The organism is Priestia sp. HNGD-A6 (assembly GCF_045784335.1).
Taxonomy (GTDB): Bacteria; Bacillota; Bacilli; order Bacillales; family Bacillaceae_H; genus Priestia; species Priestia zanthoxyli.
In genome coordinates this window covers 1,095,447-1,556,819 of sequence record NZ_CP138621.1, presented here as the reverse complement: position 1 = coordinate 1,556,819, position 461,373 = coordinate 1,095,447, and the positions used below count along the sequence as shown (strand labels likewise).

The window sequence follows — 461,373 nt, the reverse complement described above, 5'->3', positions numbered from 1 at the left end:
TATGGCGCATACGTATTTTCAAGACCAGATTCATAAACGTCGTTCTGTATTTGAAGCTTACTTTCGTCGGATGCCGTTTGAAAGCGGTTATGCGGTGTTTGCCGGGCTAGAAAGAGTAATTGATTTTATTGCTAATTTCAGATTTAGCGAAACGGACTTAGATTATTTATATGAAGAATTACATTATGAAGCGGAGTTTATCGACTATCTAAAACAGGTTCGATTTAGCGGTAATATTCGTTCGGTCGTAGAAGGCGAAATGATTTTTGCTAATGAACCGATGCTGCAAATTGACGCTCCTTTAGCAGAAGCGCAGCTTATTGAAACGCCGCTTTTAAATATTTTAAATTTCCATCCGCTGATTGCCACAAAAGCATCGCGTATTCGCTTAGCCGCGGGAGAAGATAATTTATATGAACATACGGGTACAAATCAGCTTATGGAATTTGGTTCAAGAAGAGCACATGAGCTGGATGCTGCTTTTTACGGGGCAAGAGCTGCTTATATTGGAGGCTTTGACGCAACCAGTAATGTAAGAGCGGGAAAAGTTTTTGGAATTCCTGTGTCCGGCACTCACGCCCACGCGCTTGTTCAAGTCTATCGTGATGAATATAGTGCGTTTAAAAAATATGCCGAATCACACCGTAACTGTATCTTTTTAGTAGATACATATAATACGTTAAAATCAGGTATTCCAAATGCTATTAAAGTAGCAAAAGAAATGGGAGAACGAATTAATTTTATCGGTATTCGATTAGACAGCGGAAGACTTCCATATCTTTCTCAAGAGGCAAGAAAAATGCTTGATGAAGCGGGCTATCATGATGTGAAAATTTTCGCTTCGAATGACCTTGATGAGTACAGCATTCTAGATTTGAAAGCGCAAGGTGCCAAAATTGATGGATGGGGAGTTGGAACAAAGCTCATGACGTCCTTTGATCAGCCGGCGCTAGGAGCGGTGTACAAGCTGGTTTCGATTGAAGATGATCATGGAAACATGGTGGATACGATTAAGCTGTCAGAAAACCCCGAGAAAATTTCAACTCCTGGTCTAAAAGAAGTATATCGAATTGTAAATCAAGTGAATCACAAATGGGAAGGCGATTATATTACGATGCAAGACGAAGTGCCGAATGAAGAGCAGCATTTAAAAATGTTTCATCCTATTCATACGCACGTCAGCAAGTTTGTCACGAACTTTAACGCACGTAAAATTCACCAGCCAATCTTTGCACAGGGAAAGCTTGTGTATGAGCAGCCTACCATTGAAGAAATGAGAGCCTACTGCTTACAAAACTTAAAGCATCTATGGGATGACTACAAAGTTATTACAAAATCGAACGAAGATGTATTTCGTCCTACAGAGTACCCAGTAGACTTAAGTACAAACTGCTGGGATAACAAAATGCAAAATATCGAAGAGACTAGAAGCAAGTTACTATCTGATACCGTACTTGTGTAGATTCCGTCAGCTAGTAATGAGAGGAGAGTTTTTTTATGAAAGAGCTACAAAGGCAAATTATTGAAGAAATGCATGTGAAAAAAGAAATTAATCCCGCGGAAGAAATTCGCCGCAGCGTTGATTTTCTGAAATCCTACATGAACAAATATCCTTTTTTACGTTCGTTTGTACTAGGTATTTCCGGCGGCCAAGATTCTACGTTAACTGGAAAGCTGGCGCAGCTAGCGGTTAATGAGTTGAATGAAGAAGCCGAAGAAGAGCGCTATCAGTTTATTGCTGTTCGTCTTCCATACGGTGTGCAGGCAGATGAAGCAGACTGTCAAGATGCACTTGCTTTTATTCAACCAACAAAATCTATTTCTATTAATGTAAAACCAGCAGTAGATGCGATGCTTTCTGCTGTTGAAGAAGCGGCAGATGATAAAGTTTCCGACTTCAACAAAGGAAATGTAAAAGCACGTGAACGAATGATTGCGCAATATACGGTAGCAGGCATGTACAGTGGAGTCGTACTTGGAACGGATCACTCCGCTGAAGCTGTTACAGGATTTTATACAAAATTTGGTGACGGAGGAGCTGACTTAGTGCCTATCTTCCGTCTAAACAAGCGACAAGGGAAACAAATGCTAAAAGAATTAGGCTGTCCCGAGCATCTATATATGAAAAAACCAACGGCTGATTTGGAAGAAGATCGTCCACAGCTTCCGGATGAAGAAGCGCTTGGCGTAACGTATGAGCAAATCGACGATTATTTAGAAGGCAAAGATGTAGGTGAACATGCAAGTAACGTCATTGAAGGTCACTTCTTAAAAACGCAGCATAAACGCCAATTGCCAATCACAGTGTTTGATGATTTTTGGAAATAAATAAGTAAGAAGCTGAGACAAACGTAGTTTAGTTGAAGGAAGATCCGAACGGTTTTGATTCTTGATGGAGAATCAAATTCGTTTGGATTTTTTTAATAATAGGGCAAACGTAGGTTTCACGTGTCTCAATTTCTTATTATTTTGTGGGAAAAATATCAAACAAAGAAATGTATTTTTGAAAAACTAGTGAAATTAGAAAAACATAGGAGTATAATAGCATTAAGTCATCTGATGACCTGTTAACTAAAAGAAGTAAAATGATCAGCTTGGAGGGAGCAAATGATGAAAGTATCTTTATTTGCCACATGTTTGATTGATATGTTTCAAACAAATGTAGGAAAAGCGACGGTAGAATTGTTAGAACGATTAGGATGCGAAGTGGATTTTCCAAAGAGTCAAGTATGCTGCGGGCAGCCTGCGTATAACAGCGGTTACGTAAAAGAATCAAAAGAAGCAATGAAAAACATGATAAAAGCGTTTGAGCATGCAGAGTACGTTGTATCTCCATCAGGCTCGTGTGTGACAATGTTTAAAGAGTATCCCCATCTTTTTAAAGGTGATGCTGCATGGCATGAGTCTGCCGTGAAGCTTGCTGATAAAACGTATGAGCTAACGGATTTTATTGTAAACGTTTTAAAAGTAGAAGACGTGGGAGCCAGCTTAAATGGGAAAGCTACTTATCATTCTTCCTGTCATATGACGCGTTTGCTAAACGTAAAAAAAGAACCTTTTACACTATTAAACAATGTAAAGGGTCTTGAAATGGAGAATCTTGAAAACAGTCATAACTGCTGCGGATTTGGCGGGACGTTTTCGGTTAAGATGGGGCAAATCTCTGAACAAATGGTCGATGAAAAAGTGGGCTGTATAGCTAAAACAAACGCGGAGTACTTAATTGGAGCTGACTGCGGCTGTCTTATGAATATTGGAGGAAGAATTGAACGAAAAGGACAGCCTGTAAAAGTGATGCATATCGCTGAAGTGTTAAATAGCAGAATGTAAAGAAAGGAGAATACCGAATGTCTATGAAAATAGGAAACGATCAGTTTAAAAAACGCGTCGATGACGGAGTCAATAATGCGTTTATGCGCTTTGCGGTTTCAGGTGCTCAAGAGCGCTTAAGAAGCCGTAGATTAGATGCGGCGGAAGAATTAGGGAACTGGGAAGAATGGAGAGCGCTTGGCGAAGAAATTCGTCAGCATACGCTTGAAAATTTAGATTACTATTTAGAGCAGCTCACGGATAATGTAGCTAAACGCGGAGGCCACGTTTTTTTCGCTCAAACAGCTGAAGAAGCGAATGAGTACATAAAAAATGTAGCGAGGCAAAAGCAGGCAAAGAAAGTCGTTAAATCCAAGTCAATGGTTACAGAAGAAATTCATATGAACGCTGCTTTAGAAGAACTGGGCTGTGAAGTTATTGAAACGGATTTAGGAGAATATATCCTGCAAGTAGATGATCACGATCCGCCTTCTCATATCGTAGCTCCTGCACTTCATAAAAATAAAGAACAAATTAGAGATGTATTTCAGGAAAAGCTTTCTTATAAAAAAACGGAAAAACCTGAAGAACTAGCTCTTCACGCCCGGGAAATGCTGCGAAAAGAATTTTTATCAGCTGATATTGGTATCACGGGATGTAATTTTGCGATTGCAGAATCTGGGTCTATTTCACTTGTAACCAATGAAGGAAATGCAAGGTTAACAACTGCCCTTCCTAAAACGCAAATTACGGTTATGGGAATGGAACGAATTGTGCCAACGTTTGAAGAGTTTGAAGTGTTGGTAAGCCTGTTAACTAGAAGTGCAGTAGGTCAGCGGCTTACAAGTTACGTAACAGCGCTTACAGGACCTAGACTTCCAGGAGAAGTAGACGGACCGGAAGAATTTCACCTAGTGATTGTAGATAACGGACGATCTGCGATTTTAGGAACTGAGTTTCAATCTGTTTTACAGTGTATTCGCTGTGCGGCATGTGTGAATGTATGTCCCGTGTATCGCCATATTGGAGGGCATTCATATGGATCTATTTATTCAGGTCCGATTGGAGCTGTATTATCCCCTTTGCTTGGAGGCTATGAAGACTACAAAGAGCTTCCATATGCTTCAACTCTATGCGCAGCCTGTACGGATGCCTGTCCGGTCAAAATTCCGCTGCATGAGCTATTACACAAGCACCGTCAGCGAATTGTCGAGAAAGAAGGAAAAGCACCTATTTCGGAAAAGCTGGCGATGAAAGCATTTGGCTTGGGAGCAGCTTCTTCTTCTCTATATACAGTGGGCGCTAAAGTAGCACCGGCAGCTCTTACTCCTTTTATGTCAGGAAGCAGTATTTCCAAAGGGCCTGGTCCATTAAAAGCGTGGACGGAAAGCAGAGAGTTTCCGGCGCCTACAAAAGAGCGCTTACGAGATTGGTTTGATAAAAGGAGTGATGATGATGAACGGAAGCATTCAAAATAGAGACAGTTTTTTAGACAATATTGCGGCTAATCTTAAGCGAAGCAGGCGAACAAGCGGCGTAGTAAAGCCCCAATGGAAGCATGCTCCTCAGCATGAGGTCTACCGCAGCTATTCGCCAGATCAATTAAAGAAAGAGCTTGAAAACCATTGCGAACGTATTCATACTCGCTATGTAGAAACATCATCACAACACTTGCCAGCTGTCCTTGAGGAAGCCGTAGCGAACTATGGAAATGGTCTTGTGAGCACGTGGGATGATCCTAGGTTTTCCGAATATGGATTGAATCTGCTGATGGAGAAATGGGAAACAAGCAGTAGCCTTCATGTATGGAATTCTGCAAAAGGCGATGAGAATATTAAACTAGCTGAACAAGCAAATGTAGGCATCACATTCAGTGATTTGACGCTAGCGGAATCCGGCACAGTTGTTTTGTTCAGCAGCGCTGCAAAAGGACGATCGGTCAGTTTGCTGCCGGCCACTTATATTGCGATCATTCCTCAAAGCTCCATTGTCCCTCGCATGACACAAGCTGCTGAAATGATTCATGAAAAAGTAGAGCGAGGAGAAACGATTGCTTCTTGCATTAACTTTATTACGGGACCGAGCAATTCAGCTGATATTGAAATGAATCTAGTCGTTGGCGTGCATGGACCTATTCAAGCCACTTATATTGTAGTGAATGATCGATAGAGGCTGGGGAAAACGTATTTTAGCCGAAGTGAAAAACGAACCGTGAATCAAACATGTTGATTCACGGTTCGTTTTCTTTGTTATGTTGAGCATAGGTTTCATTTTGTTATGTCCCAGCCTCTTTTATTCATGCTCCTTTTTTAAATAACGGGAGAATGTGAAGAAATGTCGCATTTTGAATAAACGTGACTAATTTTAAAAAGGTAAAAAGCAAATCTTGTAGAATACTAAGTCTATAGATAAAAGGTGGGGAAATGGGAAGTGCAAAAGAAAGGAGCAATGAGCATGTCACCACACAGAGAATTAACATCTGAAGCTGCGCAAAAGCAGCAAGGTGAATTAGAGCAGCTACGAGCTATTTTTAATGACGTATTAGATGCCATTGTCGTATTTGATGAGTATTTTCAAGTTATAAATGCCAATGAATCAGCCTGCGGGCTGTTTGAAAAAACAAAGGATGAGCTATTAACGTATCAAATGAAAGATTTTCTCATGTATTTTCCGTATGACATGATTGAAGCGTACTATCCAGCGCTTTTAGAAGAAAGCTATTTCAAATATGAAGGCGCGATGACGCTTCAAAGCGGCATGATGAAACATGTTGAATTTACTTCACACAAACATAGTCACATGTCGGGCATTATTGTGTGTACATTTCGAGATATTACGCAGCACAAGATGATGGAAAATGAAAGGTTTATTAGTCATCATATGTTTATGGATGTATTTAATGAAGCGGTAGATGGAATTGTTATTTTTGATCGAACTGGTCAGCTTATCGACGCGAACCCTTCATTTTGCGAGCGATTAAATTATACAAGAGCACAGCTTTTAACCAAAACGTTAGAGGAGCTTGTAGAACCTACTTATCATTATAAAGTGAAAAAATTATGGAGAACTCTGCATCAAGAAGGAAAGACAAGCGGTGAGCTGCCGATTAAGCTCGAAAATGGAGACGTTACTTTTTTTGAATTTACCACAACGGCTAATATATACAGTCAATACTATATGTCCATTATGAGAGACGTGACGGAAAAACGGCTGATGGAGCAGCAGCTGTTGAGAAGCGAAAAAAATTTCAGGGCTATTTTTGAAAATGCGATTGAAGCCATTTTGATTTGGAAAGACGATGGGGAAATCTTAAACGCTAATCTTGCTTCGTCCCGTACTTTTGAGCTGCCGTTGAACAAATTGATTGGAAGTAATTTGTATACGTTTATCGATAAGCAAAGCTTTAGTGCATTAAAAATGCTGCAAACATTTCAAAAAGAAGGAGAAATTCGCAATCAGCTTCCTTTTTACATGCCAAATGGAGAAATCAAACAGTTGGAATTCACGGGGAAAAAAGGCATTATAGAAGGAGACCATTTAACCATTTTTCGAAACATTAGTGAACGTACAAAAATCGAACAAGAGCTTCGGAATAACGAAGAGAAATTCAGACAGATTTTTAATGGTTCGATCGATGGGTTAGTTTTATGGGACGGCAAGCGAAATATTATTGATGTGAATTCTTCTCTTTGTGATATTCTCGAACTCAGCAAAGAGGAGATTTGTGCGCATTCCATGGAGGATTTTATTTCTTCAGCGAATTTAGATGCGGTCATTGAGCATAAAGAAACAATTGAGCAAAAAGGGGAAGCTGAAGGAGAGATTACGTACGTTACGGGGAACGAAAAAGTTAAAAATATCGAATTCTCTACGAAAAAAGATATCTTGCCAGGTCTATATATGACGCTTTTAAGAGACGTAACGGAACGAAATCAAATGCAGGAGCAGATTCGGAAATCGGATACGCTTCAAGTAGTCGGACAGTTAGCAGCTGGGATTGCGCATGAAATCCGCAACCCGATGACGGCTTTAAAAGGGTTTGTTCAGCTGCTAGAAAGCAGCATTCAAGAAGATCACTCTCTTTATTTTGATATTATTAAATCCGAATTAAAAAGAATCGAAACTATTATTACAGAGTTTCTAGTACTCGCTAAGCCACAGGCCGTAAAGTTCGAAAAGAAAAATCTAGCTGCGGTTGTTAAAGAAACGATTGATTTATTAAATGCTCAAGCGCTTTTAGAAAATATTCAGTTTGAACTAAGTGTGTCCCCTCAGCTGCCAATGGTATACTGCGAGCCGAACCAAATTAAACAAGTACTAATAAATGTAATTAAAAATGCAATTGAAGTCACGTCAAACGGGGGAAGAATTTTTGTTGAAGTCTATTCTACAGAGCCGCACTACGTGACGGTCTCCATTCGAGATCAAGGAGACGGAATGCCCGAAGAGCGCATCAAGCGCTTAGGAGAGCCATTTTATACGACAAAAGAAAAAGGAACGGGGCTCGGTTTGATGGTCTCATATAAAATTATCGAAGAACATAAAGGGCGAATTGAAGTGGAAAGCAAAATAGGAGAAGGAACAGCTTTTCGTGTTATTCTTCCAGCCTAATTAGAAAGGATAAGCGAGTATGTACTATGGAGAAATGAACTTATTTTCTGATTTGAAAATTTATATTGTAGCCTCGGAAAAAGGGGTTCAACATATTTGGTTTGATAGTGATGATCACAACGAGCAGCTTAAAAAACTTGTCCATGACGAGAATTATCACCTTGTGAAAGAAGCGAAGCGGCAGCTTCAGGATTATGCTGAAGGGCGCACGCTAACATTTGATGTGCCTTTGGATATAAAAGGAACAGACTTTCAAAAAGAAGTGTGGTTAACGCTTAAAGGTATACCTTATGGACAAACGTGGTCTTATAGTGATGTAGCGGAGTCTGTTAATCGCTCTAAAGCCGTAAGGGCTGTGGGACAAGCGAATCGTCGAAATCCACTGCCTATTATTTTACCTTGTCACCGTGTTATTGGTAAAAATGGAGCTTTAACAGGTTATGCAGGTTCCCAAACTCATATAAAAGAAAAACTATTAATGCTTGAAAGAAATGTAGCAAAAGGCGCTCTGGAGTTAAAATAACTATTCACCGTCTAATTTCCAGCCTTCTCCCTGCACAAAAACACCGTCAATTTGCTGAGGAGAAGGGAGGGAATTTAGTTCTTCATCTTTGGATAAATCGAATAGCTGATATTGCTGCTTACGATTCAACGCTTTGTTTTTATCCGTTTTTTGCTCTGCACTCATTTTTACTCCTCCTTATTCAAAAAGAATCCCCTATAATATATGTAGAAAAAGCAGAGAGTACTGTTACAATTGTGTTACAAATGCAGCCAAAAAGCGCTGTTTAATGAAAAAGGTTGAGACATAACAAAATCAATGTCATCTAAAGATGAACAACTCGTATACATGAACTGAACCGCTTGTGACACCGCAGTTGATTTCCGTGCAAGACTTCGCTTTCCGCGGGCGGCCGCTGAGCCTCCTCGTCGCTTGCGCTCCTGCGGGGTCTCACCCCTTCGGTTTTTCCTGCAGGAGTCTTCACCTTGCCCTCCAATCAACTGCTAGAGGGAACGAAACAGATAAAACGATATTTACCATCACAAAAAAACGAACCACTAATCAACACGTTGATTAGTGGTTCGTTTTGCAGTGGGACAAAATACTTTTGTCCCAGCCTCTTGTTATTGAGCAGATTGCAGCAAAACTTTTTGAATGGATTCAAAAGACGGGGAATGGATAACTCCATGCTCTGTAATAATGGCCGTAATCAGTTCGCTTGGCGTCACATCAAAAGCTGGATTGTACACAGAGATTCCGTCTGGAGCAATTTGCGTATCTCCAATGTGCGTTACTTCTTTAGGTGAACGTTCTTCAATAGGGATGCTGCTTCCGTCTTGAATAGATAAATCAAATGTGGACTGCGGCGCTGCTACGTAAAATGGAATACCGAATGCTTTCGCTAAAAGAGCAAGTCCATACGTTCCAATTTTGTTAGCCGTATCGCCATTTGCTGCAATGCGGTCAGCACCTACAATGATCCCATTAATTCCTTTTGTTTTAATGGTATGAGCAGCCATATTATCCGTAATCAGCGTAACGTCTACTCCCGACTTCTGAAGTTCCCATGCTGTTAAGCGAGAACCTTGAAGAACGGGTCTTGTTTCACAAGCAAATACTTCAAGCGGAATATCGCGCTGCTTAGACAAGTGAAAAGGTGCTAATGCTGTTCCATAATAAGCTGTAGCAATTGAACCAGCATTACATATTGTCATGATTTTATCTTTCTTTTTAAATAAAGAAAGGGCATGATCTCCAATTCGGTAGCACGTTTCTTCATCTTCTACTTGAATTTGAATCGCTTCATGAACAACTTTTGTTTTAGCTTCATTAACGGACGAAGCGGATTCAGCGCTTTTCGCTACGCGCTCCAGTGCCCAAAATAAATTGACGGCAGTCGGGCGTGAACTAGCTAAATACTGTTGATCTAGAGCTAGCTTTTTGTTAAATTCCTTGACTGAATCCGTGTCATAGCTAAGCGCAGAAAGAGCAAGACCAAAAGCCGCCGTAATGCCAATTGCAGGGGCTCCGCGTACTTTCAAGGTAGTGATAGCATCCCATACGTCTTTAATGGTTTGCAGCTTAATATATTCAACTTTGCCAGGAAGCTGCTGCTGATCTAATAAAGTAATATATGATTCATTCCATTCCACTGAGCGCGGAAGTGATAGTGTATTTGTCATGCTGATACCGATCCTTTCATTGTGTACATTATTCGTTATCGAAGTAAATGTTCAAATTCATTTGGTGAAACGTCTTGTTGGTGCAGAAGTAAATAGCGTCCAATTTTTAACGCAGTACGTTTAGCGTTAATTTTTCTTTCCTCTGAAGAAATTTCGTCTAAGTCCGCCACGTGAGCTAAGCCAATCGTACGTCGAATGATTTCACACCCTGCATACCCAACAGCATCTTGCCACGTTTGCGTTAAAATTTCATGTAACAAGCGCTCATCTTTAGCGAAAGGTTCAGTGTTTTCAGAATGCCAAAGCGCAGTAAAGGTATCTTTAAATACGTTCCATGTGTTCGTAATGTGTGCAAATAACGGTTCGCGATCTGTTTTTCGAGAAAGAGCATTTAAAAATAAATTCGCAACAAATTGGCCTAAATCGAATCCAAACGGACCGTAAAAAGCAAACTCTGGATCAATCACTTTCGTTTCTTGACTGCTAGCAAATATGCTTCCTGTATGTAAATCACCGTGAATTAGCGTTTGGGAATTTGTTAAAAATTTACATTTTAATCTTGCTGCTTGTAGCTTTACATCTCCATCGTTCCACAATTCTTCTACATCAGGACGCAGCGCTTCTTCAAATTCATTTGTATCGATATCAAAAAAAGGATCTGTAAAAACTAAATCTTCCGTAATATTGCATAAGTCCGGATTGCTGTACTTGACGACTTCTTCTTTTTTATCCTGAGGCTTTAAGGCAAAATCCGACGTTTTGAACGCAATATGTCCTAGAAAAGAACCGATATGCTGTGAAAGCAGGGGATAACTTTCTCCTTGAATAAGTCCGGCGCGGGAAATCGTTAAATGAGACAGATTTTCCATGACCGTAACAGCAAGCGTTTCATCGTGGTAATACACAGCTGGTACGAGTTCAGGGGTAAATGCACCGAATTGCTTGAGCGCATTGCTTTCAATCGTGGCACGGTTCAAGGATAGAGGCCAGCTCTCGCCTACAACTTTTGCATAGGGAAGTGCTTGTTTGACGATAATGGATTTATTCGTTTGATCATTTATGATGTGAAAGACGAGATTTAAGTTGCCGTCACCGATTTCACGGGCAGTCAGTGCTTCTGTGGCATCAAAAAGACCTAGCTTTTTCACAAGTTTGATTGCTGAAATTTCTGTTAATGGCTGATATTTCTCTGTTTTTATTGTTGACATCGGAACCCCTCCATAGTTTATTAAACTGATTTGTTTACTAAGTTAATAGGTTTAAGAATATATGGAGGCTTTTATAATTTTAGAAAATATAAAAGCCTCTTTCGTTGGAAAGAGGCTTGATTGTAGTGTTCAAACCTCTTATCTGCCAGAAAGAATTACTTTCTGTTGGAATTAGCACCGTGCCTGTGTAAAACATGTTTTACGGGTGTGATCCACCTTAGGATGGAATGACGGTCGGTTGCTGGGCTTCACAGGGCCAAATCCCTCAGCCAACTCTTGATAAGAGTACGATTACTTATTCAATTTTGATTTGTTTGAATATTTTATGATATCTGGTGAAAATCGTATCATGCAAAAAAACGGCTGTCAATACATAATTAATAAAATTCTGTGCGGCGATCTGTAAAGACAGGAATTTGTTTGCGAATTTCTTTTACAAGTTCTAGGTTAACGTCAGCACTTAAAAGTTCTTCGCTATCGCCAGCTTCAGCGATTATTTCTCCCCACGGATCGATGACTAAGGAATGTCCGGCAAATGTGTTATTAGGATCTTGGCCTACACGATTACACGCGATTACATAGCATTGATTTTCGATTGCGCGGCTAATGAGCAGTGCTTTCCAATGGGCAAGTCTTGGAGCCGGCCACTGAGCAACAACAAATAAGACTTCTGCTCCGCTGCTAGTATGCACGCGAATCCATTCTGGAAAACGAATATCGTAACAAATAACTCCTGCGCATAAAGACTGTTCAAGTGTAAAAAGATTTTTTGCTGTTCCTGCTTCTAGATAGAGGTGCTCATCCATTAATTTAAATAAGTGCAGCTTACTGTATTGTGACACTTCACGACCTTTTCGGTCAAAAATATACATCGTATTTGTGACGCCTTGCTCTGTTTTTTTCGCGATCGAACCTGCCACAATATTTACTTCGTTCGTTTTAGCAAATTGAGAGATTAATTGCTTGGCCTGCTGTCCTTCATCATCGGCAATTTCGTCTAGCCGCGTCAAATCATAAGCTGTATCCCATAGCTCAGGAAGCACAAGGATGTCAGGGTTTTCTTTTAGAGCTTCCGTCATTTTTTGTTGAATATATTTTCGGTTTTTAGTTGGGTTTCCAAACGCAATATCAAGCTGCAAACACGTGATTTTTACACTCACTTTATCATCCGTCCTTTTTGTAGTAGTTGAAAAAAATGACTTTACAAGTTGAGTATTACAATATATTATTTGTGACTAGAATTTCAAGAATTTTTTGAGAAGGTGTGCGATGATGAAACAATTTGAGCAATCGGAACTATTAAAAAGTTTACCAAAACAATTTTTTGCATCACTTGTAGGCAAGGTAGGAAAAGTAATGGCCCAAGGGCACGACGTTATTAACTTAGGGCAGGGAAATCCTGATCAGCCTACTCCTTCACATATTGTAGAAACACTTCAAAAAGCAAGTGCTAATCCTATACATCATAAATATTCTCCATTTCGGGGGCACCAGTTTTTAAAAGAGGCCGTTGCGACTTTTTATAAACGAGAATATGGCGTTGATGTGGATCCTGAAAAAGAAGTAGCTATTTTGTTTGGCGGGAAGGGTGGACTTGTAGAAATTCCGCAGTGCTTATTAAACCCTGGAGATACGGTGCTGGTTCCGGATCCTGGATATCCTGATTACTGGTCTGGAGTAGAGCTTGCAAAAGCAAAGATGGAAGTGATGCCGCTCACGGCTGAAAATCATTTTCTGCCCGTATACGAAGAGATAGGTGAACGTGCTAAAGAACAGGCAAAGCTCATGTTTTTAAACTATCCGAATAATCCTACCGGTGCAGTGGCAACAGCAGAATTTTTTGAAGACACCGTGGCGTTTGCTGCCAAGCACGATATTTGTGTGGTACACGACTTTGCCTACGGAGCCATTGGATTTGATGGTAAAAAGCCAATCAGCTTTTTACAGACTCCTGGTGCAAAAGAGACGGGAATTGAAATTTATACTCTTTCTAAAACGTATAACATGGCGGGATGGCGAGTTGGATTTGCTGTAGGAAATGAAAGTGTAGTAGAAGCTATTAATCTTCTTCAAGATCATATGTATGTCAGCCTCTTTGGGGCGGTTCAAGAGGCAGCAGCGGCAGCTCTGTTAGAATCTCAACAATGTGTGAATGATTTAGTTAAGCGCTATGAATCTAGACGCAATACCTTTATTCAAGGGCTTCAAGAAATTGGTTGGGACGTTACATCTCCAGCGGGTTCCTTTTTTGCATGGCTAAAAGTTCCTAAAGGATATACTTCTGAACAATTTTCAGATTTACTTCTTGAAAAAGCCCACGTTGTAGTGGCACCTGGAGTAGGCTTCGGAACATATGGTGAAGGCTATGTGCGCGTAGGACTGCTGACGGATGAAGAGCGCATGAGAGAAGCTGTATCTCGAATAAAAAAATTAAATTTATTTTAAAAACGCATTGACAATCCTTTTTGAGTTGGCTTAATATGTAAGAAGTTAACGAGATTAATAACCGATAAATCCTAGCGGTATTTTTTATTTAGTATATAATCTACGAATTCAATTTAAATAAATAGCAACTTTCTTATTAAGAGTAGGTGGAGGGACTAGCCCGATGAAGCCCGGCAACCGACTTAACGCATGTTAAGCACGGTGCTAATTCTTGCAGCAGCAGCTGAGAGATAAGAAGAGCAACGAAAGCCTCTTCTTAATTACAGAAGAGGTTTTTTTTATTAACGATATTAAACAGCAAGGGAGTTTTTAGCATAATGAGTGAAATCGTTGCAAGCTACTTACTACATGACAATAAAGGAAATTTTCATAAAAAAGCGGAAGGAATCGCTTTAGGACTAACCGTCGGCTCATGGACAGATCTGCCGCTTTTAGATCAACAGCAGCTTCAAAAGCATAAAGGGCGCGTCATATCCGTAACTGAGCTTCAAGACTGCGAACGTGTTAACGGATATTTAGGCGGAGAGGTTAAGCAGGCTATTGTCAAAATTGCTTATCCTACTGCCAACTTTTCAAGAGATTTACCGGCTATTTTAGTTACGGTTTTCGGAAAACTATCACTTGATGGAAAAGTGAAATTATTAGACTTGGATTTTCCTGATGAATTATTAGCTGAATTCCCAGGACCGCGCTTTGGAATAGAAGGTATCCGAGAGAAACTAGGCGTTTATGACCGTCCGCTTGTGATGAGTATTTTTAAAGGCGTAATTGGAAGAGATATGACGTACTTAACAACTCAGCTTCGTGAGCAAGCGCTTGGCGGAGTGGATTTGGTTAAAGACGACGAGATTTTGTTTGATAGTGAACGAACACCTTTTGAAGCTCGCGTTACAGAAGGAAAAAAAGTACTGAATGAAGTATACGAAAAAACGGGACACCGCACGCTGTATGCTGTTAATTTAACGGGACGAACGTTTGAATTAAAAGAAAAAGCGAGAAAAGCAGCTGAGCTAGGAGCCGATGCTCTTTTATTCAACGTATTTGCTTACGGGTTAGACGTACTGCAGGCACTTCGAGAAGATGATGAAATTAACTTGCCGATTATGGCACACCCAGCTGTTAGCGGAGCGCTTACGCCATCAGAGTTTTACGGTTTTTCAAATTCATTACTGCTTGGAAAACTATTGCGCTTAGCCGGAGCGGATTTCTCACTGTTTCCATCACCATACGGAAGCGTAGCGCTTTCTCTTGAAGATACGACAGGCATTGCCTACGAATTAACGCGTCCTGTGTACAAATATAAGCAGACTTTCCCGGTTCCTTCAGCAGGAATTCATCCTGGAATGGTACCGCAGCTTGTGAAGGACTTTGGAATCGACAGCATTATTAATGCAGGAGGCGGAGTTCACGGTCATCCAGACGGCGCTATCGGAGGAGGAAAAGCATTCCGTGCGGCGATAGATGGAGTACTCTCTCATCAAACACTAGCCGAAAAAGCGGAAGAATCAAAAGAGTTGCAAAAAGCTTTGCAACTATGGGGAACAGTAGAGGTGAAAGCATGACATCGTTAAAAATCTTTTGTGACTTTGATGGAACAATCACAAATAGCGATAACATTATTGCTATTATGAAACAATTTGCTCCTCCGGAGTGGGAAAGTATTAAAGACGACGTGCTAGCACAGCGCGTCTCCATTCAAGAAGGAGTAGGGCAAATGTTTGCCTTGCTTCCCGTGGAATTAAAGGAAGATATTATTTCTTATATTTTAGAGACGTCTGCTATTCGAGATGGATTTGATGATTTTATTGCCTATACAAAAGAGCATCATATTCCGCTTTATATTGTAAGCGGAGGAATTGACTTTTTTGTAAAACCGCTTTTGGGAAATCGAGTTGCAGAGGAAATGCTCTACTGCAACGGATCTGATTTTTCCGGTGAGCATATTTCCATTACGTGGCCTCATACATGTGATAAACAGTGTACAAATGACTGCGGCTGCTGTAAGCCAACGATTATTCGCCATCTTGCAGATGAAAGAGATCATACGGTTGTTATTGGCGATTCAATTACAGATTTGCAGGCTGCCAAATTAGCTGACACTGTCATTGCGCGTGACTTTTTAATTAAAAAATGCGAAGAGCTATCTCTACCGTATCGTCCTTTTTCTACTTTTTATGATGTGATTCGCCATTTACAAGAATTAACAGAAGAGGTGAAAGCATGAGTATTATGGCTCAGCAAAGATTACACGAGCTTGCAGATATAAAAGATGAGTTGGCAGAGCGCGATTGGTTCTTCGGTACAAGCGGAAACTTAGCGATTAAAGTGGATCAAAATCCGACAACTTTCTTTGTATCAGCAAGTGGAAAAGATAAAAGAAAACGCACAAATGAAGACTTTTTGTTAGTTGATCAATACGGGAAGCCTGCAGAAGAAACGCATTTAAAGCCTTCTGCTGAAACGCTTTTGCACGTTAAGATTTACGAGTCAACGAATGCTGGGTGCAGCCTTCATGTACATACAATCGACAACAACGTGATCTCTGAACTGTACGGAGATGAAGGGTTTATTTCATTCAAAGGCCAAGAAATTATTAAGGCACTGGGTATTTGGGAGGAAGATGCGGAAATTACTGTTCCGATTATTCCGAATTACGCGGATATTCCGACACTAGCAGAAGAATTTTCTCACCATATAAAAGGCGATCAAGGCGCGATTTTAATTCGTAACCACGGGATTACGGTATGGGGAAAAAATGCGTTTGAAACAAAAAAAGCGCTAGAAGCCTATGAATTTCTATTTAGCTACCATGTGAAATTACTATCACTTAAAGGCATTAAGCCAAAGGTGCATTTATAAAAGGAGGAAATAAAAATGGCGCAAATTCGCTTACATGTAAATAATAAAAGAATTGAAACTCAAGAGGAAGTATCAGCTTTTCTGGCAAACAATGAAGTTATTTATGAAAACTGGGATATTACAAAACTTCCAGAAAATCTTCGTGAAAAATATGATTTAACTGATGAAGAAAAAAAAGAAATTTTAAACGCTTTTGATGAGGATATTAAAGATATTTCTGAACGCCGCGGCTATAAAGCTCAAGATGTTATCTCGTTATCGGAATCTACACCAAACATTGATGAATTGTTAAAAAACTTTCAGCGCAAGCATATTCATACAGATGACGAAGTTCGCTTTATCGTAAGCGGTCATGGAATCTTTGTTATTCAAGGAAAAGACGGCGAATTTTTTGATGTTGAATTAGAGCCAGGCGATTTAATTTCAGTACCAGAAAACATTCTTCATTACTTTACACTAATGGAAGATCGTAAAGTAGTCGCTGTGCGAATTTTTGTGACAACTGAAGGATGGGTACCTATTTACGCATAACAACTACTTGTAAAGCATAGGTCATGATCACCCCGCTTTTACATCTAAAAGCGGGGTATTCTTTGGATTATTATAAAACTAACTATTTTTATATGAATAATAAGTATAATAGGAGGAACACCATGAAAAAGAGTAAAAAAATGCTGTGGCCACTTACTTTGCTCGTACTTCTAGTTTTTGCGCTGGCTGCCTGCACGAAAGAACAGCCAAGTCTAAACGAGAAAGCACAGGCAGCTCCAGCGCAGCAAGCGGCTTCTGCTAAGCCTGTACAGCAAGAAGGAAAACAGATTACGAAAGATACAAAAATTGCGCTTATTTCTGAATTTACATCAGGCACTCACGCTGCTCAGTACATAACAGGTGTGACAAAAGCGGCTAAAAAAGCCGGAGTACAGCTATCCGTTTCTGATTCTAATAATGATCAATCTAAAATGGCTGCGTATTTAGACACGGCTATTAACCAAAATGTTGACGGTATTATGATTGACCACGGCCGGGCTGAAACCCTTGAACCTGGCGTGAAGCGCGCGATTGCAAAAGGGATTCCCGTTATTGCAACAGACGTAGAATTAAAAGTAGAAGGCGTTACAACGATTGACCAAGATGATTATATGCTTGCGCTCCAGGGGTTAAAGCAAATGATGCAGGACATTAACGGAAAAGGAAATATTGTATATGCGTTTGTTGGAGGCTTTGCACCGATGGAAAAACGCGACAGCATTTATAAAATTATGATGAATCGCTATCCAGATGTAAAACAAATTGCCACGTTTGGAAGCGCAACAGACAACACCTCTCTAGACACTCAAAATAAAATGGCGGCTGTATTAAAGCAGTATCCAAATAAAGGAGACATTGCAGCCGTTTGGGCACCTTGGGACGAATTTGCAAAAGGAGTCACAAGAGCGATTAAAGAAGCAGGACGAGATGAGATTAAGGTATACGGAGTGGACTTATCTGATGAAGACCTGCAAATGATGCAGGCAAAAAATAGCCCGTGGAAAGCGTCAGCTGCTGTAAACCCAGCTTCAGTAGGAGAAAAGCAGGTTGATCTGCTTCTTAAAAAGATTTCCGGTCAAGAGATCCCTCGTTATTATTCCTTTGATCCGGTTTTAGTCAAACAAACTGACTTGCCTAATCAAACGATTAATATGGACCAGCTTAGTCAGTACGTAGAAGAATGGGGTAAAAAAGAGTAGAAGTGGAGGGACAGACATGACGAACGAGCTTTCAATGAAGAACATTACAAAAAACTTTGGTTCTTTTCAAGCGCTGAACAAAGTTGATTTTACTGTTCAAAAAGGGGAAATTCATGCTTTATTGGGAGCCAATGGTGCCGGTAAAAGTACGTTGATGAAAATATTGTGCGGAGCTTACGACGAGTACGAAGGAAAGATCTACAAAGACGGAGGAGAAATCTCTATTTCTTCTCCTAAAGAAGCGAAGAGCCACGGCATCGGCATTGTACACCAAGAAGTCGATGTAGCGCTGATTCCTTCGCTATCAGTAGCTGAAAACATTGTGTTAGACGTGCAGGTTTCTAAGAAAAGTAAGACATTTGTAAACTGGAAATCTATTTATAAGAAAGCGGAAGAAGCTCTTTCTTTACTTGGTTCTTCTTTATCCGTTAAAAAAAATGTTGTTGATCTAACTCTATCAGAAAAACAGCAGGTGCTTATTGCACGTGCAATTGTACAGAATGTTGATTATTTAATTTTGGATGAACCAACCGCACCTCTTAGTGTGGAAGAGACGAAACAATTGTTTTCTGTGATGAGAGAGCTGAAGAAAAGCGGAGTAGGCATTATTTATATTTCACATCGCCTTCAAGAAGTGGTTGATATTTGCGACCGCTTAACGGTTTTAAAGGACGGACGCTATGTAGCTACAAAAGAAACTTCACATACATCAATTGAAGACGTGATTACGCTCATGTTAGGAACGTCTTCTGTAAAACAGTGGGTCAAAAAATCAGTAGAAGTTGGAAACGAACTTTTACATGTAGAAGCATTATCCCTTCCAGGGCGCCTTTCGAATATCTCTTTTCATGTAAAAGAAGGAGAGGTAGTCGGTATTGCAGGGCTTGTAGGAGCAGGGAAAACGGAGCTTTGCCGAAGTCTATTTGGTTTAGAGCAATATGTCAGCGGCAGCGTTCGGTTAAAAGGCAAGAAACTAAAGTTGAATAAGCAGCCGTATTATTATATTGCACAAGGTCTTTCTCTTGTTCCTGAAGAACGAAGAAAAGAAGGAATTTTTGTTCATGAATCGATTGCCGATAACTTAGTTTTGCCAAGTCTGTCCCGCTTTACAAATTATTCGTTTCTAAAGCGAGGAAAGATCAAAGAAAAAGCGCAGAAAACGACTGGGCAAGTTGGCGTAAAGTCTCATTCTATCGAGCAGTCAGTTGGAACGTTAAGCGGTGGAAATCAGCAGAAAGTAGCAATCGGAAAATGGCTTGTTACGGATTCTGACGTACTGTTGTTCGATGAGCCAACTAAAGGGGTTGATGTGGGCTCTAAGCGAGAGATATTCGACTTAATTACAGGGCTTGTGTCACAGCAAAAAGGCGTTGTTTATGCAACCTGTGAATTCGAGGAGCTGCTAGGGGTAGCGGATCGAATTTATGTTATGTACAACGGGAAAATCGTGAAAGAATTATCCAAAGAAGAAGCAACTAGTGAAAAATTATTTTATTATACAGCAGGAGGAGTAAAAGGATGAGTGCGGAGTATGTAACAGAACCTGTAGCGAAACCAAAGAGAAAAATAAGCGTTTTCGACTTTTTTTACAAATATGGGACAGTCTTAATGATTTTTGTTATTATGATTATTTTTTCCATTGCCACACCTAACTTTTTAACAGGAGAAAACATTAGTGATATTCTGCGCTCTATTTCCATTGTTACCTTAATTGCGCTTGGTGTAACGATATCGTTAACCGTCAACGGACTCGACTTATCTGTAGGATCTACGGCTGGTTTAGCCACTATTTTATCAGCTTCTATGCTCGTTTTACATAGACAAGAAATTGCAGTCGCGATCATTGTTCCGATTATTGCATCGCTTCTCATCGGGTTAGTGAATGCTTTTTTAGTAGTGAAAGTAAAGATTCCTGATATTTTAGCCACGCTTTCCATGATGTTTATCGTACAGGGGATTTTATTAACGTATACAAAAGGCTCAGCTATTTATACCAATATGCCTTTACCAAGCGGAGAAAGAGCTCCAGGAATTTTCATTCCTTCTTTCCTTGCGCTGGGGCAAGGTCACTTTCTAGGTATTCCCGTCCCAGTGATCATTATGCTGCTGACTGTGCTGCTTGTTCATATCGTTTTTTCCTATACAAAGTTTGGTCGTTTTTTCTACGTAACAGGAGGTAACATAGAAGCAGCAAGACTTTCGGGTGTACCGGTTAATCGTTATCGTATGTATGCCTATATGTTTTCAGGTTTGCTTGCTGGAATTGGAGGAGTCGTTTTAGCTGCCCGTATTGGAGTAGGAGAAGTGAACGCAGGCTCACCATTTTTAATGGATGCCGTAGCTGCGACATACATTGGCTTTTCCGTATTTGGAGCAGGGAAACCGAATGTATTCGGGACGCTGATTGGCTCTATTTTAATTGGTGTGCTGTTAAATGGATTAACGATGCTAAATGTTCCGTATTATATGCAAGATATTATTAAAGGAGCTGTATTAGCAGGAGCCTTGGCTCTAACGTATTACCGCTCGAAACAAACATCTACGGCTGTGTAAACAGCCGTTTTTTTTCGTTTGAAATCGGGAAGAATAAGGAAAAACAATAGTATAATCTATTATTTATGTAGAAAGAGGGAGTATAGATGAAACGTGTCGTCATTATAGGAGGAGTAGCCGCCGGAATGAGCGCAGCTTCACAGCTTCGCCGGATGAAAGAAAAAGAAGAAGTGGAAATCCTTGTGTTTGAAAAAGGTGGAGATATCTCTTACAGCGCATGTGGCATGCCTTACTATCTGTCAGGTGTTGTAAAAGAAAAAGACGATTTGATTGCTCGGACGAAACAAGAGTTTGAAGAGCGAAATATCTCCGTCCATCTTTTTCACGAAGTTAAAGAAGTAAACCATACAAAGAAATACATAGTAGCACAAAATGTCAAAACGCACGCTGAAAAAGAGATAACATATGATGAACTCATCATTGCAACTGGAACAACGGCTGTTAAACCTAATTTTATGAGTGATAACATGCCGAATGTATGCACATTAAAGTCATTAGGAGACAGCGAAAGAATCTATACATATCTACAGGCTCACTCCGTAGAAAAAGTCACTATTATTGGTGGAGGATATGTCGGAATGGAAGTAGCTGAAGCAATGAAGGCTTTGGGAAAAGAAGTACGGGTCATTGAACAGGGAAAGCAGATTCTATCTATTTTAGATCAAGACATGGCAGAGCATCTGCAAAAGCAGCTAGATGACGATATTTTATTTCATTTCGAAGAAGAAGTGGAAGCATTGCTGCATTCAGATGGTTCCGTCACTCACGTTCAAACAAACCGTCAAACGTACCAAACGGATTTAGTGATTGTAAATGTAGGAGTTCGTCCGAATACGCAATTCTTAGAAAGAAACGGACTAAGAATGCTTGAAAATGGAGCTATTTTAGTAAACGAGAAGTTGGAAACCAACGTGCCTCATATCTACGCAGCGGGAGATTGTGCAACGAGCTATCACCGCGTATTAAAAAAAGATGTTCATATTGCTCTTGGAACCATTGCCAATAAGCAGGGAAGGGTTCTTGGTTACCGATTAGGGGGAGAAAATAGAAAATTTCCGGGTGTTCTAGGTACAAGCATTGTCAAAGTGATGGACTATGAAATCGGAAAAACCGGCATTTCAGAAAGAGAAGCAAGAGAAAATTCTCTTCTATACAAAACCATCACAGCCGGGGCTCCGAGTCATGCTTCTTACTATCCAGGAGCTGAAAAGATTGTGATAAAACTTGTTTATCATCCTGAAACAAAAGAGATTTTGGGGGTTCAAATGATTGGGAAAGAAGGAGTTGCAAAACGAATCGATGTATTTGCGACAGCTATTACTTGCCGCCTCACAACAGATGAAATAACCATGCTAGATCTTTCGTATGCCCCTCCTTTTGCTACGGTATGGGATGCTGTACAGATCGCTGCTCAAAAAGCTGAATAAAAAAGAGGCTGGGACAAAAGTAGTTGAGCCCAAGTAAAAAAAGAACCATTCATCAACCTGTTTGATGAGTGGTTCTTTTTTTGTGATGGTGCACATCGTTTTATTTGTTTCGTCCCTTCTAGCAATTGATTGGAGGGCAAGGAGAAGACTCCTGTGGGAAAAGCGGAACAGGTGAGACCCCGCAGGAGCGAAAGCGACGAGGAGGCTCAGCGGCCGCCCGCGGAAAGCGAAGCCTTGCACAGAAATCAATTGCGGTGTCATAAGCAGTCCAGCTCATGTATCTCATTTGTTCGTCTTTCGTTTGGATTTATTTCGTTATGTCTCAACCTCTTTTTTATTCGACAAGCAGCATCTTTTGTCGAAAAACAACTTGTAAAAAAAAGATAAACGGTATTCCTATAGTAATGTAAGCGTTTATAAATTCCGACAAAATAATTTTTTTGCGAAAAAAATGTCTATTATTGCGACTCTATTTACATATTTAGTAGAATTTGTAATAATGCGTTATAAGCTAATTTCTTTGTCATAGGAGAGGATTTTGTGTTTGGAGTGAGAAATAGAACGAAATCAGAGAGATTATTAGTGGAAATCGTCCAAAAAAGACAAAAGATGGTGCAGCTCGGAGAAGAAAAAGGTCTGACTAATGAAGAAACCGTTACCTGTAGTCAAGAGCTTGATCAGCTCTTACTCGTTTATCAAAAGCAGCGTTTAAAAGAAGAGGAAGAAAAGACATCGTTTGCCACACTGATTAGCCGCTTTTTATCTTTTTCAAAGCTGTAATGCAGGACAAGCATTCGGGATCGGGCAGTGAAACAATTACGCTGCCCGTGGCCTCTCTTCAGCTTTAAAAAATGTTTATTAAAAAAATCATAAACAAAATACCAAAAATAAACGAATAAGTAGCAAATCTTTCGTTTCCATCGCCGTGACTTTCCGGAATTAACTCTTTATAAATAATAAAAAGCATGGCTCCGGCAGCAAACGCTAATCCATATGAAACGAGAGACTCCACAAAATTAGTTAAATAAAACCCGAGTAAAGACGTTACAATTTCAACTGATCCTGTAAGGGTAGCAATTAAAAATGCTTTTATTTTACTGATATTTTGCTGAGCTAAAAATAGCGCGACCAACAGTCCTTCAGGTGCATTTTGAAGACCGATTGCAAGGGCAATTAAGTTCCCTGTATTTTCAACATTTGAAGCGTAGCTCACACCAACAGACAGTCCTTCAGGAAGGTTGTGCAACGTAATAGCGGAAACAATTAAAAGTGCTTTTTCATCAAACTGTATGCCGGTTTTAGAATGCTCAAGATCAATGTGAGGAATATTCTGCTCCAAGAGTGTTAATGTTACCACGCCAAGCAGTAAGCCAATCGCTAAGGAAAAAAAACCGCCGCTTTGAAGAGATTCTGGAATTAAGCTCATAGTAGAAGCTGCTGTCATAATGCCTGCAGTGAGCGCAAGAAGTATATCTTTCCAGCGATGAGTGAGTTCTTGATTCAAAAATAGAATAGGCAAAGCGCCTACTCCAGTCGATAGCGCAGAAAGAATGCTTCCAATTAGTACCTCAGTCATAAACCGTCTCCTTTTACGTATTCTTCTTTTTATCCTCAATTCACATCGTTCTTTTAGTGTATGTTTTTTTGTTTTCTATGAGCATGACTATTTTAAAAATGAACAGCTTTATGCAATAATTTTACAAAAAAGTTGAACCAGTGAAGGTTCAACTTTTTAGGTGAAGTACAGCTCCTGAACTTGGTTAGCAATGTGCTCAAGCTTATTGGAAACTTGAGGAATGCCATATCCTACATACAAAGGAGATGTGGCAAAGCGAGGAATGATTTTCGCTGCAATTTTGCCGTTTTTAAGATTATAAAAAAACAAGTTGTAGCTCGTGCAGCTACGATGAAAATGATTTAATAAATAGTGAGCAGCCGTTTGAAGATAATCTGCAAACGTGTGCAGCTCTTTGTCAAGATGATCTGTTATCACGTTAAATTCAAAAAAGCCCATTCGAGGTTTTACAGATAAATTAAATGTGACGTGTTCATTTTTGGCAATTGTGACTCCTTCAAACTGCTCTAGCTTCACATTTTCATTTACATCCATCTCATTTAAACCAATAATTTGCATATGAGGATGTCGTAATGATCCTCCGGACATGGGGCCGTGGTTTTTAAAGAAAAGAACAGAAGCATATTCTCCGCTGTTCATCATCGATATCCATCGTTCAGTAGCAAAACTCAGCAAGGTATACAGATGCTCTTTTGGATAAATAGATAGTTCTGAAGAACATTCATCGGTCTCAATAATAACCGTCTGATAAGCATCTTGCAGAACGGGAAACTTATTTTTTAGCCAAATGATAGGTCCTTGTTTTTCAATGATGCCTGTAAGAGATTCTACGTCGCAAAAGGGACAGGGGTTTTGCCGGTTAACGATTGTTTCAGGCTTTTGCGAACCAATCGCGGAATTAAATAATAAATGGGTTGGTTTCATAATCATTCACCTTTTTATGTAATGTTCATATGTTTATTGTATTAAAAGCATATGTATAAATCCACTTATATACATTTTTTATCAAAAAAATTGTACAAGCAGAGAGAATAACCGATGAAATAAGCCTGCTTTGATTGACTTTGAAGGGAAATTTTAGTATTATCTTGATATCAAGATAATATTAAAGGAACTGATTAAAATGACGAATGATGTAACTAGAGAAGAGTTAGACCAATCTCTTAAATTATTTATTGTACTATCTCGTGCCAATCGTTCAATTAATGATCATGTGCATAAATTTATTCAACAGCATGGAATGAATCCAACCGAATTTGCTGTCCTAGAGTTATTGTACCACAAAGGCCAGCAGCCTCTTCAGCAAATTGGCGGAAAAATTTTGTTGGCAAGCGGCAGTATTACGTATGTAGTAGACAAGCTTGAGAAAAAAGGCTTCTTGGAGCGCGTTGCTTGTCCGAACGATCGTCGCGTAACCTATGCAGCTATCACCAAGCAAGGCAAGGAAATGATTGAAAGCATGTTTCCGAGTCACGAAAAAAGAATTCATGATATTTTATCCGTTTTATCTAGCGAAGAAAAGGAAGTTGCCATTTCGATGCTTAAGAAACTAGGGCACTATGCAGATGAATTTTTGCCGGAATCGACTAATTAAGTAAGGAAAGCTCGTTTGTTTCTGTTGAACAAACGAGTTTTTTCTATGACTTCTTTCATGACCAATCGACATAAAAAATAAAAAGTGACAAAAAATTGAAATTAACAGGAATACAGCTGGATAAAAACGAATTAGGTTACATACAGACAATAGAGGAAGGGGAATAAATGATGAAATTTGAGAATTATACATATACGCGACCTGATATGAATGAAATTGAAAAGCAGTTTGAAAAGGCCATTACACATTTTACGGAAGCAGGGTCAGTCAGTCAGCAAAATGAGGCAATTCGTCTAGCAAACGATGCGTATTCTCAGTACAGTACAATGGGGAACATCTGCTATATTCGTCATTCTATCGACACAGCCAATGAATTTTATAAAGAAGAACAAGACTATTTTGATGAAACACAGCCGCTTTTAGAAGGGTACGTAGAGAAATTTTACAAAGCCTTAATCTCTTCACCTTTTAAACCGGAACTAGAAGAAAAGTGGGGAAAGCAGCTGTTTTCTCTTGCTGAAATGCAGTTAAAAACGTTCTCTCCTGAAATAGTAAAAGAGCTGCAGGAAGAAAATAAGCTATCATCTCAATATACGAAGCTAGTGGCGTCAGCTAAAATTGAATTTGAAGGAGAAGAAAGAACGTTAGCTCAGCTCGATCCGTTTATGGAGTCACCTGATCGAGAGATGAGAAAAAAAGCAGCAGAAGCGAAGTTTCAATTCTTTACTGATCATGAAGAGGAATTTGATGATATTTACGACAAGCTTGTAAAAGTGCGGACCAAGCTTGCTGAAAAATTAGGCTATAAAAATTTCGTAGAAGTGGGCTATGCTCGTATGTCTAGAATAGGGTACGATGCTGAAATGGTTGCCGATTTTCGCCAACAAGTGAAAGAGTATATTGTTCCCCTTACTGAAAAACTAAAAAAGCGTCAGCAGGAAAGAATTCAAGTAGAGAGCTTAACTTATTATGATGAACCGTTTCAGTTTGAAACAGGAAACGCAGTGCCAAAAGGTGATGAAAAGTGGATTATTGAAAATGGACGGGTTATGTATAAGGAGCTTTCTAAAGAAACGGACGAATTTTTTTCCTTCATGCTTGAAAATAATTTAATGGATTTAGTCGCTAAAAAGGGCAAAGCAGGCGGAGGCTACTGTACGTTTATTGAAGAATACAAAGCGCCGTTTATTTTTTCAAACTTTAATGGAACATCAGGCGATATTGATGTGTTAACGCATGAAGCAGGGCATGCTTTTCAAGTGTATTCCAGCCGAGATATGGAAACCAATGAGTATCACTGGCCTACGCATGAAGGAGCTGAAATTCATTCGATGAGCATGGAGTATTTTACATGGCCTTGGATGGAGTTGTTCTTTAAAGAGGACAAAGATAAATACCAGTTTTCTCATTTAAGCTCAGGCTTAACTTTCTTGCCTTACGGGGTAGCAGTTGATGAATTTCAGCATGCTGTATACGAACGCCCTGAGATGACGCCTTCGGAACGAAAACAAACGTGGCGAGAAATTGAAAAGAAATATATGCCTTCTAAAAACTATGACGGCCATCACTATCTAGAAAGCGGGGGCTTCTGGCAGCGTCAGCTTCATATTTACACGTCTCCGTTTTATTATATTGATTACACGCTCGCTCAAATTTGTGCATTTCAATTTTGGAAAAAAGATCGAGAAAATCATGAACAAGCATGGCAAGATTACGTTCATTTGTGTAAGCTTGGCGGAAGTAAGCCATTTTTAGAATTAGTAGAGGAAGCGAATTTGATCTCTCCATTCGAAGAGGGCTGCGTGCAGTCTGTAGTAGATGAAATTGAAAACTATTTAAATAGTATTGATGATAAAAAGCTATAAAAAAAGAGATTGAGACATAACAAAATCAATCGAATCTAAAGACGAACAAATCGAATAAACAATCTAATATGAATCGCTTGTTACACCGCCGTTGATTTCCGTGCAAGGCTTCGCTTTCCGCGGGCGGCCGGTGAGCCTCCTCGGCGCTTATGCTCCTGCGGGGTCTCACCTATTCCGCTTTTCCCGCAGGAGTCTTCGCCTTGCCCTCCAATCAACAGCTAGAAGCACCTAGATTAAACCTACGCTCACCCTCATAATAAAAAATCCGAATGAGTTTGATTCTTATTCAAAAAACAAACTCGTTCGGATCTTCCTTCAACTAACATACTTTTGTTCCAGCCTCTTTTTTTAATGGTTCATTCCTTGTTCCCATAAAGGAATCGTAAGGGTAACGCTGGTTCCTTTGCCAACAGTGCTTTTAATCTCAAATGTTCCTTTATGCTGATACAAAATGTTTTTAATCACAACAAGTCCAAGACCGGTACCTGAGGGCTTCGTGGTAAAAAAAGGCTTTTGAATGTGCGTAAGCAAATTTGAGGGAATACCCACTCCTGTATCTTTAATGAAAATAGTAAGGCCTTTAGTATGCTGAGTAACGTTTAAATGGATTTCTCCTCCGCTAGGCATAGCTTCGAGCGCATTTTTTAATAAATTAATGAGTACTTGCTTAATTTGATTGGCATCACAGCAGATGTATGTATGCGGAGCTTCCACCTGCGTTTTAACTACGACGTTTTTTAATACACATTCTGATTCATACAGAAGAATAACGTCATTTAAAATAGTAGAGAATGCATGTTTTTTCATAACCGTATCATGAGGTTTAGCGAGCAATAAAAATTCTCCAACGATTGAGTTAATACGATTCAGTTCACTCAGCATGATGGTTGTATAAGAATGATAGCGGCTGCTGTCTTCATGAATAAGCTGAATAAATCCATTCAGGGAAGTAAGCGGATTTCGAATTTCATGAGCGATGCCCGCTGCCATTTTGCCGGCTAAAGATAATTTATCGGTTTGGCGAAGAAATTTTTCTGTTTCCTTTTCTTCTGTAAGATCGCGTGAAATACCAAAAAGCGCAACGACTTGCTGATCACGATTAAAAATAGGTGAAACAGTAATTTCTACGTCAATTATTTTTCCGTCTTTTCGCTTATCTTGGGTTTCAAAGGCTACCAGCTTTTCTCCTTTTTTAACCCTTTCTAATCGGTTTTCAGCGTCGCCTTTTAAGCCAGCAGGAATAAATGGGATGGCTTTTCCGACAATCTCTTCCGCTTTCCATCCGTATATTTGCTCAAAAGCATCGTTTACTTTAATCACTTTGCCGTCTAGACTGAACACGGAAATGGCGTCGCGATTGTATGTGAAAAAAGATTGTAAATACTCTTGAGCTGAGTAAAGTTCATCTTCGGTTTTGTTCATTTTGACCGTCGTAATAGCAATTAATTTTTTAGAGAAATGAGCACAATACAACAAAATAATCATTGTGATCAGCGTAAACAAAATGAAATAAACGATATCTAATTTCACGAAAGTCACAGATGTAAAAAGAGTGTTGCTTACATAAAAGTACAAAACAATTATTATGGACATTAATGTAGAAGTTACAATAGCGATATAGCTATAGTAAATAAAGCTAACAATTATTCCAAGAAACAAAAACAAATAATTAATAACAGCAGGTTCAATAGATGTTATGTACGCAATATAGGCATAATAGCATATAAAAAAAGAATACATAATGATAGCAGGATGAAAACGAAAGTAGTACATAGCCGTCACTACCAATAATAAAATTCCTCCGCTTATAAAAACAATCATATTAGGATCAGCTGCAATAAAGTGATATAACACAATGTGGACAAGATATAGCAGCCAGAAAATAAGTAAAAGAATAAAATTACGTTTTTTTATGAGGTTGTGTGATTCCATAAAAAATCCCTTTCTTAAATGGTAAATAATTTTATAGGAGAATAACTTCATAGTCAGCTAGTCGCACGATACAGTGATATATCACTCATATTAGCATAGTTACAACTATGTGAATAGCCGAATTGAGCACTTAGACCAAGGAAGATAGATCTAGAATGTGGCTGGTCATAAACTATTAAGGAAATATGAGGGGAATATGAACGAAATGAAGGAGATGTAAAGCTTTTGTGATAACCTTGTAAAAGTGAACTTTTTTCCAATTGGATAGGCTATACTGCCAGTAGAGCCATATGAATGGTGACTACATAGAGGCTCAGATGATTCGAAAGGAGACGGTAAAATGAACAAAAGTTTATTAGTCAAGTTATTTGGATCACTTCTAGCAATTATGTTAATCACAGCATGCAACTCACAAACGGATGAAAAAGATGCAACAGAACAGCAAACCGAACAGTCGGATGATACTCAATCGGAGGATACAACGACAGATGATTCACAGGAAACAATGAAGCAAGACGAAGCAGATGACTCATCTGGGGATGAAGCAGCTGATGATCAAGAAGAATCAACGGATAGTGCGGACGAAAAAACAGATGAAAAAACAGATGAAAGTAAATAAACGAAAGTATTTCTATAAAAAAAGCGACTCAAGTAGAGTCGCTTTTTCTATTAGTTTTGTACGGTGATTTCGCTCGCTTCATTTAACGTTACGTTCACTGTTGATACGTCCGCATCATCTAACAGTAAATCTGTAATTCGATCTTCAAGCTGTTCTTGAATTGCTCGGCGGAGTGGTCTAGCACCGAATGCAGGGTGATAGCCAAGTTCAGCCAGTTTTTCTTTTACCTCATCTGCTACGCTCAGCGTGATGTTTTGTTCTTGTAATGTTTCTTTTAATTCAGCAAGCATAAGGTCAACGATTTTAATCAAGTTATCTTTTTCAAGGTGATTAAATTCAATGATTGTGTCAAATCGATTTAAAAACTCTGGTTTGAAATAAGATGAAAGTGAATCTAAAACGGATGCCTGCTTAAGCGCATCATTTTCTGCGTCAAACCCAACCGTAATTTTCTTTTCACCTACACCAGCGTTACTTGTCATAATGATAACCGTGTCTTTGAAGCTCACTGTGCGACCTTGACTATCCGTTAGACGTCCATCTTCTAAAATTTGCAAAAACATATGCTGAACGTCTGGATGAGCTTTTTCAATTTCATCTAGTAAGATGATGGAATAAGGGTTACGGCGTACTTTCTCTGTTAATTGTCCTGCCTCTTCGTGACCTACGTAGCCAGGAGGTGAACCGATTAATTTAGACACCGCGTGTTTTTCCATATATTCACTCATATCTAGACGAACCATAGCATCTTTTGAGCCGAACAGTTCTTCAGCTAATGTTTTGGTTAACTCTGTTTTACCAACACCTGTTGGACCAACAAATAAGAATGAACCAATTGGGCGATGCTTCGCTTTTAATCCAGCGCGAGAACGTCGAATCGCTTTTGCTACTTTTTCTACAGCTTCCTGCTGTCCGATTACTTTTTGAGCTAAGTGCTCTGCTAAATGCTTCATTTTTGCTGATTCATTTTCTTGAAGTTTACCAACAGGGATACCCGTTTTCTTTTCAATAATGGCTTGAATGTCAGCAATATCCACATTCATTTTTTGCTGTTCTTCGTTTAGTTGTTTTTCAAGAGCAGCTTCTTCATCGCGCAGTTTTGCCGCTACTTCATATTTTTCATCCTTTAGCGCCTGCTCTTTTTCTTTTGTAATTTCTTTTAAGCGAGCGGCTGCGTCGTCTTTATTTGTAATGCCTGCCTGTAAGTTCATTTTTGAACCTGCTTCATCTAGCAAGTCAATTGCTTTATCAGGCAAGAAACGATCTTGAATGTAGCGGTGTGATAAATTTACACAAGCGCGGATCGCTTCATCTGTATAGCTAACGCCGTGATAATCTTCATATTTACTTTGAATTCCTTTTAGAATTTCAACGGCTTCTTCTACAGACGGTTCATGAACCATAACCGGCTGGAAACGTCGTTCAAGAGCCGCATCTTTTTCAATGGAACGGTACTCTTTTAAAGTTGTAGCTCCGACTACTTGAAGTTCACCTCGTGCAAGAGCAGGTTTTAAAATATTGCTTGCGTCCATTGAACCTTCCGCTGAACCTGCTCCTACAAGAAGGTGGATTTCATCGATAAATAAAATCACGTTTTTTCGCTGTTGAAGCTCAGAAATTAACTGTTTCATACGCTCTTCAAATTGACCTCGCACGCCCGTATTAGCTACGAGTGATGCTACATCTAACAGATATACATCTTTATTTAGCAGCTTTGCAGGAACTTTTCCTTCCGCAATTTTTAAAGCTAACCCTTCGACTACAGCTGTTTTACCAACACCGGGTTCTCCAATTAGTACCGGGTTGTTTTTGTTTCTTCTATTTAAAATTTCAATGACGCGCTCTACTTCTTCTTCGCGGCCAATAACAGGGTCAATTAATCCCGTTTTCGCAATTTGAGTTAAGTTTCGACCAAATTGATCTAAAAAGCCTCCGCCTCCGTTTCCTTGCTGTGGCTGCTCCTGTGCAGCTTGTTCGTGCGCCATTTGCTTGAATAAATCATCGATGTTCATAAAGCCGCCACCTCCAAAGCCTGATGGGATTTTATGTTCTTTCATTAGTGCTTGATAACATGTATGACATAAACGATATTGAGATTTTTGATTATTTGTTTGTACATTTAATTGAATAGATGCTTCACGTTTATTACAGTTTTGACAAATCATTTAATTAGCCTCCCTAAATGATTTTAATCGAAGATCAGCAGGTGTTTGACCTTTCTTGACCTTTCGTAATCTCATTATACTTTGACCTTTCTTGACCTTTCGTAATCTCATTATACTTTGACCTTTTTTGACTTTCAAGTCTTTTGCTTAAAAATTTTTTGAGGGAAGTTCCTCGCTTATGTACAAAAGGTAGTAGATTAAAAAAACGTGTGTTTTGTTTGTACCCGTTTTATATATATAAAAACATTAGAAGCATTTTGTACAATGATTTGCTTAGATAGAGAATAAATATTAATAAGAAGAAAAGTGGAAAAATGAGTGCAGAGCCTGCCCTTGGATAAAATAAGTTATTGACAGCAAGAAGGATAAAAATTATACTCAAGAAGGTTTGCACTTAACTGCGTAAAAGCATAAAAGCGTTTAAGTGAAAAAGAAAGATAGAAAGGGAATACCTCATGAAAAAAGAAATTTTATTTATACAATCAATAGCGGTGATTTTGGTGCTATTAGCTATTATTTTTGTTTCATTATTTATGTTAAAGCTGCCGCCTCATATTCCGCTAATATTTGGTGTAGCATTTATTAGTGTGATTGGCTTTTTGTTGAAATATAAGTGGACAGAAATGGAGAAAGGCATTTTAGACGGTGTTAGACTTGGCATTAAGCCTATCCTTATTCTAATGCTGATCGGGATGCTCATTGCGATTTGGATGGTAGGAGGAACGATACCGACGATTTTATCCTACGGCTTCCACTGGATTTCACCGCAGTACTTTTTAATTAGTGCTTTGGTTATCACCGTGTTAGTTTCAACATTCACGGGAAGTTCATTAACAACCGTCAGTACGGTAGGAGTCGCTTTATTTGGCGTGGGAACTGCTATTGGTGTACATCCAGGGCTAGCAGCAGGGATGATTGTTTCAGGAGCTGTGTTTGGAGATAAGATGTCTCCATTGTCTGATACAACAAATTTTGCTTCTGGTATCGTTGAAGTGCCGCTCCCTAAACATATTCAGCATATTACGTGGACGACGGTTCCAAGTATTGTTATTACAGCAATCATTGCATTGGTAATCGGAATGAACGGAAATCATGAAAGCGTCAATTACGGAGAAATTCAAGGAATTCAAGAAGCATTAAAACATACGTTTAATTTACACGTGTTAACGTTGCTTTCTCCACTCTTAGTTCTTATTTTTTCGATGAGAAGAGTCGATGTATTGCCAACGTTAGTTTTAGGGATTGTAACGGCCATTATTACAGGAATGATTACACAGCATGAATTTACGCTGAGTCAATTGCTAGGGGTTCTTCAAAGCGGGCCGGCAATCGAGTCAGGAAATAAAGTAGTCGATGCGATTGTAAACAAAGGCGGATTACAGTCCATGATGTTTTCTATTTCTCTTATCATGATTGCCTTGTCGCTAGGTGGCTTGATGAGAGCGGTTGGAATTATTGATGCTTTATTAAAAGGATTAGCAAAACAAATCCGCCGCAGCGGAGACGTTATTTTTGCTACGCTTCTATCTTCAATTGGAGTGAACGTTATTACAGGAGAACAGTATTTATCAATTCTTCTGCCTGGGCAAACGTTTAAGCCGCTGTATGAAAAGTGGAACTTAGATCCGAAAAACTTATCACGAACGCTTGAAGACGGTGGAACGGTTATTAATGCTATTATTCCGTGGGGTGTCAGCGGAGCTTTTATTTCAACTGCATTAAATATTCCAGCGGCTGACTATATTCCATTTACATTCTTTAGCATTTTATGTCCGATTTTTTCAATTATTTTAGCATATACAGGCATTGGTATTGCCAAGAAAAAAGCTCAGTCTTAACTGGGCTTTTTTCTTTTTAAAAAAGGACAGGTAAAAAACGACAAAAAAAGTATCATTCCACTTTTCAAATCTATAATTTAATAATACAATTTACTATACGTCTTTCCTGTTCATGTATTTGTATGAATTCTTATTTCTTTATTAATGAAGAAATTTGGGTTTTGCGGTATGATAGATAAGCTGTATTGGCGATGGGATGAATGCCCTTTTTAGCAAACATTTAAGAAGGGTAAAGGCAAATGAAAACACTCATTATAAAAGAGAAAAGATATTTATTGAGGAGAGGGTTTCTGTTGAAAAAATGGGGCATCATTGCATTAATCACTGTAGCTGTGCTCGGTGTGACAGCGGTTTTTAACCGAGCTGAAAGTGATGATGTAAATAAAGAAAAATTGAATTTATTATCGCCTTATTCAAATAAAGTAGATGTATATAGCATTACGTATCCTAGTGATAATTTAAAGATAAAAGGGTTTTTAGTACAGCCTAAAGACATTGCAGACAAACATTATCCGCTTTTAGTATATAATCGCGGAGGAAATCGCGAACATGGCATGATTCGCGCAAAAACACTTCAGTATTTGTCATACTGGGCAAGTAAAGGCTACGTCGTTGTTGCGACTCAATACAGGGGAAATGGCGGAAGTGAAGGAACAGAGACGTACGGCGGTAAAGATATTGACGACGTATTAAATCTTATTAAATGGGGAGAACAGCTTCCTTATGTAAATCACCAGCAAAAGGTAGCGCTAGGATATTCACGCGGCGGTATGATGACGTATTTAACGATGAAAAACGGCGTTAAATTTGATGCTGTTGTCGTACAATCAGGTATTACAGACATGTTTCAATTCTACGACCAAAGAGGGCCTGAAATGAAACAAGTGCTGCGGACAATTGTAGGAGATCCGGCGCAGTATCCAGAGAGGTATAAAAGTCGTTCTGTTGTCTACTGGAGCGATAAAGTAAATTCACCTCTTTTGATTTTACAGGGCGATCATGATCGTAAAGTTCACCACACTCAGGCTGAAAAACTTGTGAAACAGCTAGATGAGCAGGGAAAAGAATACAAATATGTACTGTACAAAAATGGAGACCATCCGCTAACTGCTTATTATGATCAATACAACGCGGAAATTGATAAATGGTTTAAAATACATTTAGCTAAGCAGTAAAGAAATTGGAAGCAGTTTTGATGAATGGAAATAAGCAGCTTGTTTTATCCTACTACATGTAAGCATATAAAAAGGGGATGAAGCAAAATGACTCAGTCTAAAAGTCAAAAAGAGCGTCAGTGGAACGTACGAAAGCAATCACAAAACCCATCGCATGGAAAAGTAAAGTCTTTTGAAGAACTATCAGAAGAAATCACGCCTAAACGTAAATAAGCTAACCATCATATAAAAGAAGACACAAAAAAGGAGAGCTGAAGCTCTCCTTTTTCTATATTTGTTTATGGATTTGTAGACCACATGCCCGCAGATTTGATAAAAATACGCGGATGCAGCTTTAATTGTGCTACCATAATTTCTGCTAGGTCTTCAGGCTGCATCACTTTATCAGGATTGCCATCCGTTAAGTTTTCTTTATATGCTAATTCCGTTGCTACTGTACTTGGTGTTAGAGCTGTTACACGAATATTGTGTTTGCGCACTTCTAGCGCTAAAGATTCAGTTAAGCCAAGCACGCCAAATTTTGAAGCGCTGTAAGCACTTGTAACGGGAGCGCCTTTTTGACCAGCAGTGGATGAAATATTGATGATGTCTCCACCATTTTTTTCGATTAATTGAGGTAGAACGGCGCGCGTTACGTAGTAAACGCCCATTAAATTCACATCAATGATTTGTTTCCACTCAGCTGGGTCTAGCTCTAAAAAGCCTCCGAATTTACCGATTCCCGCATTGTTGATTAAGATATCCGTTGCCCCTAATTTTGTATGTAGATGCTCAACTGCTGCGTTTACTTCTTCCATAGAAGAAACGTCTGCTGTTGCATAAGCAACTTGTACATCAAATGCTTCCAGTTCAGAAGCAACAGCCTTTAAATCTGCCTCTGTACGAGCAATTAAACCGATATTTACGCCTTCTTTTGCTAATTCAATTGCAGTTGAACGACCAATGCCTTTTCCTGCTCCTGTAATAAGAGCTACTTTGCCTTTAAGTGATTGTGCCATGTATAGACTCCTTTCAATGTTCCGTATAAACATTCTTCATAATAACGAAGAATTATCCATTACTATCCTATAGAAATGCACAAATGATGTCAAAAATAAAGATTATTAAAATGGCTTCAAGTATAAATTTCCTTTTCATACAAAAACTATAGAGACTAAAAAGAAGAAATTCCGTTTCTTTTCGTTCAATGTAGTGGAGGATGAACAATGCGTATTAAAAAACTGTCGGAGTTAACGAATAAATCCAAACAGCGGAAAGAAAAAGCTGGTGAATCGAAGGACTCTAAGGCAACTAGTGCTTCTTCCACTGAGGAAGAGCAGAAATTGTCGGAGAGAGTGGGAGATAATATATTCCACATGAAAAAAGCATTAGGACAGAGCACGGACTTAGTGACAAGAGAGTTTCGAATTTCAATTGAAGAAAAATTCACTTTAGGTGTTGCTTACATCGACGGATTGGTAAATAAAGATGAAGTTGAACACTATGCGCTGGACTCCATTATGCATTATCACGATGAGCATTTAACTCATGATGACGGTGTCGTTAATATGTACGAGTTGATTAAAAGCTATAGTTTGGCGGCCGGTGAAATTATGGAAGCCAAAACATTGGATGATGCTCTTCTTCATGTTTTATCAGGAGATACCGTGCTGTTTTTAGAAGGGTATCAAACGTGTATTGTGGCAAGTACAAGAGGGTGGAGAGACAGGGCTGTTTCTGAACCACAATCTCAGACCGTTGTAAGAGGACCTCGAGACAGTTTTACAGAAACACTGCGAACGAATACCGCATTGATTCGGCGCCGAATAAAATCTCCAAAACTTTGGATTGAATCTCAGCAAATAGGAGAGTTTACAAAAACGGATATTGCGCTCGTTTATATAGACGGCATTGCGGATGAACAGGTCATTCAAGAGGTAAAAGAGCGTCTTTCTAAAATTGATATAGACGGTATTTTGGAGAGCGGATATATCGAAGAGTTGATTCAAGATGAAGATTATACACCTTTTCCTACTATGCATAACACGGAGCGTCCAGACTCCGTGGCAGCAGGTCTTTTAGAGGGGCGGATAGCCATTTTAGTAGACGGTACACCTTTTGTATTGATGGTTCCTGCTCTATTTATTCAATTTTTTCAGGCGGCCGAAGATTATTACCAGCGCGCAGATATTAGTACATTGATTCGCTTAATGCGCTACATGGCATTTTTCTTAGCCCTTTTAACACCTTCTGCTTATATTGCTTTAACTACTTTTCATCAAGAGATGCTTCCTTTTGCTTTGTTAATTAGTATTGCAGCTCAAAGGGAAGGTGTGCCTTTTCCAGCTATTATTGAAGCGTTTATTATGGAAATCACGTTTGAAATTTTGCGAGAAGCGGGAGTCCGATTGCCTCGGGCAGTAGGTTCAGCTATTTCAATCGTGGGAGCACTCGTTTTAGGAGAAGCCGCCGTACAAGCTGGATTAGTATCGCCTGCAATGGTTATCGTTGTATCCATCACCGCTATTAGTAACTTTGTTTCACCGGTGTATGATATGGCCATTGCAGTAAGGATGCTGCGCTTTATTTTAATGGTTTTAGCAGCTACTTTTGGCTTGTTCGGTATTATCCTCGGGCTAATTTTAATGATTTTACATTTATGCAGCTTAAGGTCATTTGGAGTCCCTTATATGACACCTATGGCTCCCTTTGTGAAGCGTGATCAAAAGGATGTTCTAATTAGACGTTCGATCAAAAAAATGAAAACAAGGCCAAAGCTTATTAACGAGAAGAATATCTCACGTCAAAAGACGCAAAAAAACTAAACTGCGCAAAGGTGGCCGGTTACTATGAAAACATTTCTGATGTTATGTATCTGTTCATTGCTGTTAAGCGGCTGCTGGAGCAGTCGAGAGTTGAATGAGCTAGCCATTACGGTTGCTGTCGGAATTGATAAAGCAGAAGATGGCATTATTGTTACAGTTCAGCTGATTAACCCTGGTGATATTCAGGCCAAAACCCCTACAAACGGGCCTTCTGTTACCACATTCTCTATTAAGGCTTCGTCTGTAATGGAAGGGTTAAGAAAAATAACGACAAAATCCCCGCGGAAAATTTATCTTTCTCATTTACGAATGCTAGTCATTAGCGAAAGCATGGCGGAAGAGGGTATTGCTGAAGTGCTTGATTTCTTTGCTCGGGATCATGAAGTGCGTACCGATTATTTTGTTGTTGTTGCTAAAAACACGAAAGCATCGAGCGTTCTGAACGTATTAACAACAATTGAAAAAATACCAGCTAACCATATGTTTGCTTCATTAGACGTCTCTCAGCGTATTTGGGCACCTACTAGAGGCGTAAAGTTAAATGAACTGATCAGTAACTTAACGAGCGAAGGAAAGCAGGCGGTGTTATCGGGAGTATTGGTCAAAGGCGACGTGAAAAAGGCAGGAGATATGTCGAGCATTTCCCGGACCAATCTGTCCACCCTGCTCAATTTTAAAGGATTAGGCGTCTTTCAAAATGATAAGCTGATCGGCTGGTTCAATGAAGACGAAAGTAAAGGATATAACTATATTACAGGAAATGTAAAAAGTACGTTAATTGTTATTCCATGCGAAGGAAAAGAAAAACAGCACGATATCATCGGAGTAGAAATGCTTCGAACGAACGTGAAGGTAACGGCTTCTATGAAAAACCATAAGCCTCATATTCACGTGGATTTAAAAGGTGAAGCAAACGTGGCAGATGTAGAGTGTCAAGTAAACTTACAGGATCCAGCTGTAATCAATATGCTCGAACGAAAAACAGCAGCGGACGTAAAAGAAAAAATGAATGACGCAGTGGAAAAAGCTCAAAAAGATTATAAAAGTGATATCTTCGGTTTTGGAGAAACGTTTTACAGACAAGATGTAAAGAGATGGTACAAAATGAAAAGAGACTGGAACAGAATTTACGCAGAAGATTTAACCGTCGATTTAGATGCCAAAGTTCAAATCCGTCGCTTAGGCACGTTAAATAACTCATATATGAAGCAAATGAAGCATTAAGGAGAAAGAAAATGGAGGGATTTATCGCCTTACTGGTACTTCTTGCTTTTTTGACTAAAAAAATTATGATTAACTTCCGAAAGGAAAAGTATTACCGTGAAATCGTTGTCTATCTTTGTCTTATAGGTATGGGTTTATTCTTTTGGGGAGCCATTACACTCCGTAAAGAAGTACCTACGCCTCTGTACTTTTTAGAGGAACTCATTAAGCCTCTTACTAAAACCGTTCATCATCTGTTATTTACGTAAGCATGTAGGAGAGAAGGGGTGTATGATGCAAATAAAAGAATTTATTACTCCGAAACAACTTCTTTTTCTCATTTATTTTTTTTGTATCGGAAGCGCTATTTTGGCAGTTCCGGCTACGTTATTAGAAACGAATAGACAAAATGCCTGGGTATGTAGTGTGCTTGCTATTGGCTTTGCCCTTTTAATTGTTGCGGTGCTGTTATGGCTGATGCACCGTTACCCTCAGCAAACGTTCATTGAAATAGCTAAAAAAGCGCTAGGTCCTTACGCCGGAGCGTGTATGTCTCTTATTTACATTTTTTTTATGTTCATTCAATCTACGTTTTCCCTTCGAGATATCAGTACATTTATGACGACGCAAATTGTCCCTGAAACGCTGCCTACGTGGATTCATGCTCTTGTGATTTTAGCGGTTATATACGGAGGGTATTTAGGCATTGAAGTGATAGCGAGAACCGCGGAAATCTTTTTACCGTGGATCGTCGTCCCTTTTTTATTGTTAATTTCGTTAAATATTCCTCAGATGAAACTGGATCGTCTTTACCCTTTGTTTGAATTCCGCATGGATGATTTAGTGTTAGGAACCACGTATTTCTTAGGAAATCCGTTTATGGAATTGATTTTTGTGCTAATGATTACGCCTCATATAAAAGGTGGCAAAAAGGTAAAAAGAATGATTGTTATCGGCACTGTGGCATCGGGCTTGACGATTACGATTGCAGTTGCGGCTTGTATATTAGCTCTTGGCGCGAATATTGCATCAATGCACAGCTACCCAGTTTATTTATTAGGAAAAATGATTTCGTTAGGTGCAACGATACAGCATGTTGAAGTATTAGTAGCTATTATTTGGATGTTATCTATCTTTTTTAAAGTTCTCATTGTGTTCTATGCTATTCAGTTAAGTATCGCTCAATTATGTAATTTACGGGTGCGCAATTTTTTGAGCTTTCCTTTAGGTCTAATCATTACAGGCGTGGCGTATTACATTATTCCAAATACAGCATACTTCAATTATTTTGAAAAATATTACTGGCCGTTTTATTTATTTGTACTAAGCGTCTGTTTTCCGTTGTTATTTATTGCGCTTTCTTATATAAAGAGAAATAAGACAGCTAAAGGTGATAGAAGCCAACAAACATAGCATTATTTATACGTATGTGGTATAGTATACGATGACAATTCAAGAAGAAACGCCGTACACGTTTGTATATGTACGGGAGAGGTTCGAAAACTCCCTCTATAAAAAACTAAGATCATCGTTGATGACAAAAGACACGGTTTTAGCGTGTCTTCTTTCACGTGCTTTTCTATCAACACGTCTTTTTGACGTGTATGCTGGCGAGGACGTGTATCTTAGTTGCTTTTTAGGGAGATTGCTGGAAAAGAGCAGTCTCTTTTTTGTGTTATAAAATTAGTCACAAAGGGAACGAACGGTTCAATAAAGTTTCTTCTTCTTTTGATTTCAATCAAAAAGGAGACGAACAATAATGATGAAAAATGAAAAAGCTATTGTTGTATTTAGCGGAGGTCAAGATAGTACAACATGTCTATTTTGGGCTTTGAAAAACTTTAAAGAAGTAGAAACGGTTACTTTTCAATACGGTCAGCGTCATAGTCAAGAGATAGAGGTAGCAAAAGCTATCGCAGCTGATTTAGGTGTGAAGCATACCGTCCTAGATATGTCACTTTTAAATCAATTAGCACCAAATGCCTTAACGCGAGATGATATTGAAATTGAGCAAAAAGAAGGAGAGTTGCCTACAACGTTTGTGGATGGCCGCAATCTGTTATTTTTATCATTTGCTGCCGTACTGGCTAAAAACAGCGGAGGCCGTCATATCGTAACAGGCGTTTGTGAAACTGATTTTTCGGGATATCCAGACTGTCGAGACGTATTTGTGAAATCGTTAAACGTCACGCTTAATTTATCAATGGACTTCGAGTTTGTGATTCATACGCCGCTTATGTGGATTGATAAAGCAGAAACGTGGGCGTTAGCGGATGAGCTAGGAGCGCTTGAATATGTGCGTGAAAAAACATTAACGTGCTACAACGGTATTGTTGCTGATGGGTGCGGAGAATGTCCCGCATGTCAACTGCGAAAACGCGGGTTAGATCAATACTTGCAAACAAAAGAAGGAGGAGAAAAATAATGCTGCAACAAATGTATCCTCAAGTCTTTCATGACTATGAATATGAATTGAACAAAGATATGCAGTTTGCTGCGGCACATTTTGTTCCTCATACAGAAGCAGGAAAATGCCGTCAAGTCCATGGACATACGTATTTTGTAAATTTAACTGTTGCCGGAGATACATTAGACGAAGCGGGCTTTTTAGTAAACTTTGCGCTATTGAAAAAAATTGTTTCTGGTCAATTTGATCATACATTATTGAACGATCATTCTATCTTTAACGAAGAAAATCCAAATGATTTTCCTACAACTGAAGTTGTTGCTCGTAAAATTTATGAGTTGGTTCAAGAATATCTAGACACACTACCAAATAAGCCTTCTTGCGTACAAGTATTCGTGCGGGAAACGCCGACAAGTTACGTAGTTTACCGCCCAAAGAAGGTGAAAAAACGTGGCTAATACAATTCCAGTACTTGAAATATTCGGTCCAACGATTCAAGGGGAAGGAATGGTTGTAGGACGTAAGACGATGTTTGTTCGTACCGCAGGCTGTGATTATTCCTGCAGCTGGTGTGATTCAGCTTTTACATGGGATGGATCAGCTAAAAACGATATTCGTCAGCTAACAGCAGAACAAATTTGGACGGAGCTTAAAGAAATTGGAGGAGAGTGCTTTGATCACGTCACCATTTCTGGAGGAAACCCTGCGCTTATCAAGGCGATTGGTTCACTTGTAGAGCTTTTGCACAGTCATGGGGTAAAAGCAGCTCTTGAAACACAGGGAAGCCGTTATCAGGATTGGTTCCTAAAGATCGATGATTTAACGATTTCTCCTAAGCCTCCAAGTTCATTAATGACAACAAATTTCTCCGTATTAGACGATATTATAGAGACATTAATAAAGGAAAAACGCATGGCGCACATAAGCATAAAAGTCGTTGTATTTAATGATGAGGACTTTGAGTATGCAGCGTCTGTTCATGAACGTTATCCTGAGGTTCCATTTTTTGTTCAAGTAGGCAACGAGGACTTAACGACAATCGATAATGCGTCGTTAACACAAGAATTGCTTAAAAAGTATGAGTGGTTAATCGACAAGGCAGTGGCAGCTAAAAACATGAACGATGTAAGAGTTCTGCCGCAGGTTCACGCCCTTGTTTGGGGAAATAAACGAGGCGTGTAAGCGCATAGCAAAAAATTTACAAAGAAAAATAAAAACAGATATATACAAAATAAAAAAACGCTGTTAGAATGACAATCGTAGAAAGAGAGGAAATGCAAATGAGCGGTCGAAAAGATGAAGAATTAGAAGGTGTATCACTCCTTGGAAATCAAGGAACAAACTATTTGTTTGAATATTCACCAGAGATTCTAGAAGCATTTGATAACAAACATCCAAATCGTGATTATTTTGTGAAATTTAACTGCCCGGAATTTACGAGCTTATGTCCAAAAACGGGTCAGCCGGATTTCGCAACCATTTATATTAGTTACATTCCAGATGAAAAAATGGTGGAAAGCAAGTCGTTAAAGCTTTATTTGTTCAGCTTCCGTAACCATGGAGATTTCCATGAAGACTGTATGAATATTATTATGAATGACTTAATTAAACTGATGAATCCAAGATATATTGAAGTATGGGGGAAATTCACACCACGCGGCGGGATTTCAATTGATCCATATACAAACTATGGCCGTCCTGGTACGAAGTATGAAGAAATGGCTAATTATCGCCTGATGAATCATGATTTATACCCAGAAACAATTGATAATCGTTAATTCGAACAAACAGGTTGTGTATGCAACCTGTTTTCCATTGCAAAAACAACAGATGAGAAGGTGAAAGAATGTCACAGAGATCAGCATTAGTATTAGGTGCAAGCGGACTTGTTGGTCAAGAACTTTTAAAAATGTTATTAAGCAATAGCTTATATAACCATGTGACAGTGTTTGTTCGAAAAAAGCTACCAATCGAACACACAAAGCTACGTCAGCTTGAAATTGATTTTTCAGAGCTTGATAAGCACGAAGAATGCTTTGCAGTTGATGATGTATATTGCTGTTTAGGCACGACAATGAAAAAAGCAAAAACAAAAGCGAAATTCATTAAAGTTGACTACGAATTTCCTTTAAAAGCGGCTAAATGTGCAGAAAAATATCGCTGCAAAAACTTTTTAACGATTACAGCAATTGGTGCTGATCTTCGTTCGCCATTCTTTTACAGTAAAGTAAAGGGGCAAGTAGAAGAAGATATCGCAAGCTTGTATATCCGTTCTACTCACTTTTTCCGCCCATCGTTATTATTAGGCAAGCGCCAAGAGTTTCGCCTATTTGAAAAGCTTGGGGGATACACGTTAAAGTCGTGTTCATTTTGCCTTGTAGGAAAGTGGAGAAAATATCGTCCAATTAAAGCGTATAACGTAGCCAAATCCATGATGAAAGCTGCACTTGAAGATAAATGTGGTGTTCATGTACATGAAAGCCAAGACATCTATACAGGTGAATGCTATTATTCGTTTACCAACGGCAAGCGCGTGTTATCAAAATAAAAAAAGCCTCTTCATAAGAAGAGGCTTTTTTCTATCTTCCGTCAGCATCCGCGTTCCCATCACCATCACCATCGTGATCGTGATTAGAAGCAGATTCACTCCAGCTTGTGTAGGAGTTAGAATCTTCTTCGGCATAATTCATGGGTTCAACGGATGTTTTTTTATTTGAAGTTTGCTTGCGTTTAAAAACGAACTGCACGATGAAAAAAAGAATGACAATAAGTGCAACGATAAACAATACAGTATCAAACATGCTAGTAATTCCTTTCAGTAAGTAGGTAGTAGTAGCTTGTTCTTATTGTCACACGAAAATAAGACCCTTTCAAGAAAAAATGGGGCCTGGTTTTGTTTCTTTAAGGAAACTTTTTTTATCTTAGCCATATATTATTGTATGAAGAAACATTTTAGAAAAGAGGGAGTACAGTGAAAAAAAGTTCGAAGGATGTTAAGGTTCAACAGTATATTTATCTCATGTATAAGCTGGGAATTATTACAGAAGAACAAAAGAATCAGTTCTTTCAAAACCACTAAAAAAGCAACCGTTTTTGCGTTCCGGTTGCTTTTTCCCTTTACATAGCAGGATTAATAATCGTGTAGTTTTTGTGGTTGACAACAGTTCGCTGTTCTAAGTCTAAATCCCGGTAGTTTGCCATGTAAGTCAAATCAACAATCACGGAGTTTTCATTTACTTTTTCGACAATGCCCTGTAAGCCATTTTTAAATTCTATCAAGTTTCCTACCTCTGCTATTTTCATCATTCATCGCTCCTTTGTTTTAAATTAGTTCATTATTAATTTTTTAAATAATTTTAATTTTGAAAATAGTAAAACTAGTTAGCGTTTTCTTTTTTTACAATTTTGCCTTAAAACTGGGAATTAGTAAAGGGTTTTTTGAAAAAATATAAAATAAAATTGAAAAAACAAGTAAAATGTGCTGAGGAATAGAAGGAATTGGTAGCTTTAACGAAAGAGAGAAGCAACACAGTTCCATCTTTGTTCATCTTTCGTTATAATAAACGAGGTATAATCTTGTCATAAATTATAAGAATTAGAAGGTGTAGAAATTGAAAGATACTGGACTCGTGCTCGAAGGAGGCGGTATGAGAGGCCTTTATACAACCGGAGTTTTAGATTACTTTATGGAAAGAAATCTTTACCTTCCGTATGTAATTGGCGTTTCAGCCGGCGCTTGTCATGCCACTTCTTATTTATCTAGACAAATAGGAAGAAGTCGCAAAGCTAATTTAGATTTTTTAGAGGATCCTCGCTACTTGTCGTGGAAAAATTATTTTAAAACAAAAGAGATATTTGGAATGGATTTCGTTTTTGATGAAATTCCTAATCAGCTTCTTCCATTTGACTTTGAGGCATTTGCTGAGCGTACAGAGAAGCTTGTAGTAGGAGCAACGGACTGCGTGACGGGAGAACCCGTTTATTTTGATGAGTATGATCGGGATATTTTGACAGCGGTTCGCGCTTCTAGTTCCCTTCCATTTTTAGCACCTGTCGTTACATATAAAGGAAAAGAGCTGTTAGATGGAGGAATCAGTGATCCGATTCCAATCAAAAAAGCAGTGCAGGATGGATATAGAAAAAATATTGTTGTGCTAACGCGAAACGAAGGATATCGAAAAAAGAAATCAAATATGCTTTGGTTATTGAAGCGCAAATATCGTCATTATGATGGGCTGACTCGTGCGCTTGAGAACCGCTATAAATTGTATAATGAAACATTGTCATATATTGAAGAGCAGGAAAGACAGGGGAATATCTTTGTGATTCGTCCGCAATCCCCTCTTGTAGTAGGGCGAATTGAGAAGAATCGTGAGCGTCTCGACGCTCTTTATAACCAAGGATATAAAGAAGCTGAAGCTCAATTTGCGTCTCTGCAAAATTGGCTCAACAGCTAAAAACGAGGTGGAACTGAATGGATGAACAAACAGTAATCAATATGTTAAATGAGTTAAGTGAAGGAAAAGTAACCGAAATTAAAGTTAAAAAAGAAGACTTTCTTGCTTTTCGCCCTTTTTTAGTAAATCGCCCTGATTTCAAACATTTTCGTGGAATCGCCGGACGCGGAGGCGATTTTACCTATACGTATCTAGAAATTCCTAGGAGTTAAACGAAATGATGGCATTATTTGATTATGCCTTATATAATGGATGTATGAGCCTGTACAGTGGAGAATATACTGTTACAAGTGCTTGTGCGTTTATTTAGTAACGTATAGTAAGAGCGAATAAACGTGTTTAGTTATAGGAGGGATATTATGGATGAGTTTCGAAAAAGTACAGCACCTTTTTATTTTGCAGATCATATATGGAAAGATAAAAATGGAATGACGACTTATGGGATGCTGTTAACGAACCGGCCCGAAGATGACGGGGACTATGACCTCCATTCGTTATTAGAAGAAGCATATGTAGATCATAAAAAAATTCTAATTACTACTGTTTACGACAACAGTGAACAGCAGTTGACCGGATACGTGATACATTTAGCAGATGATCAAGACGTTTTTACGTTTATGGATGATACGGGTGCTAAGCTAGTGATTGATTTCTATGATGTTGTAGAAATTGAGATCGAAGATTAAAAAGAGCTGAATGTTGATTACAACATTCAGCTCTTTTGTGTAAAAGTAGATGAATTTAAATGTTTATCATAAGAATTATAAGGGAAAAACGAATGAAGAAATTTCTGATTAAACTGAAATAAGTCGGGAAAATATACCTGTATTTTAGAAAAATTACCGTGATTATGACAAAAAATAAGGTACAATGTCATATTTGTGTTCCGAACGTAATTTTGTTCATCAAACTTAAAGAAATGTAATTGAATCGTTCGGTGAAACCCCCATATAGCTATGATAGAGTAATACCATACGAAATTTCAGGAGGTATTACCTATGAAACATAGTTATATGAAATCAATGGTAGTAGCTTGTTTAGCTACTCTTTCATTTATAGGTTTTAATGCAACAGCTACGGCTGCAACTAATTATAAAGTAGTCAAAGGCGATAGTCTTTGGAAGTTAGGTAAAAGATACAGTGTAACAATTGACGATATTAAAAAATTAAACAATCGTCAAGGAGATATGATTTATATTGGTGAAACATTAGCTATTCCGAGTAAGACAAAAGTGCTGGCTGCTGAAACAACGGAACCTTCAACGGCAGCACCTGCTAATACGGCTAAGCCAGAACCAAAACCAGAAGCCAAACCTGCAGACCAGGAAACACCTGCAGTTTCGATTTCGGCAAGTGAAAAAGATTTATTAGCTCGCTTAGTAGAAGCCGAAGCAAAAGGCGAATCGTATGAAGGAAAAGTAGGGGTAGCAACAGTGGTGTTAAACCGTGTAAATTCTCCGAAGTTTCCAGATACGGTAACAGGAGTTATTAAACAAGTTGTCGGAAAAGCATACGCTTTTTCACCGGTTCAAAACGGATCAATTAACAAACCTGCTTCAGAAGATTCGAAAAAAGCAGTAGAGCAAGCATTGACTAGAAAAGATCGTTTAGATGATTCCATTTACTTTTATAATCCAAAAACAGCTACCGATAACTGGATTCGTTCACGTGCTGTAATTAAAACAATTGATCATCACGTGTTTGCTAAATAAAAAAGAGGCTGCAACAAAAGTATTTTAGACGAAGTGAAAAACGAACCATTGATCACATGTTGATCAATGGTTCGTTTTTTTTTGATGGTGAATATAGTTTTATCTGTCTCGTTCCTTCTAGCAGTTGATTGGATTCATTTCGTTATGTGTCAACCTCTTTTTTTAGTCTAAAAAGATATCTCGTTCCAAACTGCCTTCAGAACCCGTTAAAACTAGACCAATATCAGTATCAGCTTCTAAGTTCTGAACGATGGTAAAAGGCACTTTATGTTGGTTAGCCGCTTGAATATAAGGGGAGAGGTATGAATAAGACAAAGAGCCATTTAAAAACAAATGACCGTCTTTCACTTTTTTTAAAAGAGGCTTTATTTTTGCTGCATCCTTTTTCATGACTTGCCCTTTTTTTAGCGCAATTTCAATATTCTCACGTAGAGCAGTTAAGAAATATCTTCTTTCGTCTCTTTTTGTTTCCTTTGCTCCGTACATTCCTCGTTCTAAGTATTCTTCTAGTTGATCAGACATTATGTCACTTCCTTTCGTTATAAACTATAAACGATTATGGATATAAGTAAAAGGGACAGGAAAAAAGGAAAATCATTGTGCTATATCACCTGTTTTTTTGCTGAGTACAAAGAAAAACAAAAAATGTGTTGAAATTTAGCCTAAAATATTGTTTAATGTAAATAGATAGAAAATCATATCGGTTTTTTATTAAAGGTTTGTAAGCGATTACAGATATACATACATAGCAGCGTTTGGGGAGACGCTCCTATGATTTTATGTTCAAAGCGCATTGTATAAAAAGGGGATTATATAGCTTTAGGGCATATACGGTCAAGCAAAGGGTCAGATAAATTAATAAAAAATCGCTATGTATTTTCATAAGAAGAACGGTCAACATCTTTGTTGAGCGTTCTTTTTATGCGTTCATATTATGTTTATTTCTCATTGCAGCAGCTGCTGAAAATGCTAAAAGGACATTCCTCGTTTCATCTCTCTTATTTTACATGTAGTATGTTTCAAAGCCTTAAAAAATATGTCTGTACGCTTGTTTGATCCTAACGAGGTGATAGAAAAAGAATATTTTTTAAGAAATCACAAAAAAAGAGGCGATTGCCTATGCAAGAAGTAGGTGAATAACATATGTAATAAAGAGAATGAAATATAATTTGAGGAGGCATGTATCATGCAAGAATTTGATATTAATGACATAAGAAGACCATTCGGTGGTTTTGGAGGCTTTGGCCGTCCAGGATTCGGTTTCGGTCGCCCAGGTTTTGGTTTCGGTCGTCCTGGTTTTGGCTTCGGCCGCCCGGGGTTCGGTTATGGCTTTGGTCGCCCTTGGGGTTGGGGCTTTGGAGCTCCATTTCTTGGAGGATTAGTTCTTGGAAGTGCATTAGGAGGTCCAGGTTATTACGGTTATCCAGCACCATATTATCCGCCGTACCCACCATATTATTATTATTAAAACAGTGAGCGCTGATAAAGCGCTCTTTTATTATGTCCAATTCAAGGTATAATATAGAATGAATGCAAGACGCTACGTTTAGAAAATGATAACAGTTTTAAATAAGGAATGAACGCTTAAGCTAAAGGAGACAAGTTTTCCTTGCAACAATTGTTGATTTTGCTATAATAACTTCGGTGGCATTTTTGGTCACTGGGTGGGCGAGGGATAGATGAAAAGAAGGAAATTAGATTGAACGCATTATTTGAAAAGTTGTTTCGTTTAAACGACCACCAAACAACTGTCGGAAAAGAAAGCTTAGCTGGGGTCATTTCATTTCTTTCCATCGTGTATATTATTGCTGTTAATTCAACCATTTTGTCTGATGCTGGTATTCCGCTTGAAGCAGGAATATTCGCAACAGTGGCTTCGGCTTTTGTAGGCTGTGTTATTATGGCTTTTTGGGCAAATGCGCCTCTCATTCTGGTGCCAGGTATGGGGATTAACGCATTGTTTACGTATACGATGGTTCAATCAATGGGGTTATCTTGGCAAGAAGGGTTATTAGCAGTAGTGATATCCGGCTTTCTTTTTATAGCATTAGCTTTTTCACGACTGTCTGCCAAAATTGTTTCTTCGATTCCGCATTCGTTAAAAGAAGCGATAACAGTCGGTGTTGGCTTATTTTTAACATTTATCGGTTTGCAAAAAGGGAAGCTTGTAGTTCCAAGCGAAAACACTTTTGTAGCACTTGGAGACTTGTCAGATCCGTTTGTTATCAGTACGCTGTTGACGTTAATTATCACAATCGTACTGTTTATCCGAAATGTGAAAGGTAACTTTTTGTTAAGCATGATTGCTGGATCCGTCCTTGCCTTCTTACTTGGTGTAAGAAGCAGTGCAGAAAATGGACAGTCCGCTGCGAGCGTGAACGACTTCTTTAGCAGCTTTGGCACATTGTCTTTTGGAGCCATTGGAGACGTTGCGTTTTGGGCAGCTGTCTTTTCATTAACAATGGTATTGATTTTTGAAAATATTGGTTTGCTTCATGGTCAGCTAGGTATGATGAATCAAGATAGCAAATTTCCGCGGGCCTTTCAAGCAACAGCCGCCTCAGCTTTGCTAAGCGGGGTGTTTGGAACAAGTCCAACGGTGTCTTCTGTAGAAGGAGCATCTGGTATTGCAGCTGGAGGGCGAACGGGTTTAACATCGCTGATTACAGGAGTTTTATTTTTAAGTTCACTTCTGTTTATTCCATTTATCAAGCTGGTTCCAGATAGTGCTATTGCACCTATTCTCATTGTGATTGGAGCACTAATGATTCAAAATATCAAAAACATCAATTTACAGGACTTAACAGAAGGTTTCCCTGCATTTTTAATTATTGCGCTTATTCCTCTTACGTACAGCATTGCTGATGGAATTGCATTTGGGTTCATTGCGTATCCACTGCTTAAATTATTCCTTGGTAAAATGCGTGAAGTATCGATGTTTATGTATGTAAGCGCGCTATTGTTTCTCTTGAATTTTGTGCTGCATTATATTGCTTAAAATAGACAGCTGAGTACTTTTGCTCAGCTGTTTTTTGTGTTTGCGGTAAAGAATCCTCTTTTTAGATATCATACTCCGTATTTCGTGTCCTTTGGTTAATCAGCCGCTTCTAAAATGGCGTTTCCTGCGTAAAGTAGTACAGAAGTCGGAGGGGATATAAGGGGGAGAAAACGATGGGAATTAAATTAATTAAAATATCAGCCGTTTATTTTGGAATTGGCATCATATTGGGGTATTATATGTCAATTGTTCACAGCTACGCTTTGACGCCTGTTCACGTGCACATTAATTTATTAGGATGGACGTCGCTTACGTTAGCGGGACTTATTTATTATTTGTTTCCTGCGTTTAGCGAAAGTAAATTAGCTAAACTGCATGTATGGTTGCATAATATAGGATTACCGGTCATGATGATTGGTTTATTTCTCATGATCGTACTAGAAAACCAAGCTTTTACACCCGTAGTGGCAGTAGGAGCAACACTTACGGCTATTGGCGTTTTAATTTTCGTATATCACATCCTTAAAAATTTGAAATCTGAACGATAAACCAAGAAGGTCGTTGACGATGGTTGCTAATTTCAAAAGGAAAAAGAACCAGCTATAGCGAATATACATGTAAACAAGGTGAAAGTGCGATTTACATAAAGGTGTGCTAGGCATCTTTATAAGGAGGGGTAAGCTGCAGGGATTTCTAGCTCTTATAAAAGCCAATAAAAGGGCTGATTATAAGTTTCTTGCGGCGGAGATACTATGGGAGAACATCAACAATTAGTGCGTGTTAGGGAGCTAGCAAATGAAATTATTCGACTTCGTCTTCAAGACCGTACGACTTATGACGAATTAGAGTTGCAAAATAATGTAGAGTTGTTGTCTCGTTCTGTGGTTGACTTAGTAAACATTATGTTAGCCGAAGATGTGGATTCGTCTACGTCTTTAAAAGCTACAGCTTCTAAAATGAAAATGGTGTATAATAACATGCATCAAGCTGAGAAAAAAGATTATTTGCATTTCTAATTGCTAGGCTCCTTTTCGCCACAAACGAAATGGAGGTGTACGAGGCAGATGCTAGCGTCACTAACGACTTCTGAAGCTATTGTAGCATCCGTTCTTGCACTGGTTGTCATTGCCGTTTCCATTATCTTTTTTGCCACTCTTATTATGGTTGTTGTTCGACGAGAAAGAATCAGCAGCTTGGTTAATCACGGAGAGCATGCAGATGGGAAGCAAAAAAGCTTAGGTGAATTTTTTCGTTCTTTACGGAAAAAATAACTACCGTTTTCTTATTAAATAGATAAAAGCGGTCAATTTAAACGTTGACCGCTTTTTTTAGATGGTTTGCTTATTTTTTTCTAAAACAATACGCGCTGCTTCACTAACAGATGACACAACAGCAGAGGCGTGGCGCTGAACAGCTTCAGGAGCTGTAGCCATAGCGAAACTGTTCGGCGTTAATTGAAACATGGGAATATCGTTAAATGAATCCCCCACACATGCAATTTCCTCTGGTTTTAGCTGAAGATGATTTAATAAAATTTCAATGGCATTTCCTTTGCTGATATGTTTAGGCATAATATCCAAACACTGCTTGGCAGAAATATATGTATCAATATAATCACCAAACTCTTCGTTCACTTCTTTTTGCAGAGCTACCATTTCATCATGATCTCCAAGAACCGTGATTTTAGATGGAGAAAGAGCGTGACCAAATGAATCCGTCATTTCAATTTGTTCTTCGATAGGGAAAAACATGTGAGTTTCAATCGCTTCAATAATTTCATTTCGCTGTTCTACATAATTCGTGTCGTTTGAACAGACAAGCGTAATACGGTTAGGATCTATCGTTTTTTTATAAAGTTGAACCGCTAAATCATCTTCAAACACTTTTCCATGAAGTTCTTGATTTTCTTTGGTCCACACAAATCCTCCATTTTGGCTAATGCGATGAAATGTATTATTAATATCAGTAGAAATCTTTAAAATTTCCGTATCCATTCGTCCAGAAGCAAGACAAACCTCTACTCCTTGGCGCTGAAGTTCACTAAGTGCGTCTGCATTATGCTGTTCTACGTATTTTTCTTCGTGTAAAAGAGTGCCATCTAAGTCGCTTACAAATAATTTAATCATCTCTTGAAAATTCCTTTCCCTAAAAAATTTGCTGTGATAAGAGCGTTACAAATTTATTACATTCCTTATTCTATCAGTGTTTTCCAAGAAACTCATAAAAAAAGCTCAAACCGGCGATGAATTCAAAGGGATCAAGACATAACTGCATCAATTTTTTCCGCAGGAGTGTTCGCTTTGCCCTTCAAACAGCTAGAAACAGCTACATGAAATCCAGTTCACGATCACAATGAAAAAATCCGAATGGAGTTGATTCTCAGTCAAGAATCTGGATTCACCGTTCGGATCTTTCTTCAGCTAAAAATACATTTGTCGCAGCCTTTTTTTAGGTTTGTTCACTGTAAAAAAACAGCCGCGGTCTAAAAGACCGCAGCCATGTTTTACAATACGTTAAAATATTTCGCTTCAGGATGTGCAAAAACAAGGGCTGTAACAGAAGCTTCTGGTTCCATCATGAAACCATCTGTTAACTGAATGCCGATGTCTTCAGGTTTAATTAATTTAAACAGTTTTGCTTGGTCTTCAAGGTCTGGACATGCGGGATATCCGAATGAAAAACGCTGACCTTGGTATTTGGCTGAAAAACGCTCCGCCATTGTAAAGTCAGGCGAATCGGGGAATCCCCAGCGGTCACGAATTTGCTGATGAACACGTTCTGCTAATCCTTCAGCTAGTTCAAGCGCAAGAGCTTGGAACACGTGACTCTTTAAAAACTCGCCGTTTTCTTTGAATTTCGCCGCGCGTTCGCGAATGCCTGTTCCTGCTGTTACAGAGAAGAAACATACATAGTCCATCTCTTTTTCTTTAGGCTTTGCAAAATCAGATAAGCACAGGAACTGTCCTTTTGCTTGTCGAGGGAAGGTAAAGCGTTCAATTTCTGTTTTTTCATCAGCAGGATCATAAATAATTAAATCATTTCCGTCTGCTTGAGCAGGGAAGAACTGATAAATAACCGCTGGTTTAATTAAGTTTTCTTTTAGTGCCAGTTCGAGAAGGTCATCAACGGTTTCTTTTAATTGAACAGCACGCTCGTCTTTTTCAGCAAGCAGCTTATTCACTTTTCCTTTTAGTCCTAAGTGATGGCCTAAAAGCATCTGCCAGTTAATATACGGAAGAACCTGTGCCAAATCGTAGTGTTTGACAACGTGGCGCTTTAAATCAGCCGGTACAAAAACAGGAACATCCGTTGAAATGGCGGATCTTTCTAAAACAGCCGTAGCTGCTTGAGCGGTTTGAGGCTGGCGTTCTCGAACCGTTACTTTCTTTTCTTGACGCGTTTTTAAATCTGCTAAAAGCTGAATAACTTCTTCTTTGTTCTGCAGCTTATTTGCTAACGCTAATCCGTCCATCGCATCTTTGGCGTAGAGGACGGCACCTTCATATTCCGGGGCAATTTTAAAGTCAGTAAATTTACGGGAAAGGGCAGCGCCTCCTACCATAATTGGAACATCAATGCTTGATTGCGTTAAATCTTGTGCAGTTAAAACCATTTGCTGAGCTGATTTTACTAAAAGACCTGACAGACCAATGATGTCTGGCTTTTCGTCTTTTACTGCTTCAATCAGCTGCTGCGGCGTTACTTTAATTCCTAAATCAATGACTTTAAAACCATTGTTGCTTAAAATGATGTCTACTAAGTTTTTACCGATATCGTGCACGTCGCCTTTAACCGTTGCAAGAATCACTTTTCCTTTTCCAGAATCATTTTCAGTTGCTTCCATATGAGGTTCTAAAAAGGCAACGGATGCTTTCATAACTTCCGCACTTTGAAGTACTTCTGCTACAATCAGCTGGTTGTCATTAAACAAACGTCCGACTTCCGCCATCCCCTTCATAAGCGGTCCGTTAATAATATCTAACGGATCATCATATTGAGCTAAAGCCTGTTCTAAATCAGGAAGCAATCCTTCTTTTGTACCTTCGACAATATACATTGCCAATCGTTCTTCAAGTGTTAACGTAGAAATTTCTACTTTTGCTTCTTTCTTTTTATCACGATAAAAGTCCGTAAACGTGCTTAGCGTTTCATCAGTTGTGTTAAATAATAACGCATTAGCAAGCTCAATTTCAGCTTCTGGAATAGAAGCATAGCGCTCTAATTTTTCTGTATTAACAATGGCATAATCGAGTCCAGCCTGCGTACAGTGATAAAGGTAAACCGCATTTAGTACTTCACGTCCGACTGGAGGAAGACCGAATGACACGTTACTTACGCCAAGAATGGTCAGGCAATCAGGCAGGGCTTCTTTAATCATTTTAATTCCCTTAACTGTTTCTTCAGCAGAACCAATATATTGTTCATCACCAGTCCCTACAGGAAACACAAGAGGGTCAAAAATAATATCTTTTGGATTAAAGCCATGTTTTTCAACAAGCAAATCATGTGAGCGTTTAGCAATCTCTACTTTTCTTTCTGCAGTAACCGCCATGCCTGTTTCATCGATTGTACCGACAACCAGAGCTGCACCGAATTTTTTTACTAGCGGCAAGATTGCATCAAAACGCTCTTCACCATCTTCTAAGTTAATGGAGTTGATAATGACCTTACCTTGCGAGTACGTTAAAGCTTTTTCAATAACTTTCTCGTCAGTTGAATCGATTACAAGAGGAACCTTCACTTTTTTTACAACTTCTTGAATAAATTCCTCCATGTCTTCCATTTCTTCACGGTCTGGATCTGCTAAGCAAATATCAATAACGTGAGCACCATTTTTAACTTGAGCACGCGCAATTTCAGATGCTTCTTCAATTTTCCCTTCCGCAATCAGACGCTTGAACTTGCGAGAACCGATTACATTCGTACGTTCTCCCACAAAAAGAGGGCGCATAGAATCGTCATATACAAGCGGTTCAATACCGGTTACAGCATGATTATGCTCGGAGCGATCAAGCGAACGAGGAGCAACCTCTTTTACCGCTTCAGCAAGTGCTTTAATATGAGCAGGCGTTGTACCACAGCATCCGCCTACAAAGTTCAGCCAGCCTTTATCAGCAAATCCTTTAATTTTTTGAGCCAGCAGCTCAGGGGATTCATGATAATTGCCTTCTTCATCCGGAAGTCCAGCGTTTGGATAACAGCTAACAGCTGAAGTGGCTAGGTCTGAAAGAGAGCGAATATGATCCGTCATAAATTCAGGACCTGTCGCGCAGTTAAGTCCGACTGAAAGAGGCTTCATGTGTTCCAGTGATAAGTAAAAAGATTCGATATCTTGACCAGCGAGAGTTGTTCCCATTGGCTCAATCGTTCCTGAAATCATAATTGGAACTTCTATTTTCAGTTTTTCAAACGCCGCTGTAATGCCTAAAAACGCAGCTTTTACGTTCAGCATGTCTTGACAGGTTTCGACTAGAAGTAAGTCAACGCCGCCGTCTAACAAACCCCGAGCTTGCTCTTCGTACGATTCTACTAACTCAGGGAATGTAATACCTCCCGTAACAGAGAGAGTTTTAGTGGTAGGACCGATAGCTCCAGCTACGAACCTAGGCCATTCGGGAGTTGAATATTTATCGCGGGCTGCACAAGCAAGCTTCACAGCTTCGATATTCAATTCATACGCCAAGTGGCCTAAATCGTATTCATCAAGTACGGTAGATGTTGAGCCAAACGTATTCGTTTCAATGATGTCAGCACCCGCTGCAAAGTACTCTTCATGAATGCGCTGAATCACATGAGGCGCTGTTCGGGTCAAATATTCGTTGCAGCCTTCATATTCTTCGCCGCCAAAATCTTCAGCGGTTAAATCAGCATCTTGAATCATCGTTCCCATTGCTCCATCGATGACGAGTATTCGCTTCTTTAGTTGTTGTTCGATAAGTGAGCTCATTTATATCTTCCTTTCTGATGTAACGAGTTGCTTGTCATGAATATAGCGTGTTAGAATTTCGGTCATTTCATAGCGCATAAACGGCGTAATTAAGTAAATACCGTCAAATAGCTCATATGCTGTATCAATTAAGTTTTTTGCAATCGCAAGGCCTTCGACTTCACCGCGAATCCGGTCATTTCCCGTTGCGTCCATACGTTCTAGAATATCTTCTGATAATTTAATTCCAGGTACTTCATGGTGAATAAATCGAGCATTTCTTGCGCTTGTTAACGGCATGATCCCGATGTATACCGGTGTTGTTAAATGTTTGGTTGCTTCATATACCTCTTCAATTTGCTTAGTTGAATAGAGAGGCTGAGTAATGAAATAGTGAGCCCCGCAGTCGATTTTCTTTTCCAAGCGCTGAACGGCTCGGTCTAAGTGACGCACGTTTGGGTTAAAGGCAGCTGCAATGGAAAAATTGGTTTTTTGACCAAGCGGTTTGCCGGAATAAGATAGTCCTTCATTAAACTGAGCGATTAAACTAATCAAGTCAAATGAAGATAAATCATAGACCGAAGTGGCGCCAGGGAAATCGCCAACTTTTGACGGATCACCGGTAATTGCAAGCACTTGATTCATTCCTAGCGTATGAAGGCCCATTAAATGAGATTGAAGTCCAATTAAATTTCGGTCGCGACAGGTAATATGAATAAGCGGTCGTGCTTTTGTTTCTTGTTGCATCAGTGTTGCCATTGCCAAGTTGCTGATGCGAGGTGAGGCAAGAGAATTATCAGCTAATGTAATAGCATCTACGCCGACTTTATCAAGTGCTTTTGCGCCTTCTAAAAATTTCGTCGGACCAAGCTGTTTAGGCGGATCCAGCTCAACGATAACCGAGCGGCGCTTCTTCACAATTTCGTGCATATGAGGTTTATCCTGCTGCTCACGCTCTTGAACCGTAACGGCTGGTCTCATTTTAACGACTTTGCTTGTAATCGGAGGCAGGTCTTTTAAGGCAGACGACATGGCGCGTACGTGAGCTGGTGTTGTACCGCAGCATCCTCCAATTAAGCGAACCCCTTGTTCGCGGAATAAACGCGCGCTTTCTACAAAGTAGTCTTCATTCGTTTCATATTCCAGCTTGCCTTCCACATACGCCGGAAGGCTGGCATTAGGGTAAGCAGATAAGAAAGCACGATCAGGAAGCGGTACTTCTTCAAGAGACTGAATCATATGATAAGGACCTAAACGGCAGTTTAGCCCGACAACATCTGCTCCCAAGTCTTCTAATTCTTTTAATGCATCTGCTAAAGAACGCCCATCTTGCAGTACGCCAATATCATGCAGGGAAACGTGGGTAATAATAGGCTTATCCGTTTCTTTTCTTGCTAGTGTAAGAACGGTCTTTAATTCTTCGAAATCATAGTATGTTTCAAATAAAAGGCCATCCACGCCTTCATTTAAAAGCCAAAACATTTGTTCACGAATGCTTCGCTTAACCTCTTCTAAGCTAATAGCATTTTTTTGGAAAGAACGAATTCCGCCGAGTGTACCAACCACGTAAGCCTGATCTTTTGCAGCTTGTTTCGCTAATTTTACACCAGCAACATTGATGTCTTTGACTGAATCTTCTAATCCATAACGTGCAAGTTTTTGATAATTAGCAGCGTACGTATTTGTTTGAATAACGTTTGCACCAGCTTCTACATAAGCTCTGTGAATACGAGAAACCTCTTCTGGTTTGGTCATGTTTAGTTCTTCAAAACAGCTGTCAATACCGTGTGAGTAAAGGAGGGTACCAGTGGCACCATCCCCAATTAAAATTTTAGACTTTAAATCTTCAAGTAACCCCATGTCAAAACCTCCTTAAATTGTTCCGCTTCTATTTCACGAGTGATTCGTTTTATGCAATATGCCGATAAAATAGAAAAAGTCTTCTTAAGAAGAAGACTTTTTTCGCCTTCTTATCTTCCAAGCAATAAATTAATTGCTTGCTGGATTTAGCACCATGTCTCTAACGACTGGTTGCTGAGGTTTCAAAGGGCCAGTCCCTCCACCTCTCATGATAAGAATCAATTGTATATAATTGAAACATATTTTTTTAAATAGAAAGAATACTTATTTAATAATTTATCTGATTTTTAGAAATTATACAACAGTAAATTGTGAATTTCCAGCAAATATTGAGGAAAATTTAAAAGTTAAAGGGAAAATATCCGTATATTTTGTTTGAAAACTGCCGTTATGTTAAGGGATAAAGGGTTTTCATGAAAAAAACAAGAAGGAAATAAAAAAACGAAAAAGGAACAGCACCGGGTGAGGCGAGGATTTACATATAAAAGGCTCGTCTTTTTTTAACCGTTTCTACATATAGTGAACTATGAAGGGTAGAAGGGTGATGGGCATGAAAAGGTGGAAACTCACGCTGCAGGTTGCTGCTACGTATGTAGGCACCGTTGTAGGAGCCGGTTTTGCAACAGGCAAGGAAATTGTTCAATTTTTTACACAGTACGGCGAACTTGGAATGGTTGGAATTTTGGTCAGCGGCTTGTTTTTTATTTGGCTAGGTTCGAAAATGATGCTGCTTTCGCACGCAATTGGGGCTTCTTCTTATCAACAGCTTAATACATATTTATTTGGTGATGTACTTGGAAAAGCGGTAAACGGTGTAATGATCGTCATTTTATTTGGAGTAACTTCAGTCATGCTAGCGAGTACGGGGGCAATAGGAAAAGAACAGTTCGGGCTGTGGCCTCCTGTTGGGATGATTTGTACAATTGTTTTAACTTATATATTTATCGCAAGAGGAATTAACGGTATTTTAATGGTTAATTCTCTTGTTGTGCCGATGATGCTTTCATTTGCTTTTATCATCTTTGTGCCAAATGTCAGCTATTTCTCACTGATTCAAACGAAGCCAGACTTAACGCTCGTCACACAGTGGAAGTGGGCGGTTAGTCCCTTTTTATATATTTCCCTAAATCTAGCTTTGGCTCAGGCCGTTTTAGTTCCATTAGGAAGCTCCGTGAAAGATAAGAGCGTGATCAAAAAAGGGGCCGTAATAGGAGGATGTGTACTTACGTTTATGCTTGTTTCTACTCATCTTGCCCTTTCCAATTTGCCTTATTCATTTCAACTTGATATTCCTATGAGTGCCGTTGTTAAAAATATCTCAGTGTGGGTGAATGTTTTATTTACGGTAGTTGTGTTAGGCGAGATTTTTACTACATTGATTGGAAATGTATTTGGAATCGCTAAACAGCTTCAATCATTTCTTCCCCTGAATGACAAACAAGCTTTTGCGTTTATTATCTTGGCATGCTTTATTATCGGGCAATTTGGATATGCTCAGCTTCTTGAGTTTTTGTATCCGATATTTGGCTATATTGGACTAGCTTTTGTATGGATGCTATGTATTAAAAAAGAAAAAATAAGCTAAAAGATAGATTTTAAAGAACAGATGTGAGAAAACGAAGTTAAATGATGTGACAAGTCGATTTTACTTTGCTATAATGTAAAACAAATAAGACTCTAGCAGTCGAATATATTATCCTTCGGGGTCGGGTGTAAGTCCCAACCGGCGGTGATAAAGCATATGCTTTTAAGCCCGTGACCCGTTTTCATACGATGTATGTTAGCGGTGGATCTAGTTAAAATCTAGAGCCGACAGTAAAAGTCTGGATGGGAGAAGGATCAGGAAGCACAGTTGTTTTTTTGTGTTGTATTAATAAGGGACAGGTTTGCCTTTTTTAAAGCTACCCTTGTTTTTGTACACAAAATATAACTGTTTATTTCGTATACAATTAGCGGAATTTTGCATAGATAAAACTGATTCAGCTCAGCCGACCCCTTGGACATTTGTTCAAGGGGCTTTTTTATTTTCAGTGGTTGGGGGAAAGATAAATATGAAAAAAAAGCAGCTGCTATTTCAAAACGGCATAAGAGGTTGGAATAGCGCCAAAGCAGGTGAAGAAAATGTTCACAGGTATTATTGAAGAAATTGGAAAAATAAAACGTATTCAAAAGGCTACAGAAGCAATTGTTCTTACGATTGATGCGAAGACCGTGTTAGGAGATGTGAACTTAGGGGACAGTATTTCAGTTAACGGAGTTTGTTTAACCGTAACGGCATACTCTCAAAATGAATTTACGGTCGACGTCATGCCGGAGACGATTAAAGCAAGTACCCTGCAGCTTCTAACCGTTGGATCACGTGTTAACTTAGAACGGGCGATGGCTGCAAATGGCCGGTTTGGAGGGCATTTCGTCAGCGGACACGTTGATGGAATTGGAACCATTGTAAGCAAAGCACGTAAAGGAAATGCCTTTTATTATGAAATTCAAGTCGACCCTGAACTTCGTGAATTTATGATGTTAAAAGGATCTGTTTCTGTAGACGGAACAAGTCTTACTATTTTTGATGTCAGCAACCAATCATTTACTATTTCTCTTATTCCTCATACGGTGCTTCACACAGTCGTAGGAGACAAACAGCGAGGAGACAAGGTGAATATTGAATGCGACATGTTAGCTAAATATATGCATCAAATGATGACGAACAAGTCAACTCCTGGCGCCTCGAATCGTTCAGGTAATATGAAGGATTTGTTGCAGCAGCATGGTTTTACAAATTAACAGTGAGGTGAAAGCGATGTTTCATAAAGTAGAAGAAGCCATTGAAGAGTTAAAAAAGGGAAAAGTGGTTATTGTATGCGACGATGAAGATCGAGAAAATGAAGGAGATTTTATTGCATTAGCCGAAAAAACGACGCCTGAGGTTATTAACTTTATGGCTACTCATGGAAGAGGATTAATTTGTACACCTGTTAATGAAGAAATTGCGCATAAATTGAATCTTCACCCGATGGTAGTGAACAATACGGATGTACATGGAACAGCATTTACAGTAAGTATTGATCATATTTCAAGTACAACAGGTATCAGTGCGTACGAACGTTCTGCTACCGTTATGGCTCTTGTAAGTGAAGCAACGGTAGCAAGTGATTTCCAACGACCAGGACACATTTTTCCGTTGATTGCAAAAGACGGGGGCGTTCTGCAGCGTGCGGGTCATACAGAGGCCGCTGTTGATTTAGCCGTGTTAGCAGGAGGAAAGCCTGCGGGTGTTATTTGTGAAATCATGAATGAAGATGGAACAATGGCACGCGTACCGGATTTAACAAAGATTGCAGAGCAATTTGATTTAAAAATGATTACAATAAAAGATTTGATTGCCTACCGCCGTAAACATGACCAGCTGATTAGCCGTGAAGTAGAAGTAAGCTTACCTACGGCATTTGGTGATTTTAAGGCTGTAGGATATACAAATAAACTTGATAATAAAGAACATGTGGCTCTTATCAAGGGTGATATTGATCATAATAGCCCCGTTCTCGTGCGGGTTCACTCCGAGTGCTTGACTGGAGATGTGTTTGGCTCTGAGCGCTGTGACTGCGGTCCTCAGCTTCACGCAGCTCTTACGCAAATTGAAGAAGAAGGACGCGGCATTCTGCTGTATATGCGTCAAGAGGGCAGAGGTATTGGCTTATTAAATAAGCTAAGAGCATATAAGCTGCAGGAAGAAGGATACGATACCGTAGAAGCGAATGAAAAACTCGGGTTTGCTGCGGATTTACGAGAGTATGGAATCGGTGCTCAAATCTTAAAGGACCTTGGAGTCAAACAAATGAAGCTTTTAACGAACAATCCTCGCAAAATTACTGGGCTAAAAGGCTACGACCTTGAAGTGGTAGAGAGAGTGCCTCTTCAAATGCCGGCAGTGGATGCCAATAAAAAATACTTAGATACCAAAGCTAAAAAACTAGGTCATTTATTACATTTATAAGTTTACACTTTTTTTCGTTTTAACAAATGAAGCTAATTCATGAAAAGAAATGTAAATAACTATATATTACTACTAGCAGGAGGAACAAGAGATGAATCATTTATATGAAGGAAATTTAGTTGGCACAGGATTAAAAATCGGAATCGTGGTAGGGCGTTTTAATGAATTTATTACAGGGCGTTTACTTAGTGGAGCAGAAGATGCGCTTAAACGTCACGGCGTAGCTGATGAAGATGTAGACGTGGCTTGGGTACCGGGCGCTTATGAAATTCCATTAATCGCTAAAAAATTAGCTGAATCTAAAAAATATGACGCGGTTATTACGCTAGGAACGGTTATTCGAGGAGCTACTCCCCACTTTGATTTTGTATGTAATGAAGTAGCAAAAGGCGTTGCATCTCAAAGCTTACAAACAGGCGTACCAATTATCTTTGGTGTATTAACAACTGAAACAATTGAGCAAGCAATTGAACGTGCAGGAACAAAAGCAGGAAACAAAGGATGGGAAGCTGCAGCATCAGCTATCGAAATGGCTAACCTTTCAAAAATGATTGAAGGATAATAGAGGACGTTCCAGTTTTTGTGAGTTAAAAGAGGCTGAAACAAAAGTATGGTAGTTGAAAGAAGATCCGAACGATGAATCGTTCGGATTTTTTCATGGTTAGGGTTACATTACAACGTAGGTTTCCTGTATGTAGGCTTCTAACTGTTGAGTGGAGAGCAGGGCGAAGGCTCCTGTAGGGAAAGCGAAGCCTTGCAGGGAAATCACCTGCAGTGCAGCAAGCGATCCATACTATCTCATGTATCCGATTTGTTCGCCTTTAGATTGGATTGATGTAGTATGTCTCAATCTCTTTTGAATAGCAGCTAGCTATGTATAATTTAGCTAAAACGTCTTACTCTAAGTAATAATTAGGTCGTAAAAGGGAGACGTCTATGCCTCATTATACTGCTTTTTTTGCATTGATTATTATCAGCGCAGCCGTTTTGCTTACAGTATTCATACGTAAAAAAGATAAAAAGCTAGTCGTTTTGCTTTTTTTTATCATTGGAATGGCTTATGTACTAGAGTATGTTGTATTTGTGTTGTTTGAAAGTTACGAGTACGATCCTGATTTTATGACCAATGAATATTTTGATAATTTGTTTGGGTCCTTAACTTCTCAAACGTTTGCTTTTCCAATCATGGCTATGGTGGTAGCTGCTTATCAATTAAAATTTCGCTATATTTTAATCATTTCGGCTATGTTTATGGGGATTGAAGAATTATTTTTACACTGGGATATCTATACACATCACTGGTGGAAAACAATTTATACAGGCGTTTTAATGACTATAGGCTTTAGTATTTCAAAGATTTGGTATGTATGGCTAACAGAACGGTATATGACATTTGTGCATTACGCTACATTTTTTCTGGGAATGCTCGCCATTACTTCTACTATTATGTTTCTGCTGCTAGCATACTTTCATAATAATTGGTTTTATACGGGATGGTTTGCGTCGGCTACTCATGATTCCGTAAATGCAACGATGATTTATGTTTGTATTGTTACGATTCTCCTCGTTTGGAGTGTAGTCAAAGAATTTTTTATTGGAGCTGGGATCATTATAGCGGGGCTGCGTATAGTAGATATTTTACTAATTCACTATGGGATTTTACTGGTATCTATTACCACTTCACTTGTTCTTTTTACGCTTTTACAAGCGGGTATATTCATTCTGAGCGTTATGCTTCAACATTTTATTATGAAAAATTGTTATGGGACGAGTAAAAAAGACGTTGCGTTTCCAGCGAAGAACTACTAAGATAATACGTAACTCAAATAGTTTAGTTCAATAATATTTGAAACAAAGAAAAATGAATTGACGGTTATGCGTATTATTTGTAAGATAGGAAAGCAAATAATAGAAAGCCGAAACAGGGGAGTGAAGGATTCGTGAAAGAGTCCTTTTTTGTAGAAAAGGTACTTAATAATAATGTATTAATTGCTAAACACCTTACCTATGATGAAGTTGTGCTAATTGGGAAAGGAATAGGGTTCAACAAGAAAAAAGGCGATGAAATCGATGCAAAAGCCGTGGAAAAAATGTTTTTGCTAAAGAGTGAAGAAGAGCAAGAACAGTACAAGCAGCTTTTAGCTCAGGTGGATGAAGATGTAATTGAAATGATGAATGATATTGTAACGCATATTCAAAAACGCGTTAATATCCCTTTGAATGAGCATATACACATTTCATTGACAGATCATATCGCCTTTGCGATAAAACGTTTTCAGCAGGGGATGGGTCTTAAAAATCCATTTTTACTTGAAACAAAAGCCTTATATCCAGAGGAATATACGATCGCATCTGAAGTGGTAGAGATCATTAGTCGTAAAATAGGCGTGCAGCTTCCGGTAGGAGAGATTGGTTTTATCGCGCTTCATATCCATAGTGCGCTGACTGAAAAAAACCTGTTAGAAGTGAATCAAGACTCGCAGCTTATTCAAACGATCATTAATGTGATTGAAGAATCGCTTCATCTGCAGGTAGACAAAGAATCTGTACACTATATGAGATTGATTCGTCATTTGCATTTTGCCATTGATCGAGTAAAAACAGGGGAAAAAATAGAAGAGCCAAAAAAAATTGCTTTGCTATTGAAAGAAGAATATCCTCTGTGTTACAATGTGTCTTGGAAAGTGATAAAAGTAATGCAGCAAGCGTTACATTTACCTGTGTATGAAGCAGAAGCAGTTTACTTAACGATGCATCTGCAGCGACTTATAACAAAAACGGATTTATAAAATCATTTCAATACGTGTTACTGATACGATCAGGCATGAGTGAGAAATGAAGCGATGTGTAATTGGATGAGTATATCCATTTGTCGTTTCTTTTTCCTCATGCCTTTTTTTGTTATAAGAAAGCGCAATCATTGAAGACTTCGCCTCATAACACCGGGAAATGTAATGAGTTTTCTAGTTAAAGAAAGCGTTTTATGAAAGCGCGTTAATGATTCACGTATCAAATAAATAGCTTGTTGCACACTAAATATATAAAAGGAGGTAAGCGCCATGTTTAAAAAACTTTTTGGAGTATTACAAAAAGTCGGAAAAGCGCTTATGCTACCGGTTGCGATTTTACCGGCAGCAGGGATTTTACTTGGAGTAGGGACAGCGCTTCAAAACCCTACATTGTTGGATGCAGTACCGGCACTTGGTGCAGACTGGGTTCAATTAGTTTCAAATGTTTTGTCGCAGGCGGGTCAAATCGTATTTGACAACTTATCGCTATTGTTTGCCGTTGGTGTTGCCGTTGGTTTAGCCGGTGGTGACGGTGTAGCAGGTATTGCTGCAATCGTAGGTTACTTAATTATGAACAAAACGATGAGCACAATCTTAGTTGCTACAGGACAACTAGATCCTGACAAAATGGGTGCTAATCCAGCTTACACTAGCATCTTAGGAATTCCTACGTTAGCTACGGGTGTATTCGGGGGTATCATAGTAGGTATTTTAGCTTCATCCATGTATAATCGTTATTTCAATATTGAATTACCATCTTACTTAGGGTTCTTTGCAGGAAAACGATTTGTACCAATTATTACTGGGGTATTTTCAATTCTTTTAGGTGTTATTATGATTTTCATTTGGCCGCCAATTCAAAGCGGATTAAATGCTTTCTCTACCAACATGATTGATGCAAACCCAACTTTATCAGCGTTTGTATTTGGATTAATTGAACGTTCATTAATTCCATTTGGACTTCATCACATCTTCTACTCTCCGTTCTGGTTTGAGTTTGGTGATTATGTCAATAAAGCAGGTCAACATATTCATGGTGACCAAAAGATTTTCTTTGCTCAATTAGCAGATGGCGTGCCTTTAACAGCAGGAACATTCCAAGTTGGTAAATTCCCGTTCATGATGTTCGGATTGCCAGCAGCCGCTCTTGCGATTTATCACGAAGCGCGTCCTGAAAACAAAAAATATGTAGCTGGTATCATGGGTTCAGCTGCTTTAACATCTTTCTTAACGGGTATTACAGAGCCGCTTGAGTTCTCGTTCTTATTCGTAGCACCAGTATTATTTGCGATTCACGCAGTATTTGCTGGTTTGTCGTTTATGGTTATGCAATTATTAAATGTTAAAATCGGTATGACATTCTCAGGTGGGGTTATCGATTACGTTCTATTTGGAGTTATGCAAAACCGCACAGCATGGTGGCTAGTTATTCCAGTAGGTTTAGTTCTAGCAGTTATCTACTACTTCGGTTTCCGCTTTGCAATCCGTAAATTTAACTTAAAAACACCGGGTCGTGAAGATAAAGAAGAAGGAGAAGAAGATGTAAAAGTAGAAGCAGCAGAGCTTCCGACAAATATTTTGGCTGCACTTGGCGGTAAAGAAAACATTACACATTTAGATGCTTGTATTACGCGTTTACGTGTTTCAGTAGATGATGTGGGTAACGTTGATAAAAACCGTTTGAAAAAACTTGGAGCAGCTGGTGTTCTTGAAGTTGGCAACAATATTCAAGCTATTTTCGGTCCGAAATCTGACACGTTAAAAGGTCAAATTCAAGACATTATGAATGGCAAAACACCGGTTGTCACAAAAGAAGAGACAAAAACAATTGAAAAACCTGTTGCAACATCTGAAGTAGGAAGCGATAATGGTAATGATATTGTTTCACCGATTGAGGGAGAATTGGTACCTTTATCGGAAGTACCAGATCAGGTATTTTCACAAAAATTAATGGGTGACGGTTTTGCGATTATTCCGAAAACAGGCACAGTAGTTGCACCAGTGGACGGAAAAATAGTAAACTTATTCCCGACGAAACATGCTTTAGGTATTGAATCAACGACTGGACGTGAAATTTTAATTCACGTTGGTATTGATACAGTTAATTTAAAAGGCGAAGGTTTTGAAGCTTTAGTTGCCCAAGGCGATGAAGTGAAAAAAGGACAGCCTCTATTGAAAATTGATTTAGACTTTGTAAAAGAAAATGCGCCATCGACGATTACGCCGATCATTTTCACGAATTTACAAGCTGATGAAAAAATTGATATCTTAAAGCAGGGCCAAGTTTCTCAACAAGAAGCAAATATTATTAACATTTCAAAGTAAAAAGGAGATTGATTTAACATGGCACAAAAAACATTTACAGTAACAGCAGACTCAGGAATTCACGCACGTCCAGCAACAACTTTAGTACAAGCAGCAAGCAAATTTGATTCTGACATCAACTTAGAATTCAACGGTAAAACTGTAAACTTAAAATCAATCATGGGCGTTATGTCTTTAGGTATTCAAAAAGGCGCTACAATCACTATCTCTGCAGAAGGTTCTGACGAAGCAGATGCACTTGCTGCTCTTGAAGATACAATGAGCAAAGAAGGATTAGGCGAATAATGACAAAGGAAATTCAAGGCATTGCCGCTTCTAGCGGCATTGCTATTGCTAAAGCATTTCGTCTAGAAAATCCAGAATTAACCGTTGAAAAAAAATCAGTAACTGAAGTTGAAGCAGAAGTAGCACGTCTAGAAGCTGCGCTAGAAAAATCAAAATCAGAACTTGAAATTATTAGAGAGCACGCTCGTAAAGAACTTGGAGATGACAAAGCAGAAATCTTTGAAGCTCACTTATTAGTTCTAAGCGATCCTGAACTTATTAATCCAATTAAAGATAAAATTACGAATGAAAATGTAAACGCTGAACATGCACTTGATGAAGTAGCGGCAATGTTTATTAATATGTTTGAGTCAATGGACAATGAATATATGAAAGAACGTGCTGCTGATATCCGTGACGTAACCAAACGTGTATTAGCTCATCTTTTAGGTGTAAACGTTTCAAATCCAAGCTTAATCTCAGAAGAAGTTGTCATTATCGCAGAAGATTTAACGCCGTCTGATACAGCACAGTTAAATCGTAAGTTCGTAAAAGGATTTACAACAGATATTGGCGGACGTACTTCTCACTCAGCAATTATGGCGCGTTCAATGGAGATCCCAGCTGTTGTAGGTACAAAAACAGTTATGGAAGACATTCAAAACGGCGTATTAGTAATTGTTGATGGTTTAGATGGCGAAGTTATCGTTGATCCAAGCGAAGAAACAGTAAAAGCTTACGAGAAAAAAGCCGCTGAGTATGCAGAACAAAAAGCTGAGTGGGCTAAGCTTGTAAATGAAAAAACGGTTTCAGCTGATGATCATCACGTTGAACTTGCAGCTAACATTGGTACACCAGAAGATGTAAAAGGCGTATTAGAAAACGGCGGCGAAGGCGTTGGCCTTTATCGTACAGAATTCTTATATATGGGCCGCGAAGATCTTCCGACGGAAGAAGAGCAGTTTACTTCTTATAAAACAGTTCTTGAACGTATGGAAGGCAAACCAGTGGTTGTTCGTACTCTTGACATCGGTGGAGACAAAGAGCTTCCTTATTTAAATCTACCAAAAGAAATGAACCCATTCTTAGGATTCCGTGCCATTCGCTTATGTCTAGAGATGCAAGACATGTTCCGTACACAGCTTCGTGCGCTTCTACGTGCAAGCGTATACGGTAATCTGAAAATTATGTTTCCTATGATCGCTACTGTTGATGAGTTCCGTCAAGCAAAAGCTATTCTTTTAGAAGAAAAAGCAAAACTTCAACAAGAAGGCGTACAAGTTTCGGAAGACATCGAAGTAGGGATGATGGTAGAGATTCCTTCTTCAGCGGTAATCGCAGATTTATTTGCTAAAGAAGTAGATTTCTTCTCTATCGGAACAAACGATTTAATTCAATACACGCTTGCTGCTGACCGCATGAATGAGCGCGTGTCTTATTTATACCAACCGTATAACCCAGCGATTCTTCGCTTAGTGAATATGGTAATCAAAGCGGCTCACAAAGAAGGTAAGTGGGTAGGCATGTGCGGAGAGATGGCAGGAGATGAGATTGCCATTCCAATTCTTTTAGGCTTAGGCTTAGATGAATTCTCAATGAGTGCAACGTCTATTCTGAAAGCTCGTTCTCAAATCCGTCAATTATCAAAAGCTGATATCGAACCTCATTTAGATACAATTCTATCAATGTCTTCTACGGAAGAAGTTATTGAGTTCGTAAAATCAACTTTTCATATTGGATAATAAAAAGGTGTGATCATATATGATCACACCTTTTTTATCTTTTAAGAGAAAATAGTAGGCAAAAGCATATTTGCAAACAGCATTGTAAGAAGTGCTGCTACGATCATGCCAAGGCTAGAAAAAGTGCCTTCAATTTTTCCAAATTCAAAAGCTCTTGCTGTACCTGTCCCATGGGAAGCTACTCCTAAAAGAAGACCTCTTGCTAGAGAAGAGTGCAGTGCGAGGAGCTTAATCAGTTTTGGAGCGACCATACATCCTACTACACCGGTTATAATCACAAACATAATGGTAATATTCGGATCTCCTCCTAGCGTCTGAGACACATTAACGGCAATAGGAATCGTAACCGATCTTGGAATCAAGCTATGAACCAGCGTTGATTGTAAATGAAACACTAATGCTAACAGCATGGAAGAAATCATGGCAGCAAACGTTCCGAGCCCTACGCTTAAGCTGATTTCAACACGATGTTTTTTGAGTAAATCAAAGTATTTAAACATAGGAACAGCAAAAGCAACAGTTGCTGGTCCAAGCATAAAGCTAATAGCACTGGCACCTTGCTTATAATGATCATAAGAGCCATTCGTTACTAATAAGATGCCAATTAAAAGAATGGGGGCTAGTAAAATAGGGGAAACTAGCATAGACTTATATTTTTTATAGAGCACTTTTGTGCCGACATAAACGAGCAGTGTAAGCGGAAGAGCAATCCATGTGAGTAATGTCATTTTAGCGAACCTTCCTTTCTTCTTGAAATATGTTCTGCAATGATTCCCGTTACAGACATCACAATGATCGTACTGATTGTGATAATAATCACAATCTGGATTCCAAAATGCATCAATACATCTCCATAATTGATGAGTCCAACGACGGCTGGTATGAAAAATAATAATAGTTCTCCCACTAACAGTGTTCCACCTTGTTCAACCCAGCTTAATTTAATTACTTTAAAGTACAGTAAGAAAAACAGTAAGAAAAATCCGATGATACTACCTGGCACTGGGAGGTCAAACCACTGTGAAATACTTTCTCCTATTAAAAACAGAGCCGTTAGTAATAAAATCTGTAAAATCACCATAATCAGTTTCATGATTAGCCTCCTTTATTTATGTTTTTATTCATTCATTCATTCCTAGTTTGTTGAGACAATAATGGAGTCGTCTATGCTGAAAAGACGACTCCATCATGGGAAAAGAGAAACTATTTGGATTTTGCAAATGGGGATACAACTTAAGTAAATGAATGCTACACACTTATCTTACAAAAAAACGACTATAATATGAAATATATAATAACTATGATAACTATTCTTTTTAGTTATAGTCGCAAGAAATCTCTTTACAAATGCGTTGGTAACCTTTTCAAAAAAGCGTTTGTGAAATATAAGGTGTAATTATTTAATAAAAGGCAATCAAAAAAAGAAATTGTGACATGCCTACATCCATTCAATCTAAAGACGAACCAATGGGATAAATGATTTAGTATGAATGACTTGTTACACCGCCATGAAAAAAATCCGAACGAGTTTGATTCTTGATGGAGAATCAGGCTCGTTCGGATTTTTAATTAAACTACTTTTGTCTTAGCTTTGTTAAACTGTACTTTTAATATAATCAATAAAAGCCTGCGTAGCATAAGAGATATATCGATCTTTTTTAACGATTAAAGCAATTTCCCATGGAATAGCATTCTCGAGATTAATTACTTTCATATGCTCCAAATCAAGCTTTTCACATAATGAATAAGGGAAAAGAGCAATGCCGAGATTAGCAGCTACCAGCTCTCCAATGAAGTCCCACTGAGAGCTTTTAAAAGCAATATTAGGCGTAAATCCATTTTTTAAACATTCGTTATAGACCATTTCATGCATGGTGAAGTCTTCATGAAAGGAAATAAGCGTTTCGTCTTTTAACTCTTTTAATGAAATCGTAGAATGCTGAGCCAACGGATGAGATTTATGCACAACAAGCTGCAGCGTTTCTCGAGCTAAAGGAGTCGTAAAGAACATATTTTCATCAACTGGAAGTAAAACTACCCCTACGTCCACTTCTCCTTGTTCCACAAACTTTTGCATTCTTTTAGCGCCATATTCCACTAATTGAATATCAATCTCAGGGTATTGCTCTCGAAATGCTTTAATAATAGTAGGAAAAAACAATGTACCAATAATAGGGGGAATGCCTATTTTGATGGTTCCTCTTTTTAAATGCATTAAATCATAGAGGGAATCCGATAAATCTCGGAGAGAAGATAAAATGCTTTCAGCTTGCTCGTACACAATTATTCCTGCATCGGTAAGCTGCACTTGTTTGCCAGCGCGATCAAACAAAGGTGTGCCGAGCTCTTCTTCTAATGATTTAACCATTTTACTGAGAGAAGGTTGAGAAATATGCAGCGCTTCAGAAGCTCTTGTGAAATTTTTATGTTTAGCCACTTCTGTTAAGTAATGCAAATGGCGAACATCCATTTTGTATACCTCCGTGTTCATACATGCTAATTAATAAGATACACACATTCTACCACATTCACGATCAGCTCTATACCTTTCTGTTCTATCCAATAAAATGATCAGTAGAAGGGGGAGTGAATACAAAAGAAATTGCTAACAATATATATTTACACATTGTTTATTTTAGAAGTATAATATATAAATCAGTAGAACGGTTACATATCGATCACAGAATCAATCAATAAGGTGGTTAGAACGGTTGAGTAAAGCAGATGAAATAAGAGATATCGTTTATATTAATGGCCATGTAAATAAAAAATGCTTTATTACATATGGAATTGAATTTAAAGAGTTTTATCATTCCCTTCCTACGCCGCTTGCAAATATATTATTGTTAAAGCACGGTTTTGAAGACAGTGATTACCATTACCAAACCCATATGGACTATGTAGAAGAAGAACAAATTCATCTTTTAGCAGAGGATGATGTTTATAATTATGGCGATTTTTGTTGGATTGATTTTGAGGATATATCTTCGTTGGATTTGTTAGAACCTCAAGATATTGCAGCGCTGCTGTATTTAGGTCATTTAAAAAAACCGCTCAATTCGCCATTTAATAATAAACTCGGTAATCAATTTGTTTATTTAGCTCACGATGATGGATTTTATAACAAAATCTATTTTCGAGACGTGTATGATATGAAGCACATTTTAAGTCGAATCATTCCGTTAAAAATGTCAGCAATTAAGCAAAAAAGATTTGTATTTAGAAGGAAGAAGTTAGAATATCCGATTTTGCCGCTCGTGTTAGCAAATACGCTTCTTACTTTAACGAATGACGGTTTGTTTATTGATTTTGAACATATGGTTCAATCCCGTAAAGATATTAAAATTCCTTTGTATACAATCGGTGATTTTGACGATATGAATGAAATGTATAATGATCGGTTTGAGCACAAAGAGATGAGTAAATTGCAGGCGCATCTTGTTCTGACTCATAAAGAACTGGAGTGGAGCATTGAAGAAGTTCAATAATCTAAAAAGAAGTTGAGACATAACGTAATGAATCCAATCAACTGCTAGAAGGAACGAGACAGATAAAACTATATTCACCATCACAAAAAAACGAACCACTAATCAAACATGTTGATTAATGGTTCGTTTTTCACTTGGGCTAAAATGCTTTTGTCCCAGCCTCTTTTTGAATAGACGTATAAAATGGATTTTTCCATTCCATTAGTACGGCGTAGTTGTGTGAATCTTCATCTTCAATATAATTTGCTGCGAGGCCAATAGGCGTTCTGCCACAGCGCATCAAAAAGGTCATAACGGGGTCGTAGAGAGTTCCGGCTGATACAAGGTTCATATATTCAACGGGCGTGTACAAGGAAGACACTGGTGCGTATCCAGGGATGCGGCACCCGCCGAGCAGCCTTTCTAACTTGTAATGAATCACCACTTCATATAAAGACTGCAACAGCAGCTTCCCAAGCCCCATTGATCGATGCGAAGGAGTGACGCACACGTCCACTACATAAAGCGTATTACCAGAAGGGTCGTGCGTATGAATATATCCGCTTCCTGTTACTTCATCCCATGTGTGAGCCGCATTTCCTTCCACTGAAACAATCGCGCTTGTGATAGATCCGCATATTGTCCCGTCTATCTCCACACATAGCGCTCCATCCGGAAAAAGGGAAACATGGTTATTTAACTGATCTTTACTCCATAATAATTCAGAAGGGAAAGGAGGGGGAAAACTTTCTTCTTGAATCCGAATCAACTCATCAAAATCATTCGATGTATATGATCGTACCGTACATATTACAGGCTTATTTTGATGAAAGACAAAGCATTGCTTTTTATACACTGCTTTTTTGCCTCCTTTAAGAAATAATTTTCAGATAATTATACCATATGGAAAAAAGAAATTATTTCATATTTATTGAAGAATTTGACGAGAACGTGATAAAGTTAAAAAGATTCGAACTATTAGATGAGGTGAAAGAAATGGATGTTGAATTAAAAGGAAAAACAGCGCTTGTATTTGCAGCCAGCCAAGGGCTTGGCAAAGCGATTGCTGCTAGACTCGCAGAAGAAGGCGCAAACGTTATGATTGCAAGTCGTTCAGAAGAGAAACTAGCCCAAGTAGCAGAAGAGATTTCATACCTTGGAAGCGGACAAGTGTTACATAAAACGGCAGACGTTACAAAAACAGAGGACATTCAAGATGTTATTCAATATACAGTAGATACGTTTGGAACTATTGATATTTTAATTAATAATACAGGAGGTCCTAAAGCTGGGAATTTCCTTTCGTTAACAGATGATGATTGGAAGCAGGCATTTGAGTTAAATCTCCTCAGCTATATTCGTATTATTCGTGAGGTAGTGCCCTTTATGAAAAAGAGCGGAGGACGTATTGTCAATATTGCTTCTTCTTCCATTAAAGAGCCAATTGCTGGACTTATTCTGTCAAATACCTTCCGTACAGGAATCGTGGGACTTACGAAAACACTTGCTTCAGAACTAGCAGAGGACGGTATCTTAATTAACACGGTTGCGCCAGGAAGAATTGCAACAGACCGAGTGAAAGAGCTAGATACCATTCGTGCTGAAAAAATGGGAGTAGACGTTTTAGAAGTTGAAGAAGAGATGAGAAACCAAATTCCTCTTAAGCGCTACGGTCAGCCTGAAGAGTTTGCTAAAGCCGTTGCTTTCTTTGTTTCGGGAGCGAATTCATATATGACAGGCCAGTCGTTTCTAATCGACGGAGGCATGGTGAAATCCATTTAGTTACATAGAAAAACCCTGCAGCTGCAGGGTTTTTTGTTAAATCCAAGTTGTAACTTGATCTAATGGTAAACGATCGCTAGCATGTGCTTCTTTAGCTGCTTTTCCAACTGAAATAAGCATAACTGGAATGTATCGATCCTCAATTTTAAACTCTTCTACAAATTTTTGTGCGTTAAATCCGCCCATTGAACATGTGTCATATCCTTTTGCTTTTGCTGCAAGCATGAATGTCATAGATGCAAGCGAAGCATTTGTAAACGCGGCATCGCGGGCGAAAGCACCGTTTTTATAAGCGCCGTTAATTTGTCCTGACAAAATGTTTTTTACGTCTTCTGTCATGTGACCCGCTTCGACTAGTGGGTTGTACACGTCATCTACATTTTTATTGGCTTCTAAATCACCTAACACAGCTACTACAGCGCCTGCTTCTGTAATTTGTTTTTGGTTGTAAGCAATTGGAAGTAGACGTTCTTTCGCATCTTGGTCTGTAATAACAACGAAATGCCAGTGCTGTAAGTTCCAAGCTGATGGTGACTTCACTGTTGCTTCTAAAAGTTCCGTTAATTCTTCTTTGCTTAATTTAGCTGAAGAGTCATATTCTCGAATCGATGTACGTTCATTTACCACATCAAAAAAATCTTTTGTCATAATAAAAACCTCCGTTAAAAGTATGTATTTCTTTAGTGAATCGATGCACATTTTATAATGATACACTATTGAAGTCAATTTATATGCTTCTAGTATACCCGCTCTTATGTGCTATCACTCACAAAAAAATGCATACACTTCTTACCACTGGTTTAACGTGATTGACGAGATGTAATAAGATAAGCTTCAATTCGATCACAGGCTTCACGCAGCGTGTTCATGGAATACGCATACGACAGGCGTACATATCCTTCACCGTGGGAAGAAAAAGCGCTGCCGGGTACTAGTGCAACACCCGCTTCTTTGACTAACTCCAGGGCAAAATCAAATGAATTACTGTGGAAGTTCTGGATAGAAGGGAAGATATAAAAAGCACCAGTCGGCTTTTCTACGTCAAATCCCATGTTTACTAGTCGGTCATACACATAATTCAGTCTTTGTTCGTATTCTTTTTTCATATCCACCGCATCGTTTTTACCTGCTGTCAGTGCCTCGAGTGCAGCTGCTTGAGAAACAGAAGAAGCACAGCTCACGTTGTATTGATGAACTTTCAAAATATGTTTGGCTAAATAAGAAGGAGCAAATAAAAGACCAATTCGCCAGCCCGTCATGGAGTGAGACTTTGATACTCCGTTAATAACAATTGTTTTCTCTCTCATAGATGAAATGGAGGCAATGGACTGATGTTTTTTATCAAAAACGAGCTCGCTGTATATTTCATCAGATAGTACAAAAATATTTTTATCGCTTAAAAGAGCGGAAATTTCTTCTAATTCTTGCTGTGACAACGTCACGCCTGTAGGGTTAGACGGATAAGGTAAGATGACGCATCTTGTTTTAGAGGTCAAATGTTGTTCGATTAAATCCGCAGTTAGTCGAAATCCTGTTTCGGTTGTATCAATATGTACAGGTTTAGCGCCGTTTAACCGGATAAGCGGTTCGTATCCTGGATAAACAGGTCCAGGCAAGATAACTTCGGAATCTTCTTCTAAAATGGTGCGAAGAGCAATATCAATTGCTTGACTAGCTCCAATGGTCACAATCACTTCATCCGCTGGGTTATAGTGCAAGTCATATTTTTCTTTGACAAATTGAGCTGCTGCCTCGCGCAGTTCGATTGTTCCAGCATTGTGGGTATAAGAAGTTTGGTTACCATCAATTGCAGATTTTGCCGCTTCTTTTACATGCTGTGGTGTTAAGAAGTCAGGTTGTCCAATTGTGAGGGATAAAACATCTTGGTATTGTGAGACCATATTATAAAATGTACGTATTCCTGATAGTTCAATTTCTTTGACACGTTTATTGATTAAGTGCTCCATGGTTTCAAATCCTTCCGCGTATTTTCAACTCATTTTATCACAATGAAAATAGGTAAAAAACCACTATTTGCGCATTTTGCAAATAGTGGTTTTAAGTTAGGTGTTATATAGCTTATTATAAGCAGTTGTTAGTTCATAAAATTGTTCTTCATCTCTGTTATCTAACGCATCGTCGATAAGAGATTTCAAATGCTGTTTATTAAAGTTTGTACTCATAGCCGTTAAAATACGATCAGCTTCTTTTGCGTAATAGTGTTGGTAAGGTGTGTACTGAGATGAGTGAGGATAGTGATTCATATTTTTTCGATAAGAACTCATAACATAAACCTCCTTTTTTAAAATAAAACGCAGCTTCTATTACTTGAAATGTACCCTTTCTATATAGTTGTTAACCCTGTTTTTAACTGCGAATGTGCTAAGGTATGTGTTAGGAAATCAGAGGTTCCTTGCTTCACGTTCAATTCTAGATTCAAAAAAATAAGTGCATAAAAAGACCTGCATATATATGCAGGTCTTGTATATTAGTCAGTGTGTATTTGGCCTTCACGCCAATAAACGGGGGAAACGTAGCCAAAATCAACTTCATGATCGTCCAATGTGACAACGCAGTGATCAGAGCCTTCTTGTTCTTTAATATCTTGATATACAGCTTCTTCTACGTTTTCAATAATGGTCATTTCATTATCGTCATTAAAAAGAATGACGGAGCCTTTCATATTACGAACACCTTCTTTTAAGATTATTCATTCACTTTGTGTAGTATAAACCGTTTTGGCTGTAGAGTCCACAGCTATCTTCGATTTCTTGTTAAAAATTTGTGAACAGGCTTTTAGGAATGAATAAGAAACCCTCTAAATAGAAGAGTAACCGACTTGTCTATTCTTTCTTGAAGGGTAGCAGAGTCGGGTTGGTTAGTACACCAGTAGAGAAGGGTGCCAAAAAAATTAAGTATAGCAATAGAAGCCATTTCTTCGGCAGGGATATCGACTATAAGTTCACCTCGGTCTTGTCCTGTTTGAAAAACTTTTGTAAAATGAGCGCGCATTTTTTCAATTTGAAGAATTTCAGATTGTTGAAAGGAACTGTTGGTAATAGCAATATGAAACCAAGAACGGATTAGGTGAGGGTTCGCTTCTTCGTTTGATTGTGCTAGTAATAAAAACAGTTGTTTAACAATGGCAGCAGTTGATTCTTCGGTTTGAAGGAGCTGTTCTAATTTATAGGAGATACGGTTTGTGAAATTAATTCCAAGGTAGTGAAGAACTTCTTCTTTTGTTTTGAAGTAATTAAAAAATGTTCCCTTTGCTACACCCGCTTCATGCGTAATTTGAGACACAGTCGTTTTTTGATATCCCTGCTGTTGGAATAAAGAGATAGCTGCTTTTTGAATGCGTTTTTTTGTTTCTTCTTTTTGTAATCCTCTGTTCATAAATTACACCTCATTTGAATAGGAGTGGTCGTTTGACTCAAGTTCATAAGCTAGTATAGAGAAGTAAAGTAGAGCAAGTAAAAAACTGAGCAGAGGATAAGGCGAAAGGGATCAACGCTCATGTTTTTATATAGTATATAATATTCTGTTAATTCGTAAAACAATATTTTATGTATATGTTTTAGGGAAAAAGGATAATAAAATAAGAAAATTTTTCTTTACGGATATAAGAGGCGGTCACTATAATAGGAAATATGGACTATTAGATAAGCGGGTGAGATGAGAGGAGTAAGTGATATGAATCAAGATAAAGGAATACTGTTAAAAAGTGGTACAAACGAACTGGAAATTGTCGAATTTGAGATAGGAAATGTTTTATTTGGCATCAATGTAGTAAAAGTTAGAGAGATTATTAATCCTGTATCTATTACACCTGTTCCAAATGCGCATTCTTACATAGAAGGTATTATAGAGCTAAGAGGAGAAGTTCTTCCTGTCGTTGACATAGCAAAAGCGTTAAAAATGGAACCTTCAAATACGCCGGAAAAAGATAAGTTAATCGTCACAGAGTTCAATCAGCAAAAAATAGTCTTTCACACACACGCAGTAACGCAAATTCACCGTATTTCTTGGAAAGAAATTGAGAAGCCTTCAGATTTGTATCAAGGTTTGGAAACGCAGATTACTGGAGTGGTAAAATTAAACGGGCAAATGCTTCTGCTGTTAGACTTCGAAAAGTTGATTTTTGATGTGAACCCTGATGCGGGTATTAATCAGTCGAAAATAAAAAAGCTAGGGGCTAGAGAACGTTCTAATAAAAAGATTGTCGTGGCTGAAGACTCGCCGCTGTTGCGCCGAATGATTGAAGATACTCTTGCACAAGCAGGTTATGAGAACACGGAATTTTTCGAGAACGGTGAGGAAGCATGGAACTATCTAAGCTCAGTGATCGATGAAGGAGTGGAAATCAGTGATCAAGTCCAGCTGCTTATTACAGATATAGAAATGCCGCAAATGGATGGCCATCATTTAACTAAAAAAGTGAAAGAAAATCCTCAGCTTTCTATCCTTCCAGTTATTATTTTCTCTTCTCTTATCACAGAAGATTTACGTCACAAGGGAAAAATGGTAGGAGCGGAAGGACAAGTAAGTAAGCCGGAAATCGGAGAGCTTGTTGAGTTGATTGATCTCTATATTTTGTAGGAAGACAAAAAAGTGCCTGAAAGCAGATTGCTCCACTTCAGGCACTTTTTTTAAAAATAACTTTTACCCAGCGGTTTAAACACAGGTGCTTGCCGTTTTCTTGGAGTCGAAACAGGGCTTTTAGCCGGCTGTACGAGATGACCCGTATATTTAGATAATAAGCGCTTCGCATAAGATAATGACATAGTCGTTTTGGGATTTCGATACTGATGGTTTAAATGGCCGAGGTGTGATAACTCTTTGAAGTCTTCTTTCTTTGGAGGCATATGGAAAAAGTAGTCTCCAACTGATACAAGTACATCTGATTTTTGCTGACTTTTACCAGGGTTTGGCGAAAAGTGAAGTCCTTCTTTTTTTGCTTTTCCTTCTAAAATTAGTTGATCTAATGCAATTTTCTTTAACGTATATAACTGCTTAGGATCAGGAGCAGCTTTTGCGTGACGATTTACAGTGAAAATAGCTTGTGCAATCTCAGATACAGACGGGGTCAAAGAGCCTTGTCCATTTGCTTGAGACATACGTTCACTCCCTTTCTATCATATCAGCTGTTCAACCTATAAGGTGAAAGCTGATACGTTCATTATAGCGTGTCTTGTCCCATTTGAAAATAATTACACGAAGAAGTATTTTGGTAATTAATGAAATTTCCTATGTATAGGGTTTGTTTTGTTACGCTTCCTTATACAAGTAAAGTGGAACAGCACGCCATACTTTCTATTTTTAAAAAATGCTGCTCGCACAGTTAAACAATCATTGATTAGTAAATCCCGAACTATTGAGCCATTCGTCGAGAGGGTCGAATATAAACACCAGTACCATTTGGCACAATTTGAGCTAGCTCATTTACTTGGGCATTATACATACGAATGCATCCTTTGGATACGGCTTTTCCAATAGAACTTGGATCATTTGTTCCGTGAATGCCATATGACTTTTTAGACAAGCTTAGCCACATTGTACCAAAAGGCCCCCCGGGGTTTGGTTCCCGGTTAACGATAACAAAGTCTCCAGTAGGCGTTGCGCTCAGCATTTTTCCTGCTGCAATGGGATAGACTTTTTGTATGATATTATTTTTTCGTAATTCAAGCTGTTTTTCAGCAATAAACACGTGGATCGTGTAAGGAATGAGCTCTTTATCGGGGAGGTTTGGAATGATGATTACTTGCCCAGGCTTCAGCGCATGATGGCTTACAAAAGGATTAGTCATCCACAGGTCTTCAACCGGAATCCGGTAGTCACCTGAAACGCTTTGCCAGGTTTCACCGCGCTTTACTATATATCTCATTAACTTCGCTCCTTTGATATATGACTATGCTGTAACAGTATACGATTGAAAAAAGTAAAAGTGACTTTTTAAAGTTATTTTGAAAAAGGTGTTGAAATTACATTGACTTATAAGCATGGACTGATTGATATAGGTTCAAATACGGTACGCCTTGTTATTTATGAATACAAAAAAGGCAGAGGGTTTAAGCAAATTGAAAACGTGAAAGTAGCTGCACGGATTCGAAATTATTTAGATAAAGAAGGCGTGTTAACGGCTAAAGGAATACATACCTTGCTTGATACGCTTAAAACGTTTGGAGTTATTACCAAGCATTATCAGCTGCTGCGCGTTACCTGTGTGGCCACAGCTACCATCCGTCAAGCGACTAATGCAAAAGAAGTTCTAGCCCTTGTAAAAAAAGAAACGGGCTTTTCTATTCAACTATTGTCTGAATATGAAGAAGCGTATTACGGCTTTGTTGCAGTTATTCATTCCACTTCGATCGAAGAAGCCATTACAATTGACATTGGCGGGGGAAGTACGGAAGTTACATATTTTCGCAATCGAGAGTTAGTGCAGTACCACAGCTTTCCATTCGGTGCCTTATCTCTACGTCTGCAGTTCGTCAAAGGCAATATTCCCACTGCAGAAGAAAAAGCGAAAATCCGGGATTTCGTGATCCGGCATTTCCATGCTGTCCCTTGGCTTTTAAATCGTCATGTGCCGATTGTAGCAATTGGAGGAAGTGCAAGAAGTATGGTGCAACTGCATCAAGGTTTTATCCACTATCCTCTCGCGGGGCTGCATCAATATGAAATGAATTTAGCTGATATATTGCATGTGAAATCTGCTATAGGCTCGTTGTCTTATCACAATCTTCAAAAGCTAGACCGCTTGTCAAACGATCGTGCGGATACAATTTTGCCAGCGATTGAAGTATTTCAATCAGTATATGAAACAGTGAACGCGACTCGCTTCATCCTAAGCCGCAAAGGCTTGAGAGAAGGGGTGTTATTTAAAGAAGCATCTGATGCTAATATCCAGCCAATGTACCCCGATGTCATACAGCAAAGTTTTCAAGAAATAATGGAAGAGTTTGAAGTAAGTAAAGATTACGTCAAACAGCTTACGCGCACAGCTAGTATGATGTTTCAGCATCTTAGGGAGCAGGGACCGGTTGAGTTAAAAGAGGATGACTTAGCGCTTCTTATAAAAGCTGCGCAAGTGTATGATATAGGAAAGTATATTGATGCGGAATCAAGCAGCCAGCATACGTTTTATGTGCTTGCTAATCGTACAATAGATGGAATTTCACATAGAGAACGTTTAAAGCTGGCACTTGTTTCTTCATATAAAGGGAAGTCTTCTTTTAGGCAATATGTTGCTCCTTTTAAAAAGTGGTTAACAAAAGACGAACAAAAAAAAGTTCAGCTGCTCGGTGCACTTTTAAAAATAGCTGATGGCTTACATGCAACAAAGCGAAATGTTGTTCAACATATTGATGTGAAAAGCGATGAAAACACAGTGACGATTAAACTATTATGTACAAAAACCTTTCTTCCTGAACAATATCAGGCTGAAAAACAGAAAAAGCATCTAGAAAAAGTAGTAAAAAAAAATATTGTTCTTGAATTTACTAAGCTTTAGAATAACGCTGGATCGGTTAGAATATTCAGTATAGCTAACTAGATTAAATTCATTATCCTGGAAGGTGAGGCTAATGTTAGAAAGTAATCGCACTTATAAGCAAACCATACAAGTGGCTGATTCAGCTTATTACAATAATCGTGAATTGAGCTGGCTGGCCTTTAACAAGCGGGTGCTGGAAGAAGCTGTAGATACGAAAAACCCTTTGCTTGAGCGATTTAAATTTCTAGGGATTTTCAGTTCGAATCTGGATGAGTTTTTTATGATTCGGGTAGCGGGGTTAAAAGATCAGGTAAAGGCTGGATTTAACAAACCCGAAAACAAAGCAGGCTTAACTCCTACACAGCAGCTATTCTCTATCTCCAAACAAAACCACGACCTAGTCAAGCAGCAGTATGATACGTATATTCACACACTTCTGCCCGAATTACAGAAATACGGTGTGGAAATCATTTCGGTTGAAAAGCTGGAGAAATCAAATCTAGATAAGCTTGAACAGTATTTTGACGAGCAAATCTTTCCCGTATTAACTCCTATGGCTATTGATACATACCGGCCGTTTCCTATGTTGATGAATAAAAGCTTGAACTTAGCAGTTGTCCTTTCAGAAAAGTTAAATGATGAGCAGCAAATTGCCGAGATAAAAGGAAGACTAGCTATCGTTCAAGTACCTTCGATGCTAACGCGCTATATTGAAATAGCTACGTCAGATTCTACCCGTCTATTTGTATTGCTAGAGGATGTGATTGCCTATTTTATTAAAAAGTTGTTTAAGGGATACTGCGTTTCTTCCGTTTCTCAATTTCGAATTACCCGGAACGCAGATATGACTATTCACGAAGAAGACGCTCAAGATTTATTAAAAGAGATTGAAGAAGAGTTGCAGAAGCGAAAATGGGGAGCGGCTGTTCGGCTTGAGATTAAGAGTCCATACGATCAGGGTGTACTAGCGTATTTAAAGTCAGTCCTTGAAATTGACGATGAAGATGTGTATGAGATCAAAGAACAGTTGGATTTAACCAGTTTATTTTCGTTTTATAGATTACTTAAATCTACCCATGAAGAGCTCGCTGAAAAAGCCTTTATTCCTAAGGTTACAACACAGTTACACCCGGATCAAAATGTTTTCGACCAAATGATTCAAAGAGACATTTTGCTTCACCATCCTTATGAATCGTTTAAGCCGGTGCTTGACTTTGTTAACTGTGCAGCAGACGATGAAAATGTGCTTGCTATTAAGCAAACGTTATATAGGGTAAGCGGAGATTCTCCCGTTATTAAAGCATTAAAACGAGCGGCTGCAAAAGGTAAACAAGTGACGGTACTAGTTGAACTAAAAGCAAGGTTTGATGAAGAGAATAATGTGCAATGGGCTAAAGAGTTAGAGCGGGCAGGATGCCACGTGATATATGGAATGACGCATTTAAAAACGCATGGTAAAATTACGCTCGTGGTGAGAAGAGAAGGAGAGCATATTAAGCGATTTGTTCATCTTGGTACTGGGAATTACAACGATGCGACGGCAAAGATCTATACGGATATAAGTCTTTTTACTGTCAACCAAAACATCGGGATAGATGCGGCCAATTTTTTTAATTACTTAAGTGGCTATACGCAAAAACCAGTATATCATCATTTATCCGTTGCACCATTTGATATAAGAAACGATTTTTTGCATCTCATTGATCAGGAAATACAGTATCACAGACGGTATGGCAATGGAAGAATCATTGGGAAAATGAACTCATTGACGGATAAAATTTTAATTATGAAGCTATATGAAGCTTCTATAGCGGGTGTGACAATCGAACTCATTGTTAGAGGAGCGTGCTGCTTGCGCCCTCAAATTCAAGGCGTTAGCGAGAATATCAGAGTAAGAAGCATTGTCGGACGATTTTTAGAGCATAGCCGAATCTATTATTTTCATCATAATAAACAGGAAAAGTTTTTCTTTTCATCTGCAGATATGATGACAAGAAATATGGTGAAACGAGTAGAAATTTTATTTCCTGTCTTGGATACACATTTGAAAAAAAAAGTGTGGAAGTGGCTTGAAGTTATGCTTGCTGATAATGTAAAAGCACGAGAACAAGATCAAGAAGGGAATTATCATTACGTCATAAAAAAAGAAAATGAGCTCTCTATCAATAGTCAAGAGATCTTTTGTCAATATGCTCTTTGCGACGATCAAGAATAACATAAAAAAAGCCGAGTGCTCGGCTTTTTAGTCATGTTATTATCTAGGAATGGGACCACCAGGACCGTATCCAGGTCCGTAGTATGTGTTATAAACAGGAGCACCGCCTCCATAACCGGCACCAGGGTAGCCTCCTCCAGAAAATCCAACGCCTCCAAAGCCGGCACCAGGGTAGCCTCCTCCAGGAAATCCACCGCCGTAAAACGGAACGGGATAAGGATAAGGTGGCGGACAGCACCCAGGTCTGCCTCCAAAGCCGCCAACAGCTAGTCCGCCAAGCAGCCCACCAGCTAAGCCAGCAACAAAAGGAAATCCAAAAAAGCGCTCGTCACCATTTGGAATATTACGATATCCTGTATAGGGATATTGATAGTACATAATTTAACCTCCTTGTCAGTTGTCTTTGTAGTGTATGGCTGAACGGAAGTTTTTGAGCCTGGTTTATTTCTTTAAGACTAGAATTAGGCGGTCATGATCAGCTAAAAAAAGACAAAAAAACATAAAAACGCCCTGTAAGGGCGTTTTTATGTTGATTGCAAGGTGAAAAGCGTAATTTCAGGCGTAGCTAAAAAGCGAAAAGGAATGCGCGTGGTTCCTAAGCCTCTATTCACATAAAGCTTCATTTTAGAATCTCCAACTTCGTACATTCCTTCAGGGTAAACCGTCCCAAAGGGCGGTGTAATCAAAGGACCGTAAAAAGGAATTTGAATTTGGCCTCCATGACTGTGGCCGGAGAGCTGAAGATCCACTGGAAAAGGAGCTGCTTTGACAGCAACGTCAGGTTCATGAATCATAGCAATAGAAAAGATATCCGGCTGTAATTGTCCTAGCGTTCCCTCATATTGTGGATTCCCAAGCATAATATCATCGAGTCCACAAATATGAATGTAGCTTTTATCGGGCATGGAAACCGTGTCAACTTCATTTACTAGAAGTCTAAATCCTGCGTCTTCAATGGCTTGTTTGTAGATATTTGTTCCATACCCTCCATGATCATGGTTTCCATATATTGCGTATTTTCCAAGAGGAGCCTGAAGCCTCTGTAAAATCGGGGGAATTCTTTCTGGATGCGGGTATTCATTAGGTACATCCATTAAATCTCCAGTAAATAATATAATAGTAGGCTTCAAATTATTTATGGTTACCATAAGCTGTTCTAGTTGTAATAAATCATAAGAGAGTCCAAGGTGAATATCACTAAATTGTAAAATTTTTATTCCGTTAAAGCTTTTCGGAATGTTTTTAGAAGTAATTGTATGACGAACAATTTGCAGACGTCTAGGCTCAATATATTTGGCATATGTATACCCAAAAGACGTGGTGAGCAAAGACCCTAACGAAATAGACGCTAGTCCTTTCAAAAAAGATCGTCTTGTATACGTCTTTTTCATGCAAAATCAACCTATTCCTTATAGTTTTCAAGTTTTCATTATAGCATTGTTTTTTTTATCATCACAACGAGAAGTCTGCTTTTAAGTTAAATAGATAAAAGTTTCACTTTATTCAGAAAAAATAGTAAAATAATAGTTGTAAAACACTTATGTTTTGGGGAGGAAGATAAATTGAAGAACAAGGTCGTAATTGTTACTGGCGGTTCAAGCGGAATGGGAAAACATATGGCGAAGCGATTTGCAGAACAAGGTGCTCATGTGGTAATCACAGGTAGGTCAGCCGATCGATTACAAGAGACAGAAAAGGAAATTAAAACGTTTGATGGACAGGTACTTTCCGTGGTAATGGATGTACGCAATCCAGAAGATGTGGAACGAATGGTCCAAGAAACAGACAAGGCATTTGGACAAATTGATTTTTTAGTTAATAATGCTGCAGGAAATTTTATATGTGCAGCTGAAGACTTATCCGTTAACGGATGGAACAGCGTAATTAATATTGTATTAAATGGTACATTTTATTGCAGTTCCGCAGTAGGGAAATATTGGATCGATAAAGGTACAAAAGGAGCCATTACAAACATTGTGGCTACATATGCGTGGAACGCAGGAGCAGGTGTTATTCATTCAGCTTGTGCCAAGTCAGGAGTTTTAACCATGACGCGCACGCTCGCAGTAGAGTGGGGAAAGAAATACGGTATACGGGTGAATGCGATTGCGCCGGGGCCGATCGAGCGAACAGGAGGAGCCGATAAGTTATTTGAGTCAGAAAAAATGAAAGCGCGTACATTGAATTCTGTACCATTAGGACGCCTTGGAACTCCTGAGGAAATAGCGGGATTAGCTAGTTTCTTATTCTCCGATGAAGCATCTTATATCAATGGGGAATGCATCACAATGGACGGGGGACAGTGGCTAAATCAGCATCCTTTTTAAGGTTGGATACGCACTAAAAAGTACAAAGCAAACCTAGAAGGACTAGCAAAATTATGCTATTCGTATTATACTAACGTAAAGTGAACAAGGAGAGGGGAGAGTTGAGTGGACCCGTTAGATGTATTAACAAACATAGAGAAAACTCTTCCGTATTATCAAGCAATTTTTAGTGCAGATGGACATAGAGTAATTGGCTATGAAGTGTTGGCGAGGTTTCAAAATGAAGGGGAAATTGAAAGCCTCGGCCCATTCTTTCATGATGATGCGATTCCGGATGAATATCGCATAGAAGTTGATTATGCTGTTTTAACACAAGCGCTCGAGCATATGTTGACCCAGGAAGAACAATTTTTAATTTTTATTAATCAGAACCCTAATTTATTAATGAACGATCATGGAGAATCCTTGCTAGAATTATTGCAACTTTTCGAAAATAAAGGATTATCGCTTGATCGAATTGTTCTCGAAATTACAGAACACAATTTTAGTGGAGATTTGGAATCGCTTCAACACTTACTAAAGTATTATCAAACATATGGTATTAAGATTGCAATTGATAATATAGGAAAAGAAAGTAGTAATCTAGACAGAATTGGGTTGCTGTCACCAGATATCTTAAAAGTAGATTTACATATTCTAAGACAAACGGACATGGCGCAGTCGTATCAAGACGTATTGTATTCTTTATCTCTTTTAGCAAGAAAAATGGGTGCTACGCTTCTATATGAAGATATAGAAGCCTCCTATCAGCTGCAGTATGCATGGAGAAACGGAGGCAGATATTTTCAAGGTTATTATTTACATAAGCCGGCTGCTGAACTTGTCGATCCGAACATCTTAAAGGATAAACTAAAGGAACGTTTCGAAATGTATATCGCTCATGAAAAGAAAAAGCTGCTTGCTGTTTACCAGCTGACGGAACGCTTTCAAGATAAAATGCAGCAGGTAATGACAAAGTGCAGAAAGCTAGAAACGTATGACGATATGCTGCCTGTTATTGCAGAAGAACTATCCAACGTGTGTTTTCGCCTTTACATCTGCGATGAAAATGGATTTCAAAAGTCTTCTAACTATGTAAAGAAAAACGAGGATTGGATTCTTGAGCCTGAATATGTAAAGAAAAATTGGAGCTGGCGCCCATATTTTCTTGAGAATATTATTCGAATGAGCTATGAAAAAAAAGGCATATTATCAGATTTGTATAATGATATTGAAACAGGTGAGAATATCCGGACTTTTTCGTATCCGATTGATAATATGCACTATATATTCCTTGATATTTCATATTCTTTTTTATATGAAAGAGACGTTTTGTAGAGAATATATAAGTTGAAGTTAAACCGGCAATCAGCAAAAGTGGTTGCCGGTTTTTTATGTTTTTTTAGAGGGGAACGACAGTCGGTTATAGAGATATGCATAGGCAGGGGAAATTTCGGAATTCTAATAAAAAAGAAGCGAAGGAGCTGAGTTAATTTGAAGAAAATATGCTTACTTGTCTTTTTGATGATGATCTTGTACTCAGGAAAATCTGTTTATGCAGAAGTGTCAGGAGAGATTAGGCATGAAATCTTTATAAATTTGCAGGACGCTTATCAGGCTCAGCTAAGAGCTGCGTCTGCCCATGCTAATCAAGATGCTGCTCGTGAGCTGAAATTATTTTTAGATGATGAGTATGCATCCGTATTTTTTAATGAGGCTCTCTTACAAAAAGCTCAAGGATATGTCGGAGAGGGACCTGAATATTTAACACACTACATCCCTTTCTTTTCTTTCGATGAACAGACGAAGGTAGCTCTTCATTCCGACCAAAACAAAGCTTATGTCTATCAATTTTTTCCGGCTGTGCATAATGAACGAGTAAAATACCAAGATCATTATGAAATGATCACTTTAGTAAAAAAACAGGGGAAATGGAAGGTACAAAAGCTTATATATAGTAAGAAACACTCAAAATAGCCGAGAAAAGCTTATTTTGAGTGTTTCTGTTACCCAATGTTCAGAAGCTTCTCAAGCGCTTGAAGGTCAAACCCTCTGATAATTTCCTGATCAACACGAATAGTCGGAGTGGAATAAGACTCTAACTCAGTAGTCATTCGTTTTCGAGCAGAAGCATCTTTAGATACGTCAAATTCTTTATAGGAAACGTGGTGATGCTGTAAAAACTGTTTAACAATTTCGCAAGGTGGGCAAGCTGGTTGTGTGTACAGCTCTATAGATCTCAATGAAAGCACCTCCCTATATCAAAATGAATGGTGTTAAAGTAGAATGAAGTTTTGGATGATACATAGTATATCGCTATGTTATTATAATAAAAAACGACATATATCGCTATAATAAGGCATTTTCTTATGAAAAATCACGTAAAGTACTTGTGTTTTTTTAGTATGTGGCATATAGTGAAATGGTGTCTTTTAAGTATTAGTTTAGATAAAGTACTTATTTGAATTGATATTGTAGAAAAGTCGAATGCGTAATGATGTAATAGGTGAAAGGAGAGATTATATGTCACAATTACAAGGTATTTTAACTCGTCTTGTGAATCTCCGTGAGCAAGCAAGTGGAAGTGAAGCGCCACAACGCTTCTTCGAAGTAGAGGGAAAAAGAATTTGCAGCGTGAAATATCATGCAAAAACTGAAACATACGAACTTGAAGTATATCAAGATGGTGAAAAGCCAGCTGTTTATCAATTTGATAACGTTGATATGATTGCAATTGAAATTTTTGAACTTATTCATTAAGGGATAAAGCAAAACGAATGCCGCAAAGGATTTTATACTTTGCGGCATTTTTTTGTTACTGCGTATGGAGTTTTTGCGGTGGCTTCTGTCCTATTTTCCCGGGAAATACCGACAAAGTGATAGCGGATTTTCTGATAAATGGAAGGAAAGGGTCGAATGCTGTAAAAAAAGCAAAATAAAAAATTCAGATAATTATGAACTTTCGTTGACACTTGTTTTAAAAAAATCTAGACTTAACATATAAGGGAGAACATCGAGTGTGTCTGCTTCTATTCCCTCTTAAAGGTTCGCATTTACGTAAGCAAGCTATTTTCATTTTGTAGCTTGTTCTTTTTCTCTTTACACACGTGGAAGTTATGAGAAATGGAAGGAGAATGTATAAATGATTGATATTGATCACAATCAGTTAAATCAAATTGAACTTCGAGATTTGCTTGTCACTTCTGATAAAGTTGCTCATGTTCAAGTCGGAAATAATTTAGAACATGCTTTGCTTGTGTTAACAAAGACTGGCTATACGTCCATTCCCGTATTAAATCCAAGGTTTCAGCTGCAGGGGTTCGTGAGCATGACGCTTATTTTAGATTCGATTTTAGGGTTAAAGCGCATTGAATTTGAAAGATTAGAAACCATGAAAGTAGAAGAAGTTATGAATCAAAATGTTCCTCGTGTCTCCATGAAAAAATCCGTATTAAAAGTCATAAATGCCATGATTAACCATCCTTTTTTGTGCGTAGAGAATGAAGATGGTATTTTTGAAGGGATTTTAACGCGAAGAAATTTGTTAAAGTCATTAAGAAGGCAGTCCATCATTCTCCCGAAAGAGTCATTTCAATAATTTTTTTAAGAAATCGTGTTTCAGCCTATCTTTCTCCGTTTTTTTCTTATATGATAAAGGTAAAATGAAAGTAAAAAGAGGCTTGAAAGGAATAACTGAATGCAATTAATAGAATGTCGAATGCTCGTTGTATTAGCTCAAGAATTAAATATGAGAAAAGCTGCAGAGAGATTATTTGTATCGCAACCAGCTTTATCACAGAGGCTGCAAACCATTGAAAAAGCATGGGATACACAAATCTTCATTCGTTCGCAAAAAGGACTGTCATTAACGCCTGCTGGAGAAAAGATTGTTCAATTTGCAAAAGAAGTAGTAGAAAAAGAAGATCGGGTTCGCGAGGACTTGCATCATTTAGATAATGAAGTATATGGTACACTCAAATTAGCGGTGGCTTCGATTATTGGACAGCACTGGCTGCCGGCGGTGTTAAAACGCTATATGGATCGTTACCCACATGCTAAAATCTCTCTTGTAACCGGCTGGAGCAGTGAAATGCTTCGCTACCTGTACGAAGATGAGGTACATATTGGAATCATACGCGGAAATCCCGATTGGAAAGGCGTCAAAGAACATTTGTTTACAGATCCTCTTTACCTAGTTGATTCAGAAATTGAAAGGGCAGCGGAAGTAGTAAATACTCATCGACCATTTATTCAATTTAAAAGTGACTCAACGTATTATCAAGAAATTTTAGAATGGTGGCATCGAGAGTTTCATACTACACCGAAGCGTACGATTGTAGTGGACCAGATTGAGACGTGTAAACAAATGGCTTTAAATGGTCTTGGTTTCGCTATTTTACCATCGATTGCTATCAAAGAAGCTGGAAGCCATATTCATCGGACGCCGCTTCTAAAAGCAAATGGCGAGCCAATTACACGAGACACTTCTTTAGTTGGATATGAATCAGCGTTTAAACTGAAGCAAGTTCGAGCATTTGTTGATATTGTACGTGAATACGTAAGAGAAACGGTCTAAAGCGAGCTCAGGTGCTCGCTTTTTTTATTTGCAATCGTTATCTTTTTATTAAAACGATAATGATGCTTGTCATTGTGAAAGCATTTTGTTACATTAAATGAGACATTGCTTACTTAGGAGGAATACATAATGAAAATGATGGATGCTAATGAGATTATCTCATTTATTCAAAACAGTACAAAATCAACACCGGTAAAAGTTTACGTAAAAGGTGAAGTAGAAGGAATTGACTTTGGTTCATCTTCTAAAACATTCGTAACGGGCAACACAGGTGTAGTATTTGGTGAATGGAAAGAAATCAAAGCTGCTATTGAAGCAAACGAAGGAAAAATTGAAGACTACGTAATTGAAAACGATCGCCGCAACTCTGCGATTCCTTTATTAGATATGAAAGGAATTAAAGCTCGTATCGAGCCAGGCGCTATTATTCGCGATCAAGTTGAAATCGGCGACAACGCTGTTATTATGATGGGTGCATCGATTAACATCGGTTCTGTAATCGGTGAAGGAACAATGATCGACATGAACGTAGTACTTGGTGGTCGTGCAACAGTAGGTAAAAATTGTCATATCGGCGCAGGTTCTGTATTAGCTGGTGTTATTGAGCCACCTTCTGCAAAACCAGTTGTAGTAGAAGATGATGTAGTAATCGGTGCTAATGCTGTTGTTCTTGAAGGGGTAACAGTAGGTAAAGGTGCCGTAGTTGCTGCAGGTGCAATTGTGGTCGAAGATGTAGCCCCTTACACAGTAGTAGCAGGTACGCCAGCACGCGTTATTAAAGAAATTGACGAAAAAACAAAGTCTAAAACAGAAATCAAGCAAGAATTGCGTCAATTAAACGAAGAATAAGAAAAACGATCAGTTTGCGCTTTTTCTTTGCTGAATTAATAGGTTTTAGCGATTGGGATACTGAATCCTTAAACGTATCATATGGACAAGTTGGAAGCGTGGGCAACCACGCTTTCTTCTTTATTTCGTGAGGAGGACATACACATGGCTGAAAATGAATTTGTGAAAATAAGAAGAGAGCTACATAAAATTCCTGAATTAGGGTTTCAAGAGGTGAAAACACAGCGTTTTTTGCTTGATTATATTAACACTCTTCCGCAAGAGCGCTTAGAAGTAAAGACGTGGAAAACGGGACTCTTTGTTAAAGTACATGGTACAAACCCAACTAAAACAATAGGCTACCGAGCAGATATTGACGGTCTTCCTATCACGGAAGAAACGAATTATTCTTTTCAATCACAGCATGAAGGACTCATGCATGCCTGCGGACATGATATGCATATGGCCATTGGGCTAGGCGTACTGACTTACTTTGCTCAGCATGAAATCAAAGATAACGTACTGTTCATCTTTCAGCCGGCAGAAGAAGGTCCAGGAGGAGCACAGCCAATGCTCCAAAGCGATATCATGAAAGAATGGCTTCCAGATTTCATCTTTGCCCTTCACGTAGCTCCTGAATATCCGGTTGGGTCGATTGCACTGAAGGAAGGGTTACTATTTGCTAACACGTCTGAGCTATTTATTGATTTAAAAGGAAAAGGCGGGCATGCTGCTTATCCACATACAACAAATGATATGGTAGTCGCTGCATGTCAGCTCGTTTCACAGCTTCAAACGATTGTTGCTCGCAACGTTGATCCGCTAGACAGCGCTGTAATTACAGTAGGAAAAATTCAAGGGGGGACGGTTCAAAATATTATTGCGGAGCGAGCTCGCATAGAAGGGACCATTCGCACGCTATCTCCTGAATCAATGACGCGTGTTAAAGAACGAATTGAAGCGATTGTTAAAGGAGTAGAAGTAGGGTATCAGTGTGAAACAGCCATTGATTATGGATGTATGTATCATCAAGTATATAATCACCATGAAGTCACGCGAGAGTTTATGGAATTTGCCAAAGCGCAAACCGACGTGGATGTCATTGAATGCAAAGAAGCAATGACGGGAGAAGATTTTGGCTATATGCTAAAAGATATTCCTGGATTTATGTTTTGGCTTGGCGTTCAGTCTGAATATGGGCTTCATCATGCAAAGCTGCAGCCTCATGAAGGCGCAATAGATACGGCGATTTCACTTATTACAAAATATTTTGAACATAAAGGCAATCAATAAATCGTATAATCATTTTTCCTTATGGCTAAATTAATACCATGAGGAGGTGGGCAACGATGGCACGAATTGGTGTAGAATACGGTTTAACAGATGTACAGGCTGCACTTCAGCAGCTCGGACATGAAGTGGTACAATTACGCAACGAAAGTGATGCACAAGGGTGCGATTGCTGTGTTGTAACAGGGCAGGATTCAAACGTAATGGGGATTTCTGATGCAGTAACGCAAGGCTCAGTTATTACAGCTAGCGGATTAACGGCAGAAGAAATTTGTCAGCAAGTAGGCAACAAGGTACAAGGATAAAAGAAAGCCGAAGGAATAAATCCTTCGGCTATTTTTATGCATGCTGAGGCTGCTTGGCATCTTCAGGCTGCTTTTTATCAATATTTACTTGATGAGGGAACGGAATATCAATACCGTTTGCGTCAAATGCTTCTTTAAACTCTTTGCGAAGCTGACGTTCAACCCCCCACTGCTCACCGTTTTTAGCTTTGCCAACTACACGAAGCACAACGTCCGATGCGCCTAGACCTTGAACTCCTATCACGCTTGGTCCTTCTACAATGTTTTCATTTGTTGCAGCAACGCGCTCACATACTTTTTCTAGTACGGAAATTGCTTTGTCAATATCATCATCATACGAAATGCCAATATCAATCAACGCGCGCATATTGCCTCGGGAATGATTGCTTAAGCTTGTAATTTCACGGTTAGGCACATAGTGTAAAGTTCCATCAAATCCGCGAATTTGAGTAGTACGCAGACCTACTGATTCGACAATTCCTGAAAAACTTCCGGTTGTTACATAGTCGTCAACATCCAGCTGTTTTTCAAGAAGTAAAAAGAAACCTGTTACAACGTCGCTAACTAGTCCTTGAGCACCGAACCCGATTGCTAGACCCACAACTCCGGCACCGGCTAATAGAGCTGTCGCATGGATATTTACTGCTTCAAGCAGCATGACGACAAAAATAAAAATAAGTACATATGAAAACACATTAACGGTTAAACTTTTGAGTGTGAGCATGCGTCCGCGCGTAGTATTTTCGCGCTCACTCATTTTTTCAAAGGAACGCTCAATAACTTTTTTACCAATTGCTCGTACAAGTAAAAATACAATGGTAATGGCAATAAGTTTTAACACAATAACTCCAGCATTGGTAAGAAGCTGTTCCCAGTTGATGTCTTGCATCTTAAACATTCGTTGTTCATCCTTCCTATGTTCTGTTTCAATATTAATAAGTGGGAATGTATTCTGTGGAAAAGATTTTGTAAGAGTATGAGCACATTTGTTTATTCCCGATATTAGACATGCTAAACTGAGAAGGTAAATAAATGCAACCCTTTTATAGCATTTTTTTGCTGAAGTCAGGGTTTAATTTGCCCTAAAGGCGGGCATAACAACTATGTTACCATTATAAGATGTTGTTTAAATTCATTCTTAATTAATATTGACTAAAAAAACAATATCCATTATAATGAAAACCGTTATAACAGTACATAAGTGAGAATGTTTTATACATTTTCTCATTTAATAATTATTTGGAGGGATCATGTATGCCAGAACGTATGGTAGGTAAACAAGCTCCACGCTTTGAAATGGAAGCTGTATTATCAAACAAAGAATTCGGTAAAGTTAGCTTAGAAGAAAATATTAAAAATGACAAATGGACAGTATTATTCTTCTATCCAATGGACTTTACATTTGTATGTCCAACAGAAATCACTGCACTTTCTGACCGTTATGATGAGTTTGAAGATCTTGACGCAGAAGTAATCGGTGTTTCTACAGACACAATCCATACACACTTAGCTTGGATCAACACTGATCGTAAAGATAATGGTTTAGGTGATCTTAAATATCCATTAGCAGCTGATACAAATCACGTTGTTTCTCGTGAGTACGGCGTTTTAATTGAAGAAGAAGGTGTAGCACTTCGCGGTTTATTCATCATCAGCCCAGAAGGCGAATTACAATATTCAGTTGTAAACCACAACAATATTGGCCGTGACGTTGATGAAACTTTACGTGTTCTTCAAGCGTTACAAACTGGCGGACTTTGCCCAGCTAACTGGAAACCAGGTCAAGCTACTTTAAACGCGTAAGCACAACGTTTAAAAGGTCTAACGTCCACGTTAGGCCTTTTTTTCATCGGATAATAAAGAACATATAGTCAATAATAGTGAAAACAAGGGAGGCTTTTATTCATGAAATTACGTCAGCCAATGCCTGAGTTAACGGGCGCTACAGAATGGTTAAACGGAGAGGTTACAAAAGAGCAGCTAATTGGCGAAAAGCCAACGCTTATTCATTTTTGGTCAGTAAGCTGTCATCTATGTAAAGAAGCAATGCCTCAAGTAAATGAATTTCGCGACCAATACAAAGAACAACTAAACGTAGTAGCCGTTCATATGCCGCGCTCTGAAGATGATTTAGACTTAACAAAAATTAAAGAAGTAGCAGCAGAACACGATATTACGCAGCCAATTTTTGTAGACAGTGAACATAAATTAACGGATGCATTTGAAAATCAATATGTACCGGCATATTATGTATTTGACAAAACAGGTCAGCTACGCCACTTCCAAGCTGGTGGAAGCGGTATGAAAATGCTTGAAAAGCGCGTGAATCGTGTATTAGGTGAGAACGAATAAATACAGGCAGTTGTAACAGGTGAAAAGCATTCGATGCTTAGTAGAACTTGCATCGAATGTTTTTCTTTTTTGTGTGTAGGAAGTAACTGATAAAGGAAATATAAAAATGTGGATTTTTTCTTGTGAGTTTACACCATACTAACACTAACAACATGATACGAAACTTACTATTGGAGGTAATTTACATATGAAATTAGGTATGATTGGCTTAGGGAAAATGGGAGCAAACTTAGTATTGAATTTACTAGATCATAACCATTCTGTGGTAGCATTCGATGTGAACAACGAAGCCGTACAGAAAGTATCAGAAAAGGGAGCAGAAGGCGCTTCTTCCATTCAAGAATTAGTAAGCAAATTAGAAAAACCACGCATTGCTTGGGTAATGGTTCCAGCCGGAGAGCTCACAGAAAAAGTAATTTCTGAGCTTCAAGAATTACTTGAAGAAGGAGATATGATTATCGAAGGCGGTAATTCTAAGTATAAAGATTCCGTACGACGTGCTGCAGCTTCTGCTGAAAAAGGAATTCACTACTTCGATGTTGGAACGAGCGGCGGAATGGAAGGTGCCCGAAACGGCGCTTGTATGATGATTGGCGGAGATAAAGAAGCATTTGCTACAATCGAACCTATTTTCCGCGACATCAACGTAGAAAATGGCTACCTCTATTCAGGTGCAGCAGGAAGCGGTCACTTCTTGAAAATGGTTCATAACGGAATTGAGTACGGCATGATGCAAGCAATTGCTGAAGGTTTTGATGTGTTAGAGAAAAGTGAATTTGACTATGACTACGAAGCTGTAGCCCGCGTATGGAACAATGGCTCTGTTATTCGCTCATGGTTAATCGAATTAATGGAACGTGCATTTTCAAAAGATGCAAAACTTGACAGTATTAAAGGAGTTATGCATTCTTCCGGTGAAGGGAAATGGACGGTTGAATCAGCTTTAGATTTACAAGTGCCAACGCCAGTTATTGCTTTATCTTTAATGATGCGCTATCGCTCACTTGAAGATGATACGTTTACAGGTAAAGTAGTTGCCGCTCTTCGCAATGAGTTCGGCGGACATGCAGTGGAAAAACAATAAAAAAAGAAGCTGGGACAAAAGTATTTTAGACCAAGTGAAAAACGAACCATTGATCAATATGTTTGATTAGTGGTTCGTTTTTTTGTTTGAGTGAATAGTTTCGTCTTTAGATGGAATTCATTTAGCTATATCCCAACCTCTTTTTTATGACTATTTACCTTTTTTTGAAAAAATATCTAAAAATTATGGTAATTTATTTCGGGAACCGATATATTTAAATATGTGTGCCACATCTTAGCTAAGGGAAAGGACGGGGTATATGGGAACGTTTAAAAAACTAAAAGATTTTTATTTGCCGTACCGAATGTACTTTTTTTATTCTGCTATTTGCTTGTTATTTGTAACCTCCATCACTGTGATTTACCCTATTGTGCTGCAATATACGATTGATCATATCGTGTTAGGAAAACAATATCAGCTAGTCGATAATGTAGCATTTATTTTTATTGGACTGATGATCATCAAAGGAATCTTTACATATATTCAGCAATATTACGGCGACTTATTTGGAATTAAGTCCGTGTATACTCTTCGCAATAAACTTTACCGCAAACTTCAGTATTTACCGTTTTCTTATTATGACAATGCTAAAACAGGGGACTTGATGTCCAGGTTGACAGCTGATGTAGAAGGATTTCGTTTTTTTCTATCTTTTGGCTTCTCAGAATTAATTCGCTTCGTCATTTTACTTACTGCCAGCTTTTCCGTTATGTTCTATTACTCTATTTCACTCACTCTTGTCACAATTTGCCTGCTGCCTTTTTTGGGGGTAGCTGTTTATCGTTTTGATAAACGCGTTCATCCAGCGTTTCGCTTAATTCGCCAATCGTTTGGAGAACTTAATACAAATGTTCAAGAAAATATAAGCGGCATACAGACGGTCAAATCATTATCAAGAGAAAAATTTCAAACCTCTAAATTTAACGATTCCAACGGAGTTTATAAAAATCGAAACATTGAAACAGCGAATGTGTGGGCAACTTATTTCCCCTTAATGGAGTTTATAGGGAATTTATCTATTGTTGGTCTCCTTGCTTACGGAGGAGCGCTTGTTATGAACGGAAGCGTACGTCCTGGAGAGCTTGTTGCTTTCTTTAGCTTAACCTCTTATTTAATGTGGCCGATTATGAATCTAGGGTTTGTTATCAATATGTTTTCACAGTCTAAAGCTTCAGGTGAAAGGCTGCTAGAAATTTTAGAAGAAGAAGAAAAAGTCCATGAGCATGCCGGAAGTTTCTCTATTAATGGAACGGTCGAGTTTCAGCATGTTAGCTTATCCTATCCAAACGAGGATAAAAAATCGCTTGAGAACATATCGTTTTCTGCTTCTAAAGGGAAAGTAGTAGGTTTAATCGGTGCAACTGGAGCCGGCAAAACAAGCTTAACACAGCTGCTCACGAGGTTTTATGAACCGACTTCAGGACAGATCTTAGTTAACCATCGTCCGATTAAAGAGTATCCGCTCTCTGTTCTTCGGAAAGAAATTAGCTTTGTACTTCAAGAAACGTTTTTGTTCTCAAGCAGCATAGGAACCAACATCTCTTATGGCGTGCCGGGTATTTCTAGAGAAGACATTATTGATGCTGCAAAACGAGCGCAGGCGCATGATTTTATTATGGAGCTTCCAGATGGATATGATACGATGCTGGGAGAGAGAGGACTGGGGTTATCAGGCGGGCAAAAGCAGCGTATTGCGATTGCACGAGCGCTTATCTTAAATCCTAGTATTCTAGTATTAGATGATGCCACCAGTGCCGTTGATATGAAAACAGAAAGAGAAATTCAATTGGCTTTAAAAGAAGTGATGAAAAATCGTACGACGTTTATTATCGCGCACCGCCTTTCTTCTTTGCGACATGCCGATGAAATCTTGGTCTTACATGAAGGTCGTATAAAAGAGAGAGGAAGCCACGAAACGCTCATTCAAAAGCAAGGGATTTATAAAAACATTTACGACATTCAATATGAAAGCAGTACGTCGGTGATGAACGTATAACAAGGGAGGAATAGAATGGCAGGCGAAAAAAATAAAGTTGTGCGAGAGCGCTTTTATTATCAAACAGATCAAATCATTGATAAGACGTTTAACTGGAAGCAAATGGCCCGCTTGTTTCGTTATCTTCATCCATATCGAAAAAACTTGCTTCCTTTCTCGTTTCTTATGGTCATTATCACGACGGTCATTAGACTCGCTATTCCTATTTTGATAGGTGTCTATACGCTTGATCATGCTGTAAAAGATAAGAATAGCACGCTGCTCATGCAGTTAGTTTTCATCATTTTTAGCTTGTATATCCTATCTTATATTGCGAATGTCTTTCGGATTAAATGGATGAATCAACTCGGGCAGCACGTGATATATGATTTAAGAAAACATTTATTTACGCATGTTCAAGGGCTGTCGCACCGGTTTTTTGATACGCGTTCAGGAGGCTCTATTCTTGTAAGGATTATGAATGATATTAACTCTCTTCAAGATTTATTTACCAACGGGGTAGTTAACCTATTTATGGACCTCTTATTGTTAGTGGGAATTGTGGTTATATTATTTTCTCTCAGTCCTGCTTTGACATGTGCTGTTTTAGTCATTTTACCGATTATGTTTTTGATTTCTACAAAGCTGAGAAGAAGAATCCGCCGGTCATGGCAAGTTGTTCGTATGAAGCAGTCAGTATTAAATTCACATTTAAATGAGAGTATTCAAGGCATTCGCGTTACTCAATCATTTGCTCAAGAACAAGAAAATATGCTGTTTTTTGATCGCATAAACAGTGAAAATTACGAGAGCTGGAGGCAAGCTACTCGAAAAAATGCCATGTTTCGACCGTTTGTAGAACTCACAAATGCTGTCGGAACGGCCATTTTAATTTGGTTCGGTGCTGCACTTATTCAAGATGAGCGGCTAACAATTGGTATTTTTGTATCATTTGCTTTTTATCTCGGGATGTTTTGGGAACCGATTTCTCGTTTAGGGCAAGTGTACAATCAATTATTAATGGGAATGGCTTCATCCGAGCGCATTTTTGAATTTCTAGATGAAAAACCTCTCGTCGCAGATTTGGAAACCGCTACGTCTTTAGAGAATATGAAGGGGAAAGTTGAGTTCAAGCACGTCTCATTTTCTTATGATGGGAAGCGTAAAGCTCTAAACAACGTATCAATTGAAATAAAAGAAGGACAGACGGTTGCTTTAGTGGGGCATACTGGATCTGGAAAAACGTCCATTGCTAATTTAATCACACGTTTTTATGATGTGAACAAAGGGCAGATTTTAATTGATAATATGCCTATTCAAGATATTACGTTAGCGAGTTTACGAGCACAAATTAGTATTGTGCTGCAAGAAACCTTTATTTTTTCAGGAACCATCACGGAGAATATTCGGTTTGGAAAACCGGATGCTACCGATGATGAAGTGATTAAGGCCGCAGAAGCGGTAGGGGCTGCAGATTTTATAAAGCGTCTGAAAAAAGGCTATGATACGGAAGTAGAAGAGCGAGGAAACGTTTTATCGGTGGGAGAGCGTCAATTGATTTCATTTGCTCGAACGCTGTTGGCTGATCCTCGTATTATCATTTTAGATGAAGCGACAGCAAGCATCGATACAGAAACAGAAGTGAAGATTCAACAAGCGCTTAAAACGCTGTTAAATAACAGAACGGCCATCATGATTGCTCATCGGCTATCGACTATACGAGAAGCAGATAACATCATTGTGTTAGACCACGGAAGCATTATTGAAACAGGCAATCACGGGGAACTTATGCAGCAAAAAGGCGTATATTATTACCTTGTTCAAACCCATGCTACAGCTTAAAAAACAGAAGGAGCTGATCCTTCTGTTTTTCTATGAGAAATAGTAAAGACATATAAGCGTTGTTAACGGGAAAATGAGGTTGATACAAAAGAATTGTGGTAAAATAACGGTAGTTCAGATTTTTTCCTGTACATAATGGAGGAATTCAAATGAAAAAAGAATTTGCAGTCATCGGATTAGGTAGATTTGGTGGAAGTATTTGTAAAACATTAAGCGATCAAGGAATGGAAGTTCTGGCGATTGACATTGATGAAGAAAAGGTAAATGAGTATGCTAACGTTGCTTCGCATGCAGTAGTAGGCGATTCAATGGATGAAGGGGTTCTAAAAAGTTTAGGAATTCGTAATTTTGATCACGTTATCGTAGCTATTGGCGACAATATTCAGGCAAGTATTTTGACGACCCTTATACTAAAAGAGCTGGGCGTTGAAAAAATAACGGTAAAAGCGCAAAATGATTATCATGCCAAAGTATTATCAAAAATTGGCGCCAATTTTATCGTGCATCCCGAACGAGATATGGGACGAAGAATTGCCAATAACATGATTTCAAACAGCGTGCTGGATTATTTGGAGCTATCTGAAGAACACAGCATTGTCGAATTAGTAGCAAGCAAAAGAATGGCTGGCAATACGCTGATTGAGTTAGACATTCGTGCGAAATATGGTATTAACATTGTAGCCATTAAGCGTGATCGAGATATCATCGTTTCTCCTCAGGCGTCCGAAACGATACAAGAAGGAGACGTGTTAATTGTTATTGGAGCAGACGCAGATATCAACCGCTTCGAAAATAAATTTGCCAGTTCCTAATAAAAAAGAGCAGATGCAATTGCATCTGCTCTTTTTCTTTTATTAAACCTCCATAATGATTGGTAAAATCATTGGACGGCGCTTTGTTTTTTCGTAAAGGAATGGAGCCAATGTGTCTGTGATTTCATTTTTAATCTCAGACCATTGTGACGTACGACGTTCCATCACTTTGTTCAAGTGTTTTGTAATGAGGGACTGTGCATCATTAATTAAGTCGCCAGATTCGCGCATATAAACAAAACCACGAGAGATAATGTCTGGACCAGCAGCGATCTTGAAGTCTTTCATATTGATGCTTACAACGACAATAACAAGTCCTTCTTCAGATAAAATACGGCGGTCACGAAGTACGATATTTCCAATGTCACCAATTCCGCTTCCGTCAATATATACAGAGCCTGAAGGGATTTTTCCTGCTACTGAAGCTTCACTGTCGCTTAAAGCTAGCACCTCTCCATTATCCATAATGAAGCAGTTTTCTTCAGGAACTCCACAGTCTGTTGCAAGTTTGATGTGCATCTTCTGCATGCGATACTCACCGTGAATTGGCATAAAGTATTTTGGTTTCATCAAACGAAGCATTAATTTTTGCTCTTCCTGTCCGCCGTGTCCAGAAGTATGAATATCGTTTAGAGCACCGTGAATAACCTCTGCTCCTGCACGGAATAGCATATCAATTGTTTTGCTAACACTTACTGTATTTCCTGGAATAGGTGAAGATGAGAATACAACCGTATCTCCAGGAATAATTTGAATTTGGCGGTGAGTACCATTTGCAATTCTAGATAGCGCTGCCATCGGTTCACCTTGGCTGCCTGTACATAAAATAGTCACGCGGTTAGCTGGAATTCGGTTAATTTGAGAAGGCTCAATGAACGTATCTTTTGGACATGAAATATATCCAAGCTGTTGGCCAATCTCAATAGCTGCTTCCATACTGCGTCCGAATACAGCAACTTTGCGGTTATGCAATACGGCTGCTTCCACTACTTGCTGTAAGCGGTGAATATTTGAAGCAAACGTTGCAAAAATAATACGGCCGTCTACTTTACGGAAAATGTCATGAATGCTGTCACCTACGCGGCGCTCAGACATCGTAAAGTTAGGAATTTCACTGTTTGTACTGTCTGAAAGCAAGCATAGAACGCCTTCTTTACCGATTTCAGCCATTTTTGTTAAGTTAGCCGGTTCGCCCACTGGTGTAAAATCAAACTTGAAATCTCCTGTATGTACGATTTGTCCGTTTGGTGTTTTTACCACAATTCCGTAAGAATCAGGAATACTGTGAGTTGTGCGGAAGAACGTTACCGATGTTTTACGGAATTTAATTACGTCATCTTCAGTAATTTCATGAAGCTGAGCTGTACGAAGCAACCCGTGCTCGTCTAATTTGTTGCGAAGAAGTCCAAGGGCTAATTTCCCTGCATAAATAGGAATGTTTAATTCTCTTAATAAGTAAGGAATTCCGCCGATGTGATCTTCATGACCATGTGTAACGAAAAGGCCACGGATTTTATCTGCATTTTTTACTAAATAACTGTAGTCAGGAATAACGTAGTCAATTCCTAAAAGCTCATCTTCAGGGAATTTAATTCCTGCATCAATAAGAATAATTTCATCTTGAAACTGTACGGCATACGTATTTTTACCGATTTCGCCTAGTCCACCCAGGGCGAAAACTGCCGTTTGATTATTTTTTACAAATTTCATTTTCATCATATCTCCAATACTTTAAAATCTTCATGCTGTTGTTCATATTCTAGATAGTCTCCAGTCACTGCTTGAACAAACTCAATATTAATTGAACGCGCTTTTAACTTTTTACGAACGTCACGCTCAGAATCTGCGTTCACATACACTGTTTTTGTATTTTCACGTACAGCTACTTCACTCATTTTTTCTTGAAAATAAACTTTAAAAATCATAACAAAAATCTCTCCTTAATTCCGAAATTCAAATAACTTATTTTATTATATTATAAAATGTGTATGTATTTCATGTATTTTCTAAAGAAACTTGCTTTCACTACATTTTAGTCATCTAAATATAACAAGTCAATTAATTATAGAATAATATTAATAGGAAACGGATACAAGACTATATTTTCCGGGCGTATAAAAAATAAGGGCTATTCCATTGTACGATGCAGACACACACTCTGCAAATTTTACAACAGAAAGCCCTAAAAAAATCGATTATGCCATCGTTTTTTTACGCAATAATTCATTCCAGCGTTTTAGCAGCCTTTTTCGAAAATCTTTTAACATGATTTTTCAGCTCCTTTGTTTTTTGCAATACCTGCCTGTCTCTCTCTGTACTTTTATTATATGATGAAAAGGGAGAGGTTTCTCGTGGTTAAATATGGAAAAATTGTAAATAGGGGCGTCCATTTATAGAGAAATCAGTACTTGTTTGATATAATTGGAAAGGCTTAACAAAGAGATAAAAAATTATAAAAAATAAGGTGATAAACGTGGAACGAAAGATTATTTTTTTTGATATTGATGGAACGTTGTTGGATCATGATAAAAAACTGCCTACTTCTACAAAAAAAGCTGTCCAGCTGTTAAAAGAGCAGGGGCATGAAGTGGCAATTGCAACTGGAAGGGCTCCTTTTATGTTTAAAGATCTGCGTGAAGAGTTGGATATTCAAACATATATTAGCTTTAATGGTCAGTACATTGTCTTAAATGGAGAAGTTCTTTACAAAAACCCGTTAAATAAAGAAGAGCTTCAGGATTTAACAGCTTTTGCTGTTGAGCATGATCACCCTGTCGTATACATGGATCATGAAGATATGAAATCAAACATTGAATTTCATGACTATATCGAATCCAGCATCAGCACGCTGAAAATTGGATTTACCCACCCTCACCATGATCCTGCTTATTTCAAAGGGCGTGAAATTTATCAATCCCTCTTATTCTGCACAGCGGGAGAAGAAGCTCCTTATGAAGAAACATTTAAGAAATTTGATTTTATTCGCTGGCATGAATTTTCAACTGATATTCTGCCAAAAGGTGGATCAAAAGCGCGAGGGATTGAGACCATGATCGAAAAACTTGGCTTTGACAAAAAAGATGTATATGCATTCGGAGACGGCTTAAACGATATCGAAATGCTTGAATTTGTCGGAAATGGCGTAGCGATGGGAAATGCGGAAGAAGTCGTGAAAGAAGTGGCTGATCTTGTTACAAAAGATGTAGCAGAAGATGGCATTCTCCACGGATTAGAGCTAGTGGGATTATTAAAATAAGAAAAAACGCGAGCTCTGGCTCGCGTTTTTTAGCGTTCGTATGGAAAAGCATTTTCAGGTTCTTGAAATGGATGTTCTTTATTAATGTAATCATAAAACATAATTCCGTCTAAATGATCAATTTCGTGCTGAAATACGACAGCAGGAAGGCCTTTCAAACGAATCTTTACTTCTTCGCCTTCAAGCGTTGTGCCTTTTACTGTGATGCGTGCATATCGAGGAACAAATCCTGGGATATCTTGATCGACAGACAAGCAGCCTTCGCCGCCTGTAAGATATGTCTTTTCAACGGAGTGGCTAATGATCTTAGGGTTAAATAATGCATAGCTGTATAGCTTACCTTTTTCATCCGTAACGTGTACCCCAATCATTCGTTTTGATACATTAATTTGAGGAGCGGCAAGTCCGATACCAGATCGCAGTCCATATTTAGCAGCAATTTCAGGGTCTTGGCTGTTTTTCACATATTCTAATAAGCTATGTAAAATCTTTTTGTCTTCTTCAGAAGCAGGTAACGGTACTTCTTTTGCTACTTCTCGCAGCGTTGGGTGTCCGTCTTGGATAATATCGTTCATTGTAATCAACTTTCACATCTCCCTAGGCTATTTTATAGGTATAAAGTGTACCAAATCCGTATAAAAAAGTCATTACCTCGACCTTGACCACATAAATGTTTCTACTAATTATATGTATCAAACATTTGGAAAAACATGCATAAGAAAAAATAAAAGCGGCAGTTAGCCGCTTTTATTGTATAATTACCAGCCGCCACAGCTGCAGCCGATAATAACTAATAAAATGAACAGTACGATTAATAACACGAAACCTTTATTAGAACCGCCGCAGCCATATCCACCATAACCCAACATAATGTAACCTCCCGTAGTTATCAATCCCAAGGTAAAAAGTAATAAGCTCCCTTTTTTTCACGATTGGGTTAGTATAATATATTAAAAGGTGGAAAAAGGGTGTAGATAAATTGCTAATTTCCTACAAAAATTGTATAATGACCCATGAATAAGGGAGGATTTACCAAATATGAAATGCGTCGGAAGATATATAGTTATTGGCATTGCTGCTATGTCACTAGCAGGCTGTGCAGAGGGCTCATCGCCTGAACTTGAGGTATATAATGGATTAGAAAAAGTGGTAGCACAAGAAAAGCAATTTGCTGATCAGCAAAAACCGTTAGCTGATTTAGAACAGCAAGAAAATGCGATATACGACCAAATTATTGAGCTAGGGATTAAAGATAAAAAGAAAATAAAAAATAAAGCACAAAAAGCGCAGCAGTTATTAGATGAGCGTGAAAATAAATTACAAAAAGAAGAAAAAAGCATCAGCGCTTCGCAAAAACAGTTTGAAGCGACAGAGCCAAAGATCCAAAAGCTAGAGGACGGCAAAGCAAAAGAAGAGGCGCTTGAACTATCTTCGTTAATGAAGAAGCGTTATAAGGCCTACCAGTCCTTACATGATGCCTATCTTCATTCCATTGAATTAGATCGTCAGCTATATACGCTCTTTGAAAAAGACAATGTGAAATTAGAGAATCTTGAAACACAAATCGCTTCGATCAATGCTACTTATAAAGAAGTTGAAAAGAAAAAAGAAACGTTTAACACACTAACAGCTGACTATAACAAAGCCAAAGAAGATTTTTATAACAAAACGAAGTTAAAGGTGAAAAATAGCGAGGATAAATAAGAAGACCTGTGAAGTTTACAGGTCTTTTTTTTTGGCTGAAAAGGAAGGTTTTCTGAAATAAAGAAAGAGTTTCGACACGATTCAAGTAAAAATTACAAAAGGTTATTGTTTTAAAAAATCGTTTATTTGTGGCAAGATAGGAGATGTGCAGACGTAAAAAAAGAGAAGGTTATTATAAAACATATAATACAGTTTGTATCTGTGTAATAGTACAGCATGTCTTTTTTATGTGTTTTATTTCACAAACTAAAAAAGCGTAATTTCTTGATGTAAATGCATTGACGAACTGTTTTAGTGTATTGTAAACTAGGTAGCGTAGTAAGTGTTGTATTAATCATTTTTGCAAAATAATTAATACAGTTTAACGAAACGCTCGTTTCGCTTAAACTTTCCTTTTACGTAAATGTTTGCACAGGATTCGCTGGGGAATACATAGGAATGTTAAGGATTAGCGAATTCAAAAAGCTACTCGACAAAATATGACTTTTACTTGTCCATTTGGGACATTCTAAAAGCGTGTATGTTTGTTTGATTAGTAAAATGAATTTATACGGCTTAAATGAAAGGAAGAGGTGACTTAGATGGCTGCTAAAACTAAAAAGGCTATTATTGATGTATCAAAGCAACTTGATAAAATCGCTGAGCAGTACCAAACGTTCCAAATTCTTAATGAAGAGGGCGAAGTAGTAAATAAATCAGCGTTGCCAGATTTATCTGACGAAAAATTAAAAGAGTTAATGACTCGCATGGTATACACTCGTATTCTTGATCAACGTTCAATTTCATTGAACCGTCAAGGTCGTTTAGGTTTCTATGCACCAACTGCTGGGCAAGAAGCTTCTCAAATCGCTTCACATTTCGCATTAGAAAAAGAAGACTTCATTTTACCTGGGTACCGTGATGTGCCTCAGTTAATTTGGCATGGTCTTCCACTATATCAAGCGTTCTTATTCTCTCGTGGTCATTTCCACGGTAACCAAGCGCCAGAAGGTGTAGATGTACTTTCTCCACAAATCATCATCGGTGCACAAATCGTGCAAACTGCTGGTGTGGCACTAGGTCTTAAAAAGCGCGGTAAAAAAGCAGTAGCGATCACTTATACAGGTGACGGCGGAGCTTCACAAGGTGACTTCTACGAAGGTATGAACTTCGCAGGTGCATTCAAAGCTCCAGCAATCTTTGTTGTACAAAACAACCGCTTTGCAATTTCAACACCAGTTGAAAAGCAATCTGCAGCACGTACAATCGCTCAAAAAGCAGCGGCTGTTGGTATCCCAGGCGTTCAAGTAGACGGTATGGATGCACTAGCAGTATACGTTGCAGTAAGCGAAGCTCGTGAGCGTGCAGTAAACGGTGAAGGTCCAACTTTAATTGAAACATTAACTTACCGTTATGGTCCACATACAATGGCTGGTGACGATCCAACTCGTTATCGTACAGCTGAGCTTGACACTGAGTGGGAAAAGAAAGATCCACTTGTTCGCTTCCGTAAATTCTTAGAAGCTAAAGGCATCTGGAATGAAGAAGAAGAAAACAAAGTAATCGAGCAAGCTAAAGAAGATATCAAACAAGCTATTAAGAAGGCTGACGATTATCCAAAACAAAAAGTTACAGATTTAATGGAAATCATGTACGAAACTATGCCTTCAAACTTACAAGAGCAATATGAAATCTACAAAGAGAAGGAGTCGAAGTAAGCCATGGCGCAAATGACAATGATTCAAGCGATTACTGATGCGTTACGCACAGAAATGAAAAACGACGAAAACGTATTAGTTTTTGGTGAAGACGTTGGCGTAAACGGTGGAGTATTCCGTGCGACTGAAGGTCTTCAACAAGAATTCGGCGAAGATCGCGTATTCGATACGCCATTAGCTGAATCTGGTATCGGTGGTCTTGCTGTGGGTCTATCGACTCAAGGTTTCCGTCCGGTTCCTGAAATTCAATTCTTTGGTTTCGTATACGAAGTACTTGATTCTGTATCAGGTCAAGCTGCACGTATGCGCTACCGTTCTGGCGGTCGCTGGAATGCACCAATCACATTCCGTTCACCATTTGGTGGAGGCGTTCATACACCAGAACTTCACGCTGATAGCTTAGAAGGTATCGTAGCATCTCAACCTGGTCTAAAAGTTGTAATTCCTTCAACTCCATACGATGCAAAAGGTCTTTTAATTTCATCAATCCGTGATAACGATCCGGTTGTATACTTAGAGCACATGAAGCTTTACCGTTCATTCCGTCAAGAAGTACCTGAAGAATCATACACTATTGACTTAGGTACAGCTGATGTGAAACGTGAAGGTACAGACGTAACGCTTATCGCTTACGGTGCAATGGTACACTCATCATTAAAAGCAGCTGAAGAACTAGAAAAAGAAGGTATCTCTGCTGAAGTAGTGGACTTACGTACAGTTCAACCTTTAGATATCGATACAATTCTTGCATCAGTTGAAAAAACTGGTCGCGTAGTAGTAGTTCAAGAAGCTCAAAAACAAGCTGGTATCGCAGCTAACGTTGTAGCTGAAATTAACGATCGTGCAATCTTAAGCTTAGAAGCACCAGTATTACGTGTAACAGCACCGGATACTGTGTTCCCATTCTCTCAAGCTGAGGGCGTATGGTTACCAGACCACAAAGACATCGTTGAAACAGCTAAGAAAGTACTTGAATTTTAATTAGCATTTTACTGTGATAGAAATCAGCTTTGTGCTGATTTCTGTCTTAGATAAAATAAACACTAACAAATTGAACGCAACTAACTAGGAGGGTGAAGACACGTGGCATTTGAATTTAAACTGCCGGATATCGGTGAAGGTATCCACGAAGGTGAAATTGTAAAATGGTTCGTAAAAGCTGGAGATGAAATTGATGAGGATGATGTACTAGCAGAAGTACAAAATGACAAAGCTGTTGTTGAAATCCCATCTCCTGTAAAAGGTAAAGTATTAGAAGTAAAAGTTGACGAAGGTACAGTAGCTACTGTAGGACAAGTTATCGTTACTTTTGATGCTCCTGGATACGAAGACTTAAAATTCAAAGGTGACGATCATGATGATGCACCAGCAGAAGAAGCTAAAGAAGAAGCTTCAACTGAAGAAGTGACTGAAGAAGCAACAGCTCCTGCAGCACAAGCTGATGTTGATCCTAACCGTAAAGTAATTGCTATGCCTTCAGTGCGCAAATATGCTCGTGAAAAAGGTATAGACATTAAAGCTGTTCCTGGTTCAGGTAAAAACGGACGTATTGTTAAAGATGACATCGATAGCTTCTTATCTGGTGGTTCTACAGCTACAGCAACTGCTGAAGCTCCAGCTAAAGAGGAAACTGCTTCAGCTGAACCAAAAGCAGCTGCAGCACAAGCTATTCCTGAAGGCGACTTACCAGAAACTCGCGAGAAAATGAGCGGTATCCGTCGTGCAATCGCAAAAGCTATGGTTAACTCTAAACACACTGCTCCACACGTAACATTAATGGATGAAATCGATGTAACAGCTCTTGTTGCTCATCGTAAAAAATTCAAAACAGTTGCAGCAGATCAAGGTATTAAATTGACATTCTTACCTTACGTGGTAAAAGCGTTAACTTCAGCACTTAAGAAGTTCCCAGCTCTTAACACTTCAATTGATGATTCTACAGATGAAGTAATTCAAAAACATTACTACAACATCGGTATCGCTGCTGACACTGAAAAAGGTCTTTTAGTACCAGTTGTGAAAAATGCTGATCGTAAATCTGTATTCGAAATTTCGGATCAAATTAACGACCTTGCTGGAAAAGCACGTGATGGTAAATTAGCTCCTGCTGAAATGAAAGGCGCTTCTTGTACAATCACAAACATCGGTTCTGCTGGTGGACAGTGGTTTACTCCAGTTATCAACCACCCAGAAGTTGCAATTCTAGGTATCGGACGTATCGCTGAAAAACCAGTTGTACGCGACGGTGAAATTGTAATTGCTCCAGTATTAGCATTATCACTAAGCTTTGACCACCGTATTATCGATGGCGCAACAGCTCAAAACGCTCTTAACCAAATCAAGCGTTTATTAAATGATCCAGAATTATTATTAATGGAGGCGTAATAAATGGTAGTAGGAGATTTCCCAATCGAAACTGATACTCTTGTCATTGGTGCTGGCCCTGGTGGCTACGTTGCAGCAATTCGTGCAGCTCAATTAGGTCAAAAAGTTACAATCGTAGAAAAAGGTAATCTTGGAGGCGTATGCTTAAACGTTGGTTGTATTCCTTCAAAAGCATTAATCGCTGCAGGTCACCGTTTCGAACATGCTAAACATTCTGAAGACATGGGGATTATCGCTGAGAACGTAACAGTTGATTTCTCTAAAGTTCAAGAATTCAAAAACGGCGTTGTAAACAAACTTACTGGCGGTGTTGAAGGCCTTCTTAAAGGTAACAAAGTTGACATCGTAAAAGGTGAAGCTTACTTCGTTGACAGCGAAACTGTACGTGTAATGGATGAAAATTCAGCACAAACGTACAAATTCAAAAATGCAATCCTTGCAACTGGTTCTCGTCCAATCGAGATCCCTGGATTCAAATTCTCTGAGCGCGTAATCAACTCTACAGGTGCATTAGCGCTTAAAGAAGTTCCTAAAAAATTAGTTGTAATCGGCGGAGGTTACATCGGTACTGAGCTTGGTACTGCTTTTGCTAACTTCGGTACAGAAGTTACATTTGTAGAAGCTGCTGATGAAATTCTAGCTGGTTTTGAAAAACAAATGAGCTCTCTTGTTAAACGTAACCTTAAGAAAAAAGGAAACGTTGAAATCTATACAAAAGCAATGGCTAAAGGTGTTGAAGAAACTGCTGACGGCGTACAAGTTACGTTTGAAGTAGGCGGAGAGTCAAAAGTAATCGATGCTGACTACGTATTAGTTACTGTAGGTCGCCGACCTAACACTGATGAGCTTGGTCTTGAGCAAGTTGGCGTTAAAATGACTGACCGTGGTCTTATCGAAATCGATAACCAAACTCGTACATCTGTAAGCAACATCTTTGCAATTGGTGATATCGTAACTGGACCACCACTTGCACACAAAGCTTCTTACGAAGGTAAAATCGCAGCTGAAGTAATCGCTGGCGAACCTGCTGAAATTGACTACTTAGGAATTCCAGCAGTTGTATTCTCTGAGCCTGAGCTTGCATCTGTAGGTTATACTGAAGCACAAGCGAAAGAAGAAGGATTAGCTGTTAAAGCTTCTAAATTCCCATTCGCTGCTAACGGACGTGCGCTTGCACTTAACGCTGCAGAAGGCTTCTTGAAGCTTATCACTCGTAAAGAAGACGGAGTAGTTGTTGGTGCTCAAATCGCTGGACCTAGCGCATCTGACATGATCGCTGAACTTGGTCTTGCTATCGAAGCTGGCGTAACAGCTGAAGATATCGCATTAACAATTCACGCTCACCCAACATTAGGTGAAATCACAATGGAAGCTGCTGAAGTAGCTATTGGAAGCCCAATTCACATTGTAAAATAATTTTTTTAAAAAGCTGATGCATATGCATCAGCTTTTTTTTGAAAAAAACGGTTTTCATAAAGTATCAGATGCTTGTCAGACAGTTTTTGTTGCTGATGAGTATTCCTTTGGGAGAAACGTGTAAAAAGCGCTGAGACAGTCTTAAATGAGCTCTAGATGCATACATATGAAGTGGGACGTGCTTTGCTTATAGTTGGATACAAAATTGCTTCTTTGAATAACGAATGAAAAGGCGGCGAAGGAGCTATGAAGACATATTTCGTTTGGAGCTTGCACATTGTTATTTGGATGGGGTATTCACTGGTTGAATTATTATCAAAACGTGATCAATTGACATCTAAAATTATTTTATTTTTAGTATTTGCTTATTTAGCTTACGGTATAGCAGAAATGAACGTCAAATCTAAAAGACTGGCGCTTATGATGACGGGCACAACGTCAGCTATCTGCTTGACATGTTATCAACTAATTTTATTTTGCACGGCATAAGAGTGCATAAAAAAAGCGTTAGCTTATATAAGCTAACGCTTTTTTTGTCTTACACAGATTTGTTTTCTCTTTTTAACGCGCCTTCTTCTTTAAATGCTTTCATTAATGAGAAGACCGTTAGCACCAGCACAATTGAGAATGGAAGTGCTGCTATAATCGCAGCTGTTTGGAGCGCATCCAAACCACCTGTCCAAAGCAGAATGATTGCTGTTAACGATTGAATTAAGCCCCACGTAAGCTTAATAGAGCCTGAAGGATTTAGATCACCGTTTGTTGTCTGCATTCCTAAAACAAATGTAGCTGAGTCAGCTGATGTAATGAAGAATGTAGCAATTAAACAAATAGCAACAATGGACATGAACGTACCAAATGGAAACTGTTCAAGTACGTAGAATAAAGCAACTTCTGTTCCTTTATTATTGATAACATCCATAACAGGAAGATCCTTAAAAAAGTCTAAATAAACCCCAGAACCTCCGAATACAGCAAACCATAATCCGCCAAATACGGTCGGAACAGCTAGTACACCAATTAAAAATTCTCGAATGGTTCTACCTCGTGAAATACGAGCAATAAACGTACCAACGAACGGTGCCCAGGCGATCCACCATGCCCAGTAGAAAATTGTCCAATCTCGAACCCAGGTGCTGTTATCAAACGGGCTCAATCGAAAACTCATCGACGGCAAGTTTTGAATGTAGCTGCCAATTGTTGTAACGAATAAGTCCATAATAAAGTTGGTTGGACCTGCAAATAACAAGAATAGCATTAACAGAATAGCTAAAACAATATTAAGGTTACTCAAATACTTAATACCTTTGTTCAGACCTGTCTGTGCTGACAGCATGAACAAGAACGTTACGATAATAATAACAATTAATTGAGTCGTGAAATTATTATCAATACTTGGCGATAAGTAAGAGGCTCCACCAGTAATTTGAATAGCGCCAAGTCCTAGAGATGTTGCTACCCCAAAGACAGTTGCAAATACGGCGATGACGTTTATGACCGTTCCAAGAGGTCCATCCACACGTTTTCCTAGTAGTGGACGTAAAATATTACTGATGATGAACGGGTAACCTTTTCTAAATTGAAAGTATGCAAGGGCAAGTGCAAGAACGGAATAAATAGCCCAAGGATGTAAACCCCAGTGGAAAAACGAATAACGTAGAGCTGCACGAGCTGATTCTGCTGTACCGCCTTCACCAGAAGGTGGAGTATGAAAATGATTGATTGGTTCTGAGACACCCCAAAATACAAGACCAATTCCCATACCAGCACTAAATAACATGGCAAACCATGAGACATAACCATACTGAGGTTTTTCGTCAGGCTTCCCTAGTTTGATGTTTCCGTACTTCGAAAAAATTAAGTACAGCGTAAAAACTAAGAATAATGTAGCTGCTAGTAAGTAATACCAGCCAAATTTCTCGATGATAAAACTATGTATTGCCGACGTGACAGGTGTAAGCCCCGCGCTTCCTAGCACAGATTCGGGAATAACACCCCATACGATAAATACTGCAGCAATAATAACCGAAATGATAAAAACGGGAGTCAGTTTTTTCATCGATTAACACTCCTTTCCTATTCTATTTTACATAACATAGTGTTTCATATAGCCTTTTCAGCTATACATGAAACCACATGGTTATACATTCTAGTAAAGTTTGTATGAAATGTCTACCCTATTGGTAAGAAAAAAAGGCAAGATCTCAAATTCTTATTTTTCGTAATTATTTTAAAGTGCCGAAATAGATATAAAATTAGACATAGTTTTTTTATATAAATAGAGATGATGCTAAGGGGTCAGTTTTTTAAAAACAAATATAACATTTATGAGAAAAATATTTTTAATGTGACATACTAATTAGTTGTTGACATATTTAATGTGACATAATAATATAATATCAAGAGTTGTAAAACGCTTACAAAAAAAGACGGTTAAAGGGGAGTTTACAAAATGGGAACAATCGTATGTCAAACATGTAACTGCACAATTGATCATTTCGAAGATGAGAAAGTGACGCGATTATACTCAACATGTAAAAGCGGAGAATGTCAAAAAGCAGATGAAGATTTAGATTAATTCAATAAAAAAAAGGTGCGGAATTCCGCACCTTTTTTTTATTGAATTGCTTTATGTTCTTTAATGACACGAAATGTCTTTAATTCAAAATCTTCCGGACCCTGCACTGGTAAACCTGCCTCTAAGTTTGTTTCAATGTAGGTTAAATTTTCCTCAGTGATGATTTCCCCAGGAATAAAAATAGGAATACCAGGAGGATAGACCATTACAAATTCTGCAATAATACGACCTGCTGACTCATGAAAAGGTACCACTTCGGTTTCAGCGTAAAAAGCATCACGAGGTGTTAAAGCCAATACAGGAATATCAGGTAATAAAATAGCCGGTTTTGCCGTTGTCTCAGAAAGGTTATGGAATTTTGCGGATAACTCACGCAGAGCTGTGACAAGACGTGAAAGATCTTCTTCTGTATCTCCGGGCGTGATAATACATAGAATATTATAAAGGTCAGACATTTCCACTTCGATATTATGAGCTTCACGCATCCATTTTTCTACGTCATAGCCCGTAATTCCTAAATCTGAAACAGAAATAATTAATTTAGTAGGGTCTAAATCATACGTAGCTTTTGTGCCTAAAATTTCTCTGCCTATACATCGGATATGCTCAATTGTATTAATTTCTTTTCGTGCTTTTTCAGCAAGAGAAATTGCACGTTCAGCCAGCTCTTTTCCTTCTGTAGCTAGACGTTTTCGTGCAACATCTAAAGAAGCCAGCAGCAGATAAGAGGTTGATGTTGTTGTCAGCATGCTTAAAATAGACTGTACGCGTTTTGGAGAAATTAAGCCTTCGCGTATGTTTAAAATGGAACTTTGCGTCATAGAACCGCCTAATTTATGAACGCTTGTTGCTGCCATATCTGCACCGGCCTGCATAGCAGACAGAGGCAAATCATCATGGAAGTGAATATGAACGCCGTGAGCTTCATCAACAAGTACAGGCACTTGATACGAGTGGGCAATTTCTACGATTTTACGAAGGTCTCCGGAAATTCCAAAGTAAGTTGGATTGATAACAAGCACTGCTTTTGCTTCTGGGTGCTGCTTTAAGGCTTTTTCTACAGAGTCTGATGTAATACCGTGAGAAATGCCAAGATTTTCGTCAATTTCAGGATGAATAAAAATAGGCGTAGCTCCTGAAAAAACAATCGCACTCATAACAGATTTATGCACGTTTCTAGGAACGATAATTTTATCTCCAGGTCCACATGTCGCCATAACCATTGCCATAATTGCTCCGCTCGTTCCTTGAACAGAGAAAAAAGTATGATCAGCACCAAATGCTTCTGCAGCTAAATCCTGCGCTTGTTTGATAATGCCTTTTGGCTGGTGAAGATCATCAAGGGGACCGATATTAATTAAATCAATGGATAAAGCATCATCGCCAATAAATGAGCGGAATTCAGGATCCATTCCATTTCCTTTTTTATGTCCAGGGATATGGAATTGTGTTGGGTTTTTCTTAGCGTGATTAACTAATCCAGTAAATAATGGAGTTGAAAATTGAGAAGACAACTTTGCTATACACCTCTTTTATCATAAATTGTCAGTCCCTCTAAGCAAAGCTTAGAGGGACTTTGATTGTTTTTTTATCAAATTACAGCATTCAATTTTATATACCAAAAACTAATGGCTGTTGAATTATACATATTAAAATATGAGATCTTTTTTCTACAAAAGAAATTCAACAGAAATTCTACTCCGCAGTTTTCTTGATTTTAACCATTATATAAATGAATGAAACGCGTATGTTTACTACTGTTTGATAATATAAATACAATTTTTAGTTAAAAAAATACAAGTAATTGTAAACTGCTTATTACTTATTATTTTATAGTTCTTTATGTTTTGAAAATCCCCATAAAACAAAAGAATTATAGCACTTATTAACCTATTTGCAAAGATATTTTAAAGAGAAAATAAAAAGAAAAAAAAGGAGAAATTCTTTTGGGTGAAAAGAGAATAAATTTTGTGTACATTATAGATTGTGATAGAGTTAAGAATATAGATATACATAGAATGAAGAAATAAATGGAGTGATGAGAAGTGGAATATCAATACCCTATCTCCCTTGATTGGAGTACAGAAGAAATTATTGATGTAGTGAAGTTTTTTGAAAGCATTGAACGAGCTTATGAAAAAGGTATTGAGCGTGATCACCTAATGGCAGTCTATCGCCGATTTAAAGAAATTGTGCCAAGTAAAGCAGAAGAAAAAACAATCTGTAACGATTTTGAAGACCAAAGCAAATACTCTTCTTATCGAACGATTCAAAAAGCAAAGGCTGCTTCTTCTGGAGATATCATAAAAATGTAAAAAATGAGACTGGGACAAAAGTAGTTTAGCCGAAGTAAAAAACGAATCATTAATCAAATTGTTTGATTAATGATTCGTTTTTTTTGTTACGGTGAACATAGAGTTTATCTGTTTCGTTTCTTCTAGCAGTTGATTGGAAGGCAAGGCGAAGACTCCTGCGGGGAAAGCGGACAGGCGAGACCCCGCAGGAGCGCAAGCGACGAGGAGGCTCACCGGCCGCCCGCGGAAAGCGAAGCCTTGCAGGGAAATCAACGGCGGTGTCACAAGCGTTTCAGCTTATGTATTCCATTTGTTGGTCTTTCGATGAGCTTCCTTTCGTTATGTCTCACCCTCATTTTTTTATATCAATTCGTTAAAATTATGCATATGCTTTTTTAGTTAGTTCATATAATGGAGTTACCGTATGAAATGTTTGTTCAATACGAGCCATCCATTCTTCGCCGTTCATTGCAATCGCTTCTTCTTTTGGAATTGTAATGCCGCATAGGATCTCAGCTTTTTTAACCGTCTCTAGACGTTCAAACAAACTCTCTAAGTCTTCAGAAGATAAGTCGCCCATTTTTTTACTATCAGGTTTTGTATGATCTTTCGACCAAACAAACGAGTCTGGGATATTTTGACGAATCTCCTCCATGTTTTGTTTTAGCAGCTTTCCAAATTGTTCTTTAATAGGTGATTCGTAAATGACGGCGAACCACACAAAGACGTGTGTTTCCCAAAGGCCAATTTGAAAATGAGGGAGCTTTTTATACCCGCGTTTACTGTTAGCAAAGGCTACCCACGTATCTGCTGGCGGGTTAACTGTTCTTCGTGCATGTTTGGCAATGTGTACGAACATTTCATCTCCACAAAGTGAAGAAAGAGTAGGAGCAAAATGATTGCTCAATTGTTCGAATTTTGGGCGTATCGTTGTCTTGATGGCTTCCATACGTGCATCAAGCCCCTCGATACGGAATACGTTAAAGTCATCTTGTGAAAATCCTGAGAATGCCATGTGAAACCTCCGTTTTTTTAGTGAATATGTATAGCTGCTGTGCATCTATGCAAGTAAGTATGATTTACGCGAAGATTCTACCACATGAAAAGCATAAACACCAATTAATTCGCATATGCTTGTCAAAACGTGTCTATCATTTTTTTATAGGTAATCACACAATTTAGTTGCATGAGATTAGGTTTCGACATAGACTATATCAATCAAAATATCTGAAAATTTAGTTTTCTATAAGTGGGTTCAATAATTTGAGAGGGGTGTTTGAAACATGAAACAAGTGGTGAATATGTATAAGAAGAATGATGGACAAAAAAGATTAGGTGTAATTCGGTTGGAGTTAGATTACGAGTTAGCGACGTTATATGAAGCCATGATGGAGAATAATGAGGAACAAAAACAAAAATGTAAGCGAAAGCTCGAGAAACTTCGTGAAGAAATGATATCTCTTCAGTAGCAGACACGGGAATAAAATAGAACAAATATGGGTAAACTGTAAAAAAGGATTAAACTGAATGAGCAGATTCATAAGTGGTAACAGAGCACGTGGGAGAAGAAGCGGCAGTTCTTCTCCCACGTGCTCTGTTAATTGACATCTTGCAGAGGTTTTTTTAAGCTTAAAATAAGAGACGTATTTTTGAGGGGGAATTGAGATGACACAACGCTGGAAAGAAATTGATACATACGTTAAAGAGTGGCTAAAAGAAGCTGGACAAAAAATTCAACAGTCGTTTAGTAAAGAACTTCTCATTCAAACGAAATCGAATCCAAATGATTTAGTAACAAATATGGATAAAGAAATTGAACAGTTTTTTATCTCAAAAATCAATGAAACCTTTCCGGAACATCATATTCTCGGAGAAGAAGGATATGGGGAAGAGCTTGAATCAGAAGAAGGAACGATTTGGATTATCGATCCGATCGACGGTACGATGAACTTTGTTCATCAGCAGCGAAATTTTGCTATTTCCATCGGTATATTCGAAAATGGTGTAGGACAAGCAGGTTATATTTATGATGTTATTCATAATGAGCTGTATCATGCTTTAAAAGGACAGGGCGCGTTTATGAATGACATCCAATTGCCGAAACTTGAACCTGTACCAGTTGAAGAAGCTATTATTAGCTTAAATGCAACGTGGGTGACGGAGAACCGCCGTATTGATCCTTCCGTATTAAGTCCGCTTGTGCGTAAAGTAAGAGGGACCCGTTCATATGGATCCGCAGCTATTGAGCTTGCTTACGTAGCGGCTGGACGCTTGGATGGATACATTACTTTACGTTTGGCTCCATGGGACTTTGCTGCCGGTAAAGTGTTGATTGAAGAAGTTGGAGGAGTCATGACGGATTTAGAAGGGAAGCCGTTAGAGATTCTTGAAAAAAGCAGTGTATTTGTAAGCAAACCAACATTACATGACGAAATCTTTCGTACGTACCTTGAAGGAAAGTGGAATAAATAAAATAGAAGTGAAGACTTACGTGTAGTCAAAGAATTTTGTGATGAAAAAACGTCATGAACCATTTTGATGTTGCAAATGGCCATGACGCTTTCAATCATCGCAAAAAAATTACAGCTGCCCTTTTTCTCGCATTTTTTTCTTAGTCGTAAAGCCAAGACCCATTACAACAATTAAAGCTACGATAGCTAAAATGACCCCGAGAGCGCTTCCTTCTCCGATAAATATGCCAATTGACATAATAGCTGCAGTTGCGATGAATGCATATAAAACAAATACCCACTTAATGTTTCTCATGTTGATTCCTCCCATTTGTAACGGATATTTATAGTGTACAACAAAATCATTCTGCAATTCTAGAGTTAGTGTGATATAATAGCTTAGTTATTACAAGCATAGGAGTGAAATGCGTGAACATTCGTAAAGATTTACGTAATATTGCCATTATTGCCCATGTAGACCATGGGAAAACAACGTTAGTAGATAAATTATTACATCAGTCCGGAACATTCCGTACTAATGAGCATGTTGAAGAACGTGCGATGGATTCAAATGACCTTGAGCGTGAGCGTGGAATTACAATTTTAGCGAAAAACACAGCTATTAATTATAAAGATACGCGTATCAACATTATGGATACGCCAGGACATGCTGACTTCGGTGGAGAAGTTGAGCGTATTATGAAAATGGTAGACGGTGTTCTACTTGTAGTAGACGCATACGAAGGATGTATGCCTCAAACGCGCTTTGTATTGAAAAAAGCGTTAGAGCAAAACTTAACGCCGATTGTTGTTGTTAACAAAATTGACCGTGACTTTGCTCGTCCAACTGAAGTAGTTGATGAAGTAATTGACTTATTTATTGAACTAGGTGCAAGTGAGGAACAAATTGAGTTCCCTGTTGTTTATGCTTCAGCAATCAACGGAACGGCTAGCACGAACCCAGAAAAGCAAGATGAGAACATGTCATCTCTATTTGACTCAATCATCGAGCACATTCCAGCACCAGTAGACAACAGCGACGAACCGCTTCAATTCCAAGTGGCAATGCTTGACTACAATGACTACCTTGGTCGTATCGGTGTAGGGCGCGTATTCCGCGGAACAATGAAAGTAGGCCAGCAAGTTGCATTAATGAAGCTTGACGGTACGGTAAAACAATTCCGCGTAACAAAATTATTCGGTTTCCTAGGCTTAAAGCGTGTTGAAATCGAAGAAGCAAAAGCAGGAGACCTGATCGCTGTATCAGGAATGGAAGACATCAACGTAGGTGAAACAGTATGTCCGTTTGACCACCAAGATGCACTGCCAATTTTACGTATTGATGAACCTACTTTACAAATGACGTTCTTAGTAAACAATTCACCGTTTGCTGGTCGTGAAGGTAAATTTGTTACATCTCGTAAAATTGAAGAGCGCTTAATGTCTGAACTTGAGACAGATGTAAGTTTACGCGTGGAAAATACTGATTCACCGGATGTATGGGTCGTTTCAGGACGTGGAGAACTTCATTTATCTATTTTAATTGAAAATATGCGTCGTGAAGGATATGAGATTCAAGTATCAAAACCTGAAGTAATCGTTCGTGAAATTGATGGGGTTCGCTGTGAGCCAGTTGAACGTGTGCAAATCGACGTGCCTGAAGAACATACGGGTTCTATTATGGAATCAATGGGTGCTCGTAAAGGTGAAATGGTTGATATGATTAACAACGGAAGCGGTCAAGTTCGTCTGATCTTTATGGTTCCTGCACGTGGTTTAATCGGTTATACAACTGAGTTCTTATCGTTAACTCGTGGATTCGGTATCATTAACCATTCATTTGATAGCTACCAACCAATGCAGCAAGGTCAAGTTGGAGGTCGCCGTCAAGGTGTGCTTGTTTCTATGGAAAGCGGTAAATCATCTACTTATGGAATCCAAGGCGTAGAAGACCGCGGTACAATTTTCGTGGAGCCAGGTACAGAAGTATACGAAGGTATGATCGTAGGAGAACACACTCGTGAAAATGATATCGTTGTTAACATCTGTAAAATGAAGCAAATGACGAATATGCGTTCTGCTAACAAAGATCAAACAACAGGTATGAAAAAACCTCGTATTATGTCTTTAGAGCAATCACTTGAATATTTAAACGAAGATGAATATTGTGAAATCACACCAGAATCTATTCGTCTACGTAAAAAAATTCTTGATAAAAATGAACGTGAAAAAGCAGCGAAAAAGAAAAAATACGCTGACACGAAATAATAAAAAAAGGAAGTCGTTAGCTTTATTTGCTAGCGGCTTGTTTTTTATCAATTATATCAGAATTTTCTATTTTTTGAAAGCGTTTTATAAAGAGATAATTTGGAAAGGAAAAAGGTGGATTATATCGAATAATGTAAAGTAAGGAATAGGGGGAAGGAAGATGGATGTAAAAGAACACCTTTCATTTTTTGCTGCTTTGTATCAAGTAGATGAACATGCAAAAATAGGAATGTGGCTGTTATACTTTACTATTTTAGGGCTATCTGTTCTTGTGTACAAACTCGGGTTTGCAAAGAAGCTGCCGCTTTTAAAATCTGTGGTTATTTATCTATTTTTAGCTTTTGGATGTACGATTTTAACGTTTTTAGGCATTTTTTTACCTGTAGCTGAAGGGCTTGTGGTTGCAGCGCTTGTATTAATTATTTATAAAATACGGCTGTATCAGGCTAAAAAGCAAAACTCCACGTTGGGTTCATAAAAGACTACATAAAAAGACGCTTGTAGCTACAAGCGTCTTTTTAGTATGATATAGCCGAAGACAAGAGCGGCTGCGAAAATTAAATGGCCAGCTGTCCAATAAAAAATTGCTACTGCATCATCCACCGCAGGCGTAGGCTTAAGCGCAAGCAGCGTCAACGGAAAATACAAAGGAATGGTTGGAAGTGTTAATAAAAAAGAACACAATACGATTTTTCGAATAGACATATTGTTTAATTTACCTACTATGTAAACAAAAACGATCCCAATTGCAACGGCAATGAATAAATGAAAAACAAACTCCACCCATTCAGGCCATTGAATAGGGCCAATGATAGGAATAAAATCAACATTTAATAAAAGGGTATAAACTTGTTTGCCGGTTAGCCATTCTATCCATTTCAAACATAGCCCAAGGATAATCCCGCTGAACATGCCAATACTTATTCCTAAACGGAGCACCTTACCAATCCTCCTCTGTCTTTTTCGACTCATATAGTTTAAAGTTACCAGTAGCTATGCGTTCTTTTGTTCGTTTTTCAATCCGTTCAGAACATTCATTGCACATATATGTATGGATAGGACGGTTGCGCAGTCGTTTTGCCACGAGCGTTTCATCCTCAATTGTTTCAATTTTATCGCACATGACACATTGTACTCTCATTTCTATCACCTCAACTTCTCTATACATCATTCTAGCCGAAAATTCTTGTTTTATAAAGTTTTTTTGCGGTGCTATCTCTCGGGAGAAAAGGAACGATAGGAAAACATTCCTAAAGAAGCAGGTAATTTTGCTTGTTAGCTCGAAGATAGTAACTAGTAAGTACATAAACAGTAGGAGGGATGAAAATGGCCAACGAAGTCGAGACTCAATTAGTAGATGCATTATACGATGAGCTACAGACAGAGAGATTTGCAACCATTTCAACTATTGATTTTGAAACAAACGCTCCAAATGTTAGTGCCATTTCGTGGTTAGTAGCTCCGACTAAACAAAAAATTCGATTTGCCGTAGATGTCAAATCGAGGATTGTAGAAAACATTAAACATACGAATAAAGCAGTGGTAAATATTCTTGCTAATGAATCATGCTACTCAATCAGCGGAATAGCTGAGGTAGTGCAGGAAAAGTTAGAAGGAGTAGCTTTAAAGCTGACACTAATTGAACTAGATATTAATGAAGTAAGAGATGTCATGTTCTATGGCTCTAAGATTTCAGTAAACCCTTCATATGAAAAGACCTATGATCCAGTAGCAGCCGCTAAACTCGATAAGCAAGTAATTGAAGCGATAAAAAAAGCTTAGCAGCGGCCTGCCGCTAAGCGACTTTCTTATTCATTTTTTTGAAGGTGATTATTAGATTGTTTTTCCTGCTCATTCTTTAAATTTTGCTCTTGTTTATTATTTAATTTTTGATTGTTTGTATCTGTTGAACTAGGATTTCGGCGGATTTCTTCTGCAAATTCAGGCATCACTCGGTTTACAATGGCTGCTAATTCATCTAAAAATCCTGTAACCGGCCGACCTTTGCGAATTTCATTTCCAATTTGTTTTAGCCGAGCGACCGTATCAGGATCTGCAATAACAACAGAGTTAGCGCCGTACGGATCAGCTTTCAGACCTTCGGCAACTGTATATTTGATTGAACTTACTTCTGAACGATCAATATCTTTGCCGACGTCAATGCCTACGATTGCATACTTGCCGAGCACAATGGCAGTAGCATCATTTACATTCGGAACGCTTGAAGCCAGTTCAACTAAATGCGCTGATATTTCATTAGCAGTACGCTTGTGAGAGCGTTCAGGAGATGAATTTTTGACCTGTACAATTCGATCTGTCTTTTGCCCTTCTTCAACGTCTGCTTGATTATTGTTGCAGCCGGTTAGTGTAATAAAACATAAGCTAATGGATAGAAAAAATTTGTTCATGTGGGAGACTCCTCCTTATGAATGACTCATTTTTTGTAGTAATTTGTATTTAGTTTCTAATAGTTCTTCTATCTTTATACACGTGTTCATATATTTAAAGAAAATGGTCCGTCCATTTAAGGTCACTTCACACATGTGCGTTACATAGTATATAAATGGATGGGTGCCTTGTTTCACTCCTTACAGGAAAAACAATCGGAGTAGGAGGCTGAATTATTGGGAAAAATTTATGTATTAGATACGAATGTTTTATTACAAGATCCGCATTCAATTTTTTCATTTGATGATAACGAAGTAGTGATTCCAGCCGTTGTACTAGAAGAAGTTGATTCGAAAAAAAGAAATATGGATGAAGTCGGACGAAATGCAAGGCAGGTATCCAAACTCATTGATAACTTGAGACAACATGGAAAGTTATATGAGAAAATCCCGTTAGAAAATGGGGGCCATTTGCGAATTGAACTCAATCATCGCTCTTTTCAACAGCTTCAAGAAATCTTTGTGGAAAAAACAAATGATAATCGGATTTTAGCTGTTGCTAAAAATTTATCCCTTGAAGAGGAAACAAAAGAAGATGGACGTGAAGTGATACTAGTGAGTAAAGATGTGTTGGTACGTGTGAAGGCTGACGCAATCGGTTTAAGAGCAGAAGATTTTTTAAGTGATCGAGTAGTGGAATTCAATAGTATTTATACAGGCTTTTCAGAAGTCTATATTGCAAAAGAACTGCTGAGTCAATTTTACGAAAAAGGAGAGCTGCTAACGTCTCAAATTGCAAACCACTCCTTTTTTGCAAATCAATTCTTAGTGATGAAAGATGCATTTGGAGGATCCGGATCAGCCATCGGCATTGTCGATCAAACAACAACGAAAGTAAAAAAACTTTTATTTGAATATGATCATATCTGGGGAATTAAACCTCGAAATGTTCAGCAAATTATGGCGTTAGAACTTCTTCTTAGAGACGACGTTCAACTGGTCACGTTAATTGGAAAGGCAGGTACGGGGAAAACGCTGCTTGCTTTAGCTTCAGGACTTATGCAGACGGAAGATCTAGGGTGTTTTAAAAAGCTGCTTGTAGCTCGTCCAATTGTTCCTTTAGGGAAAGATATTGGATTCTTGCCAGGAGAAAAGCAGGAGAAGCTTCGTCCATGGATGCAACCAATTTATGATAACCTAGAGTACTTATTCAACACTAAAAAACCTGGAGAACTGGATGCGATTCTAGCGGGGCTGAGTTCAATAGAAGTGGAAGCCTTGACGTATATAAGAGGCCGAAGTATTCCGGAACAGTTTATTATTATTGATGAAGCACAAAATTTAACGAAGCATGAAATTAAAACAATTTTAACAAGGGTAGGGGAAAAGAGTAAAATTGTGCTTATGGGAGATCCGGCTCAAATTGATCATCCTTATTTAGATGAGTATAACAACGGATTAACGTACGTAGTTGAAAAGTTTAAAGAGCAAAAAGTATCGGGCCACGTTCGGTTAATCAAAGGAGAGCGCTCCGGGCTAGCACAATTAGCAGCTGATATTCTTTAAAAAAAAGTGGGGTCCCTTTTGGAACCCCACTTTTTTTATTATGTAACGATGATTTCTTCCACATATTTAATAGGGTTATTTCGGTTAGATCCGTCCGGTAAATAGACATAGATAGGCCCGTCTTCTCTAAGAGGCTTTCCGTCTTGGCTGAAACCAAAGATTAGTTTTTGCGCTTCTTCTAATGAAAAAGAAATCAGCGCGTCTTTTGTTTTAAATGAAACGTTGGTAGCGTCTTCAGTAGGTGAAGCGTTTGCTAGAAAAGGTGCAAATAAAATCCCAAATGTTCCATTTACTAGCTCCTGTTTTTTGAATTTCTTTTCGGTTTTTAACGTAGGAGGAAAGACGGCTCCTTCTTGAATTTCACGGTCCCAATGCTTAGAAACAGCCTTTGTGTACGCTTCTGTCTCATCTTTTTGCTCCGGTGGATGTTCAAAGAAAACGTCCATATCGAGCTTGCGGTCATCGAAAATCCACACGCTTGGGTCGAGTGTCAGCGTATATTTTACTTTTCCTTTTAACATAATAATTGAATTCATCATAAATGCCCCCTTGCTAAAAGTATAAGCGCTTTCTCCTTATTTGTCACTTTGATGAAAAAATTTAGTTGAGAGTGATTCTCGTATGATATAATGTAAGAGTCAACGAAAGTGCGAAATTTCCTACATCTATGGTAATGGTTTTGAGAAAGTAACAGTATAAAAAAGACGGCCAGCCTCACGGACATGTTTATCCTTGCTTTTTTGGAGCATAGCCTTTAAAATTGAGAGATAGATTAGGTAATCGCTCGCGAACGGAGGGATTGAGTTTGACGCCTGAGACAATGATAGATCATCGTGAAAAAGCGTATGCGTTGTTAAAAGCTGATGCAGATAAGATTTTGCAATTAATTCAAGTTCAAATGGATAACTTAACAATGCCACAATGTCCTCTCTATGAAGAGGTTTTAGATACACAAATGTTTGGTTTATCAAGAGAAATTGATTTTGCAGTTCGTCTTGGTTTAATTGATGAACGTGTTGGAAAAACATTGCTAGACCGCCTCGAGCGTGAACTTTCTGCACTGCATGAAGCGTTTACAAAAAAATAAAAATCACGCGATCGAAACTCAAACTATATACAAACGTAGTTTGAGTTTTTTATTACAGGTGGTTGAAATTTCCTAATTTACTCAAATTTGTACATAAAAGATGAAACGAAACAGAAACACGTCATTTTTAAAGGAAGAGGGTTATGGTAAAAAAAATATTTAGGCATTTTGACTATTCAATTGTAATTCCAGTGCTGCTTCTTTGTGCGGTTGGACTAGTTATGGTTTACAGTTCAAGTATGATTGTAAGTATTACAAGATATCATACGTCAAGTGATTTCTTTTACAACAGACAAAAAATGTGGCTTGCGTTTACGCTTGTATTGTTCATTTTAACAATGCTAACACCTTACAAGCTGTATCCTAAAATACTGCCTTATGCGATTCTGGGCATTTTTGTACTGCTTTTGCTTGTGTTTGTAATGGGGCATACGAGTAACAATGCGCAAAGTTGGCTGCAGCTTGGCGGAGCAAACATGCAGCCGGCTGAGTATGCCAAGCTTGTTGTCATTTTATACTTATCGTATGTTTTGTCTAAAAGGCAAGAGTATATTGACAACATCAAAAAAGCTTTTTTTGGACCTATGGGTCTTGTATTTCTAATATTAGGTTTTGTAGCGATTCAGCCTGACCTTGGAACGGGATCAATTATTTTTGCGATTTCCGTTACCATTATGCTATGTTCGGGAATCTCTAAAAAAACCTTTTTCCGCATGTTAGCACTAGGTATTATTTTGCTTACGGTCATTATTACGATTGGTTTTTTTACAGGTCAGTTTACTGCCAATCGAATCGGCCGTTTTACCGGTGCGTCAGATCCGTTTGCTAATGCTCAAGGAACCGGTTATCAGCTGGTTAATTCATATTTAGCAATAGGTACAGGAGGCTTAAAAGGCCTTGGTTTAGGAGAAAGTGTACAAAAGTATGGTTATCTTCCCGAGCCCCATACCGATTTCATTATGGCCATTATTGCAGAAGAATTAGGATTCTTTGGAGTTATGCTCGTGCTGGGCCTTTTAGGCTTCTTAATTTTCAGGATTTTAATGCTGGCTAAAAAATCTCAGGATCCGTTTGCTAGCATGATTTGTATTGGAGTAGCCAGTATGATAGGTATTCAAACAGGCATCAACCTTGGAGGGCTTACGGGACTCATTCCGATTACCGGCGTCACGCTTCCGTTTATCAGTTACGGAGGGTCTTCGCTGCTAACGCTGATGGTGTCTATGGGAATTATTGTAAATATTTCATTTTTCGTAAATTATCAAAATAAAAAACAGAAAAATACGGAAAATATCGTGCTACATCCGAACAATACATCAACAACAAGCGATTGATTTTCGTAAAAAAATTGTGTAAAAAAAGCAAAAATTTATTGGAATTTTATTATTTTCCATTGATTTTTGCTTTTCTTTTATCCAATTTTGCTATATATTGAAGTTTATACGAAATTGAGAGGAGATTAGCAACATGAGTTTTGTAACTAAAAAAATCAAAAAAGTATTAGTAGCAAACCGAGGAGAAATTGCGATTCGTGTATTTCGAGCATGTACTGAACTGAATATTCGGACTGTTGCAATTTATTCGAAGGAAGACGCAGGTTCTTATCACCGTTACAAAGCGGATGAAGCCTATTTAGTAGGAGCGGAGAAAAAGCCGATTGATGCTTATTTAGATATAGAAGGCATCATCGACATTGCTAAGTCTCATGATGTAGATGCTATTCACCCTGGCTATGGTTTTTTGTCAGAAAATATCCAATTTGCAAAACGTTGCGAAGAAGAAGGCATTATTTTCATTGGCCCAAAATCCAAGCATCTTGATATGTTTGGCGATAAAGTAAAAGCACGTCATCAGGCTATTCAAGCAGATATTCCCGTTATTCCTGGTACAGATGGTCCTATTGATTCAATTGACGAAGCAAAAGAATTTGCTAATCAGCATGGATATCCTCTAATGATCAAAGCAGCTTTGGGCGGAGGCGGTCGAGGTATGCGTATCGTTCGCGATGCAGACAGCCTGAATGAATCTTATGATCGTGCCAAATCAGAAGCAAAAGCGGCTTTTGGTAATGATGAAGTATACGTCGAGAAACTAGTTGAAAATCCAAAACATATTGAAGTGCAAATTTTAGGTGATGAACAAGGAAATGTTGTGCACCTTTACGAACGCGACTGTTCAGTGCAGCGTCGTCACCAAAAAGTAGTAGAAGTAGCACCAAGTGTTTCTATAGATGAAGACTTACGTCTCCGCATTTGTGAAGCAGCTGTGCAGCTGATGGAAAAAGTGCAGTACATAAATGCTGGTACAGTTGAATTTTTAGTATCAGGAAACGATTTTTATTTTATTGAAGTAAATCCACGTGTTCAAGTAGAGCACACAATTACTGAAATGATTACAGGTATTGATATCGTTCAATCGCAAATTTTAATTGCGGACGGCTACGCACTTCACAGCAAGGAAGTGTCTATTCCTGCACAAGACCAAATTCACGTACATGGATATGCAATTCAATCTCGTGTAACGACAGAAGACCCGTTAAATAACTTTATGCCGGATACGGGTAAGATTATGGCTTATCGTTCTGGTGGCGGTTTTGGCGTACGTTTAGATACGGGAAACAGCTTCCAAGGTGCTGTCATTACGCCGTATTATGATTCACTGTTAGTAAAAGTAACAACATGGGCCTTAACATTCGATCAAGCCGCATCAAAAATGGTACGGAACTTAAAAGAGTTTCGTATTCGTGGAATTAAAACCAATATTCCATTTCTTGAAAATGTAGTAAAGCATGATAAGTTCTTAACAGGCGCTTATGATACATCCTTTATTGATACAACGCCTGAACTTTTCGTCTTCCCTAAGCGAAAAGACCGCGGAACTAAAATGCTTACATACATTGGGAATGTTACGGTAAACGGATTCCCGGGTGTATCGGAAAAGAAAAAGCCAATCTTTACGAAACCGCGTGTTCCTAATGTCGATATAAAACAACCAATTCCAAACGGAACAAAGCAGATTTTAGATGAAAAAGGCGCTGAAGGGCTAGTAAATTGGGTGAAAGAACGCAAGGAAGTGCTATTAACGGATACAACCTTCCGTGATGGCCATCAGTCTCTTTTAGCAACGCGTATTCGTACAAACGACTTAAAACAAGTAGCTAACCCAACTGCACGCTTGCTTCCGGATTTATTTTCTATGGAAATGTGGGGAGGAGCAACGTTTGATGTCGCTTATCGATTCTTAAAAGAAGATCCGTGGGATCGCTTGCTTACTTTACGTCAACAAGCGCCAAACGTTCTTTTCCAAATGCTTCTTCGCGCGTCAAATGCGGTTGGATATAAAAACTATCCTGATAATGTAATCAAGGAATTTGTTGAAAAATCAGCTTATGCAGGTATTGATGTTTTCCGTATCTTTGACAGCTTAAACTGGGTGCAAGGAATGACTCTTGCAATTGACTCTGTTCGTCAAACAGGGAAGATTGCAGAAGCAGCGATGTGTTATACAGGTGATATTTTAGATCCGACGCGCCGTAAGTATGATTTGGATTACTACAAGAACTTAGCAAAAGAGCTTGAGCAGTCTGGAGCACATATCCTAGGCATTAAAGATATGGCGGGTCTTTTAAAACCACAGGCAGCTTATGATTTAGTATCGGCTCTAAAAGAAACGGTTGATATCCCAATTCACCTTCATACGCATGATACAAGCGGAAACGGTGTATACACGTATGCAAAAGCAATTGAAGCAGGTGTAGACATTGTAGACGTAGCCGTAAGCTCAATGGCAGGCTTAACGTCTCAGCCGAGCGCTAACTCTCTTTATTACGCATTAGAAGGTGCGGACCGCAGACCAAATCTGGATATTAAAAATCTAGAAGAGCTTTCTTACTATTGGGAAGACGTGCGAAAATATTACCAAGACTTCGAAAGCGGGATGAATGCTCCTCATACGGAAGTGTACGAGCATGAAATGCCAGGCGGTCAATATAGCAACTTACAGCAACAAGCAAAAGCAGTTGGTTTAGGAAACCGCTGGGATGAAGTAAAAGATATGTATTCACGCGTGAATTTGTTATTTGGTGATATTGTAAAAGTTACGCCATCATCAAAAGTAGTTGGAGACATGGCATTGTTTATGGTTCAAAACAATTTGACAGAAGAAACGCTGTTTGAGCGCGGTGAAACGCTTGACTTCCCGGATTCCGTTATTGAATTGTTTGAAGGGTATTTAGGACAGCCTCACGGGGGATTCCCTAAAGAGCTTCAGCGCATCATTCTAAAAGGCAGAAAACCTATTACAGTTCGTCCTGGAGAACTGTTAGAAGATGTGGATTTCGATGCAGTGAAAGAAAAGCTATTTAAAGACTTAAATCGTCAAGTGACGAGTTTTGACGCCATTGCTTATGCGCTGTATCCAAAAGTATTTATGGATTATCACAAAGCAGTCGAACAATACGGAGACATCTCTGTTCTTGATACACCGACTTTCCTATACGGCATGCGTTTAGGAGAAGAGGCTGAAATTGAGATTGAAAAAGGAAAAACCTTAATCGTTCGCCTTGTATCCATTGGAGAACCGCAGGCAGACGGTACGCGAACAGTATACTTTGAATTAAACGGTCAGCCTCGTGAAGTCGTGATTAAAGACGAAAGTGTCAAAACAACCGTTACGGCAAAACAAAAAGCCGACCAAGGAAATCCGGCCCACATTGGCGCTTCAATGCCTGGAACCGTTATTCGAGTAGTAGTAGAAAAAGGCGATAAAGTCTCAAAAGGTGATCACTTAATGATCACAGAAGCAATGAAAATGGAAACAACCGTGCAAGCACCATTTGACGGCGTGATTAAACAAGTACACGTATCGAATGGAGATGGCATCCAGCCGGGAGATTTATTAATTGAATTAGAAAGCTAATCAAAAAAGGTACGAGCTCAGAGCTCGTACCTTTTTTGATTAATTATGTGTATGACGCGTTGCAAGTAAGGTCAAGTAGCTTAATACACCGAATAGGAAAGAGATAATTAAAGAATGAGCAAGCGCGAGCTCTAGCTGCAGACGTGTGACAACAACAAGCATACCGGAAACCGCCTGAAAAATAACTAGAATGAGAGCAGCTAACCATCCGTAAAAAATATTTTTTTGATGACGATAATATTTAACTGCATGGATAAAGGCAGCTAAAATCCATACAAACGTTAAAACAGCAGCGGATCGATGTCCCATTTGAATCCACTGATTCAAATCAACGGGTAGCCAACCGTTTCCGTTTGAACAAAATGGAACGTCTGGACAGGCTAAGCTAGCTTCTTTATGGCGAACAAGCGCGCCCGTGTACACAACGGCATATGTGTATAAGATAACCCCGTAAATATGTTTTTTCATTTTAGAGCCTAGCTGCATATTAGCTGTGTCGAGCTTTTGATCCACTTCAAAAATGATAAGTGTTAACAGCAGTACAGAAGCAAACGAAATAAGGGAAATACCAAAATGAAGAGCAAGCACCGCATCTGATTGCCCCCACATAACGGCAGCGGCCCCAATTAATGCTTGCAGTACTAGGAAGAAAAAAGAGATAAACGCTAAAGGTCTAACTTCTTTTATATGTCCTAGTGAAATCCACGCCCATACGCATAAAGCGAGTACAAGAAAGCCCGACACGCCAGAAACTAAGCGGTGGCTTAATTCAACAACGGTTTCAAATGTTAAAGGGTCGGGAATGAGCTGTCCGTTACACAGAGGCCAAGAATCTCCGCACCCGTCTGCTGAACCAGTTTTCGTAACAAGAGCACCGCCAAGTAGAATAAGTAACATGGCTATGCTCGTCACAACGGATAAAAACTTTAATCCAAGTCGCACAATAATCACCATCCTAAAAGCAAAGTAAGTAATATAACGAGCTAAACATTTTATCCTAATCTTTTTGTATATTAAACATAAATTTCATTTATTCTCCATAAACTTGATTGAATTTGTTATAATGGTAGAAAGTGTAAGGGTTGTTCATGAGTTTGACTCTGCAGATATGTAAAAGGTACCGTACAGAAAACTATTTTACTTGCAGAAATATCTTTTAACAAGTGACAGGGACATGCATTTAGCTCATGACAAAAAAAATCCATATTTTTTTCATGAATTCTTCACAAAGTAACGGCAAAATATGGTTTAATAAACATGAGAAATAGATAATTCTCTACTATTTTATCGTTTACATGTGAAGCTTTTAAGTAGTTTCGGTGAGAGGAATATGACTTCTTTGTGAACAAAGAGGAGATTTTTGTAAAAATATGTTGAAAACGCCTTCATTTATAGACTCTTTATTTACTAGATAAAAGTCTGTGGATGAGTAAAGGAGGAAGCGCCATGGAAGATTCAAAAATGGTGGAAGATTCAACGCTTTCTGCATCGCCTAACACAGCTCATGTAAGCGAAAATAGTTCCATTTGGTCAGATTTTTTAGCTACGATTAAAATCGGAATAGTCAACTCAAATTTCATCACCACCTTTACTGGTTTTTGGCTAGCTCTTTTCTTCAACGAACAACACTTCTTAGAAAACCTGGATAAAGCATTTTTTACTTTAATAGGTTCTTCACTTATCATCGCCGGTTCATGCAGTTTGAACAATTACATAGATCGTGACATTGACCCTCTAATGGAACGAACAAAGGGACGACCTACAGTGACAGGAAGCTTTACACCTTTGACGGTCCTTGGGATTGGAATCGGTTTGACGTTAACCGGCTTGCTTATGCTACTAGTTGTTTCTTCCGTAGCCGCTCTCATCGGATTAGCAGGAATACTTACATATGTAGTTCTTTACACCATGTGGTCCAAAAGACTATACACAATTAATACAGTAATCGGAAGTATATCAGGCGCTGTCCCGCCATTAATTGGATGGGCCGCTATCGATCCCAATTTACACGTAGTGGCTTGGGTATTATTTTTAATCATGTTTATTTGGCAGCCGCCTCATTTTCTAGCTCTTGCTATGCGAAGATGTGAAGAATATCGAGCAGCGGGAATCCCTATGTTGCCTGTTGTACATGGTTTTGAGCTTACAAAACGACAGATTCTCATTTGGATTGCTTGTTTGTTGCCATTACCTCTTTATTTATACGAATTAGGCATTCCATTTCTAATTTTGGCCACTGTTTTAAACATAGGATGGCTATTTTTAGGATTTGCTCAATACAATAAACAAGAAGACACAAAGTGGGCTAGCATGATGTTTGTCTACTCACTAAACTATTTAACTATTTTATTTGTCTCAATGATTGTCGCAACGCTTTTTGCCTAGATAAAATCTTTCACTGAATGCGACGCTGCACAAGGGGGATTTCTTCTACATGTAGAATTCATTATAGAAGGAATAAGTTTTATGCTCAAGAGGGCATAGATGAAATCACGTCAATGAAAGAGAGGTTGGGGAATGGTATGAAAAAATGGCGATTGAACTTTCGTGTTTTGTCGTTATTTACGCTGCTTGCATTCGTGTTATCGGCCTGTGGAAAACCGTTTTTGTCAACACTTAAGCCTGCAGGTGAGGTAGCTGAAGAACAATATTCGCTTATGCTTCTTAGTACAGCCATCATGGTTTTAGTTATTATTGTGGTCACCATTATCTTTATATTTGTTATTCTGCGCTTTCGTCGTCGTAAAGGCGAAGAAAACGTGATTCCAAAGCAAGTGGAAGGAAGCAGAAAGTTAGAAATTATATGGACAGTGATTCCTATCTTGCTGCTCATTATTTTGACTGTTCCAACGGTCATCTCAACATTTAAGCTAGCGGACGTAAAAGGAATGAAGGACAAAGATGCTGTCGTAGTAAATGTGCGTGCTAACTTGTACTGGTGGGAATTTGAGTATCCTAATCAAAAAATTATTACATCCCAAGATCTAGTTGTTCCAACGGATAAAAAAGTCTACTTTAATATTAAAGCTTCTGACGTCAAGCACTCATTCTGGATTCCTTCAGTTGGAGGAAAGCTCGATGCTAACACAGAAAATGATAATAAATTTTGGCTAGTGTTTGATTCTAAAAAATCGAAGGAAGCTAACGGGGTTTTCTACGGAAAATGTGCTGAGCTTTGCGGTCCATCTCATTCTCTTATGGACTTTAAAGTACGGGCTGTATCAAGCAATGAATTTGATACGTGGGCAAAAGATTTGAAAAAGGCAAAGCCTGATGTAGAAACAGCATCCGCAAAAGCGGGTCAAGAGGTCTTTAATGAAAGCTGTATCGGATGCCATGCTGTTGATGTCAAAGACAATCGTCCAGAGCAAGCTCGTCAAGCACCAAACTTAGCCGGTTTTTCTGAACGTGAGCGTGTAGCCGGAGTGCTTCCTCACAACAAGGAAAATATCAAAAAATGGTTAAAAAACCCTGAGAAAGTTAAGCCGGGTAATAAGATGAGTGGTACATATCCTGACTTAACTGATGAACAAGTAAATGAGCTAGCAGACTATTTAATGAGTTTAAAAGAAAAATAAACGTCCAGTCGTTTTTAAAAGGGGAGGTTTAGCGATGAGTACACTCAGTCAAAAGAAGGGTGTAGGTGGAACAATTTGGGACTTTATGACAACTGTGGATCATAAGAAAATCGCCATTCTTTATTTAATTGCCGGCGGTATCTTTTTTCTAGTCGGAGGAGTGGAAGCGCTATTTATACGTATTCAGCTGGCTATACCAAGCAATGACTTTGTTAGTGCAGGAACGTATAATGAAATTTTAACAATGCATGGAACAACGATGATTTTCTTAGCTGCCATGCCGCTTCTTTTTGCTATGATGAATGCAGTTGTTCCGCTGCAAATCGGAGCTCGAGATGTAGCATTTCCATTTTTAAATTTGTTAGGTTTTTGGTTGTTTGCCTTTGGGGGACTCTTTTTAAATCTAAGCTGGTTTTTAGGAGGAGCACCTGATGCAGGTTGGACATCATATGCTTCGCTGTCTATTGCATCGCCTGGTCACGGAATTGATTTTTATGCGATAGGTTTGCAGATTTCCGGAGCCGGGACATTGATTTCAGGTATCAACTTTCTCGTAACAATCATTAACATGAGGGCGCCAGGTATGACTTATATGCGTATGCCGCTGTTTACGTGGACGACGTTTGTTGCATCAGCTCTTATTTTGTTTGCGTTTCCAGCACTGACGGTTGGATTGTTTTTAATGATTTTTGACCGCTTGTTCGGTGGAAACTTTTTTGACGCCACAATGGGTGGAAATACGATTATCTGGGAACATCTTTTCTGGATATTCGGTCATCCGGAAGTATATATTTTAATTCTTCCAGCGTTTGGTGTTTTCTCAGAAATTTTACCTACTTTTTCAAGAAAGAGATTATTCGGATACTCGTCGATGGTTTTTGCTACCGTATTAATCGGATTTTTAGGGTTCATGGTGTGGGCTCACCACATGTTTACAACCGGACTTGGTCCGATTGCAAATGCCATTTTTGCTGTCGCTACGATGGCCATCGCCGTTCCAACTGGAATTAAAATTTTCAATTGGCTGTTTACGCTTTGGGGAGGAAGTATTGAGTTTACGTCTCCAATGCTTTACGCTGTCGCCTTTATTCCGTCATTTGTTATCGGGGGAGTAACAGGAGTTATGGCAGCTGTAGCACCTGCAGATTATCAATTTCAAGATTCTTATTTTATCGTTGCTCACTTCCATTACGTTATCGTAGGCGGTGTCGTATACGCTATATTAGCAGGTGTCACATACTGGTGGCCAAAAATGTTTGGCAAGATGTTAGATGAAAAGTTAAGCAAAGCAACGTTCTGGCTCTTTTTGATTGGTTTCCACTTAACGTTCTTTATTCAGCATTTCTTAGGTCTAATGGGGATGCCTCGCCGCGTATGGACGTTCTTGCCTAATCAAGGTCTCGACCTTGGGAATGCAATCAGTTCATCAGGAGCTGCTTTCATGGCGGTTGCTACGCTCATTTTACTTGTTAACATTATAAAAACCACTGCCAAAGGACAAAAGGTAGGAGGAGATCCTTGGGGAGACGGACGTACATTAGAATGGGCTATTTCATCTCCGCCACCAGAGTATAACTTTAAACAAACGCCGCTTGTACGCGGGTTAGATGCATATTGGATTGAAAAAATGGCAGGAAATAAAGAAATGACGCCAGCCGAACCTCTTGGTGATATTCATATGCCAAACTCATCGTTTATTCCATTTATGATATCGCTTGGGATGTTTATTGCAGGGATTGGCTTTTTGTATCGAAATGATCATGCGTGGGGAGATGTTGTAGGGATTATCGGAATGATCGTCATGTTTTTATCGATGTTCTTCCGTTCATGGATTGATGATCACGGCTTTCATATTCACAAAGAAGACTTAGTTGATGATGACAAGGAGGCGAAGATGTAATGGAGACTGAACAAAAGCTAACCGCTGAAACTTTCCCTGCTTCGCCTGAAAAAGCAACGCTTGAAGGGAAAAATAAATTCACCGGCTTTTGGCTCTTTTTAGGCGGGGAGACGGTTTTGTTTGCTTCACTTTTTGCTACTTATTTAGCTTTGCGCAATTCAACGATGTCAGGACCTAAGCCGGAAGAATTGTTTGATATTAAGCTTGTTTTTGCAGCAACCATGATTTTATTAACAAGTTCACTAACAAGCGTATATGCTATGTATCATATGAAAAATTTTGAGTTTAAAAAAATGCAGCTATGGTTAGGCGTTACGTGGCTTTTAGGTTTAGCGTTTTTAGGGCTAGAAATCTATGAGTTCAGGCATTATGTTCATGAAGGGCATACGTTTACAAGCAGCGCATTTGGTTCTTCTTTCTACGCGCTGGTTGGGACACACGGAGCTCACGTAACGTTCGGACTGCTTTGGATTGGTTCTTTGATGATTCGAAATGCGAAGCGAGGGCTAAGCTTATATAACGCTCCTAAATATTATGTCGCAAGTTTATACTGGCACTTTATCGATGTTGTGTGGGTCTTTATTTTCACGGTTGTATATTTAATGGGAATGGTGGGATAAGCTGATGACGACAAATCAATCAAACTCAGATAACCCAAGGCTCAATTTAGAATATCGTAAAAAAAGAAACGCAGAAGATATGAAGATGCAAGTTATCTCTTTTGCAATGATGTTGTTTTTAACACTAATTGCTTTTTTTGCGGTTTATCAAGAGTTTAGCGGATGGTACATTATGCCGGTGATTGTGCTCTTGGCGGTTGTTCAAGTCATCTTTCAACTTTATTATTTCATGCATATGAACCACAAAGGACATACCATACCAGCATTTTTCTTGTATTCAGGCGTATTGGTAGCTCTTTTAACCATTTTAGCTTTTGTAACCATTATTTGGTGGTAAAGAAAAGGGCTGGCATGCGCCAGTCCTTTTCATCATCTGTAGAAGGAGGAATAGACGTTGATTAACAATTTGCAGATGTTTGGTTTTGAAGCACTTTGGAGTCCTTACTATTTTTTAACCATTTGTCTGGTGACCGTCTTATATTTTTTCATCGTTGGTAGATGGAGAGGGAATTTTATAGGAGCGGCGGCCGTAGACAGAAAAACAAAAGCGTATTTTGTTATCAGCATGGTTCTTTTGTATATATGTAAAGGAGGACCTGTAGATTTACTAGGGCACTTTATGTTTAGTGCTCATATGACGCAAATGGCAATTGTTTACTTGGTGATTCCCCCGCTTTTTATTTTAGGAATTCCACCGTGGTTAGCTCGTTCTGTTATTTATGTAAGAGGGGTTAAACCTGTTTTTAAATTTTTTACAAAGCCCTTAATTGCTTTACTATTATTCAATGGGTTATTTTCTTTGTATCATATTCCGCTGCTTTTTGATGTTATTAAAACGGATATGACGCTTCACGGAATCGTGAGTGTTGTATTATTTATCGCTGCATTTTGTATGTGGTGGCCACTCATTAATCAGCTAGAAGAAGAACAAACGCTAAGTTCTTTAAAAAAGCTTGGATACATTTTTGCAGATGGCGTACTTCTTACTCCAGCGTGCGCGCTGATTATTTTTGCAAACCATTCTTTGTATGCGACGTATACAGATTCAAGCGCTTGGGTACAAGCTCTTTCCCTTTGTGTACCGCCTTCTATGATTGCAAGTTTAGGGCAGCTTGCTCCTGAGATGTTTAATACGCTGCCTCCCGTGGAAGACCAGCAGCTAGGCGGCGTTATTATGAAGATCATTCAAGAAATTGTGTATGGAACGGTTTTAGGCTTTATTTTTTTTCAGTGGGCTCGAAAAGAACGAGAGAAAGATACGTACATGCCTGATTTTACTGAACCTCAAGATATAAAACCAAAGGAATTTCCGTCTACTCCTCCTTTGAATTAAAAAAAGCGCAGTCTGATTACTGCGCTTTTTCTAATTCTATAGCTGAACGGTCTCAAGCTGTGATTTGATTTGTGTTAATATCTTTTCACACTGTTCTACAAGGGATGGCGGGAAATATTCTCCGTCTCCATATTCTACACCGTGAGGATAATAATGTTTGCCTAATAGAGGTGTCATAAGGTGAATAACAGCATGCCTGCCCCCTACATCGCCTGAAATAGCATGTCCTTGGACTCGCAAATAGAAGGTATCTCGCTGAAACTCGAATTTTCGATCGTACGTGACGCGTTCATAATCCCATTGTCCGGCGCGGACCAGGCCAAATTGATGCATAATCTCATCTAATAAATCTAAATCTACCTTTAATGAATCAAACTTTGCATATTCAAATTTCATATGAACTCCCTCCCAAAACAGATATACCCCAACTAAATCATAAGCTGAATGGATAAAACTTGCAATATCTAATAAGGAAAAATGTAAACGTTATCTATTTTTATTTAAACGTTTTAAATGCGAAAGTTTACTAAAAAGTTGGTCACACTATAAAGCGAACACACTATGTAAAGGAGGATAAAACAATGAAAACTGTACAAGAGGTAATGACAGCTGATACGGAAACATGCACCACGCTCGATAACGTATATGAAGTGGCAGTGAAAATGAAGGAATGGAATGTAGGCGCAATTCCAATTGTCGATAGAGATCAGTTAGTAGGAATGATTACAGATCGAGACTTAGTTATAAAAGGCATTGCAGAAAAGAAGCCAAATTCAAGTAAAGTAACGGATGTTATGAGTGAAGAGCTTATAACTATTACAGCGGAAGCCTCTGTAGAAGAAGCTTCTAAGCTTATGGCTCAACATCAAATCCGTCGTCTTCCTGTTGTGGAAAATCAAAAGCTAGTCGGGATTGTTTCGCTAGGTGATTTATCAACGTTTCGCTATGCAAATGAACGTGCAGGAGAAGCGCTCTCAGACATTTCAGAACATACGCATTAAAAAGCGAAAGCCAACTGTTTGCAAAATATTCGTAAATAGTTGGCTTTTTCTTTTGTTTCCTTCATACCGATAGCTATTTTTTTTTGAATGCATGTATAATAGAGATAAAAATAAGTTAAACAGGTAAAGAAAACAGGTGTAAGGAGAGGAAGAAAAGCTGAAAAAAGTTATTTTTATTCTCGTATTAATAGTGGCATTTATATACGCGGAGGATTATTTACCTCAGCTAGAAAAATATCTAACGGGTCAAAATATTGAGCAAAACCAAACGGATTCCAAAAGTCAGCCCACCCAAGAAGTGGCTTCTTATGAAAAACAAAGTGAAAATATGATGAGGCTCATTGGAGATCATTCAGAACAGTTAATTGGAATGCTTGGAGAGCCGGATCGTATTGATTCTTCTGCATATGGCTATGACTGGTGGATTTACAAAAAGAATCGTCAAACATATGCGCAGGTAGGAGTAGAAAATAATCAAGTTGTATCCGTATACGTCATTGGTTCAAAAACAAATACAGATCCTTTTGAGATTGGTGAGAAGCGAGAAGAAGTGGAAAAAAGAGTTTCACTTTCATCCGAACTCACGCTTCAAAAAGACGGAAATGAATACCGATTTCGTCTGAGTGAAGAGGATATGAAAATGCGTCCCATTATTAAATATGGAGATGTATACGTCCAACTATATTTTGATCAGTTCCTTAATACAATCTCAAGTATTCGAATTATGGATATGGACACGCTATTAAAACAGCGTCCGTACGAAATTGTTTATCGCGGCGAGCTTCCAACAGCTCCGTCATTGACAGCAGAGGAGTGGAAAAGTGTCCAAGAAGGAGAAGAGCAGCAAATTATCGATATTACAAATGTAATTCGAGACCGTTTTCAGCTGTCACCTTTAGCTTGGGACGAAGCCACTGCCGGAGTAGCTTATTTACACAGCAAAGAAATGAGTGACTTAAACTATTTCTCTCACGTTTCACCAGCACAAGGTGATTTAGGCAACCGTCTGCAAAAAGGTGATGTAGTATACCGTATCGCGGGCGAAAATATTGCCTCGAATTATCAGGATGGAATCGCTGCGGTTGAAGGGTGGCTTAATAGTGAGGGACATCGTAAGGCTTTACTCAATAAAGAGTTTACGCGTCTTGGTGTAGGTGTATATGAGAAGTATTATACGCAAAACTTTATCACTCCGATGAATGAATAGTAAGATTAAAACTTCCTTTTGAAAATAGGTCTACTCTTGTCCTCTTTCTCATAAGTTTTAGTAGAGGTTAGAGGAGGGACGAGAATGAAAGGAAGAATAGTAGGAATATTGCTCGTACTTTTCTTTGCATATACGACTACTGTACATGCAGCTGAAGGGCAGTGGGAAAAGCTTGATAACTTATCTGATCAAACGCTATCGCTTGTAGAGCAAAAGGAGTATAAAGCAGCCCAACATTTGTTCAGAAATTTTTCGAATGAATTTACCAGTCTCAATACAGCTTCTTTGGGCGTATCGGCCGAAGATATACGTATTTTAACTCTTTGTTATGAACAGGTAGAAAGGTCTCTTTTATCTTCTGACTCCAGTGATGAAGAACGTCTTCAAAAAGCTACTCAATTTCGATTATTAGTCGATGCGCTGCACAGCAAGCATCAGCCTATGTGGACTGAACTCGAAGGCAGTATGCTAGCAACATTTAAAGAGATGCGAAATGAAGCAGTAAAAGGACAACAGGCGGCTTATGAAGCGCAGCTTAAGCAATTTTTAAAGGAATATGATATGATCTTACCGAGCGCGCAGGTAGACGTGTCGTCTCCCTACGTACAGCGTGTGAGCGCAGACGTTCACTTTTTACAAAGTGAAGGAACGCTAAGTGAGATTAACGATGACCAGTTCAACCAAATGGAACAAAATTTAAAAGATTTTTTTGAACAAGTAAAAGAAAATCGTACGGACCCGTCTTTTATTTGGGTTACAATTACCACCGGAAGTATTATTATTGCTACACTTTTTTATGTAGGAGCGCGAAAGTATTTCGCTGACCAGAAAAGAAAGTCAGCCAGAGGGCGTAATGATTGACGTAAAAGCGCAGAATTGTCTAAAATAAAAGAGTAGTCAAACACATAATGAAAGGTGTGGGTAAATGAGCTTTTTGATTTATTTTCTCATTATTATCCTTGTGCCAATTTGGGCACAGTTTAAGGTGAGAAGTGCTTACAAAAAATATTCACAAGTAAGCAACTCATCAGGAATGACAGGCGCAGAAGTAGCAAGAAAAATTTTGGATGAAAACGGATTGTACAACGTTCACGTAGAGCCTGTAGGCGGATTTTTATCCGATCACTACGATCCTCGCTCAAAAGTCATTCGTTTGTCAGAAGACAACTATTACGGAACGTCTGTCGCAGGCGCTGCCGTTGCGGCTCACGAAGTGGGACACGCGATTCAAGACAAAGAAAACTATTCGTTTTTACGCCTTCGCCACTCGCTTGTGCCGGTGGCAAGCCTTGGATCAAACGCTTCTTGGATTTTAATTATGATTGGAATTATCGCGTCGATTAAGCCGTTGCTATTGTTAGGTATTATCTTCATGGCAGCAGCGGTCGTATTCCAAGTTGTAACACTGCCTGTTGAATTTAACGCTTCAAGCCGAGCGATGACGCAAATCGTCTCAGTCGGAGCGATTCGAAATGACGAAGAGCGGGAGACGCGCAAAGTGCTTAACGCAGCGGCTTTAACATACGTAGCAGCCGCAGCAGTAGCAGTTCTTGAATTGGTTCGTTTAATCATGATTTATACAGGAATGAATAACGACGACTAATAAAAAAATACCGCATTAGCGGTATTTTTTTATCTTTCAAGCGGTTTTTTATTTTCATCAAGGGTAAATCCTTCACCTAAGACATCATGAACATCCGTAACTGCAACGAAGGCGTGTGGATCTACAGAAGTAATAACTTGCTTTAAACGGAAAATTTCATTTTTACTAACAACGCAGTATAGCACGTTGGTATCTTGCTTAGAAAAAGAACCCTGTCCTTTTAAAATCGTCACGCCTCGATCCATTTCTTTCATAATTTTATCCGATATGGCTTCGTTATGATTCGAAATGATGGTTGCGCCTTTGGCCGCATACGCACCGTCTTGCATAAAGTCAATAACCCGTGCAGCGACAAAGACTGCAACAAGTGTGTACATAGCTTCTCGGTAGGATAAATAAATGAGAGACGCACTAATTACAATAAAGTCAAAAAGAAACATCGTTTTCCCCATATTCCACCCGATATATTTTTGAACAACACGGGCAATGATATCGACTCCTCCTGTTGTTCCTCCAAACCTGAAAATAATGCCAAGACCCACTCCAATAAAAACACCGGCAAAAAGAGCTGCTAGAGTCATATCGTGGCGCAGGGGCATATTCACCGGAAAGCGCTGGAATATCCATAAAAATAGCGATAAGCTAACAACTCCGAGCATGGTATAAATAAATGCTGTTCTCCCTAATAGTTTCCACCCTACAAAAAACAAAGGAATATTTAACACTAAGTTAGAATAAGAGGGATCAATGTTAAATAAGAAAAATAAAAGCAGGGTAATGCCTGTGAATCCACCTTCAGCTAAATTGTTTTGCATGTTAAAATTAACAAGTCCAAACGCAAATATAGCAGAACCAAGCAGTATAAAAATAATATTTTTTAATCTGAGACCTTTCATACTTACAAACCTCCTATGACCGTTTTTGCACTACCTTATCATAAAGGAATATATTTCATTTCGTAAATAACTATCGAAAAGATTTTTGAAAATAGTAAAAAGTGATGATGTTTCTTCTAGTGCTATGTATTAGTAGTATCCTCAATTCGTAAAATATAGACAGATTTTTGAGAATTAAGGGAAACGTGAGGAATATTGTGAAAGAGCATCTGACAAAGGCGTGGTAAGAAGAAGTAATTACACTAAATAATTTGAAGTAAAGATGTTATAATAGTAAGCTGAGTGTACTTCTAAAAGAGGTGGAATAAAAAGATGTCAAAAAAAACGATGGAGCAAATGCAGCAAGAAGTTGATGCATATATTAGCCAATTTAAAGAAGGATATTTTAGTCCTCTTGCTATGCTTGCGAGAATGTCGGAAGAAGTGGGCGAATTATCGCGCGAAATTAACCACTATTATGGTGAAAAGCCGAAGAAAACGACTGAAGCAGAACGTACGGTCGAAGAAGAAATGGGCGACATTTTATTTGTATTAATTTGCTTTGCAAATTCATTAAATATTGATTTACAAGAAGCGCATGATCGCGTTATGAATAAATTTAATACGCGTGACAAAGATCGCTGGACGAAAAAAGAAGACTAAGGAGAGAAAAAGAATGGACAAAATTCGAATTGTACTTGCAGGACCAAGAGGTCGTATGGGAAAAGAAGCTGTATTATTAATAGAAGAAACAGAGCATTTTGAATTAGTAGCAGCGGTGGATCGTATCAATGAAGGAAAATACATAAGTGATATTGAAGGAATGCCAAATGTACAAGCGCCGATCTACACGGATATTGAAAAATGTTTTCAAGACGTTAAGGCAGATGTTTTAGTTGATTTGACAACACCTGAAATTGGACGCGTTCATACTAAAACAGCTTTAACATATGGAGTACGACCTGTTGTAGGAACAACTGGCTTTTCAGAAGAAGATTTAAAAGAATTAAAGCAGCTTGCTGAAGAGAAGGAACTTGGCTGTATCATTGCACCTAATTTTGCAATTGGCGCTATTTTAATGATGAAGTTTTCACAAATGGCAGCTAAATACTTTGATGATGTAGAAATCATTGAAATGCATCATGATCAAAAGTTAGATGCACCATCAGGAACAGGCTTAAAAACAGCGGAGCTGATCAGTGAAGTTCGTGAAGCAAAAAAACAGGGCCACCCTGAGGAAAAAGAATTACTAGAGGGCGCACGCGGTGCAGATTATGAAGGAATCCGCCTACATAGCGTACGTTTGCCAGGACTGATTGCTCACCAAGAAGTGATGTTCGGAGGATTTGGACAAACGTTAAAAATTCGTCATGATTCATACAACCGCGCTTCTTTTATGTCAGGTGTGAAGCTAGCTGTTGACACAGTTATGAACGTAGACACACTTGTATATGGGTTAGAAAATATTATTGACTAAGGAGCGAGAAAAATGAAAATCGCCTTAATTGCACATGATAAAAAGAAAAATGATATGGTACAATTCACAACAGCCTATCAAGCGATTTTACAGGAACATTCGCTGTTCGCAACAGGAACAACAGGAACGCGTATTTCAGAAGCAACAGGTTTGCAGGTTCACCGCTTTCAATCAGGACCGCTTGGAGGAGATCAGGAGATAGGAGCTTTAATTGCTCAAAATGAAATGGATATGGTTATTTTTTTCCGCGATCCGTTAACAGCTCAGCCTCATGAACCTGATATTTCAGCTCTGATGCGTCTATGTGACGTCTATGCGGTTCCTCTTGCAACGAATATGGGAACAGCAGAGATTTTAATTCATGGACTTGAACGAGGCGATTTGCATTGGCGTTCAATTATAAAAAAATAGGGTGAAGATAATGAAAGAAACAATAGATATCCTTGCCTTTGGTGCTCATGCCGATGATGTAGAAATCGGCATGGGTGGAACCATTGCAAGAATGAGTGAACAAGGTTTGAAGGTAGTTATTTGCGATTTGACGCAAGCTGAACTTTCTTCAAATGGAACGGTTGAAATTCGAAAACAAGAAGCGTCTAAAGCAGCTGAAGTCTTAGGTGTTCATGAGCGAATTCATCTGCATTTGCCAGACAGAGGTTTGTTTTTAAAGCCAGAATATATAGCTGAAATTGCATCAGTCATTCGCACGTATCAACCAAGGATTATATTTGCTCCTTATTTTGAAGATCGTCATCCTGATCATGGAAATTGTGCAAAGCTTGTAGAAGAGGCCATGTTTTCCGCTGGCGTTAAAAATTATATAGATGATAAGAAGCAAAAAGCTCATCGTGCGGAGTCTCTATATTTCTATATGATAAATGGATTTCATAAGCCAGATTTTATCGTAGATGTATCAAGCACGTTTCAAAAGAAAGTAGCTAGTCTAGAGGCTTATGAAAGTCAATTTATAAAAACAGCAGATACGTTTGATACGCCGCTCGTAAACGGATATATTGAAACGGTAGAGAGCAGAGAGCGATTATTTGGCAAAGAAGTCGGGATAGCTTACGGTGAAGGTTTTTTATCTAAAAAACCGATTTTGATGTACGACGATTTAGTAGGTGGAAAATAAATGAAGTTAAAAATTGGTATTACATGTTATGCTTCCGTTGGAGGTTCAGGAGTGGTAGCAACGGAGCTAGGGAAGCTGCTGGCTGAAAAGGGGCACGAAATTCATTTTATTTCCTCTAGCATGCCTTTTAGATTGACGAAAGTATATCCAAATATTTATTTTCACGAAGTAGATGTAAATCAATACTCCGTCTTTAAATACCCTCCGTATGATCTCGCTTTATCCAGTAAAATGGCTGAAGTGGCTAAAAGAGAAAAGCTTGATATTATTCATACGCACTATGCAATCCCCCATGCCGTTTGCGGGATTTTAGCTAAACAAATGGTAGAGCACGAAGTGAAAATTGTGACGACTCTTCATGGAACAGATATTACGGTTCTAGGAGAGGATCCATCGTTAAAAGACTTAATTAAATTTGGAATTGAGAAATCAGATGCAGTGACGGCTGTATCTCAGTCACTTGTTGATCAAACTCACCATTTAATTAGTCCAGATAAAGAAATTGAAACGATGTATAATTTTATTGATGAACGAGTTTATCATAAAAAAGAAGTTCAGTATTTAAAAGCGGAGTATGGCATATTAGAAAATGAAAAAGTCGTTATTCATATTTCAAACTTTCGTCAAGTCAAACGAGTTACAGATATAGTCAAAACATTTGCTATTATTAATGAAAGGCTTCAGTCTAAGCTGCTGCTTGTAGGAGACGGCCCTGAAATGACGGTTGTGTCTCAATTGGTAAAAGAGCTAAATCTTCAAGATTCTGTGTTATTTCTTGGGAAACAAGAAAATGTAGCAGAATTATATTCGATTAGCGATTTAAAACTGTTATTATCTGAAAAAGAAAGCTTTGGGCTTGTACTTTTAGAAGCTATGGCTTGTGGTGTTCCATGCATCGGAACAAATATAGGCGGAATTCCTGAAGTAATTGAACACGAAAAAACAGGATATATTTGCGAAGTTGGAGACGTCGAAGAGGCAGCGAGCAAAGCAATTCAGCTACTTGAAAATGAACAGCTGCATCACCAAATGAGGGAAGCGTCTCTAAGCGCAGTTAATCATAAATTTCATTCAACAGAGATTGTGAGTCAATATGAAAAACTTTATTATAAATTGGTACAGGGTTGAAGAATGGAGGACGTTATGAAAGAACCGTTCATTCATCCGCTTTATATTATTGAAAAACTGGAGACAGCCGGTTACGAAGCGTATTTTGTTGGAGGAGCGGTCCGGGATCTCATTTTAAATCGGACGATTGGAGATATTGATATCGCTACGTCAGCTAGGCCGGAACAAGTGATGGAACTCTTTCCTAAGACGATTCATGTAGGAATTGAGCATGGTACGGTTGTCGTTGTTCATGAGAACGAGACCTATGAGGTGACCACTTTTCGCTCTGAGGGAGAATATGATGATTTTCGTCGTCCCTCGTCCGTTACGTTTATTTCGTCTCTGATAGAAGATTTGCAGCGTCGCGATTTTACAATTAATGCAATGGCTATGAATGCAAAAGGAGAAATTATTGATCCATTTAATGGAAGGGAAGATTTACGAAACCAGTTAATTCGTACTGTCGGAAATGCTAAAGAACGCTTTCATGAAGATGCTCTTCGTATGATGAGAGCCGTTCGCTTTGTCAGTCAGCTGGCGTTTTCGCTGTCTGATCAAACTAAAAGAGCCATTCAGCAATACGGTGAACTACTGAGGCATGTTTCTATTGAACGCATTACAGTTGAATTCGAAAAAATGCTGAGCGGAAAGCGGCCGTCTTTAGCATTAGCACTTGTAGCAGATACGGAGCTGTATCGCTACTTGCCCGAATTGAATGTAGATCCGCAAAAATTCCGATCTGTTTGTGCACACGATTGGATGATGCTTCAGCGAGTATCGGAGTCATGGACACTTCTTGTACATCTGCTCGACATTCAAGACAAGCAGGCATTTTTTAAAAGCTGGAAATTATCTAATAAGCAAATTAAAGATATTCAGCTTCAGTCTATTGGTCTTCGGGACGTTTTGGAAAATGGATGGTCAAAACGCATCATGTATACAATTGGAGAGCAGGCCAGCGTGAGCGTGAATCGTATTTTACAACTTCTTCGAAGCAATGAGTATATGAATGAACATGAGCTTCTTTACATCTATAGCGAGCTGCCTATTCATTCTTTAAAAGATTTAGATATAAATGGTCAAGATCTTTTAGTATGGACAGGTAAAAAGGGTGGTCCATGGGTGTCTCAACTATTAAAAGAAATTGAGGAGAAAGTTCTATACAATGAGTTAATGAACACGAAATCTTCAATAAGAAAGTGGGTGCAGTCTTGCAGTCAGATATAAGAAGAACGCTGCTTGAAATGTTTACGAACGCAGATGGGGACTATGTGTCCGGCCAAAAAATCAGCGATTTATTAGGCTGTTCAAGAACAGCTGTATGGAAGCATATCGAAGAGCTGCGAAAAGACGGCTATGAACTTGAAGCTGTTCGTAAAAAAGGCTATCGCATTGTTGGGAAGCCGAACAAAGTAAGCAGCAACGAGCTTTTATTAGGGCTTCAAACAACAAAAATCGGCCAGTATATTCACTATGAGGAAAGCGTGCATTCTACTCAAAAAATTGCTCATCGAATTGCTCAAGAAGGAGCAAAAGAAGGAACGGTCGTAGTTGCTGAAGAGCAAACGGCAGGAAGAGGAAGACTTGATAGAGCGTGGTACTCCCCAAAATATACTGGTGCCTGGATGAGTATTATACTGCGTCCTTCTATCCCTCCGCAGCAGGCTCCTCAGCTGACTTTACTATCAGCAGTGGCTGTTGTACAGGCCATTCAAGAAGTGACGAACCTTTCTCCAGACATTAAATGGCCGAATGATGTTTTATTAAATGGGAAGAAGCTAGTTGGGATTTTAACGGAAATGCAGGCTGATTTTGACCGGATTCATTCGGTCATCATTGGAATCGGCATTAATGTGAATCAGCAGGAAACGGATTTTAATGAACAAATCAAACACATTGCCACATCTTTACGTATTGAAAAAGGTGAAGAAATTAATCGTGCCGCTTTGATGCAAGCGTTTTTCTTAAAGTTAGAAACCCTTTATGAAGAATACTTAAAAAATGGCTTTGGTTTAATTAAAGTTCTTTGGGAAACGTATGCAATCAGCATTGGAAAGCGAATTATAGCACGGACGATGACAGCCAACATTGAAGGCTTTGCAAAAGGTATAACAGATGAAGGCGTTTTATTGATTGAAGACGATGAAGGTGTTATACACCGAATTCATTCTGCAGATATTGAGCTCTCTGCTAAAAAATAGTAGAAAAATAAAGAAATTTTTATTATAATACGAGTATCAAGGTAGTATCGAAAGAACTTCACTTGATACTCGTTTGTTTATTTTTAATATGACAATAAATCTGCCTTGATCCATTAAGGACTAGGACAGAGGGATGACGCGTAGGTAAGCACATTAGGTAAAGTGTGCTTTTTATAGATGAAGTCTGTCAAAGTCCTTCTTCCTTTTATAGGTAGAAGGGCTTTTTTGTGTGCAGACGTGCGCTCATCTCCTCTGAGAAGGAGGAGAAAGTTAGTGAAAACAAAATTAGATTTTTTACGTATGAAACAAAACAATGAACCAATTGTGATGCTGACTGCGTACGATTATCCGTCAGCTAAGTACGCTGAAGAAGCAGGCGTAGACATGATTTTAGTAGGCGACTCTCTAGGAATGGTCGTTTTAGGATATGACTCTACGATTCCTGTAACGGTAGATGATATGATTCATCATACAAAAGCGGTTAAAAGAGGGGCTAGTGATACATTTATCGTCACCGACATGCCGTTTATGTCCTATCACGTGTCGAAAGAAGACACGATGAAAAATGCTGCTCGCATTATGCAGGAAAGCGGAGCTCATGCTTTAAAAGTAGAAGGTGCAAACGATGTTCTCTATACAATTTCAGAATTGACGCAAGCTGGTATTCCGGTTGTTGCACATCTCGGGTTAACACCTCAGTCTGTCGGTGTTCTGGGCGGTTATAAAGTGCAAGGGAAAGAAGCGAAAGAAGCCAAACAGCTAATCCAAGACGCAATCAAGTGTGAGCAGGCGGGAGCTATTGCTGTTGTATTGGAGTGTGTTCCTAAACAAGTAGCAAAACAAGTAGCTGAACGCTTAAGCATTCCAACAATCGGAATCGGAGCAGGAGCTGAGACGGATGGTCAAGTACTTGTATACCACGATGTATTAACGTACGGCGTAGAGCGTGTGCCCAAATTTGTTCAGTCATTTGCGAAAATAAATGAGCCTATTTTACAAGGGCTTTCTCAGTATGTAAGTGAAGTGAAAAAAAGAGAGTTTCCGAAAGAAGCACATACTTTTTCAATGAAAGAAGAGCAGTTAACGGCACTGTACGGAGGGAAATAAGATGAAAGTCATTACAACAATTAAAGACATGCAGCAGGAGATGAAAAAAGAAAAGCAGCTTGGACGTTCAATTGGATTTGTCCCGACGATGGGCTATTTGCATGAAGGTCATGCTACTCTGCTTGGAGCAGCTCACACAGAAAATGAAGTAGTGGCGCTAAGTATTTTTGTGAACCCGACTCAATTTGGACCAAATGAAGATTTTGATACGTATCCAAGAGATTTTGAACGCGATGAGCGCGTGGCAAAAGAAGCTAACGTCGACTATTTATTTTATCCTTCAGTAGAGGAAATGTATAAGTCAAGCCGTTCAGTTGCTATAACCGTGAGAGATCGTGTAGACGTATTGTGTGGACAGAAGCGTCCCGGTCATTTTGACGGAGTAGCCACGGTACTAACAAAGCTTTTTCACATTGTAACACCAGATCGTGCATACTTTGGTAAAAAAGATGCGCAGCAAGTTGCTGTAGTAGATGGTTTAATTGAAGATTTTAATTTCCCGGTGGAGCTTAGAGCAGTAGATACAGTGAGAGAAGCAGATGGATTAGCTAAAAGTTCTCGTAACGTATATTTAACAGATAAAGAAAGAGAAGAGGCACCTGTTTTATTTAAGAGTTTACAAAGCGCTCTGCAGCTTCTTGAAGGTGGAGAGAAGCAAGTAGAAATCATTAAAGGGACCATTCGAAAAGAAATTGAGCAACATACGAGCGGTAAAGTGGATTATATCGAGGTTTATACGTATCCAGAGCTAAAACCAATTAAGAACGCCGCTGGAAAAATCATTATCGCTTTAGCTGTTCAATTCTCTAAAGCTCGTTTAATTGATAATGTAATTGTAGACGTACAGGGGGATAACTAAATGTTTCGCACGATGATGAACGCTAAAATACACAGAGCTCATGTAACTGAAGCCAACTTAAATTATGTTGGCAGCATCACCATTGATGAAGATATTATCGACGCAGTAGGAATTGCAGCAAACGAAAAAGTCCAAATTGTAAACAATAATAACGGAGCTCGCTTGGAAACGTACGTGATTCCCGGCGAACGAGGGAGCGGCGTAGTTTGTTTAAATGGAGCTGCTGCAAGACTCGTGCAGCCTGGAGATATCGTCATCATTATCTCTTATGCGCTCGTAGCAAATGAAGAAGTAGCTCACCATCATCCAACCGTAGCGATTATGAATGAGCAGAATAAAATCCAACAATTGCTTAAACAAGAACCAGCTGGTACAATTCTATAAGAACAGTCCCCCTTTATGAGGGGGATTTTTATTTGAATACATACGCTAGTAAGTGAACGGTATAAACCTCTATACACACTAAAGTAAAACTTCTATGTATGAAAGCCTCTCTGTTTTTCACGAGAAGGAGTTGCGCTTTTAAAGCATATAGAGCAGGCTTTCACTTTATACTATAAAAAGACAGACTTGCGAGGTGTTGACCGTGAATAAACGCTTTGTTGTGGTAGATCTTGAAACGACGGGACATTCTCCAAAACAAGGAGATAAAATGATTCAATTTGCTGCTGTCATAGTAGAAGACGGCAAAATTGTTGAACGTTTTTCTAGTTTTTTAAATCCTGGTATGGATATTCCGCCTTTTATTACACAACTAACTAACATTCAAAATGATATGGTGAAAGATGCGCCTTTATTTGAAGAAATTTCACCTAAAATTATAGAATTGCTAGATGATGCTTATTTTGTTGCACATAATGTGGCATTTGATTTAACTTTTTTACAAGAAGAACTCTATCAGTGCGGGATGGAGACGCTTTATAATTCAACCGTGGATACCGTCGAACTGGCCCGGATTCTGTTGCCTACAGTTGATGGGTACAAACTTAGTCAATTAGCTGAGTATTTACATATTGAACATGAAAACCCTCATCAAGCAGATAGTGATGCAGAAGTAACGGCACGTATTTTACTTTTACTAATTGAAAAATTAAAGAAGCTCCCTTTAACAACCTTGAAGCAGCTATACGCGCTAAGCTTACACTTTAAAAGTGAAATTGGAGAACTGATTCAACAAGTTATAGATGATAAAAGTTATGCCGAGGATGATTCTTATGAATTTATACACGGCATTGCGCTAAACAAATATCAGCCGCATTCAGCTAATGAAAAGCAGCACTCTCATACTTACGAAATATTTGAAACTGAAAAGCAAAAGCTGTTCCATCAGGCTCTGCCATTGTTTGAAGAACGAAAAGGGCAGTGGGAGATGATGAACTTTGTACAAGAGTGCTTTGCAGGCAACGAGCATGCTTTAATTGAAGCGGGGACCGGTATTGGTAAAACCTACGCTTATTTAGTTCCTGCCGTGTTTTATGCTTCTGTTCATCACCACCCAGTCATTATCTCAACTAACACGGTAACGCTTCAGCAGCAAATCATCGAAAAAGATGTGCCCATTTTAGAAAAGATTGTGCCATTTCCTGTCACAGCAGCTGTTTTAAAAGGAAGAGAACATTACATTAGTATAAGAAAATTCATTCAGCTCTTAAAAGAGCGAAATAATAATTACGATGCGATCCTCACAAAAGCGAAGCTGCTTATTTGGCTGACGGAAACGGAAACGGGCGACAGCGATGAAATAAACCTGCCTTCTGGGGGCAAACTTTTTTGGGAACAGCTAAATGAAAGCAATCCGTCTCCAAGTGACTTTAAGCATCCTTGGAAACTTTATTCTTTTTATGAACGAGCGCAGAACAGAGCGCAAAATGCCCATATAGTAGTGACAAATCATCGCTTGCTGTTGATGGATGTGATGAGTAATCATGAGCTGCTGCCTGATTATAAACAGGTTATTATTGACGAGGCTCATCACTTAGAAGACATTGCCGGAGAAGAACTAGGAGAGCGCTTAGATTATTTTGCGGTTCATGCGCTATTAAACCGAATCGGAACCATTCAAGACAAAGGGCTGTTAAAAAAAGTTCATCATACGCTTGTAAAATATAGCATCGAGCTTAACACTGAACTTCTTCAAAATCTGTTTGTGCAGCTTCATTCTGAGTGCGATGACTTATTTCGTTTGATTCATTCTTTTGTTCAAAAAAGAACGGGCAATCAGCAGGGCGAGATTGGAAGAAGCAGCTATCGGTATAAAGTGGAAAAAGAGCATGGGCATTACTGGACGGCCATTCAAGAAGCAGCGTCGCGCATTCGTTTTTTAATTCACGATCTTTTTACATGGAATGATGGGGCAAGACATTCCTTTGACGATCTATATGACAAAGCCACAAAAAATGAACAGTCGTCTCTTCATGAATTTCAAACGGCTGTTAAAGGATTTGAGCATATATCTCAGCAAATAGAAAAGCTTTTGTTCAAACAGCAGAGCAATTACGTAACGTGGTTTGAAATTGAGCCAAAAGGAGCAGCAAATGCTACGTATATCTATAGTCAGCCTACTTCCATTGCCGATACGGTGGCTGATGAATTTTTCGCTAAGAAACAAAGCGTTATTTTAACATCGGCTACATTGACGGTGAATGGAACATTTGATTATTTAATTCAAGAGCTAGGGTTATATGACTTTCAGCCTGCTCAACTCATTCTTCCTTCCGAGTTTGATTACGAGAAGCAAGCTAGAGTCTATATTCCTCAGGATATGCCTGCTGTTAACGAAGTATCATTATATGAGTATAGCGCTATGATGGCAGAAAGTATTCTTGACGTAGCCAAAGTAACAAATGGCCGTATGCTGGTGCTTTTTACTTCATATGACATGTTGAAAGCTACATATGGTTATTTGAAAGAGTTAAACGATCTTGAAGAGTTTGTACTGCTTGGTCAAGGAGTCACAACTAGAAATCGCAATAGACTGTTAAAAGACTTCAGTCAATTTGAGCATTCCATTCTTTTGGGTACAAACAGTCTGTGGGAAGGAATTGATTTGCCAGGAGATTTATTATCATGTCTCGTAATAGTCAGACTTCCTTTTTCATCTCCAAATCAACCTCTGTTGACAGCTAAATTTGAGCAGATGAAAAAAGAAGGGAAAAGTCCCTTTATGAATTATTCACTTCCTCAAGCCGTTATCCGTTTTAAACAAGGATTTGGACGGTTGATTCGTTCAAAAAGTGACCGGGGAGCTATATTTATTTTTGATAATCGTATTACGCGAACAGCATATGGATACCATTTCCTTCACTCGCTTCCAAAAGTCCAGGTTGTTCAAAAAACGTTTTCAAATATCTTACTGGACTACAAAGAATGGTGGAATGAAAAGACTTGAGCATAGCTTAAGTCTTTTTTTATGCATACTGTTTCTTCACTTGAGAGACGATAGTAATATACTATGATAAGCAAATGAGGACAGTGTATGATTAAAATATTGCTAAGTGCTGTACTGTTTTTTAGTTTTATGACCTGTTCGGTTTCAGCAGCCGTCATTAAAAACGTAGATTTTGGTTTGCAAGCTGATGAAGTAGTGATCACCTTTCTGCCTCTTTCAGATGGAGAAGCAAGTCTGATTCAAGACGGAAGCGGTGAGGCGATTTTAGTAAATACGGGGAGTGCATCTTCCTATCCAGAGCTAAACAAGTGGCTGCAGCGATATAAAGTAAAAAAAATCAACCAATTAATAATTACGAAACAGCAAAAGTACTATGATTCAAATGTTCAGCGAGCTGTGAAGGATTATCATATAGAGCGTATTATTGTGCCGGCTCAGTACCAGGCGGAATTTCAAACAGAGAAGTGGAAAGAAAATGATTTATTTCAGTTAACGGATAATATACACGTTGATGTCTTGCATGCATCGAAGCAAAAAACAGCGGCTATGGATCTATTATTTACGATTGGAGAGCACCGAGTTCTATATGCCATGAGCGGCTCAGATGAAGTAGAGGAAAAGTTTTTACGCATTCCCCTTACTCATGTAGATATATTGAAAATTCCTAATTTTGGAGAGGGAACGTTTTTTTCGAATACATTTTTGAAGCAATTAGATATACAGCTTGCCGTTGCGTTTACGAAACCAGGGCGTTCCTATTCCCCTCGACTGCTTTCAAATTTAACAGCTGAATGGATTGAATTATATGACGTAAGAGAGGGGAGCGCTTACTCTATTAAAATGTCGCTAAAATCCTATGATGTGATGAAATTTTCTGCAAAATAAACAAATTTCCTTTTGCAAAAAGAGGTAAATTCCTTATAATATTATATATGTTTACTTATTTATTCGGTTTTTACGCAAAACGTACAGGCTGGATTGATGAGTGAAAAAGATGACGATGGTTTTTGATACCTGTTATAATACGGATATCGTCATTTTGCGTCGTGATAGACGAGCTAGGAGGTTTACAATGGAAAGCAGGATTGAAGTATTATCAACTGTCCGCGTGGAAAATTCCTCGGATTTATATAAAATTGTTGATAGTTTGAATCGCACGTTGAAAAAGCAAGATTTGATGTTCGGATTAGCGTTAGATGAAGAAGATCAAAGCAAAGCTGTATTTACAATTTATCGTACATAAGTAGGGATTTTATGAAAAAGTTAATTATTGTAGCGGTAGCTGCTGTGCTTTTAATTATCGGAGGCATTTCTTTTAGCATTTATCACTCGTCTGTGAAGGATGTTCAGTCTGCTGAGGAAAAAGCAGCATCCCAAGCAAAAAAAGAATTTAATTTGAAATCTGTCACAAGCACCCAGCCATATTTCGGCAATCATGCATTTTATGTAGTAGAAGGTACAAACCGAAGCAATCAAAAGGTAATTGCTTGGATGCCTAAAAGCAAAAAACAAACAGCTGTTTTAAAGAAAGCAAGCAGCGGGATCACAAAAGAGAAAGCCATTTCCATTGTGAAAAATGATAAAAATCCGCAGGAAATTAAGTCGGTGCGCCTAGGCATTGAAAATAAAAAGCCGCTGTGGGAAGTAACATATGTGGATAAAGATAAGAAACATTTAACATACTATTATCTTGATTTCTCTAGCGGTGAATTTATAAAACGATACAGCTTATCTCAATCATAAATCGTTTATACCATATGAAATACCATATGTGTCATAATATAAGATTTCAGCGCTTTATGAAAATGAAGCCAATTTTTTATCTATAATCAGCCTGCGGGCTGATTATAGCTTTAGTTCATAGGGGGAGATTTTAGTGAAGTTAGCAAAACGTGTATCAGCATTAACGCCATCATCAACATTAGCGATTACAGCAAAAGCGAAAGAATTGAAAGCGGCTGGTCATGATGTGATTGGACTTGGAGCAGGGGAACCTGATTTTAATACGCCGCAGCACATTTTAGAAGCGGCTGTTACGGCAATGAATGATGGTCAGACAAAATATACGCCAGCAGGCGGTCTTGCACCATTAAAAGAAGCGGTAATTGAAAAATTCAAACGCGATCAAGGCCTGACGTATTCACCTTCTGAAATTATTGTTTGTACAGGTGCTAAGCACGCACTGTATACGTTATTTCAAGTTCTGTTAGACGAAGGTGACGAAGTAATTATCCCAACTCCTTACTGGGTAAGTTATCCTGAGCAAGTAAAGTTAGCAGAAGGTACACCCGTATTCGTTGAAGGTTCTGAAAATAACGAATTTAAAATCACACCTGAACAATTAGAAGCGTCTATTACTGCTAAAACCAAAGCTGTTATTATCAATTCACCAAGCAACCCAACGGGTATGATTTACACAAGAGAAGAGCTTCAAGCTTTAGGAGAAGTTTGCTTGAAGCACGATATTTTTATCGTATCAGATGAAATTTATGAAAAGCTTGTATATGGTCAAAATGAACATGTATCGATTGCACAGCTTTCACCAGCGTTAAAAGAAAAAACAATTATCATTAACGGTGTTTCTAAGTCACATTCCATGACGGGCTGGCGCATTGGATATGCAGCTGGTGATGCTACAGTTATTAAAGCAATGACAAACCTAGCGAGTCACAGCACGTCAAATCCAACATCTATTGCTCAATATGCAACAATCGCTGCTTATAACGGCACTCAGGAGCCGGTGGAAATGATGCGACAAGCTTTTGAAGAGCGTCTAAACGTGATTCATGAAAAGCTGATTAACATTCCAGGGTTCTCATGCTTAAAACCACAGGGTGCTTTCTACTTATTCCCTAATGCAATTGAAGCTGCAAAGTTAACTGGCTTTGATACAGTTGATGCATGGGTAGAAGCTATTTTAGAAGAAGAGAAGGTAGCGCTAGTGCCTGGATCAGGATTCGGTTCACCTGAAAACGTACGTCTTTCTTATGCTACATCACTAGATCTGCTAGAAAAGGCATTGGAACGAATTCAATCATTCATGAGTCGTCATATGAAATAAAAAAGATTATATTTAAAAACAAAAGAGCCTTTTAGCACAAATCACACGTGTTAGAAGGCTCTTTTTGTTTGTTACTTGTTATTATGTTTGTCGAAATGTATAATAGGATGGCATACATAATTACGAAATGTAAGTTTTTTGGAGGGATATTAATCGTGAAAATTACGATTTCAGAAGCAAGCAAGCATGTAGGAAAAGAAGTAACAATTGGTGCTTGGTTAGCGAATAAACGTTCAAGTGGTAAAATTGCCTTTTTACAGCTGCGCGATGGATCAGGATTCATGCAAGGGGTAGTTGTAAAAGCTGAAGTAGAAGAAGAAACTTTTAAATTAGCTAAGTCTATGACGCAAGAATCATCACTATATGTAACAGGTGTAGTACGTGAAGATGAGCGCTCACCGTTTGGCTATGAGTTAACAGTTACAAGCCTTGAAGTGATTCATGAAGCTGTTGATTACCCAATTACGCCAAAAGAACATGGAACAGAGTTCTTAATGGATAACCGTCATTTATGGCTGCGTTCTAAACGTCAACATGCTGTTATGAAGGTTCGTAACGAAATCATTCGTGCAACGTATGAATTCTTTAACGAAAACGGGTTTACAAAAGTAGATCCTCCAATCCTAACAGGAAGTGCTCCTGAAGGAACAACAGAATTATTCCACACGAAATATTTTGACGAAGATGCATATCTTTCTCAAAGTGGACAGCTTTATATGGAAGCAGCGGCAATGGCGCTTGGAAAAGTATTTTCATTCGGTCCAACGTTCCGCGCTGAAAAATCTAAAACACGCCGTCATTTAATTGAGTTTTGGATGATTGAACCAGAGATGGCTTTCTACCAATTCGAAGATAACTTGAAAGTACAGGAAGAGTATGTGTCTCATGTCGTACAGTCTGTTTTAACAAACTGTAAGTTAGAGTTAAATGTACTAGGCCGTGATACATCTAAATTAGAACAAATTAAAGCGCCATTCCCTCGTATTTCGTACGATGAGGCTCTTAAATTCTTACATGAAAAAGGATTTACAGACATTCAGTGGGGAGATGACTTTGGAGCACCGCATGAAACGGCTATCGCAGAAAGCTATGACAAGCCGGTATTCATTACACACTATCCAACGTCATTAAAACCATTTTATATGCAGCCAGATCCAACAAATGAAGACGTAGTATTATGTGCAGACTTAATCGCACCAGAAGGCTACGGAGAAATCATAGGAGGCTCTGAACGTATTCATGATCAAGAGCTTTTAGCTCAGCGTGTAGAAGAGCACAAATTAGATACAGAAACATACAAGTGGTATTTAGAGCTTCGTAAGTATGGCTCAGTTCCACATTCAGGATTTGGTTTAGGCCTTGAGCGTACAGTAGCATGGATTAGCGGCGTAGAACACGTTCGTGAAACGATTCCATTCCCACGCTTATTAAACCGTTTATACCCGTAAGGAAGTGAAAAAGTATTCTGACTCCTGTAGTCAGGATACTTTTTTAGCTTTTTTTATGAATCGTAAAAAGAAAAGAAAAACGAGGTTTTTACTTATATCACAAGGAAACAACGGCAAACATAGAAGAGAGTCTAACTTAAAAGGGAGTTGCAATTCTCGAAAAAATAAGTTAGTGTAATATTCTTGGAAGGAAGTCATCGTTCGTATATATTTTATATGTGCAGAGCAATGGTACGGTTTCAGCGGAAAGTTTTACATAGAAGCTTTTTTAGCTTCGAATAATTATTACTTTGACTATAAACTTCATGATATACTAACTACTGAGGTGTTCGGATATGAAAAAAGAAACGTTAATTGAATGGTTTGAACAAGGCACAGTTTCAATTCCGAAGCTGCTGTTTAATCACTATAGCGATTTGGGAATGAACGAAACGGAATTCATGACGTTAATGCATATTTATGTTTCCATTGAAGGCGGTGAAGGTTTCCCGACACCTAACGAATTGGCGGCAAAAATGAGTATTTCAAGTGCTGTGTGTATGGATACGCTGCGAGCATTAATTCAGCGCGGCTTTTTATCTATTGAGCAAGATCAACAGCAAAACGCCCTTATTTGTGAACGTTATTCATTAAAACCGCTTTGGGAAAAGCTTATTCATCATATGATGCAAGAAACAAGAGAAGTAGAAAAAAGCGAAGAAGAACAAGAAGAGCTTAATTTATATACAATGTTTGAAAAAGAATTTGGCAGAGCATTGTCTCCGTTTGAATGCGAAACGCTAGCGATGTGGATTGATCAAGATCATCATGACCCCATTATTATTAAAGCGGCACTAAGAGAGTCGGTGATGTCTGGAAAATTAAACTTCCGGTATATTGATCGTATTTTATTCGAATGGAAGAAAAATGGCATTCAGACCATTGATCAAGCCCGCAAGCATAGCCAAAAATTTCGTCAAAATCAACAGCCCAAAAAACTATCTTCTGTTAACCCTTCTCAGTCTACATCAGCCATTCCTTTTTTTAACTGGCTAGAGCAATGACAGGATAAAAAGCTGCTTCAAGATCCAAGTAATTGAATCTTGAAGCAGCTTTTTTAAAAGAATGTGGACAAAAGTAGCATTTGACAAGAACCCTATTGTAAAATAGGGGGGAACTACCTGTAAGAAGAAGGAGAACTAGTATGTTAACGTTAAAACAAATCAGACAGTGCCTAGATGCTATGGCAGAAATGTTTCCTGACGCTCACTGTGAGTTAAATCATCGGAATCCCTTTGATTTAGTCATTGCTGTGGCGCTATCTGCTCAGTGCACAGATGCTTTAGTCAACCGCGTAACAGCGGATTTATTCAAGAAATATCAAACGCCTGAAGACTATTTAGCCGTTTCGTTGGAAGAGCTGCAGCAAGATATTAGATCAATCGGCTTATATAGAAATAAAGCTAAAAACATTCAAAAGCTCTGCCGTATGCTCATTGATGAATACGGAGGAGAAGTTCCGAAAGATCGTGATGAGCTGACCAATCTTCCAGGAGTAGGGCGTAAGACGGCTAATGTTGTTGTATCCGTAGCTTTTGGAGTACCGTCAATAGCAGTAGACACGCATGTAGAACGTGTAAGTAAACGCCTTGGGATTTGCAGGTGGAAAGATTCCGTTTTGGAAGTAGAAAAAACGCTGATGAGAAAAATTCCGAAAGATGAATGGTCCGTTACGCATCATCGACTTATCTTCTTTGGACGCTATCACTGTAAAGCACAGTCTCCTCAATGTCATGTCTGCCCGCTTCTTGATCTTTGCCGAGAAGGAAAGAAACGAATGAAAGGAAAAGAGAAGAAGACAGATGTTACCGATTGAAGTGCCGTCACATTTCATATGCGAACCATTTTATTCAAAAGAAGATCGGGTTCTTGAATTAGATACAAAAAATGGAATAAATTATTTTGCTTATGATATTTTATACGATGTACATAAAGAAACGAAAACACCTTGGAGGGATGTTCAAAAGAACATACGGCCATTTTTTGAAAAGTGGGAAACTCAAAGGGAAGAACTGCATACGCTTTTTTCTCAGCGAAAAGCAAAAGAAGCAGCGCCTTGTATGAAACAAGCTGCTGCTATGTATATTAGTTTACTGTTTTGGATTAATGGACAGCCCGTTCGGCGTTTAAATCGGCTGCAAGAAGACATAGCGGACCTAACCTATAAGCCTATTAACTGTGCTGAGAGACTTATGTTTTTGCTGCAGCGAGTTTCTTCTTATCAAGCGTATATTCAGCTGACAGAATTATTTAATGAGCTGCGTAAGCAGTATGCAAAAATGCTTATTCTTCACAAGAAATAAAGCCCCTACACGTGTAGGGGCTTTTTACTGCTGCGTTAATTTTCAGTTGTTGGCTCTTGCTGCGGTGTAGCAGGTGTTGACGGCGTCGATGGTGTAGCAGGAGTTTGTGGTGTTTGACTTCCTGAGTCACTTCCACCGTTGTCTGCTGGAGGAGTTGTTGCGCCTCCGTTATTATTGTTGTTGTTGCTGCTATTACCATCGTTAGCATTGCCGCTATCGTTATTGTTATTGTTATTATCGGTATTGCCGCTATTGCTACCGCTGCTATTGCTGCCATTATTGCTGTTTTGGTTATCATCCGGCTGAGTAGATGAATCGTCACCTTGATCAGAGCCGTTGTTTTGATCAGTGCTGCTATTATCTTCATTTTGATTATCGTCCGTTGTTCCGTCATCTTCAGGCTTAGTAGAATCATCTTCGGTAGCTTGATCTGATGAATCAGGGACTTTTACAGAAGAACTAGCGCTTTGGCCCGTATTTGTTGTTACGGTGAAACTATACGTTGCGCCTGGTGCTGGGTTGGAAATTGTTTTTCCACCGGCTCCTGCGCCAGATGCGAGTTGTTCAGAACCGTTAGGAGATGACATTGTGACTGTAAAGGTTGTATCACTGGCTGCGTTTGACGCTGACCAGTTAACTGAAATTGCTCCTCCGCTATACGAAGCAGTAATTTTTGGCTTCACATCTTTATTGTCTTTTTTCTCTTTTTTGTCCTCTTTTTTATCTTCTTTCTTTTCTTCTTTTTCTTTTTTCACAAACGTTTGAGATACTTTGGTCGGTGCAGTACCGCGCACAAAGTATTCTTTCGTAATTAAGCTCGAAGGAGTAGAGCCGCTTGGGCGTTTTAAGTCTTTGCCCGTTGGTTTTTCCACGGAACGTTCAACTACGCTGTCCGGCTGCTTGAAACTTCCTTTAGGTTTGCCTTCAGAAATATGAGTAATAACATGCTTAAAGATATTTTTTGCCATGCCTGTTTCATTAGGACTTAAAATATAGCCGTCTTTAGCAGTTTCATAGCCTGTCCATACGGAAATCGTATAGTTTGGCGTAAATCCATTAAACCAAACGTCTTTTTCACCAGCGTCTGGAATATTGTATCGTTGCTTTTCTGCAGCACTAAAGTTCGAAGTTCCCGTTTTACCCGCAATTTCTAATCCTGGTGTACGAACAGCACGAGCTGTACCATATGATTCGTTTACAACAGATTTCATCATGTCCGTCATCATAAATGCCGTGTAATCTTGCATTGCGCGTTTTGGTTTTGGCGTTAAATCAATTTCTGTTCCATCAGGGAATTTTACCTTTGTCACCGTATGCGGTGCATTGTACATACCTTCATTTGCAAAAGCACTATAGGCTCCAGCCATTTGCAGAGGTGTAACACCTGTACGGAAGCCTCCGATAGAATAAGATTCAGAATAAGCTTCGCCGTCTTCTTCATCTAATTTTAGCCCAAGGCCTGTAGCGAACTCTTTTGCTTTGTCCGCACCGGTTGCTTGGAACGCTTTTAAAGCAGGGATGTTCAGTGAACGTCCTAAAGCTTCACGCGCTGAAACCCAACCTTTATAGTTGCGTCCAAAATTTCGGATTGGCGTGCCGTTTGAATAATGATATTCTTCATCTTTTAGCGGTTGTCCAGTAGACCACTTTAAGTTCTCAATCGCTGGACCGTAATCTAAGATCGGCTTAATTGTTGAGCCGGGCTGGCGTCTCATATTTGTTGCAAAGTTCAAGCCGCCTGACACACGGTTACGTCCGCCTCCAATTGCTTGAATACCGCCTGTTTCATTATCTACAACGACAAGACCTGCTTGGAATTTATCGTTCGGGAAGTTGACTACTTTGTTATTCATCACATCATCTACATAGTCCTGAGCATTCGTGTCAAGCGTTGTATAAATTTCTAAGCCCGCAGAAAATGGATCCGCGTCTGTTTTCTTTTTTACTTCCTCGATTACTTGATCAATAAATACATCGTACTTAGATGTTGATTCAGTTTGTTTAGCTAAGTGAGCCTGTACATCTACTTGTTTTGCTTTGTCGGCCTCGGCTTGTGTAATGAAGCCGTTTTTAGCCATTAAGTTTAATACTGTGTTACGGCGTTTAGTAGCATTCTCTGGGTTTGTAACTGGGTTATAAGTAGTTGGCGCTTTTGGTAAGCCTGCCAACATAGCAGCTTCATCAAGAGTTAAATCTTTTACGCTTTTAACTCCGTAAAATTTCTCAGCTGCTCGTTCAATACCGTATACTTCACCTGATGCGAAATATATTTTGTTTAAATACATTTCAAGAATTTGTTGCTTCGAATATTTGCGCTCAAGTTGGTAAGCTAACCACATTTCTTGTACTTTACGTTTAACCGTCTTCTTTGGTGATAAGAACGAATTCTTTACCACTTGCTGAGTAATCGTACTACCGCCCTCAGCACCGAAGCCGTTTTTAAAGTTCGCCATTAATGCTCCGCCAATACGGTAAAAGTCGACGCCGTGATGTTTATAAAAACGAACGTCTTCCGTAGCGATAAATGCGTTTTTGACGACTTGAGGGATTTCATCGTATTGCACATATGTACGTTTTTGAGCTCCAATTTCTTTTACAACTGTTTTTCCATCGTTTGCATATACTTTAGATGAAAAAGAGTTTTTTAATACCGAGTCATCAACTTTTGGAGCATCGCTTATCATAGCAAAAAAAGTTCCCACTCCGGCAATGAGCCCGATGATTCCTATCAGTAAAACTGCGGCAACAATTTTACGAAATAGGCCTCCTTTTTTCTTCTTTTTCGGTTTTCCTTGAGATTTACCTTCTGGTTTGTTGTCATTCATAGCTCTTCGTCGTTCTTCACGAGAGCGATAATTATCTGACATAAAAACTCCTACCTTTCAACGCATTGTAAGAGAATGATTTCCGTAAACATATATATCATACTCTTAAAAGTATAATTTATCTATAGTTTTTATGTAATCGATTCTCGGATGGTAACCAAGTTCGATGAAATGCCCTTTTTTTTCAATATCTGCCTTAGGGATTGATTTTCGTCCATCTTTTTTCATGGCATCCCAATAAGGAAAAAGGAACTGTGCTTCGAACAAGTATATTTCTTGTAAAGTAGAGAACATTAATATAACGAAACAAACCCCGTTTTGTTTCACAATTTGCTTCATATGTTCAATTTGATGTTCATGAAAATTACGCAGAGGAAATGAGGTTTTATTTCTCGTTTCTTTTGCTTCAAAGTCAAGGTGTTTTCCTTTATAGATTCCATTATAGTCTGTAGTAGAAGCCTGCTTAAAATAAGCTTCTTTGATAACAGCGGCACTTCTCTTCGGATAGTCTACTTTTACAATTTGAACAGGGGTTGGTTTTTTGTGAACAATGGCTATTCCTTTTGAAACATAGTATTCGTTTGTTTCGTTTAAATCGTCCTCCAGCGTCATACCACGATTGCTATAGCTAGCTTCTAGCTTTTTAGGGGAAGGACTGCTGGTATTCAATGGCTTATAGGCCTTTCCGTTAGGATAGCGAATCATAACCATCACTCCTTTAGTGTAAATCTATTAAACAAACAAATTCTATTATACCAAATCCTACAAATAAAAATAGATGAAAGAAGATGAAGAGATGTCACTCAATAGTTCGGAACAAGCGCTGTTGACGGCGATTAAAAAAACAACAGACAAGCTGAATATTGATAATATATCAAGAACCCAAGCTTATGCAACTTTTTATCATAGATATCCTGAAGTAAAGTGGGCATTTCTCGCAAGTATGGTATCGCGCAACGCAGGGTGGAATATGTGTGATTTGCAAGGAGAACCAATGAAAAAAGCGTTATCAAAGCAAACGCGCGATTTATTATTTTTGACGTATGAAAGAGCAAATTGGCTTATTTTTAAAGATGCCTTCCCGCAATTACTATTGTATGCTGTTTCGCGTAAAAAACATGTCTCTTACGTTCATTTACTTCCCTATTTAAATGTTTCATCTTTTATCGAAGAAAAGTGGAGGCAATTTATGCAGAAACCTTCTGAACTGCAGCTTATTCATGCGTTAATTGTAAATGAGCAGCACGTTATTCAAAAGCCCGTTATTGAACAGCCTTTTTATCAAGACAGAGTATTTAAAAGTGCGCTGTTTTTTTTTCAAGATATATTCCACTTTAGTTCCGTCCTTTTTCCTACTACAAAAGGGGAGCTATACGGTTGTTCTGTTCATGATTTTACAAAAGTAAATAATCGGATTGATTTGGGGAAGAAATTAGGGGCTTTATTATTTCATGAAAAGTATTATCCCTTGTTTTATGAATTTTCTTTGAAAACAAAGCATACGGGTTCGAGACACGATTATGAGCAGTATTTTGTGGATGAAACCAGTTGCTGTACACCTGCACTTCGAAAGGTGTATCCGGCTATTAGCCATCATGAAAAAAAGAGAGAAAAGTGGTTTTTAACAAAAAAAGAGGAACACAAGCTGATGAAAAAGCCGCCTTTTCCAAAGAAAGTTCATTTTACAAAGTGGTATCTTCAAAAGCAAAAGCAGCTGCATATATTAATGAAAGTAGCGCAAGTAGTTAATGTAAATAAAAACGGCCACAAGTGACCGTTTTGTTCTTAAGTAGAAGGCTGGTTAGGACCGTTTAACTTTTTAGGATCACCGTAGGTTTTTGTTTCAGGCTTATTTTTAGGCTGTGATTTTTGCTGTTTGTTGGCCATATCTAGGCACCTCCTATCATGTTGTAATGAACGTTCAGCAGCAGAATGTATCCACTTAGCTGAAATGTCTATACTAGTGTTTTCAATATGTTCTCTTTCGATTCACCCTAAATGAAAATGTCGAAAACATCTTTCTTTGACGAATAGAAACTAGTTTTGTCATGTGTGAAGGGACATTGAATAAAAAAGAGAATACGTTATGCAAAGGAAAATTTGGAGGGATGGCGATGAAACAAAGTATGGTTAAAACAAGCGAAATGATGACTTTATTAGATAGCTTACTAGAGCAAGTAGATCTAGTGGATAAAACGATGTCTACATCTATAAATGAAGCATTTACACATTGTGAAGAAACATATATGGAACAAGTTCATCGCATTGACCAATCACTGCAAGAAATTGAAGTAGCTGTGTATGAAAGCATGCCTTCCGAAACAGAATGGAGTAGAAGCCGAAGAGAAATGGTTCTTCATACAGTATAAAGATTGTTTATGTTACAATAGTCATCGTAGAGGTGACGAATAACGATGAATGAAGATGTGAAAAAAAGTACGGAAATCATGTTTCAATATAATGAAGTAGCTGTAGAACGATTAGCGTCTATTCAACAGGAAGAAAATTATGAAGTTAAATTTTTTGAAGAAGTAAAACCTTATGGAGATATTTTCTTCAAAGAACTTGATGAATGGGCTAGTCTCGTAACGGAATGGCTGAAGAAAGAGCGACCAAAATATATTCATGTTAATCAAGTGGAGACGTTAAAAGAAAATTTACAAAACGTTGTACTACAGTCATTTTATCCAGAGACGCGAGAAAAGCGATTTAAAAAGATGTATCACTCAAATAAGTATGTGCTCGAGTCGATATTGAATAATTAATCCCGGCCTTCCGTTAAGATCTACAAGGTGGGGATTTTCTATGTATGAAATGGTAACAAAAGTATATTACTCGAATTTAAAAACGAACTATCGATCATTTTTTTGATTCGTAGTTCGTTTTTTTTGATTATTAGCATAGGTTTCATCTGTTTCGTTCCTTCGAGTAGTTGATTTGAGGGCAAGGCAAAGACTCCTGCGGGAAAAGTGGAACAGATGAGACCCCGCAGAAGCGCAAGCGACGAGGAGGCTCATCGACCGCCCGCGGAAAGCGAAGCCTTGCATGGAGATCAACTGCGGTGTCATAAGCGATTCAGCTCATGTATCCCATTTGTTCGTTTCTAGATTGGATTCATTTTTGTTATGTCCCAGCCTCTTTTTATCATGATCAATAAAAAGTTAATCAAAATCTTTTTGAGATTGGATAGAAACAGCTGGGTGATCTTGTGAAGCGACTGTATCGATATGATAATCAACTTTTTCGGTATGTTTAGAAGCAACGGCGTTATTTGTTTTATTTACTGCACTTTGTCCCTGTTTTTTGTGATCAAAATGTTTTCCACGACTCATGAGATAGACCTCCTTTATTGAATACTACGTTAAAGCTTTTATAGTATAAACAAGTCAAAAAAGAAGTATGTGTCCACTTTAAAGGAAACAAAGAAACCACCGATTTCTCGGTGGTAGTAAAAAAAATTAATCGTCTTGTGCACTAAAATCGGGCTTAGTAGCTCCAATTTGTTCGAGTTCACGTACAGCGGCTTTGTAATTCATAGGAGTTAAAAAACCTTTTAAATACTGCTGCTGAGCAAAATCGAGTAATTCATTACTTGACTGCGGCTCATACTGTTTCACCGCTATAAAAGCTTCTTGAAGTTCGTTCACATACATGTAAATTCCCTCCTAATCCCCATTTGTGCCACTACGTATCGTAGTATCACTTGTTCTTATCGTACCATATATTTGAATAATCTCGTTTTTTTGAAAAATTTAAACTTTCGACAGAAACCTACATATTTTTGAATACGTTCTCCAAAAGTACAAGTAGACGAACGTCACCTCTTATTTCTGCATACATACTATATATTATGTAATATTAAAAAGGAGGTATTGATTTTGCATGTATACAAGTAAGCACTATCCGTATTATGAGCAACATCAACCAGAACGTTTTGATTTAAGTCAGGTGCATCCATTTCCACAGTATCACCAGCAGCCATGGACGGAAGCTTATATGCCGCAACATCCTTACGCTCAGCAACAAATGCCTTTTGGCCCTCAGCAAATTCCCTATATGAACGGAATGTACCAGCAGCCCATGTACAATAATGCAGGTGCGCCTTTTAATCCATACCCTAAAGCTCAGCAGCAAAAGCCTCAGCCATCTCAATTTCAGTCATTAATGTCTCAGTTTAAATCGAGTGATGGCAATTACGATATGAACAAGATGATGAATACTGCCGGGCAGATGATGGGAGCTATGAACCAATTAACATCCTTAGTAAAAGGATTTTCCGGGATTTTCAAAGTATAAGGACTAGAAGGTGTTTTCTAGTCCCTGCTTACTATTTTTTCTTTTGATTTTTCAAATAGGTTTCTCCAAGAAGTGCAAATACTTCATTGTAAGTTAGTCCAGACTGCGCATTTAAACGTTTGATTTCTTCGACATCTGTGGTTGATGAAGTTAAAATTCGATGCTTATTTTTTTTCATAAAAGCTCTCCTTTTCTATTTCTATGTAAAATGAATAACGCTCCATCTTAGTATATTTCCAAATGTGCACCTTCTATAAGTGGAAAAAAACGCCGAAGACATTCGTAGTTCTTCGGCGTTTTTTTGCAATAAAGATGAGTGTTTAGAGAAATTAAGAGCGGCGAGTAGAACGACGAGAGCGGCGAGTAGAACGACGAGAGCGGCGAGTAGAACGACGAGAGCGGCGAGTAGAACGACGAGAGCGGCGAGTAGAACGGCGAGAGCGGCGAGTAGAACGGCGAGAGCGGCGAGTAGAACGGCGAGAACGGCGAGTAGAACGACGAGAGCGGCGAGAGCGGCGAGTAGAACGGCGAGAACGGCGAGTAGAACGACGAGAACGGCGAGTAGAACGACGAGAGCTGCGAGTAGAACGACGAGAGCGGCGAGAAGAGCGACGAGAGCTGCGAGTAGAACGACGAGAGCGGCGAGAAGAGCGACGCGTACCGCGGGTAGAACGGCGAGAGCTGCGGCCAGTGCTACGAGAAGAGCGACGTGGCTTTGTTAGTGGACCGGCAGTTGGCTCTTGAAACATAAAAGATTTCAGTTCTGTACATTCTAGGGCTTCAGCAGCCTCTTTAATTTTTTCAGGTGTAATATGCAATACAAAAACCTCCTTGTCAATTGGACTAGGTCTTGCATTAATAGAATACGCGATGATGCTTGTCCTTGATATGAGTCAAAAGTGGAGTTTGCGGAAATAGTTGATGCTGCGGGGTATCATGGAGAATTTACCCTTCATATACTTTAATAATTGAAGAAAGGTGGTCGAATCATGAAGCAAAAAGAAATCCCTCAATACGCTCTGTTTGTGAATGTAAAAGATTTAAAGGAAATGCAAAGAGATATTTGGTCAGAAGAAGCGGTTCAGGCAACGATGAAGTTTAACAAAAAACGCTACGATATTGATTTGCTCCTAAGAGGCTCCCATATTCGGAAGATGAAGAAAAAGTCATATTATATTGAATTTTATTCTCCGAAAATATTTCAGCGCGCCAAAGAAATACACCTAAACGCTGAATACAAAGATCCATCGCTTATGCGCAACAAATTGTCCCTCGATTTTTTCTCTTCTTTAGATGTTTTATCTCCCCACTCTCAGTTTGTCACTCTTAAGATTAATGGGAAAAATGAAGGAATATATCTTCAGCTCGAATCGGTAGATGAACTATTTTTGAAAAAAAGAAATTTAGCGGATGGATCTATATTTTATGCAGTAGACGGAGATGCTAATTTTTCTTTGATGAGCGATTTGGATAAAAAGCCAAAAACAACTTTGTTATCTGGATATGAAGATAAAGCAGTGAGAGAAGGAGACGAGGAAAAATTAGAAAAGTTTATATTTAATCTTAATACATGGACAAATACAGAATTCGAACAGAATATTGAGAAGTACCTGAACGTCGACCGCTACTTATCTTGGTTAGTCGGTATTATTTGTATGCAGAATTACGACGGTTTTGTCCATAACTATGCGCTCTATCTAAATCATGAAAGCGGGCGCTTTGAACTGATTCCATGGGATTATGATGCAACTTGGGGAAGAGATGTAAATGGAAAAGTAATGGAAGGAGACTATGTACGTGCACAAGGATTTAATACGCTTACAGCTCGATTACTGGCGGTGAACAGCATTAAAAAGCGATATATTAAAAAAATGAACAATGTTCTAAATAATCAATTTACAATAGAATACATGAAACCAATCATTTATCAACTGCATGATTATATTGCTCCATATGTATTAAAAGATCCTTACGTAAAAGATAACTTGGAGCAATTCCATAAGGAACCAGACCTTATGCTTTCTTTCGTAAAAGACCGAACAGCGTACATTAAAAGTCATCTTTTTGATTTTTGAATTTTACTAGACTGATAGGCAAAAGTGGAATTTAAGAATAATAGGCAAATGCAGGAAGACAATAGCTGTACATGATACGTATATATACATTATGAATGACCAATAAGGACAATTAATAAGGAGGAAAAATAATGAGTAACTATTACTACGACCAAAATCAAGACCAAACTCAAAATGCCAATCGTAGTCGCGCTCGTAAAGTTCAACAATCTGAAAGCACGGGCTACTCTGCCCACTTTAAACCATTAAAAGGGAGAGTAGTAACTGTCTATCGCGGGGGGCCTGAATCTAAAACGGGATATTTAATCGACGTTCAATCAGATTATTTAACACTTGCTCTTGAAACAAAACAAAATAACAATCAGCAAAATAATCAACCGGCGCAGCTTATTCCACAACAGCAATATACATTTATTTATTACCAGCTCGCTCATGTTAAAAGCATTACAGAGGATACAAAGTCTAATTCCGCGCAAACATTTTCTGGATTTAATAGTGAAGTAGAACTGCACAGAGCCAACACATTTGCAGGCACTTTATTATTGATGAAAGATAAACAAGTGCAAATAAATCAAGGAGGGCCAGAGAAAAAATTGGGTAAGATCCTTGATGTATTAGGCTCATTTGAATCTGCGTATGTCGTATTACTAACAGAAGATGACGGCGTCGTTTATATCAATGTAGAGCACATAAAGAGTGTAAGTGAAGTTGTAAGCAAAAATACGCCTGTTGTTCCGCAAAACCCATTATTAGTTGAAGAAACACCTGAGTATATTAAAGCGAAAAGTTTCAATGAACTGTTTGAAGAGTTTTCGCATAGATGGGTAGCTATTAACGGTGGAGGGCCAGAGGCTGTAGAAGGTGTGTTAGTTCAAAGTCGCAATGGGAACTTTACTCTTGTACAAAATAATCAAGTTTTACGTTTACAACCAAGACACGTAAAAACCATTGCCTTAGGATCAAAAGGATCTTTCAAGCAAAATGAAGAAAATTCTGAGCAAAATGGAGATACAAATGAAGAAGATTCTGTGCAAGAATCAACTACTGTAGATAGAACCGGAGGTCGCACGGATGGCCGTACTGGAGACCGTACCGGAAGACGTACAGGAAGACGTACAGGAGGTCGCACAGACGATCGCTCGGGAGGTCGCCGTACGGGTTCACGCTCTTCAACACCAGGTGAAAAAGTTATTAAAACGAAAAATTATCGTTGGAAAGCATGACGAACTGGAACGTAAAAGGTGCTTATAAAGCACCTTTTCTATCATATAGGAAAAAGGAGGAGAATGAGAATGAGTATGAATCATTATATTGATAAAATTGTTGAAGTCGATATATCAGGGAAAACAACGTTTATAGGAAAACTTGTTGATCTAGGGTTAGATGTAATGGTTTTATATAATGGACATGATTATTTGTATATTCCTCTTTTACACATACATCGCTTGCGAGAAGTTTCAGAAGAAGATTATACGCCTTTACGGACAATAGAAGAAAATTTAATAGAAGAAAGCCAGCGGATTTCTTATCGTAATATTTTACAGCAGGCAAAAGGGAAATTTATTGAAATTTATGTAACGGGAGGGAAATCATTGCATGGCTATATCACAAGCGTGCTGAATGATTATCTTGTGTTTTATTCTCCAGTGTATAAAAATGTCTTTGTTTCTCTGCATCATTTGAAATGGCTTACCCCTTACAGTAATGAGTTAACCCCTTATTCTTTAAGTGACAAAGAGCTCCCCGTAAGGCCCGCCTCTGCACCTTTTGTCAGAAACTTTGAAGAGCAGCTTAAAAAATATGAAAATCAACTGGTCGTATTAGATTTAGGGGATCAATCAGAAAAGATTGGTGTACTTAAAGAAGTTTCTAACAATATTGTTGAACTAATTACGGCAAATGGAGAAAGTATGTATTGGAAGTTAGCTCACGTAAAATCTGTGCACTTGCCTTAGAAAAAGAGACCTTGGTGTCGTCTCTTTTTTTATGTGCTTATCAGGACAAGTATATTGAATAAACAAATGAGATGATTTAAATTTTTTAGAAAATTATGTTGACAATAAAGAAAATCTTTATTAAAGTTAGTAACAACAAACGTTAACCACCAACAATTATATAGAACTCTTATCAAGAGTGGCGGAGGGACTGGCCCTGCGATGCCCGGCAACCATCAAATGAATCATTCATTTGAACGGTGCTAATTCCTGTGGAACATCAGTATTGTTCTAACAGATGAGAGAAATCGTGTATAAACGAACACTCTTCCATCTGTGAAGAGTGTTTTTTATTTTGAGTTAAGGAGAGAAATAGATGAAAATTGAAACTTTATTAGTTCGTTCAGGAGTAGGTCGTGATCCTGCAACAGGTTCTATTACAACACCCATTTACCAAGCATCAACATTTGCTCATCCTGCTTTAGGGCAAAGTACAGGATTTGACTATGCACGTACGGCAAATCCTACTCGTACAGCATTGGAAGAAGCAATTGCTGCTTTAGAAAAAGGAGAAGTAGGAGTAGCATTCGCTTCAGGAATGGCGGGTGTAATGGCAGTTTTAGCACTATTTAAAAACGGAGATCATTTAATTGTATCAGAGGATTTATACGGAGGAACGTACCGAGTACTAAATGAAATCTTTTCAGAGCAAGGAATTACTGTTTCGTACGTCAACACAGCCCATCTCGAGCAAGTAAAAGATGCGCTTCGTCCCAACACGAAAGCTTTATTTATTGAAACACCTACAAATCCAATGATGCACGTGACTGATTTGTCAGAAGCAATTGCGTTAGCTAAACAGCATGATTTGCTTACTATCGTTGACAATACATTCATGTCCCCTTACTATCAGCGTCCTTTAGAGCTTGGAGCAGATATTGTGATACATAGTGCAAGCAAATACATTGGGGGTCATAATGATGTTGTTGCTGGTCTTGTAGTCGCTCGATGTAGTAGCTTAGGAGAAAAAATTCGTTTTTATCAAAATGCAGCTGGGGCAATCTTAGGTCCACAGGATAGCTGGCTGTTATTGCGCGGTATTAAGACGCTAGCGCTTCGGATGGAAAAACATAACGAAAACGCACTGAAAATTGCAAATTGGCTTACTGCTCATGATCTCGTGGAAAAAGTGTATTACCCTGGTCTTGAAACACATCCGGGCTATGAAATCATGAAGAAACAAGCAACTGGATTTGGAGGCATGATTTCTTTTGCTGTCTCACACCCTGACATCGTGTCAGTACTTTTAGAAAATGTTAAAGTTATTACATTTGCAGAAAGCTTAGGAGGCGTGGAAAGTTTAATGACATTCCCAGCTCGTCAAACACACGCTGACATTCCTGAGGAAATTCGAAATCGTGTCGGAGTAACAAACTGTTTACTTCGATTATCAGTTGGAATTGAGCACGCAGATGATTTAATTAAAGATTTGAAGGAGGCATTTGATGCATACCAACAATAATAAACATAGATTTGGTACGAACTTAATTCATGCAAATACAGGAATTGACGGTCATTTTGGAGCGGTTAACGTACCTATTTATCAGGTATCTACATTTAATCAAGAAGATGAGACGAACAACGGCCGCTATGACTATTCTCGTTCAGGAAACCCAACGCGTGAGGCTTTAGAAAACACTATTGCTCAGCTAGAAAATGGATACGCTGGTTTTGCTTTTTCATCAGGTATGGCTGCTATTTCATCGGTGTTATCTATTTTTGAATCAGGAGATGAAATTTTAGTTTCACACGATACGTACGGCGGGACATATCGTGTATTAACACGATTATTTTCAAAGTTTGGTATCAAAACAACTTTTGTTGATACAACGAAGGTTGAGAAAGTAGAAGAAGCTATTACAAAAGATACGAAGGCTATTTATATCGAAAGCCCTTCAAATCCATTTTTACAGGTAACGGATATTAAAGCAGTAGCAAGTTTGGCGAAGGAGCACAATCTCCTTACAATTGTGGATAACACGTTTTTAACACCTTATCTGCAGCAGCCCATTGACCTTGGTGTAAATATTGTCATTCATAGTGCTACAAAATATATCAGCGGCCACAGTGACGTCATTGGCGGTTTAGTTGTAGTAAGCGATGAAAAGCTAGCGGAAGAAGTAAAGTTTGTACAAAATGCTTTTGGTGCTATCTTGGGGCCACAGGATTGTTTTTTACTGCTTCGAGGAATTAAGACATTAAAAGTTCGTTTAGATCAGCAGTTAAAAACAGCGCTGCAGTTTGCAAAGTGGCTTGAAGAACAATCTCTAGTGAGCCGTGTATACTACCCAGGCTTAAAAAGTCATCCGGACCACAAACTCATTTCAGAACAAGCAAATGGATACGGAGCTATGATTTCTTTCCAAGTGCAGGATGAAGAAGTAGCACGACATATTTTACAAGGAGTCAAATTAGCTTCAATTGGCGTTAGTCTAGGTGCAGTTGAATCCATTCTCACGCATCCTGCAACAATGTCTCATGCAAGTATCCCAAAAGAAGTACGTGAAGAAAAAGGAATTACTGATTCACTTCTTCGCCTTTCAGTAGGGTTAGAGGAATTCGAGGATTTGAAGCAAGACTTTAACGCTGTTTTTCAAAGCTTAGAAGAAAAAGCGTTAATTAAATAAAAAAAGGACTTCCATTAAGGAAGTCCTTTTTTTGTTATATACAGCTATCTAAAAGGTTTGTGTATAGGGACGTAAGCGCAACTTTTTCATCAGAGGAAAGACCGCTGTTTAGAATTCTTTTTATGCCAAGATGATATTTTACATACGGTGTTTGCCGAACGCGTGGATGAGTCATTTCATCTTTTAAATCTTTCAGAATGGCTTCGTGAAGCTGATCTTCACTTGTCAGGGCTTGTTTAGAAGCGAAAGAACGGTTCAACCATAGGGTCTGATAAGCTGCTAGTAAATGTTCAGAAGTCATTGTGCAAAGAGCTCCTTTAGATTAGTTTCTTCATTATAATAATCTATAGTTTACCATAAGTATTAATACGTGTACGTAACTTTTACAGAAGCAGATACAGTCAAGGACTGAGCTTGAATAGGGGGAGAGGCTGCTAATAACTTAGGCGAGGATCCAGATGACTGATAGACGGGGCCTTCTTCGATTAAAATGGGGATTTGGTTAATAGGGAGCTGCAGCGTGTTGGCAATGGTAAAGGCCTTTTCTTTAGCGTTAAGCAAAGCTTTACTTATCGCTTCTTGTTCATATTTATCATCATTTGTAACGTGGAATTGAAGATCTTGCGCTACGTTGGCTCCGCTTGAAAACGTAGCGTTATAAACATCGCCAGCTTGTTTTACATCTTGTACTCTTACTCTAAACAAATGCTGTACTTCGTATCCTGTAAGAGTCGATTTTCCATCGCTGTAATCATATTTAGGGTTTATAGTGAATGAAGCTGTTTCAATTTGCTGGTCATTGATTCCAAGTTTTTGTATTTCTTGCAGCAGAGTATTTGAAACAGCTGAATTTTCTTTTAAGGCTTCTTGAACGTCTCGGTTTTCCGTGCGCGTTCCAATCGTCATGGAAATTTCATTTGGAATGGCTGAAGCACTCCCTTCACCAATTACTTTAATTTCTCTATTTTGTGTATCTGCGCGCAGTTGCTGTGTAGGTTCATAAGGGAAATAAGAATGTTGCATACCAAAAACCTCCTTTATTGATCTTTAGTATATATATGATAAGAAAAGGAGATTAAAAACAAAAAGAGATTGAGACATAACTAAATCAACCGCCAGAAGCAACTATATACATAAAACCTACATTCACCATACCATTAAAAAATCCGAACGAATTTGATTCTTCATCAAGAATCTCGATTCATCGTTCGGATCTTCCTTCAACTTACGTACTTTTTTTCAGCTTCTTTTTGTTTATTTCGATTCTTTTATTAAAATTTCTTTCATTTCAACAAATTGCTGTTGAACATCGCTTGATGGTTTCTTTGTTTGTAAACTTACAACAATAACAGCTAATAAGCTTAAAAAGAACCCAGGAATCATTTCGTAAAGGGTATCCTTCAACGGAGTGTTCACCCAAATTAATACCGTGACAGCGCCTACAATCATCCCTGCAAGTGCTCCCCATCGAGTCATACGCTTCCAGTATAGACTTAGTAAAATAGCAGGACCAAATGCAGAACCAAATCCAGCCCATGCGTATCCGACAAGTCCTAAAATCGTATCACTAGGTTTTAAAGAAAGCAAAATACCAATAATTGCAACACCTAAAACGGCAGCTCTTCCGACTGTTACAAGCTCTTTGTCAGAGGCTTTGCGTCGGAAAAATGTTTTATAAAAATCTTCTGTAACAGAGCTTGCCGTTACAAGCAGCTGAGAAGAAATCGTACTCATAATTGCCGCTAGTAGAGCTGCATATAAAAATCCAGTAATTAACGGGTTAAAAAGTATATCTGCAAATTTAATAAAAATAGTTTCAGGATCTGCTAGTTTCATACCCGTTTTTTCTACATATGCAATTCCAACAAGTCCTGTCAGCATAGCACCAATAATAGAAATAATCATCCAGCTCATTCCAATACGACGTGCAGGTTTTAGCTCTTTAACAGAAGAGATAGCCATAAAGCGAACGATAATATGAGGCTGTCCGAAATAGCCAAGTCCCCAGGCCAAGAAAGATATAATACCTAAAACGGTTGTACCTTTAAAAATGTCCAGGTATGCTGGATTAATGTTCTGTACAATATCCATTGTTGTGTTAACGCCTCCAACATTGGTGAAAGCTACAATGGGTACTAAAACTAAGGCAAGAAACATAATAACACCTTGCACAAAATCTGTTAAACTAACAGCTAAAAATCCACCGAAAAGAGTGTAGGCAATAACAACAGATGCTGTTACAAATAAGCCGATTTGATAATTCACACCAAATGCCGATTCGAACAATCGTCCGCCTGATACCATACCAGCTGAAGTGTAAAGAGTGAAGAAAATAAAGATAACAATCGCTGATACTGTTCGAAGAATCTTGGCGTGGTCGCCAAAACGATTTTCAAAAAAGTCTGGAATTGTAATAGAGTCGTTCGCTACTTCCGTATAAGTGCGAAGACGCGGAGCGAGGATTAAATAATTTAAATAAGCACCAATAGATAAACCTACTGCAAGCCATAAACTTGAAAGGCCTGTCACATACATGGATCCTGGAAGCCCCATTAACATCCATCCACTCATATCTGAAGCGCCAGCTGAAAGCGCAGTAACGGCCGGACCTAGTCCGCGTCCGCCTAGCATGTAACCCGATACGTCTTGAGTTGTTTTTGTGTAGGCATACCATCCTATTCCAAGCATTCCTACAAAATAAATGCCCAGTGAAATATAAACACCAATATCCACCAAATCTCCCCTTTATGCATTTTTTATGCATGAAACGAGCACTGCTCGCCATGCAAACATCTTATGGTTTCTAAAACTAACAAACTTTTCCCTTACTATCAACCCACAAAACCGTAAATTACCTAAGTCTAAAATCCCCTAAACCTTTATATCACAGAAATGAAAACGTTTTCAAAATAAAGTAAAATAAAAATATTTAGAAATTTATAAGAGCAATTTTTATGCAATATTTTATGCAAAAAATAAAATAAAAAGAGCATTTCGTAAAATGCTCTTTTGTCATTCATGTATATTAGCGTGAATTAGGGAATACGCGTCGAACAACTTCTGAAAACTCGTCAAATAGTCCAGAGACTGGTTTGCCGGTTTGAAGCTTGTCTACATATCCATTCATACGGTTTACAAAGTCGGGGTTTGTTGATACAAACACTCGATGAACACTGCCGTCGGCTTTTCGTACTTCATGTGCGATCTTATGCTCCATATCTTTTGTGAGATTGCCTTCTTTATTATCGTCTAATACAGCTGCTACATAAGCTGTATGGTCGGTTACGATTACGTTAGCATCTTTTACATTTTTTAACGCTACGATACGATCAGCTGCCACATCGGCTACTCTCATTCCGCCGGACTGATTGTACTGTTCTTTCTCATTACGCTGTACGTCTTGCGTATTATTTACGTCATTCATTTTCGTTTTATTGTTTCCATTTTCATATGTGACGTTGCGGACTGTATTATCGTCAATGACGCCATCTTTACCTTGATCTGCTGTACTGCAGCCGAATAAAGAAAGGGTCGTCATGCAGCCTACAACAAACAAAAACGATTTCTTCATGATAGTATCACTCCTTATAAGTTTTAACCTTTCTTATAATTTGTTAAAAACGTGTGAAGCATACATGAAAAATATAAAAAAGCCTATACTATCGAAAAAGGAGGAATATGTATGAGTGAAATCCGACAAAGCATATTTGTGCTTCATACAAAAGAAGAAAACCATGAAGAAACAACAACGTTTGCGTTAACTTCAGAAGAAGCTAAGCTGTTATTTGAAACCCTGCAAAATAAACGAAAAGAAATTATCGACGCCCATATTGATAACATGTTGACGTAAGGAAGGTAAATATCTTGTAAAACAGATGAGCCATATGTTAAAGGTGGCCAAATATTTGCATTCTACATATAGGTATAGTATAATGTAAACGCAACCAAATATAATTAATACTATGTTTTGACCATATACTCGAATTAGATTTAGTGAAAATTCACTTGTTATAAAGGAGATCTACTTCGCGTAGGTCTCTTTTATAATATGTGAATTTTTTATTTACGGTATAAATGTAAATATAGAGTAACATATTAAAATTTTTACATTTTTTGGAGGTTTTTTTACATGGCTACTACAGGTACAGTAAAATGGTTTAACAGTGAAAAAGGCTTCGGTTTTATCGAAGTACCAGGCGAAAATGATGTATTTGTTCATTTTTCAGCTATCCAATCTGAAGGCTTCAAAACATTAGAAGAAGGCCAAAAAGTTGAATTTGAAATCGTTGAAGGCCAACGTGGACCTCAAGCGGAGAATGTTGTAAAATTATAATTCAACGCTACATATGAAAGCTGCCAATCGGCAGCTTTTTTTGTGCAAATTTTTTTTATTTGTATGATTAAGAAAATAGATTAAAGTAGGGGAGAAGGGAAGGCGTGAGTTCATTTCATTGTTGTGCCACATGTCAACATTTTCAAAGCATTAAATTGGATAAGGGAATGAAGTATCAATGCAAGAGACTAGGCTATGAAACTCGTCCTGCTTATCAGTTTACATGCTGGGAACCAAAAGAAGTAGTTAAAAAGCTAATGGAAAAACGAAATCAAAAAGATATTGATACATAACGAAATCGATCCCATCTAAAGACGAACAAAGAACAAATGGAATGGATTCTCTAGTATGAATTGCTTGTTACATCGCTGTTGGTTTCCGTGCAAGACTGCGCTTTCCGCGGGCGGGCGCTGAGCCTTGCCCTCCAATCAACAGCTATAAGCACCTACATACATGAAACCTAAGTTCACCATCACTACGAAAAAATCCGAACGAGTTGGATTCTCCATCAGGAATCTCAATTCATCGTTCGGATTTTTACTAAACTACTTTTGTTCCAGCCGCTTTTAATTATTCCTCTTTATCTGTCCCCTCCTCTGAAGGTAAATGCTTCCCGCAAAACTCTTTGACAGCTGCTTCTTCCTCTTCTTCTAGGTCGAAGTCTAATACTTTATTTGTTGAAACTTCGTAGAAATGAGTCTGGGCAATAGAAGTGTTATCTTCGCCTTTAATATATACTACGCGTAGTGCTAGGTCGCTGCCGGTATATAATTCATCCTCTTCTTCTACCTCAATGTATAAATGAAATTCATAGCGTTCACCTAGAAGGAGACCAAATGGATCCTGCAATTGTTCAGCTGTATATTCTTTAATTGTAAACATATGTACGTCCTTTCCATATATCAGTAAAATACTTGCATCATCTATTATAGTTTTTCTTTGCAAAGAAAGAAAGTGCATGCGTAATTCATGCACGGATTTATTCCTTGGTCATTCTATTTAGCGAATCTACTTGATGCGATGGCGCAAGGAATTCGATGGTTTACTTAAAGATGGAAGAAACGCGCGTATGTTTTTGCTTGTACATGGCAGCATCTGCTTTTTGAATTAATGTATCTAGGCTGGTGTCGTCTGAAGGCGCACATATAATAAACCCGTAACTCGCAGACAGTGCATATGGCTTCTTACATTCTTTCTTTTTATCTTCTAGCTGATTATTAATATTTTGCCACAGCTCGTGTACGTATTCTTCCGTTTGTTCAGGAGCAATTAATAAAAACTCATCACCTCCGTAGCGAAAGAGCGTATCATTCTTGCTAATATAACCACTAATTGATTCTGCTATTGTTTTAATAAGCCAGTCGCCTTCTCTATGACCGTAGTGATCATTTACTAGTTTTAAGGAATTAATATCGATAAAACATAATACAAAAGATGTATCATTGGTTTTAGCTCTCAGCAGTTCCAGCTGCAGTTTTTCCATTCCGCTTCTTCGATTTAAAATTCCGGTTAGCATATCAGTTGAAGCGTGCAAGCTCAATTCATGCTCAACCGCTTTTAAATCGGTTATATCGGTAATACCTGCGAGTATGCAGCTTTCGCTTTGATACTCTAGTAATTCATAATTGATCATAACCCACTTAGAATCTCCATGTTCACGTGCTTCTAGGATGTAGTTTTTTACATGCTTTTCTTGTTGAAGACGTTTTAAAATCTCCTCTCGATCTTCATCAGTAGGGTAGATTATAAATCCGTCTAGTTGATCAAGATCTTGAGAAGCAAGATTGTAAAAATGAATAGCTTTATTGTTAATGAGCAGCACTTTGTGGTCGGATAATCTCGTTAATAGTAAAGGATAGGGATTAATTTTGAACAGCGTAAAAAAATTATGTTCGCTTTCTTTTAGCTTTAAATGATTCATATATTCTTTGTGACGGTATGTATAGAGAATATATGAGATAAGCAAAGCGATAGCAACTGCTGCAGTTGTATTGATCTGCTTTGAAATAAGAGAAAAAGAATCCGGTACATATCGTGATAAGCCATATAGTAAAAAAAGATGGTTAGGAATAAAAATAATGCACAGATGTTTTAATTTCATAGGACATAAAACAGCTGTGGAAATCAAAAGCATCATATAGACGTCTACGCGACCTGTGAAAAGCTGGCTGTTAATAGTAGAAAGTGCTGCAGCAAATACGTAATAAAATATATAGCCATATACCATGGTGCTTAAGTAGTTAGCAAATCGCTCTTTTCTTTTACTAAAATAATAGAAGAATAAATAAAGAGAAGAGAGAGCGAAACTAGTGAAATGAATGCCAATTAGTGTATGTCTAAACTGAGATGTCCCCGCATGTTGAAGTAAAGAAAACCCTATATAAATATAAAGAGGGTAGGAAATGACAAGAGCAAGTGAAACTAGCTTGACTCTTTGTTGAAGCATTTCTGCATTCGTTTTATCGAACATTTTATCTTCATTAACTTCTCTTCCTGAAGGGGAACGAAATTTCTTCAGAAAGGAGAAAGGTAAAAGCGAAAGAAGAAATGACATGACCATCATCTCCATATCTTTTTTTAGGTATTTTAGCATGTTTGTATAAGAAAAGACATGAATTTTTTAGATGAAAATGTCTGCTTTTCCATCAAGAAAAAGCACTAAGAGTTATAGGAGTAAAGGTGAGACCAAAGGGCCCCACCTTTTTTTATTGAAGTTTATTTGATTCAGCATGCCGTACAAACATGTTTTCATCTTCTACTAAGCCGCAAGCTCCGCACTGAATGCGTTTTTGGGGTCCGTTATAGGCAGCGTGAAAGGCATCGAGCGTATCGTTTGTGTATTCTTCTACGACGTCTCCGCTTCTTGGGTCCATTTTTACAGGTTTTGCATTTTGTTCAATGATATTAAAGCGCGTTCGATTTGTTTTGCAGCTAGGGCAAAGATAAGGGCTTCCCATTTTTAACATCTCCTTGAAAAATTTACTGTATTAATACCATGTCCGAATCCACCAAAAACATACAAAAACTTATGGTTTTCTATCGAACGTTCATTCGTTAAAATAGAAGCAGGTGATGAAAATGAGAATACGAAAAAACTTACAAGAAGTAATAGATATCTTGCAAACGAATCCATCGTATCAGCAAAATATTGTTCATTGGCATACAATCGAAGAGAAAGAAGCTAAAACTGCACCATTTCCAGCTTCTTTGCATACGAAACTGCGGGAAGCACTTGAAAAACGAGGAATTGGTTCGCTTTATACGCATCAAAAAACAGCGTTTGATTTGGCGACAGCTAAGAAGAATGTTGTGGCCGTTACGCCAACAGCCTCGGGGAAAACACTGTGCTACAACTTGCCGGTACTGCAAAGTATTATGGAAAACGATCAAGCTCGAGCTCTTTATTTGTTCCCAACAAAAGCGCTTGCCCAAGATCAAAAAAGTGAATTAAATGAAATCATTGAAGAAATGGAAGTGCCAATCAATAGCTACACGTATGATGGAGATACTCCGGCAAATATCCGCCAAAAGGTGAGAAAAGCAGGGCATATCGTTATTACGAATCCGGATATGCTTCATTCAGCTATTTTACCTCATCATACGAAATGGGTATCACTGTTTGAGAATCTGAAATACATTGTGATTGATGAACTTCATACGTACCGCGGTGTTTTTGGAAGCCACGTAGCCAACGTTATCCGCCGGTTAAAGCGAATTTGCCGCTACTATGGAAGCGATCCTATCTTTATTTGTACATCAGCGACCATCGCTAATCCAAAAGAACTCGCTGAACATTTAACGGGAGCTCATGTTATGTTAGTAGATAACAACGGAGCGCCTAGCGGCCGCAAACATTTTATTTTTTATAACCCGCCTATTGTGAATAAACCGTTAAACATTAGAAGAAGTGCTACGCTTGAAGTGCGAAATATTGCAGGAGAGTTTTTGAAAAATAAAATTCAAACGATTGTATTTGCACGAAGCCGAGTACGAGTGGAAATTATTTTAACGTATCTGCAGGAGCTCGTAAAAAACCAGCTTCAACATAAGTCTATTCAAGGGTATCGAGGAGGATATTTGCCGAAGCAGCGACGCGAAATAGAAAGAGGACTTCGAGAGGGAAGTATTTACGGGGTAGTCAGTACGAATGCTTTAGAGCTAGGAGTGGATATCGGGCAGCTGCAGGTGTGTGTAATGACAGGTTATCCAGGCACGGTTGCAAGCGCTTGGCAGCAAGCAGGACGAGCAGGAAGACGTCATGGAGAAGCCGTCATTGTGATGGTCGCAAGTTCAAGTCCGCTTGATCAGTATATGATTCAGCATCCGGATTACTTTTTTAGCAGAAATCCAGAAACAGCTCGAATTAATCCTGATAATCTTGTTATTTTAGTCGATCATTTAAAATGTGCGTCCTATGAGCTGCCGTTTAAGCAGGGAGAAACATTTGATGGGGTAGAAATTGAAGACGTGCTGGAGTTTTTGCAAGAAGAACGAGTGATTCATTTTAGCGGAGATAAATGGTACTGGATGAATGATTCCTTCCCAGCTCATAATATCAGTCTGCGCTCTGCATCCCAAGAAAATGTTGTCATCATTGATCAATCGGACGTTGCAAATGTGAAAGTAATTGGAGAAATGGATCGCTTTAGTGCCATGACGCTTCTTCATGATGAGGCGATTTACTTGCATCAAGGCATTCAGTATCAAGTAGAATACTTGGACTGGGATGAGAAAAAAGCATATGTTCGTGAAGTCGATGTAGACTATTTCACCGATGCAAACTTAGCGGTTAACTTAAAGGTTCTAGAAGCTGATAAAGAGCGACTGGAAGGAACATATTCAATCGGTTATGGCGATGTAATGGTCAGCGCCATGGCGACGATATTTAAAAAAATAAAGTTTGAGACGCATGAAAACATAGGGTCAGGTCCCATTTCACTTCCGGAAGAAGAGCTTCATACAAATGCCGTGTGGCTAAGCTTTGAAAAAGAACAGTTTTACGAATCAGAAGAACGATTGGAACAAGCTCTTATTTCCGTGGCAAATGCCCTTCAGTCAATTGCACCGCTTATGGTGATGTGCGATCCGTCTGATTTACATGTAGTTCCTCAGATAAAAGCGGTGCACAACGAACAGCCGACTATCTTCTTATATGATCGATACCCGGGAGGCATTGGGCTAAGTGATAAAGTATACGAACAAATGAATGATGTGCTAAATCAAGCCAATCAATTAATTGTAAATTGTTCTTGCGAAAGCGGCTGTCCGTCTTGTATCGGTATGGAAGCACAGGGAGAACACGCGAAAAGCGATGCGCTCGTGCTGCTACAACAACTGCAAAGTAGGTGAACTCTTGTCTTTTAAAAATAAATTAAACCGTATGAAAAAGCATCTTCATGTTACAGAAGCAAAGCCGCCGGTTGAAAGTAACCCGCAGCGATCTAAAAGCGCGTCTATTCCCTATGAGCAGGAATGGGAGGGAAATCATGCTGCGCCTTACTTTGCCGAAGACAGCTACTGTATGATTAGAGAAGTGGTTTACCCGCTCGACTACAAGCATGGACATTATGAATTTAATGAGCTGAAAAAAGTAGTGGAAGTATGGAATCGGTCTACAGTTGCTCATCCGCTTTCATCAAAAGGCCACACTTATTCAGATTTATTTTTCTTTGATACGGAAACGACAGGGCTTAGTACAGGTACGGGAACGACTATCTTTTTGCTAGGGTATGCAAGGGTGCTAAAAGATTCTGTCGTTTTTCGTCAGCATATATTGACGGAGCCAAGTGGAGAAGTAGCATTTTACGAAAGTTTTTTAAAAGAAGTAGACTATACGACGCTTGTGACTTATAATGGGAAATCTTTCGATTGGCCTCACGTGAAGACTCGCCATACGCTATTGAGAGATCATTTGCCCAAGCTGCCTAAGTTCGGTCACTTTGATTTACTTCATGCGTCAAGAAGGCTGTGGAAACACAAAATGCATTCGGTTAAGCTTGCGAATGTCGAAAAAGAAATACTTGGAATTGAACGAGTTGATGATATTCCAGGTTTTTTAGCTCCCATGATTTATTTTGATTTTATTGAAACGAAAAATCCAAGAGGCTTATTCGACATTATGAAACATAATGAACATGATATTTTATCGCTTATTACCTTATACATTCATTTATCAAAGCATCTCCTTACTAGTGAGGAGTTTACAGAAAAAGAAACATACGAAGTAGCAAGGTGGTATGAGCAATTAGGGGAGAACAAGCACGCTTTCTCTCTTTATCAGGGCGTAGCGGAAAAAGAAAAAGAAGAGCATGAAAAAGCTCAGCTAGCGATGGCTTATCATTATAAAAAAGAGAAGAGTTGGAAAGAGGCAGTGGACATGTTTGAACCCTTGGTTCAAACATGTGAAGGTGACGTCGCTATAGAAGCATTGGTTGAGTTAGCTAAAATTTATGAGCATCGTCTCAAAGATGTTCATCAAGCACTTCTATATACTGAGCTAGCCTCGGAGAAGTGGAATCAACTCAGAGGAATGACGAAAAAAACGTCGAAGGAAGCGCTTGAAAAAAGACTTCTTAGATTAAAAAATAAATCAGCTAAAGCATAGACTTCAGCTGATTTATTTTAAAAAATTCAGAATTATTATTCTTTTATTTTTGTGGAGGTTTTATATTGTTCTATTTTTCAGTCATTGATAAAATTAGTCAATGTAAGACGTATTCTTACAGCTTAAAAACAGAACTTTGGTGAGATGGAGAGAGGCCTCATGAAAAATGTGATTTTAGTATCATTTTTCGCATTAATTTGTTTAACAGTAATTGTCTTAAGCAGTTTGAAAAATTCGTATAACTCCTTTATGTAGGCCAAAAATAGGTGTTTGTCTTAGTACATGTACACTGCCCTTCACATATTGTAATAGTGTAATAACTAAACAGTGAAAGGGGAAAAAGGATATGTATCCAAGACCAACAAAATGTATGCCACCAATTGTGCATCCAACAAAATGCTGCACACAGTTTACTTCTCAGGAGGTAGTTGTACCTCACATTCATCCAAGTCATAATACATTGGTGAACCATACAAACGTGAAGCACGTGCATTACTTCCCGCAAACACAATCTGTTGTAAATGAAACTTCAAATCAACAGTTTTTTGGCGGTGCGCAGCAATATCCAACTCAAGTAGGTGGAGCAGGCTATCCAGGTCAAATGGGAGGCTACCCAGGTCAAGTAGCAGGTGCTGGTTACCCAGGTCAAGTAGCAGGTGCTAGTTATCCAGGCCAAGGAGGCTACCCAGGTCAAGTAGGTGGAGCTGGTTTTCCAGGCCAAGGAGGTTACCCAGGTCAAGTAGCAGGCGCTAGTTATCCTGGACACAAAGGTTGCGGCCAAGGAAGCTGTCATACAAAAGGCGCGCATCAAGGACCTAATTCAGGGTATTTTAGATAATGTACGTTAATAGGAGCTGATTACATCAGTTCCTATTCTATTTTGTTACAAAGGAGTTATATAATGAAGGTGCTAACGGTTACTGGTTATAAGCCATTCGAACTTGGAATTTTTAATGAAAAACATCAAGGCATTACATACATAAAAAAAGCGCTCCATAAAAAATTACAGGAATTAGTAGAAGATGGATTAGAATGGGTATTGATTAGTGGCCAGCTAGGAGTAGAGATTTGGGCAGCAGAAGTGGTATTTGATCTGCAGCTCGAGTATCCCGAGCTTCAGTTAGCTGTTTTAACACCATTTTTGGAGCAGGAAGAAAAATGGAATGACGTCAATAAAGAATTGTATGAATTCGTCTTAAGTCAAGCAGATTATGTAGATAGCATCACAAAAAAGAAATATGAAAGTCCAGCACAGTTTCGGTTGAAAAATCAATTTTTAGTAGAAAAAAGTGAAGGTATTTGTTTAGTTTACGACGAAGAGCACGAAGGAAGTCCTAAATATATGTTAGAAACGGCTAAAAAGCGTGCTGAACGAGAAGAATACCCTATTATAATGGTGACGTCTTACGACTTACAAGATATCGTGGATGAAGAAAAATTTTCGTCTTTTTAACGCCACTTGACGAAACATTTTAAAAGATAAATTGACATTTGAAGCTATTTTTGAAAAAATGAATTATAATAAAGATAAGGTTTATCGTATTCGAGGTGATAGAGATGTTAGCTGATAAAATTCGTTTAACGGCCAAAGAAATTTTAGAAAAAGAATTTAAAACAGGCATGAGAGGCTATAATCAAGAGGAAGTAGATAAGTATCTAGATTCTGTTATTAAAGATTATGAAGCATTTCATGAAGAAATTGAAGCATTACAAACTGAAAATTTACGCTTAAAAAAGCAAGTAGAAGAGTTATCTAAAAAGCCGCAACAACCTTCGTTTACCCCGCCGCCGGCTCAACAGCAGCAGCAAGCGGGTACGACAAACTTTGATATTTTAAAACGTTTGTCAAACTTAGAAAAACATGTGTTTGGAAGTAAATTATACGAATAACCTAAAAATAGGAGTTGCATTCAACTCCTATTTTTATTATACTAAGGAAAGTCGTTATCAATAACGTTCGGGTAATTGCTGCATCACATATGAGGATGTAGAGGAAAGTCCATGCTCGCACAGACTGCGATGTCTGTAGTGTTCGTGCCTAGCGAAGTCATAAGCTAGGGTAGCTGTTAAAAGCTAACGGCGGGGAAAAAGCCTAAGTCTTTTTAAGATATGGCTTGACTACTCTGAAAGTGCCACAGTGACGAAGTCTTATCAGAAATGATAAGAGTGGAACGAGGTAAACCCCTCGAGCGAGAAACCCAAATAATGGTAGGGGAACTTTCTGGAAGGAACTGAACGGAAGGAAGGACAAAATGGTTACATTTTGTAGATAGATAATTGCCACCGGAGTACGAGGTAGCTAGCCGCTTGCAGTACAATGGTACAAAACATGGCTTACAGAACGTTATTGAAAAGCAATCGACAATAGTTGTTATACACTATATTTTAATCCAACCCAGCTCTTCATATAACGGAAGAGCTTTTTTTATGTCAAAATGACAGCTTATCATAAGCTGTCATTTTTTTGTACAATCAGGCTGAGCTTGTTGTCAGCCTCAGGTCTTAGGAGAAAATAAAGCTCTAGCTCGTTTTGAAAAAACGTTATCATCCTTAAACTAAGTATATAGAGAAGCGAAAGGAGGAAACAAAATGAAAAAAGTTGGTTTGTTTTTGATTGGAGCGGTAGCTGCTATCGTTCTTCTTGCAAATGCTGGCCCCATGGTAGGACTTGCGCTTGGCTTGGTTATTTTGTACGTAGCATTTAAAGGGTTTGTTAAAGCAGAGACCCCCTTTAACAAATGGTTCTGGGGGTTTATTGGTGTCGTCGTACTCTTAACAACCGTTTCAAACCTTCCGGCTCTTGCTGGTATCATCGCAGCAGTAGTACTTTACATTGTATATAAAAAGTGGAACAGCAGCAGGCCTATAAAAATGGAAAAAGAAGATCCGTTTAAGCACTTTGAACGTCAGTGGGCTGACTTAAATCAAAAATAATAAAATTTCACTTTATTATCTAAGGAGATGAACAAAATGAGAAACTTATTTACTCGAATGAAAGAAACGATTTCTGCAGACCTTCATCAATTACTTGATCACAAAGAACAAAAAAATCCAATTGCTGCGTTAAATCACTATTTGCGCCAATGCGAGCAGGAGACTGAAAAGGTAAGGCAGCTTGTTGAGCGGCAGCACACGTTAAAAGAGCAGTTTAATCGCGAATACCATCTGGCACTTGACATGATGAAAAAACGTCATGAGCAAGCACAAGTGGCGCAAGCAGCTGAAGAAGCAGAATTACATGAATTTATTGTAAAAGAGCATGCTCACTACGAAGAGAGAGCAAAACGTGTAAAAGAATCTTATGAAGATGCATCCAAGCAGTTAGAAGAGCTTGAACAAAAGTATGAAGAAATGAAGCATAAGGTAAAAGATATGCATATTCGCCGTATGGAACTAATGGGGCGCGAAAATATTGCCCGTGCGCACCATCGTATGAATTCAGTAATGAAAACGGAAGCATCTTATGCGTCCTACAGTCAGTTTGACGAAATGGAAACCTATATTGACCAGCTTGAAAATCAAATTAATACAAATTACTACAGACAAACGGTAGACAGCAAGATTGCTGAATTAGAAAAAAGAGTAAAATCATCGTAAAAAATCAGTGTTTCTGCATAAAACATGGTATTCTAAAAAAGGCGTAGGTTTCTGCGTCTTTTTAAGATGAGAGAATAGATATCTGCAGCATCCAAAGAACGCTATGTCATCTACGAGGAGAAAGGAGAGGGAGCTGTGCAAAGCGTAAACAAAACAGAATCTCTTATGTTCATTTTTATTTGCAGCTTATTTGTCCTGTTTATTGAAATTATGTTTTTTCACAGCGGCTTGATCTTTTCTGTATTAATTGCCGGTGCGTTCATGTATATTGGGCGAAAAAAAATGGGAAGAAAATTAGGGCGTATGTTATTTTGGATTGGCGTTATTGGGCTTGTGTTGAATATATTTAATACGGTTGCCTTTAAGTTTTTAGTTATTGCTCTTTTCCTTTACTTTTTACTTAGATTTATTCAATTACGAAAGCATCCGGTTGAATTTAGACCAACTGACGAGTTGACACAGCAGCCAAACCAAAGTTTGGTGCAGGTCCGGCCGGTTTTGACGAATAAACTTCTTGGTAGTCAAAGAACCGAAGACTCCGTATACGAATGGGATGATATTAATATTCAAAGCGTATGGGGAGACATTGTGATTGATTTAAGCAATACTGTTCTGCCAAAAGGCGATGCGGTTATCTTTATTCGTCAAGTGTTTGGAAATATTAAAGTGCTCATTCCTTACGAAACAGAAGTATCTGTGAATCATTCTAAACTAGCAGGAAACGTAACGGTTTTTGGCCATCAGCGCGGCTTTTCGTTCAATGAAAATTTGTCTATCAAAACAGAGGAATTTGATCAATCTGCTCATAGGGTGAAGATTGTTACAACTGTTGTGATTGGAGATTTAGAGGTGCAAAGGATATGAGTATTCTTCAACGGCAGTTATTGTGGGGGATTTTCTTAAGTTTTTTTGTATTTGTATCCGTGCTCCTTACCGTGTTTTTGGCATATCCTGTTTTTCAACTTAGCGACTTATGGAAAACGAGCGTATTTGGCATGCCTTTTGTGCTGTTTTCCTTCAGTTTAAGCCTTACGATTGGAAGTGTGATTGGAGGAATCATGGGGTTTATGTGGAGACAGCAGTGGACATATGTTGAAAACCGATTATATGAAATAGAAAATGGCCACCGGCATATGTCGGCAAATGAACCGCTTATTCAAGAGACGTCTCGAATTATAAGCCGTTTAAACAAAGTAGATCATAAAATGATTTTTCAAGCGCAGCAATCTCAAAAGATGGCAACGGAAAAAGTGGAAAATCAGCAAAAGCAAGTGCAAGAAATTGTTTCTCAAGAACGAAATCGGCTTGCTAGAGAACTGCATGACTCCGTTAGTCAGCAGCTATTTGCCGCTTCGATGCTTATGTCTGCTATTACGGAATCCAATCTTACGCTACAAGACTCTGAAGCTAACCAATTAAAGATGGTTGAAAAAATGATTAATCAATCACAGCTTGAAATGAGGGCTTTGCTTCTTCATCTTCGTCCTGCAGCATTAAAAGGAAAATCGCTACAGGCTGGAATGAAAGAACTGATGAATGAGCTTGCTCAAAAAGTACCGCTTGAATTAAATTGGAAAATAGAAGGGTTTGAACTTGATAAAGGCATTGAAGACCACTTGTTTAGAATTTTGCAAGAATCCGTATCAAATACGCTGCGTCATGCAAATGCAACAGCTTTAGACGTGCTGCTGATCAAACGTGACTTTTCCATTATTTTACGTATTGTGGATAACGGAGTTGGTTTTGATGTAGAAAAGGAGAAAGTCGGATCGTACGGTCTGCAAAATATGTATGAACGCGCAGTTGAAATTGGAGGCCTATTAAAAATTATTAGTTTGCCCGACAAAGGAACAAAGCTAGAAGTAAAAGTACCGTTAGTAGAAAGAGAGGAGAAGCAAAATGATTAATGTACTGTTAGTAGATGACCATGAAATGGTTCGTATTGGCGTAGGAGCGTATTTGTCGGCTCAAACAGACATTCATGTAATAGCTGAAGCAGCCAATGGCCAACAGGCCGTTGAATTAGGGCTTCAGCTGCGCCCGGATATTATTTTAATGGATTTAGTCATGGAAGAAATGGACGGGATTGAAGCAACAAAACAGCTCATTAAGCAGTGGCCGGAAGCAAAAGTAATTATTGTCACTAGCTTTCTAGATGACGAAAAAGTATATCCCGCTCTAGAGGCAGGGGCAACAAGCTACTTATTAAAAACGTCTAAAGCAGGAGAAATTGCAGCTGCTATTCGCCGTACATATGAGGGGGAATCTGTATTAGAGTCTGAAGTAACCGGTAAAATGATGTCTAAAATGAGAAAGCCGTCTTTACCTCATGAAGAACTCACAGCTCGTGAAATGGAAATTTTACTTTTAATGACACAGGGTAAAACAAATCAAGAGATTGCAGACGAATTATTTATTGCGCTAAAGACGGTAAAAACACATGTGAGCAATTTATTAAGTAAGCTGGATGTGCAGGACCGAACTCAAGCCGTCATTTATGCCTTTAAACACAAATTAGCGCAGTGAGAATCGTTATTCAAAAGAGAATAACGATTTTTTTTGTGAAAAACCTATTTTTTTGCATGTATTCATTATAAAATAGCGATATGCGTAAAGGCGAACGCTTACGTAAAAGCACTATTTTGAGGGGTTGAGCACATGGAAAAGAAATGGTGGAAAGAAGCTGTTGCGTATCAAATCTATCCGCGAAGCTTCATGGATTCAAACGGCGACGGAATTGGTGACATTCAAGGGGTTATTTCAAAATTAGACTATTTATCTGATCTTGGAATTGATGTCATTTGGATTTGCCCGATTTATCAGTCTCCTAACGACGATAATGGCTACGATATCAGTGATTATAAAGATATTATGAAAGATTTTGGAACAATGGAAGACTTTGATGAGCTGTTAGATGAAGTTCACCATCGCGGAATGAAGCTGATTATGGATTTGGTTATTAACCATACTTCAGATGAACATCCTTGGTTTTTAGAATCTAGGTCTGCTAAAGAGAATCCATATCGTGATTATTATATCTGGCACGAAGGTAAAGATGGAAAAGAGCCAAACAACTGGGAATCTATTTTTAGCGGATCAGCTTGGGAGTTCGACGAAAAGACAAAAGAATATTACATGCACGTATTTTCTAAAAAACAGCCCGATTTAAACTGGGAAAACGAAAAAGTACGTCATGAGCTTTATGAAATGGTTAACTGGTGGTTAGATAAAGGAATTGACGGCTTTCGTGTAGATGCTATTTCGCATATTAAGAAAGTGGCCGGCTTCCCAGATCTGCCGAACCCTGAAAAGCTAGATTATGTGCCATCGTTTGAAGGGCATATGAATCGACCGGGAATTCAAGAACATTTAAAAGAGCTAAAAGAAAAAACGTTTGCCAAATACGATATTATGACGGTTGGAGAGGCAAATGGTGTAACATCGGACAGCGCAGATGAGTGGGTAGCTGAAGATGGCGGAAACTTCAATATGATTTTTCAGTTCGAGCATATGGGACTGTGGGATAAAGGAGAAGAAAAACCGCTTGATTTAATCGAGTTAAAAACAATTTTAACTAATTGGCAAAATGGTTTAGAAAAAATTAACGGCTGGAACGCTTTATATTTAGAAAATCATGACCAAATTCGTTCTGTAAATAAATTCGGCAGCACAGCTTACCGAGTGGAAAGTGCAAAGTGCTTAGCTGCACTATACTTTTTAATGAAAGGAACACCGTTTATTTATCAAGGACAAGAACTTGGAATGACCAATGTTAAATTTGATTCTATTGATGATTATGATGATGTTGGGATGATTAACTACTACCGTATTCAGCGTGAAAAAGGCGATTCACATGACGAGATTATGAAAGTTATTTGGGAAACAGGCCGCGATAACTCAAGGACGCCAATGCAGTGGAATACAGAAAAAAATGCAGGATTTTCTACCGGAAACCCCTGGATGAAAGTGAACCCAAATTACGTAGACATTAACGTAGAAGAGCAGAAAAGTGATAAGAATTCGGTACTGAATTTTTACAAACAGCTCATTAAAATTAGAAAACAGCATGATGTGCTGGTGTATGGAACTTATAAGCTGTTGGCAGAAGAAGATTCCGCTATTTACGCGTATACGCGAACATTAGAAGGTAAAACCGCTGTTGTTATTTGTAATATGTCACCGAATAATCAAACGTTCGAGTTTCCTTCAGAGAGCTCATTTGCAAACAGAGAAGTGCTGATTCATAATTATCCGTTGGATAAAAACGAAACGCTTGAACAATGTACGCTGCACCCATATGAAACACGTGTATACTTACTTTCATAAACAAGTTGAGCAACCGGTTGCGCAACTGTAAAGTGGAAAGCTTTTAAAAACAAATTTAAATACGACATATGTAAAGAAACTGCTGGCTCTACCAAGAGCGAGCAGTTTCTGCATTTTGATAAAAAGACGGAGAAAGCTTTGACTACGGCGCATGTATATGGTACTTTTACACTTAGTGTAGATAATTAGAAACAAAATGAGGTTGAAAAATGGCGAAATATAAAATTATTGCAACAGCAGCAATGGGAATTGAAGCACTAGTCGCTAAAGAAGTGCGTGCTTTAGGATATGAATGTGAAGTAGATAATGGCAAGGTTATCTTTGAAGGAGACGAGCTTGCAATTGCTCGATGCAATTTATGGCTTCGTACAGCAGATCGAATTAAAGTACAGGTTGGACAGTTCAAAGCTCGTACGTTTGATGAGCTTTTTGAACAAACAAAAGCATTAAATTGGGGAGATTATTTGCCCGTAGATGCACAGTTTCCTGTATCGGGAAAATCAGTTAAATCTAAATTGTTCAGCGTATCAGATTGTCAAAGCATTGTAAAAAAAGCAATTGTTGACAGCATGAAAAAACATTATAACAAAACAACAGGCTGGCTCGAAGAAACGGGGTCAACGTTTAAAATTGAAGTAGCGTTATTAAAAGATGTTGCTACATTAACAATTGACGCAAGCGGTGCAGGACTTCATAAGCGCGGTTACCGCGTAGGACAAGGGGAAGCTCCTTTAAAAGAAACGCTGGCAGCTGCTTTAATTATGCTAACGCCGTGGAATGCGAATCGTCCGTTTGTCGATGTTTTCTGCGGTTCTGGTACAATTGCTATCGAAGCAGCGCTTATCGGTCAAAATATTGCACCAGGATTTAATCGTGACTTCTTATCAGAAGAGTGGCCGTGGATGTCAGCGAGCATTTGGGACAAAGCGCGCGAAGAAGCAGAAGACTTAGCGAACTACGACCAAGTGCTAGATATTGCTGGTCATGACATTGACCATCGTATGGTAAAAGTAGCGGAGCAAAATGCATTTGAAGCTGGACTTGGAGATTTAATTCAATTTAAGCAAATGCAAGTGCGCGATTTTACGACGCCGAAAGAATATGGAATCATTATTGGTAACCCTCCGTACGGCGAACGTTTAAGCGATCGTCCTTCTGTTGAAAAAATGTACGCTGAAATGGGCGAAGCGTTTTCTAAGCTTGATACGTGGTCGATTTATATGCTTACATCTCATGAACAGTTTGAACAGTACTACGGTAAAAAAGCGACGAAAAAACGCAAATTATTTAACGGATTTATTAAAACAGACTACTATCAGTACTGGGGACCTCGTCCTCCACGCAACGATCAATAAATACAAAAAGCCAAGCGGTGTAAAAACAGCTTGGCTTTTTGTATTTATTTCTTTTTTAAACCGCGATAAGCTAGCATTCCAAACATGCCTATCCCGAGCACGACAATTAATAAAATAAACCAAAACGTAGCATTAAGCAGGTATTTATATAGTCCGTCATAATAATCATGCATGTACTCACCCCATTATGTTTTTTTATAGTATGGGCGAGTAGCAGGGCAATATATGTATTCATTTCTTTTCAATAGCAGGCTTAAAACGAGAAATGATTAGCTTATTTCTAACATATTTACGAAAGGGAAATCTCATACTAAAACCTAAGAGGTGATAAAATGAGAAAAAATCGATCAGCACGGGTTTTTGGCGGGATGATGCTTCTTTCATGGTTAACCATCCCTTTTATAGGACGACAGCATATTAAGCGCTATTTATCATCTACTATGTTTATTTCCTTTTTAATTATGGTTGAAAGCTATATTGCTGAAAAAAAGAAGTGGTGGATATTCCCTAATCCTCCTCATCCATATTTAACAGGTGAAGCTGCTTTACTCTTAGGTCCATTTTTAGCAGGTTCTTTATGGATTAAAAAGTTCACATATGGCCATTTTGGAAGGTATATGTTATTAAATGCAATCGTAGATACATTTTTTGTTTATCCTTTTCAACGAGCTATGAGCCGTGCAAAGCTTTTTAGGATAGGCACATTTAAAGAGTACCATTTGCTAGGTATCTTTCTGTTAAAAGCTGCTTTAATGTACGTTTACCAACACCTAATAGTAGAGAAACCGAAACCTCAGCGTGCTTTAAAAAATAATCCTATAGAATAAAGGGGCAGGCAGGGAAGCGTGATTTTCTTGCCTGCTATTTTAATGCCCCAGAGGTCATTCCTGAAATGAAATGCTTTTGCAAAAACACGTACGCAATCAATAATGGAATAGAAGAAAGAACGACTGCTGAAAACAGCATAGGGTAATTGGTTAGAAATTCCCCTTGAAAGTCCAATAATGCAATAGGCAACGTTTTTACTTCTTTAGATTTTAATAATAGCAAAGGGAATAACAGATCATTCCACACGATCACAAACGAAAAAATTCCTACTGTAGCCATTGAAGGTATGGAGAGTCGAAGAGCGATTTTTGAATATATTTTCCACTCTGACGCCCCGTCCATGCGAGCGGCTTCGAATAGTTCCTTTGGCAAAGTTTTCATAAACCCCGTTATAATAAACACACCGATAGGAAGCAAAAAACTTATGGAGACGATAATGACCCCTGTTAGCGTATTGACCAGTCCAAGCTTATTCATCAGCAAAAAGACAGGAATCATATTGACTTGAGTAGGGACAATCATTCCGCAAACAAAAAAACCGTATACAATCCATCCAAGCTTTTGAGGTAGCTGAATAATAGCGTAAGCAATCATGCTTGAAAACCATAGAATAAAAAACGTGCTAAAGACGGTAACAATCACGCTGTTTTTAATATAGCCAAAGATGGGTTCATTGACGAGCAGCTGTTTATAATTTTCAATATTCCAGCCTGCTGGTAATCCGATTGGGTTGCTGTAAAGTTCAGGCGTTGTTTTAAAGGTTGTTAATAGAACCAAGCTTAAGGGCAACAGAATGATTAAACCGTATATCCCTAAAATCAGTTGTCTGAATGGATTTTGTTTCATAAAAGAATCTCCTTTTACATTTTGGTCAAGCGAAGTACGCGAAATTGAAGAAACGTTAAAAGAGCAATTACAATCATAAATACAACGGAAATGGCAGAGGCATAGCCGAAACGAAAATTAATAAAAGCTTCGTGATAAAGAAGTGTCGAAAGAATTTCAGTTGAGTTGGAGGGACCTCCATTTGTCATTGCAATGATTAAATCAAATGCTTTAAAGCTTTGTATGGTCGTATAAGCCACAACCATTGTCGTAGCTGGAGCTAAAAGAGGCCACGTAATGCGCTTGAATTTTTGCCATCGTGTTGCTCCATCAATACTAGCAGCCTCATATAACTCACTGGGAATAGCTTGAATTCCAGCTACAAAAATAATAAGCATTTGACCAGTATGTGCCCAAAATTGTACAAAAGCCAAGCTGTAAATGGCAATATGTCCATTTCCAATCCAAGACTGGGTCCAATGCTCAAGGCCTATTTTACTTAAAAATAGGTTAACTCCTCCAATGTTGGGGTCATACATAAAGTTCCACGTGAACGCAATCGACACAGACGAAATAATCGTCGGTACAAAAAAGAGTGAGCGATAAAATGTATTCCATGCAGAATTTTTATAAAGTAAGAGTGCAAAGCCTAAGCTCAATAACGTTTGAAAGATCAGCACGCCAATTGTGAACTTTAAGTTGTTTGTAAGAGACTGTGTAAAAATAGCATCGTTTGTTAAAATTTCTTTGAAGTTTTGAAACCCTACAAATGAGAATTGAGAAGACAATCCATTCCAATCAGTTGTGCTTAAAAATAACGCAGAAAGCGTTGGCAATGCAAAGAAAACAGTATATATGACAAAACCAGGAAGTAAAAATAACCATAGATGTTTGCTTTTAGAGATATTTTTAAATGAAAAGAGAGGAAAAGAGAACGAAGGGGTTCTCTTTTCTTCTTCTTGAATAGACGTATTAGTTTTTAGCGACACGTTCTACCTCTCCTTGTGCTTTTTCAGCAGCTTTTTTCGCTGACATACCGGATAGTACGTCCTGTACAGATGTTTCAACAGCTTTTGATACGCGCTCATTTAAAATGGTGAATCGAGGTTGGAAGACCGTTTTTTTGTCTTTCCACTTTGCGCTTTCTTTGAGTTCAGGTGAATCATATTTCACGTCTTTGACCGTTAATAACTGGCCAGTAGCATTTGCATACTCAGAAGAAATCTTTGGATCTGCAAGGAAAGTTAAAAATTTCTTAGCAGCTTCTTTGTGTTTTGATTTTTCAGCAACACCTAATAAGAATGTTGTGGTATGAACACCTTCGTATTTGGCTTTATCTTGATCCACTGTAATCGGTGCAAGCAAACCTTGATCAATCTTTGGATTTTGCTGTTTGACTGTAGCCATCATATAAGAACCTTGAGCAAGCATTGCGCCTTTTTCCTGAGCAAAAAGTGCTGCAGCACTTTCTTTTTTCGTACCAAGAGCATCTTTTTGGAAGTAACCTTTATCATTTAATTCTTTAATTTGAGATAGGGTTTTGATAAACCATTCATCAGTTAGCTTGCGCTTGCCCGTTTCTACTTCGTGAAGGGCGTTGTTTGTAGGTTCGTTATTCATAATCATTGGGTTAATAAATTGAGAAGGACTTACGTCTCCTGAAAATAAAATCGGCGTGTAACCATTTTTCTTTAATGTTTCAGCTGTTTTTAAAAAGCTATTCCAGTCTTTAGGAACATCTAAATTTAGTTTTTCAAAAATGCCTTTGTTATAGACAGGGATGTTATAGACTAGCTGATAAGGAAGAGCATATTGCGTATTATCCGCTTTACCCGCTTGGATTAGCTTTTCGTCAAATTTGCTGAGTAAGTTTTGGTCGTCCAGCTTTGCAAAACCGTTTGCTTTGCGAATCGTTTCAAATTGACTTCCTGGAAAACTAGCAAATATATCGATGCCTTCTCCAGATAGTAGAGATCCTTGAATTTGTGATTGATATGAATCCGAAGGAAAGACGGTCATCTCTACATGAATATTTGGGTTTTTCTTTTCAAATTGCTCAATGATAGAATCAAAGGCTTTCGTATCTTCTCCTCGCCAATGCGTAAAGTTAATGGTTACTTTTTTTGAAGAATCGCTGCTGTCGCCGCTTGTTGAACTGTTTTTACCGCAGCCCGCGATGATTACGGTGAGCATTGCTAACAAAATTAATAATTTTTTCATTTTAGTTCCCCCATTTATAGAATTCTTTTTAGATAGTTATTGGTCAATTGTGATACGGTTGGTAGATGCTTGGTCAAAGAAATGAGCATGATTCATTTGAAAATGAAACGGAAAGTGCTGATGAACTTGAATATGTTCATCCCCAGGGATTTTAGCCACAAAGAGCTGCTCTCCTAAACTGCTGTATAGTATGTACTCTGCTCCTAATAACTCAGACACATCTACCGGTAATGAAATATGAGGAGCATAAGAAGCAGCGCGCGTAATATGCTCGGGTCGAATTCCTACAGTAATGAATTGATTATTGTAGCCTTTTTCATGTAACGAATGCATTTGATTTTCTGTCAGTTGAAACTCATGTTCACTGATGTGCAGTTTGCTGTTCACTACTTTTCCTGTGAAAAAGTTCATTCCCGGTGAGCCTATAAAACTGGCTACAAACGTATTCTCTGGAGCATTATACACTTGCATAGGTGAACCTATTTGCTGAATTTTTCCGTCTTTCATAACTACGATTCTACTTGCCATCGTCATGGCTTCTGTTTGATCGTGCGTTACATAAATAATGGTCGTCTGCAGCCTCTGATGAAGCTTACTGATTTCAGCACGCATTTGTACGCGAAGCTTCGCATCAAGATTAGACAAAGGCTCATCCATTAAAAAAATTTGGGCATTCCGTACAATAGCTCTTCCTAAAGCAACCCGCTGACGCTGACCTCCTGATAACGCTTTTGGCTTGCGTTTTAAATAGGGTTCTAAGTCCAAAATACGAGCCGCTTCACGAACGCGCTCATCGATTTCTTGTTTAGGGACTTTGCGGAGCTGTAAGCCAAATGCCATGTTGTCGTAAACAGTTAAATGAGGGTAAAGCGCGTAGTTTTGAAACACCATTGCAATATCCCGGTCCTTAGAAGGTAAATCGTTGGCACGATCTCCATTAATAAGCAAATCTCCTTCTGTTATCGATTCAAGGCCGGCGATCATTCGAAGGGTAGTGGATTTGCCGCACCCTGAAGGTCCTACAAATACAATAAATTCTTTGTCTTGAATATGAAGATTGAAATTATCAACTGCAAGACTATCTTTTCCGTATTTTTTATACACATGCTGTAACTGCAGTTCTGCCATTTTTTCTCCTTTCAGCAGGCTTTTAAAAAAATAAAAGCCTCTAATTGCACAGACGGATTGTACGTGTATCTGGCAATCAGAGGCTATCGGTTGACCGGTAAGCCTGTAGTATGTAGTTTTGAGTAATTGAATCTGTAAGTAATTTTAAAATATATTATTCCTATACGTCAAGTGAGAATTAAAATATTTTAATAAGTTCGATTATTTTTTTAAATGAAAGGATCCATTTATTAAGCCAGAGATGCTGGTTTTGAGAATAAAATAAACAGCTGGTGTATAGAATGATAGTATTCACTTTTATAGTAAGCACTACAGAGAGAGGATGTTTATAAATGGATAGAAACACGCAGTTCACTATGATTCGTCAAGCGTTGGAAAACAGCTATCATTTAATGCAGCAGGGAATAGAAGTTAGCGGAGAGACGCTTACTCAGCTGGAACAAGCAAAAGCCGAGTATGAAGCGGCCTTTTTATTGTCTCAGTCCACGGATTCCAAATTCCGCTGTAATTAATTTTTTAATAGCACTTATTCCGTTTGCGTTCTATACACCCAGCTTTTATATAAAAAGGTTCTGTCCTTACAGGCAGAACTTTTTTATGTTCAGCTCTTTTTATTGACATTTTAGATAAAGTAGTCAATAATTAAGTTTTGCTTACATGAGAAATTTACTAGATAAAAAGAAGTGAAGCTAATTTTTATTGATAGATATTTACATAAATAAAGGAGTCAGTATCGATGATGAGAGAGCGGTTGCCTTTTACAATTGAGCGGGATGAAAACTTTTTTGACAAATTAAATGAATGGATAGGTGATGTTTTTTATGATCATCTTCCAGACGCAGGGTTAGAACTTCGGGATGAACAAATTTTTATGGCTTTTCAAATCGAACGAGCTTTTAAAGAAAAAAATGTAATCTTTGCAGAAGCAGGTGTAGGAACAGGGAAAACCATTGTGTATTTACTGTACGCTATTTGTTATGCAAGGTATATTGGCAAGCCGGCTATTATTGCATGTGCGGATGAAACATTAATTGAACAGTTAGTAAAAGCCGAAGGGGACATTGCCAAGCTCTCTGGTATTTTAGATATTAACATGGATGTTCGCCTAGCAAAATCTCAAGATCAGTATCTGTGTTTAAAGAAATTAGATGCTGTGACAGCACGAACAGATAATGAAAACATTGAAGAAATTTACGATACGCTTCCTGATTTTGTTCATGATCATAGTGGTATGCAGTCGTTCTATCACTACGGAGACCGTAAAGAATATCCTCATTTAACGGATGAGGAATGGAATCAAATTAACTGGGATACGTTTCAAGATTGCTCTTCCTGTGAGCAGCGTCATAGATGTGGCTTAACGCTTTCACGCGAGCACTATAGAAAAGCACATGACTTAATTATTTGCTCTCACGATTTTTACATGGAACACATTTGGACATATGAAGCCCGCAAGCGTGAAGGACAGCTTCCGCTTCTTCCTGAAAGCAGCTGTGTTGTATTTGATGAAGGTCACCTGCTGGAATTTGCTGCACAAAAGGCTTTAACGTATCGCATTCAAGAAGATACGTTAGAAAACTTGTTAACGCGTCTATTAGAAAATGACGTGCGAGAAGAATTTGCTGTGAAGATCGAGCACGCTATCGATGTGTATGCAATGTTCTTTGACCGTTTAAGTGAAGCAAGCACAGAAATCGTTGGTTCTAGCCGTAAAGAAGTAGCCCGAACAAACGGATTACAAAGTGTAGGAAAAGAACTTTTATCGCTGCTTGAACATATTGGAAACGAGCTTGTGTTTGAGAGTGAGACCTATACAGTAGACGAATATACGCTGCGAATTGTAGATGAGTACCTAGATCAAATTGATTATTCGCTGCGCTTATTTATGGACAACGAAAATGCCATCTACTGGGTGGAAGAAAACAACTGGCAGCTGACGTTGGTTATTATGCCGCAAGCAGTAAAAGACGTCTTAAAAGAACGAGTATTTGCGAAAAAAATACCATACATTTTCACTTCTGCCACTCTTTCAGATAACCAATCGTTCGATTATTTAGCATATAGCTTAGGAATTGCAAAGCCGCTTTCTTTTTCAGTTGAATCGCCATTTGATTATGATGAGCAAATGAAAATTGCGGTGAAAAATGTTTCGGATGATCAAGAAGAAGCGTTTGCTGAAAAATTTGCCTTTGCTGTTGCTCAGCTCGAAAAAACGAACGGACGAGCACTTTTATTGTTTAACAGTAAAGAAGAACTAGAGATGTTCAAAGAAGTTTCCAAAGAGTTAAATCAGTACACATTTTTATTTGAAGGCGATCAAGAAATCAGTAAATTAGTGTCTCAGTTCCAAAGGGAAGAAGAAACGATTTTATGCGCTGTTCATTTGTGGGAAGGGTTGGATATTCCTGGACCTTCGTTATCGAATGTAATTATTTGGTCTCTGCCGTATCCGCCAAATGATCCGGTCTTTGAAGCAAAGCGCAATCAAGTAGTCGATCCATTTTGGGATGCAGATATGCCGTATATGCTTCTTCGCTTAAAGCAAGGAGTTGGAAGGCTGATTCGCTCTCATAATGATAAGGGTCTAATCACGATCTTTATGCCAAAAAGCACGGATTCAAAAGTGCGTTCAATCATTGAACAAAATGTTCCAACCAAAATAGAAAACGTATAAAAAAGCGCGGTGGCAGCCGCGCTTTTTTATATGCACAATAGATTGAATTTTCAGTTATATACACACCGTTACTATTATGATAAAATAATTTATGGTGAAATAAGGAAAGTAAGGAGGAAAAAACAATGAGAGAAGACATACAGAAAATTGAGAAACAGTTTTATGAATACATGAATAAAATCAAAAGTTATCACGAGGCAATCGGAGTGATGTACTGGGATTTGAGAACGGGTGCTCCAAAAAAAGGGGCGGATCAGCGTTCTGAAGTGATTGGCATGATGTCATCAGAAGCGTTCAATCTTTCCATTTCTAATGAAATGGCAGGTTTTATTGAGAAATTAACGAACCCTGAGTCACAGCCTTACATAAACGATATTACGAAAAAAGCGATGGAAGAATGTAAAAAAGAATATGACTTAAATAAAAAGATTCCTCCGCACGAATATAAAGAATACGTTACGTTAACTTCAAAAGCGGAGTCAATTTGGGAAGAAGCAAAAGAAAAAGCAGATTTTGCTTTATTTCAACCGTACCTTGAAAAAATTGTAGCGTTTAATCAGAAGTTTGTGGAGTATTGGGGGTATGAAGGAAACAAATATAACCGTTTATTAGACCTTTTTGAACCGGGAATGACGGTTGAAATTTTAGACGAGGTATTTGGAAAGCTGCGGGAGCATATTGTGCCTCTTGTTCAGCGAATCGCCGGGTCAAATACAAAGCCCAATACGGAATTTTTATTCCGTACTTTTCCAAAAGAAGCGCAAAAGCAATTTAGTCTAGACGTGTTAAAAACACTCGGCTATGATTTTGAAGCGGGGAGACTTGATGAAACCGTCCATCCTTTTGCTACTGGCTTAAACCCGGGAGATGTGCGCATCACCACTAAATATGCCGAGAACGATTTCCGAACGGCTATTTTTGGCACGATTCACGAATGCGGCCATGCTTTATATGAGCAGAATATTTCAAAGGATCTTGTTGGCACGGTTCTATGTGAAGGTACTTCAATGGGAATTCATGAATCACAGTCGCTGTTTTTTGAGCAGTTTGTCGGGAAAAACAAAGCATTTTGGCAGCATCATTACGACGTACTAAAAAAGCATGCGCCGGAACAGTTTGACGATGTAGGTTTAGAAGATTTTTACCGAGGAGTAAATGAAGCAAAACCGTCTCTTATTCGTATTGAAGCAGATGAGTTAACGTATCCTCTTCATATTATGATTCGTTACGAAATTGAAAAAGGATTAATAAACGGGGAGTATAAAGTTGAGGATTTACCGGAAATTTGGAATGAGAAATACGAAGAATATTTAGGGGTTCGTCCAAGTCACGATGGAGAAGGCGTGCTTCAGGACGTACACTGGGCCGGAGGAAGCTTTGGGTACTTCCCTTCCTATGCTCTGGGCTATATGTACGCAGCGCAGTTTAAGCATACCATGTTAAAAGACTTGCCTAATTATGATGAACTCTTGGAAAAAGGAGAAATTTCGCCGATTACAAATTGGTTAACAGAACATATTCACCAGTACGGAAAAATGAAAAAACCTCTTGAAATTTTAAACGATGTGACGGGTGAAGGGCTAAATGTAGATTATTTAATTCAATATCTAGAAGAGAAATACGGACAAATTTATCACGTATAAAAAGCGCTATAACCGAATATTATGTTTTGTATTGCAAGTAAATGTTCGAAAATATCTTTTTTAGATATTTTCAAATAAAAGATTTGCTGATATAATACAAGTAACTCAATAACGCACTCATATAATGACGAGAATAAGGCTCGTAAGTATCTACCAAACTACCGTAAATAGTTTGACTATGGGTGAGCGATGAAGTTTGTTTTTCACTTTTGTGCGTAAAAGCTCAAAAACATTGCTCTACTCATATACGAGTGCAGCTATGTTTTTGAGCTTTTTTAATACAAACGTTGGAGGAACGAACTATGAAAGCTTTGCAAAACAAAATTTTAACAGATGGAATCGTATTATCGGACACGGTTTTAAAAGTAGACACATTTTTAAACCACCAAATGGATCCTGTACTGATGAAAGAAATTGGAGAAGAATTTGCTTCGCGCTTTGAAAATGCAGGAATTACGAAGATTTTAACGATTGAATCATCAGGAATTGCTCCAGCGATTATGACCGCATTGAAGCTAAACGTTGAGATGGTGTTTGCCAGAAAAAGAAAATCTTTAACACTTCAAGACGGACTCATTACATCAAAAGTATATTCATTTACAAAAAAAGAAGAAAATGAAATTTCAGTTGCTGATAAATTTATTCGAGAAGATGACGTGATTTTAATTATTGATGACTTTTTAGCAAACGGCCAAGCTGCATTCGGCTTGATGGATATCGTACAAAAAGCAGGTGCTAAAGTAGGCGGCATTGGTATTGTTATTGAAAAAGCGTTCCAAGATGGAGGAAAACAAATTCGTAAATCAGGCGTTAAAGTAGAATCATTAGCGCGCATTCAGTCTTTATCAAATGGTAAAGTTACATTTGCTGAAGATAAACCGACAGTGGAGGTTTAATATGAATAAAGGAAAAGTCTTTTCACTTGGTTTACAGCATGTTTTAGCTATGTACGGAGGTGCGATTGTTGTCCCGCTTATTGTTGGAGGAGCCATTGGCTTGACTCAGCAGCAGCTTACGTATTTAGTGGCGATTGACTTGTTTATGTGCGGTGTGGCAACGCTACTGCAAGTATGGAAAAATCGTTTTTTCGGTATTGGTCTTCCAGTTGTATTAGGGTGTACGTTTACTGCCGTAGGACCTATGATTTCAATTGGAGGTTCTTACGGCGTTTCCTCCATATATGGTTCTATTATCGTCGCCGGTTTACTCATTGTCCTTCTTTCTGCTTTTCTAGGTAAATTGGTTAAGTTTTTCCCTCCTTTAGTTACGGGTTCGGTTGTAACGATTATTGGAATTACGTTAATTCCTGTAGCGATTAAAGATTTAGCTGGAGGAGAAGGAAGTAAAGATTTTGGCAGCTTGAGCAATTTAGGTTTAGGTTTTGGCGTTTTGCTATTAATTATTGTTCTGTATCGATTTACAAAAGGATTTATGCGCTCCGTCTCTGTGTTATTAGGATTGGTTGTTGGAACAATTGCAGCGTCTTTTATGGGGAAAGTCGATTTTTCCGGCGTAAAAGAAGAAGCGTGGGTTCATATGCCACATGTGCTGTACTTTGGGATGCCAACTTTTAATATTATGGCCATCCTGACAATGTTCCTTGTTTTACTTGTTGGCATTGTCGAGTCCACAGGCGTTTATTTTGCCGTTAGTGATATTTGTAAAAAAGAAGTGGATGAAAAAGATTTATCTAAAGGCTATCGTGCAGAAGGATTGGCGATTTTATTAGGCGGATTTTTTAACGCATTTCCTTATACAGCGTATTCTCAAAATGTAGGACTTTTACAGTTGTCAGGTGTTCGCACAAGAAATGTTGTATTTGCAGCGAGTGGAATTTTAATCATTTTGGGCTTTCTACCTAAAATCGCAGCCGTGACGACAGTTATCCCGAGCTCTGTACTTGGAGGAGCTATGGTAGCCATGTTTGGGATGGTCATCTCTTCAGGTATAAAAATCCTTAGTCAAGTTGATTTAGCAAAACAAGAAAACCTTCTTGTAATTGCATGTTCGGTTGGCATGGGTCTAGGGGTGACGGTTGTACCTGAACTCTTCAAAAACTTACCAGAAAGTCTTCAAGTTCTCACTGGAAGCGGTATTGTGATGGGGAGTTTTACAGCAATCTTTTTAAATATTGTCTTTAATATGATGAAATCACCGCGTGCGCAAGTTGCGGAAACAAAATTAGCAAATGAAGTAATATCGAAATAAAAAGAGGCTGGCGCCAAAATATTTTAGTTGAAGAAGATCCGAACGATTAATCGTTCGGATCTTTTCAATGTCATAGGGAACATAGCTGTAACAAGCGATTCATAGTAGATTATTTGTCCAATTTGGTCGTCTTTCCTATTAAGACCGTGTTTTGAAAAACAGTGTATAAAGCATTTTCCCCACGTCAGGATTTTTTGCCACTAATGAAATTTCTCTTTTGAATTTGAAGTCTGTAATAGACAATGCTTTAATGTTTGAGCTTTGTAAATGGCGCATAAAAATTTCAGGGAGAATTGAAATACCTAAATTAGCTGAAATAAATCCCATAATACTTTGAGCAAATTCAATTTCATTGGCAATGGGAATTTTTAAGTTATGACGATTGTACGCTTTTTCTACTAGTGTCCGAACATCGCACCCTGGAGGGAGAACTACAATGGGTTCTTCTTTGAAATCTTCAAATGATACGCTTTCTTTTTCTGCTAACGGGTGCTGATCATTCACAAATAAATAAAAGTCTTCTTTGAATAATAGTTTTGACCAGTAAGTATGTTGAACCTCTCGATCATCAAATAAAGCCCCGTCAATTTGATTGCTTTCTAAATGCTCTAACAAATCATAATAGTGATGCGAGGTTTTTATATCAATATGGCGATTGTGGTCTTTAGCAGAAGCCAGTTGATAAGGTAAGTAAAAAGCAGCCATACTCTGCCACGTTCCGATAGTTAAATCACAAGCTTCTTGCGTAGACACTAATTTTTTTTGAAGAGCATGAACGCTTGATAGTATGGATTCACCTTCTTGTAAAAGAATTTCACCTGCTGAGGTTAATTCTACTCCTGTAGCGGAGCGAATAAATAATGTTACTCCTAAATCTTCTTCTAGTTTTCTCATTTGCTTACTGAGTGCGGGCTGCGTCATATGCAGCTGTTCGCTTGCTTTGCTTAAGCTTTTTGTTTTGGCTGTTTCAATAAAAGACTCAAGCCATTCTGTTTTCATATTTATCACCTATAACCTTTTGTTATACCCATAGTATAGAAGGGAAGTTCTCATAAATCAATGAGGATGCTAGTGTATATAGTGTAGTTAACACAGCACAAAGAAATTCACACAACTAGGAGGATGAATGATGTATCCAAACAAACTATATATTAACGGTGAATGGACAACAACAGAAGAGAAAATTGATGTGATTAATCCAGCAACAAAAGAAGTTATAGGACAAATTCCAAAGGCAGGCGCAAAGGAAGCAGCACTTGCCGCTGATGCAGCGGCTGCAGCTTTTAAAACATGGTCGAAAAGAACCGCTCAAGAGCGCAGTTCTATTTTAATGAGATGGCATCAACTAATTGAAAATCATAAAGATGAACTAGCAGAAATTATGACAACGGAACAAGGCAAACCATTTGCAGAAGCAAAAGGTGAAGTGCAGTATGGCAATGATTATATTGCTTGGTTTGCTGAAGAAGGAAAGCGTGTATATGGTGAAACGATTCCAGCTCATCATACGCATAAGCGTATTACGGTTAAAAAACAGCCTGTTGGCGTTGTAGCAGCTATTACGCCATGGAACTTCCCTGCAGCCATGATTACGCGTAAAGTGGCCCCAGCTCTTGCAGCAGGATGTACAATTGTTTTAAAACCATCTGAAGAAACACCATTTACAGCATTTCGTTTAGTAGAACTCGCAGAAGAAGCGGGCGTTCCACAAGGTGTGATCAATGTTGTTACTGGAGATGCAGCAGCTATTGGCGACACATGGCAAAAAGACGGACGCATCCGAAAATTAACATTTACTGGTTCAACAGCGGTTGGTAAACATCTAATGCGCGGTGCTGCTGATACTGTGAAAAAATTATCGCTGGAATTAGGCGGTCATGCACCGTTTATCGTAACAGAAAAAGCAGATTTAGACGCTGCTGTAAACGGCGTAATTGCTTCTAAGTTTGTCAACGCAGGTCAAACGTGCATCTGCACAAACCGCGTATACGTACAAGAATCCATTGCAGATGCTTTCGTTGAAAAATTTGCAGCAAAAGCGGCGGAATTAACAGTAGGAAACGGATTAGAAGAAGGTACACAAGTTGGACCGTTAATTAACGACAAAGCGGTTGAGAAAGTAAAAGCACAAATTGCGGATGCAAAAAGTAAAGGAGCTAAAGTTGTAGTTGGCGGACAAGCTATAACAACTAAAAACGGTTTCTTTATGGAGCCGACAATTATCACAAATGTAACTGATGACATGAATTGCATGTTTGAAGAAACGTTTGGGCCATTGGCACCTGTAGCAACATTCAAAACAGTAGAAGAAGCCGTAGAACGAGCAAACAATAGCCCTTATGGTTTAGCAGCTTACGTATTTACAGAAAACATTAAAGAAGCAACGTTTGTATCTGAAGAATTAGAATACGGCATTGTAGGAGTAAATGATGGCTCTCCATCTGCAGCTCAAGCTCCATTCGGCGGCTTTAAAGAAAGTGGCCTTGGACGTGAAGGAAGTCATTACGGCATTGAAGATTATTTAGAAGTAAAATATATCTCAATGGGACTTTAATAAAAAGTAGGACAAAAATAGTTTAGTCGAAGTGAAATACGAACTAGCAACTAATAATCAAAATTATTGGTTGTTAGTTCGTATTTTTTTATTGTTAAGATGGACGTAGCTTTCATGCGTTTCGTTGCTTCTAGCGGATTAATCCCATTTGTTCGTCTTTAGGTCGGAGTGATTTCGTTTTGTCCCAGCCTCTTTTTTATGCACTTTTGTAAAGAAAATTTGAAATAATAGTTCTTTAACGCAATTAATTGCATTTCTAGGATGTCTGTGCAAGAATAAATATTTCAAAAATAGTTTAGCTTTGTTTAAAGCGTGGGTAATACAACCAATGCACATGATTGCTTGTTAGATGAAATGAAAAGCAGAACTTTACCACTGATAAATTACGCAAGCTAGAACCAAAATAGTAGTACTGAATGGTGAAAAATATAGGAGTTGATATAGATGATTACAGCAGAGAAAAACATAGTGAAATTTAAAGCAAAAGACGGACGTGAAGTCACTATACGCCCTGCAAAGGCAAGTGATGCAGAGCATATTACAACAGCGGTAAGAGAAATTATTGAAGCCGGGGAATTTATTCAAAAAGATGAGCCGCGCACAGTCCAAGAAGAGCAAGATTTTATTGCATCAGTAGAAAAGAACAATCACATGTACGTTGTAGCTGAAGTCGAAGGTGAAGTGCTTGGAATCGCACGTGTTCTGAGAGGCGAAATTAAAATGAAGCGCCACACGGGGCTCTTCCGTACATGGCTTATTTCAAAAGCACAGGGAATGGGAATAGGAAAACAATTTATGAATTATACGCTAAACTGGTGCAAAGAAAATAATCTTCATAAACTTTCTTTAACTGTGTTTGCTTCTAATAAAGTGGCATACGAATTGTATAAAAAGGTAGGATTTGAACAAGAAGGTGTTATGAAAGAACAAGCTTATTTTAACAATGAATATGTAGATGAAATCTATATGTCCATTTTCTTTTCATAAAAAATAAGCACTTATTTTCGTCAATCCATAAATTGTATCTGTACATTCAGATTATTTGCGCTATAATAAAAGTGCACAACAAACATACACTTCTTCAAAACGTAGACTTTCCTGAGTTACAGGAAAGTTTTTTTATGTTTCACCTCCATTCCACTAAAAAAGAATTGAATAAATCCCCAGCTATTACAAATGTTAAATGTAACGCAATCAAAGAGGTGAAGTGTATGCCAAAAATTATCTCAGTTGGATTTGGAGTTCCCCCCTATGAATTAACTCAGCAAGACACGCTGCTATTTGCAAAAGAACTTTTTTTCGAGTCGTTTAAAGATATTAATCGTCTGCTGACCGTTTTTCAAAATGGTCAAATTGAAAAACGTAATTTTGCCAAAGACTTATCTTGGTTTCAAGAAGATCATACATTCGAAGAAAAAAATGATGCTTTTATAGAATGTGCTGTTGAATTAGGTACAAAAGCCATTGAAGAATGCTTAACAAATAAAGACTATGTAAGTACCCCTTTGCCGTGTGGAGAAATTGATGCTATTTTTTACGTTTCAACAAGCGGTGTAGCTACGCCTAGCATTGAAGCTCGAATTATGAATAAGCTTGCGTTTTCAGACCATACAAAAAGAATCCCTATATGGGGATTAGGGTGTGCCGGAGGAGCATCTGGACTTTCAAGGGCTTACGAATATTGCAAAGCCTTTCCGCGCGCTAAAGTTCTTGTATTATCCGTTGAGCTGTGCAGTTTGACTTTTCAGCGGAATGATCGTTCAAAAAGCAACTTAATCGGTACATCTTTATTTGCTGATGGAGTAGCAGCTGCTTTAGTCGCAGGTGACGAAGCAGATATCACTTTTTCACGTTCAAAAAGCTTTCCTTACATTTTACATACACAATCGACGCTTATGCCAAATTCCGAAGACGTAATGGGATGGGAGATTAAAAATGATGGGTTATTTGTTGTCTTTTCAAAAGATATTCCCACTATTATCGATTCGTGGTTAGGCGGAGAAGTGGAGTCTTTTTTACAAACTCAGAATTTGACCAGTCGGGATTTAAAACATTTTGTTGCTCATCCTGGAGGGAAAAAAGTGCTTGAAGCATATGTATCAACGCTATCGCTAAACGAAAATATGATTGCTGATTCACTAGATGTACTTAAAAACCATGGAAACATGTCTTCGGCAACCGTTTTATATGTGCTAGACCGCTTTATGAAGAAAGAAATTCCGAGTAAAGAATACGGTTTATTAACAGCTCTTGGTCCTGGATTTAGTTCTGAAATGCTTCTATTAGAGTGGAGGTAAAGCGATTGTTTTTTTATAGTTTTTTTGTATTTATTATCTTACAGCGTCTATGTGAATTGGTGATTGCCAAAAGAAATGAAGCTTGGATGAAGAAGCAGGGAGCGTACGAAGCTGGTCAAAGTCACTACAAATGGATGGTAAGCATGCACGCCGCTTTTTTTGCTGCTCTTTTTACGGAAGTGTATGTGTTAAACGGTGGAATGTATCACTTTTCTTTTTTGTTGTTTAGCTTTTTTGTGCTTGTGCAACTTGCAAGAGTATGGGCTATTTCTTCGTTAGGAAAGTATTGGAATACAAAAATTATCGTCTTGCCTAACGCGAAGGTTGTGCTAAGAGGTCCTTATCGGTTTATGAAGCACCCAAATTATACAGTTGTAGCGGCAGAATTGGTGTTAGTTCCGCTTATGTTTCAGGCATACTGGACGTTAGCTATTTTTTCTGTTTTCAATTTGTGTATATTAGCCGTTAGAATTCCTTTAGAAGAGCAAGCGCTAACGAATGAAACAAATTATGGCGAGGTCATGCAAAATACGGGACGTTTCTTTCCTGCAAAAAAATCTCAAAACTAATTGAAAATGATTATCTTTCATGATAAGATGAAATCAAATGATAAAGATTATCAATTTCATCAAGTAGAAACGGTGGTGGACGTAATGGTTAGTCTTTTTGTGATCGGAGCACTTGCTACATATGTTGGCGTCACAACGTATGTAATGAAAAATATTGAAAAAGCCCAAAAGGCGTAATATATACACGGTAAATAAATACAATGCAAAGCTGTCAAATTATTGACAGCTTGTTTTATTGTTTTTGTAACTAAAAATTCAGTTTTTTATGGGAAAACGTAGGTGAATCAAGTAAAATAGAGAAAGAATAAGCAGAAACAAAGATGGATAGAGAACATTTAAATACAGTCTTGAATGAGGCAAAAGGGGTAGAGTAATAATGGGTAAAGTGAGTGTGAAACATCAAGAAAATCTCCAATTGGAAGCATCTCTTTTTCATTTACATAAGCAATTTCAAGCAGCTGGAGATGAACAGCAGGCAGCAAAAGCAATACAGCTGTTAAAAAAGTGGGTGAACGGTGAATTTGTTGTAGCATTTTGCGGACATTTTTCGGCTGGGAAATCGAGTATGATTAACGAATTAATGGGGCAAGCAATTTTGCCTGCAAGTCCTATTCCGACAAGCGCAAACTTAGTATCAGTAAAGGCGGGGGATGAGCATGCAACCGTTTATTACCGCAAACAGCCGCCGGTGCGTTATGAAGCGCCTTATCAGTATGAACAAATTAAGCAGTTTGCTGTCGACGGAGATGAAGTAGAGTCCATTCATTTATCAATCGAGACAAACGCTATTCCTAAAAATGTTGTGGTGATGGACACACCGGGGATTGATTCAACAGATGATGCGCATCGTGTATCGACCGAGTCAGCTCTTCACTTAGCGGACGTTATTTTCTACGTGATGGATTATAATCATGTGCAGGCAGAATTAAATCTTCAATTTGCAAAACAGCTGCAAGAAGCTAATAAAACGCTTTATTTAATTGTAAATCAAATCGATAAACATCAAGAAGATCAGCTAACATTTCAAGCATTTAAAGAATCTGTAGAAACGTCATTTTTAAAGTGGAATGTTAGACCAGAAGGAATCTTCTATACGTCGTTAAAAGAGCCAGCCAACCGTCATAATGACCTTTCGTACGTAAAATCTCTATTACTTGCTATGATGACGGAAAAAGAAAACCGACATCAGCATATTCAACATGCGATGCAAATGTTAATTGACGATCACCTTGCCTTTATTGAAGACCAAGAAGAAGAAAAGTTAACGATTCATGACGAGCTGCGCCATAAGCTGACGCTTGAGAACCATGAAATAAATAAGCAGCAAAAAGAGCAGCTTCTCGAAAAAGAAGCGGAAATAAAGCGTGCTGAAAAGCAGTTAGCAGAAACGTACCAACAAGAAACAGGCAAGATGCTAAGCAACGCCAATTTAACACCATATGAAATGAGAGAAAAAGCTAGGCTGTTTTTAGAAACGACAAAGCCTGATTTCAAAGTGGGTCTTTTATTTGCTAAGAAAAAGACCGAGGAAGTAAAAAAAGAGCGGCTGACGTTATTTTTTGACGATATGAAAGAACGAACAGCCTCTCAGCTGCAGTGGCACTTGCAGCAATATGTGCAAGATCTGGTGAAAAATCAAAATCTTACTGACCCGGATCTTATACGCCAGGTTCAGCAGTTTGAAATTCCGTTAGAACCTCATGACTTAATTGAAACGGTAAAAGCAGGAGCTACGATTAATGGTGATTATGTTTTAACGTACGCAAAAGATGTAGCTGATCACATTAAGAAAAAAGCCACGCGATTGTTATACGAGCTCTATGCGCAAATCGAACAGAGCAAAATGGAGCAAGATGAAGTAAAGCGTGAGAATATTTCTCAACACTTGCAGGAATGTGAGGCATTTGAAGAAGCGTATACATCTCTTCAGGAAATGAAAGCAAAACTGGCACGTACAAAAGCGTTGCTTCAATCTTTACAGCAAACTGATGACGACCTAACGCTAGAAGATACAAACGAGTTGTCATATATGTTACAAGAAGAATATGAAACGGGCATCATGAAAGCTGAAGAAAAGCATGAAGCTGCGAGTGAGCAGCAGTTAGTTTCACAGCCTGAGGAAGCTGTGCATGAAACAGGAACAGAAAAGGTTCTTCAAGATGTATCAGCTGTTCTCGAACAGCTCCGTTCATTTGGAAAATTAGACCGCTTTATTAATAGGCTTCAAGAAAAACGTCAAAAGCTATCAAATCAAACGTTTACCGTAGCTTTATTCGGAGCATTCAGTGCCGGTAAGTCATCTTTTGCTAATGCGTTGATTGGAGAAAGATTACTTCCTGTATCTCCGAATCCAACAACAGCAACCATCAATAAAATTATGCCTCCAACAGAAAAACGGCCGCATAAAACAGCTGTTGTGCAAATGAAAACAAACGAGCAGATGATCCAAGATTTAAATGGTGCACTTAAGCTGTTTCATCATGAAGTAGAAACAATTGACGAAGCGCTAGCGATTATTCCGACCCTGCAGGCAACAGAAGAGCTGCAGCTGCATTTGTCGTTTTTACAGGCAGTAGAAAAAGGCTACGGCGAAGTCAAGCATCATATCGGTTCAGAAGTAGTAGTGGATACAGAAGGATTTCATGATTATGTAGCCAAGGAAGAAAAAGCGTGTTTTGTTCAATTTATTAACCTGTATTATGACTGTGAATTTACTCGCTTAGGCATTACGCTTGTCGATACACCTGGAGCTGATTCAATCAATGCGAGACACACGGGAGTAGCGTTTGAGTATATCAAAAATGCAGATGCCATTTTATTTGTAACGTATTATAATCATGCATTTTCAAAAGCTGACCGAGAATTTCTTATTCAGCTTGGCCGTGTAAAAGATGTATTTGCGCTTGATAAAATGTTTTTCTTAGTAAATGCAGCGGACTTAGCCAGCTCGGATACAGAGCTGCAGTTAGTTCAGACGTACGTAAAAGAACAGCTTGAACAGTATGGTATACGCTTTCCGCGCTTATATCCGGTATCAAGCTTGCAAGCTTTGCAAAACCACGAGGATAAAATGTTTCTGCCATTCAAAAATGCGTTTTACCGCTTCATAAATTATGAATTACCAGAGCTTGCTACCCAAAGTGTCTATGCAGATTTCGAACAAATTTTAGCAGTTGCCAATGAAATGAAACAGGTGCAGACAAAATCAGAAGTCGATAAAAAGCGATACATTCAATCTCTTCACATAAAAAATGAGCAGGTAGCAGCAAAACTGCATGAAATTCATTTTGAATATGAACAACAGCAGTTTGACCGAGAATTAGAAGAGCTTTTATTTTATGTGAAAAAACGTCTGTTTGTGAGGTACGATGACTTCTTTAAAGAAGCATTCAGTCCGGCAAACTTAAGAGATGATCGAGGTGAAAAGCAAAAGCAGCTGCGCCTGTGTTTGCAGGAGTTGTTAACGTCTATTTCCTTCGACGCAACGCAAGAAGTGCGTGCGACCACTTTGCGAATCGAAAAATACATCGTAAAATTAATCGAAGACTGGCATCGAATGATCATCACAAAGCTACAGCGCTATGAACCGACGTTTACTCCAACGTTGAACTCGTTAGAGCCTCCAAATGGCAGCGAAGTTGTGACAAGTCATCAATTCGATAAGAATGAATCGTATCAAAAAGAGCTTTCACTGTATAAAAACAATAAAAGCTTTTTTGAAAAAAATGAGAAAGCAAAGCTCCACGCTGCTTTATTAGAACGTATTAAGCCGGATGTTAATCACTACATTGCGAAAGAAGAAGCTGCTCTTCATTCACACTATACCTATTTAGTGAATCAGTACGTTTTAGCGCATAAACAGTCTGTATCTGAAGAATGGTATGATTATTACAAACAGCTGCAAGCGGCCGTGTCTGAAGAATTTCCAATTCAAGAATTGGTAAGTACAATGACGGTGCTAGAACATGTATTGGAGGAAAGAAAGGGTCATTAATTTTTATGTCTACACACATAAATAAACGTTTACAGGAAATTGAAAAAGAATATAATGTAGAAATTTTGTTTGCATGTGAATCAGGGAGCCGTGCTTACGGACTGGACACGTTAGCGAGTGATTTTGACGTCCGCTTTATATATAAATATAAAGCATCACGCTATCTTCATCTCAATAGACCTCAAGAGGTCATTAATGTAGCAGAAGGCAATTATGATATGCAAGGGTGGGATTTGTACAAAACCATTTATTTGTTTACAAAATCAAACCCTTCGCTTTATGAGTGGCTATGGTCGCCTTTTGTTTATTATCAAAAGTTATCGTTTGCTGAGCCACTCCGGCAAATGATGGCTCAATCATATTCCTTAAAAGCATTGGGATATCATTATTTTAAAATTTTAACGATAAATAGTAAAAGAAATCTGACATCTTCTGTTACAATAGAGGATATAAAAGTGATGCTCCAACTGATTCGTGCATTTTTATCACTGAAAGTAGTAGTAAAGCAGCGCAGTTTCCCTGTCATTTTATTTGCCGATTTATGTAAGCAGGCAAATCTCGACGATAGGCAGCAATCCATCATTGAGCAATTTGTACAATGCAAGATAAGCGGGAAAGTCGCTTTTAATGAAAAGATGAAAAACTTTTTGGATAGCATTAAGAAAGAATCTGCAGCGATAGAAAAAAACTTAAAAGAATTACCGGAAAAGCAAATCAGTTATGAGGACATTAACTTATTTTTACTAACTCAGCATAATATAAATGGAGGAACGAACATGAGTGTACATAAAGAAATTTCAGCCCATTCTAAAAAACAGCACGAATTAGTACGTGCTTTTGCCAGCTTAGAAGCTCGACGTGAGCAAGCTATTGAAGCAGCTGTGCTTCTCTGCAAAGAAGGGAAGCCCTTTTCTGTAGACGGTATTAACGCTGTAACAGCAGAAATTAATGAGCTGTCTCAAAAATATACCATCATTCCAGGCCGTAAAGTAGTGACGGAAGAAATGGTTAAAGAGTACGTAGCAAGAATATAAACGTGCTAAGCTCTGGTGTTTTTACCTTAATTTGAACAGGATATGACGTGCCGCTTGATCCATACTAATAGTGTACCAACGAGGTACAAATAGGAGGAGATAGCGATGGGTCGTCAAAAATTAGGTAATAAAAATGCGCAAGCGAATAACAATGCAAAGCATAATTATAACCAAGAGTTCTCTTCTGAGTTTAAAGCAAATCAGGCTCAAAAAGCAAAGCGTGCAAAAAGTGCAAATGACACTTATGCTGGGGAGTTTGCTTCTGAGTTCAACGTGCAACAAAACCAAAATAATTCTGTTAACAAGAAGTTAGAAGCTAATAAAAGTGCAAATAATCAATATGGACAAGAATTCGGCTCTTATGCTGAAGTTGAATCTGCCAAAATGAATAATGCTGCACAAAAAAAGCGTAAAAAATAACAGAACTGTTTCCAAAAACGCCGGGATTAGTCTGCTCTGTCAGCAGATTAGCCCGGCGTTTTTTGTTGGGCAATATTTGCTTGGGTACAAGATGTCAATCCATCGCAAACTATAGATGAGGTGAAGCAATATGAATAAAGGAATTGTCATTGCTCTTTCATCAATCGGTTTAGCACAAGCTTTAAAAATCCCAATTAAAAAGTATCAAACAGGAAAATGGGATATGCAGATGATTGCTGCGTCGGGTGGAATGCCAAGCTCTCATTCAGCCGGCGTATCTTCTTTGGCTACCTATGTAGCATTAAAAAGAGGTGTTTCTACGATTGACTTTGCGTTAGCATCTGTTTTTGGAATTATTGTGATGTACGATGCACAAGGAATTCGAAGGCAGACTGGCGAAATTACTATTAAAGTGAATACGTTAGATGAAGAAATTGAAAAGCTTGCGGGTCTTCCAGACGGAGGCTTTCACGATTTGACGGAACAGCGCTTGAAAGAAATGCTTGGTCATCAGCCAGAAGAAGTGATTGGCGGAGCCATTTTAGGAGTAGCACTTGGAGCAATTGGCTATTTTTTAGAAGGGAAATCATAGTCAAATAGCCAAAAGTAAGCTAAGATAAAGAAGAACCTTTGCAAAAGGATGGGACGAAAAAGTGACAAAAACAGCTCAAACCGTTGAAGAGTATCTTCTTTATCTTGAAGAAAAAGGCTTTCATTTAGCAGAAGATGCACGTGGATTTATTTCATTTGGTCAGCAGTATACGCGTGCAGCTGACGAGATGGTCATATTTACAATTGAATGGACACTAAAAGTACAAAAAGAATTTGACGGCAGTTTTTTTGTATCGCTCCTCGAGAATTTGACATCAAATCGTATTAGCAATCAAAAACAAGCCATTCAATATTTAAAGTCATCAGGTATGATTTAAGCAGGATTACATTCCTGCTTCTTTTTGATTAATGGCTTGTCTGGCCAGCTGATCAGCACCTGCATTTTGAGAGCTAGGGATCCACTTTATAAAAAATAAATCAAATTGACTGGACAATTTGAGGGCTTCTTCCAGTAAAGGAGCAAACGCTTTATTTTTAACGTATTCTTGGTTCATTGCGCGGTCTACTAGCTGAGAGTCTGTTCGAAAAGATACGCTCGTATACTTTTTTTCTAAACAAATTTTTAATGCATGAAGAAGTGCATGGTACTCTGCTTCATGATTCGTCATTGTCCCAAGAGCAATAGCGTAACGATGATGTTCACCATTTCCTTTAATTAAAATACCAGCTCCAGAAGGACCAGGATTGCCAGCAGTGGCTCCGTCTATATAAACTTCAATCATCATACAGCCTCCTTGTTAAAACAATATAAGCTTAAACCATGTTTTTTCATCAATAGTATTGTATCATAAGTACTTCAGCTATTTTATATTAGCACGTATAAACGCTAAAATCCGCTTATTAGGTAAGAAAACTGTCATGAAAAGACATAATAGAAGATAAAATACAAAAAAGCAGAAAAAGTGTTGAATTCAAAATTGCTGATGAAAGGAATGCTCGTTATGAATTTCCAAATTGAATGGCATTATAAATCCTCGAAACATAAACAGTTAATTTTCACATCCGATTTCACAGATGCGAATGAGGCGCTAATGATTGTGGGTGATTTAGAAAAAACAGGTCGAACGAAGGAAATTTTTCTACTTGATGAGCAGCAGCAAAAATGGACTGTAAAAGAAGCGAAAAAGCTCTTACAGGAAGTACAGACAGAGCCTCACGATATTGTGGCATATTTTGACGGAGGCTATGAGCATGATACGCTTTTAGCGGGGCTTGGGGCTGTGATTTATTTTAAACAGAACAACCAGTCTTACCGAATACGACGAAACTCAAGACTGCAAGAGATAGAATCAAATAATGAGGCAGAGTATGCTGCTTTTTATTATTTAATACAAGAGCTTGAGGAACTTGGTGTTCATCATATACCGGTAACGTTTAGAGGTGACTCTCAGGTTGTATTAAATCAGCTTGCAGGGGAGTGGCCCTGTTTCGAAGAAGAGTTTAATCGGTACTTAGATCGAATAGAAGATAAAATGCAGGAACTTGGTATCCGACCGGTATATGAGCCTATTTCAAGGAAGGAAAATGAAGAGGCCGACCAGCTTGCGACTCAAGCTCTTCAAGGGATACCAATTGCTAGCAGGAAGCAAGTGTAACACACAGAACGAAATGGAGATGAACGAGAGTGGAACGTAAACAATTATTAGAAGAAGTAACGGAGTTATTGGATTACTACTGTAGTGATTGTTTTGTAAAAAAAACGTTTAACAAAGAAAAGGGCAAAACATACGCTCAGACGTTTTGTATTAAAGAGTGTACCGTAGGAGAAAAGATTAAGCAGTATGGAGATTTGCTGACTAAAAAGTAAGCGTGTATAATTTGTCGGCAGCAGCTTCATTCTATCCATATGGAGGTGTTCTTTCAATGGATAAGTTTTCAAATGAAGAAGTAACAACAGGATATAATGATTTAAAGCAAGTAGAAGTGTCCATTCAATCTGCTCAAAAGATGATTGGGACAGCTACGATGAGTATGAGTCCTCAGCAGCTTGAAGAGGCAACGAATGCGCTTAACGATGCAAAAGCACAGCTTCAATCTGCCAAAGCTCATGGCACAGGAGTAGACGAGCAATTTCTTCAGCAGTGCATGCAGTCTATTCAAACATGTGACCAGCAGCTTACTGAGGCCAAACGCTAGGTATAACAAAAAAGAGACTCAGAAAAGAGTCTCTTTTACTATAAAATAAAAAGATCTATTTATGATAGCTTAGTGACATTAGCGGCTTGTGGGCCTCTATTGCCTTCTACAATTTCAAAAGATACCTCTTGTCCTTCTTCCAAGGATTTATAACCTTCGCTTTGGATGGCAGAAAAATGTACAAATACGTCGCTTCCGCCTTCAACTTCAATAAAGCCATAGCCTTTTTCATTGTTGAACCATTTTACTTTACCATTTTGCATAACTTGAATCCCCCTAGTACTGTGCAGCATCATGCTGCTGAAACTCGAATTATCATTTCCAATAGAGGTAAATGATTGTTTATATTATATAATAAGAAGAAATAAAATTTCAATATTAAAATTTAACTTTTCTGAAAATTAAATTTTATTTAACGTGGACATAGTCTATTTTTAATAAAAAAATTTCTCGTGAAATGAAAAATAACTGAAAATTTAGTTTATAATAAAAGTATAGTCAACATAATTTTAACGCGGTGATAAGGAGTGGGTCGTGTATGTATCGTACACAAATAAATGGAAAAGAAATCATTTTGTTATTTTCAACGCTCGAAGCAGCAAAGAGCCGCAGCAGCCTAGAGAAAGAACAAATTTATAAGCGCGTATTGCATTTAAATGAGCAGCTGTTAATGTTTCAAAATGGAACAAGCTTCACCATTGGTGATCCGTTAGGATTAATTGTAGCTCAAGTGAAAAAAAGCGATTTGACAACCATATATATCGAACATATTATTGATAAACAGTTTATGTATGATGGAGATGGTCATCGAGGTGAAGTAGTGTAATAAGATGACGCCTATATATGAAGAAGCGTACGGAGATACTCGTACGCTTCTTCATATATGGGATTAAAAACATGTGTTTTTACAAGTATTAACAAGAATAAATAACAAAGTTCAATAAATTAAAGAAGAACAGTGAAACCATGAATAGCAATTACCTTTTTAGCTAAAAAATATAGATACACATCATCTTATGTAATGAGATAGTTAAGCTTTGAAATCAATGAACACGAGAAGTTTTATAAAGCTTAAATTGTAAAACGTGTGATTGTGACGTTAATTAGAAGTAAGGTTTGGAGGACGCTATGGAAAGTAGAAAAAAATTGGATTTACTTGCTCTTGCTTCTGTGCCACTTATCATGACCCTCGGAAATTCAATGTTAATTCCGGTGTTGCCGGTGATTGAAAAACGTCTACAGATAAGCTCGCTGCAGGTATCCATGATTATCACGGTCTACTCAATTTTCGCTATTTTTTTAATCCCGATTGCTGGTTATTTATCAGATCGATTTGGCCGCAAGAAAATTATTATTCCTAGTTTGCTGCTTGCTGCAGTAGGAGGGGCTTTAACAGGCTGGGCTTCATGGCAAATGGCCAATCCATTCTGGGTTATTTTAATTGGCCGCGCGATTCAAGGAATAGGTTCAGCAGGGGCTATGCCTGTTGTGATGCCTTGTGTAGGAGATATGTTCAAAGACGAGCAAGAAATTACAAAAGGACTAGGTTTAATTGAAACAGCCAATACGTTTGGGAAAGTACTAAGCCCAATACTGGGAGCTTTTTTAGCGGCTATGATTTGGTTTCTTCCTTTTTGGTTCATTCCTATTCTTTGCCTTATTTCGATTCTTTTAGTTATCTTTTTAGTGAAAGTTCCGAAAAATGATAGTTCTTCTGAATCTGAACAAAAAAAGAAAAGTATCACGCAGTTTTTGAAGGATTTGAAGAAGACGCTCAAAGAAAATATTGGATGGCTTATGGCTATTTTTATTTTAGGCGCCATTATTATGCTTGTATTATTCGGGGTTTTATTTTACCTATCGACCATACTAGAGGAGCGTTATCATATTGTGAATACGAAAAAAGGCTTGGTAATGGCTATTCCTTTGCTCGCTTTATCTATTTCTTCTTTTGTGGCGGGGAAAAAAGTTGGCAACAATAAAATCGTTATGAAGTGGTCTGCTTTTTTTGGCTTTTTATTGTTAACATGTTCTTTCATCATTTTATTTTTTAATACGTCTCTTTTTAGTATTTTACTCACTTTAGTGCTTGGTGGAATTGGAATTGGAGCAGCTCTTCCCAGTCTTGATGCACTTATTACAGAAGGAATTGAAAAGGAAGAGAGAGGAACCATTACGTCTCTTTACAGTTCGATGCGCTTTGTCGGAGTAGCAGCTGGGCCTCCTCTTTATACATTGCTTATGAAGTGGTCGGACATGGCTGTGTTCCAAACGTCTCTAGGGGTTAGTGCAGTAGGTGCCATTTTAGTTTTAAAAGCTATCAAACCAAAACCTGAAGGCGGCGTAAAACTGAAGAAAGCTGAAGTGTGATTTTACGGAGCTGTCTTATGATAAAAGACAGCTCTTTGCTATTTAAAGACCCGTCAATATGCTTAAATTTATATTGTGTCTAGAAAAAATCCTTGAAATTTCTTATACTTCAATTTATAGACAGCAGATGTAATAGTTCTTATTTTATTGAATAAGGTGGTTTTGAATTGAGTATAAATTATCAGAAATTAAAAAGCATGGTGGATCATTATCAAATATTTGATCTTGTAGCGTATATAACAGAAGAAGTACAAAGCCTTCAACCAAAGAGCCTTGCGGGGATTGTGAAAGAATGGTTGACACACTTACAAACGGAAGAAGAGCTGTACGAGCTTATCCGCTTTTGTGATGAGGCTTTATTAAATCGTTTAAGCCGAATGTTAACGACATATGGCTATCGTCGATTTGGCTCGATTCGAATGGTGACTCTTTATTGCGATGATCTCCTGCGCGAAGGCAAGATACTTGACGCTGATGATAGACTTTCTTTATTAATTTCTCAGCTGGATACGGAATCAGTTAAAAAGGAACAGCTTGAGAAAATCTATTTTTTAAAGGTAAGAATTCTTTTAGAAATGAAACAAGTGGATGAAGCTTCTAAGTGGATGAAACAAGTAACGTCACATAACCAAAAGGGTATGGCTGACAGATGGGGCTATTTTTATTTGCAGCTCAACGACAGAATGAAAGCTGAAGCCTGCTTAAAAGAAGGAACGGCATATAAGGAGAATGGAGATTTTTGCTATGCAATGCTAGCGGACTTATATGCGTACGAAGGGAAGCATGAACAAGCGCTTGAAACAATTAACGAGGCTATTGTTCGCTATCCACAGCTTCCGTCTTTATATATGGATAAAGTCATGCGATTAAAAGATTTAAAAGAGTATTCTCTCTTGCTTGAAACGATTGAATTTATCGACTCAAAGTTACCCTATCACGATTATCAAGATTTTTTTACGCTGCTGCGCGCCGACATTTATTTTGAACAGCAGCAGCAATCTCAGCTTATGCATCTGCTCTCGACCAAGCGATGTTTAAAAGATTCACCTTATCAAAAATTAATCGGAAAGCATACAGACGATAAATTCAGTACAATCAAGCTTCCGATTGTACCCATCGTTCAAAAAGATAATTATTGCGTGCCAGCCAGTATGAGTATGATGTTAAGGCTTTTACATACCGAAAAAACACAGGATGAGATTGGAACGCGTATTTACGGCGGCTTAGGATCCAAATTATCAACTGCGGTGAGCTACTTTGAATCTCTTGGCTTTGCAGCGATGTTTTTCACAGGCACAGTTGAACAGTTTAAAGAACTATTAGACAAAGGGCTGCCTATTTTGGTCAGTCTGGAATTTGAACAAGCTTCCCACGTTCAAGTTGTATTTGGCTACGATGATGAACTTGAACTTTTCCATGTACAAGATGCTAATTTTCTAAGTCCAACATATGTAGAATATAAAAATTTTGATCAGCATTACGCTAATTCGGGGTTTTTATCAATTGTTGCTTCTAAAGCGGCAGCGGATCTCGCTTCACTTTCTAAAGAGCAAGATGAGTTTATCCGTCAGCTGTATGACTTAATCGAACTAGTTGAAGCGGATGAAGAGGCCCACATTAACGATCTCGTTTCTTTATTAAAAGCAAATGAGCATGTTCCATTTTCCGCTATTTACAGTATGAAGCATTTGTACAGAAAAGAGCATGAAGCCTATATTCGTACGTGTATTAATCATGTGTTAGAGAAATATAGCAATCATGATTATCTTAAGCTTCACGCCGCATATGCCTTTTTTAAACTTGACGACAGTAAGGGAGCATCTTCCTTGTTACACTACATAGATAACAAAAAGCATAGCTCTTTTTATCACTATCTTAAAGGAAGAATTGCGCTGGATGAAGAGAAATATGATGAGGCTGTTGAAGCACTGCGCAGCTCGCTGCAATTAGACGTAGAGCAGCATTTGAACTGGAGCTATCTAGCACTTGCATACATGTACCAGGGAAACCTCGAGAAGGCTTTTGAATGCTCGACTATTTCCTTAAATATGTACAGTGATGAATCTTATACACAAATCAATCACGGACTTATTTTAATGGAGAAAGAAAGATACGCAGAAGCCAGAAATCTTTTCGACGCGTTATTAAAGGAAAACCCAAAAGATGCGCACAGCTGGTTTGAAAGAGCCCGTTGTGATGAACATTTAAAAAAGTTTCGTAAAGCTTACCGGGGGTTTCAAGTAGCTAAACAGCTTTTGCCGACTGTTCCTTATCCATATCTTTCGATAGCTGATTTGCTACAATATCAACTAGAAAAAACGGACGAAGCTGAAAGCTATCTCAAAGAAGGCATGAAGCATCTACCGGGCGACATGACAATTCGAGGAAGACTAGGCGATTTATACGTCGCGAATCAAAGGTACGAAGAAGCTATTGCTCTGTATAAAGAAGGCTTAAAAATAGAGGAAGATGCCCTTATGTATTTGGGGTTATCTTATGCGTATTTAGAAACAGGTGAACATTTAACGGCCGTTGATACGCTCACGCTTATTGCGCAGAAGTTTTCATCGAACAGCGACGTCATGTTGGATGCAGGCAGCATGCTTTTAGATGCAGCAAAACAAAAGGAGCTAGACAATCAAACGTTAGAGTTTGGATTTGCTCTTTATGAAGAAGGAATTCATTTTGCTCAAACAGCGTTAGATGAAGTGTTAGAAGCATATACGGGTTATTTAGAAGACACAGCTTTATTGACTCGTGGAATTAAGTTTTTAACTGCAGAACATCAAGAGCACCCTAATGAGATTTTGTACATGTGCTATTTAGGCATATTATACGAACAGGTCAAGCAGCTAACAAAAAGTGAGAAGCTTTATCATCAAGCGCTTCGTATCAAGCAAGATGCTTTGCCATATTATCGGTTAGGTGAAATATATCAATCAATGAATCGCATCACTGAAGCAAACGAGGCCTTCCAAAAGTGCTTAACTCTTGATAAAACATTTGAAGCCGCTTGTATGAAGCTTGCCGAAATGGCTTGTGAAGAACAAAATCGAACGGCTGAAAGAAATTGGCTGCTTCAATGGATACAGCTGAATCCTATGGAAGTAAACGTTGAGCACGTAGCTTCACTTTGTGAAACAGAGAAAGAGTATGAAGAGCTGTTAGAGGTATTAAAGAGCGTAGAGGAAATTGTGCTACCTCAATGGCTCGCTGACAGCCAGGCTCATGTGTATCGTCTAAAAGGAGACATTTCACAGGCTGAAGCGTATCTAGAGAAGGCTCTTGAACTAGATCTACAGAATCCTGCTATTCGCCATCATCAGGCAAAATGGCTCATCATGGAACAGAGATATGAAGAAGCTAGAAAAGTTCTTACAGAGTTGCTAAGTGAGGATCCGGAAGATTACGCTCTATTTCAAACGTTCATGTCTAGCTTTCCAAATGGAAAAAAACTGTCCGGGCTTACGGCAGATTTAAAAAAGATAAAAATGGAAAAACAAAGCAAAAGTTTGTTATTTAAAAACGCAGCCGAGGCTTTAAATGAGTATGCCGATTCGGTCGTAGAAGAGCAGCAAGGATCTATCTTCAAACGAAGCTTAGCAAAATTCAAAGCAAAAGCAAAAACGGTTACGCTGCTTGGCTTAACGATTGAATTGTATGAACTTGCCATAAAAACGGATCGAAATAATAAAGAGGCTGTGCATGCATTTGCGGCTTTTTACGAAGAGAAAGGGTTGATTGAAGATAGCATCACCGTGCTGAAAAAATCGCTGCATCAAAGCTGGGATTTTGATGTTGCCTATCATTTAGCCAATATACTCGTTAATATCCAAGAAAATGAACAGGCTGCACATGAAGCGCTAAACTTAGTTCAAAAACTTCTCAAACAGCAGCCAAATCATATAGATTTGCAGATATACCGAGCATTTATTTTGAGTAACCTTGAAGAGGTAGAAAAATCAGAGGCTGCTTTTCAAGAATTACTTCAGCAGGAGATTTATCAGCCTGACATATATGCAGGACTAGCAAAACTGTATAATAAAACGGAACGTTATCATGAAACTGTTCAGCTTCTTCAAAAAGCAATTGAACAGCGTCAAGAGTATGAAGGAATGTATACCGATTTAGGTATCGCGTATCATTTAGAAGGTGAAACAGAAGCAGCAGCTTCGCTTATGATAACCAGAGTAGAAAGCGGAGACGAAGATCTTTTTATTCGCTATAACTTGGCATGCTACCTAGCTGTTCTTGGAAAAACTGCCTCTGCTCAGGAAGAGTTGGATTATGTTTTAGCGCACGATGAAACGGGAGAATTTTATGAAATGGCTATGGAAGACGATGAACTAAAAGGATTAACGGTAAAAAGGTAAAAAAAGAAGCTGAGTTTCAGCTTCTTTTTTTTATCCCTCTTTTGCATCTTGTCTTTTCAACGAAAGTGATTCGGAAATTTCCAGTGCAAGAATGATAATGGTACCAAGAACTAATCCATTGCTTAAAAACGTAGTAACTAAAGGAGGAAGTGTTGAAAAAGCTTGAGAAGGCAAAAACATAACCCCTATCCCCGACAGCAGCGCAATACCTGCTTTTTTCATTGCTTTTTCGGGCTGTTTGGCATGCTTGAATTCTCCAATTCCAAGAGCCATCATACCTGTAAAAACAGGAAAGATTGCCGCGTATCCGACGGCAGGAGGAAGAGCGGACATAATGGATGTTAAAGGAGTAAAGATACTCAGAAAAAGCAAAAGACACGATGCTACAATAAAAGGAACTCGGCTATAAATATTTGTAGCTGAAATAAATCCACCGGAACCTGAAATAGGAACGGCACCGACACCTGAAAACAATCCTCCAAGCAGCTGGCTTATACCCGAAACCATCCCGGAACGTTTAATATTGTCTTTTTCAATTTTTTCTCCTTTGTGTTTATAAACAGACTCAACAACACGAATAGAAGCGAGCATGTTTGTGATTAAAATGAGTGTTACAAAAAAAGCAGTAACAACCATATTCCATTCAACGCGAGGAGCTCCGAATACAAACACTTTAGGTATGTAAAATAATTGCGCCTGAAATTCGATAGGTTTAGCTAACCCTAACATTGCAAATACTCCCCAGCCTACACCAATACTAATAATAATGCTGAGTTTATTTAACGTCCGGTGTGATAATAAATAAAAAGTCAGCAGCAAAATCGCAGCTGAAGTCAGCGCAATTGGAAGTTTAATAGCTGAATTCGTTTCTGTAATGCCAAACATTCCTTTTAAAAAGGAACCGCTGAGCTGCGTCACTAATAAAATTAAATATGTACCGGTAACCGTTGGAGTAAAGTATTTTGCTAGTTTATCAATGAGACCAAACAGGCTCATTAAAATAGCAATTATCCCGCTTATAAGAAGGGTGAACTGCAGCACGCGAAGCGTTTCGGAGTGAGAACCAAACAGAACGGTTCCAAGACTCGCATACAGAGAAAAGACGCCCCACCAAACGCCAGCTGGCCCTTCCATGATTGGGTATTTATGCCCTATAAATACCTGCAAGAGCCCGGACAAAGCCAAAATAAATAATGTTCGCTGTAAAAATTGAATAGAATCTGCTGGGTTTAAATGAAACTGAGAAGCAATTACAATAGGAACAATCATACTATTAGAAATCATAAATAAAAACCATTGTAGCGAAGCAATGGAAACTCGAAACATTCTTAACACCTCAATTAATGCCGACGAGCGGCTGAATGAACCAACAGGTTGCTCTATTATTTTACCATGGGATTTCCAATTTGTAAGCGATATCTTGTTAAAAGGATGACGAGTAAAATGTCAAAAGATTCAATATATTGTTGTAAAAAGAAGAAAGATAATTTATAATTTTCTTACAATTATAAATTATAAACATAAGAATAATTTATAATAAACTGACTAACAGTCAAGGAAGGAGGAGGGATAAGACAAATGAAACTATACCTGTCGGTTGATATGGAAGGAATTACGGGACTCGTCGATCACACAAATGTTCTGCGAGAGAAAGAGAATTATGAAAGAAGCCGCCAAATAATGACGGATGAAGCGAATGCAGTCATTTATGCAGGGTTTAGAGAAAAGTGCTCAGAAGTTGTGGTAAATGACAGTCATTCGAGTATGAATAATCTCCTTGTTGAACGGCTTCATCCAGAAACTCAGCTTATTTCAGGAAGCGTAAAACCATATTCAATGGTACAGGGATTAGATCAGACTTTTGATGGTGCTATATTTCTAGGGTATCATGCTAAAGCATCCATGCCTGGTGTCATGTCTCATTCAATGATATTTGGTGCTCGCAATATGTACATAGACGATATGAATATTGGAGAGTTAGGCTTCAACGCATACGTCGCAGGCTATTACGGTGTGCCAGTTTTAATGGTAGCTGGTGATGACCAAACGGCGCTGGAAGCACAGCAGCTTATTCCAAACGTGACGACTGCTATCGTCAAACAGGCCATTTCACGTTCTGCAGCCAAAACATTAACCCCTAAGAAAGCAGAACAATTACTTCAAGAAAAAACAGCCGCAGCTATTCAGCACAAACACCTTGTTAAACCTTTAATTCCACCTAAACACCCAACCTTACGAATAGAATTTGCAAATTATGGTCAAGCAGAGTGGGCGCATTTAATGCCGGGCACAGAAATTGAACCTGGAACGACGACCGTTCGGTTTCAAGCAAAAGATATTTTAGAAGCTTATCAGGCCATGCTTGTTATGACTGAATTAGCTACGCGCACAACATTCTGTTAGAAGGTGGGATAAAGGTGAAAAGTTATATTTTAAAGCGATTTTTATCCATGCTTGTTACGCTGTGGGTAATTGTGACCTTAACCTTCTTTTTAATGCATTCGATTCCTGGATCTCCATTTAATGAAGAACGAGCGACAAGCGATGCAGTTCAAAAAAACCTGGAATCATTTTATCACTTAGATGAGCCGCTAGTTGTGCAATATGTTCTTTATTTGAAATCCATTGTTACCTTTGACTTTGGTCCTTCTATTAAACAGCCGTCTCAAACGGTTAACGACCTTTTAGGAAGAGGGTTTCCCGTGTCATTTGAACTTGGAATGGTGACGTTAATTCTTGCGGTGATTTCCGGTATTACACTAGGCATTATCGCTGCTCTTAGAAGAAACGGAATAATTGATTACATTGCGATGAGCATAGCAGTTATCGGATTGTCGATTCCAAATTTTGTTATGGCCACGTTGTTAATTCAACAGCTTTCTGTTAATTTTAAAATTTTACCCGCTGCTACGTGGACGAGCCCTTTACATATGATTCTTCCGACTCTAGCTCTTGCCACAGGTCCTATGGCTATTATTGCACGTTTGACTCGCTCAAGCATGATAGAAGTACTGACTCAAGATTATATTCGAACAGCGCGTGCAAAAGGGCTTTCGCCAATGAAAATTGTATTTAAACACGCGCTTAGAAATGCTTTAATGCCTGTTATAACAGTTCTTGGAACGATTGCAGCCAGCGTATTAACTGGCACATTTGTTATTGAACAAGTCTTTGCTATTCCTGGCATGGGGAAATATTTTGTGGACAGTATTAATACGAGAGACTACCCCGTAATTATGGGCACTACGGTCTTTTACAGTTCGATTCTCATCATTATGCTTTTTTTAGTAGACATTGCTTACGGAATACTTGATCCACGAATCAAACTGTATAAGAAGGAGGGATAACGTGCTGGAAAAACAGGAGTATAAGCAAATTCCTGATGAGTGGTTTACGCCAAAGAAAAAAAAGAAATCTGAAGCCGAAGCAGTTGTAAGGCCGAGTCTTTCTTATTGGCATGATGCATGGCGCAGGCTTGTAAAAAACAAGTTGGCCATGCTGGGTCTCTTTTTTTTAGTCATCCTCGTTGTGATGGCTATATTCGGTCCTATGTTTTCACCCTACAGCGTAACGAAAGCCTCTTTTACAGAGCAAAACCTTCCTCCTTCAGCTAGTCATTGGTTTGGAACGGATGACTTAGGCAGAGATATGTACACTCGGACATGGTACGGGGCTAGAATCTCTTTATTTGTAGGGCTGATGGCAGCGCTTATTGATTTTATCATCGGTGTCATTTACGGGGGCTTCTCAGGCTATAAAGGAGGAAAAACAGATAATGTCATGATGCGCGTAATTGAAATTTTATACGGTCTTCCTTATTTATTAGTGGTAATTTTACTAATGGTAGTCATGGGACCCGGGCTTTCTACGATTATTGTGGCACTTTCCGTTACAGGTTGGATCGGGATGGCGAGAATTGTACGGGGGCAAGTATTGCAAATAAAAAACTATGAATACGTGCTTGCATCCAAAACGTTTGGAACAAAAACAAGCCGTATCATTAAGCGAAATCTGCTTCCAAATACGATGGGACCGATTATCGTTCAAATGACACTAACCGTACCAACTGCCATTTTTGCTGAAGCTTTTTTAAGCTTTTTAGGGCTGGGTGTACAGGCTCCTTATGCGAGCTGGGGAGTAATGGCAAACGATGGTTTATCAACGATTCTATCAGGCTATTGGTGGCGTTTGTTTTTTCCCGCGTTTTTTATTTCTCTTACCATGTTTGCTTTTAATGTCCTTGGAGACGGACTGCAAGATGCACTTGATCCGAAATTAAGGAGGTAAGCAAATGGAAAAAATAATCCGAATCAAAAACTTACACGTACAGTTTTCAACTTACGGAGGGCAAGTTCAAGCTGTAAGAGGCGTTAGTTTTGATTTACATAAAGGAGAAACCCTAGCGATTGTAGGAGAGTCAGGTTGCGGAAAAAGCGTAACATCTCAAAGTATCATGAGGTTAATTCCAACACCTCCGGGCAGGATCACAAGCGGCTCTATTTTATTTAAAGACCAGGATTTAACAAAACTATCAGAAAAGAAAATGCGAGACATTCGAGGCGCTGATATTTCGATGATTTTTCAGGATCCTATGACTGCGCTTAATCCAACTCTTCGCGTAGGTGAGCAAATTGCAGAAAATATTATGCAACATGAAAACATTTCAAAAGAAAAAGCCAAAGAAAAAGCATTTGAAATGCTGGAGCTAGTCGGAATTCCAAATCCTAAAGAACGCCTAAAGCAATATCCTCATGAATTTAGCGGGGGAATGAGACAGCGTATTGTCATTGCAATGGCTCTTGTATGCAACCCCGAAGTGCTAATTGCTGATGAACCTACCACAGCCCTTGACGTCACGATACAGGCGCAGATTTTAGAATTATTTAAGGATGTTCAGCAGAAAACGGATGTCTCCATTGTTTTAATTACCCATGATTTAGGTGTAGTTGCTCAGGTAGCTGACCGTGTTGCCGTAATGTATGCAGGAAAGATTGTAGAAATTGGAACAAGAAGAGACATCTTTTATACGCCGCAGCATCCGTATACAAAAGGATTGCTGCGTTCAGTTCCTCGGTTAGATCTATACGAAAGTGAGCTTGTGCCTATTGCAGGCTCACCTCCCGATTTATTTGCACCTCCATCTGGATGTTCGTTCGCACCTCGCTGTCCTTACGTAATGGAAGTGTGTGATCGCATGTATCCTACGTCGACAAAGCTGAAAGAAAGTCACCAAGTGCACTGCTGGCTTCAAGATGAGAGAGCCCAAAAATTTGTAACAACTATAAGCTAGATTTATAGATGAATAGCGAACTTATGAAAGAGGGGAAAATGATGAAAAAAATAGGGTCTTTACTAATGATGTGTGTACTTATATTTGCACTTGCTGCCTGTACGGCCACAAAAGATTCAGGCGCGGAGCCAGAAAAGAAAAGCAGTACAGCAAAAGAAGACGGTAAGGTCCTTTATATGAATAATGGCGCAGAACCTACGTCTTTTGATCCGCCTATTGGGTTTGATTCATATTCATGGAATATGCTTAATAACTTAATGGAGGGGCTGACTCGTTTAGGAAAAAGCGATGAGCCTGAAGGAGCAATGGCCGAGAAATGGGGTATTTCTGAAGATAAAAAAGTCTATACATTTCATTTGCGAAAAGATGCTAAATGGTCAAATGGAGATGACGTAAAAGCAAGTGATTTTGTGTTTGCATGGAAGAGGCTGTTAGATCCTAAGACTGGTTCTCCAGCGGCGTTTTTAGGCTATTTCATTCAAGGTGGAGAAGAATTTAATACGGGTAAAGGCAGTGCTGATCAAGTAGGAGTCAAAGCGCTAGATGACAAAACTTTTGAAGTTACGCTTAAAAGTCCGCAAGCCTATTTCTTAAGCGTAGTTTCCAATCCAGCGTTTTTTCCAATTAATGAAAAAGTAGCAACAAAAAATCCGAAATGGTTTGCAGAAGCAGATTCGTTTGTTGCTAATGGTCCTTTCAAATTAACTCAATGGAAGCATAACAGTAATCTAGTAATGGAAAGAAACGATCAGTACTGGGATGCTAAAAATGTAAAGCTCGATAAGGTAAAATGGGCAATTGTTGAAAATACAAACACAGAATACCAAATGTATCAAAATGGAGAACTAGATGTTTCTGAAATTCCATCGGATTTAAGTGAAAAGCTGTTGAAAGATGGAGATGTTCATATCGAAGACCAAGCGGGAACTTACTTCTATCGCTTTAACTTAGATAAAGAGCCCTTTCAAAACAAAAATATCCGTAAAGCATTCGCAATGGCTGTAGATCAAGATCAAATTGTTAATTTTGTTACAAAAAATAAAGAAAAACCAGCTCGCGGGTTTGTATCATACGGATTTAAAGATGCAGATGGAAAGGATTTCCGTAAAACAGGCGGCGACTTACTAAAAACAGATGGCAAAGAAGCAAAAGCACTTCTGAAAAAAGGAATGAAAGAAGAAGGATATAAAAAGCTGCCAGCTATTACGCTAACATACAGTACAGACGATACACATAAAAAAATAGCAGAAGCACTTCAGCAAATGTTCAAAGAAAATCTAGGTGTAGATGTGAAGCTTGCCAATATGGAATGGAATGTTTTCCAAGAAGAACAAAAAGCGTTAAAGTTTCAGCTGTCACGAAGTTCGTTTTTAGCTGATTATGCAGATCCAATCAACTTTTTAGAGAGCTTCCAGACGGGTCATTCAATGAACCGTACAGCTTGGAGCAATAAAGAATATGATAAGTTAATTAAACAAGCTATGAATGAAACTGATAATAAAAAACGTTTTGAGCTTATGTATAAAGCAGAAGGTATTTTATTTGATGAGATGCCGATCATTCCTATTCATTTCTACAACTATGTGTTTTTAATAAAAGATAACGTATCTGGAATTGTTCGTCATCCTGTTGGCTATTTAGATTTGAAGTGGGCAGATAAACAGTAAAGTGGAACTTTTCGTCAGAGGGGATTTCAATTCCCTTCTGACCCAAGTTTCACTTTCTTCATTTCTTTACACAAAAGGAGTGTAGCAAATGATCAAACCAAAACGATTAAAAAAAGGTGATACAGTAGCTGTTATTGCACCTGCTAGTCCGCCTAATCAGCACAATCTAAAAAAAGGACTAGAATATTTGAAGGAAATAGGATTAAACGTAGTAACGGGTGCGCATTTATATAAAAAAAACGGGTACTTGGCAGGGACTGATGAACAGCGAGCAGCCGATATACATGCGATGTTTGCCAATAAGGAAGTAAAGGCAATTATCTGTGCATGCGGAGGGTACGGGACTGCTAGGCTTGCCTCGCAATTAAACTACAATTTAATTAAGCAAAACCCAAAGATTTTTTGGGGATATAGCGATATTACGTTTTTACATACCGCTATTCATCAGCGCACAGGTTTGGTTACCTTTCACGGGCCAATGCTTTCGTCGGATATCGGAAAAGAAGATGTTCATATAGAGACGAAGCAAGCTTTTTATCAATTATTTTCTCACCGTTCTTTTTACTATACGGATCAAATTAGCCCGCTCGACACTATTTGTGAAGGAGAAGCAACTGGTCAGCTGATAGGAGGAAATCTGACTTTGCTCGTGAGCACGCTTGGCACTCCATTTGAACTAGATACGAAAAATAAAATTTTATTTATTGAAGATATTGACGAAGAGCCGTATGAAATTGACCGCATGATGACACAGCTGTATATGGCCAATAAACTGCAGGATGCAGCGGGAATTCTTATCGGAGATTTCCATAACTGCTATCCTAAAAAACGTACAGAGTCGCTTTCACTAGAAGAGGCATTAACAAGTTACCTGACTTCTTTAAAAAAGCCTGTTATGAGAGGGTTTCGCATCGGGCATTGCTCGCCTCAAACAGCTGTGGGAATTGGAAGTTATGCCACGATGTCGACTTATGAACAAATGGTGGAATTTGAATCCGGTATTACATTACCAAAAGATAAAGTCGAACGCTGAAGGTTAAACCTGCAGGGAGGAGAAATAAGTGATGGATAAAAAAACGTATTACGTTTGTGTGGCTGTGGCGACTGTGTGGACTTCCTGTGACTCTTGCAGAGAAATAGATGACAATGCAACAAGTGTCCCAGTACAACTAGATAAATGGCTGGAGCAATTAACGTATACACGTCGGTTGGAGCTTTGTGAGAAAAATTTAGTTCAAACGCAGCTGTTACTAGGAGAAGAAGTATATGTAACGGAACTGAAAGGTAAATGGGCAAAAATCGTTATTCCTTCTCAGTTTTCTTCTAAAGATGAAAGAGGATATCCCGGGTGGGTTCCTTTCCACCAACTGATTTCCCAAGCTGAATATTCTCCATTAAATAAACCAACGGCAGTGGTATCAGTAGCGATTGCGACACTGCAGCTAGCGGAAGAAGCCTTGCAAATTAGTTATCAAACGCAGCTGCCTCTTTTAAAAGAAGATAAAGAATGGCTAGAGGTTCAAACACCGGTTGGCACTGGGAGAATAAAACATCAAGATGCTGTTGTAATAGAGGATAGAAACCGTAAAACAACAAAAGGAACTGGAGATATGATTATTGCAGCAGGAGAACAGTTTTTGAATCTTCCATATTTATGGGGGGGTATGAGTGCTTGGGGATATGATTGTTCCGGGTTTGCCTATGCTACTCATAAAGCAAACGGCTATCTTATTCCAAGAGATGCCACCGATCAAGCAAGGAAAGGCAAAGAAGTAGGATTAGACTCTATTCAACCCGGAGATTTATTGTTTTTCGCTTATGAAAAAGGGAAGGGGTCTATCCACCATGTTGGTATTTGTTATGGCAGAGGAAAAATGCTTCATTCACCTAAAACGGGTAAAACCGTCGAACTGATTGAATTAAAAGGAACGCTTTATGAAGAAGAGCTGTGCGCAGCCCGGCGCTATTATTAGGAGGTGGCAGTTATGACAGCGAAGCATTTGTTAGAAGTAAAGCAGCTGAGCAAATATTTTTCAATTACGAACAAGCAGGTTTTGAAAGCAGTAGACGGCGTGTCTTTTTATATTTCAAAAGGAGAAACCTTTGGACTTGTTGGTGAATCCGGCTGCGGAAAATCCACTGCCGGGCGAACAATCATTGGATTGTATAACCGTACATCAGGAGAGGTGCTTTATAAAGGGAAAAACGTGCATGAGCTATCAGAGAAAGAGAAATTTGCTTTTCATCGTAATATGCAAATGATTTTTCAAGATCCATATGCTTCACTGAATCCTCGTTCTACCGTAAAGGAGATTATCTCAGAACCAATGGAGGTTCACGGACTTTATTTCAATAAAAAAGAAATGCTGAACCGGGTGTATGAGCTGCTAGAAGATGTGGGACTAAATCGTGATCATGCCAACCGCTATCCTCATGAGTTCAGCGGCGGGCAGCGCCAGCGCATAGGGATTGCGAGAGCTTTAGCGTTAAATCCAGAATGCATTATTGCAGACGAACCTATTTCTGCTTTAGATGTATCTGTACAGGCTCAAGTAGTTAATTTATTAAAAAAACTCCAAAAAGAAAAAGGGTTAACTTATTTATTTATTGCACATGACTTGTCGATGGTAAAGCATATAAGCAATCGTATTGGAGTTATGTATTTAGGGCATTTAGTAGAATTAACAACAAGTTCGGAGCTGTATCAAAAACCGCTTCACCCATACACTCAAGCTCTACTGTCAGCTATTCCTATTCCTGATCCTGACGTTGAGGATAATCGGAAGCGGATTGTTCTTAAAGGAGAATTGCCAAGCCCCATTAACCCTCCCTCTGGCTGCGTGTTTAATACACGCTGTCCTCTTGCAGTAGCAGCCTGTAAGACTCAAAAACCAGAGTGGCAGGAAGTTGAAGAAAATCATTTTGTGGCCTGCCACTTATACAATCAAAAGATAATGAGTACCAACTATATTGAAACAGCTGCGACAAAATGATGGAAAAAGCAAGAGTGAAAATAGAAGATGCAGTTACGAAATGGAAACGGAGTAATAATGGACTTATACGGATTCATATTGAAGGGAAAGAATCCATACAGATTAATTCTTTTATCCAACAACGAGCAGCAAGTACAATCAAGCTGCTGCTTGCAATAGAAGCGTTTCGTCAAATTGATGAGGGCATCTTGGCTTTAACATCTGTCATTCGAAGAATGGAAAAAAACACGGTTGGCGGAGCAGGTGTACTTAGAGCTCTTCCGCGGTTAACACATATTAAAGTGGAAGAGCTGCTTGCCCTTATGATAATGGTTTCTGACAACACAGCTACAAATGAGCTCATTTCTTTAGTAGGATTTGAAAAAATTAACGAATGTGCTAAAAATCTAGGATTAAAGAAAACCGTTTTAAACCGCTATATGATGGACGAAACAGCTGTTAAACAAGGAATTGATAATTATACGTGTGCCTCTGACGTAGTAAAGTGCCTAAAGGAAATATGTGAAGGAAACTTTTTGCGAAAATCTAGTTGCGAAAAAATAATGAGAATGCTAGAAATGCAGCAGTTTCGGCATAAGCTTCCAGCACGTATAGGATCAGCGTTTCAAGCTGCGAATAAGACTGGAGAACTACAGGGAGCGGAACATGATAGTGCTATTCTCATGCGAGGTAACGAAACGTATTATGCCGTTGTTTTGATAGATGGACTAAGTGACAATGAACAGGGAAGGAGATTGATTACTGATATTGGATACCTTCTGTCATCTAACATCTAAAAATCTTTTGACCATTTCAATAAGCGGGGGTAGTTTGGTCTCTTTTTATTTAATGTCTTCCATCAAAGAAAAACTCACATGTACTAATAATAAATGCTTGTCTTCTCAGATTTTGGCGAGACCGTTGTTTGCAGTGCTGGATTTGTGCTAGTAATAGATAAACATGTTCTTTTTCATAAAATTTTATGAAAAAATAATGATAAATCATTCATCCTATACCAACTTATTCATATTTTTTATATAATAGAATAATAGTATATATTTTAAACGAATAGTGAATGTCTATGCCAATTAGCAAGGAGCATGAAATTATTCGATTCATAAATGGTGGTGTATGTATGGCAAACGAACATGTAATGATAGATATTATAAAAGCATTTAAACGCAATTCAACTGAATCCATTGCCATGGATTTAATTAAGGAAGTGCGAGGGACATTTAGTCCTTTACCTAAATATATAGCGGATTTAATTGATGAGCTGAGAAAATTAAATTTAAAAGACGAAGTGATCAGTGTAATCTTGTATCAATCTGTATATGTGGCGGATCATCAATTTAATATTAAAGATACCATTACCAATCGTCAGTTTGTAAAAGATACGATTGAAATGGGCAGAAGATGGGTGCATCAGTACGGCCGAATTGAAACAGTAGAAGAAGCAATTCATATTGCAGAGCAAGTGTCTACAAAAGAGGACTTGCCTCATCATTTGCAAACAGCAACAATTGACGAAAAAATTACGCTTGAGGTGCAGCTTGATCATCAAACATATGAAATGTTAAAAAATATAGCGGTTTATTATGATCATCATTCCTATGAACAGTCAATGACTGTAGCAATTAATCGTTTATATACGCAGCTGCGCGATGCACAATCAAAAAATAGTTAAATGTCAAATCTCACATGTTCCGTGCACCATGTGAGATTTTTTAAGATGTGAAAGAGGCGCAGATGAAAATGTCTTGCTCCATCATCCATCAAAAGGAGGGAGAACATAGATGAGGGTATATTTATCTCCTCTTCAAGAAAAAGATGCTTCTAAAGTTTTTGCATATTGGTCGGATGAAGAGGTTACGAGATATATGAATATTGAGCCCTTTACGACGCTTTATCAAGCGGAAAGCATGATTGCACTTCTTCAAAGTTTGACGAAAGAAGGAAAAGCAATACGCTATGCTATTCGATTAAAGACTTCCGATGAGATCATTGGAACCTGCGGTCTAAACCGTATTGATTATGGTAAAAAGCAAGCAGAGATTGGGTATGATTTAGGCAGACCTTTTTGGAAAAAAGGCCTCATGACAGAAGCGCTCTGCCTTTTGCTAGAAAAAGCTTTTGAAGAGTTTCATATACGGGAGATTGAAGCAAAGGTCGATCCTAATAATAAAGATTCAATTACGCTTTTAAAAAAATTCTCGTTTCAATTAAAAGAGGCGTATAAGTCAGATGATTGTACGTGTTTATACACCGTCAATAAAGAAAAAGTGAGCGCGATATTGTCAGGACGCTCAAAAAGTAAGAAGTAAATCCAACAGAAGTTCTTTTGAAATAGTAAATATTTTTAGGCCTTAACCGATAACAAAGAAAAGAACGAATTGAAGGAAGGTCATGAATGAATCATCATACACATTTACTAGAAGGGACGTACAATGAGTTACTCGTTACACTTTCTTTCCTTATCGCTATTACTGCGGCGTACGCTTCTTTTGGGTTAGCTAATCGTGTGAAAATTTCCCGGGCAAAATTTATTCAGTTTTGGTTAATCAGCGGGGCATTTACATTGGGAGTAGGCATTTGGTCCATGCATTTTATTGCCATGCTTGCTTTTCACTTGCCCGTAGATGTTTCATACAATTTATGGTTTGTTCTTCTCTCAATCTTGGGAGCGATAACAGGATGTTATATAGGCCTTTACCTCATTCACAAACAAAAGAAAAGCATGAAGGCACTCACCATTGCGGGGAGCTTTATGGGAGCTGGAATTGTTTTTATGCATTATTCCGGCATGATGGCAATGGAGCCCATTATGATTTCATATGATCCATTTGTCGTTTTTCTCTCTGTTCTTATTGCTGTTGCTGCTTCTAATACAGCTTTGTGGCTTGGTTTTTACTCAAAGCTAAATGAAGGGAAGCTTACCGTTTTTGCTAAGCTTATTTGTTCTACTATTATGGGCATTGCTATTGCTGGTATGCACTATACGGGTATGCAGGCAGCTTCTTTTTCAGGAATGCCAATGCCTGAAAAATCAAACGGTTTTGCTTTAAATCCACTATATTTATCCGCCGTTATTATTTTTTTTGTTGTCTGCCTATTTACGGCTGTGTTTTTAACCATTTTTATGGATCGACGCGTACAAAAACAAGAAGTTTTAAAATGGGCTTTTTTTGAATCTGCCCTGGATGCTATTTTGGTGATTGATGAAAAAAGACATGTTTTATCGCTCAATTATGCAGCAGAAACGCTTTTCTCTCTTAAAGCATCAGATGTAATCGGGAGTGATGTTGTTAAGCTGCTGCCCTTCTATAAATTTTCTTCTCTACAAGACGGACGGACTGAGCACTCCCTTTTGATAAGTAATAGAGAAGTTACGGTTGAGATAACGGTGATGGCGGTAGCGATTGAAGAGACGGTTGAGTATATGCTGTATATACGCAATATGACGCAAGAGCGTGAAGCGGAAAAAACGTTGATTGAAGCAAAAAATCGTTATGAAAACTTGTTTTACTCCTCTCCATTGGCAATTATGGTCCATCGAGAAGAAGAGGTCGTGTCCGTGAATGATGCTATGATTCAGCTTTTAGGAGTAACTGAAGACCAGCTCGTTGGGAAATCGTTATATGATTTCTTTTCATCTGAACAAGTTCCTGATATTAAAAAAGGATTGAAGGCAGTAAGAGATAGAAAAGATGAGCCAAGACCTCCATTAGCTCAGTTGAAAATGTTTAATGCGTTAGGTAAGGAACTCTTTTTAGAAGTGAAATCTACGCTCATTCAAATTAATGGAGAGACGCTTTTTCAGACAGTAACTAGAGATGTAACGGAGCAGAAAAAAGCTCAAGAATCGCTTCAATATATGGCTTTTCACGATATGCTAACAGATTTACCAAATCGAAGTATGTTTTCAAACATTGTAGAGAAATCCATTGATTCAGCAGCTGCTTCAGGAAAAAAGCTTCATTTCTTATTCTTAGACCTTGATCGTTTCAAACAGGTAAATGACACGCTTGGTCATCATGCTGGAGATCAGCTTATGCTTCAGGTGGTCGATCGAATGAAGAGTTGCCTAAGAAACCAAGATGTTCTTTCGCGTTTTGGAGGAGATGAGTTTTTAGTTTTACTGCATGATAGGACGGATGAAGAAGTAAGAAAAATCTGTCAATCATTAAATGACTGCTTATCCACTCCTTTTGTAGTGCTGTCGAGAGATGTTTATTTAGGGGTAAGCATTGGAGTTAGTTTATTTCCTAAAGATGGAAGTTCGCTTGAAGTGCTAGTTCGCCATGCTGATTTAGCGATGTACGAAGTCAAAAAACAAGGGCGTAATCATTATCTGTTTTATCAAAAAGAAATGCAGGTTCATACTACGCGACGAATGAGAATTGAAGATGGTTTACGCAAGGCTTTTGAGCTGGGTGAAATGGAGCTTCACTATCAGCCCAAAGTCAATATTCAAAGTGGCCATATTGCTGGAGTGGAGGCTTTGATCCGGTGGACTCACGCCGAGATGGGCGTTATTTCTCCCGCAGAATTTATTCCAATTGCTGAAGAAACAGGCGTTATTGTTACATTGACGAAATGGGTATTAAAAAAAGCGTGCCATCAAAATAAGTATTGGCAGCTGAAAGGACTTCCTCCCTTAAAAATGAGTGTGAACATATCAAGCGTGGATTTTGGTACAACTGATTTTGTTGATTATGTGTTAGATGTCTTACGTGAAGTAGAGTTAGAATCACGATATTTAGAACTTGAAATTACGGAAAGTGTAACGATGAAGCATGTTGAGCAAACAATCGAAAAGCTACAAATTTTAAAAGATGCAGGAGTATTTATTTCGATTGATGATTTTGGCTCAGGATATTCCTCATTCAGCTATATTCAGAAGCTGCCTATTCATACGCTGAAAATTGACCGGTCTTTTATTAAAGATTTAGATCCTAATACAACGGAAGTATCGATTGTCAGAGCCATTATTACACTAGCCAAAAGTTTGCAGCTATCCGTCGTAGCAGAAGGTGTAGAAGAAGTTGAACAAGTAGAACTTCTTCATAAAGAAAAATGTGATGAAGTGCAGGGATACTATTTCTCCAAACCGATTTCAGCGCAGGAATTTTATGAGAAATTTCATAAAATCGAAGAAAAAATGGAATTTGTTCATTAATGTAAAAAGCCGTTCTTATTTAGGGACTGACCCCTGTTTTTGAGACAGGGATCAAAACACCTTTTAAACGACCAGTTGCCGATATTGTACCGGTGACTGGTTGTTTAGTTTTGTTTGAATACGGGCATTGTTATAATAAGTAATATAGTTTTTGACGGTTTGCTCTACGATGGTGGTCGTAGTATATGTCAACTCGTCAAGGTAGAACGTTTCAGACTTTAGCGAGGAATGAAACGATTCGATAGAGGCATTATCTGCGGGAGTCCCTTTGCGGGACATACTCATGGTAATGCCTCTTTCTTTGATTTTTTGTTGATAAGCATACGATGTGTACACGGAACCTTGATCGCTATGCAGCGTGCATCCTTCAGGCAAAGAAGGAAGTTGACTTAACGTATCTAAAACAAACGCTACGTTTTGACAATCACCAATGGAATACGCAATGATTTCTCCGTTAAATAAATCCTGAATACTTGAAAGATACAACTGTTTGGGTCCAAAAGGCAAGTAGGTAATATCCGTCACTAGTTTTTGAAGAGGACGATCAGCTCGAAATTCACGATTTAATACATTCTCTGCAACCTGATAAGGTTGCCCTGTTCGCTGACGTTTCTTCCGTTTTACGCGACATTGCCAACCATACTTCTGCATGGCACGCTGCACAAACTTATGATTCATCTTCATCGTTCGATTGAGTAATGCTGTAATCTTTCGATAGCCATATCGAAACTTGTGTTTATGACATTGTTCACCAACTTGTTGTTCCATCCATTTCTTTAGTGTATCCCGTTTTGTATGTTGCTTCCAACGATAGTAAGTGGATCGAGGGATATTAAGATGTAAACAGATTTGATAAATAGGCACCTGACCTTTTAGCTCTTCCACTGTGTTTACTACAATTTCTGGTACCACTTCCTTTCCAATTCCTTGTACTTTTTTAAGATCTCAATCTGTTGCTTTAACTGCCGGTTCTCTGCCTCTAACTTAGACGTCTCGCTTTTAAATTCAGGACCTTTTCCATATGAATACTGCTTGCCTACAGGCTGTCCAAATCGATGCATTTCTCCATTTTTATACCATGTCATCCACGTTTTCAATTGGGTATGATTACGAATATTCAGCTGTGACAATACTTCTTTTACAGGTATACCAGCTAATCTCATTTCAATCGCTTTTAATTTTATTTCTACCGGATAACTGACTCTTGTCCCCATAGAAAAAACACCTCCAAGTTATTGTTAGGTACTACATACCCGTTTTTTAACTTAAAGGTGTTTTTTATTTGTCTCACTCTAGGGGGTCAGTCCCTTTAAAAGAACGGCTTTTTACATGTAAGGTCAGAGCTAACAGTCTATACAATACATAGATTCCAAGGTATGCACCGGTTAATAAAAAAGCTGAATTTAAAAAGATTGCATGAATGCTCGTCATAAAAACAGTATGATTTTTTAAGATACGATAGATAGAAGCAGCGGCTATATTTCCAAATACTAGCGCTGAAAGAAGGGCTAGCGTATTAAAAACTAGTTCTGCTCCTTTCCACTTTAGTGAGAAAAAAAGCATGATAATAGGAACAATAATACTTGCAGAAACCAACAGGAAAATCAATGGACCATCTCCAATACGTTATCTTATTACAGTTACATAGGATAATGTTTTTACTTATTTTTAGATAGTCTTCCCTTTTTATAGTCTGTTAAGCTTTTTTCTTCCATTTTTTAATTATATAAAAAAGTAAAATAATGGTTAAAATCACTAAGATGATTTTTCCTTGCATAGATCCTTGTGAAATATGATAAACCGAATAAACTTCAATAAAAAGCGCTGGAATTTTTCCAAGTGCGCTAGCAGAAATGAATACCGCAAAGGAGCCTTTTCCTACAGCACTGAAGAATGTAATGAGGCCTGATGGAACAAAGGGAAGTAATCGCAAAGAAAGAATGAATATAAAACTCTCTTTCCCTTGTACGCGCAGCAGCTTTAGCCACTTGGAGTGAGAAGGTGTTTTGGTATGAACAAGTGTACGGAAACCTTTTCGGTACAGCCAAAAAGAGAGAGCTACACCTAAAACTTCTCCAATAAAAGAAAGTAAAAATCCATTCCAAAAACCAAATAATTTTACGTTTACGAACGTAAGGGGCCCGCTTGGAAATACGCCCGTAATGCTAATAAGGATGTTCAAGAGAACACTAATAAGCTCTGCTGCTTCTAAATGTTCAAGCAGAAATGTTTGAAGATAGTCAGTCATGGTTATACTCCCGTTTATGTTTTATATGTAGGGCTAATTTAAGCTCATTTTCTACTAGTATATAATTTTTGGCATGAAATAAGCAGTCAGCAGTTTATAAAAAACGAAACAGGGTAACTACTTACTAATGAAAGACGATTTACTGATTTGAAGGGATGGACAACTCATGTTGAAATTTTTGCTTGTTATTGTGGTTGTATTATTAATTATTATGATTTTTAAACGCATTATCCGAAAATAAAAATGCTAACTAAGCAGCTCGTGAGACCTTTCTCACGAGCTCTTTTGCGGAGCTATTCGGCAGCTCAACAATACACTTTTTACTGTGATGAATATCACTGCAGCTAGAGAAATGAAGGGGTAAGATAGAAATGGGAGGGAGGTATATGGAGCTAATATTCTATCTCAGCACTTATTTATCAGGGGGAGCTATCGCATTATGGCTAATTAATGCAGCGTTTAATGGATTATTAAAATAACAGAGGGAGAGAAAATGAACGATTCTAAAGGTATATTTAACAATAAAGAAAGAAAGCTTGCTCGCTATTTGGAGACGTACACAACCGAGCAAATTTTAAACGAAGCAGGCATGTCTTCGTCTGCTGCGTTATATGAGTTGAAAAAAATAAGATTACCGCGGGCAGTTGCTAATACGATTGTTTATTACGTACTGGCAACCAATAATCAAAAGCTGGTTATGTACAAACTGCTCATGTTAGCGGGCGTTTGTAAAAAGCTTGGCATTCAAGATGCACAGGCTGCCCTCACTTTTATCAAAAAATATTACGTTTGTCATCAGCATTTACACTAAAAAGCACATCTGTCTGAGGGGGAAAAGAGATGAATATTGTCCCGTTTAAGCAGCGTTCATCTGCGGGAATTTATCAAGATAAAGAACAGCCGTTTCAATTTTTCATTGAGGGAGATCGATTTCAGTTAGATTTGTATATGACGTATTTATTTCATCGCTGCCATTCTAGCAGGTATAGATATAGCCGTGCTAACAGAAAGGGTAGGATGTAATGATAAGATACCGGTGGTAAGCGGCTTCATTTTCCTAATGGAATAATGAAGCCGTTTGTTGTGTTAGAAAGAATGATTTACTATGATGTAGTTAATGATAAAAGAAAAAAGGAAGGGAAGGAACGTAATGGATTTACATAATTGGGAATATTGGATTTCAAAGCTTGAGCTGCAGCCTCATCCAGAAGGAGGGTTTTATAAACAAACCTATCGTTCTAATGATGAAATTTCTGATAAAGAAGTGTCATCTCAGTTTGATGACAAACGATTTCTATATACGAGTATTTACTTTTTATTAAGGTCTCACGATGTATCGCATTTCCACCGGCTGCAATCAGATGAATTATGGTACTATCATGGGGGAAGTTCTTTAACCATTCATATTATCTACCGCGACGGAACCTATCAAGAAGTAAAACTAGGTACAAACTTAGAAAATGGAGAAGTTCCTCAATTTTTAGTTCCAAGAGATACCATTTTCGGTTCCTCTGTCGCAAATGAGAATACGTTTTCCCTGGTAGGATGTATGGTCGCACCAGGCTTTGATTTCCGTGACTTTGAATTATTCACAAAACAGCAGCTGCTTGATGAATTCCCCGAGCATGTCGTGATCATCGACAAATTAGGGTACGATAAATTGCCAAATGATTAAAAAGCATGCATCTCGGTTTGATGCATGCTTTTTTCATTTGAACCATCCTTTTTCTTTAAAGCGAGTAATAGCTTCAATGCGATTCTTTACTTCGAGTTTGTCCAGAATGGTAGAAATATAGTTGCGCACTGTTCCGGTCTTAATAGATAGTTCGTCAGCAATTTCCTTTGTGTTTTTTCCATCAGCTACTAGAGCTAATACTTCTTTCTCTCTAGCAGTAAGAGGACTGGTAGATTCACTATATAAGTCATCCACTAATTCTGGAGCATAGAGGCGTCTGCCTGCCATCACGCTTCGAATTGAATTTGCGAGTTCTTCACTCGGACTATCTTTTAGCAAGTAGCCACTTACGCCTGCTTTCAAAGCTCTTTGAAAATAGCCAGAGCGAGCGAACGTTGTTAAAATGATGACTTTACAGTTTAAATCTTTTAGTTCCTCTGCAGCTTCAAGCCCAGTTTTAAGTGGCATCTCGATGTCCATTACGCATATGTCTGGCTGGTGCTGCTTAGCAAGTGATACCGCTTGTTCCCCATTTGAAGCTTTTCCGACAACTTCCATGTCATCTTCTAAATTTAACAAAGAGCCTAAAGCTCCTAACATCATTTGCTGATCTTCGGCAATGACAATTCGAATCATAATTGTTCCTCCTTAATATGTTTGACGATGTTTGGAACTGTAATATGAATAATCGTCCCCCCTTGACTGGAGATATCAAGATGGCCGTTTACAAACTCCAACCGCTCTTTCATTCCTAAAAGTCCGTTTCCTTCCCAGCAGTTTTTTTTCGTATTAATACCCACTCCATTGTCTTCTACCGTTATGCCTACTTCTTTTGCAGACTGATGTAAAGTAATCGTGCAAACGGTGGCTTGACTATGTTTGACCACATTGGTTACGGCTTCTTTTAAGCACATGCTCAGAATATTTTCAATTAGCAAAGACACATTCTCTAATGAAACATCCTTTTCTCCTACAAACGTAATTTCGGCAGCTTCTAAAAGCTCTTGAACGCGTTTTAGTTCTTCGCTAAGGCGAATTCCACGCATTTGAGAAACCATTTTTCTCACTTCATTAAGAGCCGTGCGCGCTGTTTGCTGGACATCTTTTAATTCAGATTTTGCTTTTTCAGGATCTTTTGCAATAAGTTTTCTTGCTAAATCACTTTTTAGACCAATAAGAGACAGCTTTTGTCCTAGCGTATCGTGCAGGTCGCGAGCTATACGCTGGCGCTCTTCCTGTTTTACAAGCTCAGAAATACGTTTATTTGCATCTTCCAGCTGTTCTTCCAGCCGGTCTCGCTTCTTCCGGTTATAAATGCTAAATGGCAGTACAATTACACTAATGGAAATTACAAAAATGAAAGGCAGCTGTTTTAAAAAGATCTCTTCTTGCATAACAACGTTAAAGTTTACCGAAATAACGGTGCTGATCAAATGAACAGCATACAAAGTGAAGAAAGCGAGCCGTTTTTGGATATTTCCAATAAAATAAGCGATAAAAAAAGCGAAGTAAAAGGCAAAGTAAATATAATTAAAAATCGTTGTTAGGGCTAAGGAAATGACGATTAATAAAGCCGTCCATACGTAAACGGACTTGTCTGTTGAAACAAATGCAAAACGATAGAAAATAAAAAATAAGATGGTGAGTAAAGAGCCAAGAATAATGTGATTCATGGATGAAGACTGTAAGATAAAATAAAATGGTAAAATGGCAAATACCGTCCATATGTAAGGAGATAGCCCAGTGATTTTTTGGAAAAACGTATATTTTTTCATAAAGAACCTCATTTGTTTGTTAAAATACACTATTAGTTTACCACAAAGTAGAATGAAATAAGTTTAGGAGAATAGATAAAACAGTCAAGCTTTTGAAAGCTTGACTGTTTTATTAAAGTTCTGCTTTTGTTTGAGAAGAAATTCTGCTTGCTTTTGGTGCAGTTGAGCGTTTTTTTATTTCTTTAAAGCTCACAAACATTTTGTTTTCTTCATCCCATAAACGGAATCGAAGAGAGCGAAGGCTTGTTGCGAGTGTAATGGTTGGTACATTTTGAAGAGGCTGTGTGTGTTGATGAACAGCTTCAAGCTTATAGTTGGGCACTCTTGGGCTTAAATGATGTACGTGGTGAAACCCGATATTGCCTGTTAGCCATTGCAAAAGTTTTGGAAGCTTGTAAAATGAACTTCCTTCAACGGCTGCTTTTACATAATCCCAGTGCTCATCTTCTTCAAAATAAGAATCTTCAAACTGATGCTGTACATAAAACAGCCAAATTCCAATTGAACCTGAAATGAAGAAAATCGGTCCTTGAATTAATACAAACGCCTGCCAACCTACCAACCAGCAGGTCGCTGCTGCTAATGCAACAATCAATACATTTGTAAGATACGTGTTCATTCTCTCTTTTTTCTTCGCATTTTTTCGATTGAATCGGTTTGTAATCAAAAATACATATATAGGTCCCGCGCCGAACATAACGAACGGGTTGCGATAGATACGGTAAGCGATTTTTTTCCAAATAGACGCTTCTTTATATTCCGTTACGGTTAACACCCAAATGTCACCCGTACCTCTTTTATCTAAGTTGCTGCTTGTTGCATGGTGAATGGCATGGCTATGTCCCCATTGACTGTAAGGAAACATCGTTAACACACCGGTAATTGTTCCGAGAATTTTATTGTGTTGTCTACTCTTAAAGAAAGAATAGTGACAACAGTCATGAAAAATAATGAATATTCTTACTAAAAACCCTGCTGCGATAACAGTTAGCGGAAATGCTAACAAATAAGAAATTGAAAGGCTCTCATAAGCGAGAAACCATAGTGTGAAAAAAGGTAAAAAAGTATTAATCAATTGTCTTATGCTGTCTTTCATTACTGCTTTTTCAAAGGGTGCAACTTGTTTTCGTAAATTCTTTTGTTTTTGTATAGTCATATGAAATTCCTTTCATCACCGTATATTATCCTCAGTATAAAGGGATTTTTCTGACTATTTAAGACATACGTGTCATATAGAAACTATGACACTTGTCATATATACATAGGGGGAAGCTGTAAAAAATGAAAAAAAGAGGTATTTAACAGTTTGCGGTTCTGATAAAATTATACAGTGAAGGCTTATTGTGACGGAGCATTTAAGAAAAAGGAGTTTGAAATGAATAAAAGAAATAGATGGGTATATCTGCTTCTAGCTATTGTGATCATGGGAGCAGGCCTCTTATCAAGAAAACTTACTGCGCATCTTCCTCACATCATAAATATATATGCGGGAGATTCGTTATGGGCCTTAATGATTTTTGTCAGTGCGGGTTTTTTGTTTCCTACATGGAAGACAAAAATGATTGGTATGTTTGCTATAGTGTTTTGTTACTTCATTGAATTTACACAGCTGTATCACGCTCCGTGGATTGATGACATAAGAAAGACTGCGCTAGGAGGGCTCATTTTGGGGTATGGCTTCTTATGGAGCGATATACTAGCCTATTCGATTGGAGTCGCGGTAGGAATGAGCTGGGAGTATTATAGATATCGATTTAAAAGACCCGCCTAGCAAATACGTTTCAATGGATCTTAGAACTCAGCTGAGGATGGAATAAGCCGTAGGGTTATGAAGCAGGATGTATATACATAAAAATAAACTTATGCATAAAATTTTTTATTTAAAACCTATTATCTATTCGTTGAACGAGAGGAAGAGAGGGGATTATTTGAATTTAATAGCCTGGATGATTATTGCATGTGAAATCGCTTTTTGGATAGTCATCATTTTAGGATTAGCAACAAGGTATATGTTTAAAAAACAAAAGCTCAGTTTTTTTATTTTAGCTTTAACACCTGTTGTTGATTTTTTTCTTCTGATTGTGACGAGCATAGACCTTTACGGAGGTGCTACAGCGACTTATGCTCACGCTATTGCAGCCGTGTATATTGGAATTTCGATTGCTTTTGGAAAAAGTATGATTCAATGGGCAGACGAACGCTTTCAATATTATGTGATGAAAAGCGGAGAAAAACCTCGTAGGCGCTATGGAATAGAATATGCAAAGCATTATTTTAAATCATGGATACAGCATCTTGTTGCTTACGCTATTGGGGCAGCTCTTTTAGCGGCGATGATGTATATAGTACCAAATGGAAAAATTAATGTGCTGCAAAATGTAGTGGAAGTTTGGACAGTTATTGTAGGAATTGATTTCTTATTATCTCTTTCTAATTTCGTTTGGCCTAAAAAAGAAAAAGAGTCTGGTTATACTAACTCATAAAAAGGCATCGATGCTTGAAAAGCCAGTGAAAAAACCTCCCTGTAAGGAGGTTTTTTGTTTTACCATCCAGGGTATAGGTATATGAATGATGCTTGTCTGAGGTAGTTCAGTTTAGTTGCTTAAGCGGCTAAACTGCTTTTTGTGCAAATATATGTACATTTTATGTAGCATGCATGATAAGAATTCTGTGTATTCCATATACTACCTCATATGAAAGGTAGGCAAGTGATACAATACAGTTTGTTTTTAGGAGAGCTTTTATGAAAAAACGCCGGTTGGACTTTATTTTTTTATTTATTATTTTACTTTCAATTTATGCTTTCTTTTTTACCTCTATTGATATTCATTGGAAGTATGCCTTAGTTGGATTATATGGTGTCATCATTTTCATTTGTATGTATTCACTTATGCTTGAAAATCGAACGCCTGAAAGTACGTTGGTTTGGATGTATGTCCTCTTTTTCTTCCCTGTTGCAGGCTTTTTCTTTTATTTGTATTCAGGACAGCTCTATTTAAAGGGGCATATGTTCAAAAAAAAGCGTATGCATAACCGAGAGATGCTTAGAAAGATGGCAGATAAAGAAACGACGCCTGATCTATCAACGCTTCAATCTCATCAGCGTTACTTTGCTCAGTATCTTCAATGTGTATCTTTGACAAAGATGAATGTTCATACAAAAACCTACGTCCTTAAGAATGGGCAAGAAACGTTTAACGAAATCAAAAAGCATTTGCAGTCAGCCAAACATTTTATTCATATGGAATACTACATGTTTCACTCAGATTCGTTAGGAAAAGAAATCATTGATATTTTAATTAAAAAAGCAAGCGAAGGTATAGAAGTGCGCTTTACGTTTGATACAATGGGAAGCTTTACATTATCGGGTTCAGATATTAAGCGAATGAAGAAAGCGAATGTTAAAGTGCATCCTTTCTTACCTATTAAGTATGGATTTTTTAATCAAAAATTTAACTTTCGAAACCACCGTAAAATAGTTGTAATTGATGGGGAAGTAGGTTTTGTAGGAGGACTAAATGTAGGAGATGAGTACTTAGGGAAAAATAAAAAAATCGGTTTTTGGCGAGATACCCACCTGATGTTAAGAGGTGAATCTGTTCAAACGCTGCACTCAATTTTTATGTTTGACTGGGAATACGTTTCTGGAGAATGCTTAATTCATAATGAAGCGTATACAAAACCTCATCGTGTTGAAGGAGAAGGGTTCGTTCAGGTAGTGGCGACAGGGCCAGATACGCAGGAAAATATGAGCGACTATTATTATACAATGATTACAAGCGCGACGAAGTCAATTTGGATTTCTACCCCCTATTTTGTTCCAAACGAAGCTATAAGAACTGCTCTTCGTATTGCGGCTAGAAAAGGTGTAGAAGTACGAATTATGGTGCCGGAAATTAATGATGGCTTTCTGACTCAATATGGAACAAGATCATATTTTGCCGAACTTCTTCGATGTGGAATTGAAGTATATTCGTATAGAAAAGGATTTTTGCATCAAAAAATTGTGATTATCGACGGAGATATGGCTTCGGTCGGTACCGCAAATATGGATATGAGAAGTTTTCATCTGAACTTTGAAGTGAATGCATTTTTAATTGAGGGAGAGACGATTCAAACGCTCATTAAAAATTACGAAGAAGATATGGAAGACAGTCATTTGATCAAACCAGTAGCATTTTACAAGCGAAGCTTAGTAGAACGTTCGAAAGAGTCATTTGCTCGCTTATTTTCAGGTGTTTTATAAAATAAAGTTTGTTTTCAAAAAGCAGGAGGAAACGTATGGGTGAATCTCCATTTGTTAAAAAAGATACGTTTGGTCGAAAGTTACATCGCTTAAAAGAACGCACTAAGCCGTTTGTCGTGCGTTTTTCACGGTTTGGTCATGTAGCTCAAGGTGTGGTCTATTTTGTCATCGGTATATTAGCGATTCAGACAGCTTTCGGATTAAAAGGCGATTTAGTTACTTCTCAAGGGGCCCTACACACAATTGCAAAGCAGCCGTTTGGATTTTTAATTTTAATCGTTTTGGCAGTAGGTTTAAGTGGATATGCGTTTTGGCAAATCATTTCTGCTATTTTTGACCCTCACCACGTTGGGCATGGTGTAAAAGGCGCTTTTACTCGTTTAGGCTATTTAGTTGTAGCCACGTTTTATATTAGTCTTTGTGTGAGTTCGGTAAAAATTTTGCTTCATGCTCACGTTCATACGTCAGGTAAGCATTATCAAACGGTATCAGCCAAGCTGTTATCTTATCCCTTTGGGCAAACCATCATTGCGCTTACAGGTATCGGCGTTATTATCTTTGGGATTGGACAAGTATATTGGGCTCTTTCAGGACGCTTCCTAAAAAAACTAAAGAAAAACGAAATGTCAAAAGAAGAGTGGCGATGGAGCGGGCATATTGGAAAAGCGGGTATTATTGCTCGAAGTATCGTCTTTGGGATTATTGGCTTCTTTCTTATTCGCACGGCTCTTCAAGCGGATCCAGACGAAACGAAAGGGTTAGATGGAGCCCTTGCTGAAGTAGCGCAGCGTCCTTTTGGGTCTGTACTGCTGGCTATCGTATCAATCGGGCTTATGGCATACGGAGTATATATGTTTGCAGAATCAAGGTATAAACGAATTGATCCTTAATAAAATTAAAAAGATGAAAAAGCTACTTTTTAGCCTTCTGCTCATATCATATAGCAGATAGATAGTGAACAGGAGGAGAGGCAGATGCCATCGGTAGTAGGAGCCGTAAATATCTCGAATGTATTGGTTTCATCTTCAGTGGAGTTTGGTGATTGTCTGGCTATTAAGCCAAAGAGTACAGCTTTTACAACAGTCGGTTCTGGTAGCGGGAACACAGGAAACTTTATGAATATTACAAGCAGTGCCAGTACCGCCAATACAATTGATATGGATATTAACGATCAAAATGTAGTGGGAAATGCATAAGAAACGAAAGCTTATCGTCATCGGACGGTAAGTTTTTTTATTTGAGTTTGACGTATACCCAGACGTTTCTTTACCACAATGTACCTCTAGGATTCTATCTTATAGGAGTAGTAAACTAGACAGGTGATGTCAAAAAGTGGGGAGGCGAGATTATCAAATGAAGAAAATATGTATGAGCCTACTTATTCTCTGTCTTTTCAGTGGAGGATTGGCCCCAATAAGTAAAGGAGACGCTGCTTCTTCAGTAGGCACTGTCAAAGGTGATAATGTAAATGTGTATCGTTCTCCATCTTTACATTCTTCGGTTGTTCAGACAGTGAAAAAAGGAGAAGAATTTCCTGCTATTTCATCTGAAGCGGGAGATGCAGCTCAAGTTATCACCCATAAAGTAGTGCCAGGAAATACACTATGGCTACTAGCTAAACAATATGGTGTAACAGTCAGCGAGCTAATAAAACAAAATCAGCTAAAAACGACGGAGCTAACTCTGGGGCAAACGCTGAAAATACCACCAAAAGGCTTGTTACATAAAGTAGTATCAGGAGATACGCTTTGGAAAATCTCTGTAAAGTACGGTGTAAAAGCGACTGAATTAACAAAGTTAAATCAGCTATCATCAACAAATATTAAGCCTGGACAAATGCTTATTATTCCTGATTACTATGTACAAGTACAGCTTTTGGAAGGGAAAAAGGGCTGGATCAAAAAATCTGATTTAGCACAAAAGAAGCATCAGCCAGTAGTTATGGGCTGGAGCTTTAATGAAAAAACAGCAGGCTATGCAGAATCGATGAAACAAAAGAACTTAGACGTTGTTTCACCACGCTGGTTTACGCTAACGCGGAGTGACAAAGTTGTTTCATCTTCTATAAATCCATCGTATGTTCAAACGGCTCACAAAAACGGCAAAAAAGTCTGGCCGCTCATCGGTAACAATTTCGATGATGTGCTGACAAGTGACGTCCTAGGCAATAAAGCAAAGCGGCAAAAGCTTGTATCGTCAGTCGAAAGTTCGCTTGTGAAAACAAACAGTGACGGTATTAACGTTGACTTTGAAAATATTAATATCAAAAACAAACAAGATTTTGTTTTATTTATTAAAGAATTAAAAGCAGCGTTAAAGCCTCATGGTATGGCCGTTTCAGTAGACGTAACACGAGAGAATAATGATCCGTTTTGGTCAGGAAGCTTTGATCGAAAACAGATTGGTCAAGTAGCAGATTACGTCATTATGATGAGTTATGAAGAACACTGGGGAGGAAGTCAGGTTCCAGGGTCTGTGGCTTCGCTGCCTTGGGTGAAAGAAGGAACAGAACTTCTTATGAAAGATGTACCTGCACACAAAATCCTGCTGGGAGTTCCTTTTTATACGCGAGAATGGAAAACGGATCTATCTACCAAAAAAGTTGTCACAAAAGACTTAACGATGAAAGAAGCCGAAGCAATTATCTCTTCTAAAAAGTTAACTAAAAAATGGGACAGCCAAGCCTCTCAGTACTATGTAGAATACACCGAAAATGGTACGAAGCATCAAATATGGCTCGAAGACAAAGCATCTATGCAGCGCCGGGTTAAATTAATTAATGACTATCATTTAGGCGGGGCGGCAGCTTGGTATATTGGTTCAGAAACATCAGATATATGGGAGTTATATAACTTCTAAATAAAAAACACACCTTATGCTTAATGTAGCTAGGTGTGTTTTTTATTTTCATCATATTGAAGCGCATACATCTATTTACAAACAAGATAAATTTTACAATATTTGTTTTTCTTGAGTTAATTTATAACTATATTCCAAAATGAGCCTATTTAACCTTTTTTTAGTTGAAAACGCTTAATGACTTTACGATAAAGATAATTTATAGTAAATTCAGTTTCTATACAATAAATTCACCAAATGAATAATTAAGTGGTTTAATTATTAACTAATTGAAAGGAATGGATGTTATGGGAAATGTATTAGTAATAGGCTTTCCAGGTGAAGGACATGTGAACCCTTCTTTAGGAATTGTAAAAGAATTAATGGCTCAAGGGGAGAAGGTCGTCTATTACGGCATTGAAGACTATGCTGAAAAAATCCGAAAAGCAGGAGCGGAATTTCGTGAATACGAAGATTTTCGTCCAAGTCTTGATATGAGCAACCGTATGACCAAAGAAGAGTCTTATGACCGCTATGAAATAATGAATTTGTTTTTAAATGAATCTGAAAATATTATTACTAAAATTATGAGTGAAACGAAACATGAAACATATGATTATGTACTTTATGATTATCACCTTTTAGCAGGTTCCGCTGTGGCCGACCTTCTTCAGCTTCCAAAGGTTTCTCTATGTACGACGTTTGCGTTAAATAAGGAGTTAGCAACTTGTATGATGCCAAGTGGTCAAACAGAACCTGACCAATCTTCCTTTTATCCTCAATTCGAAAAATCATTAAATAAGTTCAACAGCCAATATAATACGGAGTTAAAAGACTCCATGGACATTATGTCAAATCCAGGGGATATTACGTTAATATTTACGTCAGAATTCTTTCAGCCGCACGTATCTGAATTTACGAGTGAGTACAAGTTTATTGGTCCTTCAATTGTTAAACGATTAGATATTGAAGATCCTTCTTACTTACAAAATGAAAATGAAAAAATTATTTTTGTTTCTATGGGAACTATTTTTAATCAGCAGCTAGAAATCTATAACTTATGTATAGAAGCATTAAAAGATTTTGAGGGTAAAGTTATTTTATCTATTGGTAAAAATACAAAACCTGAAGAATTAGCACACATTCCAGAAAACTTCGTTGTAAAACAATACGTACCGCAGCTAGAAATTTTAAAACGTGCGGATTTATTTATTACTCACGGCGGAATGAACAGCAGCAGTGAAGGATTATACTACGATACACCGCTTGTCGTTATTCCAATGGCAGTGGATCAATTTATGGTGGGCGATCGCGTGCAGGAGTTAGGAGCAGGCGTGAAATTAGATAAAAATAATGTATCTGCTGAGCTCATCAAAAATACAGTTAACGACGTTTTAACTACTCACACATATAAACAGCATGCACAACAAATCGGAGAATCACTTCGCTCAGCGGGAGGATACAAGCAAGGTGTGAAAGAAATTTTCAAGATGGTGCCTGTTAAAGCGTAATAGATGTAAGACAGCTAGATAACTAACAGAGAGGAGTAAATCATATGCAGACTATAAAAAAAGCAGTTATACCAGCAGCAGGGTTAGGTACTCGTTTTTTACCCGTTACAAAATCTATCCCAAAAGAAATGCTTCCAATTGTAAATAAGCCCGTCATTCAATTTATTGTGGAAGAAGCCTTAAAATCAGGCATCGAAGATATTTTAATTGTTACAGGAAACGGAAAACAAGCGATTGAAAATCATTTTGACCATAATATTCAATTAGAACACTTGCTTCATCAAAAAGGAAAGACCGAACTATTAGAGGAAATGGAGCATATCTCTGAACTAGCGAATATTCATTACGTTCGTCAAAAAGAAATGAAGGGCCTTGGCCATGCGATTGGCTGTGCTCGACAATTTATTGGAAACGAACCGTTTGCAGTTTTACTTGGAGATGACTTAACAGACCCAGATCAGCCTTGTTTAAAACAGCTGATTGACCAGTATACCCAAACGGGATCGTCGGTTATCGGCGTGCAGCGCGTAGAGGAAGAAGCCGTTCATCGTTACGGGATTATAGATCCAAAAGCAAATAAAAACCGATTATACGAAGTGAATGGTTTTGTAGAAAAACCATCAGTCGAAGAAGCTCCGTCTAATTTAGGAATTATTGGACGATATGTATTTACACCTGACATTTTTGATTATCTTGAAACGCAGGAAGCTGGAAAAGGTGGGGAGATTCAGCTAACGGATGCTATTCAGCGTATGAATATAGACCGTTCTATTTATGCTTACGAATTCGAAGGCGAACGTTATGATGCAGGGGAAAAATTAGATTTTATTTTTACGACCCTTGCTTTTGCGTTAAAAGATGAAGAATTAAAAGCACCTCTTTTAACTAAATTCAAAGAGCTGATTAACAAGGAAGAACAAAAAGAAAAAATTGCTGTACAAATTGGAAAATAACCTTCATTTACACACCTTTCTTCTACTGTTTCTTGAAGAAAGGTGCGTTTTTTTGCGAAAATGGAACGTTTGACAGCTGGATAGAAAGGGTTGAAATGAGTTTATGTCGAAAGCAGAAAATTCGTTTGTATCAGGCATAAAGATTGTATTTACAGACCGGGATTTTCGAACGATTTTTATTTCATTATTTATTATTGGGTTGTCTGTTGGCGGCTTTATGCCTTATTTAACGGTTTGGGCAACAAATACATTGCACGCCACTTCGTTTCAAGCAGGATTTTTATTTGTCCCAATGAGCATTCTTGGTTTAATCGTCTCGTTTTATTTGGCTTCTTTATCAGACAAATGGGGAAAACGAAAGCCATTTATTATTTGGGCATTACTGATTGGAACCATTTCAAGAGTTCCCTTAGCGTTTACGCATTCTTATACAATAGCACTCATTTTACTTGCTATAGGAGGGTTTAATGCGTTTTCTTTTTTCTTTGCTCTGCTGAATGATTTTATTATTAAAAAGGAAGAAAGTAAATTGCAGGCAGGTACGATTACCGGTACTGTGCGAATGGCATTTTCACAAGGCTATATTTTTGGACCGATGCTCGGAGCTTTAATCATTGACCACGGAGGGTATACTCTTTTATTTTTACTATCAGGGTTGTTATCGCTGGCAACTTTAGTGTGGGTTCTTTTTGCGCTTAAAGAAGACAGTATGCCTCAACCTTCAGCACATGCATCTTCAAAAGCGCCAGCTGGTATACCTTCTGTATTAATAGCTGTATTCGTAGCAGCTCTTTTCATTTTTGCGGGTGATTCCGGACGTTCTATGTATTTGCCGCTGTATATAACGGATACGTTAAAGCAATCCGTTTCGATTGTAGGAATTCTTTTTACCGTTACGTCTGTTTTTGAACTAATATTTATGCCGTTAGGAGGCTATTTTTCTGATAAAATCGGAGTCAAACGCTTCTTTGTTATCGGCATAGCTTGCCAAGTGCTTTATTTTGTTTTAACAAGCCTTCATTTACCGCTGAGTGGATTGATTGCGCTTCAAGTATTTTATGCTTTCATTCTATCCGCTACAATGGGAGTTGGCATGGTGTATGCTCAGTCACTGGCCCCACGTCAAATTGGACTAGCCACGACGGCATATATGACAGCTATACAAACTTCAGCAGTTGTCAGCAGCTTAGCTATGGGGTCACTAGTTAGCGTGATTCCGTTGCCTTCTACTTTTTACATTTTAGCTGTTTTTGCGGTTGTTTCAGGTGTAATGTTTCTATTGATGAAGCAAAAATCAGCTGAGGAAGTGAGCTGAAAAGTTAAGAAGAGGTTGAGATATTACCAAATTAATCTAATCTAAAGACAAACAAATAGTATGCATGAGCTGCACTGCTTGTGACACCGCAGTTGATTTCCGTGCAAGTCTTCGCTTTCCGCGGGTGGCCGATGAGCCTCCTTGCGGGGTCTCATCTGTTCCACTTTCCCCGCAGGAGTCTTCGCCTTGCCCTCCAATCAACTGCTAGAAGGACCTAAAGAAATGACACATACGTTCACCATAACAAAAAACGAACCATTCATTAATGGTTCGTTTTTTTTACTTTCTCTAAAATACTTTTGCCCCAGCCTCTTTTTTATGAGGCTGTTTCTTGAATTTGTTCGCGGGGCTTTTTATTTAAAATTTTGCGGTAGCGGTAATTAACAAAAGCCGCCGCCGCCATACCTACTACTGAAAGCATCGCATCAAAGATAAAGATAATTGAAATATGTCCCGTTTTAGACATGAGCCCTGTTGCTAAAGGTAATAAAATTGCAGCTAATCCAGCAGCGGTCGCTACAATTCCTGTAACCGTTCCTTTTTTGTTCCAGAAAAGCTCGGTCATAACGGTAATCGCTAATTGAAAGACCCCAGCCGTAGAAAATCCCATGAAAAAAGCAGCTGCAATTGCAATAGCAGGTACTTTAACAAATAGAAGCGTAAGTACAGCGATAAGGGTAATCATCGGGTAAACGAGAATAACCGTTACAGGACGAAGCACTTTGCTTAATAATACAGCTAATACTAAAACAGAGATTAAAGCTCCGATGCTGTAGTAGCTTAAAAGGCGAACCGAGCTGCTTTCAGCCATACCTAATACTTGTTGACCATAAGTAGGAAGCCAAATTTGAGCCACTGTAAACAGAGCTGTAGAAGTAAATCCAATCACAATAAGAGCGATTCCTTCTTGTTTCATGTTAGGAGGAGAGATAAATTTATTCTCTTCTGTACTTTGCTGTTGAACTGTATTCTGTTCGCGTTTATGATTGGGAAAAGGCAGTTTGAACATAAAGATCATATTTAGTAAATAAATAAGAGCGGGAAGGAAAAAAGCATACCCATAAAACAAATCACGATCCGCAAAAAAGGCAATCATAAACGGCAGAAGCGCTGCACCAGCTGATATAAATGCTTTTACAAGAACACTGGCTGAACCTGAAGATTTAGGAAAAACTTCAATCAAAGCAGGGTATGTTCCAGCGTCCATAGCAGAGTTTGCAATACCAGCAATAATGGCAAAGATAAAGGCTGTTTGATAATTTGGCGATAATGGAATGCCAATTAAGAAAATAGCCATCGTCAGAGACGAAACAATAATCAAAGGTTTTCGTCCGACTTTATCAGACAAGATGCCTGATAGAGAATATGAAAGCAATTTTCCAATTCCGATAGCAGAAATGATATAGCTGATTCCAGCACCGTCGGTATTTAATTGTTTTGTCAAAAATGACATATTTGATGCAAGCATGATATTGACCATGCCAAGTAGAAAATAGTTAATATACATACCTGAAGCTGACAGCATGTACTTATTTTTCATCGTTTACACATCCTTACGTAAAAAAGCTTATATGAAATGGATAAAAGTAATCACCCAGCCCTCCTTTTTTCATCGTTATTTATAAACCTACTTCCATGATAAGTTTATGAAGACATTACCTTTACCTTTTATCATTGGATTTATTCAGTTCTTTTTAGTATGCGACTAAATGCATGCATCTAGTGCTTCAAATCAATATGAAATCTATTCTAACATGTTTTTAGCGCTTTAAACCAAAAAAGTGATATTTTATAAAAAAATCCTATCTTCTTTCGCGGCTTCACAAAAGAAACTCCACAAAAAATGTTCGCTTTAAAGCCAGGCTGCACAAGAAGTGCCTCTTAATGATGGTTATTAAAAATGAGAAAAGGGTATTTATAAACTAAGGAAAAAGAAATAAGGGAAGAAAGGTGGAAACAATGAAGCACAAAGTATTTTTTGATGCGGAATGTCCTTTATGTTACAACGTAAAAAAAATAATTAAGGCGCTGGACTGGACGAACCAAATCCAGTGGATTCCAGTTCAATACATTGAACGAACAGAGTATAGCTACTTAAAAGAAGAAGGAAGAGACTTATATGATCAAATTCATATGGTCACCAAAAAAGGGGAAGTATTAGCAGGATTTGAAACGGTCAGACGGCTTTTAGCTGTTTTGCCTCTTACATGTCCAATCGGTGTGCTTCTGCATTTACCATTAATGAAAAAAGCGTTTAGTCCGCTATACAAATGGATATCCACAAACAGGTACGACTGGTTTGGGCGCTACGATTCGCCGCGAACCACATAAACATATAAAAAGGACAAGCTTTTTAAAAGCTTGTCCCTTTTGTTTTGAAGATATTATAATTTATACATACTTTAATTTCTAAAAACGTATGTGACCGAGACGCGTAAATTCTAGAAAAGCAGCTATAGCTGAAAGGGAGAACTTTATATGAAAACAAAATGGACAGCTGAACGAATGCATGATCTAACGGGGAAAACTGCCCTTATAACGGGAGGAAACAGCGGTATTGGATTTGAAGCTGCAAAGGCTCTAGCAGCTCGCGGAGCAGAAATCATTCTTGCTGTGCGTAATGAAGCAAAAGGGAAAGAAGCTAAGAAAAGAATTAAAGCAGATAACGGAAATGCTAAAGTGACTATTATGTCATTAGATCTTAGTGACTTGAGCTCTATTCGGCATTTTGCCAATCAATTTCTTCAACAATACTCGTCTTTGGATCTTCTCATTAATAATGCAGGCGTGATGGTGCCGCCTCACAGCAAAACGAAAGACGGATTTGAACTGCAGTTTGGCTGTAATCATTTAGGACATTTTGCACTTACGGGCTTGCTGCTTCCTTTACTAACGGCCACTCCACATTCACGTGTCGTAACGGTAAGCAGTATAGCCGCTAATTCTGGAGAAATCTATTTTGATAATCTCGACGGAGAAGAAGGCTACAGTCCAATGAAGTTCTATAGACAAAGCAAACTCGCCAACCTATTGTTTGCCAAAGAATTGCAAACTCGCTTAGAAGCAGCCGGATCAACGACAATTAGTGCCGCTGTACATCCGGGTATTTCAAATACAAACCTATTATCACGCGGTTCAGGCAAAGAACCAAACGGCTTGTTGAAATTTTTAGTCAAGCTATTTAGTCAATCTGCAGAAATGGGCGCGCTGCCTACTCTTTATGCAGCCACTGAATCAATAGAAGGCGGTACATATATTGGGCCAGACGGAAAAGATGCTAAAAAAGGATATCCTGTAAAAGATATGATGGGAGATGTTTTATTTAAACCGGACGTAGCGGAAAAACTATGGAGCGTATCTGAGGACTTAACAGGTGTTGAGTACTCGTTTCGTGCTTAAGATAAAAAACAGTTCTGTAAGTGCGGAGCTGTTTTTTTATTGCTCAAAAACTATAGATCAGCGGGTTAAATAAAAAAAAGAATGTTGGATAGCATAATGGTAAGTAAACGTACAATGAGTATGTTCTCTTTTGAGCGATAAAAGCACTCAACAAAGCTCAAGAAGCGGAGGAAAGTAACAGTGCCTGACAAACCTAGTATTACCTCAAGTGAAATTGGAACGCTGTGGATGACATATCAGCAGAAAACGTTAATCATTTGCTTGTTGGATTATATGATTGAACATGCAGACGATGAAGATGCTAAAACAATTATGACAGATTTGCGTGAGCAGCTTATTATATACATACGAAAGATAAAAACAATATTTGAAAAAGAAGGAGCCGTAGTGCCAACCGGGCTTTCATCTCAAGACGTAAACATACAGGCTCCAAAACTATTTACTAATGGATTTGATATTATGTTTCTTCGTGTTATTAAAGAAATTAGTATGGGGATGTATACATTAAGTTTAGGTAAGGCCTACAGAGAAGATGTGGTGAAATTTTATCAAGATTTAACAAAGATTACGCAACATTGTTATGATTCCTGTACGCAGTATTTACTGAAAAAAGGGATTTTATCACGTCCACCCTATATTCCGATGCCAACCACTGTTGAGTTTGTTTCTGACAGAAAATATTTGAGCGGCTTAAATGTATTTGCGGATAAAAGAGTATTAAATACGATGGAGCTAGCTCAGCTTTATCACGGGGTCGAAACAAACATTGTGGGGATGAAGTTAATGAAGGCTTTTTCTCAAACGGCTAAAGATACCGAAGTCAAAAAGCATTTTTTGAAAGGAAAAGAGCTCAGTAAAAAGATTATTACGCGTCTAGAAGAAATAATTATACAAGACGATATTTCACCTTCTGTTGCCTCAACAGGAAGCATCACGACTTCTGAAACGCCTGCTTTTTCTGATCGTTTGATGCTGACATGCGATATTTTACTAAGTAATTTTAGTATTGGAAGTCAGGCATTTGGAGCAGCATTTAGTTTTCGAAGAGATATTGTGGCTAAAATGATGCTGATAGGAGAAGATGCGTTTCAATATGCAAGCGAAGCGACGGAAATTATGATTAAAAAAGGCTGGCTTGAAGTTCCACCAAGTATTGATTAGCTAATATGAAAATACGTATTTACATGATGATCTTTTAAAAGCAATGAATTTAAAATAAGTGAGATAAAAACACGGTGCTGATTCAATACACTTAGTATGTAAATCAACACCGTGTTTTTTGCTTTGTTTGAGCAAGTTATGATGGAAATTCTTCAAAGGTATGCTACGATAAGAATTATCTTGAATTGAAGAGGTGTCACGATGAAAATAGAAGTTTGGTCAGATTTTGTCTGTCCTTTTTGTTATATTGGAAAGCGTCGATTAGAGCAAGCGCTTCAGCAGTTTGCACACAAAGATGACGTGCAGGTTGAATTTAAAAGCTTTGAGCTAGATCCAAATGCTTCAGTTAATACTGGTAAAACGATTAATGAAGCTCTTGCTGCTAAATATGGAATGACCATTGAACAAGCAAAGCAGGCAAATGAAGGGATCGGACAGCAGGCAGCTGGTGTGGGATTATCCTTTAATTTTGACGATATGAAGCCAACTAATACGTTTGACGCTCATCGTTTAGCTAAATTTGCAAAAGCTCAAGGAAAAGAAGCAGCTATTACAGAAAAACTCTTATATGCATATTTTACTGAATCAAAACATCTAGGTGAAGAAGAGACGCTGATTGCTGTTGCAGAAGATGCAGGTCTTGACCGAGAAGAAGCACGTCAAATTCTCGCAGATAAAAACGCATACGCAAATGAAGTCCGCAGTGATGAAGCAACGGCTCAGCAATATGGTATTAGCGGTGTTCCATATTTTGTTGTTAATCAAAAATATGCGATTTCAGGTGCACAGCCAGTCGAAACATTTGTAGGGGCTCTCCAACAAGTATGGGAAGAAGAAAATCCGACTCCCGCTTTGAAGAGTCTTTCTCCAGAAGGCGCAGATGATGCCTTTTGTGCAGATGGGCAATGTGCCGTTCCTGATTCCTCTAAAAACCAACAATAAACAAAAAGCAGAGGCGGAAATTTCGCTTCTGCTTTTTGTTTATTTTTTTAAAAAATCACAAAAATACAAACATGTGTTCTGTTTTTGTGTTATAATAAGTTTAGAAGCAACAAACCTCGATGAGTAAGCTCCAAAAATAAGCGATTAAAAGTGATCCCACCATGAACTAGCTTCCATTTAATCCTGCAGGGGGAATCTGAATGAAGAGCAAAGTGCGCATTATCCCATTTCAAGTAGTTGAACAATTAAGTCAATTTAATGAAGTCCCACAAGGAGTGGCTCTAATTGGAGCAGATGAAGTATGGAAGCAAACAAAAGGACAGGGAATAACCGTAGCGGTTTTGGATACTGGCTGTGAGGTTACACACCCAGATTTGCAGGAGCGAATTATTGGAGGAAGAAATTTTACGCACGATGATCAGCAAAATCCTGATGTTTATCAAGACTATAGTGGTCACGGTACTCACGTAGCAGGCACAATTGCAGCAGCGCATAATGGAGCGGGCGTTGTAGGAGTGGCTCCTGAGGTGAATTTACTTATTCTGAAAGTACTTGATGGGAATGGTTCAGGTCAATATGAATGGATTATTCAAGGTATTACCTACGCCATCCAGCAAAAAGTAGATATCATTTCAATGTCACTTGGAGGTCCGGCCGATGTACCTGAACTGCATGAAGCGATTCAGGATGCTGTTGATCAGAATATTTTAGTTGTCTGCGCAGCGGGAAATGAAGGAGATGGAGAAAGCTCCACAGATGAGTTTGCATACCCAGGCTCATATAATGAAGTGATTAGCGTAGGAGCGGTTGATCTAAAGAAACGTTCTTCGATATTTTCCAACTCAAACAATGAAGTGGACGTAGTGGCTCCGGGAGAGAAGATCATATCAACCTACTTGAATGGAAAGTATGCCGCACTGAGCGGAACTTCTATGGCCACGCCTCACGTGGCGGGAGCTTTGGCATTGATAAAAGTTCTTTCAAATGAAACGTTTGGAAGAGAACTTACAGAACCAGAGCTTTACGCACAGTTAATCAGAAGAACACTTCCATTAAATGAATCACCAAGAGAAGTAGGAAACGGGTTTGTGCACTTGACCATTGTTGAAAAGCTATTGCGTGAAATTCAACGTCAAATGACTTCAGAGGTGATGGGATGAAAAGCAGTTTAGATATATTAATGGTGGAAAAACAGCAGGCAAAAGCCCTTTATCACGAATACGTAAACAAACGAAGCTATTATGATGAAAAGACGGATGAAGAGAGTAAAAATCTTTATTATCGAGGTACTCTCTTTGAAAGAGAAGCCATGCAAGCTTTGTTAACGGAAACGCATCAGCATTTGCTGAGTTATTCGCCGCATAAATATGTATATCCATGGGTGGATCTACAGGAGAATGGAGAGCTGAAGAGTCTGTATTCAGGGAAAGGTATGGATCCGTTAGAAGCGATACAGCAAGATATTGATGCACTTCAGTCGCTTAGTCACTCATCTGTTTCAAGCAATGATATACTGCTAAACTGTGAGCACGTTGTCCCACAATCTTGGTTTGGAAAACAAGAGCCTATGAGAGGCGATTTGCATCATTTGTTTGCGTGTGAACCTTCTTGTAACAGCCGAAGAGGTAATTCCTCTTATATTGACTTCCCGGATTATACACCGGAAGTTAAGCAATCAGATGTGAAAGAAGGGTGCGGCAAATCAGAAAAAGGTAAGTTTGAACCCGAATATGGAAAAGGAATTGTCGCTCGAGCTACGCTTTATTTTTTAATTCGCTATCATAATAAAATTGACTTTTCACGAGTAGATCTTCCTCTTTTACTAAAATGGCATGAAGAATTTACCGTTTCACTTTATGAAAAACATCGCAATGCAGCAATTTTTGAATTGCAAGGCAACCGAAATCCTTTTATCGATTTTCCTGACAAAGCAGCTACATTAATGAATTCGGCTTTCTAAAATAAAAAAGGAGCTCCGTTTCTATTCGAAACGGAGCTCCTTTAGGTATCCTAATAAGAAAATCCATATTTATCGCTCAAAAGGGCATCCATTTTATTTAACAAGCGAAAATATTCTTCTTGTTCTTCTACAGTTAGAGCTGCTAGCATATCTTTTAAAAATACATTTCGCTTCTCTGTAATCATTGAAACAAGCTGTTTGGATTCATCGGTCAATGAAACCCACACGACTCTCCGGTCTTTTTCGTCTCGCACGCGCTGAATGAGAGATTCTTCTTCCAATTGATTTAATAAGCTAGTTGTAGCGCCCGAAGTTAAGTGAAGTTTATTTGAAATATCTGCCACCATATACTTTGTACCGCTGGCAATGTAGTTTAAGATATAAAATTTAGTGGGTGTTAAGTGATAAGGCTGCGTTTTTAATGTTTCTTCGACCAAATGTCGCATATATTGAAAAAAAGATGTGTTAATTTGATAAAGGTGTTCAATTTTTGATTCTACATTGTTATCCATGCTAGCTTCCATCTCCTTGTACACTACGGACATATATAAACTAACTCTAAAATAAAATGAAACAATTGTAAAGGATGGAAACGATTATCTTTAACCCCCATTATTATTTTTAAATTAATATCTTTACGAAAAAATATCTTTATGATAAAGTTATTTAGGTAGTTAACCAAATGGATGATTATAAAGAAACATATCTCCTAATAGATGGAGATAATATCTTTATGAAAAAGCTATATAAAAAAGTAGTTTTATTAGTGAAGTATTAAGGAGGAGTAATGAATGTCTAGAAGTCGCTTAATGGTAACAAATTTTATTGGAATCATCGTTATTTTAGCTTTATTAATTGGAGGAGGATATTATTACGTTCAAAAATCCAACTATATTACAACGGATAACGCTAAAGTATCTGGAGATGTATACAACGTAGTTGCACCTGCAGCAGGTAAGGTAGCAAGCTGGACAGTGGAAGAAGGAAATGATGTATCAAAAGATGCTGAAATTGCTAAGATTCAAGCTGAAAAAGGCTCTGTAGCTGCTACAGTACCAGCAGATGGAAAAATTATTCAAACAAATGTAAAAGAAAATCAAATGGTTCAAGCTGGACAGCAAATTGCAACCGAAGTAGATATGAAAGATCTATTTATCGTAGCGAATATCAAAGAGGATCAGATTAAGGATATTAAAGAGGGCGACGATGTAGATGTAACAGTAGATGGAGACAGTAGTACAAAAATTGACGGTAAAGTTGAAGAAGTGGGATATGCAACTAATTCACTTTCATCTTTAACATCGAACTCAAGCTCAGATGGAAACTACACAAAAGTATCTCAAACGGTTCCTGTAAAAATCTCTATTTCTAATTATTCAGAGCATGTGCTACCAGGAATGAACGCTGAAGTAAAAATTTCAAAAGACTAATTCTTACTACAACAGTTCAAGAAGGGAGGAAATATGATGACAGCCAGTATAGAAAACACAAGTGATGGATCCATCAAAAAGCATATTCCGCTATTGATTGTTTTAATGCTTGGTTTGTTTCTTGCAATATTAAATCAAACGTTGCTAAACGTAGCCATCCCGCATTTAATTACTGAGTTTGGCGTAACCGCAAATACAGCTCAGTGGTTGTTAACTGGATATATGCTTGTGAACGGGGCGTTAATTCCGCTTTCAGCTTTTTTAATTGAACGATTTGGTGTGCGTCGCTTGTTCTTATTTGCAATGGTTTGTTTTACAGTAGGGTCATTGATTTGCGGAATTGCACCTACATTTTCGATTATGCTTACCGGCCGTTTAATTCAAGCTATTGGCGGAGGTGTCTTATCGCCTCTTGTTATGACCATTATTGTGTTTATTTTCCCTCCTCACATGCGAGGAAAAGGGATGGGTATTTTTGGATTAGCCATGATGTTCGCACCGGCTATTGGTCCAACATTATCTGGATGGGTTATTCAAAACTATGATTGGCACATCCTTTTTAACGGCATGGTGCCATTAGGTGCGATTGTATTAATTATTGCTTTCTTTCAATTAAAAGACATTCAGCCTCCAAAGGATGTAAAAGTTCACATGCCTTCGGTTGTGACATCACTTGCAGGTATGGGATTATTGCTTTACGGATTTAGTGAAGCTGGAAATGACGGCTGGACGGATTCAGTTGTTCTTTCTACAATCATTGGCGGGGCAGTTCTTTTAATTATATTTGTTCTTCAACAAATTAAATCTGAAAAGCCGCTATTGGATATGCGCGTGTTTAAATATAATATTTTTTCACTATCAAATATTATTAGTATTGCGATTACAATCAGTATGTACGCAGGTATGTTCTTGCTTCCAATTTACTTGCAAAATATCCGCGGATATTCTGCTTTTGATTCAGGACTGCTGTTGCTTCCTGGCGCACTTGTTATGCTGGTCATGTCGCCGATTTCAGGTACATTGTTTGATAAAGTGGGACCTCGTCCGCTAGCAATCGTTGGTATGTTTATTACATCTATTTCAACGTTTGAATTTACGAAGCTGACGATGGATACACCGTTTAATCATATTTTAGCGATTTATATTATCCGATCGTTTGGTATGTCACTTTTAATGATGCCAATTATGACAGCCGGTTTGAATCAGCTTCCGCAGAGACTAAGCAGTCACGGAACGTCAATGTCTAATACGCTTCGTCAAGTAAGTGGTTCAATTGGTATTAGTTTAATGACGACCATTTTTACAAACCGTACAACATATCATGTAAATGAAATCAGCAGTTCCATGAATACGTCTGATCCATTCTTTATGAATAGCTTTCATTTATTTGTACAAAAAGTAGCTGCTACTTTGCATTTATCACAAGATCAAGCTCAGCAGCAAGCGCTGACGATTTTATCTGGAAAAATGACGCAGCAAGGTACGATTCAAGGTATTAACGATGCTTTTTATTGGGCAACAGCGATTTCTGTTATCGGTTTAATTTTAAGTTTCTTCCTTCGTGACGTACGTAAAGATAAAGTAGTCGAAGAAAAGAAATCAAAAGCTCAAGAGGAAGATATTCGTATGCTTCCAGCTCCAAAAAGTATAAATTCATAAAGTGCTATAGAATCAAAAGTTCATCATAAAACATGTTGGAGAGAAAGGGGCGGTGAGGTGGATGGATCCATTGATATTTGGTGAAGAAATTCAAAGAATTTCAATATCTTTAAACAAAAAAGTAATGACAAATGTAAAAAGCCTTTTACAGTATTACAGAATTACCCCTTTTCAATATCATATTTTACTGATTGTTGAATGTGCACGTACAATGCCTGTGACCAAAGTGGCAGACGAAATGAAGGCGAGCCCAAGCGTTATCACAGCATCAATTACACGTTTGTATGAACTGAATCTTGTGGAGCGCTACCATTCAAAAGAAGATCGGCGTAAAGTTATGGTTGAGCTTACAAACAAGGGAAAACAAGTGATTCAAGCGGCTGAGAAAGACATGCAGCAAAGGATTGAAAAACTGTTTGCATGCTATAAAGAAGAAGAGCAGCAGCAATTTCTTACGCTCTGTCGGCAGCTAGATGAACATGTGACTTGAAGAGGAATAAAAAAAGTATATTGAGTTATGCGGAGTGAGTGTAAATGGATAAAGAGATGGTAAAAAACATTCGAAAAAACTACAATATGAATCAGCGAAACTTCGCTCAAGCAGTGAACTGCAGTTTTTCTTTAATCGCCCTGGTTGAAGTTGGGAAGAGAAGAGTAACAAAAAACTTAGAAGACAAAATTAAGCAAGCATTTCAATTGAACGATCATGATTTAAAATCACTGCAGGGCTAACAAAAAAAGTAGGTGTGAAACGAGCGCACCTACTTTTTTTCGTGTTGTTTTTTTGTAAGCGGATCTACGGTATGTTTATAATCATAAGCTTTTGAGGTGGTAACTACGCACAGCAGTAAAATAACAAATACAATGATAATAGAGAGCATAATAATGATGATCATATAAAACGTCCTTTCTTTTTCTTATTACGTATGCTTTCGGTCTTATTGGTAAAATTCCTTCTTTCTCCACATAGTGCAGAAACGACAAACGCATACTAATAACAGTCTAGAATAAAGGAGTGTTCATTATGAATGAAAAAGAGTTGAAGAAACAATTAAAAAAGGTAGCAGATTATCCTGCATCTAAAGCAGATGGAGTGGACGAAGAGTTTTCGCGTGAATTAGCAGACCAAGACGATTTAGAAGCACAGGTTAGAGCGAACGCTGCAGATGAAAGACAAAAAAAATAATAACTAGACGCGCTTTCTGAAAAAAGCGCGTCTGCATATTATTTTTTCAAAAGCAAATAAACAAAATAAGGAGCACCTATTACGGCGGCAATAATTCCTGCCGGTATACCGTTAGGATTTGCAATGTTATGTCCTATCGTATCAGCAATCAGCAAAAGCCAGCCGCCAAGTAGAATAGCAACGGGAATAAAAAGCTGACTTCTCGGTCCTACTAAGCCTTTAGCAATATGAGGAGCAAGAAGTCCAATAAAAGCCACGCCGCCCGTCACTGAAACCGCGGCTGCCGCTAATGCCACCGCGGCTAAAAGCAATGTTACACGTTCTTTCTCCAGAGAAATTCCGACTCCAATAGCTGCAGCTTCATTTAAATTAAAAATGTTTAATGAGTTTGCTTTGTACAATATAAAAGGAATCAAGACAAGAAGCCAAGGTAGAAGAGCCCATATAAAAGGCCAGTCTGTCCCCCAGATGCTGCCTGCAATCCATTTAGCAATAAAATCAACTTTAACCCGATCAGCTGATGACATAATCACCACCATCATTCCAGAAAGAGCCATTGAAAAACCTACGCCTGTTAAAATCAACTTTACAGGCTGCAGTCCTTGGCTTTTACTATATGCACAAAGATAGATAAGACCAGCTGTCAACAAGGCGCCGATAAAGCCTACCAGCGGAAGGGCATAAACGAAAGAGCCCGCTTCAATTGGGGAAAATAAAAAGAACACAGCAATTGCGGCTCCTGCTCCTGAATTAATTCCTATAATCCCAGGTTCCGCTAAATCATTGCGCGTAACACTTTGTAAGATAGCTCCTGATAAAGCTAGAGCCATTCCTGCTAGAAGCGTAATGATAATCCGCGGAAGTCGAATTGAAAAAAGGACGAACTCATCTGTAAAATTCCCTTTGCCAAAAAGAGTAGGAAACACTTTATTGTAAGGAAGGGGTGCATCACCGAGTCCCATTCCTATCACAACCGTTCCAAGAATCAAAACAGTGAGCAGCATCATAATTATTCGTTGTTTTCTAATAAGCGCTGGGTGAATCATGAGAATGCTTTTCCTCCTTTACGAACAATCACTAAAAAGAAAGGTAAACCAATCATCGATACAACTGCTGCTATCGGTGTTTCATAAGGAGCACTGACCGTTCGAGCCAATGTATCAGCGAGCAGCATAAACGCTGCGCCAGTGATAGCGGACATAGGGATAATAAAACGATAGTCAGTTCCTACAATTCCTCGTACAATATGAGGAATCATCAAGCCGATAAACACCATGTTTCCCACTAGTGCAACAGAAGCGCCGGCAAGAAGAATCATGACGACAAATAAAATGGTTTTGACTTTTGTCGTTTGCTGGCCCAATCCTACAGCCACTTCTTCATTTAAGCTCAGAATAGTAAGCTGCCGAGAAAGCAAAAGGGCAATGAATATACCTCCGAGAATAAAAGGAACAATGATTTGAAGCTGTTCCCAAGAAGTGCCTACAATTCCGCCAGCAGTCCACATGGATACATCTTTTGAAATCTTAAAATAAATACCGAAGCCTTCTCCAATGGCATATAGAAATGCTGAAACGGCAGCCCCCGCTAGTACAATTCGAAGCGGAGAAAATCCTCCTCTTTTTATAGCAGCAATTCCAAACACCAGGATTGCGCCAACCCCGGCTCCTATAAAGCAAGCAATCGTAATACCCAAATAATTTATAGAAGGGATCAAGGCAATTGTTACAGCTAAAGCCGCATTTGCGCCAGACGTTAACCCTAAAAGTCCTGGATCTGCAAGTGGGTTTCTTGTCATACCTTGCATAATAGCCCCTGATACTGATAAAGCAGCGCCAACAAAAACAGCGGCGATTTCACGAGGTAAACGAATATCTCTGATGATCGAAATCTGTTCGTTTACACTGCTTGATGAAAGTGCTAGCCATACATCTTTTATCGATATGTCAGCAGCCCCAAAAACCATTGAAGAAACAAACATTGTGATGAATACGAACAGCATACCTATTAATTTATATAAAAAGGGAATGAAACGCTGATTGTCTTTTTTCATAAAACACCCATCTTTTCATGTAAGAATAAATTTAGTAACACAAAGCAAGAGGAATCCTAAAAAGAATTCCTCTTGAATGAATTACTTGCCAAGAAATTTTTGAGTAAAGAAATCTAGTTGATAATCTAGTGTGATTGGATCATTAAAATAAAATTCTTTTGCATTTGCTTCAAATACGTGATTGTTCTTTACAGCAGGAATATTTTTGTACGTATCTGTTTTCTCAAATGATGTATCTCCATCTTGGTTTTTGCTAAAGATTAAATAATCTCCGGCATATTCAGGAAGAACTTCCGGTGAAATTGCATAGTACCCATCTTTCAAAGCCATTTTTTTTACCTTCTGCGGCATTTTTAATTTCATTTCTTGATAAAGAATCTCCGTTCCGCGTCCCCAGTTATTCCCAAACACATAAAGCTGTTTGTCAAAGTTCTCAATAACTGAAACCGTGGCATCTTCGCCAATTTTAGCTTTGATGTCAGAACCAGCTTTTGCCGCACGCTTTTTAAAGTCGTCTACCCATGATTGTGCTTCTTCTTCTTTATTTAATAGCTTTCCAATTTCTACATGCTGAGTAAGGTAATCTACTTTATCGTATGTATACGTGACAGTAGGGGCAATTTTTTTCAATTTATCAATGTTTTTTGTAGTAGATAAGCCAATAATTAAGTCAGGCTTTAATTCAATAATCTTTTCTAAATTTTCCTCTGATACTTCTTCGACGCCTTTTAATTTCTTTTCAAAGCGGGGATTCATTTTAGACCATGAGTCCACTCCGACAATGTTAACACCTAAAGAAAGTACGTTACCTGCATAGGAACCTAACACAACAACACGTTTCGGATTAGCCGGAACTTTTACAGGGCCGTCTTCAGATTGATATGTGATCGTCTTGGATTCGCTGTTTTTTCTAGAATCATTTTTACTTTCAGTTGAACCGTTGCTGCAGGCACTAATAAGTAGTACGAATATAAGCATGAATGGAAGCAGTAATTTTTTCATTTAGTTATCTCCTCTTAATAAGTTATATGTGATACACATTGGTTTATTTGTTCTCGGATCCCGCCCAATTTCAGCGTCGATATGAAACACTTTTTTTAGAACGTCCTGCGTAATGACTTCTTCACATTTTCCGGCTTTGACAATTTCTCCATCTTTTAAAGCGATAATATAATCCGCAAAGCGAGCGGCTTGATTTAGATCATGAAGCACCATTACAACTGTACGTTCCTGCTCTTTGTTTAGTTTTTGCAGGAGTTCAAGTACTTCTAACTGATGAGCCATATCCAAGTAGGTAGTAGGCTCATCGAGGAATATAATATCGGTTTCTTGAGCTAAAGCCATCGCAATCCACACTCGCTGGCGCTGACCCCCTGAAAGAGAGTCAACGGGACGAAACTTGTAATCTTTTGTTCCGGTTACTTCAAGCGCCCAGTCAATCGTTTGATAATCTTCTTTCGATAGACGCCCAAAACCTTTTTGATAGGGAAATCGCCCATAAGATACAAGTTCTCCAACAGTTAGGCCGCTGGCACTTTCTGGTGTCTGAGGGAGAATCGCCATTTTTTTAGCGAGTGATTTTGTATGTTCTGTTGAAATGTTTTCGCCATCTAAAATGACGGAGCCAGATTGATGGGAAATAATGCGGGTGATGGCTTTTAAAAGCGTTGATTTGCCGCATCCGTTTGAACCAATAATCGTGGTAATCTTTTTGTCTGGAATGTTAACGCTTAAATTCTTAACTATTAGACGTTCACCATAACTAATATGTAATTTCTCTGTATATAGGCGAACCATATTTGCCCCTCCGTTTACGTTTAATACAACGATACTTGATAATGATTATCAATGTCGTTTACTTTACATACTATAATTCGAACGTTTCCGGATGTCAATAGTTATTTTTATTGTCAAAACGTTGAAGAAGATGTATATTTAAATGAGAATGATAATCAATAACGATTGATTACGAGGAGTGAACGTGCATGATACACAATGAACTTTTTGATGTGACAATTATAGGCGGGGGACCGGCTGGCCTTTATTCTGCCTTTTATAGCGGCCTAAGGGAAATGAAAACAAAGCTGATTGAATATCAGCCAAAACTAGGCGGAAAACTTCACGTTTATCCTGAAAAAATGATTTGGGATGTCGGAGGCCAAACGCCTATTACTGGTGCGAAGCTTATTGAACAGCTTGTTGAACAAGGGCTGACGTTTGATCCAACTGTTGTTTTAAATGAGAAAGTTGACTCCATTTCCCGCTTAGAAGATGGTATTTTCCAGCTGAAGAGTTCTTCAGGGAAACATCATTACTCTAAAACGATTATCCTTGCTGTGGGAGGAGGTATTTTAAGTCCGCAAAAGCTCAAAATCGAAGGGGCAGAACGATTTGAAGTAACAAACTTAAACTATACGGTTAAATCTCTGCAGCATTTTAAAAATAAAACGGTGATTGTTTCCGGAGGAGGTAATTCAGCCATTGATTGGGCAAATGAGCTAGAGCCCGTTGCTGAAAAGGTATATATTACATATCGAAACAGTGAACTAACTGGTCATGAAGCGCAGGTGAGACAATTAATAAACAGTTCAGCTCACTGTCTGCTTAACACATCTATTACAAAATTAGTGGCTGATGCGACGCATGAATTTATTGAAACAGTTGAGCTGACTAATCATCAAACCGGTGAGATTTCTTATTTGCCGGTTGAAGAAGTTATCATTAATCACGGTTATGAAAGAGATACAGAGCTGTTAAAAAACAGTAAACTACATATCAAAACCATTGATGACTATTACATCGCAGGTAATGCAGCAAGCGAAACGTCTGTAGAAGGCGTATATGCAGCGGGAGATATTCTCATGCACGAAGGGAAAGTCCATTTAATTACGGGTGCTTTTCAAGATGCTGCTAATGCCGTAAACAAAGCAAAACAATTCGTTCAGCCTTCTGCGGCTAAGACAGCTATGGTTTCTTCTCACAATGAAGTATTCAAAAAGCGTAATTCAACACTAATTAAACAAATGATGAAGTAAAGCGAGATGCAGGGTGCATGTCGCTTCTTTCTCTACGGTAGAATTATCTAAGTGAGGAGGAAGGGAACGAAAAAAGAAAAGAGAAATATAATAAAAGAAAACGCTTACATTTTTAAAGATGACACAGCGCTTGTTTGCATAAGGGGGAAGCCGTATGAACGAAAAAGAGAAATATCAGTTTGAAACAAAAGCCATTCACGCAGGGTATGAATCAAAACATCATTTTGATAGTTTAGCTCCGCCTATTTATCAAACGTCTACATTTACATTTTCATCTCTAGAACAAGGTGCAAACCGGTTTAGCGGAGCAGAAGATGGTTATGTATATTCCCGGTTATCTAATCCAACGATCACCATTTTAGAAGAGCGTATGGCACAGCTTGAAGAAGGAGAAGCCGCTTTGGCATTTGGATCGGGAATGGCTGCAGTATCGGCTGTATTGATTGGACTTACAAAAGCAGGCGATCATATTTTGTGTTCAAAAGGAGTGTATGGATGCACGTTTGGTCTCTTAGAAATGCTTGAGGAAAAATATCAAATCCGTCATTCTTTTTCCAACTTGGAAACTGAGGAAGAAATTCTTGCTGCTATCAAAGAAGATACAGCATGTATTTATATTGAAACGCCGATTAACCCCACTATGACTTTAGTAGATTTAGAGTTAGTTACTTGTATCGCCAAACAAAAAGGAATTCCCGTGGTAGTAGACAATACCTTTTCAACTCCTTATTTGCAGCAGCCGCTGAAGCTTGGATGCGACTTAGTTATTCATAGCGCAACTAAATTTATTGGTGGACACGGAGATGTTGTGGCAGGAATTGTAGTAGGGGACAAAGAGGTTATTTCCGTACTGCGCAAAACGACGCAAAAAGATATTGGAGGTATTCTTTCACCATTTGATGCGTGGCTGTTACTCCGAGGCTTAAAAACGCTGGCCGTTCGAATGGATCGTCACTGTGAAAATGCTGAACATATCGCAAAACAATTAAGTCTCCATCCCAAGGTGAAAGCCGTTTATTATCCAGGTGATAAAAAGATCACTGCTTATTCCCTCATGCAAAAGCAAATGAAAAAAGGAGGGGGGCTTCTCTCCTTTGAAGTGAAAGGAGGTTATGAAGAAACCGTAAAAGTGGTGAATCAGCTTAAGCTCATTTCCATCGCGGTGAGTCTTGGCGATGCTGAAACACTTATTCAGCATCCTGCCTCGATGACGCATGCAGTTGTGCCGGAAGAAGCTCGAAAAGAAATGGGCATCTCAAATGAACTTCTTCGTTTATCAGTTGGGCTGGAAGCTTGGGAAGATATTATGAGAGATTTACAGCAGGCATTAGATAGTATATAAAAAACAGCGCTTGGAGGAATTTCAAGCGCTGTTTTTTATGTTAACCGTATGTAGTTGTAGTTACTCATACCTTCTTCTTTTCCAGTGGAACTTTATCTGCATCTCTAGACAAATGTCCTAGACAGAAGGGGTGCCTTTCAATAGACTAGAGGTTATCTGTGAAAATACAATATTTAGATAAGGAAGGTGCTCTGCTATTATGCTTCATAATCCAACTGGAAAAAAACGTCTAGGATTGGCGTTTCTTCTCAGCACGCTTGCGATATTAGGTCCGCTTAATATCGATATGTATTTGCCAAGTTTTCCTTCTATTGCTGATCATTTAGATGCGCGAGCTTCACTTGTACAGCTTAGCTTAACATCATGTTTACTAGGACTTGCCGTTGGTCAAATCGTGATTGGTCCAATCAGTGATGCAAAGGGACGAAAAGGACCTTTACTCATCTCCATCTCTTTATTTATGTTATCGTCATTGCTCTGTGCACTGGCTCCTACTATCACGGCTTTAGTTATCGCACGCTTTTTGCAGGGGTTTACGGCTTCGGCAGGAGTTGTTCTTTCTCGCGCCATTGTCAGAGACGTTTTTAGCGGAAGAGAACTTACGAAGTTTTTTGCTCTGTTAATGGTTATCAATGCCTTTGCACCAATGATAGCACCAATGGCCGGAGGTGCTATTTTACTTCTTCCTTTTGCAAGCTGGCATACTATTTTCTTGTTTTTAAGTTTAATAGGTCTTTTAATTGTTTTAACAATCTCAATGCGTTTAAAAGAAACTTTGCCCATTGAAAATAGAACACCAAGTTCAATTGGTCATTCTGTTCGCACAATGGGCAGTTTATTACAAGACCGTTCTTTTATTGGGTATGCCCTAATTATCGGACTGGTCCATGGAGGAAGCTTTGCTTATGTATCAGGCACTCCATTTGTCTATCAAGGGATATACCATGTTTCTCCGCAAGTTTTTAGCATTTTGTTTGGTATTAACGGCTTGGCTATTGTGACTGGAAGCTTTATTATTGGGCGCTTTAGCGGAATTATCCATGAAAGAAGCCTGCTTCGCATTGCCGTGATTACGGCTGTAAGTGCTACTAGCGTACTTCTTATCATGACCATGCTTAAAGGGCCGCTGGCTACGATTGTTATTCCCATTTTTATTTACATGATCTCTATAGGAATGACGATCACAGGCTCGGTGACATTGGCAATGAAAAATCAAGGACATAGAGCAGGGAGTGCGAGTGCCGTGTTAGGTATGCTTCCATTAACTTTAGGATCAATTGTTTCTCCTTTAGTAGGGATTAACGAAACAACAGCGATTCCGATGGCTGCTATCTTATTTAGTACGGCGCTTTTAGGTTTTGTAGCTTTCTTTACGTTAACTAAAAACAAGAAAGAAGCAGAAAAGTGCGAAGTTAACGAGTTTAAAACGGAGGTTTCTCCGTAATCGCTTTTTGGATTGTTTTAAAAGCATCACTCCTTTGTGAAAAGGAGTGATGCAAATTTATTCAAGTATTGGATAATATATGCTAACCTTATGACATGATCGAAAGGAGTGGATAATAATGAGTAAAGTAATTCCTGAAATAACGCTTAATGACGGGGTAACCTTGCCTGCTATAGGTTTTGGTACATACAAGCTTAACGGAAATGAAGGAGTCAACGCTATAACGAGTGCGATTGATGTAGGGTATCGTCTAATTGATACGGCTTATAATTACGAAAATGAAGGCACCGTGGGCCAAGCGCTTCGAAGAACACCGGTTTCTAGACAAGAACTGTTCGTTACGTCTAAACTCCCCGGGCGATACCATACGTATGACAAAGCAATTCCTACCATCCAAGAATCTTTATATCGCGCGAATTTAGACTATTATGATTTGTATCTTATTCATTGGCCTAATCCTAAACAAGATCATTATGTAGAAGCTTGGCAAGCACTGATTGATGCGAAGCGCTGGGGCTTGATTCGTTCAATTGGTGTTTGTAATTTTCTTCCCGAGCATATTGAGCGCTTGGAAAAAGAGACCGGCATTTTACCAAGCATCAATCAAATAGAACTGCATCCTTTTTTTAATCAACATCAATATCGAAATTGGTATCAAGAGAAAAACATTCAAATTGAATCTTGGAGTCCACTAGGACGAGCGAGTGCTGTTTTAGAAAATGAAACGATTAAACAAATTGCAGACCGTCATAATAAGACAGTTTCACAAGTGATTTTGCGATGGCATTATCAGCTAGGCGCCATTTCAATCCCAAAATCGTCATCTCGCAAGCGGCAGCTTGAAAACATATCGATTTTTTCATTTTCTTTAGATGAAACGGAGATGAATATGCTTTCAGAATTGAACCGCGAAGATGGAAGACTTAATAATCAAGACCCCGCTGCCTATGAAGAATTTTAACGATAAGGCCTCACTTATTTTTTAAGTGAGGCTTTTCTTCTAAGATTTCTAGTTATGTAAGCTTGAAAATAGTCCGTTTAGTTCTAACGATTGTAAGAGAAAATGTGTTAAAATATTCCGAAAAAAGGAGTGGTGAACCATGGGAAAAGTAGTAAAAGCGATTCAAGACGAATATCCGGATGATTTTGCATGGTGTTACGGCTGCGGCCGATTAAATCAGGACGGCTATCATTTTCGGACAGGATGGCTAGGAGAAAAAACAATTACCCTTTATACACCTAAGCCTGAACATACAGCTATACCAGGATTTGTATATGGCGGACTTCTTGCATCACTGATTGATTGTCATGGAACAGGCTCTGCTTCTCTTGCTCTATACCGTAAAAATGGCTGCGAAATAGGAGATTCAGCAGAGCCGCCGCGATTTGTTACCGGTTCTCTCCACGTGGATTTTAAAAAACCAACGCCCCAGGGTGAAGTACTAAAAGCAATAGGAACGGTTGAAGAAATTCACCCGAAGAAGTGGAGAGTTAAAACAGAAGTATACGCGAGTGACATCATTGTTGCGACCGGAGAAGTTGTAGCAGTTGTTATGCCAAGTACGTTTAAACGAAAAGAAGACTAAAAATGTAAAAAAGTTACATGAAAAAGGAGGAAAAGGTATGGGTAAATGTAATTTAGACCACTCGGTAGAAGATGTACAGCAGAAGTTTAACTCGCAGTCACAATGGCTGCCAGAAGATATTCGCTCGTTATTTCATGAGTTTCTCGTACGAAATCCTTCGCAAACAACATTAAACGAGATGTTTCATTTGCTGAAGAAATATGATTTAGTTGATGAACAAGAAAGAAAAGAGCGAGATCGAAAAATCAAATGGCTGATATTAAATAAAGAAAATACGAACAACTAGAAGCAACTACATGCAGTAAACTTACGTTTACGACCACAATGAAAAAGTCCGAACGAGTTGGATTCTCCATCAAGAATCTCGCTTCATCGTTCGGATCTTTCTTCAAATAAAATGCTTTTACCCCAGCCTCTTTTTAACGAGATTAAAAGTAATCACCACCACTTAAACCCGTCGTCTTCTAACAAATGATTTGAAGCCGCTGGTCCCATCGTACCCGCAGGATAAAAATGAAGAGGAAAGCGTTCATCATTAAAAACTTCTAAAATAGGTTGCACCCATTTCCAAGATAATTCAACTTCTTCCCAATGAGCAAAAAATGTGGAGTCTCCCTGTAAAGCATCAACTAACAGCAGTTCATAAGCTTCGGGTACTTCTCTTTGATTTGTTGAGAAATTGATAAAAATAGGTTCGATTTTATTATCATTCAAAGGGTTTTTGCTGTTTAATTGCAGTGATATACCTTCATTTGGGCTGATTTCGACAACCAAAAGGTTGGGAATAATTTCTTCGTCTGTATAAACATCCTTTAAAGGATGTTTAAATTCAATGACGATACGCGTGCATTTTTTACTCATTCTTTTTCCTGTGCGAAGATAGAAAGGTACTCCTTTCCAAAGCTCATGATCAATCCATACCCGGACTGCTATAAATGTGTCATTGACGGAAGCAGCATTGATGCCGGGCTCTTCTTTATATCCTATAACGGAACGATTTTGGATTTTTCCCGCTTCGTATTGACCTCTTATGACGTTCGAATGGATAAACTCTTTTTGTAGAGGACGAAGGCTTTTCATAATTTTTATCTTTTGTTGGCGAGTCTTTGCGATGTTAAGTGTCTTTGGCAGCTGCATGGCAGTCATCATAAGCATTTGAAGCATATGGTTTTGGAACATATCCCTAATTGCACCGGCCTGATCATAGTAAAACGCTCTTTCTTCTACACCAACTGTTTCACTAGCTGTAATTTGGACATTTGCAACGTAGTGATGATTCCATAGTGCTTGTAAAATAGGGTTTGCAGATGCTAAAGCCTCCAAATTTTGGATCATTGGTTTTCCTAGATAGTGGTCGATACGATAAATCTCTTCTTCATTGAACGTTTCAGTAAGCTTTTGATTTAACACTTGAGCAGATTGTAAATCGTGTCCGAAAGGCTTTTCGATAATAAGACGTTTCCAGCCTTTTGTAGATCCTAATCCGCCGCTGTTTATATTTGAAGCAATGACGTCTACAAATTCAGGAGCCACTGATAAATAGAAAAGACGATTTTCAGGAATATTTAATTCTGCTTCGCCTTCTTGAATAGCATACAGCAACTGGTCATATCCACCACTATTGGTAACATCCATTTTATGATAGCGAACTGTCTTAAGAAATTCTTTTATCTTGGATTCACCTTGTCTAAAGCGCCTTGAAAAAGTCTTTACTGATTCTTCTACATATATTTGAAAGGCATCATCAGACCAGTTGCTTCTATCCGTACCAACAATAGAAAAGGAAGAAGGAAGCTTTTTATCTAAAAATAAATTATATAACGCAGGAAAAATTTTTCTTTTAGCTAAATCTCCTGTTGCTCCAAATAAGATAAAGGTCATGGAATCCACTTCTAACGCTTGTGGTGAATGAGACTTGAGACAATTATCACGTGAACGAGCTACACTGCCCAATTGATCTCCTCCTTTATTTTAACGGCCTATTACAGTGAATATAGTCTTTTACCACCTTTACAGATTACAGTATAGCAGGTACAATTTTCCTTTATAAGTAGACACTTTATTTTCATATAGTGTCTAAAACTATACTATTACGCATAAAAAGGGAGGAAAAAGGATTGAGCAGACTTTTTAGCAAAACGTTTAACTGTGAAAAGGAATTAACGTTAACGATTATTGGAGGCAAGTGGAAAATGCTGATTATGTGGCACCTAGGAAAAGAAGGGACGAAACGATTTGGGGAGTTAAAGTCCATGATGCCGGGAATTACTCAGCGAATGTTAGTAAGTCAGCTGCGAGAATTGGAAGAAGATCAAATCGTTCACCGAAAAGTCTATCCGGTTGTCCCTCCAAAAGTTGAATATTCCTTGACTGAACACGGGAGAAGCTTGATGCCCATCCTTGAGAGCATGGATGAGTGGGGAAAAAATTATATGGAAACCTTTATAGAACCTGAAATGAATAACTCCACACATATGGGATAAAATCTTTTCTTGAGAAGGTTACAAAAACGTCTTTATTATTCAGAATTTTCTAAAATAAACACAATTGATAAGATACACCGAAGCATCCATAGTATATTTTTAGTGACTATATGTTTTAAAAGTGCCTACTTTTTTTTTGAAAGTAACGGTTTTACAATGAATTCATGCTAGACAACCCCATTTAATGAAGGAGTGAAGTAAGTATGGAACTTCAATTAGCATTGGATCTTGTAAATATTTCAGAGGCAAAAGAAGTAGTGCAGGAGGTTCAAGAGTATATCGATATTGTAGAAATTGGAACTCCAGTTGTAATTAACGAAGGGCTAAAAGCAGTCAAAGAAATCAAGGAAGCCTTTCCGTCTTTAAAGATATTAGCTGATTTAAAAATTATGGATGCAGGTGCTTACGAAGTCATGAAAGCTTCTGAAGCGGGTGCTAGTATTATTACGATTCTTGGCGCTACTGATGATTCGACTATAAAAGGCGCTGTAGAAGAGGCCAAAAAACAAGGAACACAAATTCTTGTTGATATGATTAATGTAAAAAACCTTGAGCAACGTGCAAAAGAAGTCGATGCACTCGGTGTTGACTATATTTGTGTACACACAGGGTATGATCTTCAAGCTGAAGGAGAAACCCCGTTCGAGCAGCTTCAAACGATTAAACGAGTTGTGAAAAATGCAAAAACAGCGGTGGCAGGAGGTATTAAACTGAATACACTTCCTGAAGTCGTGCAGTCACAGCCGGATCTTGTGATTGTAGGCGGGGGGATTACAAGTGAAAAAGACAAAAGAAACGTTGCAGAAGAAATGAAAAAAGTAGTCAAACAAGCAACTTTGGTCTAAAAATAAGCAAAAGTATTTAAGCCTTCAAAATTAATTAATCAGTAAATGGTTTAAAAAGAAGATAGCTAAGTTATTTTAGCTATCTTCTTTCCGTCATTTTTGATATAACCATTCATTGATAAGTGTCATTTTGACAGATAGATAGTTTCTTTAAAATTCGTTATTAGAAAGAAAAAGACGGCAGTTTTTCTGATATTTTAAAGTTAAGAAAGCGTTATCCGAACATTAGCGGAAGAAAGTCTAAAAAAATCTATGTCACACTTTTTAACAAAATACTTTGAAAATTATGAATCTTAAAAATATAATTAACTATCGACAATATTTAACATCTTCAAACCAAAAAAGGAGGGAGATATAAAGTGATGGAACATAAGAGGATAGTAGTGATAGGAGCTGGAATTGTCGGGTGCAGCATTGCCTACTATTTAAGTAAAATGGGGCAAAGAAACATAACAGTGATTGAGCAAGGCCCTTTGTTTGAAACGGGAGGATCTACTTCTCACGCTCCGGGGCTTGTATTTCAGCTTAGCTTTTCAAAAGTCCTGACAACACTAGCTTCTCAAACAGTCGAGACCTTTAAAGAGTTGAGTACAGATGAACAGCGCTCGTTTTATCCTGTCGGCAGTTTAGAAGTTGCCCGTACACCAGAGCGATTAGAAGACCTAAAGAGAAAGGCTGGTGTTGCCAGCTCATGGGGAATCGAAGCTCTTCTTCTTTCACCGCAGGAATGCGCGGAAAAAAATTCGCTGATTTGTCCTGATCGTATTTGCGGAGGTCTCTATGTTCCTTCAGACGGTATTGCCAAACCTTTGCATGCCGTTGATAAAATGACTAGTTTTTCTAAAGAGTGCGGAGTAGAATTTTACGGTCATACAGAAGTGACGAATATCGAAGTGACAAATGGTCAAGTGAAAGCAGTGTACACGAGCGCTGGAAAATTTGAAGCAGATGTAATCGTGTGCTGTGCCGGATTTTGGGGACCTCGCATCGGAGAAATGGTCGGTGTAACAATTCCTCTTCAGCCGATGGCTCATCAATATGTGTTTACAAATGATTTACTTGAATTAAACGGAGAAACGGAAGAAGCCGCGACTCCTCTTATTCGAGATCAAGATAATGCAATTTATTTTCGTCAGGTAGAGAAAGGGCTTGGGATTGGATCATATCAGCATGAGCCGTTTCCAATCGAACTCAGTGACATTACAAAATACGGAGAAACAAAAGAAATGCCTTCTGTTAAACCTTTTACACCAAAAGATTTTGAAAAACCGTGGGAAGATGCATTGGAACTAATTCCGGCATTAAAACAGCCAGGAATAAAAAAAGGAATGAACGGCATTTTTTCCTTCACACCTGATGGGATGCCGCTGCTTGGCGAATCACAAGCAGTAGGGGGATTTTGGGTAGCCGAAGCCATATGGGTAACGCACTCTGCAGGTGTTGCTAGGCAAATGGCTGAATGGCTGATGAATGGTGCACCGACTGTGGATTTGGAGCTATGCGATATTAATCGTTTCGATACGTATGCATGCAGCCCTGTTTATTACAAACAGCGGTCTATTGAAGAATATGAAGAGGTTTATAGCATTCATCATCCATTTATGCAGCGAAAAGTATCGCGAAACATGCGCGTAAGTCCATTTTATATGCGTCAGCAAGAACTAAAAGCGTATTTTAACGAAAAAGCAGGGTGGGAGCAGCCGCAGTGGTATGAAGCTAACTATCCGCTTATATCCACATATGAAAAGAAGATGGTTATAAGAAAGGGGTGGTCGGCTGAATATTGGTCACCGATTATCGAGGCTGAACAGTTGCATACTCGTCAGTACGCGGCGATTTACGATACAACGGCAGCAAAGAAAAGGTTGGAAATTAAAGGGGAAGGAGCTCTCCAGTTTTTACAGAAGCTAACGACAGGAAATATAGACATTGCAGTAGGGCAAAGCATACGTACGTGTATGTTGCATGAGCGAGGCGGCATAAAAGATCAAATAACGGTTATTCGCAAAAATATATCCACTTTCTTGATTGTTTGTACGGGAGCCGTAGAAGCAAGCTGGATTCAAAAACACGTGCCTCAAAACGGTCAAGTTGTTTTTCAAGATGTAACGTCAGGGACATGCAGTATAGCATTAATTGGTCCTAAAGCTACAGGAGTAATGAAGTCCGTGGTTCAACGCTCAGAACTTAGCAGCACTTGGATTGAAGGGCAAGCGAAAACCTTGTTTATTGAAAAGAGTTCAGTTCTTGCTCTGCGTGATTCCTACGGGGGAATGGAGAGCTGGGAGTTGATTACGACTTCTGATCAAGGTCTGAATTTATGGGATGTATTAATTGAGCAAGGACAGCCTTATCAGCTGATTGCCGCGGGAGACCGAGCTCTTGAAAATCTTCGAATTGAATCTTTTTCGTTAAAAAGCGGGAAAGACTTTTGGAGCGAGCATCATCCATATGAAGTTAACCTTCATGAAATGGTTGATTTAACAAAACCAGTTTTTATTGGAAAAGAGGCATTGCTTGATCGTCAGCGAAAAAATTCTGAAACAGTATTAGCGACGCTCATATTAGATGATCCTTCAGCGATAGTAATGGGATATGAACCGGTCTTTTATGGAGAAACAGCCCTCGGATTTGTGACAAGTGCCGGCTATTCATACAGCTTAGGAAAAGGAATTGTACACACTTTATTATCTCAAGCCGTACATGAAGAAATGGTTTTAGAAGTTGAATACTTTGGTCAGCGTTATCAAGCAACAATGATGACACACTCCCCAGCGGTAGTTTAATTGATCAATCGAAAGACAGGAGGAATGCAGATGTCAACACATTATGATGTCATTATTATCGGATTAGGAGCTATGGGGAGTACGGCTGCTTATCAGCTCGCCAAAAAAGGTCAGCGGGTATTGGGGTTAGAACAATACGGTCCCGCTCATGACCTAGGATCGAGTCACGGCGGTTCTAGAATCATTCGACAGTCGTATTTTGAAGACCCTGCTTACGTTCCATTATTGCTTCGCGCCTACGAATTATGGAATGAAATTGAAAGAGAAAGCGGTCAAGAAATTCTTACGGTTACCGGTGGACTTATGATGGGACCTCCTGATAGCTTGACGGTTTCTGGAAGCATCGAAAGCTCTAAACAGTGGAATCTTGCGTATGAGATTCTAGAAGCAAAGGATATTTACAAACGGTTTCCGGCGTTTACACCTTCACCTGCTACGGTTGCTCTATATGAAGAAAGAGCTGGATTCGTTAGGCCGGAAGCGAGCGTATATACTCACCTTCTTCAAGCAGAAAAGTACGGAGCTGAGCTTCATTTTTTTGAGGAAGTGGTGTCGTGGGAAGCTCATCCTTCTGGTGAAGGCGTGCGCGTTATAACAGCTAATGGAGTATATGAAGCTGGGAAAATCATTATTTCTGCAGGCGCTTGGGCACCTGATTTATTACGGGATTTGGGTGTTAGCTTACAAGTAGAGCGTCATGTGCAAATGTTTTTTGAACCAACACAAGGAATAGATATTTTTTCAGTGGGAAAACAGCCGATTTATATTTGGGAAGCAGATGATTATGTACAGTTGTATGGTTTCCCTTCGTTTGGATTAAAGGCTGAAGGAGCAAAAGTGGCGTTTTTTCGAAAAGGAACAGCGTGCACTCCGGAAACGATTGATCGAAATATATATGAAGACGAAGTGAACATGATGCGGCACTATCTAGCTCAAGGTATTCCACAGCTTAACGGTCGATTTTTACAAGGGAAAACGTGCATGTATACCAATACACCAGATGAACATTTTGTCATTTCACTGCATCCTGAATATCCTCAAGTAGCGATTGCAGCTGGATTTTCTGGACATGGTTTTAAGTTTGCAAGCGTAGTAGGAGAGATTTTAGCAGATTTAGTGATAGAGGGAAAAACTAATCACCCAATTGATTTGTTTACTCCGCAGCGATTTGCGGCGAATAAAATAGTATAAATCGTCGTCAGCTCTTGCGAATGGTTCTATTTAAATGTTTCTAAAGAAGCGAAGGAGGAATAGTAGATGGTTATGGAACATGGTTTAGTGAATGATAATGGGAGACTTGAGCCCACGTTGAGAGGAGAGCTGTATACATCTTCGGACATTTTTAAGTTAGAAAAAGATCATATATTTTCTAAATCATGGAGTTTAGTTGCATTTGAATACGAAATAGCGGAACCAGGACAATATATTACGACGAGAGTTGAAGGCGAAAATATTTTAATTACTAGAGGAAAAGATCACGTGCTGCGTGGATTCTTGAACGTATGTCGGCATCGAGGAGCTAAGCTGTGCAGCCAAGCATCCGGTAAAGCAGGTGTTATTCGCTGTCCATATCATTCGTGGAGCTATAGCTTAGATGGTGATTTAGTGGGTGTTCCTAACACAAGCCGCTGTCGAGAAGAACTCGTGCATAATGAAAATTACGGACTAACATCCGTTCACATTAAAGTGTGGCACGGCATGGTTTGGGTTAATTTATCTGACAATCCTATATCTGTTGAATATCAGCTAGACGCACAAATTTTTGATCGTTTTGGAGAACTTTATACGTTTGCTAGATATGAAATTCAAAATTTAAAATCCGCTCATCGTGAAGAATATGAAGTCGAGGCAAACTGGAAGCTTATTGTAGAAAACTTTCAAGAGTGCTATCACTGTTCCTCTATTCATCCTGAACTTACGGCAACGCTGCCTGAATTTCGTTCGGGAGTCGGCACTCAAAGTTCCGTGGGAGGCGGAGCTAAGTTTGGGAATGAATTAGAAGCTTTTTCAATCAGCGGGAAAGGAAGCCGTCCTATGCTAAAAGGATTGCTTCCGGAAGATGACCGCACGTATTTTGGCATTACCGTTCTGCCGCTTGTATTTATCAACTTAACACCGGATCACGTTATTATTCATCGTATTATTCCAATTAGTGCGGAAAAGTCTAAAGTGATTTGTGAATGGTTATTCGACCCGGAAGAAATGGCTAAGCCTGATTTTGACCCAAAAGATGCCGTGGAATTATTTCATCGCGTTAATTTACAAGACTTTGAAGCGTGTGAGTGGTGTCAAGAAAATATGAGCTCAAAATCTTATAAAGAAGGAGGTATTTTAGTACCTATCGAACAGCACGTTTCTCAATTTTACAATTATGTATTGGAAGCAATCGGTATGAAGGTCGAATAGTAAGTAGAAGTGGTCTGACACGTTACCTTGAGGTGTCAGACCACCTCTAACAATCTACTTTAAAAAAAGGGGGAAATAAATTGAGTACAAGCTCTAACCTAACAGAACCCATTATCCGCGTTACCGATGTTTCAAAAGTATTTGGCCGTCAAAAAGAACAGGCTCTTAAGCTGAGAGAAGCTGGAGAAAGTAAATATGAAGTCGAACAAGCTACTAAGACAACCGTTGCTATTTACAATGCTCATTTCGAGGTGAAAAAGGGAGAAACCTTTGTGTTAATTGGATTATCAGGAAGCGGGAAATCTACTTTACTTCGATGCTTGAACGGGCTTGTAGAACCGACAGAAGGGACGGTATATCTAGAAAACACAGATATTTCTCATATGCCAAAAAGACAGCTTCAGGAAGTCCGGAGAAATAAAATTGGGATGGTCTTTCAAAATGTGGGCCTCCTTCCAAACCGCACCGTGATTGACAACATTACATTCGGTCTAGAGATACAAGGTGTATCAGCAAGCGAAAGGGAAAAGCGAGGGAAAGAGGCGCTTGAAATGGTGGGGTTAAATGGACAAGCTTATAAAAGAATTTATGAATTATCAGGAGGTATGCAGCAGCGGGTTGGATTAGCGAGAGCCCTTGCTTCTGAACAAGAGATTTTGCTGATGGATGAGCCTTTTTCGGCGTTAGATCCTCTTATTCGAAGAGATATGCAAAAGCTATTTCTTGATATTCAAGGAGAAGTACAAAAAACAGTTATCTTTGTAACGCATGATCTAGATGAAGCATTAACTTTAGGGCACCGGGCTGCCGTAATGAAAGACGGAGAGATTGTACAGCTTGGAACGGCTGAAGATATTTTAAGTCAACCCGCAACCGATTATGTAAAACTGCTTGTTCAAGACGTTAATTACGGAAAAATCCGCCTTGCTAAAGACGCTGTTATTCCGGTAGAAACGGCTGCCTATGAGTATGAATCACCACAAGTTATATTAAGAAGAATGAGAACCAATCATTTATCTGCGATTTTTGTTCTTGATAGTTCTGACCGCTTATTAGGTATGATGAGCATCTATACAGTGATGGAGCTTATTGAAGCTCATAAACATGATTTAAAAGGAAAAGCATTGACACAGCCGCATTGCGTCAATCCTGATATGTCTTTACAAGAAATGATTCCTCTATTTACAGACAGTCATTCGCCTGTAGTCATTGTTGATAATCATCATCGCCTACAAGGTATGATTTCCCCGAGCACTCTTATTGCAAATCTCACTGAACGTATTGCAGTGACCGAGCAGCAAGAAGTTAAATCATATCAAGTGGAGGGTCGATAAATATGATGGTGAATGCTGCGATGATTCCTCGTATTCCTTTAGATAAATGGGCAAATTCATTTGTTGATTACATGATTGATAGTTTTTCAGGTGTATTTACTGGAATCAACCAGATAATGACCAGTTTAATCAGCAGCCTTGAATGGGCATTGACAGCCTCTCCTCCGCTAGTAACTGTCCTTGTTTTTGTTCTATTAGCGCTATGGTTGACAGATTGGAAGATAGCTGCATTTACGTGTTTTGGGTTACTTCTTATTATTAGCTTGGATTTATGGGAAGCATCAATGCTGACCTTATCTCTCGTTTTAGCTTCTACGATTATCTCACTTTTATTTGGCGTTCCTTTAGGCATATTATCACACCGCTTTAACAAAGTGGGGGCAGTCATAAAGCCTATTCTTGATATTATGCAAACGATGCCTGCTTTTGTTTACTTAATTCCTTCCGTACTTTTATTTGGATTAGGGAATGTTACAGCTCTTATTGCTACGTTTATTTTCGCAATGCCGCCTGCCGTTCGTCTGACGCTGCTTGGGCTTCAGCAAGTTCCGCACACTACTTTAGAAGCAGCGGAAGCTTTTGGAGCGACAGAATGGCAAAAATTAATTAAAGTCCAGCTGCCGCTCGCTTTGCCTATGATTATGTCGGGTGTCAACCAAGTTATTATGCTATCTCTTTCGATGGTTGTTATTTCTTCCATGGTCGGTGCGGGAGGCCTAGGTGCAGAGGTATTACGAAGCATCAGTATGCTGGATGTAGGCTTAGGGTTTATCGGTGGGATTGCGGTTGTTATTATTGCCGTTATCTTAGATCGTTTAACGCATCTTTCTACTCGAAAAAGCCAAGATATTCAATCAAGCAAATAAAATGGATAAAGGTGGGATTAGATGAAACATTCAAAAAAAATTTCTTTTATTATGCTAACAATCGTCGTCATGCTGCTTGTCTCTGCATGCGGAAATAGCAATACGGCAAGCGGCACGACGACTAAAAAAGAAATTACAATTGGGTACATACCATGGGACGAAGCCGTAGCCGTTACGTTTTTATGGAAGGAATTATTAGAGGAAAAAGGCTATAAAGTTAAAGCAGTTCAAAGTGACGTAGCCCCGCTTTTCTCAGGAGTTGCTCAAGGAAATATTGATTTATTTTTGGATGTATGGATGCCTACTACCCATAGTTCTTACATGAAAAGATTCGGAAAACAAGTAGACGTTCTCGGCACTTGGTACGATCAAGCAGACAGCGGATTAGCCGTTCCCGACTATGTAGACGCGCAGTCGATAGGTGATTTAAAAAATAAGAAAGGGGAGTTTAACGGAAAGATTATTAGCATTGAACCGGGATCTGGAATCAATGGTCTTACGAAAGACCATGCCATGCCCAGCTATGGGTTAACAGACTGGAATTTAGTAGAGAGCAGTACAGCTGCGATGCTATCGGAATTGGATAAAGCCATTGCTAATAAAGAACCCATTGTTGTTACGTTATGGCGCCCCCACTGGGCTTTTGAAAAGTATAATCTCAGATACTTAAAAGATCCCAAAAATACGATGAATCCAACTGGACCTGAAAAAATACAGTCGATTAGCAAAAAGGGATTTAAAGAAGATTATCCAGAAGCAGCAAAGTGGCTGAAAGATTTTTCTATTAGTGACGATCAACTAGCATCTTTAGAATCAGAAATTAACAGTGCAAAAGACGAAACAAAAGGTGTGAAAAACTGGATTTCTAAAAATAAAAAAGTGACGGAAAGCTGGGTAAAATAATAGATGGAAAAGAAAAGGCTGTCTCATAAGTGAAGCTATTGACTTAGAAACTGTTTTTTTGGGGGAGAACTTTTTATCTGCAGTTTTTCTAACGGATTAAGTTCGGTAAAATCTCAATAAATGAAAGTTTTTTAACCTGATATGTAAATTAAAAAAATATATTTAAATTAAAAAAAGTGGCATTGCTTTCTATTATCCAAGTACAATTTAAATAATGAATGCTTTACGTTTCGCATGTAAGTATTTATTTATACCTATGTTGTCATAATTTATGTGATTCCCCAAAGCATAAATTACTTTTCATTACCTTATTGTGTACAAAAATATTGTAAGATAGGCTCATGCTTTTAACAGCATGGGCCTATTTTTATAGACAGCTTGAAAATAGGTATTTGCAAACTGGAAAATTAATCTTTCCCTCTTGCACAATAAATATTCTTCTGTACAAAAATAGAGTGTATAATAGGAATGTTGACTTGATAAGAAAAAGAGAGAAGCCTTATCAAGCAAAGGAAGATGGAGTGGAGAGTGTGTACTGAAAGTGAAATTGTCCAGCGGCAAAAATAAACATGTTTTTCGAATGCTTCTAGAAGAATATCTAGAATGAAAGTAGGAACATTATGGAAAAGAAAATGAGGTTTGGCATCAAATCTAAAATTATTATTGGATATTTAATTGTTATTGTCTGTTTATTTATTGCATTTATTGTTTTAAACAGTCAAATTTCATCTTTGCAAAAAGAGCGGAATTTTATCATTGATCATGATATTGAAGTCCATGATCTGACCAATCGAATTGAAAAGCACCTGCTTGATATGGAAACCGGACAAAGAGGCTATATTATTACAGGAGAAGCGAGTTACTTAGAACCTTATAACAGTGCAGCAACAAGTTGGGAAAAAGATTATAATGCGCTGTATCAGCTTCTAAATAATAATCCAAATCAGCAGGAGAAACTGGAGAAGATTAAAGGAAGTATTCAAGACTGGATTGAAGCTGCTGGTGAACCGACCATTGCATTAAAAAAAGAAAATAATACAAAAGAGCTTCAGCAATTTTTTGAGAAAGATCCTGGGCGCCAGTATATGGACGATATACGCAGCCAGTTTACTTCTTTTAGAAATGTAGAGAAAAAATCGACTGAAACAAGAGCAACAGAGTTAGACGAGAAAAATCAAAAAATTAAAATTGGACTTTACGGTTTGCTGTTATTCGTTACGCTTATTTCACTTGCTATCGCTATTGTGTTGTCTAATTCTATTGTGAATACGATTAAAGAAGTTACGCAAACGATCAAACGAATTACGGCTTCAAAAGGCGAGTTAAAAGGAAGAATTAAAGTTCGATCTAATGATGAAATTAAAGATTTAGGGCTAGCCACGAACGCGTTGTTAGAAAATATTGAAGAGCGAAACTGGCTTCAAACGAACATTGCTCATGCTGTAACGATGTACCAAGGCATAGCATCTGTAGACAAGCTTGCGGAAAAATTTCTCTTTACGGTTTCAGAAATGACACAAGCTTCTTTCGGAGCATTTTATGTTCGAGAGGAAAATGATAAAGGAAACTTATTCGTCAAACAAGCTGCTTTTGCAGATAGAAAAGGCGACGCGGGAAGAGAGAGCTTTTTGATAGGCGAAGGGCTCATTGGACAAGCTGCTTTAGAGAAAAGAACCTTTGTCATAAACGATGTACCTGACACGTACCAGCTCATTACTTCAGGATTAGGAGACGTAAAACCTAAGAGTATTTTTATTGTACCCGTCTTGTTTGAAGATGAAGTAATTGCTGTTATCGAGCTTGCATCGCTGCACGAGTTTACAGTTTTAGAGCAAGAACTTATTAGTCAAGTGATTGAAACGTTTGGTCTCACTATCAATGGCGTAATTAGACGTATGGAAATTGCTCGTCTATTAAAAGAATCTCAGGCGATGACAGAAGAGCTCCAAGCTCAGTCTGAAGAACTTCAAACACAATCAGAAGAACTGCAAATGCAGTCTGAAGAGCTGCGTATGATTAATGAACAGCTAGAAGAAAGAACAAAAGACGCAGAAGAAAAATCGTTTGAATTAGAGGCTGCAAAAGAAGATTTAGAAGAAAAAGCGCATCAGCTGGAATTGAATTCTCAATATAAATCTGAATTTCTTGCTAATATGTCGCATGAGCTTCGAACACCACTTAACAGCATTCTTATTCTGTCTGAAATGCTTGAGGAAAACGCAGCTAAAACGCTATCTGAAGATGAAGAAGAATACGCTCGTATAATTCATTCTTCAGGAAAAGACTTGCTCGCGTTAATTAACGATATCTTGGATTTATCAAAAGTAGAGTCTGGAAAACTAGATATTTTACTAGCTGAGATGAATATGAGTGAGCTTCCGGATCAAATCGAACGTAATTTCAGCCACGTTGCTGAGCAGAAAAACGTACAATTGAAAATTAATAAAGCACAAGATGTACCGGACATCATTCACACAGATGAAAAGAGATTCCAGCAAATTGTGAAAAATCTTTTATCAAATGCATTTAAATTTACGGAATCGGGATCTGTCACAGTATCCATTCAACGAGTAGCTGACCATCGTCTTACAACAGCTATGCGTACAGTTGATACGGATTGCTGGCTAGAAATAGCTGTAGCTGATACAGGGATTGGTATACCAAAAGAAAAGCATCAGCTTATCTTTGAAGCGTTTCAGCAGGCAGATGGAGCTACGGTCCGCAAGTACGGAGGAACGGGACTTGGCTTATCTATTTGCAGTGAGTTTGCAAAATTATTGGGCGGCTGGATTTCTCTAAGCAGTGAAGTAGGAAAAGGAAGTACGTTTACGCTATACCTTCCTAGCCTCTCTAATGGTCTTATTGACTATGAAAAAGTGAATTTTGCATATGAAGAAGTAGCGGTATCTGTAGAAGAAGCTGAACCTGAAGCAGAAATAACTGAAATTGATCATTCTGTACAACCAGTTGAATCTTCACTGCAAGATGGTGAAAATGTGTTTCAAGATAAGCGAGTGCTCATCGTAGATGATGACCAGCGCAACATCTTTGCCTTAAAAACTGCGCTAGCTAAACAAGGTATGACCATTATGACAGCTCATAACGGAATAGAGTGTCTTGAAATGATGGAGAATAGTGAACCATTTGATCTCATTTTAATGGATATTATGATGCCGCAAATGGATGGATATGAAGCCATGCAGAAAATCAGAGGAGAGCTAAAGCTTGTTGATTTGCCTATTATTGCATTAACCGCTAAAGCGATGAAAAACGATCGTGAAAAATGCTTGGAAGCTGGAGCATCAGATTATATCAGCAAACCTTTAGATTTAAATCAGCTGTTCTCCGTTATGCGTGTATGGCTAGTAAATTAAGCGGGGTATGAAACATAAATGGATATGAAGCACCTAGATTTAAGTGAAGACTTAGTTATGAATAAAAAAACGGATTTAGAGATTGATTTACTGCTGACGGCTATTTATCGATTAACGGGATTCGATTTCAGACAGTACGCTAAATCTTCTATTTGTCGCCGAGTCTATAATCGAATGAAAATTGAACGTATTCCAACCGTGTCTCGATTGTTAGAAAAAGCGATTCACGAAGAAGAATTTATGAATCAGCTTTTAAATGATTTTTCAATAAATGTAACAGAGATGTTTCGCGATCCAAGCTTTTTTAAAGCATTTCGCACAAAAGTGATTCCGGTATTAAAGGATTATCCGGAAATTCGCATTTGGCACGCTGGCTGTGCAACGGGCGAAGAGGTATTTTCTATGGCGATTCTTTTAGAAGAAGAAGGGTTAATGGATAAAACGGTCATTTACGCAACCGATATGAACGAAGATGTATTAGAAAAAGCAAAACAAGGCGCCTTTTCTTTACGTAAAATGAAGTCATATACAAAAAATTATATTCAAGCCGGAGGAAAGAATGCCTTCTCGGAATATTATCAAACGGATCATCACTATGCATATTTTCATCCGTCGCTGTTAAAAAGTATTATCTTTGCTCAGCATAATTTAGTCACGGATCAGTCATTTAATGAATTTCACGTCATCATTTGCCGAAACGTCCTTATTTATTTTACAGCTCAGCTGCAAAATCAAGTGTATAATTTATTTTCAGAAAGCCTGTGTGTAAAAGGGTTTCTTGGACTTGGCGATAAAGAAACGCTTCGCTTTGCTGAGGGAGCAACTTCTTATATTGAGTTTGCAGGGAACGAGCGCATCTATCAAAAGCAATAAAAAAAGACCTCATTTGTGAGGTCTTTTTTATTATGCTTGTGCTTGAATCATAAGCACGCACATGTCATCAGGCTGATTTAACTTTTGTTCTTCTGAGAAAATTTCATTCATAAATGCCTGCGGATTTGTCCATTTTTGTTCAGTAAGTTGTTGAAGACGAAGAGCAGATTCATTTTCGCAAGGGCCCATCGATTCAAGAGCTCCGTCTGTAAATAGCAAAATTTGCACATCGTTCTCAAAGCTGACAACAGATTTCTGAACGTCCATTTCTTCAAAAAACCCTACAGGGCAGCTTCCTCGTTGAAGAGGAACGAGCGTATGTTCATCCACTAACATATAACCTTCTGGGTGCCCGGCATTCACATATTCTACTGTCTTAGCTTCCGTATCAATCACTAAATAAATAGCAGTGAAATAGTAAGGAATTTCATCTTTTTCGCTGTGCAATAATTCCATGTAGCGATTCAACTCTGTAATAACCTGCTCAGGGTCTATGAGGGACTTGATAGCTTCTCTGAGCACAGACGAAATAAACATACAAACAAGCGAGGCAGAGATGCCGTGCCCCATCATATCAAAAAGAATAATACCGTACCGGTGCTCGTCGATTTTGTGCCAATAGTACATATCACCCGCTAATTTAAAAGAAGGATAATATGAAACTTCCATTTGAATATCTTTCTCTCGTAAAGGGGGGCTGAGTAAGTTTTGCTGTACGTGCGTAGCTAAATCTAACTCAGTTTGAATTTTCTTTTCATGTTCCGTGTGCCAGTCAATTTCTGCTTTAAGGCGTAAGGCTACCCGCATACGAGCCAGCAGTTCCACTTTATTAATTGGCTTTGTGACGTAATCTGTTCCGCCAGCGTCTAGAGCTTCTACTAATTTGCTGCTGTCTTCTAGGGCTGTGACAAAGATAATTGGAATATGTTTTAAGCGTTCTACCTGTTGAATTCGCCTGCAGGCTTCGATTCCATCAATTTCGGGCATCATAATATCAAGTAAAATCAAATCGACCGAATTCGTTTTTGAGTTCTCATCGTCCAGGTTAAGATAGTCAAAAAGCGCATGGGCAGACGTAAGAGACACACAGTTATCGTAGCCAGCGCCTTTTAGAATTTTTTCAATCACAAATAGATTGACTTGATTGTCATCTACGAGAAGAATGGTCATGCTTTATTTCCCCTTATTATGTTTGAAGACTATTGATTGAGTATGTAGTTTTCAAGCATTTTTTATACTTTTTCTGTTTTTCTATTTATCTATTATACAGAAAACACAGCGTTTAGGGTATTTTTTAAGATTATTCTTTTCTATTAAAAAAGTCACTTGTCCCCAGAAAAGGAGACAAGTGACTTTTTATAGCAACTTGTATAACGCAAATACCCCGAAAGTCAGTACCACCGCTCCCGAAATACGATTTACCCAGATCAAGCTGTTATTCGTAAACTTCGACCGGGCAAGACTAATAGCAAAACTGAGCGAGAGCCACCAGCAGGCCGATCCTAAAAATACGCCTGCAACCATTGTCAGCGCAGAAGCAACATCAAATGCTGATTTACTAATGCCTACACCAGAAAACACGCCAATAAAAAATAAGATCGTCATTGGATTCGTAACCGTTAAAAAGAGAACGGATGTATACGAACGAAGCAACCCTTCTCCTTTAGCAGCAGCAGCGTGCTCTGCAGGTTGAGAACGAAAAGTTTGTACACCTAAATAGCATAAAAATAATCCCCCAATCAGCTGAAGCCAAATCTTTTGGGTTAATAAAAAGGTTGTAATGAACGTTAGGCCAAACGCAGCGATGCATCCATAAAGAGCATCTGCTGTAGCTGCTCCCAGCCCCGATACAAATCCGTGTAATCGCCCTTTAGATAACGTGCGATTGATGCATAAAATACCAATGGGACCGACGGGAGCAGCAACGGAAAAACCGATCACTAACCCCTTTAGAAAATAAAATAAGTTCATCTTTTACGTTGCTCCTATGAAGTTTTTCTTTAGTATAGTACAAAAGCAATTATGAATGAAGCTAATTTTGAGAAAGGTGTTAACGCATGTTTTTAGTCTGTTCGGGTACATCATAATGGTGTGATAGAAAACATTATTAGTGATTTTGTTTTAATCATTAAAAAGTTCAAATGCTAAATTATTTTACACAGAAAATTAAATGTAGTAAAATAATTCACTGTTACATATATAGAAAGATCTACCACTATAAAGTAGTCATTCGTAATGAGATGAAGAGAGGTTAGTCATCATGAGTAATCTGTTTGCAAAAAAAGATGTTAATAAGCTGTTAGAGGAAAATGCAGCAAAAGAATCAACTAAGACACTAGGGTTATTTGATGTTATTTTGATGGGAGTAGGAGCAACCATTGGGACAGGAGTGCTGGTTATAGCAGGACTAGTTGCCGCCAGGGATGCAGGGCCCTCGGTCTCCGTTTCATTTATTATTTCTGCAATAGCCTGTATTCTTGTTGCGTTGTGCTATGCAGAATTTGGTTCAGCTGTTCCAAGTTCAGGAGGCGCATATACATACATATATGTTTCATTAGGGAAATTTGTAGCGCATTTAATAGGGTGGTCCATTGTAGGATGCTATACGGTGTCTTTAGCGTCTGTAGCAGGCGGATGGTCTTCTTACGTAAATAATGTGCTTACTGAGTTTGGTATTAGACTTCCTGAATCGTTAACCGCCATACCGAGCGACGGAGGTATCATTAACCTTCCGGCAGTATTTATTGTGCTGTGCATGTCGTTTTTATTAACAAGAGGGGTAAAAGAAAGTAAAAAAATAAATAACTTAATGGTTTTAATCAAGATAGGTATTGTTCTTTTATTTGTAGCCGTCGGCGTCTTTTTTATTCATACAAATAACTGGCACCCATTTACTCCTTTTGGTGTGAAAGGGATCTTTGCAGGCGCAGCTTCCGTCTTTTTCGCTTATAACGGATTTGATGCCATTTCTACTTCGGCAGAAGAAGTGAAAAATCCGCAAAGAAACTTGCCGCTAGGTATTTTGATTGCACTAAGTGTTTGTGCAGTCATTTACGTAGTAATTGCATTAGTATTAACAGGAATGGTTTCTTATAAAGAGCTAAACGTAGGCGATGCGTTGTCATATGCGCTCAATAGTGTAGGACAAGAATGGGCAGCGCTCATTGTATCTATCGGAGCGGTTATTGGTATTATGGCCGTCGTATTTGCTTATTTGTTTGTCGTGCCCCGCATACTGATGTCAATGAGCCATGATGGATTATTGCCGTCTCTTTTTGCGAAAGTGAACCAAAAAAATAGCGAGCCTGTCATATCTACATGGCTTGTGGGGGCGTTAGGCGCGATCGTAGCTGGTTTTGTTGATTTAAAACAGCTGGCAGATTTAGCGAATATGCTAGCGATTGTTACGTTTGCTGCCGTTTCATTTTCAATTTTAGCTCTTCGAAAAAGTCAGCCTAACTTAAAGCGCGGTTTCAAAGTACCTTTTGTGCCGTTCATTCCAATTCTTGCTATTCTTTGCTGTATCTTTCTTATGTTTAACTTATCAATGGTAACGTGGATGTACTCAATCGGCTGGATGCTGATTGGCGTCTTTATTTACGTTGGATACGCCAGAAAGAACAAGAGCGTTTAACAAAAAGACTCTAAGCCAACGAGCTAGAGTCTTTTTTGTGTATATATTTCTTTTGAAAGGGATCTATGAACATAACGTAAAAATTAAAATTTTATTCGGGACATATGTCCTTTTTATTTTGGGAAGTGTTATTGTTTAATAAAAAGAAACCGTTATGATGGAGAGGAAAACATGAGGGAAATTACGAGTGAGAAACAGCTGCTGGAGTATATAAATACTTATAAATTAGAGTCAGTTTTCAAGAAAGACTTACTACCGCATTTGTCACTGTATGATGTGGAGGCAGGAGAACGTCTTTGTTCTCAAGGAGACGTGTCTCACTGCTTGTACATACTGGTGAAAGGCAAGGTTAAAGTTTATACCATATCGCCCGAAGGCAAGACGCTTGTTCTTTCCTTTAAACAGCCCCTTGAAGTGATAGGCGATATTGAGTATGTACAGGATGTTGATATTATGAATACGGTTGAAGCCGTTTCACCTTTAGTTGTAATTGGTATACCATACAAACGATTAAAACAGCATGCGAGCGATGATCCACAGCTGCTGACGTTTTTACTGGGAATGCTCACAAAAAAGTTTTGCGCAAAATCGAACTCGCTAAGCTTTAATTTAATGTACCCAGTTGAAGTGCGGCTGGCTAGCTACTTGCTCTCTATTTTTTGTGAAGAATCACATTTGGTTATGGATCAAAAAACAGAAAGCCTAAAAGATATAGCCAATTTAATCGGAACGACTTACCGGCATTTAAATCGTGTTCTTCAGAAATTTGTAGCGCAAGGAGTTATTGAAAAAAAGAAAGGCTCCATTATTCTCAAAGATAAAGAAAAACTGAGCTGTCTAGCAAACGACAATATATACGAGTAGAAAAAGCAATAGATTAGTTGAAGGGGAAAGAGAAGAATGAAAACATACAGAACGCTTCTATTTGACATTGATAATACGCTTTTAGATTTTAACGCAGCCGAAGAGCAGGCTTTACAGCTTCTTTTTGCTAACCACAATATTCCGTTGACTGATGAAAGCAAAAAACGTTATAGCTTGATAAACCAGGGGTTATGGACAGCTTTTGAAGAAAATAAAATAAGCCGTGAGCAAGTTGTAAATACTCGCTTTTCTACTCTATTTAAAGAATATGGAATAGAGAAAGACGGAAAGCTGCTTGAAGCAGAGTACCGAACGTATTTGAATAATGGTCATCAGCTAATTGACGGAGCTATTGAGGTAATTAAAAACCTGAGCAGTCACTATGAGTTATATGTTGTTACAAATGGCGTATCGGCTACACAATATAAGCGCCTTCAGGACTCAGGTCTATATCCTTATTTTAAAGAAGTATTTGTTTCAGAAGATACAGGTTTTCAAAAACCTATGAAGGAATATTTTGATTATGTTTTTTCACGTATAAAAGAGCTGTCCGTACATGAAACATTGATTGTTGGAGATTCTTTGAGTGCAGACATTCAAGGCGGGCAGCTGGCCGGTATTGATACGTGCTGGTTTAATCCTCAGAAAAAAAAGAATGATACAAATTGGAATTCTACCTATGAAATTGGAAGGCTTCAAGAGCTTTATAACCTGCTGAACGTAAACAATGAAGTAGCTTCGGTACAAGTGTAAAAGTGTATAAACGTTAGAAAACGCAAAAAGCGCCAACCCTGTTCTTTAAATAAAACGGTTTGGCGCTTTTTCTGTTTTATAGATTTCAAAGGGCTTAAAATACGCTAGGGATATCGGTCTAGGTAAAGTAATCAATACAAATTTAAACAGTTTTATCCCAAATGCAATAGGGTATTTCACTAATATCCCAGATAAAGTAAGTAACTAGGAGGTCATAAAAGATGATTAATGGAAAAAGTTTATCTCGTTCAGGAAAGAGTTCATATAGAAGAGAAACAGCGGTTGGAAAAACAGGAATGGTAGCCAGTGCTCATCCAATTGCAACAGACGCCGGAGAACAGGTACTAAGAGCGGGAGGCAATGCAATTGATGCGGCAATTGCCGTTCAGTTTGGGCTCAATGTTGGAGAACCGATGATGACCGGTATTGGAGGCAGCGGCTTTTTTATGGTGTACCACAATGAAAGCAAAACAACTAAAATTTTTGACGGGCATTCTCAGGCTCCTAAAGCAGCTTATCCTGAAATGTTTCTTGATGAAAATAAAGAAGTTATTCCGTTTAGAAAGCGTTCTACTCATGCAACGGCAATTGGAATTCCAGGGATTTTAAAGGCGATGGAAGCAGCTCGTAAAGAGTATGGAACAAAATCCCTTGCTGAATTAATTGAACCGGCTGCCAAAGCAGCAGAAGCGGGTGTGGAAACAAACTGGGTGCTTGGAGATATTTTAAAAACATATGCCTATCGACTAGGAGAACATGCTAAGCAGCTATATTCTCCAAACGGCAAGCCTATGCAAGAAGGAGATATGATTAATAAAAAAGATCTGGCTAAAACATTCCGCATTCTTCAAGAAAAAGGTATCGAGGCTTTTTATGAAGGTGAAATTGCAGAAGCCATTATTTCAACGATAAAAGAGCACGGCGGTTTTATGGAACTGTCAGATTTGAAAGAATACCAGATTAAGATTGATGAACCCGTGTGGGGAGATTATAAAGGATACCGAATTGCTTCTTCCAACATGCCTAGTGCAGGAGGAGCTACGGTGCTGCAAATTTTAAAGCTATTAGAGAACTTCGATGTGTCTCAGTACGACGTGAAATCGTGGGAAAAGTATTATTTGTTTGCAGAAGCTATGCGCATTGCATTTTCAGATAAAATTGCATTCTCTGGAGATCCAGCCTACAGTGACATTCCATTAAAAGGGCTTTTAAACGACGAATATATAAAGGAACGTCAAAAATTAATTAATTGGAAGCATAAAAATGAGAAAGTTGATTTTGGCAACCCGTGGGATTATGAGAAAGGCCAAAAAGTGAACGTTGTGCGTCAGCCTTATGAACCTGAACGTGAGCTTAGTGAAACAACTCACTTCACGGTAGTTGACCGCTGGGGCAATATTGTCGCTTGTACATCAACTGTGGAACATCCTTTTGGTACAGGAATTATGGTTAAAGACCATGGATTTTTACTCAACAACGAGCTTACTGATTTTGATGCTATTCCTGGAGGGCTAAACCAAGCGGATGCAGGAAAGCGTCCGGTTAGCTGTAAAAGCCCAACCATCGTTTTTAAAGATAGTGAACCTGTACTCACTTTAGGGTCTCCGGGCGGACCAACCATTGTAGGCTCTGTGTTCCAAACGCTTATGAATGTCTTAGACTATGGAATGGATATAAAAGAAGCGATTGAAGAACCAAGAATTTTTAATAGTACAGGATCACTTATCGGTTGGGAAGCCGGAGTGGATATGAATGCCAAAGGAGAGCTAGAAGCCATGGGGTTTAATTTTGGAGATGAGCCGTTCCCAATCGGAAATGTTCAAGGTATTCAAATTGATAAAGAAAACGGCCGTTTATTTGGAGCAGCTGATTCCAGCCGTGAAGGAAAAGCAACTGGCTTAGACTCTTAATATTAAAAAGATGCATCATACGCTCTCTCTTTTGTAAAAGGGATGGCGTATGATGCATTAAAGAAGATAAAAATGAGTAGGCAAAAAGAAGGAATATTTTTTTCTGAAAACATACTTTAGACCTTTATTATTATCATTCTAATCTCCAGAAAGGAAAAAGAATAGAACGTTTTCATGTCCAAATAATAAAAAAGAGTACTGATTTTTCAAGAGATTGATGAAAACAGAATGATTGAAAAACATAAAAAAAAGGAATAGCGCTTTCAATGCTAGAAAAATAGAGTATTTAATCATGTGAAAAATATAAAACGCAACGGCTGGAAAACGTGGTTTGGAGTGTAAAAAAGTCGTACACTTTTTTTAAAACAAACGGTTACATAAAAAGTTTCTTACACGTAAACTTTGGTCCTAGTTACAGCTTAATGAAAAAGATGAAAATGAAAAATAGCTACATTTGGCATGTTTGACTTTCGTCATTTATCCAAGTAATCTTTTGGTTGAACGGAACCGGTTCTGTTTTCGGATTTTTGATAGCTAATTGAATTAATAAATTTATATTTTTTACTAACCCAAAAGGAGAAAACATATGAAAATGAAACGAGTTGCTAAGCATACAACTGCTGCTACACTGGCTGCAGCCCTACTAGTAGGCGGGGGATACCAAACATTTGCTAAAGGAAATGACAGCAAAGACTTTAATAATAGCTACGGAATTTCACATATTACTCGCGATAATATGGTGAAAATTCCACAGCAGCAAAACAGTGCTCAGTTTAAGGTTCCTGCTTTTGATGAATCCACTATTAAAAACATTGCTTCTGCTAAAGGAAAAGATGCATCGGGAAATACAATTGACTTAGATGTATGGGACAGCTGGCCATTACAAAATGCTGACGGAACAGTGGCGACTTATCATGGATATCAAATTGTGTTTGCCCTAGCAGGTGATCCAAAAGATTCGAATGACACGTCTGTTTATCTTTTCTATAAAAAAGCTGGAGACAAATCGATTGACAGCTGGAAAAACGCTGGAAGAGTGTTTAAAGACAGCGATAAATTCGTTCCGAATGACCCGCATCTTAAAAGTCAAACACAAGAATGGTCTGGTTCTGCCACATTAACGAAAGATGGTAAAGTTCGTTTATTCTACACGGATTATTCAGGTAAACAATACGGAAAACAAACGTTAACGACAGCTCAAGTGAACATGTCTCAGCCAAACGATAATACGTTAAAAGTTGACGGAGTAGAAGATTACAAGTCAATCTTTGATGGTGACGGAAAGATTTATCAAACGGTTCAGCAGTTTATTGATGAAGGCGGTTATGACACAGGGGATAACCATACGCTAAGAGATCCTCATTACATAGAAGACAATGGACATAAGTACCTTGTTTTCGAAGCTAACACTGGAACAGAAGATGGCTATCAAGGCGAAGACTCTCTAAATAACAGAGCATACTACGGAGGAAACAATCCTTTCTTCCAATCTGAAAAGAAAAAGCTTCTTGAAGGATCTAATAAAGAAAAAGCTTCTTTAGCAAACGGGGCTTTGGGCATTATTGAGTTAAATGATGACTATACGCTCAAAAAAGTAATGAAGCCGCTTATCACATCAAATACAGTTACAGACGAAATTGAACGTGCAAACATTTTCAAAAAAGATGGAAAATGGTACTTGTTCACTGATTCTCGCGGATCTAAAATGACGATTGATGGAATCGGACAAGATGATGTGTATATGCTAGGCTATGTTTCAAATACGTTAACAGGAAAATATAAGCCTTTAAATGATACGGGATTAGTTCTTCATATGGATTTAGATCCTAATGATAAAACATTTACATATTCTCACTTTGCCGTACCGCAAACAAAAGGTAATAATGTTGTTATTACAAGCTACATGACAAACAGAGGCTTTTATGAAGACAACCACTCTACATTTGCACCAAGCTTCTTAGTAAATATTGACGGTTCAAAAACATCTGTTGTAAAAGATAGCGTTCTTGAACAAGGTCAGTTAACAGTGGATGAAGACTAAGCCCTTTGCAATAGCAACAAAAGAAAATGGTGATTGTAATCACCATTTTCTTTTGTTTTATTCGATGTAGACAAAAAAGAGAAAGGCGGGGTTTGTTTGAAGAAAAAAGGTGCTTATAAATGGATAACGCTTGCCGTTCTTTTAGTTGTAATAGCCGGACTCATTATAGCAGGCGTATCCAAAAAAGAGGATACAAAAGATCGAGGAAAAGAAAAAGGAAATAAAAGTGAATCCACTTATCGCCCGGTGTATCATTTTAGCACGCCTGATAAATGGAAAAATGATCCTCAAAAGCCCATTTATTTTGACGGAGAGTATCATTACTATTACTTATACAATCATGATTACCCTAAAGGGAATGGGACGGAATGGCGACATGCAACGTCTAAAGATTTGGTTCATTGGAAAGATAAAGGAGTAGCTATTCCAAAGTATACAAATAAAAATGGCGATATATGGTCCGGATCCGTTGTAGAAGATAAAGAGAACACAGCAGGTTTTGGTAAAGGCGCAATTGTAGCGATTATGACCCAGCCTTCTGCTGATGGACAAAAGCAAGAACAGTATTTATGGTATAGCACCGATAGAGGAAAAACCTTTAAATCATATAGCAAAAATCCTATCATGCCTAATCCAGGCACCAAAGATTTTCGAGATCCCAAAGTCATATGGGATAATGAACATGATAAGTGGGTTCTCGTCATGTCAGAAGGTGAAAAAATCGGATTTTATGAATCTTCTGATCTAAAGGATTGGACGTATACGGGAGGACTTGTCACTAAAGATATTGGCATTACAGAATGTCCAGATCTTTTTCAAATGAAGGCGGATGACGGGACAGTTAAGTGGGTTCTCGGGACAAGTGCAAATGGAAAAGAAAGCGGAAAGCCAAACACCTATGCTTATTGGACAGGAAAATACGATGGAACAACATTCACTCCCGATATGGATGAGCCACAATGGCTAGATCATGGTTTTGATTGGTACGGAGCAGTCACGTTTAAAGACGGTAAAAATGAGGATTCTTTAGAAAAACGCTACGCTTTTGCATGGATGAACAACTGGGATTATCCAGATAAGACACCAACGATGAAAGATGGGTTTAACGGATTCGATTCAGTAACCCGTGAAATTACGCTTTCAAAACAAGACAACGATCAGTACAGCCTGTTATCAAAGCCTGTCGAAGAATTAAATCAGCTAACTGATTCAACAAATTCTCTCAAGCAAGTAGAAGTAAACGGAGAGAAAAAGTTAAAGATAAAAGGTGAAGCTTATCAGCTTGATACAGATATTTCATGGTCAGATGCAGAAAATGTAGGCTTACGACTTCGAGAGTCCGCAGATCAAAAGCGGCACATTGATGTCGGGGTTTTTGCAAAAGATAACGTCTCATATGTGAATAGAAGCTATAGTAATCAGCCTGATCAAAGCAAAAAATATGTGGAAAGCCGCGATTACTTTGATGCAGACAAGAAAAATGTTCATTTGAAGATATTGGTAGATAAAACAAGTATTGAAGTCTTTATTGATGATGGAAAAACCGTACATTCTAGCGAGGTGTTTCCTCGTCACAACGACCAAGGAATTACGCTTTTTTCCCAAGGAGGAACGTCTTTCTTTAAGAACATAGAAATCAAACATTTTCGTTCCAGTTAGTAAATTCCCTATTTTTAAAAAAGGGAGCAGAATATCACCTTATTATGGTTTAGGACTCGTTAAAAAGGGTATATGCCTACTAACAGTAAATGAAAGGGTGTTTATTCAAATGGAAGAGAAAATGAGACAACTAATAGAGGGACTTAATACCGATTTAGCGGGTGAATATTCGGCGGTTATTCAGTACACTTACTATGCGTCTACAGTAACCGGCCTAGAATATCAAATTTTAAAACCTTTCTTTGAAGGAGAAATTCCTGACGAGCAAGGGCATGCCCTTTATTTATCAGAAAAAATCAAAAACCTTGGCGGTGAGCCAACAACAAAGCCAGCTGAGGTGAAGCACGTCTCAAACGTGACGGAAATGCTTAAAGAAGCGAGCAAGGCTGAAAAAGAAACGATCCAGCGCTACGAAGAGCGTAAAAAACAAGCAGAAGAGTTAGGATTAACAGAGCTTGTTGTCAAACTTGAGGATATGATTGCAGATGAAACAAATCATATGGAAGAAATGGAACGTTTATTAAAAGATCCCCGACTAAGTTAATCATACAAAATACGTAAAAAGCATCCCGTAACACCTGTTACGGGATGCTTTTTTGTAATTGAAAAAAGAAATTAAACATCATGTACGCATGTTTTTATAAATGAGAGGAAAGTCATATTTTTGAAATTCTCTATCGCTTTGAAAAATTTTATAGTAAAATAATTATTTGGCTGCATATGGCAGTAACTATATGCGGAGCATCACATACATATAAAGGCTAAAAGGGTATAAGTATATTGAAACCGCTTTTATCTTCTGTAAAAAAAACGATGGTATGCCCGCAGTTGCAAGGAGAGAAAGAGATGAGGAAACGAATCATGACAGCGCTGCTGCTTGTCACTGTTTTAGCTGCAATGGAAGGAACCATTGTCAGTACGGCTGTTCCAAGAATTACAAGTGATTTGTCGGGTATTGAGCTAGTTAGCTGGGTATATGCCATTTATATGCTGACAACCGCTGTATCTACACCTATATACGGAAAGTTAGCGGATTTATTCGGCCGAAAAAAAGTTATGCTTGTTGGAATTATTATTTTCTTAATCGGATCTATACTTTGCGGGCTTAGCTTTTCGATGCAACAATTAATTGTCTACAGAGCAATCCAAGGGCTAGGCGCCGGGGTCGTTATGCCGCTTACAATGATTATTATTGGCGACTTGTATGAAGAAGCAAAAGAAAGAGCCAAAGCCCAAGGTTGGATTAGCGCAGTTTGGGGAGTTGCTGGAGTTCTCGGTCCTCTTCTTGGGGGATTTTTAGTCGATACGCTGTCTTGGCGCTATATTTTCTTTTTAAATATACCGTTTGGACTAATGGCTTTTATTGTTCTTCTAGTAAACTATAAAGAAGAAGTGGTAAAAGAAAAACGCTATATCGATTACATTGGAGCGGTGACGTTTTCAGTTGGAACCATTGCATTTTTATACGCGCTTTTAACCGGAAGTCAGCATCAAAACTGGGGAGATCCGATCATTATAGGATTATTTGTTCTAGCTGTTCTGACATTCATGGGCTTTATTTATATCGAAAAGAAATCGCCGGAACCTCTTATTCCGCTTGAGCTGTTTTCTATTCGAAGTGTATCTGTTATAAACTTATTAACACTTCTTGTCGGGTCAGTAGTTATTAGTATTACGGTTTACCTGCCAATTTGGAGCCAAGGAGTGATGGGAAAAAGTGCAACCGCTGCCGGTTTTGTGTTAATGCCCATGCCAGTATGCTGGACAATTGGTTCACTGCTTTCAGGGAATTTAGTAGGGCGTCTTAAAACGCACTCCATCCTTACGCTAGGAACGGCAATCGTAAGTACGGCATGTTTTATGCTGTTTTTAGTCTCCACGCACTCACCCGTATTTTTAATTTATGTAGCCGTTGGGGTTCTTGGGTTAGGAATGGGAATTATTACGCCTATCTTTATGTTAGTTATTCAATCAGCAGTCCCAGCCAGCAAAAGAGGAGTAGCGGTGGCTCTTAATACGTTTACAAATACATTTAGTCAAACACTAGGTTCCGCAGTGTTTGGTACAATCTTTAACTTAGTGACGCTTTCACAGGCAAAGAAATTAGGGCAAGAAAATTTGAATGCTTCGTTTGAGACAGGCGGGGTACCGGCAGAAGAACTGTCAAAGCTGCATGAAATTCTTGCATCAGGTGTTCACATTATTTACAGTGGAACGTTTTTAGCTGCTTTACTAAGCTTTGCTGTCTCATGCTTATTAGTAAAAAACGGCCATAAAAAAATAAAAAACATATCTGTGCAAAAGTAACGGAAGAGACTGTTACAAAAGTAGTTTAATTGAAGGACGATCCGAACGAGTTTGATTAAGGACCAAACTCGTTCGGATTTTTTTATTGGTAGGTGAATGTAGGTGCTTTTAGCTGTTGAATTAGTTATGCATTAGTCTCTTTTTTAAAAGAATTATCAAAGAGAGAAAAGAAAAAAGATATTGTCTAATAACGTTCGGGAAAAATCGTTAACAGAAGGACGGATTTTTATTATTGCCGAAAATTTCTTATTTTTTGTTTTTTTAGTATGGACATTTACTTGGTTGTTGATTATTATAAATTCTATAAGTATTGAATTTTAAGCGCTTACAAAAGAAACATTTGTCTTTCTCAGGAATACACTTGATTTTTAATTCATATACTACAAGTGCTTAGATTAATCTTTTAATGGGGAAAAGAGAAGTTTATAAGACGTGTTGAACAACAATGAGGGGGTATGGAAGATGACAAGCAGACGTTTAAAAGAATTCTTGAATAATAATTTAGAAGATTTAAAAGATAAAGGGCTATACAACGTCATTAATCCAGTAGAGGGACCAAATGGACCTGTGATTCAAATTGATGGAAAAAAATTAATTAATTTATCATCCAACAACTATTTGGGGCTTGCTACAGACGAAAGGCTTATTAACGCGTCCAACGAAGCCACTGAAAAATACGGGGTGGGAGCTGGAGCTGTCCGAACGATTAATGGAACTCTAGATATTCATATTAAGCTAGAGGAAAAGCTTGCCGAGTTTAAGCATACGGAAGCAGCTATAGCTTACCAATCTGGCTTTAACTGCAATATGGCAGCCATCTCTGCAGTTATGGATAAACATGACGCGATTTTATCAGATGAGCTGAATCACGCTTCAATTATTGACGGGTGTCGGCTATCAAAAGCAAAAATTATTCCTTACAAACATTCGGATATGGAAGATCTCCGTGCAAAAGCAGGCGAAGCACAAAAGTCCGGTGCCTATAATAAAATAATGGTAATTACCGACGGTGTATTCTCAATGGATGGAGACATTGCTAAGCTTCCGAAAATTGTAGAAATCGCACAGGAATTTGATTTAATCACATACGTAGATGATGCTCACGGATCGGGCGTATTAGGTAACGGTATGGGGACAGTCAAACATTTTGGCTTATCTGAAAAAGTAGACTTCCAAATTGGAACATTGTCAAAAGCGATTGGAGCTGTAGGCGGATACGTAGCTGGAAAAAAAGACTTAATTGACTGGTTGAAAGTACGAAGCCGCCCGTTTTTATTCTCGACTGCTATTACACCAGGCACGGCTGCTGCATGTATTAAAGCGATTGAAATTCTAAGCACAAGTACAGAGCTGCAGGATCAAATGTGGGAAAACAGCCGTTATTTAAAGCAAGGATTAAAAGAGCTGGGCTTTGATACCGGCGAAAGTGAAACACCTATTACTCCGTGCATTATAGGAGATGAAAATCAAACGCAGATTTTTAGTGAGAGATTAATAGAAGAAGGGGTATACGCTAAATCAATTGTTTTCCCTACCGTTCCAAGAGGAACAGGACGCGTTCGCAATATGCCAACGGCTGCTCATACAAAAGAAATGTTAGATGAAGCACTTCGTATCTACAAAAAAGTAGGCAAGGAAATGAAATTAATCTAAACGTTGAATCTAAGCAGTACATGAGGAGGATATTGAGATGAAAAAAGTATTAATAACGGGGTCTCTAGGACAAATCGGTTCTGAATTAACAATGAAAATGAGAGAGATATATGGTCCAGAAAATATTATTGCCACTGATATTCGCAAGACGACGAGCGATGTTGTGACTTCAGGTCCATTCGAGATTTTAGACGTAACGGATCAGACTGCGTTATTTACGATCGCCGAAAAGCATAAAGTCGATACGGTTATTCACTTGGCTGCGCTGTTATCAGCGACAGCTGAGCAAAAGCCGCTTCTAGCTTGGAATCTAAATATGGGCGGATTAGTAAACGCGCTCGAAGTAGCGCGTGAGCTGAAGTGCCAATTTTTTACTCCAAGTTCAATTGGTGCATTTGGTCCAACGACTCCAAAAGACTGGACGCCGCAGGATACAATTCAACGTCCTACCACGATGTATGGTGTTAATAAAGTAGCGGGTGAATTACTTTGCGATTACTATCACCATAAATTCGGAGTAGATACACGAGGGCTACGTTTTCCAGGCTTAATTTCATACGTAACGCCTCCAGGTGGAGGGACAACGGACTACGCTGTTGAAATTTATTATGAAGCCGTTAAACATAAGCGCTATACGTCTTATATCGACAAAGGAACCTATATGGATATGATGTATATGCCTGACGCACTAAACGCCGTCATCCAATTAATGGAAGCGGACGGTTCTAAGCTAAAGCACCGAAATTCATTTAACGTTTCTGCCATGAGCTTTGATCCAGAACAAATGGCAGCGGAAATTCGAAAAACGATTCCGGAATTTGTGCTGAATTACCAAGTAGATCCTGTTCGACAAGCAATTGCTGAAAGCTGGCCTAACCATATAGATTCCAGCTGTGCGAAGGAAGAGTGGGGATTTAAAGCAGAATATAACCTAGAAAAAATGACGAGAGAGATGCTGGGAAAGTTAAAAGTTGAATCACAGCTTGTCTTAACGTAAGTAGAGAAAAATGATTTCTTCCTCGAAAATAAAGTAAGCGCTTACTAAAAGGCAGGTTGCTTGTTTATGCAAGTTCTACTTCGTAAAAGTGGTGGACAGTACACATAGATCTTCTGCCCCTTTAAGTGAGCGCTCGTTCGTTGAATAATCAGCACCCTTTTAGGTATTCGTCTGTTAAAATAATAAGGGGATAGAAGGGAGAGAATGACAGTTGAACAATAAATTTCAACAAGTTAATGATTTTTCAATGGGAAGATTAACATCTTTACTCGTTCTTTTACATAATACGGAACTAGCTGAAGGTATTGAAAAGGAAATCAATGAGAGAGGATATAGCTACACAGTAGGAAAAGTCGGAGCGATGGAACTGTCTAAAGTCGTGGCGGCAATTGAAACGAGCGCCAAGACAAACAAAATTATTAATGCCCAGTCGTACCGGGAAGTTCACGCTCTTTATCATGCTATACTTGAAGCCATTCAAGGAGTGAGTCGAGGAACGCTGCAGCTAGGTGATATTTTACGGACAGTAGGACTCACATTTTCAATTGTACGCGGAAAAATTGAGTTCTCAGGATCAAGCGAGGAATGGATTAGTGTTTGTGTGTATGGAACGATAGGTGCGCCTAAAAAAGGCTTTGAACATGATACATTAGGCTTTGGTTTTAACCATATCTAAAGAGTAATTGATGAAATAGTATGATAATAAAAAGCGAGTAGTAGATGTACATAGCTGCTTTAAAGAAGATATTTTTCTTATTGAAAGGTTCTGTGCGGCGTGTTAACATAGTGATTAATATAATAACTGCCTTTAAGACGGTCCAGAGAGGCCGAAAAGGACGGATAACTTGTTTACTGCTTCTATGCCTATCTGTGCCCTTTTGCCCTCTGCGACAAAAGGGCTTTTATGCGTTACTTACCTCTTTTAAACGAAGTCCAGAGAGGCTTCAAAAGAGAATGGACATATGTTATTTATCCATTCCTTCAAAAAAGAAAGAGCGTTTATACAGAAAGAATACAGTGGAGGGTGGAACAACATGAATTATCGTAACAAGACAGTTGTAGCATCAGTAGCAGGTTTGACGTTAGAAGGGATGGACATTATGTTTATCTCGTTTGCTATGTCAATGATTATCGCTGAATTTCACATTGATTTAGCAACGGGTGGACTTATTTCTTCTATTACGAATATAGGAATGCTGATAGGCGGAGTCATCTTCGGAATTTTAGCAGATAAATTTGGAAGAGTGCGGGTTTTTACCTACACGGTTCTTCTATTTGCAGTCGGAACGGCATTAACAGGTTTTGCAGCAAATGTTGAACAAGTGTATGCTTCACGATTTATTGCCGGAATTGGGGCTGGAGGAGAGTACGGAATCGGTATGGCTCTTGTTGCAGAAGCGTGGCCGAAACATAAGCAAGGAAGAGCTTCATCTTATGTTAGTATTGGCGCACAATTTGGAGTTATTCTTGCGGCGCTTTTAAGTTCTCTGATCCTGCCGATTTTCGGATGGAGAGCGCTGTTTTTTGTCGGAATTATCCCCGTCATTTTTGCTTTTATCGTACGAAAAAATTTAAACGAATCTCCTGAGTGGCTAAAAGCTCAAAAAGAGAAAACAGCCGTTGTTAAAAATAATGGCAAGCTACGTCAACTATTTGCTACGCCTAAGACGGCGATGACGACTATTTCTCTGGCAGTGATGGCTACCGTTCAAATTGCAGGCTATAACGGACTCATGATATGGCTTCCGTCTATGCTTCAGCAATCACAAGGACTCTCTGTTTCAAGTTCAGCTCTTTGGACAATCAGTACAGCCGTTGGAATGATTATAGGCATGCTAACATTTGGTCAATTTATGGATCGTTTTGGTTCGAAACGTACTTTTGGAATTTTTCTTCTCGCTTCAGCGTGTGCGGTATTTTTATACTCGTATGCCGAAGGAAGTGCAGGGCTGCTTATAGGAGGAGCTGTTGTCGGATTTTTCTCAAACGGAATGTTCGCAGGATACGGAGCCTTGATCAGCAGTCACTATTCGGTAGAAGTTCGCAGTACTGCAACGAACACTATTTTTAACTTCGGGAGAGCGCTCGGAGGGTTGTCACCCATTCTTGTCGGCTATCTTTTGCAAAGCTATGATATGACGGTAGCGATGACGTACTTGGCGGGGCTGTACTGTATTTCGTTTATTTTTATGATGAGTCTTAAAAAAACGGGAGAAAAAAAAGTAAAACAAATGAACGCTCAGTCTGCTCTTTAAAATAAAAAATAGATTCTATGCTTTTCTGGAAAAAACCGCGCTTACTCAAAAGGGCGGTTTTTTTGAGTGGATAAAAAAATAAGTTTAGGTGTTGTACGGTTGTTTTTTTCGCAAATGCTTCATTAACAAAGGCGTCTACATTATCTATAAAAATATTTATGGATAAGCAGATATTTTCTAATTTGTATTATAGTAATTCCTCTCTTACAATATGGTGTGTAAGGCGGAAACAGAAAATACTATCTTTATTTACAGGAGGACGTTACTATGTCTAAACATATATTAATGGTCGTAACAACGGCTGACAAAATGAAAGAAAATCATCCAACAGGCCTTTGGCTTTCAGAATTTGGTGAAGCGTACGTAGAGTTCGAAAAAGCTGGATTTACCATTACTGTAGCAAGTCCTCTAGGAGGAAAAGCGCCGGTGGATGCTCGCAGCCTTGAAGGAGAGACTTCTCAAGAAATCTTAAATACAGCTAAGCATCTAGAGAATACCCTAAAACTTGATACAATTACAGACAGTGCTAAATTTGATGCTGTCTTCTTACCAGGCGGTCATGGCACAATGTTTGATCTGCCAGATAATCAAACGCTTCATGCTTTAATTCGTGAACTATATGAAGGAGACAAAGTAGTAGCCGCTGTATGCCACGGACCGGCAGGCTTAGTAGGTGTTACATTATCAGATGAAAAGCCGTTGGTGGAAGGAAAAGATGTTGCTGCGTTTACAGATGATGAAGAACGTGAAACAACATTAGACCGCTTCATGCCGTTTCTTTTGGAAACACGTCTGCGTGAACTTGGTGCAAATGTAGTAACTGCTCCAAACTGGACAGATAATATACAAGCAGATGGCAACCTAATAACAGGTCAAAATCCTCAGTCAACAATCAGTGTAGCAAAAGCAGTCGTGAAACAATTATTAAACTAAGATGTAAAAAAGCCTGTAGGACTACAGGCTTTTTTATTAACAGCATCAACAAAGACCGCCGTAGATAATGTGTATGTTTTGCTGTTTTGGACTAGAGAGATCCATCATCATACAAAAAATATGATGGTCAGTGTAATAAATACAAAAAGAGGGAAGCTTTTTATGGAGAATATTTTTAAAGAAATGAGGAAAAACGATGTCAGAAATTATTATTAACGCCATTTTACAAGCCAAGCCAGGAAAAGAAGAAGAGCTTCGATCAGAGTTAGTAAAAGTTATTGAACCATCAAGAGAAGAAAAAGGATGTATTCAATACACTCTCCACCAGGATACAGACAAAGCAGGCACATTTGTTTTTTATGAGAAATGGAAAAGCAAAGAAGATGTTGAAGCTCACATTGAAACACCTCACTATCAACAATACAGACAGCAAACAGAACCGTTAATTGAAAGCAGAGCGGTACATCGTTTACAAGAAGTACGTTAATACAAAAGAAATACAAAAGAGGCTGGAGCAAAAGTGTTTTAGTTGAAGGAAGGTCCGAACGAGGAATCAAGATTCTTGATGGAGAATCTTGATTCCTCGTTCGGATTTTTTGTGGTTATGGTGAATATGAGTTTTATTTAGTGAGACCAAGCAGTAGAGTAAGCGAGGAGGCTCATCGACCTCCTTGCACGGAAATCCACAGCGGTATCGTAAATAATCCATACTAGCTCCTTTATCCGATTTGTTCACCTTTAGATGGGATTGATTTCGCTATGACTCCATCTCTGTTTGTTATAAAGAACTAAAAAGCTTCAGGGGAAAAATCATTTCAGCTGCGAAAAGCCGATTGGAAAAGGGATAAGGCAGTGAAAGAAACAAAAAATAATAGAAGCGGTGTTTGAGAAGCAGACAGGCGGGTAGATAAAAACTAGATGACATAGTTCAACAATTAACAAACTAAAAGTAACAAACTAAAAGGAGAGATCAAATCAATGCGTACAAATTTAAAACACTTTATTAACGGAGAATGGGTTGAATCAACAGGAAACGAAACGTCAGATGTGATCAATCCTGCTACTGAAAAATCAATTGGTAAAATTAGCTTAGGTACAAAAGAAGATTTAGATAAAGCCGTGGCAGCAGCTAAAGCAGCGCTTCCCACATTTTCAAGAACAACAAAAGAAGAGCGAATTAAAATGCTTCGCAATATTGCAAAAGGGTATGAAAAGCGTAAACAAGAGCTTATTGAAGTCATGACTGAAGAGCTTGGCGCTCCTTTAAAAATTTCAGAAGAAGTGCACTATGAAATGGGACTTAGCCACTTTAAAGAAGCAGCTAATGCGCTTGAAGATTATACATTTGAAAAAGATCATGGAAGCTACAAGGTCGTAAAAGAGTCTATTGGAGTAAGCGGACTTATTACACCATGGAACTTCCCAACAAATCAAACGTCTACTAAAATTGCAGGAGCTATCGCAGCAGGAAGTCCAATGGTATTAAAACCATCAGAACTTACACCGTATGCAGCGATGATATTAGCAGAAATCATTGATGAAGCTGGTGTACCAAAAGGTGCCTTCAACCTTGTAAACGGAACGGGAAGCACAATCGGTGACGGTATTAGTTCTCACCCGGACATTGATTTTGTATCATTTACGGGGTCAGGTGCTGTAGGCGAGAAAATTATGCAAAACGCGGCTAAAACAATCAAAAAAGTAGCTCTTGAACTAGGCGGGAAATCACCGCTAGTTGTATTAGAGGATGCGGATGTAGAAGAAGCGGCTAAAATAGCAGTTTCACACATTGCAATGAATACAGGACAAGTATGTACGGCAGCAACGCGCATTATCATTCCTGCCTCTATGAAAGAAAAATTTGAAGAAGCAGTGAAGAAGGTTTTACCATCATTCCCAGTTGGCGATCCGTTAAATAAAGACAACGTAACTGGACCGCTCGTAGCGGAAAAACAGTGGGATCGCGTACAGGATTATATTAAAAAAGGAATGGATGAAGGTGCAAAGCTTCTTACTGGCGGAACGGGCAAACCAGACGGCTTAGAAACAGGATACTTTGTTAAACCGACAGTCTTTACTGACGTTTCAAACGATATGGTTATTGCACAAGAAGAAATCTTTGGACCTGTAACTACTATTATCACGTATGATGATCTAGAGCAAGCTCTTGAAATCGCAAATGATACAGTCTATGGACTTGCAGGCTATGCGGTCGGAAAAGACCAAGAAACACTTGACTATGTTGCTAAAAATATTAGAGCTGGTCAAATCATCGTCAACGATGCTGAGCAAGACAGAGCTGCACCATTCGGTGGATTCAAACAATCTGGTATTGGACGCGAGTGGGGAGCATTTGGTATTGAAGAATATCTAGAGCCAAAAGCGATCATGGGCGTTAAAGTTCCGGCAAAAGTATAATTGATGTAAAAAAAGAAAGGAGTTTTTCTCCTTTCTTTTTTTTATGGGTACATAAAAGAGAGCTAGTAAAAGAAAGAATAACGAAAGCAAAGGTGGATAGCATAAACGTGTATCACGCATATGAAGTGACACGTTAAAGGAGGGAATTATAAATTGAATAGAGAGATGCACGGAAGTTCATCAACGGAAAGTTTCATTCCCATGAGCTCTATAGCCAGTGGAAAAGGAGTCGAAGTGGCGCCGGATATCTACAGCTATACTACACAGATTGTTAACGTATGTTTTATAGGGAATCCAGCCAAGAACGATCGCTTTGTCCTTATTGATGCAGGCATGCCTAACTCGGCTTCTATGATTATTAATGAGGCAGAGGAAAGGTTTGGAAAAGAAAAAAAACCAAAAGCAATTATTCTTACACATGCACATTTTGATCATATTGGATCTATTATTGAATTAGTGGAGAAGTGGAAAATACCGGTATATGCACATCCGCTTGAACTTCCATATGTGACGGGTAAAAAAAATTATCCCACACCAGACGGCACAGTCGAAGGCGGGCTTGTAGCAAAGCTTTCTCCGCTATTTCCAACGGAAGCCATTGATTTAGGTTCTCATGTGCAAGCTTTACCAGCCGACGGCTCTGTACCTCATATGCCGGAATGGGAATGGATTCACACCCCTGGTCATTCTCCAGGACATATTTCTCTTTTTAGAAAGCAGGATCTTGCGCTTATCGCTGGGGATGCTTTTGTTACCACTAAGCAAGAATATTTACTGGATGTACTAGAGCAAGAATTGGAAATTAGCGGTCCTCCTCGTTATTTAACTACGGACTGGGCATCTGCTAAAAGATCAGTTGAAGTGCTTCAGTCACTGCATCCGTCTGTGGCGGTGACCGGACATGGAAAACCGGTTTCCGGAGAATGGCTTTCAACTAATTTATTGAAGCTTACGAAGAATTTTGATGAGATTGCTCGTCCGGATTATGGAAAGTATGTATAAGGCTAAAGAAAAAAGTTTACTCTTTACGCAGCTCTTAAAAGCTGCAGGTGAAGATCAAAAGCTCTACGAACTCAGTGAGTTCGTAGAGCTTTTTTAATTTTTCGTATAAAAGTGAAAAAAGGTTGTTATTACCCTTATTAAAAATTTTGTTGAATAGCCTGCTGCGCTTCTCGTAAATGTCTTAAGTGCTCTTCCATTCGTTTTAATTCTTTATCACTAGACGCCGCTTCTTTTTGTTCATTAATTTGCTGCTGAACGATAGTCAAATGCATTTGAGCATTTTGAAAATTAGCTCCATTCAAATTCATCTGTCCTTGATAAACTGCCTGTTCAGCTAATTGTAATGCTTCTTTAATATGAGTGTATGAATTCATGCTTCTCATCCTTCTGTATAGTATTTACAGTTAACATGCGCTGGTTTTTCGCAGCTATACAAAAGGATTTAGAAATAAAATAAAAATTACGTAGTACAAGCTAAGCAGGCTGCATACATTTATCATAGTTCAATTTATAAAACCTCAGAAGCAGGGAGGGATGCATGTGGGAGCTTTTTTCAGTTATATGTTATTAGGGCTATCGTTAGCCGCACCAATCGGTCCTATCAACGCCGCTCAGCTTGATAAAGGAATTAAAAATGGTTTTTTACATGCTTGGTTCTTAGGGATAGGGGCAACATCGGTTGACGCCCTTTATATGCTTGTAGTTTATTTTGGGTCCGTTCATTTTTTAAGCAGCGATTTTATGAAAACGTTTCTTTTTTCGTTTGGATGCTTTGTATTGATTTATACCGGTATTGAAGGGTTAATGAGCGCAGGGAAAATTACACAGCATCGGAATGCAAAAGGAGATTCGATCGTAAAGTGCTTTTTTTCAGGTTTTTTAATTTCATTAACAAATCCGCTTACTATTCTTTTTTGGCTCGGTATTTATGGCTCTGTTTTAGCCAAAACAGCTAATACATACGAAACAGAACAGCTTATTTTATACAGCTGTGCTATTTTTACAGGGATTTTATGCTGGGATATTGCTATGGCAGCTTTAGCAAGCACTTTTCGTAGGTATTTAGCAGCGACGTTTTTGACTGCAGTTTCCGTTATATCCGGCCTTTCTCTAATAGGATTTGGTATATATTTCGGCTGTCAAGCTGCACAGCAATTCATTATTTAAAAGGAGAGAAAGCAGAATTGAATTTAAAGCGTTTTCTATCTGCTGAAAAATAGTAAAAAGCTGCCTCTTTTTGCGCATAAATTTTTCAAACTATCACACACTACATCGAGGTGTAAGGAGTGATAGTATGAAAAAGAAAATAGGCTGCGGAAGTCAGGTTGAAGGGAAATTAAAATGGTGGCAGCTGTCTTTAATCGGAGTAGGATGCATAATCGGCACAGGCTATTTTTTAGGATCAAGTATTGCAATAAAAGCCACGGGTCCCTCTGTATTAATTGCTTTTTTACTAGCAGCAGTATGTACATTTATTGTATTTGACGCTCTTGCTAAAATGAGTGCTCAAGATCCTCAAAAAGGTTCGTTTCGCTCCTATGCTAAAAAGGCTTATGGAAGATGGGCAGGCTTTAGCAGCGGATGGGTATACTGGAGTTCAGAGATGCTGATCATGGGGAGTCAGCTCACGGCTTTATCTCTTTTTACACGTTTTTGGTTTGACGGTATTCCACTGTGGGTCTTTGCCTCTATTTATGCTGTTTTAGGCATTGCTGTTGTATTAATAGGAACAAAAGGCTTTGAACGAATGGAAAATGTATTTGCTGTCACAAAAGTGGCTGCCATTTTAATGTTTATTGTATTAGCTAGTCTCGCTTTATTTGGATTTTTAGACGAAGGTGCCAAACAAGGGATGCCACGAACGATAAGTGAAGTATTTCCCCACGGGTTTTTAGGTTTATGGGGCGCTTTGCTTTATGCCTTTTATGCTTTCGGCGGAATCGAAGTCATGGGGATCATGACGGTTCGTTTAGAAAAAAAAGAAGACGCACCGAAAGCAGGTAGAAGTATGCTTATTCTCCTTGGAATTATTTATATCGCTTCACTGAGTTTAGCTATTTTAATTGTGCCATTTCATGATTTTCATGGAAATCAAAGTCCATTTATAACGGCTTTAGAAACATACCATCTTCCATTTTTTCCTCATGTTTTTAATGGAGCAATGATTATCGCTGGATTTTCAACAATGTCGGCTTCTTTCTTTTCCGTAACAACAATGATTGTCACTCTTTCAGAAGATGGAGATGCTCCTGCATTGTTTTCAAAGCAAAAAAAGAAAAAGCTGCAGTTTCCTTTACCGGCCTTGCTTTTAACAACGGCAGGATTAATTGTTTCTATTGTTCTTTCCTTGCTATTGCCCGGGAAAATTTATGAGTACATTACAACAGCAGCGGGACTGATGCTGATTTATAACTGGTTCTTTATTTTAATTTCTTTTCATCGCTTAATCAAACAAACCGTTTGGGATAAAGTAAAACAAGCTGTTGGCCTCTTATTAATCCTGCTAGCAGTAAGCGGTACGCTGTTAGAATCTGCAAGCAGACCAGGTTTCTTTGCAAGCTTATGCTTTTTAATTGTTATAAGCCTTGTTATTTTAAAACTGCGCCATAAGTGGAAAGAAGAAGAAGCCGCTACTTAACATATATTTAATCTTTATGAGGGACACTATGCACGTTGTACAATTACAAAATAAAAGGTGGTTATGATCATGCCAAAAAACAAGCAGACTCCTTCTTCACAAGTAGATCAAAAACAAGTAGTAGATGACAAAGCAAAAGCGCTACGAGAAAATAATTATGAAGATGGTCATATTCGCAAGATAACTCAAAGCGGGGCAGACGGCCAATAACAAAAAAAGACGCGTTCGCGTCTTTTTTTTGTTGAAGTGTATCCTTACCAACGATGAGCTTTTGCATTACTTCGCAAGATGATGTTCGTTTGAGACATCTCTGTATGTCCATTTACTTGGGACTTTGAACGCTTCGGTCTCGTCCAGTTGTGGCGGAATAGTTCTGAATGCTGATCTACTTGATTTTTATCATTCATCATAATCACCTCAAGGATAGGATACTTTCACGAGATATTTACGGTGAAATATCTCTCTTATAGAATGGGGTAAAAAAGAAGAAATACACCTAACACTTTTAACCATACATATAAAGGGAGTGCCTATTCATAAACTATAAAGGGCAACTTCTAACTTTGGACTAAGCTTCGGATTTATAAAGTAAAACTGCCTTAGTGGGGACTAAGGCAGTTTTTTAGTTGAGTAATCAAACTTCAATAATGATGGGAAGGATCATAGGTCTTCTTTTGGTTTGGTTATATGAAAATTGACCAAGCGTTGCCTTGATTTCTTTTTTCATAATGCTCCATTGGTGAACATGAGCTTTTTGCAATTGATTTACAATTTTAGTCACTTGTCGATTAACATCTTTCAACAACTGTTCTGAATCTCTTGTATAAACAAAGCCTCGTGAAATGGTATCTGGACCAGACACAATTTTCCCTTCCGCTTTATTCAGAGTAATAACAATAACCAGCATACCATCTTCTGAAAGCTGTTTGCGGTCACGTAAAATCGCGTTCCCAACATCCCCAATGCCAAATCCATCTACATATACATTGCCTGCAGGAATTTTCCTTGTTTGAACAGCTGTTCCGCCCTTGATATCAACAATATCACCGTTATTTATAATAAAAATGTTCTCTTTTTCCACCCCGACGGATTCTGCTAATAAGCTGTGGTGATGAAGCATGCGAAACTCGCCGTGAATCGGGATAAAATACTTTGGCTTCATCAATGTAGCCATTAATTTTAGCTCTTCTTGATAGCCATGTCCTGATACGTGCATACCTGTTGCGCTTCCTGAACCGTAAATCACATGAGCCCCGAGTGTGAAAAGGCTGTCGACAATACGAGAGATATTACGTTCATTACCAGGAATAGGCCCTGCTGATAAAATGACCGTGTCTTCAGGAAGAATTTCTACTTGGCGGTGATTTCCGCTGGCTAATCTAGATAAAGCGGCCATCGGCTCGCCTTGGCTTCCAGTACAGAGAATAGCGACTTGTTCAGGCGCAAGTGAATGTACTTCATAAGGTTCAATTAGCATCCCTTCAGGAATGGTTAAATACCCTTTCTCTAACGCAACTGATACAACGTTAACCATGCTTCTTCCTAGCAGCGCAAGTTTTCTGTTCGTTTTAATCGCTGCATCTACAATTTGCTGTACGCGGTTAACATTTGAGGCGAAAGTAGAAATAATCACTTTTCGCTTTGCTTTACGAAAGGCCTCTTCTACATGTTTGCCAACTAGCTTTTCTGAAGGCGTAAATCCAGGGCGCTCCGCATTCGTGCTTTCTGATATTAAAGCGAGTACACCTTCACTGCCGATTTTCGCCATTTTATGAAGATCTGGATATTGGTCGTTAACAGGAGTTAAATCAAACTTAAAATCCCCGGTATGCACAACAGCTCCTTCAGGCGTATGAAAGACAATTCCAAGACAATCTGGAATGCTGTGATTCGTTTTGAAAAAAGAAAGCGGAATATTGCCTAATGTAATTTCTGACTCTTCGTCGATTTCAATAAGCTCCGTCTCTGCAGATAATTGATGTTCCTGCAGTTTAATGTCGATTAATCCGAGTGTAAGGCTTGTTGCATAAATGGGGAGGCTTAACTGTTTTAAAAGATAAGGAATACCTCCAATATGATCTTCATGACCATGCGTCACAACCAGTGCTCGAACTTTTTCTTGATTCTCTTGCAAGTATGTAATATCAGGTATAATCAAATCAATTCCTAATAAACTTTCGTCAGGAAATTTAGAGCCGCAGTCAATTACAATGATGTCATCATCATATTGAACGGCATACATATTTTTTCCTATTTCATTAATGCCGCCTAAAGCAAAAATGGATAGTGTGTTTCTATTTGTACTCACACTTAGTTCCTCCTATATTTTCAAAATGGATATAGAGAATTTCTACTCTTAGTATGAACATTTATTTCTGGTGCATTCTGTTAAATATGGAAATTTTATTTTTTATTGGATATGGGGATGCAAGTAAAAAGAAAAGAAGGTCATTTTCCTAATACTACCTCTTATTTTCTTTTTATAACTCCATAAAATATAGACGTTACACATGGAGGTGGATGGAATGAGTAAACAAAATAAAAGCAAAAACCAAGGAGTCAGCAGCAGTGCAGCAGCTGTCGATAATGTGAATAAAAGTATTTTATCAAACGATATTCATACAGATGAGCTTCAAAAAGCAAAAGTAAGTCGTCATAATAAGTAAAAGAATGACAGACAAAAGAGCAGCTTTGAGCTGCTCTGAATAAAATAGAGATAGGGAAGTGAAAAACGTGTCAGAACACAAAAATTCTCAGTATAAAGAAGAAAATAAGTCAACGCCTAGTCGTCCTCTTGAATATAAAGAACGGGCGAACGAATCAAAAAGTACACGTCAAATGCTGCGCAGTATTCTCGAATATTCAAGTCGTTATCGTTAACAAATTTTACATATAATCATGGGCATATTTAAAAGGGAATGTCTCGACAAATATAAGGTATAAAGAACCTTTTTTGAAAAAATATATATTATTTACAATAAATTTAAAAAAATCATAAATGAACCTGCTATAATCCTCTTGAAAAGACAAGCGTTGCAAAAATTTGAGGGGAGCATTTTATATGCGGAAAAAATATAATCGCGTAGGTTATGCCGTTTTGACAATGTGTACAGCTTTATCTATCTCACTGCCTTTTACTACTCATCCAGCATCAGCAGAAAGCGCTGCTGACCCTGCACCAGAAATTAAAGCTTCTGTTGTAAATAAAAACAATGGTAAAAAAATCTTGTTTGATAATACCCATGGTCAAACGGCGGGTACAGCAGATTGGGTTATTGACGGAGGTTTTTCTGATTTTGGGAAAGGGCTGGCTGGCAGCGGGTTTGATGTAAAAGAGCTGCGGAAATCTACGCCGATTACATACAGTGACCTTAGCGGCTATAGTGTGTTTGTTGTGCCAGAAGCAAATATTCCGTATAAATCTTCTGAACAAGCTGCCCTTTTACAATATGTTCAGAACGGGGGAAGCGTCTTCTTTATTGCTGATCATTACAATGCAGACCGAAACAAAAACCGCTGGGATTCTTCAGAAGTTTTTAACGGGTACCGTCGTGGAGCATGGACAAACCCAGCAAAAGGCATGACAACGGAAGAAGCAAACTCTGAGGCAATGCAAAACGTAACAAGTTCTGACTGGTTAGCAAGTAACTTTGGTGTTCGCTTTCGCTATAATGCCATTGGTGATGTGACAGCCAATGATATTGTATCTCCTTCTCAAGCGTTCGGTATTACGCTAGGTGTTTCCACCGTTGCTATGCATGCAGGTTCTACGGTTGCAATTACGGACCCAAACAAAGCAAAAGGAATTGTGTATCTTCCTAAGACAACGGCAAAATGGTCAAATGCTGTAGATCAAGGAGTGTATAACGGAGGGGGAAGAGCAGAAGGTCCTTTTGCTGCTGTTTCAAAAGTAGGGGCAGGTAAAGCTGCTTTTATAGGAGATTCTTCACCGGTTGAAGATGCTACACCAAAATATAAACGAGAAGATACAGGATCTTCTAAAACCACATATGACGGATTTAAGGAACAAGACGATTCTACACTGCTTGTAAATATGGTCAATTGGTTAGCGAAGCAAGAAAGCTATATTTCTTTGAATCAAGTATCAGGACTTCAATTGGATCAAGCTACAGCATTACTTTCGTCGGAAACGCCAAGTCAGTCCACTGAGCCTCAGCCAGAACCATGGTCAGCACCTACAGCAGGGTATAAATGGTACGATACGTCAACTTTTGCATCTGGTTCATATGGTTATAAAGGTGGAACTACGCAACCATCAACTGCTAGTGCTTACACATTTGAACATCAAGCCATTTTACCAACGAGCGGCGTATTCCAAATACGCGTAAAGGTAAGCGGGCTTTCAGCTAACACTGCGTACAGCACGTTTAATCTAGGTGTATATAACGGATCGGGAACTCAAATTGCTAAAGTCCAAAACGCAGATGGAAGCTGGCCGTCATCCTATGGATACAGCAGCAATTTTTCAATTACAACGGACGCAGCTGGAAATGGAGAAAAGGTTGTAAATGTCCAACTAAATCCGAGTGCAGCGGGGAGTGCTAATCTCCGTTTACGCCAAAGCAGTACGAACGCATATACAGAAGTTGTAACGGTAGGGAACGTAGCGGTTGAACCACTGCCTTAATAATAGTGAAAGCAAGCACTTGTGCTTGCTTTTTTGTTGTTGTATTTCCTATCTTTGAGGTTAAAGAAACGTCAGAGGAGAGGCTTATCCATAAAGGAGAAATATGATATCTTAGAAGAAAGAATGAAGTAAAAGGAGTCAGCTAATATGTCTAAATATAAAGAATTAGAGACAGGTTATCTAATGGATAAAATTAAAGAATACAAAGAATTAATTTGGAGAGTAGGGCCAGGAAGTGAAAGAACAATAGAAGCTGTTCAAGAGATTCAAGGAATGGAAAAAGAGTTAAAAGCACGGGATGCGGAATTTGAAGCTACGGATTGGAAAGCTTTTACTCAGGAAATAAGAGAGAACTACGATTTTATTTATTAAGAAGACACATTTATCATAATGTGCTTGAGATAAATATCTCCAAGTAGAAGGCTTTCTGTTTTCTACTTGGAAACGATAAAAGTAGTATGAAGACGATTAAGAAAAATGATCCAGTATCAATGAAGCAAGTAATCCAAGTGCAGCAATCAATCCTGTAATAGAACCTCCTTCTTCATAGGCCTCTGGCATCATTGTAGAACCTACCATAGCAATAATACCACCGCCGGCAAAAGCAGCAATAGCAGCCATAAGTGTCTCAGATGCATGATCTAAAAAAACAAAGCCTGTCCATGAACTAAAAGCTGAAATGAACAAAACAGCTGCCCATAGTAAAAAAATTTTCCTCTTAGAGAATCCGCTTTTTACTAGACCGGTCGTACTGGACAGTCCTTCGGGAATATTACTTATAAAAATAGCGATAACAAGAAGCCAGCTAACGGTTGCATTTTCAATTAAGCTAGCTCCAATCATAATGGACTCTGGGATTGCATCCATGACGGTTCCTATAAATATAGCAATTCCAGAACTATTCGCGGCCATTTGTTTTGTAGACCTCTTTCTTTTATTCGCTCCTTGACGTGAAATTAGATAGTCTAAAAAAGTAAAAACGACAGCCCCCGCAAGGAACCCAAGAGAAGTAGCTTTTAACCCGCCGCTATGAACGGAGTCTCCAAGCAACTCATAGGTAGATGCTCCAATTAATACACCCGTCCCAAAAGCCATAATATAACCAATTATCTTTTTGCCGATAGGCAAAAAAACTGCTGCCAAAGCACCAAGAAGGACAGCTGATCCTGAAATTCCGCCCCACATCGCAGCTTGCCACATGAAAAATCCCTCCTCATCTCTATTTTCTATGGATACTTTCCCTAAGAAAAGAAAGAAAAAACGTAAAAGTAGAAAAAAGGAATTTATTCGATTAAGTAATGGTTTTATTTCGTTATCCTTGAGAAAGAGAGTGTTCCAGCATCCAAGCTGAGACTATATTTATTTTAATATTCATAAAATTTTAATTATAATGAAATAAAAAACTATTTTACGAAGATGACTGATTTGACAGAGGTAAATGGTTTACTTAAGTGTTTTTCTGAAAAAAACAATTGTATTTCTGAGGAAAATTCATTATTATAAAATAAGTAATTATACAGTCGAATAGCTAAAAATAGAAAAAATAGTTTAGTTGTAAAGGTACTAGGTAAAAATGGAATGATTTAAAAACGACAGCTGTTCCATCAGACACAAAAAGTATCTTTCCTAACAGAGCTATAACAAGTTTAGGAGGAGGAAATGGAATGGCAGACAAAGAGTTAAAAAGAGGCTTAGAATCTCGTCACATTCAAATGATCGCGCTTGGTGGAACAATTGGCGTTGGATTATTTATGGGATCAGCAAGTACGATTCAATGGACAGGTCCATCGGTATTGCTTGCTTACGCAATCTGCGGAATGTTTATTTTCTTTATTATGCGTGCTATGGGCGAAATGCTGTACATGGAACCAAGCACAGGTTCATTCGCTACATTTGGCCACAAATATATTCATCCATTAGCAGGTTATATGGCTGCATGGAGTAACTGGTTTCAATTTGTAATCGTAGGGATGTCCGAAATTATAGCGGTAGGAGCATATATGCATTACTGGTTCCCTCATTTACCAGCTTGGGTGCCTGGTATTATCGCCATGTTGATTTTAGGCACAGCAAACTTAGTTTCAGTGAAATCATTTGGAGAGTTTGAATTTTGGTTTGCGATGATTAAAATTGTAACAATTATTTTAATGATTATCGCGGGACTTGGATTAATTTTCTTTGGATTTGGAAATGATGGAGACGCAATTGGGTTATCAAATCTTTGGGCACACGGAGGCTTCTTTGCAGGCGGATGGTCAGGCTTTTTCTTCGCGCTATCTCTTGTTATTGCAGCTTATCAAGGAGTCGAGCTAATTGGGATTACAGCTGGTGAAGCAAAGGATCCTAAAAAAACGTTAACAAGCGCGATTCAAAGCATCATCTGGCGTATTTTAATTTTTTATATTGGAGCTATTTTCGTCATCGTGACGGTATATCCTTGGAATGAGTTAGATTCTTTAGGAAGTCCATTTGTATCTACATTTGCTAAAGTTGGTGTTACGGCAGCTGCAGGTATCATTAACTTTGTAGTCATTACGGCAGCGATGTCAGGCTGTAATAGCGGAATCTTTAGTGCAGGACGCATGCTTTATACGCTCGGTGTAAACGGTCAAGCACCTAAATTCTTTACAAAAATTTCTCGCAACGGCGTTCCAATTTACAGTACGCTCGCTGTTATGATTGGATTAGTAATTGGTGTTATTTTAAACTACATCGCTCCACCTAATGTGTTTGTTTATGTATACAGTGCTAGCGTGCTTCCTGGAATGATTCCTTGGTTCATTATTCTTATCAGCCAAATTCGTTTCCGTAAAGCTAAAGGTGCTGAAATGGATAGTCATCCTTTCAAAATGCCTTTTGCGCCTGTAACGAACTATATAACCATTGCTTTTCTACTAATGGTGCTTGTAGGCATGTGGTTTAATGATGAAACGCGTATTTCACTTATTGTAGGGGTTATTTTCCTCGCTCTCGTTGTCATTAGTTTTTACGCATTCGGAATAAATAAACGTATGATACCTGATACAGAGAACGGTCAAATAAAGAAATAAATATGCTTTTTCATAATCGAAAAGCAAAACAAAAAAACGGCTGATAAAAGCCGTTTTTTTGTTTTGCTTAAATAAAAGACATAAGAAAAAATGTCATTGTGTAGTGATCGTTTGGATAAACTATATTCGTTCATATAACGTAAAGGAGCGAATGTTATGAGAAGTCACAGATATACGATCAAAGATTCACTAAAAGCTGATGAGGTTGCCAAAGATTTGGAACTGCAGCTAGACATAAACCGAATGTCGGATGTCAGAATTCTTTCGGTAAATGCACAAAACGAAATACTCGTTCAAATGCAGGAGGAGAACGAGGAAGCAGAAGATGTTATTGATGTATTTATGAAAGAGTATAAAACAGAAGAAATTATTAAATAGCACGTAATTGAGAAGAATATTGAGTGGTTTTGTTGAATAAATAAAAAGAAAACACCTTTATTTTTTATTGAAAAAGAAACGGACGTAAGAAAACTTCTTGTTTATCAAGAAGTTTCTTTTGTATCTGAACATTAGTTTGTATACGCAGGTAGGGGAGAGGTGATGAAGGTGAAAAAAATTGGTGAAGGTCACGTCTTTTTTATTATTCTCGGAGGCCTGTTTATTTTAATAGGCACACTCTTTGCAAATACTTCTGTTTATTTTCTCATCTCCGGATGGATAGCAGCTGTCTGTTGTTTAGGAATCAGTGCTGTACTAAAGAAAGGAAAAACAAAATCAGTCAGTAAAGAAGATGAGCAATAATAATTTTTATATAAAGATGGAAATTAAATATATGAAAAGGAAGAATGGATATCCATTCTTCCTTAAGTCATGGTGTGTATGAAATTGTCTTAGAAACGTCCGCCGCCAAGTTGTTGCTCAGCTAATTGTACAAGACGTTTTGTGATTTCGCCGCCTACTGATCCGTTTGCACGTGCAGTAGTGTCAGCTCCTAAATTTACTCCGAACTCGCTAGCGATTTCATATTTCATTTGATCGATTGCTTGTTCAGCTCCGTATACTAATAATTCATTATTATTGCTGCTTTTATTGTTTGCCATTGTATTCAACTCCTTTCTGTAACGTTAAGGTGTGAATAAAGGAAGAAGAATATGCAACAAACTGATATTTATTTTATAAAAAACATATTTTTACGTCGTTTGCCCTTCTAGAAGCTTAACAGGAAGACAGATTTCACGGGGGACATTACTAAATTCTCCTTCAATTTCTTTTAGTAAAATATCAATGGCTGTTTGAGCAATCGATTCGATTGGCTGTTGAATTGTAGTTAGGCCAGGTAACAAAGTCTTACTGGCTTCTGTTCCATCATAGCCCACGATTTTTAAATCTTTTGGGATACATTTTCCTCTTTTTTGTGCTTCAGCAACTACTAAAGCTGCAAGTAAGTCATCGCTTGCAAAAATACCATCTACTTCCGGATGTTCTTCAAAAACCTTAGAAATAGTTTCTCGCTGAATGTTGCGGTCAAAGGTATTTGAAATCTCATACGTGATAGGCTGTTTTCCGTACTGTTTCATCACGTTTTCATATGCTTTCCTTCTTAAGTTAGCTGGAGTTTCAAGTTTAAGGGGACCGTTAATATGAATAATATGCTTACAATCTTTTGAAATAAGCAATTCCGTGGCTTGTTCTCCTCCAGAATAGCTATCAGAAGATACGGTTGGAATATCTTTGGATAAATAATGATCGACTGCTACTACAGGAAGGCTTTGACTTTCGGAATCAAAAATACCTCTATTATAAGTAACGGCAATAACCCCGTCTACCTGATTTCTGATAAGCATTTCTACATATTTTTTTTCTTTATCAATGCGATTCAGACTGTTACAAAGAAGTACTTTGTAGTTAAGGGAAGCACATATACTTTCAATATGAAAGGCTAACTCTCCGAAAAAAGGGTTGCTCGTTTGCGGGACAATCATCCCGATTAAATTTGTTCGCTTATTAAATAATGATCGCGCAATATCATTTGGGAAATAATTAATTTCTTTCATTGCTTTATAAACATTTTCTCGCGTTTCTTTGCTTATGTAACCACGGTTATTTAATACACGAGAAACTGTAGTTGGTGAAACACCTGCAATTTTTGCTACATCACTAATTTTGGCTTTCATCTAGTTTCCTCCTAATTTCTCCAAAACCTTGCTTTTATAGTATATATCTGCTGTGGAAAAGCCTTAAAATAAATGCAATCAAGCGAGCAGCTTTCCAGTCGCTACGTTTTATTTTGATAAATAAAAATCTATGTAAGGATTGTAAACGGTTTATTGAACAACTTAAACATACCACAAAGCCCACTTTTACGCCTAATACAAGCTTTTTGCAATATAAAATGTGAAACCGGTTGACATATGAAACCGGTTGACATAAAATCAAGTTGAAAGTGCTTTCATTTTGTTAGATAAAAGATTTTATATCTTAAGCTAAAGGGGTAACTAAAATGAAAAGTTCAAAAAGTTTATATTGGAAGCTGAGTGCATATTTTTTCTTCTTCTTTTTTACGTGGTCGTCGAGCTACTCTTTATTTTCTATCTGGTTAGGGCAAGAGATTAAGTTGAACGGATCAGCTACAGGCTTAATCTTTTCTGTAAACGCTATCTTTGCATTGTGTATGCAGCCTTTGTACGGATATATATCTGACAGGATAGGTTTAAAGAAACACATTTTATTTTTTATTAGCTGTCTTTTAGTGTTTGTAGGACCATTTTATATTTTTGTTTATGGGCCCTTACTTCAATACAATGTGTTGATAGGAGCTATTATTGGAGGCTTATATTTAGGAGTAGCGTTTTTGGCGGGCATCGGAGCGATTGAAACATACATAGAGAAAGTCAGCCGAAAATATAAATTTGAGTACGGGAAATCTAGAATGTGGGGGTCATTAGGCTGGGCTGCAGCTACATTCTTTGCAGGACAACTATTTAACATTAATCCTCATATTAATTTTTGGGTGGCATCCGTTTCAGCGGTTATCCTAGTGGCTATTATTTTTTCTGTGAAGGTAGAAATGAGCAGCTATGAAATGGAAAAAGCTGAATCCGTCACGCTGAGAGATGTAGGTAATTTATTCTTATTGAAGGAATTTTGGTTTTTTATGATTTATGTTGTTGGCGTTACGTGCGTGTATGGGGTATACGATCAGCAATTTCCTATCTATTACGCATCTTTGTTTCCTACTGAATCGATAGGTAATCAAGTATTTGGCTACTTAAATTCGTTTCAAGTGTTTTTAGAAGCCGGAATGATGTTCGCAGCACCGTTTATTGTAAATAAGATCGGTGCAAAAAATAGTTTGATTTTAGCAGGATTTCTAATGGGATTTCGTATTATTGGGTCAGGACTTGTGGTTGGTCCAATTGGAATATCTTCGATGAAGCTTATTCATGCATTAGAACTTCCTATTATGCTCATTGCCATCTTTAAATATTTGGCAGCTAACTTTGACACGCGCCTATCTTCTATCCTTTATTTGGTTGGATTCCAATTCGCTTCACAAATAGGTGCTTCAGTTCTTTCACCCATAGCGGGAGGATTATATGATAGCGTAGGCTTTTCCCGTACCTATTTAATTATGGGAGGTATGGTTTTGGTATTTAACGTTATTTCCATGTTTACACTACTAAACTCTAAAAAACATAAGTTTATAAGAAAAGATGTACAAGAAAACACGCAGATTATATAGGGGGATATGATGATGTTAACGATAAATAAAATCGAGCAAGCTCAACGTTCATTAAATGAAGCAGAGAAAAAGGTAAATCATCAATATCGGTTAGGGTATCATATTATGGCGCCAGCGAACTGGATTAATGATCCGAATGGGTTGGTTCAGTATAAAGGAGAATATCATGTTTTTTATCAACATCATCCTTATGACGAGAATTGGGGACCGATGCATTGGGGACATGTCAAAAGCAAAGATCTTGTTCATTGGCAGCATTTACCGATTACTTTAGCTCCTGGAGATACATTTGATAAAGATGGATGTTTTTCTGGAAGTGCCGTGGATAACCAAGGAGAGCTTACGCTAATTTATACAGGACATAATTATATAGACAAAGAGCTGGATACTTTTTTTCAAAACCAAAATATAGCTGTTAGTAAAGACGGCATTACCTTTGAAAAAGTAGAGGTCAACCCAGTTATTGCGGAGCCGCCGGCAGATAGTTCTCATCATTTTCGAGACCCTAAAGTATGGAAGTACGAGGATTTCTGGTATATGATTCTAGGAAACTCAACAAAGAAACAAGAGGGACGCGTTATTTTATACCGGTCTTCAAATTTACGAAAATGGGAATATGTTGGCGTCCTTGCTAAAAGCGATGGAGATCTAGGATATATGTGGGAGTGTCCGGACTTCTTTGAGTTAGACGGAAAGCATGTGTTAATGATTTCTCCTCAAGGGATAGAAACAAAAGGTGATTCCTATCACAACCTTTTCCAAACAGGATATTTAGTTGGAGAATATAGTTATGAAACCAATACCTTTCATCATGGGTCATTTACTGAATTAGATCACGGCCACGATTTTTATGCTGTTCAAACGCTTTTAGATGATAAAGGAAGACGAATTGCAATCGGGTGGATGGACATGTGGGAAGCTAATATGCCAACGAAAGAGGATGGATGGTGCGGTGCGCTAACGCTTCCGAGAGAACTAACTTTAAGAGAGGATAAAGTGTTAATGAACCCCGTCCAAGAGCTGACATCACTTCGGAAAACTCAATATAATATGCTAACCAATAAAGCTCTTTCTGAAAGCTATGTAGTAGAAGTAAATGAAGATTTGCTAGAGATAAAAGCTGTATTTGATTTAGCGGACTGCCAAGCTTCATCAGTAGGAATAAAAATTTGTGGAATAAACAATGAAGAAACGCTTATGTGTTATAACCTTAATGAGCAAAAGCTAGTGCTTGACTGTACTCACTCGGGAAAAGAAGATGGAGTGAGGAAAGTAGCGTTGCAAGCAGGTGAGACACTAGCTTTACGAATATTTGTGGATCGTTCTTCCATCGAAGTATTTGCAAACGAAGGACAAGCTACCATGACAAGCCGCATTTATCCAAAAGAAAGCAGGCTTGGAATTGAGTTATTTACTGAAGGAGGAGACGTAATCGTAAAAGAGTTAACATATTGGAATTTAAAAGATATTTGGGGGTAAAATACAGAGGAAGAAGTATATTAATACTTCTTCTTTTTTGAGCATTTAATAGCTCGTCAACAAAGTGGCGGTATATAAATGGATAAGGAACTTTAGATTAAAAGTACGAGCAAATACGATATAATAGTAAAAGAGATAATGAATGAAAGAGAAACTGTCCTGCTCTAAGATGCCCAAAAGAAAGCAGGATAGAGCAGGGCTGCTGCACTTATAAAACCACGATCAGTAAAGAAAAGAGTTATGTTTTAAGACACAAGAAGAAAAGGAGATACGATGACTAATCAAAAAGAAACAGGATGGAATTTACGTAATAGCTATGCGGAGTTACCAAACATTTTTTTTACGCCTCTTGATCCTAATCCAGTGAGTTCACCTAAAATAGTCAAATTTAACGACTCTTTAGCCGCATCTCTAGGGTTACAAAAAGAACAGCTGCAAAGCCAAGAAGGAGTTAGCATTTTGGCAGGAAACAGTGTTCCAAAAGGTGCTTTCCCACTTGCACAGGCTTATGCAGGACATCAATTTGGCCACTTTAACATGCTAGGAGACGGACGGGCTATGCTGATAGGGGAGCAAGTTACGCCTTCGGGTGAACGAGTGGATCTTCAGCTTAAAGGCTCAGGCCGAACTCCGTATTCCCGGGGTGGAGACGGTCGTGCAGCTCTTGGACCTATGCTGCGTGAGTATATAATTAGTGAGGCGATGCAGGCCCTAGGTATTCCGACTACTCGGAGCCTGGCAGTCGTAACAACAGGCGAATCCATTGTTCGCGAAAAAGAACTGCCAGGGGCGATTTTGACGCGTGTAGCTTCCAGTCACCTTCGTTTTGGCACATTTCAATTTGCTGCAAAATGGGGAACAGTCGAAAACCTTCAAGCTTTAGCTGACTATGCATTAGAACGTCACTTTTCCCACATAGAAAAGAATGAAAAAAAATATTTATCATTTCTTCAAGAAGTGATTAAGCGTCACGCTACCCTAGTTGCTAAATGGCAGCTTATTGGTTTTATTCATGGCGTCATGAATACGGATAATATGACAATTAGCGGAGAAACAATTGATTATGGGCCATGTGCATTTATGGATACCTATGATCCAGAAACTGTATTTAGTTCAATTGATGTACAAGGGCGCTATGCATATCAAAATCAACCGGGCATTACAGGGTGGAATCTTGCGAGGTTTGCTGAAGCTTTATTACCTCTGTTGGATCAAGATATAGAAAAAGCAGTTGAAATAGCACAAAACGCCGTGACGGAATTTCCAAAACTCTATCGAGAAAACTGGCTGGCGGGTATGCAGGCTAAACTTGGACTTTTTAACGAAGAAAAAGAAGATGAAGCATTATTCCAAGAGCTTCTTACCATGATGAAAACCTATAAAGCTGACTATACAAATACATTCCGTGCATTAACTTTCAATAAGCTAGGAAAGAGTGACCTGTTTGAAAGCGAAGAATTTGCACAGTGGCAGGAGTTATGGCAGAAAAGACTAGGCAGACAAAAACAATCTAAAGCAGAGTCGGAAGAGCTTATGAAACATAACAATCCCGCTGTCATTCCTCGAAATCACCGAGTAGAAGCAGCGCTAGATGCAGCACAAAAAGGAGACTACAGCGTTATGGAAGATCTTCTAGAAGTGCTTTCTAGCCCATATGAATCGCCGGATCAGTCAGAGTATTGTACACCGTCTGCTCCGTCTAATCAGCCTTATCAAACGTACTGCGGCACTTGATTTATTTAGATAAGAACAGCTATTTAAAGACAGCATAAATGAAATCAAAAAGAGCTCTTTATAAAGAGCTCTTTTTGATTTTCTGAAAAATGTATGATTGATTAATTGAAATGATAGCGATTCCTTGGGAAGAGCTGCATAAAATTTAACAGTATAAAAGAATCAAAATAAAAAGAGATTACCTAATTCTTTTGTCTCTTATTATTACCAGTAGAAACTATTATATAATAAATTATTCCACTATTTCACAAAAAATACATTAACGATATTTTCTTGAAGCTTGGGTACTTTAACAGCTGTAGAAAAGCTTATAAAAGGATAGTAGGTTAAATATGATGATGAATTTGCCGATTTAATTAAAAAGTTAAAGATTTAAGACTTTATAACTAAATTAAAAAAACAAAGGGATAAAAAAGGGTATGATCACTCCATTTTACCTATTTGACTTTTCAATATTATGCAAGTAATCTTGGAAAGGTAATGGAACCGGTTCTGTTATTTCACCAGATGGATATGACTTCTCGATACATAGAAAATGGATCACTTGTGAGTAACACAAGAAAAAGTATGATACAAAAGGGAGAAAACAGATGAACATTAAGAAAATCGCAAAGCAAACAACAGCATTATCTTTTGCTGCAGCTATGTTAGTAGGTGCTGGATCTCAAACATGGGCAGCTGAAAGCAATCATAAAGATACAAATAATAATTATAGAGTTTCTCATATTACACGTGATAACATGCTGAAAATTCCTCAGCAGCAAAAAAGCGAACAGTTTAAAGTTCCAGCTTTTGATAAAGCAACAATTAAAAATATTGCCTCTGCAAAAGGGTATGATAAATCAGGTAATTTAATTGACTTAGACGTATGGGACAGCTGGCCTCTGCAAAATGCTGACGGAACAGTAGCCAACTACCATGGTTACCAAGTTGTATTTGCACTAGCAGGCAATCCTAAAGATGCGGATGATACATCTATTTATGTGTTTTATAAAAAAATAGGTGAAGAGTCGATTGACAGTTGGAAAAATGCAGGAAGAGTGTTCAAAGACAGTGATAAATTTGTACCGAATGACCCTCATTTGAAAAAACAAACACAAGAATGGTCAGGATCTGCTACTTTAACATCAGACGGAAAAGTACGCTTATTCTATACTAATTTTTCAGGTACAAACTATGGAAAACAAACTTTAACAACAGCTCAAGTAAATGTATCTCAGCCAAGTGCAGATACGTTAAAAATTGAAGGTGTTGAAGATCATAAATCCATTTTTGATGGTGATGGTAAAAAATATCAAAATATTCAGCAGTTTATCGACGAAGGCGCATATGGTTCAGAAGATAATCATACGTTGAGAGATCCTCACTATGTAGAAGATAAAGGGCATAAATACCTTGTGTTTGAAGCAAACACAGGAACTGAAGATGGTTATCAAGGGGAGGATTCTCTTTACAATCGAGCTTACTACGGTGGAAACAATCCATTTTTCCAATCAGAAAAAGAGAAATTACTGCAGAGTTCTAATAAAAAGAAAGCCTCTTTAGCAAACGGCGCATTAGGCATTGTAGAACTAAATAACGACTATACCTTAAAAAAAGTAATGGATCCATTGATTACCTCAAACACGGTAACAGATGAAATTGAACGCGCAAATGTATTCAAAAAAGATGGAAAATGGTACTTATTCACAGATTCTCGCGGGTCTAAAATGACCATTGATGGTATCGGCCAAGATGACGTATATATGCTAGGATACGTATCAAATACGCTGACAGGAAAATACAAACCGCTAAATGATACAGGACTTGTTTTACATATGAACCTCGATCCTAATGACAAAACGTTCACGTATTCACATTTTGCAGTTCCGCAAGTTAAAGGAGACAATGTCGTGATTACAAGTTACATGACAAACAGAGGCTTCTATTCAGAGGAACACTCTACGTTTGCTCCTAGCTTCTTGTTAAGTATTAAAGGATCAAAAACAACTGTTGTGAAAAATAGTATTTTACAACAAGGACAATTAACTGCAGATAAATAATTTTTAAAAACGAAAGAGAATGGCGACAACTGCTGCTGTTTTCTTTCGTTTTATTATGTAAGCAAAAATATGCTGTAACTGCAGTGCTAAGTAAAATGAAAAAGTAGTATATACAGATTCACAGTTATTCAAAGAAAATGAAACATTCAGACAGACTATAACTTTAAGAATGAAACCGGTTGACATGCAAGGTTGACTAACTTAATATATTTACATATAATGGCTTGAAACGCTTTCATAGATTAGTATGACATGATGGTACTTATAGGTGAAATAACTTGTAGTAGTAGGGAATGTCTCATTTCTTTGAAAGAGAAACTTCCGATCGTGAACTGAAAATAAAGAAGGTGCTTCTAATGAAACGAATTGATAAGGTATACAATCAGCTGTTGAGTAATTTTCAGGAGTTTACAGAAGTGGAACTTTTACATAAACAAGGAAGCTCAGCGATTGAAATTGCTGAACAGTTAGATTTAGAGAGATCTAATGTAAGTCTTGAACTGAACAAACTTGTCCGCATGCAAAAAGTAATTAAAATTAAAATGTTCCCCGTTCGCTACGCTCCGCTAGAGATTGTCGAAACCATTTTTCGTCAAAAGTGGGATACGAATAAGATGGAAGTGGAAAAACTAGAGCAGCTATCTAATGGGGGAAAAGAAGAAGCACTTTCTGCTAATCCTTTTGAATTAATGATTGGAGCCACAGGCAGTTTGAAAAAATCGATTTCTCAAGCAAAAGCTGCTGTTCTTTACCCGCCCAACGGGTTACATATGCTGCTATTAGGTCCCACGGGATCAGGCAAATCTCTTTTTGCAAAACGAATCTATCAATTTGCTATATATTCAGAGAGGTTAAAAACAGGGGCCCCGTTCATTACCTTTAACTGCGCTGATTATTACCATAATCCTCAATTACTTCTTTCTCAGTTATTTGGTCATAAGCAAGGGAGTTTCACTGGAGCAACTGAAAGTAAAGTAGGTTTAGTAGAACAAGCAAATGAAGGCATTCTCTTTATGGATGAAATACACCGGCTTCCTCCTGAAGGTCAAGAAATGCTTTTTTACCTCATTGATCAAGGTACGTACAATCGCCTAGGGGAAACAGATCATAAGCGAATGTCTAAAGTATTAATTATTTGTGCTACAACTGAAAATCCCGGTTCAGCCTTACTGCAAACTTTCTTAAGAAGAATTCCGATGACTATTCATATTCCGTCATTAGAAGAGCGATCTCTCAAAGAAAAGATTCGTCTCACAACGTTTCTTTTAGAACAAGAAGCTAAACGAATTAATAAAAAGCTAAGTGTCCACATTGATGTATTAAATGCTTTAATCCACACTGAAAAATTCGGGAATGTAGGGCAGTTAAAGTCCAATGTACAGCTCGTGTGCGCACACGGATTTTTAAATAACCTTGATAGTAAACATATGGTGGAACTTACAGTGAGAGACTTGCCTGATGATATTAAACGAGATTGGATTTCAAATAGTAAAAATATGGAGCGCAGCAGAAAAATTTCTGAATATGTAAATCTCAAAACGATCATTTCTCCGGCTATGGAGAGGCAAGAAATAAAAATAGAGGAAGACGTATCGTTTAATTTATATCAGTTAATAGAAGAAAAAGTAGATGTTTTAATAAAAGAAGGTTTATCTCAAGAAGACATCAATCAATATATTCTTACCGACATTCATTTGAATGTTCGGAGCTTTTTTAATCAAAAAAATGGCCAAAGTTCTAATTTAATGAAATTCGTAGAAGATGACGTGATTCAGCTTACAAAAGAATTAAAACATTTAGCAGAAAAAGAATTGAACTGTAAATTTGATCGCAGATTTATTCATTTTTTGAGTATGCATATGGAATCCTTTTTAAAGCGAAAAAAACAAGTAGACGTATTAAATACAAAGGAGATAGATGAAATTCGCGAAACGTATCCAAAAGAATATGCGGTAGCCCTGCTTTTTAAAAATCGAATTGAAAAGTGGTTTAACATTATCGTGCCAGAAATAGAAGTTATTTATCTCACAATGGTTATTCAATCCATTCGAACGTTAGAAGAAAATAAGCGAGTGGGGATTGTGGTTGCTGCACATGGAAACAGCACGGCAACTTCTATGGTAGAAGTGGCTACGGAGCTTTTAGGAAGCACTCCTATTATAGCTATTGATGTGCCTTTGACGGTATCTCCAGTCGAAATTGTAGATAGATTAATCCAGGGAATTAAGAAAGTAGATGAAGGGGAAGGCGTATTAATGCTTGTAGACATGGGCTCGCTTGCCATGTTAGAAAGCAAGTTGGAACAAAAAACAGGGACTAAGATTAAAACAATCAGCAACGTGACGACGTCTATGGTGTTAGACACCGTTAGAAAAGTAAATTATTTAGACTTAAATTTATATGCCATATTTGATTCGGTGCAAAAAGACTTTATGGAATTTATAGATAAGCAGCAGCATGTGTTTGGGAAAAAGAAAGCCCTTGTTTCTATTTGTACAACAGGAAGCGGTACAGCAAAACAACTAGAAAAAATCTTAACGATTATTTCACGGAAAGTATCTCAAGAGCCTATTAAAATTCTAACCGTTTCTTCTATTAAATTAGCAGCAAACATTCGGGAAATTCAAAAAGAATATGAAATTGTCGCAACAGCAGGTACCAAAAACCCTAAGATTGATGCGCCTCATGTATCACTAGAAGTCCTTATTGAAGGGCAGGGAGAGCGAATACTTCAACAGGCAATTACAAAAGAAACGATACGCTATGATGAGGAGAAGACTGAAGGGAATATTGTAGTGCGTGAACTTTGCGAAGAAAACTTACGAAAGTACCTTCTATTTATTAATCCGTATCTCATAAGTGAAATTCTGTTAGAGTGGTTAAATCACGTACAAGATGAGTTAGAAATGGAATTAAGCAACACCGTTATGATTCGAATTGTGATGCATACAGCCTTTGCTTTAGAAAGAATGATAAAAAACGAACCTCTTGCTTTTCCGGAGGATGAAGAAATCACTCCTCAGTTAGAAAATATTTATCAAAAAACGGAAAAAACATTACAAGCCGTCGAAAAAAAGCTTAAACTTACCTTAACAAGAGATGAAAAATTATTTATTGCCACCATTTTTGCGGATGAAATGTAAAAATCATATGATAATCCCAAGAAACTAGTTTAATTTATATGCCGCTAGTTTCTTTTTTTATCCCATTTTTTAAATAACAGAAAAACCTGTATTAAAACGCATGACGTTTTGATACAGGTTTGTTTATTTTAAGGAACCTGTATCAACAACATAGAAAAAGGTATTGAAAAATAAATGAAAGCGCTTAATACTCTTTGTTGGCACGATACTTGCAATAAATAAGTGTAGAACGTAAAAGAGAGGAGCAAGTGTACATGATTTCAGTCATTATTAGTGGGCATGGTGATTTCGCACCAGCATTAGAGGGGGCTTCCAAAATGATATTTGGTGAAGAGAATCACGTAGTAGCCGTACCTTTTCTAAAAGGAGAGGGTATCCAAACGCTTGAAGCAAAATATAAGCAAGCATTAGAGGAGATGCCCTTAGAAAATGAAGTGCTTTTTCTAGTCGATATTTTTGGAGGTACACCTTACAATGCGGCTACTCCATATATCCTTAAAAACAAAACAGCGGATATGGTATCCGGAGTTAACTTGCCTATGTTATTAGAAGTGTTAGCCATGAGGGAACACGTTACATTAAAAGAGATGCTAGGGAGATTAAAGCAAGTGAATGAAGAAAGTTTTCAAGTGTGCAGTGAACATTTGGAGAAAGTCCAGCAAGCAAACCAAATCGGAGAGGATGGATTATTATGAAAATCGTTTTAGCAAGAATTGATGACCGCTTTATTCACGGGCAGGTATTAACAAGATGGATCAAAACAAATGCAGCAGATCGAATTATCATTGTTTCAGATGAGGTGGCAGCGGATGAAATGCGAAAAACGCTTATTCTTTCTGTGGCTCCTTCGAATGTAAAAGCAAGTGCTGTCTCAATTTCTAAAATGACAAAAGCATTTCACAGCCCTCGTTATCAGGATACAACAGCCATGCTGCTGTTTGAAAGTCCCGCAGATATTGTTGCTCTTGTTCAAGCTGGAGTGCCTATTGAGACAGTAAACGTAGGCGGCATGCGTTTTGCTAATGACCGAAAACAAATCACCAAATCTGTAAGCGTTACCGAAAAAGATATCGATGCTTTTGAGAAACTGCAGGAACTAGGCGTAAAGCTTGAGCTGCGCCAATTACCTTCAGATTCTAGCGAAAATTTTATTCAACTACTGAGAAATGAAACAAAAATCAAATAAGGAGATGAGTTTATGTCTTCCATACAAATTATTTTATTATTAGTCATTGCAGCGGTAACTGGCATCGCAAGCGTATTGGACGAAGGGCAATCCCATCGTCCTCTCATTGCCTGCACATTAGTAGGCTTGGTGCTTGGAGATTTAAAAACGGGCATTATTTTAGGCGGAACGCTGGAATTAATGGCTCTTGGATGGATGAATGTTGGATTGGCGATGGCACCTGATACGGCTATTGCTTCTGTTATTTCAACTATTTTGGTTATCACAGCTGGTCAGGGGATTGGTGAAGGCATTGCGGTAGCTATAGCTTTAGCAGCTGCAGGGCAAGTACTCACCATTTTTGTTCGTACCATCACAGTATTTTTAATTCATCGAGCTGATAAGTACGCGGAAGAAGGGAACTTTAAAGGAATTGAAATTATGCATATTACTGCTATGGGTTTTCAGGCTCTCCGCGTTATGATTCCAACGTTAATTGTTACATTAATCAGCGTAAGCGCCGTGCAAACTTTCCTCGGAAATATTCCGGAAGTTATTACAAAAGGTCTGCAAATTGGGGGAGGCATTATCGTGGTCGTAGGATATGCCATGGTTATCAATATGATGAACATTCCTCATTTAAAGCCCTTTTTCTATATCGGGTTCTTATTAGCGGCATTTACAGGGTTTAACCTGGTAGGATTTGGGGCGTTAGGTCTTTGTTTAGCCCTTCTTTATCAGCAAGTAATGCAGCAGCGAAATCAAATGCAGCCGGCAGGCGTTCCCGCAGCTACAGGGAGCGAACAAGTATATGATGACGATGATGATTTAGATGCCTAAACGGCGAACTTAAGGGAGGGATAGAGATGGAAAATGAAAAAAGATTAACGAAAAAAGACATCTTTAGCATGTTTATTCGCTCGAATTTTTTACTCGGTTCATTTAACTTTGAGCGTGTTCAGGCAATGGGCTACTGTTACGTGATGATTCCAGCAATTAAACGTTTATACGGACCAGGGGCACAGCGAAATGCAGCACTAAAGCGTCATTTAGAATGGTTCAATACACATCCGTGGATTTCTGCACCTATATTCGGCGTCACGGCAGCAATGGAAGAAGAAATGGCAAACAAAAAAGATTTTGATGAAAAAGCCATCAGCGGAATGAAAATTGGATTAATGGGCCCGCTTGCTGGCGTAGGAGACCCTATTTTCTGGGGAACGCTGCGGCCAGTTCTTGCGGCACTAGGCGCATCTCTTGCGTTAGGCGGGAATATTGCCGGGCCACTGCTGTTTTTCATCTTAATTAATGCCATTCGATTAAGTACAAAATATTATGGATTAAAATATGGTTATTTAAAGGGAACAGAAATTTTAAAAGATTTAGTAGGCAATCGAATTCAAAAACTGACGGAAGGTGCATCCATTTTAGGACTCTTCGTAATGGGAGCATTGGTTTCGAAATGGACCACTATTAATATACCAGTGGTTGTTTCTAGGATCAAAGATGATTCTGGTAAAGTTGTCGTGAAAACCGTGCAAGACGTACTCGACAGTATTTTACCGGGACTGCTTCCTTTAGCGCTAACTTTATTAGTAGCATGGATGCTTCGAAAAGGTACAAATCCGCTGCTTATTATTTTCGGTATTTTCTTAATCGGTATAGGAGGTTATTGGATCGGCTTTTTAGGCTGATAAGTAAGAGGAGTCATCTATTCTTCTAGCATCTGGTGGTGAACATATTTTACATAGCCAGTATGCCAATAAAGGAGGAAAGGAAGATGAAAAGAACCGTCAAAAAGTTATTGATGATTGGAGTCGCTTGTTCTATAAGTTTGTTTTCTGTATACCCTGTATTAGCTGATAATACAGGGTATTATCAAGAAAAATACCGGAATCAATTTCATTTTTCTCCAGAAGCGAACTGGATGAACGATCCAAATGGAATGGTCTATTATAACGGGGAGTACCACCTTTTTTATCAGTATTATCCTTACGGTACCACCTGGGGACCTATGCACTGGGGGCATGCAGTTAGTACAGACTTAGTGAAATGGAAACACCTTCCGGTTGCTCTTTCGCCAGATGAGAACGGAGAGATCTTTTCAGGAAGTGCCGTTATCGATTGGAATAATACCGCAGGATTTGGAAAAGAAGCGATGGTAGCTATCTTTACGCACTCGGGCAGTAAAGGGCAGGTGCAAAGTCTAGCATACAGCACGGACAGCGGAAGAACATGGACCAAATATGAAGGAAATCCCGTTATGCCAAATCCCCCAGTTCCTGACTGGCGCGATCCAAAAGTCTTTTGGCACGAGCAAACCAAGCAGTGGGTTATGTCTTTAGCTGCTAAAGATAAAATCATGTTTTATACATCACCTGACTTGAAAAATTGGAAATACGCAAGTGAGTTTGGATCTGATGGAGGGATTCAAGCAAACGGTCAAAGCGGTGCTTATTCATATACTTTGTCTGAACAAAAAGGTCAATCTTTTACTCTAGAGGGAGAAATTACGCTTGTAGAAAAGAATGGACGCGAAGGTGCAGGAGGCCTTGTTTTTCGTTCTAATAAAGATGCAACAAACGCATATACCGTCAATTTAGATGCTGAAAAGAACCTCTTAACACTTAACAAAGTAGAGAAAGGAAGCGTAACGACCGTTGTTTCAAAGCCAATGAGGCTGGATACGTCACAAGCGTATCATGTGAAAGTAGAAGCAAACAGTCACCACTTTAAGATACTGCTAAATGGAAAACAGGTTTTAGAAGGCAGTGATGCATCTTTAGAAAACGGTCAGTTTGGACTAACAGCATGGAATTCCACAGCTGTCTTTCGTCATGTTAAATTTACGAATCAATCTAATTTCATCACCAATCTATCTAACTGGAAACCTGTTACGGGAACATGGAATGATACTACTGATGGAAAAATCGGTAAATCTGACAGCGACGGATATATTATGAGTGAAGAACAGGGAGATCAGTTTATTTACGAGTCAAATATGACATTTTCAGATGAAAATCATGGTTCAGGTGCACTACTTTTTCGAGCAGACGCGGAAGCCAAAAACGGATATATAGCTAGCGTGGATGCTTCTAAGGATACAGTCAAACTAGTAAAGCTTCAAAATGGCATTTCAACTGTACTTGCTGAAACAAACGAAAAAATTGATACGAGCAAATCACATCAAGTAAAAGTAACTGCATCGGGAAATGAACTTGATTTGCATATAGACGATAACTTCACCCTTACTGCAAAAGATGAAACTTTTTCAAAAGGATTGTTTGGATTACACGTTAATCAATCTTCAGTCCGGTTCCAAGACGTTAACATGACCAAGTTTATTGATACGGATGAAAAAGAAATTAAAAATAAAAGTTTTGAAAGAGGAGATCTCACCGGCTGGAAAACAATAAAAGGAAATGCATTCACAAATGATCATGTAACGGATGCCACCGCAAATTGGAGCGGTCTTTTTGAACAAAAAGGAAAGTATCATTTATGGGGTTTTTCTGATAAGCAAGATGGCGATAATGCCACTGGAGAATTACATTCGTCTTATTTTAAATTGAGCGGTTCAGGTGAAATTAATTTGTTAATGGGAGGCGGAAACGACCCCACAAACCGCTATGTAGCCTTAGTCCGGGCATCCGACGATAAAGAATTGATTCGTCAAGCGAATACAAAGTTTGCAGATGAAAAGTACCAGCGCTACGTATGGGATGCTTCTAAGTATATAGGAGAAGTACTGTACATTAAAGCCGTTGATCAAGCTGTAGGCGGATGGGGGCATATTAATCTAGATGATGTAAATGTATTTAATACAGAAAAAATGCCGGAGAAAGTAGACAGTGTAGCAAAAGAACCAGAGGAAGCTAAACAAAGGGAAGGCGGAGAGCTTTCAGATTGGAACACAGTGTCAGGAGAATGGGTGAATTCAACTCACGGAAGCAACGGAGGCATTTGGGAGTGTCCTACTTTACTCGAACTGCCGGTTGATGGAGACAGCACAAAGAAAAAATGGGTGCTGCAGGTCAGCATCAATGATGGAGCGGCAGCTGGAGGTTCAGGTATGCAGTACTTTGTTGGTGATTTTGACGGAAAAACATTTAAAAATGAAAACCCGCCAGAGGAAGTGCTTTGGACAGATTATGGTGCCGACTTTTATGCCGCTGTAGATTGGAGCGGAGTTGAAGGAGATAACGGAGAAAAGTATTGGCTAGGCTGGATGAGCAACTGGCAATATGCCAACAATACCCCAACTACTACTTGGAGAAGCTCTATGTCAATCCCAAGAAAAATAGAACTCACCAACACAGCAAAAGGGCTTCGTTTAAAACAAATACCTGTTTCAATTGATTCAATTCGCAATAAGCAAGAAAAAAAGGTGTTGAAGAATCTGATGGTTACTGAAAACAAAAATCTTCTTTCAGGCATACAGGAAAACAAATATGAAATCATTGCAGAATTCGATGTTTCAAATACGGATGCACAAGAATTTGGTTTTCAAATTCAAAAAGAAGGCAGTGAAAATACAAAAGTCAGCTATAATGTAAACAAGCAGCAATTATTTGTTGACCGAACAAACTCTGGAAGTTTTGATTTTGGTGAAAATGTGAAAGGCAAACACTCTGCTCCCATGCTTCCAAAAGACGGAAAGGTTAAGCTTCATATGTTTGTAGACCAGTCGTCTGTAGAAGTATTTGGAAATGACGGCACGGAAGTAATAACAGACCAGCTCTTTCCAACGCTTTCAAGTAATAAAATAAAGCTTTATAGCAAAGGAGGCGCTGTAAAATTAAATTCTCTTAAGATGTATCCGTTAAAATCTATTTGGAATAAAAGTCCTGTTGATACAAACTTATCTGGATGGAAGAATATTAGCGGACTATGGGCCGATACGATTAACGGAAAACAAGGACGAAGCAAAGAAGATTTCTTTACCTTATCATCAAAAGAAGCAAAAAATTTCACATATGAAGCAAAAATAAAGGTGTTAGACGATTCTGTTTCAAATTCTACAGGAGCAGGAGCGCTAGTATTCCGTTCGGATGAACAGGCAAATAACGCTTACGCTGCGAATGTAGATGTGCTTAATAATCAAGTGAAACTCATTGCGTTTAGAGATGGAATAGGAAAGGATCTCATTATTTACGACGATGGGGGAAAGCTGCATTTAAAACCAAATACGGATTACCATCTAAAAGTGATGGCTGAAGGAGAACACATTCGAGTTTATCTCGATGGCAAGCTGGTGATCGATACAATGGACCCTACCTTTTCAGAAGGTTATGCTGGGCTGAACGTGTGGAATTCTACTAGTTTGTTTAATGAAGTGAAATTTGAAATAGTAAAATAACGGATTGTGAGAGCTGCCGCTTACCAAGGCAGCTTTTATATAACATAAAAAAGTATGCTGCGGTGAAGTAGCATGCTTTTTTGAATTTCATAGGTTAATGAAGAGGATTTTTACATATGATAAATATCTTACTAATCTAATTAATCATACATTTTAGTTCTTAAAAGGTCTTTTGAAAAATCCTCATAAAAATATGATAAAATCGGATAGGATATATATTTCGAGGAAGGAAAGTGTTTTTTTATGATTATTGGTAACGAACAAGATTTAGAAAGTTTACGCAAAATTGGACGCATCGTTGCACTTGCGCGCGAAGAGATGAAAAGCCAAGCAAAAGCAGGTATGACAACAAAAGAACTTGATATGATCGGTAAAAAAATATTGGATGAACACGGTGCTATTTCTGCACCTGAAAAAGAATATGATTTCCCAGGTGTAACGTGCATTAGTGTCAACGAAGAAGTGGCTCACGGTATTCCGGGAGATCGCGTATTAAAAGATGGCGATTTAGTAAATGTGGATGTATCTGCCGTACTTGATGGCTATTATTCAGATACAGGCATTTCATTTGTTATCGGGAAAGATGAAGAAAAAGAAAAGCTGTGTCAAGCTGCAGTAGATGCATTTTGGGCGGCTATGAAAAAAGTAAAAGCTGGTTCAAAACAAAACCAAATTGGTCGTGCTGTTTCTAACTTTGCACACCAAAACGGATACGCGGTTATTGAAAATTTAACGGGTCATGGTGTTGGCCGCAGCTTGCATGACGCTCCTAACCACATTTTAAACTATTATGATCCAATGGATAAAGCACTTTTGAAAAAAGGTCTTGTTATTGCTGTAGAACCGTTTATCTCTATGAAAGCTGATCATATCATTGAACGCGGAGACGACGGCTGGACGTTTGTTACACCTGATAATAGTCTTGTAGCACAATGTGAACATACGATTGTTGTAACAAACGGTGAACCGATTATTTTAACTGAACTATAATCAAGTTTCTCTATAGATCTCGGTAACAAAAAAGCTACTTCACTTAGCAATGTTTTTTCATTGTATTAATAGTGAGGTAGCTTTTTTTATTATTGTGTAATGAATGAATTTCATATTGAGTCGCTTTGTTTATACAACGTTTGAAAGATAGTGTAATTGAATATGCTCAAGGGAATGCTAAGTATAAATCAAAATGAAAAGGGGTATGAAATGTGGAATATGTAGGAAGAGAAGCGATTGTAAGTGAACTGACTCATCATATGGATGACATTTTAAACAAATATAACCTTCAAGGCGTTTCTGTATATGAAGAAGAAGGAGAAGGGAATCATTATTATCTTGGCTATACAGTAAAAAAGAATGATCAGGTGTTTATGGTTAACAAACCTTATATAAAAGATAAAGACGGGAAACTAGCAGTAGAAAAGCAAGAATGGACCGTTCAAGGTAACGAAGGAGAAACAAATAGATATACTTCACTTGAAGATGCATTTCAACAAATTGATCAAATGATACATTAAATAAATTTGATCAATTTCACTGCGGATGCTTTTCTTTACTTGCGTGAGAATGAGTAGAAGAGGCACTGATAGCTGGCGCGCTTTTTTCGCTTATAGGATCTAAATTTTCTTTGCTATAAAGTCTAAAAATTTGTTTTTTTTAGGTTTTACTATATAAATACGGGGTACACATATAGTACAGCAGCTATCATGCAAATGGTTGTTGTGGAAGGTTAAATACTTAGAGTTTGAAGGGACTGATTAGTTTTGAAAGGCTTAACAGCGACTTCAGCAAATGTATTACCGCAAATTGAAAGCAGATATTCGTATCTGACACAAGGCACTTTGGTTATGAACCGATATACGTAACGAAAGGGCCTGACTAGGCAAACAAAGGAAAGACTGAATCAACGAGAAGAAGCCTGCATCTAAACATGTAGGCTTCTTCTTTTTTACAGATGAAAATAAGGCGATGAGTGCGTACATAACGGGTATAAATTAAAAAGATTCACATTCAGTCAATTTTCCGTACACGTTTTTCTTGAAAAAAGGTCATAAGTTGAAGATACTGTATATAACTGTGTAAAAGAATTTTTGAAGAAAAAATAGTAAATCTGCTTGAGGTGAAAATGATGAGAAAAGCAAATAAAAGTGAATTTCTGTGGAATACGTTAGACGGCTGGCTTTTTATCCCTAGGAACATTCCTTTACTATTTCTTTTTGTATTTCTCTTAGGGGTTTCTTACCTAGGTTGGGTTAAGCTGTTTCATAAATTCGTTTAGATACACCAACAAGCTGAAACAAAAAATTGTTTCAGCTTGTTGGTGTACTGATTGATTTATTTTATGTATATCTGTACCTTAATTTACCTAAGTTATTCATTCCATCCTTTGCACACATCAACCCATTTTAAGCATTTCGAAAATTCTTCTAGTTCGGGTATTGTTAATTCAATTGCACTATTTCCACTTCCACAGGCAGGGAAAACGGTAACAAAACGTTTCAGAGATTCATCTAGATACACGTGAACACCTTCATTAACGGCAAATGGGCATACTCCGCCTACGGCATGACCAATCAGCGTTTCTACTTCACTTGCTCCAAGCATTTTTGCTTTGGTTCCGAACTCTTCTTTATATTTTCGATTATCAATTTTCGCATCTCCTGCTGCCACAATTAATAGAACGGTTTCTTCTGCGTTAAAAGAAAGACTTTTTGCGATCCGTTGCGGCTCACATTTTAAAGCTTGCGCTGCCAGTTCTACAGTAGCACTGGACTCATCCATTTCAATAATTCGATTCTCCATGCCAAATTGTTTAAAATATGCTTTTACTCTTTCAATTGCCATTTTTATATCCATTCCTTTCGTTAACTCTTGCAAATATGTATGATTGCCTTACAGAGGATGTACAGTTTCTCTTTGAAATAAAAAATTCTTATTATTTTGTATATACGGAAATTATACACAACTTCTCAGTTAAAAGCACATATTCGTTTTAATTAAAAAAGTTACGTAGGTAAAGTATTTTTAGCTGATTGAAGCAGGATTACGGAACCCTTTGACGAATGTAACTATGTCGGCTGCGAAAACATAGGCATTAGAACAAAAGATAAATGATGAAATTGAAAAGGCGCAAATGTTCTAGTGAAATGAGGAAAAGGAATGCCAAATTTACACACTATCGTCAGTTTCTTTAGCAGTACATGTATGGCAACGATGAGTATGATTTATTTGTTTTCCCTTGTACCGCGGGCATGGTCTTTTAAATTTCGATTTGGAGCCATGATTGTAGGAATCCCAGTCGGCATTATAATGGGCCAGGTTGCTATGCTGATCGGCTGGCACCATCATTAAAACTTTGAACTTTTTAACAAAAAAGGAGACATGTAAAATGAATATTGTCACATTAAACAACGGCTTAAAAATGCCTCAGCTTGGATTTGGCGTATGGCAAGTAGAAGATAACAAAGCAGCAGCTGCAGTGTCAAAAGCAATTGAAGTTGGATATACCTCTATCGACACAGCTATGATTTATAAAAATGAAGAAGGAGTAGGTCAAGCGATTAAAGAATCTTCTGTTCCTCGGGAAGAGCTGTTTATTACAACAAAAGTTTGGAACAGCGACCAAGGCTATGAAAATGCACTACGTGCGTTTGATGAAAGCCTAGAACGATTAGGACTTGATTATGTGGATTTATATTTGATTCACTGGCCTACTCCTCAATATGATGAGTATGTGGAGACGTATAAAGCATTAGAAAAGCTTTATCACGATGGCAAAGTAAAAGCAATTGGCGTCTGCAACTTTGAAATTGAGCATTTGGAGCGCTTGTTAAATGAATGTGACGTAACGCCTGTTTTAAACCAAATTGAGTGCCATCCGTATCTTGCTCAAAATGAATTAAAAGAGTTTTGCGCCAAACATAATATTTTCGTGGAAGCATGGAGCCCTCTTGATCAAGGAGGAGAAGTGTTACAAGACGAGGTTATTCAAAAAATTGCTGAAGTACATAGCAAAACTCCGGCTCAAGTTGTATTGCGCTGGCACTTACAGAACAACACAATTGTCATTCCTAAGTCAGTTACACCGTCTAGAATAGAAGAAAACTTTAACGTGTTTGATTTTGAACTTACTGCTGATGATATGGCAGAGATTAATGGATTAAACAGCAACCGCCGCAAAGGTCCGCACCCAAGCGACATGAACGTCCGATAACGTTTAAAAAATAAAATTGTGCAGCCGTGAATCATCGCTGCTATAAGAAATAACGATTTTATTTCTGATTATTTAAAATTTTCTTAAATAATAATTGACAAATGATTAATTCAGCGTAATACTTAGTGTAGGTACCCTAGTTGCTTTAAGTTGTACAGCTTAAAGTGTATAGTGATTTAGTCATTTAGCGATTGTATGTATAAGTGAAATACTGATTATTAATAAAAGCCCATAGTGTAAGTAGGTTAGTTTATAGGGGGCTATATCAAAAGGAGCTTGTTTCCTCTTTGATATAGCCCCTTTTTGTGTTCAAAAAGAAAAGGCAGTCTACAGTTTAACAAGGGAGCGGGTATGATGTTTATTCAAATTGATGGAAATTCACTGACGTTCGACCAAATTTACAAAGTTATTTACCAAGGATACTCCGTGAAAATTAGCGATCACGCAGTTGAACATATACAAAAAAGCAGAACGTTAGTTGAAGAGAGCATTACGAACAACAACGTAATTTACGGAGTGAATACGGGATTTGGAAAGTTTAGTGATACGGTTATTTCAAAAACAGACTTAGCCGATCTGCAGATTAACCTGATTCGCAGTCATGCCTGCGGACTAGGAGAGGCATTTTCGTTAGAAGTAAGCAGAGTCATGCTGCTTTTACGAGCGAACGCATTAGCTAAAGGGTATTCCGGAATACGACTGGAAACCTTGCAGCTTCTTATCGATTGCTTAAACCAAAACGTAGTACCGGTTATCCCGAGTCAAGGTTCGCTTGGAGCTAGCGGTGACTTAGCCCCGTTATCACATCTAGCGCTGCTGCTAGTTGGAGAAGGAGAAGCTGTATATAATGGTCAGCGAATGCAAGGAGAAGATGCTTTAAAGCTAGCAGGGCTTGAACCTATACAATTACAGGCAAAAGAAGGGCTAGCTTTGATCAACGGCACTCAGGCAATGACGGCTGTAGGAGTAGTTTCGTACCTTGAAGCTCAAAAGCTCGCTGATCTTGCTGACGGAATTGCAGCACTGACATTAGAAGGTCTGCAAGGTATTGTAGAAGCATTCATGCCTGAGTCACATGCAGTAAGACCTTACCCGGAACAACAGCAGGTAGCTGCCCGAATTCTTTCGTACTTAGAAGGCAGTCAATTAACTACTTCTCAAGGTCAAATAAGAGTGCAAGATGCTTATTCACTGCGCTGCATTCCTCAAGTTCATGGTGCTATTTATCAAGTTTTAAATTATGTAAAAGAAAAGCTGTTAATTGAGATTAATTCAGCAACTGATAACCCGCTCATCTTTGCTGACAGCGGCAAAGTAATTTCTGGAGGGAATTTTCACGGACAGCCCATTGCGTTTGCTATGGATTTTCTAGGAATTGCAATGGCGGAGCTTGGGAATATTTCTGAACGGCGCATTGAACGAATAGTAAACCCTCAGCTTAGCGGGCTGCCCGCATTTTTAAGTGCAGATCCAGGTCTAGAGTCCGGGCTCATGATTACTCAATACGCTGCGGCTTCATTAGTTTCCGAAAATAAAGTATTAGCGCATCCATCAAGTGTTGATTCTATCCCATCTTCAGCGAATCAAGAAGACCATGTCAGCATGGGAACGACTGCTGCACGTCATGCTTATCAAATTATCCAAAATACAAGAAGAGTTCTATCAATCGAAGCAATTTGTGCGGCTCAAGCAGCCGATATTCAAGGAGTGGATAAACTTGCTTCAGAAACAAGAAAAATTTATTCAAGAATTAGAAAAACCGTACCAACCATTATGAAAGATCGAATTTTCTCACGTGATATTGAGGCGTTAGCAGCTGATTTCAAAACTTTTGTGCAAGATACGAATTATGAACTAGCACTGTAATAAAAAGTTAGTTTAACAGTTTTTCATTTTTATAGAGGAGGAAAACGAAATGGAGACAAAACAAAGTGGAATAAAAGCACCTCGTGGAACAGAACTAACGACAAAAGGCTGGGTACAAGAAGCCGCTCTTCGCATGCTTCTAAACAATTTAGATTCCGAAGTAGCAGAGCATCCGGAAAAGTTAGTCGTATACGGAGGGATCGGAAAAGCAGCCCGTAACTGGGAGGCGTTCAATCGTATTGTAGATACGTTAAAAGAATTAGAAGAAGATGAAACGCTTCTCATACAGTCCGGCAAGCCGGTTGCGGTTTTTAAAACGCACAGTGATGCGCCGCGTGTTTTATTAGCAAATTCAAATCTTGTTCCTGCTTTTGCGAATTGGGAGACGTTCCATGAGCTCGATAAAAAAGGGTTAATGATGTACGGGCAAATGACTGCAGGAAGCTGGATTTATATCGGAAGCCAAGGCATTGTTCAAGGAACGTATGAAACATTTGCTGAGTGTGCCAACCAGCATTTTAACGGAACTTTGAAAGGAACCATTACGTTAACAGCTGGATTAGGAGGAATGGGAGGTGCACAACCACTAGCCGTTACGATGGCAGGCGGCGTTGTCATTGGAATTGATGTTGATCGCACGCGTATTGAAAAACGTATCGAAACAAAGTATTGCGATACGGTAGTCGAAAGCGTAGCTGATGCAATCAAGTTAGCTGAAGATGCAAAAAGATTGGGCAAAGCGCTGTCCATTGGATTAGTTGGAAATGCAGCCGAGATTCTTCCTGAAATGATAAAGCGAGGATTTATCCCAGATATTGTGACAGATCAAACATCGGCACATGATCCGCTTAACGGATATTTGCCGATTGGAGTCAGCTTAGCAGAAGGAGAAAAATTGCGGAATACAAATCCAAATGAATATATAAAACAATCAAAAGCAAGTATGGCTATTCACGTTCAAGCCATGTTAGAGATGCAAAGAAAAGGCGCGGTTGCTTTTGACTATGGCAATAATATTCGCCAAGTGGCGCTCGATGAAGGTGTCGCGAATGCATTTGATTTCCCGGGATTTGTCCCAGCGTACATCCGTCCGCAGTTCTGTGAAGGAAAAGGACCGTTCAGGTGGGTCGCTTTGTCAGGAAACCCAGAAGATATTTATAAAACAGATGAAGTCATTTTACGTGAGTTTTCGGATAATACGCATCTTTGCAACTGGATTAAAATGGCGAGAGAAAAAATTGAGTTTCAAGGGTTGCCGGCGCGTATCTGCTGGCTAGGCTACGGAGAAAGAGCGCGCTTTGGAAAAATTATTAATGACATGGTAGCAAACGGAGAGCTGTCAGCGCCTATCGTTATTGGCAGAGATCATCTAGATGCCGGTTCTGTGGCTTCGCCAAATCGTGAAACTGAAGCAATGAAAGATGGCAGTGATGCAGTAGCAGACTGGCCTATTTTAAATGCATTAGTCAATACGGCAGCAGGCGCAAGCTGGGTATCCGTTCACCACGGAGGAGGAGTAGGTATGGGGTATTCTCTGCACGCTGGAATGGTTGTAGTAGCAGACGGGACAGAAGATGCCGCCAAACGTCTAAAACGTGTTTTAACAACAGACCCTGGCATGGGTGTTGTTCGTCATGTAGACGCCGGCTATGATAAGGCCATTCAAACTGCAAAAGAAAAAGGGATACAAATTCCTGCGTTACATGAATAAAAAAGGAGGGATACGTATGACTATTACGTATATCAAATGCGCTGAACAAGTCATTACGGTTAAAGGCGGAAGTCAGCCTAGACGAGAGGAAGAAATGTCAGCTCTAGGAATCATTGAAAATGGCAGCGTACTCGTGAAAAATGGAAGAATTGTATTTGTTGGACCTGACGTCAAAGCGCAGGAATACCTTGAGCATATCCATGAACCTATTAATATAATTGATGCCGAAGGAAAAATCGTAACGCCTGGGTTAATTGACCCCCACACTCACCTTGTGTTTGGAGGCAGTCGTGAAAAAGAATTAGAAATGCGCTTAAACGGGGCAAAGTATATTGATATTTTAAAAGCGGGAGGAGGAATTTTACAAACAACCGTTAGTACACGACAAGCAACAGAAGAGGAGCTAATCAAGCAATCTACAAAACGTTTAAATAAATTTCTGCAGTACGGAGTTACAACTGTCGAAGCCAAAAGCGGGTACGGTTTAAATCTTAAAGATGAAATCAAACAATTAAAAGTAGCGAAGAAACTGAATGAACAGCATCCAGTAGATGTTGTTTCAACCTTTATGGGAGCTCATGCGGTGCCAGTTGAGTACAAAGGAAATGAAGATGCGTTTGTTCAACACGTTATTGAAGAAATGATACCAATTGTTGCAAAAGAAGAGCTAGCGGAGTTTTGTGATGTATTTTGTGAAGAAGGCGTGTTTACAGTTGAACAGTCAGAGCGTATTTTACAAGCTGGAAAAGCATACGGACTAAAACCTAAAATCCACGCCGATGAAATTGTGTCTTTTGGCGGGGCAGAATTAGCGGCTAAAGTGGGAGCTGTGTCTGCGGATCATTTATTAAAAGCATCCGATCAAGGAATTAAGCAAATGGCTGAAAGCGGAGTTATAGCCGTTCTATTGCCGGGTACTGCATTCTTTTTAATGGAAGAGCCGGCGCGTGCTAGAAAAATGATCGAAGCAGGGGTACCGGTTGCTTTGTCTACAGATCGAAACCCAGGGTCTTCTCCTACGGAATCGCTGCCGTTTATTATGAATTTAGCTTGTTTAACGATGAAAATGACGCCAGCAGAAGTTTTAACAGCCTGTACGATCAACGCGGCTCATGCCATTGGCAAAGAGAATCAAATCGGAAGTATTGAAGTAGGTAAAAAAGCCGATGTAGTGCTATTTGATGCGCCCAATTACCAAACGCTGCAGTATAACTATGCCGTAAATCTTGTAGACACGGTATTAAAAGATGGGAAAGTTGTGGTTGAAGGCGGTGTTTTACATGAACTATCCGTACCCACAGCTTGATCGACCGCCTTTTTGCTGGCAGCGTCAAAGTACTTCTGACCCAAAAGTAAGTGATTGGATTCAGACAGTTGAAGATGGGTGCAAAGTCGACTTTACATCGATAGATATTACGGTTTTGGGCGTGCCTCTTTCAAGATCCTCCATTAGCGCTTCGGGAGCCAGTGAGACGCCAATGGCCATGAGGAAACTCTGGAAATCCTTTAATCCGTATCATATTGAGTATGATACGGATTTGACTTCCTTGTCAGTGTTGGATTTAGGTGACGTCAAACAGCACGTAACGGATATAGAGAAGTCTCATCAGTATATAAAAGAAGCGATGATGTCTATGCGGAAATGTCATCCGCATGCGCTGCCTGTTATGCTCGGAGGAGACCACTCCATTACAGCTATGTTAGTAAAAGGATGGAAAGAGTCACATCCCGAACAGAAAATAGGAATTTTACAGTTTGATACGCACTTTGACTTACGAAGCTTAGAAGACAATGGCCCTTCTAACGGAACACCCATACGAAATTTAATTGAAAGCAACACAATTGATGCAACTCATGTATGGAATATTGGGCTTCACGGGTTTTACAACTCAAAATCGTTAAAGGAATATGCGGATAGCAAAGGCGTTCATTATGTAACGCTACTGCAAGCAAGAAAAGCGGGAGTAACTCATACGGTGAAAGAAGTACTAAAACAGCTGAGCAAAGAAGTAGACATGATCTATTTAACCGTTGATATGGACGTGTTAGATATTGCTTACGCACCTGGAGTTCCAGCAGGAACCACAGGGGGAATGAGAACGGAGGAATTGTTTGAAGCGGTATACACGGCTGGGAGTCATCCGCTTGTTCAAGCAATGGATATCGTTTGTCTAGATCCGCTGCGTGATGTAAAAGAAATAACTGTAAAAGCAGGCGTACATGTATTTTTGAATTTTTTAACGGGAGTTGTAAACAGAAAGTAAGGGAGTATAATTCCTTGCTTTTTTTATCGTTAAATAGCTGCTTACATAGGATTAATAAACTTTTTTTAGAGCAAGATAACATAACTTTAGAAGTGTGTATGGATTTTAGTAAATATATTTTTACTAAAATAAACTATTTATATTGTTTTTATTTAAAATTAGTAATAATATTTTTACTAAAGAAGGTGAGTATCTTATGGAGGAAAAACTGGCTAAGGAATATATCGCTTTAATACCGGTTTTATTTGAAAACTTCAAGAACTTAAACAAGAATGAAGTGAAATTAACACATTTACAAAATCACGTAGTTGAATTCATGTATATGAAAAAAAGAGATTTGAATATTAAGGAAATTAGTAATGGATTAAATATTGCCAAACAACAGTTAACGAATGTTATCAGTGAATTAGAAAATGAAGGATATTTAATCAAAATGCCCGATTCGCGAGACAAGCGTGCAGTTTTAGTCTCATTAACATCTAAGGGAAAAAGTATTCAAGAGGAAAAGTGGAGAGGGATTTATAGTAATTTTCATACAAATCTTGCGAAGTTAAATGAAGAAGAGCAATTAGACCTGCAGTTTGCTCTTCATAAATTAAATGTTTTGTTAAAAAAGATGGAGGGATAAATCATGAGTCAAAGAGAACGAATTTCACTTATTAGTGTAGGCGTTATAGGCGGGACAGTAATGGGAGTAATTTATAAAGATATATCCAACTGTTTGATTACAGGTGTTATTGTTGCTTCAATCATTACTGTAATGCTCAATCAAAAAGCGAAAAAAACAGCTAGATAGTATGAATAAAAGTAAGTCAGCACCACCGAGTTGCGAACTCGACGTTCTGGTGCTGATCTTACCTATCTTCTAGATGAACATTACGAAGCCGAATATGTGTTAAGAGCCTCAATCATTAAATCCCAAAAACCATCTGCATCAAGGATTAAACCAAACTTCGCATTTGCTGTCCTTCCTGTAACTCCAAGCAAATCAACTGAAGTCGTTCCAGCCGTGTATTCTCCGCGTGTTTCTACTACAATATTAACTTCTTTGAGCGTAAATAGTTCTGGAGCTACACAGTAAGCAACGGTCAATACATCGTGAACAGGAGGGCCATTAAATCCAAACGTTTCTTTATAGGCAGATTTAAAAAACGCTAATAATTCACCCACCTTTTTTGCTACGTTATTATCAATGTTCATCACTTGGTTAATAACATTATCTGTTGCAACGGCTTGATGCGTAATATCTAACCCCATTACTACGAGTGAAATACCGCTATCAAACACTTTTTTAGCCGCTTCTGGATCTGCCCAAATGTTGAACTCAGCCGTTGGCGTCCAGTTCCCGAAGGTTCCGCCGCCCATAAGGATAATCTCTTCAATGTTTTCTTTAATTTCTGGAGCTTTTATTAAAGCTAAAGCAATGTTCGTTAAAGGACCGGTAGGCAAAAGCGTAACGGGATCTTCTGACTCTTTGACCATTCGTATAATAGTATCTACTCCGTGTTCTTCGCTCCAGCTGCGAGAGAGAGGAGGGAACTCAGGGCCGTCTAATCCTGAATCCCCGTGTATACTAGGCGCGTTTTCACGTCTGCGCATCATTGGTTCGCTTGCTCCTTTTGAAACAATCACGTTATGTAACGATACTAAATCACACACTTTCAAAGCATTCATCGTCGTTTTTTCAATTTCTGCGTTTCCTGAAACAGTTGTAATCGCTAAAATATCTAATTCCGGTCGTGCGGCAGCCAAAATAATAGCAATAGCATCATCATGACCTGGATCACAGTCCATAATAATCTTTCTTTTTTTCATTATGATCACCTCTATAGAATGGATAAATTGCTGTTAATTTTACATGGATTTTATTTTTTCTAAAATAGCTTCTGTAAACTCCGACGTAGAGGCATGTCCCCCTAAATCTTTCGTTTTCACTTCAGCTTGGAGCGTTTGATAAAATGCGTGTTCTACTGTAGCAGCCACTTCTGTAAGTTTGTGATCAGCATGTTTTTCAGCCAACCATTTCAGTAGCATGGCTGCTGAAGAAATAATACCGGTTGGGTTTGCTATGTTCAAACCTGCGATATCTGGCGCAGAACCATGAGCTGCTTGTGCCATAGCGATATGTTCATTTGCATTAAGAGAAGGGGCTAATCCTAAGCTTCCTACAAGCTCGCCTGCTAAATCTGAAAGAATATCACCGTACATGTTTTCTGTCACAATGACATCAAAATCGGCTGCACGACGTACGAGATGAGCAGCCATGGCATCGATATGGTAGTCGTCCACTTTTACTTCAGGATATTGCTCAGCTATTTCTCGACAAACGTTTAGAAATAGTCCGGTACTTAATCTTAAAACATTTGCTTTATGTACGATTGTTACTTTTTTACGACGCTGCATAGCCAATGCAAAAGCTTCATGTGCAATTCTTTCTACGGCTTTTCGCGTAAATACCCCCGATGTCACCACAACGTCTTTTGTAATCTGCCATTCCCCGTGTCCAGAATACATATTACGATCGGCATAAAATCCTTCTGTATTTTCTCGGACGATCACTAAATCGGCTTCTTTCACGACGCTTTTAATACCTGGCATTGTTTTAGCAGGGCGAATATTTGCGTAAAGATCTAAACTGTGACGAAGCTCTCCGCTAGGATTACGCTTTTCTTTGTGTTCAAGAGGGTAAGCCACAGAATCATGCGGGCCAAGTATCCATCCATGCGTATGTTTTAAAGCATCTATCGTTACTTCTGGAAGAGGATCGTTATATTGTTTAATTCCTTCCCATCCCATAGGCAGATAAATCCATTCCATTTTTACTCCTGCTTTGCAAGAAGCAGTTTTAACTACCTTAACTGCGGCATCGACAATCTCCGGCCCGATGCCATCACCGGCCAATACCCCGAAACGATAAACAGTCATTGTTTTGAACACCCTTTCATTATGCGCAATGCTTTTATAAATAGATTGAAGGTTTATAGTATTAATCTACTTAAAGAAAAGACAATAATAAAATAGTATTTTTTTATGTTTATAGATTAAATTCTTTTATCTTTCTTTTTGCAGCTTTTTAAAAAAGAACTAGCTAATGCTTCGTGCTCCAAATTTTCTATCAACCAACATCTTAATTGGCGGTGTTAATTTTTTTAAAGCACCCAATTAACACCTAAAACACGATTTAATTATATCATAATTCAGAAAATTAAACGGTTCTACGTTGGCACGAAAATTGCTTGTACTATATATGAGGAATACAAAAGAAAGGAGCAATATATAGTCGCAGATAAGGAAGCTGCTTTTAAAGAAAGAGAGGTTTGTCTAAAGCTATTATTTCACAATGAAGGGGAGAAGAAGAATGAGTGAACCGCAAAAGGAAATGAGTTCATTAAATCAAGTACGGAAAAAAGAGAGGAAAATAAACGTTTTTGCTTTATTGTTAGGCTTTCTTGTGATTGCTACCATTTTAACGTATATCTTGCCAGCTGGAGAATATGCGCGTGTAGAAGTAGACGGGAGAACAACGGTAGATCCTCAATCGTTTAAATGGATTGATTCTACACCAGTTGGATTCTTTGATATGGTCAAAGCGATACATACAGGAATGGTAGAAGGAGCCGACATTATCTTTTTTGTATTAATTATCGGCGGTTTCTTTGGTGTACTAAGTGCTACGGGTACAGTAGATGTATTAATTACAACGATGGCTAAAAAGCTTGCTACCCGAGAAAAGCTATTAATTCCTGTTATGATGCTATTTTTTGCGGTAGGAGGATCTTTAATGGGAATGGCGGAAGAAACGCTAGCCTATATTCCTCTTTTAATTCCGCTGGCACTTGCTCTTGGGTTCGACGCATTAACAGGGACTGCTATTGTGTTAATTGGAGCATCAGCTGGTTTTACTACGGCCGTTATGAATCCATTTACAGTAGGTGTTGCACAAGGAGTAGCAGAGCTTCCTATGTTTTCTGGAATGGGCTTTCGTCTCATCTTATTCGTAGTTGTTTACGCTGTTTCAGTATGGTTTGTCTACCGATATGCGATGAAAGTGAAAAGAAGTCCTTCTATAGGAACATACGGAAAATACAGCATAACTAATGCACATAAACTTTTAAATTCTGATGCGAAGTTAACTAGAAAGCATAAATGGATTATGGCAGCATTTCTTGTTAACTATGTAATTCTTGCTTTTGGCGTTATTAAGTATAAGTGGTACATTACTGAAATTGCTTCTCTGTTTGTGATTTTGACAGTTGTGATTGGGATTATTGGAAGACTCTCTGTTGAAAATACGGTTAAGTCGTTTACAAACGGGGCAGCAGCACTGGTTGGAGGAGCGCTTGTTATCGGAGTTTCTCGCGCAGTTCTTGTTGTTTTAAATGAAGGTCATATTGTAGACCCTATGCTTCATCAAGTATCTGGAGCGATTCAACATATTCCGGGATATTTAAGCGTCATCGGAATCTACAACTTCCAAGCGCTGATTCATCTTATTTTAGCATCTGGAACGGGTCATGCGATGCTGACGATGCCAATCATGACGCCGCTTGCAGATTTGCTTGATATTACGCGACAAACGGCAGTATTATCTTTTTCTTTTGCAGACGGCATCGGAAACATTATTTTCCCGACGGCTGGAACATTAATGGCTGGCTTAGCAATTGCGGGAATTTCATGGACAAAGTGGGCAAAATGGGTTTTGCCGTTAGTCCTTATTCAATATGTGATTGGTCTAATAGCCGTTGTGATTGCTTATTTTATCAATTACGGGCCATTTTAAGAGATAGAAAAATGTAATTTGTAAGTTGAGCTTACTAGGAGGAATAGAAGTTGTTAACCTTAATCAAAAACGCAGAAGTATATGCACCACAGCACTTAGGAAAAAAAGATATATTGCTTGCAGACAGCAAAATCATCCTTATAAAAGATTGTATTGATCATGTAAATACGTCCATTCCTATTGATGTTGTAGATGCCGCTAATCACATTATAGCTCCAGGCTTCATTGACTCACATGTTCATATTATTGGCGGAGGAGGAGAAGGTGGATATAAAACACGCACTCCTGAACTAATGTTAACCGATGCAACGACTGCCGGTGTTACAACTATTGTAGGTGTACTTGGAACAGACGGTACAACAAGAAGAATGGAAAACCTTCTGGCCAAAGCAAGAGGGTTAGAAGAAGAAGGGATTAGCTGCTTCATTCACACAGGTTCCTATCAAATACCGGTAAAAACGTTAACTAATAGCATTGAAGAAGATCTTATTTTAATTGATAAAATTATCGGAGTAGGTGAAATTGCCATTTCCGACCACCGTTCTTCTGAACCGACATTTGAAGAACTGGTGAAGGTGGCTTCCGCTGCCCGCAATGGAGGGATTTTATCAGGGAAAGCCGGAATATTAGAGATTCACGTAGGAGACGGAGAACGAAAATTATCTTTATTGAATAAAATCGCAGATAAAACAGACCTGCCAATTCGTCAGTTTCACCCTACACATATTAATAGAAATGAAGAGCTGTTTAAAGAAGGAATTCAATTTGCAAAGCGAGGCGGATATGTAGATTTTACGACTAGCACGATCCCTCACTTTTTAGAAGAAGGCGAAGTTAAGTGCAGCAAAGGGTTACGCATCATGCTGGAAGAGAAAGTGGCGATTGACAGCATTACGTTTTCATCCGATGGAAACGCGAGCCTGCCGTTTTTTGATGATAACGGAGATTATAAAGGTCTTCAAGTTGGAAAAGTGTCTTCTTTATTTCAAGAAGTACGAGATGCAGTATTAGAGGAATCAGTACCGTTAGAAACAGCTCTTCAAGTCATTACTTCTAATCCTGCCAAAGTATTAAAACTGTCCAATAAAGGGCATATTCAACCCGGAAAAGATGCAGATTTAGTCCTTTTAGACAAAGAGACGCTAACAATTAAAACGGTTTTTGCTCAAGGTAAAGTAATGGTAAAAGACGGTGTCCCTGTTGTGAAAGGAACGTTTGAATAACAGGTTTTAGATATCATTTATCGAAAGTATCGCGGAAAGGATACGAGCTAATTAGAGAAGGGTATTAAAATTTGCGTGGAAAGGATCTTTCAAATGAAAAAGAAACTGGTTTCATGTCTCATCAGCTTTACATTACTTTCTTCGTTGAGTACACCCCTGCTTGCAAAAGCACAAGAAAATACTGAGGGCATTAAAGGCAGCCTTGTTATTGCGGGCGGAGGTGTAGGAACATCCAATCACGATATATATGAAAAATTTCTCTTGCTTGCTGGGGGAAAAGAAAAAGCCAAAGTAGGGATTATTCCAGCTGCTAGCACAACGCTGCAGTCTTCTGAAAAGTTTAAGGAAGACCTCGTGAAATACGGAGTAAACTCAGATTCTATTCAAATTCTTCCCGTTTCCAATCACGATTTTTCTGACACACAAAAAGATGAATCGACTTGGAAGAATCAAGTGAACGACAAGAAGTTATCCCGTACGATTAAAGGACTAACGGCAGTTTGGTTTGTTGGAGGAGACCAAACAAAAATTGTGGATTCCCTTCGTGAAAATAATGGAAACGATTCTGAAGCGTTAAAAGCTATCTGGGATATATATCGTAAGGGAGCAGTTATCGGAGGTACAAGTGCAGGAGCTGCAATTATGAGTGACGTCATGATTACGGGGGGAGACAGTCTAGGAGCTTTAAAAGAAAGTATAGGAAACAAGGCAAATAAGCATGTAAATGGAGGGGAAGATGAGAAAAAAGAGTACGAGCCTTTATCAGTTCAAAAGGGGCTGGGTTTTTTCCAACATGGCATAATCGATCAGCATATGGATGAACGAGCACGACTTGGGCGACTTGCAGTAGCTGCGTATAATGCTGAACGTGAGAAAGAAAAAAACTTTGCATACGGTGTGGATGAAGATACAGCTATGGTTGTTAATAATAAAGATCAAAAAATTGAAGTTGTTGGACGAAGCGGAGTAGCTGTCTTGGATATGAGCGAAGCTAAGCTAAAATCAGCTTCAAGCTATACATCTAAGCAAAAAGCGCGTTCAGGCTTAGAGAACATAAAAGTCAGTTACTTATCTCCTGGAGATAAAATTAACTTTCATTTAAAGTCATTTGAATTTCCAAAAGATAAAGTAGAAACAAAGGGGTTTGAATATAATTCCTTTAACGCGCTGTCTGCTACGGGTGTTTTTACACCCTATGGAAGATTAAAGGCTTATTTATCCTATTCTTTTGTTGACAATAAATCGATGAAATCTGCTAGCAGCTATGTTTATGACAGTAGAGGGTCTGGTTACGAAATTGCTTTCCAAAAGGATAATGACACAAACGGCTACTGGAGATATACTGACGGACAAAAAGATGACTATTCCATTGTAAATGTAAGAATGGATATTACGCCCAAAACCGTCAAATTCCAGCCGGATAAAAAAACTAGTTTAACGTATAAAAAATCTACTTTTTCTTCATCTGAAAGTCCTGCATACGATTCGATCAAAGGTAATCTTTTAATTGCAGGCGGAGCGCTTGGCAGCAGCAATTCAAGCGTGTATAACAAGTTTATTGATCTTGCAGGAGGAAAACAAGCCAAAATAGGAATTGTGCCTGCAGCGAGTACTAAGTTCGATTCCTCTAATCAGTTTAAAGGCGATTTAGTTAAATACGGAGTGAAGGCAGAAAATATAGAAATTTTACCTATTTCAAACCATGACTTTAAAGGAACTTCTGAAAACGAGTCGAGTTGGAAACTAAATATGAACAATGAAAAACTAGCGCAAAAAGTTAAAGGGCTAACAGGCATTTGGTTTGTAGGAGGAGATCAGACGATGATTACGGGCTCTTTGCGTAATGAAAATGGTTCAGACTCAAAAGTCTTACAAGCTATATGGGATACGTATAAAAAGGGAGCAGTACTTGGCGGTACGAGCGCCGGAGCTGCAATTATGAGTAATACTATGCTCGCTGGCGGAGATAGCTACGGAGCTCTTTCGTACGGGTTTACAGACACCTATGATGATATGACTCAGCAAGAACAAGGGCCTGCTTATTTAGAAAAAGGCCTTGGCTTCTTCCAATACGGTCTTGTAGATCAGCATTTTGATAACAAAGCAAGATTGGGACGGCTTATTGCAACAGCATATGAAAAAGGAAATAAAAATCAGCTTTCATACGGCATCGATGAAGATACTGCTATGGTGGTAAATAATAAAGAAAAACAAATGGAAGTTGTGGGAAGAGGCGGTATTACGCTAGTTGACTTAGCGAAGGTACAGACAAATGACAAATTTCCGAGTGATTACAAAAATATTGTTATCTCTTGTATTACTCCAGGCGATAAAGTAAATATCACAACAAAAGAAATCGTCATAAACCCAGCTAAAACGTCTACTAGAAAAAATGAATACTACAGTGAAAAGGTTGGACCAAATACAGGTCTTTTCTCTCCACACGGTGTATTAAGAAAGTTTTTAGCTTACGATCTTATTGATAACGCTCAGAGCAAAGAAATAAAGAGCTATGCGTTTAACCAAAACAAAGGATTTGAGCTTACCTTCCGAAAAAGCCCCGAAAGCAATGGGTATTGGGCTTATACAGACGGTCAAAAAGACGATTATTCCATTGTAAAGGTAGCCTTAGATATCAAACCAATAAAAGTAGCTATTAAATAAAAAGAGAACAGACAGTAATTCAATGCATCTAGCACTTTAGCATATTGTGCCTCCACCTATTAAAGCGGAGGCACTTTTTTCTACTTATTTTTATTTACAATAGGGACAAACGTCCGCTAGATGAAATGGAGGGCAACGTATAAAATGATAGGTACAGTATCCCAAGACTAATCTCTGAAGGCAAGCAAATTTAAAGGCCTGTAGAAAGGTGTTCATACGATGAAAAAGAAATTAGTTTTAATAACAGGAAGCAAGCAAACTAGAATCATTTTGCACGATCAATTAAAAGAGCTGCTAGACGATTGCATTTTTATTGAATGCTTTGCGATTGACGAAGAATTACCGGGTGAAATTGATGGCGATGTTGTACTCTACTCATCAGAGAGTATAAAGCACGAAATGAAGGACAGATTAGACGTTCAGCATGCACATGAAATTGTAGGAAATAGAACAATTCACCATAAATATATAAATGAATTGCTGCAAATCCCTGCCCATACAAAAGTATTAATTGTAAATGATGACGATAAAGAAACTCTTAAATTAATAGAATCTCTCTATCAAGTAGGTATTAATCATGTTCAGTTTATTCCTTTTAAAAAGCAAAAGACCTATTACGAAGGTGTAGAAGTTGCTGTTTCTCCAGGTGAGATTCACTTATGTCCGCCATATGTAAAACATGTAATTGATATAGGCGTTAGGCTTTTTGATATGGCGACCATTTTTGAACTTATAAAATCATTTGGTTTTAATCAGTCTAATCATTCAATTATTTGGGATCGCTATTTACGAAATATTATTGAGCTGCAAAAAAAGCTAATAGAAGCAGAAGGGCAAATGAAAGAACTTCACCTCCATGTAAAGAGTGTTGTAAATGTAGTAGAAGATGGGATCCTAGCCGTGGATTTCAATAAAAGAATTACGTTATTTAATAAAAGGTTAGAATCATTGTTTCAGCTATCTTCTTCTGATGTTGTAGATTGTGAAATTCAACATGTCATTTCTAACGAAGGCCTTGTGGAGTTTATTACATCGTCCGACGAGAAAAGTCAGTACTTTAACGTAAACGGATACGAAATGGTTATCTATAAGTCTATGATTCAGGAAAGCAATACTACGGTAGCAACGTTTAAAAGTGTGAATCAAGCTGTTGAAATAGAAGGAAAAGCGCAGTCAGAACTTAGAAAAAACGGCTTTTCTGCTAAGTATAATTATCAAGATATTATCGGAGAACACCCAGCTTTGCTTAAAACGATTGAAATTTCCCGGAAAATGGCGGTTACTGAGTACCCTATTTTAATTCAAGGAGAAACCGGTACAGGAAAAGAGCTGTTTGCTCAGGCTATCCATAATCATTCTACACGTAAAAACGGACCGTTTCTTGCCGTGAATTGCAGTGCCATGACCGATACATTACTAGAAAGTGAGCTGTTTGGGTACGAAGAAGCCAGCTTTACAGGAGCGCAGAAAGGCGGCAAAAAAGGGCTGTTTGAGAGCGCTGATAAAGGTACAATCTTTCTAGATGAAATTGGTGATATCAGCCCGCGTTTACAAACTCAGCTTTTAAGGGTGCTTCAAGAAAAAGAAATTAGGCGGGTAGGAGGTACAAGAGTCATTCCGATTAATGTAAGAATCATAGCAGCCACTCACAACAATTTACTACATAAAATGAAAGAAGGTCTGTTTCGAGAAGATCTGTACTATCGTTTACATGTATTATCTTTAACGATTCCTCCTTTAAGATATAGAAGAACCGATATTCCTTTACTGATTCATCATTTTATTTCTAAATCAAAAACGTGGACGCATATCCATCCAGAAGCGATGAAGCTGCTTATCGAATATGAATGGCTAGGAAACATAAGAGAATTAAAAGGAGTCATCGAGTATTTGCTTACTGTCTGTGATGAAAACGAAGTGAAAGCAAAAGACGTAGAGTATAGGCTTAGTAGTCAAAAGGAGGAGCATACTTTACATGAAATTGAAAATGAATCGGTTGACTTGATCGAACTTCAAGAAAATCACGCTCTGTTAGAAACGATAAAGCAGTGTAATGATACAGGAAAAGCAGCAAGCAGAAAGTGGATTACACAGCATTTAAAAGGCTTTACTCTTACAGAACAGCAGGTGAGAAATCGTTTGGATGTACTAGAAGAAAAAGAGTATATTATAAAACGCAGAGGCAGAGCAGGAACGAAAATAACAGAAAAAGGACTGCATTATCTATATCATTTAAAAACAAAACAGCACTTAGTCAATCCTTAATATACGGAAGAAAGGGAAACTTCACTAATCAAGTTTCCCTTTTCTATAAAATAGTGTCGTCATAGACTTGGCGTTTACGGCTGATTTCCGCCGTAAACTTTTCCTGTAGAAGAAGTAATAACACCGCTGTTTACGTTTAAAGTATAAGCTAATCCTCCAGAACCTGTCCAAGTGGAAAGATTAAAAGTGCTGCCATTAAATAGTTTATAGATAGAAATATTATTAAACGTCAGCGGCTGACCGCTTATACAAGTAGTAGGCGCCTTATTCGTTTTAGCTAGATAAACAGCTGCGTTTGTAGAGCCTGGCTGTGTTACTACTTTAGCTGAACCATCTTTTTCTACTAGAAGCGCTGACTGTTCATTAACAGCAATTCCTTTGGCGCTTGTTCCAGTTTCTTCTCCGTCTTGAATATTACGTGCAAGAAATGTTAAAAAGCGTCCCATTCTATCTCGTTGTTCAAAATGAGTGTCTGTTTGAATGTTATTATTATGCGGGGTTTGAATCAAATAATCTGTAAAAGAAATAAGAGAACTATAGGGATTGTTTAGCGCTGTTTTCGAATCTAAAGTTGTAGAGCCTGCTGAGATAGAGTCATAAACGTGATCACCTTGAATCATGGTGCCGGCACTCGTTCCTCCAAAAGGAATGCCTTGATTAATACGATTATTTAAGGCTGTAAGAGCTGGCGATCCTTTTAAGAAATCTACGTAATCAGCTTGATTGCCTCCAGCAAAAAAGATGCCTTCTGCTTTGTTAATTTTGTCAATTAAAGAAGAGTCTGAACCTGCTCTTATTAAATCATCAACAACAATTGTGCTAACAGAGTTAAGGGGCTTACCTATGCTTTTGGCAAGGTCATAGATATATGAATTATAGGCGTCAGTACCCGTCGCTCTTATAACCAAGAAATCTCCGCCGTTTGCCTTTTGAATCATCCATTTGAATGCTTCATCTACATCGGTGCTTCCGCCCATATAGACTTGTCCGAAGCTTGTACTAGTCGCTTTGTCTGCAGTACTTCCGACTTGATAAAGTGTGTAAGGTGCAGATGCAGCAGAAGCTGAAATGGGCAGTAAAAGAGATGCTGCGAGAACAGCACCAGTAATGACCTGTTTTTTAATACTTTTCTTACGTTTAACTCTTTTCATAAAGTTCTCCTCCTTTAGTAAGTGTTCATAGATGAACATGCAAGTTTTATACCAACTTATTAAACAGCTGAAAAGCTGTGAAAAAAGAGGTCTTTTGAAAAAAACACGGGTGATATAGGTTCTTGATGGGTTCTTATTGAATTGCTTTATAACCAAAAATGACAAGAAGAACTCTAACTTTGATGCCTAATAGTGAAAGGGAAATAGTAAAGGATATATTTTAAAAGTCCATCCTCATTGAAAAATAACCTTTAAAAACTTAAAATTATAATAGAAAGGAAAAACAAGGATAAAAAGAAGAGCTGTTCGCAATAGCGACTTATTTATTAAACAGACCTTCATTCTATCAATGTCTTCATCTCTTAACCGTTTTCCACCAGCATTTCTACGCAGAAAAATTATACATGAGAGGATCTGTCAAAATGAACAAACAGGAAAGTAGCTACAGATGGGTTGTTTTTGGAACCGCTTTATTAGCGTATTATTTGATTGTCAGTCAACGAACAGCCCCTGGACTTATTACAGAACAGTTAATGAAAGATTTTCACGTTTCAGCGTCTGTTATAGGATTAATGACTAGTATACAATTTTTAGCATATGCAGGTCTTCAGATTCCTATTGGTTTACTTTCTGACCGATACGGTCCCAATCGATTTTTGATTATAGGGTCGCTTTTAACGGGGATAGGAAGTCTTATCTACAGCACATCTCCCAACGAGTATGTGTTAATTTTCTCTCGTTTACTAGTCGGTACGGGAGACTCCATGATTTTTGTCAATTTAGTGTTAATTTTAAGTCAGTGGTTTAAGGGAAATGAGTTTGTAAAGCTTTTAGGTTTAATTGGGCTGGTAGGAAGTGTGGGGTCATTATCAGCTACCGTACCTTTATCTATGTGGATCTCCTTTTCAGGCTGGAGGGTTCCTTTTCTTAGTATAGGTCTAGTTTTAATCGCGGTATCTTATTTGCTTTATGTCGTTTTAGTTATAAAACCTAAACGATTATTTGTAGATGATGCTAAAGCAAATAAAGCCTCTGTTAAGACTCAAGAAAGCGTATGGGCGATCCTAAAAAGGGTAATGACGACTCGTCAAGCATGGGCAACATTTCTTTGTCATTTTGGTGTAGTAGGTACATATATAGGTTTTATTGGCTCTTGGGGAGTTCCTTATGGCATGAATGTGTTTCATTTATCTCGCGCTGATGCAAGTCAGCTTATTATGTATGGTTTGTTTGGCGCTATGATTGGCGGACCTTTAATTAGCTGGATATCAAGCAGGTTAAACTCCATTAAAAAAATCTATTCACTCGTCCATCTTATTGTGGTGCTTAGCTGGACAGGATTATTATTAACGGGAGTGAAACCTTCATTCATGCTAGTCGTTATTTTACTTTTTATCATCGGATTTGGAAACGGAGCAAGCGCTTTGACATTTGCCGTAGTACGTCAATCTTTTTCAGTAAAAGAAGTAGGAGTTGTATCAGGTTTTGCTAATATGGGAGGCTTTTTAAGCGCCGTATTATTACCTAGTATTTTCGGAAATGTCCTTGATTTATTCCCTGAACGCTCGCTGCACGTGGGCTATCATTATGCTTTTATGATTCCCATTTTGTTTTCAATGATGGGGTTGTTAGGTGTCTTACTAATTAAAGAAAAAGGAAAAAAGGAGCAGAAGGTGCTGCATGCTTCTTAATTCACAATGACTGTCGCATTTACAGTACAGAAAAATTCGTATATTTATTATAAGGTTCATTTTTATACTTTCAAGCAGCCAGAAGATAATCGCTTTTATAAGTGGTTATCTTTTTTAGTCTACCCCATTTCTTCAGAGTCATATAAAGCTATACTTCTAAAAACAATAGTATAAATGAGCATTCTACTCCAAATAGATTTTACTCATATCAATAATACAAAAATTTTTATAAGACAGCACGCTATTAGAATTTACTACTTAAATAAAGAGCCACATCGCGAATGGCTTTATCAGTTTCACTTTCTATTAACTCTCTGTCCTTTGTATACGAATATAGAGTATCGCCGTGAAGAAGGTGGTCTGATAAATTCAACAAGCCCACAGCGCGCTTGTTGAATTTATGAGCAATCGCTAAAGTGGTAGCTGTCTCCATATCCACGCCGAGAAAATCTGCAAGTGACCATTCTTTTACCATATTATGCGTCTCCATAAGCATGGCACCCATACTGACCACATGTCCTTTAATATAGCTGTAGCCTTTTTGTTCACAATATCTGCAGGCGGCTTCCACTAGCTCTTTGTCAGCTTCTACAAGCGTTTGGTCTGGTAAATACCAGTGCGATACGCCGTCTTGCATTTGTGCTGCAGATACAATTAAAATATCTCCATATTGTATAGTGGAAGATAAGCCTCCAAAATATCCCGTTTGAATAAATAAGTCGGTTCCGCTGCCGGCAAATTGATGTACGATGTTTGATGCCATTGGGCTGCCGTACACATTCGCAAACCCTATATTTCTGTTTTTGAACTTACCTATCACCGTGTTCCATTTAGGCATATGAACATTGGTAGATAAAATCTCTTTCCATAAGCTTAGATTATCTTGGAATCCCCACTCACCATGAATAATAAATGCATTAGGCAGCTCTTTTTCTGATAGCTTTAATACGTTTAGCCAATCTTCTTTTTCAAAATCTCCGTACAGTTTCATATCGTTCTCCTTACTTTTTACATTTAGACTAGTTGGAGAAGAATTCTTCATTTCTATCTTTTATTCCTTTAATTTTTAAAACGAACAAATACAAAATAAATGACGGTTCTGATTTAGAAATGAAGAATTGCGTGCTTTTTTGCTTGTTTTTCGACAAATATTTATGACTAAAAAAGGAATTCACTAATAATAAAAGAACTTTTTTACTAACCATTATTTAAATTAGATAAAGCTGTGAGAAAAGATCCGTCCAGTTAATGAATGGATAAGAGGAGGGAATTACAGGTGTCACATCATTTTCCTGTCATTAAAACAAAAAGACTTGTACTAAGGGAAATTGTAGCAGAAGACGCAAGCAATATTTTAAAATATTTATCCGATAAAGAAGTAATGAAGCACTACGGTTTAGAGCCTTTTACAGCGGTTGAAGATGCTTTAAATGAGATTTCATGGTATAAATCAATCTTAAACAAAAGATCTGGAATAAGATGGGGCATTACTCTTAAAGAACAAGACGACATTATTGGCAGCTGCGGGTTTCTTAATCGAGTTCATGACCATTACCGTACGGAAATTGGTTATGAATTAGCCAGAGACTATTGGGGAAATGGAATTGCTAATGAGGCATTCGGCGCGGTCATAAAATATGGGTTTACACATTTTAATTTGCGGAGAATCGAAGCTTTGATAGAGCCTGCTAATGCTGCTTCACAAAAATTAATAAAAAAGCACGGTTTTATAAAAGAAGGCCTATTAAGAAGCTATGAATTTGCGTGTGGAAAATTTGATGATTTGTACATGTACTCTTTATTAAAACAAGATTTTGACAGGCTTCAACCACATGAAGAGAATATCTAGACATAGTTATTAAAAATACGAATAGCACAATGACAGATAAGGGGAAAATGTATGGCCCATTTTAATGTTGATATTGTTCACTATCATCCACAATTTGCTGAGGCAACGGTAAAAATGTGGAGAGATAGTAAAGAAAAAGCGATTGGACAAAAGGAAATGCACAGTTTTGACCGTCATGTTTATTTTTTAGATCATATATTGTCAGCACACTATAAAGTTGAATTAGCGTTAATAGATAAACAAATAGTAGGAATGATTGCTTATAAGGCTGACGAAATTAGCCAGCTGTACATTCATATAGATTATCAAGGGAGAGGAATCGGACAGCGATTGCTTGAAAGAGCCAAAGCAGAATCAAATGGAAAATTAATATTACGTACATTTGAACGAAATAAAAACGCCCAAAGGTTTTACGAGAAACACGGCTTCAGTATTATAAAAAGAGGATGTGAAAACGAAGAAAAATTACCTGATATTACATATGAATGGACAAACAAATGAATCATACGTAATTTTAATAAAGGAGCGGTTAGTGTGAATACGTTAGCACATGAAACATAACAACGCTGCCTGTATGTTCGTGGTCCGCCTTTTACTAGTTTAGGATAGATGATTAATGCTAGCTATAAAAGGAGGAGTTTAATATGATAACGGACAAACATTTTTTAAACGCTGTAAACAATACACATGTTGATTTTACTGAATGGGATTTTTCTATTATTACTCGTACTGGTCGTATGGATAGCGGCATGCTTTCGTGGTCATATGGAAGTGAAGCTTGCCACCTTATTCAAAACTCTAATGCTGCTTTAGATATGGGAACAGGAGGAGGAGAATTTTTATCTTTGTTACAACCTTTTCCTCGCGTTATGTATGCTACCGAAGGATACAAACCTAACGTTCCAATTGCTAAAAAACGATTAGAGCCACTTGGTGTCACAGTTGTTGAACGAAATGAAGAAGCAAATTTACCGTTTAAAGATGATACATTTGATTTAATTTTGAACCAACATGAATCTTTTTGTGCTTCGGAAGTAAGAAGGATTTTGTCCAAGGAAGGCACGTTTTTCACTCAGCAAGTGGGAGGGTTAGACTGTTCGCGAATCAATGAGTGTATAGGGGTTCCACTAAATAAAGAGTTTTCTAATTGGAATTTAAAGAAAGCAATAGAAGAGCTTAAACAAAATTCTTTTAACATCATCTTTTGCAAAGAAGAATTTCCTGTGCAGAGATTTTATGATATCGGGGCGCTAGTTTTTTATCTAAAAGCAATTCCTTGGCAAGTTCCTAATTTTGATGTAGAAACATATATCAAAGGGTTGTATAACATACATAGAATTATACAGTCTAAAGGTTTCTTTGATGCAAAACAACATCGTTTTATTATTAAAGCTGAGGCAAAATAAATAGTGTAAACTAATCACATATAAAAATCGGATCTCTAACTGGAGATCCGATTTTTGTATGTGAATGATGATTTTACATAAACGTTCTATTTCAGTTATGTAATGGAGCGTTTATGATCTTTAGTATGATTTTGTGATATACGAGAGTTTGTTAAAATGCAGTCTACTGCTTTTTGAGTAATGGGCATAAAGAAATTAAGCAGCACGCCGCCTAAACACACGGTTAATAACGTTCCAACACCAATTGGTCCGTTTAAAAATATTGCGGCTAGTAAGAATGTGAGGTAAATAAATGTTCTTGAAAGAAATAAATTGGTTTTAGCTAGTTTTTGTATGATTAATGTTAAGCGATCAATTGGAATAGGTGCAAAATTTGTATGTAAATAGGCTGAGGTTCCTACTCCTATAATGATTAAACCGATTCCGAAACAACATACTTTGCTGTACCAACTTTCGAACGTAATCCAATTCTTTAAGAAAAAAAGCCATATATCGATACCAAGACCTGTTATGAATGCCGTTAACAGTCCCAGTATTTCTGGCTTTTGTTTGCTTAAAAGAGAATTACCACAAATTAAAATACAGGCAAGTATAATCTCCCAGCTTCCAACGCTAAAACCTACGTTTAGTGACAGTCCAACCAACAGTGCATCAAAAGGTGAAGCTCCTATGTTAGATTGTATCGTCAAAGCAATTCCAAGAGTTAATAGTAAAATTCCTCCTGTATAAACCACATACTTCACTGTCATCATCCTTTTTGTTATTTTTCGTTGCAAATGCAACTATTTTGAGATACATTAAATGTAGATTATTTTTATTGTATTTGCAACAAAAACATGTATAAAGGAGATATTTTATGAGTGAAATTCTGCGTGAAATTGGCATGATAGCAAGAGCACTGGATTCAATTAGTAATATAGAATTTAAAGAATATGACCTGACAAAAGGGCAGTATTTGTATTTGGTGCGAATATGTGAAAATCCAGGAATCATTCAGGAAAAGTTAGCTGAAATGATAAAAGTAGATCGCACAACAGCGGCTCGGGCTATAAAAAAGCTTGAAATGAATGGTTTTATTGAAAAGAAAGATGATCTCCATAATAAAAAAAATAAAAACCTTTTTCCTACTGAAAAAGGGAAGAACGTATACCCGTTTATAAAAAGAGAAAATGATTATTCGGATAAAGTGGCATTAGAAGGTTTTACCCAGGAAGAAGCAGATACCATTCTTAAGCTAGTTCAAAGAGTAAGAAAAAATATCGAAACAGACTGGGAGTTTGTCAAAAAAGGAAACAAGAGAAATTATTGATGATATAAAGGAGAGGCGCATGTCAGTGATGATGCATATAAAAAAGTGTATTCTTGAAGATGTATATGATCTTCAAGACGTTAGCTATAAAACGTTTTATGAGACATTTAAAGATCAGAATTCACAAGGAAATATGACAGCTTATTTAGAAAAAGCATTTACAATCGAACAGCTAGAAAAAGAACTATCCAATACGTTCTCGCAATTCTTTTTTATGTATGTTAATCATGAAATTGCAGGTTATTTAAAGGTTAATATGAATGACGCTCAGTCTGAAGAGATGGGGGAAGAAGCGCTTGAAATTGAAAGAATTTATATAGGTAACAGCTTTCAAAAACAAGGACTTGGTAAACATTTATTTAATAAAGCAGTAGAGATAGCAACGACATTTAATAAAAAGAAAATTTGGTTAGGCGTATGGGAAAAAAATAAAAATGCGATTGCTTTTTACAAGAAACAGGGATTTGTTCAAATTGGATCTCACTCATTTTATATGGGAGACGAAGAACAAATAGATCTCATCATGGTTAAAACACTTTTTTTATAGTTTTAAAAAATAAGGATTATTCACTAATTTAACTGGTAGAGGATAATCCTTATTGCATACAGAGATTTTATGCTTTTTTTCAAAGCAGATGCTTTTAGGGGAAGTAGTAAGCAAACTAATATGGTTGCTGTGCGAACACATAGGAGAATGAAATTAATGTCACATGCTTACCAAAATGTTGGCTTCTTTCATTTTGGAAATTACATTTTTACTTTAATTCTATTTGAAACAACACAAACTAATTAGACGTATATCGAATTAGAAGGCTTAAAAAATGAACGTTTTTACGTCCACTTTAATAAATAATGGGCCACATCTCTTTCGGATTTAACTCGTATTCTCCATTTTGCCTATACATAAAATGCTGCATAATTAACTCTCTGCGAATCGTTGCATAATCTTCATGATATTTTTTAATATGTTCATTTAATTCTTTTTCTGGATACGTTTTTCCGTGCTGTAAATCACGTATTAAATAGGCTAATATTACGTTCTTTTTCTTTCTTTGACTTGGAATAATTTTTAAAGTACCGTCACTATTTATAAAGTTTTTAACAATAGATAATTTGTCTTTATCCTGTAAATGGTTGTCTTGATTTTCCATCGAATCCTCTCCAATACTTAAAATAGCCTTCGAATTATATTCAAGTCTTTCAAGGTCTAGATAAAAATAAATAATGTTTCCTTGTCTTCTTTGATAAACAATTCCCACATCTCTTAGCTTTGAAATATGATGAGTGATAGTTGAAGGCTGTAACCCCAGTTTGTAAGCAATTGCTTGCCCGTGAAGAGGCCCTTTTTTTAATAGTGAAATAATTCTAATCCTGGTAGGATCACCAACGGCTTTATGATAATTAACCAACTTATCTAATTGCATAGCTTAATACCTTCTCTCTTTAATTCGATATACATCTAATTTGATATTAATCGAATTGGATGTACATGTCAAAAAAATATTTAAAGTGAAGACTTGTCACACTGCATATAAAAAATCGGCTCCGTCTAATCTTTAAAGTGTAAAAAAGATCCTGCTTCTCTATATAATTCAACTATTATTTTCACCTGTTCTTTTTATTAGTAAGAAAAAGTTACCATGTTTTCATCAAATAATACCGGGGAACATATTCAAAAAGATAAATGAATTATTAATGATACATGTATGTAAATAATAAATGAAAAAGGAATGAGTAAATCATGGCAGGAAATTCAAAAGTTTTAATGGTTGTTACAAATGGACATACGATGGAAAATGGAGAGCTTGCTGGAATTTGGCTTACAGAATTCTCTGAAGCATATTTAGAATTTAAAAAAGAAGGATACGAAGTAGTCGTAGCAAGTCCAAAAGGCGGAAAATCGCCTGTGGATCCTAACAGCTTAACAGATGATGTAACGGACGAAGACAAAGAAGCAGGAAAACTTTTAGAGAATACAAAATCATTAGCTGAAGTAAGTTCACAAGAATTTGCAGGTATGTTTGTACCCGGAGGGCACGGAACAATGTTTGACTTTCCAGACGATACGCACTTACATCGTTTGCTAACAGAATTTGCTGAAGACGACAAGCTAATTGCAGCGGTATGCCACGGACCGGCAGCTCTTGTAGGCGGAAAGCTTAAAAATGGTGAGCCGATTGTAAAAGGAAAACGTATTACAGCGTTTACTGATTCAGAAGAGAAAGATACAACGTTAGATAAATACATGCCGTCTCTTCTTGAAACAAAGCTTCGTGAGCTAGGCGCCGAGTTTATTGCAAAAGATAATTGGAGCGATCATATTGAAGTAGACGGAAAGCTTTTAACAGGACAAAATCCGCAGTCTACAATTAGCCTAGCAAAAGAATTTGTGCGTGCTTTAAACGCGTAAAAGTATGTATAGCCTTAATGGGGATGTCTCATGAGTGTTTGAGACATCCCCATTTCTTTAGGGTGAAATAAAATGAGAATCAAGGAAAACAAAAAGGGCGGCTATCTAAATAGCTGCCCTTTTATTTATTAGAAGATTTATTTCTGAAAATGTATGTAGTAATTCCTGTCACAATGATAACAGCCACAATACAAATGATCAGACGAACAATCTGTGTCACAAAAATATTATCTGCAATACTCATGTGTTTCGTTAGAATTAACGTTCCATAAGCAGCTAAAACAGATAAAAACATATTGACGATTCGTTGAGCCATGTTGTCGTTACTCCTTTCGTTCCACTACTTTACACTTTAACATATGTATTCACTGTAAAAAATAGCGAATTACAAGTATGTCAGAAAATCAGCACTCTCGTAAAAGATTCCACACGTAAGGAAGTAGCTGATATCATATTAGTTATGACGACTAAACGCAGTTCAGAGAAGGAAATGAGCTTTCTTTAGTCGAATTTAACATGCTTGTATTCTTTTTTAGATAGGTGGGAAAAGCTTGTTTGATAAATTGAAAAAGCTATTTATGGATAAACAGGGTCAGGAAGCAGATGACAAATACATTTTAGTCCCGGAGAGTGAAATAAATGAGAATTTAAAAAGAGAGATAGTGAAGTTGGAAGAAGTAGGAGAGGCATACAGCGAAAGTCTTCAGCACAAATATAGAAATAAGTTTGAACATGATGGTAAGCAGAACTTAAAAATATGGGTGTGTCGAGATATTGATGGCGACCAACTACCAAATCTAAGTTCGGAGCAGTGTCTAGAAAAAGAATATCGTTCCCAAGTTGCGATAAACTTTGATGGATTTACAGATGAAGAAGATGCATACGTTCATCACCTTCAATTATGGTATTACTTTGGTGGGTATTTCAAAGGGGCAGGTGCTTTGTATGATTTGTCAAAAAATCATTTAGAAACAGATATTGAAGAAAAGTTAGAAGAATTAATGAAACAGCTATAACCTTTTAGCATAGAGATTACGTGTGATATTCATAGTGATCCATTTAAGTGTCCAGGAATACGGTTTAATTATCCATGATGGTGGTTCATCCATCATTGGAATTTCATTTTGCCTATGGTGTGGTAAGAAGCTTTAACTTAAGTATGAAGGGGGATTCTCTTCACTCTCGGAATGGGGGATTATACTTGATCTTACGTTATCTAGTTATGTTATCAGGATTGGGAATAGCTTTATTAAACCTTTTTGGCCCTTTGCATCAAGGGATTACGCGCTGGTTAATGGTTATCTGTGGCTTGTTGATTTTTATTAGCCATTTAAAATTCATTGTAGATAAGAAGTCAAAAAGAATAGATAATCAAAATAAGACCTGCTAATAAGATTTTCTTTTGATTTAGTCCTGTTGATAAACGGTGTTATGTAAACGAAAAACTTACTGAATATGTAGTAGAGAAATAAACGAGAGAATTATATGTTATAATAATCATAAATATCCAAATAAAGGAACTTCTTGTTATTATGAATCGTAAATTTAATTCTCTATTTATCATCTATCCTATCGTTTTCTTTGTAGTGCGTACTGTTTTTTCTTTTGTGAAAAATAGCGCTGCGGAATCTGTTTATGAGACGTTAGCTATACTTGCCATGTATTACTTTGCAGTTAGTGTTTTCTATTCGATTGACTTATATATGCAAAAGAAAAATAGTTAATAGATTAAAAATGCCGAGAGTCAGAGTAAAAACAAACGATATAAAGGAGTCTAACAGTGCGCATTAAGAATTATTTTTTGTTTATCTTTCCACTCATTTTACTATTAGTAGCTAGCTGTGATCCATCTTTTACGCCTAAAGAAAAATACTATTCAAGCACCAAAAGCACAAACCTTGAATTAGAAAATGTTAAATCAGTATCAATAGGCAGTTCTAAATATGACGTAGCAAGTTTTTTGAAGAAGAAACCAAAATTTATAGAGGTTACGGAGAAACCGCCGTATACTACCTACATTTACGGAGAAAGTACAGAAAAGTATGATGTTGAATTTAAAATTGTAGATAATAAAGTCAGTAGGTATGACTTTATTAGCAGCAAGTATGGTACGGAAAAGGGCATACATACTGGTGACAGCAAAAAAGATGTCATTATGGCATATGGAGAAAATTATTACGAAAGAGAAGATACCGGAGCAACAATAATAGGGTATTTTGATAAAACTCATAAACTCAATATTGAGTTTTCTTTAGATGATAAGGATAAAGTTGGCGGCATTTTGGTTCAAAAAATAAATAATTAAGATGAGTAATAATCATTTATTTGCAAAATGAACTATATTGACTAGTAAATTTCAAATAATAGTAATAGAGGAGAATATACTGATGCTTGGGGAAACATTTACATTATTAAGACCTATTTATTACCTGATCGCAGTTTTTTCAGCATGCAATTTGGTGTATATAATTTTCTTGAGAAATAAAGTCAAAGCAAGTAGTTATGTAATCGTCAATTCTTTTTTCTTTTTAATAATTGCAGCAGCCTTATTGTTTCAAGAAGGCATCATTGTAGATGAATTTAATCGTTCAGGTGATTCTGTAACCTTTTATTTAACGATGTTATTGGGCTTTTTGTTTATAGCTAGTTTCATTTTTCAAAGAAAGAAAATGAGAGATAAAAATTGAAGTAAATAAATATAATCATGTTTGCTGTAACTTTCAATATTTGCTTTTTTATGTAAATTGAGTGTCAGGGCGACCAATCTACAACAAATAAAGGGAAAGGATTTTTCTATTGAGCAACTTTATTAAAGTAGTACCGTCAACTTTTATACTTCTCTACATAGTATTCTTCTTTTTAAATATTTCGTATCGTTACGGTGTTTCTTATTTATATAGCTTTTTTCTTTTTTTGTTTTTGTCGTTAATATCTGTAGTTTTATGTTTAGTAATATGGTTTAAGAATAAGGAACGTCTTTTTCTATTTTTGACCGTCGTTTCAATCCTCCAACTTATGTTTACTGTTTTTATTTATCTTTTACCAGAAGCAGGAACCAAACCATTGATCTATGAAAAAGTAATTATAAAAGAAGAGGTTTTAAATAAATAAGCTTACACAAAAAAACTTCAAGAATGTGTATCTAGTATAAGGCTATTAAAGAGATCCCCTTAAATAAAGAGGATCTCTTTGATGTAGGTGTTTGTAATAGTAATTATATTAACTAGAGCTGTATACTTTTTCATTAAAAAGCGTTGTTTCATACTTATTAAAAAAAGAAATGTGTACAGTTAGTTGAGGAAAAGAGATCTGTCACTATAGGTTTCTTTCTTCGTTTCTAAAAAACCATTAATTTATATTTTAACCATAATATGTTATAATTTTTTAAAAATGGTGGTGTGACAATGAGCGAAGATAAAGAAACACCTGAAAGAAGAAGAGAGAGAGTAAAACACGAAGAGGTAAAAAGAAATCCAGCTGGGAATATGAACGATGCATTTAATAGAAATGAAGCTGGAAACTTGTCTGGTTTAGCAGGTAGCTTAGGCTGGAAGGGCCTAGGTATACTTATTACTGTAATGATTATAGGTTTTATCGTTGCGTCACTATTTTTAAAATAATATCAGGTTTATAAATTGAAAATACTGGAGGCGTTATTTTGAAAAACTATGCAGTGTTTATTGGTAGTTTTATAGTGTTGCTATTTGCTTTTCAAATTGTTTCTGGTCTATTTCTTACACTTACATATGTACCTGAGACTTCACAGCACTTGAGTAGCTCAACGGTCAGTATTTTTTCTGTTAATTATCCATTTTTAAGTTCGATTATAGCGGCCACTTTTTCATTTATTATTTCAAACAAAGTATGTAAAGTTAAGAAGAGTGCCTATAAATAAGTAGGTGCTCTTTTTGTGCTGAGAATAGTGATTACTATTTTTAATAAATTACATCTTCCTTTTTATGGTATTGTATATAGATACGTATTAAATACTGTTGAAAGAGGGAGATACTTAATGTTGCAATCACTAATCTTTGATATGGATGGAACGCTGTTTCAAACAGATAAAATTTTAGAATTATCACTTGATGATACCTTTAACCATTTGCGTACACTTAACCAGTGGGATACTAGTACTCCTATTGATAAGTATCGTGAAATCATGGGTGTACCGTTACCCAAAGTATGGGAAGCTTTATTACCTACTCATTCAGATGAAATAAGAAAGTATACGGATGGCTATTTTTTGAAAAGCTTAGTTGAGAATATAAAAAAAGGCAAAGGCGCTTTATACCCCAATGTAAAAGAGGTTTTTAGCTATTTAAAAGAAAATAATTGCTCCATTTACATAGCAAGTAACGGTTTGAAGGAATATTTAGAAGCGATTGTAGACCATTACGATTTGGATAAGTGGGTAACAGAAACATTTAGTATTCAACAAATCCAAACGCTCGATAAAGGAGATTTAGTCAAAACGATTATAAAGAAATACGATGTAAAGCACGCAGCAGTAGTGGGAGACCGTCTATCGGATATCAATGCTGCAAAGGATAATGGTTTAATGGCAGTGGGGTGCAATTTTGATTTTGCTCAAGCAGCTGAGCTTGCGCAGGCTGATGTGGTAATAGATGATTTAATGGAGTTAAAAAGGATTGTATCTAACATAAATAGTAGCTTGTCAGTCTAATAGACTGATCCTCGTACATAACCATTATAGATGGTTAATGTCTCAATTATAGACCTAAATCTACTGAAGTTGAAACATAAGTAATGAGCGGTTCCCCTGTAATTTAAAATGTTTACATAATCTTTTCTTGTCATTAATAAATGGTTTACAATACTGAGCTATGCTTAGGTTAAGATTTCCAAAATAGTTTTATAAGAAGGGAGAGTTTGGATTATGACTTCACATATGATTCGTAAATCTGATAGCGCTCACTTATATGTTAGAGGATACAAAATTAAGTTGACACTCAGCCAGTGGAAGCTTGTAAGCACTCAGAGATAATGGTTAACCCAACTGTAAAAGAGGAAAACCTCCATCTTAATTTAGATGGGGTTTTTTGCATTTCTTTTAGTAACCTTTTAATTGATTAACTATTTAGACTTTATAATAAAAAAGACTAATAAAAGTTAAAAAATGTAATAAAAAAGAGGAATATTATTTAAGTGAAATTAAAATAAAGCACAACTAAATATGCATTTTTTAAATGTTTTACCATTTTTTATTGACCATAAAAATTTAAAAGAATTAAAATAAATATAAAGTAAGTAATTACTTACATTTTTAAAATTAGTTTGTGGGAGGATGAATATTTTTAATGTATAGCTTAAGTTTTCAAAAGGTGGACGGGGCGAATGAACGAGTTGGAGCAAAAGCTTTAAACCTTATAAAAATGAAAAGAAAAAATTTACCGATTCCAGATGGGTTTGTTATTCAAACGGAAGCTTTAAAGCGATATATCGAATGGAACGGGATTGATCGTCAAACGGATAATATACACGAGAGAATTTTACACGGGGAAATTCCTATTGAAATTGAATCAGATCTCATAGAGGCATTTCGAAACCTAAAGTGCTCTTATACATCGGTAGCTGTTCGTTCATCATCTAGTGTTGAAGATTTAGAAGGTGCATCTTTTGCTGGCCAGTATGAAACCTATCTTAATGTGAAAAGCACCGAGGATTTTTTGAGTAAAGTGAAAGCGTGCTGGGCCTCATTTTTTACTGAAAGAGTCGAACAATATACTCAAAATATGTATGCTAATTTTGATGAAATTTCAATGGCAGTTGTTGTTCAAGGGTTAATTCAGTCCGAAGTATCGGGAGTGATATTCAGTCAAAATCCTGTCAATCATAATACAAAAGAAATGATGATTAATGCTAGCTATGGATTAGGAGAAGCCATTGTATCGGGCTTAGTAACACCTGATGTTTACCTAGTTAATAAACAAACTTTTAAAATAGAGAAAGAAAAAGGGCTAAAGGAAGTAAAGATAATTCCACTTGCTGAAGGCGTTGAAGAAATCGAAACAACGGAAGATGAGCAGCAAAGGTTTTGTTTAACAGACGAGAAAATCATTGAATTGGCCGAAATAACAAAAGAAGTAGAAGCTCTTTACCAACATCCCGTAGACATAGAGTTTGGGGTTCAAGACAATCAAGTATATCTATTACAGGCAAGAGCTATTACCACATTAACAGAGGCCAAAGAATTAACTCCTTTCCAAAAAGATATATCTTTAAGTTTCGACGATATGGAAGAGTTTTGGATTTTAAATGACACAAGTTTTTCTCATGCTGTTAGTCCTCTGTACGCTTCATTTATTATTCCGGCATTTTCTGAAGGAACAGCTGCTAGTTTTAAAAAATTAAAGTTTATGTTTAATAGACTTAATTTAAAACTTTATAAAGGTCATATCTATACAAAAATGGAGCCTTTTAAAGGAGATTCTAATAAAAGATTCCAAGAAAATAAAGAATTGATGGAAAGTATTTATCCAATCCTAACAAAACGAATGAATCAAATGATTACGGAACAATTCTTGCCTTACTATAACAAATTAAATAGTTTTACCTATGAAAGTCTAACCCTTCAGAGAGGAAAAGAGATTCTTCAAAGTTTAGCTGATTTTTATAAAACGGCATATGATCTGCATTTTGATATTGTTATGCCTCAAATGTCTTTAAATACTATAGTTGAAGAGTACTATAAAAACCTTACAAATAAAAAATCCGGACATGATGTTTATGAGCTATTGACCGGAAAAATGAACAAATCGTTGGAAACGGATCAACAGCTTTCTAGACTTGCTTTAACAGTGAAAAGAGATAGTGAACTTACTGAAATTTTTCAAGAAGAATGCACAGAAACTTTATTAAAGAAATTAGAGGGAAATAAAGCAGCAAAAAGCTTTATGGCTGAAGTAGATACTTTTCTAAAACAGTATGGATATCGAAACGTTGTAAGTCACGATTTTGTAGGAGAAACTTGGCTAGAGAATCCTCTTCACGCATTATCAATTATTCAAGGGTATGTTAATGACAATTACAACTTTGATGAGAATTTCAAACAGACGGTCAAGAAACGTGAACAGAACTACAATGAATTTCTGGAACAGATAGCGGATAGCAAACACAAAGAAGAGTTTAAAAAATACTATCAGTGGGCATTAGATGCATCCGTTATAAGAGATGACCATCATTTTTATATCGATGCAATGCTGGATGCAAAAGCTCGTTTGTTCCTACTTAACCTAGGTAATTTACTAGTACATCATCATGTTTTTCTAGTGGAAGAAGATATTTTCTTCTTATATCTTGATGAGCTAGAGTCTCTTTTAGAAAATCCAGCAGACATGACAAAATTAATCGAGAAACGTAAAAAAGAACACGCAGAACATGAGCAAACGTCTAATTTACCTAGATACTTCGGCGTCCCTGAAGCAGCTCAGCTGAAAGAAGCTGAGAAATATATGGGAGCTATTGAGGAAGATGACGCGAACAGCGAACATTCTATCAAAGGGTTAGCCTCTTCTTCAGGAATCTATACCGGAAAAGTAACAGTCATTTCAAATACGAAAGACTTTTCTAAGCTGGAAAAAGGTGATGTTTTAGTATGCAAGACCACTACTCCACTTTGGACTACTTTATTTCAGACTGCGGGAGCTGTTATCACCGACGCTGGAGGTATTCTTTCTCACTCGGCAATAATTGCACGTGAATATGAAATTCCTGCAGTAGTTGGTACGAAAATAAGTACGGATAAGCTAAAAGATGGCGATATGGTTATGGTCGATGGTACGAATGGAATTGTCACGCTTTTAAATGACTAAGTGATTCTCTTCGCTTCTATTTGACAACAGCTCTTTTTCCTTTATATACTGCCTAATGGAAAGTAAATACTTACATTCAGGAAGCATAAAGGATGATTAACATGAAAAAAGATGAAACAAAAAAGAAGATAACAAAAGCTACAATAGAACTGCTTAAAGAAAAAGGCTATAAAGGTACTACCACTAGAGAAATTGCAGAACAAGCTGGCGTTAATGAATTGACGGTTTTTCGCCACTTTGGCAATAAAGAAGGCATTATTCAAGCTATTGTCAAAACAACAAGCTTTTCACTTGAGATTTTTGATAAATCAATTGAATGGGAGCTTGAAAAAGATTTGACGAATTTCGGTTATCTGTTACTAAAAGACTTTGATAATAACCGAGACATGATTTCAATTGCTTTAAAAGACCCTTTAATTTTCTCACAAGCGCACGAGGAAATTATAAAAAAAATTAATGATACGAAAAAAATATTAAAAGAATACTTTGAAGAAATGCAAAGGAAAGGATATATCAAAGAATTAGATTGCTGCACACAAGCAGAGATTTTCCTAAGTACGTATTGGGGATATTTTATGTATAAACTAAATTTTGGAGACAAAGCCTTACATGCGGATTATCAAGATATGATAAAAAACAGTATAAACACGTTTATAAAAGGAATTTCTCTCCACTAAAAGGAGGCATTAATGTTTGGGTAAACATAAAGAGCTTATCTTGATTATTTCATTGCTAATTGGGACATTTCTTGTACCAATTAATTCAACCATGATTGCCGTTGCTCTATCAACTATATCAGCTCATTTTAATGAACCACTTGCAAATATTTCGTGGGTAGTAACTATTTATTTGATTGTAATGGCTGTTACTCAGCCTATCGCTGGAAAGCTAGGAGATTTGTACGGAAACAGAAATATCTATTTATGGGGCGTAGTGTTCTTTCTTATAGCATCTTTAGGATGTATATTTTCAACTAATCTCATTTCCCTTATTATTTTTCGATCACTGCAGGCAGTAGGAGGAGCTTTACTCACCCCTAACACGATAGCCATCATTAGATATGTGGTGCCAAAAGAGCGGCTTCCTAAAATTTTAGGTGTATTTGGAATGGGAATGGGATTGGGTGCTGCAATTGGACCATTGCTAGGGTCTGTATTGCTTGAAAACTTCAACTTGGAAGCTATATTCTGGGTGAATGTGCCTTTTCTTTTCTTAGCTTTAATCAGTGGCATAGTTATGATTCCTAAATCTAATGTAAAAAAACAAGCAAGTACTTTAGATATTCAAGGTTCCATCTATTTAGCCATTAGTATTTCCTTATTGATTTTATTAACACACGGTATGGAAATTACTAAGGCTTTAATAATGGGATTAGTATTTGTTTTATCTTCATTCTTATTTATCAAAAGAGAAAATACGGCAGAAAACCCGATTATCAATTTTTCTTTGTTTAAAAATGCCGCCTTTACAAGCGCTAATTTGTCTATTATGCTTAGCAATTTTGTTATGTATGTGATTTTATTAATTATGCCGCTGTTAATGAAGGCTCAATTTCACTTATCTACAGCACAAACGGGTATTGTTTTATCGGTTTTTTCGATTTCAATGTCTTTAAGCGGCTGGATAGGAGGATTGTTAAACAATAAGTTTAGTTCTAAAAAAGTGATTGGATTTTCTTTTGCTATGATCATTGTCTCTACTATTCTTTTTCTATCTTTAGAGAACGTTGGATCTATTCTTTTTCTTATAGTGGCTTTAATTATTGGAGGTTTTTCGACCGGAATAGGCTTAACAAGCATGCAGGTTGCCTCGCTAGACTCGGTAAGCAAAGAGCAATCTGGTACAGCCTCTGGCATTTATTCAACGTTTCGTTATTTCGGAAGTATTATTTCGTCCACGCTTATTGCTCTTGTTACAAGCTACAACTCCATCTTCATTATTTTAGGGTTATCGGGGGTAGTAGGTATACTAGTAGCTAAAAACATTAAATCTGGTAGCCAAGACATGATAAGCAGCAATAATTCCAGTGCAAAAGTATAGTTGTTTTTTGATAAAGCTTTTGGTTATATATGCGATTTACTAATTAATCAATAAAAAAAGTACTGCTTCTAAAATAGGAGCAGTACTTTTTTGTTTAAAAACCTTAACAACACACAAATTTACAAACCGACTTGTTTCAAATAAAAAAATTCTAATAATTCAATCTTGTTATTGACGAACTCGCATTTCAGATGTACACTTAAGTCACAAAGCTACTTAGTATACAAGTTACCTAAGTGTACTAAATTATATGTTAATGGATATATCGTTTAGAAAACAGCAAGTCATAAATTAATGAGGTGACTAAAATGAAAGAAATTAGTATTGAAGAATTAAAAGGAAAAGCCATTCAATTAAGAAAAACAGCTCTTACAATGATTTATGGAGCACAATCTGGCCATCCAGGAGGTTCACTTTCTGCAGCTGATATTATGGCAGCGCTTTATTTCAAAGAAATGAATGTTGATCCGCACAATCCTAACTGGGAAGATCGTGATAGATTTGTTCTTTCTAAAGGTCACGTTTGTCCCATTCAATATTCCGCTTTAGCTTTACGAGGATTCGTTCCCTATGAAACGATATACACGCTAAGAGAATACGGTTCTCCGTTTCAAGGGCATCCAGATATGAAAAAGTGTAAAGGTATTGATATTTCAACAGGCTCACTAGGACAAGGACTTTCGTGTGGCGTAGGCATGGCAATTGCAGGGAAACGAGATTTTAAAGACTACCGAGTTTTTTCTTTAGTAGGAGACGGAGAATGTCAAGAAGGACAAATTTGGGAAGCTGCTCAAACAGCAGTTAAGTATCAATTAGATAATTTAATTGTATTTGTAGATAATAACAGACTTCAAATTGATGGATTTTGTGATGAAATTATGCCATTACAAGATTTAGAGAAAAAATTTGATGCGTTTGGTTTTGAAACAAAGCGAATTAATGGACACTCCATGGAAGAGATTGTAGAAACATTGGATGAAGTAAGAGTAGCGAAGAATGGAAGACCAAAATGTATCATCTGTGACACGGTAAAAGGTAAAGGAGTTTCGTTCATGGAGGATGTAGCTGATTGGCACGGAGTTGCTCCTAATGAAGAACAATATCATCAAGCAATGGAAGAAGTAGCAGGAGGTTTAAGATAATGAGCATACTAGAAAAAGATCTTACAGTAAAAAAAGCTACGAGAGAAGCCTTTGGAGATGAAATCGTAAAATTAGGGAAAGAAAATAAAAATATTTATGTCATTGATGTCGATATTGCAAAGTCGTGTAAAACAGTAAACTTTATCAAACAATTACCCGACCAGCATATTAATGTCGGTATTGCAGAGCAAAATGCAGCTGGGTTAGCAGCTGGACTTGCTACGACTGGTAAAATTCCTTTTGTAAGCACTTACGCGGTTTTTGGTTCGTTAAGAATGCTTGAACAAATTAGACAAGAAGTCTGCTACCCTAACTTAAATGTAAAGATTGCTTGTTCACACGGTGGTCTAACGCCAGCTAACGATGGCGGAAGTCATCAGGCTATAGAAGATATGGGTGTATTAAGATCGGTTCCAAATATGACTGTCATTATGGGAGCTGACTATTATTCTACTAGAAAGCTAGTAGAACAAGCTGCGAAAATATACGGACCTGTATATCTTCGTTTTACTCGCGATACGGTTCCCATGATTTACGATGAAAATGAAGAGTTTACAATTGGAAAAGCCAAGAAAATTAAAGAGGGAAGCGATATCGCTATTATTGCCAACGGCGATACAGTACGACTCGCTTTAGAGGCAACGAAAGAATTAGAGAAACAAGGCATATCTGTGAAATTACTAGACATGCATACGATTAAGCCTTTAGATCGAGAAGCAGTGGTTGACTGCTTAAATATTGGAAAAATCATTACGGTTGAAGATCACAATATTTTAAATGGCCTTGGCAGTGCCGTATGTGAAGTAGTTGCGGAAGAAGGAAAAGGTACAGTTCGAAGAATTGGTGTACAGGATCAATTTGGGCAATCTGCGCCTTATGAAAAACTATTAGAGTTAAATGGAATTACTGTAGAAAATATTATCAAAACAGCTAAAGAACTGATTTAAGACTAACTAAATTAAATAGAAGAAGCTAACAAGATGGGGGAAATATAATATGTTTGATTTAAAAGAGAGAGTAGCAATTATTACTGGTAGCGGTTCCAAAAAAGGAATTGGACGTACAATCGCCCTGACACTTGCAGAGCAAGGAGCGGCTGTTGTTATAGCAGATATCAATTTTGATGGTGTACAGGATACAGTCAACGAAATAAAAGAAGCCGGTGGCAAAGCCCTGGGAATAGAGCTAAATGTAACAAGTAAGGATTCTTGCGATGCGATGGTTAAACAAACACTTGAAGAATTCGGCAGAATTGATATTTTAATTAATAATGCAGGGATTTCTCAAAAGGTTACCGTTCAAGATATGACGCTTGAAGACATTACAAAAGTGTTTAACGTCAATATGTTTGGGTTGTTTCTATGTACGCAAGCAGTATTAGAAACAATGAAAGATCAAAAGTATGGTCGAATTATAAGCCTGTCTTCTGTTTCGGCTAAAAGAGGTGGAGGAGTGTTTGGGGGACCTCACTATTCGGCATCTAAGGCAGCAGTACTAGGTTTTTCAAAGAACTTAGCGCGCGAGGTAGCTTTAGATGGCATTACGGTTAACTGTGTAGCTCCTGGACTCGTTAATACAGAGATTTGGAAGTCTCTTCCTGAAGAAGATGCAAAGTCTGTGATTGATAGTATTCCTATGGGTAGACCAGGTGAAGTGAAAGAAATCGCGGCTACAATTGCCTTTTTAGCTTCAGAAGAAGCTTCGTATATTACAGGAGAAGAAATTGATATAAACGGTGGCTCACATATGGATTAATATTCAAGTTCGTTATACAGGCATGCCATTATGGTATGCCTGTATAGCTGTTTATTGATAAAATCATTAGCAAAATGAAAAACTCACTACATAAATAAGGATTTTTTTGTTAGAAGATGCTAGGCTTGTTGCCCCTAAAAATAGAACAGTATATAATAATTATGTCTACTTAATTATGAATAAAATGAGTTAATAATTATAGAGAGAAGTGATTTCCATTAGTTTTAATCCAGTTTCCAATAATAAATTATATATTCAAATTTATAATCAAATTCTTTCTGAAATTCAATCTGGCGCGTTCCAAGTCGGAGATAAACTCCCTGCTGAAAGGGAGCTGTGTGAACAATTCGGTGTAAGTCGAGTGCCTGTTAGACAAGCCCTTAGCGCACTAGAATTGAACGGTTTTATTTATTCTCGTCAAGGAGAAGGTGTATACGTTAAAGAATTTCAAACAGAAGCTGAAAATTCTCAATCCACATTTTTGATGGAATCTGCCTCCCCTGAAGACATTGTTGAAGCAAGAATGAACATAGAACCTCTTATTGTACGCTTTGCAGCTTTGAGAGCTACAGAAGAAGACATTAAGGAACTGCGTGCAACAATTAATAAGATGGAGGAAGAAACGAACGCAGGCGTGTATGTACCAGAAACGGATGAAGCCCTACATAACGGCATAGCCAAGGCCTCGCATAATGATTTATTTATTAGCATTATGGCAGCTATCAGCAACGCAATGAAGCAGCAGGAAATGTGGAAGTTTATAAGAGATCGAACAGTAACGAAACCTGACTATAGAGAAGTTAATTTTAATGAGCATAAATTACTTATTAATGCAATTGAACAGCATAATGAAGAAGAAGCTGTGAGAATTATGAATTTTCACATGCGAAATTTATATGATCGTTATTGGAAAGCCTAATTCCAACTGACTTTCTATCAAAAGCATATTAAATATGAAGTTAAAAGGCAGCTAAAGTGCAGCTGCCTTTTTTGTGTTAAAAAAACCGCATAAAGCAAGCACTTTTCTATAATGTCAAAATACGCATTCTTCTTCTCATTTAATAAAATTCAGAAAATGTTTAATTTAATAATTATATTGACAATTGTTAGGTATGTAAGTACACTGTTTATATAAGGTAACTTAGTATACAAGTAGCTAAATTAATAAAACGGAGGTAATGTGAATCTTAAAATTCATTATTTTTAAGCTTGATATTTTTTGAAGAGATTAGCAGAGGGGCTCAAAAATGTAAGCGTTTTTTATCGTTACTGTGCATTACAAATATTTTGGATTATTAGTATAGAAAGTAGATTTATAATGCTTTTATATCGCTAGTAAGGTTTTGTTGTACGATATTTTCTAATAGTTCTTACTTTTTTAAATGATAAATAATACAGGGGATACTTCGCTTTTTCATTTTTTACATCTCCATATGAAAGGGATTACAGAAGTAGGAGCTAGATTTACTTAGACTTAGAAATAGATTAATCATCTTTTATATCAACCACTAATTCTTTCTGTCAATTAGCCTAGGGTAAATACTCGGGTCAAAGACCAAAGAACACGAAGAGGAGAAAGATGATAACCCAGGGGAGGAATTATTTTGGATTCAATTAACTTAGAACGTTCAACTACCAAAAAAGTAACGTTGAGGCTCATTCCATTTCTATTTTTATGTTTTACCATATCTATACTTGACCGAGTAAATATTGGGTTTGCTGCATTACAAATGAATGAAGATTTAGGTTTTTCTAATGCTGTTTTTGGATTAGGAGCAGGAATTTTCTTTCTTGGCTATTTCCTTTTAGAGGTACCTGGCAGTGCTATGATGACGAAGGTCGGGGCTAGAAGATGGATTAGTAGAATCATGATTACATGGGCAGTTATTGCTATTTTAATGGCTTTTATCCAAACACCATGGCAGTTTTATACAGCAAGATTTCTTTTAGGAGTTGCTGAAGCTAGCTTTTATCCTTGCATGGTCTTTTATCTAAGTGGTTTTTATCAAACAAAACATCATGCAAAAGCAATTGCCGGATTTATGATTGCGATCCCTGGTGCTAATGCAATAGGATCTCCTCTCTCTACTTACTTATTAGGCATTGACTGGTTAAACATGGCTGGATGGCAATGGCTTTTCGTTTTGGAAGCGATTCCAGCTTTGATTTTAGGTGTGATATGTTTCTTCTATCTTGACGATAAGCTTGAGGATGTCAAATGGCTGACGAACGAGGAGAAGAAATGGTTAATCGACGTTACAACAAAAGAGAAGTTAGAAAAACAGGAAGCCAAACACTATACATTTGCTCAGGCCTTAAAAGATCGTGACGTATTAACCTTATCCCTAGGATACTTTTTCTGGATGGTTGGCTACTATGGCATCGTCATGTTTTTACCGACAATTTCAGAAGGTTTATCTAAAACGACTTCTCTTAGTACACATGCGATGGGCTGGATTTTAGGGTTAATGTATGTTTGTGCAATGGTAACCATGATGTTGGTTAGTAACCACTCTGACAAAAAAAATGAACGACGTTTTCACGTAGTTGCTTGCTTAGTAACAAGTGGCGTGGCATTAATTATCAGTAGCTACGTTGCAAATACGAACATTGTTTTATCGTTTGTATTCTTGACGATCAGTCTTTGCGGAGCGTTCGGAGCATATTCTCCGTTTTGGGCAATTCCACCATCTTTCTTAACAGAAGCTGCTGCTGCAGGTGCTATTGCTCTTATCAATAGTATTGGTAATCTAGGCGGTTTCTTCGGACCGTATATTGTGGGATACATTAAAGATCTAACAGGATCTTTTAATGCTAGTATGACATTTTTAGGTATTAGCATGTTTGTAGCGTCCTTTATCGTAGCCTTTTTACTAAAACAGTCAGGAAGAGCTATTAAAAAAAACACAGTCGATCGATTAGAAAAAACTAGTTGATTCTTGTTTGAAAGAAATGTGTAGTACTAGAAATGGCCGGCAATTAGTTTCTAAGACTGTAGGTCAACTTTCTTACATGGATAAGAATAACAGGGGTGTATGACAATGATGAAGCTAGGAGTTTTAACAAGTGGCGGAGACGCTCCAGGAATGAATGCTGCTATTCGAGCAGTAGTAAAAACAGCTGTTTATCACAACATGGAGGTAATGGGAATCGAGGGTGGTTACCAAGGTTTAATAGAAGGTAAACTTTATAGATTAACCTCTACGGATGTAGACTATATTGCGGATAAAGGAGGGACATTTTTAAAAACCTCCCGGTGCCCAGAATTTATGAAAGAGTCGGGGAGAATAAAAGCTTTAAGTATATTAAAAGATTATGGAATTAATCATTTAGTAGTAATCGGCGGTGAAGGCTCTTTTAAAGGAACACAAAAATTACATCAGTTAGGTGTAAATGTCATTGGTATACCGGCAACGATTGATAATGATTTATCTTACACAGATTATTCACTTGGATTTGATACTACATTAAATACGATATTAGAATGTCTCGGTAAAATTAAGGATACAGATTTATCTCATGAGAAGACTACGATTGTAGAAGTTATGGGAAGATATTGCGGAGATTTAGCCCTGTACTCTGCTTTAGCGGGAGCTGGAGAAATTATCTCGACACCGGAAAGAAAATTAAGTTTTGAAGAGATATGTTCCAAGCTGAACAAGAAAATTAAAAGTGGCAAAAAAGATAACCTAATTCTAATTACTGAAAACATATACGATATTCAAGACCTGAAAAAATATGTTGAGGATCAATTAGATATCAGCGTAAGGACGAGTATATTAGGTTTCATCCAAAGAGGAGGGCAGCCATCCGCATTTGATCGTATCTTAGCAAGTAAAATGGGGATTACAGCAGTAGAACTATTACTTAAAGGGTATTCTGGTAGGGCTGTAGGAATTAAAGAAAATGACTTAATCAATGTAGATATTGAAAAAGTTCATTCGAAGTTATCTATTAATGATGATAAATACAGCTTACTGGATACCATTCTAGCTTAAGCACATCTTTTCTATCATACAATGGTTTATCAAACTAAAGATAAAACGAATTTGTCTTTAAAGAAATGTATTTGAATACAAACGAATTTTGCTAATAAAAAGGAGGAAATAGCTATGAATAAGCAGGTTAATGTAGAACAGGGAACTATCGTTTGTCAAGTATGTGGGAAAGTTATTGAGAATGTAGACAACTCTGAAGGGGTTAAAACATGGTACGGGAAGTGTTCTGAGGATTGTTCTAGGAAATAACGTATCAGGAAAAGAGACTCAAAAATCATTAGAATTTTAATTAAGACTATAGATGAATGAGGAGAGTAATCTTATGAAAGTTATAATTGCTTCAGATCATGGCGGAATAAACACTTGTAAAGAGATTATCAATCTGCTAGATGAAATGTCCATAATATATGAAGATTTAGGCTGCGAATGCAGCAGTTCAGTCGATTATCCGGACTATGCGATTCCAGTTGCCAAAAGAATAGCGAATGGAGAAGCCGATTTTGGAATTTTAATCTGCGGTACAGGGATTGGGATGAGTATTGCCGCTAACAAAGTAAAAGGAATTCGTTGCGCACTCGTTCATGACGTTTTTTCAGCTAAGATGACACGTGAACACAACGATACGAACATTTTAGCCATGGGGGAACGAGTAATTGGGCCAGGTTTAGCCCGCGAAATCGCGAAGACGTGGTTATCAACTCAATTTGTTGGGGGGCGTCATGAAAATCGCATCTGTAAAATTACAGAATACGAAAATGTATCAGAACCTTCTCTTGAAAGAAAATAAAGACAGAAAAGGCAAGAATCAATCTGATTCTTGCCTTTTCCTATTACTTCACTTACTGATATGATGGTTACAGCTCTTATCAGAATAGCAAAACTAACTATTCCAATTCCCATACCAGTTAACCTTCCGTAAAAGCAGCTTATTATGACAACACTGAGACTAGTTCTTTTGCAATTAAAATGAATGTAATAAAATATGCCTGATTTATTCTTGAGAGCTAAAGAAGTTTGTTTGCTGATGAAGAAATTTGCACGGTTAGTATCTATATATAGGAGGAAGCAAGCATGCAGGGTAAAACGATGATAACAAAAGTTATGGCTTACATAACTAGATTCAATGATCCCTATACAGAGTTACTAGTTTGCGAACATAGAGATTATCCAGAAGCAGGAGTTCAAGTTCCAGCAGGTACTGTAGAAGAGGGAGAAACAATTGAAGAAGCTTTATATAGGGAGGTCAAAGAAGAATCTGGATTAGTGGAGTTTTTATCGGTGAACAAAATAAAAACATACGTCTATCATCATGAAAGTAAAAGTCAGTATCATGAACGACATGTTTTTCATTTAGAAGTTCAAGAAGAAACGGCAGAACGGTGGGAATATAAGGTGAATTCTGAAGGGGAAGATGCAGGATTAATCTTTTTCTATTATTGGGTTCCTGTTGGAGCTGTTCCTAAACTAGCTGCAAATCAAGATGACTGCATTAATCAGTTATTCGTATAGTTTTGAATTTACTCATAAAAGAAACATGCATTTAAACAAAAAATAAAACCGATTTTCATATTATATTAAACCGTCCATAAGGAGAATAGGAAACATGCTTAACCAATTAAAGTTGTGGGCTAAAAAGTTAAAAAAGCAGCTATTTATCTTATACTTAGCTTATAAAGATAACCGAGTATCTTGGTATACCAAAGTATTTACTGCTTGTGTGGTTGCATATGCCTTCAGTCCAATCGATTTCATTCCTGATTTTATACCGGTTTTAGGCTATATTGACGATATAATCATTGTTCCTTTAGGAATTATGCTTGCTTTAAAGATGATACCTAAAAATGTAATAGAGGACTGCACAATAAAAGCAGAAGAGCTCATTCAAAATGAAAAACCTAAAAATTGGGTTGTGGGTTCAATTATTATCATAGTATGGCTACTTATTTTTACGTGGAGCTGTTTTACTGTTTTTAAGTTTTTAAACTGAATGTACTCTTACAAAGAAAAAAATATATTAGGTTTACTATCGATCGTTATGATAAAAAATGGTAAATGATATATACAATTGAAAGGAGTACATTAGAACACATGCAGCAAATTGATATTCAAGAAAAAAATAGACAGAGCTCTCTTTTAATGTATTTCCTCCATATTTATCTTAAAACAGAAACAAAGATTGTACCTTAGCCCATAATTGATAACCATAGGTATCAATTATGGGCTAATTTATCTCTATGCCTTTTGAAGAAATGTTCGTTAATGGTTTTTTTATATAAATTAGATTGATTTACAATTAGAAATAAAGGTTGAAATCAAGCTAATAATCCATTTGTTTAGTACGGTTTTTTTACTATCCACTTTTTAGAGATGTAGTGTAAGAGAAAGCCTCTGTACTGATTTATAATATAGTAGCTAGCAATATAGAGTATACTTCCAAATAAGAAGCTATTAAGAATCATACCTAATAAAAAATTCTTTCCTATTTTTGCTCCTAGTTCTAGTCGATTATCTAAATCTTCATCTGTATTCTGAAGTAAAGTTTGATCAAGATCGATTGGGAATATATATCCTCCAACTACTGTATTCAAGTAAAACATCAACGGAAAGGCCCACATAAAAAACATTCCACCAATGAGTCCTGCTATGCTGTTTCCTTTACATACTTTAGCTAAACCTACGGATAGTATAAGGCCAAATCCAAAGGTAGGAACAAAGTTCACAACAGAACCTAGACTAAAACCTAGCGCAACTTTATGTGAATGATCTTTTAATCGTAATAGTTTAATAAGTAAGTATTTAAATCGGCGCTTCAAACCCGCTATTTTGCTCACATTATTCCCCCTATCCTTTACCATGCAGCCTCTATTTTTCTTTTTTATGTTCACAATTATAAAAAGGTGCTTTATTGTATGAAAGATTTAGCGGTATATACGTAAAGCAGTAAGGTCAAAGAATAGTAACTTTAACCATTATAAGTATATTTATACTTTATATGACAAAACAAATAATTACCTCCTAATAAATCAAGTGATTTTTAGAATTGTCACAAAAAATTCACAAATAGGTTGTTTCTTTTCTATTTCTCCCTGCTAAAATTTTATAGTCAAGAACAAGAAAAATATAACATCGGGGGATATACTTAGTGAAAAAGATAATTTCTTCATTAGCTTTATGCTCATCATTGATTGTTTTACCAACAATAAGCCATGCAGCTTTAGGGGACAAGCTATTAAAAGAAGGTATGACAGATCCAGACATAAAAGAATTACAGGATGTTTTAAGACAGAAGGGTATATTTTCAGCTACTTCGACTGGCTATTTTGGTTCAATTACAAAAGATTCAGTTCTAAGCTTTCAGCGTTCTCATAGTTTAACCGCTGATGGAATGGTGGGACCTAATACATATCAAGCGTTAATAGCTAATTCAACAAGTGCGGTTACAAGCAGTACACTTCTGAAATATGGAATGACTAGTAATGAAGTTGAAAAAGTACAGCAGCTGTTAAAGGAAAAAGGTTACTTTAACGCCACACCAACAGGCTATTTTGGCACAATTACTCAAACTGCCGTTATGGATTTCCAACGGGATCATGGCTTAGCTGTGGATGGAATAGTAGGTCCAGCTACTTTAAATGCCTTAAATAACGCATCTACTAGCGCCACTGGTTCTTCAACTGTTAATAGTTCAACGCAAGCGACAGCTAGTGATATTGTGGCTTATTCTAAAAAATTCATAGGGGTGCCATATGTTTGGGGCGGAACTTCTCCAAATGGTTTCGATTGCAGTGGTTTCATTTATTATGTATTTAAAAATGGAGGTGGAGTAACTGTACCGCGAACAGTAGCCACCTTGTATCAGTCAGGAAAAAGTACATCTACTCCGAATATTGGAGATATTGTATTCTTCGATACTACTGGAGGTCCTTCACACGCTGGAATTTATATTGGAAACGGGCAGTTTATTCATGCTGGAAGTTCAACTGGTGTAACTATTGCATCGTTAAGCAATTCTTACTGGGCACCTCGTTATTTAGGAAGTAAATCTATCCTCTAATAGATTACTAGTAAAAAACACAGCAATTCTAAGCAGCTGCTTGATTATTTATGTAAATAAAGTAAAAAGTCCTGATATATAGTCAGGACTTTTTATTATAGCAGCGAGCAGTGGTGTTAATATGAAGGTTGAGCTTGCTTGAAAGAATTAGAGATATGTGTCTTCTGTAAAAGCTTGTTAATAACAACCACAATAGCTAACATACACCACTTAGCGATTCAAACGTTAAACATTCCTTATATAAGCTTGTTCCACTGACTGGCTTTTATATGTTTGAGTGTATGTGTTAAACATCGAAACATTGGTAAGTATTCCTGCAGCAAGCATTAACAATGTAAGCGAAGAACCTCCAAAGCTTATAAAAGGGAGGGTGACCCCGGTAATAGGAAGAAGACCCGTGACAGCTCCAAGGTTTACAAATACTTGAACAGCCATCATAACGGAAATACCAATAGCTAACAGTGCTCCAAAAGGATCACGACACTTAATAGCTGTTTTTAATCCTTTAAAAATAATAAAAAACAGTAGCCCTAATACAAGAAGTACACCCCAAAATCCCAGCTCTTCTGCGATAATGGCCATAATAAAATCCGTATGTGATTCAGGCAAGTAGCCCGTTTTTTGAATGCCTTGGCCCAGCCCCATACCCAATATTCCTCCATTTCCTATAGCTACATAGGAATTAACAAGTTGATATCCATCGCCTTGTTGATTTTCAAAAGGATGTAAGAATCCAGTAAAACGAGCTAAACGCCCCGGAGAAAACAAAAGGTCCATGTTTCCGGTTACTAATAAAACGGCTAACATAACAAGTGTTCCAATTACGCCTAATAAACTAATTTTTAAAATGGATTTTTTTGAAATGCCTGAACATAACACAATAGCTGCAACTGTTCCTAAAATAAGCAAGGCTCCGCCATAATCAGGCTGCAAAATAATTAAAAAACAAATAAAAAGCACAACCAGCATAGGTGGAAGAATCGACCTTTTTAAATCATTGATATACTCTTGTTTGTTTGCAAAAACAGCAGCTAAATAGATAATGAGCGTTAATTTTGTTATTTCTAACGGCTGAATAGCAATAGGCCCAATTTTAAACCAACTTTGTGCATTACCTGCTGTATGTCCAAAAGCTAAAACTAAAATAAGGAGTGCAACAGCGACACCTAATAAAATTTTCAATACTGCTTTTTCCTGATAAATTTTATACGGAACGATAGCCGCTAATGTGAATATGATAAAGCCTGCTATAAGAGCAAGCTTTTGTTTTTTATAAAAATAATCCCCAGATACACCATAACGACTAATCGCTGTTACCATGCTGGCACTGTAAACCATAATTAAACCGATTAGGCTTAAAACAACTAACGCAGCAATAAATTTGTAATCGTAACACTTTAGAATTTTTTTGAACATAAAAACTCCTCCTAAAAAAACCACCTAATAACGGCTATATACAAGAGAGAAAATAAAAAAATACACATATATTTCAATACTTTCATACGAATCTTTAGGTCTGAATTTATCTCTTTAGCTATTTTTTTACTAGTCATTGTATTACCTCACATCCTGATCAAACATATAAGCCTTTGATCGAAAGCTTATATTTAATACTAGTCCCATCAAAAACATCGTACTCATTAACGCACTTCCTCCGTAGCTTATAAACGGCAGTGGTATTCCCGTTATCGGAAGAAGGCCTATACACATGCCCACATTTTCTAAGACATGAAAGAAAACAATTGAAATAACGCCGGTACAAATGTATGTAGAGAATTGATCTTTCGTCTGAAATGCGACGGTAATAATTTGGTAAATAAGCACCATAAATAAGAAAAGGATAAGGCTAGTTCCTACGAAGCCGTAACTTTCTCCAATTGCACTAAAAATAAAGTCTGAATGTTTTTCAGGAACATATACTGAAAACTTTGATGTATCTCTTCCTGAAATGGATCCTGCACCTATTGCTTTTAACACTTGCATATAGTTGTAAGACAAGCTGTTTGCATAAGATTCCGGATCAAACCACGCATAGATACGATCAAACTGATAGGATTGAACGTGCAAATATTTTTCCAACATTTTTGGGTGGTTCAAAACCATATATAAAATACCTGAAGCGATTCCTATAATAGAAGTAAAGGTAGGAAGAATGAGCTTAAAACTTACCCCTGAAACGAATATCATGACAAAGAATAAAAAGATCATCACAAGTGCCGTTCCTAAATCGGGCTGCTGCATAATAAGAAGAATAGGGACAGCTAACGTAGCTCCTAGCTTTCCAACGAGTAAAACATCGCTTCTTATATCTCTTACGCGAAATTTTTCGTTGTGATTTCGTATCACTTTACTAAATGCTAAGATTAAAGAGATTTTTGTGAATTCCGAAGGTTGTATCGATCCAATACCAGGAAGGACGAACCAGCTTTTTGCACCATTTTTGACAGGAGCAATACTTTGAGGAGAAACGATGAGTAAAATAAGGATAAAAATATTTAGCCCATAAAAGAACCATGTGAATTGGTCCCATTGTTCCTCATCGGGCCTCATGGTGAGGAAGATAATTCCAATACCTACTGCGTACCATTCGACTTGTTTAATTACAAAGTTTGTAGAATACTGTCCTGTTTTTTGCGCGTTATAAATAGCTATACAGCTAATGATAAAAAACAGCAGCAGTGTAAAAGCGAGACCATAATTAAAGCTTTCCGACTTCTTGCGTTCCATCTTTAAAACACCTTTTCTTTATTAAATTTCTATTCCAATCACTGAACATAAGTTTCTCTAATATATGTAGAATTAAAAAAACATCAATAAAATAGATTTCTTCTCATGATTTATCCCAAACCTCCAATCTGTTTTACCTGTATTTTTTATATAAAAGGTCTACCAAGGGATAGCCTGTATAATTAAAAGCGTTTAATAGTCCTAATTTAATGAAAAAGCTATTTTTTGACTTCAACTTATTTTTTTTGTTGAATACTATAAATTTGCCTAAAGGAAACTTTTTGGGCGTAAGAAACCCTTTAAAATAAAATTTTAACTTAGAAGAGACTGAAATGCCTATATACGCTAGCAAATCATATAGTTTAGTTGAATCCTGATTTATTTTTCCTTCAGGAAACAGTTTAACATCAAGGAAAAATATTTGTCTAATAAAAAACTTAGAATCTTACTAAAGATTAAAGTGCACTGGCTCAATGAATATAGAAAGCTATGATGTAGTTAATTCTCTTTTAACTCAAAAAGCTGACCATGATGGTCAGCTTTTTAGGTTAATAAATAAATTATTTTGCTTGCTTCTTGTGTCATCGTGATTTTATCATAGGAAAATGAAAAATAAGTGAAAATATAAATATTAATACAAATAAGTAAAAATATTAAGTTTATAGAAATTTAAGGTGATATATAAAAATATTTAGAAAGAATGTTTGTTAAAGTTTTACCTTTTAACTTTTATATAAAAGCTGTGATTACTTGCAGCGCGCAAAATTTTTTTGAAGATTACCTTTTTATTTTTATGAATATTGAGCTTTATGATACGATATGAAGTGAACTTTTTAAATGAGGGTCTATATGCAAAAAATTAAAGGTAAAAGAGTAAAGATCAGTATATTCATGCTGGGATTAGGGATGATTTTTTTCCTGTTTGCCGGGAAAGAGCTTGTAGTGAACGAAAAGCCTGTAAAATCTGACGTGATTATTGTGTTAAGTGGTGATAATGATCGACTGGAGAAAGGAATTGAATTATATAAAAAAGGATATGCGTCTCATTTGATCCTTTCGAATGGTCAAGAGAATAATTTTTATCATCAAGCCAAAGACTCTGGAATACCAGAGGATTCAATTATATTAGAAAATCACGCTACAAGTACTATGGAAAATGCTAAATTTACAAAAAAGCTAATGATGAACTATCACTTTCAATCCGCTATCGTTGTTTCTTCAAACTACCATATGAAAAGGGTAGAAAAAAACTTTAATAAAGAATTTAAGGATACCAAAATACAATTAACCTATTGCTCTAGTGGAAGTCGTTATTATAATCCACAGAGATGGTGGGAAACTGCTTTAAATAGAAAAGTTACTTACACAGAATACGTCAAACTTATTGGCAATTATTTTGGTTTTAGCGGAAAGAAATCTAAAGAATTATTAAGAGAATTTATTTAACAAAATAGCAAAAAGTCCATAGGGAATGCCTCTATGGACTTTTTGCTATTTGAAATTCCGGCTAGTTTAACATAGTCTTGTAAGCTCATATGAAACGGAATGATAGTGGATTATTTGTTTAACATAAAGGAAAGCACGGTGCCCCATATAAAGATTACTAAATAGAATAACCTTTGCAGCAGACCGGTAGGCATAGGAACAAAAAATACAAGCATAATGAGTAGGAGAATGATTAGTAGGGAAATTAAGCAGCCATAAGTCCAATACTTGCCGCTGCTTAAAGATGATGCATACATCCAAAGACCAGCTAAAACAGTAACCATGCCAAGCTGAGCAAGTATTGAATGCCAAAATAAATGTATATCAGCCGGGATAAAGCCTGAAACAATATTACCTAAAGCTAATATAAGAATAAAAGCTGTTGCTAGTTGGCTTTTTCTCGTTTTCTTTAGGTTTTGTGAAATGTACAAAACACCAATTGAAAGTGTCAATCCGTTTATAATAAACAATACGTTCATCCAGAAATGGTGAGGAGAGCAAATTTCATGAGGTGCAATTGAATAGGTGTAGTTTCCACAAGAAGTTACACCAAGATCACTCATTGCGTGATGTAAAAAACTGTAGGGAGCAGTTGAAGTCAAAATAAAGAAAGGTTCAACTAAAAAATACAAGCAAGTAGCAAACCAGCTTAAAATGCCAACCTTTTTTGATATATACAGAATTATCACCTCTTAAAAAGCGTTATATACGAATTTTATATCCAAATAATGTTAAAAAGAATGCCCTTGAAGCCTATTTTTATGTAGGACTTGGGGTTGATGTGAGGAAGGAGGACAAAGTGTTTAACTTGGAGGTGTTTAGGAAAGCACCTCTTTACTAATGCTTTGTAGCGCTAGAGAGGTCCAAAAGCAGCTTGATTAGAAATGTATAACGCTGATTATACGGCCTGACTTACATGGAGTTTAATGTATCCAAAACGCGGTGGCATTCAAGATGTTTTCTCTAGAATTTAATAATCTGCTGTTTTTTGAATATCTACATCATATTCATGTGCAAATGTTTCTAATTCCTTAAAAACATTTGGTGGATTAAATAATGCTATTCGCATATTCCACCCGTTTTCTACTTTTACTACTGCTAATTTTGATTTCCAACTTAACCGTTTAAATACAATTCTTTTAATGTCCCTGGGTTTAACGGTTTTTGCATATACTTTAAACCATAATATATATATTCTATAGGTTAAAGTATCTCTGTCTATCTGAAATTCATATCGGAGAAAAAGGGAAAGAAACAAGCAAAGGATAGCCAAAAGGTGTAAAAAGGCAAGTTCTTTATGTTGAACTGCTTGAATGAGTAATAAAGTATTTAAAAGTAATAAAGGATAAACAACAGTTTTTTGAGCGGTAGCTTTAAATAACATAAAGTCTCCTTCCTTTAGTAAATAAGCCAACTTATTTTTCTTCTATGATATTATTTAGTTATTGATTTAGATTAGATTTATATTGGGAGGTCTTTTATATGTATAATACCATTTCAGATTTTATCAAAGAATGGAACAACGAAGCCATGCTGACTCAAAAAGTTTTAGATAGCTTGACAGATGATTCGTTGAAACAACAAGTGTATCCTGAAGGGCGTACGTTAGGGAGAATTGCTTGGCATTTTACAACAAATATTCCAGATTACCTAACTGAATTCGGATTAAGCATAGACAGAATTGAAAGTACAGCAAGCGTTCCATCTTCAGCACAGGAAATCGCTATAACTTTTAAAAATGTAAGTTCTTATGCTGCTAAAATTATTGAACAGAAATGGACAGATGAATCTTTAGAACATACGCAAGAAGCGTTTGGAAGAACCCAATCAAATGCCACAATCTTAATGGGACTAATCAAACATATTGTTCATCACCGAGGTCAAATTACCATTCTTATGCGTCAAGCAGGCCTAAAACCTGCTGGAGTTTATGGGCCTCCAAAAGAAGATTGGGTTCATTTAGGTGTGGAAAATCCACCGCTTTAATAATATCAGGTAAATAAAAAAGAGGCTGCCTGGAAAATACTATAAAATTATTTTCCAGGCAGCCTTTACGTAAAACCTAATTAATCATTTAGTGCTTACTCTGAAAAAGATTTTGAGTAATGTACAACACCTTGCACATTTTTTAGAGATCCTTCTGTTAACTCTATGGCCATAAAAAATTCTTCAGGCACGTCAAATGGAGCATATATATTCCATGAGCTAGCTGGTTTAAATCCAAACTTAGGATAGTAATCTTTGTGCCCTAAAACAATTACTGAATGATAACCAAGCTCTTTTGCGCGTTTTAACGCAGCGTGTATTAGTTGGCTCCCAGCTCCTTGTTTTTGATACTGAGGTGCAACTGAAACTGGAGCAAGTGCTAAAGAAACGGTAGCGTTATCACCATCTATAATTGTTATTTTAGATAGAAGAATATGGCCTATAATATCTGCTGCATTCGGATTTAATGCGACTAGTGAAAGTTCAGGAATAAATTCATCTGACTTCCTAATTCGTTTCACAAGTAAATGTTCTTTCTTATCGCTGTATTCTTCATTTAAAAAAGCGCTTTTCACAACTTTTTCAGTTTCATTATATTCTTCAGTGAGTTCTTGTTTAATTAAGATATCCATTTAGAGTCTCCTATCAACTTGCTAAATTACCGCTTTTTATACTCCATAAATGGGGCTTCCTTTATGCACACATTCATTAAGGAAGCTTACTCACCCAGCTCTAAGCATAAGTTTAACAAACAAAAACCTCCAAAATTAGTATGTATATATTTTACAGTGTTGTATTTTGTGAGTCCACCTTTAATACATAATATTTGTTTATTGATTATGGTAAAATACACTATATATGTTAAATTGAAGTATGTAAAGAAGGTGTAATGTCTGGTGTTGAAATTATTATTTATAAGTCTAGTAAGCTGTTTAATCATTTATATTGGGAAACGTGTATGGAAAAAAGGTAGTACTAATTTTATTGCTGGATATGGAAAGATATTTACACCTAAGGATGAAAAGCAGCTCGCTAAAGGAATTGGACTTATTATTATGTTGTTTGGCTTTGAAACTATAATATTTCCCATTCTTTCTTTATTTTTTGAAAGGCTTGGCTTTTATTATGGATTGCTGGTTGTATTAAACTTCTTCGCTATATTTGGATTTATGATAAAGGATCAGGTGCAAAGAGAAACCTAAAGGGGGAGAAAACAATCAATAAAAATATTCGGCTTATGATTGGTTTAATCGGCACTATTATCCTGTGTTTTTATGGAATAAGAGGTTTATTCATGCATGAAACAATACCGTTTTCTTCTTATCTCTTTGCGGTAGGTGGAGCTATTTCTACAATTGCTCTTATCTGGGAATTAAAAAAGAAAGATGCAGCTTAAATTGAAAGGAGTGATGATGTGAAAAGACGATGGATTTCCTGGTGGATAGCTAATATAATTTGGATCATACTTTTCGTCGTAGGAACAGCTGTTGTCTGGACAAGAGAAGTGGATGGAGCGGGTGTTACCCAAACACTAGAGCTGAAATTGTTCGCATTTATAGTGTTGCTAATCGCATTTATTTTCCCTTTGATTATTCAAGTTATGTGGCTAATTATTAATTTAAAAACTAGTAAGCATGTACTATAGAAAATAGGAATGATGTTATGAAATAGAAAGGGTGATATGTATGCAAAGTAAAAAGTGCTCTAAATGTGATTCATCTCTAACCAAAGCCCGTATTCAATCATCACCTGGTACGGTAGGTATAAATAAAACACCGAGCAGGGTATTAAATAACGATCACCATTACAGTGAATTAATATTTTATGTTTGTTCAAGCTGCGGTTATGTGGATTTTTATGTGGAGGAGCCTAGAAAGTTTGTTTAATAGAACTTTTAGGATTGTTCGTTTTCGAATACATTATGATACGTCACTGAACTTGGTATATCGCCTAATGTCAATTTTAATTAAAGGGTAGAAAATGATTTCCGGAGGCTATTATGAAGAGAACACTTAGTTTTCTGTTAGTAGTTTATTTAACCGTTCTAACTGCATGTAATCAAGAAAGTACAGGAACGAATACAGAAAGTTCTTCTGCTATCATTGTTGTAGTTGAAAACAAGGAATATAACGGAACAGAAGATAAACTAGATCAAAAGCAGGAAATAGGAGACCAAATAGGAACAATAGAAAAGAAAACCAAAGCAACTAAAATGCCTGCAGGTAATAATCAATCAAACTATTTTACAGTTGGTTCAGAAATCTATTCAGTAAAAGGAACAGAGGATTATATTATAGTTAAAGATAAAGATCATAAAAGTCAGTTAATGAAAAAGGTAGTCCAAAAAAGGTGAGTGTTATCGAATATTGTCAAACAAGATTTTAAGTCTCTTAACGAATATAAATATTATCTTGATACATTCCGCTTTTCCACCAGGAGTATTTGTCTTACCCTTCAATCAACTGCTAGAAAGACCTAAACAAATGAAGTCTGCGTTTAGCTTAATAAAAAAACAAACTACTAATCGCTTGATCAATAGCTCGTTTTTTACTTCATCTAAAATACTTTTGTCTCAACCTCTTTTTTCACCAGAATCTCTACTTCCGACTTTCTTATTCCCGAAAAAGAACTTTCCTGACACTGTTTTTCTGACCCCGAAATAAGTTCAACTAGATAAAAAAATTGTTGATATGTGTAAGTTTTTGATGATAAATCAGTTGAACTGAAGGATTGAAAATCTACCTTTTCTTTTGTATAATAAGTTCAACAGAAGTTCAACTAAAAAAAGAGGTGTATAGAGATGAAAATTTCACGTTTTAATAAAGACTGTGGGAACTCAGTCGATATGAATATCATAGATGGATATCTATTTGATTTCCAAACCAACGTAGTAGAACTCCAAAAAGAAGCTGCTGATTCATTCTTCACAGATGCTGTTACAGCACCAGAGGAATTTAAAAAGCGCATCTTATTATCTACAACCATTGGAGAGGAAGAAAAAGAACGTTATTTCTTAGTGGGTGACATTGCCGCCAGCCAACAATTAGCAAACAATCATATTAATCGTTTACATAATAAAATTACAAGTCATATTCCATACGTAACATTTTTAGCTGCCGTCGCATACTACCACGCGTTACATACAAAAGATCAAAAGGACAACAACATCCAGATTGACTATTTCTCTACAATGTTACCAATTTGGTTACTAAAAAAAGAAAGTACGTTTGGTGAAGCGCAAAAGGCTATGGCAAATCGCTTTGTAGGTGAGCACACTTTTTATATCCATACCCCAGGATTTGAAAAAGAATTAAAAGTATCTGTGGAAGAAAGTGTTTGTTTAAAAGAAGGTGAAATCGCACGTTTTGCGTTAAAGAAAGACCTAACGCTTCAAGACCGTGAAGATGCTAATGAATATGTGGAATGTGAAACCGTAATGATCGATATCGGTGGAGGATCCATTGATGTTGTAATCTTACCTGAAGGGTTGAAGGCTGCGAACAGTCGTGAATCGTTCCAAAGTATCGAGGGTATTCCCTACTTAGCACATATCGATAAGTTACGAAAAGAGAAATTCCCAGAGTTGTTTACCGATTTACGCGCTTTTGATCAATTTATTTTAGATAACTACAGCAAACAAAAGTTTGAACTAAAAAATGAAAACACAGGTGAATCCATTGATTTAACAGCTCAAATCAAATCTTCTCTAAGAGATTATGTAGAGATCTTACTAGCTAAGTTAAATGACGTCGCCCCACCACCAGCAAATAAAATCCGAAAATATGTATATAGTGGCGGTGTCGCTCCTACATTAGAAGTAGCGATTATGAATAGCATGCGTGAAAAAATTGGCGAAGAACGCACAGAGAAATATCATAAAGTGCCTGAGGATAGCCGTCACTTAAATTTATTCGGCTTAGAAATCCGAAGCATGGGGTACCTTCAAAAGAAACAAGCCGAGAAGAAAGCCGTTAAATCCTAACAGCGCAGGTGATAACCATGTCAGAGCGTCAAAACGCCTTTACGATTAAAACTAACCAGTTGAGTGATGAAGTCTATGATATACTTGCAAAATATGCAAAGTCTCGAAAATTAGGGGACTATATTTCATCTCTAATTGTTCGTGACCTTCATAGTTCATCTTCCAATCAAGTAGAAGCAGGACACAGAACAGAAGAACTTCTTGAACATATCAATTCCGAACTACGGGAATTAAAGAAATTAGCTCAGTCCAACGGGTTTGTGAGTAAACAAGAGGAGACAGAAGAGAAGCCTTCAGAAAGCCACCAAACCTTCAAAGAAGGTAAGGTTGCAGATCTAGAGCAATTATCCGGGTCATTAGATGATGATGATTTAGAGGAATATAACGATTTTTAATTTAAAAAGCTATTGGTATGTGGGACGAGACTGTCCCACATACTAGTGGCTTTTTTTGCTTTCAATATGCCTATTCGTTTTTGATACATTATCATATGTACAAAAAACGTGTTAAAACTAAAAAAATGGGAGGAAACAGTTTATTTATGGATAATAATAATTAGCACGAGTACTTTTATTTATTTTAAATTTGCTTTGTCTCAAGAACATTAATAATTAAGTTTAGGTATTCTAAATACCATGTCGAAGCTCAATCACACCATGAAGTGTTATATAGAAGGAATCAGCACAATCATGTACTAGTAAACAAACATGATATGTGAATAGGTAGGGGGATAAATATGAAAAAGTTCTATCTTGGTTTTTCCGTTATTTGTTTGGTGTTTATCATTTCCGCTTGTTCAAAAACGGAATATGTAAACAATGTTGATTACTTAAAATTACAAAAATCGGAGGTAATGTTAACAGATGATAAAAAAATCGTTGGGGAAATGATAGTACCTGATAAAAAGAATAAAAGTAAACGTATCGTTCCAACGGAGTTACACTATACATTCACGATGGAAAATAAGTCTAATAATATTATGGCTCTCTCTGATCCTGTTAAAACAAACATTCGCATAGAACCAGATAAGGAGTTAGTATCAGCTGTAAAAGAAGCAATTGGTTCAAATATTTATAAGATGGATAACAATAAGTTAGGGGTTGGCATGAGTATAGGAGAAATTCCATCTAAAGGAACAAGTAAATTCACTCTTAATTATACGTTAGGAGCAAAGGAAAAAAACAATGAATTACCTCTTTTACCAACTGAAGAAAAACTAAAAAAGCTACAGGCTAATGCATTAAAAGGCACACTCATTATCTCTCAAGACGACAAGGATATTGCGGAGTTTAGGTTAGATTCAAGCCAATAACCATGATTTTAAGTTTAAATAGGTTAATAGCTCGCTAACTCTGTATATCGTCAGCGTTAGCGAGCTATTGTTTTTATATTTATACGCTTGTATGTGGATTTACTTTTTCCAAAAATAAAATTGATTAGCCTTACTTATTTGGTTACGATAAGCGCTCGAATAATTTCATTCCAGTAGTATTTGAAGCTTTTTTCACTTGTTTCTTTTTGCGTGAGGCTAATTGATTCTTTTGTATTTTCTTTTTTTATAGTCATTATGATTTCCCCTTATCTCTTTATATTTAGTATGTTGTGGTTTGATTTACCATATTTTATAATGAAATTAATGATCGTTACAGATGAACATTCCGATTGAATCAATCGGAATATCCGATTATATAGAGGTGAGGAAAATCGAAATAAAACAACTGATTACATTTAAAACAGCTGCAGAAAATTTAAATTTTACCTATACGGCTAAAATTTTAAACTTTGCTCAATCAAGCGTTACCGCTCAAATAAAAGCTCTTGAAAATGAACTTGAAACGCCTTTATTTGAACGTCTCGGAAAGCGCTTGGTTTTAACAGAGGCAGGCAGAGAATTTAAAAGGTACGCCGATAAAATGATTCAACTGACTAAGGAAGCAAAAAATGCTGTAAGTGGAGTGGAGGAACCTGCCGGTACACTTATTATTGGGTCTTCTGAAAGTCAGTGTACATATAGATTGCCTCCAATATTAAAAGAGTTTAAGGATCAATTTCCAAAGGTTAAAATGATTTTTAAGCCTATTTACTCTCAAGCACAAACAAGAGCGCAGCTGCTAGACGGAACTCTTGATATCGCCTTCACAATGGAGCCTATTCAGCATCATGATGCAAATCTACATACGCAATGTCTTGTTGCAGAAAACTTAAAAATTATTGCTTCTCCTCAGCATCCTTTAGCTGATAAAGCGGAAATCTACTTAGAAGATCTTGAGAATGAGACTCTTTTGTATACCGAATCAGGATGTTCATATCGTGTAGTATTGGAAAACTTGTTTCGTGAGGCGGGTATTTGTACATCAACTAAATTTGAATTTGTAAGCGTAGAAGCTATTAAGCAATGCGTTATGCTAGATTTAGGTATTGCCATATTGCCCGAAGTAGTAGTAAGAGGAGAGCTAGAGAACGGCATATTAAAAGAATTGGCTTGTACTAAAGTTGATACGCCTCTTTATACACAAATGTTTTGGCATAAAGATAAATTTATGTCTCTTCCTTTACAATCTTTTATTCAATTGGCTTGTAGTACTTTTGGGTTAAAGTATAAGGGGATTGAAAGTAAGAATCTCTAGGTACATTATGCTGACTAAAGAATTACACAGGATACATAAAATAATCTAATATCTTTCCTAATAAGATAAGAGGTGAAGGAAATCTTCATTTCTTCACTAATATATAGATGAACCTTAATAAACTAGATTTTAATTGGTGAAATCTGAGTTAGGAGTTGAGTTAATTTGAAAATGGGAGTAAATCAAATTGAACTAAATGGTTTAACATTTCAATATCGAGAGTCGGGCGAAGCTTCGGCACCCGCTATTATTGCACTTCACGCTTTGGGAATGAGTGCAGAGTCGTGGGATGAAGTAGCGGCTGTATTAGGAGAGGAATATCGATTTTTAGCTTTAGATCAGCGAGGACACGGTGGAAGTGAAAGAACCGGCACCTATACGTTTGAACTTATGTGTGATGACTTACTTCAGTTCGTAAATGCCATGAATTTGGAGCGCTTTACGTTGATTGGGCATTCTATGGGCGGTACGGTGTCCTATCTTTTTTCTGAAACATTTCCAGAAAGGGTAGATCAATTGATTGTTGAAGACACTCCTCCACCTTTTACAGGAGAAAAGTTCGAAATTCCTGCCAAACCGCCTGGTTCTTTACCTTTTGACTGGGAGGTTGTACCTTCAATCCTTCAACAGTTAAACAACCCCAATCCTAAATGGTGGGGAAGTCTTACAGAGATAATTGCACCTACTCTCATCATAGGAGGAGGATCCAGCCATATCCCTCAAGATAAATTGCAGGAAGTTTCTAAGCGCATTCCAAATTGTAAATTAGTAACGATAAAAGGGGCTGGACATGAGGTGCACGCAGGAAACTTATCCGCTTTTTTAACTGCTGTGAAAAGCTTCCTTGCTTCTTGACTTTCTGGAGCTTTTATTTAATTTGAAAGTTTGGTTAAGTAAATAGAGTTTTTAAAAGTTATTAAACTTTTATAGAAAGGGAGACTATACGTTAGTCTCCCTTTTAACCTGTATATATGTTAATATATAGATTATATGTAATAAAATTCATAATTAAATAATTTTTGTGGAAGATAAATAAATGCTCATCTAATGAGTTATAGAGAGTGCTATAACTCATTAGATGAGCATTTTTGAAAGGAGGAGAGTTTCTTGTTGAAATTTATAGAAAAAGGTTTTTTCTACGGCCTTATTTTAGGAGGATCATTAGGTTTCTTTGTGATTCCATATAAAGAAGTTGAATCAGTCGGTGATGGTGTAACAGAAACAACCTATTTAAACCTTATTGATTTTATTATTCATCTAATTCGCTTTAGTATTGTGATAGCTGTACTGGGGGCGATAATAGGGTTCTTTCTTTATAGGAAAAAGAGCTTGGAGTGATTCACCTAAACTTTTTTTCTACTGATTAATTACCTTATGTTAAAGGATAATAATTAAAAAGGAACGCAAAATATTTTAGTTTGATTTCTTTTGTAGTAATTCCAGTATTTATTATGGAGGGACCTTTATTTTTCACGATTAATTTCGGTGAAAAATAAAAGAAAAAGCACTTATATTGAATATTTGTATGTTAAAATTTGTATGTGGAATGTAAAAACACAATTCGGTTGGTAGTCCGGATGCATTGATATGTATCAATGTCAGTAACCTTCCCCTCCTCGGGATGTCCATCATTTCATAGTATGTTTAGAGGAGGGAATCGTTATGTCATTAACGATTTACCATGATGGTCAGTTTTGGATAGGAATTATTGAAGTTGTAGAAGGCGGTAAATTAAAAGCATTTCGTTATGTATTTGGAGCAGAACCAAAAGATACAGAGATATTAGACTTTATTCATCACAAATTGTTAAATCTGATTAACCAATCGATTCATTCAGGTCTTGATGTGAAAATAAAATCTAATAAAAAGGTCAACCCAAAACGTTTACAGCGCCAAGTAGCAAAAGAAGTAAATAAAATTGGTATTTCTACTAAAGCTCAAGAGGCTATGAAACAAGAGTACGAAGAAAAGAAAAAAAGTAGAAAAAAGAAATCTAAGCAATACCGTGAAGAACTAAAGGAACAAAAATATTTGATGAAGAAACTAAAGGCGAAAGCTAAGCACAAAGGTAAATAGAGTACGAATAAAGAGCCCTATTTACGGCTCTTTATTTGTTGTTATTCCTTTACTATCGGAACATTCTTAAAAAAATGTTCTCGAATAGCTGCCGATTTAACTGTTTTATTTATCTTTTCTTTATTATCATCTATAAATTGCTGTGCTTTTTCTTTATCAAATAATTTATTACTATCCGGTAAAGTTTTAATGTTGCCAGAAATAAACTCTTCCATTTCTTCTCTAGATACTGAGAATTTTTGATTGTCTACTTTAAAACTGTAACCTTGAGCATTAGGCACTAATATTGCTAAATAAATAGCATTGTAAAGAAAGTTTTTCTCCAATGTATTCTTACCGTCAAACCAATATTTTAACGTTTCATCTTCTGAAAGAGAGCCCGCTTTAGTACCATACGTTATTTTTAGCGTTTTATTATGTAAATCAATTTCTTTAAATGTTTCTCCTCCAGGCAAGTCCCTTACGATAGCTACCACGTTAGAATTATTTCCAACATAAGTTCCGCTACGCTCTTTAAGCTTTTTTACATCAACAGTATTAATGCTTGTAACTTCTTCTTTTTGAGAACAGCCGGTTATGCCTACTAGGAGTAATAAGATTAAACAAAAAAATACCTTAAAATATTTCATAAAAAGCCTCCATTTTCTTACTTTAATACCCTTATGTGGATATTTCATGAATTATTAGTGTATCGTAAATAGGCTGTCTTGAAAAGGTGTAGGTCCTTTTGTACAAAATACCCTTTGCTATAGAAAACGTTTTTGTCAACTGCTAGTAGAAGAAAGGAATTTTGAAATATGAAAAGACCCCAAAGCTTTCTTGAAAAAGCGCTTTGAAGTCTTCATTTCTCTTTTTTTACTTTTAAGAGCTAATCCCTACAATTGCTTCGATAATTTGGTCCCAGTCCTCACTATGAACTTCATGTCCTGTACCCTCAAGAGCTATTAATTTAGCATGAGAAATAGCTTTTGCAAGCGCAAGTCCATGTTCATAAGGCAGTGCCGGATCTTTTGTTCCATGAATAATCAGCGTAGGTGTGCTAATTTCACTCGACCTGTCGTAATATTGGCCTCCTCCTTGAAGTAAAGCATGATTAAATCTACTAGGCAGCTGTTTGGACCGGGCAGCTTCTCTTTTTGCTAGCTTATACATTCTTTCCTTTTCATAAGGTTTTGTCCCACTTAACGTTTTCCATCCACCTGCAAGGTAGTGAACGGTTTCCTCTTGATTTGACCAGTCTATGGAAGTGCTTTTTGTATGATAATCAAGTATACGCTGGTCCATTGGAGGCAATTTTTCCGCCTCAGTTCCAAAAATGCTTGATGCAATTAAAGTAAGAGAATCTATGCGTTTTGGATATCTAAGAGCAAGAATCTGACCTATCATCCCGCCCAACGACATTCCAACAATATGAGCTTTTTCTATAGAATAAGCATCTAAAACGCCAATTGCATCATCAGTCATATCCGTTATTGTATAGTTAGAAGTACCCGGCGGATAAGTGGTAGATTGGCCTAAATCACGATGGTCGTAACGAATAACAAATCTCTCCCTTTCAGCGAGGCGAAGACAGAAGTCTTCATCCCACCAATCTAACGAGGACATTGCTCCCATTATTAAAAGAATAGCCGGATTTTTAGGGTTCCCAAAACTTTCTGTGCAAATCTCTACTTTATCTATTTTTAGTATTTGTTCATTCATTTGTGTACCTCCTCTTAAGTGTTAGAGAAATGAAAAGCAGCTCTTTATTCAGTTCTCTAAAATGAGGTTATTTCCTTTTTGAATTTTATTTAGGGAATCGATTATTTCGCCTATCTCTTTACCAAAGAGTGAAATATAACCAAAACTAAGGGGAGAGGACGAGCATAAACTGTTAGAGACCGAGAGTTTACTAGCTGTAATAAGTTCTATATTGACTAGAATAGAGCAGGAAAGTTGAATGCACGTATGGAAGACTAATTAATTATGTGAGGTGAAAACGAGAATGAATGATTACTATGGAGAGCTCTGCACAATGTTGTACGAGGTTGATAAATCCGCTGCAAATAAAAAAGAGCTTGAGTTTTACCTTTCCTTTGTCAAAGGTCAAAATATGAAAGTATTAGAACCGATGTGCGGGAACGGCAGAATGCTTCTTCCATTTATGCAAAAAGGAATTGATATTGAAGGGTTCGATATTTCTAAAGATATGCTTAAAGCATGTGTAGAAAAATCTGAAAGAATAAATCTTAAACCAAATGTATGGTATCAAAACATCGAGGATTTTAAAAGCAACAAAAAGTATGATCTTATTATAATACCTTTTGGTTCCTTTTCTCTGTTAGCAGATGATGTAGCTGTTAAGAGTCTTCAAAATATGAAAGCAGTTTTAAAAGACGATGGTAAAGTACTTTTAACTATTATAAAGAAAAAGAATAAAATTGAAGAACTTTTAGATTGGACTGAAACGAATAGAGTATCTTTCAATAAAGAAACCGTTATTGTTTATAAAAAGAGCTTCTACGATAAAAGAACGAGCTCTTTGAACACGAAGATACGATATGAACTCCTTCAAGGAAATAAGACAAAAAAGGTGGAGATAATGGATTTCCCTCTTCGACTTTATGGCTCAGAAGAATTTGAACGTATCCTTAGCTCTAATGGATTTAACAATCTTACTGTTCATGAAGTAAAAGATGGCTACGGAGAAGGCATGTCATTCTCTGTCTATGAGTGCAGAATATAGACATTGTAATACCATTTAAACTTTGATTACCTTTTTCATTCATTACAACTTGATAGATTAATATACATATACAGGATTGCTGAAATCGTGTGCTATTGGTGAGCATATAAATTCAGCGTTCCCATGAGGAGATGCTTTATGAAGCGATTAATAAATAAAATTGCGATTGTTACTGGTGCTAGTCGGGCAAAAGGTATTGGTACTGAAATATGCAGGGAGTTAGCTAAAGAAGGGGCAGATATTTTTTTCACTCATTGGTCAAATTATGATCGTTTAATGGATTATTGTAATGAGGATGATTTTAATTGGTCGAAGCATCTGATTGAGGAGATACGCAGTCTGGGAGTACGATGTGAATCGATGGAATTGGATTTATCACAGCCCGATGCATCAAGAAAACTGCTTGATACAGTTCAAACCAAACTGGGTTCTCCATCAATCCTTGTAAATAATGCAACACATTCTGTAGACGTAGATTTTCGTTCGATAGATGCTGATGTTCTCGACGCTCATTATAACGTGAATGTTAGAGGAACATGTCTTTTAACTGTTGAGTTTGCACGTCTAATCGAAGGCAAGCATGGCGGTCGAATTATTAATATGGTATCAGGTCAAGATAAGTCACCTGAGCCTGGCAATTTGGCTTATGTTGCCACCAAAGGTGCCGTTTCTACATTTACTAAATCAGTTGCTATTGAATTAGCACCTCTTAAAATTACTGTTAATGCTGTAGATCCTGGACCAACTAATACTGGGTGGATGAGCAGTAAGTTGAAGGAAGATTTACTGCCGAAGTTCCCAATGGGTCGACTTGGTGAGCCCCGGGATGCCGCAAAATTAGTTATTTTTTTAGCAAGCGAAGAAGCAGAATGGATTACCGGACAAATTATCCACTCAGATGGTGGCTTTTGGTGATTTAACATAGTAGCGGTCTCCCACTTTTTTAGCGGATTTTTGTATGAAATAAGCAGTCAAAAAGATCTTCGAATGAAGATTCTTTTTTTATAATGTAAAGTAACATTAATGGGCTATGAAGGGAAAAGTACGGGCTGTCCTAAATAGATGGTGAAATAAGGTATATCATTGTGGTAAATGTTTTATCACTTTCACTTATTAACGACAAATCGGGTATATTCAGGGGGAATATTTATATGTCAGGCTTTAAGGACGAAGAAGTACTAACAGGAGGGAATGTTTCTAACGTTTACCGCTCGGGAAATACCGTACGACGAGAATTAAAATCAGATAGTCATAAATTTCATAAGCTATTAAAGCATTTAGAAAACAAGGGGTTTACTTATGCACCAAAATTTTTAGGCATTGACGAAAAAGGGAGAGAGGTCTTGTCATTTATTGAAGGTGAAGCTGGTAATTATCCCTTGAAGAAATATATGTGGTCCGATGCTGTTTTGATAGAAATAGGAAAAATGCTCCGTCTTTATCATGATTCAGTGAGTGATTTTTCATTTGATGACAGTTGGAAATCAATAGATAACACGCCTAAACCATTTGAAATACTATGTCATAATGATTTTGCTATATACAACATTATTTTTAATGATGAGAGACCAATAGGAATTATTGATTTTGATGTTGCTGCACCTGGGCCAAGACTTTGGGACATTGCTTATACTCTTTATACGTGCGTCCCTTTGAGTAGATTTTATCTTTCTGAAACAGGTGAGAAAATTCATTATAATTCATCACAGCATGCTCAAGATAGAAAGCGAAGAGTGAAATTATTTTTTGAATCTTATGGCGAAGAATTACAAGAAGGTTATTTGGAAATGGTATTGCTGCGATTAGAGGGGTTATGTAAAACAATTACAAGAAAAGCTAGTGAAGGTGATATTGCGTTTCAAAAAATGATAGACGAAGGGCATCTTGAGCATTATCAAAACGATATCAAATTCATTTATGAACATACAAAAGAATGGATTTAATTTTAATAGAGGAGCCCTTGTCATGCGAATTATTAATATTAGAGAACAGGTAGAGTACAAAGACAAAGCTATTGAATATACTCAGCGTAAGTGGGCGAGTAAAGAGAATTTAAAGCTTTACGAAGACTGTATTATACATAGCTTAAACACAAATAGTTGTCTTCCAGTCTGGTACCTGTTAGAAGACGAAGGAGGAATTATCGGCTGCGCAGGGCTTATCACCAACGATTTTATAAGTCGAATGGATTTATGGCCCTGGGTGTGTTCTCTTTACATTGAAGAAAGTTATCGAGGTAAATCCTTAGGTGAGCAACTTCTTTTAAAGCTGAAAGAAGATACGAAAAATGCCGGATTTGATAATCTTTATTTATGCACCGACTACGTTGGATACTATGAAAAGTATGACTTTTCATATATAGGCGATGGTTATCATCCGTGGGGGAGTAGTTCAAGAATCTATAGGGCTAATTTAATAGGTTAACTATCAATTTTTTTATAAAATGTTTTTAGCTGTTTCAATCAGTGAATAGCGGGTATAAGTTGATTATACAAGCGTAGCCCCCCAGGAACATGCATGTATATTTCTTTTTCTTACTTACCCTGTTGAATCCTCTTTTTCATGGAGGATTCTTTTTTTATGTCTAAAAGAAGACTTCTCAGACTATATACATCAAACACCTTAAACATCCCTTTATGTATTTTATACTCACTGAATCTAGGTTACGTTACAAGATGAAAGAGATTCAGAGGTCTCATGGGACTGTGGATAAATGTAAGAAACCCTGCAGAAATACTAAAGACAGGTATAGCCAAATTTTTATTTTATAAAATATTTTTATACTTTTACGCGTTTTGCTTATACCAATTTTTGCTTTCTTCATAGTATGTACTATAAGTGTATAAGGAGGTGGAGTTATGCCAGGACGTCGTAGTGGAGATCGTCGTACATCTCAATCTCAATCTCGTTCTATAGTAGATAATTTTCGAAGAGGAGATAAAATTCAAGTTTTTTCTGCTGGAAGACAGCTTGATGGAAATGGTACGTTTATTCGAGCAGAAGGCGGATTTTTAGTATGGGAAGATAATTCAGGTAATAGAAATACGACTAGTTTAGAAAGTATCAGCGTTCGCAGATTAAGAAAACGTAATTGCTAATAATTTGGACAGGCTCTGATTTTATATAAATAAAAAACACCTTCAAGCTGATAACTGGGTATGAGGTACCGAGCAATCACTTGGAGGTGTTTTTTCTCATAGGAAACATCAGAAATAAGTTTTTTGACAGTATCACTTATAGATTAATACCTTTCATAAGACGGAAGGTTTCAAGAAGCAAAACGTTTAACCCTAGCCATACTCCTCCAAATACATATCCTGCTGCAATGTCACTGGGGTATTGTATGCTCAGATACAAACGACTAATGGCAACAAGCAATAAAATAAGAATGGCCACTATTGGTGCTACTGTAGGAACCCACAATCTTTTAGAGTGTCGAACCAGCATAAATACAGCAAACCCATAAATAACAAAAGCCAGTAAAGACTGCTCGCTTGGAAAGGTGTATGAAAGCTGTTCTATCAACGATTTTCTAATAGGGGAGAAATGATGGAACATTCGTCTCAGGCTTTCTTCGTATAGCTCGCCGCCGCCTGCAACAACTACCAGAGATAATAATTCAATTTTTTTATCTCTGCCTTTCCATAAAATCCATACAAGTGTAAAGAAAATCAATGTTGCCAGAGCTTCCCTAGATCCTAGCATGAAAAACACCCGCATTGGTACATTCCAATCTTTATTAAAAAGAGCTGTTATTAATAAACTCGTTATTTTGTTAAAATCTCCAAACTCGTTTGCGATAAAGTCTTGCGTCATTCCAATCATAAGCAGAATAAACCCTAATGTAACTAATGCTGTAAATATAAAAACAAGACCCGCCCGTTTCCGCGTATGAAATGCGTTTACTATCCACTTGAGGCAATTAATTGCTATCTTTTTAATCGTTACTTTGAACTTTTTATAAATGTAAATAGCTGCGAACAAACTTACAGCTACAATCAGCCCAATGACAAAATACTTCTTAATAGAATGATGAAACTGTTCCCACTGAGGTCCTAATAACTTTCCTAAAGTAATAAATGTGGTAACCCAAAGAAATGATCCACTATAGGCATACAGTGCATACGTACGAAAGGGAAGCCGAGTAATTCCTGAAAAATATCCTGTAATATGTCTAATAACTGGGAGGAAATAAGCAATAATCAACAGCTTGTTTCCATGTACACCAAACCATTTTGACATTCTTTCAATTCGCTCTGGCCCCATATGAAGGGTTTTTCCGTATTTATCAAAAAAGGGAGTCCCTAACCTATAACCTACCCCGTAGGCTATGGTCATTCCAACCATACTTCCCATACCAGCCACCAAGATACTTCCCACCCAGCTCAAATGTCCTTGAAAAGCAAGAACCCCAGCGTAGCCCATGAGCAGCTCCCCTGGAAGAGGAAGTGCAAGAAGTTCCAGCATCAATGCTAGAAACAGCACGATATATCCGTATTGATTTATATAAGATGTGATAAAATCCATGGTTTGTCCTTCTTTCATAGTATGTATGCATCTAAAGCACAGTCGGTAAGGCGAATATGCTTACATGCGATTGAAATACAAAGGTGAAAAGATTAATTTCATCTTTGTATTTCTTTTAATGTAGCACTATTTATTAAAAAAACTGGATTTTTCATTAATTTTTAATGTTATTTTTAGCCTATTTTTAATTACAAAACGTAGACTGAAAATGTGCTATTTGAAAGCTCAACTTAAGACTGTTTGTTTTTCTAATAAATAGTGTAAGGAGTTCCTAACCAATCTATGTAACGAAAAAGAAGAAAAGATATACCCTACAAATCGATTAAAAAGGGGAACTACCCATTATTCCTTTTTTATCAGCAGAGCAATTCTTTAATCGCCTAAACAAAAGAACAAAAAGATGTGCTGAAAAGTCTAAGTTTTACCCCACAGCACAAGCATACAAACTACAAGGAGGGAAAAGTCATGAATAACCGTGAACGGGATAAATACTTAATTCTTTCCGCTACGTTTGGAGAAGGACATAAACAAGTGGCAAATGCGATAAGTGAAGCAGTAAGTAATGTCGTTGCTGATGCTGAGCCTATTACCATTGATATCATGGAGTGGGTTCATCCCAACCTTTATCCAATCAGCCATTATATTTATAAAAAAGGAATTAAGAAGTTTCCACAAGTGTATAGCTTTTTGTATGAAAAAACTCGTGTGAAAAATTCTTTTTCCGTTAAGCTAAATTCGATCTTTTTATCGGGTATGGAAACCGTGCTTAAAATCATACAGGAAATAAAGCCGAAAGTAGTGGTTAGTACCTACCCATTTGCCGCGGGAATTATATCAAAATTAAAAGAGCAAGGGTTAATTGATATTCCAGCGGTAACCATCATCACAGATTATACGGATCATTCTTATTGGATTCATTCCTCTACAGATCAATATGTGGTAGGGTCTGCTCGATTGCGTGATCAATTAATTGCGTTAGGGGTAGAGGCAGATAAAATTAAAAACACTGGAATACCTGTACGGAAAAGATTTATGGATGTTCTTCCAAAGGATCTTCTCTTAGAAAAATATATGATTAATCCCAATATATTCACCCTGCTCATCATGGGAGGGGGCGACGGATTTTTTGGGAAAGGACTTTCAACCTTTAAGGCCTTAGAATCCATTTCTACACCGATGCAACTTTTTATAGTATGCGGTAAAAACAAGAAGTTAAAAACACAATTAGAGTCGGAATTAAAAGACTCGAAGCATGACGTGAGAATTTTGGGATATTGTGAAAAGGTTGAAGAATTAATGGCTATTTCAGATTTAATGATCAGCAAGCCGGGGGGAGTGACAACGTCTGAGGCAATGGCGATGGATTTACCCATATTAATTTACCATTCGTTACCCGGACAAGAAGAAGACAATGCAGAGTATTTATGTCGTTCAGGATTCGCACTTTCTGTAAAAACAGAAGAAGAGTTGGTTGCGCGGGTCGAAAATCTGGTTCATGATTCAGCACCTTTAAAATGGATGAAACAAAGAATAAAAAAATACCAAACTAAAACGTCATCCATAGACGCTCTCCATGTCATTGTCGAAGCAGCAAGACGTAGTCCATTACTCAACGTAAATGATAGAACAATACAAAAGCAAAAGGAGATAGAGGTGAGTATATAATATGGAGTTCATGATTTCTGCTATTATTTTTTTAATTTTATTATACACCGTTATTCCGTATTTCCTATCACGTGGTCTAGGAGTAAACGTAGTTAAAAGGGGAAGGGATTTATCGAAAATTGCTTTTACGTTTGATGATGGTCCGAACCCTATTTATACGCCGATACTTCTTGATTTATTGAAGAAAAATGAGGTGAAGGCAACCTTTTTTGTGGTCGGTACCAAAGCAGAAAAGTACCCTGAACTGATTCAGCGAATGCATAATGAAGGCCACTTAATCGGAATTCATAACTACGTACATCACTCCAACTGGTTTATGTCGCCTTGGAAAGTTCAAAAAGGACTGAAGGATACAGCCAAGGTGATTGAAGCTATCACGGGAGTCGAGCCTATATATTATCGCCCGCCTTGGGGAATGCTTAATCTTTTCGATTTTATCAAAAGAGGTAAATATAAGATTATTCTATGGTCAATCATGGCGGAAGATTGGCGAACCTCTGGCGGAAGCGAAAAGATTAAACAGCGCCTAGCAAATATAAAAGGTGGGGACGTGATTTTGCTGCACGACTGCGGTGATACGCTAGGGGCGGAATCTGAAGCTCCAAGAAATACAATTAATGCGTTAAGAGATGTGTTAAAAACAGTGAAAACGAAAGGATTCACTTGTGTCCGTGTTGATGAATTGGTAGAGAAGCTATAAGTAGTAAGAGAACTATATTTATTAAAGCTCACAAATGACATTTTAATTCTTGTCATTACCCTAACTAAATATCTTCTCTGTTATAAAAAGAACCTCTATTTTAAAGAGGTTCTTTTTTATAGTCAGTAAAAATATATGGTAATATAATCATATATTGGCTATATTTATAATTTCGTGATTTTTAAATTCTGTGTTGAATCAGCAGTCAATCTAAACGACATCTATAGAAGTAGGGTAGTTCTTGAAAAAAGTTATTTTGAAATTCTTGGTATATTTTTAAATTTTCTTTGGAGGAAACGTAATAATTAATATGCTGTTTACCTCTAATTTTGATCTTTTAACAGCATTTTCAACCGCTTTTGGAGTTTCTTTTGGAAATGCTATCTTTGGGTATTGTACACATAAAGGAGGCAAGGAAGCATAAGATGCTGTGTTTTTGACCTACTACATAAAAGATTTTATGAGAAACGTAAATATCATAGTATTAAATTATAAAAATGTTGAGGTTTGAGATGGGGAATTTGTTGAATTACATTTATTTTTTTATGGCCATTTTAATTGGCTTGTACTTTTTTATCACCAATAAGCACTCTAGAAAGCCACTATTCATGTTGTTACTATCGATGCTTTTATTTTATAGCAGCGCGTATTCTTTTTACTATAAGACTTACCCAATTAACTTACTCAGTACATCATCAATACTTGTGTTTTGGTGGATCATTCTTTTATTACTAAGAGAGATTTATTCTAGAGAAGAAAATATTTTATGGAGTCTTTGTTTAATCTATGTAGCGCTATACCACTTTTTGCATTATTTTTTTGATTCATTGGCTCAAAAGAACTTTTGGTATGGGTCTATTTTTTATGTTTATACAAATGTAGGATTACTTCTGCTTGGCTTGTACTACTTCATGAGAATCTATAAAAATAGAGCCGTGCATTAAAATAAATAAAGCTCCTTGTAGGTGAATTTTTAAAATTCTTGTTACGTTAAATTTTTTATAACAGATTGCTTTGCAGAAGATCAATTATTTTTCATTATTCAATAAATAGTATTAAATCTCATGGACGCCTTGTATATTTTTATATTATTTACCGCAATTTAAAAGAAAAAGGTGAGGCTGATATAATGGCTAAAATAATTTCATCCTTATGTATTTTGCTGGGGGCTTATGCTCTTATTGTATTCATCGACGTTTTTCAGGGAAACTATATGTTTCAATCGTTTTATAACCTAAAACAATATTTTGTAATTGCACGTGGAGAAGATTATTTTTTGATTGTTTTATTTGCTTTGTTGTTCGTTACTGTTAGCATTTTTCCTGTTTTAAAAAAACAATAGCCTCCCTTGTCATGAAAGGGTAGGCTTTATTTTTTGCTTAATATATGCTGTAATCAGCAATAGTATAGGAATTGCTATATGAAAAGGGAGGTGTAATAAATAAGGAACAACTTTGAGCCCTTCATTTATATGAGCTTGGTAGCTAGGAGCAATCATCAGTGAGGAGAAAAAAATAACACCACCAATTAGATAAATGTTTGCAACAGAAGGTTTCATACGAAACAAATCAGTTGCCCCAATCACGGCACAAAAGAAATAGATGGATATTTTAACAAAACCTAAAATGACCATGAGAATAAGAATAAAGGTATCCAGCCTTTGAATAAAACTGGCTATGTTAATGTAACTCACAGCTGTAAGAGCTGGGAAAGAAGATCTTAAAACAGTCTCTGGTCCAAGTACACATAAAAGAATAATTGAATTAATGGTTAAGACAATCCCTCCTATTATAATGGCGGATAGTCCAATTGTTGCAGCCTGACTTTTTTTATTCAAATAAGGAAGAAGCATAGTAAAGGTAATCAATTCTCCGAAAGGGACAGTAATGCCAAGAGGGACTAACTCTTTCCCTATGTTTCCCCATCCATTTGCTAATACGGGTTGAAGGTTTTCCACTTTGATATAACCTCCTACTACATACAAAACATTTAATATAAAAAGAGTCAGTAAAATAACAACAAAACATAAGCATGTAACTCGTGCGAATGCTTCTATTCCCAAGTGAATACTATAAATTAACACAAAGGTCATGCATATGCCGAGCGTAATAATCGATGTAACATAGTAAGAAGAGCTAATTAGTAATTCTTCAAAATCACGTAGTACTCTAGAAGCAATATAAACAAAATATATAATATAACAAAAGCTGATAGCACTGCCTACGTATTTACCCCAGATTTTAATAAGATAGCCGGTTAAAGGCATATTAGGGTATCTCTTATATAGGGAGATATAGACTAAATACAGTGCACATCCAAAAATAGTAGCCAAAAAGGGAACGATCCATGCATCTTGCTTAGCAGCCTTTCCTATATCTAAAAGCAACGTACTGCCTAATATAAAGATAAACATCATACAAAATAATTGAAACCCATCGATTTTTATTTTAGTCAATGCTTTTTCAGCTCCTCATCTAATTTACCTCATAAGGATTTGTACGCATTCCGGTATTTACGATAGTGACGTTCACATTCATCGATACCTTCGCACTTGAAAATAGACTCTCCCAATTCTGTTTATGCTGACGCCAATAACTAGGGTTGGTTCGAGATAAGCTATCACCAAAGCCAAATATATCTGCCTTTTCTTTTTGTGCGATGCTAATAGTTTTTGTAATTTCCTTTTGTAGTTCATTTTGGACTTCTTTTTCCAACTCTTTTAATACCTTAGGGTTGCTTAAATCTTTTTGGCATGATGTTTCCGTAATTTCTCCCATCACATTCAGATCTGTATGAATAAAAGGTTGTCCACGGCGGATTTTTGTTTTTATTTCACTTTTTATTCCAGTCGCTGTAACTGTGATATTCTCATTTATATTACAAGGGAAAACAAGAGCTGTGCTCTTCACTTCAGACGTAACAAGTTGAACAGATCGAGCCTCATCCCCATCCAGCCATCGAACTAATTTTCCTTTTCTAAACATAGCTAATCCTTTTACCTGCATAGCACTTGGGCTGGTATTCTCTAAATTGCCTGCTTCTTCTGACTGCTGAGAGGGTTTGTTAATATTGATTCCAGGAAGAGATAGATCTTTTCCCTCACTCAAAAGCATAGAAATAACTTCATATGCTTGTACATTACTAACTATTCCATACATTTTTTGATTGTTCTGGGTTGTACTTAGGATACTTTTGACTGGAGTAACCTCAAAAGGTTCAATCACACCAAGCAATTTCTCAGCAGTTCCATCACGCGCAATAAAAACTGGAATACTTGTACGAGCTTGTTTGCCTCGATCCAAGGCATCAAATAATAAGCTAAGACCATTTCTTGCTAACTTTTCACCTACGACGATAAGCGAAAGATGAGAAGTAATATGTTCTCTTGGAATGACGACAGAGGCTTTTTTTAATGCTTCCACTAACGATTTGGCAGTTACTGTGTAGTTAATGACAGGAAGACCCTGTCCTCCCGACGAACTGCCTTGTGACAAACCACTTGGGTTAATAATCTGATAGGTTACTTTATAGGGTTCTTCCGAATTTTTATTCTCATCAATTCCCAGTCCTATAATGACTCCTATTTGGTTCAATTCTCGATAATTCGAACACCCTGAAACACATAAACAAAGGGCAGTAATCCATAAAAGTGAAAGGTAACTTTTCATTTTTCATCCTCATTCATCTTTATGTGGCTTCTATTTATTTTGTTGTTTTCTTAAAAGAGATGGTAAAGAGAATCGAGCTAAAGTATCCTTTTGCTCTTTAAAATCAAAGGGGGCAAAAGGTGAAAAGTAGGGGACACCGAAAGATCTTAGACTACTTATATGAAGCCATATACATAAGGTCATAAGCAAAATTCCATATAAGCCAATAAATGCTGAAATTAGAATCAAGATAAATCGAAAACCCCGGGCCGCATTGACAATGCTAGTAGATGGCAGTGTAAAATTGCTGATGGCAGAAATAGCAACAATGATCACAACAGCCGCTGATACAAAACCTGCTTCTACAGCTGCTTGTCCTAAAATCAGTGCTCCTACAATGGAGACTGCTGGTCCGATTGCTCTAGGCATTCGGATTCCTGCCTCTCGCAACATCTCAAAAGCTAGTTCCATCACTACTATTTCTACAATTGCTGGAAAAGGAACTCGTTCTCTTTGAGCCATTAAGCTGACCATTAATGTGTTTGGAATAAGTCCCTGATGATGCGTAATCAATGCTAAATAGATAGCAGACGCATACATAGAAAGAAAAAAAGAACCAAATCTCAAGATCCTTAAAAAGGAAGCAATATAATAATTTTGATAATAATCTTCGGGAGACTGAAAAAATTGAGAAAAAATAGCGGGTGCAATTAAAACAAAAGGTGTTCCTTGTACAATAATAGCAATTCGTCCCTCTAATAAATTTCCTACAACGGCATCAGGTCGTTCTGTATTTAATAGAAGTGGAAAAATAGTGGTCCTATCATCCCGGATAAATTCTTCAATATAGTTCGACTCAAGGATCCCATCTACCTCAATCCCTTTTAAACGTTCTTTGATTTCTTCTACAATACGTTCATCTGCATTTCCTTGAATATACATGATTCCTATATCTGTGTGAGTTACGCTTCCAATTTTCATGCTGTCTAAACGTAAATTAGAATCCTGAATTCTAGCTCGTATTAAAGAAGTATTCGTCCTTAAATTCTCTGTGAAACTATCTTTAGGTCCTCTAACAACCGTTTGACTGGTTGGTTCTGTTACTGCTCGGGACTGAAGTTTTTTTGTATTGCCAATGAAAATTTTAGAACTTCCATTCATTAGTATGACCGTATCACCAGTTAAAACTGCTGACACAAATTCATGCCAATTCTCTTTTATAGTCAATTGAGATACAGTCAACATCTGAGGTATTTGTTCTTCTATCTCTTCAACGGTTACTACTTGATTACTTTCTTTAAACCACTGAATAAGAGGAGTCATGATATTCTCATTTATAATGTTTTCATCTGCTAATCCGTCAAGGTGAATAACGGCTGCTTTTAACGTGTTTTGATGCGGAGACTCAACCATTCGAAACGACACATCAGAACTATTTCCTAATTCGTTCAATAGCCTCTCTATATTTTTATTTACATCATCATATAAGGAAGTTGCTGAACAAGCTGTTGTCTTTTTTTTATTAGGGCTTTTCAGAAGATATCTTTGTCGCACGTTTTACCACCTTTTATATGAGTGAATATTTGTTATACAACGAGTAACGTTATCATTCCTATAAAATGTAAAAAATATGCACGTGAGGAAAATACATAAAATAAAATGCTAGTATTACTTTATATCCAGTGACAGATCAGAAGATATTGTTTTAAGAATTAAGTAATTGGAGAGAAAAGCACATCGTATTTCTCTGTATATCTGATGTTTTTATTGTCGATATCGTACATTATGATAACTAAAAATGAAGTGAATATTCAAATTGGCTGATTCCAAAATTCCCAATGCAAAAGAATAAAAAGCCCTCTCTTAAATATAAGTGCTTAGAGATTGGGCTTTTGTATAGGAATATGTTCAGCATTATAAGTGAATTTCTACTTGCAATGCTTTTCTTTTTTATGCCTTAACGATCTGTTTTTTCACAGGAATGTAGATGTCGATCTCTTTGTTTTCTGAACCATAGCATCTCTTATCATACAGTTCAAACTCCATTGATCCGTAGTGCTCATAACCCGATTCAGGGAACCATTCTGTAAAAACATAATTCCACGTGGACTGAATGGAAGAAGTAAAAGATTCTTCATATGATTTTGGTGTAGTAAATACGGCATATTCTAGTTCAGGGAAGCTTTTGTAAACTGTTCCTTCAGGTGCTGGAGTGTCTTTCTCAACTTCCATACCAATTACATAAACAAACTCACCCGTTTCAGGATTAAAGTCAGTGCAAATACCAAGCTCCACGTTTTTGTTTATAGGATGGGGTATTCTAGAGCCTAATCCATTTTGCATGTACTGTTGCCAAAATTCAGGAATGTCTTTATTATTCTGGCCACCCTCGTTCTTTGTTTTTAGCTCATATCCAATGACATAAAAAGCAGGTTTAGTGACTAGTTTTGGTTCCATCTTATTTCCTCCTGACAAAATTGCAGTATTTAGGTAGGCTTTTCCTCGCAGCGGTCCAGATATTCTTCTTGCGTTACGGTATTGTTTCGGTGAAACATCATAAAATTTTTTGAACGCTCTGTTAAAAGACTCTTGATAGTGGAAACCAACATCAAGTGCGATATCAATGACTTTTTCATCTGTGAAAAATAAGCGTTCTGCTGCGCGCGTAAGTCTTCGTTTCCTCACATAATCCATCACTGATTCTCCAACTATGGCTTGGAAGACACGGTGATAATGAAAAGGAGAAAAACAGGCAATTTCTGCTAACTTTTCTAAAGTGATTTGTGTCTCCAAATTCTCCTCAATGTAATCCAGCGTTCTCTGTATACAAGTTACATAATTCATTTACATTCACCTACCTTACGTTCACTATAACAGCAAACAAATCTTTGTTCTTAACATTTTTTGCTATATTTAATTAGGTGAGGGGACTTTTCCAATATACGCCTCTAGATGTATAGTCCTAAGAGGATTTTGATGTTAAAATTTTCTATGTAAATTAATGAAAAAAATACATTGTTAAAGGGAGCGTTTGAATTGAAAAAACTTTGTTTTAGCTTAATAATTATTTTTTTATTAGGCGCTTGTTCTTACCAGGAAAGTACAAAAGAAGCTAGTGGAAAAATTGTATTACCAACTTCCATATTTAGTTCATCGAAAAATAATGCCTTAATTGATGAAAAAGAAATGAAAAAAAGTATAAAGACATACTTAGACACTAACGAGGATCTATCCAATACCGGTGATCAATTTGAAGAAATTATGGAGTCCGATCAAAAATTAAATAAAGCTCAAGCGAAAAAATTTGAACAGTTAAAAGACCTGGTGAAAGCAAATGATCATAACTTTTCCACCTATATTTCGCACAATACTTTACCAGAAGGATATAAAAAAGATTCAGAGAGAATTAGCCGCTATATTATGGGTTCCAATCAAATTTTAGATGAACTGGATCAAGCAATCGATGACATGGTTGAGCATATGAGTGAAGGAGATTTTTCTGAAACAGAAATTGAGTCACTTATGAATAAAAATAAAAGTGTAAATGGAAGAGAGCAGATAAAGATAGAGAGTTTCCTCGATGACAAAAATATTGATACAAAAGCTTTTGGACGAAAGAGTTAAAACATTTTAATAGATTGTCTTTGGTTAGGGGGAGTTTACTATTGGAATAGTTAAGTCTACAAACAAACTTGCATTTTCTATTATCTATTTAGTCTTCGGTACAGCTTTGGGGATAGCAACCAAATATTTAGATACTGTTGCAGGTGTTGATGGAAGTTGGCGGATGAACATCCTGCCATATTTTGGAGGTTTGTGTTCGAGGACAGGGATTTGGGCACTGATTGCTACCCTTATAGCTGCGTATAGTAAAACCAAAATTAGTGCGGCTCTTAATACATTCATGTTCTTTATAGGAATGCTAACAGGCTATTATATATATTCCGCTTTTTTATTTGGATTTTTTCCAACTAGTTATTTTTTACTGTGGGGAAGTATCGCAATAGCGTCTCCGTTTCTAGCAGCTATTGTATGGATCGCTAAAAATAATTTACGTCTAGCTTGGATATTACCAGCGTTGCCTATGGGGTTATTGTTAAGTCTTTCTTTAGCGGTTGGAATATTTTATATACATGTAAACTATATTGAAGAATTCATTATGTATGTTGTTTTATGCGTAATCTTTTACAAAACTCCAAAACAGCTAGCGGCAACAATTGCTGTTTCGTTTATTATTTCGTTTATTATCAAACAAGTAAGTCCCTTTCACTTTTGATTTAGATTAAGATTTTTGTTTTTTAATGAACGTTTACTATGGGAAAAGAAGATTTTGGTAACTAACTATACATACAATTTAAAGTGTTTTTTACATATATATTCTTTAAAATACAGTAATCAGGAAACTTTTAGAGGAGTAATTCGTATAAAAGGTAGGAGGTGATGGATATTAACACTGAAAAACGTCTGGATGAAATTGAAAGAAAATTAGATGATTTACATAATAAGATAAGTAATCAAGAAAATAGAGCAAAGTATAAACCTATCTTTACAGTTGTATTCATTCTATCTGCAATTCTCATATTTTTTGTGCTGATAGGTGTTGTAAGCTTTTTTACAGGTTAATTTTTTTACTAGTCTCTCAGAATTATTTCTGGGAGACCTTTCATTGTTTAAACTAACAGCAATTTGTTTTGTATAGAATATGCCTGAGGATAAAAGGGGATAAAATTATAATGGAAAGTGAAAAGAAACGTTCCGCATTTAGCGCATCTTTCAAAATCTACGAACAGTTTTTAAAAAAGATCTTACATATGTTCTTTACTAGATAATATTCTACGCTACGTTAACTAAAAATATATAGTTTAATACAATATAAGTTAGTAAAAATGACATTATGCTGTTTACATGGAGGACGAGGATGAGAAAGTTTTGTATTGCTTTATTTAGTCTTTTCTTTTTTGTTTCATTAGTTGGATGTCAAAGTAAAGCTGAGTATCCTTTAGAGTTTTTAGGTGAAACTCAAAGCTGGTCAGCTACTATTACGTTATATCCCGTTGAAAATAGTAAAGAAACAGCTCAAATTAACTTAAATTATCTAGGTGGTAAGGTAGAAAACGTAGGGGATTTTGGAATTAATTTAGACACTTCAAATAATCAAAATGGAATTGCAGTGAGAGACGCAAGGTTAAATGAAGAAGGGAATTTTAAAGAGAAAGTAAAGGTTGACGCTAGTGAAGGTATAATGAAATCTAAACATTTGATTTTAACTGTTAAATGGAATGACAAATTAGAAGATGTTGTTTTAAAAGGTAAGTAATTCGAGAGAAAAAGCACCCCATACTTATCTATATCAAGTATTCCCCCAGGTCTTCAGAGTAGGGGCACTATACGAACATTTTTAAAAATCTAATAGAGGATTATTAATGCTCACTTTCGTCTATTTCGTCTTATTTTCACGTAAGTAGTTGGTGATGTACCAATGACGTTCCCGCATGAATCTAATGCTTTGACTTGAAAATAAGGACCACCTGCCTCAGCATGAATATCTGTTTCAAATCCAGTACGAGGGGTACTAAATACCACTACTGACAATTTAAAAGGTGTTGGTCCCGCCAGTACCTGCCAAGCGACTGTTTCTGTTGAACCATTCCATGATGTGTAAACTGTAGCTTCACCGTCGGGCAATAAGTCTACAGTTATGCTAGGCGGATAAAGTGGGAGACCTACCCACTTATTTTTAAAGGCTCGATACGAAAGATTCTGATTTGGATACTGCATATCATATAACAAGTTAAATGAAGGGTTTCTCCGCGTATTGCCAGCGTTCCTAAATTCCGAAAGGTACGGTTCTTGTCCCCACCCAATGAGTTGATTTCCATTGGAAAGCTTTTGCGCATTTCCTTGACTTGGAACATATAAAGCGGGGTCATGATAATATGTTCGATTTACATTTGCAACCTTGTGGTTATAATCTAAGTGAAGAATTAAACCACGCGCTTGCCCTTGAGGTGGAGAATCAGGAGAAGCACAGCAGGCATTGTCAAACAAGCTTATCCTGTTTTCGGACCTGTAGCGCGCATCATGCTGCCAAGAAAATTTAGCGTTCGGTCCAAGCCTAAAATCACTTTGCTTTCCACCAAGTTGCCAAATTACCTTTCCCGTTTCTTTGTCAATATTATAAATAGCCCACATACTACGCATGCTCACTAAAAGTGTATTGTTTGGACCTTCTTCGACTGAATTTACGTGGTAACAATCCCATATATTATTAGAGCTTGTTGCGGATGAAGCAGGTACCATCGAATCAGCTGGATTAATATGTTTAAGTACATCCCAAAAGAAAAGAAGCTCTCCCGTCTCAATGTCTACTTCTTGAATAGAGTAATTACTAAAATACCCGTTTGAGGGTCCTCCATACTTAGATAAATCTGCGGGTACTTGTTTTACCGCCGTAAATAAAGCCGTATTCCGTTTGGTGATTGTAAACTCGTGCAAATCAGAGGTAAACCCTTTTTTAGCAAATAACTTTTTAATGACCTCATAATGCTGATTGATAATTTGAAAATAAGCACCAGGCTCAGGTTCACCTACTGGAAGGTTAGGGTTTGAAGTTTGAGTGCCTGAAATTGTCCCTTGCCACATCGTAAGAACAGGGTTCCCGCAGTATATTTGTACTCGAAAGTCTGTATTTTGGATATACCTACTAGCAAGCGGTCTAAACCACACTGGATTACCCGTCTGATCCATAATTAGTGCGCCGGTCTGTCCAATCATCGCTGCTCCATATACCGTATAAGGTGCAACAAATAATAGGCCGGGAGCTGTTCCAGGCTTATTAGTATTAATGGTAACCTTCATGGGATGTAAATTAGGAGCTGAAACAAAATTCCATACTTGCGGGTTTGGATGATCAGTGGATGATTGTGAATTGAAATTATCCATTCTCACTCTCATCTCCTCTAACTTTTATTAGTAAACACTGTCTCTTGAGCTATTAATATGTCATTCGCTTCAAAATATGTACATGCATTTTAGGTTTACTGGTGTCTTTTGTTTATTTGAAACAGTTATATGTAAGGTAGATAAAATAAATATAAAAAACAAGCTCTTAGCAGATAAGAGCTCGTTTTTCTTGTTCATATACGATTATATATTATCAATACAGCAATACTTTAATTGTGTTTAAAGTTGAAAACCATGCAAAAGAAAAGCAAATTTTTGTGTATATATTATTCGTCAAGATTTAAAAAGATGATCAAGCTTTGTCTTTATGTAAGCTGAAATTTTCATCTTTTTCTTGAAAAAATTCTATAAAAGGTAAAAACTAAAGCCTATCGCAATGTAGGTACCAACAAGTAAAACACCTTCGAACCAGTTGGAATCACCATCGTTCACAACGGTCACCGTCATGAGAGCGGCAAGAATCATCGCAATCATTTCCGCTGTATTAAACACAAGAGGCAAGAAATCATACAAGTATGAGAACAGAACAAGTATAGGAGCAACAAACATGGCCGTTTGGACGGTTGAACCAATGGAGATCTCCACCATTACGTCCATTCTGTTATTATAGGCCATGGCAATTGCTGACACGTACTCTGCAGCACTTCCCACTATGGCCACAACAATAATTCCAATAAAAACGTGACTCCAGCCTAAGGCATCACCTACTGGCTCAATGGTGCCAACAAGTTTTTCACTAATATAAGCTAGTACAATTGTCGCCAGTCCAAGCACAACGATTGCTTTCTTTTTTCCCCATTCTGGTTCCTCTCCATTTTCTTCTGAGTTTCCGGTGAAAATCCCTTTATGTGTGACAAGTTTAAAAAGAAGAGCAAGCAGGTAAATGGTCAGCATCACAATAGCAAAAGAAGTGGATAGAACCTGCATATCTTTATCATCCAAGCGTTTTGCAAAGATAAATGGCAATACAAAAGTTACGATAATAGCAAACATTAAGAGGGAAGTATTATGTCGTGTTTTAAACACACTAAATTTTTGCTTTTTAAATCGAATACCTCCAACGATCATGGATATTCCACTGGCAAAAAGAAGATTAACAAGAACTGCTCCCGTAATGGAGGAAATAACGATTGTATTTAATCCTTTACTTAATGCAAAAAATGAAATAATAATTTCCGCAGCGTTGCCAAACGTAGCGTTCAGTAATCCGCCTGCTGTTGGACCTACTACAACGCTAAGGCTTTCAGTGGAACGTCTGATGTAATTAGCCAAACTAATTAATGTCACGCAATAAATAAAAAACATGAAAATATAATTCCAATTAAACATGCTGCCAATAATTGAAAGAGGTACACCAATAATCATAAAAATAAAAAAGACTTTATTCATATTTTCCTCCATGGTCATTTATAGATCCTATAGCAAGAAGAGAAGCTCTATATTATCTTAGCGTTTTTATTAATATAACTCTTAAGACTTTTGTTATTCACATGGAGAGTGCAACTAGCAATTAACTCGATGCATAGAAAGAGAACATACGTAATAGCTGCTACAAAAGGAGACTAAAGTTAAAAAAAGAAAAGAATCCTACAAGATCAAACGCTATGAATTCCTCAGCATAAGCTGCAAAGTATATTGAATAGTCTCTTCTGAATAACTAATATGTATCTTTTACATGGTAAAAAGTTATGGGTTTTCCAAACGTCCGCAATTGACGTTTGCGTTAACGTTAATCGTGGGTAATGTAGTTTATAGAGTTAAAAATAATTAGAATGAAGCACCATTTAAATATGATTCAAACTGGTCATTATCATTAAAGGAGAGAGCTATCATGTATACACTTGGAGAACTATTAGAGCAAAGAGCTAAACAATCTGCTGAAAAAGAGGCTTTAATTTGGAGTACATCTTTCCATACATTTAAAGAATATAATGAACGTGTCAATCAGCTGGCTCATTACCTGTTAAGCCATAATGTTAAAAAAGGAGATCGAATTGCAATTCTATGTCAAAATAATCATCCGTTTCCTACCATTCTGCTAGCTGCATTAAGAATTGGAGCCGTAGCGGTTCCTATTAGCTGGCAGCTGACGAAGTACGAAATTATCGATATTTTAGACAGTGCACAACCTAAAGTTATTTTCTACGACCAAAAATTTCATGAGGTTATTCCTTTTGATTCTGAACTATTAAATGACGTTATTACTTTACAAGTAGGAAGAGAAAATAGTGTGGAGACAGTTGAAGAATATAATGACATTTTTTCTGCGTATTCTATACTAAACCCAAATGTACAGGTCTCTCAGGATGACATTGCGATGCTTCTTTTTACTTCTGGAACAACTGGCAATGCAAAGGGCTGTATGATTGAGCATGGTCACGTGTATTCTTATATACAACCATCGAGTCAACGAATAGACTATGAAGAGGATGGTCGATTTCTTGCCTCGCATCCTTTTTATCATATGAGTTCTATTAACAATATTTTAAAATCTGTTTCCAACGGAATGGGGTTATTTCTGTTGTCAGATCCTACACCGGAAATCATTTGGGAAACGATTGAAACTCATAAGATCACTATGATGCTAGCGTTTCCTTCTATGTATATGCAAATGCTCGAAGTAGTGAAAAATGCAGGGTCAAAGAAATCTTCACTAAAGGTTGCTATTGCCGGAGGGGCAAAAGTTCCTGCTTATCTTATTAAGGAGTATGAAAAGTTAGGCATTAGAATGATCCAAGGGTATGGAAGTACAGAAGCATGGACAGTGAGTGGATGGACACCGGATATGGGAAATGAAAAAATTGAATCGGCGGGTAAGCCTCTTTCCGGTGTAGAAGTAAAAATCATTAATCCTGATTCAGGACAAGAAGTAAAAACAGGGGAAGTTGGAGAAATTATTATAAAAAGCCCCTACTGCTTCAAAGGCTATTGGCATAATCAAGAGGCAACTGAAAAAGTGCTTCGAAACGGTTGGTTCTATATGGGGGACGCTGGAAAGATAGATCAAGACGGTTTTTTATATATTATGGGACGCTATAAAGACGTTATTGTATATGGCGGCGATAATATCTATCCTGATCAGGTCGAAGAAATCATTGAGCAAATAGGTACGGTTATAGAAGCTGCTGTAGTAGGAGTAGAAGATCCTGTTTATGGAGAAAAACCTAGAGCTTATGTAGTAAAGGATCCTCATTCTTCCTTAACAAAAGAAGATATTCTAAATTATTGTAGAGAACGATTGGCAAGTTACAAAGTTCCGGAAGTTTATTTTATTGATCAACTCCCTAAAAACCAGCTCGGTAAAGTGTTAAAAAGAGAACTAAAATGAAGAGGGTTAAAAGCGCGGGCTGAATGCAGCCCGCGCTTTTATAATTTAATAGAAGCGAAATCATTTTAACGCAAAAATGTTAAGTAGAAAGTTTCCTGATATCAGAGTAACAAATACAAAGTGTATTTTCATATTCAGATTCGTATCCTGTAAATACGAGATTTCTTTCTTTATCATCGTAGTGAAATCCGAATTTCTTTAAATCATCTTTCAAGATATCTTCACTAATTTTAATGGAAGAAGCAATATCTTCATAAGAAGCACCATTATTTAGCTTTTGAACAATCTCACCTATTAACAAGTTACGACCTCCAGTAGCATATGTTTCTTCAGTAATAATTTATCCTAAATAGCTGCTTTTATGAAAGTTGTGCGGAAAGCCATTCTAGATTATTAAAATTTGCATTGAGTGCTTCGTTTGCTAATTAGTGAATTAATTATGTTTTTTCTTTTTACGCAATAAATGAAAAAAATACTCACAAAAAATCCAACGAAGAGACCAATGAGACTTTCTAATTGAAAATCTTTTTCCCCAATTATTTGGCCGTAAATGATTCTGAATATCACACCAAAAAAAGAAAGAACAACAGCCGTTGTGGTAATACTTAAAAAGTTAATAAAATCACACCTTTTTACAAAGTGTATTCCCCTTTTTTAATACATTTAAAGTTAAGACTGATTATAGGAGGTTCTAAAGTGAAAGTGAGAATATCACTTAGAAAACACAATAAATAATACAAATATGGAACTTTTATGAAATTTGTTCGTAAAAGATATAGGAGGCGATAATATGGATATATCAAGTGTTAATTGGGCGGACGTAGCTTTTCAAATCTTTTGGTTAATTTTATTGGTTTCTTTAGGTTTGTTTATTTATAAAGTCGTTCAAGTTAAAAAAAGAAATAAACGTTTTGTTAAGAATGAATGATCCTTTTATACATAAAGATGTGAATGGAGTATTCAAGCAAAAGAGGTGTTTTTTTGAGAAAATTGATAAAAAAATATTCATTTATCTGTACAGGATTCTTATTTGGTTATTTTCTTTTACTGATTTTAGGCTTAGATGTTTCTATTAGTAGTATGTTTAAAGTGTTTATACCAGTAGCAGCTGTAGGACTGTTGCTTGGAGAAATTATAAATATGGCTTTTAATCATCATCAGACTAATATGAACTAACATTATAATTCCGCTCAAAAATTACATAAAAACAAATAAAAGCATAAGACAAGAAAGGTAGAGTATATATGGCTTGTTGCAATCATTGCAATTACAAATGGAACGCTAAAAATGTATGGTTACTTGGGTTTTCTAAGAAAGGAAAGAAGTGTCCTAAATGCCATACCAGACAATTTATCTTTTTTAAAGGTGCTGGTCCTTTAATGGGGCTAGGTTATTTAAGTGGGATTGTTGCTATATCTCTTATTGGTTTATTTCCGTTTATCGTAAAGCTAACAGATAAAGAAGAGCACAGATGGAAGTAAATTAAAAAAGCAAAGAGAATATTAATATTCTCTTTGCTTTTTTCTTGGTTTTACATTCATAGAAGCCATATAGTAAATCAATTATAAAACACCTTTGTTTTACTACTTAATTCTCTTTTTCTGATACCACTTCAGCTTTACCTGGCCAGAAAGCAAATCTTCCTAAAACCGTAGTGATCGCAGGTACAAGGAATGGTCGCACAATAAATGTATCTAACAGAACACCTAAAGCCGTGATAATTCCAAACTGAACCAGAACTTGAATAGGCAGTGTTGCTAGAACCGCGAATGTAGCAGCTAAAATAATTCCAGCTGATGTGATAACACCGCTTGTTTCACTTACGCCTTCTTTAATCGCTTGTTTTAACGGCATGTATTTCTTTTTCTGCCAGATGCTTGAGATCATAAAAATATTATAATCCTCACCAAGCGCCACTAAGAATACAAATGCGTATAAAGGAATCGCTCCTTGGATAGCATCTGCTCCCATGATATTGTGGATGATGAGCCAGCCTAAGCCTAAAGCTGCACTGTAAGAGAGGATAACAGTTCCCACTAAATAAAGCATAGCTACAATAGAACGCAAGTAAGCCACTAGCAGCAGCGATATAAAAATAATTATTAACGGAACAATAATACTGTTGTCTTTATCACTAACAGTCATCGTGTCATATTGCGTCGCTGTTTGACCGCCAATCCATACTTTGGATTTTACTGAGGAAACTCCGGACTGTGACAGTGCCTTTTCGGCTGCATCTTTCAAGTCTGGAATAGCCTCCATAGCTGTTATACTATATGGATTTACATTAAACGTGACGTCATATACCTTTAAATCCTTATTACTTTTACCGCTTTGAGGTGCAGAAACGGTACTAATCAGATCGTTTTTCTTTAACTCTTTTTCTAGATCTACCGATTTTCCTTCTGTATCAATTACTACTTGTGCTGGTGCTAGTTCACCAGGAGAGTAAGCGTCAGAGATAATGGTAAATCCTTCACGAGAAGGCATATCTTCAGGGAAAGAAGACAATAAATCATACGTGTACTTGATTTGACTAGAGTATATGGATAAAGCTCCAAAAAAGACTAGACAAGCTACAATGATTGTCCATGGTTTAGTCGTAACCACATTACCAATCCAATTCCCGAAACGGTTTTTCTCTTTTCGGTCACGCACCGGTTTTCCTTTCTTTTTCGCCAATTCTTCTTCCATTTCAGGAGTGCGAGGAACAAAAGGATAAAAAGAACCTCTTCCCATAACTGCAAGCAGGGCAGGAATAAGAGTTAAGCTCGCTAATCCCATAATAAGAATAGATAAACTAAACGGGATTGCAAAACGGTGGTAAGCACCGTATTTTGCTACGATTAAAGCTAAAAGAGAGATGACAACCGTAAAGCCACTCATCGCTATAGCACCTGAAGCACCTTTAAAGGCGTTGATAAGTGCTTGTCTCTTATCTTTTACTTTGCGAAGCTCATCGCGATAATGAGAAATTAAAAATAAACAATAGTCTGTTCCGGCTCCAAATAACAAGACCGTCATAATGGATATGGACTGTGAATCGACCGTAATCCATCCTTTATCTGCTAAAATACCGAGAATGGGACTCAGAACCCCATAGGCAAAACCTACACCAATTAAAGGAATAATCGCTAAAATTGGGGAACGATAAATGACAAGAAGTAAAATTAAGACTAATAAAACTGTTGCAATTAGTAACGAAACGTCTGCTCCTTCAAATAAGCTCGTTGCATCTACTTGAATTCCTACAGGACCGGTAACGCGTGTGCTTAATTTATCTTTTTCATCTATATCCGTCGCAAAAGAATCGTATGAAACGTTTTCTTTTACTTGTTTTTTAATCGTATCTAGATTTTTTTCTAGTACATCCGTCTCAGCGTTTTCTTTAAAGAAAATAGGCTGTACAAGCGTGGTACCATCTTTTGATATCATTTTTTGTAAAGCTGCTAACGGTAATTTATGCAAAGGCGGTGTAGACGTTTGTTCTTCTAATGGTTTCTTTTCTAAATCCGCCGCCATTTGCTGAATAGACTTTAGATCATCGTTGTTCAAACCTGATTCTTTGTGCCATGTAAGTAAGGCAGGAACCCCTGATGAGTTAGGGAATTCTTTCTTTATGAGATTTTCAGCTTCTACGGAAGGTGAATTCTCACTTAAGTTGGGTGCATTGTTCACTTCCGTTTTATTAACGGCAGGCCAAGCAATTGTTAGAACTGCAGTGGCCAAAATCCATACGGTAATAACAACCCATCGACTCACTTTCCCAGTCATAAATCGGCTGAATGTTGCTAAAGGTGATTCTTTCATTAATTCTCCCTCATTTCCAAATCTGTTTGTTTCTATTACAATATATATAGAACCTTCAATAATTATATATACCAGAAGGTTAATTAATCAACTAGTTTAAATGTGGCAATTTCTTGAACTAGAAGGAGGCCCTCTTATGAATACTGATAAGACACCAAAAAAAAAGCCTGGCAGACCTAGAATAACAACTGAAAATAATATAACAAGAGAGCAAATTTTAAAGACTGCTGCCCATTTATTTATGGCATATGGATATGAAAGAGTATCAATGGAGCAAGTAGCTGAGGCTAGCGATGTGACTAAGGCTAGTGTTTACTACTACTTTAAAAATAAGGCCACTTTATTTACCGTTTCGGTATCAAGCATGTTCCAACGTATTACAAAACAGACAGAGAAATTATTACAAAATTCCAAAGGGCTGAAACATAGATTATACGAGGTAACATTGGATCACTTAAAGAGACCGCATATTGATTTTGAAACATTATTGCAGGAAGCTACTTCTTCGCTTACAGAAGATCATATTCATGAAATTCGTGAAGCAGAGAAAGCCATACATCAGGCATTGGAGAACGTATTCAAACAAGCTGCAAACAGCGGTGAAATTGTCGTAACAAGCCCTCGCTTGCTTGCGCATACATTTTCTATGGTCACAATGATTCGGAATAAAAAAGAATTAATAACTGAATTAGGAGGCCCTGAAAAAACGGCTCAGGCTCTAGTAGATCTTTTTTGGGTAGGGATTAGTCCTAATTGAACTGTTTTATTGCATGGTGCAAAGAAGAAATAAAGAACGGCTAAAAAATATTCATCAATATTTTTTAGCCGTTCTTTTCATTGGTCGCAAGCACTTTGTAAAAAAAAGCCTGAAATAATAGCCATTACCTATTAACCATCCAACTTATAGAGATGTTGGCCCGAAGTTTTCATTAATCATGTAAAAAAGCGAAGTTATATGATAAAAAACGTAAAAATTTAATAATTTGGTTTTTATTTGTATTTAAAGCAGTATTTGATGGAAGGTTAGTGTTAAAATAATGAAAATCCTATCTTTTAGGGTTGCCTTTAGCATATATGGTTATTCTATTGTAAACAAAACCTTTAGCATAGCAGCTTACATTTTGGAAAGGGGAGAAGCGGATGGAATCTATTTGGTTCGAATACGTATGGGCATTATTGATTCTAATTGGATTAGAAGGATTATTATCAGCTGACAACGCTCTTGTACTGGCAGTTATAGCCAAACATTTACCCGAGGATCAGAAAAAAAGAGCGATTAATTACGGAATTCTTATGGCATTCATTTTTCGATTTGCAGCTCTTTTTGCTATTTCATTTATTGCCAACGTCTGGTGGATACAAGCGGTAGGAGCAGTTTATCTTCTTTATTTGGGTTTGAAGCATATTATTCAGGCACGGTTTGGGAAGCATAATGAGAATATTCATAATGATGATGAAAAGGAGTCTGCTGGAAAGGGGTTCTGGCCGACAGTAGGGAAAATTGCGTTAGCTGACCTTGCTTTTGCCATTGATTCTATTTTAGCGGCGGTAGCCATAGCTCTTGGACTTCCGGATTCACAATTTGGAGAAATCGGCGGGATGGATGGAGGACAGTTTGCAGTTGTAGTTCTTGGAGGGATTGCAGGTCTTATCTTAATCAAGTTTGCAGCAACCTGGTTTGTAAAACTCCTTGAAAAGCGACCTGCCTTAGAAACTACAGCATATGCAATTGTTGCCTGGGTCGGTGTGAAACTTGCGGTTATTACTTTTGCGCATAAAGATATCGGGGTCTTAGATTCTCATTTCCCTCATAGCACCACTTGGACCCTGATTTTCTATGGAGTATTAGTTGGTATCGCTCTATTGGGTTGGTTTGCACCGGGCAATAAGTCATCAGAAAAGCCATCGGTTTAAAAATAATCAATTGCCATACGTAACCCTAAATTAGACTTCTATTAGAGATTATCATTTTTTATTATTCTATAAACAATACGCATCCTAAATTATCAACCATCCTTACTTTTTTCATCCAAGCGGAGCCTCATTTTTAATATTTAAAAGCATGTTTAGATTCTATAGAAAGAGTGAGGTTTGTTGATTCATGCCTAACTATCAAGTACGTTAATTCAAGCAGGTGTAACGTACTTTTTAATTGAAGCTATTGTATAGACGAACCTAGTTATCTTGTTTGTTATTTTTGTTCCTTAAAGAAGACCAAATCATTAACGATTTGGTCTTCTTTTTTCTAGTAGAGAGAATGGTTTAGAGGAGTAAATTCGTTTGTGCTAATTATAATATCTCTATTTTCATTTCTGAAGTTTTAAAAAATAACGAATACTTGTTTAAATGGAAATGATTTGGGAATATAATTCACAAGTCAAAAAAATGAAAAGGAGGATGCAAACATGGCAAAGGGACTAGCTATGCACGAAACGTTAGAAGTTCACGAAATCTTAACGCTTAAAACATCATGTGTAACAAAAGGAACAGCGATGTTGGAATTGGTAGAGGATGAGGAATTAAAAAAGATTCTTGAAGAAGATGTTCAAACATCTACTGAAGCGATTAAAGAATTGAAAAAAATCTTAAAGAAAGCTCAATAAATAGGAGGGGTAGAAAAATGGCCACTAAAAGTACTCTTACTAAAACGTTAGATGATCTTGCTATTGCGACTGATTTATTATTATCAGCTAAGAGTGGTGTACGAACATATGCTGTAGCGCTTACGGAAACAGCGACACCCGAAGTTCGAAAGGTATTAAAAAAGCAATTAGATGAAACCATCGAGCTTCATGAAAAGATTGCTCAATATATGATTGATAATAAAATGTATCATGCCTATGATATAGAAGAACAAGTAAATCACGATTTAGAAAAGGCAGATAAAGCTTTAGGTTTAACGAAAGGTTAACTAAAATTCCCCCTCTGACAATAGAGGGGGAATTTTTTCAAGGTTACATAAAAAGTACTCTTTCGATATTTCTACAAAGGAAAAGAAGTCGATATTTTATTCTCTTATAAATAGATAATTCAACTCATTTTATACAATATTTAGATAATATTTTATAGTCTTTTATCCCATATCCGAATAAATTGGTTTTAATTGGATGATGTAGGATACACCTATTAGTAGAACGACATATTCTATGGGGATAGAGGAGGAGAAAATAGTGAAGGAAATTAAAGTAGCAGAAAATAGTGGTCAGGCAAATAAGTTTATTGAAGAGTTCTTTGCCAACGGGTTTAGTAAAAGTGAAATTTATTTATTAACCTATAATAAAGAGCGCTCGGAATATTTAACAAATACAACAAATACAAAAGAATATCGAGCTTCTGAACAAGGAGTTTTTGAATCTGCAGTTAACAAGTTATTTTCTCGTGAAGATGAACTTCATTCTAAAATGGCCTCGTTAGGTTTAACCCAAGAGGAAGCTAAACAATGTGTCGGTGAAATGAAACAAGAACGTATAATCATTATTGCAAAAAAAGGTATGTAATGGTTTTTCCTTGCAATAACGTTCGAAGAAACTCAGTGATCGAGAAGTATTAGTAAATCTTACTAGCATGCTGCTTTATATATAATATTGTTCTTCTGTACAAATGTTTTATGAATCGGAAAGATACTGAACTGAAAGTATTTTACTAGAGTCGTTTACTACTCTCATATGGAGGTGAAAGGGTAATGATTCAATTTCTTGGTATCCACATAGGGACGCTATATTTTCCTACAAGTATCCTTCTAATTACTTTATTAGTTTTATTAGGTTTTATTATCTATTTTCTTAGTAGAAAAAAAAGAAATAGAGATCAAACGATTCATTCAAATGAGAATAGAGTAAAAGGGAAAAGAGGAAAAGACAAAGCTCTGTAAATAATCTAAAAGAAGAATTCATCTATTTCGTCATCAAAAAGAATTGCAGTATAAAGTGAAAATAAATTATCCTAATCCTAAAGTTCCTGATACAGCCTTACATTATGATTTAACTTGTGAGAAAGTATGATTTAAATAAATGCAGAGAAGGCCCTTGAATTCATTTCCAGGGGCCATTTTTATTTTTAGTATGTTTTTTTAGATCTTAAACAAGCAATTGAACCCTTGATAAATATGAAATAGTAGTCTAACCTTTATGTTAAGGAGTGAAAATTATGAATGAAAACATTTCGGGTATCGATTATCAGGAAGTCATTGAATATGCGCTAGATCCACTTATTATTCATTCAAATCATCAGATTATATATGTTAACCACGCGGCTGAACATTTTTTTAGAGGAAAAAGGGAAGATATCATAGGTGCAAGCCCTTTAGATATATTTCAAGAAACATCTAAAGCAGCAATAAGGAAAAGAATCCAATCTGCCTATGAGCGCCCAGCAGAGCTCATTGAGGAAACCATATTTAGAATGGATGGAACAACTGTTAATGTTGAATTATATTGTCATCCCTTGCTGCTAGGAGATAAAAAAGTAATCCAAACCTATGTGAGAGATATTACGGTAAAAAAAGAGAGTGAAATAAGACAAAAAGAAATAATAAAGCAAATAAATGAACTGTCTACAACCCTTGTTCCTCTTTTAGAGGGAATCGCTGTACTTCCCTTGGTAGGATCTATAGATGAGGAAAGAGCACACCAACTTTTAATGGCGGTTCCAGTAAAAGTGCAGACACAAAATATACATTGTTTAATTATAGATTTTTCAGGTATTTATACACTGGATTCAATTGTAACGGAGCATCTTTTTAAAATTAATAGCGTTATGTCACTACTTGGAGTGCAATGTATCTTAACAGGATTAAGACCAGAATTATCTCGCTCTGCTGTACAGCTAGGTATTAATTTAGCTTCTACCCCGACAATGGCCACTGTAAAAAATGCGCTTCATTTTTTAGGAATTACTTTTAGTAAACAACCGTTAAAATGAAAATACCTAAAGCAACTTTTACGTTTTTAAAGATACATATGATATGAATCTTTAGGTGGTGCTAAACCTTTCAGAGGAAGTTTCTAATTAAAGAAATAGTGGCATCGTCTTTACGGTTTCGTGCTGTTTTAACTATGTCCGAGTGGTTTTTTTAATTAGATTTATTAGAAAAACAAAAGAAACTCCCGGACATATACCAGGAGTTTCTTTTGTCTAAAATAACACATATTGTGCGGTCATACGTTTGTTAAATAAAAGATAGAAGAATCATTAAATTGCTTTCTTCAGTTTAAGATCTTATATAAAGCTTCAGAAGCGTTATCTATATCATAATCGTTGTAATTTAAGGTTTTTTGATCCGTAAATGTAGTGATTTGAAAAATCTTAGATGTTTTACAATACGACAATTCCAGTACTTCAGGAATTGTATGAGTAATAGCGCTATCCTCATATTGAATAAGAGTATAAAGCGTTTTTTTTATTTCAAGTATATTCATAAAAGTACCTCTTTCCATTATAAGGAAACCCAGGGTACAAAGAGACCATATAATTTAAATTTTATGTTCTTTCTCTATTGTAACATATGCCCGCATAGAAAAATACCTGCTGAGAACAGACAATATGGTAGCTGCAGAGGTAGATTATCAATCTATTTTATTGCTTTATAAACAACCGGTGAGGAAAGTTTAATCAATGTAGACGGCTCTCCAAAAGCCATAGATTCATCAATAAATGTTTCAAGAGATTGAACGGAATTAGTTAAAATTTTTACTAGATAGTTGTATTGACCCGCCAAACGATGACATTCGATAACCTCAGGGTGTTCTTTACAATATTCTACGAATTGCTTGCATTTTGTATTGCTGTATAAAATAAAAGCAGTTACAGGTTTGTTGAAATTTTCAGGGTTAATTATTGCTCTATATCCATCTATTATGTTTTTCTCTTCAAGTTTTTTTACTCTTTCATTAACAGCAGGGGTGGATAAACCAACCAGCTTTCCCAACTGTGTAACGGACAAACGAGCATTCTCTTGTAGATGTAGTAATATATTTTTATCAATTTCATCCATAAAACATACCCCGCTTTAAATTATAAATTAAAATAATGAATTTTCCGTCAATATTAAAGCTATTAATTAGTAATACAATAAAATAGATATGTGAAAATAGAAATTTATACAATAAAATTTAATTATATCAAAACGAGGGATTTAATGGCTTTAGAAATGAGAAATACATGCGAAAAGTGCAATAAGAAACTCCATAATAGCTCTGTTGCTTATATCTGTACACATGAATGTACATTCTGTGATAAATGTAGTGAAAGTGCGATGTATATTTGTCCTAACTGTGAAGGGGAGCTGGTCAAGAGACCAAGGGGGCAAGAAAATCCGCTAAGTTGCTCATTGATTTAGACACAACACTGTATAGATAGTGCAGTCAGAACAGCTACAATCAATGGGGTGGATGTGACATTAGTGGGTGATGGACATTCAACAACGGACAGTAATGGTTTAAGTGCTAAACAAATCATAAAGCATTATAGTGAAACTTTACATGGTCATTACAACGTTGCACACTTTTCAATTGTCAGAAATGCAGAGGAAGACTTGTTTTGTCCCACACTTTATTCATAAAGGTAATAGTACACAACTAAAATAAAGCTCTAAAAGTGTTTAATGGACGCTTTTTAGAGCTTTATTTCTGCATTATGTCTCAATCTAAGCAGGAAAGCCTCCCGTTGGCGGTGGCCATGCTCCGTTTAATCTTCTCATAATGACAATTTCACCTAGATGATAGCTGTTGTGAGAAGCAATATTACGCAGTAATCCCCCTGGGGTTTCACTTGGCCAAGCATCCAGAGGTTCTTCGATTGATAATGTCTCAGCTAAGTGACAAGCTTCGTCAATTCCATCACAAAAATGCTGGATCGTCTTTTCCCATTCTTCCTCATCAACCGGAGCAGGATGTTCAGGCCAGCTTTCACTTACACTTTTCGGTCTCTCAGGGTTTTCTCCTTTAGCAAGAGCAAGTAAAAAGTCTTGCCAATAGCTCATATGCTTCACTAATTGATAAATAGAGTAAGGTAATTCCTTTTGTTTATGTGAAGCAAGTTCCATATTAATGTCGGTTATTGCATTAATTGTTGGAAGATGACCTCTTTCACCTCGCAGTGATTTGATAAGTGCATCACGAAATGCTGTATTTGTTTGTGTCATGTTTTTTCCGGCCTTTCTTTTTCGAAGTATTAATCTTGTAACAGTCTAACACAAATTAGTTTAATATATGTACTTCTGTGATTAACAATTTACTATAACAAAGCCACTAAAATAAATAGTATCCATCACAATTTTTTGTTTGTAAGTCACCTTTATATGAAGAAATATGGTTTAATGTAAAAAACGCAGCGAATCTTCGATTAAGTACAGAACTTTTTCTCTTTTGTAAAAAGCGTATCGTTCGCTACGCTTTTTACAATTCATTTAATCCTCAACGGTTATTTCAACTATATAGAGATTTCCTTGATATGAAATAGAGAACGAACGAATAATGGTCGTGACAGTTGTGCCTTCTATCTCTTCCCCAGATTGACTGGTAAGCCAATATGCGCCTTGTCGTCCTCTACGTATACCGAAATACTCATAACACATAGGTCTGAAAACAGTATAATGCGACTTTCAAGCAAAGAATCGTATTCAACTATGTAATAGTCGATTGTCTCATTAAGTGTGTCGTAGTCTAAATTATCTTGACTAAGGATTTTATCCAATTCAAGTGCAAGTGGTTTTTCAATACTAATATTTATTTGTTCTGTGCGCATATAAACCGCTCCTTAAAAAGAGTATCGACAAGTATAAGTGTATGTTTACATAATACCTACACTTTACTATTTGTAAGTAAAGAAAAAACATGAGGTGAAAGTATGAATTGGACTGAACAACAAAAAAACGTATTTAACACATATGTACCGAATGGCGACTGGATAAGTTTTATGGCCCATTTGGGGATTTCACAAGAAGAAGTAATGTTAGTTATTCTAGATGAAGAAATGACAATTGAACAATACTGTCAACATGGACCACCAGAAGCAGCAAAAGAAGTGTTGACATACTACAAGGAAAATGGAGCACTCGTGTCCTTCGACCAAGAAGGTTTGTCTATTAAAGGAGATAAAACCATTCCTCCATTTCGCTCAATGGAAAAGAAAATCACCCATTTTTCGTTAAAGGAACGAGGGTTCATTTGTCAATTAGCGCATCAATATTTGGAAACCCATGAGTTAACGGCAGAAGACATTAAACACATCTTAGAGATTTAAATTGAATTAATCTATGTTTTAAATAAACTATTTAAAATAAAATCAGCAGCTAAATAATCACAAATTTTTTTACCTTATATTGTATAGATTATAAAATAAAGTTATATTTTGACGTGAGTGAGGTGTCCTATGATCTTTCTAAGTCTTACCTTCCCGTTGTTCCTGGGTTTGCTGTATATTGCATTTGCTATGTTTCTGAAGAAACTACATAATAAAGAAAATACAACGGGTGTTATCGTATACGGAGCAATTATTTCCGTTATTTTAGGTAGTTATGTTATCATGTTGTTTACCTAAAATTAAATAAAATATATGTGCGTTTCATATAAAAAGCCGCTATCTCGAGTATAGAGTTAGTGGCTTTTTTAATTATTTATATGCCGATTTAATTGTATCTAAATAAAAATAATCAGCATCTGCTTCATCTTGAACAACCATTAATTGATAGAGATGGTCAGGCTTATCTGGAATATTAAAAACAATGTTTAAATCAAGTGGTTTGTCTTCTAGTTTCATGTTTGGATAATTTGTTGTAAAAAGCGTATATCCCTCTTTTGTATAAGCCTCTCTAGTAGCTGGTTCATAGGTCTTACTGTCTGTTACGTCTTCTAATGTAAAGTGAAGGTCTTTTAGCGATACAGAATTTCCTTCTTCAAACGTATTTTCTAAACGTACAGATACATTCATAAATGTTGAAGTTCCGTTAATGCTATCGATATCATCCACGTAAGATGCGCTGTTGGTTGAAATATAGTATTTATGGTGTTTAGATTTTTCATGATAAGATAGGCTGCCTTCTGCCGGTCTAACGTTTGTTGCGTGCTCAAGGCTAGCGGTATGTTTTGGGGCAGGTGCTTCTACGGTTACTTCGTTTTCTTTCTTTCCACTTTCGCAAGCAGCAAGGCCAGAGACTAAAACGGCACACATGATGCTTGTTTTTGTTAATTTATTCATTATACTCCTCCAAGATAGATGATAGTGTTTATGTTACATGGAATATATATGGGAATCAAGGAAAAATGTGAAAGGTAGTTACAGAGGTAAGGAGTTTAAATGTTCTAGGATGCTTCCAATTTGGAGAAAAAAGAAAAAATGGTAAAAAAGAAATAAGGAGAGTGCAGAAGTTGGGGTGAAGGTAAGAAAAGCTGATTCATCTTTACCGATGAACAGTCTTTTTTTTGCAACCAGTCTGATGTTATGGGAGATGTCCCTTATAGTATGAAGTAAGACTCAACAGGTAACACATAATGTTTCAATTGGTTATAAAAAGGATGGTGTTCAGGATGAAAAAACGAATAAAGATGTTAATTTCTATTGGAATTGCAGCGTCTTTGATTATTATTTCGTCTCAATCGAAAGTGCATGCTAGTACTCCGATTGGTACGGTTCAGGTTAAAGCTCATTCGTTATATCTTCGAGCAGGAAATAGTTTTAATGCAAATGGAATTATATCATATGCTAAATGTTTCTTAGGGATGCGATATATCTGGGCATCTGCAAATCCTCTTTATGGTGGATTTGATTGTTCAGAGGGAATATAGTGAAATTCAGAAGTGACGGTACCTTTATATTTTTCGTAATAAACTAATCGAATGTCCATAAAACCAACCTTTCGTAGGGTAAAGCACAAATAAACTATCTGGAAGAAGTAAAACTATTATATAGTTGATGATAACAACAATAAACACCAAATGAGGTGATACGATGAAAAAAGAAGAAAAAGTGGAAGCAGAAGAAGTATTGTGCCGGTTGTTTAAAGGTGGAAAAATTAAGCACGTTGGAGATGGAATACGTTCTGATTATTTTAGACTCAAAATACAAGCTGCTGATAGTCAACCACTTGTTATTACTGCGGAAAACAAGTGGGCTGTTTCACCTATACGTTCCTTTTTTTCACTTATTGCCAAACAAGAGGAAATCACAGACATATTCTTAGGGGAACAAGAACCTCATTTAACGTTACAGTTTACAAGCGGTGTGCTCTTAACAATCTTTGGAGTAGATAACCTCTATGAAAGTTGGCAAGCCGGTACAGATTCACAAGATTGGTTAGTCGTTGCATGTCCAGGTGGAGAAGTGGCAGTTTGGTCTCCAGAGAATGAAGAAAATATATAACAGTAGGGGGTGTCGGCAATGAGCAATATATACGAACAATTAGATGAATTGCAGGAACAGCTACAACATTATGCTCTTAATAGAATTGAAGAGTATTATTACACCAGATGTTGTGAAGTAGCCGGAACCGAGGTTACTTAAGGGCCTTATTTATCTTATTTTTATTAGAAAGCTTTCAGTATAATAACCCCTGTAATAATAAGAGTAACGGAGATAATCTTTCTTTTGTTTTTTGATTCTTTAAATATATAAATACCTAACAGCGTTGTACTAGCAATCGTTAGCCCTGCCCATATAGCAAAAACAATACCCATTTCAAAATAGTGTGTTGTTAGAGAAATGAAATAAATACAGGCAATGAACAATAAGAATGCACCTATCGTGGGAAAAGTTTGTTTAAAGCCTTTAGATAGTTTTACACACATTTGCCCTGCAATGCCTAAAACTAAGCCAATCGTTAAAAATACGTATCCCATTACGCTGCCCTTCTTTCTTTAGAACTTCCTTTAATGTTAAGAGAAACTGCACCAATTACGATAAGAGAAACTCCTAAGATTTTAGATAAGGAAATAGTTTCATCAAAAAAAATAATACCTGTGACAACAACAAGTACGGTTGCACCTCCTGCATATAAAGCACTTGCTACTCCTACTTCACCTTTAGCGTTAAGGAGCATATAAGCAGCAATCGAAGAACAATAAAATAGTATGGCAAAAACAGTCGGAACAAAGTTTGTGAATCCATTTGTAAGATTAAGAAAAAATACTGCGATTACCTCCAAGATGATGGCAAGAAACAATAGTAAATAAAACAATCAGATTTCCTCCTTTTAGTCACCTCATTTTAAGAACTTTACGTAATGGCTACTAAATAATTGCAGTAGCACTCGGATGTCATTATTTTATCTAGAGCTTGATATCTTGTAAAATAATGATAAATGATTATAGATATCATTATCATTAATACCTAAATGAATGAACGTAAGTAGAAAGAAGGATGTTTATGAAAGTAGAAGATATACGTATATTTATGGCTGTGGCAGAATACGGCAGTGTAAGTCTTGCTGCTGATAAGCTAGGTTATGTCCAACCAAATGTAACAGCACGTATTCGATCTCTTGAACGAAAAATTGGACACCCATTGTTTCATCGTCACAGACGCGGAATGACATTAAATGTAGAAGGTCGAAAACTTTTAACGTACGGAGAACAAATGATGAGGCTAATGGATGAAATACAGAAAGCATTTCAAGATGAGCGTAACCTTGTTGGATCATTATGTATTGGATTAGTTGAAACGGTAGTAGGGTTTCCTGAAATCATTTCTTCCTATCATAATAAGCACAAAAATGTGGATATTTCTCTAGTATCAGGAGTAAGTACACAATTAATAGAGAAAGTTCTTAAGTTCCAGCTAGACGGGGCATTTGTAGCAGAACCAGTAAATGTGTCAACGCTTGATCAAATTCCGGCTTTTGATGAAGAAATTGTACTTGTATGCAGTGCAAATGAAAAAGGGAAGAAGCAGATTCAGTCTGCCAGAGAGTTACTGCACCTACCATTCATTTTATTTAATGAAGGCTGCCAATATAGAGAAAGACTACAGCAATGGTTAAAAGAAGAACAGATCGTATCCCCGAAAATTATGGAATTTGCTACACTCGAAACGATTATGGGGACAGTAGTTTCTGGTCTTGGTGTGACACTTATAGCCCGGTCATTAGCGGAGAGATATGAGAGGGAAGGGTTAGTACAGCTCTTTTCAATACCTGAACCTTACAGAAACCTTAGGATTGTATATGTTCGTCGTTCCGACTCCTATCTAGGAGTAACTGAGCGTGAATTTACAAAGACAATCAGCGAAGTAAGAGAAAGGAAAAATCAGAAATAATCAGACTGTTTTTCGTAAAGATCTTTTTTATTTAGCCTATGTTTAGGATGAATATACCAAGTGCTAATTTGAGCAGTAAAAGTGAGCTTTTTAATATCTAAAGAGGATTACACTGCTTAACTTTTTATATGGTATACATCCAAGAAACGTGTAAAGGAGCAGCTGCAGTGAAGATAGAGGACAAAAAATTTACGGAACGAGTACTGAAGCACTTACTTATTAGCAGTCAAATAGATGGCGTGAAATGTGGGCTTAATAGCTCTGTAACTCTATTGTATTTTACTAACTATAATAAAAAAGATGATAGTGATTTTGTATTGAATATCGAAACAACTTGGACTGTATATCCTGAAGCCCGCGATACATACCCATCATCAGAGGATGCAGTGCCTTTCCATACAGAAGAGCAATATTTTAAGCATATTTGGGATATCAGGAGACAAAAAGTAGTAAATGTTCAGCTGGATGCCGTATCGCCTCATCTTATCATTTCTCTAGAATCGGGGAGAGTATTATTTGTGAACGGTCATGATCCTAACTATGAATGCTGGCAATTAGGAGACCCTTTTGCAGGAAGTGATTGGGTTTTAGTTGCAACTCCGGGGGATGACATAGCTGTTTGGTGTCCTGAGGAGTTTGAATGAGCGTTATGTTAACTATTCTTACATATTGTATACAGAAAAATTACTAAGGGAAATGTTAAAATAAAACTAAAATATGGAGGGGAATTCATGAATACGATCCTAGAGAGCTTTTATGACTTAAAGGAAATACTGAGTTCTTTTAATAATCTTCATGAAAAGTACAATTGGCTGTTGACTGATTTAGATGGATCTTTTCCAGATAAGTACCTTGATTACTTTACTGACTACAGAATTTACAACAATGGAACGAGCCGCAATACATATTGGATTACAGGTGAAAAGCTCACAAAGCTTGCTAATAAAGAGGACATCTATTTTATATGGGGAGTTTTTTCTGCCTTTGATAAGAAAGAAACTATAAATTTAGATATGCTTAAAGAAGAGCCTTATGCTGATGGTAATCCGGGTTTTTGGATTGAAACACCGACAATTCAGCACCCTAAAGCAATTATAGAATTAGTTTTTTGGGACTCATCTTTAATTTTACTTTTGAGCAAGGACGAAGAAATATCTAGGGATTTTAGAAACAAGTTTGCAAAATGGAAAGACCTAGACAAGTATAATAACGAATAGTTTCATGACGTACATGTACTATCGGAAGATTAACTAACTAGAGGTAGGAGGGGAAAGTTGATGATTGATAATAGGCTACGAAAGATAAAGAATCATGAAACCGATGATTCTTTATCTGAGCTTACGGATACGGAAGTTTTATTAAATTTTCAGCGTGCCATTACCAGCTTATATCCCCATCTAATACGCGTACATGCTCATGCTTATGAATCATGGGATGATATTATCATCCCTTTATTTTATGAAATGGTTTATAAAACTTTTTCGTTTAAATATGGCGTTGAAATTATGGCAGATGAAGCACACCCTTTTTTGTTTACTTTAAGGTGCTACGAAGGTATTCATCATATCCAGTGTCTTCCCAAAGCGTCATCGTTTCAAGGGATATTGAATAATGAGAAATTTGGTGTTAGTAAAGAGAACGTGGAAGGGAAAAGGCTTATTTTTAAGTCTTTTGGCGATAGTATTAATTGTTTAACAATGGGTCTAGATAGTGAGGATGTTCATGCTGTTCATTTTAATCTGGTTGAGGTAGATGTAGTATGTGCTCAGTCTAATAAATGTATTGATATTGACGGGTGTACTACATTTTTTATTCATAAAGACAATGTAGAATTTGAATTTGTCGCTGAGACTTTTAACCAGAAGTTGCAAAAATAAAAAGGTAATTAACCTTAATGCCATAAACAAAATAGATTAATACATTCTAATTGTTTAGCTACTTACAAAGAAAGCTTTAGCTGCAAATAAAAGGAGAAAAGCATGAGAAAAGCAATTAGATCAAAATTAGACAAATTAGTGGGCTTAAATGTAAGATGCGCGGGGAGAGCCTCAAATTTGTTTTGGCTAGGATTTGGAGAAAAGATTTTAGTAACCAGAAGGGGTAAAACGGAAGAGGTAGCTGAATACGCTTTACATATTCAATGTTCATGGCGTATTGTCAAAGGTAATAAAATTGTAGTAGCCTCACGGGATTTCTATTCTCCAAGAACAGGATTGGATGATGAAAATGAGTACTTTGAATGGGATGTCCAAGGAAATAATCGATTCGATGAACCAATTGAATTTTTTATAGAAGGTATAAACGAACACACGATTGTTGAAAGAGTTGACTCGGACGAAGTAGGAGGGCTAAAGGTCTTTTTATCTCAAGGTTATTTAGTGGAGGTTTTCCGGATACGTCAGAAGACGATGAGTATAGTGAGTTCTGGAGACTTTTCAACCGAAAGGAAGACAGCCCTCACTTTGTTGTCGCAGGAAAAGGTATTGAAAACGAGTAATCGTATAATTAAAGAAACGAAAAAAGCACAAACCCGTTGAAACCAAACGTTTTTGTGCTTTTTTCTTATTTTATAGTTGATTTACATATAATCATAAGCGGAATCATCAAAATAGAGCCAGTGATAATATTCAACCTGCGGATCTGTCATTTTTAAAACTTCTTCTTCATTGAATTTTTTATACTCAACTAATTTCTGCACTTTAGAATTTCTTTCCACTTGGCTCATTTTAAATCCTCCTTATAGTTTGAAAAGTAACAATGTATTTAAATTTAGAAAGCGTTTTCTTTTTTCTTATTTTTATTATATATCTCAATATGAGATTAAAACAATATCAATTATAGATGATTTTTCAAAAAACAATATAGAAATGGTATTATGGCGTCGAATTGGGACAACAAGGCTTCTGCAATCGAAATTAAATAATAGGTGATTGCCAACGGCCAGGTTAAAAATTTTTGTTCGTATCGTTGCTTAATTCCTAAAAAAAATTATGATAACTAGCTCTATAAACTAAAAATAAAGCTAGCTGGGTTAAGCTAGCTTTATTTTTTTATGTTGTTTTGCAGAGTGATAAATTTTTAACTGTCGTTCACTTTGGTATAAAAACTCTTTATCAATTTCATCATGTTACGCCCCGAAGTTCTTGACATTGGATGATGATCTTCATCATCACGTGTACTCAGGTACCAGCTTCCCTTGTCATCTTCATTTAATCTATATACCTTATTGGTTCTACTATCTGTATAAAAGTTTCCATCCTTCAGTCTCAAACAATCCCCCCTCTACCACGTATCTATCCTGTATTATGCCCAAGATATCAATTTTATGAAAAATTTTATATACACAAAAACAGCAGGTTTCTTAATACGCTTATTATTTTGTATGTAATTTACACAGGTGCAAAAAAGGATAAGGGCTATGAGTGAGAAAATATTTAGTAATGGAGAAATAGTAACTATAAGAGTATCGAATGAATCAGTAACAATCTTAAAAAATCATTATGTAAAAAACATGAAAAGATACTCTTATACAGTCGACAAATATCCAAGTACCTTTTTCTTTGAAGAAGAATTAAAAAAACACGAACTATAATTATTGATAAATAAGTTTTGATATAAAAATCTTTTTAAATAAAAACAGACTCTGAAAATAGAGTCTGCTTTTTAGTATGGTTTTTATGCTTTATTTACGTTTGTCGCTTGTGGTCCGCGTTGCCCCTGTTCGATATCAAAAGTTACTTCTTGACCTTCATCCAAGGATTTAAAGCCTTCACCTTGAATAGCTGAGAAGTGAACAAATACATCTTCTCCACCTTCACGCTCAATAAATCCAAAACCTTTGTCAGCATTAAACCATTTCACTTTACCGTGTTCCATTTTTTGTTGCCTCCTAGAATGTAGAAAATAAACCAGATTATCATTAAATCTAGCTTATTTATTATATTATCCCAATAGAGACATCTTAAACTTAAATTAATGTGATCTTTCTAACTTTCTTTATCAATACTCACTTCACTAAAAAGGTGATTGGGGTATGACGATTTACATCATAATGAGGTTCATATGCAAAAACATCAAAATATTTATAAGTGATCTTCTAAACATCGAAATGATAGAAGTCAAAGATCAACCAATGCCCACATACTCAGTATGGGCATTTTATTCATAAATATGAACTAAATTAGATGAGAGAGCACACGGGGACCCGTCTGCCCAAAAGAAAGGGAAGTTCACTCAAAATCTTTTTGAATAGTGGTGTAAAAATAGATTCTATTAGATAAGAATCTATGTACCTTTTCATATAAACCCAACCTTCGCATGAAGCATCCTTAAACATGTTTACAAATAAAAAATGACGCCGTTGGAGGCGCCATTTTTTATAGAATAGAGAAGGACACACCCTATGCACGGGCGGTACTCTTAACACATCGTCTTGATTTGATAATACCCAGTGTTTAAGTTTAATAAACCTTTTTTTGGTATGACGATTTATGCAGAATATCTACATGTACCTTTTATACGAGTATTCGGCTTATTATTTGTATATGGAATTTTTTACATTCCTTAAAATGTTACTTTCTCATAATAATTCTTTATAGAGTATTGTCACACTCCTAATCAGTTCACACGGATGAAAGGTTGACTCATCCAATTATTTATACATTATCTAAAAAATGTATTTAACATAAGAACCTAATGGTAACACTATAAACAATAGTTAGTGAGTATGATTTCATTCCATATATTTAGGGTTTCGGTTAGTTAAGACGAGATAAGAATTAATGAGCTATTTCTTTCACATAAGCTTGTCAGAATACTATCTAAAGAGAGGTCGAACAATATGAAAGTGACGGATACACTTGTTCAATGTTTAGAAAATGAGGGAGTTGAATATATTTTCGGAATACCTGGTAAAGAGACGTTGGATTTTATTGATTCTTTATCCAACTCTAAACAGATTCAATTCGTGAATGTGCGGCATGAACAAGGAGCTGCTTTCATGGCAGACGTATACGGAAGGTTAACAAACAAAGTAGGGGTATGTTTATCAACATTAGGACCAGGAGCTACTAATTTATTGACAGGTATATCTAGTGCAAAGCTAGACCACTCTCCTGTTGTAGCATTAACGGGACAGGCTGTTTTGGGGAGACAACATAAAGAGTCACATCAATATATGGACATTATTAAAATGGTAGAACCAGCAACGAAGTGGCGTGTTCAGATAAAAGATGCACAAACGCTTCCTGAGATTATTCGAAAAGCATTTAAAATTGCACAAATGGAAAAGCCAGGACCCATAGTAGTAGAATTGCCAGAAGACTTAGCAACTCAAATCGTTCCCATCAAACCTATTTCACCTACATCTATACCCGTAAGTATACCTATCATGGAGTCAATTCAGGCTGCCAATACTCTTATTTGGCAGTATGGGAGACCTTTTGTTATTATCGGTAACGGCGTTGTTAGACAGGAAGCCGTGGATGAGCTTCAACTATTTATTGAACGTCTTCAATCACCGGTTACCCATAGTTATATGGCTAAAGGTGTGTTATCTAAAGATCATCCACAAAATTTCTTTACGTTTGGATTTAATGAGAAAGATGAAGTGCTCGCAGGCTTAAAGGAAGCTGATCTGCTTATTGTAATTGGGTTTGATTTTGTCGAGAAGCTACCCAAAGAATGGAACACGGAAAAAACACCAATTTTACATATAGATACCTTACCAGCAGAAATAGATGAATATTATCCTGTAGAAGCTGAATTGGTTGGAGATATAAAGCAGACTTTACGGGTATTCAATCAGCTCGATATTCCTTCTAAACCGTGGATTCCTTCTGGTAATCTCCAGAAACAAATTAAGCAATCCTATCATATTGAAGAGAAAAAGATAGACAGCAATTTACTGCCTTTAACAATCGAGAATATCTTGCATAGTATCGATAAGCTCTCTTCAGAGGAAACAATTGTGATTTCAGATGTGGGAGCTCATAAAGTATCTATAGCTCGAACTTATCAACCCAAAAACGCTAACAAGTTCATTATATCAAATGGTCTAGCTTCCATGGGTATTGCTTTACCAGGCTCAATTGGAGCTAAACTAGCCTGCCCTAATGATTCAGTTATTTGTATTACTGGAGATGGAGGAGCTTTAATGAATTTTGCAGAAATAGAGACGGCAAAGCGCTTAGGGCTTTCATTCATCATTATTGTCTTAAACGACTCTACATTAAAAATAGAGCAGGAAATGATGAACAAAAAGTTTGGTAAGAGCTATGGAGTAACTTTTACAAACCCAAATTTTGTCCAATTGGCAGCTAGCTTTGGAATTAAAGGAGAACGGGCAAATAGTTTAGTCGAATTTGAAAATATAATAAAAAGAGCCTTAAAAAATGCAGATGAGATTATCCTAATTGACGTTCATCTAAAAAGCTGATTGCGATTTCTCCATTATTTTAACGAGTTATCTCTGTTAAGAGATTAATCTGTAGATTCACTAGGAAATAAATGTTTTTAATTTTTTTAAATAAGCTAAGCTGAGCTCAACCCAAATCCAACTATAAAGGAAAGTAAATACAAAAATTAAACTAGTAGTAGAAAGAGAAAAATTATTGGAGATCACGGGACCTAGCACTGGGAATTTGAAGATGCACAATAAGGTAATAATCCCAACAGTTAATGAGGTGGCACCACTTATAATAATGTACAATCTCTTTTTAAAAAAGTAAAAAGCAGCTCCTATGCCTATTCCCAGTATTCCTGTTGTAAAAGGAAAAATAATAAGTTCACTTGGCTGGATAATCAGAAGAAGCAGGTTTGTTAGTATATAGATAATAAACCCTAGAGGGAGCGAAAGTACAAAACAAAAAAGAATGGGTGCAGTAGATAATGGACTAATGAACATTCCTATTCCTGGTAAGAAACCTCCTGCTGATTGAAAAAGGGCTGCTATGCTGGCGAAAAGAGCGCCTGATACAAGCTGCTTAGTTTTAGATAATCTATTAAAAAGAAGCTGCGCAGATTTTACTTCATTTGAAAGAGACTTTAAAAAGTACATGAATTTCACCTCGGTTAACTGTTTTTACATTATAAGGGGGTA

464 protein-coding genes, 1 other RNA gene, 1 pseudogene and 7 riboswitches (1 of these 473 cut by a window edge) are annotated in these 461,373 nt (G+C 37.6%); of the genes and pseudogenes, 338 read left to right on the top strand and 128 right to left on the bottom strand.

Annotation, left to right across the window (positions count from 1 at the left end):
• The 7 genes from SCI76_RS07930 to SCI76_RS07900 all read left to right on the top strand — a co-directional run.
• Positions 1-1,462, top strand: the 3' portion of a protein-coding gene (locus SCI76_RS07930) for a nicotinate phosphoribosyltransferase (RefSeq protein WP_033578365.1). It extends 59 nt beyond the left edge of the window; 1,462 of the gene's 1,521 nt are visible here — the last part of the coding sequence; its start codon lies beyond the left edge, outside the window; its stop codon occupies positions 1,460-1,462.
• 35 nt (positions 1,463-1,497) lie between these two features.
• The gene (gene nadE, locus SCI76_RS07925; RefSeq protein WP_048020327.1) at positions 1,498-2,328 is read left to right on the top strand and encodes an ammonia-dependent NAD(+) synthetase; all 831 of its coding nucleotides are present in this window, start codon (positions 1,498-1,500) and stop codon (positions 2,326-2,328) included.
• A gap of 282 nt (positions 2,329-2,610) precedes the next feature.
• On the top strand, positions 2,611-3,330 hold the full coding sequence (locus tag SCI76_RS07920) for a (Fe-S)-binding protein (protein ID WP_028414177.1): 720 nt from the start codon (positions 2,611-2,613) through the stop codon (positions 3,328-3,330).
• 17 nt (positions 3,331-3,347) lie between these two features.
• A complete protein-coding gene (locus SCI76_RS07915; protein ID WP_028414176.1) occupies positions 3,348-4,787 on the top strand; it encodes a LutB/LldF family L-lactate oxidation iron-sulfur protein in 1,440 nt (479 codons plus the stop codon).
• Positions 4,765-5,478 carry a lactate utilization protein C gene (locus SCI76_RS07910; RefSeq protein ID WP_028414175.1) on the top strand — a complete coding sequence of 238 codons (714 nt, stop codon included), beginning with the start codon at positions 4,765-4,767 and terminating at the stop codon, positions 5,476-5,478. Before SCI76_RS07915 ends, SCI76_RS07910 begins: the two co-directional genes overlap by 23 nt.
• A 285-nt stretch (positions 5,479-5,763) precedes the next feature.
• The gene (locus SCI76_RS07905; protein ID WP_205826955.1) at positions 5,764-7,920 is read left to right on the top strand and encodes a PAS domain S-box protein; all 2,157 of its coding nucleotides are present in this window, start codon (positions 5,764-5,766) and stop codon (positions 7,918-7,920) included.
• Positions 7,921-7,939: 19 nt separating this feature from the next.
• Positions 7,940-8,443, top strand: coding sequence for a methylated-DNA--[protein]-cysteine S-methyltransferase (locus tag SCI76_RS07900; protein ID WP_028414173.1), 504 nt, complete (start codon positions 7,940-7,942; stop codon positions 8,441-8,443).
• On the opposite strand, the gene SCI76_RS07895 is transcribed toward SCI76_RS07900, so the two are convergent.
• The 5 genes from SCI76_RS07895 to SCI76_RS07875 form a co-directional block, all read right to left on the bottom strand.
• Positions 8,444-8,608, bottom strand: a complete 165-nt coding sequence (locus SCI76_RS07895) for a hypothetical protein (RefSeq protein ID WP_014461081.1) — start codon at positions 8,606-8,608, stop codon at positions 8,444-8,446.
• 74 nt (positions 8,609-8,682) lie between these two features.
• Positions 8,683-8,922, bottom strand: coding sequence for a hypothetical protein (locus tag SCI76_RS07890; RefSeq protein ID WP_080968643.1), 240 nt, complete (start codon positions 8,920-8,922; stop codon positions 8,683-8,685).
• A 123-nt stretch (positions 8,923-9,045) separates the two neighbouring features.
• A complete protein-coding gene (gene mtnA / locus SCI76_RS07885; protein ID WP_048020331.1) occupies positions 9,046-10,104 on the bottom strand; it encodes an S-methyl-5-thioribose-1-phosphate isomerase in 1,059 nt (352 codons plus the stop codon).
• 35 nt (positions 10,105-10,139) lie between these two features.
• Complete coding sequence (mtnK, locus tag SCI76_RS07880) at positions 10,140-11,312, bottom strand: S-methyl-5-thioribose kinase (RefSeq protein WP_407545115.1); 1,173 nt, start codon at positions 11,310-11,312, stop codon at positions 10,140-10,142.
• Positions 11,313-11,447: 135 nt separating this feature from the next.
• A riboswitch (SAM riboswitch) is annotated at positions 11,448-11,598 on the bottom strand.
• A gap of 91 nt (positions 11,599-11,689) precedes the next feature.
• Positions 11,690-12,472 carry a carbon-nitrogen family hydrolase gene (locus SCI76_RS07875; protein ID WP_028414170.1) on the bottom strand — a complete coding sequence of 261 codons (783 nt, stop codon included), beginning with the start codon at positions 12,470-12,472 and terminating at the stop codon, positions 11,690-11,692.
• Positions 12,473-12,584: 112 nt separating this feature from the next.
• On the opposite strand from SCI76_RS07875, the gene SCI76_RS07870 reads away from it, so the two are divergent.
• The 11 genes from SCI76_RS07870 to SCI76_RS07820 all read left to right on the top strand — a co-directional run bounded on the left by SCI76_RS07870 (position 12,585) and on the right by SCI76_RS07820 (position 23,106).
• Entirely contained in the window at positions 12,585-13,757 is a 1,173-nt protein-coding gene (locus SCI76_RS07870; protein ID WP_048020336.1) for a pyridoxal phosphate-dependent aminotransferase, read from the top strand.
• Between the two features lie 130 nt (positions 13,758-13,887).
• Positions 13,888-13,994: riboswitch (SAM riboswitch) on the top strand.
• An 80-nt stretch (positions 13,995-14,074) separates the two neighbouring features.
• On the top strand, positions 14,075-15,319 hold the full coding sequence (mtnW, locus tag SCI76_RS07865) for a 2,3-diketo-5-methylthiopentyl-1-phosphate enolase (protein ID WP_243495627.1): 1,245 nt from the start codon (positions 14,075-14,077) through the stop codon (positions 15,317-15,319).
• Positions 15,316-15,981: a 2-hydroxy-3-keto-5-methylthiopentenyl-1-phosphate phosphatase gene (locus tag SCI76_RS07860; protein WP_195695049.1), complete on the top strand. Its 666-nt coding sequence runs from the start codon at positions 15,316-15,318 to the stop codon at positions 15,979-15,981. The genes mtnW and SCI76_RS07860 overlap by 4 nt, the downstream gene beginning before the upstream one ends.
• Positions 15,978-16,616, top strand: a complete 639-nt coding sequence (locus SCI76_RS07855) for a methylthioribulose 1-phosphate dehydratase (RefSeq protein ID WP_028414166.1) — start codon at positions 15,978-15,980, stop codon at positions 16,614-16,616. The genes SCI76_RS07860 and SCI76_RS07855 overlap by 4 nt, the downstream gene beginning before the upstream one ends.
• Positions 16,617-16,631: 15 nt before the next feature.
• Positions 16,632-17,147, top strand: a complete 516-nt coding sequence (locus SCI76_RS07850; RefSeq protein WP_048020348.1) for an acireductone dioxygenase — start codon at positions 16,632-16,634, stop codon at positions 17,145-17,147.
• Between the two features lie 122 nt (positions 17,148-17,269).
• Positions 17,270-18,346, top strand: a complete 1,077-nt coding sequence (locus SCI76_RS07845) for a sugar ABC transporter substrate-binding protein (RefSeq protein WP_063247578.1) — start codon at positions 17,270-17,272, stop codon at positions 18,344-18,346.
• 16 nt (positions 18,347-18,362) lie between these two features.
• The gene (locus SCI76_RS07840) at positions 18,363-19,868 is read left to right on the top strand and encodes a sugar ABC transporter ATP-binding protein (RefSeq protein ID WP_028414164.1); all 1,506 of its coding nucleotides are present in this window, start codon (positions 18,363-18,365) and stop codon (positions 19,866-19,868) included.
• Positions 19,865-20,899 (top strand): ABC transporter permease, encoded by a 1,035-nt coding sequence (locus SCI76_RS07835; protein ID WP_028414163.1) that lies wholly within the window; start codon positions 19,865-19,867, stop codon positions 20,897-20,899. Before SCI76_RS07840 ends, SCI76_RS07835 begins: the two co-directional genes overlap by 4 nt.
• Positions 20,900-20,985: 86 nt before the next feature.
• The gene (locus SCI76_RS07830; protein WP_407545114.1) at positions 20,986-22,326 is read left to right on the top strand and encodes a CoA-disulfide reductase; all 1,341 of its coding nucleotides are present in this window, start codon (positions 20,986-20,988) and stop codon (positions 22,324-22,326) included.
• Positions 22,327-22,451: 125 nt separating this feature from the next.
• Positions 22,452-22,589 carry a hypothetical protein gene (locus SCI76_RS07825; protein WP_275211407.1) on the top strand — a complete coding sequence of 46 codons (138 nt, stop codon included), beginning with the start codon at positions 22,452-22,454 and terminating at the stop codon, positions 22,587-22,589.
• A gap of 277 nt (positions 22,590-22,866) precedes the next feature.
• Entirely contained in the window at positions 22,867-23,106 is a 240-nt protein-coding gene (locus SCI76_RS07820) for an aspartyl-phosphate phosphatase Spo0E family protein (protein WP_013082228.1), read from the top strand.
• A 64-nt stretch (positions 23,107-23,170) separates the two neighbouring features.
• Here SCI76_RS07820 and SCI76_RS07815 read toward each other — a convergent pair whose 3' ends face one another.
• On the bottom strand, positions 23,171-23,902 hold the full coding sequence (locus SCI76_RS07815; protein ID WP_028414161.1) for a ZIP family metal transporter: 732 nt from the start codon (positions 23,900-23,902) through the stop codon (positions 23,171-23,173).
• A 156-nt stretch (positions 23,903-24,058) separates the two neighbouring features.
• A complete protein-coding gene (locus SCI76_RS07810) occupies positions 24,059-24,826 on the bottom strand; it encodes a DUF4931 domain-containing protein (protein WP_168760459.1) in 768 nt (255 codons plus the stop codon).
• Positions 24,827-25,025: 199 nt separating this feature from the next.
• Between SCI76_RS07810 and SCI76_RS07805 the strand changes: the two genes are divergently transcribed.
• Both SCI76_RS07805 and SCI76_RS07800 read left to right on the top strand, forming a co-directional pair.
• On the top strand, positions 25,026-25,496 hold the full coding sequence (locus tag SCI76_RS07805) for a MarR family winged helix-turn-helix transcriptional regulator (protein WP_013082231.1): 471 nt from the start codon (positions 25,026-25,028) through the stop codon (positions 25,494-25,496).
• A 170-nt stretch (positions 25,497-25,666) separates the two neighbouring features.
• Complete coding sequence (locus tag SCI76_RS07800; protein ID WP_168761365.1) at positions 25,667-27,361, top strand: M3 family oligoendopeptidase; 1,695 nt, start codon at positions 25,667-25,669, stop codon at positions 27,359-27,361.
• Positions 27,362-27,441: 80 nt separating this feature from the next.
• On the opposite strand, the gene SCI76_RS07795 is transcribed toward SCI76_RS07800, so the two are convergent.
• Complete coding sequence (locus SCI76_RS07795) at positions 27,442-27,576, bottom strand: hypothetical protein (protein WP_014461068.1); 135 nt, start codon at positions 27,574-27,576, stop codon at positions 27,442-27,444.
• A 133-nt stretch (positions 27,577-27,709) separates the two neighbouring features.
• Positions 27,710-29,293 carry a PAS domain S-box protein gene (locus tag SCI76_RS07790; protein WP_168760460.1) on the bottom strand — a complete coding sequence of 528 codons (1,584 nt, stop codon included), beginning with the start codon at positions 29,291-29,293 and terminating at the stop codon, positions 27,710-27,712.
• A gap of 340 nt (positions 29,294-29,633) precedes the next feature.
• Between SCI76_RS07790 and SCI76_RS07785 the strand changes: the two genes are divergently transcribed.
• Positions 29,634-29,912: a hypothetical protein gene (locus SCI76_RS07785; protein ID WP_033578378.1), complete on the top strand. Its 279-nt coding sequence runs from the start codon at positions 29,634-29,636 to the stop codon at positions 29,910-29,912.
• A 50-nt stretch (positions 29,913-29,962) separates the two neighbouring features.
• Here the strand turns inward: SCI76_RS07785 and SCI76_RS07780 are convergent, their stop codons facing one another.
• Positions 29,963-32,077: an ATP-dependent Clp protease ATP-binding subunit gene (locus SCI76_RS07780; protein WP_063247572.1), complete on the bottom strand. Its 2,115-nt coding sequence runs from the start codon at positions 32,075-32,077 to the stop codon at positions 29,963-29,965.
• A gap of 455 nt (positions 32,078-32,532) precedes the next feature.
• On the opposite strand from SCI76_RS07780, the gene nhaC reads away from it, so the two are divergent.
• The 3 genes from nhaC to SCI76_RS07765 all read left to right on the top strand — a co-directional run bounded on the left by nhaC (position 32,533) and on the right by SCI76_RS07765 (position 35,303).
• Positions 32,533-33,915 carry a Na+/H+ antiporter NhaC gene (gene nhaC, locus SCI76_RS07775; protein WP_168760461.1) on the top strand — a complete coding sequence of 461 codons (1,383 nt, stop codon included), beginning with the start codon at positions 32,533-32,535 and terminating at the stop codon, positions 33,913-33,915.
• 293 nt (positions 33,916-34,208) lie between these two features.
• A complete protein-coding gene (locus tag SCI76_RS07770; RefSeq protein WP_014461062.1) occupies positions 34,209-35,090 on the top strand; it encodes a S9 family peptidase in 882 nt (293 codons plus the stop codon).
• Positions 35,091-35,177: 87 nt separating this feature from the next.
• Positions 35,178-35,303 (top strand): DUF6254 family protein, encoded by a 126-nt coding sequence (locus SCI76_RS07765; protein ID WP_013082238.1) that lies wholly within the window; start codon positions 35,178-35,180, stop codon positions 35,301-35,303.
• Positions 35,304-35,368: 65 nt separating this feature from the next.
• Here SCI76_RS07765 and SCI76_RS07760 read toward each other — a convergent pair whose 3' ends face one another.
• Positions 35,369-36,088, bottom strand: coding sequence for a 3-ketoacyl-ACP reductase (locus SCI76_RS07760; protein ID WP_028414153.1), 720 nt, complete (start codon positions 36,086-36,088; stop codon positions 35,369-35,371).
• A gap of 207 nt (positions 36,089-36,295) precedes the next feature.
• Between SCI76_RS07760 and SCI76_RS07755 the strand changes: the two genes are divergently transcribed.
• The 9 genes from SCI76_RS07755 to SCI76_RS07715 all read left to right on the top strand — a co-directional run bounded on the left by SCI76_RS07755 (position 36,296) and on the right by SCI76_RS07715 (position 44,052).
• Positions 36,296-37,894 carry a spore germination protein gene (locus tag SCI76_RS07755; RefSeq protein ID WP_028414152.1) on the top strand — a complete coding sequence of 533 codons (1,599 nt, stop codon included), beginning with the start codon at positions 36,296-36,298 and terminating at the stop codon, positions 37,892-37,894.
• Between the two features lie 24 nt (positions 37,895-37,918).
• Positions 37,919-39,118 carry a Ger(x)C family spore germination protein gene (locus SCI76_RS07750; RefSeq protein ID WP_168760462.1) on the top strand — a complete coding sequence of 400 codons (1,200 nt, stop codon included), beginning with the start codon at positions 37,919-37,921 and terminating at the stop codon, positions 39,116-39,118.
• An 11-nt stretch (positions 39,119-39,129) separates the two neighbouring features.
• Entirely contained in the window at positions 39,130-39,366 is a 237-nt protein-coding gene (locus SCI76_RS07745) for a hypothetical protein (protein ID WP_048020033.1), read from the top strand.
• Between the two features lie 22 nt (positions 39,367-39,388).
• Positions 39,389-40,510, top strand: a complete 1,122-nt coding sequence (locus SCI76_RS07740; RefSeq protein ID WP_168760463.1) for an endospore germination permease — start codon at positions 39,389-39,391, stop codon at positions 40,508-40,510.
• Positions 40,511-40,582: 72 nt separating this feature from the next.
• Positions 40,583-40,626: riboswitch (PreQ1 riboswitch) on the top strand.
• A 230-nt stretch (positions 40,627-40,856) separates the two neighbouring features.
• Positions 40,857-41,522, top strand: a complete 666-nt coding sequence (gene queC, locus SCI76_RS07735; RefSeq protein WP_028414148.1) for a 7-cyano-7-deazaguanine synthase QueC — start codon at positions 40,857-40,859, stop codon at positions 41,520-41,522.
• Positions 41,522-41,962, top strand: coding sequence for a 6-carboxytetrahydropterin synthase QueD (queD, locus tag SCI76_RS07730; protein ID WP_013055983.1), 441 nt, complete (start codon positions 41,522-41,524; stop codon positions 41,960-41,962). The genes queC and queD overlap by 1 nt, the downstream gene beginning before the upstream one ends.
• Positions 41,955-42,686 (top strand): 7-carboxy-7-deazaguanine synthase QueE, encoded by a 732-nt coding sequence (gene queE / locus SCI76_RS07725; protein WP_048020031.1) that lies wholly within the window; start codon positions 41,955-41,957, stop codon positions 42,684-42,686. The genes queD and queE overlap by 8 nt, the downstream gene beginning before the upstream one ends.
• Before the next feature lie 98 nt (positions 42,687-42,784).
• Positions 42,785-43,282 carry a preQ(1) synthase gene (gene queF, locus SCI76_RS07720; RefSeq protein ID WP_013055985.1) on the top strand — a complete coding sequence of 166 codons (498 nt, stop codon included), beginning with the start codon at positions 42,785-42,787 and terminating at the stop codon, positions 43,280-43,282.
• Between the two features lie 68 nt (positions 43,283-43,350).
• On the top strand, positions 43,351-44,052 hold the full coding sequence (locus SCI76_RS07715) for an NAD(P)H-binding protein (protein ID WP_028414147.1): 702 nt from the start codon (positions 43,351-43,353) through the stop codon (positions 44,050-44,052).
• Between the two features lie 31 nt (positions 44,053-44,083).
• Here SCI76_RS07715 and SCI76_RS07710 read toward each other — a convergent pair whose 3' ends face one another.
• Together SCI76_RS07710 and SCI76_RS07705 are read right to left on the bottom strand one after the other, a co-directional pair.
• Positions 44,084-44,305: a hypothetical protein gene (locus tag SCI76_RS07710; protein ID WP_047751404.1), complete on the bottom strand. Its 222-nt coding sequence runs from the start codon at positions 44,303-44,305 to the stop codon at positions 44,084-44,086.
• 316 nt (positions 44,306-44,621) lie between these two features.
• On the bottom strand, positions 44,622-44,807 hold the full coding sequence (locus tag SCI76_RS07705) for a DUF2187 family protein (protein WP_048020030.1): 186 nt from the start codon (positions 44,805-44,807) through the stop codon (positions 44,622-44,624).
• Between the two features lie 308 nt (positions 44,808-45,115).
• Here SCI76_RS07705 and SCI76_RS07700 point away from each other — a divergent pair, with 308 nt between their 5' ends.
• The 4 genes from SCI76_RS07700 (at position 45,116) to SCI76_RS07685 (ending at position 47,673) form a co-directional block, all read left to right on the top strand.
• Entirely contained in the window at positions 45,116-45,961 is an 846-nt protein-coding gene (locus SCI76_RS07700) for a patatin family protein (RefSeq protein ID WP_028414145.1), read from the top strand.
• A gap of 17 nt (positions 45,962-45,978) precedes the next feature.
• On the top strand, positions 45,979-46,173 hold the full coding sequence (locus tag SCI76_RS07695) for a hypothetical protein (RefSeq protein WP_033578384.1): 195 nt from the start codon (positions 45,979-45,981) through the stop codon (positions 46,171-46,173).
• Positions 46,174-46,320: 147 nt separating this feature from the next.
• Positions 46,321-46,647: a hypothetical protein gene (locus SCI76_RS07690; protein ID WP_014461050.1), complete on the top strand. Its 327-nt coding sequence runs from the start codon at positions 46,321-46,323 to the stop codon at positions 46,645-46,647.
• 312 nt (positions 46,648-46,959) lie between these two features.
• The gene (locus SCI76_RS07685) at positions 46,960-47,673 is read left to right on the top strand and encodes a cell wall hydrolase (protein WP_048020029.1); all 714 of its coding nucleotides are present in this window, start codon (positions 46,960-46,962) and stop codon (positions 47,671-47,673) included.
• Between the two features lie 162 nt (positions 47,674-47,835).
• Here SCI76_RS07685 and SCI76_RS07680 read toward each other — a convergent pair whose 3' ends face one another.
• Entirely contained in the window at positions 47,836-48,195 is a 360-nt protein-coding gene (locus SCI76_RS07680; protein WP_014461047.1) for a YueI family protein, read from the bottom strand.
• A gap of 664 nt (positions 48,196-48,859) precedes the next feature.
• Here SCI76_RS07680 and SCI76_RS07675 point away from each other — a divergent pair.
• The 5 genes from SCI76_RS07675 (at position 48,860) to SCI76_RS07655 (ending at position 51,942) form a co-directional block, all read left to right on the top strand.
• Positions 48,860-49,141: a hypothetical protein gene (locus SCI76_RS07675; RefSeq protein ID WP_033578387.1), complete on the top strand. Its 282-nt coding sequence runs from the start codon at positions 48,860-48,862 to the stop codon at positions 49,139-49,141.
• Positions 49,142-49,372: 231 nt separating this feature from the next.
• Entirely contained in the window at positions 49,373-50,671 is a 1,299-nt protein-coding gene (locus tag SCI76_RS07670) for an NCS2 family permease (protein ID WP_168760464.1), read from the top strand.
• A gap of 173 nt (positions 50,672-50,844) precedes the next feature.
• Positions 50,845-51,219: a hypothetical protein gene (locus tag SCI76_RS07665; RefSeq protein ID WP_028414141.1), complete on the top strand. Its 375-nt coding sequence runs from the start codon at positions 50,845-50,847 to the stop codon at positions 51,217-51,219.
• Positions 51,220-51,423: 204 nt separating this feature from the next.
• Positions 51,424-51,687, top strand: coding sequence for a hypothetical protein (locus SCI76_RS07660; protein WP_013055998.1), 264 nt, complete (start codon positions 51,424-51,426; stop codon positions 51,685-51,687).
• Between the two features lie 48 nt (positions 51,688-51,735).
• Positions 51,736-51,942, top strand: coding sequence for a hypothetical protein (locus SCI76_RS07655; protein ID WP_168760465.1), 207 nt, complete (start codon positions 51,736-51,738; stop codon positions 51,940-51,942).
• Positions 51,943-51,999: 57 nt separating this feature from the next.
• Here SCI76_RS07655 and SCI76_RS07650 read toward each other — a convergent pair whose 3' ends face one another.
• The 3 genes from SCI76_RS07650 to SCI76_RS07640 all read right to left on the bottom strand — a co-directional run bounded on the left by SCI76_RS07650 (position 52,000) and on the right by SCI76_RS07640 (position 58,457).
• Positions 52,000-52,797, bottom strand: coding sequence for a Cof-type HAD-IIB family hydrolase (locus SCI76_RS07650; protein WP_028414140.1), 798 nt, complete (start codon positions 52,795-52,797; stop codon positions 52,000-52,002).
• A gap of 377 nt (positions 52,798-53,174) precedes the next feature.
• Complete coding sequence (gene metH, locus SCI76_RS07645; RefSeq protein ID WP_034268190.1) at positions 53,175-56,618, bottom strand: methionine synthase; 3,444 nt, start codon at positions 56,616-56,618, stop codon at positions 53,175-53,177.
• Positions 56,619-58,457: a bifunctional homocysteine S-methyltransferase/methylenetetrahydrofolate reductase gene (locus SCI76_RS07640; RefSeq protein WP_063247562.1), complete on the bottom strand. Its 1,839-nt coding sequence runs from the start codon at positions 58,455-58,457 to the stop codon at positions 56,619-56,621.
• A gap of 107 nt (positions 58,458-58,564) precedes the next feature.
• Positions 58,565-58,675, bottom strand: a riboswitch (SAM riboswitch).
• A 332-nt stretch (positions 58,676-59,007) separates the two neighbouring features.
• Here SCI76_RS07640 and SCI76_RS07635 point away from each other — a divergent pair.
• The 9 genes from SCI76_RS07635 to ptsP all read left to right on the top strand — a co-directional run bounded on the left by SCI76_RS07635 (position 59,008) and on the right by ptsP (position 69,568).
• Positions 59,008-60,042, top strand: a complete 1,035-nt coding sequence (locus SCI76_RS07635) for an amino acid/polyamine transporter II (protein ID WP_231099212.1) — start codon at positions 59,008-59,010, stop codon at positions 60,040-60,042.
• A gap of 107 nt (positions 60,043-60,149) precedes the next feature.
• Positions 60,150-60,300: riboswitch (FMN riboswitch) on the top strand.
• Between the two features lie 278 nt (positions 60,301-60,578).
• Positions 60,579-61,238: a riboflavin synthase gene (gene ribE, locus SCI76_RS07630; RefSeq protein WP_063247560.1), complete on the top strand. Its 660-nt coding sequence runs from the start codon at positions 60,579-60,581 to the stop codon at positions 61,236-61,238.
• A gap of 16 nt (positions 61,239-61,254) precedes the next feature.
• Positions 61,255-62,448 carry a bifunctional 3,4-dihydroxy-2-butanone-4-phosphate synthase/GTP cyclohydrolase II gene (locus tag SCI76_RS07625; RefSeq protein ID WP_168760467.1) on the top strand — a complete coding sequence of 398 codons (1,194 nt, stop codon included), beginning with the start codon at positions 61,255-61,257 and terminating at the stop codon, positions 62,446-62,448.
• A 91-nt stretch (positions 62,449-62,539) separates the two neighbouring features.
• Positions 62,540-63,010 carry a 6,7-dimethyl-8-ribityllumazine synthase gene (ribE, locus tag SCI76_RS07620; protein WP_013056007.1) on the top strand — a complete coding sequence of 157 codons (471 nt, stop codon included), beginning with the start codon at positions 62,540-62,542 and terminating at the stop codon, positions 63,008-63,010.
• Positions 63,011-63,384: 374 nt separating this feature from the next.
• Positions 63,385-64,257, top strand: coding sequence for a hypothetical protein (locus SCI76_RS07615; protein WP_168760468.1), 873 nt, complete (start codon positions 63,385-63,387; stop codon positions 64,255-64,257).
• A 131-nt stretch (positions 64,258-64,388) separates the two neighbouring features.
• Positions 64,389-65,237 (top strand): glucose PTS transporter transcription antiterminator GlcT, encoded by an 849-nt coding sequence (gene glcT, locus SCI76_RS07610; protein WP_013056009.1) that lies wholly within the window; start codon positions 64,389-64,391, stop codon positions 65,235-65,237.
• Positions 65,238-65,507: 270 nt separating this feature from the next.
• Positions 65,508-67,562 (top strand): glucose-specific PTS transporter subunit IIBC, encoded by a 2,055-nt coding sequence (gene ptsG / locus SCI76_RS07605; RefSeq protein ID WP_028414132.1) that lies wholly within the window; start codon positions 65,508-65,510, stop codon positions 67,560-67,562.
• 18 nt (positions 67,563-67,580) lie between these two features.
• Complete coding sequence (locus SCI76_RS07600) at positions 67,581-67,847, top strand: phosphocarrier protein HPr (RefSeq protein WP_013056011.1); 267 nt, start codon at positions 67,581-67,583, stop codon at positions 67,845-67,847.
• A complete protein-coding gene (gene ptsP, locus SCI76_RS07595; RefSeq protein ID WP_013082261.1) occupies positions 67,847-69,568 on the top strand; it encodes a phosphoenolpyruvate--protein phosphotransferase in 1,722 nt (573 codons plus the stop codon). Before SCI76_RS07600 ends, ptsP begins: the two co-directional genes overlap by 1 nt.
• A 41-nt stretch (positions 69,569-69,609) precedes the next feature.
• Here the strand turns inward: ptsP and SCI76_RS07590 are convergent, their stop codons facing one another.
• The 3 genes from SCI76_RS07590 to SCI76_RS07580 all read right to left on the bottom strand — a co-directional run bounded on the left by SCI76_RS07590 (position 69,610) and on the right by SCI76_RS07580 (position 72,038).
• Positions 69,610-70,296, bottom strand: coding sequence for an LrgB family protein (locus SCI76_RS07590; RefSeq protein ID WP_033578394.1), 687 nt, complete (start codon positions 70,294-70,296; stop codon positions 69,610-69,612).
• Positions 70,293-70,661 (bottom strand): CidA/LrgA family holin-like protein, encoded by a 369-nt coding sequence (locus SCI76_RS07585; protein WP_014461029.1) that lies wholly within the window; start codon positions 70,659-70,661, stop codon positions 70,293-70,295. Before SCI76_RS07585 ends, SCI76_RS07590 begins: the two co-directional genes overlap by 4 nt.
• A gap of 501 nt (positions 70,662-71,162) precedes the next feature.
• Positions 71,163-72,038, bottom strand: a complete 876-nt coding sequence (locus SCI76_RS07580) for a LysR family transcriptional regulator (RefSeq protein WP_033578395.1) — start codon at positions 72,036-72,038, stop codon at positions 71,163-71,165.
• Positions 72,039-72,279: 241 nt separating this feature from the next.
• Here SCI76_RS07580 and SCI76_RS07575 point away from each other — a divergent pair, with 241 nt between their 5' ends.
• On the top strand, positions 72,280-73,056 hold the full coding sequence (locus SCI76_RS07575) for a hypothetical protein (RefSeq protein WP_033578396.1): 777 nt from the start codon (positions 72,280-72,282) through the stop codon (positions 73,054-73,056).
• Positions 73,057-73,195: 139 nt separating this feature from the next.
• Here SCI76_RS07575 and SCI76_RS07570 read toward each other — a convergent pair whose 3' ends face one another.
• Positions 73,196-73,891, bottom strand: a complete 696-nt coding sequence (locus tag SCI76_RS07570; protein WP_033578397.1) for a GNAT family N-acetyltransferase — start codon at positions 73,889-73,891, stop codon at positions 73,196-73,198.
• Between the two features lie 140 nt (positions 73,892-74,031).
• Here SCI76_RS07570 and SCI76_RS07565 point away from each other — a divergent pair, with 140 nt between their 5' ends.
• On the top strand, positions 74,032-74,817 hold the full coding sequence (locus SCI76_RS07565) for an SDR family oxidoreductase (protein ID WP_028414127.1): 786 nt from the start codon (positions 74,032-74,034) through the stop codon (positions 74,815-74,817).
• 36 nt (positions 74,818-74,853) lie between these two features.
• Here the strand turns inward: SCI76_RS07565 and SCI76_RS07560 are convergent, their stop codons facing one another.
• The 5 genes from SCI76_RS07560 to SCI76_RS07540 all read right to left on the bottom strand — a co-directional run bounded on the left by SCI76_RS07560 (position 74,854) and on the right by SCI76_RS07540 (position 78,213).
• Positions 74,854-75,465 (bottom strand): nitroreductase family protein, encoded by a 612-nt coding sequence (locus SCI76_RS07560; RefSeq protein ID WP_014461024.1) that lies wholly within the window; start codon positions 75,463-75,465, stop codon positions 74,854-74,856.
• A 152-nt stretch (positions 75,466-75,617) separates the two neighbouring features.
• The gene (locus SCI76_RS07555; RefSeq protein WP_063247559.1) at positions 75,618-76,784 is read right to left on the bottom strand and encodes an aminotransferase A; all 1,167 of its coding nucleotides are present in this window, start codon (positions 76,782-76,784) and stop codon (positions 75,618-75,620) included.
• Positions 76,785-76,880: 96 nt separating this feature from the next.
• The gene (locus SCI76_RS07550; protein ID WP_028414125.1) at positions 76,881-77,102 is read right to left on the bottom strand and encodes an IDEAL domain-containing protein; all 222 of its coding nucleotides are present in this window, start codon (positions 77,100-77,102) and stop codon (positions 76,881-76,883) included.
• 203 nt (positions 77,103-77,305) lie between these two features.
• Positions 77,306-77,500: a hypothetical protein gene (locus SCI76_RS07545; protein WP_013056022.1), complete on the bottom strand. Its 195-nt coding sequence runs from the start codon at positions 77,498-77,500 to the stop codon at positions 77,306-77,308.
• A gap of 113 nt (positions 77,501-77,613) precedes the next feature.
• Positions 77,614-78,213: a TetR/AcrR family transcriptional regulator gene (locus tag SCI76_RS07540; RefSeq protein ID WP_013082269.1), complete on the bottom strand. Its 600-nt coding sequence runs from the start codon at positions 78,211-78,213 to the stop codon at positions 77,614-77,616.
• Between the two features lie 297 nt (positions 78,214-78,510).
• Here SCI76_RS07540 and SCI76_RS07535 point away from each other — a divergent pair, with 297 nt between their 5' ends.
• Positions 78,511-79,416 (top strand): chemotaxis protein, encoded by a 906-nt coding sequence (locus tag SCI76_RS07535; RefSeq protein ID WP_168760469.1) that lies wholly within the window; start codon positions 78,511-78,513, stop codon positions 79,414-79,416.
• Between the two features lie 50 nt (positions 79,417-79,466).
• On the opposite strand, the gene SCI76_RS07530 is transcribed toward SCI76_RS07535, so the two are convergent.
• Together SCI76_RS07530 and SCI76_RS07525 are read right to left on the bottom strand one after the other, a co-directional pair.
• Positions 79,467-79,934 carry a YkyB family protein gene (locus tag SCI76_RS07530; RefSeq protein WP_013056025.1) on the bottom strand — a complete coding sequence of 156 codons (468 nt, stop codon included), beginning with the start codon at positions 79,932-79,934 and terminating at the stop codon, positions 79,467-79,469.
• Positions 79,935-80,188: 254 nt separating this feature from the next.
• Entirely contained in the window at positions 80,189-80,701 is a 513-nt protein-coding gene (locus SCI76_RS07525; RefSeq protein WP_168760470.1) for a L,D-transpeptidase family protein, read from the bottom strand.
• A 102-nt stretch (positions 80,702-80,803) separates the two neighbouring features.
• Here SCI76_RS07525 and SCI76_RS07520 point away from each other — a divergent pair, with 102 nt between their 5' ends.
• Together SCI76_RS07520 and SCI76_RS07515 are read left to right on the top strand one after the other, a co-directional pair.
• Positions 80,804-82,330 (top strand): Ppx/GppA family phosphatase, encoded by a 1,527-nt coding sequence (locus SCI76_RS07520; protein WP_168760471.1) that lies wholly within the window; start codon positions 80,804-80,806, stop codon positions 82,328-82,330.
• 73 nt (positions 82,331-82,403) lie between these two features.
• Positions 82,404-84,527: an RNA degradosome polyphosphate kinase gene (locus SCI76_RS07515; protein ID WP_168760472.1), complete on the top strand. Its 2,124-nt coding sequence runs from the start codon at positions 82,404-82,406 to the stop codon at positions 84,525-84,527.
• A 39-nt stretch (positions 84,528-84,566) separates the two neighbouring features.
• Here the strand turns inward: SCI76_RS07515 and SCI76_RS07510 are convergent, their stop codons facing one another.
• Together SCI76_RS07510 and SCI76_RS07505 are read right to left on the bottom strand one after the other, a co-directional pair.
• The gene (locus SCI76_RS07510; RefSeq protein WP_014461015.1) at positions 84,567-84,905 is read right to left on the bottom strand and encodes a hypothetical protein; all 339 of its coding nucleotides are present in this window, start codon (positions 84,903-84,905) and stop codon (positions 84,567-84,569) included.
• Between the two features lie 146 nt (positions 84,906-85,051).
• Complete coding sequence (locus tag SCI76_RS07505; protein WP_013082275.1) at positions 85,052-85,918, bottom strand: metallophosphoesterase; 867 nt, start codon at positions 85,916-85,918, stop codon at positions 85,052-85,054.
• A 171-nt stretch (positions 85,919-86,089) separates the two neighbouring features.
• Here SCI76_RS07505 and fadH point away from each other — a divergent pair, with 171 nt between their 5' ends.
• From fadH to SCI76_RS07490, 3 genes are all read left to right on the top strand, one after another.
• A complete protein-coding gene (gene fadH / locus SCI76_RS07500) occupies positions 86,090-86,854 on the top strand; it encodes a 2,4-dienoyl-CoA reductase (protein WP_028414119.1) in 765 nt (254 codons plus the stop codon).
• 105 nt (positions 86,855-86,959) lie between these two features.
• Complete coding sequence (locus tag SCI76_RS07495; RefSeq protein WP_013056032.1) at positions 86,960-88,171, top strand: EAL domain-containing protein; 1,212 nt, start codon at positions 86,960-86,962, stop codon at positions 88,169-88,171.
• A 156-nt stretch (positions 88,172-88,327) separates the two neighbouring features.
• Positions 88,328-88,810, top strand: coding sequence for a DUF3993 domain-containing protein (locus tag SCI76_RS07490; RefSeq protein WP_048020016.1), 483 nt, complete (start codon positions 88,328-88,330; stop codon positions 88,808-88,810).
• A gap of 29 nt (positions 88,811-88,839) precedes the next feature.
• On the opposite strand, the gene SCI76_RS07485 is transcribed toward SCI76_RS07490, so the two are convergent.
• Positions 88,840-89,076 (bottom strand): glutaredoxin domain-containing protein, encoded by a 237-nt coding sequence (locus SCI76_RS07485; protein ID WP_013056034.1) that lies wholly within the window; start codon positions 89,074-89,076, stop codon positions 88,840-88,842.
• A 280-nt stretch (positions 89,077-89,356) separates the two neighbouring features.
• Here SCI76_RS07485 and SCI76_RS07480 point away from each other — a divergent pair, with 280 nt between their 5' ends.
• From SCI76_RS07480 to SCI76_RS07455, 6 genes are all read left to right on the top strand, one after another.
• A complete protein-coding gene (locus tag SCI76_RS07480; RefSeq protein ID WP_013056035.1) occupies positions 89,357-89,593 on the top strand; it encodes a YkuJ family protein in 237 nt (78 codons plus the stop codon).
• Positions 89,594-89,975: 382 nt separating this feature from the next.
• The gene (cbpB, locus tag SCI76_RS07475; RefSeq protein ID WP_013056036.1) at positions 89,976-90,431 is read left to right on the top strand and encodes a cyclic-di-AMP-binding protein CbpB; all 456 of its coding nucleotides are present in this window, start codon (positions 89,976-89,978) and stop codon (positions 90,429-90,431) included.
• Between the two features lie 99 nt (positions 90,432-90,530).
• A complete protein-coding gene (locus SCI76_RS07470; RefSeq protein ID WP_013056037.1) occupies positions 90,531-91,409 on the top strand; it encodes a LysR family transcriptional regulator in 879 nt (292 codons plus the stop codon).
• Between the two features lie 129 nt (positions 91,410-91,538).
• Entirely contained in the window at positions 91,539-92,258 is a 720-nt protein-coding gene (gene dapD, locus SCI76_RS07465) for a 2,3,4,5-tetrahydropyridine-2,6-dicarboxylate N-acetyltransferase (RefSeq protein ID WP_013082280.1), read from the top strand.
• Positions 92,259-92,402: 144 nt separating this feature from the next.
• Positions 92,403-93,530: an N-acetyldiaminopimelate deacetylase gene (locus tag SCI76_RS07460; protein ID WP_014461009.1), complete on the top strand. Its 1,128-nt coding sequence runs from the start codon at positions 92,403-92,405 to the stop codon at positions 93,528-93,530.
• A gap of 56 nt (positions 93,531-93,586) precedes the next feature.
• Positions 93,587-93,832 (top strand): YkuS family protein, encoded by a 246-nt coding sequence (locus SCI76_RS07455; protein ID WP_013056040.1) that lies wholly within the window; start codon positions 93,587-93,589, stop codon positions 93,830-93,832.
• A 34-nt stretch (positions 93,833-93,866) separates the two neighbouring features.
• On the opposite strand, the gene SCI76_RS07450 is transcribed toward SCI76_RS07455, so the two are convergent.
• Positions 93,867-94,730: a mechanosensitive ion channel family protein gene (locus SCI76_RS07450; protein WP_014461007.1), complete on the bottom strand. Its 864-nt coding sequence runs from the start codon at positions 94,728-94,730 to the stop codon at positions 93,867-93,869.
• A 356-nt stretch (positions 94,731-95,086) separates the two neighbouring features.
• On the opposite strand from SCI76_RS07450, the gene SCI76_RS07445 reads away from it, so the two are divergent.
• The 6 genes from SCI76_RS07445 (at position 95,087) to SCI76_RS07420 (ending at position 101,897) form a co-directional block, all read left to right on the top strand.
• Positions 95,087-95,635: a peroxiredoxin gene (locus SCI76_RS07445; RefSeq protein WP_014461006.1), complete on the top strand. Its 549-nt coding sequence runs from the start codon at positions 95,087-95,089 to the stop codon at positions 95,633-95,635.
• 102 nt (positions 95,636-95,737) lie between these two features.
• A complete protein-coding gene (locus tag SCI76_RS07440; RefSeq protein WP_028414116.1) occupies positions 95,738-96,184 on the top strand; it encodes a redoxin domain-containing protein in 447 nt (148 codons plus the stop codon).
• Positions 96,185-96,371: 187 nt separating this feature from the next.
• Positions 96,372-97,268 carry a phosphogluconate dehydrogenase (NAD(+)-dependent, decarboxylating) gene (gnd, locus tag SCI76_RS07435; RefSeq protein ID WP_025749395.1) on the top strand — a complete coding sequence of 299 codons (897 nt, stop codon included), beginning with the start codon at positions 96,372-96,374 and terminating at the stop codon, positions 97,266-97,268.
• 259 nt (positions 97,269-97,527) lie between these two features.
• A complete protein-coding gene (locus SCI76_RS07430) occupies positions 97,528-99,264 on the top strand; it encodes an ABC transporter ATP-binding protein (protein WP_033578405.1) in 1,737 nt (578 codons plus the stop codon).
• A 15-nt stretch (positions 99,265-99,279) separates the two neighbouring features.
• The gene (locus SCI76_RS07425; protein ID WP_028414114.1) at positions 99,280-101,085 is read left to right on the top strand and encodes an ABC transporter ATP-binding protein; all 1,806 of its coding nucleotides are present in this window, start codon (positions 99,280-99,282) and stop codon (positions 101,083-101,085) included.
• A 149-nt stretch (positions 101,086-101,234) separates the two neighbouring features.
• Positions 101,235-101,897, top strand: coding sequence for a TrkA family potassium uptake protein (locus tag SCI76_RS07420; protein WP_028414113.1), 663 nt, complete (start codon positions 101,235-101,237; stop codon positions 101,895-101,897).
• Positions 101,898-101,939: 42 nt separating this feature from the next.
• On the opposite strand, the gene rnjA is transcribed toward SCI76_RS07420, so the two are convergent.
• Both rnjA and SCI76_RS07410 read right to left on the bottom strand, forming a co-directional pair.
• Positions 101,940-103,607, bottom strand: a complete 1,668-nt coding sequence (rnjA, locus tag SCI76_RS07415; protein WP_013056048.1) for a ribonuclease J1 — start codon at positions 103,605-103,607, stop codon at positions 101,940-101,942.
• Between the two features lie 5 nt (positions 103,608-103,612).
• Positions 103,613-103,822 carry a DNA-dependent RNA polymerase subunit epsilon gene (locus SCI76_RS07410; RefSeq protein WP_013056049.1) on the bottom strand — a complete coding sequence of 70 codons (210 nt, stop codon included), beginning with the start codon at positions 103,820-103,822 and terminating at the stop codon, positions 103,613-103,615.
• 548 nt (positions 103,823-104,370) lie between these two features.
• On the opposite strand from SCI76_RS07410, the gene SCI76_RS07405 reads away from it, so the two are divergent.
• Positions 104,371-105,153, top strand: a complete 783-nt coding sequence (locus SCI76_RS07405) for a Cof-type HAD-IIB family hydrolase (RefSeq protein WP_407545113.1) — start codon at positions 104,371-104,373, stop codon at positions 105,151-105,153.
• Positions 105,154-105,182: 29 nt separating this feature from the next.
• Here SCI76_RS07405 and def read toward each other — a convergent pair whose 3' ends face one another.
• Both def and SCI76_RS07395 read right to left on the bottom strand, forming a co-directional pair.
• On the bottom strand, positions 105,183-105,737 hold the full coding sequence (gene def / locus SCI76_RS07400; protein WP_028414111.1) for a peptide deformylase: 555 nt from the start codon (positions 105,735-105,737) through the stop codon (positions 105,183-105,185).
• A gap of 174 nt (positions 105,738-105,911) precedes the next feature.
• The gene (locus tag SCI76_RS07395) at positions 105,912-106,022 is read right to left on the bottom strand and encodes a YjcZ family sporulation protein (RefSeq protein WP_016763434.1); all 111 of its coding nucleotides are present in this window, start codon (positions 106,020-106,022) and stop codon (positions 105,912-105,914) included.
• A 169-nt stretch (positions 106,023-106,191) separates the two neighbouring features.
• Between SCI76_RS07395 and SCI76_RS07390 the strand changes: the two genes are divergently transcribed.
• The 6 genes from SCI76_RS07390 to SCI76_RS07365 all read left to right on the top strand — a co-directional run bounded on the left by SCI76_RS07390 (position 106,192) and on the right by SCI76_RS07365 (position 112,844).
• Positions 106,192-106,857 carry a YkyA family protein gene (locus SCI76_RS07390; RefSeq protein WP_028407940.1) on the top strand — a complete coding sequence of 222 codons (666 nt, stop codon included), beginning with the start codon at positions 106,192-106,194 and terminating at the stop codon, positions 106,855-106,857.
• Between the two features lie 581 nt (positions 106,858-107,438).
• Positions 107,439-108,554, top strand: a complete 1,116-nt coding sequence (pdhA, locus tag SCI76_RS07385) for a pyruvate dehydrogenase (acetyl-transferring) E1 component subunit alpha (protein WP_013056054.1) — start codon at positions 107,439-107,441, stop codon at positions 108,552-108,554.
• Between the two features lie 3 nt (positions 108,555-108,557).
• Entirely contained in the window at positions 108,558-109,535 is a 978-nt protein-coding gene (locus SCI76_RS07380) for an alpha-ketoacid dehydrogenase subunit beta (protein ID WP_013056055.1), read from the top strand.
• Positions 109,536-109,637: 102 nt separating this feature from the next.
• Positions 109,638-110,939: a dihydrolipoamide acetyltransferase family protein gene (locus SCI76_RS07375; protein ID WP_028414110.1), complete on the top strand. Its 1,302-nt coding sequence runs from the start codon at positions 109,638-109,640 to the stop codon at positions 110,937-110,939.
• A 3-nt stretch (positions 110,940-110,942) separates the two neighbouring features.
• A complete protein-coding gene (lpdA, locus tag SCI76_RS07370) occupies positions 110,943-112,355 on the top strand; it encodes a dihydrolipoyl dehydrogenase (RefSeq protein WP_013082295.1) in 1,413 nt (470 codons plus the stop codon).
• Positions 112,356-112,601: 246 nt separating this feature from the next.
• Positions 112,602-112,844 (top strand): hypothetical protein, encoded by a 243-nt coding sequence (locus SCI76_RS07365; protein ID WP_033578408.1) that lies wholly within the window; start codon positions 112,602-112,604, stop codon positions 112,842-112,844.
• A 49-nt stretch (positions 112,845-112,893) separates the two neighbouring features.
• Here SCI76_RS07365 and SCI76_RS07360 read toward each other — a convergent pair whose 3' ends face one another.
• The gene (locus SCI76_RS07360) at positions 112,894-114,414 is read right to left on the bottom strand and encodes a BCCT family transporter (RefSeq protein WP_407545112.1); all 1,521 of its coding nucleotides are present in this window, start codon (positions 114,412-114,414) and stop codon (positions 112,894-112,896) included.
• Between the two features lie 393 nt (positions 114,415-114,807).
• Between SCI76_RS07360 and SCI76_RS07355 the strand changes: the two genes are divergently transcribed.
• Positions 114,808-114,933: a GapA-binding peptide SR1P gene (locus SCI76_RS07355; RefSeq protein WP_013056059.1), complete on the top strand. Its 126-nt coding sequence runs from the start codon at positions 114,808-114,810 to the stop codon at positions 114,931-114,933.
• Between the two features lie 38 nt (positions 114,934-114,971).
• Here SCI76_RS07355 and SCI76_RS07350 read toward each other — a convergent pair whose 3' ends face one another.
• Complete coding sequence (locus tag SCI76_RS07350) at positions 114,972-116,447, bottom strand: aminotransferase class I/II-fold pyridoxal phosphate-dependent enzyme (protein ID WP_028414107.1); 1,476 nt, start codon at positions 116,445-116,447, stop codon at positions 114,972-114,974.
• A gap of 531 nt (positions 116,448-116,978) precedes the next feature.
• Between SCI76_RS07350 and SCI76_RS07345 the strand changes: the two genes are divergently transcribed.
• The gene (locus SCI76_RS07345) at positions 116,979-117,248 is read left to right on the top strand and encodes a UPF0223 family protein (protein ID WP_013056061.1); all 270 of its coding nucleotides are present in this window, start codon (positions 116,979-116,981) and stop codon (positions 117,246-117,248) included.
• A gap of 358 nt (positions 117,249-117,606) precedes the next feature.
• On the opposite strand, the gene SCI76_RS07340 is transcribed toward SCI76_RS07345, so the two are convergent.
• Positions 117,607-118,242, bottom strand: coding sequence for a YktB family protein (locus SCI76_RS07340; RefSeq protein WP_034266818.1), 636 nt, complete (start codon positions 118,240-118,242; stop codon positions 117,607-117,609).
• Positions 118,243-118,510: 268 nt separating this feature from the next.
• Between SCI76_RS07340 and SCI76_RS07335 the strand changes: the two genes are divergently transcribed.
• Both SCI76_RS07335 and SCI76_RS07330 read left to right on the top strand, forming a co-directional pair.
• The gene (locus SCI76_RS07335) at positions 118,511-118,696 is read left to right on the top strand and encodes a hypothetical protein (protein WP_013056063.1); all 186 of its coding nucleotides are present in this window, start codon (positions 118,511-118,513) and stop codon (positions 118,694-118,696) included.
• A 196-nt stretch (positions 118,697-118,892) separates the two neighbouring features.
• Positions 118,893-119,699, top strand: coding sequence for an inositol monophosphatase family protein (locus SCI76_RS07330; protein ID WP_014460992.1), 807 nt, complete (start codon positions 118,893-118,895; stop codon positions 119,697-119,699).
• 108 nt (positions 119,700-119,807) lie between these two features.
• Here SCI76_RS07330 and SCI76_RS07325 read toward each other — a convergent pair whose 3' ends face one another.
• On the bottom strand, positions 119,808-119,993 hold the full coding sequence (locus SCI76_RS07325; protein WP_028414104.1) for a YlaF family protein: 186 nt from the start codon (positions 119,991-119,993) through the stop codon (positions 119,808-119,810).
• A 113-nt stretch (positions 119,994-120,106) separates the two neighbouring features.
• Between SCI76_RS07325 and typA the strand changes: the two genes are divergently transcribed.
• Positions 120,107-121,945: a translational GTPase TypA gene (gene typA, locus SCI76_RS07320; protein WP_013056066.1), complete on the top strand. Its 1,839-nt coding sequence runs from the start codon at positions 120,107-120,109 to the stop codon at positions 121,943-121,945.
• Between the two features lie 160 nt (positions 121,946-122,105).
• The gene (locus SCI76_RS07315) at positions 122,106-122,423 is read left to right on the top strand and encodes a YlaH-like family protein (protein WP_013056067.1); all 318 of its coding nucleotides are present in this window, start codon (positions 122,106-122,108) and stop codon (positions 122,421-122,423) included.
• 26 nt (positions 122,424-122,449) lie between these two features.
• On the opposite strand, the gene SCI76_RS07310 is transcribed toward SCI76_RS07315, so the two are convergent.
• Both SCI76_RS07310 and SCI76_RS07305 read right to left on the bottom strand, forming a co-directional pair.
• Complete coding sequence (locus SCI76_RS07310; protein ID WP_033578411.1) at positions 122,450-122,884, bottom strand: hypothetical protein; 435 nt, start codon at positions 122,882-122,884, stop codon at positions 122,450-122,452.
• Position 122,885: 1 nt separating this feature from the next.
• A complete protein-coding gene (locus SCI76_RS07305; protein ID WP_013056069.1) occupies positions 122,886-123,086 on the bottom strand; it encodes a YlaI family protein in 201 nt (66 codons plus the stop codon).
• A gap of 185 nt (positions 123,087-123,271) precedes the next feature.
• Here SCI76_RS07305 and SCI76_RS07300 point away from each other — a divergent pair, with 185 nt between their 5' ends.
• Positions 123,272-123,727: a pyridoxamine 5'-phosphate oxidase family protein gene (locus tag SCI76_RS07300; RefSeq protein WP_028414102.1), complete on the top strand. Its 456-nt coding sequence runs from the start codon at positions 123,272-123,274 to the stop codon at positions 123,725-123,727.
• Between the two features lie 26 nt (positions 123,728-123,753).
• Here the strand turns inward: SCI76_RS07300 and SCI76_RS07295 are convergent, their stop codons facing one another.
• Complete coding sequence (locus tag SCI76_RS07295; protein ID WP_013056071.1) at positions 123,754-124,353, bottom strand: YhcN/YlaJ family sporulation lipoprotein; 600 nt, start codon at positions 124,351-124,353, stop codon at positions 123,754-123,756.
• Positions 124,354-124,569: 216 nt separating this feature from the next.
• On the opposite strand from SCI76_RS07295, the gene SCI76_RS07290 reads away from it, so the two are divergent.
• Positions 124,570-125,898: a PhoH family protein gene (locus SCI76_RS07290; protein WP_013056072.1), complete on the top strand. Its 1,329-nt coding sequence runs from the start codon at positions 124,570-124,572 to the stop codon at positions 125,896-125,898.
• 38 nt (positions 125,899-125,936) lie between these two features.
• Here the strand turns inward: SCI76_RS07290 and SCI76_RS07285 are convergent, their stop codons facing one another.
• Entirely contained in the window at positions 125,937-126,437 is a 501-nt protein-coding gene (locus tag SCI76_RS07285; RefSeq protein ID WP_014460988.1) for a hypothetical protein, read from the bottom strand.
• Positions 126,438-126,718: 281 nt separating this feature from the next.
• Between SCI76_RS07285 and SCI76_RS07280 the strand changes: the two genes are divergently transcribed.
• The 3 genes from SCI76_RS07280 to pyc all read left to right on the top strand — a co-directional run bounded on the left by SCI76_RS07280 (position 126,719) and on the right by pyc (position 131,902).
• Positions 126,719-126,985 carry a YlaN family protein gene (locus tag SCI76_RS07280; RefSeq protein WP_370506486.1) on the top strand — a complete coding sequence of 89 codons (267 nt, stop codon included), beginning with the start codon at positions 126,719-126,721 and terminating at the stop codon, positions 126,983-126,985.
• A 143-nt stretch (positions 126,986-127,128) separates the two neighbouring features.
• Positions 127,129-128,319 carry an FtsW/RodA/SpoVE family cell cycle protein gene (locus tag SCI76_RS07275; protein ID WP_028414100.1) on the top strand — a complete coding sequence of 397 codons (1,191 nt, stop codon included), beginning with the start codon at positions 127,129-127,131 and terminating at the stop codon, positions 128,317-128,319.
• Positions 128,320-128,452: 133 nt separating this feature from the next.
• Complete coding sequence (gene pyc, locus SCI76_RS07270) at positions 128,453-131,902, top strand: pyruvate carboxylase (protein WP_033578413.1); 3,450 nt, start codon at positions 128,453-128,455, stop codon at positions 131,900-131,902.
• Between the two features lie 39 nt (positions 131,903-131,941).
• On the opposite strand, the gene SCI76_RS07265 is transcribed toward pyc, so the two are convergent.
• On the bottom strand, positions 131,942-132,844 hold the full coding sequence (locus SCI76_RS07265) for a heme A synthase (protein WP_028414098.1): 903 nt from the start codon (positions 132,842-132,844) through the stop codon (positions 131,942-131,944).
• Positions 132,845-133,348: 504 nt separating this feature from the next.
• Here SCI76_RS07265 and cyoE point away from each other — a divergent pair.
• The 6 genes from cyoE to ctaG all read left to right on the top strand — a co-directional run bounded on the left by cyoE (position 133,349) and on the right by ctaG (position 139,333).
• A complete protein-coding gene (gene cyoE / locus SCI76_RS07260; protein WP_028414097.1) occupies positions 133,349-134,287 on the top strand; it encodes a heme o synthase in 939 nt (312 codons plus the stop codon).
• Between the two features lie 137 nt (positions 134,288-134,424).
• Positions 134,425-135,480 (top strand): cytochrome c oxidase subunit II, encoded by a 1,056-nt coding sequence (coxB, locus tag SCI76_RS07255; RefSeq protein ID WP_028414096.1) that lies wholly within the window; start codon positions 134,425-134,427, stop codon positions 135,478-135,480.
• Between the two features lie 34 nt (positions 135,481-135,514).
• On the top strand, positions 135,515-137,380 hold the full coding sequence (ctaD, locus tag SCI76_RS07250; RefSeq protein WP_033578414.1) for a cytochrome c oxidase subunit I: 1,866 nt from the start codon (positions 135,515-135,517) through the stop codon (positions 137,378-137,380).
• Positions 137,380-138,000: a cytochrome c oxidase subunit III gene (gene ctaE, locus SCI76_RS07245; protein ID WP_168760474.1), complete on the top strand. Its 621-nt coding sequence runs from the start codon at positions 137,380-137,382 to the stop codon at positions 137,998-138,000. Before ctaD ends, ctaE begins: the two co-directional genes overlap by 1 nt.
• A gap of 4 nt (positions 138,001-138,004) precedes the next feature.
• Complete coding sequence (ctaF, locus tag SCI76_RS07240; protein ID WP_014460982.1) at positions 138,005-138,337, top strand: cytochrome c oxidase subunit IVB; 333 nt, start codon at positions 138,005-138,007, stop codon at positions 138,335-138,337.
• 57 nt (positions 138,338-138,394) lie between these two features.
• Complete coding sequence (ctaG, locus tag SCI76_RS07235; protein ID WP_028414094.1) at positions 138,395-139,333, top strand: cytochrome c oxidase assembly factor CtaG; 939 nt, start codon at positions 138,395-138,397, stop codon at positions 139,331-139,333.
• A 36-nt stretch (positions 139,334-139,369) separates the two neighbouring features.
• Here ctaG and SCI76_RS07230 read toward each other — a convergent pair whose 3' ends face one another.
• Positions 139,370-139,729, bottom strand: coding sequence for a YugN family protein (locus SCI76_RS07230; RefSeq protein ID WP_013056084.1), 360 nt, complete (start codon positions 139,727-139,729; stop codon positions 139,370-139,372).
• 185 nt (positions 139,730-139,914) lie between these two features.
• Between SCI76_RS07230 and SCI76_RS07225 the strand changes: the two genes are divergently transcribed.
• The 4 genes from SCI76_RS07225 to SCI76_RS07210 all read left to right on the top strand — a co-directional run bounded on the left by SCI76_RS07225 (position 139,915) and on the right by SCI76_RS07210 (position 143,144).
• Positions 139,915-140,334, top strand: coding sequence for a CBS domain-containing protein (locus SCI76_RS07225; protein ID WP_028414093.1), 420 nt, complete (start codon positions 139,915-139,917; stop codon positions 140,332-140,334).
• 190 nt (positions 140,335-140,524) lie between these two features.
• Positions 140,525-141,541, top strand: coding sequence for a CAP domain-containing protein (locus SCI76_RS07220; protein ID WP_168760475.1), 1,017 nt, complete (start codon positions 140,525-140,527; stop codon positions 141,539-141,541).
• Between the two features lie 84 nt (positions 141,542-141,625).
• Positions 141,626-142,402, top strand: coding sequence for a sporulation protein YpjB (locus SCI76_RS07215; protein WP_028414091.1), 777 nt, complete (start codon positions 141,626-141,628; stop codon positions 142,400-142,402).
• Positions 142,403-142,466: 64 nt separating this feature from the next.
• Positions 142,467-143,144, top strand: coding sequence for a zinc metallopeptidase (locus tag SCI76_RS07210; RefSeq protein WP_013056088.1), 678 nt, complete (start codon positions 142,467-142,469; stop codon positions 143,142-143,144).
• Between the two features lie 29 nt (positions 143,145-143,173).
• Here the strand turns inward: SCI76_RS07210 and SCI76_RS07205 are convergent, their stop codons facing one another.
• Positions 143,174-144,040 carry a YitT family protein gene (locus SCI76_RS07205; RefSeq protein WP_028414090.1) on the bottom strand — a complete coding sequence of 289 codons (867 nt, stop codon included), beginning with the start codon at positions 144,038-144,040 and terminating at the stop codon, positions 143,174-143,176.
• Positions 144,041-144,352: 312 nt separating this feature from the next.
• On the opposite strand from SCI76_RS07205, the gene SCI76_RS07200 reads away from it, so the two are divergent.
• The 19 genes from SCI76_RS07200 to SCI76_RS07110 all read left to right on the top strand — a co-directional run bounded on the left by SCI76_RS07200 (position 144,353) and on the right by SCI76_RS07110 (position 162,144).
• On the top strand, positions 144,353-144,682 hold the full coding sequence (locus tag SCI76_RS07200) for a nucleotide pyrophosphohydrolase (protein WP_013056090.1): 330 nt from the start codon (positions 144,353-144,355) through the stop codon (positions 144,680-144,682).
• Between the two features lie 13 nt (positions 144,683-144,695).
• Positions 144,696-145,496 (top strand): 4-hydroxy-tetrahydrodipicolinate reductase, encoded by an 801-nt coding sequence (gene dapB, locus SCI76_RS07195; RefSeq protein ID WP_013056091.1) that lies wholly within the window; start codon positions 144,696-144,698, stop codon positions 145,494-145,496.
• 12 nt (positions 145,497-145,508) lie between these two features.
• Positions 145,509-145,907: a methylglyoxal synthase gene (gene mgsA, locus SCI76_RS07190; RefSeq protein WP_033578417.1), complete on the top strand. Its 399-nt coding sequence runs from the start codon at positions 145,509-145,511 to the stop codon at positions 145,905-145,907.
• Positions 145,908-145,917: 10 nt separating this feature from the next.
• A complete protein-coding gene (gene bshB1 / locus SCI76_RS07185; protein WP_028414088.1) occupies positions 145,918-146,628 on the top strand; it encodes a bacillithiol biosynthesis deacetylase BshB1 in 711 nt (236 codons plus the stop codon).
• Positions 146,629-147,756, top strand: coding sequence for an N-acetyl-alpha-D-glucosaminyl L-malate synthase BshA (bshA, locus tag SCI76_RS07180; RefSeq protein ID WP_048020008.1), 1,128 nt, complete (start codon positions 146,629-146,631; stop codon positions 147,754-147,756).
• Positions 147,757-147,771: 15 nt separating this feature from the next.
• Positions 147,772-148,965: a CCA tRNA nucleotidyltransferase gene (locus tag SCI76_RS07175; RefSeq protein ID WP_033578418.1), complete on the top strand. Its 1,194-nt coding sequence runs from the start codon at positions 147,772-147,774 to the stop codon at positions 148,963-148,965.
• A complete protein-coding gene (locus SCI76_RS07170; RefSeq protein WP_013056096.1) occupies positions 148,950-149,939 on the top strand; it encodes a bifunctional biotin--[acetyl-CoA-carboxylase] synthetase/biotin operon repressor in 990 nt (329 codons plus the stop codon). Before SCI76_RS07175 ends, SCI76_RS07170 begins: the two co-directional genes overlap by 16 nt.
• Before the next feature lie 273 nt (positions 149,940-150,212).
• Entirely contained in the window at positions 150,213-151,046 is an 834-nt protein-coding gene (gene panB, locus SCI76_RS07165; protein WP_047751378.1) for a 3-methyl-2-oxobutanoate hydroxymethyltransferase, read from the top strand.
• Position 151,047: 1 nt separating this feature from the next.
• A complete protein-coding gene (gene panC, locus SCI76_RS07160) occupies positions 151,048-151,905 on the top strand; it encodes a pantoate--beta-alanine ligase (RefSeq protein WP_328179948.1) in 858 nt (285 codons plus the stop codon).
• Positions 151,906-152,289, top strand: coding sequence for an aspartate 1-decarboxylase (gene panD / locus SCI76_RS07155; protein WP_028407965.1), 384 nt, complete (start codon positions 151,906-151,908; stop codon positions 152,287-152,289).
• A 202-nt stretch (positions 152,290-152,491) separates the two neighbouring features.
• Entirely contained in the window at positions 152,492-155,293 is a 2,802-nt protein-coding gene (gene dinG, locus SCI76_RS07150; protein ID WP_048020005.1) for an ATP-dependent DNA helicase DinG, read from the top strand.
• 87 nt (positions 155,294-155,380) lie between these two features.
• Positions 155,381-156,178, top strand: a complete 798-nt coding sequence (locus SCI76_RS07145) for a hydrolase (RefSeq protein WP_047751376.1) — start codon at positions 155,381-155,383, stop codon at positions 156,176-156,178.
• Between the two features lie 187 nt (positions 156,179-156,365).
• Complete coding sequence (locus tag SCI76_RS07140) at positions 156,366-156,536, top strand: YpmA family protein (protein ID WP_013056102.1); 171 nt, start codon at positions 156,366-156,368, stop codon at positions 156,534-156,536.
• Positions 156,537-156,547: 11 nt separating this feature from the next.
• Positions 156,548-157,036, top strand: a complete 489-nt coding sequence (locus SCI76_RS07135; RefSeq protein ID WP_013056103.1) for a DUF5590 domain-containing protein — start codon at positions 156,548-156,550, stop codon at positions 157,034-157,036.
• Between the two features lie 133 nt (positions 157,037-157,169).
• Positions 157,170-158,354: a pyridoxal phosphate-dependent aminotransferase gene (locus SCI76_RS07130; protein WP_048020003.1), complete on the top strand. Its 1,185-nt coding sequence runs from the start codon at positions 157,170-157,172 to the stop codon at positions 158,352-158,354.
• Between the two features lie 155 nt (positions 158,355-158,509).
• A complete protein-coding gene (gene asnS / locus SCI76_RS07125; RefSeq protein ID WP_045293839.1) occupies positions 158,510-159,802 on the top strand; it encodes an asparagine--tRNA ligase in 1,293 nt (430 codons plus the stop codon).
• Between the two features lie 335 nt (positions 159,803-160,137).
• Complete coding sequence (locus tag SCI76_RS07120) at positions 160,138-160,845, top strand: DnaD domain-containing protein (protein ID WP_016763459.1); 708 nt, start codon at positions 160,138-160,140, stop codon at positions 160,843-160,845.
• 140 nt (positions 160,846-160,985) lie between these two features.
• On the top strand, positions 160,986-161,657 hold the full coding sequence (nth, locus tag SCI76_RS07115) for an endonuclease III (RefSeq protein ID WP_028414079.1): 672 nt from the start codon (positions 160,986-160,988) through the stop codon (positions 161,655-161,657).
• Entirely contained in the window at positions 161,644-162,144 is a 501-nt protein-coding gene (locus tag SCI76_RS07110; protein WP_048020002.1) for a YpoC family protein, read from the top strand. The genes nth and SCI76_RS07110 overlap by 14 nt, the downstream gene beginning before the upstream one ends.
• Before the next feature lie 35 nt (positions 162,145-162,179).
• Here SCI76_RS07110 and SCI76_RS07105 read toward each other — a convergent pair whose 3' ends face one another.
• On the bottom strand, positions 162,180-165,011 hold the full coding sequence (locus SCI76_RS07105) for a PBP1A family penicillin-binding protein (protein WP_048020001.1): 2,832 nt from the start codon (positions 165,009-165,011) through the stop codon (positions 162,180-162,182).
• A 63-nt stretch (positions 165,012-165,074) separates the two neighbouring features.
• A complete protein-coding gene (recU, locus tag SCI76_RS07100) occupies positions 165,075-165,674 on the bottom strand; it encodes a Holliday junction resolvase RecU (protein ID WP_034266860.1) in 600 nt (199 codons plus the stop codon).
• Between the two features lie 73 nt (positions 165,675-165,747).
• On the opposite strand from recU, the gene SCI76_RS07095 reads away from it, so the two are divergent.
• The gene (locus SCI76_RS07095) at positions 165,748-166,743 is read left to right on the top strand and encodes a DUF2515 family protein (RefSeq protein WP_048020000.1); all 996 of its coding nucleotides are present in this window, start codon (positions 165,748-165,750) and stop codon (positions 166,741-166,743) included.
• Positions 166,744-166,754: 11 nt separating this feature from the next.
• On the opposite strand, the gene SCI76_RS07090 is transcribed toward SCI76_RS07095, so the two are convergent.
• Positions 166,755-166,856, bottom strand: a complete 102-nt coding sequence (locus tag SCI76_RS07090; protein ID WP_016763465.1) for a hypothetical protein — start codon at positions 166,854-166,856, stop codon at positions 166,755-166,757.
• Between the two features lie 227 nt (positions 166,857-167,083).
• On the opposite strand from SCI76_RS07090, the gene SCI76_RS07085 reads away from it, so the two are divergent.
• Positions 167,084-167,338, top strand: a complete 255-nt coding sequence (locus SCI76_RS07085) for a hypothetical protein (protein WP_029325131.1) — start codon at positions 167,084-167,086, stop codon at positions 167,336-167,338.
• A gap of 45 nt (positions 167,339-167,383) precedes the next feature.
• Positions 167,384-167,734 (top strand): YppE family protein, encoded by a 351-nt coding sequence (locus tag SCI76_RS07080; protein WP_013056113.1) that lies wholly within the window; start codon positions 167,384-167,386, stop codon positions 167,732-167,734.
• 396 nt (positions 167,735-168,130) lie between these two features.
• Here SCI76_RS07080 and SCI76_RS07075 read toward each other — a convergent pair whose 3' ends face one another.
• Positions 168,131-168,301 carry a hypothetical protein gene (locus tag SCI76_RS07075; protein WP_165573332.1) on the bottom strand — a complete coding sequence of 57 codons (171 nt, stop codon included), beginning with the start codon at positions 168,299-168,301 and terminating at the stop codon, positions 168,131-168,133.
• Positions 168,302-168,427: 126 nt separating this feature from the next.
• Positions 168,428-168,622 (bottom strand): YppF family protein, encoded by a 195-nt coding sequence (locus SCI76_RS07070; RefSeq protein WP_013056115.1) that lies wholly within the window; start codon positions 168,620-168,622, stop codon positions 168,428-168,430.
• 229 nt (positions 168,623-168,851) lie between these two features.
• Between SCI76_RS07070 and SCI76_RS07065 the strand changes: the two genes are divergently transcribed.
• Positions 168,852-169,265, top strand: a complete 414-nt coding sequence (locus tag SCI76_RS07065; protein WP_013056116.1) for a YppG family protein — start codon at positions 168,852-168,854, stop codon at positions 169,263-169,265.
• A gap of 31 nt (positions 169,266-169,296) precedes the next feature.
• Here SCI76_RS07065 and SCI76_RS07060 read toward each other — a convergent pair whose 3' ends face one another.
• Together SCI76_RS07060 and SCI76_RS07055 are read right to left on the bottom strand one after the other, a co-directional pair.
• The gene (locus tag SCI76_RS07060; protein WP_168760479.1) at positions 169,297-169,443 is read right to left on the bottom strand and encodes a hypothetical protein; all 147 of its coding nucleotides are present in this window, start codon (positions 169,441-169,443) and stop codon (positions 169,297-169,299) included.
• Between the two features lie 151 nt (positions 169,444-169,594).
• Positions 169,595-170,083, bottom strand: coding sequence for a CotG/ExsB N-terminal domain-containing protein (locus SCI76_RS07055; RefSeq protein ID WP_407545111.1), 489 nt, complete (start codon positions 170,081-170,083; stop codon positions 169,595-169,597).
• 168 nt (positions 170,084-170,251) lie between these two features.
• On the opposite strand from SCI76_RS07055, the gene SCI76_RS07050 reads away from it, so the two are divergent.
• The 5 genes from SCI76_RS07050 to SCI76_RS07030 all read left to right on the top strand — a co-directional run bounded on the left by SCI76_RS07050 (position 170,252) and on the right by SCI76_RS07030 (position 175,961).
• Positions 170,252-171,340, top strand: a complete 1,089-nt coding sequence (locus SCI76_RS07050; protein ID WP_372497472.1) for a CotH kinase family protein — start codon at positions 170,252-170,254, stop codon at positions 171,338-171,340.
• Between the two features lie 131 nt (positions 171,341-171,471).
• Positions 171,472-172,563, top strand: a complete 1,092-nt coding sequence (locus SCI76_RS07045) for a hypothetical protein (protein ID WP_048018479.1) — start codon at positions 171,472-171,474, stop codon at positions 172,561-172,563.
• A gap of 69 nt (positions 172,564-172,632) precedes the next feature.
• Positions 172,633-173,295, top strand: a complete 663-nt coding sequence (locus SCI76_RS07040; RefSeq protein WP_028414069.1) for a hypothetical protein — start codon at positions 172,633-172,635, stop codon at positions 173,293-173,295.
• Positions 173,296-173,461: 166 nt separating this feature from the next.
• Positions 173,462-173,579: riboswitch (SAM riboswitch) on the top strand.
• 71 nt (positions 173,580-173,650) lie between these two features.
• Complete coding sequence (locus SCI76_RS07035) at positions 173,651-174,796, top strand: PLP-dependent aspartate aminotransferase family protein (protein WP_048018480.1); 1,146 nt, start codon at positions 173,651-173,653, stop codon at positions 174,794-174,796.
• Entirely contained in the window at positions 174,780-175,961 is a 1,182-nt protein-coding gene (locus SCI76_RS07030) for a PLP-dependent aspartate aminotransferase family protein (protein ID WP_048018481.1), read from the top strand. Before SCI76_RS07035 ends, SCI76_RS07030 begins: the two co-directional genes overlap by 17 nt.
• A 34-nt stretch (positions 175,962-175,995) precedes the next feature.
• On the opposite strand, the gene SCI76_RS07025 is transcribed toward SCI76_RS07030, so the two are convergent.
• The 4 genes from SCI76_RS07025 to SCI76_RS07010 form a co-directional block, all read right to left on the bottom strand.
• Positions 175,996-176,262 carry a hypothetical protein gene (locus SCI76_RS07025; protein ID WP_048018482.1) on the bottom strand — a complete coding sequence of 89 codons (267 nt, stop codon included), beginning with the start codon at positions 176,260-176,262 and terminating at the stop codon, positions 175,996-175,998.
• A gap of 62 nt (positions 176,263-176,324) precedes the next feature.
• Positions 176,325-176,984: an SIMPL domain-containing protein gene (locus SCI76_RS07020; protein ID WP_048018483.1), complete on the bottom strand. Its 660-nt coding sequence runs from the start codon at positions 176,982-176,984 to the stop codon at positions 176,325-176,327.
• A 231-nt stretch (positions 176,985-177,215) separates the two neighbouring features.
• Positions 177,216-178,694, bottom strand: coding sequence for a sodium/proline symporter PutP (putP, locus tag SCI76_RS07015; protein ID WP_048018484.1), 1,479 nt, complete (start codon positions 178,692-178,694; stop codon positions 177,216-177,218).
• Between the two features lie 292 nt (positions 178,695-178,986).
• Complete coding sequence (locus SCI76_RS07010; RefSeq protein ID WP_033578433.1) at positions 178,987-179,532, bottom strand: YhcN/YlaJ family sporulation lipoprotein; 546 nt, start codon at positions 179,530-179,532, stop codon at positions 178,987-178,989.
• 111 nt (positions 179,533-179,643) lie between these two features.
• Here SCI76_RS07010 and SCI76_RS07005 point away from each other — a divergent pair, with 111 nt between their 5' ends.
• From SCI76_RS07005 to SCI76_RS06995, 3 genes are all read left to right on the top strand, one after another.
• Positions 179,644-179,811, top strand: coding sequence for a hypothetical protein (locus tag SCI76_RS07005; protein WP_165573336.1), 168 nt, complete (start codon positions 179,644-179,646; stop codon positions 179,809-179,811).
• A gap of 279 nt (positions 179,812-180,090) precedes the next feature.
• On the top strand, positions 180,091-180,294 hold the full coding sequence (locus SCI76_RS07000) for a cold-shock protein (protein ID WP_013056130.1): 204 nt from the start codon (positions 180,091-180,093) through the stop codon (positions 180,292-180,294).
• Positions 180,295-180,461: 167 nt separating this feature from the next.
• Complete coding sequence (locus tag SCI76_RS06995; protein ID WP_305120133.1) at positions 180,462-180,587, top strand: hypothetical protein; 126 nt, start codon at positions 180,462-180,464, stop codon at positions 180,585-180,587.
• Between the two features lie 277 nt (positions 180,588-180,864).
• Here the strand turns inward: SCI76_RS06995 and SCI76_RS06990 are convergent, their stop codons facing one another.
• The 3 genes from SCI76_RS06990 to SCI76_RS06980 all read right to left on the bottom strand — a co-directional run bounded on the left by SCI76_RS06990 (position 180,865) and on the right by SCI76_RS06980 (position 183,251).
• Complete coding sequence (locus SCI76_RS06990) at positions 180,865-181,176, bottom strand: DUF6509 family protein (protein WP_028414061.1); 312 nt, start codon at positions 181,174-181,176, stop codon at positions 180,865-180,867.
• 160 nt (positions 181,177-181,336) lie between these two features.
• Positions 181,337-182,848 carry a diguanylate cyclase domain-containing protein gene (locus SCI76_RS06985; RefSeq protein WP_048018486.1) on the bottom strand — a complete coding sequence of 504 codons (1,512 nt, stop codon included), beginning with the start codon at positions 182,846-182,848 and terminating at the stop codon, positions 181,337-181,339.
• Between the two features lie 151 nt (positions 182,849-182,999).
• The gene (locus SCI76_RS06980; RefSeq protein ID WP_063246874.1) at positions 183,000-183,251 is read right to left on the bottom strand and encodes a hypothetical protein; all 252 of its coding nucleotides are present in this window, start codon (positions 183,249-183,251) and stop codon (positions 183,000-183,002) included.
• Positions 183,252-183,372: 121 nt separating this feature from the next.
• Here SCI76_RS06980 and SCI76_RS06975 point away from each other — a divergent pair, with 121 nt between their 5' ends.
• From SCI76_RS06975 to SCI76_RS06915, 13 genes are all read left to right on the top strand, one after another.
• Positions 183,373-185,643 carry a DEAD/DEAH box helicase gene (locus tag SCI76_RS06975; RefSeq protein ID WP_305120030.1) on the top strand — a complete coding sequence of 757 codons (2,271 nt, stop codon included), beginning with the start codon at positions 183,373-183,375 and terminating at the stop codon, positions 185,641-185,643.
• Between the two features lie 4 nt (positions 185,644-185,647).
• Positions 185,648-186,898 (top strand): ribonuclease H-like domain-containing protein, encoded by a 1,251-nt coding sequence (locus SCI76_RS06970; RefSeq protein WP_048018488.1) that lies wholly within the window; start codon positions 185,648-185,650, stop codon positions 186,896-186,898.
• A gap of 346 nt (positions 186,899-187,244) precedes the next feature.
• Positions 187,245-187,736 carry a spore coat protein gene (locus tag SCI76_RS06965; protein WP_033578437.1) on the top strand — a complete coding sequence of 164 codons (492 nt, stop codon included), beginning with the start codon at positions 187,245-187,247 and terminating at the stop codon, positions 187,734-187,736.
• Positions 187,737-187,799: 63 nt separating this feature from the next.
• The gene (locus SCI76_RS06960) at positions 187,800-188,351 is read left to right on the top strand and encodes a DUF1273 domain-containing protein (protein WP_048018489.1); all 552 of its coding nucleotides are present in this window, start codon (positions 187,800-187,802) and stop codon (positions 188,349-188,351) included.
• A gap of 104 nt (positions 188,352-188,455) precedes the next feature.
• A complete protein-coding gene (gpsB, locus tag SCI76_RS06955; protein ID WP_013056140.1) occupies positions 188,456-188,788 on the top strand; it encodes a cell division regulator GpsB in 333 nt (110 codons plus the stop codon).
• A 63-nt stretch (positions 188,789-188,851) separates the two neighbouring features.
• Positions 188,852-189,240: RNase P RNA component class B (gene rnpB, locus SCI76_RS06950), an RNA gene on the top strand.
• A gap of 247 nt (positions 189,241-189,487) precedes the next feature.
• Positions 189,488-189,832, top strand: a complete 345-nt coding sequence (locus SCI76_RS06945; RefSeq protein ID WP_048018490.1) for a hypothetical protein — start codon at positions 189,488-189,490, stop codon at positions 189,830-189,832.
• 36 nt (positions 189,833-189,868) lie between these two features.
• Complete coding sequence (locus SCI76_RS06940; protein WP_048018491.1) at positions 189,869-190,495, top strand: PspA/IM30 family protein; 627 nt, start codon at positions 189,869-189,871, stop codon at positions 190,493-190,495.
• 135 nt (positions 190,496-190,630) lie between these two features.
• Positions 190,631-191,359 carry a cell wall-active antibiotics response protein LiaF gene (gene liaF / locus SCI76_RS06935; protein ID WP_048018492.1) on the top strand — a complete coding sequence of 243 codons (729 nt, stop codon included), beginning with the start codon at positions 190,631-190,633 and terminating at the stop codon, positions 191,357-191,359.
• Positions 191,356-192,402 carry a sensor histidine kinase gene (locus tag SCI76_RS06930; protein ID WP_048018493.1) on the top strand — a complete coding sequence of 349 codons (1,047 nt, stop codon included), beginning with the start codon at positions 191,356-191,358 and terminating at the stop codon, positions 192,400-192,402. Before liaF ends, SCI76_RS06930 begins: the two co-directional genes overlap by 4 nt.
• Entirely contained in the window at positions 192,395-193,021 is a 627-nt protein-coding gene (locus SCI76_RS06925; protein ID WP_048018494.1) for a response regulator transcription factor, read from the top strand. The genes SCI76_RS06930 and SCI76_RS06925 overlap by 8 nt, the downstream gene beginning before the upstream one ends.
• Positions 193,022-193,153: 132 nt before the next feature.
• On the top strand, positions 193,154-194,821 hold the full coding sequence (locus SCI76_RS06920; protein ID WP_048018495.1) for an alpha-glucosidase: 1,668 nt from the start codon (positions 193,154-193,156) through the stop codon (positions 194,819-194,821).
• Positions 194,822-195,030: 209 nt separating this feature from the next.
• Positions 195,031-196,176, top strand: coding sequence for a class I SAM-dependent RNA methyltransferase (locus SCI76_RS06915; RefSeq protein ID WP_028414050.1), 1,146 nt, complete (start codon positions 195,031-195,033; stop codon positions 196,174-196,176).
• Between the two features lie 44 nt (positions 196,177-196,220).
• Here SCI76_RS06915 and SCI76_RS06910 read toward each other — a convergent pair whose 3' ends face one another.
• On the bottom strand, positions 196,221-196,349 hold the full coding sequence (locus SCI76_RS06910; protein ID WP_013056148.1) for a hypothetical protein: 129 nt from the start codon (positions 196,347-196,349) through the stop codon (positions 196,221-196,223).
• A gap of 159 nt (positions 196,350-196,508) precedes the next feature.
• On the opposite strand from SCI76_RS06910, the gene SCI76_RS06905 reads away from it, so the two are divergent.
• The gene (locus SCI76_RS06905) at positions 196,509-197,003 is read left to right on the top strand and encodes a hypothetical protein (protein ID WP_048018496.1); all 495 of its coding nucleotides are present in this window, start codon (positions 196,509-196,511) and stop codon (positions 197,001-197,003) included.
• Positions 197,004-197,037: 34 nt separating this feature from the next.
• Here the strand turns inward: SCI76_RS06905 and SCI76_RS06900 are convergent, their stop codons facing one another.
• The 4 genes from SCI76_RS06900 to SCI76_RS06885 are packed head-to-tail and all read right to left on the bottom strand — an operon-like array spanning position 197,038 to position 201,177.
• Positions 197,038-197,850 carry a carbohydrate ABC transporter permease gene (locus SCI76_RS06900; RefSeq protein ID WP_028407995.1) on the bottom strand — a complete coding sequence of 271 codons (813 nt, stop codon included), beginning with the start codon at positions 197,848-197,850 and terminating at the stop codon, positions 197,038-197,040.
• 14 nt (positions 197,851-197,864) lie between these two features.
• Positions 197,865-198,818 (bottom strand): carbohydrate ABC transporter permease, encoded by a 954-nt coding sequence (locus SCI76_RS06895; RefSeq protein WP_014460932.1) that lies wholly within the window; start codon positions 198,816-198,818, stop codon positions 197,865-197,867.
• Positions 198,802-200,049, bottom strand: coding sequence for an ABC transporter substrate-binding protein (locus SCI76_RS06890; RefSeq protein ID WP_048018497.1), 1,248 nt, complete (start codon positions 200,047-200,049; stop codon positions 198,802-198,804). Before SCI76_RS06890 ends, SCI76_RS06895 begins: the two co-directional genes overlap by 17 nt.
• A 36-nt stretch (positions 200,050-200,085) precedes the next feature.
• Positions 200,086-201,177, bottom strand: coding sequence for an ABC transporter ATP-binding protein (locus SCI76_RS06885; protein ID WP_048018498.1), 1,092 nt, complete (start codon positions 201,175-201,177; stop codon positions 200,086-200,088).
• A 332-nt stretch (positions 201,178-201,509) separates the two neighbouring features.
• On the opposite strand from SCI76_RS06885, the gene SCI76_RS06880 reads away from it, so the two are divergent.
• The 5 genes from SCI76_RS06880 (at position 201,510) to SCI76_RS06860 (ending at position 207,702) form a co-directional block, all read left to right on the top strand.
• Positions 201,510-201,689, top strand: coding sequence for a hypothetical protein (locus SCI76_RS06880; RefSeq protein ID WP_013056154.1), 180 nt, complete (start codon positions 201,510-201,512; stop codon positions 201,687-201,689).
• 224 nt (positions 201,690-201,913) lie between these two features.
• Complete coding sequence (locus tag SCI76_RS06875) at positions 201,914-203,851, top strand: ATP-dependent DNA helicase (RefSeq protein ID WP_013056155.1); 1,938 nt, start codon at positions 201,914-201,916, stop codon at positions 203,849-203,851.
• Between the two features lie 125 nt (positions 203,852-203,976).
• Entirely contained in the window at positions 203,977-205,494 is a 1,518-nt protein-coding gene (locus tag SCI76_RS06870) for a carboxypeptidase M32 (protein WP_048018499.1), read from the top strand.
• A 97-nt stretch (positions 205,495-205,591) separates the two neighbouring features.
• Positions 205,592-205,693, top strand: a riboswitch (purine riboswitch).
• A gap of 103 nt (positions 205,694-205,796) precedes the next feature.
• Positions 205,797-206,390 (top strand): xanthine phosphoribosyltransferase, encoded by a 594-nt coding sequence (locus SCI76_RS06865; RefSeq protein WP_028414042.1) that lies wholly within the window; start codon positions 205,797-205,799, stop codon positions 206,388-206,390.
• A gap of 1 nt (position 206,391) precedes the next feature.
• The gene (locus SCI76_RS06860) at positions 206,392-207,702 is read left to right on the top strand and encodes a nucleobase:cation symporter-2 family protein (protein WP_048018500.1); all 1,311 of its coding nucleotides are present in this window, start codon (positions 206,392-206,394) and stop codon (positions 207,700-207,702) included.
• Between the two features lie 138 nt (positions 207,703-207,840).
• Here SCI76_RS06860 and SCI76_RS06855 read toward each other — a convergent pair whose 3' ends face one another.
• Positions 207,841-208,701 (bottom strand): LysR family transcriptional regulator, encoded by an 861-nt coding sequence (locus SCI76_RS06855; RefSeq protein ID WP_048018501.1) that lies wholly within the window; start codon positions 208,699-208,701, stop codon positions 207,841-207,843.
• A 130-nt stretch (positions 208,702-208,831) separates the two neighbouring features.
• Here SCI76_RS06855 and SCI76_RS06850 point away from each other — a divergent pair, with 130 nt between their 5' ends.
• The 10 genes from SCI76_RS06850 to SCI76_RS06805 all read left to right on the top strand — a co-directional run bounded on the left by SCI76_RS06850 (position 208,832) and on the right by SCI76_RS06805 (position 219,499).
• Positions 208,832-210,256: an NAD-dependent succinate-semialdehyde dehydrogenase gene (locus SCI76_RS06850; RefSeq protein ID WP_048018502.1), complete on the top strand. Its 1,425-nt coding sequence runs from the start codon at positions 208,832-208,834 to the stop codon at positions 210,254-210,256.
• Between the two features lie 444 nt (positions 210,257-210,700).
• A complete protein-coding gene (locus tag SCI76_RS06845; protein ID WP_028414038.1) occupies positions 210,701-211,243 on the top strand; it encodes a GNAT family N-acetyltransferase in 543 nt (180 codons plus the stop codon).
• 224 nt (positions 211,244-211,467) lie between these two features.
• Entirely contained in the window at positions 211,468-212,553 is a 1,086-nt protein-coding gene (locus tag SCI76_RS06840) for a type III polyketide synthase (RefSeq protein WP_407545110.1), read from the top strand.
• A gap of 5 nt (positions 212,554-212,558) precedes the next feature.
• Positions 212,559-213,122 (top strand): isoprenylcysteine carboxyl methyltransferase family protein, encoded by a 564-nt coding sequence (locus tag SCI76_RS06835; protein ID WP_028414036.1) that lies wholly within the window; start codon positions 212,559-212,561, stop codon positions 213,120-213,122.
• Between the two features lie 6 nt (positions 213,123-213,128).
• Complete coding sequence (locus SCI76_RS06830) at positions 213,129-213,299, top strand: hypothetical protein (protein WP_155017140.1); 171 nt, start codon at positions 213,129-213,131, stop codon at positions 213,297-213,299.
• A gap of 199 nt (positions 213,300-213,498) precedes the next feature.
• Complete coding sequence (locus SCI76_RS06825; protein WP_048018504.1) at positions 213,499-217,116, top strand: dynamin family protein; 3,618 nt, start codon at positions 213,499-213,501, stop codon at positions 217,114-217,116.
• A gap of 5 nt (positions 217,117-217,121) precedes the next feature.
• Complete coding sequence (locus SCI76_RS06820; RefSeq protein ID WP_230683536.1) at positions 217,122-218,150, top strand: DUF2533 family protein; 1,029 nt, start codon at positions 217,122-217,124, stop codon at positions 218,148-218,150.
• A 105-nt stretch (positions 218,151-218,255) separates the two neighbouring features.
• Positions 218,256-218,570, top strand: a complete 315-nt coding sequence (locus tag SCI76_RS06815; RefSeq protein ID WP_013056168.1) for a hypothetical protein — start codon at positions 218,256-218,258, stop codon at positions 218,568-218,570.
• Between the two features lie 130 nt (positions 218,571-218,700).
• The gene (locus SCI76_RS06810) at positions 218,701-219,162 is read left to right on the top strand and encodes a divergent PAP2 family protein (RefSeq protein ID WP_048018505.1); all 462 of its coding nucleotides are present in this window, start codon (positions 218,701-218,703) and stop codon (positions 219,160-219,162) included.
• 61 nt (positions 219,163-219,223) lie between these two features.
• Entirely contained in the window at positions 219,224-219,499 is a 276-nt protein-coding gene (locus SCI76_RS06805) for a DUF6123 family protein (protein WP_013082383.1), read from the top strand.
• Between the two features lie 6 nt (positions 219,500-219,505).
• On the opposite strand, the gene SCI76_RS06800 is transcribed toward SCI76_RS06805, so the two are convergent.
• The gene (locus tag SCI76_RS06800) at positions 219,506-219,904 is read right to left on the bottom strand and encodes a reverse transcriptase-like protein (RefSeq protein WP_033578453.1); all 399 of its coding nucleotides are present in this window, start codon (positions 219,902-219,904) and stop codon (positions 219,506-219,508) included.
• A gap of 219 nt (positions 219,905-220,123) precedes the next feature.
• Here SCI76_RS06800 and SCI76_RS06795 point away from each other — a divergent pair, with 219 nt between their 5' ends.
• Genes SCI76_RS06795 through SCI76_RS06785 form a run of 3 tightly spaced genes read left to right on the top strand, consistent with a single transcriptional unit; the run spans position 220,124 to position 221,318 of the window.
• Positions 220,124-220,777 (top strand): ribonuclease H family protein, encoded by a 654-nt coding sequence (locus SCI76_RS06795; RefSeq protein WP_034266558.1) that lies wholly within the window; start codon positions 220,124-220,126, stop codon positions 220,775-220,777.
• Positions 220,778-220,806: 29 nt separating this feature from the next.
• Entirely contained in the window at positions 220,807-220,989 is a 183-nt protein-coding gene (locus tag SCI76_RS06790) for a zinc-finger domain-containing protein (RefSeq protein ID WP_013056173.1), read from the top strand.
• A 56-nt stretch (positions 220,990-221,045) separates the two neighbouring features.
• Positions 221,046-221,318: a DUF2564 family protein gene (locus tag SCI76_RS06785; protein WP_028414030.1), complete on the top strand. Its 273-nt coding sequence runs from the start codon at positions 221,046-221,048 to the stop codon at positions 221,316-221,318.
• Positions 221,319-221,377: 59 nt separating this feature from the next.
• On the opposite strand, the gene cspD is transcribed toward SCI76_RS06785, so the two are convergent.
• Positions 221,378-221,581, bottom strand: coding sequence for a cold-shock protein CspD (gene cspD, locus SCI76_RS06780; protein WP_013056175.1), 204 nt, complete (start codon positions 221,579-221,581; stop codon positions 221,378-221,380).
• Positions 221,582-221,856: 275 nt separating this feature from the next.
• Here cspD and SCI76_RS06775 point away from each other — a divergent pair, with 275 nt between their 5' ends.
• The 3 genes from SCI76_RS06775 (at position 221,857) to SCI76_RS06765 (ending at position 228,061) form a co-directional block, all read left to right on the top strand.
• Positions 221,857-222,144, top strand: a complete 288-nt coding sequence (locus tag SCI76_RS06775; protein ID WP_028414029.1) for a hypothetical protein — start codon at positions 221,857-221,859, stop codon at positions 222,142-222,144.
• A gap of 302 nt (positions 222,145-222,446) precedes the next feature.
• Positions 222,447-223,688, top strand: a complete 1,242-nt coding sequence (locus tag SCI76_RS06770) for an MFS transporter (RefSeq protein WP_028414028.1) — start codon at positions 222,447-222,449, stop codon at positions 223,686-223,688.
• A 167-nt stretch (positions 223,689-223,855) separates the two neighbouring features.
• On the top strand, positions 223,856-228,061 hold the full coding sequence (locus SCI76_RS06765) for a tetratricopeptide repeat protein (RefSeq protein WP_048018506.1): 4,206 nt from the start codon (positions 223,856-223,858) through the stop codon (positions 228,059-228,061).
• Between the two features lie 30 nt (positions 228,062-228,091).
• Here the strand turns inward: SCI76_RS06765 and SCI76_RS06760 are convergent, their stop codons facing one another.
• Positions 228,092-229,387 carry a purine/pyrimidine permease gene (locus SCI76_RS06760; protein WP_048018507.1) on the bottom strand — a complete coding sequence of 432 codons (1,296 nt, stop codon included), beginning with the start codon at positions 229,385-229,387 and terminating at the stop codon, positions 228,092-228,094.
• Between the two features lie 252 nt (positions 229,388-229,639).
• Here SCI76_RS06760 and SCI76_RS06755 point away from each other — a divergent pair, with 252 nt between their 5' ends.
• The 12 genes from SCI76_RS06755 (at position 229,640) to SCI76_RS06700 (ending at position 243,169) form a co-directional block, all read left to right on the top strand.
• Positions 229,640-230,464, top strand: a complete 825-nt coding sequence (locus tag SCI76_RS06755) for a M55 family metallopeptidase (RefSeq protein WP_048018508.1) — start codon at positions 229,640-229,642, stop codon at positions 230,462-230,464.
• Positions 230,465-230,478: 14 nt separating this feature from the next.
• Positions 230,479-231,408, top strand: coding sequence for an ABC transporter permease (locus SCI76_RS06750; RefSeq protein ID WP_080963405.1), 930 nt, complete (start codon positions 230,479-230,481; stop codon positions 231,406-231,408).
• A 1-nt stretch (position 231,409) separates the two neighbouring features.
• On the top strand, positions 231,410-232,348 hold the full coding sequence (locus tag SCI76_RS06745; protein WP_028414023.1) for an ABC transporter permease: 939 nt from the start codon (positions 231,410-231,412) through the stop codon (positions 232,346-232,348).
• Between the two features lie 4 nt (positions 232,349-232,352).
• A complete protein-coding gene (locus SCI76_RS06740; protein ID WP_221831788.1) occupies positions 232,353-233,351 on the top strand; it encodes an ABC transporter ATP-binding protein in 999 nt (332 codons plus the stop codon).
• Positions 233,352-233,374: 23 nt separating this feature from the next.
• Positions 233,375-235,018 (top strand): peptide ABC transporter substrate-binding protein, encoded by a 1,644-nt coding sequence (locus SCI76_RS06735; RefSeq protein ID WP_407545242.1) that lies wholly within the window; start codon positions 233,375-233,377, stop codon positions 235,016-235,018.
• Positions 235,019-235,106: 88 nt separating this feature from the next.
• The gene (locus SCI76_RS06730) at positions 235,107-236,051 is read left to right on the top strand and encodes an LD-carboxypeptidase (RefSeq protein ID WP_028414020.1); all 945 of its coding nucleotides are present in this window, start codon (positions 235,107-235,109) and stop codon (positions 236,049-236,051) included.
• Between the two features lie 31 nt (positions 236,052-236,082).
• Positions 236,083-236,991, top strand: a complete 909-nt coding sequence (locus SCI76_RS06725; RefSeq protein WP_221831786.1) for a C40 family peptidase — start codon at positions 236,083-236,085, stop codon at positions 236,989-236,991.
• Positions 236,992-237,003: 12 nt separating this feature from the next.
• Positions 237,004-238,011, top strand: a complete 1,008-nt coding sequence (locus tag SCI76_RS06720) for an ABC transporter ATP-binding protein (protein WP_407545109.1) — start codon at positions 237,004-237,006, stop codon at positions 238,009-238,011.
• A 14-nt stretch (positions 238,012-238,025) separates the two neighbouring features.
• Positions 238,026-238,787 carry a serine hydrolase gene (locus SCI76_RS06715; protein WP_230684692.1) on the top strand — a complete coding sequence of 254 codons (762 nt, stop codon included), beginning with the start codon at positions 238,026-238,028 and terminating at the stop codon, positions 238,785-238,787.
• Between the two features lie 338 nt (positions 238,788-239,125).
• Positions 239,126-239,677 carry a hypothetical protein gene (locus SCI76_RS06710; protein WP_013056190.1) on the top strand — a complete coding sequence of 184 codons (552 nt, stop codon included), beginning with the start codon at positions 239,126-239,128 and terminating at the stop codon, positions 239,675-239,677.
• Between the two features lie 109 nt (positions 239,678-239,786).
• Positions 239,787-240,314 (top strand): GNAT family N-acetyltransferase, encoded by a 528-nt coding sequence (locus tag SCI76_RS06705; protein WP_028414016.1) that lies wholly within the window; start codon positions 239,787-239,789, stop codon positions 240,312-240,314.
• Between the two features lie 86 nt (positions 240,315-240,400).
• A complete protein-coding gene (locus tag SCI76_RS06700) occupies positions 240,401-243,169 on the top strand; it encodes an EAL domain-containing protein (protein ID WP_407545108.1) in 2,769 nt (922 codons plus the stop codon).
• Positions 243,170-243,232: 63 nt separating this feature from the next.
• Here the strand turns inward: SCI76_RS06700 and SCI76_RS06695 are convergent.
• The 3 genes from SCI76_RS06695 to SCI76_RS06685 all read right to left on the bottom strand — a co-directional run bounded on the left by SCI76_RS06695 (position 243,233) and on the right by SCI76_RS06685 (position 245,417).
• Positions 243,233-244,383 (bottom strand): IS3 family transposase gene (locus SCI76_RS06695; protein ID WP_155726346.1). Its coding sequence is split into 2 segments (ribosomal slippage): positions 243,233-244,113 and positions 244,113-244,383, totalling 1,152 coding nucleotides; the frame shifts between segments, so codons are not numbered across the junction.
• Between the two features lie 73 nt (positions 244,384-244,456).
• Entirely contained in the window at positions 244,457-244,777 is a 321-nt protein-coding gene (locus tag SCI76_RS06690; protein ID WP_407545107.1) for a transposase, read from the bottom strand.
• A gap of 88 nt (positions 244,778-244,865) precedes the next feature.
• A complete protein-coding gene (locus SCI76_RS06685) occupies positions 244,866-245,417 on the bottom strand; it encodes a TVP38/TMEM64 family protein (RefSeq protein WP_063246889.1) in 552 nt (183 codons plus the stop codon).
• A gap of 493 nt (positions 245,418-245,910) precedes the next feature.
• Between SCI76_RS06685 and SCI76_RS06680 the strand changes: the two genes are divergently transcribed.
• From SCI76_RS06680 to SCI76_RS06670, 3 genes are all read left to right on the top strand, one after another.
• Positions 245,911-246,228, top strand: coding sequence for a hypothetical protein (locus SCI76_RS06680; protein ID WP_028414006.1), 318 nt, complete (start codon positions 245,911-245,913; stop codon positions 246,226-246,228).
• A gap of 29 nt (positions 246,229-246,257) precedes the next feature.
• The gene (locus SCI76_RS06675; protein ID WP_063246890.1) at positions 246,258-246,440 is read left to right on the top strand and encodes a hypothetical protein; all 183 of its coding nucleotides are present in this window, start codon (positions 246,258-246,260) and stop codon (positions 246,438-246,440) included.
• A gap of 127 nt (positions 246,441-246,567) precedes the next feature.
• Positions 246,568-247,092: a cupin domain-containing protein gene (locus SCI76_RS06670; protein ID WP_028414004.1), complete on the top strand. Its 525-nt coding sequence runs from the start codon at positions 246,568-246,570 to the stop codon at positions 247,090-247,092.
• 33 nt (positions 247,093-247,125) lie between these two features.
• Here the strand turns inward: SCI76_RS06670 and SCI76_RS06665 are convergent, their stop codons facing one another.
• From SCI76_RS06665 to SCI76_RS06655, 3 genes are all read right to left on the bottom strand, one after another.
• Positions 247,126-247,728, bottom strand: a complete 603-nt coding sequence (locus tag SCI76_RS06665) for a response regulator transcription factor (RefSeq protein WP_013056197.1) — start codon at positions 247,726-247,728, stop codon at positions 247,126-247,128.
• Entirely contained in the window at positions 247,725-248,867 is a 1,143-nt protein-coding gene (locus SCI76_RS06660; protein WP_063246891.1) for a sensor histidine kinase, read from the bottom strand. Before SCI76_RS06660 ends, SCI76_RS06665 begins: the two co-directional genes overlap by 4 nt.
• A gap of 112 nt (positions 248,868-248,979) precedes the next feature.
• The gene (locus SCI76_RS06655; protein ID WP_407545106.1) at positions 248,980-250,023 is read right to left on the bottom strand and encodes a fatty acid desaturase; all 1,044 of its coding nucleotides are present in this window, start codon (positions 250,021-250,023) and stop codon (positions 248,980-248,982) included.
• Between the two features lie 219 nt (positions 250,024-250,242).
• Here SCI76_RS06655 and SCI76_RS06650 point away from each other — a divergent pair, with 219 nt between their 5' ends.
• The 9 genes from SCI76_RS06650 (at position 250,243) to SCI76_RS06610 (ending at position 259,730) form a co-directional block, all read left to right on the top strand.
• Positions 250,243-250,638 (top strand): DUF2809 domain-containing protein, encoded by a 396-nt coding sequence (locus tag SCI76_RS06650; protein ID WP_063246893.1) that lies wholly within the window; start codon positions 250,243-250,245, stop codon positions 250,636-250,638.
• Positions 250,639-250,795: 157 nt separating this feature from the next.
• Positions 250,796-251,350: a hypothetical protein gene (locus tag SCI76_RS06645; RefSeq protein WP_407545105.1), complete on the top strand. Its 555-nt coding sequence runs from the start codon at positions 250,796-250,798 to the stop codon at positions 251,348-251,350.
• A gap of 260 nt (positions 251,351-251,610) precedes the next feature.
• A complete protein-coding gene (gene cls, locus SCI76_RS06640; protein WP_407545104.1) occupies positions 251,611-253,113 on the top strand; it encodes a cardiolipin synthase in 1,503 nt (500 codons plus the stop codon).
• A gap of 35 nt (positions 253,114-253,148) precedes the next feature.
• Entirely contained in the window at positions 253,149-254,003 is an 855-nt protein-coding gene (locus SCI76_RS06635) for a DUF1206 domain-containing protein (protein ID WP_048018518.1), read from the top strand.
• 84 nt (positions 254,004-254,087) lie between these two features.
• Positions 254,088-254,309: a spore germination protein gene (locus SCI76_RS06630; protein WP_028413997.1), complete on the top strand. Its 222-nt coding sequence runs from the start codon at positions 254,088-254,090 to the stop codon at positions 254,307-254,309.
• Positions 254,310-254,517: 208 nt separating this feature from the next.
• A complete protein-coding gene (locus tag SCI76_RS06625) occupies positions 254,518-255,972 on the top strand; it encodes a glycosyl hydrolase family 18 protein (protein WP_407545103.1) in 1,455 nt (484 codons plus the stop codon).
• 287 nt (positions 255,973-256,259) lie between these two features.
• Positions 256,260-257,462, top strand: coding sequence for a macrolide family glycosyltransferase (locus tag SCI76_RS06620; RefSeq protein ID WP_033578469.1), 1,203 nt, complete (start codon positions 256,260-256,262; stop codon positions 257,460-257,462).
• A 44-nt stretch (positions 257,463-257,506) separates the two neighbouring features.
• Positions 257,507-258,415, top strand: coding sequence for a UTP--glucose-1-phosphate uridylyltransferase GalU (gene galU / locus SCI76_RS06615; RefSeq protein WP_028413994.1), 909 nt, complete (start codon positions 257,507-257,509; stop codon positions 258,413-258,415).
• Positions 258,416-258,518: 103 nt separating this feature from the next.
• Positions 258,519-259,730, top strand: coding sequence for an MFS transporter (locus tag SCI76_RS06610; protein WP_310884291.1), 1,212 nt, complete (start codon positions 258,519-258,521; stop codon positions 259,728-259,730).
• Between the two features lie 36 nt (positions 259,731-259,766).
• Here SCI76_RS06610 and SCI76_RS06605 read toward each other — a convergent pair whose 3' ends face one another.
• On the bottom strand, positions 259,767-259,931 hold the full coding sequence (locus tag SCI76_RS06605; protein WP_168760487.1) for a hypothetical protein: 165 nt from the start codon (positions 259,929-259,931) through the stop codon (positions 259,767-259,769).
• Between the two features lie 115 nt (positions 259,932-260,046).
• Positions 260,047-261,270 (bottom strand): MFS transporter, encoded by a 1,224-nt coding sequence (locus SCI76_RS06600; protein WP_028413992.1) that lies wholly within the window; start codon positions 261,268-261,270, stop codon positions 260,047-260,049.
• Positions 261,271-261,689: 419 nt separating this feature from the next.
• On the opposite strand from SCI76_RS06600, the gene SCI76_RS06595 reads away from it, so the two are divergent.
• The 6 genes from SCI76_RS06595 to SCI76_RS06570 all read left to right on the top strand — a co-directional run bounded on the left by SCI76_RS06595 (position 261,690) and on the right by SCI76_RS06570 (position 267,192).
• Positions 261,690-262,061 carry a thiol-disulfide oxidoreductase DCC family protein gene (locus tag SCI76_RS06595; RefSeq protein WP_028413991.1) on the top strand — a complete coding sequence of 124 codons (372 nt, stop codon included), beginning with the start codon at positions 261,690-261,692 and terminating at the stop codon, positions 262,059-262,061.
• Between the two features lie 147 nt (positions 262,062-262,208).
• Complete coding sequence (locus SCI76_RS06590; RefSeq protein ID WP_048018521.1) at positions 262,209-263,129, top strand: oxidoreductase; 921 nt, start codon at positions 262,209-262,211, stop codon at positions 263,127-263,129.
• Positions 263,130-263,309: 180 nt separating this feature from the next.
• The gene (locus tag SCI76_RS06585) at positions 263,310-264,290 is read left to right on the top strand and encodes a DUF3231 family protein (RefSeq protein WP_033578473.1); all 981 of its coding nucleotides are present in this window, start codon (positions 263,310-263,312) and stop codon (positions 264,288-264,290) included.
• A gap of 201 nt (positions 264,291-264,491) precedes the next feature.
• Positions 264,492-265,232 carry a DsbA family oxidoreductase gene (locus SCI76_RS06580; RefSeq protein WP_063246900.1) on the top strand — a complete coding sequence of 247 codons (741 nt, stop codon included), beginning with the start codon at positions 264,492-264,494 and terminating at the stop codon, positions 265,230-265,232.
• Positions 265,233-265,432: 200 nt separating this feature from the next.
• Complete coding sequence (locus SCI76_RS06575) at positions 265,433-266,392, top strand: S8 family peptidase (protein ID WP_407545102.1); 960 nt, start codon at positions 265,433-265,435, stop codon at positions 266,390-266,392.
• On the top strand, positions 266,389-267,192 hold the full coding sequence (locus tag SCI76_RS06570; protein ID WP_221831778.1) for an endonuclease I family protein: 804 nt from the start codon (positions 266,389-266,391) through the stop codon (positions 267,190-267,192). Before SCI76_RS06575 ends, SCI76_RS06570 begins: the two co-directional genes overlap by 4 nt.
• A 50-nt stretch (positions 267,193-267,242) precedes the next feature.
• Here the strand turns inward: SCI76_RS06570 and SCI76_RS06565 are convergent, their stop codons facing one another.
• Positions 267,243-267,704 (bottom strand): MarR family winged helix-turn-helix transcriptional regulator, encoded by a 462-nt coding sequence (locus SCI76_RS06565; protein ID WP_033578476.1) that lies wholly within the window; start codon positions 267,702-267,704, stop codon positions 267,243-267,245.
• Positions 267,705-267,983: 279 nt separating this feature from the next.
• On the opposite strand from SCI76_RS06565, the gene SCI76_RS06560 reads away from it, so the two are divergent.
• The 4 genes from SCI76_RS06560 (at position 267,984) to SCI76_RS06545 (ending at position 271,013) form a co-directional block, all read left to right on the top strand.
• The gene (locus tag SCI76_RS06560; protein WP_221831776.1) at positions 267,984-268,622 is read left to right on the top strand and encodes an HlyD family efflux transporter periplasmic adaptor subunit; all 639 of its coding nucleotides are present in this window, start codon (positions 267,984-267,986) and stop codon (positions 268,620-268,622) included.
• A 33-nt stretch (positions 268,623-268,655) separates the two neighbouring features.
• Complete coding sequence (locus tag SCI76_RS06555) at positions 268,656-270,281, top strand: DHA2 family efflux MFS transporter permease subunit (RefSeq protein WP_033578477.1); 1,626 nt, start codon at positions 268,656-268,658, stop codon at positions 270,279-270,281.
• Between the two features lie 61 nt (positions 270,282-270,342).
• On the top strand, positions 270,343-270,771 hold the full coding sequence (locus SCI76_RS06550) for a MarR family winged helix-turn-helix transcriptional regulator (protein WP_221831773.1): 429 nt from the start codon (positions 270,343-270,345) through the stop codon (positions 270,769-270,771).
• Positions 270,772-270,815: 44 nt separating this feature from the next.
• Entirely contained in the window at positions 270,816-271,013 is a 198-nt protein-coding gene (locus SCI76_RS06545; protein WP_028413982.1) for a helix-turn-helix transcriptional regulator, read from the top strand.
• Between the two features lie 29 nt (positions 271,014-271,042).
• Here SCI76_RS06545 and ytzI read toward each other — a convergent pair whose 3' ends face one another.
• Positions 271,043-271,177: a YtzI protein gene (gene ytzI, locus SCI76_RS06540; RefSeq protein WP_221831771.1), complete on the bottom strand. Its 135-nt coding sequence runs from the start codon at positions 271,175-271,177 to the stop codon at positions 271,043-271,045.
• A 128-nt stretch (positions 271,178-271,305) separates the two neighbouring features.
• Between ytzI and SCI76_RS06535 the strand changes: the two genes are divergently transcribed.
• On the top strand, positions 271,306-271,467 hold the full coding sequence (locus SCI76_RS06535) for a YfhD family protein (protein WP_221813801.1): 162 nt from the start codon (positions 271,306-271,308) through the stop codon (positions 271,465-271,467).
• A gap of 38 nt (positions 271,468-271,505) precedes the next feature.
• Here SCI76_RS06535 and SCI76_RS06530 read toward each other — a convergent pair whose 3' ends face one another.
• The 4 genes from SCI76_RS06530 to SCI76_RS06515 form a co-directional block, all read right to left on the bottom strand.
• Positions 271,506-272,513, bottom strand: coding sequence for a FecCD family ABC transporter permease (locus SCI76_RS06530; protein WP_407545101.1), 1,008 nt, complete (start codon positions 272,511-272,513; stop codon positions 271,506-271,508).
• Complete coding sequence (locus SCI76_RS06525; protein ID WP_221831769.1) at positions 272,510-273,520, bottom strand: iron ABC transporter permease; 1,011 nt, start codon at positions 273,518-273,520, stop codon at positions 272,510-272,512. Before SCI76_RS06525 ends, SCI76_RS06530 begins: the two co-directional genes overlap by 4 nt.
• Positions 273,521-273,601: 81 nt before the next feature.
• Positions 273,602-274,522: an iron-hydroxamate ABC transporter substrate-binding protein gene (locus SCI76_RS06520; protein ID WP_221831767.1), complete on the bottom strand. Its 921-nt coding sequence runs from the start codon at positions 274,520-274,522 to the stop codon at positions 273,602-273,604.
• Complete coding sequence (locus SCI76_RS06515; protein ID WP_048018528.1) at positions 274,523-275,317, bottom strand: ABC transporter ATP-binding protein; 795 nt, start codon at positions 275,315-275,317, stop codon at positions 274,523-274,525.
• A 188-nt stretch (positions 275,318-275,505) separates the two neighbouring features.
• Here SCI76_RS06515 and SCI76_RS06510 point away from each other — a divergent pair, with 188 nt between their 5' ends.
• The 6 genes from SCI76_RS06510 to SCI76_RS06485 all read left to right on the top strand — a co-directional run bounded on the left by SCI76_RS06510 (position 275,506) and on the right by SCI76_RS06485 (position 281,213).
• Positions 275,506-276,555: an NAD(P)/FAD-dependent oxidoreductase gene (locus SCI76_RS06510; protein ID WP_048018529.1), complete on the top strand. Its 1,050-nt coding sequence runs from the start codon at positions 275,506-275,508 to the stop codon at positions 276,553-276,555.
• Between the two features lie 154 nt (positions 276,556-276,709).
• Positions 276,710-277,897: a methionine gamma-lyase gene (gene megL, locus SCI76_RS06505; protein ID WP_407545100.1), complete on the top strand. Its 1,188-nt coding sequence runs from the start codon at positions 276,710-276,712 to the stop codon at positions 277,895-277,897.
• Positions 277,898-278,096: 199 nt separating this feature from the next.
• Positions 278,097-279,341 carry a Bcr/CflA family efflux MFS transporter gene (locus SCI76_RS06500; RefSeq protein ID WP_048018531.1) on the top strand — a complete coding sequence of 415 codons (1,245 nt, stop codon included), beginning with the start codon at positions 278,097-278,099 and terminating at the stop codon, positions 279,339-279,341.
• Between the two features lie 118 nt (positions 279,342-279,459).
• Positions 279,460-280,302 (top strand): aldo/keto reductase, encoded by an 843-nt coding sequence (locus tag SCI76_RS06495; protein ID WP_063246909.1) that lies wholly within the window; start codon positions 279,460-279,462, stop codon positions 280,300-280,302.
• A gap of 139 nt (positions 280,303-280,441) precedes the next feature.
• Positions 280,442-280,927: a hotdog fold domain-containing protein gene (locus SCI76_RS06490; RefSeq protein WP_328174729.1), complete on the top strand. Its 486-nt coding sequence runs from the start codon at positions 280,442-280,444 to the stop codon at positions 280,925-280,927.
• Positions 280,928-280,964: 37 nt separating this feature from the next.
• Complete coding sequence (locus tag SCI76_RS06485) at positions 280,965-281,213, top strand: hypothetical protein (RefSeq protein ID WP_013082444.1); 249 nt, start codon at positions 280,965-280,967, stop codon at positions 281,211-281,213.
• Positions 281,214-281,365: 152 nt separating this feature from the next.
• Here SCI76_RS06485 and zwf read toward each other — a convergent pair whose 3' ends face one another.
• Complete coding sequence (gene zwf, locus SCI76_RS06480) at positions 281,366-282,880, bottom strand: glucose-6-phosphate dehydrogenase (protein ID WP_081213942.1); 1,515 nt, start codon at positions 282,878-282,880, stop codon at positions 281,366-281,368.
• 164 nt (positions 282,881-283,044) lie between these two features.
• Between zwf and SCI76_RS06475 the strand changes: the two genes are divergently transcribed.
• From SCI76_RS06475 to SCI76_RS06430, 10 genes are all read left to right on the top strand, one after another.
• The gene (locus SCI76_RS06475) at positions 283,045-283,410 is read left to right on the top strand and encodes a helix-turn-helix domain-containing protein (protein WP_014460848.1); all 366 of its coding nucleotides are present in this window, start codon (positions 283,045-283,047) and stop codon (positions 283,408-283,410) included.
• A 203-nt stretch (positions 283,411-283,613) separates the two neighbouring features.
• On the top strand, positions 283,614-284,255 hold the full coding sequence (hxlA, locus tag SCI76_RS06470; RefSeq protein ID WP_048018534.1) for a 3-hexulose-6-phosphate synthase: 642 nt from the start codon (positions 283,614-283,616) through the stop codon (positions 284,253-284,255).
• A gap of 362 nt (positions 284,256-284,617) precedes the next feature.
• Positions 284,618-287,041, top strand: coding sequence for an FAD-dependent oxidoreductase (locus SCI76_RS06465; RefSeq protein WP_275211819.1), 2,424 nt, complete (start codon positions 284,618-284,620; stop codon positions 287,039-287,041).
• A 30-nt stretch (positions 287,042-287,071) separates the two neighbouring features.
• Positions 287,072-288,232, top strand: coding sequence for an N-methyl-L-tryptophan oxidase (gene solA / locus SCI76_RS06460; RefSeq protein WP_016763565.1), 1,161 nt, complete (start codon positions 287,072-287,074; stop codon positions 288,230-288,232).
• A gap of 66 nt (positions 288,233-288,298) precedes the next feature.
• Positions 288,299-289,447 (top strand): SRPBCC family protein, encoded by a 1,149-nt coding sequence (locus SCI76_RS06455; RefSeq protein WP_047930880.1) that lies wholly within the window; start codon positions 288,299-288,301, stop codon positions 289,445-289,447.
• Between the two features lie 80 nt (positions 289,448-289,527).
• Entirely contained in the window at positions 289,528-290,781 is a 1,254-nt protein-coding gene (locus SCI76_RS06450) for a glycine betaine/L-proline ABC transporter ATP-binding protein (protein WP_407545099.1), read from the top strand.
• 2 nt (positions 290,782-290,783) lie between these two features.
• Positions 290,784-291,647, top strand: coding sequence for a proline/glycine betaine ABC transporter permease (locus tag SCI76_RS06445; protein WP_028413966.1), 864 nt, complete (start codon positions 290,784-290,786; stop codon positions 291,645-291,647).
• Positions 291,648-291,668: 21 nt separating this feature from the next.
• Positions 291,669-292,550, top strand: coding sequence for a glycine betaine ABC transporter substrate-binding protein (locus SCI76_RS06440; RefSeq protein ID WP_255900178.1), 882 nt, complete (start codon positions 291,669-291,671; stop codon positions 292,548-292,550).
• Between the two features lie 620 nt (positions 292,551-293,170).
• Positions 293,171-295,924: a CHASE3 domain-containing protein gene (locus tag SCI76_RS06435; protein WP_221831750.1), complete on the top strand. Its 2,754-nt coding sequence runs from the start codon at positions 293,171-293,173 to the stop codon at positions 295,922-295,924.
• 18 nt (positions 295,925-295,942) lie between these two features.
• On the top strand, positions 295,943-296,797 hold the full coding sequence (locus tag SCI76_RS06430) for a protein-glutamate O-methyltransferase CheR (RefSeq protein WP_048018540.1): 855 nt from the start codon (positions 295,943-295,945) through the stop codon (positions 296,795-296,797).
• Between the two features lie 30 nt (positions 296,798-296,827).
• Here the strand turns inward: SCI76_RS06430 and SCI76_RS06425 are convergent, their stop codons facing one another.
• Both SCI76_RS06425 and SCI76_RS06420 read right to left on the bottom strand, forming a co-directional pair.
• Positions 296,828-297,967: a SpoIIE family protein phosphatase gene (locus SCI76_RS06425; protein ID WP_028413961.1), complete on the bottom strand. Its 1,140-nt coding sequence runs from the start codon at positions 297,965-297,967 to the stop codon at positions 296,828-296,830.
• Between the two features lie 186 nt (positions 297,968-298,153).
• Entirely contained in the window at positions 298,154-298,768 is a 615-nt protein-coding gene (locus SCI76_RS06420; RefSeq protein WP_342837053.1) for a LysE family transporter, read from the bottom strand.
• A 289-nt stretch (positions 298,769-299,057) separates the two neighbouring features.
• Between SCI76_RS06420 and SCI76_RS06415 the strand changes: the two genes are divergently transcribed.
• The 16 genes from SCI76_RS06415 to SCI76_RS06340 all read left to right on the top strand — a co-directional run bounded on the left by SCI76_RS06415 (position 299,058) and on the right by SCI76_RS06340 (position 319,223).
• Complete coding sequence (locus SCI76_RS06415) at positions 299,058-300,431, top strand: amino acid permease (protein ID WP_063246914.1); 1,374 nt, start codon at positions 299,058-299,060, stop codon at positions 300,429-300,431.
• 171 nt (positions 300,432-300,602) lie between these two features.
• A complete protein-coding gene (locus SCI76_RS06410) occupies positions 300,603-301,295 on the top strand; it encodes a Crp/Fnr family transcriptional regulator (protein ID WP_407545098.1) in 693 nt (230 codons plus the stop codon).
• Positions 301,296-301,331: 36 nt separating this feature from the next.
• On the top strand, positions 301,332-302,048 hold the full coding sequence (locus tag SCI76_RS06405; protein WP_328174732.1) for a YjjG family noncanonical pyrimidine nucleotidase: 717 nt from the start codon (positions 301,332-301,334) through the stop codon (positions 302,046-302,048).
• Positions 302,049-302,269: 221 nt separating this feature from the next.
• Entirely contained in the window at positions 302,270-303,958 is a 1,689-nt protein-coding gene (gene ggt / locus SCI76_RS06400; RefSeq protein WP_034266630.1) for a gamma-glutamyltransferase, read from the top strand.
• 586 nt (positions 303,959-304,544) lie between these two features.
• Positions 304,545-305,999 carry a glycoside hydrolase family 68 protein gene (locus SCI76_RS06395; RefSeq protein WP_328174734.1) on the top strand — a complete coding sequence of 485 codons (1,455 nt, stop codon included), beginning with the start codon at positions 304,545-304,547 and terminating at the stop codon, positions 305,997-305,999.
• 96 nt (positions 306,000-306,095) lie between these two features.
• Positions 306,096-307,658: a glycoside hydrolase family 32 protein gene (locus SCI76_RS06390; RefSeq protein ID WP_168760505.1), complete on the top strand. Its 1,563-nt coding sequence runs from the start codon at positions 306,096-306,098 to the stop codon at positions 307,656-307,658.
• Between the two features lie 109 nt (positions 307,659-307,767).
• Positions 307,768-308,202: a ferritin-like domain-containing protein gene (locus SCI76_RS06385; protein ID WP_013056263.1), complete on the top strand. Its 435-nt coding sequence runs from the start codon at positions 307,768-307,770 to the stop codon at positions 308,200-308,202.
• 302 nt (positions 308,203-308,504) lie between these two features.
• A complete protein-coding gene (locus SCI76_RS06380; RefSeq protein WP_098627170.1) occupies positions 308,505-309,965 on the top strand; it encodes an MDR family MFS transporter in 1,461 nt (486 codons plus the stop codon).
• A 462-nt stretch (positions 309,966-310,427) separates the two neighbouring features.
• Positions 310,428-311,618 (top strand): glycine C-acetyltransferase, encoded by a 1,191-nt coding sequence (locus SCI76_RS06375; protein WP_063246919.1) that lies wholly within the window; start codon positions 310,428-310,430, stop codon positions 311,616-311,618.
• 37 nt (positions 311,619-311,655) lie between these two features.
• On the top strand, positions 311,656-312,615 hold the full coding sequence (locus SCI76_RS06370) for an L-threonine 3-dehydrogenase (RefSeq protein ID WP_028413951.1): 960 nt from the start codon (positions 311,656-311,658) through the stop codon (positions 312,613-312,615).
• A gap of 211 nt (positions 312,616-312,826) precedes the next feature.
• The gene (gene hutP / locus SCI76_RS06365; RefSeq protein WP_045291416.1) at positions 312,827-313,291 is read left to right on the top strand and encodes a hut operon transcriptional regulator HutP; all 465 of its coding nucleotides are present in this window, start codon (positions 312,827-312,829) and stop codon (positions 313,289-313,291) included.
• Positions 313,292-313,649: 358 nt separating this feature from the next.
• Positions 313,650-314,870 carry an MFS transporter gene (locus SCI76_RS06360; protein WP_168760507.1) on the top strand — a complete coding sequence of 407 codons (1,221 nt, stop codon included), beginning with the start codon at positions 313,650-313,652 and terminating at the stop codon, positions 314,868-314,870.
• A 267-nt stretch (positions 314,871-315,137) separates the two neighbouring features.
• Positions 315,138-315,803 (top strand): type 1 glutamine amidotransferase domain-containing protein, encoded by a 666-nt coding sequence (locus SCI76_RS06355; RefSeq protein WP_048018549.1) that lies wholly within the window; start codon positions 315,138-315,140, stop codon positions 315,801-315,803.
• 196 nt (positions 315,804-315,999) lie between these two features.
• Positions 316,000-316,290, top strand: coding sequence for a putative quinol monooxygenase (locus SCI76_RS06350; RefSeq protein ID WP_048018550.1), 291 nt, complete (start codon positions 316,000-316,002; stop codon positions 316,288-316,290).
• 491 nt (positions 316,291-316,781) lie between these two features.
• A complete protein-coding gene (locus SCI76_RS06345; RefSeq protein ID WP_048018551.1) occupies positions 316,782-318,221 on the top strand; it encodes an aldehyde dehydrogenase family protein in 1,440 nt (479 codons plus the stop codon).
• A 153-nt stretch (positions 318,222-318,374) separates the two neighbouring features.
• The gene (locus tag SCI76_RS06340; RefSeq protein ID WP_060747537.1) at positions 318,375-319,223 is read left to right on the top strand and encodes an MBL fold metallo-hydrolase; all 849 of its coding nucleotides are present in this window, start codon (positions 318,375-318,377) and stop codon (positions 319,221-319,223) included.
• A gap of 137 nt (positions 319,224-319,360) precedes the next feature.
• Here SCI76_RS06340 and SCI76_RS06335 read toward each other — a convergent pair whose 3' ends face one another.
• Complete coding sequence (locus SCI76_RS06335) at positions 319,361-319,597, bottom strand: hypothetical protein (RefSeq protein ID WP_028408115.1); 237 nt, start codon at positions 319,595-319,597, stop codon at positions 319,361-319,363.
• Between the two features lie 166 nt (positions 319,598-319,763).
• Between SCI76_RS06335 and SCI76_RS06330 the strand changes: the two genes are divergently transcribed.
• The 3 genes from SCI76_RS06330 to SCI76_RS06320 all read left to right on the top strand — a co-directional run bounded on the left by SCI76_RS06330 (position 319,764) and on the right by SCI76_RS06320 (position 322,071).
• Positions 319,764-320,390 (top strand): LysE family transporter, encoded by a 627-nt coding sequence (locus SCI76_RS06330; protein ID WP_338705361.1) that lies wholly within the window; start codon positions 319,764-319,766, stop codon positions 320,388-320,390.
• A 127-nt stretch (positions 320,391-320,517) separates the two neighbouring features.
• Positions 320,518-321,861 carry an amino acid permease gene (locus tag SCI76_RS06325; RefSeq protein ID WP_407545097.1) on the top strand — a complete coding sequence of 448 codons (1,344 nt, stop codon included), beginning with the start codon at positions 320,518-320,520 and terminating at the stop codon, positions 321,859-321,861.
• Between the two features lie 69 nt (positions 321,862-321,930).
• Positions 321,931-322,071, top strand: coding sequence for a hypothetical protein (locus SCI76_RS06320; RefSeq protein ID WP_013082476.1), 141 nt, complete (start codon positions 321,931-321,933; stop codon positions 322,069-322,071).
• A gap of 44 nt (positions 322,072-322,115) precedes the next feature.
• Here SCI76_RS06320 and SCI76_RS06315 read toward each other — a convergent pair whose 3' ends face one another.
• Positions 322,116-322,268 carry a YpzG family protein gene (locus SCI76_RS06315; RefSeq protein WP_013056278.1) on the bottom strand — a complete coding sequence of 51 codons (153 nt, stop codon included), beginning with the start codon at positions 322,266-322,268 and terminating at the stop codon, positions 322,116-322,118.
• A 227-nt stretch (positions 322,269-322,495) separates the two neighbouring features.
• Entirely contained in the window at positions 322,496-324,169 is a 1,674-nt protein-coding gene (locus SCI76_RS06310; protein ID WP_407545096.1) for a ribonuclease J, read from the bottom strand.
• 217 nt (positions 324,170-324,386) lie between these two features.
• Here SCI76_RS06310 and SCI76_RS06305 point away from each other — a divergent pair, with 217 nt between their 5' ends.
• The 4 genes from SCI76_RS06305 (at position 324,387) to SCI76_RS06290 (ending at position 326,881) form a co-directional block, all read left to right on the top strand.
• On the top strand, positions 324,387-324,527 hold the full coding sequence (locus tag SCI76_RS06305) for a hypothetical protein (protein WP_013082478.1): 141 nt from the start codon (positions 324,387-324,389) through the stop codon (positions 324,525-324,527).
• A 67-nt stretch (positions 324,528-324,594) separates the two neighbouring features.
• Positions 324,595-324,741 carry a hypothetical protein gene (locus SCI76_RS06300; RefSeq protein ID WP_155017158.1) on the top strand — a complete coding sequence of 49 codons (147 nt, stop codon included), beginning with the start codon at positions 324,595-324,597 and terminating at the stop codon, positions 324,739-324,741.
• 181 nt (positions 324,742-324,922) lie between these two features.
• Positions 324,923-326,509: a DNA-binding protein gene (locus tag SCI76_RS06295; RefSeq protein WP_407545095.1), complete on the top strand. Its 1,587-nt coding sequence runs from the start codon at positions 324,923-324,925 to the stop codon at positions 326,507-326,509.
• A 147-nt stretch (positions 326,510-326,656) separates the two neighbouring features.
• Complete coding sequence (locus SCI76_RS06290; RefSeq protein WP_028413940.1) at positions 326,657-326,881, top strand: hypothetical protein; 225 nt, start codon at positions 326,657-326,659, stop codon at positions 326,879-326,881.
• Positions 326,882-326,977: 96 nt separating this feature from the next.
• On the opposite strand, the gene SCI76_RS06285 is transcribed toward SCI76_RS06290, so the two are convergent.
• On the bottom strand, positions 326,978-327,709 hold the full coding sequence (locus SCI76_RS06285; RefSeq protein ID WP_048018558.1) for a ZIP family metal transporter: 732 nt from the start codon (positions 327,707-327,709) through the stop codon (positions 326,978-326,980).
• Positions 327,710-328,173: 464 nt separating this feature from the next.
• Between SCI76_RS06285 and SCI76_RS06280 the strand changes: the two genes are divergently transcribed.
• From SCI76_RS06280 to SCI76_RS06270, 3 genes are all read left to right on the top strand, one after another.
• Complete coding sequence (locus SCI76_RS06280) at positions 328,174-329,559, top strand: amino acid permease (RefSeq protein ID WP_407545094.1); 1,386 nt, start codon at positions 328,174-328,176, stop codon at positions 329,557-329,559.
• 156 nt (positions 329,560-329,715) lie between these two features.
• Complete coding sequence (locus tag SCI76_RS06275; protein WP_243494398.1) at positions 329,716-329,937, top strand: hypothetical protein; 222 nt, start codon at positions 329,716-329,718, stop codon at positions 329,935-329,937.
• Between the two features lie 162 nt (positions 329,938-330,099).
• A complete protein-coding gene (locus SCI76_RS06270; RefSeq protein WP_028413937.1) occupies positions 330,100-330,300 on the top strand; it encodes a hypothetical protein in 201 nt (66 codons plus the stop codon).
• Positions 330,301-330,389: 89 nt separating this feature from the next.
• On the opposite strand, the gene SCI76_RS06265 is transcribed toward SCI76_RS06270, so the two are convergent.
• Both SCI76_RS06265 and SCI76_RS06260 read right to left on the bottom strand, forming a co-directional pair.
• A complete protein-coding gene (locus tag SCI76_RS06265) occupies positions 330,390-330,599 on the bottom strand; it encodes an alpha/beta-type small acid-soluble spore protein (protein WP_013058452.1) in 210 nt (69 codons plus the stop codon).
• A gap of 90 nt (positions 330,600-330,689) precedes the next feature.
• A complete protein-coding gene (locus SCI76_RS06260; RefSeq protein WP_407545093.1) occupies positions 330,690-331,673 on the bottom strand; it encodes a LacI family DNA-binding transcriptional regulator in 984 nt (327 codons plus the stop codon).
• 326 nt (positions 331,674-331,999) lie between these two features.
• Here SCI76_RS06260 and SCI76_RS06255 point away from each other — a divergent pair, with 326 nt between their 5' ends.
• The 12 genes from SCI76_RS06255 (at position 332,000) to SCI76_RS06200 (ending at position 349,674) form a co-directional block, all read left to right on the top strand.
• Entirely contained in the window at positions 332,000-333,241 is a 1,242-nt protein-coding gene (locus SCI76_RS06255) for an MFS transporter (RefSeq protein ID WP_028413935.1), read from the top strand.
• Positions 333,242-333,262: 21 nt separating this feature from the next.
• Positions 333,263-334,720, top strand: coding sequence for a glycoside hydrolase family 32 protein (locus SCI76_RS06250; RefSeq protein ID WP_407545241.1), 1,458 nt, complete (start codon positions 333,263-333,265; stop codon positions 334,718-334,720).
• Positions 334,721-334,993: 273 nt separating this feature from the next.
• Positions 334,994-336,454, top strand: coding sequence for a YdiU family protein (locus SCI76_RS06245; protein WP_243494400.1), 1,461 nt, complete (start codon positions 334,994-334,996; stop codon positions 336,452-336,454).
• A 590-nt stretch (positions 336,455-337,044) separates the two neighbouring features.
• Entirely contained in the window at positions 337,045-338,496 is a 1,452-nt protein-coding gene (locus tag SCI76_RS06240) for a glycoside hydrolase family 68 protein (RefSeq protein ID WP_048018562.1), read from the top strand.
• Between the two features lie 356 nt (positions 338,497-338,852).
• Positions 338,853-341,639: a sigma 54-interacting transcriptional regulator gene (locus SCI76_RS06235; protein ID WP_394531558.1), complete on the top strand. Its 2,787-nt coding sequence runs from the start codon at positions 338,853-338,855 to the stop codon at positions 341,637-341,639.
• Positions 341,640-341,893: 254 nt separating this feature from the next.
• Positions 341,894-342,334, top strand: a complete 441-nt coding sequence (locus SCI76_RS06230) for a mannose/fructose/sorbose PTS transporter subunit IIA (RefSeq protein ID WP_033578518.1) — start codon at positions 341,894-341,896, stop codon at positions 342,332-342,334.
• Complete coding sequence (locus tag SCI76_RS06225) at positions 342,331-342,825, top strand: PTS system mannose/fructose/N-acetylgalactosamine-transporter subunit IIB (protein WP_028413929.1); 495 nt, start codon at positions 342,331-342,333, stop codon at positions 342,823-342,825. Before SCI76_RS06230 ends, SCI76_RS06225 begins: the two co-directional genes overlap by 4 nt.
• Positions 342,826-342,837: 12 nt before the next feature.
• Positions 342,838-343,644, top strand: a complete 807-nt coding sequence (locus tag SCI76_RS06220) for a PTS mannose/fructose/sorbose transporter subunit IIC (protein ID WP_013056297.1) — start codon at positions 342,838-342,840, stop codon at positions 343,642-343,644.
• A gap of 26 nt (positions 343,645-343,670) precedes the next feature.
• Complete coding sequence (locus tag SCI76_RS06215) at positions 343,671-344,498, top strand: mannose/fructose/sorbose PTS transporter subunit IID (RefSeq protein ID WP_013056298.1); 828 nt, start codon at positions 343,671-343,673, stop codon at positions 344,496-344,498.
• A gap of 86 nt (positions 344,499-344,584) precedes the next feature.
• Entirely contained in the window at positions 344,585-348,163 is a 3,579-nt protein-coding gene (locus SCI76_RS06210; protein ID WP_407545092.1) for a GH32 C-terminal domain-containing protein, read from the top strand.
• 243 nt (positions 348,164-348,406) lie between these two features.
• On the top strand, positions 348,407-349,153 hold the full coding sequence (gene map, locus SCI76_RS06205; RefSeq protein ID WP_045291382.1) for a type I methionyl aminopeptidase: 747 nt from the start codon (positions 348,407-348,409) through the stop codon (positions 349,151-349,153).
• Between the two features lie 212 nt (positions 349,154-349,365).
• Positions 349,366-349,674, top strand: coding sequence for a DUF5634 family protein (locus tag SCI76_RS06200; protein ID WP_328120035.1), 309 nt, complete (start codon positions 349,366-349,368; stop codon positions 349,672-349,674).
• A gap of 853 nt (positions 349,675-350,527) precedes the next feature.
• On the opposite strand, the gene SCI76_RS06195 is transcribed toward SCI76_RS06200, so the two are convergent.
• Complete coding sequence (locus SCI76_RS06195; protein WP_367041366.1) at positions 350,528-351,001, bottom strand: YbaK/EbsC family protein; 474 nt, start codon at positions 350,999-351,001, stop codon at positions 350,528-350,530.
• Between the two features lie 315 nt (positions 351,002-351,316).
• On the opposite strand from SCI76_RS06195, the gene SCI76_RS06190 reads away from it, so the two are divergent.
• The 8 genes from SCI76_RS06190 to SCI76_RS06155 all read left to right on the top strand — a co-directional run bounded on the left by SCI76_RS06190 (position 351,317) and on the right by SCI76_RS06155 (position 359,007).
• On the top strand, positions 351,317-351,508 hold the full coding sequence (locus SCI76_RS06190; protein WP_033578521.1) for a hypothetical protein: 192 nt from the start codon (positions 351,317-351,319) through the stop codon (positions 351,506-351,508).
• 37 nt (positions 351,509-351,545) lie between these two features.
• Positions 351,546-352,370, top strand: a complete 825-nt coding sequence (locus SCI76_RS06185; protein ID WP_028413925.1) for an aldo/keto reductase — start codon at positions 351,546-351,548, stop codon at positions 352,368-352,370.
• A 354-nt stretch (positions 352,371-352,724) separates the two neighbouring features.
• Positions 352,725-354,236, top strand: coding sequence for a histidine ammonia-lyase (gene hutH / locus SCI76_RS06180; RefSeq protein ID WP_063246934.1), 1,512 nt, complete (start codon positions 352,725-352,727; stop codon positions 354,234-354,236).
• Between the two features lie 49 nt (positions 354,237-354,285).
• A complete protein-coding gene (gene hutU, locus SCI76_RS06175) occupies positions 354,286-355,947 on the top strand; it encodes a urocanate hydratase (RefSeq protein WP_063246935.1) in 1,662 nt (553 codons plus the stop codon).
• A 16-nt stretch (positions 355,948-355,963) separates the two neighbouring features.
• The gene (gene hutI / locus SCI76_RS06170) at positions 355,964-357,253 is read left to right on the top strand and encodes an imidazolonepropionase (protein WP_060747552.1); all 1,290 of its coding nucleotides are present in this window, start codon (positions 355,964-355,966) and stop codon (positions 357,251-357,253) included.
• Positions 357,228-358,211, top strand: coding sequence for an agmatinase family protein (locus SCI76_RS06165; protein WP_275211356.1), 984 nt, complete (start codon positions 357,228-357,230; stop codon positions 358,209-358,211). The genes hutI and SCI76_RS06165 overlap by 26 nt, the downstream gene beginning before the upstream one ends.
• Positions 358,212-358,407: 196 nt before the next feature.
• The gene (locus tag SCI76_RS06160; RefSeq protein WP_063246937.1) at positions 358,408-358,839 is read left to right on the top strand and encodes a MarR family winged helix-turn-helix transcriptional regulator; all 432 of its coding nucleotides are present in this window, start codon (positions 358,408-358,410) and stop codon (positions 358,837-358,839) included.
• A gap of 3 nt (positions 358,840-358,842) precedes the next feature.
• Positions 358,843-359,007, top strand: a complete 165-nt coding sequence (locus tag SCI76_RS06155) for a hypothetical protein (RefSeq protein WP_168760527.1) — start codon at positions 358,843-358,845, stop codon at positions 359,005-359,007.
• An 80-nt stretch (positions 359,008-359,087) separates the two neighbouring features.
• Here SCI76_RS06155 and SCI76_RS06150 read toward each other — a convergent pair whose 3' ends face one another.
• Both SCI76_RS06150 and SCI76_RS06145 read right to left on the bottom strand, forming a co-directional pair.
• A complete protein-coding gene (locus SCI76_RS06150) occupies positions 359,088-360,026 on the bottom strand; it encodes a nucleoside hydrolase (protein ID WP_275211355.1) in 939 nt (312 codons plus the stop codon).
• 39 nt (positions 360,027-360,065) lie between these two features.
• Positions 360,066-361,136 carry an isocitrate/isopropylmalate dehydrogenase family protein gene (locus SCI76_RS06145; protein WP_063246939.1) on the bottom strand — a complete coding sequence of 357 codons (1,071 nt, stop codon included), beginning with the start codon at positions 361,134-361,136 and terminating at the stop codon, positions 360,066-360,068.
• 433 nt (positions 361,137-361,569) lie between these two features.
• Here SCI76_RS06145 and SCI76_RS06140 point away from each other — a divergent pair, with 433 nt between their 5' ends.
• The 4 genes from SCI76_RS06140 to SCI76_RS06125 all read left to right on the top strand — a co-directional run bounded on the left by SCI76_RS06140 (position 361,570) and on the right by SCI76_RS06125 (position 369,143).
• On the top strand, positions 361,570-362,991 hold the full coding sequence (locus tag SCI76_RS06140; protein WP_060747556.1) for a YfcC family protein: 1,422 nt from the start codon (positions 361,570-361,572) through the stop codon (positions 362,989-362,991).
• Positions 362,992-363,041: 50 nt separating this feature from the next.
• The gene (iadA, locus tag SCI76_RS06135; RefSeq protein WP_063246940.1) at positions 363,042-364,214 is read left to right on the top strand and encodes a beta-aspartyl-peptidase; all 1,173 of its coding nucleotides are present in this window, start codon (positions 363,042-363,044) and stop codon (positions 364,212-364,214) included.
• Positions 364,215-364,307: 93 nt separating this feature from the next.
• On the top strand, positions 364,308-366,878 hold the full coding sequence (locus SCI76_RS06130; protein WP_407545091.1) for a cyanophycinase: 2,571 nt from the start codon (positions 364,308-364,310) through the stop codon (positions 366,876-366,878).
• A gap of 219 nt (positions 366,879-367,097) precedes the next feature.
• On the top strand, positions 367,098-369,143 hold the full coding sequence (locus tag SCI76_RS06125; RefSeq protein ID WP_063246942.1) for a sigma 54-interacting transcriptional regulator: 2,046 nt from the start codon (positions 367,098-367,100) through the stop codon (positions 369,141-369,143).
• Between the two features lie 74 nt (positions 369,144-369,217).
• On the opposite strand, the gene SCI76_RS06120 is transcribed toward SCI76_RS06125, so the two are convergent.
• Complete coding sequence (locus tag SCI76_RS06120) at positions 369,218-370,294, bottom strand: cyanophycinase (RefSeq protein ID WP_255900213.1); 1,077 nt, start codon at positions 370,292-370,294, stop codon at positions 369,218-369,220.
• A 422-nt stretch (positions 370,295-370,716) separates the two neighbouring features.
• On the opposite strand from SCI76_RS06120, the gene SCI76_RS06115 reads away from it, so the two are divergent.
• Positions 370,717-371,985, top strand: coding sequence for a nitrate/nitrite transporter (locus tag SCI76_RS06115; protein WP_168760539.1), 1,269 nt, complete (start codon positions 370,717-370,719; stop codon positions 371,983-371,985).
• 244 nt (positions 371,986-372,229) lie between these two features.
• Here the strand turns inward: SCI76_RS06115 and SCI76_RS06110 are convergent, their stop codons facing one another.
• The gene (locus tag SCI76_RS06110; protein WP_048018588.1) at positions 372,230-372,976 is read right to left on the bottom strand and encodes a uridine phosphorylase; all 747 of its coding nucleotides are present in this window, start codon (positions 372,974-372,976) and stop codon (positions 372,230-372,232) included.
• Between the two features lie 285 nt (positions 372,977-373,261).
• On the opposite strand from SCI76_RS06110, the gene SCI76_RS06105 reads away from it, so the two are divergent.
• The 3 genes from SCI76_RS06105 to SCI76_RS06095 all read left to right on the top strand — a co-directional run bounded on the left by SCI76_RS06105 (position 373,262) and on the right by SCI76_RS06095 (position 375,240).
• On the top strand, positions 373,262-373,834 hold the full coding sequence (locus SCI76_RS06105) for a GNAT family N-acetyltransferase (protein WP_275211351.1): 573 nt from the start codon (positions 373,262-373,264) through the stop codon (positions 373,832-373,834).
• 51 nt (positions 373,835-373,885) lie between these two features.
• A complete protein-coding gene (locus tag SCI76_RS06100) occupies positions 373,886-374,335 on the top strand; it encodes a GNAT family N-acetyltransferase (RefSeq protein WP_063246945.1) in 450 nt (149 codons plus the stop codon).
• 143 nt (positions 374,336-374,478) lie between these two features.
• Entirely contained in the window at positions 374,479-375,240 is a 762-nt protein-coding gene (locus SCI76_RS06095) for a class I SAM-dependent methyltransferase (RefSeq protein ID WP_407545090.1), read from the top strand.
• 95 nt (positions 375,241-375,335) lie between these two features.
• Here SCI76_RS06095 and SCI76_RS06090 read toward each other — a convergent pair whose 3' ends face one another.
• Positions 375,336-375,983, bottom strand: coding sequence for a YitT family protein (locus SCI76_RS06090; RefSeq protein WP_048018592.1), 648 nt, complete (start codon positions 375,981-375,983; stop codon positions 375,336-375,338).
• A gap of 113 nt (positions 375,984-376,096) precedes the next feature.
• Here SCI76_RS06090 and SCI76_RS06085 point away from each other — a divergent pair, with 113 nt between their 5' ends.
• Both SCI76_RS06085 and SCI76_RS06080 read left to right on the top strand, forming a co-directional pair.
• A complete protein-coding gene (locus SCI76_RS06085; protein ID WP_013056339.1) occupies positions 376,097-376,549 on the top strand; it encodes a MarR family winged helix-turn-helix transcriptional regulator in 453 nt (150 codons plus the stop codon).
• 19 nt (positions 376,550-376,568) lie between these two features.
• Positions 376,569-377,096, top strand: coding sequence for a GNAT family N-acetyltransferase (locus SCI76_RS06080; protein WP_063246947.1), 528 nt, complete (start codon positions 376,569-376,571; stop codon positions 377,094-377,096).
• Between the two features lie 295 nt (positions 377,097-377,391).
• On the opposite strand, the gene SCI76_RS06075 is transcribed toward SCI76_RS06080, so the two are convergent.
• Positions 377,392-377,973, bottom strand: coding sequence for a metalloregulator ArsR/SmtB family transcription factor (locus SCI76_RS06075; RefSeq protein ID WP_063246948.1), 582 nt, complete (start codon positions 377,971-377,973; stop codon positions 377,392-377,394).
• Between the two features lie 317 nt (positions 377,974-378,290).
• On the opposite strand from SCI76_RS06075, the gene SCI76_RS06070 reads away from it, so the two are divergent.
• A complete protein-coding gene (locus SCI76_RS06070) occupies positions 378,291-378,959 on the top strand; it encodes a type 1 glutamine amidotransferase domain-containing protein (RefSeq protein WP_275211349.1) in 669 nt (222 codons plus the stop codon).
• Positions 378,960-379,080: 121 nt separating this feature from the next.
• On the opposite strand, the gene SCI76_RS06065 is transcribed toward SCI76_RS06070, so the two are convergent.
• Positions 379,081-379,275, bottom strand: a complete 195-nt coding sequence (locus SCI76_RS06065) for a hypothetical protein (RefSeq protein ID WP_013056341.1) — start codon at positions 379,273-379,275, stop codon at positions 379,081-379,083.
• 235 nt (positions 379,276-379,510) lie between these two features.
• Between SCI76_RS06065 and SCI76_RS06060 the strand changes: the two genes are divergently transcribed.
• The 19 genes from SCI76_RS06060 to SCI76_RS05970 all read left to right on the top strand — a co-directional run bounded on the left by SCI76_RS06060 (position 379,511) and on the right by SCI76_RS05970 (position 397,713).
• A complete protein-coding gene (locus SCI76_RS06060) occupies positions 379,511-379,975 on the top strand; it encodes a hypothetical protein (protein WP_407545089.1) in 465 nt (154 codons plus the stop codon).
• 22 nt (positions 379,976-379,997) lie between these two features.
• A complete protein-coding gene (locus SCI76_RS06055) occupies positions 379,998-380,111 on the top strand; it encodes a DUF6980 family protein (protein WP_372452805.1) in 114 nt (37 codons plus the stop codon).
• A gap of 628 nt (positions 380,112-380,739) precedes the next feature.
• Positions 380,740-381,264, top strand: a complete 525-nt coding sequence (locus SCI76_RS06050; RefSeq protein WP_048018598.1) for a hypothetical protein — start codon at positions 380,740-380,742, stop codon at positions 381,262-381,264.
• An 82-nt stretch (positions 381,265-381,346) separates the two neighbouring features.
• Entirely contained in the window at positions 381,347-381,646 is a 300-nt protein-coding gene (locus SCI76_RS06045) for a hypothetical protein (protein ID WP_048018599.1), read from the top strand.
• Positions 381,647-382,363: 717 nt separating this feature from the next.
• Positions 382,364-382,579 carry a DUF6366 family protein gene (locus tag SCI76_RS06040; RefSeq protein ID WP_048018600.1) on the top strand — a complete coding sequence of 72 codons (216 nt, stop codon included), beginning with the start codon at positions 382,364-382,366 and terminating at the stop codon, positions 382,577-382,579.
• Between the two features lie 392 nt (positions 382,580-382,971).
• A complete protein-coding gene (locus SCI76_RS06035; RefSeq protein WP_406901444.1) occupies positions 382,972-383,643 on the top strand; it encodes an HAD hydrolase-like protein in 672 nt (223 codons plus the stop codon).
• Positions 383,644-384,277: 634 nt separating this feature from the next.
• Entirely contained in the window at positions 384,278-386,791 is a 2,514-nt protein-coding gene (locus tag SCI76_RS06030; RefSeq protein WP_407545088.1) for a PEP/pyruvate-binding domain-containing protein, read from the top strand.
• A gap of 101 nt (positions 386,792-386,892) precedes the next feature.
• On the top strand, positions 386,893-387,468 hold the full coding sequence (locus tag SCI76_RS06025) for a TetR/AcrR family transcriptional regulator (protein ID WP_226313282.1): 576 nt from the start codon (positions 386,893-386,895) through the stop codon (positions 387,466-387,468).
• 16 nt (positions 387,469-387,484) lie between these two features.
• On the top strand, positions 387,485-388,831 hold the full coding sequence (locus SCI76_RS06020) for an MFS transporter (RefSeq protein WP_275211346.1): 1,347 nt from the start codon (positions 387,485-387,487) through the stop codon (positions 388,829-388,831).
• A 290-nt stretch (positions 388,832-389,121) separates the two neighbouring features.
• Positions 389,122-389,973 (top strand): transketolase, encoded by an 852-nt coding sequence (locus SCI76_RS06015; RefSeq protein WP_051137098.1) that lies wholly within the window; start codon positions 389,122-389,124, stop codon positions 389,971-389,973.
• Complete coding sequence (locus SCI76_RS06010) at positions 389,973-390,920, top strand: transketolase family protein (protein ID WP_048018606.1); 948 nt, start codon at positions 389,973-389,975, stop codon at positions 390,918-390,920. Before SCI76_RS06015 ends, SCI76_RS06010 begins: the two co-directional genes overlap by 1 nt.
• A gap of 49 nt (positions 390,921-390,969) precedes the next feature.
• Complete coding sequence (locus SCI76_RS06005) at positions 390,970-391,728, top strand: SDR family NAD(P)-dependent oxidoreductase (RefSeq protein ID WP_034265135.1); 759 nt, start codon at positions 390,970-390,972, stop codon at positions 391,726-391,728.
• 208 nt (positions 391,729-391,936) lie between these two features.
• Positions 391,937-392,647 (top strand): FadR/GntR family transcriptional regulator, encoded by a 711-nt coding sequence (locus SCI76_RS06000; protein ID WP_034265132.1) that lies wholly within the window; start codon positions 391,937-391,939, stop codon positions 392,645-392,647.
• A 685-nt stretch (positions 392,648-393,332) separates the two neighbouring features.
• Positions 393,333-394,664 carry an MFS transporter gene (locus SCI76_RS05995; RefSeq protein ID WP_063246957.1) on the top strand — a complete coding sequence of 444 codons (1,332 nt, stop codon included), beginning with the start codon at positions 393,333-393,335 and terminating at the stop codon, positions 394,662-394,664.
• A gap of 105 nt (positions 394,665-394,769) precedes the next feature.
• Positions 394,770-395,726 carry a 6-phosphofructokinase gene (gene pfkA, locus SCI76_RS05990; RefSeq protein WP_275211345.1) on the top strand — a complete coding sequence of 319 codons (957 nt, stop codon included), beginning with the start codon at positions 394,770-394,772 and terminating at the stop codon, positions 395,724-395,726.
• 114 nt (positions 395,727-395,840) lie between these two features.
• Positions 395,841-395,975: a GapA-binding peptide SR1P gene (locus SCI76_RS05985; protein WP_155726303.1), complete on the top strand. Its 135-nt coding sequence runs from the start codon at positions 395,841-395,843 to the stop codon at positions 395,973-395,975.
• Between the two features lie 73 nt (positions 395,976-396,048).
• Positions 396,049-396,513, top strand: coding sequence for a ribose 5-phosphate isomerase B (gene rpiB / locus SCI76_RS05980; RefSeq protein WP_275211344.1), 465 nt, complete (start codon positions 396,049-396,051; stop codon positions 396,511-396,513).
• 284 nt (positions 396,514-396,797) lie between these two features.
• Complete coding sequence (locus SCI76_RS05975) at positions 396,798-397,235, top strand: NUDIX domain-containing protein (protein ID WP_063246960.1); 438 nt, start codon at positions 396,798-396,800, stop codon at positions 397,233-397,235.
• Between the two features lie 94 nt (positions 397,236-397,329).
• Entirely contained in the window at positions 397,330-397,713 is a 384-nt protein-coding gene (locus tag SCI76_RS05970; RefSeq protein ID WP_063246961.1) for a YkvA family protein, read from the top strand.
• 346 nt (positions 397,714-398,059) lie between these two features.
• Here SCI76_RS05970 and SCI76_RS05965 read toward each other — a convergent pair whose 3' ends face one another.
• Complete coding sequence (locus SCI76_RS05965) at positions 398,060-398,557, bottom strand: DUF2062 domain-containing protein (RefSeq protein ID WP_407545087.1); 498 nt, start codon at positions 398,555-398,557, stop codon at positions 398,060-398,062.
• 311 nt (positions 398,558-398,868) lie between these two features.
• Between SCI76_RS05965 and SCI76_RS05960 the strand changes: the two genes are divergently transcribed.
• Positions 398,869-399,780, top strand: coding sequence for a peptidoglycan-binding protein (locus SCI76_RS05960; protein WP_310884326.1), 912 nt, complete (start codon positions 398,869-398,871; stop codon positions 399,778-399,780).
• 225 nt (positions 399,781-400,005) lie between these two features.
• Here SCI76_RS05960 and SCI76_RS05955 read toward each other — a convergent pair whose 3' ends face one another.
• On the bottom strand, positions 400,006-401,196 hold the full coding sequence (locus tag SCI76_RS05955; protein ID WP_048018614.1) for an FtsW/RodA/SpoVE family cell cycle protein: 1,191 nt from the start codon (positions 401,194-401,196) through the stop codon (positions 400,006-400,008).
• A gap of 141 nt (positions 401,197-401,337) precedes the next feature.
• Positions 401,338-402,507, bottom strand: coding sequence for an FtsW/RodA/SpoVE family cell cycle protein (locus SCI76_RS05950; RefSeq protein ID WP_045291319.1), 1,170 nt, complete (start codon positions 402,505-402,507; stop codon positions 401,338-401,340).
• Positions 402,508-403,356: 849 nt separating this feature from the next.
• On the opposite strand from SCI76_RS05950, the gene SCI76_RS05945 reads away from it, so the two are divergent.
• Positions 403,357-403,953, top strand: coding sequence for a YdcF family protein (locus tag SCI76_RS05945; protein WP_048018615.1), 597 nt, complete (start codon positions 403,357-403,359; stop codon positions 403,951-403,953).
• Positions 403,954-404,063: 110 nt separating this feature from the next.
• Here the strand turns inward: SCI76_RS05945 and SCI76_RS05940 are convergent, their stop codons facing one another.
• Together SCI76_RS05940 and SCI76_RS05935 are read right to left on the bottom strand one after the other, a co-directional pair.
• Complete coding sequence (locus SCI76_RS05940; protein ID WP_196763245.1) at positions 404,064-404,672, bottom strand: DUF998 domain-containing protein; 609 nt, start codon at positions 404,670-404,672, stop codon at positions 404,064-404,066.
• A 290-nt stretch (positions 404,673-404,962) separates the two neighbouring features.
• Complete coding sequence (locus SCI76_RS05935) at positions 404,963-405,376, bottom strand: hypothetical protein (RefSeq protein ID WP_048018616.1); 414 nt, start codon at positions 405,374-405,376, stop codon at positions 404,963-404,965.
• A gap of 98 nt (positions 405,377-405,474) precedes the next feature.
• On the opposite strand from SCI76_RS05935, the gene SCI76_RS05930 reads away from it, so the two are divergent.
• On the top strand, positions 405,475-405,978 hold the full coding sequence (locus SCI76_RS05930) for a DinB family protein (RefSeq protein WP_407545086.1): 504 nt from the start codon (positions 405,475-405,477) through the stop codon (positions 405,976-405,978).
• A gap of 95 nt (positions 405,979-406,073) precedes the next feature.
• On the opposite strand, the gene SCI76_RS05925 is transcribed toward SCI76_RS05930, so the two are convergent.
• The gene (locus tag SCI76_RS05925; RefSeq protein WP_028413882.1) at positions 406,074-406,610 is read right to left on the bottom strand and encodes a GNAT family N-acetyltransferase; all 537 of its coding nucleotides are present in this window, start codon (positions 406,608-406,610) and stop codon (positions 406,074-406,076) included.
• 264 nt (positions 406,611-406,874) lie between these two features.
• Here SCI76_RS05925 and SCI76_RS05920 point away from each other — a divergent pair, with 264 nt between their 5' ends.
• The 10 genes from SCI76_RS05920 (at position 406,875) to SCI76_RS05875 (ending at position 414,663) form a co-directional block, all read left to right on the top strand.
• The gene (locus SCI76_RS05920; RefSeq protein WP_168760564.1) at positions 406,875-407,180 is read left to right on the top strand and encodes a hypothetical protein; all 306 of its coding nucleotides are present in this window, start codon (positions 406,875-406,877) and stop codon (positions 407,178-407,180) included.
• 212 nt (positions 407,181-407,392) lie between these two features.
• Positions 407,393-407,623 carry a DUF3923 family protein gene (locus tag SCI76_RS05915; protein ID WP_168760566.1) on the top strand — a complete coding sequence of 77 codons (231 nt, stop codon included), beginning with the start codon at positions 407,393-407,395 and terminating at the stop codon, positions 407,621-407,623.
• A 354-nt stretch (positions 407,624-407,977) separates the two neighbouring features.
• Entirely contained in the window at positions 407,978-408,331 is a 354-nt protein-coding gene (locus SCI76_RS05910) for a hypothetical protein (RefSeq protein ID WP_048018620.1), read from the top strand.
• 447 nt (positions 408,332-408,778) lie between these two features.
• Positions 408,779-409,960 carry a membrane protein gene (locus tag SCI76_RS05905; RefSeq protein WP_048018621.1) on the top strand — a complete coding sequence of 394 codons (1,182 nt, stop codon included), beginning with the start codon at positions 408,779-408,781 and terminating at the stop codon, positions 409,958-409,960.
• Between the two features lie 17 nt (positions 409,961-409,977).
• Positions 409,978-410,355: a hypothetical protein gene (locus SCI76_RS05900; protein WP_014460728.1), complete on the top strand. Its 378-nt coding sequence runs from the start codon at positions 409,978-409,980 to the stop codon at positions 410,353-410,355.
• A 341-nt stretch (positions 410,356-410,696) separates the two neighbouring features.
• Positions 410,697-411,272 (top strand): hypothetical protein, encoded by a 576-nt coding sequence (locus tag SCI76_RS05895; protein ID WP_168760568.1) that lies wholly within the window; start codon positions 410,697-410,699, stop codon positions 411,270-411,272.
• 391 nt (positions 411,273-411,663) lie between these two features.
• Entirely contained in the window at positions 411,664-412,587 is a 924-nt protein-coding gene (locus SCI76_RS05890) for a LysR family transcriptional regulator (protein ID WP_176344782.1), read from the top strand.
• 165 nt (positions 412,588-412,752) lie between these two features.
• Positions 412,753-413,442: an alpha/beta fold hydrolase gene (locus tag SCI76_RS05885; protein ID WP_168760572.1), complete on the top strand. Its 690-nt coding sequence runs from the start codon at positions 412,753-412,755 to the stop codon at positions 413,440-413,442.
• 252 nt (positions 413,443-413,694) lie between these two features.
• On the top strand, positions 413,695-413,925 hold the full coding sequence (locus SCI76_RS05880) for a hypothetical protein (protein WP_048018624.1): 231 nt from the start codon (positions 413,695-413,697) through the stop codon (positions 413,923-413,925).
• 324 nt (positions 413,926-414,249) lie between these two features.
• Positions 414,250-414,663, top strand: a complete 414-nt coding sequence (locus SCI76_RS05875; RefSeq protein WP_033578565.1) for a YjdF family protein — start codon at positions 414,250-414,252, stop codon at positions 414,661-414,663.
• Positions 414,664-414,704: 41 nt separating this feature from the next.
• On the opposite strand, the gene SCI76_RS05870 is transcribed toward SCI76_RS05875, so the two are convergent.
• Both SCI76_RS05870 and SCI76_RS05865 read right to left on the bottom strand, forming a co-directional pair.
• Entirely contained in the window at positions 414,705-415,292 is a 588-nt protein-coding gene (locus tag SCI76_RS05870) for a DUF4825 domain-containing protein (RefSeq protein ID WP_048018625.1), read from the bottom strand.
• Positions 415,293-415,524: 232 nt separating this feature from the next.
• Complete coding sequence (locus tag SCI76_RS05865) at positions 415,525-416,364, bottom strand: alpha/beta fold hydrolase (RefSeq protein WP_168760574.1); 840 nt, start codon at positions 416,362-416,364, stop codon at positions 415,525-415,527.
• Positions 416,365-416,647: 283 nt separating this feature from the next.
• Here SCI76_RS05865 and SCI76_RS05860 point away from each other — a divergent pair, with 283 nt between their 5' ends.
• The 5 genes from SCI76_RS05860 (at position 416,648) to SCI76_RS05840 (ending at position 420,486) form a co-directional block, all read left to right on the top strand.
• A complete protein-coding gene (locus tag SCI76_RS05860) occupies positions 416,648-417,388 on the top strand; it encodes a bifunctional 2-polyprenyl-6-hydroxyphenol methylase/3-demethylubiquinol 3-O-methyltransferase UbiG (protein ID WP_275211341.1) in 741 nt (246 codons plus the stop codon).
• Positions 417,389-417,526: 138 nt separating this feature from the next.
• Entirely contained in the window at positions 417,527-418,303 is a 777-nt protein-coding gene (locus tag SCI76_RS05855) for an SDR family oxidoreductase (RefSeq protein WP_048018627.1), read from the top strand.
• Between the two features lie 236 nt (positions 418,304-418,539).
• Entirely contained in the window at positions 418,540-419,331 is a 792-nt protein-coding gene (locus SCI76_RS05850) for a phosphotransferase (RefSeq protein ID WP_165635757.1), read from the top strand.
• Positions 419,332-419,353: 22 nt separating this feature from the next.
• On the top strand, positions 419,354-419,812 hold the full coding sequence (locus tag SCI76_RS05845; protein WP_033578571.1) for a GNAT family N-acetyltransferase: 459 nt from the start codon (positions 419,354-419,356) through the stop codon (positions 419,810-419,812).
• 434 nt (positions 419,813-420,246) lie between these two features.
• Positions 420,247-420,486, top strand: a complete 240-nt coding sequence (locus SCI76_RS05840; protein WP_048018629.1) for a hypothetical protein — start codon at positions 420,247-420,249, stop codon at positions 420,484-420,486.
• Positions 420,487-420,622: 136 nt separating this feature from the next.
• Here the strand turns inward: SCI76_RS05840 and SCI76_RS05835 are convergent, their stop codons facing one another.
• Entirely contained in the window at positions 420,623-421,915 is a 1,293-nt protein-coding gene (locus SCI76_RS05835) for a VTT domain-containing protein (RefSeq protein WP_328179992.1), read from the bottom strand.
• A 465-nt stretch (positions 421,916-422,380) separates the two neighbouring features.
• On the opposite strand from SCI76_RS05835, the gene SCI76_RS05830 reads away from it, so the two are divergent.
• The 3 genes from SCI76_RS05830 to SCI76_RS05820 all read left to right on the top strand — a co-directional run bounded on the left by SCI76_RS05830 (position 422,381) and on the right by SCI76_RS05820 (position 425,622).
• Positions 422,381-423,580, top strand: a complete 1,200-nt coding sequence (locus SCI76_RS05830; RefSeq protein ID WP_034265055.1) for an MGDG synthase family glycosyltransferase — start codon at positions 422,381-422,383, stop codon at positions 423,578-423,580.
• 1 nt (position 423,581) lies between these two features.
• Positions 423,582-424,280: a polysaccharide deacetylase family protein gene (locus SCI76_RS05825; protein ID WP_168760580.1), complete on the top strand. Its 699-nt coding sequence runs from the start codon at positions 423,582-423,584 to the stop codon at positions 424,278-424,280.
• Positions 424,281-425,409: 1,129 nt separating this feature from the next.
• On the top strand, positions 425,410-425,622 hold the full coding sequence (locus SCI76_RS05820) for a hypothetical protein (protein WP_226313283.1): 213 nt from the start codon (positions 425,410-425,412) through the stop codon (positions 425,620-425,622).
• Positions 425,623-425,631: 9 nt separating this feature from the next.
• Here the strand turns inward: SCI76_RS05820 and SCI76_RS05815 are convergent, their stop codons facing one another.
• From SCI76_RS05815 to SCI76_RS05800, 4 genes are all read right to left on the bottom strand, one after another.
• A complete protein-coding gene (locus SCI76_RS05815) occupies positions 425,632-426,735 on the bottom strand; it encodes a GerAB/ArcD/ProY family transporter (RefSeq protein ID WP_168760582.1) in 1,104 nt (367 codons plus the stop codon).
• 19 nt (positions 426,736-426,754) lie between these two features.
• Entirely contained in the window at positions 426,755-427,948 is a 1,194-nt protein-coding gene (locus SCI76_RS05810; RefSeq protein WP_063246975.1) for a Ger(x)C family spore germination protein, read from the bottom strand.
• Between the two features lie 30 nt (positions 427,949-427,978).
• A complete protein-coding gene (locus SCI76_RS05805) occupies positions 427,979-429,481 on the bottom strand; it encodes a spore germination protein (RefSeq protein ID WP_221833654.1) in 1,503 nt (500 codons plus the stop codon).
• 396 nt (positions 429,482-429,877) lie between these two features.
• The gene (locus tag SCI76_RS05800) at positions 429,878-430,771 is read right to left on the bottom strand and encodes an AraC family transcriptional regulator (protein ID WP_221833653.1); all 894 of its coding nucleotides are present in this window, start codon (positions 430,769-430,771) and stop codon (positions 429,878-429,880) included.
• 192 nt (positions 430,772-430,963) lie between these two features.
• On the opposite strand from SCI76_RS05800, the gene SCI76_RS05795 reads away from it, so the two are divergent.
• The 4 genes from SCI76_RS05795 (at position 430,964) to SCI76_RS05780 (ending at position 433,244) form a co-directional block, all read left to right on the top strand.
• The gene (locus SCI76_RS05795; RefSeq protein WP_328179993.1) at positions 430,964-431,551 is read left to right on the top strand and encodes an NDxxF motif lipoprotein; all 588 of its coding nucleotides are present in this window, start codon (positions 430,964-430,966) and stop codon (positions 431,549-431,551) included.
• A 163-nt stretch (positions 431,552-431,714) separates the two neighbouring features.
• The gene (locus SCI76_RS05790; RefSeq protein ID WP_328179994.1) at positions 431,715-432,203 is read left to right on the top strand and encodes a DUF6518 family protein; all 489 of its coding nucleotides are present in this window, start codon (positions 431,715-431,717) and stop codon (positions 432,201-432,203) included.
• A gap of 164 nt (positions 432,204-432,367) precedes the next feature.
• Entirely contained in the window at positions 432,368-432,550 is a 183-nt protein-coding gene (locus tag SCI76_RS05785) for a hypothetical protein (RefSeq protein WP_048018637.1), read from the top strand.
• A gap of 295 nt (positions 432,551-432,845) precedes the next feature.
• A complete protein-coding gene (locus SCI76_RS05780; RefSeq protein ID WP_328179995.1) occupies positions 432,846-433,244 on the top strand; it encodes a hypothetical protein in 399 nt (132 codons plus the stop codon).
• 110 nt (positions 433,245-433,354) lie between these two features.
• Here the strand turns inward: SCI76_RS05780 and SCI76_RS05775 are convergent, their stop codons facing one another.
• Together SCI76_RS05775 and cax are read right to left on the bottom strand one after the other, a co-directional pair.
• Positions 433,355-434,869, bottom strand: a complete 1,515-nt coding sequence (locus SCI76_RS05775) for an arylsulfotransferase family protein (RefSeq protein ID WP_328179996.1) — start codon at positions 434,867-434,869, stop codon at positions 433,355-433,357.
• A 366-nt stretch (positions 434,870-435,235) separates the two neighbouring features.
• Entirely contained in the window at positions 435,236-436,279 is a 1,044-nt protein-coding gene (cax, locus tag SCI76_RS05770; protein ID WP_048018640.1) for a calcium/proton exchanger, read from the bottom strand.
• 442 nt (positions 436,280-436,721) lie between these two features.
• On the opposite strand from cax, the gene SCI76_RS05765 reads away from it, so the two are divergent.
• Positions 436,722-438,218, top strand: a complete 1,497-nt coding sequence (locus tag SCI76_RS05765) for a class I adenylate-forming enzyme family protein (RefSeq protein WP_048018641.1) — start codon at positions 436,722-436,724, stop codon at positions 438,216-438,218.
• Between the two features lie 79 nt (positions 438,219-438,297).
• On the opposite strand, the gene SCI76_RS05760 is transcribed toward SCI76_RS05765, so the two are convergent.
• Entirely contained in the window at positions 438,298-438,519 is a 222-nt protein-coding gene (locus SCI76_RS05760; protein ID WP_028413859.1) for a hypothetical protein, read from the bottom strand.
• Between the two features lie 489 nt (positions 438,520-439,008).
• Here SCI76_RS05760 and SCI76_RS05755 point away from each other — a divergent pair, with 489 nt between their 5' ends.
• The 3 genes from SCI76_RS05755 (at position 439,009) to SCI76_RS05745 (ending at position 439,699) form a co-directional block, all read left to right on the top strand.
• Positions 439,009-439,146, top strand: coding sequence for a hypothetical protein (locus SCI76_RS05755; RefSeq protein ID WP_165635762.1), 138 nt, complete (start codon positions 439,009-439,011; stop codon positions 439,144-439,146).
• A gap of 53 nt (positions 439,147-439,199) precedes the next feature.
• A complete protein-coding gene (locus SCI76_RS05750; RefSeq protein ID WP_028413858.1) occupies positions 439,200-439,394 on the top strand; it encodes a hypothetical protein in 195 nt (64 codons plus the stop codon).
• A 68-nt stretch (positions 439,395-439,462) separates the two neighbouring features.
• Positions 439,463-439,699, top strand: coding sequence for a hypothetical protein (locus tag SCI76_RS05745; protein WP_048018642.1), 237 nt, complete (start codon positions 439,463-439,465; stop codon positions 439,697-439,699).
• 106 nt (positions 439,700-439,805) lie between these two features.
• Here SCI76_RS05745 and SCI76_RS05740 read toward each other — a convergent pair whose 3' ends face one another.
• Positions 439,806-442,028, bottom strand: coding sequence for an MMPL family transporter (locus SCI76_RS05740; protein ID WP_048018643.1), 2,223 nt, complete (start codon positions 442,026-442,028; stop codon positions 439,806-439,808).
• A gap of 136 nt (positions 442,029-442,164) precedes the next feature.
• Here SCI76_RS05740 and SCI76_RS05735 point away from each other — a divergent pair, with 136 nt between their 5' ends.
• The 6 genes from SCI76_RS05735 to SCI76_RS05710 all read left to right on the top strand — a co-directional run bounded on the left by SCI76_RS05735 (position 442,165) and on the right by SCI76_RS05710 (position 446,948).
• Positions 442,165-442,785, top strand: a complete 621-nt coding sequence (locus SCI76_RS05735) for a TetR/AcrR family transcriptional regulator (protein WP_048018644.1) — start codon at positions 442,165-442,167, stop codon at positions 442,783-442,785.
• A gap of 383 nt (positions 442,786-443,168) precedes the next feature.
• Positions 443,169-443,942, top strand: coding sequence for a TerC family protein (locus SCI76_RS05730; RefSeq protein WP_048018645.1), 774 nt, complete (start codon positions 443,169-443,171; stop codon positions 443,940-443,942).
• Between the two features lie 491 nt (positions 443,943-444,433).
• Positions 444,434-444,631: a hypothetical protein gene (locus SCI76_RS05725; protein WP_016766364.1), complete on the top strand. Its 198-nt coding sequence runs from the start codon at positions 444,434-444,436 to the stop codon at positions 444,629-444,631.
• 17 nt (positions 444,632-444,648) lie between these two features.
• Positions 444,649-444,939: a spore coat protein gene (locus tag SCI76_RS05720; protein WP_328179998.1), complete on the top strand. Its 291-nt coding sequence runs from the start codon at positions 444,649-444,651 to the stop codon at positions 444,937-444,939.
• Positions 444,940-445,198: 259 nt separating this feature from the next.
• Positions 445,199-445,525, top strand: a complete 327-nt coding sequence (locus tag SCI76_RS05715; protein WP_063246985.1) for a general stress protein — start codon at positions 445,199-445,201, stop codon at positions 445,523-445,525.
• A gap of 649 nt (positions 445,526-446,174) precedes the next feature.
• The gene (locus tag SCI76_RS05710) at positions 446,175-446,948 is read left to right on the top strand and encodes a PAS domain S-box protein (RefSeq protein ID WP_048018649.1); all 774 of its coding nucleotides are present in this window, start codon (positions 446,175-446,177) and stop codon (positions 446,946-446,948) included.
• 284 nt (positions 446,949-447,232) lie between these two features.
• On the opposite strand, the gene SCI76_RS05705 is transcribed toward SCI76_RS05710, so the two are convergent.
• Together SCI76_RS05705 and SCI76_RS05700 are read right to left on the bottom strand one after the other, a co-directional pair.
• Entirely contained in the window at positions 447,233-447,445 is a 213-nt protein-coding gene (locus tag SCI76_RS05705) for a hypothetical protein (RefSeq protein ID WP_048018650.1), read from the bottom strand.
• A gap of 152 nt (positions 447,446-447,597) precedes the next feature.
• Positions 447,598-448,020, bottom strand: a complete 423-nt coding sequence (locus SCI76_RS05700; RefSeq protein ID WP_048018651.1) for an Lrp/AsnC family transcriptional regulator — start codon at positions 448,018-448,020, stop codon at positions 447,598-447,600.
• A gap of 144 nt (positions 448,021-448,164) precedes the next feature.
• Between SCI76_RS05700 and SCI76_RS05695 the strand changes: the two genes are divergently transcribed.
• Complete coding sequence (locus SCI76_RS05695; protein ID WP_028413848.1) at positions 448,165-448,365, top strand: DUF1272 domain-containing protein; 201 nt, start codon at positions 448,165-448,167, stop codon at positions 448,363-448,365.
• A pseudogene (locus tag SCI76_RS05690) lies at positions 448,366-448,587 on the top strand (cysteine hydrolase); the annotation flags it as partial.
• A gap of 84 nt (positions 448,588-448,671) precedes the next feature.
• Here the strand turns inward: SCI76_RS05690 and SCI76_RS05685 are convergent.
• Positions 448,672-449,169 carry a DinB family protein gene (locus SCI76_RS05685; protein WP_047751249.1) on the bottom strand — a complete coding sequence of 166 codons (498 nt, stop codon included), beginning with the start codon at positions 449,167-449,169 and terminating at the stop codon, positions 448,672-448,674.
• Positions 449,170-449,522: 353 nt separating this feature from the next.
• On the bottom strand, positions 449,523-449,771 hold the full coding sequence (locus SCI76_RS05680) for a hypothetical protein (RefSeq protein WP_168760600.1): 249 nt from the start codon (positions 449,769-449,771) through the stop codon (positions 449,523-449,525).
• 102 nt (positions 449,772-449,873) lie between these two features.
• Between SCI76_RS05680 and SCI76_RS05675 the strand changes: the two genes are divergently transcribed.
• Entirely contained in the window at positions 449,874-450,269 is a 396-nt protein-coding gene (locus tag SCI76_RS05675; protein ID WP_048018653.1) for a hypothetical protein, read from the top strand.
• A 369-nt stretch (positions 450,270-450,638) separates the two neighbouring features.
• On the opposite strand, the gene SCI76_RS05670 is transcribed toward SCI76_RS05675, so the two are convergent.
• Complete coding sequence (locus SCI76_RS05670; RefSeq protein ID WP_048018654.1) at positions 450,639-451,223, bottom strand: hypothetical protein; 585 nt, start codon at positions 451,221-451,223, stop codon at positions 450,639-450,641.
• 329 nt (positions 451,224-451,552) lie between these two features.
• On the opposite strand from SCI76_RS05670, the gene SCI76_RS05665 reads away from it, so the two are divergent.
• Both SCI76_RS05665 and SCI76_RS05660 read left to right on the top strand, forming a co-directional pair.
• On the top strand, positions 451,553-451,810 hold the full coding sequence (locus SCI76_RS05665) for a hypothetical protein (RefSeq protein ID WP_033578602.1): 258 nt from the start codon (positions 451,553-451,555) through the stop codon (positions 451,808-451,810).
• Between the two features lie 163 nt (positions 451,811-451,973).
• Positions 451,974-452,384, top strand: coding sequence for a DUF6188 family protein (locus SCI76_RS05660; RefSeq protein ID WP_328179999.1), 411 nt, complete (start codon positions 451,974-451,976; stop codon positions 452,382-452,384).
• 164 nt (positions 452,385-452,548) lie between these two features.
• Here the strand turns inward: SCI76_RS05660 and SCI76_RS05655 are convergent, their stop codons facing one another.
• Together SCI76_RS05655 and SCI76_RS05650 are read right to left on the bottom strand one after the other, a co-directional pair.
• Positions 452,549-452,860 (bottom strand): multidrug efflux SMR transporter, encoded by a 312-nt coding sequence (locus SCI76_RS05655; protein WP_048018655.1) that lies wholly within the window; start codon positions 452,858-452,860, stop codon positions 452,549-452,551.
• Positions 452,860-453,198 (bottom strand): multidrug efflux SMR transporter, encoded by a 339-nt coding sequence (locus tag SCI76_RS05650; protein WP_033578604.1) that lies wholly within the window; start codon positions 453,196-453,198, stop codon positions 452,860-452,862. Before SCI76_RS05650 ends, SCI76_RS05655 begins: the two co-directional genes overlap by 1 nt.
• Before the next feature lie 188 nt (positions 453,199-453,386).
• On the opposite strand from SCI76_RS05650, the gene SCI76_RS05645 reads away from it, so the two are divergent.
• The 5 genes from SCI76_RS05645 to SCI76_RS05625 all read left to right on the top strand — a co-directional run bounded on the left by SCI76_RS05645 (position 453,387) and on the right by SCI76_RS05625 (position 456,811).
• Positions 453,387-454,274, top strand: coding sequence for a LysR family transcriptional regulator (locus SCI76_RS05645; protein ID WP_310884330.1), 888 nt, complete (start codon positions 453,387-453,389; stop codon positions 454,272-454,274).
• Positions 454,275-454,441: 167 nt separating this feature from the next.
• The gene (locus SCI76_RS05640; protein WP_221833612.1) at positions 454,442-454,918 is read left to right on the top strand and encodes a hypothetical protein; all 477 of its coding nucleotides are present in this window, start codon (positions 454,442-454,444) and stop codon (positions 454,916-454,918) included.
• 87 nt (positions 454,919-455,005) lie between these two features.
• Positions 455,006-455,491, top strand: a complete 486-nt coding sequence (locus SCI76_RS05635) for a hypothetical protein (protein WP_328180000.1) — start codon at positions 455,006-455,008, stop codon at positions 455,489-455,491.
• A gap of 60 nt (positions 455,492-455,551) precedes the next feature.
• The gene (locus SCI76_RS05630) at positions 455,552-456,151 is read left to right on the top strand and encodes a hypothetical protein (RefSeq protein WP_328180013.1); all 600 of its coding nucleotides are present in this window, start codon (positions 455,552-455,554) and stop codon (positions 456,149-456,151) included.
• A 102-nt stretch (positions 456,152-456,253) separates the two neighbouring features.
• Positions 456,254-456,811, top strand: a complete 558-nt coding sequence (locus SCI76_RS05625) for a hypothetical protein (protein WP_328174758.1) — start codon at positions 456,254-456,256, stop codon at positions 456,809-456,811.
• 41 nt (positions 456,812-456,852) lie between these two features.
• Here the strand turns inward: SCI76_RS05625 and SCI76_RS05620 are convergent, their stop codons facing one another.
• Together SCI76_RS05620 and SCI76_RS05615 are read right to left on the bottom strand one after the other, a co-directional pair.
• On the bottom strand, positions 456,853-456,999 hold the full coding sequence (locus tag SCI76_RS05620; RefSeq protein ID WP_014460666.1) for a BH0509 family protein: 147 nt from the start codon (positions 456,997-456,999) through the stop codon (positions 456,853-456,855).
• A 950-nt stretch (positions 457,000-457,949) separates the two neighbouring features.
• The gene (locus SCI76_RS05615) at positions 457,950-458,150 is read right to left on the bottom strand and encodes a cold-shock protein (RefSeq protein WP_013056409.1); all 201 of its coding nucleotides are present in this window, start codon (positions 458,148-458,150) and stop codon (positions 457,950-457,952) included.
• Between the two features lie 964 nt (positions 458,151-459,114).
• Between SCI76_RS05615 and SCI76_RS05610 the strand changes: the two genes are divergently transcribed.
• Positions 459,115-460,710, top strand: coding sequence for an acetolactate synthase large subunit (locus SCI76_RS05610; protein WP_328180001.1), 1,596 nt, complete (start codon positions 459,115-459,117; stop codon positions 460,708-460,710).
• A 60-nt stretch (positions 460,711-460,770) separates the two neighbouring features.
• Here SCI76_RS05610 and SCI76_RS05605 read toward each other — a convergent pair whose 3' ends face one another.
• Positions 460,771-461,331 carry a hypothetical protein gene (locus tag SCI76_RS05605; protein ID WP_407545085.1) on the bottom strand — a complete coding sequence of 187 codons (561 nt, stop codon included), beginning with the start codon at positions 461,329-461,331 and terminating at the stop codon, positions 460,771-460,773.
• Positions 461,332-461,373 lie beyond the last annotated feature (42 nt).

What these genes read in the sequence shown, in the direction of transcription:
- nadE (WP_048020327.1), top strand. Translation starts at nt 1,498, where the DNA reads ATGAAAGAGCTACAAAGGCAAATTATTGAAGAAATGCATGTGAAAAAA.
- SCI76_RS07920 (WP_028414177.1), top strand. Translation starts at nt 2,611, where the DNA reads ATGAAAGTATCTTTATTTGCCACATGTTTGATTGATATGTTTCAAACA.
- SCI76_RS07915 (WP_028414176.1), top strand. Translation starts at nt 3,348, where the DNA reads ATGTCTATGAAAATAGGAAACGATCAGTTTAAAAAACGCGTCGATGAC.
- SCI76_RS07910 (WP_028414175.1), top strand. Translation starts at nt 4,765, where the DNA reads ATGAACGGAAGCATTCAAAATAGAGACAGTTTTTTAGACAATATTGCG.
- SCI76_RS07905 (WP_205826955.1), top strand. Translation starts at nt 5,764, where the DNA reads ATGTCACCACACAGAGAATTAACATCTGAAGCTGCGCAAAAGCAGCAA.
- SCI76_RS07900 (WP_028414173.1), top strand. Translation starts at nt 7,940, where the DNA reads ATGTACTATGGAGAAATGAACTTATTTTCTGATTTGAAAATTTATATT.
- SCI76_RS07895 (WP_014461081.1), bottom strand. Translation starts at nt 8,608, where the DNA reads ATGAGTGCAGAGCAAAAAACGGATAAAAACAAAGCGTTGAATCGTAAG.
- mtnA (WP_048020331.1), bottom strand. Translation starts at nt 10,104, where the DNA reads ATGACAAATACACTATCACTTCCGCGCTCAGTGGAATGGAATGAATCA.
- mtnK (WP_407545115.1), bottom strand. Translation starts at nt 11,312, where the DNA reads ATGTCAACAATAAAAACAGAGAAATATCAGCCATTAACAGAAATTTCA.
- SCI76_RS07870 (WP_048020336.1), top strand. Translation starts at nt 12,585, where the DNA reads ATGAAACAATTTGAGCAATCGGAACTATTAAAAAGTTTACCAAAACAA.
- mtnW (WP_243495627.1), top strand. Translation starts at nt 14,075, where the DNA reads ATGAGTGAAATCGTTGCAAGCTACTTACTACATGACAATAAAGGAAAT.
- SCI76_RS07860 (WP_195695049.1), top strand. Translation starts at nt 15,316, where the DNA reads ATGACATCGTTAAAAATCTTTTGTGACTTTGATGGAACAATCACAAAT.
- SCI76_RS07855 (WP_028414166.1), top strand. Translation starts at nt 15,978, where the DNA reads ATGAGTATTATGGCTCAGCAAAGATTACACGAGCTTGCAGATATAAAA.
- SCI76_RS07850 (WP_048020348.1), top strand. Translation starts at nt 16,632, where the DNA reads ATGGCGCAAATTCGCTTACATGTAAATAATAAAAGAATTGAAACTCAA.
- SCI76_RS07845 (WP_063247578.1), top strand. Translation starts at nt 17,270, where the DNA reads ATGAAAAAGAGTAAAAAAATGCTGTGGCCACTTACTTTGCTCGTACTT.
- SCI76_RS07840 (WP_028414164.1), top strand. Translation starts at nt 18,363, where the DNA reads ATGACGAACGAGCTTTCAATGAAGAACATTACAAAAAACTTTGGTTCT.
- SCI76_RS07835 (WP_028414163.1), top strand. Translation starts at nt 19,865, where the DNA reads ATGAGTGCGGAGTATGTAACAGAACCTGTAGCGAAACCAAAGAGAAAA.
- SCI76_RS07830 (WP_407545114.1), top strand. Translation starts at nt 20,986, where the DNA reads ATGAAACGTGTCGTCATTATAGGAGGAGTAGCCGCCGGAATGAGCGCA.
- SCI76_RS07815 (WP_028414161.1), bottom strand. Translation starts at nt 23,902, where the DNA reads ATGACTGAGGTACTAATTGGAAGCATTCTTTCTGCGCTATCGACTGGA.
- SCI76_RS07810 (WP_168760459.1), bottom strand. Translation starts at nt 24,826, where the DNA reads ATGAAACCAACCCATTTATTATTTAATTCCGCGATTGGTTCGCAAAAG.
- SCI76_RS07805 (WP_013082231.1), top strand. Translation starts at nt 25,026, where the DNA reads ATGACGAATGATGTAACTAGAGAAGAGTTAGACCAATCTCTTAAATTA.
- SCI76_RS07800 (WP_168761365.1), top strand. Translation starts at nt 25,667, where the DNA reads ATGAAATTTGAGAATTATACATATACGCGACCTGATATGAATGAAATT.
- SCI76_RS07790 (WP_168760460.1), bottom strand. Translation starts at nt 29,293, where the DNA reads ATGGAATCACACAACCTCATAAAAAAACGTAATTTTATTCTTTTACTT.
- SCI76_RS07785 (WP_033578378.1), top strand. Translation starts at nt 29,634, where the DNA reads ATGAACAAAAGTTTATTAGTCAAGTTATTTGGATCACTTCTAGCAATT.
- SCI76_RS07780 (WP_063247572.1), bottom strand. Translation starts at nt 32,077, where the DNA reads ATGATTTGTCAAAACTGTAATAAACGTGAAGCATCTATTCAATTAAAT.
- nhaC (WP_168760461.1), top strand. Translation starts at nt 32,533, where the DNA reads ATGAAAAAAGAAATTTTATTTATACAATCAATAGCGGTGATTTTGGTG.
- SCI76_RS07765 (WP_013082238.1), top strand. Translation starts at nt 35,178, where the DNA reads ATGACTCAGTCTAAAAGTCAAAAAGAGCGTCAGTGGAACGTACGAAAG.
- SCI76_RS07760 (WP_028414153.1), bottom strand. Translation starts at nt 36,088, where the DNA reads ATGGCACAATCACTTAAAGGCAAAGTAGCTCTTATTACAGGAGCAGGA.
- SCI76_RS07755 (WP_028414152.1), top strand. Translation starts at nt 36,296, where the DNA reads ATGCGTATTAAAAAACTGTCGGAGTTAACGAATAAATCCAAACAGCGG.
- SCI76_RS07750 (WP_168760462.1), top strand. Translation starts at nt 37,919, where the DNA reads ATGAAAACATTTCTGATGTTATGTATCTGTTCATTGCTGTTAAGCGGC.
- SCI76_RS07745 (WP_048020033.1), top strand. Translation starts at nt 39,130, where the DNA reads ATGGAGGGATTTATCGCCTTACTGGTACTTCTTGCTTTTTTGACTAAA.
- SCI76_RS07740 (WP_168760463.1), top strand. Translation starts at nt 39,389, where the DNA reads ATGATGCAAATAAAAGAATTTATTACTCCGAAACAACTTCTTTTTCTC.
- queC (WP_028414148.1), top strand. Translation starts at nt 40,857, where the DNA reads ATGATGAAAAATGAAAAAGCTATTGTTGTATTTAGCGGAGGTCAAGAT.
- queD (WP_013055983.1), top strand. Translation starts at nt 41,522, where the DNA reads ATGCTGCAACAAATGTATCCTCAAGTCTTTCATGACTATGAATATGAA.
- queF (WP_013055985.1), top strand. Translation starts at nt 42,785, where the DNA reads ATGAGCGGTCGAAAAGATGAAGAATTAGAAGGTGTATCACTCCTTGGA.
- SCI76_RS07715 (WP_028414147.1), top strand. Translation starts at nt 43,351, where the DNA reads ATGTCACAGAGATCAGCATTAGTATTAGGTGCAAGCGGACTTGTTGGT.
- SCI76_RS07710 (WP_047751404.1), bottom strand. Translation starts at nt 44,305, where the DNA reads ATGTTTGATACTGTATTGTTTATCGTTGCACTTATTGTCATTCTTTTT.
- SCI76_RS07705 (WP_048020030.1), bottom strand. Translation starts at nt 44,807, where the DNA reads ATGAAAATAGCAGAGGTAGGAAACTTGATAGAATTTAAAAATGGCTTA.
- SCI76_RS07695 (WP_033578384.1), top strand. Translation starts at nt 45,979, where the DNA reads ATGGATGAACAAACAGTAATCAATATGTTAAATGAGTTAAGTGAAGGA.
- SCI76_RS07690 (WP_014461050.1), top strand. Translation starts at nt 46,321, where the DNA reads ATGGATGAGTTTCGAAAAAGTACAGCACCTTTTTATTTTGCAGATCAT.
- SCI76_RS07685 (WP_048020029.1), top strand. Translation starts at nt 46,960, where the DNA reads ATGAAACATAGTTATATGAAATCAATGGTAGTAGCTTGTTTAGCTACT.
- SCI76_RS07680 (WP_014461047.1), bottom strand. Translation starts at nt 48,195, where the DNA reads ATGTCTGATCAACTAGAAGAATACTTAGAACGAGGAATGTACGGAGCA.
- SCI76_RS07675 (WP_033578387.1), top strand. Translation starts at nt 48,860, where the DNA reads ATGCAAGAATTTGATATTAATGACATAAGAAGACCATTCGGTGGTTTT.
- SCI76_RS07665 (WP_028414141.1), top strand. Translation starts at nt 50,845, where the DNA reads ATGGGAATTAAATTAATTAAAATATCAGCCGTTTATTTTGGAATTGGC.
- SCI76_RS07660 (WP_013055998.1), top strand. Translation starts at nt 51,424, where the DNA reads ATGGGAGAACATCAACAATTAGTGCGTGTTAGGGAGCTAGCAAATGAA.
- SCI76_RS07655 (WP_168760465.1), top strand. Translation starts at nt 51,736, where the DNA reads ATGCTAGCGTCACTAACGACTTCTGAAGCTATTGTAGCATCCGTTCTT.
- SCI76_RS07650 (WP_028414140.1), bottom strand. Translation starts at nt 52,797, where the DNA reads ATGATTAAATTATTTGTAAGCGACTTAGATGGCACTCTTTTACACGAA.
- metH (WP_034268190.1), bottom strand. Translation starts at nt 56,618, where the DNA reads ATGAGCTCACTTATCGAACAACAACTAAAGAAGCGAATACTCGTCATC.
- SCI76_RS07640 (WP_063247562.1), bottom strand. Translation starts at nt 58,457, where the DNA reads ATGGGGTTACTTGAAGATTTAAAGTCTAAAATTTTAATTGGGGATGGT.
- SCI76_RS07635 (WP_231099212.1), top strand. Translation starts at nt 59,008, where the DNA reads ATGAAAAGGTGGAAACTCACGCTGCAGGTTGCTGCTACGTATGTAGGC.
- ribE (WP_063247560.1), top strand. Translation starts at nt 60,579, where the DNA reads ATGTTCACAGGTATTATTGAAGAAATTGGAAAAATAAAACGTATTCAA.
- SCI76_RS07625 (WP_168760467.1), top strand. Translation starts at nt 61,255, where the DNA reads ATGTTTCATAAAGTAGAAGAAGCCATTGAAGAGTTAAAAAAGGGAAAA.
- ribE (WP_013056007.1), top strand. Translation starts at nt 62,540, where the DNA reads ATGAATCATTTATATGAAGGAAATTTAGTTGGCACAGGATTAAAAATC.
- SCI76_RS07615 (WP_168760468.1), top strand. Translation starts at nt 63,385, where the DNA reads ATGCCTCATTATACTGCTTTTTTTGCATTGATTATTATCAGCGCAGCC.
- ptsG (WP_028414132.1), top strand. Translation starts at nt 65,508, where the DNA reads ATGTTTAAAAAACTTTTTGGAGTATTACAAAAAGTCGGAAAAGCGCTT.
- SCI76_RS07600 (WP_013056011.1), top strand. Translation starts at nt 67,581, where the DNA reads ATGGCACAAAAAACATTTACAGTAACAGCAGACTCAGGAATTCACGCA.
- ptsP (WP_013082261.1), top strand. Translation starts at nt 67,847, where the DNA reads ATGACAAAGGAAATTCAAGGCATTGCCGCTTCTAGCGGCATTGCTATT.
- SCI76_RS07590 (WP_033578394.1), bottom strand. Translation starts at nt 70,296, where the DNA reads ATGACATTACTCACATGGATTGCTCTTCCGCTTACACTGCTCGTTTAT.
- SCI76_RS07585 (WP_014461029.1), bottom strand. Translation starts at nt 70,661, where the DNA reads ATGAAACTGATTATGGTGATTTTACAGATTTTATTACTAACGGCTCTG.
- SCI76_RS07580 (WP_033578395.1), bottom strand. Translation starts at nt 72,038, where the DNA reads ATGGATGTTCGCCATTTGCATTACTTAACAGAAGTGGCTAAACATAAA.
- SCI76_RS07565 (WP_028414127.1), top strand. Translation starts at nt 74,032, where the DNA reads ATGGATGTTGAATTAAAAGGAAAAACAGCGCTTGTATTTGCAGCCAGC.
- SCI76_RS07560 (WP_014461024.1), bottom strand. Translation starts at nt 75,465, where the DNA reads ATGACAAAAGATTTTTTTGATGTGGTAAATGAACGTACATCGATTCGA.
- SCI76_RS07555 (WP_063247559.1), bottom strand. Translation starts at nt 76,784, where the DNA reads ATGGAGCACTTAATCAATAAACGTGTCAAAGAAATTGAACTATCAGGA.
- SCI76_RS07550 (WP_028414125.1), bottom strand. Translation starts at nt 77,102, where the DNA reads ATGAGTTCTTATCGAAAAAATATGAATCACTATCCTCACTCATCTCAG.
- SCI76_RS07545 (WP_013056022.1), bottom strand. Translation starts at nt 77,500, where the DNA reads ATGAAAGGCTCCGTCATTCTTTTTAATGACGATAATGAAATGACCATT.
- SCI76_RS07540 (WP_013082269.1), bottom strand. Translation starts at nt 78,213, where the DNA reads ATGAACAGAGGATTACAAAAAGAAGAAACAAAAAAACGCATTCAAAAA.
- SCI76_RS07535 (WP_168760469.1), top strand. Translation starts at nt 78,511, where the DNA reads ATGAATCAAGATAAAGGAATACTGTTAAAAAGTGGTACAAACGAACTG.
- SCI76_RS07530 (WP_013056025.1), bottom strand. Translation starts at nt 79,934, where the DNA reads ATGTCTCAAGCAAATGGACAAGGCTCTTTGACCCCGTCTGTATCTGAG.
- SCI76_RS07525 (WP_168760470.1), bottom strand. Translation starts at nt 80,701, where the DNA reads ATGAGATATATAGTAAAGCGCGGTGAAACCTGGCAAAGCGTTTCAGGT.
- SCI76_RS07515 (WP_168760472.1), top strand. Translation starts at nt 82,404, where the DNA reads ATGTTAGAAAGTAATCGCACTTATAAGCAAACCATACAAGTGGCTGAT.
- SCI76_RS07510 (WP_014461015.1), bottom strand. Translation starts at nt 84,905, where the DNA reads ATGTACTATCAATATCCCTATACAGGATATCGTAATATTCCAAATGGT.
- SCI76_RS07505 (WP_013082275.1), bottom strand. Translation starts at nt 85,918, where the DNA reads ATGAAAAAGACGTATACAAGACGATCTTTTTTGAAAGGACTAGCGTCT.
- SCI76_RS07480 (WP_013056035.1), top strand. Translation starts at nt 89,357, where the DNA reads ATGTCACAATTACAAGGTATTTTAACTCGTCTTGTGAATCTCCGTGAG.
- cbpB (WP_013056036.1), top strand. Translation starts at nt 89,976, where the DNA reads ATGATTGATATTGATCACAATCAGTTAAATCAAATTGAACTTCGAGAT.
- SCI76_RS07470 (WP_013056037.1), top strand. Translation starts at nt 90,531, where the DNA reads ATGCAATTAATAGAATGTCGAATGCTCGTTGTATTAGCTCAAGAATTA.
- dapD (WP_013082280.1), top strand. Translation starts at nt 91,539, where the DNA reads ATGAAAATGATGGATGCTAATGAGATTATCTCATTTATTCAAAACAGT.
- SCI76_RS07460 (WP_014461009.1), top strand. Translation starts at nt 92,403, where the DNA reads ATGGCTGAAAATGAATTTGTGAAAATAAGAAGAGAGCTACATAAAATT.
- SCI76_RS07455 (WP_013056040.1), top strand. Translation starts at nt 93,587, where the DNA reads ATGGCACGAATTGGTGTAGAATACGGTTTAACAGATGTACAGGCTGCA.
- SCI76_RS07450 (WP_014461007.1), bottom strand. Translation starts at nt 94,730, where the DNA reads ATGTTTAAGATGCAAGACATCAACTGGGAACAGCTTCTTACCAATGCT.
- SCI76_RS07445 (WP_014461006.1), top strand. Translation starts at nt 95,087, where the DNA reads ATGCCAGAACGTATGGTAGGTAAACAAGCTCCACGCTTTGAAATGGAA.
- SCI76_RS07440 (WP_028414116.1), top strand. Translation starts at nt 95,738, where the DNA reads ATGAAATTACGTCAGCCAATGCCTGAGTTAACGGGCGCTACAGAATGG.
- gnd (WP_025749395.1), top strand. Translation starts at nt 96,372, where the DNA reads ATGAAATTAGGTATGATTGGCTTAGGGAAAATGGGAGCAAACTTAGTA.
- SCI76_RS07430 (WP_033578405.1), top strand. Translation starts at nt 97,528, where the DNA reads ATGGGAACGTTTAAAAAACTAAAAGATTTTTATTTGCCGTACCGAATG.
- SCI76_RS07425 (WP_028414114.1), top strand. Translation starts at nt 99,280, where the DNA reads ATGGCAGGCGAAAAAAATAAAGTTGTGCGAGAGCGCTTTTATTATCAA.
- SCI76_RS07420 (WP_028414113.1), top strand. Translation starts at nt 101,235, where the DNA reads ATGAAAAAAGAATTTGCAGTCATCGGATTAGGTAGATTTGGTGGAAGT.
- rnjA (WP_013056048.1), bottom strand. Translation starts at nt 103,607, where the DNA reads ATGAAATTTGTAAAAAATAATCAAACGGCAGTTTTCGCCCTGGGTGGA.
- SCI76_RS07410 (WP_013056049.1), bottom strand. Translation starts at nt 103,822, where the DNA reads ATGATTTTTAAAGTTTATTTTCAAGAAAAAATGAGTGAAGTAGCTGTA.
- SCI76_RS07395 (WP_016763434.1), bottom strand. Translation starts at nt 106,022, where the DNA reads ATGTTGGGTTATGGTGGATATGGCTGCGGCGGTTCTAATAAAGGTTTC.
- SCI76_RS07390 (WP_028407940.1), top strand. Translation starts at nt 106,192, where the DNA reads ATGAAATGCGTCGGAAGATATATAGTTATTGGCATTGCTGCTATGTCA.
- pdhA (WP_013056054.1), top strand. Translation starts at nt 107,439, where the DNA reads ATGGCTGCTAAAACTAAAAAGGCTATTATTGATGTATCAAAGCAACTT.
- SCI76_RS07380 (WP_013056055.1), top strand. Translation starts at nt 108,558, where the DNA reads ATGGCGCAAATGACAATGATTCAAGCGATTACTGATGCGTTACGCACA.
- lpdA (WP_013082295.1), top strand. Translation starts at nt 110,943, where the DNA reads ATGGTAGTAGGAGATTTCCCAATCGAAACTGATACTCTTGTCATTGGT.
- SCI76_RS07365 (WP_033578408.1), top strand. Translation starts at nt 112,602, where the DNA reads ATGAAGACATATTTCGTTTGGAGCTTGCACATTGTTATTTGGATGGGG.
- SCI76_RS07360 (WP_407545112.1), bottom strand. Translation starts at nt 114,414, where the DNA reads ATGAAAAAACTGACTCCCGTTTTTATCATTTCGGTTATTATTGCTGCA.
- SCI76_RS07355 (WP_013056059.1), top strand. Translation starts at nt 114,808, where the DNA reads ATGGGAACAATCGTATGTCAAACATGTAACTGCACAATTGATCATTTC.
- SCI76_RS07340 (WP_034266818.1), bottom strand. Translation starts at nt 118,242, where the DNA reads ATGGCATTCTCAGGATTTTCACAAGATGACTTTAACGTATTCCGTATC.
- SCI76_RS07335 (WP_013056063.1), top strand. Translation starts at nt 118,511, where the DNA reads ATGAAACAAGTGGTGAATATGTATAAGAAGAATGATGGACAAAAAAGA.
- SCI76_RS07330 (WP_014460992.1), top strand. Translation starts at nt 118,893, where the DNA reads ATGACACAACGCTGGAAAGAAATTGATACATACGTTAAAGAGTGGCTA.
- SCI76_RS07325 (WP_028414104.1), bottom strand. Translation starts at nt 119,993, where the DNA reads ATGAGAAACATTAAGTGGGTATTTGTTTTATATGCATTCATCGCAACT.
- SCI76_RS07315 (WP_013056067.1), top strand. Translation starts at nt 122,106, where the DNA reads ATGGATGTAAAAGAACACCTTTCATTTTTTGCTGCTTTGTATCAAGTA.
- SCI76_RS07305 (WP_013056069.1), bottom strand. Translation starts at nt 123,086, where the DNA reads ATGAGAGTACAATGTGTCATGTGCGATAAAATTGAAACAATTGAGGAT.
- SCI76_RS07300 (WP_028414102.1), top strand. Translation starts at nt 123,272, where the DNA reads ATGGCCAACGAAGTCGAGACTCAATTAGTAGATGCATTATACGATGAG.
- SCI76_RS07295 (WP_013056071.1), bottom strand. Translation starts at nt 124,353, where the DNA reads ATGAACAAATTTTTTCTATCCATTAGCTTATGTTTTATTACACTAACC.
- SCI76_RS07285 (WP_014460988.1), bottom strand. Translation starts at nt 126,437, where the DNA reads ATGATGAATTCAATTATTATGTTAAAAGGAAAAGTAAAATATACGCTG.
- SCI76_RS07280 (WP_370506486.1), top strand. Translation starts at nt 126,719, where the DNA reads ATGATAGATCATCGTGAAAAAGCGTATGCGTTGTTAAAAGCTGATGCA.
- SCI76_RS07275 (WP_028414100.1), top strand. Translation starts at nt 127,129, where the DNA reads ATGGTAAAAAAAATATTTAGGCATTTTGACTATTCAATTGTAATTCCA.
- pyc (WP_033578413.1), top strand. Translation starts at nt 128,453, where the DNA reads ATGAGTTTTGTAACTAAAAAAATCAAAAAAGTATTAGTAGCAAACCGA.
- cyoE (WP_028414097.1), top strand. Translation starts at nt 133,349, where the DNA reads ATGGAAGATTCAAAAATGGTGGAAGATTCAACGCTTTCTGCATCGCCT.
- coxB (WP_028414096.1), top strand. Translation starts at nt 134,425, where the DNA reads ATGAAAAAATGGCGATTGAACTTTCGTGTTTTGTCGTTATTTACGCTG.
- ctaD (WP_033578414.1), top strand. Translation starts at nt 135,515, where the DNA reads ATGAGTACACTCAGTCAAAAGAAGGGTGTAGGTGGAACAATTTGGGAC.
- ctaE (WP_168760474.1), top strand. Translation starts at nt 137,380, where the DNA reads ATGGAGACTGAACAAAAGCTAACCGCTGAAACTTTCCCTGCTTCGCCT.
- ctaF (WP_014460982.1), top strand. Translation starts at nt 138,005, where the DNA reads ATGACGACAAATCAATCAAACTCAGATAACCCAAGGCTCAATTTAGAA.
- SCI76_RS07230 (WP_013056084.1), bottom strand. Translation starts at nt 139,729, where the DNA reads ATGAAATTTGAATATGCAAAGTTTGATTCATTAAAGGTAGATTTAGAT.
- SCI76_RS07225 (WP_028414093.1), top strand. Translation starts at nt 139,915, where the DNA reads ATGAAAACTGTACAAGAGGTAATGACAGCTGATACGGAAACATGCACC.
- SCI76_RS07215 (WP_028414091.1), top strand. Translation starts at nt 141,626, where the DNA reads ATGAAAGGAAGAATAGTAGGAATATTGCTCGTACTTTTCTTTGCATAT.
- SCI76_RS07210 (WP_013056088.1), top strand. Translation starts at nt 142,467, where the DNA reads ATGAGCTTTTTGATTTATTTTCTCATTATTATCCTTGTGCCAATTTGG.
- SCI76_RS07205 (WP_028414090.1), bottom strand. Translation starts at nt 144,040, where the DNA reads ATGAAAGGTCTCAGATTAAAAAATATTATTTTTATACTGCTTGGTTCT.
- SCI76_RS07200 (WP_013056090.1), top strand. Translation starts at nt 144,353, where the DNA reads ATGTCAAAAAAAACGATGGAGCAAATGCAGCAAGAAGTTGATGCATAT.
- dapB (WP_013056091.1), top strand. Translation starts at nt 144,696, where the DNA reads ATGGACAAAATTCGAATTGTACTTGCAGGACCAAGAGGTCGTATGGGA.
- mgsA (WP_033578417.1), top strand. Translation starts at nt 145,509, where the DNA reads ATGAAAATCGCCTTAATTGCACATGATAAAAAGAAAAATGATATGGTA.
- bshB1 (WP_028414088.1), top strand. Translation starts at nt 145,918, where the DNA reads ATGAAAGAAACAATAGATATCCTTGCCTTTGGTGCTCATGCCGATGAT.
- bshA (WP_048020008.1), top strand. Translation starts at nt 146,629, where the DNA reads ATGAAGTTAAAAATTGGTATTACATGTTATGCTTCCGTTGGAGGTTCA.
- SCI76_RS07175 (WP_033578418.1), top strand. Translation starts at nt 147,772, where the DNA reads ATGAAAGAACCGTTCATTCATCCGCTTTATATTATTGAAAAACTGGAG.
- panC (WP_328179948.1), top strand. Translation starts at nt 151,048, where the DNA reads ATGAAAGTCATTACAACAATTAAAGACATGCAGCAGGAGATGAAAAAA.
- panD (WP_028407965.1), top strand. Translation starts at nt 151,906, where the DNA reads ATGTTTCGCACGATGATGAACGCTAAAATACACAGAGCTCATGTAACT.
- SCI76_RS07145 (WP_047751376.1), top strand. Translation starts at nt 155,381, where the DNA reads ATGATTAAAATATTGCTAAGTGCTGTACTGTTTTTTAGTTTTATGACC.
- SCI76_RS07140 (WP_013056102.1), top strand. Translation starts at nt 156,366, where the DNA reads ATGGAAAGCAGGATTGAAGTATTATCAACTGTCCGCGTGGAAAATTCC.
- SCI76_RS07135 (WP_013056103.1), top strand. Translation starts at nt 156,548, where the DNA reads ATGAAAAAGTTAATTATTGTAGCGGTAGCTGCTGTGCTTTTAATTATC.
- SCI76_RS07120 (WP_016763459.1), top strand. Translation starts at nt 160,138, where the DNA reads ATGAAAAAAGAAACGTTAATTGAATGGTTTGAACAAGGCACAGTTTCA.
- nth (WP_028414079.1), top strand. Translation starts at nt 160,986, where the DNA reads ATGTTAACGTTAAAACAAATCAGACAGTGCCTAGATGCTATGGCAGAA.
- SCI76_RS07110 (WP_048020002.1), top strand. Translation starts at nt 161,644, where the DNA reads ATGTTACCGATTGAAGTGCCGTCACATTTCATATGCGAACCATTTTAT.
- SCI76_RS07105 (WP_048020001.1), bottom strand. Translation starts at nt 165,011, where the DNA reads ATGTCAGATAATTATCGCTCTCGTGAAGAACGACGAAGAGCTATGAAT.
- recU (WP_034266860.1), bottom strand. Translation starts at nt 165,674, where the DNA reads ATGATTCGCTATCCTAACGGAAAGGCCTATAAGCCATTGAATACCAGC.
- SCI76_RS07095 (WP_048020000.1), top strand. Translation starts at nt 165,748, where the DNA reads ATGAAAGAAGATGAAGAGATGTCACTCAATAGTTCGGAACAAGCGCTG.
- SCI76_RS07090 (WP_016763465.1), bottom strand. Translation starts at nt 166,856, where the DNA reads ATGGCCAACAAACAGCAAAAATCACAGCCTAAAAATAAGCCTGAAACA.
- SCI76_RS07085 (WP_029325131.1), top strand. Translation starts at nt 167,084, where the DNA reads ATGAAACAAAGTATGGTTAAAACAAGCGAAATGATGACTTTATTAGAT.
- SCI76_RS07080 (WP_013056113.1), top strand. Translation starts at nt 167,384, where the DNA reads ATGAATGAAGATGTGAAAAAAAGTACGGAAATCATGTTTCAATATAAT.
- SCI76_RS07075 (WP_165573332.1), bottom strand. Translation starts at nt 168,301, where the DNA reads ATGAGTCGTGGAAAACATTTTGATCACAAAAAACAGGGACAAAGTGCA.
- SCI76_RS07070 (WP_013056115.1), bottom strand. Translation starts at nt 168,622, where the DNA reads ATGTATGTGAACGAACTTCAAGAAGCTTTTATAGCGGTGAAACAGTAT.
- SCI76_RS07065 (WP_013056116.1), top strand. Translation starts at nt 168,852, where the DNA reads ATGTATACAAGTAAGCACTATCCGTATTATGAGCAACATCAACCAGAA.
- SCI76_RS07060 (WP_168760479.1), bottom strand. Translation starts at nt 169,443, where the DNA reads ATGAAAAAAAATAAGCATCGAATTTTAACTTCATCAACCACAGATGTC.
- SCI76_RS07045 (WP_048018479.1), top strand. Translation starts at nt 171,472, where the DNA reads ATGAGTAACTATTACTACGACCAAAATCAAGACCAAACTCAAAATGCC.
- SCI76_RS07040 (WP_028414069.1), top strand. Translation starts at nt 172,633, where the DNA reads ATGAGTATGAATCATTATATTGATAAAATTGTTGAAGTCGATATATCA.
- SCI76_RS07035 (WP_048018480.1), top strand. Translation starts at nt 173,651, where the DNA reads ATGAAAATTGAAACTTTATTAGTTCGTTCAGGAGTAGGTCGTGATCCT.
- SCI76_RS07030 (WP_048018481.1), top strand. Translation starts at nt 174,780, where the DNA reads ATGCATACCAACAATAATAAACATAGATTTGGTACGAACTTAATTCAT.
- SCI76_RS07025 (WP_048018482.1), bottom strand. Translation starts at nt 176,262, where the DNA reads ATGACTTCTGAACATTTACTAGCAGCTTATCAGACCCTATGGTTGAAC.
- SCI76_RS07020 (WP_048018483.1), bottom strand. Translation starts at nt 176,984, where the DNA reads ATGCAACATTCTTATTTCCCTTATGAACCTACACAGCAACTGCGCGCA.
- SCI76_RS07010 (WP_033578433.1), bottom strand. Translation starts at nt 179,532, where the DNA reads ATGAAGAAATCGTTTTTGTTTGTTGTAGGCTGCATGACGACCCTTTCT.
- SCI76_RS07005 (WP_165573336.1), top strand. Translation starts at nt 179,644, where the DNA reads ATGAGTGAAATCCGACAAAGCATATTTGTGCTTCATACAAAAGAAGAA.
- SCI76_RS07000 (WP_013056130.1), top strand. Translation starts at nt 180,091, where the DNA reads ATGGCTACTACAGGTACAGTAAAATGGTTTAACAGTGAAAAAGGCTTC.
- SCI76_RS06995 (WP_305120133.1), top strand. Translation starts at nt 180,462, where the DNA reads ATGAAGTATCAATGCAAGAGACTAGGCTATGAAACTCGTCCTGCTTAT.
- SCI76_RS06990 (WP_028414061.1), bottom strand. Translation starts at nt 181,176, where the DNA reads ATGTTTACAATTAAAGAATATACAGCTGAACAATTGCAGGATCCATTT.
- SCI76_RS06985 (WP_048018486.1), bottom strand. Translation starts at nt 182,848, where the DNA reads ATGTCATTTCTTCTTTCGCTTTTACCTTTCTCCTTTCTGAAGAAATTT.
- SCI76_RS06980 (WP_063246874.1), bottom strand. Translation starts at nt 183,251, where the DNA reads ATGGGAAGCCCTTATCTTTGCCCTAGCTGCAAAACAAATCGAACGCGC.
- SCI76_RS06975 (WP_305120030.1), top strand. Translation starts at nt 183,373, where the DNA reads ATGAGAATACGAAAAAACTTACAAGAAGTAATAGATATCTTGCAAACG.
- SCI76_RS06965 (WP_033578437.1), top strand. Translation starts at nt 187,245, where the DNA reads ATGTATCCAAGACCAACAAAATGTATGCCACCAATTGTGCATCCAACA.
- SCI76_RS06960 (WP_048018489.1), top strand. Translation starts at nt 187,800, where the DNA reads ATGAAGGTGCTAACGGTTACTGGTTATAAGCCATTCGAACTTGGAATT.
- gpsB (WP_013056140.1), top strand. Translation starts at nt 188,456, where the DNA reads ATGTTAGCTGATAAAATTCGTTTAACGGCCAAAGAAATTTTAGAAAAA.
- SCI76_RS06945 (WP_048018490.1), top strand. Translation starts at nt 189,488, where the DNA reads ATGAAAAAAGTTGGTTTGTTTTTGATTGGAGCGGTAGCTGCTATCGTT.
- SCI76_RS06940 (WP_048018491.1), top strand. Translation starts at nt 189,869, where the DNA reads ATGAGAAACTTATTTACTCGAATGAAAGAAACGATTTCTGCAGACCTT.
- SCI76_RS06930 (WP_048018493.1), top strand. Translation starts at nt 191,356, where the DNA reads ATGAGTATTCTTCAACGGCAGTTATTGTGGGGGATTTTCTTAAGTTTT.
- SCI76_RS06925 (WP_048018494.1), top strand. Translation starts at nt 192,395, where the DNA reads ATGATTAATGTACTGTTAGTAGATGACCATGAAATGGTTCGTATTGGC.
- SCI76_RS06920 (WP_048018495.1), top strand. Translation starts at nt 193,154, where the DNA reads ATGGAAAAGAAATGGTGGAAAGAAGCTGTTGCGTATCAAATCTATCCG.
- SCI76_RS06915 (WP_028414050.1), top strand. Translation starts at nt 195,031, where the DNA reads ATGGCGAAATATAAAATTATTGCAACAGCAGCAATGGGAATTGAAGCA.
- SCI76_RS06910 (WP_013056148.1), bottom strand. Translation starts at nt 196,349, where the DNA reads ATGCATGATTATTATGACGGACTATATAAATACCTGCTTAATGCTACG.
- SCI76_RS06905 (WP_048018496.1), top strand. Translation starts at nt 196,509, where the DNA reads ATGAGAAAAAATCGATCAGCACGGGTTTTTGGCGGGATGATGCTTCTT.
- SCI76_RS06900 (WP_028407995.1), bottom strand. Translation starts at nt 197,850, where the DNA reads ATGAAACAAAATCCATTCAGACAACTGATTTTAGGGATATACGGTTTA.
- SCI76_RS06890 (WP_048018497.1), bottom strand. Translation starts at nt 200,049, where the DNA reads ATGAAAAAATTATTAATTTTGTTAGCAATGCTCACCGTAATCATCGCG.
- SCI76_RS06885 (WP_048018498.1), bottom strand. Translation starts at nt 201,177, where the DNA reads ATGGCAGAACTGCAGTTACAGCATGTGTATAAAAAATACGGAAAAGAT.
- SCI76_RS06880 (WP_013056154.1), top strand. Translation starts at nt 201,510, where the DNA reads ATGGATAGAAACACGCAGTTCACTATGATTCGTCAAGCGTTGGAAAAC.
- SCI76_RS06875 (WP_013056155.1), top strand. Translation starts at nt 201,914, where the DNA reads ATGATGAGAGAGCGGTTGCCTTTTACAATTGAGCGGGATGAAAACTTT.
- SCI76_RS06870 (WP_048018499.1), top strand. Translation starts at nt 203,977, where the DNA reads ATGAGAGAAGACATACAGAAAATTGAGAAACAGTTTTATGAATACATG.
- SCI76_RS06865 (WP_028414042.1), top strand. Translation starts at nt 205,797, where the DNA reads ATGAAAGCTTTGCAAAACAAAATTTTAACAGATGGAATCGTATTATCG.
- SCI76_RS06860 (WP_048018500.1), top strand. Translation starts at nt 206,392, where the DNA reads ATGAATAAAGGAAAAGTCTTTTCACTTGGTTTACAGCATGTTTTAGCT.
- SCI76_RS06855 (WP_048018501.1), bottom strand. Translation starts at nt 208,701, where the DNA reads ATGAAAACAGAATGGCTTGAGTCTTTTATTGAAACAGCCAAAACAAAA.
- SCI76_RS06850 (WP_048018502.1), top strand. Translation starts at nt 208,832, where the DNA reads ATGTATCCAAACAAACTATATATTAACGGTGAATGGACAACAACAGAA.
- SCI76_RS06845 (WP_028414038.1), top strand. Translation starts at nt 210,701, where the DNA reads ATGATTACAGCAGAGAAAAACATAGTGAAATTTAAAGCAAAAGACGGA.
- SCI76_RS06840 (WP_407545110.1), top strand. Translation starts at nt 211,468, where the DNA reads ATGCCAAAAATTATCTCAGTTGGATTTGGAGTTCCCCCCTATGAATTA.
- SCI76_RS06830 (WP_155017140.1), top strand. Translation starts at nt 213,129, where the DNA reads ATGATTATCTTTCATGATAAGATGAAATCAAATGATAAAGATTATCAA.
- SCI76_RS06825 (WP_048018504.1), top strand. Translation starts at nt 213,499, where the DNA reads ATGGGTAAAGTGAGTGTGAAACATCAAGAAAATCTCCAATTGGAAGCA.
- SCI76_RS06820 (WP_230683536.1), top strand. Translation starts at nt 217,122, where the DNA reads ATGTCTACACACATAAATAAACGTTTACAGGAAATTGAAAAAGAATAT.
- SCI76_RS06815 (WP_013056168.1), top strand. Translation starts at nt 218,256, where the DNA reads ATGGGTCGTCAAAAATTAGGTAATAAAAATGCGCAAGCGAATAACAAT.
- SCI76_RS06810 (WP_048018505.1), top strand. Translation starts at nt 218,701, where the DNA reads ATGAATAAAGGAATTGTCATTGCTCTTTCATCAATCGGTTTAGCACAA.
- SCI76_RS06800 (WP_033578453.1), bottom strand. Translation starts at nt 219,904, where the DNA reads ATGATTGAAGTTTATATAGACGGAGCCACTGCTGGCAATCCTGGTCCT.
- SCI76_RS06795 (WP_034266558.1), top strand. Translation starts at nt 220,124, where the DNA reads ATGAATTTCCAAATTGAATGGCATTATAAATCCTCGAAACATAAACAG.
- SCI76_RS06785 (WP_028414030.1), top strand. Translation starts at nt 221,046, where the DNA reads ATGGATAAGTTTTCAAATGAAGAAGTAACAACAGGATATAATGATTTA.
- cspD (WP_013056175.1), bottom strand. Translation starts at nt 221,581, where the DNA reads ATGCAAAATGGTAAAGTAAAATGGTTCAACAATGAAAAAGGCTATGGC.
- SCI76_RS06775 (WP_028414029.1), top strand. Translation starts at nt 221,857, where the DNA reads ATGTATCGTACACAAATAAATGGAAAAGAAATCATTTTGTTATTTTCA.
- SCI76_RS06770 (WP_028414028.1), top strand. Translation starts at nt 222,447, where the DNA reads ATGGAAAGTAGAAAAAAATTGGATTTACTTGCTCTTGCTTCTGTGCCA.
- SCI76_RS06760 (WP_048018507.1), bottom strand. Translation starts at nt 229,387, where the DNA reads ATGTTTCGAGTTTCCATTGCTTCGCTACAATGGTTTTTATTTATGATT.
- SCI76_RS06755 (WP_048018508.1), top strand. Translation starts at nt 229,640, where the DNA reads ATGAAACTATACCTGTCGGTTGATATGGAAGGAATTACGGGACTCGTC.
- SCI76_RS06740 (WP_221831788.1), top strand. Translation starts at nt 232,353, where the DNA reads ATGGAAAAAATAATCCGAATCAAAAACTTACACGTACAGTTTTCAACT.
- SCI76_RS06735 (WP_407545242.1), top strand. Translation starts at nt 233,375, where the DNA reads ATGAAAGAGGGGAAAATGATGAAAAAAATAGGGTCTTTACTAATGATG.
- SCI76_RS06730 (WP_028414020.1), top strand. Translation starts at nt 235,107, where the DNA reads ATGATCAAACCAAAACGATTAAAAAAAGGTGATACAGTAGCTGTTATT.
- SCI76_RS06725 (WP_221831786.1), top strand. Translation starts at nt 236,083, where the DNA reads ATGGATAAAAAAACGTATTACGTTTGTGTGGCTGTGGCGACTGTGTGG.
- SCI76_RS06720 (WP_407545109.1), top strand. Translation starts at nt 237,004, where the DNA reads ATGACAGCGAAGCATTTGTTAGAAGTAAAGCAGCTGAGCAAATATTTT.
- SCI76_RS06710 (WP_013056190.1), top strand. Translation starts at nt 239,126, where the DNA reads ATGGCAAACGAACATGTAATGATAGATATTATAAAAGCATTTAAACGC.
- SCI76_RS06705 (WP_028414016.1), top strand. Translation starts at nt 239,787, where the DNA reads ATGAGGGTATATTTATCTCCTCTTCAAGAAAAAGATGCTTCTAAAGTT.
- SCI76_RS06700 (WP_407545108.1), top strand. Translation starts at nt 240,401, where the DNA reads ATGAATCATCATACACATTTACTAGAAGGGACGTACAATGAGTTACTC.
- SCI76_RS06685 (WP_063246889.1), bottom strand. Translation starts at nt 245,417, where the DNA reads ATGACTGACTATCTTCAAACATTTCTGCTTGAACATTTAGAAGCAGCA.
- SCI76_RS06680 (WP_028414006.1), top strand. Translation starts at nt 245,911, where the DNA reads ATGAACGATTCTAAAGGTATATTTAACAATAAAGAAAGAAAGCTTGCT.
- SCI76_RS06675 (WP_063246890.1), top strand. Translation starts at nt 246,258, where the DNA reads ATGAATATTGTCCCGTTTAAGCAGCGTTCATCTGCGGGAATTTATCAA.
- SCI76_RS06670 (WP_028414004.1), top strand. Translation starts at nt 246,568, where the DNA reads ATGGATTTACATAATTGGGAATATTGGATTTCAAAGCTTGAGCTGCAG.
- SCI76_RS06665 (WP_013056197.1), bottom strand. Translation starts at nt 247,728, where the DNA reads ATGATTCGAATTGTCATTGCCGAAGATCAGCAAATGATGTTAGGAGCT.
- SCI76_RS06660 (WP_063246891.1), bottom strand. Translation starts at nt 248,867, where the DNA reads ATGAAAAAATATACGTTTTTCCAAAAAATCACTGGGCTATCTCCTTAC.
- SCI76_RS06655 (WP_407545106.1), bottom strand. Translation starts at nt 250,023, where the DNA reads ATGACTATACAAAAACAAAAGAATTTACGAAAACAAGTTGCACCCTTT.
- SCI76_RS06650 (WP_063246893.1), top strand. Translation starts at nt 250,243, where the DNA reads ATGAATAAAAGAAATAGATGGGTATATCTGCTTCTAGCTATTGTGATC.
- cls (WP_407545104.1), top strand. Translation starts at nt 251,611, where the DNA reads ATGAAAAAACGCCGGTTGGACTTTATTTTTTTATTTATTATTTTACTT.
- SCI76_RS06635 (WP_048018518.1), top strand. Translation starts at nt 253,149, where the DNA reads ATGGGTGAATCTCCATTTGTTAAAAAAGATACGTTTGGTCGAAAGTTA.
- SCI76_RS06630 (WP_028413997.1), top strand. Translation starts at nt 254,088, where the DNA reads ATGCCATCGGTAGTAGGAGCCGTAAATATCTCGAATGTATTGGTTTCA.
- SCI76_RS06620 (WP_033578469.1), top strand. Translation starts at nt 256,260, where the DNA reads ATGGGAAATGTATTAGTAATAGGCTTTCCAGGTGAAGGACATGTGAAC.
- galU (WP_028413994.1), top strand. Translation starts at nt 257,507, where the DNA reads ATGCAGACTATAAAAAAAGCAGTTATACCAGCAGCAGGGTTAGGTACT.
- SCI76_RS06610 (WP_310884291.1), top strand. Translation starts at nt 258,519, where the DNA reads ATGTCGAAAGCAGAAAATTCGTTTGTATCAGGCATAAAGATTGTATTT.
- SCI76_RS06600 (WP_028413992.1), bottom strand. Translation starts at nt 261,270, where the DNA reads ATGAAAAATAAGTACATGCTGTCAGCTTCAGGTATGTATATTAACTAT.
- SCI76_RS06595 (WP_028413991.1), top strand. Translation starts at nt 261,690, where the DNA reads ATGAAGCACAAAGTATTTTTTGATGCGGAATGTCCTTTATGTTACAAC.
- SCI76_RS06590 (WP_048018521.1), top strand. Translation starts at nt 262,209, where the DNA reads ATGAAAACAAAATGGACAGCTGAACGAATGCATGATCTAACGGGGAAA.
- SCI76_RS06580 (WP_063246900.1), top strand. Translation starts at nt 264,492, where the DNA reads ATGAAAATAGAAGTTTGGTCAGATTTTGTCTGTCCTTTTTGTTATATT.
- SCI76_RS06575 (WP_407545102.1), top strand. Translation starts at nt 265,433, where the DNA reads ATGAAGAGCAAAGTGCGCATTATCCCATTTCAAGTAGTTGAACAATTA.
- SCI76_RS06570 (WP_221831778.1), top strand. Translation starts at nt 266,389, where the DNA reads ATGAAAAGCAGTTTAGATATATTAATGGTGGAAAAACAGCAGGCAAAA.
- SCI76_RS06565 (WP_033578476.1), bottom strand. Translation starts at nt 267,704, where the DNA reads ATGGATAACAATGTAGAATCAAAAATTGAACACCTTTATCAAATTAAC.
- SCI76_RS06560 (WP_221831776.1), top strand. Translation starts at nt 267,984, where the DNA reads ATGTCTAGAAGTCGCTTAATGGTAACAAATTTTATTGGAATCATCGTT.
- SCI76_RS06555 (WP_033578477.1), top strand. Translation starts at nt 268,656, where the DNA reads ATGATGACAGCCAGTATAGAAAACACAAGTGATGGATCCATCAAAAAG.
- SCI76_RS06550 (WP_221831773.1), top strand. Translation starts at nt 270,343, where the DNA reads ATGGATCCATTGATATTTGGTGAAGAAATTCAAAGAATTTCAATATCT.
- SCI76_RS06545 (WP_028413982.1), top strand. Translation starts at nt 270,816, where the DNA reads ATGGATAAAGAGATGGTAAAAAACATTCGAAAAAACTACAATATGAAT.
- ytzI (WP_221831771.1), bottom strand. Translation starts at nt 271,177, where the DNA reads ATGATCATCATTATTATGCTCTCTATTATCATTGTATTTGTTATTTTA.
- SCI76_RS06535 (WP_221813801.1), top strand. Translation starts at nt 271,306, where the DNA reads ATGAATGAAAAAGAGTTGAAGAAACAATTAAAAAAGGTAGCAGATTAT.
- SCI76_RS06530 (WP_407545101.1), bottom strand. Translation starts at nt 272,513, where the DNA reads ATGATTCACCCAGCGCTTATTAGAAAACAACGAATAATTATGATGCTG.
- SCI76_RS06525 (WP_221831769.1), bottom strand. Translation starts at nt 273,520, where the DNA reads ATGAAAAAAGACAATCAGCGTTTCATTCCCTTTTTATATAAATTAATA.
- SCI76_RS06520 (WP_221831767.1), bottom strand. Translation starts at nt 274,522, where the DNA reads ATGAAAAAATTACTGCTTCCATTCATGCTTATATTCGTACTACTTATT.
- SCI76_RS06515 (WP_048018528.1), bottom strand. Translation starts at nt 275,317, where the DNA reads ATGGTTCGCCTATATACAGAGAAATTACATATTAGTTATGGTGAACGT.
- SCI76_RS06510 (WP_048018529.1), top strand. Translation starts at nt 275,506, where the DNA reads ATGATACACAATGAACTTTTTGATGTGACAATTATAGGCGGGGGACCG.
- megL (WP_407545100.1), top strand. Translation starts at nt 276,710, where the DNA reads ATGAACGAAAAAGAGAAATATCAGTTTGAAACAAAAGCCATTCACGCA.
- SCI76_RS06500 (WP_048018531.1), top strand. Translation starts at nt 278,097, where the DNA reads ATGCTTCATAATCCAACTGGAAAAAAACGTCTAGGATTGGCGTTTCTT.
- SCI76_RS06495 (WP_063246909.1), top strand. Translation starts at nt 279,460, where the DNA reads ATGAGTAAAGTAATTCCTGAAATAACGCTTAATGACGGGGTAACCTTG.
- SCI76_RS06490 (WP_328174729.1), top strand. Translation starts at nt 280,442, where the DNA reads ATGGGAAAAGTAGTAAAAGCGATTCAAGACGAATATCCGGATGATTTT.
- SCI76_RS06485 (WP_013082444.1), top strand. Translation starts at nt 280,965, where the DNA reads ATGGGTAAATGTAATTTAGACCACTCGGTAGAAGATGTACAGCAGAAG.
- hxlA (WP_048018534.1), top strand. Translation starts at nt 283,614, where the DNA reads ATGGAACTTCAATTAGCATTGGATCTTGTAAATATTTCAGAGGCAAAA.
- SCI76_RS06465 (WP_275211819.1), top strand. Translation starts at nt 284,618, where the DNA reads ATGGAACATAAGAGGATAGTAGTGATAGGAGCTGGAATTGTCGGGTGC.
- solA (WP_016763565.1), top strand. Translation starts at nt 287,072, where the DNA reads ATGTCAACACATTATGATGTCATTATTATCGGATTAGGAGCTATGGGG.
- SCI76_RS06455 (WP_047930880.1), top strand. Translation starts at nt 288,299, where the DNA reads ATGGTTATGGAACATGGTTTAGTGAATGATAATGGGAGACTTGAGCCC.
- SCI76_RS06445 (WP_028413966.1), top strand. Translation starts at nt 290,784, where the DNA reads ATGATGGTGAATGCTGCGATGATTCCTCGTATTCCTTTAGATAAATGG.
- SCI76_RS06440 (WP_255900178.1), top strand. Translation starts at nt 291,669, where the DNA reads ATGAAACATTCAAAAAAAATTTCTTTTATTATGCTAACAATCGTCGTC.
- SCI76_RS06435 (WP_221831750.1), top strand. Translation starts at nt 293,171, where the DNA reads ATGGAAAAGAAAATGAGGTTTGGCATCAAATCTAAAATTATTATTGGA.
- SCI76_RS06430 (WP_048018540.1), top strand. Translation starts at nt 295,943, where the DNA reads ATGGATATGAAGCACCTAGATTTAAGTGAAGACTTAGTTATGAATAAA.
- SCI76_RS06425 (WP_028413961.1), bottom strand. Translation starts at nt 297,967, where the DNA reads ATGACCATTCTTCTCGTAGATGACAATCAAGTCAATCTATTTGTGATT.
- SCI76_RS06420 (WP_342837053.1), bottom strand. Translation starts at nt 298,768, where the DNA reads ATGAACTTATTTTATTTTCTAAAGGGGTTAGTGATCGGTTTTTCCGTT.
- SCI76_RS06415 (WP_063246914.1), top strand. Translation starts at nt 299,058, where the DNA reads ATGAGTAATCTGTTTGCAAAAAAAGATGTTAATAAGCTGTTAGAGGAA.
- SCI76_RS06410 (WP_407545098.1), top strand. Translation starts at nt 300,603, where the DNA reads ATGAGGGAAATTACGAGTGAGAAACAGCTGCTGGAGTATATAAATACT.
- SCI76_RS06405 (WP_328174732.1), top strand. Translation starts at nt 301,332, where the DNA reads ATGAAAACATACAGAACGCTTCTATTTGACATTGATAATACGCTTTTA.
- ggt (WP_034266630.1), top strand. Translation starts at nt 302,270, where the DNA reads ATGATTAATGGAAAAAGTTTATCTCGTTCAGGAAAGAGTTCATATAGA.
- SCI76_RS06395 (WP_328174734.1), top strand. Translation starts at nt 304,545, where the DNA reads ATGAAAATGAAACGAGTTGCTAAGCATACAACTGCTGCTACACTGGCT.
- SCI76_RS06385 (WP_013056263.1), top strand. Translation starts at nt 307,768, where the DNA reads ATGGAAGAGAAAATGAGACAACTAATAGAGGGACTTAATACCGATTTA.
- SCI76_RS06380 (WP_098627170.1), top strand. Translation starts at nt 308,505, where the DNA reads ATGAGGAAACGAATCATGACAGCGCTGCTGCTTGTCACTGTTTTAGCT.
- SCI76_RS06375 (WP_063246919.1), top strand. Translation starts at nt 310,428, where the DNA reads ATGACAAGCAGACGTTTAAAAGAATTCTTGAATAATAATTTAGAAGAT.
- SCI76_RS06370 (WP_028413951.1), top strand. Translation starts at nt 311,656, where the DNA reads ATGAAAAAAGTATTAATAACGGGGTCTCTAGGACAAATCGGTTCTGAA.
- SCI76_RS06360 (WP_168760507.1), top strand. Translation starts at nt 313,650, where the DNA reads ATGAATTATCGTAACAAGACAGTTGTAGCATCAGTAGCAGGTTTGACG.
- SCI76_RS06355 (WP_048018549.1), top strand. Translation starts at nt 315,138, where the DNA reads ATGTCTAAACATATATTAATGGTCGTAACAACGGCTGACAAAATGAAA.
- SCI76_RS06350 (WP_048018550.1), top strand. Translation starts at nt 316,000, where the DNA reads ATGTCAGAAATTATTATTAACGCCATTTTACAAGCCAAGCCAGGAAAA.
- SCI76_RS06345 (WP_048018551.1), top strand. Translation starts at nt 316,782, where the DNA reads ATGCGTACAAATTTAAAACACTTTATTAACGGAGAATGGGTTGAATCA.
- SCI76_RS06335 (WP_028408115.1), bottom strand. Translation starts at nt 319,597, where the DNA reads ATGAATTCATACACTCATATTAAAGAAGCATTACAATTAGCTGAACAG.
- SCI76_RS06325 (WP_407545097.1), top strand. Translation starts at nt 320,518, where the DNA reads ATGAAAAAGAAAATAGGCTGCGGAAGTCAGGTTGAAGGGAAATTAAAA.
- SCI76_RS06320 (WP_013082476.1), top strand. Translation starts at nt 321,931, where the DNA reads ATGCCAAAAAACAAGCAGACTCCTTCTTCACAAGTAGATCAAAAACAA.
- SCI76_RS06315 (WP_013056278.1), bottom strand. Translation starts at nt 322,268, where the DNA reads ATGAATGATAAAAATCAAGTAGATCAGCATTCAGAACTATTCCGCCAC.
- SCI76_RS06305 (WP_013082478.1), top strand. Translation starts at nt 324,387, where the DNA reads ATGAGTAAACAAAATAAAAGCAAAAACCAAGGAGTCAGCAGCAGTGCA.
- SCI76_RS06295 (WP_407545095.1), top strand. Translation starts at nt 324,923, where the DNA reads ATGCGGAAAAAATATAATCGCGTAGGTTATGCCGTTTTGACAATGTGT.
- SCI76_RS06290 (WP_028413940.1), top strand. Translation starts at nt 326,657, where the DNA reads ATGTCTAAATATAAAGAATTAGAGACAGGTTATCTAATGGATAAAATT.
- SCI76_RS06285 (WP_048018558.1), bottom strand. Translation starts at nt 327,709, where the DNA reads ATGTGGCAAGCTGCGATGTGGGGCGGAATTTCAGGATCAGCTGTCCTT.
- SCI76_RS06280 (WP_407545094.1), top strand. Translation starts at nt 328,174, where the DNA reads ATGGCAGACAAAGAGTTAAAAAGAGGCTTAGAATCTCGTCACATTCAA.
- SCI76_RS06275 (WP_243494398.1), top strand. Translation starts at nt 329,716, where the DNA reads ATGAGAAGTCACAGATATACGATCAAAGATTCACTAAAAGCTGATGAG.
- SCI76_RS06270 (WP_028413937.1), top strand. Translation starts at nt 330,100, where the DNA reads ATGAAGGTGAAAAAAATTGGTGAAGGTCACGTCTTTTTTATTATTCTC.
- SCI76_RS06265 (WP_013058452.1), bottom strand. Translation starts at nt 330,599, where the DNA reads ATGGCAAACAATAAAAGCAGCAATAATAATGAATTATTAGTATACGGA.
- SCI76_RS06260 (WP_407545093.1), bottom strand. Translation starts at nt 331,673, where the DNA reads ATGAAAGCCAAAATTAGTGATGTAGCAAAAATTGCAGGTGTTTCACCA.
- SCI76_RS06255 (WP_028413935.1), top strand. Translation starts at nt 332,000, where the DNA reads ATGAAAAGTTCAAAAAGTTTATATTGGAAGCTGAGTGCATATTTTTTC.
- SCI76_RS06245 (WP_243494400.1), top strand. Translation starts at nt 334,994, where the DNA reads ATGACTAATCAAAAAGAAACAGGATGGAATTTACGTAATAGCTATGCG.
- SCI76_RS06240 (WP_048018562.1), top strand. Translation starts at nt 337,045, where the DNA reads ATGAACATTAAGAAAATCGCAAAGCAAACAACAGCATTATCTTTTGCT.
- SCI76_RS06235 (WP_394531558.1), top strand. Translation starts at nt 338,853, where the DNA reads ATGAAACGAATTGATAAGGTATACAATCAGCTGTTGAGTAATTTTCAG.
- SCI76_RS06230 (WP_033578518.1), top strand. Translation starts at nt 341,894, where the DNA reads ATGATTTCAGTCATTATTAGTGGGCATGGTGATTTCGCACCAGCATTA.
- SCI76_RS06225 (WP_028413929.1), top strand. Translation starts at nt 342,331, where the DNA reads ATGAAAATCGTTTTAGCAAGAATTGATGACCGCTTTATTCACGGGCAG.
- SCI76_RS06220 (WP_013056297.1), top strand. Translation starts at nt 342,838, where the DNA reads ATGTCTTCCATACAAATTATTTTATTATTAGTCATTGCAGCGGTAACT.
- SCI76_RS06215 (WP_013056298.1), top strand. Translation starts at nt 343,671, where the DNA reads ATGGAAAATGAAAAAAGATTAACGAAAAAAGACATCTTTAGCATGTTT.
- SCI76_RS06210 (WP_407545092.1), top strand. Translation starts at nt 344,585, where the DNA reads ATGAAAAGAACCGTCAAAAAGTTATTGATGATTGGAGTCGCTTGTTCT.
- map (WP_045291382.1), top strand. Translation starts at nt 348,407, where the DNA reads ATGATTATTGGTAACGAACAAGATTTAGAAAGTTTACGCAAAATTGGA.
- SCI76_RS06195 (WP_367041366.1), bottom strand. Translation starts at nt 351,001, where the DNA reads ATGGCAATTGAAAGAGTAAAAGCATATTTTAAACAATTTGGCATGGAG.
- SCI76_RS06190 (WP_033578521.1), top strand. Translation starts at nt 351,317, where the DNA reads ATGCCAAATTTACACACTATCGTCAGTTTCTTTAGCAGTACATGTATG.
- SCI76_RS06185 (WP_028413925.1), top strand. Translation starts at nt 351,546, where the DNA reads ATGAATATTGTCACATTAAACAACGGCTTAAAAATGCCTCAGCTTGGA.
- hutH (WP_063246934.1), top strand. Translation starts at nt 352,725, where the DNA reads ATGTTTATTCAAATTGATGGAAATTCACTGACGTTCGACCAAATTTAC.
- hutU (WP_063246935.1), top strand. Translation starts at nt 354,286, where the DNA reads ATGGAGACAAAACAAAGTGGAATAAAAGCACCTCGTGGAACAGAACTA.
- hutI (WP_060747552.1), top strand. Translation starts at nt 355,964, where the DNA reads ATGACTATTACGTATATCAAATGCGCTGAACAAGTCATTACGGTTAAA.
- SCI76_RS06165 (WP_275211356.1), top strand. Translation starts at nt 357,228, where the DNA reads ATGAACTATCCGTACCCACAGCTTGATCGACCGCCTTTTTGCTGGCAG.
- SCI76_RS06160 (WP_063246937.1), top strand. Translation starts at nt 358,408, where the DNA reads ATGGAGGAAAAACTGGCTAAGGAATATATCGCTTTAATACCGGTTTTA.
- SCI76_RS06155 (WP_168760527.1), top strand. Translation starts at nt 358,843, where the DNA reads ATGAGTCAAAGAGAACGAATTTCACTTATTAGTGTAGGCGTTATAGGC.
- SCI76_RS06150 (WP_275211355.1), bottom strand. Translation starts at nt 360,026, where the DNA reads ATGAAAAAAAGAAAGATTATTATGGACTGTGATCCAGGTCATGATGAT.
- SCI76_RS06145 (WP_063246939.1), bottom strand. Translation starts at nt 361,136, where the DNA reads ATGACTGTTTATCGTTTCGGGGTATTGGCCGGTGATGGCATCGGGCCG.
- SCI76_RS06140 (WP_060747556.1), top strand. Translation starts at nt 361,570, where the DNA reads ATGAGTGAACCGCAAAAGGAAATGAGTTCATTAAATCAAGTACGGAAA.
- SCI76_RS06130 (WP_407545091.1), top strand. Translation starts at nt 364,308, where the DNA reads ATGAAAAAGAAACTGGTTTCATGTCTCATCAGCTTTACATTACTTTCT.
- SCI76_RS06125 (WP_063246942.1), top strand. Translation starts at nt 367,098, where the DNA reads ATGAAAAAGAAATTAGTTTTAATAACAGGAAGCAAGCAAACTAGAATC.
- SCI76_RS06120 (WP_255900213.1), bottom strand. Translation starts at nt 370,294, where the DNA reads ATGAAAAGAGTTAAACGTAAGAAAAGTATTAAAAAACAGGTCATTACT.
- SCI76_RS06115 (WP_168760539.1), top strand. Translation starts at nt 370,717, where the DNA reads ATGAACAAACAGGAAAGTAGCTACAGATGGGTTGTTTTTGGAACCGCT.
- SCI76_RS06110 (WP_048018588.1), bottom strand. Translation starts at nt 372,976, where the DNA reads ATGAAACTGTACGGAGATTTTGAAAAAGAAGATTGGCTAAACGTATTA.
- SCI76_RS06100 (WP_063246945.1), top strand. Translation starts at nt 373,886, where the DNA reads ATGGCCCATTTTAATGTTGATATTGTTCACTATCATCCACAATTTGCT.
- SCI76_RS06095 (WP_407545090.1), top strand. Translation starts at nt 374,479, where the DNA reads ATGATAACGGACAAACATTTTTTAAACGCTGTAAACAATACACATGTT.
- SCI76_RS06085 (WP_013056339.1), top strand. Translation starts at nt 376,097, where the DNA reads ATGAGTGAAATTCTGCGTGAAATTGGCATGATAGCAAGAGCACTGGAT.
- SCI76_RS06080 (WP_063246947.1), top strand. Translation starts at nt 376,569, where the DNA reads ATGTCAGTGATGATGCATATAAAAAAGTGTATTCTTGAAGATGTATAT.
- SCI76_RS06075 (WP_063246948.1), bottom strand. Translation starts at nt 377,973, where the DNA reads ATGCAATTAGATAAGTTGGTTAATTATCATAAAGCCGTTGGTGATCCT.
- SCI76_RS06070 (WP_275211349.1), top strand. Translation starts at nt 378,291, where the DNA reads ATGGCAGGAAATTCAAAAGTTTTAATGGTTGTTACAAATGGACATACG.
- SCI76_RS06065 (WP_013056341.1), bottom strand. Translation starts at nt 379,275, where the DNA reads ATGGCTCAACGAATCGTCAATATGTTTTTATCTGTTTTAGCTGCTTAT.
- SCI76_RS06045 (WP_048018599.1), top strand. Translation starts at nt 381,347, where the DNA reads ATGCTTGGGGAAACATTTACATTATTAAGACCTATTTATTACCTGATC.
- SCI76_RS06040 (WP_048018600.1), top strand. Translation starts at nt 382,364, where the DNA reads ATGAGCGAAGATAAAGAAACACCTGAAAGAAGAAGAGAGAGAGTAAAA.
- SCI76_RS06035 (WP_406901444.1), top strand. Translation starts at nt 382,972, where the DNA reads ATGTTGCAATCACTAATCTTTGATATGGATGGAACGCTGTTTCAAACA.
- SCI76_RS06030 (WP_407545088.1), top strand. Translation starts at nt 384,278, where the DNA reads ATGTATAGCTTAAGTTTTCAAAAGGTGGACGGGGCGAATGAACGAGTT.
- SCI76_RS06025 (WP_226313282.1), top strand. Translation starts at nt 386,893, where the DNA reads ATGAAAAAAGATGAAACAAAAAAGAAGATAACAAAAGCTACAATAGAA.
- SCI76_RS06010 (WP_048018606.1), top strand. Translation starts at nt 389,973, where the DNA reads ATGAGCATACTAGAAAAAGATCTTACAGTAAAAAAAGCTACGAGAGAA.
- SCI76_RS06005 (WP_034265135.1), top strand. Translation starts at nt 390,970, where the DNA reads ATGTTTGATTTAAAAGAGAGAGTAGCAATTATTACTGGTAGCGGTTCC.
- pfkA (WP_275211345.1), top strand. Translation starts at nt 394,770, where the DNA reads ATGATGAAGCTAGGAGTTTTAACAAGTGGCGGAGACGCTCCAGGAATG.
- SCI76_RS05985 (WP_155726303.1), top strand. Translation starts at nt 395,841, where the DNA reads ATGAATAAGCAGGTTAATGTAGAACAGGGAACTATCGTTTGTCAAGTA.
- rpiB (WP_275211344.1), top strand. Translation starts at nt 396,049, where the DNA reads ATGAAAGTTATAATTGCTTCAGATCATGGCGGAATAAACACTTGTAAA.
- SCI76_RS05975 (WP_063246960.1), top strand. Translation starts at nt 396,798, where the DNA reads ATGCAGGGTAAAACGATGATAACAAAAGTTATGGCTTACATAACTAGA.
- SCI76_RS05970 (WP_063246961.1), top strand. Translation starts at nt 397,330, where the DNA reads ATGCTTAACCAATTAAAGTTGTGGGCTAAAAAGTTAAAAAAGCAGCTA.
- SCI76_RS05955 (WP_048018614.1), bottom strand. Translation starts at nt 401,196, where the DNA reads ATGTTCAAAAAAATTCTAAAGTGTTACGATTACAAATTTATTGCTGCG.
- SCI76_RS05950 (WP_045291319.1), bottom strand. Translation starts at nt 402,507, where the DNA reads ATGGAACGCAAGAAGTCGGAAAGCTTTAATTATGGTCTCGCTTTTACA.
- SCI76_RS05945 (WP_048018615.1), top strand. Translation starts at nt 403,357, where the DNA reads ATGCAAAAAATTAAAGGTAAAAGAGTAAAGATCAGTATATTCATGCTG.
- SCI76_RS05935 (WP_048018616.1), bottom strand. Translation starts at nt 405,376, where the DNA reads ATGTTATTTAAAGCTACCGCTCAAAAAACTGTTGTTTATCCTTTATTA.
- SCI76_RS05930 (WP_407545086.1), top strand. Translation starts at nt 405,475, where the DNA reads ATGTATAATACCATTTCAGATTTTATCAAAGAATGGAACAACGAAGCC.
- SCI76_RS05925 (WP_028413882.1), bottom strand. Translation starts at nt 406,610, where the DNA reads ATGGATATCTTAATTAAACAAGAACTCACTGAAGAATATAATGAAACT.
- SCI76_RS05910 (WP_048018620.1), top strand. Translation starts at nt 407,978, where the DNA reads ATGAAGAGAACACTTAGTTTTCTGTTAGTAGTTTATTTAACCGTTCTA.
- SCI76_RS05905 (WP_048018621.1), top strand. Translation starts at nt 408,779, where the DNA reads ATGAAAATTTCACGTTTTAATAAAGACTGTGGGAACTCAGTCGATATG.
- SCI76_RS05900 (WP_014460728.1), top strand. Translation starts at nt 409,978, where the DNA reads ATGTCAGAGCGTCAAAACGCCTTTACGATTAAAACTAACCAGTTGAGT.
- SCI76_RS05895 (WP_168760568.1), top strand. Translation starts at nt 410,697, where the DNA reads ATGAAAAAGTTCTATCTTGGTTTTTCCGTTATTTGTTTGGTGTTTATC.
- SCI76_RS05875 (WP_033578565.1), top strand. Translation starts at nt 414,250, where the DNA reads ATGTCATTAACGATTTACCATGATGGTCAGTTTTGGATAGGAATTATT.
- SCI76_RS05870 (WP_048018625.1), bottom strand. Translation starts at nt 415,292, where the DNA reads ATGAAATATTTTAAGGTATTTTTTTGTTTAATCTTATTACTCCTAGTA.
- SCI76_RS05865 (WP_168760574.1), bottom strand. Translation starts at nt 416,364, where the DNA reads ATGAATGAACAAATACTAAAAATAGATAAAGTAGAGATTTGCACAGAA.
- SCI76_RS05860 (WP_275211341.1), top strand. Translation starts at nt 416,648, where the DNA reads ATGAATGATTACTATGGAGAGCTCTGCACAATGTTGTACGAGGTTGAT.
- SCI76_RS05855 (WP_048018627.1), top strand. Translation starts at nt 417,527, where the DNA reads ATGAAGCGATTAATAAATAAAATTGCGATTGTTACTGGTGCTAGTCGG.
- SCI76_RS05850 (WP_165635757.1), top strand. Translation starts at nt 418,540, where the DNA reads ATGTCAGGCTTTAAGGACGAAGAAGTACTAACAGGAGGGAATGTTTCT.
- SCI76_RS05845 (WP_033578571.1), top strand. Translation starts at nt 419,354, where the DNA reads ATGCGAATTATTAATATTAGAGAACAGGTAGAGTACAAAGACAAAGCT.
- SCI76_RS05840 (WP_048018629.1), top strand. Translation starts at nt 420,247, where the DNA reads ATGCCAGGACGTCGTAGTGGAGATCGTCGTACATCTCAATCTCAATCT.
- SCI76_RS05835 (WP_328179992.1), bottom strand. Translation starts at nt 421,915, where the DNA reads ATGGATTTTATCACATCTTATATAAATCAATACGGATATATCGTGCTG.
- SCI76_RS05830 (WP_034265055.1), top strand. Translation starts at nt 422,381, where the DNA reads ATGAATAACCGTGAACGGGATAAATACTTAATTCTTTCCGCTACGTTT.
- SCI76_RS05825 (WP_168760580.1), top strand. Translation starts at nt 423,582, where the DNA reads ATGGAGTTCATGATTTCTGCTATTATTTTTTTAATTTTATTATACACC.
- SCI76_RS05820 (WP_226313283.1), top strand. Translation starts at nt 425,410, where the DNA reads ATGGCTAAAATAATTTCATCCTTATGTATTTTGCTGGGGGCTTATGCT.
- SCI76_RS05810 (WP_063246975.1), bottom strand. Translation starts at nt 427,948, where the DNA reads ATGAAAAGTTACCTTTCACTTTTATGGATTACTGCCCTTTGTTTATGT.
- SCI76_RS05800 (WP_221833653.1), bottom strand. Translation starts at nt 430,771, where the DNA reads ATGAATTATGTAACTTGTATACAGAGAACGCTGGATTACATTGAGGAG.
- SCI76_RS05790 (WP_328179994.1), top strand. Translation starts at nt 431,715, where the DNA reads ATGAACATCCTGCCATATTTTGGAGGTTTGTGTTCGAGGACAGGGATT.
- SCI76_RS05785 (WP_048018637.1), top strand. Translation starts at nt 432,368, where the DNA reads ATGGATATTAACACTGAAAAACGTCTGGATGAAATTGAAAGAAAATTA.
- SCI76_RS05780 (WP_328179995.1), top strand. Translation starts at nt 432,846, where the DNA reads ATGAGAAAGTTTTGTATTGCTTTATTTAGTCTTTTCTTTTTTGTTTCA.
- SCI76_RS05775 (WP_328179996.1), bottom strand. Translation starts at nt 434,869, where the DNA reads ATGGATAATTTCAATTCACAATCATCCACTGATCATCCAAACCCGCAA.
- cax (WP_048018640.1), bottom strand. Translation starts at nt 436,279, where the DNA reads ATGAATAAAGTCTTTTTTATTTTTATGATTATTGGTGTACCTCTTTCA.
- SCI76_RS05765 (WP_048018641.1), top strand. Translation starts at nt 436,722, where the DNA reads ATGTATACACTTGGAGAACTATTAGAGCAAAGAGCTAAACAATCTGCT.
- SCI76_RS05755 (WP_165635762.1), top strand. Translation starts at nt 439,009, where the DNA reads ATGGATATATCAAGTGTTAATTGGGCGGACGTAGCTTTTCAAATCTTT.
- SCI76_RS05745 (WP_048018642.1), top strand. Translation starts at nt 439,463, where the DNA reads ATGGCTTGTTGCAATCATTGCAATTACAAATGGAACGCTAAAAATGTA.
- SCI76_RS05740 (WP_048018643.1), bottom strand. Translation starts at nt 442,028, where the DNA reads ATGAAAGAATCACCTTTAGCAACATTCAGCCGATTTATGACTGGGAAA.
- SCI76_RS05735 (WP_048018644.1), top strand. Translation starts at nt 442,165, where the DNA reads ATGAATACTGATAAGACACCAAAAAAAAAGCCTGGCAGACCTAGAATA.
- SCI76_RS05730 (WP_048018645.1), top strand. Translation starts at nt 443,169, where the DNA reads ATGGAATCTATTTGGTTCGAATACGTATGGGCATTATTGATTCTAATT.
- SCI76_RS05725 (WP_016766364.1), top strand. Translation starts at nt 444,434, where the DNA reads ATGGCAAAGGGACTAGCTATGCACGAAACGTTAGAAGTTCACGAAATC.
- SCI76_RS05720 (WP_328179998.1), top strand. Translation starts at nt 444,649, where the DNA reads ATGGCCACTAAAAGTACTCTTACTAAAACGTTAGATGATCTTGCTATT.
- SCI76_RS05710 (WP_048018649.1), top strand. Translation starts at nt 446,175, where the DNA reads ATGAATGAAAACATTTCGGGTATCGATTATCAGGAAGTCATTGAATAT.
- SCI76_RS05705 (WP_048018650.1), bottom strand. Translation starts at nt 447,445, where the DNA reads ATGAATATACTTGAAATAAAAAAAACGCTTTATACTCTTATTCAATAT.
- SCI76_RS05700 (WP_048018651.1), bottom strand. Translation starts at nt 448,020, where the DNA reads ATGGATGAAATTGATAAAAATATATTACTACATCTACAAGAGAATGCT.
- SCI76_RS05695 (WP_028413848.1), top strand. Translation starts at nt 448,165, where the DNA reads ATGGCTTTAGAAATGAGAAATACATGCGAAAAGTGCAATAAGAAACTC.
- SCI76_RS05685 (WP_047751249.1), bottom strand. Translation starts at nt 449,169, where the DNA reads ATGACACAAACAAATACAGCATTTCGTGATGCACTTATCAAATCACTG.
- SCI76_RS05680 (WP_168760600.1), bottom strand. Translation starts at nt 449,771, where the DNA reads ATGCGCACAGAACAAATAAATATTAGTATTGAAAAACCACTTGCACTT.
- SCI76_RS05675 (WP_048018653.1), top strand. Translation starts at nt 449,874, where the DNA reads ATGAATTGGACTGAACAACAAAAAAACGTATTTAACACATATGTACCG.
- SCI76_RS05670 (WP_048018654.1), bottom strand. Translation starts at nt 451,223, where the DNA reads ATGAATAAATTAACAAAAACAAGCATCATGTGTGCCGTTTTAGTCTCT.
- SCI76_RS05665 (WP_033578602.1), top strand. Translation starts at nt 451,553, where the DNA reads ATGAAAAAACGAATAAAGATGTTAATTTCTATTGGAATTGCAGCGTCT.
- SCI76_RS05660 (WP_328179999.1), top strand. Translation starts at nt 451,974, where the DNA reads ATGAAAAAAGAAGAAAAAGTGGAAGCAGAAGAAGTATTGTGCCGGTTG.
- SCI76_RS05655 (WP_048018655.1), bottom strand. Translation starts at nt 452,860, where the DNA reads ATGGGATACGTATTTTTAACGATTGGCTTAGTTTTAGGCATTGCAGGG.
- SCI76_RS05645 (WP_310884330.1), top strand. Translation starts at nt 453,387, where the DNA reads ATGAAAGTAGAAGATATACGTATATTTATGGCTGTGGCAGAATACGGC.
- SCI76_RS05635 (WP_328180000.1), top strand. Translation starts at nt 455,006, where the DNA reads ATGAATACGATCCTAGAGAGCTTTTATGACTTAAAGGAAATACTGAGT.
- SCI76_RS05630 (WP_328180013.1), top strand. Translation starts at nt 455,552, where the DNA reads ATGATTGATAATAGGCTACGAAAGATAAAGAATCATGAAACCGATGAT.
- SCI76_RS05625 (WP_328174758.1), top strand. Translation starts at nt 456,254, where the DNA reads ATGAGAAAAGCAATTAGATCAAAATTAGACAAATTAGTGGGCTTAAAT.
- SCI76_RS05620 (WP_014460666.1), bottom strand. Translation starts at nt 456,999, where the DNA reads ATGAGCCAAGTGGAAAGAAATTCTAAAGTGCAGAAATTAGTTGAGTAT.
- SCI76_RS05615 (WP_013056409.1), bottom strand. Translation starts at nt 458,150, where the DNA reads ATGGAACACGGTAAAGTGAAATGGTTTAATGCTGACAAAGGTTTTGGA.
- SCI76_RS05610 (WP_328180001.1), top strand. Translation starts at nt 459,115, where the DNA reads ATGAAAGTGACGGATACACTTGTTCAATGTTTAGAAAATGAGGGAGTT.
- SCI76_RS05605 (WP_407545085.1), bottom strand. Translation starts at nt 461,331, where the DNA reads ATGTACTTTTTAAAGTCTCTTTCAAATGAAGTAAAATCTGCGCAGCTT.